The organism is Pseudomonas hormoni, assembly GCF_018502625.1.
GTDB classification, from domain to species: Bacteria; Pseudomonadota; Gammaproteobacteria; order Pseudomonadales; family Pseudomonadaceae; genus Aquipseudomonas; species Aquipseudomonas hormoni.
The window spans coordinates 120344-581716 of sequence record NZ_CP075566.1 but is presented as its reverse complement, the minus strand read 5'-3'; the positions used below and the strand labels follow the sequence as shown (position 1 = coordinate 581716).

Here is a 461373-nt window from a genome sequence, read left to right as displayed (position 1 = left end):
TTGATGACTTCTTCCACAGCGCTGTCCAGTTTCGGCTTGAGCTGCTTCAGCATTTCACGGTCAGCAACGGCTTTGGCTTCGTTCAGCTCCTTGGACTGGAACTGGAAGTCACGGGCCTTTTGCTTGAATTCAAGCTCCAGACGCTCACGCTCGCCTTGCTGCATCTTGTCGCCGCCCGCCATCAGACGGTCCTGAATGCCCTTGGCGCTGCTTTCCAGCGTCTTGAGCTTGGTCAGCTGCGGACCGAACTTCTTCTCGGCATCCACGGCGTATTTCTTGGCCGCATCGGATTCCAGCAGAGCCATCTGATAGTTCAGAACGGCGATTTTCATGTCGGCAAAAGCCGGACCTGCTACCAGTACGGTCGCCAGGAGAACCAATTGAGTCAACTTACGCACGATGCACTCCTACAAAATCCATTGTCGTTATCTTGGGTCAGACGCTTAGAACGTCTGGCCGAGGGAGAATTGGAACACTTGAGTTTCAGCCTCATCCGGTTTCTTGATCGGCATGGCCAACGCGAAACTCAGAGGACCCAGTGCGGTAACCCATGTCACACCTACACCGACAGAGCTGGCCATGTTGCTCAGGCTGATGTCGTTGCACTGTGTATTGGACTTCGAACCGTCGGCATTGGTCGGCGTCTTGCACTGCGAGTCGAACACGTTACCCACGTCCCAGAATACCGAGGTACGCAGAGAACGTTGATCCTTGACGAACGGCAGAGGGAACAGAACCTCTACACCGCCCTGGATCAGGACGTTACCACCGAATGGCAGCGGATCCTGGTCCGGATCGAGCGCAGTACCAGGGTTGCGGCCGGTACTCGGTGTACTGCGAGGACCCAGGGTGCTGTCCTTGAAGCCACGAACCGAGTTGAAACCACCAGCATAGTAGTTTTCATAGAACGGCAAGCCATCGGTCGAACCGTAACCATCGCCATAACCCAGCTCGGTATGCAGGCGCATGGTGTAGTTTTCGGTCAGTGGCTGGAACAACTGGCCACGGTAGTCGAGTTTGAAGAACGACAGGTCACTGCCCGGCGTCGTGGTCTCCAGCACCAGGCTTTGGGAATGACCACGTGTCGCCAGTACGCCCTTGTTCAGGGTCGACTCGGACCAACCGGCCGAAGCCTTGAAGTTCAGGTAGTTGTCGCCTTCCTTGTTAACGAAGTCGAAGATCTCGTCAACGGTGTACAGGCCAGTCTTGATCTTGTCCTGTTGCGCGGTCAGGCCGAAGGTCAGGCGCGATGTTTCGCTAATCGGGTAACCGACGCTCACGCCCGCACCCAGGCTGTCTACGGCATAGCTGGCTACGTCGACGTCGAGGTCTTTGTAGTCAGTGGTGCGATAGAACGCGTTGTAACCCAGGCTCACACCGTCAGCAGTCCAGTACGGGTCGACATAACCGAAGTTATAACGGCTCTGGTATTCACTGCGGGTCAAGCCGACGCTGACCTTGTTACCGGTACCCAGGAAGTTGTTCTGGGTGATCGAACCACCGAGGATCAGACCGGCGCTCTGTGCGAAGCCGACGCTGGCGGTAATCGAACCGGAAGCCTGTTCTTCAACGCTGTAGTTCACGTCAACCTGGTCATCGACACCCGGGACAGCAGGGGTTTCGACGTTCACTTCTTTAAAGAAGCCCAAACGCTCAAGACGAGTCTTGGATTGGTCGATCAGGTAGGTCGAAGCCCAGCCACCTTCCATCTGACGCATTTCACGGCGCAGCACTTCGTCTTCGGACTTGGTGTTGCCACGGAAGTTGATGCGGTTGACGTAGGCACGCTTGCCCGGATCGACAGCGAACGTGATATCGACGGTGTGGTCTTCATCGTGCGGCTGAGGCACGCCGTTGACGTTGGCGAAGGTGTAGCCCTCGTTACCCAGACGGCGGGTAATCAGTTCGGACGTGGTGGTCATCAGCTTGCGCGAGAACACCTGGCCTTTCTGCACCAGGAGCAACGACTTGACCTGGTCCTCAGGGACTTTCAGGTCACCGCTCAGCTTGACGTCACGAACGGTGTACTTCTCGCCTTCGTTGACGTTGACGGTGATGTAGACGTGTTTCTTGTCCGGGGTGATGGAGACCTGGGTCGAAGCGATATCCATGTTGATATAGCCGCGGTCCAGGTAGTAGGAACGCAGACGCTCCAGGTCACCGGAAAGCTTTTCACGAGCGTACTTGTCATCGTTCTTGAAGAACGACAGCCAGTTGGTGGTCTTGAGTTCAAACAGGTCGATCAGGTCCTCATCAGGGAAGACCGTGTTACCCACCACGTTGATGTGCTGGATAGCAGCGACGGTGCCTTCGTTGATATTGACCTTCAGGCCGACGCGGTTGCGCGGCTGCGGCACCACTTCGGTGTCGACCGTAGCCGAGTAGCGACCCTGCGCGACGTATTGGCGCTGCAGTTCGTTACGCACACCTTCGAGGGTGGCACGCTGGAAGATCTCGCCTTCGGCCAGACCGGATTGCTTGAGGCCTTTCATCAGGTCTTCAGTGGAGATCGCCTTGTTGCCCTCGATCTCGATACTGGCGACTGACGGGCGCTCGACTACCGTGATGACCAGGACGTTGCCATCGCGGCCCAGCTGGATATCTTGAAAGAACCCGGTTTTGAACAGCGCACGAGTGGATTCCACCAGGCGACGATCATCCGCCTGTTCACCGACGTTCAACGGCAAGGCACCAAAGACGCTACCCGCGGAGACCCGCTGGAGGCCATTGACGCGAATATCAGAGATAGTGAAGGACTCGGCGTGAACTTCGGCGATCATCAATACGGTGAGAACCGCAGTTAGCAGCAGACGTTTCATGAAGTCCTTTCTTATTCCAACTGGCAATAAACAAACTGCCGCAAAATGCGGCAGATTCGCAATATCAGCGAAGTGTTACAGACGACCCAAATCATTGACCAGAGCAAGCAACATCACCCCGACCACCAAACTGATGCCGATCTGTATCCCCCAACCCTGCACCCGATCCGACAAGGGGCGACCACGCGCCCACTCGATCAGATAAAACAACAAATGCCCCCCATCCAGTACAGGAATGGGCAACAAATTCAGAACCCCCAGGCTAATACTCAGATAAGCAAGGAAATTCAGGAAATCAGCGACGCCCGACTGGGCAGAAGCGCCCGCCACTTTAGCAATGGTTATCGGTCCACTCAAGTTTTTTACCGAGAGCTCACCGAACAACATTTTCTTGAGCGAATCGAGGGTCAATATACTCATGGTCCAGGTGCGTCGAGCCCCCTCGCCAATCGCTGCCAAAGGACCGTAACTGACCTCGCGAATCATCTCCGGTGGCCAATCGATCGCTTTCACCCCTGCCCCCAGATAACCGCTGGGTGCCTTCTTCTCGCCACGAGCGGCCAGCGTCACAGGGACGTCGATTTGAGCACCATCACGCTCGACGCGCAGCATGATTTTGGTATCCGGTTGCGTACGGACGGTATCGACCACCTGCTGCCAGTCATCCAGTGCCTTGCCATCAAGCGCCAACAACCGGTCACCGGTTTTCAGGCCAGCCGCCTGTGCCGGGCCTTTCGGGTCAAGTTCGGCCAAAACGGGCGGTAATGCCGGACGCCAAGGTCGAATACCCAGCGAACGAATCGGATCCGGTTCGTCGGCGCCCTTGAGCCATTTATCCAGGACCAGCTCACGAGGCGAATCCGCTGTGGAACCCTGCTCACGAACCAGCACCTGAAGCGAACCGCTCTCGCCAAGACGACGAACCAATTGCAGGTTTACTGCGCCCCAGCCCGACGTCGGCTCACCATCGATGGCGACAATTTCCTGTCCCGGGCTCAAACCGGCCTTGGCGGCCATACTGCCGGACTCGACGGCACCGATGACAGGCCGCACCTGCTCGCTGCCGAGCATCGCGAGCACCCAGAAAAAAATCATCGCCAGTAAAAAGTTGGCAATCGGGCCTGCCGACACAATTGCAATGCGCTGACGAACGGATTTGCGATTGAAGGACTGATCGAGCTGATCGGCTGGCACTTCGCCTTCGCGTTCATCAAGCATCTTCACGTAGCCGCCCAGCGGGATCGCGGCGACGACGAACTCAGTGCCTTTCTTGTCGTGCCAGCGCAGCAACGGCATGCCGAAGCCCACGGAGAAGCGCAGCACTTTGACCCCACAGCGACGCGCGACCCAGAAATGGCCGAATTCGTGGAAGGTGACCAGCACGCCCAGTGCTACCAGGGTGCCGACAATCATATAGAGCGCGCTCATCTACTTTCTCCGCAATCCTATCCAGTGCTGCATGGGCCAACGTGTTGCAGCACTTACCGCCCGTGACGACTCAACCATTGCCCGGCCAGGACTCGCGCTTTCGCGTCAGCCGTGAACACCGCCTCGAGATCATCCACCGCAACCACAGGCTCGAGATTCAATACTTCTTCGATGATACTCGCGATTTCCAGATAACGAACCCGCCCGTCGAGAAAGGCGGCGACAGCCACTTCATTTGCCGCATTGAGCATGGCTGGCGCGCTATTGCCCGCCTCGGCGGCCTGACGCGCCAGTCGCAGGCAAGGGAAACGCTCTTCATCAGGCGCCTGGAAGTCCAGACGTGCGATGGCGAACAGATCCAGCGGAGCAACGCCCGAATCGATACGCTCCGGCCAGGCCAGGGCGTTGGCGATCGGTGTGCGCATGTCGGGATTACCCAACTGAGCCAATACCGAACCGTCGATGTAGTCGACCAGCGAATGAATCACACTCTGCGGGTGAATCACCACTTCCACCTGGGACGGCTTGGCGTCGAACAACCAGCAGGCCTCGATCAGCTCGAGCCCCTTGTTCATCATGCTCGCCGAATCCACGGAGATCTTGCGCCCCATGGACCAGGTCGGGTGCGCACAGGCCTGCTCAGGCGAAACATCGGCCAGTTCGGCCAAGGGTGTCTGTCGGAACGGACCGCCAGAGGCTGTCAGCAGAATCCGACGAACGCCCACGACCCCGAGCCCACGGGAAAAATCCTGTGGCATGCACTGGAAAATCGCGTTGTGCTCGCTGTCGATCGGCAGCAGCACCGAACCGCTTTTGCGTACGGCCTGCATGAACAGCGCGCCGGACATCACCAGCGCTTCTTTGTTGGCCAGGAGTATCTTCTTGCCGGCTTCAACTGCCGCCAGGGTCGGACGCAAGCCCGCCGCACCGACGATGGCCGCCATGACCGTATCGACGTCAGGATCGGACGCGACCTGACACAGGCCCTCCTCCCCCACCAGCACTCGAGTCGACAGACCGGCTGCACGCAAATCGTCCTGCAAGACCCGGGCAGCGTTCTGCTCTGGCACTACGGCGAACTTCGGCGCATGACGGACGCAAAGCGCATGCAACTCGCTCAGACGCGTGAAGCCGCTCAAGGCAAAAACCTGATAACGCTCGGGATGACGAGCAATGACGTCGAGCGTGCTCAGACCGATCGAACCGGTCGCACCCAGAACGGTAATCTGCTGCGGGCGGCTCACGGTGCCGCCATCCACAACAGCACAGCGAATACAGGGATCGCGGCCGTCAGACTGTCAATGCGATCCAGCACACCGCCGTGACCGGGCAGCAGATTACTGCTGTCCTTGATCCCGGATTGGCGCTTGAACATGCTTTCGGTGAGGTCTCCCACTACCGAGATGAACACGATGATTGCTGCACCGATCAACCCTTTGAAAAGCTGGGCAACCGTCCAGTCGCGAACCAGGCCGACAATCACGGTGATGACCAGGCTCAGCGCCAGGCCGCCATACACGCCTTCCCAGCTCTTGCCGGGACTGACCAGCGGCGCGAGTTTGCGCTTGCCGAAGGCCCGACCGGAAAAGTAGGCGCCGATATCGGCACCCCAGACCAGCACCATCACCGCCATGATCAACCAGTTGCCCAATGGCTCCTGCTTGATCTGCACCAGACCTTGCCAGGCCGGCAACAGGATCAGCAACCCTATCACCAGCTTGCAAGCGGCACTGGACCAAAGCTCGCTGGAGCGCGGATAGGTCAGCACCAGATAGGTCGCCACGCCCCACCACAGCACAGAGGCACCTAACACCCAAGGCGCAAGCCCCGGCAGGATGTGCATGACAAACAACATCAACGCGACTACCGCTGCGTAGGCGACGCGAATCGGTTGAGCGGCGAAACCTGCCAGACGCGCCCATTCCCAGGCACCGAGGGTTACGACCAACCCGATGAACAGCGCGAAGCCGGAACCTTCGAGCAGGAAAAACCCGCACAAGGCAATCGGCAGCAGGATCAACGCGGTGATGATTCGTTGTTTAAGCATTAAACCCGGGCTCCAGCCTCGACCTGCTCGCTCGTTTTACCGAAGCGACGCTGACGAGAAGCGAAATCGGCCAGCGCGGTGCGCATGGCGTCGTGTTTGAAGTCCGGCCAGAACAGGTCGGAGAAGTACAACTCGGCGTAGGCCAGTTGCCACAACAGAAAGTTACTGATGCGGTGTTCGCCACCGGTTCGAATACACAGGTCCGGCAACGGCAGGTCGCCGGTGGCCAGGCAGGTTTGCAACAGTTCCGGGGTAATGTCTTCCGGACGCAGATGACCGGCCTGGACTTCCCGCGCCAGACGCTGCGCGGCTTGCGCGATGTCCCACTGACCGCCGTAGTTGGCGGCGATCTGCAGGACGAAGCGATTGGCGCCCGCCGTCATGGCTTCAGCCTCGCGCATGGCCGCCTGAAGCTCTGGATGAAAGCGCGAACGGTCGCCAATGATGCGCAGACTGATGTTGTTTTCGTTCAGGCGCTTGGCCTCCCGACGCAATGCCTTGAAAAACAGATCCATCAAGGCACTGACCTCATCGGCCGGGCGCTGCCAGTTCTCGCTGGAGAAGGCGAACAGGGTCAACACCTCGACCTTGGCCTCGGCACACACCTCGATCACTGCACGAACCGCATCTACGCCCGCTTTATGCCCGGCGACACCCGGCATAAAGCGTTTTTTCGCCCAGCGATTATTGCCATCCATGATGATCGCGACATGGCGCGGCACCGCGGACGGTGCAACCTGCTTGGTCTTTTCCATGAAAACGCGACCCTTATACGGCCATCAGGTCTTTTTCTTTCTGCGCCAAATTCGCGTCGATTTCAGCCACGTACTTTTTGGTCAGATCATCAATTTCGCCAGTGGCGCGACGCTCCTCGTCTTCACTGATTTCCTTTTCCTTGACCAGATCCTTGAGCTGGCTGTTCGCGTCACGACGGATGTTGCGCACGGCAACACGGGCATCTTCCGCGACATCGCGAGCCTGCTTGGTGAAGCCCTTGCGGGTTTCTTCGGTCAGGGCCGGCATGGAGATCAGCAGCAGCTCACCCAGGTTGGTCGGGTTGAGGTTCAGACCGGCGCTGCCGATGGCTTTGTCGACGGCACCCAGCATGTTGCGCTCAAAGGCAACGACTTGCAGGGTACGGGCGTCTTTGACAGTGATGTTCGCCACTTGCTTGATCGGGGTATCGGAGCCGTAATACGGCACCATCACGCCTTCCAGAATGCTCGGGTGCGCCTGGCCGGTACGAATACGGCCGAAGTTGTGCATCAGCGACTCGACGGATTTCTGCATACGCTCTTTAGCGTCTTTCTTGATTTCGTTGATCATTGTTGGCCTTCCTCGATCAGGGTCCCTTCAGCGCCGCCATGCACGATGTTCAGCAGGGCGCCGGGCTTGTTCATGTTAAATACGCGCAACGGCATCTTGTGGTCGCGGCACAGGCAAATGGCCGTCAGATCCATCACGCCCAGCTTGCGATCCAGCACTTCATCGTAGGTCAGATGATCGAACTTCTCGGCATGCGGGTCCTTGAATGGATCGGCGGTGTAGACACCATCGACCTTGGTCGCTTTCAGCACGACGTCAGCGTCGATTTCGATCGCACGCAAGCAGGCTGCCGAATCCGTGGTGAAGAACGGATTGCCGGTGCCGGCCGCGAAGATCACGACTTCTTTGGAGTTCAGGTGGCGCATGGCTTTGCGGCGATCATAGTGATCGGTCACGCCAACCATGGAAATGGCCGACATCACGATGGCCGAGATATTGGCACGTTCCAGCGCATCGCGCATGGCCAGGGCGTTCATCACAGTGGCCAGCATGCCCATGTGGTCGCCCGTGACCCGATCCATGCCGGCTGCGCTCAGCGCTGCACCGCGGAACAGGTTGCCGCCGCCGATCACCAGACCGACCTGAACACCGATGCCAACCAGTTGGCCGACTTCCAGCGCCATGCGATCCAGAACTTTCGGATCGATCCCGAACTCTTCCGAGCCCATCAGGGCCTCGCCGCTAAGCTTGAGTAGAATGCGTTTATAGCGAGCCTGATAACCACTGCCCTGCTGAGCCATTGCGAATCTCTCCTGCGGCGTATTTTAAAAATTCTTTGCGAGCTGTTTACAGCTGGCGTTCACTCTAGCTTGGCGCTGCTTCAGCGCCATCGGAACATGGCTTTGTAAGCCAGTTCCAAAGGGAAACCAATAAAAAATTGGTGCCCCATCTGAAAAGAGGCTGCGCGCGTAAGCGGGCAGCCTCTTCAGGGCGACAGTTAAAAAACCGTCTTATTGCTTGGCGGCAGCCAGCTGGGCAGCAACTTCTTCAGCGAAGTTGTCGACCGGCTTCTCGATGCCTTCGCCTACTTTGAAGTAGGTGAAAGAAACGATTTCAGCACCGGCTTTCTTGGCCAGTTCGCCGACCTTGATTTCAGGGTTCTTGACGAACGCCTGCTCAACCAGGCTTGCTTCAGCCAGGAACTTGCTGATACGGCCTTTGACCATGTTTTCAACAATGTTTTCTGGCTTGCCTTTGATTTTCTCTTCGTTCAGCTGCAGGAACACGGCTTTTTCGCGCTCGATAGCTTCAGCGGAAACTTCCGATGGCAGCAGGAACTCAGGGTTGCTGGCCGCTACGTGCATAGCGATGTCTTTGGCCAGCTCAACGTTGCCGCCCTTCAGAACAACCGCAACACCGATCTTGTTGCCGTGCAGGTAACCACCGACAACATCACCTTCAACGCGAACCAGGCGACGGATGTTGACGTTTTCGCCAACCTTGCCGACCAGAACCAGGCGATCGGCTTCTTGAGCTTCGATCAGCGGAGCAACGTCAGTCAGTTTGTCAGCGAACGCTTTTTCAACGCTGGAAGCGACAAATGCCTTGAAGTCGTCCTGCAGAGCCAGGAAGTCGGTCTGCGAGTTCACTTCCAGCAGAACGGCGGATTTACCGTCTTCCTTCAGAGCGATAGCGCCTTCAGCAGCCACGTTGCCTGCTTTCTTGGCAGCCTTGATAGCGCCGGAAGCACGCATGTCATCAATGGCTTTTTCGATGTCGCCGCCGGCCTTGGTCAAGGCCTTTTTGCAATCCATCATGCCTTCGCCAGTACGCTCACGCAGTTCTTTAACCAACGCTGCAGTAATCTCTGCCATTTCAAAATCCTCTTGGATAGGTTTTCAACCATTCCACCCGATCAAACGGGCGTTCAATTCTTCCCGAACCACCCTTGTTAGCAGCTGCAAGTTACAAATGCTGTAAATGCGCCACCGGACAAATGGTTTTCGAGGTGGCAAAAAGGGGGCCAAGCCCCCTTTTTGCTTACTGAGTCAACGCCGAGGCGTCAATTACTCAGCTGCTGCTACCGGAGCTTCTTCAACGAACTGCTCGGTGCCGCCAGCAACGTGGTTGCGACCGCGGATTACTGCGTCAGCCATCGAACCCATGTACAGCTGGATAGCGCGGATTGCGTCATCGTTGCCTGGGATGATGTAGTCAACGCCTTCCGGGCTGCTGTTGGTATCGACTACGCCGATAACCGGGATGCCCAGCTTGTTGGCTTCGGTGATCGCGATGCGCTCGTGATCAACGTCGATAACGAACAGAGCGTCTGGCAGACCGCCCATGTCCTTGATACCACCCAGGGAACGATCGAGCTTCTCAAGATCGCGAGTGCGCATCAGCGCTTCTTTCTTGGTCAGCTTGGCGAAAGTACCGTCTTCGGCTTGCACTTCAAGGTCACGCAGACGCTTGATGGAAGCACGGATGGTTTTGAAGTTGGTCAGCATGCCGCCCAACCAGCGGTGATCGACGTACGGCGAACCGCAACGTGCTGCTTCTTCAGCAACGATCTTGCCAGCGGAACGCTTGGTGCCGACGAACAGAATCTTGTTTTTGCCCTGGGCCAGACGCTCTACGAAAGTCAGAGCTTCGTTGAACATTGGCAGGGTTTTTTCAAGGTTGATGATGTGAATCTTGTTACGCGCGCCGAAAATGTATTTACCCATTTTCGGGTTCCAGTAACGGGTCTGGTGACCGAAGTGCACACCGGCCTTCAGCATATCGCGCATGTTGACTTGGGACATGATAGTTCCTTAATAAGTCGGGTTTGGCCTCCACGTATCCCAATGACCAACCAGCAGCATCAGCTGAAGGCACCCAGGTCATCGTGTCGACACGTGTGTGGATTTAAGCCTTTCGGGGTATCCCCGGAAAGCGGCGCATTTTATATCACAAGGCTCGCAAAAACGGAACCCGGATTCTCAATTCCTGACGCGCGCCTTCATCCGCGCTCTTGGAATCGCTCAAGAATGCGCCTATCTATAGAGAGAAGCGATGCACAGAGGCTCAGATTTGCGCTGATCGTCTGTTAGAATCGCGTTTTTCAGGGCGGCGAACATCGATCGCACACTGCCCATTCCGTGTTAGCAAGCGCCTTCGAGCGCAGAGAGAGCCTGTATGACCGTCACCCTCAAAACCCCGGAGGACATCGCAAAAATGCGTGTCGCCGGCAAACTGGCCGCCGATGTGCTGGAAATGATTGCTGAACACGTCAAGCCGGGCATCACTACCGAAGAACTGGACCGCATCTGCCACGACTACATCGTCAACGTGCAGCAGGCCATTCCTGCCCCGCTCAACTACAAAGGCTACCCGAAGTCGATCTGCACCTCGATCAACCACGTGGTCTGCCACGGCATTCCGAACGAGAAGCCGTTGAAGGACGGTGACACGCTGAACATCGACGTCACCGTGATCAAGGATGGCTACCACGGCGATACCAGCCGCATGTTCCACGTCGGCACCGTGCCGGTCTGGGCCGAGCGCCTGTCCCAAGTGACCCAGGAATGCATGTACAAGGCCATCGAAATCGTCAAACCCGGCTGCCGCCTGGGCGACATCGGTGAAGTGATCCAGAAGCACGCCGAAAAGAACGGTTTCTCGGTGGTTCGCGAGTTCTGCGGTCACGGCATCGGCAAGGTGTTCCACGAAGAGCCGCAAATCCTGCACTACGGCCGCGCCGGCACCGGCATGGAACTGAAAGCCGGCATGACCTTCACCATCGAGCCGATGATCAACCAGGGCAAGGCCGACACCAAGGTGCTGGGCGACGGCTGGACCGCGATCACCAAGGACCGCAAGTTGTCGGCCCAGTGGGAGCACACGCTGGTAGTGACCGACACCGGTTACGAGATCTTCACCTTGCGCAGCGATGACACCATCCCGCGCGTTTCGGCCTGATCCGACCCGAGCAAATCCCAGCCTTATAGATAGGAAAGCCAATCGATGCCGCAGGTGGATCCCGAACTCTTCGACCGTGGCCAGTTCCAGGCTGAACTGGCCCTGAAGGCCAGCCCGATCGCGGCTTTCAAGAAGGCGATCCGCCAGGCCCGCGAGGTCCTTGACGGACGCTTTCGCAGTGGCCGGGAGATTCGCCGGCTGATCGAGGATCGCGCCTGGTTCGTCGACAACATCCTGCAAAAGGCCTGGGAGCAGTTCAACTGGAGTGAAGACGCCGATATCGCGCTGGTCGCGGTCGGTGGTTACGGTCGCGGTGAGTTGCACCCTTATTCCGATATCGATTTGCTGATCCTGCTGGACAGCGCCGACCACGAAATTTTCCGTGATTCCATCGAGCGTTTTCTGACGCTTTTGTGGGACATCGGCCTGGAAGTCGGTCAGAGCGTTCGCTCCGTCGACGAATGCGCAGTAGAAGCCCGCGCCGACCTGACGGTTGTCACCAATCTGATGGAAAGCCGCACCATCTGCGGTCCCGAGCGTTTGCGCCAGCGCATGCTCGACGTCACCAGCACCGCACACATGTGGCCGAGCAAGGACTTCTTCCTGGCCAAGCGCGCCGAGCAGAAGGCCCGTCACCACAAGTACAACGACACCGAATACAACCTGGAACCCAACGTCAAAGGCTCGCCCGGCGGACTACGGGATATTCAGACGATTCTGTGGGTGGCCCGGCGCGAGTACGGCACCCTGAACCTGCGGGCACTGGCCGGTGAAGGTTTCCTGGTCGAGAGCGAAAATGCCCTGCTGGCCTCCTCCCAGGAGTTCCTGTGGAAGGTTCGTTACGCGCTGCACATGCTCGCCGGTCGTTCCGAAGACCGCTTGCTGTTCGATCACCAGCGTTCGATTGCCGGCCTGCTGGGTTTCGAGGGCGATGACGCCAAGCAAGCCATCGAAAACTTCATGCAGCAGTATTACCGGGTGGTCATGAGCATCGCCCAGCTCAGCGACCTGATCATCCAGCACTTCGAGGAAGTCATCCTGGCGCCGGAAGATGAAGCACCGCCGCTGCCGATCAACTCGCGGTTCCAGTTGCACGACGGTTACATCGAGGCGCGCAACGACAACGTATTCCGCCGCACGCCGTTCGCCATGCTCGAGATATTCGTGCTGATGGCACAGCAGCCGGAAATCAAGGGCGTGCGCGCCGATACCATTCGTCTGCTGCGGGAAAACCGCCATCTGATCGACGACGATTTCCGCAACGACATCCGCAACACCAGCCTGTTCATCGAGCTGTTCAAGTGCAAGATCGGCATCCACCGCAACCTGCGCCGGATGAACCGCTACGGCATTCTCGGGCGTTATTTGCCGGAATTCGGCTTCATTGTCGGACAGATGCAGCACGACCTGTTTCACATCTACACGGTCGACGCGCACACGCTGAACCTGATCAAACACTTGCGTAAGTTGCAGTACACGCAGGTGTCGGAAAAATTCCCGCTGGCCAGCAAGCTCATGGGCAAGCTGCCCAAGCCCGAGCTGATCTACCTCGCAGGCCTGTATCACGACATCGGCAAGGGCCGGCACGGCGATCACTCGGAAATCGGCGCGGTGGATGCCGAGGCCTTTTGCCAGCGCCACCAATTGCCGGTGTGGGACAGCCGCCTGATCGTCTGGCTGGTGCAGAACCACCTGGTGATGTCGACCACCGCCCAGCGCAAGGACTTGTCCGACCCGCACGTAATCCACGACTTCGCGCAGATCATCGGTGACGAAACCCACCTCGATTACCTGTACGTGCTGACCGTCGCCGACATCAACGCCACCAACCCGACACTGTGGAACTCCTGGCGCGCCAGCCTGTTGCGCCAGCTCTACACCGAGACCAAACGTGCGTTGCGTCGCGGCCTGGAGAACCCGGTGGATCGTGAAATGCAGATCCGCCAGACCCAGAGCGCCGCCCTCGATATTCTGGTACGCGGCGGCAACGACCCTGACGACGTCGAACAGTTGTGGTCGCAATTGGGCGATGATTATTTTCTGCGTCACACCGCCGGCGATGTGGCCTGGCACACCGACGCAATCCTGCAGCAGCCGGCTGATGGCGGGCCTTTGGTGCTGATCAAGGAAACCACCCAGCGCGAGTTCGAGGGCGGTACGCAAATCTTCATTTATGCGCCGGACCAGCACGACTTCTTCGCCGTGACCGTGGCGGCGATGGATCAGCTGAACCTGAACATTCACGACGCCCGGGTCATCACGTCCAGCAGTCAGTTCACCCTCGACACCTACATCGTGCTCGACACTGACGGCGATTCGATCGGCGACAACCCGGCGCGGGTCAAACAGATCCGCGACGGCCTGACCGAAGCCCTGCGCAACCCGGACGATTACCCGACGATCATCCAGCGTCGGGTGCCGCGTCAGCTCAAGCATTTCGCGTTTGCGCCACAGGTGACGATCCACAACGATGCCCAGCGGCCGGTGACGGTACTGGAGCTCAGCGCCCCGGATCGGCCGGGTTTGCTGGCGCGGATCGGTACGATTTTCCTGGAGTTCGACCTGTCACTGCAGAACGCCAAGATCGCCACCCTCGGCGAGCGTGTGGAAGACGTGTTTTTCATCACCGATGCCAACAATCAGCCGTTGTCCGACCCGTTGCTGTGCAGCCGCTTGCAGGATGCGATCGTCGAACAGCTGAGCGTGAGCCAGGAACCCGATATCAAACTGTCGCGAATCAGTATCTGACTAACAAATTTCCCACTGTGGAAGCAGATTTCTGTGACGAGGGGGCTTGCCCCCGTTGGGCTGCGAAGCGGCCCTAAAACCAGCAAGCGCGGTGTATCAGATAAACCGCACATCATGGTTTTACGACTGCTGCGCAGCCGGACGGGGCAAGCCCCCTCGCCACACAGTCCTGCCTCCACACTGAACGAGGCCCCTCATGAACAACGCTTTGTCCCAGCTCCAGCCCTACCCGTTCGAGAAGCTCCGCGCCCTGCTCGGCAGCGTTACGCCGAACCCGGACAAGCGCCCTATCGCGCTGTCCATCGGCGAGCCGAAACACCGTTCGCCAAGCTTCGTCGCCGAGGCGTTGGCGAGCAATCTGGATCAGATGGCCGTATACCCGACCACCCTCGGCATTCCGGCGCTGCGTGAAGCCATTGCCGCCTGGTGCGAGCGCCGCTTCGGTGTCCCGAATGGCTGGCTTGACCCAGCGCGCAACGTGTTGCCAGTCAACGGCACCCGCGAAGCGCTGTTTGCGTTTACCCAGACCGTCGTCAACCGAGGCGACGATGCGCTGGTGGTCAGCCCGAACCCGTTCTATCAAATCTATGAAGGTGCCGCGTTCCTCGCCGGCGCCAAGCCACATTACCTGCCGTGCCTGGATGAGAACGGCTTCAACCCGGACTTCGATGCCGTTTCCCCGGACATCTGGAAACGCTGCCAGATCCTGTTCCTGTGCTCGCCAGGCAACCCGACTGGCGCCTTGATCCCGGTCGATACTCTGAAAAAACTGATCGCCCTGGCCGACGAATATGACTTCGTGATCGCCGCGGACGAGTGCTACAGCGAGTTGTATTTCGACGAGCAGACTCCGCCACCCGGCCTACTCAGCGCCTGCGTGGAACTGGGCCGCAAGGACTTCAAGCGTTGCGTGGTCTTCCACAGCCTGTCCAAGCGCTCCAACCTGCCGGGTCTGCGTTCCGGCTTCGTGGCGGGTGATGCCGAGATTCTCAAAGGCTTCCTGCTGTATCGCACCTATCACGGCTGCGCGATGCCGGTTCAGACCCAACTGGCGAGCGTTGCCGCATGGAACGACGAAGTGCATGTGCGCGCCAACCGTGCGCTGTATCGCGAGAAGTATGATGCCGTGCTGGAGATACTCGGCCCGGTCATGGACGTGCAACGCCCGGATGGTGGCTTCTACTTGTGGCCGAACGTTGAGGGCGATGATGAAGCGTTCTGCCGCGATTTGTTTGTGGAAGAACATGTGACTGTGGTGCCGGGCTCTTATCTGTCCCGTGAAGTAAACGGAGACAATCCAGGGGCCGGTCGCGTGCGCATGGCATTGGTTGCACCGTTGGCTGAATGTGTTGAAGCTGCCGAGCGTATTCGCGCCTTCATTAGCAGGAAGCAGTAGTTACTACCTAGCAGTCTGCACAGCGCAAAGCGGTGCAGACTGAAAACCAATATCAACTAACAGCACCAACGTACCTCAACCCCCCACATACAAACCAGAACACCTCCAATGCAACAACTGGAAAGACCATACAACTAGACACCCCGTCCAAACATTAAATACCTTAAGGACTCACTAACAACCTGAATAACTAACCAAATGAACCAGATCACATACTGCAAAATCATTCCAACCATCGACCCTGTTGCCTCATATAACGCAGCAATAAACGAGCGCCCCAGCAACAATATCAACAGTAACGGCAATCGAAAAAAGCGCAGTATCGGTCAACACACCAAGTATTGGCAGACAGGTAAAACACTAAAAATTCTTGTCTTCAAACATCATAACGAACAATTCTTCGAAGCGGTAAAAAATGGCGCAAGCAAATGGCTGCCCCATGTTAATTTAAAGTTCGACTTTATTGAGATGGACGAGGAGGAAATTTTTAGTTCCGACGATTTTCTAGGTGACATCCGAGTTGACTGCCAGGAGTACATGTTCGGTACGGGAGGAAGCTCAAGTATAGGCACCGACTCGCGTACAGGGGACCCTCAAGCCTCCTCAATGACATTAGGGACAAACTTTACATCACCTCATTACGAGTCCACCGTCATTCATGAGTTCGGTCATGCGCTAGGCCTGGTACACGAACACCAGCACCCCGACGCGGTGATCCCCTGGGATCTGGAAAAGGTATATGCCTATTACTCGACAGTTGGTTACTCCAGAGACCAAGTTGACACTCAAGTGCTGCCAGTTGACCGTAATCCCGGTCAAACGTACGCACCCTACGACCGGCACTCGGTAATGCATTATGAAATCCCCAGTGACCTCACCATTGGTAACTGGCATCAGCCAAACCCCACTCAGATCAGTCAAAGTGACATCGCGTTCGTGCGCAAGATTTACCCATAAAGGGAGTTGTAATTTTTAAACATGGAAGTCATACATGAACATTGCATTATTTTATCAAGCCAAAAAAACGATTGAACCTAAGGCCTCTTACGAAGTTGCTGTCGCCGAAAACCCCAGGAACCGAAGAGTTTCGGAACCCGGACGCAAAAAACGCGCAGTTAACAGGCACACCCATTTCTGGGCACCAGGCCGCTCGTTGCGCATTGCTTTTCTAAACGGCGACCAGGACTTCAAGGATGCCGTCAAGGCTGCGGCAAATAACTGGCTGCCACATATCAATCTGACCTTCGATTTCATTGAGGGTAATGAAGGTGATATCCGCATCCAAAGCGAAGCCGGCATTTATTGGTCCTACATTGGCACTGATGCTTTATTAGATACAGATGACCCAACTATGTATCTGTCACCGGATCAGCACATGCCTGAGTTTTTCGCCGCCAATGTAATGCACGAGTTTGGACATGCACTGGGCGCCGAACATGAACATCTGCACCCGGAGGCGAGCATTCCGTGGAACAAGGAAGCTGTCTATGCCTCTTGGGGCGTGAATGCAGATGCTGACGAAAATGACCCTAAGAGACAAGCTGTTGACGAGCGTTACTTCAATCTTCTGGACGCCAGCGAAGTGAATCACTCAACGTATGATCCGCTGTCGATCATGCACTATGAAGTCCGCCAACATTGGACCCATGGAGACGTCAAGATTGACCTTAACCTGACCCTTAGCGAAAAAGACAAGGCTTTCATGGAAAAGGCTTACCCGTATTCCACAGCGGAGAACGAATAAGCCCTCGCTTATCTAACCTGCCCCAGGTTGGCTTCACTCAAATCCAGCTCCCCCAGCACTTCGCGCAATACGTCATCACGAATCTGGTGATGACGGCTGAGTTTGTACAATTCAAGGCGCTGCGCCCGCAGCGCCTTCCACCGCAGACGCCGCTCCAGCAAGTCCATCTGAAACGCCAGCGCCTGTGCTGCATCCTGAGGATTCAACTCTTCAGCCTAGAGCGCATGAATGGCCGCTTCGGCGGTCTTGCGCCAGGCGTCACGCACTTCACTGCGGCGCTTGTCGTCCGGACTTTTTTCAATGCCTCGCAGCAACAGTGGCAACGCAATACACGCGGCAATCAGCGTCAGTAAACCCGAAGGTCGGCCATGCCAGCAACGCACCCGCCGCGATTTGCACCCGCGGCAACGACAGCGGAATCACCCGTCCGACCAAGCGTGAAACGCTGACCAGCATCAGCATGATCAGGACGGTATAAGCGGTTTGCATAGAGCGCGGTTCCCAGACAATCGACAGCATTGAAGTGCCATATTAGCTGCATAGACTGACGGCTGACCGTTGCACCAATGTCGCACACCACCGCTGAATGCGCAGGCAGAAAGACAAACCCGACCACAGCCGACGCGAAACCGTCCGGTCATGGCATAATCCTTCACCTTTTTTTTCCAGCACCTGCAAAGGGGGCAATTCCTTGACCGTTTCAAGCAAAACGTTGCACCTTTTCGGCATCAAAGCCTGCGACACCATGAAAAAGGCGCGCACCTGGCTCGATGAACACGCTGTCCGCTATGACTTTCACGATTACAAAACGGTCGGAATCGATCGTGAACACCTCACCCAATGGTGCGACGAGCACGGTTGGCAAGTGGTGTTGAACCGCGCAGGCACGACCTTTCGCAAGCTCGACGACGAACGCAAAGCCGATCTCGACCAGCCGAAAGCCATCGAACTGATGCTCGCACAACCCTCGATGATCAAGCGCCCGGTGCTCGATCTCGGTGACAGAACCCTGATTGGCTTCAAGCCAGACATCTACGCGGCAGCGCTCAAGTAAGCCCGCCCGTTCAATTTTGTTAGAGGTATTTACATGTCCACTACCGTATTCAGCCTGGCCTTTGGTGTCGGCACTCAAAACCGTCAAGGCGCATGGCTGGAAGTGTTTTACGCACAGCCATTGCTCAATCCTTCGGCCGAACTGGTCGCGGCCATTGCGCCGGTCCTGGGCTACACCGAAGGCAATCAGGCCATCGCCTTCAGCACCGCTCAGGCTTCGCAACTGGCTGAAGCCGTCAAAGGCGTCGACGCGGCACAGGCTGCCTTGCTGACCCGTCTGGCCGAGAGCCACAAGCCGCTAGTCGCGACCATTCTGGCCGAAGACGCGCAACTGACTTCCACGCCTGAGGCTTACCTCAAGCTGCACCTGCTGTCCCATCGTCTGGTCAAGCCGCACGGCCTGAACCTGGCCGGCGTGTTCCCGCTGCTGCCGAACGTCGCGTGGACCAGCCAGGGCGCAATCGACCTCGCCGAACTGGCCGAGCATCAACTGGAAGCCCGTCTGCGCGGCGAGCTGCTGGAAGTGTTCTCGGTGGACAAGTTCCCGAAAATGACCGACTACGTGGTACCGGCCGGCGTACGTATCGCTGACGCGGCACGTATTCGTCTGGGCGCCTACGTCGGCGAAGGCACCACCGTGATGCACGAAGGTTTCGTCAACTTCAATGCCGGCACCGAAGGCCCGGGCATGATCGAAGGTCGTGTCTCCGCTGGCGTGTTCGTCGGCAAGGGTTCGGACCTGGGCGGCGGTTGCTCGACCATGGGCACCCTGTCGGGCGGCGGCAACATCGTGATCAAGGTCGGCGAAGGTTGCCTGATCGGCGCCAACGCCGGTATCGGTATCCCGTTGGGCGACCGCAACACCGTTGAATCGGGCCTGTACGTGACCGCTGGCACCAAAGTGGCGCTGCTGGACGAGAACAACAAGCTGGTCAAGGTCGTGAAGGCCCGTGAACTGGCCGGTCAGCCTGACCTGCTGTTCCGCCGCAATTCGGAAACCGGTGCCGTGGAATGCAAAACCCACAAATCGGCGATCGAACTGAACGAAGCGCTGCACGCTCACAACTAAGCGCTACATAAACACCTGTGGGAGCGGGCTTGTGTGGCGAGGGAGCTTGCTCCCGCCGTCTGGTCCGCGCTCGGGCGGAGCAGTCGCAAAGCTTTTGGGGCCGCTTCGCGACCCAGCGGGAGCAAGCTCCCTCGCCACACAAGCCCGCTCCCACAAGGTCAGGCGCATATCCGCCCATGTTTAGCAGGGCCAAATTGCATGATGATTCCCTCTCCCTGGCGCGCCGATTTTCCGGCCATCGCCGCGCTGCAACGGCAAGACCAGACCTATCTGGACAACGCCGCCACCACTCAAAAACCTCAAGCCCTGCTGGATGCCCTGGCGCATTACTACGCCAATGGCGCGGCCAACGTGCATCGTGCGCAACACCTGCCCGGCGCGCATGCCACCCAGGCGTTCGAGGACAGCCGCAGCAAAGCCGCCCACTGGCTGAACGCAGGCGATTGCGGGCAGATTATCTTTACCCACGGCGCGACCTCCGCGCTGAACCTCCTGGCCTATGGTCTGGAACACCTGTTCAATCCGGGCGACGAGATTGTCATCAGCGCTCTGGAGCATCACGCCAACCTGCTGCCGTGGCAGCAACTGGCCCACCGTCGCGATCTGAAACTGGTAATCCTGCCGCTGGATACCGATGGTTTGATTGACCTCGATGCCGCCGCGTCGATGATCGGCCCGCGAACACGCTTGCTGGCGGTCAGTCAGCTGTCCAACGTGCTCGGCGCCTGGCAACCACTGCCCGCCTTGCTGGCGATGGCCAAAACACACGAGGCGCTGACGGTGGTCGATGGCGCTCAAGGCGTCGTTCATGGCCGGCATGATGTGCAGGCGCTGGGTTGCGACTTCTATGTGTTTTCCAGCCATAAGCTCTATGGCCCCGATGGCCTCGGCGTGCTGTTCGGGCGTCACGAAGCGCTCAAGCAACTGCGTCATTGGCAATTCGGCGGCGAAATGGTGCTGGATGCGGATTTCCTCAGCGCACGCTTTCGCCCGGCGCCACTGGGGTTCGAGGCAGGCACGCCGCCAATTTCCAGTGTGATTGGTCTTGGTGCGACGCTGGATTACCTCGCCGGTCTCGATCAGGACGCGGTCTCGGCCCATGAAGCGGCGCTGCACGACTATTTGTTGAAAGGCCTTGAGGCACGCAACGGCATCCGGCTGCTGGGCAAACCACAACTGGCGCTGGCGAGCTTTGTCGTCGAGGGTGTGCATAACGCTGATCTGGCGCATTTGCTGACAGAACAGGGAATCGCCGTCCGCGCCGGTCATCACTGCGCCATGCCGTTGCTGAAAAGCTTTGAGCTGGCCGGGGCGATTCGGGTGTCGTTGGCGCTGTACAACGATTCCGAAGATCTGGAGCGGTTCTTTGAAGCGCTGGATCAGGCATTGGAGTTGTTGCGATGAACCTCCCGGCTGATGCCGTCACGGCGCTCGAAACCTTTCAGGCTGCCGCTGGCTGGGAACAACGGGCACGGCTGCTGATGCAATGGGGCGACCGAATGCCGGCGTTGAGCGATATGGACAAGGTCGACGCCAACCGCGTGCATGGCTGTGAAAGCCAGGTGTGGTTGGTGGGCTCGCTGCAGGACGGTCACTGGCAGTTTGCCGCGAGCAGTGACGCGCGATTGATTCGCGGGTTGGTGGCGTTGTTGCTGGCGCGGGTTAACGGGTTGTCGGCGGTTGAGTTGCGGCAGGTGGATTTGCCGGAGTGGTTTAATCAGCTGGGCCTGAGCCGGCAATTGTCGCCTTCGCGCAGTAATGGCCTGAATGCCGTGCTCAAACGGATGCGGGAACTGGCTCAGTAACCTTGTGGCGAGGGAGCTTGCTCCCGTTCGGCTGAGAAGCAGTCGTAAATCGTTATACGCGACGCACCTGAAACACCGACATTGCCGACTTTGGGGCCGCTTCGCGACCCAGCGGGAGCAAGCTCCCTCGCCACAAAAGTCCGTTTACTGTGCTGGCTTCAACCTATCCGCCGGCCGCCGAACCCCAGCCACAATCTTATCCACAGCCTTGGTCGCCGCGACCATGCCAAACGTCGCCGTCACCATCATCACCGCACCAAACCCGCCCGCGCAGTCCAGTTTCACGCCATCTCCGACAAAACTCTTCTGCAGGCAAATGCTGCCATCCGGTTTCGGGTAGCGCAGCTGCTCGGTGGAAAACACACACGGCACGCTGTAATGACGGGTCACTGTGCGGGAGAAGTTGTAGTCGCGGCGCAGGGTCGAACGCACCTTCGAGGCCAATGGATCATTGAACGTGCGGTTCAGGTCGCAGACCTGAATCAACGTCGGATCAATCTGCCCACCCGCCCCGCCAGTGGTGATGATCTGGATCTTGCGACGTTTGCACCAGGCGATCAGCGCCGCTTTTGCGTTCACGCTGTCGATGCAATCGATCACGCAGTCGATGTTCGGCGTGATGTACTCGGCCATGGTGTCGCGGGTAACGAAGTCTGCCACCGCGTGCACCGTGCAGTCCGGATTGATTCCCCGCAGACGCTCGGCCATCACCTCGACCTTGGGTTTGCCGACAGTGCTGTCCAGCGCGTGCAGCTGACGGTTGGCATTGCTGACGCAAACGTCGTCGAGGTCAAACAGGGAAATCTCGCCAACGCCGCAACGGGCTACGGCTTCCGCCGCCCATGAACCGACGCCACCGACGCCGACGATCGCTACGTGGGCCGCGCGCAAGCGCTCAAGCCCTTCGATGCCATACAAACGGGCGATGCCTGCAAACCGCGGATCTTCTGTACTCATGACCATTACCCCAAAAACCGGCGCGCATTATAGGGCCGTCGGCGGCCAAGAGCATCTTTGGGCTATGAACGGACGTCTTGACCTCATTATTCAGCCTACACAGAACGAAGATTTAACCTACAAGGTCCAACGAAAGAACTTAAGCCGAGTTGGATTGCCCAACGTCCGGCTTTTCCCTGTCCGCTGTACGGTCAGTGAAAGCACGGTGTAGGATGCGCGCCCCTTGGCAGTCGCCGACCGTAACTTCGTTCCACAGCCTTTGGAACCCGAAATAGCTATGTCATCGCGTAAATTTGGACTCAACCTGGTCGTGGTGCTCGCCATCGCTGCCTTGTTTACCGGCTTCTGGGCGCTGATCAATCGCCCGGTCACCGCCCCCAACTGGCCTGAGCAGATCTCCGGGTTTTCCTACTCGCCGTTCCAGCAAGGCCAGTACCCGCAGAAAGAGCAGTACCCGACCGACGATCAAATGCGTCGGGATCTGGAGATCATGAGCAAGCTGACGGACAACATCCGCACTTACTCGGTCGATGGCACCCTGGGAGACATTCCCAAGCTGGCTGAAGAGTTCGGCCTGCGGGTCACCCTCGGCATCTGGATCAGTCCGGACCTGGAACGCAACGAGCGCGAAATCACCCGTGCCATCGAAATTGCCAACTCCTCGCGCAGCGTGGTTCGCGTGGTTGTAGGCAACGAGGCGATTTTCCGTAAGGAAATTACCGCTGCGGAATTGAGCGTGATCCTTGATCGCGTCCGTGCCGCCGTGAAGGTGCCGGTCACCACGTCCGAGCAATGGCACGTCTGGGAAGAACACCCGGAACTGGCCAAGCACGTCGACCTGATTGCCGCCCACGTACTGCCTTACTGGGAATACGTCCCGGTGGACAAGGCCGGCCAGTTCGTCCTCGACCGCGCCCGCGACCTGAAAAAGATGTTCCCGAAAAAACCGCTGCTGCTCTCGGAGGTTGGCTGGCCAAGCAACGGCCGCATGCGTGGCGGCACCGATGCGAGCCCGGCGGATCAGGCGATCTACCTGCGCACGCTGGTGAACAAGCTCAACCGCCAGGGCTTCAACTACTTCGTGATCGAAGCGTTTGACCAGCCGTGGAAGGCCAGTGACGAAGGCTCGGTGGGCGCGTACTGGGGCGTGTTCAACGCCGCGCGTCAGCAGAAATTCAACTTCGAAGGCCCGGTGGTCGCGATTCCGCAATGGCGCGTGCTGGCCATCGGCTCGGCGGTGCTGGCCTTGCTGTCCCTGACCTTGCTGATGATTGACGGCTCGGCCCTGCGTCAACGTGGCCGCACCTTCCTGACCTTTATCGCGTTCCTGTGCGGTTCGGTTTTGGTATGGATCGGTTACGACTACAGCCAGCAATACAGCACCTGGTTCAGCCTGACAGTCGGTTTCCTGCTCGCACTCGGCGCGCTCGGGGTGTTTATCGTTCTGTTGACCGAGGCGCATGAACTGGCCGAAGCGGTCTGGACCCACAAGCGTCGGCGTGAATTCCTGCCGGTGGTGGGCGATTCGGACTACAGGCCAAAAGTCTCGATTCACGTCCCTTGCTACAACGAGCCGCCGGAGATGGTCAAACAGACCCTCAATGCCCTGGCCAACCTCGACTATCCGGATTTCGAAGTCCTGATCATCGACAACAACACCAAGGACCCGGCGGTCTGGGAACCGGTGCGCGATTACTGCGCAACCCTCGGCCCGCGCTTCAAGTTCTTCCACGTCGCACCGCTGGCCGGTTTCAAGGGTGGTGCGCTGAACTACCTGATTCCGCACACCGCCAAGGATGCCGAAGTGATCGCGGTGATCGACTCGGATTACTGCGTCGACCCGAACTGGCTCAAGCACATGGTGCCGCACTTCGCCGATCCGAAAATCGCCGTGGTGCAGTCGCCGCAGGATTACCGCGACCAGAACGAAAGCACGTTCAAGAAGCTTTGCTACGCGGAATACAAAGGCTTCTTCCACATCGGCATGGTCACCCGTAACGACCGTGACGCGATTATCCAGCACGGCACCATGACCATGACCCGTCGCTCGGTGCTCGAGGAGCTGGGCTGGGCCGACTGGTGCATCTGTGAAGACGCCGAGTTGGGTCTGCGCGTGTTCGAGAAAGGTTTGTCGGCGGCGTACTACCACACCAGCTACGGCAAAGGCCTGATGCCCGATACCTTTATCGACTTCAAGAAACAGCGTTTCCGCTGGGCTTACGGTGCGATTCAGATCATCAAGCGTCATACCGCCAGTTTGCTGCGCGGCAAGGACACCGAACTGACCCGTGGCCAGCGTTACCACTTCCTCGCGGGCTGGTTGCCGTGGGTGGCGGATGGCATGAACATCTTCTTCACTGTCGGCGCGCTGTTGTGGTCGGCGGCGATGATCATCGTTCCGCAGCGGGTCGATCCACCGTTGCTGATTTTCGCGATCCCGCCATTGGCGCTGTTCGTGTTCAAGGTCGGCAAGATCATCTTCCTTTACCGTCGCGCCGTTGGCGTGAACCTGAAGGACGCGTTCTGCGCAGCGCTGGCCGGTCTGGCGTTGTCGCACACCATCGCCAAAGCGGTGTTGTACGGCTTCTTCACCAGCAGCATTCCGTTCTTCCGTACGCCAAAAAACGCCGATAACCACGGCTTCTGGGTGGCGATTTCGGAGGCGCGTGAAGAGATGTTCATCATGCTGCTGTTGTGGGGCGCGGCGCTGGGGATCTTCCTGGTGAACGGGCTGCCGAGCAACGACATGCGCTTCTGGGTGATCATGCTGTTGGTGCAGTCGCTGCCATACCTGGCGGCGCTGATCATGGCGTTCCTGTCTTCGCTGCCGAAACCGGCCGTCGAGGCCGAAACGGCACCGGCAGTCTAAATCTTTGCAGATGCACTAAACGGCGGCCAATGGCCGCCGTTTTGCTTTAAGATAACCGCCATTTTGCAGGGCTTGGCGTGATATCCATCCCTGTGGGAGCGAGCCCGCTCGCGATGGCAATGTAACAATCACCGTTTATGTTGACTGCCACACCGCCATCGCCAGCAGGCTGGCTCCCACATTTAGTCCGCGCCCACATTCATGATCTCCGGAGTTTTCCATGACGGCCCACGCCGACCTATCGCCGACCCTTCAACTCGCCATCGACCTGATCCGCCGTCCGTCCGTGACGCCGGTCGACGCCGATTGCCAGAAGCAGATGATGCAGCGCCTGGGCGATGCCGGTTTCAACCTGGAACCGATGCGCATCGAAGATGTGGATAACTTCTGGGCCACCCACGGCAAACACGACGGCCCAGTGCTGTGTTTCGCCGGTCACACCGACGTGGTGCCGACCGGTCCGGTGACCGCTTGGCAGATTGACCCGTTCAACGCGCTGATCGACGAACACGGCATGCTCTGCGGTCGCGGCGCGGCGGACATGAAAGGCAGCCTCGCCTCCATGACTGTGGCAGCCGAGCGCTTCGTCGCCGACTACCCGGATCACAAGGGCAAGGTCGCGTTCCTGATCACCAGCGACGAAGAAGGCCCGGCGCATCACGGCACCAAGGCGGTCGTCGAGCGCCTTGCAGCGCGCAAGGAGCGTCTGGACTGGTGCATCGTCGGCGAACCGTCGAGCACCACGCTGGTGGGTGACGTGGTCAAGAACGGCCGTCGCGGCTCCCTCGGCGCCAAACTGACCGTGCACGGCGTGCAAGGTCACGTGGCCTATCCGCACCTCGCCAAGAACCCGATCCACCTTGCTGCCCCGGCCCTGGCCGAACTGGCCGCCGAGCACTGGGATCACGGCAACGATTTCTTCCCGCCGACCAGCTTCCAGATTTCCAACGTGAATTCCGGCACTGGCGCGACCAATGTGATCCCGGGTGATCTGGTGGCGGTGTTCAACTTCCGCTTCTCCACCGAATCCACCGTCGAAGGCCTGCAAAAGCGCGTCGCCGACATCCTCGACAAACATGGCCTGGACTGGCACATCGACTGGGCGCTGTCCGGCCTGCCGTTCCTCACCGAACCGGGTGCGTTGCTGGATGCCGTGGCATCGAGCATCAAGGACATCACCGGTCGCGAAACCAAGGCGTCCACCAGCGGTGGCACTTCCGACGGCCGCTTCATCGCGACCATGGGCACACAAGTGGTTGAACTGGGCCCGGTCAACGCGACGATCCACCAGGTCAACGAGCGGGTACTGGCCGCCGACCTCGACGTGCTGACCGAAATCTACTACCAGACCCTGATCAAGTTGCTCGCCTGATGCTCGCCTGCCCGATCTGCAGCGAACCGCTGAATGCGGTGGACAACGGCGTGGCCTGCCCCGCCGGGCATCGCTTCGACCGTGCGCGCCAGGGTTATTTGAACCTGTTGCCGGTTCAGCACAAAAACAGCCGCGACCCTGGGGATAACCTGGCGATGGTCGAAGCCCGTCGCGACTTTTTGAACGCCGGCCATTACGCGCCGGTGGCCAAACGTCTGGCGGAACTGGCGGCGCAGTACGCGCCCCAGCGCTGGCTCGACATCGGTTGTGGCGAGGGTTACTACACCGCGCAAATCGCCGAGGCCCTGCCCAACGCTGACGGTTACGCCCTGGACATCTCCCGGGAAGCGGTCAAACGCGCCTGCAAACGCAACCCGCAGCTGACCTGGTTGATCGCCAGCATGGCGCGGGTGCCGTTGGCCTCGGGTAGCTGCCAGTTTCTCGCCAGCGTCTTCAGCCCGCTGGACTGGGAAGAAGCCAAGCGCTTGCTCAGCCCCGGCGGCGGCTTGATGAAAGTCGGGCCGACCAGCGGCCATCTGATGGAATTGCGCGAACGGCTGTACGATGAAGTGCGTGAGTACACCGACGACAAGCATCTGGCCTTGGTGCCGGAAGGCATGGCTTTGCAACACAGTGAAACGCTGGAATTCAAACTGATTCTTGCAAGTGGTCAGGATCGCGCCAACCTGTTGGCCATGACGCCGCACGGCTGGCGCGCCAGTGCGGAACGCCGGGCGGCGGTCATCGAACAGGCCGAGCCGTTCGAGGTCACCGTGTCGATGCGTTACGATTACTTCGTACTTCAATAATTTTTTGGTCTTGAGCAACGGCTTGAGGCCGGCTAAATCCGCGAATGGATTTTTCAGACCCGCAGTGAGGACATCCATGCGCCAACCCGATATCGAGATTTACCTGAAAGACGCCGACGTCGACTACAAGGCCATCGCGGCCTGGCTCGGCACTGCATTGGGCCCGTGCACCGACTGGGTTCAGAAAGGCCAGACCTACAAGTGCAAGGCCGGAAACGTGCCGGTGACCTGGTTGCCGAAAGCCGTAGGAAAATGGAACAGCCTGTACCTGGAAAGCGACCAGACCCCGTGGGAAGACGACATCGCCTGTGCCCGCGCCGCGTTTGCCGCGCTGAACGTCGAAGTGCGTTGCGCACCGGGCAGCTGGGTCGAGGAAGAAGGTGAGGAAACAGCGGATCGCTGGATGCGCATCAGCGCCGATGGCGAAGAAGAGATCACCTGGAAAACCGCTTAAAAGCGACACCGACCAAATGTGGGAGCGAGCCTGCTCGCGAATGCGGTGTGTCAGTCAACGTTAATGTCGACTGACACACCGCATTCGCGAGCAAGCCCGCTCCCACATTTGGTTTTGCGTGATCTGAAGAGTGGATTTACAACCCCACCACATCCTCAGCCTGCAAACCCTTCTCGCCGGACACCACCGCGTACTCGACCTGCTGGCCTTCAGTCAGCGAGCGGTGGCCTTCACCGCGAATCGCGCGGTAGTGCACGAACACATCCACCCCGTCCGCGCGCTGAATAAAACCGTAGCCCTTGGCGTCGTTGAACCACTTCACGTTGCCGGTTTCACGTGTTGCCATTTGTTCATACCCCTTTTTTATTATTGATCGGACTTTTCGCAGGAAAGCCTCGGGAACATTGCTTGCACGGACCAGGTGCCACTATATGGCCAGTGCGGGCTCGCCGAGTATATGTCAGGCACTAAAACTCTCAACAGGAGTTTACTTGCGTGCTTTTTTGCCGATTTTCGGCGAATCCGGCACACTATCGGCCGCCCGAGCAAACGCTCGGTTTTATTCACTCATGCAGATGCCGTATGACCCGTTCCCCGTTCCGCCGTCTTGTGTTTGGCACCCTGCGCCGACTGCTCTATCTCTGGGTTCGCTCCGAGACGATCAACCAGTCGTCGTTCACCCTCAACCTCGACCGCAGTCGTCCGGTGTTCTACGTCCTGCAAAACCCTTCGCTGACCGACCTCGCCGTGGTCGACACTGAATGCAGCAAAGCCGGTTTGCCCCGTCCGGTGCTGCCGGTGTCGGTGGGTAACCTACTGGAACCCGCCGCGTTCTTTTACCTGACGCCGGAGCCCGACTGGCTCGGTCGCCAGGACAAGCGCGGTGCGCCGCCGACCCTGACCCGCCTGGTCAGCGCTCTGAGCCAGAACGCCGCCGAAGATGCGCAGATCATTCCGGTCAGCGTGTTCTGGGGCCAGTCGCCGGACAGCGAATCGAGCCCGTGGAAACTGCTGTTCGCCGATAGCTGGGCGGTCACCGGGCGTCTGCGCCGCTTGCTCAGCATTATCGTGCTGGGGCGCAAGACCCGCGTGCAGTTCTCCGCGCCGATCCACCTGCGCGAACTGATCGATCACAACAAGGGGCACGAGCGTACCGTGCGCATGGCCCAACGGATTCTGCGGGTACACTTCCGCAACCTCAAAGCTGCGGTGATCGGCCCGGACATTTCCCACCGACGCAATCTGGTCAAAGGCCTGCTGAATCAGCCGCTGGTCAAGCAAGCGATCCTCGACGAAGCGGAGCGCGAAAACATCTCCCCGGAGAAAGCCAAGGCCCAGGCCCTGCGCTACGGCAACGAGATCGCCTCGGACTACACCTACACCGCGATTCGCTTTCTGGAAGTGGTGCTGAGCTGGTTCTGGAACAAGATCTACGACGGGATCAAGGTCAACCACATCGAAGGCGTGCAGAAGGTCGCCCAAGGTCACGAAGTGATCTACGTGCCGTGCCATCGCAGCCATATCGACTACTTGCTGCTGTCCTACTTGCTGTTTCGCAACGGCCTGACCCCGCCGCACATCGCCGCCGGGATCAACCTCAACATGCCGGTGATTGGCAGCCTGCTGCGTCGTGGCGGTGCGTTCTTCATGCGCCGCACGTTCAAGGGCAACCCGCTGTACACCTCGGTGTTCAACGAATACCTGCACACCCTGTTCACCAAAGGCTTCCCGGTGGAGTACTTCGTCGAGGGCGGCCGTTCGCGCACCGGGCGCATGTTGCAACCGAAGACCGGGATGCTGGCGATTACCCTACGCAGTTTCCTGCGGTCGTCGCGCATGCCCATCGTCTTCATTCCGGTGTACATCGGTTATGAGCGCGTGCTGGAAGGCCGGACCTACCTCGGCGAACTGCGTGGCGCGAGCAAGAAGAAAGAATCGATCTTCGACATCTTCAAAGTCATCGGCGCCCTGAAGCAGCGTTTCGGCCAGGTGGCGGTGAACTTCGGCGAGCCGATCAAACTGGCGGAATTCCTCGACAGCGAACAGCCGGACTGGCGTAAACAGGAACTCGGCCCGCAGTTCAAACCGGCGTGGCTCAACGAAACCACCAACCGCCTCGGCGAGAAAGTCGCGCAGCACCTGAACGAAGCAGCGGCGATCAACCCGGTCAACCTGGTGGCTTTGGCATTGCTGTCCACCAGCCGCCTGGCGCTGGACGATCGCGCCATGGCGCGCGTGCTGGATCTGTATCTGGCGCTACTGCGCAAGGTGCCGTACTCGCCGCACACCACGCTGCCGGAAGGTGACGGGCGCGCGCTGATCGAGCATGTGAAGGACATGGATCTGCTGTCCGAACAAAGTGATGCGCTCGGCAAGATTCTGTACCTGGACGAGCAAAACGCCGTCCTGATGACCTACTACCGCAACAACGTGCTGCACATTTTCGCGCTGCCGGCATTGCTCGCGAGCTTCTTCCAGAGCGCCTCGCGCATGAGCCGTGAGCAGATCCTGCGCTACACCCGCGCGCTCTATCCGTACCTGCAATCGGAGTTGTTCATTCGCTGGTCGCTGGACGAACTGGATGCAGTGATCGATCAATGGCTCGAAGCGTTCGTCGAGCAGGGTCTGCTGCGTTTTGAAAATGACGTTTACCTGCGTCCAGCGCCGAGTTCGCGGCATTTCGTGTTGCTGACCTTGCTGTCGAAGAGCATCGCCCAGACGCTGCAACGCTTCTACATGACCGTTTCGTTGCTGCTCAACAGCGGCCAGAACAGCATCAGCGCCGAAGAACTGGAAGACCTGTGCACGGTGATGGCCCAGCGCCTGTCGATCCTGCATGGCCTGAACGCCCCGGAGTTTTTCGACAAGAGCCTGTTCCGCCACTTCATCCAGACGATGCTCGACCTGGACGTGCTCAAACGCGACGAAGCCGGCAAGTTGAGCTATCACGAACTGCTTGGGGATTTGGCCGAAGGCGCGGCCAAACGGGTGTTGCCGGCGGAGATTCGTTTGTCGATTCGCCAGGTGGCGTTGCATCGCAGTGAAGATGCGGCGGATCTGGCCACCACACAGCCCGAGAAATAACGCAAAACCTTGTGGAAGCGAGCCTGTGTGGCGAGGGAGCTTGCTCCCGCTGGGTCGCGAAGCGGCCCCAAGAGCTTTGCGACTGCTTTGCAGCCGAGCGGGAGCAAGCGCCCTCGCCACACAGGCTCGTTCCCACATTAAGTGAGATGTACGATGAAAAAACTCTCTCTATTGGCCATGGCCGCTTTGCTCGGAGCCTGTCAGTCGATGCAACCTGCCGCCAAAACCAGCCTCGATGGCGAAGTCTTCTACCTGCAACGCATCGCCCTGCCGCCGAGCGCCACCCTGAGCGTCAGCTTGCAGGACGTGTCTCTGGCTGACGCCCCCGCCGTGGTGCTCGACGAACAGAAAGGCCCCGTCAAAGGTCAGGTGCCGCTGCCATTCCATCTGAGTTACGATCCGGCTCAGGTCAAACCCGGCCACAGATATTCCGTCAGCGCGCGAATCGAGTTGGATGGCCAACTGAAGTTCATCACCACCGAACATCACGCCGTGCAACTGGATGGCAGCGATCCGCAGCCACTGAAAATCCGCGTCGACGCTGTCCGTTAATTTTATTTTTTGAACACTTTTTTATGAACAAGGAAGCCGCCATGTTCCGCCCTACCCTTCGCTTCGCCGGCCTCTGCGCAGGCTTGATGATTTCCGCCAGCGCCATGGCGCTGTCGCTCAGTGACCTGTCGCAAAAAGACGCCACCGGCGGCCTCAAGGATGCCCTGACCCAAGGTGCGCAACTGGCCGTGAAACAGCTCGGTACACCGGGCGGGTTCAGCAACAACCCGGACGTGAAAATCGAACTGCCGGGCAAGCTGGGCAAGGTCGCCAGCAAAATGAAACAGTTCGGCATGGGCGACCAGGTTGATCAACTGGAAACCAGCATGAACAAAGCGGCGGAAACCGCTGTGACCCAGGCCCAGCCAATTCTTGTGGATGCGGTGAAGAAAATGAGCGTGGAGGATGCCAAAGGGATTCTCAGCGGCGGCAACGATTCGGCTACCCAATACCTGAACAAATCCAGCCGCGAACAGATCCGCGCCAAGTTCCTGCCAATCGTCAAGCAAGCCACCGACCAGGTCGGTCTGGCCAAGCAGTACAACTCGTTCGCCGGCCAAGCCGCGACCATGGGCGTGATCGATACAAAAAATGCCAACATCGAAAGCTACGTCACCGAACAGGCACTGAACGGGCTGTTCGAGATGATCGGCAAACAGGAAGAAACCATTCGCAAGAACCCTGCTGCGGCAGCGACCAGTCTGGCGAAGAAGGTGTTTGGTACGCTGTAAGCCTCAACACAAATTCTGTGGGGGCTAGCCCTGTGGCGAGGGGATTTATCCCCGTTCGGCTGCGAAGCAGTCGTCAATTCATCACAGGCGGTTGGGCTTTAAAGTGCAGGGGACGCTTCGCGTCCCAACGGGGATAAATCCCCTCACCACAAAGGCTCGCTCCCACAGGAACTCATTTGTCGATGCGACCCGCAAGAAGAACACCCACTCGCGCCCCATCTTCCTCTTCTCGAACACGTTCAACTCAACCAACCCGTTCAGGGTGGCCGAAGCAGTGTTGTAAGAGCAGTCCAGATTTTCCTTCACATTGACCGCCGTAAATTCCTTGGCCATCCCGCTCTTGGCCACCTGGAACAAGGCCCGTTGCTTCTCGGTCAATCGGTCGAAAAAACCGGACGCCAACAACCAGCGATCAAAGCTGTCGGCATACACCAGACTTTTCCGATAAGCCTCGGTAAAACCCCTGACAGCCCGCAGGATGACCGCACACTGAAAGTCGATGAAATACGTCAGATCAAGGTCATCAGCTTCAGTGTTCAGATACGACCGTCCGTATTTCACCGGCGCGTTGCGTAGCAAAATGCTGATCGCAATGTAGCGAAAGGCCGAGAAGTCATTCTTGAACATGAACCAGTAAAACAGCGCCCGCGCGACCCGGCCATTGCCATCGCGAAAAGGGTGCTCGTAACCCAGCGCAAAATGCAGCGCGATGCCCTTGATCAGAGGATGAAGGTACTCACGTTGTTCGGGATCATTGTGAGGCTGGTTGATCCACGTCGACAACACGCGCAATCGTGACACCAGCCCTGCGGCGGGCGGTGGTGTGTGCACGGTGTTGCCCTCGCCGTCCTGCACCACCACGTCATCGTTGTCCCTGAACTGCCCCGGCGAATATTGCGCATCATCGATGCCCTCGACGCCCACCCGGTGCATGGCCGAAATCAGTTCGACGCTCAGGGCTTCATAACGCTTTTCCCAGGCGAAGTTCATCATCTTGTAATTGCCGATCACCATTCGCTCGTCCGGCGTGCGTGGCAGGCGTTTGCGCTTGAGCATGTCCTTGGCCACCCGCGTAGTCGTGGCCGCGCCTTCGAGTTGACTGCTGCTGATCGCTTCGTCTTCGATCAGATCGTTGAGCAGATAACTGAAATGCGCGTGCTCGCCGATCTGACTGGTCATGAACTCCAGCGCAGCCGTCGTCGCTTGTCGATCGACGGCGGAGATCGCTTTCTGCGCCAGCGGTGTGAGTACGAAGTTGCCCCACTGAAGCGGTTCGCCCAGTGGCAAAAGGCTTGAGTACTGAGCAGTCCGGGCTTTCTTTACCAGCGCCCAGCACAGGCTCGAATCCAGTCCCGGCGCCCAGCGGTGGCGCAATTCGTCAAAAGGTCGATAGCGCCCTTGATCATCCAGCGGCTTAAGGAGGGCGAGGTAATCCGAGAGGCGCTCTTTATGGGGAAACTTCCCCAACAGGTCGAACACCGGATCGGTCCGCCCCTTCAGCTTCGGTGGCTTCTTCATTATTGCTGTCTCAAAACCTCATGAAACTGAGGCTTGAGTACAGCATTCAGGTCCCTCTGACTCAATATCAGAGGTTTCTGAAATACTTGTAGGAGCCGAGAACGCCTTCGCGGGCAAGCCTCGCTCCTACAGGGGATATGTCGTTCGCAAATTATGCGGTCGACTCAAAACCTGTAGGAGCGAGGCTTGCCCGCGAAGGCGTCTTTGAATCCAACAAAGGTCAGGCGGGTTCTTTCTTGATGCGGAACCAAGCCGCATACAGCGCCGGCAAAAACAGCAGCGTCAACGCCGTCGCCACAATCAGGCCCCCCATGATCGCTACCGCCATTGGCCCGAAGAACACGCTGCGTGACAGCGGGATCATCGCCAATACGGCGGCGAGCGCGGTCAGCACGATCGGCCGGAAACGACGCACCGTGGCCTCGATGATCGCCTGCCAGGGCTTGAGCCCGGCGGCGATGTCCTGTTCGATCTGGTCCACCAGAATCACCGAGTTACGCATGATCATCCCGGACAGCGCGATGGTCCCGAGCATGGCCACAAAACCAAATGGCTGGCGGAACACCATCAGGAACAGGGTCACGCCGATCAATCCCAATGGCGCTGTCAGAAACACCATCACCGTGCGTGAGAAACTGCGCAGTTGCAGCATCAGCAACGTCAGCACCACTACAATGAACAGCGGCACACCGGCTTTCACCGAGTTCTGGCCGCGGGCCGAGTCCTCCACAGTCCCGCCGACTTCCAGCAAGTAACCATCAGGCAGCTCAGCGCGAACAGGATCGAGCGTCGGCATGATCTGCTGCACCAGCGTCGCTGGTTGTTCCTTGCCGTAGATGTCGGCGCGAATCGTCACGTTCGGCAAGCGGTTGCGGTGCCAGATGATGCCTTCTTCAAAGCCGTATTCCAGCGTCGCGATTTGCGACAGCGCGACGCTGCGGCCGTTGTCAGTCGGCACCGCCAGGCTTGGCAGCAACGACAGCTCGGTGCGTTCATGCAACGTGCCGCGCAGGAGGATTTCGATCAACTCGTTGTCTTCGCGGTACTGGCTGACGCTGGAACCGGTCAGCGAGCTTTGCAGAAACTTCGACAGGTTCGCAGTGCTTACACCCAGCGCTCGCGCGCGGTCCTGATCGACGTTCAGATAAACGACTTTGCTCGGCTCTTCCCAGTCCAGATGGACGTTGGCCACGTGGGGATTTTCGCGAACCTTGGCCGCCACCTTGCGGGCCAGGGCGCGGACTTCCTCGATGTGTTCGCCGGTGACCCGGAACTGCACCGGATAGCCAACCGGCGGGCCGTTTTCAAGACGCGTCACCCGCGAACGCAGGGCCGGGAACTGTTCGTTGAGGGTTTCGATCAGCCAGGTACGCAGGGTTTCGCGGTCTTCGATGGTCTTGGCCAGGACGACAAACTGGGCGAAGCTCGCCGCCGGCAGTTGCTGATCCAGCGGCAGATAGAAGCGCGGCGAACCGGTGCCGACGTAGGCCACGTAGTTGTCGATGCCGGCGTGGTCCTTCAGCAAACCTTCAAGGCGTTTAACCTCGTCGGCGGTGTTGCTCAGCGAAGCGCCTTCGGCGAGTTTCAGATCGACCATCAATTCCAGTCGCCCCGAGGCCGGGAAGAACTGTTGCGGCACAAAACGGAACAACACGATGGAGGCAATGAACAACACCACCGTCAGCGCGATTACCGTCTTGCGCCAGCGCACGCACCATTCCACCAGACGTCTGACACGCTCATAGAACGGTGTGGCGTAAGGGTCCGGTTGTCCAGTGCCGTGTTTCGCCGCGTGAATCTTCGCCAGATCCGGCAGGAGTTTCTCCCCCAGATACGGCACGAAAACCACGGCCGCAATCCACGATGCCAGCAGCGCGATAGTCACTACCTGAAAAATCGAACGGGTGTATTCGCCGGTGCCCGATTGCGCGGTGGCAATCGGCAGGAACCCGGCGGCGGTGATCAGCGTACCGGTGAGCATCGGGAACGCGGTGCTGGTCCAGGCGTAACTCGCGGCTTTGATGCGGTCGAAGCCCTGCTCCATTTTGATCGCCATCATTTCCACGGCGATGATCGCGTCGTCCACCAGCAAGCCCAACGCCAGCACCAGCGCACCGAGGGAAATCTTGTGCAGGCCGATGCCGAGGTAATACATACAGGCGAAGGTCATGGCCAGCACCAGCGGAATGGCCAGCGCGACCACCATACCGGTGCGCACACCGAGGGAGAAGAAACTCACCAGCAACACAATCGCCAGCGCTTCCACCAACACCTGAACGAATTCACCCACGCCGGTTTTTACCGCAGCCGGCTGGTCGGAAACCTTGCGCAGTTGCATGCCGGCCGGAAGGTTTTTCTGGATTCTGGCGAACTCGATTTCCAGCGCCTTGCCCAGCACCAGAATGTCGCCACCGTCCTTCATCGCCACGGCCAGGCCGATGGCGTCTTCCGCCATGAAGCGCATGCGTGGCGCCGGTGGATCGTTGAAACCGCGACGAACGTTCGCGACATCGGAGATACGAAACGTACGATCACCAACGCGGATCGGGAAGTTCTTGATCTCTTCTACCGTCTGAAAATTCCCTGAAACCCGTAGCTGCAATCGCTCGCTGGTGGTTTCAAAGAAGCCGGCCGTGGACATCGCGTTCTGCTCTTCAAGCGCCTGCTGCACCGCCGCCAACGGCAAGCCGAGGGTGGCGAGTTTGACGTTGGAAAGTTCGATCCAGATCTTCTCGTCCTGCAACCCGAGCAGGTCGACCTTGCCCACATCCTTGACCCGTTGCAGCTGAATCTGGATGCGGTCGGCGTAGTCCTTGAGTACCGCGTAATCAAAACCGTCGCCGGTCAGCGCATAGATATTGCCGAACGTGGTGCCGAATTCATCGTTGAAAAAAGGCCCCTGAATACCCGGTGGCAAGGTATGACGAATGTCGCTGATCTTCTTGCGGACCTGATACCAGAGGTCCGGAATCTCCACCGAGTGCATGGAGTCACGCGCAACGAACGTCACCTGGGATTCACCCGGTCGGGAGAACGAGACGATGCGCTCGTACTCGCCGGTTTCCATCAGTTTCTTTTCAATTCGCTCGCTGACCTGGCGCGACACTTCCTCGGCGGTGGCCCCCGGCCAGTTGGTTCGGATCACCATGGCCTTGAAGGTGAACGGCGGGTCTTCGCTTTGTCCGAGCTTGGTGTAGGAAAGCGCGCCGACAATCGCCAGCAACAGCATCAGGAACAGTACGATCTGGCGATTACGCAGCGCCCATTCGGAAAGATTGAAACCCATCGGGGATTACTCCTTGTCCGCCAGATTGACCACGCGGTTGGAGCGATCCACCGGGCGCACTTGCTGCCCGTCATGAAGCACATGGACACCGGCCGCCACCACCCAGTCGCTTGCGTTCAGGCCTTCGAGCACCGGCACGGTTTTCTCGCCGAATGCACCGACCCGGACCGGGGCTTTTTTCAGGGTGTTGTTGGCGCCCAGGACCCACACGTAGGTGGCACCGTTTTCTGCGGTGAGGGCCGACAGCGGCACCGATAGCGACACCACATCGGCGGTCTGGATGAATACCCGGGCGCTCTGGCCGAGTTCGGCCGGGACTTTGCCGGCAGTGAATGCGATGCGGGCGGCGAAGGTGCGGGACTTTGGATCGGCGGCAGGTGACAGCTCACGGATGCGTCCGGCGAATCGTTGATCGGGTTGGGTCCAGAGTTCCACCGACACCGGCTGACCGACCTTGAAACGACCGAAGCTCTGTTCCGGCAGGCTGATCAGCACTTCGCGTTCGCCATCGGTGGCGAGGGTAAACACGGTTTGCCCGGCGGCGACGACTTGCCCGACTTCCACCGCGCGCTTGGCCACGACGCCGTCCTGAGGCGCGCGCAATACGGCGTAGCTGGCCTGGTTGGTAGAGACGTTGAACTCGGCCTTGATCTGCTTCAGGCGCGCTTCACCGGATCTGTAGAGGTTTTCAGAATTGTCGTACTGGGAACGGCTGACCATCTGACGATCCATCAGGGTCTTGTAGCGATCACGCTCGGCGCGTACGAGATTGAGATTGGCTTCGGCCGCCGCGACCTGGGCGCGGGTAGCTTCCAGTTGCAGGCGCACGTCCTGGGGATCGAGTTCTGCCAAAGGCTGGTCGGCCTTGACCCGCTGCCCTTCTTCGACCAGTCGTCGGCTGACTTTGCCGCCAATGCGGAAGGCCAGGTCCGGTTCGTAGCGAGCACGGACTTCACCGGGATAGCTTTCCATCGCCTGGGCCGAAGGCTCTGGCTGCACGACCATGGCCGGTCGAACAGTGACTTGCGGCGCCTCTTCGTGACCACACGCAGACAATAAAAACGCCAGACTGACTGGCAATGCGAGGGGCAAGGCATAGCGGAACATGGTGAAGGACCTTTCGCTAATGGTGCTTGGAATAATTATACTGACTAGTATGTTATTAATAGCAAACTCACCAGTCCAGTATTAAAAACGAATATGCCGAACAATCTTTCAGCACCCAATGGTCCGGGCCGCCCCAAGGATCTGGCCAAACGCCAGGCGATCCTCGATGCGGCGAAAATCCTGTTTCTGAGCAATGGTTATGCGAGCACCAGCATGGACGCCGTCGCGGCTGAAGCTGGCGTGTCGAAGCTGACCGTCTACAGCCATTTCAACGACAAGGAGACGCTGTTCTCCGCCGCGGTGATGGCCAAGTGCGAAGAGCAATTACCTACGCTGTTTTTCGAATTGCCCGACGGCATTTCAGTGGAAACGGTGCTGCTGAACATCGCGCGCGGTTTTCATCACCTGATCAACAGCGATGAATCGGTCAACCTGCACCGGTTGATGATGACGCTGGGCAGCCAGGACCCGAAGCTCTCGCAAATCTTCTTCGAAGCCGGACCGGAGCGCATGCTGCATGGCATGGAGCGGTTGCTGAGCAAGGTGGATCAGAGCGGTGCGTTGAGCATCGACAAGCCCCGTAACGCGGCGGAGCATTTCTTTTGCCTGCTCAAGGGCGCGGGGAATTTTCGCTTGTTGTATGGCTGTGGTGAGCCGTTGACCGGGGATGCGGCCGAGGAACATGTGCGGGAAGTGGTGGGGTTGTTTATGCGGGCTTATCGGCCAGAGACAGCCTGATCGTTTGACAGTGTTTTGGCGGACGCCTTCGCGGGCAAGCCTCGCTCCTACAGGATATTTGTCGTGTTCAACATCTGCGAACACGCAAACCCTGTAGGAGCGAGGCTTGCCCGCAAAGGCGATCGACGCGGTTTTAAGGCTTGAGCGCCTTCTTCGGATAAATGTCATACCGACTGGATTTCCCGTCCAGCGCATGACTCGGCTTCGGCCCCGCAATGCACGGCGCCTTGCGCGGACGCTTCACCACCACCCGATGGCTGGCCAATGCCAACGCGGCCTCCAGCAACGCGGGCGCATCCGGGTCATCCCCCACCAACGGCCGGAACAGGCGCATTTCCTTCTTCACCAGCGCGGTTTTCTCACGGTGGGGAAACATCGGATCGAGGTAGATCACCTGCGGCGGCTCGCCCTCCCAGTTGCGCATGACCTCGATCGAGTTGCCCTTGAGCAAACGCATGCGCGCCACAATCGACGCCACGTCGAAATCTTCCGCACCGCGTGCCAAACCATCCTCAAGCAACGCACCTATCAACGGCTGGCGTTCGATCAGGCTCATCTCGCAACCCAGGCTCGCCAGCACGAACGCATCCTTGCCCAGCCCCGCCGTGGCGTCCAGCACCCGCGGACGCACGCCCTGCGCGATGCCAACAGCCTTGGCGATCATCTGACCGGTGCCACCGCCGAACAACCGGCGATGAGCCGCGCCACCCTCGACGAAGTCCACCCGCACCGGCCCCGGCGCGTCCGGCCCCAGCTGTTGCAACTGCAAACCCTGCTCACCCACCTGCAAGGCAAACTCGCCATCGGTCACCTGCAACGGCAGGCCCAGGCGTTCGGCCCATTGCTCGGCCTGTGGCTGAAAAGCCGTGCCCAGGGCCTCGACATGGATGCGGCAAGCCGCCGGTTGCTCAATCATGGGAAAACACGCTCAAAAAATTAATGATCGGCAAAAACGGCCGATAACAAAACTAACGAGCATTTTGCCAGAGCTGAGCGTCGACCGAGAGAAATGTCAGACATTCAACGCACATCGATAGGTTACATCTCGCCCCACGGCGATTTTGGCCTGCGAAACTCCCAAGCACTGAGCGGCGTCAGTCACCTGTGGCAGGATTTTTTTGCCCAGGCCCTGGCCGATCAGTCGGGCGATGTCGTGCCGGCTTCTCTCGATTTTCCAGCGGTCGATCTCGAGAGCCCGGTCGAGCCTACGATTGGCAGCGAGCTGCTGGCGCACATTGTTTCCCAGCGTGAATGCGATGTGAAGGAAACCCAGGTCAAGCCACCCGAGCCACTGTTCCTGCCGATTGCCGAGTTCGACATGGACCTGGCAGACAAACCGTTCCCACCGTTCCCGGCAGAAGAAATCGTCGCTCAGCAGAAACAGCAGGACTTCGAAAGCGGCTGGGTTCGCCCGATCGTGCTGACCGCGGGTCAACCCGTGCCAGAAGCCGGCCCGGCGCCGCAACCGCGTCCATTGCACCTGCCAATCGCCGAATTCGAAATGGACCTGCTGGACAAGCCATTCCCGCCGTTCCCGGCCGAAGAGCTCGCGGAACAACAGAAGAACTTTGATTTCGACATCGGCTGGGCGCGACCGATCGTTCTGCAGAACCTGCGCATCGCCGCCTGATCTTCAATAACAGCCCCTCAGCGACACACCCACCACGGCCCGACATCCACGTGAAAATGATTGCGATGGGCGGCGTTGTAGTCCGGGCCCAACACCACACTGAACACGTCGCAGGCGCCGTCGCGGACCTGACGTAAAAACCGTGCGTCCTGATTATCCTTCGGCCAATCCTTGAGCACGCTGATCGATCGGCCGTCGGCGAGGCGAAAACCGGCGATATCCAGCGCGTTCGCCGTGGCATGCTGGCTGAGTCTGCCATTCTCACGGCCGTAAACATTGCGACAAGCAAAGCTCCCCAGATGGTCGACGCGGGTGACCGCTTGCCCATACACCGCCTGCGCCGCAGGTTGCAACGCGTGATGCTCGAACAGGGCAAACGACACCGCCAGGCGGCAACTGGCGAGGAAACTGCTGCTCAGGGCGACGTCGCCGCCCTGCACGCGCAAGGCGTCGTCCAACGGACACTTTGCGTCAGGGCTGTCGGCTTGAGGGGCGACGCGCAATCCGGAACTGCTCAGGGCTTGCTCGCACAATTGCGGGTCATCGCGCAGCCGCATCAGTTTGTAGCGGGTCAACAGGTTCGGTTCGGCCTTGACGTCCAGCGGCGCCCACGGGTTCCACTGCGGCGGCAGCGAGATCCAGCCGCGCCAGACGCTCACGCCCGCCACACCGAGCATCACCACCAACACCAGCAGCACCCGCAAAAACCGCATTGTCAGCCTTTGAACAATTGATTGGCCTGCGCGTACGGCATTGACCGCGACGTAAAGCTGAAGGTGCCCGCGGTCTTGATCTCTTCGGCCGCCCGGAAGAATTCGCCATACGCAGCCAGGGCCAGTGCCGAGCCGACGCTTATGCGTTTGACGCCCATTTCGCTCAACTGCTCGACCGTCAGTTTGAGCCCGCCAGACATCAACACGTTCACCGGTTTGGGCGCCACGGCGCGGACCACCGCCAATACGTCTTCAGCGCTGCGCAGACCCGGCGCATACAGCACGTCGGCGCCTGCTTCGGCGAAGGCCTGCAAGCGGCGAATGGTGTCGTCCAGATCGGGATTGCCATGCAGGAAGTTCTCGGCCCGGGCCGTCAGCATGAAGGGGAACGGCAAACTGCGAGCGGCGGCGACAGCGGCTTCGATCCGTGCCACCGCATGCTCGAAGCAGTAGATCGGAGCCTCTGCGCGACCCGTGGCGTCTTCGATCGAACCACCCACGGCGCCTGCTGCGGCGGCTCGCAAAATACTTTGCGCACACTCGACCGGATCGTCGGCAAAACCGTTTTCCAGATCGACCGCCACCGGCAGATCGGTAGCCGCGACAATCGCCCGAACGTTCGCCAGCGTATCTTCCAGCGTCAATCCGCCATCCGGGCGTGCGTTGGAAAAGGCATAACCGGCACTGGTGGTCGCCAGCGCCTCGAAGCCCAGGCTCGCGAGCATCTTCGCCGAGCCGGCGTCCCACGGGTTGGGAATGACAAAAGCGCCGTCGCGTTCATGCAGCGCTTTGAACGCCTGGGCTCGAAGGGTTTGCGCATCCATTGGCAGGCTCCTGAAAAAGGCAGGGAATCCGCCTCAGAGCAGGCCAAGTTGCTCGGCGGCGGGCTCTCTGTATAGCTCAGGCAGCGGCGGCAAGCCAGGCAAACGCAGCATCAGTTTTGCGTGAAAACGTTGCGCCAGTTTTGCGGCCAACAGATTGTCGGCGGTGTGCAGGAAGATATACGGCGTGCGGCCCTCTTCGATCCACAGGGCGATTTTCTCGACCCAGGGCACCAGGAACGGATCGTTGGCTTCCAGCTGCGGATGGCCGATGAAGCGCACTTGCGGGAACTGAGTGAACGCCGCGGGACGGGGCGGAACCCTGGGTTTCTTGGATTGGGCATGGAGAACCGACGGATCGGTCGACGTGCAGCTGAAAAGCGCGCGCGGATCGAGGCAGATACGTTCGACGCCGCGATCCAGCAGCAGACGATTAAGCGAGCGCTCGGCATCACCCTTGGCGAAGAAATCGTCGTGTCGTACTTCGATGGCCAAAGGCCGGTCCACCGCGTCAATAAAACCCGCCAGCTCGTGCAATCGTTGGGGTGTGAAGCTTTTCGACAATTGCAGCCACAGCGGCGAAACCCGTTCGCCCAACGGGCTGAGCAATTGCAGGAAGGTTTCTGTGGCGGTCAGTTGTTCACGCAAGTCACCGCCGTGGCTGATGTCGCCGGGGAATTTGGCGGTGAAGCGAAAGTGTTCGGGCATGGTCTCGGCCCAGCGCTGCACGGTGCTGGCAGCCGGGCTCGCGTAGAAGGTCGTGTTGCCTTCCACGGCGTTGAATACTTGAGAATAAAGATTTAGAAAATCGGAGGGTTTCGCGTCTTGCGGATAGAGAAAATCGCGCCAGGCGTTTTCACTCCAGGACGGGCAGCCTAGGTAGTAAGGCAGTCGCATCAGATGTACAGGTCGAGACCCATCACATCCGAATCCCAATCGACAAAACCGGCCGTGCTGAGGTAGCTGGCCAGGGCCATCGCGACGCTTTTGCTCATGGCGCGGTGGTAAATCATGTCTTGTTGACGCGCGGGGAGATTGCTCAGGCGCTGCGCGGAGGCTTTGGCGGCGCGGGCGGCCAGTTGCTCTTCGGAAGGGAATTCCAGCTCACCCTCGATATCGACGGATTCGTCCTCAACCACATGCCCTTTGCGAGGCTTGCGCTTGATGGGGTAGGACTGAGAGGAAAGGCCGTCTATACGCATAAAGTCATGCTCGGTATCGATGATGGCAGTCTAGTGGCACATAACCCACTTCGCAAACCGCCGAGTGATAACTAGAACACAGAAAAGCGAAAAGGTTTAAAAGCGGGGGTTAGAAAACGACGATTGGCAGGCGTTGGATATTCATTGTGGCGAGGGAGCTTGCTCCCGCTCGGCTGCGAAGCAGACGCAAATCAGGCTGCGCGGTGTACCTGCCTACAATTGGGGCTGCTTCGCAGCCCAGCGGGAGCAAGCTCCCTCGCCACAAAAGCAATGCGGATCAACGCGCTTTCGGCGTCGCAACCTTGTCGCGCAGATAAACCGGCTGCGCCTCATCCGCCACAATCGCTTCACCACGCGCCCAGGCAAATCGCGCCAGGGTCAGCAGGTCTTCGGCGTGAGGCAACATGCCCGCATCCTGCCCCGTCAGGTTGACGGCAATGCGCTCGGCATACCCCCAACCGGTGCCCGCGCCAAACCACTCACCGCTGGCATCGGCCGGCAATGCCGCCACTTCCGGCGGCAATACGGCTTCGTTGCCGACCAGTCGCATCTCCCCCGCCGTTTCGCGGTAGCAACCCCAATACACTTCATCCATCCGCGCATCGATGGCCGCCGCGACCTGGCTCACGCCGTGTTCGCGATACGCCCGCTGCGCCAGCACTGCCAGGTTCGACACCGGCAACACCGGGCGATCCAGCGCAAACGCCAGGCCTTGCACCACGCCAATGGCAATCCGCACGCCGGTGAACGCGCCCGGCCCACGGCCAAAGGCAATCGCATCGACCGCTTGCAGGGTGGTCCCGGCATCGGCGAGCAATTGCTGGATCATCGGCAACAGCTTCTGCGCATGCAGGCGCGGGATCACCTCGTAATGGCTCGTGACTTTGCCGTTATGCAGCAAGGCAACGGAGCAAGCTTCAGTCGCGGTGTCCAGGGCCAGCAAGGTGCTCATCGATGTTTCCGTAAGAGAGGTCAGAAAAAAGTGCGCCAGTATAAACAACTACGGCCCGCAAGCGGGCCGTAGAAGATGAAGCGTTTTTTCAGCGCAGCGCTTCAAGCACCTTGCCGGTGATCGCTTCAACCGAGCCAACACCTTCGATGTGACTGTACTGCGGTTTACCCTGAGCGGCAGACAGCTCCTGGTAAAACTTCACCAGTGGCTCGGTCTGAGCGTGGTAAACCGAAAGACGATGACGCACGGTTTCTTCGGTATCGTCCTTGCGCTGCACCAGCTCGTCACCGGTGACGTCGTCTTTACCGGCAACTTTCGGCGGGTTGTAGACGATGTGGTACACGCGACCGCTGGCCTCGTGAACGCGACGACCGGCGATACGCTGAACGATGTCTTCGTCCTTGACGTCGATTTCCACAACGTGGTCCAGCTCGACGCCGGCCTTCACCAGGGCTTCAGCCTGAGGAATGGTGCGCGGGAAACCGTCGAACAGGAAACCGTTGGCGCAATCCGCCTGGCTGATGCGTTCCTTGACCAGATTGATGATCAGGTCATCGGAAACCAGACCACCGCTGTCCATCACGCTCTTGGCGATCAGGCCCAGCTCGGTGCCGGCCTTGACCGCGGCACGCAGCATGTCGCCGGTGGAGATTTGCGGGATGCCGAACTTTTCGGTGATGAACTTAGCCTGAGTACCTTTACCGGCCCCGGGAGCTCCCAGCAGAATGACGCGCATCGATGTGCTCCTCAATTTTTTATATAGATAACAACGGATTCGCCTCGTGGGGCCAATCTCAAAAACAGGGTCGTGACCGCCCAAACGGCCAAAGGCTGATCAAGATACACAGCAGATCCTACGCACACAAGCCGCCGAAAGTCGGAGAAACCCGCACCTTGCGTGACCCTGCGACGGGGTACCCCAAGTCGCAACCCCATCATTAACTGTCGCCTGGCAGCACTTTCCAGCCCTGCGCAAACCGGCACTCAACGCCCGCGTCGAGTGCCCGAACCCACGACAAAAACCTTAGCCGGTATTTCGCAAACCGGCGGCAATCCCCGCCACAGACACCAGCAACGCCTGTTCTACCGGGCTGCCCTGTGCCACTTCCTGCTGTCGCGAACGCGCCAGCAACTCGGCCTGCAATAGATGAAGCGGGTCGAGGTAGGTGTTGCGCAAGCGGATAAATTCGAGGGTGTCTGGGCTATGTGCCAGTAGCTGCGACTGACCGGTCAACCCCAGGACAACTGAACAGGCCTGCGACAATAGGTCGCGTAAATGCGCACCCAAAGGCAGCAGATCGGGCTCGACCAACCGCTCATCGTAGGAACGGGCAATATCGGCGTCGGCCTTGGCCAGGACCATTTCCAGCATGTCAATGCGCGTGCGGAAGAACGGCCATTGCTCACGCATCTGCCCCAGCAACTCCCCTTCGCCACGCTCCAGCGCCTTGCTCAGCGCCGCTTCCCAGCCGAGCCAGGCCGGCAGCATCAGGCGTGTCTGAGTCCAGCCGAAGATCCATGGAATTGCCCGCAGGCTTTCGATCCCGCCGGCCCGGCGTTTGGCCGGACGGCTGCCCAACGGCAGGCGTCCCAACTCCTGCTCCGGGGTGGATTGGCGGAAATACTCGACGAATTGCGGATTTTCCCGCACCACGGCGCGGTAAGCGCCGACACCGTCGGCCGCCAATTCGTCCATCAAGTGGCGCCAGGCGGGTTCCGGTGGTGGAGGCGGCAGCAAAGTCGCTTCCAGCACAGCCGCGAGGTACAGATTGAGGTTTTGCTCGGCGATGTCCGGCAGTCCGAATTTGAAACGAATCATTTCCCCCTGCTCGGTGGTGCGGAAACGCCCCGCCACCGACCCCGGTGGCTGCGACAGGATCGCCGCGTGCGCCGGGCCGCCGCCACGGCCCACGGTGCCACCGCGACCGTGGAACAACAGCAACTCGACTTGCTGCTCGCGGCAAATATCGACCAGACGCTCCTGCGCCCGGTACTGCGCCCAGGCCGCCGCAGTGGTGCCGGCGTCCTTGGCCGAGTCGGAGTAACCGATCATCACTTCCTGCGGTCCTTGCAGGCGCGCGCGATAACCCGGCAGCAGCAACAGCTTTTCGATCACCGGGCCGGCGTTGTCCAGGTCGGCGAGGGTTTCGAACAGCGGCACCACGCGCATCGGCCGCAACACCCCAGACTCTTTAAGCAGCAGTTGCACAGCGAGCACATCGGAAGCGGCGCCGGCCATGGAAATAACGTACGAACCGAGCGAAGCGCCCGGCGCGGCGGCGATTTCCCGGCACGTCGCCAACACTTCAGCGGTGTCGGCAGAAGGCTTGAAGTAAGCCGGCAGCAACGGCCGACGGTTGTTCAGCTCACGCATCAGGAAGGCGATGCGCTCCTCTTCGCTCCAGTCTTCGTAGCGACCAAGGCCAAGGTAATCGGTGATTTCAGTCATCGCCGCCGAGTGCCGCGACGAGTCCTGCCGCACATCGAGACGCACCAGGAACAAGCCGAACGTCACCGCACGACGCAGGCAATCAAGCAACGGCCCATCGGCGATCACGCCCATGCCGCACTCATGCAGCGACTGGTAGCAGAGCTCCAGCGGATCGAGCAGGTCGCGATTGTTTTGCAGCACATCGGCGGGCGCCGGCGTCGCGGTCGTCAAGGCGGCATGCGCCCAGTTACGGGTGGCGCGCAGGCGTTCACGCAACTGTTTAAGGACGGCGCGATAGGGTTCGGCGCTGTCACCGGCCTTGGCTTTCAGCGCGTCGCTGGCCTGCTGCATCGACAGCTCAGCGGCGAGGTGATCGACATCGCGCACGTACAAATCAGCGGCCATCCAGCGCGCCAGCAGCAACACTTCACGTGTCACGGCAGCCGTCACGTTGGGGTTGCCGTCGCGGTCGCCGCCCATCCACGACGCAAAGCGAATCGGCGCGGCCTCCAGCGGCAAATGTAGGCCGGTGGCGTCATGCAGGGCTTTATCGGCCTTGCGCAAATAGTTCGGGATTGCTTGCCACAGCGAATGCTCGATCACCGCGAAACCCCATTTGGCCTCGTCCACGGGCGTCGGGCGGGTGCGGCGGATTTCTTCGGTGTGCCAGGCTTCGGCGATCAGGCGCTGGAGCTTTACGTGGATCTGCTCGCGCTCGGCGCTGGTCAGGTCGCGATGGTCCTGAGCGGCGAGTTGCGCGGCGATGGCGTCGTATTTCTGGATCAGCGTACGGCGCGCCACTTCGGTCGGGTGAGCGGTCAACACCAGCTCGATTTGCAGTCGCCCCAATTGCCGCGCCAGGGACTCGGCACCGTGGCCTTCGGCAAGCAGGCGCGCGAGCAATTCGGGCAGCACACGCGCTTCGAACGGCGCGGGCTGCGATTCTTCGCGGCGGTGAATCAGCTGATATTGCTCGGCGATGTTGGCGAGGTTGAGAAACTGGTTGAACGCCCGCGCCACCGGCAGCAACTCGTCTTCGCTCAACTGGTTGAGGCTGGCGCTCAGCTCCGCGTCCATCGAACCGCGACGGTCGGCCTTGGCGCCTTTACGGATCTGCTCGATCTTGTCGAGAAAACCGTCCCCGTACTGCTCACGAATGGTGTTGCCCAACAGCTCACCCAACAGGTGAACGTCCTCGCGCAAGCGTGCATCAATATCGGTCATCAGCCGTTCTCCAGCGAAAAATCCGGTGTGCTTCGTGGTTTAAGAGTGCCGCCCTAAAGCGCTTCTTACAAGCAGACGACGAAGGGACTTTAAACCTCGGGCCCGCGAGCTAGTCTGAAGAGTAAGCCGTACAACGGCTTTCGCCGGCCATGGCCGGAGACTTACCCTGCCTGCCACGAGCAGGCGCGCAATGAGGTTTTTATGAAAATCCGCGAGCTTGCCCATCACTGGGAAGAAAACGCCAAGGGTCGCCTGACCGACACCGGCTACGCGATTCATCTGGATGTGGAGGCCGCCGCACGACTGGCGGCGATCATCGAGATGTACCCCAAGCGGCACCCCGAAGAACTGCTCGGCGAACTGATCGGCGCTGCGCTGGAAGAGCTGGAAAAGAGCTTTCCGTACGTGAAGGGCTCAACCATCGTCGCCACCGATGAAGAAGGCGATCCACTGTACGAAGACGTCGGTCCGACTCCGCGTTTTCTCGCGTTGTCCCGTCGTCATTTGCATGATTTGTCGTCCAGCGAAGACAAGCAGAAGCACTGATTCAACCCCTATAAACCTGTGGGAGCGAGACCGGCTTGCCGGCGATAACGGTCTGACATTCAACATTTCTATTGCCTGACACTCCGCCATCGCCGGCAAGCCGGTCTCGCTCCCACAGGGGTTGCAGTGTCCTTCCACAACTGCGTGTTCCCGGGCCCTGAAGGTGCGGGAATACCGCTGCACATCGCCAAAGTTCCCGAATTAGAGCCTTGTCCGTTCGGTCAAAGTTTTTTCCGGCGATAGGCCATCTTCTCTGAACTTTTAAAAAATGCCTCGGGTCGTAACCAGTAACCACGCCTGGGACGGCCGTTTCAAAACGCTTCGAAATTTGATGGTTGCGGCTCCTTGCCCAGGATGGATTTTTAGTTGTTCAGGAGTTATTCCAATGGAGTTGAAGACCATGAAAATCAGCACTGCCAAGTCCTCGTTCAACCACCTGCGTAGCCTGAAACTGGCCGCCTTGGCGATCGGCAGCAGCTTTGTTCTGGCCGGTTGCGCCGGTAACCCGCCGACCGAGCAATACGCCGTGACCCAATCCGCCGTGAACAGCGCCGTCAGCGCGGGCGGCACCGAGTTCGCCGCGGTTGAGATGAAGTCCGCCCAGGACAAGCTCAAACAAGCCGAAATCGCCATGCACGACAAAAAGTATGACGAAGCCAGAATGCTCGCCGAACAGGCCGAGTGGGACGCTCGTGTCGCCGAACGCAAAGCCCAGGCGATCAAGGCCGAACAGGCTGTAAAGGACTCTCAGAAAGGGGTTCAGGAACTGCGTCAGGAAAGCCAGCGCACCGTGCAATAAGCGCCGCCACGACGTACTTCTTTCTCGACTTAAAAGGACGAAACCATGAATCGCAAACAATTGATGATCCCTGCCCTGTTGGCCGCAAGCGTTGCACTGGCCGCCTGCTCGACGCCGCCTAACGCGAACCTGGAACAGGCCCGCACCAACTACAGCGGCCTGCAAGCCAACCCGCAGGCGAGCAAAGTCGCGGCGCTGGAAACCAAAGACGCCAGCGATTACCTGGACAAGGCCGACAAGGCTTATCTGGACAAGCAAGACGAGCATACCGTCGACCAACTGGCCTACCTGACCAATCAGCGCGTTGAAGTGGCGAAGCAGACCATCGCCCTGCGCACCGCTGAAGCCAATCTGAAGAACGCTGCCGCGCAACGTGCCCAGGCGCGTCTCGATGCTCGCGATCAGCAGATCAAGCAGTTGCAGGACAGCCTGAACGCCAAGCAGACCGATCGAGGTACTCTGGTGACCTTCGGTGATGTGCTGTTTGCCACTGACCGCGCCGACCTGAAATCCAGCGGTCTGGTAAACATCAACAAGCTGGCGCAGTTCCTTCAGGAGAATCCGGACCGCAAGGCGATTGTCGAAGGCTATACCGACAGCACCGGTACGGCGTCGCACAACCAGTCGCTGTCCGAGCGTCGCGCCGGTTCCGTGCGTACGGCGCTGGTGAAGATGGGCGTTGATCCTGCGCGCATCGTTGCCCAGGGTTATGGCAAGGAATACCCGGTTGCTGAAAACGGCAGCGTTTCGGGTCGGGCGATGAACCGTCGGGTGGAAGTGACGATTTCCAATGACAATCAGCCGGTGATCCCGCGTTCGGCCGTTAGCTCGAACTAAGCTTCCCGCGGTAAAAAAAGCCCCGCCTGATCTGATCAGGCGGGGCTTTTTTGTCGGGCTGACGGCGATAGATGGCTACCTGCCCCTGTGGCGAGGGAGCTTGCTCCCGCTGGCCTGCGAAGCAGGCCCTGAACCTTTCCCCAATCAATTAGCCTGACTGAATCAACTGGATTGCGACTGCTGCGCAGTCGAGCGGGAGCAAGCTCCCTAGCCACAAAAGCTCATCATTGACCAATCATTGATTGTTACTGCTCCAGCTTCTGCGGAGTCTCCTGCCCCATGCAGCGCACCGCTTTTTTCCGGTCGTTGATCAGCACGCCGCTCAGGCCTTTCTGTTCGGTATCAAACAGCACCAGCACGCCATCGATGCACTGCGCCACTTGCGCCGCCGGTTCCAGGGAGACTTTGTAGTCTTCGCCCGGCACGGTCTTGAGCATGGTGAATTCGTTGAGCAGCAACGCATCCTCAGGCTTGGCGAAGTGCAGGTAGCCGTACCACCACAGGGCACCGACTGTGCCGAGGATGCTGCAGATACCGGTGATGATCAGTGGGATGGCGTTACGTTCTTCACTCATTGCGGGCTCTCTGGTGGTTCATCTTCTGAATTCGGGGGTGCCGGGTAATTGGGGATTTCACCCAGTCGGCGCAGGCCATTGAAATGCTGCGGGTCATCGAGATAACGCAGCATGACTTTGCGCCAGACCGGGTCGGCAAACGTCTGCACGTGACCGCCTCGAGTCAGTTGGAGCACCCGCGGCGGCGGCGCAGCTTGATACAGACGGATGCCGTTGGAAAGGGGCACGATCGGATCGTCGATGCTGTGATAGATCAGTTTCGGCACGCCGTTGAGCTGCGCCATGGAGTGGATCGCGCTGTCACCGTCCGGCACCAGCCACGACAGCGGCACCTGAAACGCCCAGGTCAGCCAGGAATTGCTCAGGGCGAACTGGCCGATGCTGCGATAACTGGCGGGCACGCCGTCGAGAACAAAGGCCTTGAGCTGTTTCTGGCGTTCGGGGTGTTGAACCAGGTAATGCACGGCCATGGAGCCACCGAGGCTTTGGCCGAGCAGGATCAGCGGTTTGCCTTTGACCTCCGGCGCCTGGTCGAGCCACTTGAATGCGGCGTCGATGTCCTGATAGATCGCCGGCAAACTCGGTTCGCCTTCGGACAAACCGTAACCGCGATAATCGATCAGCAGTACCTGATAGCCCTCTTCCGGCAACCACCAGCTGCCGCCCAGGTGCATGGGCAGATTGCCGCCGTTGCCGTGCAGGTGCAGCACCGTGCCTTTGATCTCGACGCCTTTTTTTGCCGGCAACCACCAACCGTGCAGCTTGAGGCCGTCGGCGGTGGTGAGGGTGACATCGCGGTATTCGAGTTTGGCTTTTTCCGGGGTGAACAACTGGCCCGGCTCGGGATAGAACAGCAGTGAGCTACAACCGCCGAGGGTCAGGAGAAGGCAGAGGATGCCGAGGATTCTCATCCGTTGAAACCTCGCAGTCAGTGGGGGTTGGAACACAAAACCCTGTGGGAGCGAGCTTGCTCGCGATGACGGTGGGTCAGACAACAGGATGTTGAATGGTAGTCCGTTATCGCGGGCAAGCCCGCTCCCACAGGGTTGTTCATTGTTCACAAAATATTGGAGTAATCCGCTTCGATCCGGTCCAGGCTCAGGTGGTTCAGGAAGTTGGAGAAACACATCCACGCCGACAGCGCATTCATGTCGCGGAACTGTTCAGGCAGATACTTCGGTGGTACCACCAACCCTTCATCGACCAATTGGCGCAAGGTGCGCATGTCCTCCAGCGTGGTCTTGCCGCAAAACAGCAGCGGTATCTGCTCAAGCTTGCCCTTACGCACGGCCAACTGAATGTAGTTGTAAACCATGATAAAGCCCTTGAGGTAGGACAAGTCTTTGGTAAATGGCAGACCATTCGGCACCGAACCACGGAAAACCCGACTGGCGTTGCCGTAGCTTTCCGCCATTTCAAAACCCTGTTCGCGGAAGAACTCGAAGATCTGCAGGAAGTCCGCGCCCTCCTCCACCATGTGAATGGCGCGGGTGCGGTTGGTCAGTTTGCGCAGGCGACTCGGGTAGGAGGCGAAGGTGATGATTTCCATCAGGATCGCCAGGCCTTCCTGGGTCACCGTCGACGAGGGCGGACCTTTGGACAGGAAGGTACAGATCGGTTGGTTCAGACCGTTGAGCGTAGTGCCGACATGCACCAGCCCTTCATGGACTTCGAGGGCGCGCACGTCACGCTCGTTGAACATCGCGTCGGTGCGGATCTTGATGTAGTCCGCGCCCGCTGCGGCATCGGCGACGATCCCGTCAGACTCGAACACCCGAATGGTTTCCTCGGCCTCGCCAAACACTTTGCTCAGCCGGGTTTGCAATAAATGCACGGCGTCCTTGGCGGTAAGGATCTTCGGTTCATCCTTGAGGTCACCACGGCCATCGATGTTGTTCAGGTAATCGGAGAGCATCAGGCCGAGGTCGGACAGGGTCGGGTCACCCGCGTGAAACGCATCGGATGCCGCGCCGTACAACTCTTGGGAAATCAGCCCGAAATCCTCGGTGCCACGCGCTTCAAGCATGCGCACCACCATCCGGTATTCCTTGCACATGCGCCGCATGATCTGGCCGACCGGGTTGAACTGGCCGAGCTGGCGGGTGATGTCACGCTCGATGTTCTGGAACTCCAGCTTCACTTTGCTGGAATCGAACGACAGCGGCCGGTTCAGGTAGTAATCGCGGTCCACCGCCGGCATTTCCTTGCCCTTGGCCTTCAGGAAACCCTTACGAATGTTCTCGTCCCACTTCACCGCATCCAGGACGCGTATAGGCGTCTGCGCCAGCACGATGCGATCGGACAAAATGCGTATCGACTGCTGGTAATCGTCCACCCGAAACTCCTGTAGAAAAACCGTTATGTGCTGGGTTTACTTGGCTTTGGCCAGGCGCTGATAGCGCACGGCCTCGACGAATACGTCGGAATTGGCCGGATCATCGAGGTAAGCGAAGACCTGATCCATGTTGGTGTTGATCAGCACGCCATCGCCATCGTCGGTCTGGAAACCTTCACCGCTGAGGGCTTTCTGCCCCAGGGCCTGGTTGATCTGCTCGAGGTCGAGGTTGTAGACCACCAGTTCATGCTTGTCGGTGAGTTCAAAACCGGCAATGGTGAAATGCCCGCCGAACTGCGCCGGCACTTTCGCCGACAGGTACCAGCGGCTTCCATGGCGCGAGACAGTGAAGGGATAGGCTTCGCGTTCCTTGGGCTTGGCCTTGAAGTAGCTGACCGCCTGATAGCGATTGTCGCCGATGCGCGTCAGCTCCAGGTTCATCGGCTCGCCCCAGGCGTTGGTGCTGGTCCATTTGCCGAGCAATCCCTTGGGCGCGGGGTCGCTCGTGGACAGTGGCTCCTTGAAGGTCACCAGGCAGCCACTGAGCAGCAGGAACGACAAGGCGATCACAACGACGCGCCAGGCTTTCATTCAACACTCCCTATGAACAAGCTTCCCCGAAAGAACACCGCCCCTGTAGGAGCGAGGCTTGCCCGCGAAGGCGGTTTAACATTCAACATCTATGTTGACTGACATATCGCCTTCGCGGGCAAGCCTTGCTCCTACAGGGCGCGGTGCACTCCGGGTTTACACCGACGCCAATACCAAATGCATGTACCGCGTCAGGATACCGAGCATTTCGGCTTCGGCGGCCGGCTCGGCGTCGTTGAGCAGGCCCTGATATTCCATCCGTCCGATAATCGCCGTCAACACTTTGGCATCTTGATGGGGTTCACGGGAACCCAAAACCTGGAAAAGCTGACACGTGCCCTGCAGGAGAATCTGCTGGTGCGAGCGCACCAGCTCCGCCAGACGAGGGTTGAGTAGCGCTTCCTGACGGAACGCTTGCTCGGCCATCAAATGTTCGCGGCGGTTGATCAGTTGCCGATGGACATAGTCCGCCATCAACCGCGCAATATCGTCCGCCAGTTGCGAGCGCGACTCGGGACTGCCGTCGCCGCTGACGACCATCGCGCGCAGCAGGCCCTCGTTGTTCACCCACAACTTGGCCATGAACGCCGCGCTGCGCTCCACGTATTGGGCGAAGGTATCGGTGAGCAGGTCATCGATATCCTTGAAATAGTAAGTGGTGGCCGACAGCGGCACACAGGCTTCGGCGGCCACCGCACGGTGACGCACGGCCCGCACGCCATCGCGCACGACAATGCGCATGGCGGCATCGAGAATGTCCTGTCGACGCTGCTCACTGCCCTGGCGGCTGGCCTTGCGGCCCTGGTACTGAACGCTTTCAGCGACCGCAGTGGCGATACCCGCTGCACCTTCTAGAGCCATTGCGCGATTCACGGCAGGTATTCCTCTCTTACTTCAAAAGTAACCAATTGATACGTTTGTACCAGACAGGCAATAAAAAGCCGCCCATTTCAGGCGGCTTTTTAGTTGAAACACTTACGCTTGCGGCCGCATGTGCGGGAACAGGATCACGTCGCGGATCGACGGGGAGTTGGTCAGCAACATCACCAGGCGGTCGATGCCGATCCCTTCACCCGCCGTTGGCGGCATGCCGTACTCCAGCGCGCGAACGAAATCGGCGTCGTAGTGCATCGCTTCGTCGTCGCCGGCGTCCTTGTCGGCCACCTGCGCCATGAAACGCTCGGCCTGGTCTTCCGCGTCGTTCAACTCGGAGTAGGCGTTGGCGATTTCACGGCCGCCGATGAACAGCTCGAAACGGTCGGTGACGTTCGGGTTGTCGTCGTTACGACGGGCCAGCGGCGACACTTCGAACGGGTACTGGGTGATGAAGTGCGGCTGCTCCAGCTTGTGCTCGACCAGCTCTTCGAAAATCATCACCTGCAGCTTGCCCAGGCCTTCGAAGCCCAGCACCTTGGCGCCGGCTTTCTTGGCGATGGTGCGGGCCTTGTCGATGTCATTCAGATCATCGGCAGTCAGCTCGGGGTTGTACTTGAGGATCGAGTCGAACACCGACAGGCGCACGAACGGTTCGCCGAAGTGGAACACTTTGTCGCCGTACGGCACGTCAGTGCTGCCCAGAACCAGCTGAGCCAGTTCGCGGAACAGTTCTTCGGTCAGGTCCATGTTGTCTTCATAGTCGGCGTAAGCCTGGTAGAACTCCAACATGGTGAATTCAGGGTTGTGACGAGTCGAAACGCCTTCGTTACGGAAGTTGCGGTTGATCTCGAACACCTTTTCAAAACCACCGACCACCAGGCGCTTGAGGTACAGCTCCGGCGCGATACGCAGGAACATGCCCATGTCCAAGGCGTTGTGGTGGGTTTCGAACGGCTTGGCTGCCGCGCCGCCCGGAATGGTTTGCAGCATTGGCGTTTCCACTTCCAGGAAGTCACGCTTCATCAGGAAGCTGCGGATGTGGGCAATGACTTGCGAACGCACGCGGAAAGTCTGGCGCACGTCTTCGTTGACGATCAGGTCAACGTAGCGCTGACGGTAGCGCTGTTCGGTGTCGGTCAGGCCGTGGTGCTTGTCCGGCAGCGGGCGCAGGGATTTGGTCAGCAGGCGCACGCTGGTCATTTCAACGTACAGGTCGCCTTTGCCGGAACGGGCCAGGGTACCTTCGGCAGCAATGATGTCGCCCATGTCCCAGGTTTTCACCGCGGCCAGGGTTTCTTCGGACAGGGTCTTGCGGTTGACGTAGACCTGGATTCGTCCGGTCATGTCCTGGATCACCATGAACGAGCCACGGTTGAGCATGATGCGACCGGCAACCTTGACCGGGATCGCAGCCTCTGCCAGCTCTTCCTTGGTCTTGTCCGCGTATTGTTTCTGCAGTTGATCGCAGTAGTTTTCGCGGCGGAAGTCGTTGGGGAAGGCATTGCCCTTGGCGCGCTCGGCAGCCAGCTTTTCCTTGCGCAGGGCGATCAGGGAGTTTTCTTCCTGTTGCAGGGCTTGCGGGTCGAGTTCTAGGTCGCTCATGTCTTTAAAAATTCCATCACAGGTTCGTTGCCCCCGCCGATGACGGGGGACTTGAGGTCTTGACTGGCGGGTTACAAGCCTTGTTTCAGGCTGGCCACCAGGTATTCGTCGATGTCGCCGTCGAGCACCTTGTCGCAGTCGCTGCGTTCGATGTTAGTGCGCAAATCCTTGATTCGCGACGCATCGAGTACGTAGGAGCGAATCTGGTGACCCCAGCCGATGTCCGACTTGGTCTCTTCCAGGGCTTGCGAGGCGGCGTTGCGTTTCTGCACTTCCTGCTCGTACAAGCGCGCCCGCAACATTTTCATCGCGGTGTCTTTGTTGGCGTGCTGGGAGCGTTCGTTCTGGCAGCTGACCACGGTGTTGGTCGGTACGTGGGTAATCCGTACGGCCGAGTCGGTGGTGTTTACGTGCTGACCACCGGCACCGGAGGAGCGGTAGGTGTCGATGCGCAGGTCCGACGGGTTGATGTCGATTTCGATGTTGTCATCGATTTCCGGCGACACGAACACGGCCGAGAACGAGGTGTGACGGCGGTTGCCCGAGTCGTACGGGCTCTTGCGCACCAGACGGTGCACGCCGATTTCGGTACGCAGCCAGCCAAAGGCGTATTCGCCCTTGATGTGCACGGTGGCGCCCTTGATCCCGGCGACTTCACCGGCCGACAGTTCCATGATGGTCGCGTCGAAACCGCGTTTGTCAGCCCAGCGCAGGTACATGCGCAGCAGGATGTTGGCCCAGTCCTGGGCCTCGGTGCCGCCGGAGCCGGCCTGGATGTCCAGGTAGGCGTTGTTGGCGTCCATTTCACCGCTGAACATGCGTCGGAATTCGAGTTTTTCCAGGGACTCGCGCAGACGCTCGACTTCGGCGGCGACGTCATCGACGGCGGCCTGGTCTTCTTCCTCTGCGGACATCAGCAGCAGGTCTTTGGCGTCGGCCAGGCCGGTGTGCATTTCGTCGAGGGTTTCGACGATCTGCGCCAGCAGGGACCGCTCGCGGCCCAGTTCCTGAGCGTACGACGGGTTGTTCCAGACAGACGGATCTTCAAGCTCGCGATTGACTTCAGTCAGACGCTCATGCTTTTGATCGTAGTCAAAGATACCCCCGAATAGTTTCGGAGCGCTCGGACAGGTCCTTGATACTGTTAAGGATCGGGTTGATTTCCATGGCGGGCAGCACTCGTTGGCGAACTTTTGAAAGCCGGCGAGTATAACGTAATCAGACTGTCACGGCAGCCCGCCTGGCGGCTTTAGCAGCGAATGATTAAAGCCAACGCCGAGCAAATCTGTGGCGAGGGAGCTTGCTCCCGCTGGACTGCGTAGCAGTCCCCTTCTTTTTGCGGATAAGAGGGGCCGCTGCGCGACCCAGCGGGAGCAAGCTCCCTCGCCACAGGGGTATTTGCCAGCCAGGAGATGCGGTCGGAAGTTACTCGATGCCGACTTGATTACGCCCATTGTTCTTCGCCAGGTACAGCCCCTTGTCAGCCGCCGAGATCAATTGCCGGCTATCGCTGCCCGGCTGCGGGATCATGGTCGACAGGCCGATGCTGATGGTCAGGCTTGAGCCTTCGCAGGGGAAAATGTGAGGGATCTTCAGCGCCTCCACGGTCAGGCGGAGCTTTTCCGCCACCAGTCGCGCTCCACCCGGTGTGGTATTGGGCAGCACCAGGACAAACTCTTCACCGCCATAACGGGCCGGCAGGTCCGAAGGCCGGGCGCTGGCGTCACGGATGGCTGTAGCGACCTTGCGCAAGGCTTCGTCGCCTTCGAGGTGGCCAAAGCTGTCGTTGTAGGACTTGAAGTAGTCCACATCGATCATCAGCAACGACAGTTGGCTCTGATCACGCAACGAACGGCGCCACTCCAGCTCCAGGTATTCGTCGAAGTGACGGCGATTGGACAACCCGGTCAGGCCGTCCGAGTTCATCAGCCGTTGCAGCACCAGGTTGGTGTCGAGCAATTGCTGCTGGCTGACCCGCAACGCGCGGTACGCCGCGTCGCGTTGCAGCAGGGTCATGTAGGAGCGCGAGTGATAGCGGATGCGCGCCACCAGCTCGATGTTGTCCGGCAGCTTGACCAGGTAATCATTGGCCCCGGCCGCGAACGCCGCGCTTTTGATCAGCGGGTCTTCCTTGGTCGACAGCACAATGATCGGAATATCCTTGGTGGCCGGGTGATTACGGTACTCGCGCACCAGGCTCAGGCCGTCGAGGCCGGGCATGACCAGATCCTGGAGGATCACGGTCGGTTTGATCCGGATGGCCTGCGCAATCGCCTGATGTGGGTCGGCGCAGAAGTGGAAGTCGATGTTTTCTTCATTCGACAACCCGCGGCGCACCGCCTCGCCGATCATGGCCTGATCGTCCACCAACAACACCATGGCGGCATTTTCGTCGGTCTTGAAGCCGTCGAGCTTTATGTCATTCATGTGCGGTCACCTGAGTACTGCCTGGTCCAGGATTGCTGCTAAGCGTAGTCATTTGGTGAAGATCTCCAGCAATCGTGGCGCTATTCTGTCCAGCGGGCGAATCTCCACAGCCGCGTCGATGGCCGCTGCCGCTTTCGGCATGCCATACACCGCACTGCTTTGTTGGTCCTGAGCGATGGTCAGGTAGCCCTGTTGACGCATGAGTTTAAGCCCCTGCGCGCCATCGCGCCCCATGCCGGTCAACAAAACACCCACGGCATCGCCGTTCCAGTAACTGGCCACGCTCTCGAAAAACACATCGATCGAGGGCCGATAGATCTCGTTGACCGGCTCGGCGGTGTACACCAGCGTGCCGTTTTTCAACAAGCGAATATGGTGGTTGGTGCCGGCCAGCAGCACGGTGCCCGCCTGCGGCGGCTCGCCTTCCTGGGCCAGGCGCACGTCCAGGCCGCTTGCGCTGCTGAGCCACTCGGCCATGCCGGCGGCGAACACCTGGTCGACGTGCTGCACCAGCACGATAGCGGCCGAAAAATCTCGCGGCAGCCCCTTGAGCAGCACTTCCAGCGCCGCCGGCCCGCCCGCGGACGAACCGATGGCGATCAGTTTTTGCCGGGAGCCCGAGTGGCGCAACGGACTCGGCGCGGGTCGCGCCCGATTGCCCTTGTCGCCGATCAACCAGCTGATGTTCAGGATCTTGCGCAGTAGCGGCGCCGCCGCTTCCTGGGCATTGCCGGCACCGATCGCCGGCGTATCGACCACATCCAGCGCCCCATGCCCCATGGCCTCGAACACCCGATGCACGTTCTGCTCGCGGTCGACCGTGACAATCACAATGGCGCACGGCGTCTCGGCCATGATCCGCCGGGTCGCCTCGACGCCGTCCATCACCGGCATGATCAGGTCCATCAGGATCAGGTCCGGGGTGTTTTCCACGCAACGTTGTACCGCCTCGGCCCCATTGCCGGCGACCCAGATCACCTCGTGCGCCGGTTCAAATGCCAAGGCGCGGCGCAGAGCCTCTATTGCCATGGGCATGTCGTTGACGATTGCGATTTTCATGCTCGCGCTCCTCCGATGAGCTCAACCACTGCATCAAGCAGGGCGTCGTCATGAAAACTGGCTTTGGCTAGATAATAGTCGGCCCCGGCGTCCAGTCCACGACGACGGTCTTCTTCACGGTCTTTGTAGGACACCACCATAACCGGTAGCGATTGCAATCGATTGTCCCGGCGCAATAAAGACACCAGTTCGATGCCATCCATGCGCGGCATGTCGATGTCGGTAATCAGCAGATCGAAATCCTCCGAACGCAGGGCGTTCCAGCCATCCATGCCATCCACCGCCACGGCCACGTCGTAGCCGCGATTGACCAGCAATTTGCGCTGCAACTCGCGAACGGTCAGCGAATCGTCGACCACCAGGACCCGTTTGCGCGCTGCTTCGACCGCCTGATTACTGTGGCGGGCAATACGTTCCAGGCGACCGGTATTGAGCAGTTTATCCACGGATCGCAGCATGTCTTCGACGTCGACAATCAGCACCACCGAACCGTCGTCGAGCAAGGCGCCGGCGGAAATGTCCTGCACCTTGCCCAGACGCTCGTCCAGCGGCAAAACCACCAGCGTGCGCTCGCCGATAAACCGTTCGACCGCGACGCCGTAGATCGCATCGCGCTCGCGGATCACCACGACCTTGAGGGTTTGCTGACTGTTCTGACTCGCCGGGCGCTGGAGCAATTGGCTGGCGGCGACCAATCCGACGTGCCGGCCCTCGTACCAGAAGTGCTGACGGCCTTCGACCTGCACGATGTCCGCCGGCTCCAGGTCGCACATGCGCTCGATGTGAGCCAGTGGAAACGCATACGCCTCGTCGCCGACTTCCACCACCAGGCTGCGCACCACCGACAGCGTCAGCGGCACTTCGAGGTGGAAGCGGCTGCCCTCGCCCGCCGTCTGCTCCAGCACCACCGCGCCGCGCAACTGACGAACCATGTGTTGAACCGCGTCCAGGCCGACGCCGCGTCCGGACACTTCGGTGACTTTGTCCCGCAGGCTGAAGCCCGGCAGGAACAGAAACGTCAGCAGTTCCTCTTCGCTCAGCTGCGCGGCGGTGTCCGGCGGGGACAACTGACGTTCGATGATGCTGCGGCGGACCTTTTCCAGGTCGACGCCGTTGCCGTCATCGCTCAGTTCCAGCACCAGCAGGCCTGCCTGATGGGACGCGCGCAGGCGGATCAAACCTTCTTCCGGTTTACCGGCCAGCAGCCGCTGCTCCGGGGATTCGATGCCGTGATCGACGGCGTTGCGCAGCAGGTGCGTCAGTGGCGCTTCGAGTTTCTCCAGGACATCGCGGTCGACCTGGGTTTTCTCGCCCTCGATCTCCAGCCGTACCTGTTTACCGAGGCTGCGACCCAGGTCGCGGACCATGCGCACTTGCCCGGTCAGCACATCGGCAAACGGCCGCATGCGACAGGCCAGCGCCGTATCGTATAACACCTGCGCCCGTTGACTGGCCTGCCAGGCGAATTCATCCAGTTCGGCGTTTTTTTCCACCAGCAATTGCTGGGATTCCGCCAGCAACCGGCGAGCATCGTCGAGGGCTTCCCGGGCCTCCAGGCTCAAGGTCTGCTCCTTGAGGTGGACATTGAGGTTTTCCAGTGCCCGCAGGCCATTGTTTTGCATGCGCTTCAAGCGCTGCATGGTGGCCAGGTGCGGTTTGAGCCGCAGGGTTTCCACCAGGGATTTGCTCGACAGGTCGAGCAGGCTGTTCAAGCGTTCGGCGGTGACCCGCAGGACACGCTCGCCGTTTTCGGTGGTGCGTTTGGTGTTGCGCAATGCGACGGGCTCAGCCGGCACGTCGGGCGCTGACGGCGCGGCGATGATCGGCTCTATTTCTGGAATCAACAGTTCGACGGATGAGACTTCTGGTCCGGTCATGAACGGCGCAATCGGCGTGCTGATCGGCGCGGCGAGTGCCAGCGGATCCAGCAAGCGCGCCATCAGCGCCACATAGCCCTCGATTTCCGCAGGCGCCAGTGCGTTGTTCGGTGTGGCGATGCGCATCAGCAAATCGGTGCCTTGCAGCAAGGCATCAATGTGATCGGGCCGCAGATACAACCGGCCTTCCTGCGCACTGACCAGGCAATCTTCCATCACATGGGCGACGCTGACCCCGGCGTCGACCCCGACGATCCGCGCCGCGCCTTTGAGCGAGTGGGCCGCGCGCATGCACGATTCGAGGTGATCGGCCTGGGTCGGATCGCGTTCAAGCGCCAGCAGACCCGCGCTCAACACCAGGGTCTGGGCCTCGGCTTCCAGGCTGAACAGCTCCAGCAACGAGGCGTCGCGCATTTGCTCGGGGGTCATGTGAGGCTCCGGGTCACCGCGGACAGCAGCTGTTCTTCATCCAGCCAACGCAGGCTGCGACCTTTGAATTGCAACACGCCACGGGTGTATTTGGCGCTCGCCTGGCTGCCGGAGCGGGACGCCGCGTCGAGGGTGTGCTCGTCGATGGCATGGATGCCATCGACCTCATCCACTGGTACCACCACCGGCCCACCGTGGGCGGCAATGATCAACATCCGCGGCATCACGCGCGCGCCTGAAGCCACGCTGCTGGTGGCGTCCAGGCCCAGCAGTTCCACCAGCGAGAGGCACGCCACCAGCGCGCCGCGTACATTCGCCACGCCAAGCAAGGCCCGGGAACGCTGGTGCGGCAGGGAATGGATGGCTTGCAGCGGCGCCACTTCCACCAGGCTGCGAGTGGCCAGGCCCAACCATTCTTCGCCCAGGCGAAACATCAACAGCGAGCGGGTTTTCACATCGCTTTCGACCGCGACCGCGACTTGCCCGCGGTCGTCCTGTTGCAGCGCGTAGCGGTCAAGCAAACGCGTGGCGGCGGCCGAATACACCGCGCAATTGCGGCAGTGAATGTGGTCGATCAGCAGCGGGCAGGATTTGTCGCCGTGGATACCGATGCGATTCCAGCAATCGTCGATGGCCTGGGCATCTTCATGGGTGAGGCTAAAGGTGTCGGCGGCGGTCATCGTTTGCGCTCACTGTCTGCGCGCTCGCTGCGGGCGGCGCGGTCCTGCAATCGTCGGGCGCCCGCCGTGTCGCCCTGGGATTGCAGCAAGGCCGCCAGGTGCATCAACGCGTCGGGATGTTGCGGTTCGAGGTACAACGCCTTGCGATAGAACCCCTGGGCTTCGAGGGCACTGCCGGCGACATCGCTGAGCAGTCCGAGCCAGTAAAACACCTGGGCCACCGGTTCATGGCTGCGCAAATAGCTTTCGCACGCGGCGCGGGCTTCGGCGCTTTTGCCTTCGTTGGCCAGTGCGGCGATGTTGGCCAGCAACGTGGCGGCGTCCGGATTGGCAGCTTTCGTCACCACCGGCAGCGGCGTGACAGTTGCGAAAGGCCGGTTGCGCACGGGTGGCGGCGTCACGCTGCGCACCGGCTGACGCGCCGGCAGCGGTGTCGGCACAAAGGCTGGAACAGGTTCAGGCGCAGATGCGCTCTGACGACTGAACGCGAAAGACTGCGGTATACCAATAGAGCGCATACCGAAGCGCCCCAGCAAACTGCCCTCGGCCGGGCCGATAAACAGCACGCCGTCGACATGGGTCAGGCGCTTGAGCACTTCGAATACTTGTTGTTGAGTCGGCTGATCGAAATAGATCAGCAGGTTGCGGCAGAACACAAAGTCATATGGCGGTTCGTTGGCCAGCAACGCCGGATCCAGCAGATTGCCGACCTGCAAACGCACCTGTTCCAGTACTCGCTCGCTGAGGCGATAGCCATCGCCTTCAGCGATGAAATGCCGGTCGCGGAACGCAATGTCCTGGCCACGAAACGAGTTCTTGCCGTACAGCGCACGCTTGGCTTTTTCCACCGACAGCGGGCTGACGTCCATGCCTTCGACTTTGAACTGGTGCGGCTTGAGTCCGGCATCCAGTAACGCCATGGCGATGGAATAGGGTTCTTCGCCGGTGGAACACGGCAGGCTGAGGATTCGCAGCGCGCGCATGTTGTTGATGTCGACCAGTCGCTTGGCCGCCAGTTTCGCCAGGGTGGCAAAGGACTCCGGGTAACGGAAAAACCAGGTTTCGGGAACGATCACCGCTTCGATCAGCGCTTGCTGCTCATCCCGCGAGCCCTGCAAGGTGTGCCAATACTCATCGGCCGTCTGCGACCGCGATGCGGTGCTGCGCTGGCGCACGGCACGCTCGATGATCGCCGGGCCCACCGAGGTCACGTCGAGGCCGATGCGTTCCTTGAGAAAATCGAAAAACCGCTGATCGCTGCTCATGGCCGCTCCTCAAGCAACGCCGGATCCAGTGGCGGTGACGGAAACAGCAATGCGCGGACCTGTTCATCCAGCAGGTCGGCGACACGCACCCATTGCAGCAAACCTTGCGCATCTTCACGAACAGGTCCGAGGTAAGGCGCCTGGCGATTGTCGAGGCCATAAGGCTGAAAATCCGCCGGGTTGCAGCGCAGCGTGTCGGTCGCCTGTTCCAGGATCAGCCCGAGCAACTGCGGTTCAACGGTTTCATCCGGACGGTAATTGACCAGCACCAGTCGCGTGCTGGTGCGGGCCTGAGCCGGTAAACCGAACGTCAGCGCACTGAGGTCGATGACCGGCACCACCGTGCCACGATAGGCAAACACCCCGGCGACCCAGTCCGGTGCGCGGGGAATCGGCTTCAACGGCAGACGCGGCAGCACTTCCGCCACCTCGATCGCTTGCAAGGCATAGCGCTCGCTGCCGATGCGAAACACCAGAAACAACGCCTGCATCGCCGGCTTAACGGCGATGCGTTTGGCCGTGAGTTCGCTCATCAGACTTTGAATCGCGAAACGCCGCTACGCAGCCCGACGGCCACCTGGCTCAGTTCGTCGATGGCGAAACTGGCCTGGCGCAGGGACTCGACGGTCTGGCTGCTGGCATCGCCCAACTGCACCAGCGCGTGGTTGATCTGTTCGGCACCGGTGGCCTGGGCCTGCATCCCTTCGTTGACCATCAACACCCGCGGCGCCAGCGCCTGAACCTGATGGATGATCTGCGATAGCTGCTCGCCGACCTGTTGCACCTCGGACATGCCGCGGCGCACTTCTTCGGAGAACTTGTCCATGCCCATGACCCCGGCCGACACTGCCGACTGGATCTCGCGTACCATCTGCTCGATGTCGTAAGTGGCCACGGCGGTCTGGTCCGCCAGACGCCGCACCTCGGTGGCGACCACGGCAAACCCGCGGCCGTATTCACCGGCCTTCTCGGCTTCAATAGCAGCGTTCAGCGACAGCAGGTTGGTCTGGTCCGCCACCTTGACGATGGTCACGACCACTTGATTGATGTTGCCGGCCTTCTCGTTGAGGATCGCCAGTTTGGCGTTGACCAGATCCGCGGCGCCCATCACCGAGTGCATGGTCTCTTCCATCCGCGCCAGACCCTGCTGCCCGGAACCGGCGGCCACCGAGGCCTGATCGGCAGCGGTGGAGACTTCGGTCATGGTGCGCACCAGATCGCGCGAGGTGGCGGCGATTTCACGGGATGTCGCGCCGATTTCAGTGGTGGTGGCGGCGGTTTCCGTGGCGGTGGCTTGTTGTTGCTTGGAGGTGGCGGCGATCTCGGTGACCGACGTGGTGACCTGCACCGACGAGCGCTGAGCCTGGGACACCAGCGACGTCAGCTCGGTCATCATGTCGTTGAAGCCGGTTTCCACGGCGCCGAACTCGTCCTTGCGCTCCAGGTTCAAGCGGCTGCTGAGGTCGCCGGTGCGCATGATTTCGAGGATCTGCACGATGCGGTTCATCGGCGCCATGATCGCGCGCATCAGCAACAGGCCGCAAAGGCCGGCGGCCATTATCGCCACCAGCAGGGAGATGCCCATGATGATTTTCGCGGTGCCCACGGCGTCATCGATGTTCGCCATGTCCTGGTCGGCCACCGCTTTGTTTTCACGGAGGATGTCATTGAGCTTCAGGCGCCCGGCAGTCCACGCCGGGGTCAGTTGTTCATTGAACAACTTGATGGCCTCGGCCTCCTGATTGCGCTTATGCAAGTCGAGCACGGCGGCCAGGAGCTTGCCGTAATCCTCATGGAGTTTTTCGAAGACCGCGAATTCGACCTTGTCTTCATCCGTGGTGACGGTGGCGCGATAGTTACTCATCGCTTCCTGCACACGCGCTTCAAAGCTTTTGAAGTCCGCGGCGTCCTCGGCACTGATGCCCTGCCCTTCCTTCAATCCCAGCATTTCCTGGGTCTGGAGAAAACTGTCAACCCAGGCGCCACGAATCGTCGAGCTGTAATACACCCCGGGAAGCGCGTCGTCACGAACGCTGGCTTCGCTGGCCTCGATCTTCAACAGCCGCGAATACGAGACGACGACCATCAGCAACATGATGGCGATAATTACCGCAAAGCTCGCCAAAATGCGTTGGCGCAACGTCCAGTTCTTCACAGTCAGTCCTCGGGGCCGTTTCAAATGCTGGGGAGTATAGCCGAGGGTGGTGTTTCATATTTAAGACGGATGCGCGGCATTTCTCATCCAGAGGAAAAACGTCGGGAAAGCTATGAATGATGTGGCGTAGTTGATGACGTCTTCGCTGGCAAGCCATGCTCCTACAGGGCTTGGTGTCGCTCACAAATCATGTGGTCGACTCAAATCCTGTAGGAGCATGGCTTGCCCGCGAAGGCGGTCTGGAGACTTACAGGGCAGCCTGGCGCACCTGTTTTTCCAGCTCGGCCTTCAAGCCCGGTTCCAGCTTCAGCTGGCGGGCGAGTTCATCCAGGTAGGACTTCTCCATGAAGTTCTCTTCGTCCACCAGCATCACGCTGGCGATGTACATCTCGGCGGCCATTTCCGGGGTGCTGGCGGCGCGCGCCACATCGGTTGGATCGAGCGGTTTGTTGAGTTCGGCGTGCAGCCAGTGTTGCAGCTCCTGATCATTGTCGAGTTTGGTGAACTCGCCTTCGATCAACGCGCGTTCGCGCTCATCGACATGGCCGTCAGCCTTGGCCGCGGCCACCAGCGCCTTGAGAATCGCCTGACTGTGTTGCTCGACCTGGGCGGCCGGCAGGCGATCCACGGTTTGCGGTTCGTGCTTCGGCGCCGTGCCTTGCTGGGCTTGCCAGTTACCGTAGGCCTTGTAGGCAATGACGCCCAGCGCTGCGAGGCCGCCGTAGACGGCGACTTTGCCGCCAACCTTGCGAACCTTCTTGTTGCCGATCAAAAGGCCCATGGCGCCCGCCGCCAGCGCACCTCCACCCGCGCCCGAGAGCAAACTGCCAAGGCCACCCGAACCACCGCTGCCGCCGAGCAACCCGCCCAATCCACCGCTGGACGCCTTGTTCTGCGAGCCACCGGCCTTGTTCTGCAACATGTCCTGGCCAGATTTGAGTAACTGATCGAGCAATCCACGGGTATTCATTCTTGCCGCCTCCACAAAAGGGGTAAACCGGACACTAAGGCCACCAGCCTAGATCGAAAGTGCCCAGCCCCTCCCGGCGAGAGTACTTCCAGATGTTGCTCATCTCCTGTAACACCCGAACAGCCCATCGATTAAAAAGATATACACTCAAGCGAATCTATAAAAACCGCCCACCGGTAATTCTTCATGATGACATTGCGTCAAATTCGCCATTTCATCGCCGTGGCCGAGACCGGCTCGATCTCGGCCGCCGCGCAAACCGCGTTCATTTCCCAATCGACATTGACCCTGGCCATCCAGCAACTGGAGCAGGAAATCGGCGTCGGGCTGTTTAACCGACATGCCAAGGGCATGACGCTGACGCACCAGGGACATCAATTCCTACGCCAGGCGCACCTGATTCTGGCAACGGTCGACAACGCCAAGCGCAGCCTGCAACAAAGCACAGACCAGGTCGCCGGGCAATTGATCATCGGCGTGACCAGCCTCGTCGCCGGTTACTACCTCGCGGATTTGCTCACCCGTTTTCAACGCGCCTACCCCAACGTCGAGATCCGCGTGATGGAGGACGAGCGCCCGTATATCGAGCATTTGCTGGTCAGCGGCGAGATCGATGTCGGCGTGTTGATCCTCTCCAACCTCGAAGACCGCCACGCCCTGCAAACGGAAGTGCTGACTCATTCGCCCCATCGGTTGTGGCTGCCGGCCCAGCATCCGCTGCTGGAACACGACAGCATCAACCTCGCCGATGTGGCCCGTGAGCCTCTGATCCAACTGAACGTCGATGAAATGGACCGCAACGCCCAGCGCATGTGGTCGGCGGCGTCGCTTCAACCGCGCATCACTCTCAGAACCGCTTCGACCGAGGCGGTGCGAAGCCTGGTGGCCGCAGGATTGGGCGTGTCGATCCAGCCCGACATGACCTACCGCCCATGGTCATTGGAGGGCGACATCATCGAAGCGCGGCCGATCGCCGACCTGAGCCAGACCCTCGACGTCGGTCTGGCCTGGCGTCGTGGCACGGCACGCCCGGCGTTGGTGGACCCGTTCCTGACCGTCGCTCGCGAGCAACCCCATGGCGGGCGTAAGCCATCTATTTAATCGAACGCCACCTTCAGTATTTAGTATTTGTCGACCTCGGGTCCGGGCACTAGTCTTGGTACATCTATAAGACGGCCGGGCCCCAGTCACTGGGAGCAGCATGGCCACACAAGAAAAGAGATCCCGAAAAATGGCTGGCGCGCAGACCCCGTTGTTCACCGCGTTGTTGATCGATGGCGAACTGGTCGCGGGTCAGGGTTTTGTCGAACCGATCCTCAACCCGGCCACCGGTGAGGTGCTGACGCACATCGCCGAAGCCAGCACCGAGCAAGTCGAAGCCGCGATCCTCGGTGCCCATCGTGCCTTCGCCAGTTGGTCGCGGACCACCCCACAGCAACGCTCGAACTTGCTGCTGGACATTGCCAACGCCATCGAAAAACAAGCCGACCTGCTCGCCCGCCTCGAATCCCTGAATTGCGGCAAACCCTTGCACCTGGCCCGCCAGGACGACTTGAGCGCGACAGTCGACGTGTTCCGCTTCTTCGCCGGCGCCGTGCGCTGCCAGACCGGCCAGCTCAGCGGCGAATACCTGCCGGGCTACACCAGCATGGTGCGCCGCGATCCTATTGGGGTTGTAGCGTCCATCGCGCCGTGGAACTACCCGATCATGATGGCCGCGTGGAAAATCGCTCCGGCCCTCGCGGCCGGCAATACGCTGGTGTTCAAACCGTCCGAGCACACGCCGCTGTCGATCCTGGCCCTGGCGCCCGCGCTGGCCGAGATCCTGCCGCGCGGTGTGATCAACATCATTTGTGGCGGCGGTGAAGGCGTTGGCAGCCACCTGGTCAGTCACCCGAAAATCCGCATGGTGTCGCTGACCGGCGATATCGTCACCGGGCAAAAAATTCTGCAAGCCGCGGCGAAAACCCTGAAGCGTACGCACCTTGAACTCGGCGGCAAGGCGCCGGTGATCGTCTGCAACGATGCCGACATTCAGGCCGTGGTCGAAGGCGTGCGCACGTACGGTTACTACAACGCCGGTCAGGACTGCACCGCCGCCTGCCGGATTTATGCACAGGCCGGGATCCATGACCGACTGGTCGCCGAACTCGGCGCAGCGGTCAGCAGCCTGCGCTTCGCCGGCAAACGCGATGCCGACAATGAAATTGGCCCGCTTATCAGTACCCGCCAGCGCGACCGCGTGGCCAGTTTCGTCGAACGCGCCCTCGGCCAGCCGCACATCGAGCGGGTGACCGGCGCGGCCGTGCATTCCGGCGCTGGTTTCTATTACCAGCCGACCCTGTTGGCCGGCTGTAAGCAGAGCGATGAAATCGTCCAGCGCGAAGTGTTCGGGCCGGTGGTCACCGTGACCCGCTTCGACGGGCTCGAGCAAGCAGTGGATTGGGCCAACGATTCGGAATACGGCCTCGCATCTTCGGTCTGGACCCAGAACCTCGACAAAGCCATGCAAGTGGCCGCGCGGTTGCAGTACGGCTGCACCTGGATCAACAGCCATTTCATGCTGGTCAGCGAAATGCCCCATGGCGGCCTGAAACGCTCGGGCTACGGCAAAGACCTCTCCAGCGATTCGCTCCAGGACTACAGCGTGGTGCGGCACATCATGGCGCGCCACGGACAGCATCTCTGACTACGCTAATAACAAGCCGCTAACGGCATGCTTCACCACGTTCACAACTGCCCCGACCATAATTAAAGAAGAGGGAATTCCCATGTTCGTGCACAAGACCGCACTGCTCAGTGCAATCACTACCGCGCTGCTGGCCAGTGCCAGTATCCAGGCCGCCGAACCGCTTAAAGCCGTCGGTGCCGGCGAAGGTCAGCTGGATATCGTCGCCTGGCCCGGTTACATCGAACGTGGCGAAAGCGACAAGGCCTACGACTGGGTGACCGATTTCGAGAAGGAAACCGGCTGCAAGGTGAACGTGAAAACAGCTGCCACTTCCGATGAGATGGTCAGCCTGATGTCCAAGGGCGGTTACGACCTGGTGACCGCGTCGGGCGATGCGTCGCTGCGGTTGATCGCCGGCAAACGCGTACAGCCGATCAACACGGCGTTGATTCCGAACTGGAAGAACCTCGACCCGCGCCTCAAGGATGGCCCGTGGTACGTCGTCAACAAACAAACCTTTGGCACTCCGTATCAGTGGGGTCCGAACGTGTTGATGTACAACACCAACGTATTCAAGACCGCCCCGGATAGCTGGGGTGTGGTGTTCGAGGAACAGAAGCTGCCGGACGGCAAGTCCAACAAAGGCCGGGTTCAGGCTTACGACGGTCCGATCTACATCGCCGATGCGGCGCTCTATCTCAAGTCGAAGCGGCCGGAGCTGGGGATCAAGGACCCGTACCAACTCAACGAAGAACAATACAAAGCCGCGCTGGAACTGCTTCGCAAGCAGCAGCCGTTGATCCACCGCTACTGGCATGACGCGACCGTACAGATGAGTGACGTCAAGAACGAAGGCGTCGTGGCGTCCAGCACCTGGGGCTACATGGTCAACGGTCTGGTGGCGGACAAGCAGCCGGTCGCCTCGGTTATTCCAAAGGAAGGCGCAACGGGTTGGGCCGACACCACCATGCTGCACGCCGACGCCAAGCACCCGAACTGTGCCTACAAGTGGATGGACCATTCGCTGCAACCGAAAGTCCAGGGTGACCTGGCCGCCTGGTTCGGTTCGTTGCCGTCGGTTCCGGCGGGCTGCAAGGAGAGCGAATTGCTGGGCGCCGAAGGCTGCAAAACCAACGGTTTCGACCAGTTCGACAAGATCGCCTTCTGGAAAACCCCGCAGGCTGAAGGCGGCAAATTCGTGCCGTACAGCCGCTGGACCCAGGACTACATCGCGATCATGGGCGGCAGATAACACACCGGCCCCTGTGGCGAGGGAGCTTGCTCCCGCTGGGTGGCGAAGCCGCCCCAAATCAGTCAATGCGGTCTGTCAGGCATACCGTATCAATCCTTTTGGGAGTGCTCCGCACTCCAGCGGGAGCAAGCTCCCTCGCCACAAAAAGCACATCGATCACGATTCAGACTTTTCAGATGTCCTGGCAGGGCCGCTGTGACGGCCCTCGCCTTTTCGGAGCACCGCACCATGACGCTTGCAGTCCAGTTCACTAACGTTTCCCGTCTATTCGGCGAAGTGAAAGCCGTAGACCGGGTTTCCATCGACATCCAGGACGGCGAGTTCTTTTCCATGCTGGGCCCTTCCGGCTCGGGCAAAACCACGTGTTTGCGCCTGATCGCCGGTTTCGAACAACCGAGCGCAGGCTCCATCCGGATTCATGGCCACGAAGCCGCCGGGCTGCCGCCGTATGAGCGTGACGTCAACACGGTGTTTCAGGACTACGCGCTGTTCCCGCACATGAACGTGCTCGACAACGTGGCCTACGGTTTGAAAGTTAAAGGCGTCGGCAAAACAGAGCGCCGCAAACGCGCCGAAGAAGCCCTCGACATGGTCGCCCTCGGCGGCTACGGCGAGCGCAAGCCGGTGCAACTCTCCGGCGGTCAGCGCCAGCGTGTGGCCCTGGCCCGCGCCTTGGTCAATCGCCCTCGAGTGTTGCTGCTCGACGAACCCCTCGGCGCCCTCGACTTGAAGCTGCGCGAGCAAATGCAGAGCGAGCTGAAGAAGCTGCAACGCCAACTCGGCATCACCTTCATTTTCGTCACCCACGATCAGACCGAAGCGCTGTCGATGTCCGATCGCGTGGCTGTTTTCAACAAGGGGCGCATCGAGCAGGTCGATACGCCGCGCAACCTCTACATGAAACCGGCGACCACCTTTGTCGCGGAATTCGTCGGCACCTCCAACGTGATTCGCGGCGATTTGGCGCAGCAGCTGAGCGGTAATCCACAGCCGTTTTCGATTCGCCCGGAACACGTGCGTTTCGCCGAAGGCCCGCTGGCCAGTCACGAAATCGAAGTCAGTGGTTTGCTCCACGACGTTCAGTACCAGGGCAGCGCCACCCGCTACGAACTGAAACTGGAAAACGGCCAGACGCTGAATATCAGCCAGGCCAATAACCAGTGGCTGGACGTCAGCGCGCAACATCAGACCGGGCAACGCATCAGCGCACGCTGGGCGCGGGAAGCAATGATCCCGCTGCACGACACCGTTGCCGGCGGGGTGTGAGATGACCAGCGTGGCTCTCCCTCAAACTCCGGCCGGCGGCTCGCCGTTGCGCAGGTTTTCCAACCTGCTGTATCGCCGGCCGAATTTTTACCTGTCGCTGCTGCTGGTGCCGCCGCTGCTGTGGTTCGGCGCGATCTACCTCGGTTCGTTGCTGGTGCTGCTGTGGCAAGGCTTCTACACCTTCGACGACTTCACCATGGCGGTCACGCCCGACCTGACCCTGGCCAACTTCGCCGCGCTGTTCCAGCCCTCGAACTTCGACATCATCCTGCGCACCCTGAGCATGGCCGTCGTGGTCTCGATCGCCAGCGCCGTCGTCGCGTTCCCGATTGCCTACTACATGGCGCGCTACACCACGGGCAAAACCAAGGCGTTTTTCTACATCGCCGTGATGATGCCGATGTGGGCCAGTTACATCGTCAAGGCTTACGCCTGGACCTTGTTGCTGGCCAAGGGCGGCGTGGCGCAGTGGTTCGTTCAGCACCTTGGACTGGAGCCGGTGTTGCAGTTCGTGCTGGGGATTCCGGGCGTGGGCGGCAGCACGTTGTCGACCTCGCACCTGGGCCGCTTCATGGTGTTCGTCTACATCTGGCTGCCGTTCATGATCCTGCCGATTCAGGCCTCGCTGGAACGCCTGCCGCCGTCGCTGTTGCAAGCCTCGGCCGACCTGGGCGCCAAGCCGCGCCAGACCTTCATGCAGGTGATTCTGCCGCTGTCGATTCCGGGCATCGCCGCCGGTTCGATCTTCACGTTTTCGCTGACCCTGGGCGACTTCATCGTGCCGCAACTGGTGGGTCCGCCGGGGTACTTCGTCGGCAGCATGGTGTACGCCCAGCAAGGTGCGATCGGCAACATGCCGATGGCCGCGACCTTCACGCTGGTGCCGATTGTGTTGATCGCCATTTACCTGACTATCGTCAAACGACTGGGGGCCTTCGATGCACTCTGAGAAAGCTTCTCTAGGACTGAAAATCGCAGCCTGGGGCGGGTTGGTGTTTCTGCACTTCCCGATCCTTATCATCTTCCTGTACGCCTTCAACACCGAAGACGCAGCGTTCAGCTTTCCGCCCAAGGGTTTCACCCTGAAGTGGATTGGCGTGGCGTTCTCGCGGCCGGACGTTCTGGAAGCGATCAAGCTATCGCTGCAGATCGCCTCCGTCGCCACGTTGATCGCGCTGGTGCTCGGCACGCTGGCGTCGGCGGCGTTGTACCGGCGGGACTTTTTCGGCAAGCAAGGCATTTCGCTGATGCTGATTTTGCCGATTGCGTTGCCGGGGATCATCACCGGGATCGCGTTGCTGGCGACGTTCAAGTCGCTGGGCATCGAGCCGGGGATGTTCACCATCATCGTCGGTCACGCGACCTTCTGTGTGGTGATCGTCTACAACAACGTTATCGCCCGGTTGCGCCGCACGTCGCACAGTTTGATCGAAGCCTCGATGGACCTCGGCGCCGATGGCTGGCAGACCTTCCGCTACATCGTCCTGCCGAACCTCGGCTCGGCGTTGCTCGCTGGCGGCATGCTCGCGTTTGCGCTGTCGTTCGACGAAATCATCGTCACCACCTTCACCGCCGGCCATGAACGCACCCTGCCGCTGTGGCTGCTCAACCAGCTCAGCCGCCCACGGGACGTGCCGGTGACCAACGTCGTCGCGATGCTGGTGATGATGGTGACCATGCTGCCGATACTCGGCGCCTACTACCTGACCCGTGGCGGTGAGAGCGTGGCGGGGAGTGGCGGGAAGTAACTGACAACTCAGACCCAATGTGGAAACCGGATCCTGTAGGAGCGAGGCTTGCCCGCGAAAGCGGTGTGTCAGCCAACATCAATGCTGAATGTGATGGCCTCTTCGCGGGCAAGCCTCGCTCCTACAGGGATCCGGTTCCGACAGAAAAATAAAAGCTGCAATGAGGACAACGCCATGCAAACCAAGTTACTGATCAACGGCCAATTGCTCGACGGCGAAGGCCCCGCCCAACCGGTGTTCAACCCGGCCCTCGGTCGCGTGCTGGTGGAAATCAACGAAGCCAGCGAAGCCCAGGTCGACGCCGCCGTGCGGGCCGCCGACGCGGCGTTCGACAGCTGGTCGCACACCCCGCCCAAAGAACGCTCGCTGCTGCTGCTCAAACTCGCCGACGCCATCGAAGCCCACGGCGAAGAACTGGCCAAACTCGAATCCGACAACTGCGGCAAACCCTACAGCGCTGCGCTGAACGACGAGATTCCGGCGATTGCCGACGTGTTCCGTTTCTTCGCCGGCGCCAGCCGCTGCATGAGCGGGTCCGCCGGCGGTGAATACCTGGCCGGGCACACCTCGATGATCCGCCGCGATCCGGTGGGCGTGATCGCTTCGATCGCACCGTGGAACTACCCGCTAATGATGGTCGCCTGGAAAATCGCCCCGGCCCTCGCTGCCGGTAATACCGTGGTGCTCAAGCCGTCGGAACAGACCCCGCTAACCGCGTTGCGCCTGGCGCAACTGGCGTCGGAAATCTTCCCGGCCGGCGTGCTCAACCTGGTGTTCGGCCGTGGTCCTACCGTCGGCAGCCCGCTGGTTACCCACCCGAAAGTGCGCATGGTGTCGCTGACCGGTTCGATCGCCACCGGTTCGAACATCATTTCCAGCACCGCCGACAGCGTCAAACGCATGCACATGGAACTGGGTGGCAAGGCCCCGGTGATCATCTTCGACGACGCCGACATCGACGCCGCTGTTGAAGGCATTCGCACCTTCGGTTTCTACAACGCCGGTCAGGACTGCACCGCCGCCTGCCGCATCTACGCGCAGGAAGGCATCTACGACACATTCGTCGAGAAGCTCGGTGCGGCGGTCAGCAGCATCAAGTACGGCCTGCAGGATGATCCGGCGACCGAACTCGGGCCGCTGATCACCGCGCAGCACCGTGACCGGGTGGCCGGGTTTGTCGAGCGCGCCGTGGCGCAACCGCACATCCGTTTGATCACGGGCGGCAAGACCGTCGAAGGCAACGGCTTCTTCTTCGAACCGACGGTGCTGGCCGACGCGCAGCAGGACGACGAGATCGTCCGTCGCGAGGTGTTCGGGCCGGTGGTGTCGGTGACCAAATTCACCGATGAAGCGCAGGTGCTCGGCTGGGCCAACGACTCGGACTACGGCCTGGCGTCGTCGGTGTGGACTTCGGACGTCGGTCGCGCGCATCGCCTGTCGGCCCGCTTGCAGTACGGCTGCACCTGGGTGAACACGCACTTCATGCTGGTCAGTGAAATGCCCCACGGCGGTCAAAAATTGTCCGGGTACGGGAAGGACATGTCGATGTACGGGCTGGAGGATTACACCGTTGTGCGGCATGTGATGTTCAAGCACTAACAGCTTCGCGAGCAAGCTTCGCTCCTACAGGTTTTGCGTCGTACGCAATTTTTGCGAACACCCTCCGACCTGTAGGAGCGAGGCTTGCCCGCGAAGGCGTCACCTCGGTTTCAAGGCAGAAACCGGCAACATGCACCACCAGGCTTCAACGCAGAAAAACAAAACAATAACCACCGATCCGGGCAGCGCCGCCAAGGCCCCGCCACGGTTTCGGACATCCGAAATCTGCCGATTTTCCGGAGCTAACACACCATGAGCGCAATCCCCGAACTCTCCGCAGCCGCTGCCGACAGCGATGCCGAGCAACTCCGCAAGCTGGGTTACACCTCCAACTTCAACCGCAGCATGAGCCTGTGGGAAAACTTCGCCCTTGGCTTCACTTACCTCTCCCCGGTCGTAGGGGTTTATACCCTCTTCGGCCTCTGCCTGGCCGCCGGTGGTCCACCGATGTTCTGGGCCTATTTGCTGGTCGGTTGCGGCCAATTACTCGTGTGCCTGATCTTCGGCGAAGTGGTCTCGCAGTTCCCGATTTCCGGTGGCGTCTACCCATGGGCGCGCCGCCTGGTGGGCAAGCGCTGGGCGTGGATGGTCGGCTGGATCTACTCCATCGCCCTGTGCGTCACCATCGCCGCCGTCGCCGTCGGTGCCGGGCCTTACCTGGCCGCAATGATGGGCTTCGAACCGAGCAACAACACCAACATCGTCATCGCCCTGGTGCTGACGCTGTTTGCGACACTGGTCAACCTCAGCGGCACCAAAGTGCTGGCGCGGATCGCCATGTTCGGCTTCCTCTGCGAACTGGTCGGCGCGGTGATCGTCGGCGTTTACCTGCTGATTTTTGAACGCCATCAACCGATCAGCGTGCTGTTCAACACCTTCGACATCAGCATCAACGGCTCTTACCTGCCGGCCTTCCTCACCGCCTCGCTGGCGGGGATGTTCCTGTACTACGGCTTCGAAGCCTGCGGCGATGTGGCCGAAGAAACCCCGAACCCGAGCAAGCAGATCCCGGTGGCCATGCGCATGACCATCTACATCGGCGGCATCTCGGCGATGTTCGCCTGCCTGGCGCTGATCCTCGCTGTGCCGGACATGCAAGCCGTGATCAACGGCACCGACAAAGACCCGGTCACCACCATCCTCAACAACGCTTTCGGCCCGGTCGGTTCGAAAGTGGTGATGGGCGTGGTGATGATTTCCTTCATCTCCTGCGTCATCAGCCTGCAAGCGGCGGCGAGTCGTCTGCTGTATTCCTACGCTCGGGATGAAATGGTCATCGGCAGCTCACTGCTGAAAAAGATTTCCCCTACAACCCAGGTTCCGGTTGCCGCGCTGTTCGTCTCCGGCGTCCTGCCGGCACTGATCATCATTCTGGGATTCTTCTTGCAAGACGCGGTGGCCACCATCGTCAGCTTCGCGGCGATTGGCATCTACCTCGCGTTCCAGATGATCGTGCTCGCGGCGCTCTATGCGCGCCTGAAAGGTTGGAAACCGAGCGGCAAATTCACCCTCGGTGCATGGGGTTGGCCGGTGAATATCGGCGCGCTGGTGTACGGCGTCGGCGCCATCATCAACATGGCCTGGCCGCGCACACCGGATGCGGCGTGGTACATCAACTATGCGATGGTGCTGAGCACGGCGATCGTGATTGGGTTGGGGTTGGTTTACATGTGGATTGCCAAGCCGTATGACCATGGGACGGCACCGGCTGGGGATGCGTGGAAGGTTAGTCACTAAGTAGAATTGCCCCGGGATCATCTGAGTTCCCGGGGCAAGTTTTATCCGTCAGACGACATCTTCCGTCTCCCCGCAACTCAGCCATCAATTCATCCGTACGCCCTTTGATGTCAGCTTTCCCCCGCACTGCCTCGAAGCGATCGAGGGCATAGGCCTCAGGTTTCGCGTGGCAATCGTCAGTCATTGATCGGTTCCTTGTGCGCAGACTCAATGGATTCAAAAAATAGCGGAAAAGCTGCTCCTCAGTTTCCAGTTTTCTGCTCTATGTGCAAAAACAGGAAATTCCTACAGATCGAGCCTTCCTGAAACGACTCTGATTCCTACGACAAGCGTCGCCAGAGTAGACTTGTCGCCGCGAGCGCCTGACCGATAGGCTTTGTCCCGTCGCTGCAAAATCAGCGATCCGGAGTCGAAGCCGGGAAATGTCAGAACGGTGCTTACGTGCCCCCATAGAACTGTGGATGCTTTTCTACCTCCAGTTCTGCTTTATGGCGGGCCGTGTGGCGCGGGCCTTTCGGCTTTCCGTTTTGACCTGGAAGTGTCCCGACTTCGAACGCCACTCGGTTCGCCACCCAACTTGTCGAAGGGTTGGTGGTGACTTTCCATTTCAAATCGGAATTCAAGTCATGTCAGAGCACACAAAAAACGCACCCGCCTCCTACTTCACCCCAACCATATTCCCCCGCCACAACCGCTTCCTCCACGCCATCATCCAAGCCAACCAAGCCTGGTTCTGCGTCCACGACCTGGGACGTCTGATGGGCCGCCCGCTTGACCAGCGACTCACCCAAAAACTCGATCCCGATCAACGCAGGTATGTCTGGCTGCTGAAGAACGGCAGAACAGTCGAGTCGCTGATGGTCAGCGAGTCTGGAATGTACGCATTGCTGGTCCATCATTTCGTTCCGGAAAACCGCAACCTGCGGCAATGGTTGAGTAATGAAGTCGTACCTGCGCTGCGAGAATCAAACGCGGCAACTGTCGAAAACATTCCGAGCCTGAGTTCGTTGCAATGGGGCGGGCTCTCGGTGCCGCTGTTGCACTGGCAGGATTCGGCGTGGATCAAGTGGCGGGACATGCCGGATCTGGTGCAGGCGCAACGACCGTTTCCGATCATGGGCACCTGTAGCTGAAGCAATACTTGTAGGAGCCAGCTTGCTGGCGATGGACTCGAGGGCGCTGCGTTGAATCAGGCAGCACCACGCGTTATCGTTAACGACCATCGCCAGCAAGCTGGCTCCTACAGGGGACCGTGCCCACGCTGACAGTCGAGTGGGTTTTCAAACCAGTGAAAGCAGCAAGAAAAAAAGGGGTAGACCTTACGATCCACCCCTTTGATTTTGGTGCAACTTTTCAAACCTCCCGAATGAGCGATCCAACCATGGATCAACTGCGCATCACCCGCCAAAGCATTGCCGAAGTGATCCCAAGTGACAGCGCTGTTGCAGAAAACCATCTGCAACAGGCCATCAAGCAGGAAAACCTCGCGGATCATTACCAAGCCATTCAACTCGGTATCGCCGACGCTGAAGCGGGCAAACTGATCAGCCTGGCCACCGTGGAAGCCAAATGGCTTTCACGGTAACCATCACCGTCAAAACCGCGAAACACTCCGCATCGCATCCACCAGATACCGCATCGCGATCCGGTCACTCTCCGACAACTCGCGATACCGCTCCACCAGCTTCAACTCTTCGGAATTAAGCCGACGCCTTCGCCGCCCGATGCCCAGGCAAGGGAAGATTCCCAACATTTCGGTGATGCCTTGTACTTTCGACATGGACGATGTCCCTCTCTACGTCAAGAAAACTTCAGATACCGCATCGCCCTTCCTTTTTTCAGCCGCTTCCTTGTGCCAACTGAATCCCACCGGCCTGAGGGCAGAAACCGGTCATGCCCATAGAATAGAAACTATCCGGGCGCTGAAAAGCGGTTTTTAGAGTAATTAGTCGAAAAAAGCAGAAACGCCCTATAAATCAGAAATCTCTGTAGGAAACGTTAACCGAAACGTCTTGTTTCATTGCGATGCTATCGCCACGCCATCAATCATTTTTGCTCTGCGACCGAACGGTTTAAGCTATTTGGCATCTGTTTAAAGTCCGTTGCGTTTGGCCGAAGGCATGTCCGAACCTCCATTTCTGATCCAGCACGTGCCAGGAACGGCACGGGATTGTTCACGACAGGTTGTACTTATGCATCGCAGGAATTTGCTCAAAGCATCCATGGCCATCGCTGCCTACACCGGCTTGTCCGCCACCGGCCTGTTGGCCGCGCGGGCCTGGGCCGGTAATGGCACGGCTGATGGCGAGGCTCAGGCCTTCGACTTCGAAGCCCTGAAAATCCAGGCCAGGCAGCTTGCCGGCAACCGCTATCAGGACACCAAGCAGGTGCTGCCGCCGACACTGGCGACCATGACCCCACAAAATTTCAACGCGATCCGCTACGACGCCAATCATTCCCTGTGGAAGGATTTGAAGGGCCAGCTGGATGTGCAGTTTTTCCACGTCGGCATGGGTTTCAAGCAGCCGGTGCGCATGTACAGCGTCGACCCCAAGACGCGTCAGGCGCGGGAGGTGCATTTCCGCCCTTCGCTGTTCAACTATGAAAACACCACGGTCGACACCAAGCAGCTCACGGGCGACCTGGGTTTTTCCGGGTTCAAGCTGTTCAAGGCGCCTGAGCTGGACCGGCATGACGTGTTGTCATTCCTCGGCGCCAGTTATTTCCGCGCGGTAGACGCCACGGGCCAGTACGGTCTGTCGGCCCGCGGTCTGGCGGTCGATACCTACGCCAAGAAGCGTGAGGAATTCCCGGACTTTACCAAGTTCTGGTTTGAGACCCCGGACAAGGACAGCACCCGTTTCGTGGTGTATGCCCTGCTGGATTCGCCGAGCGCGACCGGGGCCTACCGTTTCGACATCGATTGCCAGGCCAGTCAGGTCGTCATGGCTGTCGATGCCCACATCAACGCGCGCACCGCCATCGAGCAACTCGGCATTGCGCCGATGACCAGCATGTTCAGCTGCGGCACCCACGAGCGGCGCATGTGCGACACCATTCACCCGCAGATCCATGACTCGGATCGCCTGGCGATGTGGCGTGGCAATGGTGAGTGGATCTGCCGTCCACTGAACAATCCGGCCACCCTGCAATTCAACGCGTTCGCCGACACCGACCCGAAAGGTTTCGGCCTGGTGCAGACCGATCACGAATTCGCCAATTATCAGGACACGGTCGACTGGTACAGCAAACGTCCAAGCCTGTGGGTCGAACCTACAACCGCGTGGGGCGAAGGCTCTATCGATCTGTTGGAAATTCCTACGACCGGCGAAACCCTGGATAACATTGTCGCGTTCTGGACCCCGAAAAAACCGGTCGCGGCGGGCGATTCCCTGAACTACGGCTACAAGCTGTACTGGAGCGCTTTGCCGCCGGTCGGCACGCCACTGGCGCGGGTCGCCGCGACTCGTTCGGGCATGGGCGGCTTCACCGAGGGCTGGGCGCCGGGCGAGCATTACCCGGAGGTCTGGGCACGCCGCTTTGCCGTGGACTTCACTGGCGGCGGTCTGGACCGCTTGCCTGAAGGCACGGGCATTGAGCCGGTGGTGACGTGCTCCAACGGTGAGGTGAAAGACTTCAACGTACTGGTGCTGGATGACATCAAGGGCTACCGGATTACGTTTGACTGGTTCCCGACCAATGACAGCGTCGCACCGGTGGAACTGCGGTTGTTCATCCGCACCAATGATCGGACGTTGAGCGAGACCTGGTTGTATCAGTACTTCCCGCCTGCGCCGGAGAAGCGTAAGTACACCTGATAGTAAAGGGTTGAATGGGCTGGCCTCATCGCGGGCAAGCCCGCTCCCACAGGTTTGTGTCGAACGAGAATGATGAGCTCGACACGCCCCTGTAGGAGCTGAGCTTGCTCGCGAAAGCGGCCTGACAAACAACAAACCTCCCCGCCCGGAAACACAAAAGCCCCGATCACATCGACCGGGGCTTTTTGCTTTTAGCGCATCACTCAGTCACGCAAATCCGACTCATGAATTGGCTGATCCCGATGCGTCGCGCGCTGATACTGCGCCGGCCAGATCGCCTTGTTCCCTCCCAGGTCGTCATCGGCATGCAACGGCCAATATGGATCGCGCAACAACTCACGGGCGAGAAAGATGATGTCGGCCTGACAGGTGCGCAGAATGTGCTCGGCCTGCGCCGGTTCGGTGATCATTCCTACCGTGCCGGTCGCAATGCCTGACTCCTTGCGCACACGTTCGGCGAAGCGGGTTTGATAACCGGGACCTGTAGGAATTTCCGCGTTGGCCGCCGTGCCGCCCGAAGAAACGTCAATCAGGTCGACGCCCAAGTCTTTGAGGCGTCGCGCCAGCTCCACGGTTTCATCAGGGTTCCAGCCGTCCTCGACCCAATCGGTGGCCGACACGCGCACGAACACCGGCAACTCCTCTGGCCACACCGCGCGCACCGCTTCGGTGACTTGCAGCACCAGCCGAATTCGATTCTCGAACGAACCGCCGTATTGATCGCGCCGCTGATTGCTCAGGGGTGACAGAAACTGGTGCAGCAGGTAACCGTGGGCGGCGTGAACTTCGACGACTTTGAAACCGGCGGTCAGCGCGCGTTTCGCTGAGTCAACGAAAGCCTGGACAACCTCGGCGATCTGGCCCTCATCGAGCTGCCTCGGTGGTGTGTGTTGCGGATCGAACGCAATCGGCGAAGGGCCGACGGGTGTCCAGCCGCCGTCTCCCGGTTTGACGCTACCGTGCTTGCCAATCCACGGCCGATGGGTGCTGGCCTTGCGCCCGGCGTGGGCCAACTGAATGCCGGCGACGGCGCCTTGGGCGGCGATGAAGCGAGTGATGCGTTGCAGCGGTTCGATCTGTTCGTCATTCCACAAGCCGAGGTCTTCGGCGGTGATGCGTCCATCGGCGGTGACGGCGGTGGCTTCGGTAAAAATCAGACCGGCGCCGCCAACAGCACGGCTGCCAAGGTGGACAAGGTGCCAGTCATTGGCCAGGCCATCGACGCTGGAATACTGGCACATCGGCGATACGGCGATGCGGTTGAGCAGGGTCAATTGGCGAAGGGTATAGGGTTCAAGCAGCAGACTCATGGGGCACCTCTCGTCTCAGTGGGCAGGCTCCAGGGTTCTGTTTGAAAAGTCGACGAGTGACAGGAAAAAGGTGCAGCACCCGCCCCCGCGGGCAAAAAATTGACAAGACGTCACAAGGATTATCAAGCAGTGCTTAGAGCCTAGTCGACAATGGGGGATGAGGGAGGGTTCCGAGAGATTCAGCGTCAGCGAAATCGCTTTCGCGGGCAAGCCTCGCTCCTACAGGTATAGGTGATCCCGTAGGAGCGAGGCTTGCCCGCGAATGGGCCTAACGCGGTTCGATGTGAGCAATCATCAACTGAACGGTTTCATTCCCGCGAAACTCGTTAAGGTCGAGTTTATAAGCCAATTCCACCCATTTGATCGTCGGGTTCGGCCAGATATCGCGGTCAATACCAAACGCGATGCCGTCCAGTTTCACCGAGCCACATTCGCTTCTCAGCACTACTTTCAGGTGCCGTTCGCCAACAACCCGCTGTTCGACCAACTGGAATACGCCATGGAACAACGGCTCCGGGAAGTGTTGCCCCCAAGGACCGGCATGCCGCAGTGCACGGGCCAGTTCGAGGTGAAACTCCTCGACCGCCAACGTCCCGTCCGACAGCAAGCGCCCGGTCAGGTCTTCTTCGCGCAATTGCCTACGCACTTCAGCGTCAAAGGCTTCAGCGAATAACGGAAAATTCGCTTCCGGCAAGGTCAAACCTGCCGCCATGGCGTGGCCGCCGTACTTGCTGATCAGGTTTGGATGCTGCGCCGCCACCACGCTCAAGGCGTCGCGAATATGAAAACCCTGAACCGAACGTCCCGAGCCCTTGAGCATGCCATCGCCCGCGTCGGCAAAGGCAATCGTCGGACGGAAATAACGCTCTTTCATACGTGAGGCGAGGATTCCGATGACGCCCTGGTGCCACTCGGGATCGAAGAGGCACAGGCCGAACGGCATCGATTCCACCGGCAAGTCCTTGAGCTGAGCCAGCGCCTCGCGCTGCATGCCTTGCTCGATGGATTTGCGGTCCTGGTTCATGCCGTCGAGCTGAACGGCCATTTCCCGGGCGAGTCCGGCATCTTCGGTGAGCAGGCATTCGATGCCCAGGCTCATGTCATCCAGCCGCCCTGCCGCGTTCAGGCGCGGGCCGACGATGAACCCGAGGTCGGTTGAGGTAATACGCGTGTGGTCGCGCTTGGCGACTTCGAGAATTGCCTTGATCCCCGGCCGCGCACGTCCGGCGCGGATTCGCTCCAGGCCCTGGTGCACGAGAATCCGGTTGTTGGCATCCAGCGGCACCACGTCGGCAACGCTGCCCAGCGCCACCAGATCCAGCAACTCACCGATGTTCGGCTGCGGTTTGCTCTCGTACCAGCCGAGGCTGCGCAAACGCGCGCGCAATGCCATCAGCACGTAGAAAATCACCCCGACGCCGGCCAGAGCCTTGCTCGGAAACCCGCAACCCGGCTGGTTGGGATTGACGATGGCATCGGCCAACGGCAGTTCGTCGCCGGGCAAGTGGTGGTCTGTGACCAACACGCTGAGACCCGCCTTTTTCGCCGCCGCCACACCTTCAACGCTGGAGATGCCGTTGTCCACGGTGATCAGCAGCTGCGGCGTACGGGTCAGCGCCACTTCGACGATTTCCGGTGTCAGGCCGTAGCCGTACTCGAAACGGTTCGGCACCAGATAGTCGACATGCGCCGCGCCCAACAGGCGCAGGCCCAACATGCCTACGGTACTGGCCGTCGCGCCGTCAGCGTCGAAGTCGCCGACGATCAGAATCCGCTGCCGCTGCTCCAGGGCTGTCACCAGCAAATCCACCGCGGCATCAATGCCTTTGAGCTGCTGGAACGGAATCAGCCGCGCCAGGCTCTTGTCCAGTTCAGCCTCGGACAGCACGCCCCGCGCCGCATACAGGCGGGTCAGCAGCGGCGGCAGATCACCGAGGAATGGCAGGGTGTCGGGCAACAGGCGAGGTTCGATGCGCATGGGGTGACAGGTGCTTCTCTTGAATACGTAGGATAAAACCGAATGACGCAGTGAAAAATCAGCCGCGTTCGCCGCTCAGCCACTGCAACTGGACTTCATGCTGACCACGGTCGTCGGTGACGAAAATCGTCCCTTCGCTGATCATCACGTCCCACTTGATAACGCGCGGCATGTCTTTGGCCAAGGTTTCCAGGACTTCCTGCGGCACAGCAGCGATGTGTACGTTTTTCAGGTTCTTGATCGCCGGGATCACCTTGGTTTCCCAGACACGCAGGCTGCCGTAGGCCAGCAGGCTGGTGCGCTCGGTGCGGCGCGAGCACCACGTCAGGCGATCGGCGTCTGGCTGGCCGACTTCAATCCAGTGCAGGACGCGGTCGTCCAGGCTCTTTTCCCACAGGGCGGGTTCATCCACGTCTGACAGACCACGGCCAAACGACAGCTGCTCGTTGTACCAGAAGGCGTAGGCCAGCAGCCGCACGGTCATGCGCTCTTCGGTTTCCGAAGGGTGACGGGCGATGGTCTGCTTTACCGTCTCGTAAACGCTGCGGTCGAGGTCGGTGAGGTTCAGTTCAAACTTGTAGGTCGTGGACGGCTGGGCCATGAACGGGCTTCTTGATACGTGGAAAGGCGGCAAGTCTAACCGATGCTGCAGGCTTCGCGGCCATCAACCTTGAGCGACTGACAGCGGGCTGTGCTAAAACGCTCTATAAGCCAAGCCTTTGTCCTACAGGATCCAGTATGCCGTTCACCGCCAAACCACTCTCAGGTCTGAAAGTCATTGAATTGGGCACCTTGATCGCCGGGCCGTTTGCCTCGCGTATCTGCGGCGAATTCGGCGCCGAAGTGATCAAGATCGAGTCCCCCGACGGTGGTGATCCGTTGCGCAAATGGCGAAAATTGTATGAAGGCACTTCGTTGTGGTGGTTCGTTCAGGCGCGTAACAAGAAGTCCCTGACCCTGAACCTGAAACACCCGGACGGCCTGGCGATCCTGAAAAAGCTGCTCGGTGAAGCGGACATCCTGATCGAGAATTTTCGCCCCGGCGTGCTGGAAAAGCTCGGCCTGGGCTGGGAAGTCTTGCACGCACTGAACCCGAAACTGGTGATGGTGCGTCTCTCGGGGTTCGGCCAGACCGGGCCGATGAAGGATCAGCCGGGCTTTGGCGCCGTCGGTGAATCCATGGGCGGTCTGCGCTACATCACCGGTTTCGAGGACCGGCCACCGGTGCGCACCGGGATTTCCATCGGCGATTCAATTGCGGCGCTCTGGGGGGTGATCGGTGCGCTGATGGCCTTGCGTCATCGCGAGGTCAACGGCGGTCTGGGTCAAGTGGTGGATGTGGCGCTGTACGAAGCGATCTTCGCCATGATGGAAAGCATGGTCCCGGAGTTCGACGTGTTCGGCTTCATTCGTGAACGCACCGGCAACATCATGCCGGGCATCACGCCCTCCTCGATCCACACCAGCGCTGACGGCAAACATGTGCAGATCGGCGCCAATGGCGATGCGATTTTCAAACGCTTCATGCTGATCATCGGCCGTGAAGACCTGGCCAATGACCCGGCCCTGGCCAGCAACGACGGACGTGACAGCCGTCGCGACGAGATTTATGGGGTGATTGATCGCTGGGTCAATTCGCTGCCGCTGGACGCCATCATCGAGCAGCTGAATCAGGCCGACGTGCCCGCCAGCCGGATCTTCAGCGCCGAAGACATGTTCAATGATCCGCAGTACCTGGCGCGGGAAATGTTCCTGAAGGCGAAGCTGCCGGACGGCAAAGATTTCAAGATGCCGGGAATCGTGCCGAAACTCTCAGAGACACCCGGCAGTTCGGAATGGGTCGGGCCGCAGTTGGGCGAACACAATGCGCAGGTACTCAACGATCTTGGCTATGACAAGGAACAGATCGCAAAGCTGCGTGAAGACGGGGCCATCTAAGCTGAAGCGCCTGCTTTCAACAGCAATCCACCACTCCCGCGTCTGGCGGGCAGCGGCGGCTTTCGCGCTATTGGCAGGGCTGGTATCGACAGCCTGGGCGCAACCGAAGGAAACGCTGATCTGGTTGCTGCGAGATCTACCCCCCACGATGATCCTCGAGGGGCCGAAAAAAGGTCAGGGGATCATTGATCAAATGCTGCCGCAGCTGATCGCCGGTATGCCGCAATACCAGCACACGCTGATGCGGGTGAACCGGGCACGCGCCCTGCAAATGCTCCACGAAGAATCGCTCACCTGCGACCCCTCGTTGCTCAAGACCAAGGAGCGCGAACAGTGGATTTCATTTTCTGTTCCAGCGTTCCGCGCTGTCAGCAATGGCCTCGTCGCCCGGCAGGAAGATCGATCGGTGCTGGAACCTTTTCTGATTGAAGGAGAAGTCGATCTGGCGGCGCTGCTGAAAAGCGGCAGGAATAAAGTTGGCGTGGTTGCCGAGCGCAGTTACGGTGAAGTGGTCGACACCCTTCTGCGGCAGGCACCGGAAGGCGCTCTGACGCCTCATTACGGCAACGATGCCCTTGGCAGCCTGCTGCATATGCAGCGCCTGGGCAGATTGCAGGTGGTCTTGGGTTACTGGCCAGAGATCCGCTATCAGGCCAGTCAAAAACTCATCACTGACGACCAGTTGGAGTTTTATCCGGTCAAGGGCACCGGCAAGTACCTGTCCGGACACATCGGTTGTTCGAATACGCCTCAGGGCCGGCAGGCGATCAGCGAGATCAACCAACTGCTGCGCAACCTGTCCCGCGAACACCTGGATTCGCTGTATGCAGACTGGCTGGATCCGGCACGCCGCACCGACTACCTGAAGGAAACCAGGGCGTTTTTTGAGCAACAGGCGCAGCAATGACAAATCGCGGGCAAAAAGAAACCCCGAGAAGTGGGGAGACGACTCGGGGTTAAACGTGGTCTACAAAAAGACCAGTGGCAGCAGAACTACAAGCACCGGAGCACAATGCTTGATCCTGCTGTTACATGCTCTGACTGACCTTGAACCAAGAAGGTTCCCATAAAAAATAATTCACTTACCTCCGGCCCAGGACCTTGTCCTGTGCCGCATTGCGCAACGCCGCGATAACGCAGGGTTCCAGGCGTCCTTCGGCAATCATCAGATCGCGGTGCAACCCGTCGACTACATCCGTGAGCAGACGTTTGTCGGTCAACTGAGCCTGATTGAATTCCCGTTCGACCACGATAGCGCCGGTCGAGCTCTTCAGTGTCACCAGGCATTCGCCGTGGGTGCCCGACGGGGTCAACGTCACCTGGTACGGGCTCAGAGCCTCACCGAGCAATAGACTGATACTTTCCATCTCGATCACCACTCAATAGTCCGAAAACGAAGTGCCTGGGGCGTGTCCACAATAAGTGACCACCGGCCCGAGAAGAAAGTTCTGGATTCAAGTTGCAGACGCGTCGGCGTCTCTGGTTGATGGAGCATGCATGGGGGAGATGACAGGTTTGTGTATGTGGGCAGTGGGGATTGGGATTGGGATTGGGTGAATATCCGTTTCTTCGGTAACGGCTGGTATTGGTTCCGCCCTTACGGCGGGTTACTTGGAAGAGCGCCAAGTAACCAAGCGCCTGCGCCCCTGACGTACGGTGCCTCGCTATGGCTCGCCACCGAACGAAAGGGGCAAGAGCCCTTTGGTTACTTTGGGGCTTTTCCAAAGTGACCCGCCGTAAGGGCGGAACCAATAGCCGCCGTTACCGCAGAAACGGATATGTACAAAGCCAATCCGTTACAGCGGCTTACCGTGATTGCCATGCTGACTGACAAACGCCTGAACAGCCTTCAGATCATTCGGCAACACAGTGCAACGCTCATCCCGCTCAAACAGATCAGCCAAATGCACAGGCAATTCCAGCGCCTTACCGACGCCAGCCTTCTCCACCGCATCCGGGAATTTAACCGGGTGCGCTGTGCCCAGGATCACCATCGGAATATCCAAACTACGACGGCATTCACGAGCAGCCTTCACGCCAATAGCCGTGTGCGGATCCAGCACTTCGCCAGTCTGCTCATACACTTCAGCAATGGTCTCGCAAGTTTGCGCATCATCCACCGCCAGCGAATCGAACAGCTTACGCGCTTCGGTCCAACGCTCCTGTTCAACGCTGAAACCACCGCCCTGCTTGAACGAATCCATCAGCCCGGCAATCGCCGCACCGTTACGACCGTGCAGGTCGAACAGCAGACGCTCGAAGTTCGACGACACCATGATGTCCATCGACGGCGACAGCGTGGCGTGCAGAGTTTCCTTGACGTACTGGTTGCCGCTCATGAAGCGGTGCAGGATGTCGTTGCGGTTGGTGGCGACGATCAACTGGTTGATCGGCAGGCCCATGTTGCGCGCCAGGTAACCGGCGAAGATGTCGCCGAAGTTGCCGGTCGGCACCGAGAACGACACCGAACGCGCCGGGCCGCCCAGCTGCAGGGCTGCGTGGAAGTAGTAAACGATCTGGGCCATGATCCGCGCCCAGTTGATCGAGTTCACCGCCACCAGGCGCGTGCCCTTGAGGAAGCTCTGGTCGGCGAAGCTCGCCTTGACCATTTCCTGGCAGTCATCGAAGTTGCCTTCGATGGCAATGTTGTGAATGTTCTCGCCGAAGATGGTGGTCATCTGGCGACGCTGCACTTCGGACACGCGGTTGTGCGGGTGCAGGATGAAGATGTCGACGTTTTCGCAGTGCTTGCAGCCTTCGATGGCGGCCGAACCGGTGTCGCCGGAGGTGGCGCCGACAATCACTACGCGCTCACCGCGTTTTTCCAACACGTAGTCGAGCAAGCGACCGAGCAATTGCAGGGCGAAGTCCTTGAACGCCAGGGTCGGGCCGTGGAACAGCTCCAGCACCCATTCGTTGCCGTTCAACTGACGCAGCGGCGCAACGGCGTTGTGCGAGAACACGCCGTAAGTCTCTTCCAGAATCTTTTTGAAATCGGCATCCGGGATGCTGCCGGTGACGAACGGGCGCATCACCCGGAAGGCCAGCTCGTGATACGGCAGGCCGGCCCAGGAAGCGATTTCTTCCTGAGTGAAACGTGGCAGGTTTTCCGGGACGTACAGACCGCCGTCGGTGGCGAGACCGGCCAGCAGGACGTCTTCGAAATTCAGGGCCGGTGCCTGGCCGCGGGTACTGATATAACGCATGACTGGCTCCAATAGACAGTGTTCGCAAACCCGGGCCCGCACGCAGGCCCGGTGAACGATAACGGCTTAGTTCAGGTGCTCGACGCGGATCCGTACGACCGGACCGACCACGCCTGTCAGGGCTTCGAGGGCGGCGATCGCGTCGTTCATGTGCTGTTCCAGCACACGGTGAGTCAGCAGGATCATCGGCACCAGACCGTCATGCTCTTCGACTTCTTTCTGCATGATCGATTCGATGTTGATGCCGCGCTCCGACAGGATGCTCGCGACCTGAGCCAGCACGCCCGGATGGTCCTTGGCCTGAATGCGCAGGTAGTAGGCGCTTTCGCAGGCTTCGATCGGCAGGATCGGATGCGCCGACAGCGAATCCGGCTGGAAGGCCAGATGCGGCACGCGGTTTTCCGGATCGGAGGTCATGGCGCGAACCACGTCCACCAGGTCGGCGATCACCGACGATGCGGTCGGCTCCATGCCGGCGCCGGCGCCGTAGAACAGGGTCGAACCGGCAGCGTCACCGTTGACCATCACAGCGTTCATCACGCCGTTGACGTTGGCGATCAGGCGATCGGCCGGGATCAGCGTCGGGTGCACGCGCAACTCGATGCCAGCCGCGGTGCTGCGCGCCACGCCCAGGTGCTTGATGCGATAGCCCAGCGCTTCGGCGTAGTTCACGTCAGCCGTGGTCAGCTTGGTGATGCCTTCGGTATAAGCCTTGTCGAATTGCAGCGGGATGCCGAACGCGATGGAGGCCAGGATCGTCAGCTTGTGGGCCGCGTCGATGCCTTCAACGTCGAAGGTCGGATCGGCTTCGGCGTAACCCAGGGCTTGCGCCTCGGCGAGTACGTCTTCGAAGGTGCGACCCTTCTCGCGCATTTCGGTGAGGATGAAGTTGCCGGTGCCGTTGATGATGCCGGCGACCCAGTTGATGCGGTTGGCCGACAGGCCTTCACGGATCGCCTTGATCACCGGAATGCCACCGGCCACAGCCGCTTCGAACGCCACGATCACGCCTTTCTCGCGAGCCTTGGCAAAAATTTCATTACCGTGAACGGCAATAAGCGCCTTGTTCGCGGTGACCACATGCTTGCCATTCTCGATGGCCTTGAGTACCAGCTCGCGGGCAACGGTGTAGCCGCCCATCAGCTCTATAACGATGTCGATCTCAGGGTTCGTGGCCACTTCGAAGACATCGTTGGTAATCGCAATACCGGTCGTTTGGAACTGAGGCTTTGGCGTGCGCATGGCAATTTGTGCCACTTCGATTCCACGCCCGGCACGACGAGCAATTTCCTCGGCGTTGCGCTGAAGTACGTTGAAGGTACCGCCACCGACGGTCCCTAACCCACAGATGCCTACTTTGACCGGTTTCACTGTGAACTCCCCATGAAACGGCCGACTCAAGGCCGGCCGTGAAAACAGCCGCATGCTCGCGGCTCTCTATTAATGGCCCGGTAAATGTTGCCACCGGACCATGATCGTCAAAGGCTAGCCGTGACGATGCGAATTTACTTCGCGCCCAGCGCCAGTTTGGCGACTTGTGGCGCAGGCTGGTAGCCCGGAATGACCTGACCGTCGGCCAAAACGATGGCCGGTGTGCCGTTCACGCCGATCGACTGACCGAGGGCGAACTGCTTGGAAACCGGGTTATCGCACTTGGCGGCCTTGATTTCCTTGCCATCGACCATTTTGTCCATGGCCGCTTTCTTGTCTTTCGAGCACCAGACCGCTTGCAGCTGTTCGTCACCCGGCGAGCCCAGACCCTGGCGCGGGAAAGCGACGTAACGCACTTCGATGCCGCGCTTGTTCAGCTCAGGCACTTCGGCGTGCAGTTTGTGGCAATACGGGCACGTGGTGTCGGTAAACACAGTGATGTGCGATTTGGTTTCGCCGATGGCCGGGTAAACCACGGTTTCCGCGACCGGAATCTCGTTGACCAGCTTGGAAATGCCCAGGCGTTCGGCCTTCTCGGTCAGGTTGACCGGTTTGCCGTCCTTGAGCTGGAACATGTAGCCCTGAACCACGTACTGGCCGTCGGCACTGGCGTACAGAACGCGACTGCCCTTGAGCTTGACTTCGTACAGGCCAGGCAACGGGCTGGCGGTGATACTTTCTACCGGCACTTCGAGCTGGAGGTTTTCCAGGCTTTTACGAATGGCTTTGTCGGCCGCGTCATCGGCGACGGCAAAGGTGCTGACCAACGCAATGGCTGCGGCGGCGAAAATCTGGGTCAGACGCATGAGAACTCCTGAAGGCGGACAAATGGGACGACCAGAACGCCCGTGCCGAAACACCGGGTCATAACCGCCCATCGTGCAAACCGGCAAAGCCTACCACATAAGGCCCGCGGGGCCGAATGCGCCTGTCGCAAGACAAAACACGATGCACCTCTGGCAATACTCACTGTGGCGAGGGAGCTTGCTCCCGCTCGGCTGCGCAGCAGTCGCAAATGGTTAATCCGGGCAGTGCAGCCTGGGCTGGGGGCCGCTGCGCGACCCAGCGGGAGCAAGCTCCCTCGCCACAGAGGCCAAAGTTTATCCATTAAGGAATCGCTAGCCGCGCGGGTGATGTTTGGCGTGCAGATCCTGCAAGCGCGCCCGAGCAACATGGGTGTATATCTGGGTGGTCGACAGGTCGCTGTGGCCGAGCAACATCTGCACTACCCGCAAATCGGCGCCGTGGTTGAGCAAATGCGTAGCGAAGGCATGGCGCAAAGTGTGCGGTGACAGCGATTTACCGATCCCGGCGACTTTGGCCTGATGCTTGATCCGGTGCCAGAAGGTCTGACGCGTCATCTGCTCGCCGCGCTGGCTGGGAAACAGTACATCGCTCGGACGCCCACCGAGCAGTTCGCCACGGGCGTCGCGCATGTAGCGCTCGACCCAGACAATCGCCTCCTCGCCCATCGGCACCAGTCGCTCCTTGCTGCCCTTGCCCATCACTCGCAGCACGCCCTGGCGCAGATTGACCTGCTCCAGCGTCAGGCTGATAAGCTCCGTCACCCGCAGGCCGCAGGCGTACAGCACTTCAAGCATGGCGCGGTCTCGCTGGCCAATCGCTTCGCTCAAATCCGGCGCCTTCAACAACGCTTCTACGTCTGCTTCCGACAGAGATTTGGGCAACGGCCTACCGAGTTGAGGCATATCGACGCGTAACGTCGGATCGACCGCGATCAACTTTTCCCGCAGCAGATAGCGATAAAAGCCGCGAACTCCCGAGAGAAATCTCGCAGTGGAACGGGGTTTGTAGTTCTGCTCCAGGCGCCAGGCCAAGTGATCGAGGATCAAATCGCGACCGGCGTTGATCAACTCCAGCCCTTTCTCCTGCAGCCAGCCGTTGAACAGGGCCAAGTCACTGCGATAGGCATCGCGGGTGTTATCGGAGAGACCTTTCTCCAGCCATAGCGCGTCGAGAAACTGGTCTATCAAAGGATGATCGATGGCGGGCATATAGGCTCAGGCAAGACCGACAGTACGGCAAGTGACGATAAATCGCAGGCAACAAAAAAGCAGCCCGTAGGCTGCTTTTTTCTGCATCGGAAGCTGGACTTAAGCCAGTTTTTCCTTGATGCGAGCTGCTTTACCGGACAGGTCACGCAGGTAGTACAGCTTGGCTTTACGTACGTCACCGCGACGTTTAACGGCCATGCTGTCGATTTGCGGGCTGTAGGTCTGGAAAGTACGCTCTACGCCAACACCGTTGGAGATTTTACGAACGGTGAAAGCACTGTTTACGCCGCGGTTACGCTTGGCGATAACAACACCTTCGAACGCTTGCAGACGCGAACGGTCGCCTTCCTTCACTTTCACCTGAACGACAATGGTGTCGCCCGGGGCAAAGGTAGGGATCTCTTTGGTCATCTGCTCTGCTTCGAGTGCAAGGATGATTTTGTTAGTCATGCTGTGCTCCTAAGGTAAATCGTCGGATCTACCATCGATACGTTGTTAACTATCGTCCCGCTCGCGGATGTATTCCTCGAGCAGCTTCTTCTCTTCTCCAGAAAGCGAGCGGCTTTCCAGAAGATCGGCGCGTCGTTCAAAGGTCCTACCAAGGGACTGCTGTAAACGCCAACGCCGGATGTGCGCGTGATTGCCACTTAGCAATACGTCGGGAACACGCTGATCCGCATACACCTCCGGTCGGGTGTAGTGCGGGCAATCCAGCAAACCATCCGTAAAGGAATCTTCCTCGGCGGAGTCCGCATGCCCTAAAGCTCCAGGCAGCAGTCGTGTAACCGCATCGATCAGGACCATCGCCGGCAGCTCGCCGCCAGACAGTACATAGTCGCCAATCGACCACTCTTCATCGACATGAGCATCAATAAAACGCTCGTCAATGCCTTCATAGCGGCCGGCAATCAGGATCAATGCATCCAGATTCGCCAACTCGCGTACCGCCGACTGAGTCAGTTGACGGCCTTGGGGGGACAGGTAAATCACCTTCGCCGCCTCCCCGGCTGCTGCCTTGGCCTGAACCAGAGCATCTTCCAGGGGCTTGATCTTCATCACCATGCCCGGACCACCGCCAAATGGGCGATCATCCACAGTGTGATGTCGATCCGTCGTGTAGTCTCGCGGATTCCAACAGGTGAGCTGCAAGAGCCCCTGTTTCACCGCCCGACTGGTGATGCCGTACTCGCTGATGGCGGAGAACATCTCGGGAAACAAACTGATCACTTCTACGCGCAAGTTAGCCACGTTTAGAAGTCCGCGTCCCAATCCACCTTCATCTCGCCTGCCGCCAGGTCGACGGCCAACACGCATTGCTCCGTATAGGGCAACAGGCGTTCGCGATCATCCAGGCTGCCAGCGCAAGGCTTGACCACCATTACATCATTGGCGCCGGTTTCCAGAAGATGATCGATTTTCCCGAGCAATTGCCCGAGTTGATCAATAACCTTCAGACCTTCCAGCTGGTACCAGTAGTACTCGCCGTCGGTCAATTCAGGGAACAGGTTGCGCGGCACGCAGATCTCATAACCGGCCAGAAGACGCGCTTCTTCACGATCATCGAGACCCTTGAGCTTTGCGACCAGGAACTTGTCGTTCCCACGTCCGCTGACCAGCTCGACCTGTTTCACATTGCCTTCGCGCTTGAGCGTCCAGGTTTTGTACTGCAACAGGTTTTCAGTCGGATCAGTAAAGGAATAAACCTTCACTTCGCCGCGAACGCCATGAACAGAATAAATCTTGCCAATAACGATCAAATCATCAGCAACAGCTGGCGTCGCGCTCATATTGCTCAGGCCGCAGCCTTAGCAGCGTCCTTCAACAACTGAGCAACGCGCTCAGAAGGTTGTGCACCAACGCTCAGCCAGTAGGCTACGCGCTCTTGGTTCACGGACAGACGAACTTCTTGACCACGAGCAACAGGGTTGAAGAAACCAACCTGTTCCTTGTGCGAACCGTCGCGCGGGTTGCGGCTGTCGGTTACGGTCAAGTGGTAAAACGGGCGCTTTTTGGAGCCGCCAAGGGCAAGACGGATTGTTAGCATGTGAACATCGTTCCTGTAGTCGGTGCTGCAAATCTAAAGGCACAGCGGGCATAGGTGCCCGAAAGGCCGCATATTCTAAGGAATATCCGGACTTTTGCAAATGACTTTTTCCGGCGGCCTATCGGACGCCATCCAGATTTGCTATAGAGCCGTCGTTGAAAACGGCCAGTCAGCTCCCGCCAAGTGCGGGTTTGCTGGAGATCCCACTTCCGTGTGGGCTGCGCAAGAGCAAGCCCTTGCGCGAAATCTTTACATTTTCGGCATGCCGCCGCCGGGCAACATACCGCCCATGCCGCGCATCATTTTGGCCATTCCGCCTTTCGCGGAGAATTTCTTCATCATCTTCTGCATCTGCTTGTGCTGCTTGATCAAGCGACCGATGTCCTGCACCTGGGTGCCGGAACCCATGGCGATCCGGCGCTTGCGCGAACCGCTGATCAGCTCAGGGTCGCGGCGCTCGGCCGGGGTCATGGAATTGATGATGGCTTCCATCTGCTTGAATTGTTTCTCTGCCGCGCCTTGGGCGTTGCCCATCTGCGCCAGGTTCACGCCGCCGATGTTCGGCAGTTTATCCATGAGGCCGCCAAGGCCGCCCATGTTCTTCATCTGTTGCAGCTGATCGCGGAAGTCTTCGAGGTCGAAGCCCTTGCCCTTCTTCAGCTTCTTGGCCAGTTTGTCGGCCTTGTCCTTGTCGAGGGTCGCTTCGGCCTGTTCGATCAGGCTGAGCACGTCGCCCATGCCGAGGATGCGCGAAGCGATACGCTCAGGGTGGAACGGTTCGAGCGCTTCGCTCTTCTCGCCCATACCGATGAACTTGATCGGCTTGCCGGTGATGGCGCGAACCGAGAGAGCGGCACCGCCACGAGCATCACCGTCGACCTTGGTCAAAATCACACCGGTCAGCGGCAGTGCATCGCCGAAGGCCTTGGCCGTGTTGGCGGCGTCCTGGCCGGTCATGGCGTCAACCACGAACAGCGTTTCGACCGGATTGATCGCGGCGTGCAGCGCCTTGATCTCGCCCATCATCTCTTCGTCGATGTGCAGACGACCGGCGGTATCGACGATGACCACATCAATAAACTTAAGCTTTGCTTCTTTAATAGCTGCTTGCGCGATCTCGACCGGCTTCTGGCTCAGGTCGGACGGGAAGAAGGTAACGCCTACTTCACCCGCGAGCATTTCCAGCTGCTTGATCGCCGCCGGACGGTAGACGTCCGCGGACACGACCATGACCGATTTCTTCTTGCGCTCTTTAAGGAAGCGCGCCAGTTTGCCGGCGGTGGTGGTTTTACCGGCGCCCTGCAAACCGGCCATCAGCACGACGGCTGGCGGAACGGCGCTCAGGTTCAGGTCTTCGTTGGCCGCGCCCATCAGGCTTTCGAGTTCGGCCTGGACGATCTTCACGAAGGCCTGGCCCGGCGTCAGGCTGCGCGACACCTCGGTGCCGACGGCGCGCTCCTTGACCGAATTGACGAAGTCTTTGACGACCGGCAAGGCGACGTCGGCTTCGAGCAACGCCATGCGCACTTCACGCAGGGTGTCTTTGATGTTGTCCTCGGTCAGCTTGGCCTTGCCGGTGACATGGCGCAGCGTCTGCGAGAGACGGTCGGTTAAGTTTTCAAACATTGCGCGATCCTTTCAGGCCCTGTGTAGACCGGGATAATGGCGGCCCAGACCGGAATCAACATGTGCTCGGCGAGCCTGCGGCGTGGGCAGGTCGCGGATTATAGCGAAGACTGCGACTGGCGGACACCTCGCACTTTCGTGCCGCGTGGGTTCTATGCCAAACTCAGCGCCTTTCGGGCTTGCCTAACAGGATTTATGCTCCCCTTGTCACCCAGTTTGCTGACTACCCTCGCCGCCGCCTGCTTATATGCCGCTGCGACCATCTATCAGGGCACTCGCCTGGCCACCGGCGCCAAGGCGAACAAGCGCCTGCTGGTCACGCTCGGCGTGTTGGCCGTGCTGGCTCACAGCGCCAGTCTGTTCACCCATCTGCTGACGCCCATCGGCCTGGGCCTGGACTTCTTCAGTGCCGCCAGCCTGATCGCCGCCGCGGTCATCGCCCTGACCCTGCTGGCCTGCTCGCGGATCCCGGTGGAAAACCTGCTGATATTGCTGTTCCCGCTGGGCGCCGCGACCGTGCTGCTGGCGCAGTTCGCCCCGGCCGGTACGGTGCAGATCATCGACGAAGCGCCGGGCATCCTCGCGCACATCCTGCTGTCGATCCTCGCGTACGGCATGTTCACCATCGCGGTGTTCCAGGCCTTGCTGCTGCTGGTTCAGGACCATCAACTCAAGCACAAGCACCCGTCCGGGCTGATCAAGAACTTCCCGCCGCTGCAAACCATGGAAAGCCTGTTGTTTGGTTTCCTCTGGGCCGGCTGGACGCTGTTGTCGCTGTCACTGATCTCTGGCTGGCTGTTCGTCGACAACCTGTTCGCCCAGCACCTGGTGCACAAAACCCTGCTGGCGTGCCTGGCCTGGATCGTCTTCAGCGTGTTGCTTTGGGGTCGTAACCGCCTCGGCTGGCGCGGACACAAGGCCATTCGCTGGACCCTCGCCGGTTTCTGCCTGCTGATGCTCGCGTATTTCGGCAGCAAGCTGGTCCGTGAATACATCCTGCACATCTGACGGGCGGCATTAATGGACGACTTGCCCATAGGGCCGATGCTCGCAGTAGTGGCCCTGTTGATTTTATGGTCGGGGCTGTTTACCGCCATCGAGGCGGCGCGGCAGCACTTGCTGGCCCAACGCACGGCCTCGCGCTCCAGCGACAAGCCGGTGGCGAAGCTGAGTTTTCCACTCAACAGCCTGATTTTCTGTAACACCCTGTGCCGCGCGCTGGTGGTGGTCATCAGCACCTTGCTGGCGATTTTCACCTGGGTCGAAAATGGTCCATGGGCGGCTTGCGTTGGCGCTGGCGTGGTTCTGCTGGTATTCGCCGACTACCTGCCGCGCACCCTCGCCGCCCGCTACCCTGATGCGATCCTGTCCCTGGGAAACACCTTGCTGGGCGCCCCCCTGAAAATAATCTACCCGGCCGCCTGGCTGCTCAATGGCATCAGCCAGTTGCTGATGCGACCGTTTGCCCGCAAGGCCAACGTGGTGCAGCAAAGCGAAGACGAGACGCAGAATGATCGGTACGACGATCTTGAACACCCTGTCTGTCGCCCGCACCCGGTGTCGGGCATCCACGCGCTGGACAACATCACAGTCAACGACATTCTGGTGCCGCGCAGTGACGTCGACGGGATCAACCTCGACGACTCGATCGAAGAAATCCTCGAGCAGCTTCGCGCCAATCGGCGTACGCGCCTGCCGGTTTTTCACAGCGACATCAATCAGGTTGAAGCGGTGCTCAACACCCGGCAGATCCGCCATCTGCTGCCCGACGGCCACCTGACGCGCGAAGCGCTGCTGGCCGCGTGTCACGATCCGTACTTCGTGCCGGAAAGCACCCCGCTGCAACTGCAACTGCTGAACTTCCACAAGCAGCAGCGTCGCCTGGGCATGGTGGTCGACGAGTACGGCGAAGTGCTGGGCATCGTCACCCTGGAAGACATTCTCGAAGAAATCGTCGGCGAATTCGAAAGCCAGCACAGCCTGGACAACCCGCACATCCATCCGCAGGCCGACGGCCGACTGGTGATCGATGGTGCGGCGTCGATACGCGACTTGAACAAAAGCCTCGGCTGGCACTTGCCCAGCGACGGCCCGAAAACCCTTAACGGGCTGGTGACCGAGGCGCTGGAGACGATTCCGGACAGCGCGGTGTGCCTGAAGATCGGGCGTTATCGGCTGGAGATTCTGGAGACGGAAGACAATCGGGTTACCCGTGTGCTGATCTGGCACACGAGTTCAATTCCAGTGGTTATCTGACCCCTGACACATTCCCCTGTGGCGAGGGAGCTTGCTCCCGCTGGGCTGCGAAGCAGTCCCAATCACAGACGCCGCAATTATCCTGACAGCCTCCATCCAGCCTTTTTGCGGCCGCTGCGCGCCCGAACGGGGGCAAGCCCCCTCGCCACAAAAGCCATCGCAAGCCTTTGGCCACTTGTTCGATCGTTAGCCACCTTCCTATAATCGAATCCGCTTACCCAAGCCCCGCCATACCCCTGTGCTACCCGCACCCCGCTTCAAACCCACATCCCTGGGTGTTCGACCATAATAATTCGCTCCACTGGGGCACATGACTGTCAGGGATAACCGCATGACGACCAGCACGACTTATACCGAAACCACGCCAGCGCAACCGACGAACTCCGCCACCCGTGTGGCCACTGCGAGTTTCATCGGCACCGCCATCGAGTTCTACGACTTCTACGTGTATGCCACTGCCGCGGCGCTGGTGATCGGTCCGGTGTTCTTTCCGCAGACCTCCGGCACCGCCCAGATGCTCTCGGCGTTTCTCACCTTCGGCATCGCCTTTCTCGCTCGGCCGTTAGGCTCGGCGCTGTTCGGCCACTTCGGTGACCGCATCGGGCGCAAATCGACCCTGGTCGCCTCCTTGCTGCTGATGGGCGTGTGCACCACGCTGATCGGCGTGCTGCCGGGTTACGACGCCATCGGGGCCTGGGCGCCGATCCTGCTTTGTGTGCTGCGCTTCGGCCAGGGTTTGGGACTGGGCGGCGAATGGGGCGGCGCGGCATTGCTGGCGACGGAGAATGCACCCAAGGGCAAACGCGCCTGGTTCGGCATGTTTCCGCAGCTCGGCCCTTCGATTGGCTTTCTCGCCGCCAACGGTTTGTTCCTGACGCTGGCGATGACATTGGACGACGAACAGTTCCGCTCGTGGGGCTGGCGGATTCCGTTCCTGCTCAGCGCCGCGCTGGTGATGGTCGGCCTGTACGTGCGCCTCAAGCTGCACGAAACGCCAGTGTTCGCCAATGCCATGGCGCGTCAGGAAAGGGTGAAGATCCCGCTGGTCGAGCTGTTCAGCCAATACTGGATGCCGGTGTTGCTGGGTGCCGGGTCGATGGTGGTGTGCTACGCGCTTTTCTACATCTCGACGGTGTTTTCGCTGAGTTACGGTGTGTCGACGCTCGGCTACACCCGCGAAACCTTCCTCGCGCTGCTGTGCTTCGCCGTGCTGTTCATGGCCGCCGCGACGCCGTTGTCGGCCTGGGCCAGTGACCGTTATGGGCGCAAACCGGTGCTAATCATCGGTGGCGTGCTGGCGATTCTGTCCGGGTTCTTGATGGAGCCGCTGCTGACCCAGGGTTCGACCTGGGGCGTGGCGCTGTTCCTGTGCATCGAGTTGTTTCTAATGGGCGTGACGTTCGCACCGATGGGTGCGCTGCTGCCGGAGCTGTTTCCGACACACGTGCGCTATACCGGCGCGTCAGCGGCCTACAACCTGGGCGGTATTGTCGGAGCCTCGGCGGCGCCGTTCTTCGCGCAGAAGCTGGTGGCGATGGGCGGTTTGAGTTATGTCGGCGGGTATGTGTCGGGGGCGGCGGTGCTGAGTTTGATTGCGGTGCTGTGCCTGAAAGAGACGCGGCATAACGATTTGAATCGGGTTGCCTGAATCAGAAGCATCGCCAGCAGGCTGGCTCCCACATGGAAATTGGGTGTACACAAAATCTGTGACCAACCAATAACCCTGTGGGAGCTAGCCTGCTAGCGATTGCCGCGCCGCGGTTTACAGCTCTACAACAACAGCCTGAGAAGCACGGGTTGCTTTAGCGCGAGCCGTTTCAATCGACTCATCCCGCGCCAACGCCACACCCATCCGCCGCTGACCATTCACCTCAGGCTTGCCAAACAGACGCAACGCCGTATCCGGCTCGCTCAACGCAGCGCCCAGGTTGGCGAAAGCGGTCTGGGTCGATTGCCCTTCCACCAGGATCACCGCCGAAGCCGATGGCCCAAACTGACGGATCAACGGAATCGGCAGGCCCAGAATAGCCCGCGCGTGCAGCGCGAATTGCGACAGGTCCTGAGAAATCAGGGTCACCAGGCCGGTGTCATGCGGACGCGGTGAAACTTCGCTGAACCACACCTGATCGCCTTTGATGAACAGCTCGACACCAAACAGACCACGACCGCCCAAGGCTTCAGTGACCGCTTTGGCCACGCGCTCGGATTCCGCCAAGGCAACCGGGCTCATGGCTTGCGGCTGCCAGGATTCCTGATAGTCGCCCTTCTCCTGACGGTGACCGACCGGCGCGCAGAACGTGGTACCGCCGACGTGACGCACGGTCAGCAGAGTGATTTCGTAGTCGAAGTCGATGAAACCTTCGATGATCACGCGACCTTTACCGGCGCGGCCGCCTTCTTGCGCATACTCCCACGCGGTTTTCACATCATCGGCGCTGCGCAGCAGGCTCTGGCCTTTGCCCGACGAACTCATCACTGGCTTGACCACGCACGGGAAACCCAGGTCCTGAACGGCCTTGCTGTAATCCTCGAACGTGTCGGCGAAGTGGTACGGCGAGGTCGGCAGGTCCAGCTCTTCGGCGGCCAGACGACGGATGCCTTCACGGTTCATGGTCAGCTGCGCGGCACGCGCGGTCGGGATCACGGTGAAGCCTTCGGCTTCCAGTTCGACCAGGGTCGCGGTGGCGATGGCTTCGATTTCCGGCACGATGAAATGCGGCTTCTCGGCTTCGATCACCGCACGCAGGGCGGCGCCGTCGAGCATGTTGATCACGTGGCTGCGATGAGCCACTTGCATGGCCGGCGCGTTGGCGTAGCGATCCACGGCAATCACTTCAACGCCCAGGCGTTGCAGCTCGATCACCACTTCCTTGCCCAACTCACCACAGCCACACATCAATACGCGGGTCGCGGTTGGCGACAATGGAGTTCCGATACGGGTCATCTCAGGTCCTCAAAGGAGCGGATCATCGAGGGATGCAGGAAAGTAGCGTGTGTGGCCAGTTCTGTTAGTCAATTTCGGCGCATGAAGCCCATATCCTGCGTTGCTGTTCCTCGCCATAGCGAGCTATGACTCGTCACAGCGCCTTGGCTATGAGCTTCCTGCATCCGAACTTGAACTAACGAACTGGCCGTACACGCTACTCGCGCGCTTCCCATGGGGAGAAAGCGCGGCATTTTACATGAACCTGAGGGTTTGGCTTCAGCTGGCGACGGCCTGTTTGCGCAAGCGCCACGCCATGATCAGCCATACGGCCGTGACGCCGGCGAACTTCGAGCCCATGGCGGTGAGAATCACGGCCGGGGTGAAGGCGTCGATCATGCCGAAGAAGATGAAGGTATCGAGGGGAATGCTCAGGGCCGAACTTATCCACAGGCGGTCGTGCAGCGGACGTTTGGTGACACTGAACACCAGCCAGTCGATGCACTCGGACACGGCGAACGCCGTGGCGCTGGCCAGGGCGATGGAAGGATCGGATGTGACGTACGACAGCACCAGCGCCGCCAGCATGGCCGCGATCGCGCCATGGCCGAAGCGGGTTTGCACCATGTCGCGCAGCACAAACACCAAACCGCCCCAGGCGGACCAGATGATGTCCAGGTGTGGCGCGGTGGAGAAGGCGTAGTTGATCAGCACGACGCTGCAGATGTAGGCGATCAGGAAGAGCATGGGGCGTGGGGATACCTGTCAATTTGGCGCACAGATTACTTTATCTTTGGTTTACAAATAACCTGTGGCGAGGGAGCTTGCTCCCGCTGGGTCGCGCAGCGGCCCTGAAGTCGGTGGTTGCGGTGTGTCAGATAAAACAACGATCTGTCAGTTTGGGGCTGCTTCGCAGCCCAGCGGGAGCTCCCTCGCCACAAATAACTCATCAGCCACAAAAGCTCAGGAATCGGATCTGGAAGGCAGCATCCAGAGCAATCCACTCGATTTCGCCCGCTCATGACACAACCCCAACACCTTGCGGCGCTCTTCGTTGTCCATCCGGCTCCAGCGCGTGATCTCTTCCACTGTGCGCTGACACCCGGTGCAAATGTCATCGTCGTCCAGCGCACAGATATTCACGCAGGGCGACAGGACCGGACGTTCTGGCGTGCTCATTCTTCCTGCTCGACCAGATCGCGGGCGTAACGCTGCGAGTTATGCACATAGTGCGCAGCGCTGGCCTCCAGCATCCTCTTTTGCGGCTCGGTCAGCTCACGAACAACCTTGCCCGGCGAGCCCATGACCAGCGAACCGTCCGGAATTTCCTTGCCCTCACCGATCAGCGAGTTGGCGCCGATGATGCAGTTCTTGCCGATCTTCGCGCCGTTGAGGATCACCGCGTTAATGCCGATCAGGCTGTAATCACCGACGGTGCAGCCATGAAGCATGGCGTTGTGACCGATGGTCACGCCAGTGCCGATGGTCAGCGGGTAGCCCATGTCGGTGTGCATCACGGTGCCGTCCTGAACGTTGCTGTTCTTGCCGATCAGGATCAGTTCGTTGTCGCCACGCAGCACCGCGTTGAACCAGACGTTGGCGCCCTCTTCCAGTTTGACCTTGCCCACCAGCACGGCGTTTGGGGCGACCCAGCTCTGCGGATGGGTCTCGACACGGGCATCGCCCAGGCGGTATTTCATCGTGTAGTCCTCAAGGCTCAGGCAGCCGCGATCTCACGCCATACGAACGATGGCTTCAGGTGTTGATAAAACTCTTGGGAGGCTGGTGCAGGCTGATTCTGGCGTCATAGAGCAGGTTGATCAACTCGACGATCATGATCGCCGTCAGGCCCCAGATCTTGTACTCACCATAACGGTAACTCGGTACGTACCAGCTACGCCCCTGGTAATCGATGCGATGGGTATGTTCGCGCGGGTCCTTGCGGAAGAATTCCAGGGGCACGCTGAACACGGCTGCGATCTCGGCATCATTGGCCCGGTACTCGACGAAATCCGGAATCACGCCGACATAAGGCGTGACCTTGATGCCGTGCAGGGAGATCAGCGGGCTCAGCGGGCCGATCACTTCGACCAGCCCGGGCGGCAGGCCTATTTCTTCTTCGGCCTCACGTAGCGCGGTGAAAATCAGGTCCGGGTCTTCGGGGTCCCGTCGTCCGCCAGGGAAGGCGACTTCACCGCCATGGGTCGAGAGCCCGCTGGCGCGCAGGGTCAGAACCAGTTCCGGTTCATCACTGCGAGTGATGGGCACCAGTACCGCGGCCTCAGGGAAACGCTTGTCGGTTTCCAGTGTGCGTGGGGTGTGGTTGCTTACTCGATGCAGTAGCTCGTCCAGCATGAGTCTTCTCGATTTATTCTCTACCTCGCATCATGCACCAATCACACCGACCGCCCAACCCCCGAACTGCCGCGTGTCGCGAAACGACAACTTGCCGACAGACACCGCCGCACGCCAAGATAGGCGCAGCATTCAGGAACCCAAGCATGAAATTTTGCAGTCAGTGCGGCAACCCGGTGACCCAACGCATTCCGGAAGGCGATTCGCGTCTGCGTTTTGTCTGTGACAGCTGTCACGCCATTCACTACCAGAACCCCAATATCGTCGCCGGCTGCGTGGCGACCTGGGGCTCGAAAGTGTTGCTGTGCCGACGCGCCATCGAGCCACGGCTCGGCTACTGGACCCTGCCCGCCGGTTTCATGGAGAACGGCGAAACCATCGAGCAGGCGGCCATTCGCGAAACGGCTGAAGAAGCCTGTGCGCGGGTGCGCAACCTGAGCATCTATACGTTGATCGACGTGCCGCACATCAGTCAGGTGCATGTGTTCTTTCGCGCCGAACTGGTGGACCTGGATTTTTCCGCCGGCCCCGAGAGCCTGGAAGTGGCACTTTTCGACGAAGCCGACATCCCGTGGTCCGACCTGGCTTTCCGCACGGTGGGCCGTACCTTAGAATGCTTCTTCACTGACCGGCGGACCGAGGTCTACCCCGTGCGGTCCGAGTCGATCCAGCCGCTTGCGCAGCCTGCCATCACCTGAAGCGCCTGTCAGTAAAACCACCTATAACTATTAAATCGTCGCGACACTCCTAGGGATATCGTTTCAATGCGCTGGTTGCTTGCCCTGTTTTGCCTGTCGTTCGCTGTCGTGTCCCAGGCCTCCACCGTGGTCACCCTGGATGGCAAACCCATCGAAAAAGTACTGGTGCTCAAATCCGCCCATCAACTGCAATTGATCGCCGACGGCAAACCGCTGCGAACCTACCGCATTTCCCTGGGCAAGCAGCCCAGGGGCGCGAAGCTGATGGAAGGCGACAAGCGCACGCCCGAGGGTTTTTACTGGGTGGACTGGCGCAAGGTCAGTGACCGCTTCAACCTGGCGATGCACATTTCTTATCCGAACGTCAGCGACTCTGCCCGCGCCCGGCGCGAAGGTGTCGAGCCTGGCGGCATGATCATGATCCACGGCACCCCCGACACCTATGACTACCCGGAAAACCTGTTCCACACCCTGGACTGGACCGACGGCTGCATCGCCATGCGCAACATGGACATGCGCGAGGTCTGGGGTTTGGTGCCGGACGGCACGATGATCGAAATCCGCCCGTAACCCTGTGGCGAGGGAGCTTGCTCCCGCTGGGCTGCGAAGCGGCCCTAAAATCAGAGAATGCGGTGTCAGACAGAATTTGGGCCTGCTTCGCAGTCCAGCGGGAGCAAGCTCCCTCGCCACAAAAGCTATTCCCCGCCCTTTAACTGCGTGCCTGACCGCTACCTTCGGTCGCCTTCGAAAAATAAATTCAGAAGATCGCTGCCTGCGACAGCGCCTGACGGGGAGATACCAATTTCCTCTACAGGCGCTGCTGCACGCTGCGATCTTTGCTTTCAAAATCCCCACCTCTAATACCACTTGAAACCGAAGCGTGTTTACGCCGCACAACGGGGCAGGCTTTCCCACGCCAACAGCAAAGTACTGGCATTGACATGGTATTTAAGTGGTATTAGTTTTCGCTGCACTACCGGGCGACAACACTCCAATATCCGCATCGGACACCCCACATGAACGACCTCCAGGCACTCCGTCCTGACGACACCCAGCCCACGCCGCTGTACCTGCAACTGGCGCGCAATCTGGAAGCGGCGATCCATGCCGGCCAGTGGAAAGCCGAGCAGGCGATGCCGTCGGAACGCAACCTCAGCGAATTGCTGGGCATCTCCCGCGTCACCGCTCGCAAGGCGCTGGAAGTGCTGTTCGAACAAGGCTTGATCCGCCGCAACCAGGGTTCCGGTACGTTCATCACGCCACGCCTGGAACAACCGCTGTCGCGTCTTTCGGGGTTCAGCGAGATGTTGCGGCTCAAGGGCTTCGTCCCCGGCTCGCAATGGCTGGAACGTGAAATCACCCCGCCGACCCACGAAGAACTGATCCGCCTCGGCCTCTCGCCGAACGACAAGGTGGCGCGGCTCAAACGCCTGCGCAAAGCCGACGACACCGTGATGGCCATCGAAATGAGCACCCTGCCCGCCTCAATCATTCCCAGGCCGCAAGCAGTGGGCGACTCCCTTTACGAATACCTCGACGGCATCGGCAAACCGATCGTCCGCGCCTTGCAGCACATTCAGGCGATCAACGCCTCGGACGAATTCGCCGCGCTGGTCGGCATCGCTCCCGGCACCGCCATGTTGCTGATGACCCGGGTCGGCTACCTCGAAGACAACACACCGATCGAAGTCACCGACACCTATTGCCGCAACGACTACTACGACTTTGTCGCAGAGCTTCGTAGATAAAGAGCTTCGTAGATAAGAGCTTCGCTGCTAAAACCGAGACCCCATCATGTCCGAAGACAACATCCTCACCGCCGGCGGCTGGATACGCGGCCGGCTGATTCACGAACACGGCAAGGTCGTGTCGATTGAAGGCGTGCCCTGTGATCCGGCAGACAACGACCTGCCTTACCTGCTGCCGGGTTTCATCGACCTGCACGTTCACGGCGGCGGCGGCAAAGACATCATGGAAGGCGCGGCCGCCTTCGAAACCATCACCCGAACCCACGTGCGTTTCGGCACGACTTCGTTGCTGGCGACCACCATGACCGCGCCAAGCGAAGAGATTTCGAGCGTGCTCAAAGCCGTCGGCGAATTCTGTGAGCGACGCCCCGGCGGCAGCGCCCGGGTGCTCGGCGTGCATTTGGAAGGCCCATACATCAACCCCGGAAAACTCGGCGCCCAGCCGAATTTCGCCCATACCGCGTTGATGGCCGAAGTCGAAGAATACCTGGCGCTGGCGCCGATCCGCGTCATCACCATTGCCCCGGAAATCGCCGGCCATGACGCCTTGATCCGCGCCCTCAGCGCGCGCGGCGTGCGCATGCAGATCGGCCACACCCTCGGCAGCTACGAGGAAGGCGTGGCGGCGCTGAATGCCGGCGCGACCAGCTTCACCCACCTCTACAACGCCATGAGCCCGCTCCATCACCGCGAACCCGGCATCGTCGGCGCGGCGCTCGCCCATGCCAAATATGCGGAACTGATTCCGGACCTGCTGCACGTGCACCCCGGCGCGATGCGCGTGGCCCTGCGTTCGATCCCATGCCTGTATTGCGTCACCGATTCCACCGCCGCCGCCGGCATGCCCGACGGTGAATACAAACTCGGCAGCCACACCGTGACCAAATGCCTGGGCGGCGTGCGCTTGCCCGACGGCACTCTGGCCGGCAGCACGCTGACCATGGATCAGGCCCTGCGCAATCTGGTGAAGATCGGTTTGCCGATCAGCGAGGCCTCGCAGCGTCTTTCGCAATTCCCCGCCGATTACCTCGGCATCCCCGAACGCGGGCGCCTGCAACCCGGCGCCTGGGCCGACTGCGTGCGGCTTGATCGCTCACTCACACTGACCGCCGTCATGGTCGAAGGAGAAGACATTGACTTCAAAAATGCTTGAAGAGGCGCTGTCCTCGTTCGAAGCCGTGCAAGCGCAATTGCAGCAGCTCGACCCGCAGATGATCGAGATCGCCGGCCGCCTGCGCCGCCAGCCGCCGCAAGTGGCGATGACTGTCGCTCGCGGCAGCTCCGACCATGCCGCCAGTTACTTCGCCTACCTGACCATGCAGCAACTCGGGATTCCCGTGGCGTCGATGCCGATGTCGGTGGTGACCATGCAGCAAGCGCCCTTGAAGGTCAGCGGGCAGGTGGCGTTCGCCTTCTCCCAATCCGGGCAAAGTCCCGATCTGGTCAACAGCCTGCGTTTGCTGCGCAAGCGCGGCGCCTTGAGCATTTCCATGGTCAACGCCGAGAGCTCGCCGCTGGAAGCCGCGTGTGAGTTCAGCCTGCCGCTGTGCGCGGGGACGGAAAGCAGCGTCGCCGCGACCAAGAGTTTTATCGCCACCCTCAGTGCCAGCGCCCGCCTCATCGCGCACTGGAAACAAGACGAGGAATTGCTGGAAGCCGGCCTTGCGCTGCCGGAAGGTCTGCGCGATGCCGTCCGACAGGACTGGAGCCTCGCCATCGATGCACTGCGCGATTGCCAGCGTCTGATGGTGATCGGCCGGGGCGCCGGTTTTGCCATCGCCCAGGAAGCGGCGCTCAAATTCAAGGAAACCTCGGCGATCCAGGCTGAAGCCTTCAGCAGTGCCGAAGTCCGTCATGGGCCGATGGCGTTGATCAACGAGAACTATCCGTTGCTGGTGTTCGCCCCGCGCGGCGCCGAACAGGCGGGCTTGCTCAGCCTCGCCGCCGACATGCGCCAACGCGGCGCCCGTGTGTTGCTGGCCGCACCGGATGACATCGCCGAACGCGACCTCACCCTGACCCGCGCCGAGCACCCGGCCCTTGACCCGATTCTGGCGATCCAGAGTTTCTATGTCATGGCCGCCGGTTTGGCGGTGGCGCGAGGCATGGACCCGGATCAGCCACGGCACCTGAGTAAAGTCACGCGCACGCATTGATTTGATGGCGAATGCATAACCCTGTAGGAGCCGAGCTTGCTCGCGAAGGCGTTGGTACATCCGATGCTTTACCGGCGGCTGGAATGCCGCCTTCGCGAGCAAGTTCGGCTCCAACAGGGACCGCGTTGATCCGAACTGAATTTTTAATGAGACCGAGCCATGCACAACAATAATAAAGAGCTGACCCTCAGCGCCCCGCTCAGCGGCCCGGTGCTCACGCTCGCCAAAGTCCCGGACCCGGTGTTCGCCAGCGGCGCCATGGGCGACGGCATCGCCATCGATCCGCTGAACGACACCCTTCATGCGCCATGCGCTGGCGTGGTGGTGCACGTCGCCCGCACCGGCCACGCCATCACCTTGCGCGCCGACAACGGTGCCGAACTGCTACTGCACCTGGGCCTCGACACCGTCGAGTTGCAGGGCGAAGGGTTCTCGATGCTGGTCAAGGAAGGCGCACGGGTCAGCAATGGCCAACCGCTGTTGCGCTATGACCTGGACAGGGTCGCGCAGCAATGCAAAAGCCTCGTCAGCCTGATGATCCTCACCAACAGCCAGGACTTCCAGGCCAGGCCGATCACGCTGAAATCAGTGAAAGTCGGCGAGCCATTGCTGCACATCATTCGTCGGCAGGCGTCGGGTGCGCAGGCTGAAGCGGACCTGTCCGGGGAAACGTTTGTCGGCCACATTCGTATCGCGCATCGCGGCGGTCTCCACGCTCGCCCGGCAGCGCTGATTCGCCAGACCGCTCAGGGTTTCAAAAGCAAATCGCAGCTGCACTTCGCCGGTAAATCGGCGATCTGCGACAGCCTGATCGGGCTGATGGGCCTGGCCGTCGGCGAGCAGGATGAAGTGCAGGTCAGCTGCCAGGGCACGGACGCCGAAGCGGCGCTGCAAGCCTTGTTGATCGCGTTATCCACGGCGCTGGCCGAAGCCCCTCACGCGGTCGCGCCAGCACCGGTTACCCGACACAACCGGACGGCTGAAGCGGGTGTGCTGCACGGTGTCTGCGCCGCTGCCGGCCTGGTCAGCGGGCCATTGTTTCGCTTGAACGCCATCAGCCTGCCGATGGATGCCGGCAGCCACGACCCCGCACAACAACTGCACGCCCTCGATACCGCGCTGACCGCCGTACGCAGCGAAATCGGCAGCACCCTGGCCCAAGCCAAAAAGCACAAACACATCGACGAAGAAGCGATCTTCGCCGCCCACCTCGCGCTGCTCGAAGACCCGGCGCTGCTGGATGCGGCGAACGCCTCCATCGACCGGGGCATGGCCGCGACGCACGCCTGGAGCCAGTCGATCGACCAGCAATGCGAGGTGCTGGCGCAACTCGGCAGTCCGCTGCTGGCCGAACGTGCCAACGACCTGCGCGACCTCAAGCAACGAGTGCTGCGCGCCTTGCTCGGCGAGACCTGGCACTACGACGTACCAGCCGGCGCCATCGTCGCCGCCCATGAACTGACCCCGTCCGACCTGTTGCAACTGAGCCAGCAAGGTGTCGCCGGGTTGTGCATGGCCGAGGGCGGCGCGACGTCCCACGTGGCGATTCTCGCTCGCGGCAAAGGCTTGCCGTGCATGGTCGCGCTGGGTTCGACGCTGCTGGATCAGCAACAGGGGCAAGCGGTGGTGCTGGATGCCGACAGCGGTCGCCTGGAACTGTTGCCGACCGCCGAGCGTTTGTCGCAAGTGCGTCAGGCACAACTCGACCATCAGCAGCGCCGCGCCGAGCAACAAACCCAGGCACATCACCCGGCACTGACCCTAGACGGCTTGCACATTGAAGTCGCCGCCAATGTCGCTTCCAGCGCTGAAGCTGCCGATGCGTTGGCCCATGGCGCCGATGGCGTCGGCCTGCTGCGTACCGAGTTTCTGTTTGTGGATCGCAACACCGCACCGGACGAAGAAGAACAGCGCAGCGCCTATCAAGCCGTGCTCGACGCCATGGGCGAAAAGTCGGTGATCATCCGCACCATCGACGTGGGTGGCGACAAGCAACTCGACTACCTGCCGCTCCCCATCGAAGCCAATCCGGTGCTCGGTCTGCGCGGTATCCGTCTGGCGCAGGTCCGCCCGGAAATCCTCGATCAGCAACTGCGTGCGCTGCTGCACGTCAGCCCGCTGTCGCGCTGCCGGATCCTGCTGCCGATGATCACCGAAGTCGAGGAACTGCTGCACATCCGCCAGCGCCTCGACGCCTTGTGCTCTGAACTCGGTGTGAGTGAACGCCCGCAGCTGGGGGTGATGATCGAAGTCCCGGCCGCTGCGTTGCTGGCCGAGCAATTGGCCGAGCACGCCGACTTCCTGTCCATCGGCACCAATGACCTGTCGCAATACACCCTGGCCATGGACCGCGACCACGCCGGCCTCGCGTCCCGCGTCGACGCGATGCACCCGGCGCTGCTGCGGTTGATCGCCCAGACCTGCGCCGGTGCGGCGCTGCATAAGCGTTGGGTCGGCGTGTGTGGCGCGCTTGCCTCCGATCCGCTGGCCACGCCGGTCCTGATTGGCCTGGGCGTCAGCGAACTGTCGGTCAGCCCGGTGCAGGTCGGCGAAATCAAGGACCGCGTCCGTCACCTCGACGTCGCCGAATGCCGACGCATCAGCCAAAGCCTGCTCAAGCTGAGCAGCGCCGCGGCTGTGCGTCACGCCTGTCACCAGCAATGGCCTCTGAGCTGAACAACAACAAAAAGAATCCGGGGAGATCCGCCATGTACCAATATTTCATCGAAGGCCTGCAACGCCTCGGCCGCGCGCTGATGCTGCCGATCGCGATCCTGCCGATCGCCGGCCTGTTGCTGCGACTGGGCGACACCGACCTGCTGAACATCGCGATCATCCACGACGCCGGCCAGGTCATCTTCGCCAACCTGGCGATGATCTTCGCCATCGGCATCGCGGTCGGTTTCGCCAAGGACAACAACGGCACCGCCGGCCTCGCCGGGGTGATTGGCTACCTGGTGATGATCTCCACCCTCAAGGTGCTCGACGCGAGCATCAACATGGGCATGCTCGCCGGGATCGTCAGCGGCTTGATGGCGGGCGCGCTGTACAACCGTTTCAAGGACATCAAGCTCCCGGAATACCTGGCGTTCTTCGGTGGTCGGCGTTTCGTGCCAATTGTCACCGGGTTCGCCGCTGTCGGCCTGGGCGTGGTGTTCGGATTGATCTGGCCACCGATCCAGCACGGCATCAACAGCTTCGGCACCTTGATGATGGAGAGCGGCAGCTTCGGCGCCTTCGTCTTCGGCGTGTTCAACCGCCTGTTGATCATCACCGGGCTGCACCACATCCTTAACAACATGGCGTGGTTCGTCTTCGGCAACTTCACCGACCCGACCACAGGCGCAGTCATCACCGGCGACCTGTCGCGCTACTTCGCCGGCGACCCAAAAGGCGGCCAGTTCATGACCGGCATGTTCCCGATGATGATCTTCGGCCTGCCCGCCGCATGCCTGGCGATGTACCGCAACGCCCTGCCGGAGCGGCGCAAGGTCATGGGCGGGATCTTCCTTTCGATGGCGCTGACGTCTTTCCTGACCGGCGTGACCGAACCGATCGAATTCGCCTTCATGTTCCTCGCGCCGCTGTTGTACCTGCTACATGCGCTTCTGACGGGGCTGTCGATGGCCGTCACCAACGCACTGAACATTCACCTCGGCTTCACCTTCTCCGGCGGCTTCATCGACATGATTCTCGGTTGGGGCAGGTCCACCAACGGTTGGTTGGTGATCCCGGTGGGACTGGCCTATGCAGTGATCTACTACGTGGTGTTTGATTTCTGTATTCGTCGCTTCAACTTGAAGACCCCGGGGCGTGAAGAGGTCGCTACCGCCGAGAGAGCGGCGGTGGCGGAAAACGAGCGGGCCGGGGCTTATATCAAGGCGCTGGGCGGCGCACAGAACCTGATCACCGTGGGTGCCTGCACCACGCGACTGCGGCTGGACATGGTGGATCGCAACAAGGCCAACGATGCAGAGTTGAAAGCACTGGGGGCGATGGCCGTGGTGCGTCCGGGCAAGGGCGGGAGTTTGCAGGTGGTCGTCGGGCCGATGGCCGACAGCATTGCTGACGAGATCCGCTTGGCGATGCCGGCGCTGGGCCGCGCGCTGGTGTCTACGCCGCCGGCTGTCATCGACGCGCCTGCACCGGCTGCAGTGACGACGCCGGAAGCACAGCAATGGCTGAATGCGCTGGGTGGCGGAGAAAACGTGCTGCAGATGGATTGCGTGGCCATGACCCGGATTCGTTTGCAACTGGCGGATGGCAAGGCGCTCTCGGAGTGCGATTTGAAGGCGCTGGGTTGCCAGGGGGTCAGTCAATTGGAGGGTGGCGTCTGGCACCTGTTGGTTGGCGACAAGGCAGCGAGTTTGAGTGACGCGCTGGAGGCGTTGGTCAATCGCAGCGAGGTGAGTGCCAAGGTCTAGGCCTTCATCGCCTGAAAGACCGTCTTCGCCGGTAAGGCGGTCTCGCTCCCACAGGGGCCGGGGGCATCAGCAAAAAACTGGTCGGCTGTCAGGCCGCCATCGCCGGCAGGCCAGCTCCCACAGGGGCCGGGGGTGTCAGCGGAAATTGGGTCGGCTGGCAGGCCGCCATCGCGAGCAAGCCCGCTCCCACAAGGTCAGCGTATATCCGCGAGAACAGGTCGGCTGTCAGGCCGCCTTCGCGAGCAAGCTCGGCTCCTACAGGGGGTCAGCGAACATCTGAAGATAGGGTCGGCTGTCAGGCCGCCATCGCCGGCAGGCCAGCTCCCACAGGGGCCGGGGGCGTCAGCGGAAATTGGGTCGGCTGGCAGGCCGCCATCGCGAGCAAGCCAGCCCCCACAAAAGCTGGCTGGCATACACCCGCTTTTCACCACTCATCAGGCCGAGCGTTAGCTCGCCTGCAGCTCTTGATCTTGATCCACCCGCCCCTTCGGGAGGCTGAGTGGAGGTGTTCATCCGGGGAGTGGCGCGCAGCGCCGTTCGACGCAGTCGAACTCATCGCATGTAGGTGCCAGCGAAGCCAACCGGAGGGCGATGCCCCCGGATGAATGCCGAAGCGAAGGAACGCCGAGCCTTAGCGAGGGGCCGGACGCTCGGGGCGAGCCTTTTTTTGCTTACTTTTTTTTGGCGTTTGAAAAAAAAGTGAGTCGCCGTAAGGGCGAAACCCTAAGTGGCCGTTACCGCAGAAACGGATATGTACACCTCAAAGAACCTGGTCGGCCCAAAGGCCGCCACTACCTGTCCAGACCCTGAACACATACCTTGAATTACCCGCGACCATTGAAACCACCCCCCACCTGCCCCATCTAAGACCCATACCCCATTGCGCAGGTGCCCCATGAGCGACCAGCAAGAATTCCCCGAAGACCCGAGCGAATACGCCGACCCAGAGAACGCCGAACACCACTCCACCGGCAAAGGCCTCGCCCTGCCAGGCCAGAACCTGCCGGACAAGGTCTACATCATCCCGATCCACAACCGCCCGTTCTTCCCGGCCCAAGTGCTGCCGGTCATCGTCAATGAAGAGCCGTGGGCTGAAACGCTGGATCTGGTGAGTAAATCCGATCATCACTCCCTGGCCCTGTTCTACATGGACACGCCCCAGGAAGACCCGCGCCATTTCGACACCTCGGCCCTGCCGCTTTACGGCACGCTGGTCAAGGTGCACCACGCCAGCCGCGAAAACGGCAAGTTGCAATTCGTCGCCCAGGGCCTGACCCGCGTGCGCATTCGCACCTGGCTCAAGCACCATCGCCCGCCATACCTGGTGGAAGTCGAATACCCGCACCAGCCCACCGAGCCCACCGATGAGGTCAAGGCCTACGGCATGGCACTGATCAACGCGATCAAGGAACTGCTGCCGCTCAACCCGCTGTACAGCGAAGAGCTGAAAAACTACCTCAACCGCTTCAGTCCCAACGATCCGTCGCCCCTGACCGACTTCGCCGCAGCCCTGACCTCGGCCACCGGCAGCGAGCTGCAGGAAGTGCTCGACTGCGTGCCGATGCTCAAGCGCATGGAAAAAGTCCTGCCGATGCTGCGCAAGGAAGTCGAAGTCGCGCGCCTGCAGAAAGAAATCTCCGCCGAAGTTAACCGCAAGATCGGCGAGCATCAGCGCGAGTTCTTCCTTAAAGAGCAGTTGAAAGTCATCCAGCAAGAGCTGGGCCTGACCAAGGACGACCGCAGCGCCGACATCGAACAGTTCGAGCAGCGTCTGGAAGGCAAGGTGTTGTCGGCGCAGGCGCAGAAACGCATCGAAGAGGAAATGAACAAACTGTCGATCCTCGAGACCGGATCGCCGGAGTACGCGGTCACCCGCAACTACCTCGACTGGGCGACCTCGGTGCCATGGGGCGTGTACGGCGAGGACAAACTCGACCTCAAGCACGCCCGCAAGGTGCTGGACAAACACCACGCCGGCCTCGACGACATCAAGGACCGCATCCTCGAATTCCTCGCCGTCGGTGCCTATAAAGGCGAAATCAGCGGCTCCATCGTCTTGCTGGTCGGCCCGCCGGGCGTGGGCAAGACCAGCGTCGGTAAATCCATCGCCGAATCCCTTGGCCGGCCGTTCTACCGCTTCAGCCTCGGCGGCATGCGCGACGAAGCCGAGATCAAGGGCCACCGCCGCACTTACATCGGCGCGCAGCCGGGCAAACTGGTGCAGGCGTTGAAAGACGTCGAAGTGATGAACCCGGTGATCATGCTCGACGAGATCGACAAGATGGGCCAGAGCTACCAGGGCGACCCGGCCTCGGCGCTGCTGGAAACGCTGGACCCGGAACAGAATGTCGAGTTTCTCGACCACTACCTGGACCTGCGTCTGGACCTGTCGAAAGTGCTGTTTGTCTGCACCGCCAACACCCTCGATTCGATCCCCGGCCCGTTGCTGGACCGAATGGAAGTGATTCGCCTGTCGGGCTACATCACCGAAGAAAAAATCGCCATCGCCAAGCGTCACCTATGGCCGAAGCAACTGGAAAAGGCCGGTGTGTCAAAAGGCAGCCTGTCAATCAGCGACACCGCATTGAAGGCGCTGATCGACGGTTATGCCCGTGAAGCCGGGGTGCGCCAGTTGGAAAAACAACTGGGCAAACTGGTGCGCAAAGCCGTGGTGAAGTTGATCGACGAGCCAAAAGCCGTGATCAAAATTGCTCCCAAGGACCTGGAAGCCTCACTGGGCCATCCGGTGTTCCGCAACGAGCAAGTGCTGTCCGGCACCGGCGTGATCACCGGCCTGGCCTGGACCAGCATGGGCGGCGCGACCCTGCCGATCGAAGCGACGCGGATTCACACGCTCAACCGGGGTTTCAAACTGACCGGTCAACTGGGCGACGTGATGAAGGAGTCGGCGGAAATTGCCTACAGCTACGTCAGCTCGAATCTGAAATCGTTTGGCGGTGATCCGAAATTCTTCGACGAAGCCTTCGTCCACCTGCACGTACCGGAAGGCGCCACCCCGAAAGACGGCCCGAGCGCGGGCGTGACCATGGCCAGCGCCCTGCTGTCCCTGGCCCGCAACCAGCCGCCGAAAAAAGGCGTGGCCATGACCGGCGAACTGACGTTGACCGGGCATGTGCTGCCGATTGGCGGGGTGCGCGAGAAGGTGATTGCGGCGCGGCGGCAGAAGATTTTTGAATTGATTCTCCCGGAGCCTAACCGTGGCAGTTTCGATGAGTTGCCGGACTATCTGAAGGAAGGGATTACCGTGCATTTCGCCAAGCGCTTTGCGGATGTGGCGAAGATTCTGTTCTGATAGTCACCTAGCGCCGTTCCACCGCCATCGCTAGCAGGCTAGCTCCCACAAGGGTGGGTGGTGTTCACAAATTTTGTGTTCACTGCAAATCCCTGTGGGAGCTAGCCTGCTAGCGATGGCGTCATTACTGACACCCCCCATTTCTGAACCTGTCACACTTTGTCTCATCTCGGTTATGCTCGCCGTTCGTCGTGAATGCCGGAGCCACTGACCTTATGTCCCCCACCCGCCTGTTTGTCCCCCTCGCCCTCTCTTTGCTGGCCGCCTGCGCCACGCAACCGAAACAGAACGTGACCGTGGAAAAACAAAGCGCATGCCCGGTGAACATGCACAACGGGCAAAACCTGATCCTGACCCTGCCAAGCAACCCGACCACGGGTTACCGCTGGGCCATCCAGGACTCGGCCGGGGGTGTTTTGCGCGCACTGGGGCCAGAGGTTTACCGAAACCCGGAAGACGCCGGTGTCGTCGGCGCTGCCGGCGTGTCGACCTGGCGCTTTCAGGCGTTCGCGGCCGGTTCCGGGCGCTTGCGCCTGACTTCGCAACAGCCTTGGGCACCGGAAGTGCCGGCGGTGGAAACCTTCGACTGCGCGATCTCGGTTAACTGATCGTGGGCTGGCTGATTCTGGCGCTGATGGGCGCGGTGACTTTTCTCTATGGCCTAAGCGTGCATGCTGCGTTGCTTTGCCTGCTGGTCAAGCCGCTACCCGTGCTGGCCTTGCTCGGGTGGCTGCACGACGCGCCGCCCAGCGAGTATCGGCGCTGGATCAGCCTGGGCCTGATTTTTTCCCTGCTGGGCGACGTGCTGCTGGCGTGGCCGGGGGATTTGTTCGTATTCGGCCTCGGGGCGTTTCTGGTTGCCCACCTGGCGTATCTGAAAGCTTATTTGAGTGATTGCCGGCGGTTGGCGGTGTTGCCGTTGATCCTCGCACTGGGCGTCGGCGCGGTGCTGTTGGGGATTTTGATTGCCAATGGTTTAGGCCCGCTGCTGATCCCGGTGATTGTTTACGGCTTGGCCATCAGCGCCATGCTCTGGAGGGCGCTGGCTCGCCTGGGCACCGACGTGACCAAACGCTCGGCGTTGCTGGCGGCGGGCGGTGCGCTGGCGTTTGTGTTTTCCGACAGTGTGATTGGCATCAACCGGTTCGTTGCGCCATTTCATGCCGCGCCTTACGTGATTATCCTCAGTTACTGGTTAGGGCAATGGGGGATCGCCGCGTCGGCGTTCACTCAAAAACCGCGCTGACCTTGTGGCGAGGGAGCTTGCTCCCGCTCGGCTGCGCAGCAGTCGTAAACCCGGATAGTCGGGTGCATCAGTTCAAACTCGGTTGAATGGTTTTGGGGCTGCTGCGCAGCCCAGCGGGAGCAAGCTCCCTCGCCACAACAGCCCTTTCACCACTCAAACTGCATGAGTCCGGCGGTTTATCAGACAACCCGCGCATCCCCGCGCCAAGTTGGCTAAAATGCCGGCCTTTTCCACCTACACCGCTGGAACCGCCGTGAGCAAAGAACCCGATCGCCTTTTCGCCCAGCCTTTGGCCCAGGTGCCCGACTTCGCCTTTAACGAGGACGTGGTGCGGGTGTTCCCGGACATGATCAAGCGCTCGGTGCCAGGTTATCCGACCATCGTTGAAAACCTCGGCGTGCTCGCCGCGCAATTCGCCCAGCCCAACAGCGTGCTCTACGACCTCGGCTCGTCCCTCGGTGCCGTGACTCAGGCATTGCGCCGTCACGTTCGCACCGACGGCTGCCGCGTCATCGCTGTGGATAACTCCGCCGCCATGGTCGAACGCTGCCGCGAATACCTCAACGGTCAGGACTCGATGTTCCAGGAGTTGCTGCCGGTCGAAGTGATTGAAGGCGACATCCTCGCCCTCGATTTCCAGCCTGCCTCTGTCGTGGCGCTGAACTTCACCCTGCAATTCATCGCCCCCGACCAGCGCACTGCGTTGCTCTCGCGCATCCGTCAGTCGCTGTTGCCCGGCGGTGCGTTGATCCTCTCGGAAAAACTGCGTTTCAACGACCCCGAAGAACATGCGCTGCTCACCGACCTGCACGTGGCCTTTAAACGCGCCAACGGCTACAGCGAACTGGAAATCGCCCAGAAGCGCAGCGCCATCGAAAACGTCATGAAGCCCGACAGCCTCGAAGAACATCGCGAGCGCCTGCTGGCCGCCGGGTTCTCGAAAGTCGTGCCGTGGTTCCAGTGTCTTAACTTTGCCTCGTTGATTGCCTTGCCATGATTGATCTGTCCCCCCTCGCCCGCCGTTTGGCCGGCACGCCGCTGGCCGAATGGGCCAACACCCTGCAAGCGCAACTCGACAAGAAAATGGAAAAGGGTCATGGCGACCTGGAGCGCTGGCAAAGTGCGCTGGACGCCTTGCCGAAGATCCAGCCGAGCGAAGTCGATTTGCTCAACGGTCTGACGCTGGACACCGATTGCGACGACGACACCCGCGCACAGATGCGCACCGCGCTGATGGGGTTGTCGCCGTGGCGCAAAGGGCCGTTCGATCTGTTCGGTGTGCATGTCGATACTGAATGGCGCTCCGACTGGAAGTGGTCGCGGGTCGCCCCGCACCTGAATTTAAAGGGCAAACGCATCCTCGATGTCGGCTGCGGTAATGGTTACTACATGTGGCGCATGCTCGGTGCCGGTGCGGACAGCGTGATCGGTGTCGATCCGAACTGGCTTTTTTTCTGCCAGTTTCAGGCAGTGCAGCGCTACTTGTCCGAGCCCAATGCCTGGCACCTGCCTATCCCTTTCGAAGACCTGCCGCCGAATCTGGAAGGGTTCGATACGGTGTTTTCCATGGGCGTGTTTTACCACCGTCGCTCGCCGATCGAGCATTTGCTGGCGCTCAAGGATTGCCTGGTCAAGGGCGGTGAACTGGTGCTGGAGACGCTGGTGATCGAAGGCGATCAGCAGCAGGTGCTGGTGCCGGAAGACCGTTATGCGCAGATGCGTAACGTGTGGTTTTTGCCGTCGGTGCCGGCGCTGGATTTGTGGCTGCGTCGTGCTGGCTTCACTGATGTGAAGTGTGTGGATGTCAGCGTGACCACGGTCGAGGAACAGCGCGGGACGGAATGGATGAAGTATCAGTCGTTGAGTGATTTCCTTGATCCGGACGATCACAGCAAAACGATTGAAGGGCTGCCGGCGCCGATGCGGGCGGTGATCGTGGCCCGCAAGTAACCCCGATTTCCCAAACACCCCATAAACCTGTGGGAGCGGGCTTGCCCGCGATGGCGTCGGCATATCAAACAATGATGTCGGCTGAACCACCGCTATCGCGGGCAAGCCCGCTCCCACAGGGTTCGGTGTTCAGTCTGTTGGCTTGGCTCTTCTGGCCTTGAAGAACTCGCTCAAAACAGCCCCGCATTCTTCCGCCAACACCCCGCCCTCATACAACACCCGATGGTTGAGAAACCCTTGGGTAAAAAACTGCCCCTGACTCTGTACAATCCCCGCTTTCGGCTCCAGCGCGCCATACACCACCCGCGCAATCCGCGAATGCACGATCAGCCCGGCGCACATGCTGCATGGCTCCAGCGTCACGTACAGCGTACTGCCCGGCAGACGATAATTGCTGGCCGCCAACGCCGCGGCACGTATCGCAACCATCTCGGCATGCGCGCTAGGGTCGCTGCCACTGATTGGGCAATTAAACCCACGACCGATGATTTCACCGTCCTGCACCACAACCGCGCCCACCGGCACTTCGCCCAGCGCCGCACCTTGAGCAGCCAGCACCAGGGCTTCGCGCATGAAGTCACGATCACGGCTGCGATCGATGATTGCGGCGGGACGTATCTGACGCATCACGCCACCTCGATGGCGGCCATCAGGCCGGTTTCCATGTGGTCGATCACATGGCAATGGAACATCCACACACCGGGGTTATCCGCCACCAACGCCACTTGTGCGCGCTCGTTCTTGCCCAGCAAATACGTGTCGGTGAAATACGGAATGACCTTGTGCCGGTTCGAAGCAATGACCTTGAAGCTCATGCCGTGCAGGTGAATCGGGTGCTGATACTGAGTCATGTTTTTCAATTCGAAAATGTAGCTCTTGCCCTTCTCAAGCTTGGCAATCGGGCGGTCGGCACAGGTCTTGTCGGTGATGTCCCAGGCCTTGCCGTTGATCTGCCACAGGCTTGGCGGCTTGCCGTTGTCGACGTTCACCGACACCGAGCCGACCCATTCGAAATTGAAGTTCAGTTTCTCGGCATTGGCCAGGTCCGGTTCGGCCACCGGGTTGGCGGGCAGCGCGGGCGGCCATGTGGTCGGCGCGTCGTTGTTGGCCACGGAGCGGAACGTGCCCAAGCGAACCGGGCCGTTGCGCAGGGATAATTCTTCACCGGCCGGCGGAGCCTTGATCGCCAGGCAAATGCGCATGCCCGGGCCGAGCCAGTATTCCTTGCCCAACGGCCGCGGTTCAATGGGGTTGCCGTCCAGCGCGTAGATCTGCGCTTCGACGCCCGGCATGTTGAGGCGGTAGGTCAGCGTGTTGTCGAGGTTGAGCACGCGCACCCTGGTGATCTGCCCGGCAGGCAAGTCGATCACCGCTTGCGAAACGCCATTGATGGTCGACAGGCGCCCCGCCGTGCCGCCGCGGGCCGCTTCGCGAGGAATGCTGAACGCGACGAACGCGCCTTCTTCATCGACGTGCCAGCTCTTGAGGCTCAAGGTTTTTTCGTACTTGAAACCGGTGGGCTCGCGTTCTTCGATGATCAACGGCCCGACCAGCCCCCGACCGAGTTCTTCGCTGCTGTTCACGTGCGGGTGATACCAGTAGCTGCCGGCGTCAGGCACGCGGAATTTGTAGTCGAAGTATTCACCCGGCAATACAGGGAGCTGCGACACGTACGGCACACCGTCCATTTCCAGCGGCAGGCGGATACCGTGCCAGTGAATGGTGGTCGCCACCGGCAGGTGGTTGATGAACCGCACCCGCAACCATTCACCCTGGCGCACACGCAACTCGGTGCCCGGTGCCGACGGGCCGAATGCCCAGGCTTCGGTCTTGTGCCCGGCCACCAGTTCGACGTCCAACGGTGCGGCGATCAGCTCATAGTCGTGGCCCGCATCGGCGTCGGCCATCTTGCCCAGCCAGTACCGCGACGCGCCCCCCGCTCCGACACCAACGACAACAAGACCGGCCAGGCCACTGAGGATTTGGCGACGGGTAAAGGACATGAACTCAACTACCTCACGTATCAGCAACAGGCCCGAGGGCCCGTAAAAGGCGAATACGATACACCTGCGGTTGAGAAACAGTAAGGGTGGCGCGGCGGATGGCCGCAGTCAAAGCATGGCTGGCAGTACCCTGTGGCAAGGGGGATCGGTCAGGGCAGGAGGCCGGTGATTAGATGCACCACCCCATCCTCCAGCGTCTTAACCCCCGGTACGAGCCGGCCCGGCGCTGAACGCAGACCATAAACACCGTAATGCCATACATATGTAGTGCACTTCCCTTGGGCAAATGAGCCATCTTCAGCGGCCGTTTCTCAAGGATGAACAACGCATGAACTCACCCGAAAACCGCCCGCTGCCAAACGCCGCAGACAAAGCAGCCCTCAAGACCATCGCTGCGACCGTCGTGCACTCCTGCCCTAGCCTGCAGGACACGGCGCATCAGGTCGCCAGCGAACTTCTGAAAAAGCAGGGACTTCAGGACATCGATCCAGACCTGGTTTACTTCCATCGATTCAAACTGGCCCAGAGCAGCGCAACATCCTTTACCGGCTGGGAGCACCTGCAGGAAAAACCGTACGAATCCATGACCCTGACGCAACTGGTGGTGCATCGTTTTCGCGCCACTGACCAGGACAATGCCGATCTGCTGGACCTCTACGGCGGTTTCTATACGGCCGGCCCGGATGCTGAGGATTTCAATGAAACCAATGAGGTGCGCCTGCATGGCAACGACGTATTAAAAGCCTTTTGGAAGATCGATTTCAGCGCGCTTTACACCGAAAAACTGACCGCGTTCTGGGACAGGCATTGCGACGATTTCCGCACGTTGGCCAAGTGCAATTTCCTCAGTCACGCCGTCCAGGCGCTGGAGCAAAAGCATCTGTCCGGTGATGACTTTCAACGCGTCATCGACGCTGTCATCGGGCCAGTCTCGTGGCCCGTCAGCCTGAAAATGCTGCAATCGACACACCCGGTGGGCCATGACGTAAGAGCCTTCGATGTCGCGGGTTACGTGGCCACCAACTTGCTGCGAATCATTGATTCCCAAGGCCGGCAAATGCTCTATTTGCCCGGAGACGGCAGCGCGTTCCAGGTGATGGAGACCGAAGCGGCCCTGCATTGGTGGGTACTGGAGCAAATGAACGAAGACGCTCCGCGCCAGGCATTCATGACCCACTTTACCCTGGCGGACCGCCACGCAATTACGGAGAACCTTGGCGATCTCATCAGCCGCCTGGTGGGCACCTGGGGCAAGTCCGACCATCACTTGATCAACCAGAAAAACCAGTGGGTGAGCGGCGATGCGTTTAATTGGTTACAGGATTCGACCCGGAACGCCATGTTCGCAGAGGCCAGCCTGTCGCTAACGTCCAACGGCGATTTACGCAAAAAATTGTGGATCGGCTACCTGAGCGCCGGCCTCAAAGTGTTTGGTCCGTTAGCGGCCGTCGGTTGGCCGGTGGCGCTGCCGGTGATTGGGGCGAGCATTGCCAACATGGGCCTGAACATCGATCAGGCCGTCAACGGCAAAACCGCTGCCGAACGTAAAGAAGGCATTCTCGGCGCGGTCTTGAATGGTATCGACGCCTTGTTCAATGTTCCATTCCTCAGGGGCGCCGGATCGACGCTGGAGGTGGGTGTACAGGTGGAAGCCGCGGAGGCGGCTGAAATGGCCGACCTGACAGAGTCGGCAGCAACGGTCGAGTCACCTGCGCCCACGTCGCTTCCCGTGGAAACACCTTTGCCGATTCCGTCTGAAACCGCAGTCGCTCCCGAAGTACCTGCCAGGTATCAATGCAATGAGCTGCTCGAAGGCCTGACGCCCGATTATGAAACCGGCAAATACCAGGGGATTTACAGGCTCGACGCAGACCCGTCCTACGCCATTCTTATGAATGACAACGCGTATTACGTGCGCTACTTCGCCGATTCAAAAGGTGGCGGTTTCTGGGCGATCATCGACCCGGAGAGGCCCAACCAGTTCGTCCACTCATTGCCGGTGCGCTTGAATGCCCAAGGTGATTGGGGGCGGATGCAGTCATTGAGGCTCAGGGGCGGCGGTCAGTGTGTGGGCAAGGAGTGCGCCGTCGACATTCCCCTTGAAGTGCGCGAACCGCTGCCGCCGGGCCAATCTGCTCCGGAGCAACAGCCTTCGACCTCAAACCCTTTGCGTCTTGTGAACACGGTGTACGACGCTCAGCCATCGCTACGGTCACCATTGAAAAGCTGGGCACTGGATTTGCCCCAGACTCATGTACGGGTGTTCCCCAATGCGATGGGTAACCCGATTGTGCAGGATCCGTACGAACAGTATTTCGCCGGTAAACGCACAGCGTTGCTCACCGCCACTCGAACCTTTTACAGCGAGCTTCCCTGGGCCAACCTGCCTCCGCGTCCGGCGATCCCAGCCATCACGCGTGATATGCCGATCGCCGATCTCATCGAGCGCGTTTTTGAATCAGCCCCCGGTCTGGTGGTGGGGGAAACCCTGGATCGCATCACCAGCATGCGCTTCATGATTGAGAACATGCCGGCACTGGCCAGGCACGCCAAGACAATCTATATGCGCCGCTTGCTCAATGACTTCGCTCAGGTCGAGCTCAACAACTACTTCAGAACAGGGGACATGTCCGACGACCTGAGACGCTATCTGACCCGCCTTGGCACCGACCCGGCCGAACGATTCAATGAGCTGGAACTGGTCAAGGTCGCCAGACAGAACGGCGTACGCATTCAGGCTCTGGATTGCGCGACCCGCTACAAAGTAAAAACCCCGTTCACACCGCCTGAAGAGCAAATGATCGCCAACCACCTCACGGAAGTGATCATGTCCTCGGACTCACTCATCAACGATTCCGGTAAATGGATCGTGTTGACCGGGCCCGAAAACACCAACACGTTCAGGGGGATCGCCGGCATCAGCGAACTGAAGGGCGGCATCGGTTTACGGATAGAAGAGGTCAACCCAGGCGAAGGGACAGCCGTTGATGTTGATCCCGGAATCGATGTGGATCGAGGGCCCCTCCCCAACGGCGGCATGATGCGCGGCACGCATGACACCCTGCTCACCGATCTGCGCCTGCAAATGCCCTCCTCGCCGCGGATTTGGGACCAGCGAGCGCTGCACAACCTGCTGCATCGCCAGGGCATGTATCTGTTCGAGAAAACCGCAGGAAACTACACACTGATCCATCGCAGCGGCTCAGGCATGCTGGTTCGCACGCCGGTGCAACAGTTGGTAACCGACCACTATGTCATCCACCGTCCGGGATGGCCTTTCGTCAACAACGTAGTGTTCGCCAGTGTGCAGCAAATGTCCCGGCAACTGAATGAAATGGGCATGAGCCTGCAGAGCCGTCTCCCAGTCTGAAAACCGAAATGCCAGGGTTTGCTCAGCGTTTCAATGGAGGATTCGCCAGTGCGGATGCAGCAAATGGCTGCATTCGCACTGACAGCGCGTCTTTGTACTACAACGCCGGTTTTCCGATACCACAACCTGAAAGCCCTGGAGCTGACAGATCCTGGCAGCGTCCATCGGCACCATGGCAGTGACGTTCCATCACTGTTCAAGGAAGACACTGTGAACTCTACTGAAAACACTGCACTGCCCGATTCCAGCGACATGCTCGCCCTCAAGGCGCTGGTGCCCGCACTGGTTGAAGCCTGCCCCGACATGTACGAAATGGCCCGAGGGATCGCCAAAGACATTCTCGTCAAACATGGCATCACGACCCTTGAGCCAGAGCAGGTCTACTACCATCGTTTCCACCTTGCCCAAAGCAGTTCGAAAACCTTCACCGGCTGGGAACACCTTTACGAAACGCCCAAGGAAAGCATGACCCTGCCCCAGTTGGTCATTCAGCGCTTCAGTGTTCATGACCAGGACAACGCCGATCTGCTGGACCTCAATGGTGGTTTCTACAGCGTTGGCGCAGATGCCGGCAATTACAACGAAACCAACGAAGTACGCCTGCATGGCAACGAGGTATTGAAAGACTTTTGGGCGATCAATTTCAGCGACCTCTATAAAAACAAAGTCGCATCGTTCTGGAAAAAACACGATAAGACCTACAGGGCCTTGGCCAAGTGCACGTTTCTCGCCAAAGCCATGGAGGACCGGGAAGGCGGCCGTTTGTCCGACGAGAACTTCAAAACCGTAATCAAGGCCGTCGCCAGCAATGTGAGCTGGCCAGTGACCCGCCAGATGCTGGAGTCGGAGGCGCCAGTCAGCAACGGTTTACGCGTGACCCTGTTGAAGGTCGGGGACTTTGTCGCCACCGACATCCTGTGCATCGTCGATGACAATGGTCGCCAGATTCTGTACGTCCCGGGTGAAATCTGGGGGTTTCACTCCCTCGAAACACCCCGCGACGTGCATTGGTGGATCTTGTCCGCCATCAAGGGCTCCTCTGATCGCCAGCGCTTCATGGCGCACTTTCAAGTTGCCGACCACGACATCACTCAAGACGCCCCGACGCGCCAGCAGTCGAAACTGGACTGGCTCGCCCTCGTGAATCCTCTGGCCAAACCGGTCAACAGTCTGGTCTCGCTGATGTTTCGCGAACCGCACATCGAGAATGTCGGACTCACCCATGTACTGGACTTGTTGTTCAACGCCTGGCACGTCAATGACCATCATCTGATCGACCATGCCAGCAGCTCGGTGACCCAGGACGCCTTCACGTTCCTGAGCGATGCGGTGCACGCCCGCATGATCAGTGACAGCAACTACATGCTGTATTCCAACGGCGACTTGCGAAAAAAACTCTGGGTTGGCTACCTCAATGCCTTTGGCCGCATGTTCGGCCCTCTGGCGGCGGTCGGCTGGCCGGTGGCACTGGCAGTGGTCGGGGCCGGCATCGCCAATGTCGGTTTGAACATCGACCAGGCCGTCAATGGGAAGACTCCCGGCGAGCGCAAGGCTGGCGTGACCGGCGCCATTGTTGCGGCCATCGATACCGTGTTCAATGCCACATTTATCAAAGGCAGCGGGCGGTTGCCGGCAATTGCCGAGGCTGAAGCGTTCATCGCGCCCGAAGAGCAACTGAGCGAAAACGCCATCGCCCGCGCCGCGATCCCCAAGCTTGAAGAGATCGTGCCGCAACGCGTATTGCCGCCCGAACCGCAGGACTACCTCGACGCCTTCAAAACAGAGATTACCGAAGCCACCCGCCAGGACTTCGTTGAACAAAAATTGCGCAACATCATTCTGACCCCCTCTGGCAAAACCTATATCTATATGCGTCGCGCAGGCCAGGATGGGTTCTATCAGGTGCGCTACGTCGGGCAAATGAAGCGTTGGGTCATCATCGATCCGGCCAACCCGTACTCGTTTTATCGCAATGTTCCGGTCCGTCAGAACGAAGCGCTGCAATGGGAACCTGTGCCCCGGTCGGAGGCGGGCGCGGGGCTCAGTGGCGGAGGAAAAATCTTCGGCCTCAAGCCTTGGGGGCAGAGCGCTTCCCCCCTGCCAAAGGTAGAAATACCGCCGACGTCCTATGAACTGCCTGAACAGTCAAAAGCGGCCATGACACCGCTTGCCGAGGGACGAACCGAAGCTTTCCCTCTGGATGCCAAAGACGCCAGCGAGCGACCGTTTCATGCTTTCAGGGACTTACGCCGCGGTCTGTACGATGACGCCATCACCTTCTATGCCGACCCGTCTGTACCGCCACGGCCTGCCATCGCGCCCATCAAACCCTCTACATCGAGCAAAGACATTTTCAAACGCCTGCTCGCGGATGCACCCGGCCTGGTGGTTGGCCAAGAGCGCAGCAGCATCAGCGGCCAACAGTTGCTGATCGACAATATGCAGGTGTTGAGCAAGCAGAAGATCAAGACGCTCTATTTGGACCGGCTACTGACCGACATCCATCAAGCGGATCTGGATCTCTTACATGAGTCCGGCAAGATGCCGGAGAGTCTCGAACGCTACCTCACCGAACTCGATGCGACGAGGGGAACCGACCTGACCGGTCGCTATGGCTACATGGATCTGGTCAGAACCGCACAGAAAAACCATATCCGTGTCCAGGCCATCGATTGCATGGCGAGCGCCAGGTTCCCCCGAATGGACCACACAGCTCCCGATAGCACCCAGAAAATGATGAACTACTTTTCTGACACCATCATCAGCATCGATCAAACAGCCAGAGGCGCCCATAAGTGGGTGGCACTCATGGACGAGACGCGGGTCAACACGTTCGATGACGTGGCCGGGCTCAGCGAGCTGACAGGCACGCCGGGGCTGCGTATCGAAGACGTACCTGCCGGAAAAACCGCGGGTATGGAACAGGATCCGGGCAAGAAAATGCTGGATGAGCTGGGTTTTCCGTTGGGCGAAGTCAAAAGCGATTTACGTCTGCGCCTCCATGCCCTGCCACCCGTCACTACAGCTCGCACAGTGGAGCAGGCCCTTCCCGGGAGAGGCATGTTCACGATCCAGGAAGTCAGCGGCAAGCCCCAGCTTTATCACCGCAGTGGCAGTGGCGCCCTGGTTACAACGGACATCCAGAAGGACAAGGGCGGTCTGTTCATCGTCTATCCGCGATGGTCGGCCAGTGGCCGTCACTTCGACAACATCCAGCAATTGAGCGACGCGCTGCAGGAGCAAGGCATGACCCGGATCCGGGTGCGCATCGATGCCCAGACCAAACCGGGCGTGACGCAGATAGAAAGCGAGACTGTGGCCACCCCCGACGGCTCCGTTGCACAGGACCCAGCCTTGCCCGCGCCGAAAACACCGCTGGTGACCTCGCCCTATGACGTCCCACCGAAATGGCGGGCCAATCTGAAAAACGCAGCAGGCGGATTCCAGGACAAGCTGCTGCCGGATAGCGTTGACGTCACTCACAACAACGAAGCCTTCCAGCATTTCAAGGGCATCAGAAAACGCCTCTATGAAGATGCCGCGCGATTTTATGCGGATCCCCAACTTCCGCCGCGCCCCGACATGCCGTCACTGGATCCCCACGTCACCCAGGGGCCCTTTATTCGTATCTTTTTTGAAGAGAGTCAGGGACTGGTCATCGGCGAAAGCCACGCCGGTATCGGCAGCAAGCAGTTTTTGATCGACAACATGCAGGCGTTGGCCGAACAGAGTGTGAAAACCCTGTACATGGAACATCTGCTCACGGATTTCCATCAGGCGGCGCTGGATGCCTTCGCCGAAACGTCGGTGATGCCCAGGGATGTGGAAACTTACCTGACAGGTCTGGACGCCGGCCATCTGACAGATCCGCTGGAGCGATACACCTTTCTCACCCTGGTCCGCGAAGCCAACAAGCACGGCATCCGCATCCAGGCCATCGATAGCATGGCCAGCTATCGGCTGTCGGGCATGAGGGTGAGGGATGCCACAGCGCGGCATAAAATGATGAACTTCCATGCCCGAACCATCATTCGTGCCGATCAGGCAGCGCGGGGTTCCCACAAGTGGATCGCCTTGATGGGCAACTCTCACTCCAATATCTATCAGGGCGTCGCGGGCGTCAGTGAACTGGAAGGTGTCTTCGGGCTGCGGGTCGAAGACGTGGCCGAAGGGCTTTCCAACGGTATCGAGCCTGATCCGGGCATAAACTTTACCAACGACCTGGGCGAGTCTGAAGGCTTCGTCCAAGGCGACCTGCGTTTGCAAGTCGAGACGCCATGGGTTTTGCGTACGTCATCGGAGATCGACACGTTGCTGTCTCGCCCCGGCATGTACACCCTGAAAAGGGAGCCCGGTAACACCCTGATTGTCCATCGCGGTCGCAACAACGTGCTGGTGTCCACGCCCCTCATCAGCGAGTCCGGCCGAGTCTTCATCGAACGGCCCTCCTGGCCCGAGGTCGACGGCAAACGCTTTGAAAGCGTGGCCGCGCTGCTGGAGGCGCTCAAGGAGATGGGGTTGACGCTGGCCGGCTGGTCAAAACCGCTTTAATGGCGGCATGAAAAAAGCCGTGTGAAATCAGATTTCACACGGCTTTTTGGTGTCAGCGGTAATCAAGTCACCCGAACGGGCGAGGGATCACTCCCACTCAATCGTCGCCGGTGGCTTGCTCGACACGTCGTAAGTGACGCGGGAGATGCCTTCGATTTCGTTGATGATCCGGCCGGAAACAGTTTCCAGCAGTTCGTAAGGCAGGTGTGCCCAACGCGCGGTCATGAAGTCGATGGTTTCCACGGCACGCAGGGCAACCACCCAGGCGTAACGACGGCCATCGCCTACAACGCCAACCGATTTCACCGGCTGGAACACCACGAACGCCTGGCTGACCTTGTGGTACCAGTCGGCCTTGCGCAGTTCTTCAATGAAGATGTGGTCGGCGCGACGCAGCAGGTCGGCGTATTCCTTCTTCACTTCACCGAGGATCCGCACGCCCAGGCCCGGGCCCGGGAACGGGTGACGGTAGACCATGTCGTACGGCAGGCCGAGTTCCAGGCCCAGACGACGGACTTCGTCCTTGAACAGTTCGCGCAGGGGTTCAACCAGCTTGAGGTTCATTTCTTCCGGCAGGCCGCCCACGTTGTGGTGCGACTTGATTACGTGAGCCTTGCCGCTTTTCGCGCCAGCCGACTCGATCACGTCCGGGTAGATGGTGCCCTGGGCGAGGTACTTGATGTTGTCCAGTTTGTTGGACTGGGCATCGAAGACGTCGATGAAGGTGCGACCGATGATCTTGCGCTTCTTCTCTGGGTCGCTTTCGCCTGCCAGGTTGTCGAGGAACTGGTCTTCGGCGTTGGCGCGGATCACCTTGACGCCCATGTTCTCGGCGAACATGGCCATCACTTGCTCGCCTTCGTGCAGACGCAGCAGGCCGTTGTCGACAAAGACGCAGGTCAGCTGGTCGCCGATGGCTTTGTGCAGCAGCGCGGCAACGACCGAGGAATCAACGCCGCCGGACAGGCCGAGCAGTACGTTGTCGGTGCCGACCTGGGCGCGAACCTGAGCAATGGCGTCTTCAGCGATTTTCGACGGTGTCCACAACGCTTCGCAGCCGCAGATGTCGAGGATGAAGCGCGAGAGGATGCGACCGCCCTGCTTGGTGTGGGTCACTTCCGGGTGGAACTGCACGCCGTAGTAGCCGCGAGTGTCGTCGAACATGCCGGCGATCGGGCAGCTCGGGGTGCTGGCCAGGATGTGGAATTCCTGCGGCATCTTGGTGACCTTGTCACCGTGGCTCATCCACACGTCGAGGCCGAACAGGCCGTCGGCGTCGATGTGGTCTTCGATGCCGTCGAGCAGGCGGCTCTTGCCGACCACGTCGACACGGGCGTAGCCGAACTCACGCAGTTCGGAACCTTCGACCTTGCCACCCAGCTGTTCAGCCATGGTCTGCATGCCGTAGCAGATACCGAAGACCGGGACGCCCAGGTCAAACACCGCTTGCGGGCAGCGCGGACTGTCGGCTACGTGCACGGACTCGGGGCCGCCGGCGAGAATGACGCCTTTCGGTGCGAATTCGCGAATCGCTTCTTCATCCATATCGAACGGATGCAGTTCGCAGTACACGCCGATTTCACGCACGCGGCGTGCAATCAGCTGGGTGTACTGGGAACCGAAATCGAGGATCAGGATGCGGTGAGCGTGAATGTCGAGGGCCATGATTCAGTCTCGTCTAAGTAATTCAGAAACAGTCGTGATTCAGAAACAACTCGGGGCTGAATAGAACAGCCCCGGGTTACTTAACGTTTTGCTTGAAGCCTCAACCTACGCGGTAGTTTGGCGCTTCTTTGGTGATCTGTACGTCGTGGACGTGGGACTCGGCCATGCCAGCGCCGGTGATCCGCACGAACTCAGGCTTGGTGCGCATTTCTTCGATGTCGGCACTGCCGGTGTAGCCCATCGAGGAACGCAGGCCGCCCATCAGTTGATGGATGATGGCGCTCAGGCTGCCCTTGTAAGGAACACGCCCTTCGATACCTTCCGGTACCAGCTTCTCGGCACCCGCGGAGGAGTCCTGGAAGTAACGGTCGGAGGAACCTTGAGCCTGGGACATGGCGCCCAGCGAACCCATGCCGCGGTAAGCCTTGTACGAACGACCCTGGAACAGTTCGATCTCGCCCGGCGCTTCTTCAGTACCGGCGAACATCGAACCCATCATCACGCAGGAAGCACCGGCAACGATGGCCTTGGACAGGTCACCGGAGAAACGGATGCCGCCGTCGGCGATCAACGGAACGCCAGTGCCTTCAAGGGCAGCGGCAACGTTGGCGATGGCACTGATTTGCGGGACGCCGACACCGGCGACGATACGGGTGGTGCAGATCGAGCCAGGGCCGATACCAACCTTGACTGCGTCAGCGCCGGCTTCGGCCAGGGCCTTGGCGGCAGCGCCGGTGGCGATGTTGCCGCCGATCACCTGCACTTCAGGGAAGTTCTGTTTGACCCAGCGAACGCGGTCGATAACGCCTTTGGAGTGACCGTGTGCGGTGTCGACCACCACCACGTCAACGCCGGCGTTGACCAGGGCAGCGACGCGGTCACCGGTGTCTTTACCGGTGCCGACCGCAGCGCCAACGCGCAGACGACCTTGATCGTCCTTGCTGGCCAGCGGGTAAGCCTTGGCTTTTTCGATGTCTTTGACGGTCATCATGCCTTTGAGGGCAAACTTGTCGTCGACGATCAGGACTTTTTCCAGGCGGTGCTTGTGCAGCAGCTCGCGGACTTCGTTCTTGTTGGCGCCTTCGCGGACGGTGACCAGACGCTCTTTAGGCGTCATCACTTCACGTACGGTGGCTTCCAGACGGGTTTCGAAGCGCACGTCACGGGAAGTGACGATGCCGACCAGGTCACCATCGTGCAGTACCGGGACGCCGGAGATATTGTGCATGCGGGTCAGTTCGAACAGATCACGAACCGTGGCGTCAGCCTCGATGGTGATCGGGTCCTTGACCACGCCGGCTTCGAACTTCTTGACCTTACGCACTTCGGCAGCTTGCTGCTCGATGGTCATGTTCTTGTGGATGATACCGATGCCACCTTCCTGAGCCATGGCAATTGCCAGACGGGCTTCAGTTACGGTGTCCATGGCGGCAGAAACCAGAGGAATATTCAGCTCGATGCCACGGGTTAGGCGGGTCTTGAGACTGACTTCGTTAGGAAGCACCTCGGAATAACCGGGCACTAGGAGAATGTCGTCGAATGTCAGAGCTTCTTGGCTGATACGCAGCATCGCGGGGGCTCCCGAGCGGGAAAATGGAAGCGCGCCATTATAGTCAGACACCCCCTCGGGTTCAATGTAAAACTCTGTCTATTATCGATGCGGTGATCGACGGGGGTTTTGCCGCATAAATCCCGTAGGAGCGAGGCTTGCCCGCGAAGGCGCCATCAGTGGCGCTAAAAGCTTCGCGGGCAAGCCTCGCTCCTACAGTTTCGGTTTCGGTTACAGTTCGACTTTGACCCAACTGACAGGCTGATCCAGCCAATCGGCGAACTCATCGATAAAGCTCTGCTTGAACCCGGCCTCGGCCCAGTTGTTGAAAATGAATCCCAGGTTGGAAAAGCCGCATTCCTGCAGGAAAAGAAAGCCGTTGATGTCGTCTTCATGCCCGCATTCCGGGCAGGTGAAGTTATCGGTACGCCCCGGCATCCAGTCCTCCAGGCTTTCGAACAGCGCTTCACCGATTTCCTTGCGGCACTCGGCGCAGCCCGCCTCTTCAAGGAAACCCTTGGCCGGCGTGTAGATGCAGCGCTTGGTGATGATCTCTAGGCCATTGATCGGCTCGCCGAATGGCAGCGCTTGCGGGTGCAGGACCACGGCACGGGCACCGTCGGCGATCGCGTGGCCCATGCGGTTGCCGGTGCGGCCGCAAGTGGTCAGCTCTTCCTTGATGATGTTCTTGCGCACCAGCCAGCGCACGACCGCCCGGGCCCGGGGTTCGTGCACCGGCAGCGTGGAGATTTTCGGGACGATGATGCTTTGGGAATTCATGGTGAAAGCCTACTGCGTCAAATGGATGTTTCTGTGCCGTGCCGATTGGCGCCTTCGCGGGCAAGCCTCGCTCCTACAGGATTCGTGTGATTTCATGATCACTGCCAATTCTGTAGGAGCGAGGCTTGCCCGCGAAGGCGTCGGAGCGGCGGGCAGCTTAATCCCTGACGAAATCCGGTCAAGTACTCAAATACCGCCCGATCAACGCAATCCCGCTGGCCAGCACCAACCAGGTCACCAGCCGCACAAACGCCTCGCGGGACAATCTCATTGTCAGTCGCCGACCGACCCACAGCCCCAACGCCATGGCCGGCAACAAACAAAGCGCCAATATCAACAAGGGTAGCTCGGCATACACACCCGCGACAGCAAACAGGCTCAGGCGCACCACGGTGCTGCAACTGATCAGTGCACTCTGGGTCGCCCGCGCCGCGTCTTTCGGTAACCGACTGTTCAAATAGATCGCATATAAAAAGCCGCCACTGCCAAACAGCGCTCCGAACATCCCGCCGACCGTGCCCATCGGCACCGCCCAACCTGCCGACAACTGCGTCGGACGGGTTTTGACCCACAGGCTGTAAACCGCATAGGCGCTGATAAACAGCCCCATCAACAGCAGCAACAGGTCGGACTTCAGGTTCAGCAGAAAGATCACCCCCAACGTACAGCCCACCGCCATGCACGGCAGCAGCCGCACCAGTTCCGGCTTGGCCACATCGCGCCGCGAGGGCAGCAGATTGCCGAATGCCGCCACAAAATCCAGCAGTACCAGCAACGGCACGATCTTCGACAGCGGCATGAACAGAATCAGAATCGGCCCGGCCACCAGCGCGGTGCCGAACCCGGCGATGCCAAACACGATATAGGCCAGGGCGATGCCCAACCCGATCACCAGCCAATCCGTCGCACCGAATGGCCATTGGTGCAACAACTCAAGTACGTTCATCTGCACGCCTTCATTAAATACCTGTGACGACTTTAGCCAGCGCCGAGTGTTGCGACTAATATCTTCAAGGCCCCTTTCTCATCTCAAAAAGGCATGCCTCGTGCTTTCAACCCGTCAATTGCGTTACTTCGTGGAAATCGCCGAGTGCGGGAGTTTCAGCGCCGCAGCCGAACGACTGTTCATTGCTCAGTCGGCCCTGAGCCGGCAAATCAAGGACATGGAAACCCGCCTCCAAACGCCGTTGTTCGAGCGCACTGCACGCCTGCCCCGACTGACGGCCGCCGGTGAAGCCTTCCTGCCCCGGGCCAGAAACCTGCTGAGCGAACTGACCAAAGCCAGTGAGATGGCCACCCAGGTCGGCAATGGAGAACTCGGCACCTTGCGCCTCAGCCATTCCAGCACCGTGCCCATGAGTGGCCGCCTGCTCCGGGGCATCAGCGACTATCTGAGCCAGCATGTCGGCGTGTCCATGGACATCGCCAAGCTGTCCTCCGAAGCGCAACTTGAAGCGCTGGCCGACAACCGGCTTGATGTCGGACTGCTGCGCCTGCCGGTGTTGCGCCAACGTGAAGGCGTGCAGATTGTTCCTTTGTATAGCGAACGATTGCTCCTGGCCGTTCCGCCCAATCATCGGCTGGCTGTGGATAAGTCCGCTCAAGGCATCGATCTGGCGCAACTGAAGGATGAGGCGTTTATCTCCATTCCTCATCCTCAGCGTGGCGGGTTGAGCTATCTGTCCGCCGAGCTGTGCATGCGTCAGGGTTTCTTTCCAAAAGCGGCCCGAGTGGTGTCGCGCAAAACCACACAACTGCAATTGATCCAGGCCGGATTCGGCATCGCCCTGCTGCCGGAGTCGATGCAGGACATCGCGCCGCCCGACATTCATTTCCTGCCCCTGGCCGACCTGGATTGCCACAGCACCGTCGCCCTCGCCTGCCGGCAGAATCCCGCGGCACTGGTCCAACAATTCATCAACACCTGCACCGTTCACTGTGGGAGCGAGCCTGCTCGCGATGGCGGCGGGACATTAAACATTGATGGCGACTGACATACCGCTATCAGGCTCCCTCCCACAGGGGATTTTCGCCGGATCATAGAGATTGTTCGCCGAATGCCTTTAAACTGCGCCCCATGATTAAAGATCCCTTTGCAAGACTCGGCCTGGACCGTGAAGTCCTGACTGTCAGCCAGCTCAACGGCCGCGCGCGGGTGTTGCTCGAAGACGTGTTCAGCAATATCTGGGTCGAAGGCGAAATCTCCAACCTCGCTCGCCCGGCGTCCGGCCACGTGTATTTCACCCTCAAGGACAGCGGCGCCCAGGTGCGTTGCGCACTGTTCCGGCAGAACGCTGCGCGGGTGCGTCAGGCGCTGAAGGATGGCCTGGCGGTGAAGGTGCGCGGCAAGGTCTCGCTGTTCGAAGGGCGTGGCGACTATCAACTGATCCTCGACACCGTCGAACCGGCCGGTGACGGCGCACTGCGCCTGGCCTTCGATGCCCTGAAGGAAAAACTCAGCGCCGAAGGCCTGTTCAGCGCCGAACGCAAAGTGCCGCTACCGGCGCATCCTCAGCGCATCGGCATCATCAGTTCGCCCACCGGCGCAGTAATCCGCGACATCATCAGCGTGTTCCGCCGCCGTGCGCCACAGGTGCAGCTGACGTTGATCCCCACTGCTGTGCAAGGCCGCGAGGCCACGGCGCAGATTGTCCGTGCACTGAAACTGGCGGACGCCCGTGGTTTCGATGCGTTGATCCTGGCCCGTGGCGGCGGCTCGCTGGAAGACCTGTGGTGTTTCAACGAAGAAGCCGTGGCCCGCGCCGTGGATGCTTGCGTGACGCCGATTGTCAGCGCCGTCGGCCATGAAACCGATGTGTCGATCAGTGACTTCGTCGCCGACGTTCGCGCCCCGACACCTTCCGCCGCCGCTGAGCTGCTGGCGCCGGATACCAGCGACCTGGTGCGTCGGGTCGAGAGCCTGCATCGACGGCTGGTGATGCGCATGCGCGACCGCCTGATGCGTGATCGACTGCGCCTTGAGGGCATCTCTCGCCGCCTGCGCCACCCCGGCGAACGTCTGCGCCAGCAGGCGCAACGGCTGGATGATCTGGACATGCGCATGCGCCGCGCGTTCGAACGTAGCCTCAATACCCGTCGCGAACGGCTGATCCGCCTGGAAACCCGCCTCGCCGGGCAACATCCTGGCCGGCAACTGGCGATGCTGCGTCAGCGCCTCGACAGCCTCGCCGAACGCCTGCCCCGCGCTATCCGCGAAGGGCTCAAATCCCGTCGTCTGCAACTGCAAAGTCAGGTGCAGACGCTGCAAGTGGTCAGCCCGTTGGCGACGCTCGCCCGTGGCTACAGCATTCTGCTGGACGACCGCGGCAACGCGATCCGTAACGCCGCGCAAACCCACAACGGCCAGCGCCTGAAAGCCAAACTGGCTGAAGGCGAACTGCAAGTGCGGGTCGAAGACAATCACCTGACACCTGTCACCCTTTCTTTACTGGATTGATCCATGCCGCGTTTTTTCGCTCCGCTGCTGTTGCTGTGCCTGACCTTCAACGCCCACGCCGACAGTTACATCACCCGCCTGTTGAACAAACCGGTGCCGGGCGGCGTGGCGGTGGTAGACCTGGGCAGCGCTGCCCAGGCGCCGAAAGCCAGTTATCAAGGCAAACCAGTTTTAGTGGTCAAGGAACAGAACAATTGGCTGGCGATTGTCGGTGTGCCGTTGACCGTCAAACCGGGGGCGCAATCCATCAGCAGCGGCGGCCGAGACCTGGGTTTCACCGTCGGCAACAAGAAATACCCGGAACAGCGCATCACCCTGAAAAACACCCAACAGGTCAATCCAGACCCGGACAATCTGAAGCGCATCGAGCGTGAACTGGCCGAGCAAATCGCCGCCTACCGCACGTTCAGTCCAAATACCCCCAGCAACCTGTTGCTGGACAAACCGGTCAACGGCCCGCTGTCGAGCAAGTTTGGTGTGCGCCGGTTCTTCAATGGTGAAGAGCGCAATCCCCACTCAGGCCTGGATTTCGCCGTGGGCGCCGGCACACCGATCAAGACTCCGGCAGCGGGCAAGGTGATTCTGATCGGTAACTACTTCTTCAATGGCAACACGGTGTTTGTCGACCATGGACAGGGCTTTATCAGCATGTTCTGCCACATGTCGAAGATTGATGTGCAGGTCGGGCAGCAGCTGGCGCGTGGTGGCGTGGTTGGCAAGGTCGGTTCGACCGGACGGGCGACCGGGCCGCATATGCACTGGAACATCAGCCTGAATGATGCGCGGGTGGATCCGGCGATTTTTATCGGGGCTTTCCAGCCTTAAGTTATTTGTGAGGCTACTGGCCTCATCGCGGGCAAGCCCGCTCCCACAGGTTCCGGGATGGAATACAAATCTGTAATCCACTCACGCCCACTGTGGGAGCGGGCTTGCCCGCGAAGACGGCCTCACAATCGCCGAATCGTCCCCGGACAAACCGCGCAATTGGAATCGACACTGTCCAACTTCGTCAATTGCGCATCCCACAAACCTCGCGCAAACATCCAAACGATCACCTTCTTTCACCGCAATAAAATCTCGATAAATCCCCCCATTCGAGTATTCCTCTCAATTTTTTTCGACTGCTTGCCATCCTTCACCCTCGCGGTTAGGGTTGAAGGCATGAAAACCTCTCACACCCTCATTCAGCTTCGCCAGCACCGCAGCCTGTGCCTTGTCAGTGCACGACTGCCGGGCTGAATCGCGACGCCTCGTCTTACGCTTTTCCCCAAGAACATTTGATCCACCGGCAGGCCGCCTTTTTTCGGCCCACACAATAAGGATTTCCCGATGAGCATGCTCAAAGACCCGTCTTCGAAATACCGCGCGTTCCCGACCATCGACATCCCGGACCGCACCTGGCCATCGAAGACCATCACCGCCGCGCCGATCTGGTGCAGCTCCGACCTTCGCGATGGCAACCAGTCGCTGATCGAGCCGATGGACGCGGTCAAGAAGCTGCGTTTCTGGAAAACCCTGGTACAGGTCGGTGTGAAAGAAATCGAAGCCTCGTTCCCGGCCGCTTCGCAAACCGACTTCGACTTCGTGCGCACCCTGATCGAAGGCAACCACATCCCGGACGACACCACCATTCAAGTGCTGACCCAGGGCCGTGAAGACCTGATCGAGCGCACTTTCGAATCCCTGCGCGGGGCGAAGAAAGCCATCGTTCACCTGTACAACGCGACCTCCCCGTCCTTCCGCCGCATTGTCTTCAACCAGGACAAGGACGGGATCAAGGCCATCGCAGTCAACGCTGCCAAGCTGTTCGTCAAATACGCCGCCATGCAGCCGGACACTCAGTGGACGTTCGAATACTCGCCGGAAACCTTCAGCGCCACCGAACTGGAGTTCGCCAAGGAAGTCTGCGACGCGGTCATCGAAGTCTGGAACCCGACGCCTGAGCATAAGGTGATCCTCAACCTGCCAGCCACCGTCGAATGCGCGACCCCGAACATCTACGCCGACCAGATCGAATGGTTCGGCCGTCACATCAACCGTCGTGACAGCGTGATCATCAGCCTGCACACCCACAACGACCGTGGCACTGGCGTGGCCGCCACCGAACTGGGCCTGATGGCCGGCGCGGACCGTGTCGAAGGCTGCCTGTTCGGCAACGGCGAGCGTACCGGTAACGTCGATCTGGTGACCGTGGCACTGAACCTGTACACCCAGGGCATTCACCCTGAACTGGACTTCTCCGACATCGACGGCGTGCGCAAAGTCGTCGAAGAATGCAACCAGATTCAGGTGCACCCGCGTCACCCGTACGTCGGCGACCTGGTTCACACCGCGTTCTCTGGCTCGCACCAGGACGCCATCCGCAAGGGCTTCGCCCAGCAGAAACCGGACGCCCTGTGGGAAGTGCCGTACTTGCCGATCGACCCGGCCGACATCGGCCGCAGCTACGAGGCGGTGATCCGCGTCAACAGCCAGTCGGGCAAGGGCGGTATCGCTTACCTGCTGGAACAGGAATACGGCATCAGCTTGCCGCGTCGCATGCAGATCGAGTTCAGCCAGGTCGTGCAGCGTGAAACCGATCGTCTGGGCCTCGAAATGACCGCCCAGCAAATCCACGCGTTGCTGCACAGCGAGTACTTGCAGGCCAACACTCCGTACGCGCTGGTCAGCCATCGCCTGCAGGAAGAAAACGGTCACAGCGCCGTCGAAGTGGAAGTCTCCGGCAAAGGCCAGGGCGAAACCAACCTGCACTGGCGCGGCAAGGGCAACGGCGCGCTGGAAGCGCTGGTGGCCGGTCTGCCGATTCCGGTAGAGATCATGGACTACAACGAACACGCGATCGGCGCGGGAACCAACGCCAAGGCGGCGGCCTACATCGAGCTGCGTGTGAACGGTGAACGTGCAGTGCATGGCGTCGGCATCGATGAAAACATCACCACCGCCAGCTTCAAGGCCCTGTTCAGCGCGCTGAACCGCTCGTTGAGCCAGCCGGAAGCGAAAGCGGCGTAAGCGTTCGCTGAAATGCAAAAGGCCCCAAGGTGCGAACCTTGGGGCCTTTCTGTTTGCCTGCTGTTTTTGTGCTGCCTGTTATGGCCTCATCGCCGGCAAGCCGGTCTCGCTCCCACAGTGGATTTTGGTGTACACACAATTTGTGGTCGCATCGATCAACTGTGGGAGCGGGCTTGCCCGCGATGGGGCCCGCTCAGGCGACAACGATGTCAGGCATGAGTATCAACACTGAACATCGCCTGCAACAACGCCGCCTGCAGCACCTGCAAGTTGCTGCTGGTCACAGCGATCTGGCTCTGGATTTCCATCACCTGCTGCGCCTTCTGCTCGTTGTCCTGGCTCTTCTGTGCACTCGCCAGTTGAGCCTGCTGTTCGGCCAGCAATTTCTGCGCTTCTTCGATCTGCTTTTTCAACGCGGTAACCGGGTCGCTGGCGCTGCCGACCGAGTCGATGTTGGCCCCGGCACTGTTGACGCGCAGCTTGCCATCCTTGTCAGTCGCGCCATCAACCGGGACCAGCTTGCGTTCGTCAGATTGACCGGTCGCGACATTCGGCGAAGACACAGCGTACGAGTTGATGGTGATGGTGCTCACGTTGATCATGGGTCACTCCTCCTTGGCTGACCTTGCTATCGGCCAGCCTGGAAAAATCTGCACCCATAAATCGTTTAAAAGCCCGCCGATCAGGTGAGCTCGAACGTGTCGGCATCCAGATTCGCCGGAAAACGCGTGCGATAAGCCTGAAGGTCAGCGGCATTCAGAACCACCTGAAACACGCCATCGGCTTCGCCGGCACTGAGCAACGTCTCGCCCTGGAAATCGAGCACCTGACTGTCGCCGGTATACGCGAAGCCTTTTCCGTCAGTCCCGATGCGATTCACTGCCGCCACATAGCAAAGGTTTTCGATCGCCCGTGCCGGTAGCAAACGGTTCCAGTGCTGACGCCGTGCGCCCGGCCAATTCGCGGTGTACAGCAACAGGTCGGTGTCCTGGGCATCACGGCTCCACACCGGGAAGCGCAGGTCGTAGCAAATCAGCGGCCGCACACGCCAGCCTTTGAGTTCGAACTGCACCTGGCGCTCGCCGGGTGTGTAGTGATTGTGCTCGCCCGCCATGCGGAACAGGTGACGCTTGTCGTAGTGCCAGACTTCACCGTCCGGGCGTGCCCATAACAGGCGATTACGATGACTGCCGTCGGCGGCCTGAACGATGACGCTGCCGGTGATCACGGCATCGAGTTGCGCAGCCTGTGTGCGCAGCCATTTGCTGGTGGGACCGTTTTCCGCTTCGGCGAGCGTCTCCGACTCCATGGAGAAACCGGTGGTGAACATCTCCGGCAGGATGATCAGATCCGCGCCGCGAGCCTGTTCCAGCAGTTGCTCGAAATGCTCCAGATTGGCCTGGCGGTCGTGCCAGGCCAGGGTTGTCTGGACCAGCGCAATGTTCAGATTCGGCAGTGCACTCAGATCACGCATAGTTTTGCCGCTGCTTCACGCAGGGTCTCCTCACGCTTGGCAAAGCACAGACGCACCAGGCGCTGGCCTTCTGGCGGCGTCTGGTAGAACACCGAGATCGGGATGCTCGCCACGCCGTGTTCGCGGGTCATCCACAGCGCCATCTCGACGTCGTTGAGGTCCGGGCGGATCTGCGAGTAATCGACCAGCTGGAAATAGGTGCCGGTCACGCGGGTGAAACTGAAGCGCGATGGCGTCAGGAGGTCGCAGAACAGGTCGCGCTTGGCCTGATAAAAAGCCGGCAGCTCTTCGACATGCTCCGGGTGCTCAGCCATGAAATCGGCCAAGGCAAATTGCAGCGGCGTCACGCCGCAGAAACTGACGTACTGGTGAACCTTGCGCAGCTCCGCTGTGAGGGCCGGCGGTGCGACCACGTAGCCGGTTTTCCAGCCGGTGACGTGATAGGTCTTGCCGAACGAGCTGACCACAAAGGCGCGCTGATACAACTCTTCGTGATTCAGCACGCTGACGTGAGGCAAGCCGTCGAACACCAGGTGTTCGTAGACTTCGTCGCTGACGAGGTAGATGTCGCGATCACGAATCAGATCCGCCAACTGATCCAGCTCGGCACGGCTGATCAGTGCGCCACTCGGGTTGTGCGGGGTGTTCAGCACAATCATCCGCGTGCGCGGCGTAATGGCCTCAGCCAGTTTCTGGAAGTCGATGGAGAAATCATTCAGCCCGAGCTGCACATGCACGCAACGACCACCGGCCAGTTCAACCGACGGCTCGTAACTGTCGTAGCACGGATCGAACACGATCACTTCGTCGCCGCTGTGGATAACCGCCTGAATCGCGCAGAAGATCGCCTGGGTGGCGCCGGGCGTGATGGTCACTTCGTTGTCGGCATCGACATTGACGCCGTAGCTGCGAGCGATCTTCGCCGCCACTTGCTGACGCAACACCGGCAATCCGGTCATCGGCGAATACTGGTTGTGGCCATTGGCAACATGCCGACCGACCGCACCGCACAGGGCCTGCGGGGCATCGAAATCGGGAAAACCCTGGGACAGGTTGATCGCCCCGGTTTGCGCCGCGAGCTGAGACATCTGCGTGAAGATAGTGATGCCGACATTCGGCAGCTTACTGGTGATCATCGGTGATTCCCTGCTCTACACCCGGCTCTAACGGCGGCGCGGGAGAGCCCGAGGATAGCCCAAACGGCGCCCATAAAAAAAGGGCGCCTGCTGGCGCCCTTCTTCCAAAACATTCACCGCATTACCTGTGGCGAGGGAGCTTGCTCCCGCTGGACCGCGAAGCGGTCCCAATATCTCCAACCGAGTTCGTTCAGATAGAACGCGTCGGTCGGTTTTGCGACTGCTGCGCAGTCGAGCGGGAGCAAGCTCCCTCGCCACAAAAAGCCCCCACACTAGAAGTGTGTGGGGTTTTGAATCAACGCTTGTCGCGGCGCTTCTTGTCGGCCTTCTTGTGGTGCGACATCAAGCGACGCTTCTTGTTGACCTGACGGTCGGTGAGCGAGTTCTTGTTGCCTTCGTACGGGTTCTCGCCGCCCTTGAACTCGATGCGGATCGGCGTACCGACCAGCTTCAGAACGCGACGGTAAGTGTTTTCCAGGTAACGGACGTAAGACTTCGGCACCTTCTCGATCTGGTTACCGTGAATCACGATGATCGGCGGGTTCGCACCACCCAAGTGGGCATAACGCAGCTTGATCCGGCGGTTGTTGACCATCGGTGGCGCGTGCTCACCGACCGCATCTTCCAGGATCTGGGTCAGGCGGTTGGTCGGCCAGCGGGTGACCGCGGACTTGAACGAGTTCTGTACGGAGGCGTACAGGTTGCCCACGCCAGTGCCGTGCAGGGCCGAGATGAAGTGGATGTCGGCGTAGTCAACGAAGAACAGTCGACGTTGCAGCTCGACCTTCACGAAGTCACGCTCGCTCGGCGTCATGCCGTCCCACTTGTTGATCGCGATCACCAGCGCACGACCCGATTCAATGGCGAAGCCCAGCAGGTTCAGGTCGTGGTCCACCACGCCTTCGCGGGCGTCCATCACGAAGATCACCACGTTGGCGTCTTTGATCGCCTGCAGGGTTTTGACCACGGAGAATTTTTCGACTTCTTCGTGGATCTTGCCGCGCTTGCGCACACCGGCGGTGTCGATCAGCGTGTACTTCTCGTCATTACGCTCGAACGGGATGTAGATACTGTCGCGGGTGGTGCCGGGTTGGTCATACACGATCACCCGGTCTTCACCGAGCATGCGGTTGACCAGGGTCGACTTGCCCACGTTCGGACGGCCGATGATGGCGATCTTGATCCCGTCTTTTTCGCTCGGGCCAGGAATGCGCTTGGCTTCCTCGCCTTCGGCAACGATCTCTTCTTCGCCGTCTTCCGGTTCTTCATCGTCTTTCGGGAAGTCGCTCAGGGCGATTTCCAGCATCTGGGTGATGCCACGACCATGAGCACCGGCGATCGGGATCGCATGGCCCATGCCCAACGGGGCGAATTCGGCGCGGGCCATTTCAGGGTCGATGTTGTCGACCTTGTTGGCAACCACGTAGGAACGCTTGTTACGTTTGCGCAAATGCTCGGCGATCATCTGGTCGGCGGCGGTGAAACCGGCCTTGGCATCTACCAGGAACAGAACGACATCAGCTTCTTCAATGGCCAGCAGCGACTGCTCGGCCATTTTTTCGTCCATACCGTGCTCGTCACCGGAGATACCGCCGGTGTCGACCAGAATGTAGGAACGCCCTTGCCACTTGGCCTCACCGTATTGGCGATCACGGGTCAGACCGGACAAGTCGCCGACGATGGCGTCGCGAGTCCTGGTCAGGCGGTTGAACAAGGTGGACTTGCCGACGTTCGGTCGGCCCACCAGGGCGATTACGGGAACCATGCGGCTCTCCACTTCGTTATTTCAGAAAATACAAAAGCCGCTGCGAGGCAGCGGCTGGTGCTCGGGGCAGCGTTTGAAAACGCTGCGAGCCCCGCAGAACGGGGCCGCTTGGGGGTTAAACCCCAAGCATAGTCCTTACTTGATGGTCAGGGCTTCCAGTTTGCCACTGTTGCCATACAGATAAATCGTGTCACCCACCACCAGCGGACGGGCACGCAGGCCGTCGCTGTCGATGCGCTCGCGGCCGACAAAGCGGCCGTCCACCTGGCTCAGCAGGTGCACGTAGCCTTCCATGTCACCGATAGCAACATAGCTGGAGAACACTTCCGGAGCCGAGAGTTGACGGCGAGCCAGCGAGTCGTTGCTCCACAAAGCCGTGGTGGAACGCTCGTCGACGCCTTCAACAGTGCCCGAAGACAGGCTCACATAAACAGTGCCGAAACCCTGGGCCACGCCGGCATAGCTGGAAGCATCACGCTGCCAGAGTTGACGACCGCTTTCCAGGTCCAGTGCCGCAACGCGACCCTGATAGCTGGCGACGTACAGCGTACCGCCGGACAGCAGCAAGCCACCGTCGATATCGACAACGCGCTCCAGTTCCGAACGACCTTGTGGAATCGCAACCCGCTGTTCCCACACCGGCACGCCGTTGGAGATATCGAGAGCGACCACTTTACCGGTCGACAAGCCAGCCACTGCAAGGCGGTTGGTGACGATCGGTGCACTGGTGCCGCGCAGGGTCAGGACGGCAGGCGTGCTGTCATACAGCCAGCGCTGGTTGCCGGTGGCGGCATCCAGACCGATCAGACGGTCGTCCTGAGTCTGAACCACCACCACGTCACCGTTGTTGGCCGGCGGCGCGAGGACTTCGCTGGACACGCGAGCGCGCCATTTCTCTTCACCGCTGCTGGCGTCCATGGCAACAATTTCGCCCTTGGTCGTACCGATCACGAGCAGGCCATAACCCACGCCAACGGCGCCGGAAACGGGCAGTTCAAGATCTTTCTTCCATTTGACGTCGCCGTTGCTGCGATCCATCGCCATCACCACGCCAGTGACGTCGGCGGCATAGATGGTATCGCCATCGATCGCCGGAACCAGCATGTTGTAGGTTTCGCCCTGACCGTCACCGATCGAACGACTCCACTGCTTTTGCAGGACCACTTCTTCTTTGAAGTCGACCAGCTCGGCAGGCGGCAATTCTTTTTTGCTGTTGCTGCTGCAACCCGCGGCCAATACGGCCAGAGCCAGCAATGCTGCATGTTTCCAACGGATCACGTCACGCATCCCCTTTGGCCAGATCGTCCAGCTTGATTTGTAGGCCACCGACTGCCGCTTCATCCGACAGTGCTGCCTTGGCTTTTTGATACGCAGCGTTCGCTTCATCGGCACGACCCAACTGCACCAGCAGGTCGCCCTTGAGTTCTTCGCGAGTGGCGAGGAATGCCTTATCGGCATCGCCTTCGAGCAGTTTCAGGGCTTCATCGGCCTTGTTCTGCGCGGCCAGTACCTGCGCCAGGCGCTGACGGGCGATTTCACCCAGTGCCGGGTTGGCCGGTTTGGCAACGATGGCTTTCAGCTCGGTGGCAGCGTCGTCCAGCTTGCCGCTGTCGACCGCGACTTTCGCCACGAACAGGCTACCGTACTGCGCGTAGGCGGTGCCGCCGAACTCGCTGTTGAGCTTGCCGGCCAGGTCCGAAACACGGGCGGCGTCAGGCTTGCCGTCAGGCGTCAGCGTGGTTTCGAGCAATTGCTGATAGAGAATCGAGGCGCTTTGCGACTGATTGCTCTGATACTTGTGAAAGGCCTGCCAGCCGAACACGATGACCAGCGCCAACAGGCCGCCAGTGACCAGGGGCTTGCCGTTGCGTGTCCACCAGTCCTTCAAATCCGCAAGGTTTTCGTCTTCGGTACTCGACACCCCAATACTCCTTAATCGCTAAATCGGCTGTTTGACAGCTTCAACCCTGCACGACGCAGGTGGCCAGGTGTGCAGCAAGCGCATCCCAGGCAATGCTTTGTTGTTCGCCCTGGCCACGCAGGGGTTTGAAACCTACCACTTGCTGGGCCATTTCGTCGTCACCGAGGATCAGCGCGTACAGCGCACCGCTCTTGTCGGCCTTCTTGAACTGGCTTTTGAAGCTGCCGGCGCCGGCATTGATCTGCAGGCGCAGGTTGGGCAATTGATCGCGAACACGCTCGCTCAACGTCAGGGCAGCCAGTTCGGCAGCCTCGCCGAATGCGCAAAGATAGACGTCGACCTGACGGGAAATATCTTCCGGGATCTGCTCCAGGGTTTCCAGCAGCAGCACGAGGCGCTCGATGCCCATGGCGAAACCAACGCCCGGGGTCGGCTTGCCGCCCATCTGTTCCACCAGACCGTCGTAACGACCGCCGGCACACACGGTGCCTTGAGCGCCCAACTTGTCGGTGACCCATTCGAAAACGGTCTTGCTGTAGTAATCCAGCCCGCGGACCAGCTTCGGGTTGATCACATAAGGAATGCCGGCGGCGTCCAGGCGAGCCTTGAGGCCCTCGAAGTGCACGCGGGATTCGTCGTCGAGGTAGTCGGCCATTTTCGGCGCGTCGACCAGGATCGCTTGAGTGTCGGCGTTCTTGGTGTCCAGAACCCGCAGCGGGTTGGTCTTCAGACGACGCTGGCTGTCTTCGTCGAGCTTGTCCAGGTGAGCGGACAGGAACTCGACCAGCGCCTCGCGATAACGACCGCGGGATTCGCTGGTGCCCAGGCTGTTGAGCTCGAGCTTGACCGCATCACGGATGCCCAGCTCGCCCCACAGGCGCCAGGTCAGCACGATCAGCTCGGCGTCGATGTCCGGACCGTCGAGGTTGAACACCTCGACACCGATCTGGTGGAACTGGCGATAACGGCCTTTCTGCGGACGTTCGTGGCGGAACATCGGGCCGATGTACCAAAGCTTCTGCACCTGGCCACCGCCGGTGATGCCGTGCTCGAGTACCGCACGCACGCAGGCCGCCGTGCCTTCAGGGCGCAGGGTCAGCGAATCGCCGTTGCGGTCTTCGAAGGTGTACATCTCTTTTTCGACGATGTCGGTCACTTCGCCGATCGAGCGCTTGAACAGCTCGGTGAACTCGACGATCGGCATGCGGATCTGCTTGTAACCGTAGTTATCCAGCAGACGCGAAACGGTGCCCTCGAAATGACGCCACAGGGGCGTCTGTTCGGGCAGGATGTCGTTCATGCCACGTATGGCTTGCAGAGACTTGCTCACTATCAATCCTTAAATTCGTTCGACTCAACCGCGGGCGATTACTGCCGCGTCGGCTTCGACCTTTTCGGCCGCTTTCTGGCGGATCAAGCGTTCGAGCTCATCCACCAGATTGTCATTCGTCAGTTTCTGCGACGGCTTGCCGTCGATGTAAATCAGGTTTGGCGTGCCGCCGGTCAAGCCGATATGGGCTTCCTTGGCTTCGCCCGGCCCGTTGACCACGCAACCGATCACCGCGACATCCAGCGGCACCAGCAGGTCTTCGAGGCGCCCTTCCAGCTCGTTCATGGTCTTGACCACATCGAAGTTCTGCCGCGAGCAGCTCGGGCAGGCGATGAAGTTGATGCCACGGGAACGCAGGTGCAGGGATTTGAGAATGTCGTAGCCGACTTTCACTTCCTCGACCGGGTCGGCCGCCAACGAGATGCGGATAGTATCGCCAATCCCTTCGGCGAGCAGCATACCGAGGCCCACGGCGGATTTCACCGTGCCGGAACGCAAACCACCGGCTTCGGTAATCCCCAAGTGCAGCGGCTGGACGATTTCCTTGGCCAGCAAGCGGTAAGCGGCGACGGCCATGAACACGTCGGAGGCTTTCACGCTGACCTTGAAGTCCTGGAAGTTCAGGCGTTCAAGGTGTTCGACGTGACGCAGGGCAGATTCGACCAGCGCGGCCGGGGTCGGCTCGCCGTATTTCTTTTGCAGGTCTTTTTCCAGGGAACCGGCGTTGACGCCGATGCGGATCGGAATCCCGCGATCACGGGCGGCGTCGACTACCGCACGCACGCGGTCTTCGCGACCGATGTTGCCCGGGTTGATCCGCAGGCAGTCGACGCCCAGTTCGGCTACGCGCAACGCGATCTTGTAGTCGAAGTGAATGTCGGCCACCAGCGGAACTTTGACCAGTTGCTTGATCTTGCCGAAGGCTTCGGCGGCGTCCATGTCCGGCACGGAAACCCGCACGATATCGACGCCAGCGGCTTCCAGACGATTGATCTGGGCCACGGTGGCGGCGACGTCATTGGTGTCGCTGTTGGTCATGCTCTGCACAGCGATGGGCGCATCGCCGCCAACAGGCACGTTACCGACCCAGATTTTCCGGGATTCGCGACGCTTGATTGGAGATTCGCCGTGCATGACTTATTGACCCAACTTCAGGCGAGCAGTCTCGCCACTGGTGAACGGAGCGACATCAACCACCTGCCCGTTGTAGCTGACCTGCGCGCCACGGGCGACGCCCAGGCGCACGGAAAACGGCGGCTTGCCGCTGACGGTTACGTTTTCGCCTTTACGCTTGAGACCGCTCAGCAGCACCTTGCCGGTGCCGTCGGTGACTTGCGTCCAGCAATCGGCGGTGAATTGCAGATGAACCTGACCCTGGCCGGCAGCCGGAGCAGCCGCTGCCGGAGCGGGAATGGTCGGCGTGACCGAAGCGCTTGCAGGCGGGGTCGATACCACAGGTGCCGTCGGGGCTGGCGCTACCGGCGTCGCGACAACCGGCGCGGTGCTGTGCGTCGGTGCAGCAGGTGCCGGGACAACCGGTGCGATTGGAGCAACTGCTGGCGCAGTGGCTTCAGCTTCGGCCGGTTCGTCAGTGGAGCTCTCGGCCTGCGGCAATGCCAGCGCCGTCGTGCCTTCCGCCTGACCTTCCGCGACAGCCTGGTCTTCCGGCTCGTCCAGCGGATGGATCTGGGTGGTGCCGTCGGCGCCTTCGACTTCAACGTGTTCCGGACTCAGGCTGATCAGGTCTTTGGTACGCAAAGAGGTTTGATCCTGCCACCAGACAAAACCACCGCCGATCACCGCGATCAGCAGCAACAGGCTGACGATTCGCAAAATGGTGTGGGAAACCCGAACCGGTTCTTCGATGCGACCCAGGCTGTGGACGTTGCTGCCCTGGGAGTCGGTACCGGTGGATTGGTCGAACTGCTGAACCAGAACGGTCTGGTCCATGCCCAGCAATTTGGCGTACGCGCGAATATAACCGCGGGCAAAGGTATGCCCAGGCAGCTTGTCGAAAGCGCCGGCTTCCAGATTGCTCAGGGAATTGACGGTGAGGTTGAGCTTGAGGGCTACTTCGGCCAGCGACCAGCCATTGCTTTCGCGGGCCTGGCGCAAAGTCTCACCGGGGTTAACGCGATTCGCTGCTACAACTTCGGGATGCGCCGCTTTCATCATTGCTCCGACAGGTATTGCTGATATTCCGGCGTACCGGGATAGAGTCGTTTTAGTTGCAGGCCAAAACTGGCGGCCTTGTCGCGATCTTCGAACACTTTTGCCAGCCGAACGCCGAGCAATAGACTACGTGCATTTTGCTCGGTGAGCAGGCTAAAACGGTCGTAATAGTCACGCGCGGGCACATAATGCCTGTCTTCGTAAGACAACTCAGCCATTTCCAGCAATGCACGTGGCTGTTGGCGGTTCAAACGCAGGGCTTTTTCCAGTTGCTGCCGGGCCAGATCACGCTGGCCAAGCATCGAAGCGGTCATGCCCAGGTTCTCGAATACCCGCGAACGTTCAGGATACAGCGTATCGGCGGCGGCCTGTTCGAAGCGCTCGTAAGCCTCTTTGTAACGTTTCTGTTCGAAAAGAAAACTGCCGTAATTGTTCAGGATGCGCGCATCGCCGGACCGGGAAGACAGCGCCTTGCGAAAGTGTTCGTCCGCCAGCTCCGGCTCCATCTCGGCCTGAAACACCAGACCCAAAGCGGCGTTGGCGTCAGGGTCCGAGCTGTCCAGCTCCAAAGCCTTTTTCAGCGGGACTTTGGCGCGCTCGGTCATGCCCTGCTGCAAGTAGCCCAAGCCCAGTTGCACATAGGCGACACGCGCTTCGTCGCGGCCCTTGCTGGTCTTCATCGGGTTGAAATCGCCCGACAGAACGCAGCCAGTACAAAGACTGGCCAACAGCACAAGCAGCGCGAAGCGCAGGGACATAGAGATCCTCTCTTGATTTATTTCGCAGCGTTCTGCGCCATATCACTGTCGGCGCTCAACTCGCGCACGGCGATATAACGTTCGCTGCGACGGGTGCGATCCAGCACCTGCCCTACCAATTGGCCACACGCGGCATCGATGTCTTCACCGCGGGTGGTGCGTACGGTGACATTGAAACCTGCATGGTGAAGCTGATCCTGGAACCGGCGAATCGCGTTGTTGCTCGGGCGCTCGTAACCGGAATGCGGGAACGGGTTGAACGGAATCAGGTTGATCTTGCACGGGATATTCTTGAGCAACTCGATCATCTCGACCGCGTGCTCGACCTTGTCATTGATGTCCTTGAGCAAGGTGTACTCGATGGTCAGCACGCGTTTTTCGCCCAGGGACGACATGTAGCGCTGGCACGACTCGAGGAGCATCTTAAGCGGATATTTCTTGTTGATCGGCACCAATTGGTTACGCAATGCGTCGTTCGGTGCGTGCAGGGACAACGCCAGGGAGACGTCGATGTGCTTGGACAGCTCATCGATCATCGGCACCACGCCGGAGGTCGACAGGGTCACACGGCGCTTGGAAATGCCGTAGCCCAGGTCGTCCATCATCAGATGCATGGCCGCAACGACGTTGTCGAAGTTCAGCAGCGGCTCGCCCATGCCCATCATCACCACGTTGGTGATGGCACGGTCGGCGGTCGCCGGGATGCTGCCGAACGATTTATTGGCAATCCACACCTGGCCGATGACTTCGGCGGCGGTGAGGTTGCTGTTGAAACCTTGCTTGCCGGTGGAGCAGAAACTGCAATCCAGGGCACAGCCTGCCTGGGACGAAACGCACAGCGTGCCGCGTTTGCCCTGGGGAATGTAAACGGTCTCGACGCAGCTGCCGGACGCCACGCGCACCACCCACTTACGGGTGCCGTCGGTGGAAATGTCCTCGCTGACGACTTCAGGACCGCGAACTTCGGCAATGGCCTTGAGCTTGTCGCGCAAGGCCTTGCTGACGTTCGTCATGGCGTCGAAATCATCGACGCCAAGGTGGTGAATCCATTTCATTACCTGACCGGCACGGAAACGCTTCTCCCCGATTGAGTCGAAGAATTTTTCCATTTCCTGTTGAGTCAGACCCAGCAGGTTGGTTTTTACAGTCGATGTAGTCATGGATTCACCTTCACTCATAAGCCAATGCTTAGCGAGTGGTTACTTCAGTAGCTGCGAAGAAGTACGAGATTTCGCGAGCAGCAGCGGCTTCGGAGTCCGAACCGTGTACAGCGTTGGCATCGATGGAGTCAGCGAAGTCAGCACGGATGGTGCCGGCAGCAGCTTCTTTAGGGTTGGTAGCGCCCATCAGCTCACGGTTCAGAGCGATAGCGTTTTCGCCTTCCAGAACCTGAACAACTACAGGACCGGAGATCATGAAAGCAACCAGGTCGCCGAAGAAACCACGAGCGCTGTGCTCAGCGTAGAAGCCTTCAGCTTCGGCTTTGGACAGTTGCTTCAGTTTCGAAGCTACAACGCGCAGGCCTGCTTTTTCGAAACGAGTGGTGATCTCGCCGATGACGTTTTTTGCAACAGCGTCAGGCTTGATGATGGAGAAAGTACGTTGAACAGCCATGGTGTAACTCCAGAAACGGTAATTTGTGAAAAATTAAACCCGCGAATTATACGCGGGTTCTTGGGTATTGCCTAACCTGCAGCGTGGCTCAGTCGCGTTCTTCGATCCAGTGGGCCTGAATGGCCTCCAGGATCTTTTCGCCACAATGTTCAGGTTTGTCGTCGAACTCGGGCAATTCCATCACCCACTTGCGCAGATCGACGAAGTTGACCGACATTGGGTCAACATCGGGCTTGCTTTCAGCCAGCTGGATTGCGATTTCCAACACATCAGTCCACTTGAGACTCATGACAGTTCCTTGAATCAGTGCGGCGCTTCGGCGGCATGGTTGAGCGAGTATTTCGGAATCTCGACAGTCAGGTCTTCAGTCCCGACGATCGCCTGACAGCCTAGACGCGATTGCGCTTCCAGACCCCAGGCCCGATCAAGAAAATCTTCTTCCAGCTCATCCGCTTCTTCCAGCGAGTCAAAACCTTCGCGGATGATGCAGTGGCAGGTGGTGCAGGCACAGACGCCACCGCAGGCACTTTCCATCTCGATATGGTGCTCATGAGCCAGTTCGAGAATCGACGTACCGGGCTCAGCCTCGACGACCATGCCTTCCGGGCAAAACTTCTCGTGGGGCAGAAAAATGACCTGCGGCATCAGATATCCTCGATTTCATTCAGGTTGCGCCCCGCCAGCGCGGCTTTCACCGTCAAATCCATGCGGCGGGCAGCAAAAGCATCGGTCACTTGCGACAGACGCTTGGTCTGCTGCTCGATGGCGTAACCATCGGTACCTTTCATCAGTTCGGTCAGTTCCTGCATCTGCAGCTCAATGACCATGCGCTCTTCGGCGTCGAGCAAACGCTCGCCGTCGGCCTCGAGGGCGGCTTGCACCGCTTCGATCAAGCGCTGGGCATCGACCTGCTGCTCACGCAGTACGCGGGCGACCTTGTCGTCGTTGGCGTGCTGGAACGAATCCTTGAGCATCTTGGCGATTTCACCGTCGGTCAGGCCGTAGGACGGCTTGACCTGGATGCTGGCTTCAACGCCCGAACCCAATTCACGGGCCGACACGCTGAGCAAGCCGTCGGCGTCGACCTGGAAGGTCACGCGAATCTTCGCCGCACCCGCCACCATCGCCGGAATGCCACGCAATTCGAAGCGTGCCAGGGAACGGCAATCGCTGATCAGCTCACGCTCGCCCTGCAACACGTGAATCGCCATGGCCGACTGGCCATCTTTGTAAGTGGTGAAGTCCTGGGCGCGGGCGACGGGGATGGTGGTGTTGCGCGGAATCACCTTCTCCATCAGTCCGCCCATGGTTTCCAGCCCCAGGGACAGCGGAATCACGTCAAGCAACAACAGTTCGCCACCATCGCGCTTGTTGCCCGCCAATGTATCGGCCTGGATCGCGGCACCGATGGCCACCACTTGATCCGGGTCGATTTCAGTCAGCGGCTGGCGACCAAAGGCTTCAGCGACCGCTTCGCGAACGCGAGGTACGCGGGTCGAACCGCCAACCATGACCACGGCGTGCACTTCTTCCAGCTCGATGCCGGAATCGCGCACTGCGCGGCGGCAGGCTTTCAGACTGCGAGCAACCATTGGTTCAATCAGCGCGTTGAAGGCTTCGCGAGTCAGTTCGGCTTTCCAGTCACCATAAGTGACTTCAACAGCCGCAACATTGGTCAGCGCTTCTTTAGCCGCGCAAGCGGTTTGCAGCAGATTGCGTTGCGCACCCGGATCGAGGTCGGCGGACAAACCGGCGTTCTCAATAATCCAGCCAGCAATCGCATGGTCGAAGTCATCGCCGCCCAGCGCGCTGTCGCCGCCGGTGGCCAGTACTTCGAACACGCCGCCAGTCAGGCGCAGAATCGAAATATCGAAGGTGCCGCCGCCCAGGTCATAAATCGCGACCAGACCTTCAGCATGCTGATCCAGACCGTACGCCACAGCGGCAGCGGTCGGCTCATTGAGCAGACGCAGCACGTTCAGGCCGGCCAGCTTGGCCGCATCCTTGGTGGCTTGACGCTGAGCGTCGTCGAAATAGGCCGGAACAGTGATTACCGCGCCGACCAGCTCGCCACCCAACGTCGCTTCGGCGCGCTGACGCAGCACTTTCAGGATATCGGCGGAGACTTCAACCGGGCTTTTCGGCCCCTGGATGGTGTCGATGAACGGCATGTGCGACTCGCCGCCGACAAAGCGGTACGGCAGTTGCTCGCCCAATTGTTTGACGTCGGACAGACCACGACCCATCAAGCGCTTGACCGACAGCACGGTATTCAAGGGATCGGTAGCGGCAGCCAGCTTGGCCGACTCGCCGACTTCGACGCGATCGGCGTGATAGCGCACGGCAGAGGGCAGGATGACCTGCCCGTCAGCGTCGGCCAGGGGCTCGGAAAGACCACTGCGCAATGCAGCGACCAGCGAATTGGTAGTGCCCAAGTCGATCCCCACAGCCAGACGACGCTGGTGCGGTTGAGGACTTTGGCCGGGTTCGGCGATCTGCAGTAGGGCCATCGTGATCAGGACTTATCTGTATATCAGGCGTGCGACCGGAGCGGCACTGGGTTAATCGTCGAGGCGCTCTTCTAACTGGCGCACTTCGTAGGTGAGCTTGTCGAGGAACTGCATGCGCCGCATCAGGCGTTCGGCCTGCTCACGTTGCACTGCGTCATTCCAACAGGCTGCGAAGCTTTGGTTCAGTTCATCCTGCGCGGTTTTCAGGCGGCGCTTGAAGGCTGCAATACCAGCCATGTCGGCGCTGTCTTGCAGGTCTTCGAGCTCTTCACGCAACTCCATCTGCTGCAGGAGAAACGCCGGATCATGCACCGTGACCTCCAGCGGCAGCTCGCCACCATTCAAAGCGAGCAGGTATCGCGCGCGCTTCGGGGGACTTTTGAGCGTCTGGTAGGCCTCGTTGAGGCTCGCGGATTGCTCTAGCGCCAGCCGTTGCTCGCGCTCGGAAGCGTCCGCAAAACGGTCCGGGTGAACACTGCGCGCCAACTCACGGTAGCGCGTAGCCAGCTGGTCGAGGTCCAGATTGAAACTCGGTTGCAGCTCGAATAAAGCGAAATGACAAGGAGTACCCACAAGAAGCCTCAGATATTGAAGCTTTCGCCGCAGCCACATTCACCGCGTACATTGGGGTTGTTGAACTTGAAGCCTTCGTTCAACCCTTCCTTGACGAAATCGAGCTCGGTGCCGTCCAGGTAGGCCAGGCTTTTCGGGTCGATGATCACTTTTTCGCCGTGACTTTCGAACACCTGATCCTCTGCAACCACCTCGTCGACAAACTCCAGCACGTAGGCAAGGCCGGAACAGCCCGTGGTGCGAACACCCAGACGAATCCCTTCACCTTTGCCGCGCCCGTTGAGGGAGCGTCGCACGTGTTGAGCAGCCGCTTCTGTCATGCTGATAGCCATCGGTGACTCCTTACTCGTCGCCAAAAATCAGATCAAGCCTTTCTTCTGCTTGTAGTCGCGAACGGCCGCTTTGATAGCGTCTTCAGCAAGTACGGAGCAGTGAATTTTCACTGGCGGCAGGGCCAGTTCTTCGGCCAGTTGAGTGTTCTTGATGGTCTCTGCTTCATCCAGAGTCTTGCCTTTCATCCACTCGGTCGCCAGGGAGCTGGAGGCGATAGCCGAACCGCAACCGTAGGTCTTGAACTTGGCGTCTTCGATGATGCCTTGCTCGTTGACCTTGATCTGCAGGCGCATCACGTCGCCGCACGCAGGGGCGCCGACCATGCCGGTGCCGACATCCGGGTCTTCGGCGTCCATCTTGCCGACGTTACGCGGGTTTTCGTAGTGGTCGATGACCTTTTCGCTGTAAGCCATGATTCTTAATCCTCACTCATCAGAGAGTCGCTCTTGAAGCCCTCGGAACCTGGGTTCGTCAGGGCTGGTTTGCGGCGACTTGAAATCAGTGTGCCGCCCACTCGATTTTCGAAATGTCGACACCGTCTTTGTACATGTCCCACAGCGGCGACAGAGTGCGCAGCTTGGTAACGGCCTCGCAGACTTTCTGCGCGGCGTAGTCGATTTCTTCTTCGGTGGTGAAACGGCCGAAGGTGAAACGGATCGAGCTGTGTGCCAGTTCGTCGTTGCGGCCCAGGGCGCGCAGTACGTACGAAGGCTCCAGCGAAGCCGAGGTGCAAGCCGAACCGGACGAAACCGCCAGATCCTTGAGCGCCATGATCAGCGACTCGCCTTCAACGTAGTTGAAGCTCAGGTTCAGGTTGTGCGGAACGCGGGCGGTCATGCTGCCGTTGACGTACAGCTCTTCCAGGTCTTCGACCTGCTTGAAGAAACGGTCGCTCAGGGCTTTGATGCGGATGTTCTCGGCCGCCATGTCTTCCTTGGCTACACGGAAGGCTTCACCCATGCCGACGATCTGGTGGGTCGCCAGGGTGCCGGAACGCATGCCGCGTTCGTGACCGCCGCCGTGCATGGTCGCTTCGATGCGAACACGCGGCTTGCGGCTGACGTACAGCGCGCCGATGCCTTTAGGGCCGTAGGTTTTGTGGGCGGAGAACGACATCATGTCGACTTTCAGCTTCTGCAGGTCGATCTCGACCTTGCCAGTGGACTGAGCAGCGTCGACGTGGAACAGGATGCCCTTGGAGCGGGTCAGTTCGCCGATGGCCGCGATGTCGTTGATGGTGCCGATTTCGTTGTTCACGTGCATGACCGATACCAGGATGGTGTCGTCGCGCAGTGCAGCTTCAATCATTTCAGGCGTCACCAGACCATCGGTGCGAGGTTCGAGGTAAGTCACTTCGAAGCCTTCACGCTCCAGTTGGCGCATGGTGTCGAGGACAGCCTTGTGCTCAATCTTGGTGGTGATCAGGTGTTTGCCCTTGGTCGCATAGAAATGCGCCGCGCCCTTGATTGCCAGGTTGTCGGACTCGGTGGCACCGGAGGTCCAGACGATTTCACGCGGGTCGGCGTTGACCAGGTCTGCGACCTGACGACGAGCGTTTTCGACGGACTCTTCAGCTTTCCAGCCGAACACGTGGGAACGGGACGCCGGGTTACCGAAGTTTCCGTCGACCAGCAGGCATTCACTCATTTTTTGCGCAACACGCGGATCAACCGGGGTGGTCGCAGAGTAATCAAGGTAAATCGGCAATTTCATGGACTCTCTCCTAAATCAGGCTGGCTGGCGTGCCGCTAGCTCTTTGGCTGTCATTCGACGGCGGACGCTTCAATCTTGTCCAGGCGTGGCGCCTTGCTGTTGCAACGGCGCTGGTCCTGACGCTGGGCTACTTCTTGTACCTCACGGCGAGTGACAAGATCAGCCAAGCTGATACCGCTCAGAAACTCGTGAATCTGCAGGCTCAGATCGCACCACAAGTGGTGAGTCAGGCAGGTGTCGCCTTGATGGCAATCGCCCTGGCCCTGGCACTTGGTGGCATCGACCGATTCGTTTACCGCATCGATCACTTGGGCGACCTGGATGCCCTGCATGTCGCGGGACAGCTGGTAGCCGCCGCCCGGACCACGGACGCTGGAGACCAGATTGCTGCGGCGCAATTTGGCGAAAAGCTGTTCGAGGTAGGACAGGGAGATGCCTTGGCGCTCGGAGATATCGGCCAGGGACACCGGCCCGTGCTGCGCGTGCAACGCCAGATCAAGCATGGCGGTCACGGCGTATCGGCCTTTTGTAGTCAGTCGCATGGACAATTACCACGGAGTTCGGAATGGGGCGAGTATGCAATTCCCGAGTATTTAAGTCAACTATAAGACCTAGTACTTTAGTCAGGTTTACCCGCAAAAGAGCGGCCGCATCATAGCAAAGGCTGGCCGGTTACAGCCAGCAATTGCGCGTTATCGTTCTTCGCGGGCAAGCCTCGCTCCTACACGGATCACGCCTACCTGTAGGAGCAAGGCTTGCCCGCGAAGAGGTCAGCGCGGTCTAGCTGGCCTGGCTCTGATCCTTGTCCTTCACACACGCAAAGTCTTCTTCACGCAGCTCAGGCAGTTCTTTCGCACAATAATTACTGCCCAGATCCTTCAACGCTCCGCACATCCCCTCCAGACGTCCGTCGACCGCCTGCAGATGGTCAAGCAACTGGTTAATGGCGCGCGCCACCGGATCCGGCATGTCTTCGCCAACACCGTACGCATCGAAGCCAATCTTCTCGGCCATGGCCTTGCGCTTGGCGTCCTGCTCTTCATCGGATTTGACGATGATCCGGCCAGGAATGCCGACGACAGTCGCCCCGGCAGGCACAGCCTTGGTCACCACGGCGTTGGAACCGACCTTGGCACCTGCGCCAACGGTGAACGGGCCGAGCACCTTCGCACCGGCGCCAACCACAACCCCGTCTTCCAGCGTCGGGTGACGCTTGCCTTTATTCCAGCTGGTGCCACCGAGCGTCACACCTTGATAAAGCGTGACATCGTTGCCGATCTCGGCGGTTTCGCCGATGACAATGCCCATGCCATGGTCAATAAAGAAGCGCCGACCCACCTTGGCACCCGGATGAATCTCGATCCCGGTCAACCAGCGACCGAAGTTCGACACCAGCCGCGCCAGCCATTTCAGTTCGGCACGCCACAAGGCCGCCGACAGGCGATGGATCCAGATGGCGTGCATGCCCGGGTAGCAAGTCAGGACTTCAAAAGCGTTACGCGCCGCCGGGTCACGATGGAAAACACTCTGGATATCTTCACGCAAACGCTCGAACATCATTAATCCTTCCGCTTTAGAAGCTCACCACGGGCCGCTTTCTGGGTTTCCGTGAGGATGCCACGCAATATATTCATTTCCGCCCGGCTGACCGAGCTTCGTCCGTACAACCGACGCAGGCGCGCCATCAAGTGCCGTGGTTTTTCCGGATCGAGGAATTCGATGGCCACCAGGGTTTGCTCCAGGTGTTCATAGAATCGCTCCAGCTCATCCATGGTCGCCAGCTCAGCGCTTTTGACGGAGGCCACTTCTTCCTTCTCGACCTTGCTCGGCTGACCTTCGGCCGCCAGCCAGGACATGCGCACTTCATAGCTCAACACCTGCACCGCTGCCCCAAGGTTCAGCGAGCTGAACTCAGGGTCTGATGGGATGTGCACGTGATAATGACATCGCTGCAGCTCTTCATTGGTCAGGCCGGAATCTTCACGACCGAACACCAGTGCGATTTCCGCGCCCTGCCCCGCCTCCTCGACCACTTTTGTCCCGCATTCGCGTGGATCAAGCAATGGCCAGGGAATGCGCCGGTCACGGGCGCTGGTGCCGAGCACCAGATTGCAGCCGACCAAGGCATCTTCCAAGGTGGCGACGACTTGCGCGTTTTCAAGGATGTCCCCGGCGCCGGAGGCACGAGCATCGGCTTCGTGATGCGGGAACAACCGCGGCTCGACCAGCACCAGCCGCGACAGGCCCATGTTCTTCATGGCGCGCGCAGCCCCGCCGATATTGCCGGGGTGGCTGGTATTGACCAGGACGACACGAATGTTATGCAGCAAGGGAGGCGCTCTCGAACACAGAAATGGGGAGCAGAATCTTACAGTTCATCAGGGTGTCCCGCCTCAAAAATAACTGTTCACTTTTGACGGCGTTCAATGTTGGCAGGCTGCGTTGCCGCTTCTCCCCATAGCGAGCGATGAGTCGGCACGGCGCCCTGCCTGCCAACATTGACCACTCGTCAAAAAGTGAACGTATTTCTGAGGCGGGACACACCGTTAAGCTATGAAAGCGAACACCGACCTTCACCTGTAGAAAAGTTCTGATAGAATGCCCGGCTTTCTTTAACAACCTTAGGTGACACATCCATGCAGCCCATGCTGAATATCGCGCTGCGCGCCGCCCGCAGCGCCAGTGAATTGATCTTCCGCTCCATCGAGCGCCTGGATACCATCAAGGTCGACGAAAAAGACGCCAAGGATTACGTATCCGAGGTGGATCGCGCCGCTGAACAGAAAATCATCGACGCGCTGCGCAAGGCCTACCCGAACCACTCGATCATGGGTGAAGAAACCGGCATGCACGCCGGCACCGGGATCGAAGGCGAAGAATACCTTTGGATCATCGATCCGCTGGACGGCACCACCAACTTCCTGCGCGGCATTCCTCACTTCGCTGTCAGCATCGCCTGCAAATACCGCGGTCGCCTGGAACACGCTGTTGTTCTGGACCCGGTTCGCCAGGAAGAATTCACCGCCAGCCGTGGTCGCGGCGCTCAACTGAACGGTCGTCGCCTGCGCGTCAGCGGTCGCACCAGCCTCGACGGCGCCCTGCTGGGTACCGGTTTCCCGTTCCGTGACGACCAGATGGACAACCTCGACAACTACCTGGGCATGTTCCGCGCCCTGGTTGGCCAGACTGCCGGCATCCGCCGCGCTGGCTCGGCGAGCCTGGACCTGGCTTACGTAGCTGCCGGCCGTTTCGACGCGTTCTGGGAGTCGGGCCTGTCCGAATGGGACATGGCTGCAGGCGCCCTGCTGATCCAGGAAGCCGGCGGTTTGGTGAGCGACTTCACCGGCGGTCACGACTTCCTTGAAAAAGGCCACATCGTTGCCGGCAACACCAAATGCTTCAAGGCAGTTTTGACGGCGATCCAGCCGCACCTGCCGGCCTCGCTGAAGCGCTAAGCGAACGCCCACAAAAAAGCACCCTTCGGGGTGCTTTTTTTATGCCTGGAATTCACCCTCAAGAACACTGCAGATCCCTGTGGGAGCGGGCTTGCCCGCGATGGCGGAGTGTCAGTCACCATTGATGGTGCAGTTGATGACGCCATCGCGGGCAAGCCCGCTCCTACAGAGTCTTGATGCGACTTCAAACCAGCATTCCGGACACAAAAAAAAGCACCCCGAAGGGTGCTTCTTTTTGAATCTGAGCGATTTACTGACCCTGCTGATTCTGCGAAAGGATCAACTTACCTTCCTTATCCACCGGAATCTGGTTGCCCGGATCGCGATCCATCCGCACCTTGCCTTCCTTGCCATCCAGCGAATAACGAACGTCATACCCAACAACCTTGTCGCTGATGTCATTCACTGTATTACAGCGAGTCTGCGTCGTGGTGTAGGTGTCACGCTCCTGCATGCCTTCCTGAACCTTGTTGCCGGCGTAACCACCACCGACCGCGCCCGCAACCGTGGCAATTTTCTTGCCGGTGCCGCCGCCGATCTGGTTCCCCAGCAGACCACCTGCCAGCGCACCCACCACTGTACCGGCAATCTGGTGTTGATCTTTCACCGGCGCTTGCCGGGTAACCGTTACGTCCTTGCACACTTCACGTGGCGTCTTGATTTGTGTCTTGACCGGTTCAACGGCTAGAACTTGCGCATACTCAGGGCCGCTTTTAACCAGGCTGTAGGTGGCAACAGCACCCCCGGCAGTCACACCGACAGCACCCAATACCGCACCAACCAGCAACGACTTGTTCACATGAACCTCCTGACCATCACCCGCGGAACATGTCCGCGCTTCTCCCAGCCTTGGAGCACAAAAAAAGGCGCGAGTTCAACTCGCGCCTTTTTAGGCTGACAACTGGAAAAGCGAGGGCCGTTATGGACGGTCGTCGACTTCCTTGTCAGTAGCCACAGGAGGAATCAGATCCTCGGTGCTCAGGTTCAGCCAGATCAGCACCACGTTGGCGATGTAGATGGACGAGTAAGTACCCGCCAGAACACCGACAAACAGGGCGATGGAGAAGCCGAACAGGTTGTCGCCACCAAAGAACAGCAGTGCCGCGATCGCCAGCAACGTGGAGATCGACGTCGCCATGGTCCGCAGCAGGGTTTGCGTGGTCGAGATGTTGATGTTCTCGATCAGGCTGGCCTTGCGCAGCACACGGAAGTTCTCACGAACCCGGTCGAATACCACGATGGTGTCGTTGAGCGAGTAACCGATGATCGCCAGCACCGCCGCCAATACTGTCAGGTCGAAGGTGATCTGGAAGAACGACAGGATACCGATGGTCACGATCACGTCGTGGATCAGCGAAACGATCGCACCGACCGCAAACTTCCACTGAAAGCGGAAAGCCAGGTAGATCAGGATACCGCCCAGCGCCATCAGCATGCCGAGGCCGCCCTGGTCGCGTAGCTCTTCACCCACCTGCGGGCCGACGAACTCGACGCGCTTGACCGTCGCCGGGTTGTCGCCGCCGACCTTCAGCAGCGCTTCTGCCACTTGATGGCCCAGCTGCGGGTCTTCACCCGGCATACGCACCAGCAAATCGGTGGTTGCACCGAAGCTCTGCACGATCGCCTCGTGATAACCCGAGACGACCAACTGCTCGCGCACCTTGGTGACGTCGGCCGGACGCTCGTAGGTCAGCTCGATGAGCGTACCGCCGGTGAAGTCCAGGCCCCAGTTCATGCCCTTATGCAAGACACTGAATATTGCCAGCGCAGTAAGAAACAATGTGACGCCGAACGCGAAGTTGCGAACGCCCATGAAGTTGATTGTACGTAACATGGCAGCCCCTTAAATCCACAACTTCTTGAAGTCACGACCGCCGAAGATCAGGTTGACCATCGCGCGGGTCACCATGATGGCCGTGAACATCGAGGTAAAGATCCCGAGGGACATGGTCACTGCGAAGCCTTTGACCGGGCCGGTGCCCATCGCAAAGAGAATCCCGCCGACCAGCAATGTGGTCAGGTTGGCGTCGAGAATCGCAGTAAATGCCCGGCCGAAGCCTTCGTTGATTGCCCGCTGTACGGTCATGCCCGCCGCGATCTCTTCACGAATCCGCGAGAAGATCAGAACGTTGGCGTCGACCGCCATACCCATGGTCAATACGATACCGGCGATACCCGGCAGGGTCAGCGTTGCACCCAGCAGCGACATCAGGGCCAGCAGCAGCACCATGTTCACGGCCAGCGCGACGGTGGCGATGATGCCGAAGAAGCGGTAGATGGCGATGATGAACAGCGAGACAAACAGCATGCCCCACAGCGAGGCATCGATACCTTTGACGATGTTGTCGGCACCCAGGCTCGGGCCAATGGTGCGCTCTTCAGCGAAGTACATCGGTGCAGCCAGACCACCGGCACGCAACAGCAGCGCCAGTTCGGACGACTCGCCCTGACCGTTCAGGCCAGTGATGCGGAATTGAGCACCCAGCGGCGACTGGATGGTCGCCAGGCTGATGATCTTCTTCTCTTCCTTGAAGGTTTGAACCGCTACGTCTTTCTCGACGCCGTTAACCACTTGCTTGGTGTAAGTGGTGACCGGACGTTGCTCGATGAAGATCACCGCCATGCTGCGACCGACGTTGCTGCGGGTCGCACGGCTCATCAGCTCGCCACCGTGACCATCCAGACGGATGTTCACTTCCGGCGTGCCGTGCTCGCCGAAGCCAGCCTTGGCGTCAGTCACCTGGTCACCGGTGATGATCAGGCCACGCTCGATCTGTGCCGGCGGACGATTGCCTTCACGGAACTCGAAGGTTTCGGAAGTGGCTTTCGAAGCGCCCGGCTCAGCCGCCAGACGGAACTCAAGGTTGGCTGTCTTGCCGAGGATACGCTTGGCTTCTGCGGTGTCCTGCACGCCCGGCAGCTCAACCACGATGCGGTTGGCGCCCTGACGCTGAACGATCGGTTCGGCAACACCCAGCTCGTTGACGCGGTTACGTACCGTGGTCAAGTTCTGCTTGATGGAGTATTCGCGGATTTCCGCCAGCTTGGCCGGGGTCATCGCCAGACGCAGCACCGCCTGACCATTGAGGTCGGCCGGAACAATGTCGAAATCGTTGAAGTTCTTGCGGATCAGTGCACGGGCCTGTTCGCGGGAAGCTTCATCACTGAAACCCAGCTGAATGGCACCGCCCAGTTGCGGCAGGCTGCGATAACGCAGTTTCTCTTTACGCAACAGGCTCTTCACATCGCCTTCGTACACTTTCAAGCGTGCGTCGATGGCTTTGTCCATGTCCACTTCGAGCAGGAAGTGCACACCACCGGACAAGTCCAGACCCAGCTTCATCGGGTGCGCGGCGAGGCTGCGCAGCCATTGCGGGGTGGTTTGCGCCAGGTTCAGTGCAACGACGTAGTCATCACCCAATGCCTTGCGCACGACGTCTTTGGCCGGCAGCTGGTCTTCAGCCTTGGTCAGACGAATCAGACCGCCTTTGCCGTTGGCTGCCAGAGTGGCTGCCTTGACGTTGATCCCGGATTCCTTGAGCGCAGCGCTCACACGATCCAGATCAGCCTGATTGACTTGCAGCGCAGTGCTTGCACCGCTGACCTGAATGGCCGGGTCATCAGGATATAGATTGGGAGCGGAATAAATCAGACCGACCGCCAGCACCGCCAGGATCAGAATGTATTTCCACAGAGGGTATTTGTTCAGCATCACGCCGCCCGCTTATGACGCGGGGCGCCTTGCGCGCCCCGTCGATTGAGTAGAAGTTGAAACTTAGATCGCTTTCAGCGTGCCTTTTGGCAGCGTGGCGGCAATGGCGCCTTTCTGGAACTTCATTTCGACGGTGTCGGAAACTTCCAGAACCACGAAATCGTCAGCCACTTTAGTGATCTTGCCGGCGATGCCGCCGGTAGTCACAACTTCGTCGCCTTTCTGCAGGCTGCTCAGCAGGTTCTTCTGCTCTTTGGCGCGCTTGGCCTGTGGACGCCAGATCATCAGGTAGAAGATGACCAGGAAACCGACCAGGAAAATCCACTCAAAACCGCCACCCATTGGGCCGGCAGCGGCCGGTGCAGCAGCGTCAGCCATGGCATTCGAGATAAAAAAGCTCATTTAGCACTCCAGTTGCAAATGTTGAATCTTGGGGTCAGAAAACTCAGTCCAAAGGCGGAACAGGTAACCCGCGTTTGGCGTAGAAGGCATCGACAAAGGCGGCCAATGTACCCTGTTGAATAGCCTCGCGCAAACCAGCCATAAGCACTTGATAATGACGCAAGTTATGGATGGTATTGAGCATGCTTCCCAGCATTTCGCCGCACTTGTCCAGGTGATGCAGATAAGCGCGGGAGAAGTTCTGGCAGGTATAGCAATCGCAGGTCGGATCGAGCGGCGAATCATCATGGCGATGAAACGCGTTACGGATCTTCAGCACGCCGGTATCAATGAACAGATGCCCATTGCGGGCATTACGGGTTGGCATCACGCAATCGAACATGTCCACACCGCGGCGCACACCCTCAACCAGATCTTCCGGTTTGCCAACGCCCATAAGGTAACGAGGTTTGTCAGCCGGCATCTGGCCCGGCAGGTAATCCAGCACCTTGATCATCTCGTGCTTCGGCTCGCCCACCGACAGACCGCCAATGGCCAGGCCATCGAAGCCGATCTTGTCGAGGCCTTCCAGCGAACGCATGCGCAAATCCTGGTGCATGCCGCCCTGAACGATACCGAACAGCGCCGCCGTGTTGTCGCCATGGGCTTCTTTCGAACGCTTGGCCCAACGCAACGACAGCTCCATGGAGATACGAGCGACGTCTTCATCAGCCGGGTACGGCGTGCATTCGTCGAAAATCATCACGATGTCCGAGCCCAGGTCACGCTGGACCTGCATCGACTCTTCCGGCCCCATGAACACTTTGGCGCCATCAACCGGAGAAGCGAAGGTCACGCCCTCCTCCTTGATCTTGCGCATCGCGCCCAGGCTGAACACCTGGAAACCGCCGGAGTCTGTAAGAATCGGGCCTTTCCACTGCATGAAATCGTGCAGGTCGCCGTGCTTCTTGATCACTTCGGTGCCAGGACGCAGCCACAAGTGGAAGGTGTTACCCAGAATGATTTCCGCGCCGGTGGCGGTGATATCCCGCGGCAGCATGCCCTTCACAGTGCCGTAAGTACCCACCGGCATGAACGCCGGGGTCTCGACGGTACCGCGCGGGAAGGTCAAACGACCGCGACGAGCCTTGCCGTCAGTAGCAAGCAACTCAAACGACATACGACTTTGGCGACTCATTCTTTGTCCTCAGGGCCACGTGGTGCGGGGTTACGGGTGATAAACATCGCATCACCGTAGCTGAAAAAGCGGTATTGATGCTCCACGGCGGCTTTATAAGCGGCCATGGCTTCGGGATAACCGGCGAACGCCGAAACCAGCATCAACAGCGTGGATTCGGGCAAATGAAAGTTGGTGACCAGGCAATCGACCACATGAAACGGCCGGCCCGGGTAGATAAAGATGTCGGTGTCGCCACTGAACGGCTTGAGCACGCCATCGCGCGCGGCACTTTCCAGCGAACGCACGCTGGTGGTCCCCACCGCCACCACGCGACCACCGCGAGCGCGGCAAGCCGCAACAGCATCGACCACGTCCTGGCCGACTTCCAGCCACTCGGTGTGCATGTGGTGATCTTCGATCTTCTCGACCCGCACCGGCTGGAACGTGCCCGCACCGACGTGCAAGGTCACGAACGCGGTCTCGACGCCCTTGGCGGCAATCGCCTCCATCAGCGGCTGATCGAAATGCAGCCCCGCCGTCGGCGCCGCCACCGCGCCCAGGCGCTCGGCGTACACCGTCTGATAACGCTCGCGGTCCGAGCCTTCATCCGGGCGGTCTATATAAGGAGGCAACGGCATGTGCCCGACACGGTCGAGCAGCGGCAACACCTCTTCGGCAAACCCCAACTCGAACAACGCATCGTGACGCGCAAGCATCTCAGCCTCGCCACCGCCGTCGATCAGGATCTTCGAACCCGGCTTCGGCGACTTGCTGGAGCGCACATGGGCCAGCACGCGATGACTGTCGAGCACCCGCTCCACCAGGATTTCCAGCTTGCCGCCGGAAGCCTTCTGGCCAAACAGCCGCGCCGGAATCACCCGGGTATTGTTGAACACCATCAAATCGCCCGGGCGCAAATGCTCAAGCAAATCAGTGAATTGACGGTGTGCCAGGGCGCCGCTGACCCCATCAAGGGTCAACAGGCGACTGTTGCGACGCTCGGCCAAAGGGTGGCGAGCAATCAGCGAATCAGGGAGTTCGAAAGTAAAGTCAGCAACGCGCATGATGGGGTTCGTCTAGCAGGGCCCGGAAGTCTAGCGGAAATAGTGAAAATTCTCCATGTACCTGATTGACCGACGGTTATCTCATCTCTATACTTCGCCGCCATTGAGCCCTGATGGCGGAATTGGTAGACGCGGCGGATTCAAAATCCGTTTTCGAAAGGAGTGGGAGTTCGAGTCTCCCTCGGGGCACCAAAATTAAGAAAGGTCTTGCTTTGCAAGGCCTTTTTTTTCGCCTACAGAAAAGTGAGCCCACCCCGCCGCCCCGTAGGGGCTGCCGAAGGCTGCGATCTTTTGATTTTGTCTTTTCGGTGCTACAGCCCCAAACCGCTCGCTAACGAATCAAGGATTCACACAATGGAATTGCCACTAGAAACCGTTGCCCTTTTCGCCCTCAAGCTGGCTTATGAGCGGGAAGGAGAAAGTCCGATTCTGCGGGATGATCCGATTATGAGTGATTATGAGCGGGAGGTGTTTGGGTTGTTGGTGCGGCGGGGGGATGTTGAGGGGGTTCAGTTTCGAGTGGCGCATTGTGTGGGGTTAGCGTTGGAGGCTATTGGTGGTGTTGATACGCCGCTTGGGCGTGAGCTGCATCGGTTGGCTGCTGATTTCAGTGATGCGCGGACGATGGAGCAGCTTGAAGCGCCGGTCATTGCGCTTAGGGACTATTTGAAAGACATTCAGTGAATGATGATGCAGCTTGCACACCGGGCGTTTCCGTCTTGTCTTGAACAAGAAGCGAAGGCTCTCGACCAGGTTATGGGCCAGCTCCACCAGGCTCGCGTGGCAACGCATCGATTCATAGAGGTCAGAGTCGGTGAAGAGGAAATGGTCATTCCCTACCGGATATATGACCAAGGTTATGAGGGCGTCTTTGCCCACCTGACTGAAACCCAGAGCATTTTGTACTCGTGTCTTCTGACACGGCACCACGATGGTCATGTGCGCCAACGTCATCTGGAACGGATTCTCTCCGTGCGTAAACCGTGGGTTGTTCCGTTCATGGTTCAACTGACGGGGGAGTATGTCATCCAGATTCTCGAAACCGTTGAAATGCATCTGCCGATGCTTGATCCGGCGCTTTACAGTCGTTTCATTCGAGACAATCAGGCGTACTTTCAAACGATGGAAGCACGGATGATCAGTTATTGGGATTGCTACTACCGACGGTTGTACAAACATCCATCCGACTATTTCGGGTTTCGCGTGCTCGCCAAGATTCGTGGGTTTTCTGAAAGAAGCGAGAGCTCGACGCCGTGATACATAACTTCCGCTCTCACGCTGTGCCCCTCCCGACTCTCCCGTCATGCGTTTTACCATGAACAGGTCCTTTTTTGATGTCGACAGTGGTCAATAATAAATCTGTCCCCTTTCCTTCTACACCAGCAAAACAAGGGGGCTGCTAGCCCACACGCCATCTGGATCCAATCGTGGACAAAATGATGGCACCTGCGTAAATTCTATCTTCTTCCGGCGTGACGTGATGTGTGAACAGTTGTCATTCATGCAGCCTTTACGATTCCGCAATGGTTAGCGAGCAGGTGAAGGTAGCCAAATGCTTTTATTCGATAATGACAACACTCTCAAACAACATGGTATTGAATATCAAAAATTGATAGCACTTGAACTGTGCCTTAACGCTTCCCCCAATCAACAAATCTGGATCGAATGCAGAGGGGATGTAGCGAACGAAAATACGTCCTACGAAATCAAACACCATCACAACGAGCATCGTTTAATAAGCAATTCCGAAGATGCTTGGAAAACTATTAAAAATTACACGGAAAATTATTCCGCGACCGCTAGCTTCGATCAATTAGTGCTTCACACCACATCGTCTGTCCCCGTCGACTCTATTTTTTTTGAATGGAATAAATTATCAGCTAAAGAAAAGTCTGAAAAGCTGTTAAGTCATCTCCCATCAAACACTATCAAACTTCATCACGACAAAATAACAGCCTTCTCAAAAATCAGTCTCAACGAAATTCTTAAAAAATTCTCGATAATATCTGAACAACCTAAACTCATTCAAAAATGGGTACTTTTAAAATCACACAGCACCTTCACAATAGTGCCTGAAAAATATCGAGACATAGCCATTCAACAACTGCATGGTTATATAACATCACTTTCAGTGGACAACCCAAACGAATGGAAGATCATTATCAATGACTTTCACAGAGACTTAAGACACAGCTTATCAAAATTCACTTCGGAAAGACTTCCTTTTATATACACCCACGAATCTGAGCTTGATGCCGAGTCACTGAAAATAAACTTCAACTTCATAAAAAAAATGAAAGACATAAATCTGAAGGAGGCAGAATTACAATCTGCAATATCCGATTATCTACGAGCGCAAAAAACACAAGTAAAAATAATTTCGGCCACCCCGACATCAATCGAAAATCTAAACATATACGATACCGATATTCATAAAACACTCAAATCAGAAAAGTCCCGCGAAGCGTATGAACTTACAGCAGAGGAGATAGGAACGGTCAAGGCAGAGCATCTGTCTAGAAAGATTTTCTTTACTAGTACGTCCAAGCCTCACGATCAGATAATGGGGTTTAGCGACACCCAAAAATACTATAGAGACGGTAGAATTCATCATATTGTAGAAGAAGAAAATTTCGAGTGGGCATTCTCAAAGGATGAACTATGAACTCTCATGACATTCAACGTCTGCTTTTCAATCCAGCCTGGACGGGAAATCTCCTACAGCACTTCCTAAGTGGCTGTCATATTTCAAAGCTAAAAACTATAAAAATTGAGCTCATATACATTGCCCTCCCCATGATTTTTGATCAAATATTAAGGGATGCTCTGTCTACAAAAAAAATATCCTCAACGTTCAGCAGCCTGTTCAAAAATGCAACATTAAAAAATCGACTAATATCAATAGATATTAAAATTTCAGACTTCTTGCCTTTCACCAATGACTCCTTGATAGTTATCCATGACAAAATAACGGTAAGCGAAGATGGATTTATTTCCACTACAACTCCTCTAGACTACAAAAAATCTCCCGAGGCTTTAAGAGTTTATTGCAAAGCGGCTTATAACCTCGGCGCCATTTTATCTAAAGAAGACCATAGAGAAGTACTTTTGAGAATTGGAGCCAGCGCATGAAAGCAATACTCGACAGGATATTAGTTTTCGGGGAAAACAACGAAAAAAGGGAAGTATCCTTTACTGACGGACTTAATATAATAACGGGAGATTCCAAAACAGGAAAAAGCGCACTTCTGGAAATTGTAGATTACTGCCTATTTTCAAGCCGCTCAACAATACCTAAGGGTGTCGTTGAAAATTTTTCTATACTTTACTCCATCATTCTAAAAACGAATGACAAATACTTAATAATTGCAAGACCATCGTCACGAACAGGAAATGGAGGTAAAGCCTTCCTAAGAATTGAAACTAACGAAAGCATCCCTAAAAGTATCGATATTACTTTTTTCGACAGTTTGACTGCAAGGACATTAAAGGATGTTCAGCTGGAGGTTGAAAAGCACTTGGGGCTCTCCGTCTCTGACACCCGGATGAACGAAGAGGAAGATCGGGTTAATGCAGGAAAGGCATCTCTCAGGAGTTTCGTTCCATTTTTATTTCAACATCAAAATCTAATAGCAAACAAACACAGCGTATTTTATCGATTTGATGACTTTTACAAACGCAAAAAAACTATTGACGATTACCCAGTAATCATAGGCTGGGAACACAGCGAATATTTTCTATACTCAAGAGAACTTGAGCAAAAACAGAAAGAACTAAAAATTTTTGATAAACAACAAAAAAGCCTAGAGCTTGGAAAGGCCGATTTTACAGACCGTCTAGAAACATTACTAACTAACTACTTCAGCACCATTGGGCTAGAACTGCAAAAAGGGCTTCCACTAGCTGAATTAAAAAAAATAGCCAATAACCTTCCTGACTTCAAAAACAGTAGCAACAGCGAAATAAATCTAAATATCAAACATAAAGAAAAAGAAGCTGAACGGCAAGAACTCAAAGAGAAGCTAGATTCAACGCAAGACTTAATTACTGCCTTAGAGAAAAATTCGGGACTCTCCTATGACCACACAATACAACTAAACTTCCTATCTGCCGCTGGCAGTGTATCAAGCACAGAAAACTTAGCGTGTCCAATTTGTTTAAACCCAGCGCCGAAAACTTTAGAAAAAATGGAAACCTTGAAGGTTTCGAGAGAAAACCTACAGCGCGAACTCGTAAAAATAAGTACTTATACTGAGGACAACTCCCAACAAATTGAAATACTCCGAAAAGAGAGAAACGATCTAAAAAGAAAAATAGGAAAAATCTCATCCGAAATGACCTTTATTGAATCTCAAAACAAAGAGCTTAAAAAAACCAACTCGCTTCGCGACCAAGCTATATTTGCAAAAGGCGTCACACAATCAAATATAAACTATTTATTTTCTCTCGCGAAGGACAGTCCTCTATCTAAAGATAGAGATGCATTAGTAGAGCGAATATCTTGGCTGACGTCTAAGCTGTCAGGGTTTGACCTTAAAGCAAAAATATCAAAAGCGGAGGCATTTCTCTCCGAGACGATGACAACAATATGCAACAGCTTAGATTTTGAAGAAGAGTTAAAACCTGGAGTTTTACGCTTCACACTTAACGACTTCGTCTTTTATTACAACTTCATGGACAAAGAGAAAATCCATCTTTCAGAAATGGGTAGCGGCGCGAACTGGCTGGCATGTCACCTATCATTATTTCTTTCTCTTTTACACTTAAACTGCGCAGAAAAAAACTCATCGATACCCGCCTTTCTAATCATTGACCAGCCTAGTCAAGTATATTTTCCAACTCGATACGGCCAAGATGAAGAAAAGACAGACGCGGAGCTTGATGAAAACATCCAACAAGTTATCAACATCTTCCGCGTAATATTAAACTCTTTGGCGTCGATCCAAAAAGATAGCGGATTTCTTCCGCAAGTAATCGTGTTAGAACACGCAGATGAGCCTGAATTCAAAGATTACGTACGGGCACGCTGGAAAAAAAACGGAGAAAAACTAATCTAACAAAATAAAGGTGTTGAGCAGAAGGGCGCAGGGGACAGATTCATTTCTCTCAGTCAGAAACAAATTTGCCCCTTCTTCCTCAAACTCTTTAATCGCTGTTAACTGTAGAAGAAATTCTATAAGGAAATACCCGTGGCAGTAAAAAATAAAGCAACGCAAGTAGAGACTCAATTTCTTTTACGACCTGAGAACGCAGTCAAAAAGTATGAAGCCCTTTTTCTAGAAATTGATTCAGGCCAAATTAAGCTACCGATGTTCCAACGCGAATTTGTCTGGGACAAAGAGCAAAGTGCTAAATTAATAGACAGCATTCTCAAAGGATATCCTATCGGGACATTCATTTTATGGAAGACCAAGGAAACTCTGCGATCCGTGAAGGATATTGGTAATCATAAACTACCAGATACACCTAAAGGCGACTACGCACAATACATACTTGACGGTCAGCAACGTATCACATCCCTATATGCCATTCGAAAAGGCATTCGCATAACCAAAGACAAGAAAGAAATTGACTACAAGGATATTTTTGTCAATCTCGACTATGACCCGCTGACTGATGAACAGATTGTAACGAGCCAGCAAGAAGATCAGAATACTTATGTATCAGTACATGACCTTTTGACTTCGGATGCTTTGGATTTTATTGAAGACATCGGCAAAGAAAAGGCCAAGAAATTTCAAGAGTACAAAACGAATTTAACAACATATGACTTTGCGACCATTACGATCAAGGACTATCCCATAGAAATTGCTTGTGATGTATTCGCTCGCATAAATACAGGCGGGAAGCCGCTGACGTTATTTGAAATCATGGTAGCTATGACCTACGATGAAGCTAGGGGTTTTGACCTTGCTTTAAAGTATGAAGAACTGGTCTATGGTAGCGATGAGGTAGCAAAGAGTTTAGCCAAGGCGAAATTTGAAACGATTCCCGCAGCTGCGGTGCTTCAGGCTGTCGCCGCCATAGCAGTCGGAAGTATTCGAGCGAAAGACATTTTAAAGATTGGACGCGAGAAATTCATTATGAATTGGGACCCAATGGTTTCATCAATGTTCTCAGCAGTCGATTTCATCAGAACCAAACTGCACGTTCCTGTATCCCAGCTTCTACCGTACTCTTCTTTGTTAGTGCCACTCACCTATTTCTTTTTCAAGAATGACAATAAACGCCCTACTGAATCTCAGTCGAAATTATTAAAGCAATTCTTCTACTGGGTCGGTTTAAACTGGCGCTATAGCGGCTCTACGGAGACAAAGATTGCGGAAGACCTAAAAAAAATCGGTCTAATATTAAAGGAGCGCAAACCTAAATATCCATCGGATGAGCTTACAGTATCTGCAGAAGATATCGCTGAAACTTGGTTTTCTGCCGGCAATTCGTACATCAAAACCATACTTTGTTTGCTCGCTTCTCAGAAGCCAAGAAATCTTGACGATGACAGCGACGTAATATTGGATAACTCAAACCTGAAAATTGCGTCTAGCAGAAACTACCATCACTTCTTTCCCAAGGCTTACGTTAATAAACATTTCAAAGACAGCGAACCAAATTTAATTGCCAATATCACACTGATTGATTCGGCTTCAAACAACAAGATTCGCGCAAAGGCTCCAAGCCTCTACGTAGGAGAATTCGAAGGATCCAATTCAAAACTATCTTCCACCTTGAAGTCGCACTTCATTGGAACCCCAAAAAGCTATGGCGTTCTTGATGATGATTATGAGAAGTTCATAGATAAACGCTCTACCGCGATTGCTGCGGCTCTCAATGAGGCCCTAAACCCAGAACTCTAACTATATTGAGAAGGCTGATGCTTGCAGATATAAAAAGCGGGCATAGCCTTCCTGAAAAGATTTTAAGAAAAAGGGGACTAGGAAAAGGGTACAGATTTATCTCCTTCACCCTGTCAAACATTCCAAGCCTATACGATTTAGCAAGTCTTTTTTTTCAAGCAGGCAACACAAACCTGGCTTCAAGCCTATGCAACAACTCAAACGTATTCAAAAAAGGAACATCAAGTTTCTGACAAATATTGGGAATAATGAATTTTCGTTTAGCATCAAGATTTAGTACTTCATGAGTAACGACTGTAGCCCCTGTAGTCATTGCTTTTGCAATTAACCAAGGGTCAGCCCCTGCCAAAAACTCTTCCATGGCGCCTACTTTCATCTTATGCGATTGATCAGCCACAAGTCCCGCAACCTGCATGAATGCCTGTTGAGTATCCTGATCGGTGGTGGAGTGAAAGAAATCAGAATTATCCTTCGCCCAACCCGCCAGATCGTCATGCCCTTTTGTTAGCTCATCCATTACAGGGGCGATGCTGGATAAAGCCAACGCTTCATTTTTCAGCAATAACCATTGCCAAAATCCAGGACAGATAGCCATCCCGTAGTAACGGTTATTTGCTTCGATCAGCGTGTTAGCGTCGATCAAATGATTCATTCCGTGATCTTGCTCGCGAGAGTCCTTAATTTGGCAGGTTGTACGCCGAGCAAATGTCCCGCATCGCGCAGCAGCATCCGGCCACTCATTGCTTCAGTCAGCACCGCCTTGCTTAGGCGAGGACTGTTTTTCGCGGTGGCGTTACGGTAATAGTCACCCGCTCCACCTTCTTTATCCTGAAAAGCCTTCAGGATCATTCGATAGTAAACGCTGTATTGGGCCTGGTTTATATATCCAAGATCCAATGCGCGGCGACCGATCGCCAATTTACTGATGTGAAACCGAGTGGCCAGCGGAGCCAGGTTTTCTTCCCAGTTAATATCTATGTTCCACAGGGCGCGGAATTGGGCTTCGGGAGCCAGAAATTCGCCTGCAACTGCATTGCAGAAACGTTCCTCGTCTCGACCGTTGGCGGAGTTTCCGTCAGACACTCCGCTGCTACCAATCCAGATATGGGCTAGTTCATGGAGCAAAGTGAACAACCGGGCGGTGGGGGCGTCGGAACTGTTGACGAATACCACGGGCGCGTAGGCATTACTGATGGCGAAACCCCGAAACTCGCTGACCTCAAGTTTGCGATGGGTATTTCCTAGCGCAATGCCGCTGCGCATTACCAGAATGCCCGCTGCTTCTGCGGCCTCGATCAAGACACGGCTGTATTTGTCGTAATCCAATCGAGCAGCGTCGGGGTTCACTCCGAGGGTCCGACGGATGTCGTCCACGACCTCGGCGACTTGAGATCGGCTATTGAAGCGACCGACAAATGCCAACGGCTGATGCTCTTGGTTTTGCAGATACTCCAGGTACCAATCCTGCTTGCGTATGGAGTCCCTGACAGTGTCCAACAATTCCAGGCTGGGACGTTGAGGCGCAATCCCACCGACGGTCCGAAGATCAGGTAAAGGCAGTTGTTCAACGGGAGGCTGCTGAAGAAAGAGGAAGCCAAAAGGAATGTGAGCGAGACTCGCCCATTTTTGAGCCTGAAGAAATGTTGGCTTGGTCTCACCGGCCTCCCATTCCTGTACTCGATCACGTTTCACCGGCAGCTTTTTAGCAACCTGCTCAGTGGAGAGACCGGCGCGCTCACGAGACCATGTGAGCAGGCTTGGATTGACTAAGGCGGCTTGGCTCATAGGGTCGCAGGCAATTCAGACAAGGCCAGTAAACGTTCGAGCGCATCCTTTGCAGATGCATCCGATTCATGCTGGTTCCAGTTGTCTGGCATTGCCTTTCTCCTTGGCTATTAAAAATCTGGTAGCAGCGGCTACAGATTAGTAGAGAAGCAGAGCCACCGACATGATCAGACCGGTGGAAGCGCGGGATTATGAGGTAAACCCGCAAGGACCCGAAGCGCAAAAATGTAACCCCAGACGGATGGCGCCACTTTGTTTAAGTGTGTTTCATGATGGAAGTGCGGCACGCCACTGCACCTTTATCAACCAAGTCTGGAAGGTGATCGACCAGATTATTACCAAGCGATTTCGAAGGTTGCAGGAAGGAGTCCTCCACGATAACCTCCCACCGTCGCTGCCAATTCAGCGACCGGGTGTGGAAACCCGTGCAATTCAAGGCGCAACAGCGCCCCCATCACGTCTGCCGGCGCTTTTTTTATGCCTGCGGCGTGAGTTATGGCGGCTGTGCGTGGGACGTCTTCGGGCGTGCCGGTTTCCTTGATTCCCGGTTTTCCACCCTGCGCACAGCTGTCACCCATTCGTGTGGAAACGAATGCGGCAGCTTCACATATCAAGGAGTCTGATAATGCGCAGTATTAATCCGTACAAAATTTGGCTTTTCCCTCTACGCAATTCCCAATCGCGTACCACCCTCCCCCTCCGCCTCTCCCTCATCGGAGGTGGCCAATGACCCATCAACCCGAACTCAAAACCATCGGCCTAACCCCCGCCATCTACTGCGGCGATCAAGCGCTGTTCCATGTCACCCGCAACGTGCCCGTCGGCGATGCGTTGGCCATGGCTTCTGATTTCCTGTTTCTCGCCAAGGCACTGACCAAGGATGCGGCTTATGCCAAGGACACGGACTACCACGCCTGGGCTGCGCATTATTTGACGGCGATGAGTAAGGCGGTGGTGGATGACGTGGCGAAGGCGGTGACGCGGGATCGGGATAATGAGTTGGCGAATAAGCGGGCGGAGGGGATGGCTGAGGGGTAACGACCAAAAGGGCCGGGCCTTGTCTGGTGTTTGAAGCTATGTAGTGCATTTGGTAGGAGCGAGCTTGCTCGCGAAGATTGCGGCCATCCAGCGGATACCGTGGCGGGCTTGCGTTTTTCGCGAGCAAGCTCGCTCCTACGAGGGGTTTTGTTTAGGTTCGGCGTTTTGGGTTAGTGGCGCTGAGCAGGCTTGCTCCTTATTTCGTTCGCCAACATAGATAAATGCTGTAACGGTTTCGGCGTTGATGGCTGCGCTCACCCGCCCGCAAGATCCCAGGTCCTGGTGCACTGAAGGGACATTCAGACATGACCGAAGGGAAGGATTGGCAAGGTCACCACTGCAAGGTGTGTTACGAAAAAGCGAAAGTGAAGGAAGCGCAACGCAGAAAGCAAAAAATACTCGAAGAGCGAAGGAAGCGTCCAGAGCCTAAGCCGGAGCCCCCGTCGGAGGTCCCGCCCCCACCGAAAAAAGCGCCGTCACGACTGACCAGAGGCTGTGTGTTTGCCAAGTCCTGCGCGCTGCCCGATGGGTTGATTGATCACCGCGGCCCCGGTGGTTTCGTGCCAGTAGAGTCGTTGCAGCAGTACGGTGCCTATGCGGTGCTAGGCACAAGGAGCGCATTATCGACCACCGGTATAGTGCTGCAGTGGATTGGTGGCTCTGGCACTGCCAATGCACTGACCAGTCGTCTGGGTGGCAGCTTGGCGGCTATCGCGCCGCCCAATGTGAGAGTTCTTGTCGGCGTGCTCATGCCGGACACCACGTCGGCAGATAGTGCCTTCTACACGTCCGAGCAATATGCCCAATTAAGCCAAGGCAATACGCGAGTCCGGTTCAATGTGAAACATCTGCCTGACGGCGCGTTGAACGTCTACGGGTTTTATACCGGCAACAAGACCGAATGGCAGAGAGTGCCAGTGATTGCGGCAGAACCTCTCGGCGATCAACTGGTGGCCGACTTGGGGGATGGTTTCAAGATCATCTGGACTCCGGCAACAGACCCCAACGAAGTGTTGGGAATACCAGCGCTTGAGGGTATTTCGCTAAAACCCGGGATCTGGGTATTCCCGCCGACCGAGCAGGCGCACCAGATCCTCGTAAACCCGGTGCACCCTCCGGACTACCAGGACGCGATTATCTGGTTCCCTAATTCCGGAATTCAGCCGATCTACATATCGCTGAGCGTGCTCGGATCCAGCTACTACCCTAAACCTGATTTCTTGCCAGCATTCTCAGACGCCAAATGGGCCAAGTCAAAAACCCCCATCAAGGGTGGCGGCGGTTTGCGTCCACGCTGGAAAAGTCGGGATGGCACGATTTACGAATGGGATTTCCAGCATGGTGCGGTGGAGAAATACAATAAACGCGGCAAGCATCTCGGCGAGTTCAACCACGAAACTGGAACTCAAAACAAACCAGCCGACCCGACACGAAAGGTAGAGCCATGAAGCATGTGATTATGGGCGTTCCTGAAGGTGAGGATTTCGCTTCATACGAAAAGGAAATCCCGGTTTCGGTCGAGGATCTTAAGCCGATTATGGGGTGGGAAAAGGACGATGATTTCGTATACGACTATCGGCTTACCGCGGAGCAAATTACTGCAATAGAGCAGCTTTGTTCGCTAGAGCTGCCCAAGGGTCTAGAGCTTTTTCTCACGTGCAATGCGTGATAACTGCCGGGCATCGAAAGATCTGCGGGGTTTCCAGTAATTGAAGTGGAGACAACTGGGAATGGCTTTGGAGGTTCTCGGGTAGACAGCTTCCACCGTTCAGAAACAAGAAGGCCCCAACGTAATGCTACGTGACGGCACCGAGTGGCGGTAACGAATGGCATGGATGAAGACAGTTGCTCCCACAGGGATTTTGGGTCGCTGAAGCCTGTTGTTGGCCCCGGGGTTTCGGGGCCTTTGGGCCCGCGGGTCAGAGCAGGTGTTGGGAAATCAGTTTCGAGATTTCTACCATGGACGTCCGGCCGGTGAATTCGAATTTCACTTTGCCCAGCGACGAGAAGTAGATCTCCAGTTCCGAGTCCAGGTCGAACGTGCCGGAGGTTTCTACCGAGTAGGCGACGATGTTTTTGTAGGGCAGTGAGGTGAAGTCTTTTTTGCTGCCGGTGAGGCCCTGGACGTTGACGGCGATGATGCGTTTGTTGGTGAAGACGACGCCGTCGCGCATGGATTTGTACGAGTCGATGACGTGCTCGCCTTCCAGCAGCAGTGCACTGACGCGTTCTGCGTATTCTTCGTTTTGCTTGAGTTTGAAGAAGCCTTTGTTGTTGAAGTCGATCATCTGTCCATCCTCCGTTCGAAGAAAAATCCCTGCGGGTTACTTCACCACTTTCACGACTCGAATGTTGACGGGGAATCCATCCTGTCCAGGCAGTGTCTTCCATCCCACGTACTGAAAAATCGCTTCGTCATCAATGTACTCACCCCACGCCGCGACTTTGCCACCCAGCACGGCGACGTTCCGGTTAATGGCGCATTTGCCATCCGAAGGACCGACGGTGTAGATCACATAAGGTTCGACGTATTTCGCGGCACGGAAATGGCGGCCGCAACCAGAATCGACTCGGATCATCAAGGTCTTCAGATTCGCTTCACCATCCAGCTCGGCGTGCTGGTCGAGTTCCCCGATTTCGCCGACGTCGCTGAAGCCCAGAGAGCGAGCGCGCTTGTAATCCGAGGAGGCCAGGTGTTTGGTCTGGGCTTGCGCGAGATACTCGTCCACGTCTTTGCTGAGTTCAATTTCGCCCTTGTCCGCGATCTCTTTCGCTATGGGAACGCCGCTCTCACAACGAGCGTATTCAGGGGAGCCAAGGCTTGACTGCGGTAGGTAGTAGCGATGTAACTCAAAGGTACTCAGATGCATCTTGATAGCGGGAGTAGCTTCTTTGGGCGTCTGGCGCCCGGCCTGCACCTCGGCCACCACCTGCAGAAATTTCTGGCAATCGGAGAGGTAGCCCGCCCTGGCGTATTCCGGGGTTTCACTCGACAGGCCGGCGAGCGCCGGGGTCGTCACAACGGCAAAAGTGATTGCGCAGAACAGGCGCGAGGCTCGAGCGACAGTGGGCATGTGTAGTCCGTTACAAAGTTGAAATAAGTGGCGCAACGCTACTGTTTTGCCGCTTTGCCGTCCACTGGCAGCAAAGGGGACAGAGCTTGTTTCCTGCGTTTTTCGCGAGCGAGCTCGCTCCTGCAGTGGGTTGTGTTTGTGTTCCGTGTTTTGTGTGAACTCGTCTGGCGCTATCGCCAGCAGGCTGGCTCCCACAGGGATTTTGTGGGGTGGCTGGGATTTGGGATTGGCCTCGAGGTATTCGGGGAGTTTTAGTATTCGGCTCGGGGTGAATGGATTTCGGTTTACGGCGGGATAGACCTGCGCATCTGCGCCCTGAATTGCCCACGGATCTGATGCTGTTTCTTATCTGTATTGCTTGCTATACATCACTCATCGACAAGCCCTCCGGGCATTAGGCCAGTGAGTAAACGCCCCGCGCGGCACTCATCTAGACTTAATGGATAGTCGTAGGCAGAACCGAACACGTCGCTTTGGTGCAGTTCAATCAAAAGCGCCGTGGCAAGCTGCCCTTTATGCCCAATAGAGGTGCGGCGAAGACCGTGCCGGGCACAACAAGATGCCCGCCAAGGGTGCCCTGGCCAACGGCCTGAAATTGCCACGATACCGTGACGTGGTGTGAGTGCCGCAGCCGACACTTTCGGACGACCGACAACCATCTGGTTTGTCCGTGACCGTGAGGATTGCTGAATGCCTGATGAGAGTTTGCACCTGCCTTTGGTCAACAGCCTGCTGGAGCGCCACAAGGGCTCTGCGGGTGCACTGTTGCCCATCCTTCATGATATTCAGGAACGCATCGGTTACATCCCCGATGCCGCCGTCCCCGAAATTGCCCACGCCCTCAATCAGAGTCAGGCCGAGGTTCGCGGGGTGATCAGCTTTTACCATGACTTCCGTACCGCGCCGCCGGCTCGACACATTCTTCGTCTGTGCCGGGCCGAGTCGTGCAAGAGTCGCGGCGCCGAGCAGCTGGCGGCGCAGTTGCGCGAACGTCTGCAACTGGATGACCACGGCAGCAGTGCCGACGGCAGCATCAGTTTGCGTCCGGTGTATTGCCTTGGCGCCTGCGCCTGTTCGCCCGCTCTGGAGCTGGATGGCCGGGTGCATGCGCGGCTCAGCGCTGAGCGTCTGGATGCCTTGCTCGACGCTTGCCGGGAGGACGCATGATGCCGACTCTTTATCTGCCCACTGATTCGCTTGCCCGTGCCGTGGGTGCCGATGAGGTGGCGGTGGCCCTGATCACTCAGGCCCGGGAACGCAATCTGCCGCTGGAGTTGCAGCGCACCAGTTCGCGCGGTCTGTATTGGCTGGAGCCGCTGCTGGAAGTGGACAGCCCGCAAGGTCGGATCGGTTTCGGCCCGCTGACGGCTGCCGATGTGCCGTCCGTGCTTGAAGCGCTGAAAGGCGAGGCATCCGCGCATCCACTGGCTTTGGGGCTGGTGGAAGAATTGTCGTATCTGAAGTCTCAACAACGCCTGTTGTTTGCCCGTGCTGGTATTACCCGGCCGCTGTCGCTGGACGATTACCGAGCCCACGGTGGTTTCGAGGGTTTAAACAGGGCCGTTTCCATTGGCGGTGAGCAAACCGCGACGGCGGTGTTCGATTCGGGCCTGCGTGGCCGTGGCGGCGCGGCGTTCCCGGCCGGGATCAAATGGCGCACGGTGCGCGCAACCGAGGCTGCACAGAAGTACATTGTGTGCAACGCCGACGAAGGCGACTCCGGCACTTTCGCCGACCGCATGCTGATGGAAGGCGACCCCTTCCTGCTGATCGAAGGCATGGCGATTGCCGGCATTACCGTCGGCGCCAGTTACGGCTACATCTATGTGCGCTCGGAATACCCGGATGCCGTGGCCACGCTGCGTCAGGCGCTGAACCTTGCCCGGTCCGCTGGTTACCTCGGTGCCAATGTCGGCGGCAGCGGTCAGGCGTTCGATATGGAAGTGCGGGTCGGTGCCGGTGCTTATATCTGCGGTGAGGAAACCGCGCTGCTGGATTCCCTCGAAGGCAAGCGTGGGATCGTCCGCGCCAAGCCGCCGATTCCTGCGTTGAAGGGGCTGTTTGGTCTACCGACGCTAGTGCACAACGTGCTGACCCTGGCTTCGGTTCCGTTGATTCTGGCCAAGGGTGCGCAGTTCTATCGTGATTACGGCATGGGCCGCTCGCTGGGCACGATGCCTTTCCAGTTGGCGGGCAATATTCGTCACGGCGGTCTGGTGGAACGGGCCTTTGGCCTGACGCTGCGGGAACTGGTGGAAGACTACGGCGGTGGCACCGCCAGTGGCCGGCCGCTGAAAGCTGCGCAGGTGGGCGGCCCGCTCGGTGCCTGGGTGCCGCCTTCGCAGTTCGACACGCCGCTGGATTACGAAGCTTTCGCCGCCATGGGCGCGATGCTCGGTCACGGTGGTGTGGTGGTGGCGGACGACACGCTGGACATGGCCCACATGGCGCGCTTCGCCATGGAGTTCTGCGCCGAGGAATCCTGTGGCAAATGCACGCCGTGCCGCATCGGCTCGACCCGGGGCGTGGAGGTGATCGACCGCCTGCTGGCCGCACAGGACCAGAGTGGTCGCGATGAGCAGGTGATCATCCTCAAGGACCTGTGCGACACCCTGCAATACGGTTCGCTGTGCGCGTTGGGCGGCATGGTTTCCTTTCCGGTGGCCAGCGCCCTCAAGTACTTCCCCGCCGACTTCGGTCTGCAAGCCTCGGAGGCCGAGCAATGATCACTCTTTTCGACCCGAAAACCGACATCGATCTCGGCACCCCGGCCCGCGACAGCGACGTGCAGGTAACCCTGAACATCGACGGCCGCAGCATCAGCGTGCCGGAAGGCACTTCGGTGATGCGCGCCGCCGCGCTGCTGGGCACCACGATTCCCAAACTGTGTGCCACTGACAGCCTGGAAGCCTTCGGCTCCTGCCGCATGTGCCTGGTGGAGATCGACGGCATGCGTGGTTACCCGGCGTCTTGCACCACGCCGGTCACTGAAGGCATGACCGTGCACACCCAGACGCCGAAACTTGCGACCCTGCGCCGCAATGTCATGGAGCTGTACATCTCCGATCACCCGCTGGACTGCCTGACCTGCTCGGCCAACGGCAACTGCGAACTGCAAACCGTCGCCGGTCAGGTCGGCCTGCGGGAAGTGCGTTACGGCTATGAAGGCGACAACCATCTGGCCGACGTGAAGGACACTTCCAACCCCTACTTCGACTACGACCCGAGCAAGTGCATCGTCTGCAACCGTTGCGTGCGCGCTTGCGAAGAAACCCAAGGCACCTTTGCCCTGACCATTACCGGGCGCGGTTTTGAATCCCGGGTAGCCGCTGCTGGCGGCGATAATTTCCTCGAGTCGGAATGCGTGTCCTGCGGCGCCTGTGTGCAAGCCTGTCCTACCGCGACGCTGATGGAAAAAAGCGTGGTGGAACTGGGCCAGCCGGAGCGCAGCGTGATCACCACCTGTGCCTATTGCGGCGTGGGCTGTTCGTTCCGCGCCGAGATGAAAGGCGACAAGCTGGTGCGCATGGTTCCGGACAAGAACGGTCAGGCCAACCACGGTCACTCTTGCGTCAAGGGGCGCTTTGCCTGGGGTTATGCGACTCACCCGGATCGCATCACCAAACCGATGATCCGCCAGCACATCAACGACCCGTGGCAGGAAGTCAGCTGGGATGAAGCGGTGACCTACGCCGCCAGCGAATTCCGTCGGTTGCAGCAAAAATATGGCCGCGACTCCATTGGTGGCATCACCTCCAGCCGTTGCACCAACGAAGAAACCTATCTGGTGCAAAAACTGGTGCGCGCCGCGTTCGGCAATAACAACGTCGATACCTGTGCGCGGGTCTGCCACTCGCCGACTGGCTATGGCTTGAAACAAACGTTAGGCGAGTCCGCCGGCACCCAGAGTTTCGACTCGGTGATGCAGGCCGACGTGATCCTGGTGATGGGTGCCAACCCGAGTGACGCCCACCCGGTGTTTGCCTCGCAGCTCAAACGCCGCCTGCGTGAAGGTGCGCGGCTGATCGTTATCGACCCTCGCCGCATTGATCTGGTGGACTCGGTGCATGCCCGCGCCGAATTGCATCTGGCCCTGCGCCCGGGCACCAACGTCGCCATGCTTAACGCTTTGGCCCATGTGATCGTTACCGAAGGTTTGCTCAATCAGGCCTTTATCGACGCCCGTTGCGAAGGCAGCGATTTCGCCCGCTGGAGCGAGCTGGTCAGTCGCCCTGAAAACTCGCCGGAAGTGCTTGGCGAGATCTGCGGCGTGGCCCCGGCCGACATCCGTGCCGCCGCCCGTCTGTATGCAACCGGCGGCAACGCGGCGATCTATTACGGACTCGGCGTCACGGAGCACAGTCAGGGCAGCACCGCGGTCATGGGCATCGCCAACCTCGCCATGGCCACCGGCAACATCGGCCGCGAAGGCGTGGGCGTGAACCCGCTGCGGGGGCAGAACAACGTGCAGGGCTCCTGCGACATGGGCTCGTTCCCCCACGAGTTGCCCGGCTATCGGCACATCTCCAACGAGGTGGTGCGGGCGCAGTTTGAACAGGCGTGGAACGTCACCCTGCAACCCGATCCGGGCCTGCGTATTCCCAACATGTTCGAGTCGGCGCTGGCCGGTAGTTTCAAGGGTCTGTACTGCCAGGGCGAAGACATCGCTCAGAGCGACCCGAATACCCAGCACGTCACTGCGGCGCTGTCGGCCATGGAATGCGTGGTGGTGCAGGACATTTTCCTCAACGAAACCGCCAGGTTCGCCCATGTGTTCCTGCCGGGCGCTTCGTTTCTGGAAAAGGACGGCACGTTTACCAACGCCGAGCGACGCATCTCTCGGGTGCGCAAGGTCATGGAGCCTCTGGGCGGCAAGGCCGACTGGGAAGGCACCGTGGCGCTGGCCCACGCCTTGGGTTATCCGATGAATTACAAACATCCATCGGAAATCATGGATGAGATCGCCAGCCTGACGCCGACCTTCACCAACGTCAGCTACGCCGAACTCGATCGCCACGGCAGCCTGCAATGGCCGTGCAACGCCGCGGCGCCGGACGGCACGCCGACCATGCACATCGATGAATTCGTGCGCGGCAAGGGGCGTTTCATGCTCACCGGCTACGTGCCCACCGAGGAGAAGGTCAACAATCGCTATCCGCTGCTGCTGACCACCGGGCGCATCCTCAGCCAGTACAACGTTGGTGCCCAGACCCGGCGTACCGAAAACGTCGCCTGGCACGACGAAGACCGCCTGGAAATCCACCCGACCGATGCCGAGAGTCGTGGCATCAACGAAGGTGACTGGGTCGGCATCGGCAGCCGCGCCGGCCAGACCGTACTGCGTGCGCGGGTCACCGAACGGGTCGCCCCGGGCGTGGTGTACACCACGTTCCACTTCCCTGAATCGGGGGCCAACGTCATCACCACCGACAACTCCGACTGGGCCACCAACTGTCCGGAGTACAAGGTCACCGCCGTAGAAGTCAGCCGCGTCTACCACCCTTCTGAGTGGCAAAAACGCTACCAGGCCTTCAGCGACGAACAGGACCGTTTGCTCAAGGACCGCCGTCAGGCCCGTGGCGAAAAAGCGGAGGTACGCCGATGAGCACTGAAAACCTGATCAAGATGGTCAACCAGATCGCCCAGTACTTCGCCAGTGAACCGGACCAGAAAGTGGCCGTGCTCGGTGTGCGTAATCATCTGCAGATGTACTGGACGCCTGGCATGCGCAAGGAGTTGCTGGCCTGGCAGACGGAACATCACGGGGCGGATTTGCATCCGTTGGCGCAAGAGGCCGTCAGTGGAGCGGGTTGGGAGGCTTAGGTTCGCACGATCCCTTGGGATTGCCCCTGGCCTGTTGGCTAGCATTAACAACTGTGGCGAGGGAGCTTGCTCCCGCTGGGCCGCGAAGCGGCCCCCTTATCCATCAAAAGAGGGGACTGCTGCGCAGTCCAGCGGGAGCAAGCTCCCTCGCCACAGGTTTTTGATCGACTTCCCTTATGTGCAGGTCAAAGCAAATGCTGAGAAATCAGCTTCGAGATCTCTACCATTGATGTCCTGCCGGTGAATTCGAACTTCACTTTTCCCAATGACGAAAAATAAATCTCCAACTCGGAATCCAGGTCGAACGTCCCGGACGTTTCCACCGAGTACGCGACGATATTTTTGTACGGCAACGAAGTGAAGTCTTTCTTGCTGCCGGTGAGGCCCTGCACGTTGACGGCAATGATGCGTTTGTTGGTAAACACCACGCCATCACGCATGGATTTGTAGGAGTCGATGACGTGCTCGCCGTCCAGTAGCAGTGCGCTGACGCGTTCGGCGTACTCTTCGTTTTACTTGAGTTTGAAGAAGCCTTTGTTGTTGAAATCAATCATCTGCCAGTCCCTGCTCTTGAAAAAGTTTGACGAACATATACGGCATCAATCTCCGCTAACATCTATCACCTCCTCCAACACCCGCGCCACACACTGCACCGCCGCGTCTTCATCGCGCCGTTTATGCCAGGCCAGATGCAACGCAAAACCCTCCACCTCAATCGGCGGTTCCACGGTGTGCAGCGCCTTGGCCATCGGCATCGACAGGCACTGACTGGGCAGCATCGCAATCAGGTCCGAGCCCAGCAGCAGATCCGGAACCATGACAAAGCTCGGCACGACGATCCCGACCCGGCGCGACAGCCCTTGGCCCTTCAGCTGTTCATCGAGCGGGCCCCAGGTGGCGCCGCGCCCGGACACCAGCACGTGTGGATAACTCAGCCAGCGGTCGAGATCAAAGTCCGCGATTGCCGGATGCCCGGTTCGCATCGCCACCATGAAATGTTCGTGCAACAGCAAGCTTCGGGTGAAGTCCGGTCCGAGGGGCGGGAAGACCGACATGGCCAGATCGCTTTGGCCGCGACTCAGACTTTCCTGAGCCGCCTCGCCGCCCTGCCAGGGTTGAATCACCAGGTCGATGCCCGGCGCCAGTGCCGCCAGCCGTTGGTGCAATCGCTGGGCGATGATGATCGCCGGGAAGTCGGCCATGACGATGCGCACGGTCTGGCGCGAGGTGCTCAGCTCGGCACTGGCGGCACCGACCAGGGTGCTGACCGAGCCCAGAATCTGCTTCAACGGGCCGAGCAAGGCCTGCACCGCTTGAGCAATTGTTGCAGCCATTACGCGCGATGGCGCACCGGTGCCAATGGGCCTGGAGCGAACCGTTTCTGGTTTATCGGGCGAATAAGTTGTCGGGGGTGGAGCTGGATGTGATTGCCAGTCGGTATCGGGCGAGCATTGAGCGATTTCAGGGTGTTGAAGTTTCGCGAGCTTATTAAGTTCAGGAGTGAGGGGCTATCGGCGAATGCAAAGGGCATAAATTATTATGCATGATTAATCCATTGTAACGGGCATATCAATTTCGAAGAACTTGGTGATCTTGCGATCACCAAGCAGCCTACTTCAAATTACTACTTCGCCCACCAAGTAAAACCAACTGATTTTTCTTTACCCGCCTCAGCTTTAGATGCATTAAATTCTTGAGCTGGTATTTCAGCCCATTTTGAATCGGCAGGCAAGCTCGCCGCACAAGTATTACTTAATGTTTTCAGCTCATCGTAATTTGCCTTTATTTTATTGGACATAGAGTCCAATCCACGAGTATAAGCTTCGGAATTTTTATAGGTGCCGCCTTGTAAACTGAATTTATGAGCGCCTATCGACGCCATCCCATTAGCCAATCTTTCAAGCTGCGGGGCGGAGTCCTTTATGAAAGAGGTTTTCTCGGAGTCGGACAGGTGTTCACTCTTAAAACTCACGATTAATTTTGATACGCTTTGTTGCATCGTTCCAATTTAGAAACAAGACTGAACAATTTATTAGAGTATTCAGCTTCTTTATTAGCAACCACTACTGAAGGCGACGAAATATTAATGCCTGACACGCCCATTTTCAACCACCTCAAAAACCATTATAAACATTAATTTTTTTCAAAATTAAAATCCAGTTCAGCCCCGATTCAAAGCCTAAAATCAAACATATTTCAATCTATCAATTTTCGCTCTTTTCTTAAGCTTTCTTCACCATCTAGTTCAGTCTATTTCAAATATATTCGATCGATCTGGGCATACCCGTCCCGCAGAGTACAAGACGCACAATGCTTAACAGGCAACCCTAACCACCTGCGTTATCATCACCCCCCTATGTGCCAAGAGCCTTGATCCCGGATGTCCGAACCGCAGCCATTGCCTGACCATCAAACCCCATTGCCACCCGTCCTCGTCGGCCCAATGCTGCGGCGCCTGGAGCCGACGCGCCTGGTGCTTTGGCTGGTAGGATCCCGAGCGTTGTCGCTGACATTGCGCCTGGAGGGTATCGGCGAAATCCCCTTGAACGCCGGGCAGTGCAAGGTCATCCCGATTGGGATTCATGCCTTCATCCATTTGATCGATGTGCCACTGGACGCCCCCCTGCCCTGCGACACGCTGATCGAGTACGACCTGCTGATTGATGAAGCCGCAATGGGCATCGCCGAATGGGCGCCGCATCTGCTGTATGGCGAAGCACGCTCTCCGAATTTTGTTTTGCGCTCTCGGATCGACCAGTTGCTTCATGGCTCCTGCCGCAAACCGCACCATCCCGCCGCCGACGGTTTGCTCTGCGTTGATCGCTTGCTGGCGTCAGAGCACGAAGCAACGGAGCGTCCGGCGCTGCTGATGATGAGCGGCGATCAGGTGTACGCCGACGATGTCGCGGGGCCGATGTTGCGGGCCATCCATGCATTGATCGCGCGACTTGGGTTGTTCGGCGAACACCTCGAAGGCGCGGTGGTCAGCGACAGCGCCAAGCTCTATGAGCATGCGGCCAGTTATTACCACCGTGCGGATTTGTTACCGGCGCTGCAGAGCAACGAAACCCTGCGCGAGCGATTTTTCGGCGGCGCGCGTAAGCCGATTTTCACCAGCAGCAGTGCCGACAATCATCTGGTGACGTTTGCTGAAGTCATGGCCATGTACCTGCTGGTGTGGTCGCCAACACCCTGGACGTTGATCGCGCCCAAACCGCCGAAATTGATTCCCGAACGACGCGAGCGTTATGCGCTGGAGCAGACGCGCATCGACGGTTTCAAGGCTGGCCTGGGCGGTGTCGCACGGGCCTTTGCGCATCTGCCCTGCCTGATGATTTTTGACGATCACGATATTACCGATGACTGGAATCTTTCCGCGCAATGGGAGGAAACGGCCTACGGCCATCCGTTCTCCAAGCGCATCATCGGCAACGCGCTGATTGCTTATATGTTGTGTCAGGGCTGGGGCAACAATCCGGATGCGTTCGGTGTGTTGCTGGAGAAGACGGACGGTTTTAGCGCGACCGGGGACGATGGCTATCTCGACAGTCCCGTGCAGGACGCCTTGATCGATGAGTTGCTGAAGTTTCAGCACTGGCATTACGTGCTGCCGACCAGCCCGGCCATGGTGGTGCTCGACACCCGCACCCGGCGCTGGCGCAGTGAGATGACGCTCAAGCAGCCCTCGGGTCTGCTGGACTGGGAAGCCCTCAGTGAGCTGCAACAGGAATTGCTCGATCATCCGTCGGCGATCATCGTTTCGCCGGCACCGGTGTTCGGCGTGAAGCTGATTGAAACCGTGCAACGGGTGTTCAGCTGGTTCGGTTATCCACTGCTGGTGGACGCCGAAAACTGGATGGCCCATCGCGGCGCAGCGCAAGTGATCCTGAACATTTTCCGACACTCGCGTACACCGGGTAACTACGTGGTGCTGTCGGGTGATGTGCATTATTCCTTCGTCTATGAAGTACTGATCCGACACCGCAAGGCTGGGCCGAGGATCTGGCAGATCACCAGCAGCGGCATCAAGAACGAATTTCCACCGGCGTTGCTTGAATGGTTCGACCGACTCAATCGCTGGCTGTATTCCCCGCGCTCGCCGCTGAACTGGCTGACCAAACGCCGACGGATGCGCATCGTGCCGCATGTTCCAGAGCACGCCGAGGCGGGTGAACGGTTGTGGAATTCGGCGGGGATCGGGCAGGTGTTCTTTAATGAGAAAGGACAGCCGCAGGAGATTTTTCAGCATAACTCGAATGGGTCGCCGAAGACGCGGATGGTGGCGCCTGAGGCTGAGGATTGACCCGCTCCCACACTTGACCCACGTCGCTTACTCAGACCATGCGTTAACGCAGGCCACTGGATATGAATCTCGCTCGGACACTGATTATCGGCAACTCCGGCTCGGGCAAAAGCTGGTTGGCCGAGCGGTTGGCTGGACATCTGCGATCACTATGGATCGATCTCGATTCGATCCACTGGCTGTCCGACGAACACAGCATCGCCCGTCCACGCGCCGAAGCATTGGGCATGGCGCGGATTGCGGCAGACGAAGAGCGCTGGGTGATAGAGGGTGTTTACGGCTGGATCGCCAGCGAACTTATCCACCGCGCTACAGCGTTGATCTGGTTGTGTGTAGATGATGAACATTGCGTCGCCAATATTCGCCAGCGAGAACACAAACCGGATGATGACGAGTTGTTAATGGTGCTGCTGGCGTGGGCCGGCAGTTATCGTGACCGCGAAGACTCCTGTGGTTTTTTGGCGCATCAGCAGCTGTACGAAGTTTTCGCGGGTTCAAAAATCAAACTAATGAATCGAGGCGAGATCACAGTATTCGCGGAAGACCTACTACCCGCCGATTGATCTCACCCCGCTTAATGAGCTGCCGAAAGCTCATTCTCCAAGCCACGGCGCATGTCTGAGATCAGGCCGCACTCACCGCCCGACCAACCCCTCTGACAATCATCTCCACCTCCCGCTCATCAATCGTCAGCGGCGGCAGCAGCCGGATGGTCTTGCCCCGTGTCACGTTGATCAGCAAGCCATGATCCCGGGCGGCGATCAATGTCAGGTCGCGAATCGGTTGCTTGAGTTCGATGCCGATCATCAGGCCCTGGCCACGGATGGCCAGGACGTTCGGGTCATCCGCCAATTCGATGCGCAATCTGGCCAGCAGACGTTCACCCTGCACTTTGGCGTTTTCCAGCAAGCCCTGTTCTTCGATGATGTCCAGCACGGTGCAACCCACGCGACACGCCAGTGGATTGCCGCCGAAGGTGCTGCCGTGGCTACCGGGGGTGAAGAGGTCGGCGGCTTTGCCCCGGGCCAGGCAGGCACCGATGGGAACGCCATTACCCAGGCCTTTGGCCAACGTCATGACGTCCGGAACGATGCCTTCGTGCTGGAACGCAAACCACTGACCGGTGCGACCGATGCCAGTCTGGATTTCGTCGAGCATCAGCAGCCATCCGCGCCGGTTGCACAGGTCACGCACGGCTTTGAGGTATCCCGGCGGAGCCAGTTGCACACCGCTCTCACCCTGAATCGGTTCCATCAGGATCGCCACGATGCGCGGGCCGTGGGCCTGTTGCACCTTGTCCAGCGACTTGAGATCGCCAAACGGCACTTTGACGAAATCCCCCGGCAGTTCATTGAAACCCAGGCGTACAGCCGGGCCATCACTGGCGGACAACGTGCCGAGCGTCCGGCCATGAAAGGCATTTTCCATGACGACCACCAAGGGCTGCTCAATGCCTTTGTGCCAGCCATGCAGCCGCGCCAGTTTCAGCGCAGTCTCGTTGGCTTCGGCACCGGAATTGTTGAAGAACGCCCGCTCCATGCCCGCCAGCCGGGTCAGTTTCTGCGCCAGCCGCTGCTGCCAGTCGATGCTGTAGAGGTTGGAGGTGTGCAACAACAGCCCCGCCTGTTCGCTGATGGCGGAGACAATTCTGGGGTGGGAATGGCCGACATTGGTCACCGCCACGCCCGCCACCGCGTCCAGGTATTCACGACCGGCCTGATCCCACAGGCGCGTGCCGAGGCCTTTAGTGAAACTCAAGGCCAGTGGTTGGTAAGTACTCATCAGGCAGGCGGCGGTCATGACATCAAGCTCCATCAATTGTCGGTGTTTTTGCAGTATGGTTAGCCACCAGAGCTGGATAAACGCTGCAAACCTTCAATCATTTTAAAGCCGGGCTTGATAATGGATTTATTTCAGGCAATGACCGTTTACGTCAGAGTGGTGGAATCCGGCAGCATGACCGCTGCCGCTTTTCAGTGCGAAATGTCTACCACCATGGTGGGCAATCACCTGCGGGCACTGGAGCAACGCCTGGGTGTACGCTTGCTCAACCGTACGACGCGGCGCCAGCGGCTGACGGAATTCGGCACCGCCTACTATCAACGCTGCCTCGAAGTACTGGGGCTGGTGGCTGATTCCGAACGCCTGGCCGAGCAAGCCCTCGATGAGCCGAGCGGCACCCTGCGCCTCACCGCACCACTGACGTTCGGCACCGAAAAACTCGCGCCCGCGCTGAGCGAATTCGCCCTGCTTTGTCCACGAGTCAAACTGGACGTGGTCCTCACCAACCGGCGTCCGGACCTGCTCGAAAATGGTTTCGACGTGGCGTTTCGGCTGGGCAATATGGAACAGACCAACCTGATCGCCCGTCCACTCGAGGACTACACGCTGACTATGTGTGCATCACCGAGCTACCTGACGCGCCGAGGCAACCCGGAAAAACCGGATGACCTGCGACACCATGACTGCCTGTCCTTTGCCTACCCGGCGGGCGATGACTGGCACTCGGTGGAAAAGGAATGGCGCCTGACCGGGGCTGAAGGCGAGGTGACTGTGGCGGTCAGTGGACCCATGCTGATCAACAGCTCCGCAGGATTGCATCAAGCGGCACGCACCGGCATGGGCATCGTGCTGTTGCCCGACGCATTGGTGGAGCAAGACCTCAAGGACGGAAAACTGGTGGCCGTGATGCCGGATTACCTGCCGCCGAACCGGCCGATGAGCCTGATGTACGCACAGGATCGCTATCGTTTGCCGAAACTGCGCAGTTTCGTCGACTTCGCCATGCGAATGTGGGGCAAGCACTAGCGGGCTGAAGGCGCCATCGACTAATCTCCTCGACTGACGGGTCACTTTGGTCAGGGAGAGCGGTGATGGATGGGGCCTCGGATATCGAAGCGTTGAAGTTCAATCTGTCCGATTTGAACGAAAACATGCTGCACACCATTATGGAACTGGTCAGTGACGGCATCTGGGACTGGAACGCCAATACCGGTTTCGTTTACCGCAATCCCGGCTGGTACGAAATGCTTGGCTATGCACCTCACTCCCTCGACAACACGGTGTTGACCTGGGAAAACGTGATGCACCCCGACGATTACCCGCGGGTCATGGCCCTGTTTGACGACTACCTGAGCCAACGGGCTCCCGGTTATCAAGCCGAGTATCGCTGTCGCACACAGGACGGGCGCTATATCTGGATCGAAGATCGCGGCCACGTGCTTGCACGTAATGCCGACGGTTCGGTCGCGCGCATGGTCGGTGCGCACCGCAGCATTGAAGACAAGAAACTCCTGGTCGAAGCGCTTGAACGAAGGAATCAATCCCTCGAAGCCATCGTCGAAGAACGCACTCGAGAGTTATCCCGGGTCAACCAGCAGTTGCAGATCCAACTCGAAGAAAACCGCAAACTGGCGGAAACCGACGCGCTGACCTCAATCGCCAATCGACATCGTCTGAGTAAAACCCTTCCCCAGGAATGTGACCGCGCCCAACGCTTCCGACAGCCACTGTCGCTGATTGCCATGGACATCGACGACTTCAAAAACATCAACGATCACTACGGTCATGCCTTGGGTGATGCCGCACTGGTGCAGGTGGTCGAGAGTGTGAAGCGCTGCGTCCGCGAGGGTGATTTGCTGGCGCGTTGGGGCGGTGATGAGTTCATCATGGTCCTGCCCAACACCTCGCTGGCCGACGCCAGAACCTTCGCCGAAACCATCCGCCATAGCCTCGCCGGCTTGCCGCCGGTGGGAGACTTTCAACTGACCCTCAGTTTTGGTGTGGTTCAGCGCTTCGACGAAGAACAGCAGACCGGGCTGCTGGCCAGGGCTGATCAGGCGTTGTATCGGTCGAAGGTGGCGGGCAAGAATGTGATTTCGGGGTGAGCATCGTGCTCGCCCCTTCCTCTCACATCCCCGACTTCACCAACACCGGTTTTTCCTGATACCGCTCCGGATACAGCTGTTTGAGCTGCGCGACTTTCGGTAGATCGTTGATCACGATGTACGGGTAAGTCGGATGTTCGGTCAGAAAGTCCTGATGTTCCTCTTCCGCCGGGTAGAAACCGTTATAGGTTTCCAGTTTGGTGACGATCGGTTTGTTGAATGATTTGGCGGCATCCAGCTGGGCAATGTAGGCCTGGGCGACGCGTTGCTGCTCGCTGTTTTCCGGAAAAATCGCCGACCGGTACTGAGTGCCGCGGTCAGGTCCCTGACGATTGAGTTCGGTCGGGTTATGCGCGACGGAAAAGTAGATCTGCAACAAGGTGCCGTAACTGACCTGAGTGGGGTCGAAGGTGACTTCGACAGATTCTGCGTGACCGGTATCGCCGTCACTGACTTGTTCGTATCGAGCGGTGTTGGCGGCACCACCGGCATAACCGGAGATCGCTTTCTTCACACCTTTGACATGCTGAAACACCCCTTGCACGCCCCAGAAGCAACCACCGGCGAAGACCGCCGTTTCACTGTGGGCCTGGGTGGTTTCGTCGAGGGCTGGTGGGGGAATGATGACCGCTTCTTCGCCAGCACCGAAAGAGAACGCCGAGCATTGACCGATGATGCCTGCGGCAGCCAGCCCCAACAGGGTACGGCGCCAGGTGAATAGGGTTTTCATGAAGCTGATTCCTGAGTAAATGAAGCGGCTATCAACCGAACGTAAAGGCATACGCCGAGACACCCGGATCGAGAAACTCGATGCTGAAGGTTCGATCCGTCACACCGCCGGGTTGACGCACCAGTTGATACAAACGTTGCTCGGTCACGCTGCCGCTGCCATCGGGTGCGACGTCCGTACCGTGGGCATCATCGGGGGCTTTTCCGTCAATCAGGACTTTGAAGCGCACCGGTTTGCCATCGGCGGCAGGCCCCAACACCAGGTGCAAATCGCGAGCATGGAAGCGATAGACGATACGACTGGCCGGCGCGCTTGATGTGGCCCGCTCCGAACCGACAGTCCACTGACCGCCCAGGCTCCAGTCATTCAAGGCCAGTTGCGACGGTGGGTTGTAGGTTGTCGACTTGTCGGGAACCAGACTGGTTTCGGGGACGAAATGCTCCGCGCGCTGGTAACCGACATAGGTTTCCGGTGACTGCACTTCGTTCATGTCCGGCGCGAGTTGAACACCTTCGGCATTGGCATTGATCAGCCCATCGGCCACTTTGGCGGCCCCCGCTTCACGCAGCAATTGCTGGATCACCCGCTCCGACTCGACGTAATCGCCTTCGCCAAAGTGGTGGTAGCGAATGCGCCCCTGTGCGTCGGCGAAATAGTGAGCGGGCCAGTATTCGTTGCTGAAAGCACGCCAGATCTTGTAGTCGTTATCGATCGCCACCGGGTAGTTGATGCCCAGGTCCTTCATGGCTTTGGTGACGTTGCCTACATTCCGTTCGAAAGCGAATTCGGGCGCATGGACGCCGATCACCACCAGCCCCTGATCACGATACTTTTCGGCCCACGCCTTCACATAGGGCAGCGTACGCAGGCAGTTGATGCAGGAGTAGGTCCAGAAATCCACCAGTACCACTTTGCCCTTCAATGCCTGAGCGGTGAGAGGGGGTGAGTTGAGCCATTGCACGGCGCCGTCGAGCGGCGGGAGGTTGCCTTCAATCGGCAGCGCACCCGGCTTTTGCTCGGCCGCTTTCATTGCACCACCGGGATCACGCGCCATCATTGCCGCGCTTTCATTTGGAGACCTGGCCAACCGTCCAACCAGCGCCTGTTCGATACCGCCTGTGGACGCCGTCGAAACCCGTGCCAGAATCCCCGTATCAAGCCCCAGGGCAATCGCCGCCACACCCGCCAGCATTGCAGCACCCAAGCCTCGACGGACCCACTCGCCAGCACCGATGGAACGCTTCATTGCAGCGAATACTTTACCGCCCAACAGCAACGCCACTGCGAGGGAAGTGGCGGCACCGGCGGCGTAGGCCAGCAGTAACAGGGTGGTTGCGATACTTGCCCCTTGCAATGCGGCGCCGGTCAGTACCAGACCCAGAATCGGCCCGGCACACGGCGCCCAGAGCAGGCCGGTGGCAACACCGATCAGGAACGAAGCACCGGGACGCGGCTGCGAATCGGCACCGGCGGCTTCCGACAAACGACTACCCGCCGCCACCAGCGGACGCGTCAGGCGCTCAGCCAGTTGCGGCAGCAACAACGTCAAGCCGAACAGTGCGACAAACACCAACGCAAGCCAGCGTCCGTACTGATTGAGTTGCACCACCCAACCGCCACCCACCGCTGCCAACGAGGCGACCAGCGCGAAGGTCAGTGCCATCCCCGCCAGCAGCGGCAAGCTGCTCTTCATGAACGGCTGCCCGGTGCGGGCGAAGACAAACGGCAGTACCGGCAAGATGCACGGGCTGACGATCGTCAGCACACCACCGAGATAAGCGAGGACCAGAAGCCACATAGTGTCGACCTGCATGAAGTGAAAGAGTGGGTTAAGCCGCCTGTGGCTTGAAGGTCATCGCCAGACCGTTCATGCAGTAACGCAGGCCGGTGGGCTTGGGCCCGTCATCGAAAACATGCCCGAGATGACCACCGCAACGCCGACAATGGACCTCTTCGCGCAGCACGCCGAAGGAGCGGTCCTGACGGGTCGCCACGGCCTTTTCCAGCGGCGCCCAGAAACTCGGCCAACCGGTGCGGCTGTCGAACTTGGTTGCAGAGGAGAACAGCGGCAGATCGCAACCGGCACAGGCAAAGGTGCCGTCACGGTGCTCGTTGTTCAGCGCACTGCTATAAGCCCGTTCGGTGCCCTCCTCGCGCAGGATTTCATACTGCTCGTCGCTTAGCAGGGCACGCCACTCGCTGTCGCTGTGGGTCACCTCGAAAACCTCCTCGGCACTGGCCTCACTGACCAGTGCGGAACGGGCGGCAAATTTTGGCAATACACCGATCACCAGGGCTGCAGCCCCCAGCCCGCCGCTCGCCAGTAGAAATTGTCGCCGTGAAAACATGGCCGTCTCCAATAATCCAAAGTGCCTTTCATGGATCACAGCCTAGGCTTGGTTTAATCGCCAAATCCTCACGGGAAGTTAAACAATTCGTGATAACTCTGGCCCTGGAAAACCCGCACAATGCGCTCATTGCGCCGAAGGATTGAGCTTGATGGAACCGACCAAACGCGTCCTCGTGGTCGAGGACGACCTGCATATCGCCGACCTTATCTGCCTGCATCTACGCGATGAGCAGTTCGAGGTGGTGCACTGCGCCGATGGCAATGAAGGCATGCGATTGCTGCAGCAAGGAAGCTGGGACGCGCTGATCCTCGACCTGATGCTGCCGGGTGTCGACGGCCTGGAAATCTGCCGCCGCGCCCGTGCCATGGCCCGCTACACACCGATCATCATCACCAGTGCGCGCTCCAGCGAAGTGCATCGGATACTGGGCCTGGAGCTCGGCGCCGATGATTACCTGGCCAAACCCTTTTCCATGCTCGAGCTGGTCGCCCGGGTCAAGGCGCTGCTGCGACGGGTCGACGCCATGGCCCGCAACCTGAAAATGGACGCCGGCAGCCTGATCATCGACGGCCTCTCCATCGACCCGATCACCCGTGAGGTGTCCCTTGACGGTCGGCGCCTCGACCTAACGCCGCGGGAGTTCGACCTGCTGTATTTCTTCGCCCGCCAGCCCGGCAAAGTGTTCTCGCGCATGGACCTGCTCAATGCCGTGTGGGGTTACAGCCATGAAGGCTACGAGCACACGGTCAATACCCACATCAACCGCCTGCGGGCAAAGATCGAGGCCGATCCGGCACAACCGGTGCGCATCCTCACGGTGTGGGGCCGTGGCTACAAATTCGCCGCCAGGGAGGACCAGCCATGAGGTTGACCCTGACTCAACGCCTGTCTGTGGTGTTTGCCGTGCTGTTGCTGGTGTGCTGCGGTACGTCGGCGTGGATGCAGGTGCGCTCCAACCAGATGCATGAGCAGGAAGTGGTGCAGGGTTTGTCGCGGGACCTGGCGCAACACATTGCCAAGGACACGGTGTTGATGGACACCCAGGGCCTGATGCCCAATGCCGTGCGTGATCTGTTCAGCAAGCTGATGCTGGTCAATCCCAGTGTCGAGGTCTATCTGCTCGACATCGGCGGCAGGATTGTCGGCAGCGCGGCGCCCGAAGGCCGAATTCACCGGGAACGTGTGGACCTCGCGCCGATCCAGCGTCTGTTAAAGGGTGATGCCCTGCCGATTCTGGGCGACGACCCGCGCAGCGTCGAGGCGCGCAAGGTGTTCAGCGCCGCGCCGCTGAAGGTCGACGGTAAGTCTGTTGGTTATCTTTACGTGGTGTTGCTCGGCGAAGACCACGATCGCCTGGCGGAACGGGGCGCCACCAGCGCAGCTCTCAACACGGCCCTGCTGTCGATCGGACTGGTCGCATTGCTCTGCCTGATCGCCGGTCTCACCGCATTTGCGCTGATCACCCGGCCGTTGCGCCGTTTGACCGAAACCGTCAGCCAGTTCGACATTGATGGCATCCCGGCCACGCCACCCGCGCCAGCGCCGGCGGAAAAAACCGCCAGCCACGACGAAATCGCCATCCTCGACGCCACCTTCCGGCAGATGCAGGCGCGCCTCAGCGAACAGTGGCGCTCACTGACCCGTCAGGATCAGGAGCGCCGTGAACTGGTGGCGAACATTTCCCACGACCTGCGTACGCCTTTGGCGTCGCTGCATGGTTATCTGGAAACCCTGTCGCTCAAGGACGCCACGCTGTCCCCCACCGACCGTCGCCGCTACCTGGGCATCGCTCTGGATCAAAGCCGCAAGGTCGGTGGCCTGGCGCAATCGTTGCTGGAACTGGTGCGCCTGGAACACGGTTTCGTGCAGCCCGTGCTGGAGCGCTTCTCCCTGACCGACCTGGTACAGGACATCTTCCAGAAATTCGAACTCACCGCCGAGGCGCGCCAGGTCGAACTGAAGGCCAGCTTCGCCCCCAACGTGGCAGCGGCCTGTGCCGACCTGGGGTTGATCGAACGGGTCCTCACCAACCTGTTCGACAATGCCCTGCGTCATACCCCTTCAGGTGGGGACATCGAGCTGAGCCTGCGCCCGCAAGGACCGTTTATCGAGGTCACCGTCAGCGACACGGGCACCGGCATCGCACCTGAACTGCGCGAAGGGTTGTTTCTGCGCCCGTTCAACATTGGCGGCGCACGACGCGATGGCGGACTCGGGCTGAGAATCGTGCATCGGATCCTGCAACTGCATGGTCGCGATATCCAGCTGATCGATGTGCCCGGACGTGGCGCGACCTTCCGCTTTACGTTAGCGGTCGATCAACAGACCGCAGAGCAATGGGCGGTGCGCTCGATGAATCTGAATTCGCCAGGGAAATAGTTGCCGCAACCGCTATGATCACGACATCACTTTTCGGCAAGGACGCTGTTTGATGCTCAATACCCTGCAAAACACGCCTCTGTGGGTTTACGCACTATTTTTGCTGCTCTGTTACTACGGCATCAAAGCCCTCTCCCCGACCCGTGAACGCAAAATTTCATTGCTGATCACTCCGCCGATTTTGTTGGGCTGGTCGCTGTATTCGCTGAATCTCACGCTCGATCCGTCACTATCAATCAGTTGCTGGTTGGCTACGGTGATCGCGGGTTGCGGCGTCGCACTGCTGATTTTTTCCCGCGAGGGTATCGAGCTGGATCAATCGCAAACTGCACTGATCGTGCCGGGCACCGCAAAAACCCTGGTGCTCTACCTGCTGTTTTTCATTGTTAACTATTACTTTGGCTATCAGGCCGAGGTTGATCCAGAACACTCGGCGACGCTGTCGATGGTTCTGCTCAAGGCCTGCGCATCAGGCTTTGCCAGTGGTTTGTTCTGTGGGCGTTCGATCAGGTTTTATCAGATGTTCCGATCCTTGGTAGGAGCGAGGCTTGCCCGCGAAGAACGATAACGCGGTACGACAGACGGACCGCGTCATCGTTCTTCGCGGGCAAGCCTCGCTCCTACAGGGGATTCGAGGCAGGTCTTTTGTCCAACATCCGTGACAACGCCGCCCCGGTCCAATAGATTAAGCGGCCTGAAAAGGCCCAGCGCTTTCTCGCCTCAACCCAAGTTTAAAGAAGTAGTGAAATTTCAATGTCCGATTCCAATACCGCTGAATCCGTAGTCACCTTGTCGTCCAAAGCGGAATACGAAAACTCCATCAATCTTTCACAGCACGTGCCCCAGGCCAAGACCATCAGCGAGATGGTCCTGGATGCTTTCCAGTCCACCCGTGAAAGCGATCAGATCCGCGAGCTGCGCGCCGCGATTCGCCAGGCCCACGACCGCTTCGACGACGACAAAGCCTACGAATTGATGGGCGAACTCAAGCAACTCAAGGACGCCGAAGCTGCCGACATCGCGGCCCTCGAAGACCTGAGCAGCAAATTCTCGATCAGCCGCATTCTTTCCAGCTTCAAGGACGATCCGGCGTTTCAGGAAATCGTCTACGGCTTGGCATTGAAGGTGCTGAACCAGACGCATCAGGCCATCAGCAACCCGGCCAGCAGCAAAAGCAAAACGGCCCGCGCCAAGAAAGAAGTTGAAGTGTTTACCATCAGCAAGGATGGCGTGAGCGTCACCCTGCCGCTGCGTACACCACGCTCGCGCCTGAACGTTGACCGTGAAGCGCTGGAATTCCTGGGCTTCACTTTCGTTGGCGAGGGCGATGAAGCCGAGCTGGAAAGCGAGACGTTCCTGGACAGCGCCGGGACAGAACAAGCGGTCAACCGCAAAAACATCATTACCGCGCTTCAGCAGCAAACCGCATTCGATGGCTACAGCATCGCCGCGCAGTAATACGATCCATTGTGGCGAGCGAGCTTGCTCCGGGCGGCGTTCCGACGTTGGGCTGCGTAGCGGCCCCAAGAATCTGACTGCAATTGTCGATTTTTGTGAGTGCTACGCACTCAAGCGGGACGGTGCGGCGATCCGACAAGCTCCCTCGCCACAGGTACCTCACTTGCACACTTGAGAGCCCCGCCCTAGAGCGGGGCTTTTTATTGCCCGCGATTCCGCTAAAAGCACGATTACTCTCACAGTATCGACACCCGAATAAACACTTCCCTTAACCCTTGAGCACCACGGGTCCGCCTGCGGGGAGCGTCATCTCACTTTCCAGCTCAAGACTTCAGTGGTGCGATTGCTGAGGTCATCATGCACACAACCCCTTTGTACCGTCAGTTAGCCAACCACTACCTCGACGCGATCCGCAGCGGCACCTTGAAAACCGGTGAACGCTTCCCATCCATTCGGCTGATGATGGAAAAACACGCGGTCAGTCTGTCGACCGCCGTGCAGGTTTGCCGGGAGCTCGAGGACTATGGGGTTCTGGAAGCCCGCCCGCGCTCCGGTAACTACATTCGCCAACCGGACACCTTGCCCAAAACTGTGGTGTCCACTCCCCCGCCCCTCGACACCGGCGCCTACCTCGGCATTCACGAGCAGGTGTCATCAGTGCTCAAGGCCAGCCAGCGTGCGACGATCAAGGTCAATTTCGCCAGTGCCTATTGTGCGCCGGAGCTCTACCCGTTGAAGATTTTGCAGGAGCATATGATCAAGGCGCTGCGTCAGGACCAGCATTTGTTGGGTGTTCAAGGCTCGACCGGCGGCAACCTCGCATTGCGCAACATCCTGGCGCGACGGGCGCTGACCACCAAAGCCAATTTGACTGCCGAGAAGATGGTGATCACCAACGGCGCGACTGAAGCGATCAACCTGGCCTTGCGCGCGGTTACTCAACCCGGCGACACGGTGGCCGTGGAGTCGCCAACCTTCTACGGTTTGCTGCAAATTCTCGAGAGCCTGAACCTGCGGGTACTGGAAGTCCCGGCAACGGCCCACTCGGGCATCAATCTGTTCGCACTGGAACAGCTGCTGCAAAGCCCTGAACGGATTCGGGCGCTGATCGTCATTCCCAATCTGCAAAACCCACTGGGCAGCATCATGCCCGACGCCAACAAGGCGCGGCTGGTGCAACTGTGCGCCGAGCACGGCACCGTGCTGATCGAAGATGACACCTATGGTGACCTGGTGGATACCGAGCAGCCGTTGTCCACGCTCAAGCACTGGGACTGCAGTGACAACGTGATTTATTGCGCCTCTTTGAACAAAACCCTGGCACCGGGCCTGCGCCTGGGCTGGATCAGCGCGGGAAAATGGCACGAGCGCGTGGAAATGCTCAAACACACTCAGACCCGCGGCTGTGAGACGTTGTCGCAACTGGCGGTGGGTGCGTTCATGAAGACGCCTTCCTACGAGCGTTACCTGCGTCGTCTGAGGAAAACTCTGACGCAACAACGCCAACAGATAAGTGCAGCGATCACCCGCTACTTCCCACCCGGTACCTGCGTGACGGACCCTCGGGGCGGCACATTGCTGTGGGTGGAACTGCCCCGACACTATTCGGCAATGGCGCTTTTTCGGGAGGCGTTGAAGGTGGGTATTCAGATTTCCCCTGGGGATATCTTTTCCAATACACAGCGCTTTGACCACTTTGTGCGGATTGGGTGTGGTGCTCCGTATTCGCCGAAGATAGATGAGGCGTTGGCGACCTTGGGCCGTTTACTCGAAAACCAGCGTTAACCACAACCTCTGTAGGAGCAAGGCTTGCCCGCGAAGAACGATAACGCGGTCATTCAGGAGAACCGCGTTATCGTTCTTCGCGGGCAAGCCTTGCTCCTACAGGGAATGCGTTCAGGCCGGGGTTTGGTGCAGGCAAATGATATGCGGGTCGCCATTCCAGTGCGGGAATCGCTCGGCGATCAACGGGTCATGACCGGGAATGACGTGGTCTTCGCTGTCAGCCAAACGGTCGATTTCGATAAACGCTTCAAGCGTCTGCGCCAGATCATCCAGAATCGGAAACGGACTGCGCTGGCGAATGTTCGCCCACAAATGCGCAGCATCCGACGCCAGAACAATCCACCCGCGTTCGGTGTTCACCCGCACCACCTGGCTGCCCGGCGTATGGCCGCCCACCGGGTGCAGCGTCACGCCGGGAATCACCTCGACCGTGCCGGTATGCAGGCGCAACCGGCCTTCAAACAGCGGTGGCAGCGCCGACATCACATCTTCGACCTCGTAGGTTTTGTTCACCGTACGATGGGCCATTTTCGGTCCTGTGCAGAAGCGCAGCTCCGCTTCCTGCAGATGCACCGTGGCTTTCGGAAACAGCCCCAGGTTGCCGGCATGATCCCAATGAAGATGCGTGAGAATCAGGTTCTCGACCTGCGCCGGATCAATGTCCAGTTGGCGTAGGGATTCTTCCGGCAGGCGATACATCTGACGGTTGCGCCGATCCGCTGTAGCCGGTTGAAAACAGGTGTCGACCACGATGACTTGCTGCTCGTTGCGAATGACCCAGAAGTAGTAATCCAGTGGCATCGACGCATTGGGATCACCGCAGCAGGCGTCGTAAAGAAAGTTCTCCCGGGCGGTGCGTTGGGCATTGGCGCCGACACGGATGGCAAACACTTCGTACACAGGAACGGACATTTTCACCTCCTGAATCAGGCCACGGCCGCCGCTTTGAGGGTCGGACGGAAGTCGAAATCGATCTCGTCGGTAATCCCCAGATCCTGCGCCAGACGATGCAGGCCGCTGTAGTCACGCATGATCGTGGCGTTCTTGTTGCTCTCCCGGGTGTCGGCAATGATCAGCGCCGCATCCTCGACGCCGAGCTGCGTCAGGATCGCCTCCCACATCGAGTAGTCCTGAGCGACAAAGGCACTCAGCGCCACCGACAACGTCTGTGCGAAAAATGCCCGCTGGGTCGGCTGCATGTTCGCGTACATGATCTTCGCCACTTCAGCGAGAATCTTGCTGTGGGCGTACTCGTCGCGGTTATGCAGTTCGGCCACGCGGCGATTTTGCGGTTGAATCGTTTGATCGTCGGCCAGCAGATCCAGGTAAGCGTTGACGCTGATCTCGGCCACCACCGCAAAGGTGATCGCCGCCAAGTCTCGCTGCCACTGCTCGGGCAACTCCTCGCGCAGCGCGACAAGGCGCAGATAGGTGACCGAGGGCGGCAACTCCAGATCCTGATCGAGTGCGCGGTCCTCTTTGGTTCGCTCGATGGCGCGAAGATGCATGAGCGTGTGGTAGTGCTCATCGATCAACGTCTGCTGCATCGCCTCGCGAAAATGCCAGTCGTTTTTACCCAGGTACTGATTGGCGATGACGCTCAGCGCCGGGTTTACCACGTGCTCTTCGGCCGTGACCGTACGCAGGTTGTAGCCAATCCAGCCCCAGGTCACCACGGTGCTTTTGAGCTCATCGCTCAGGGCCTGGAATTTCGGGTGATGGAAGAACGGCACCATGCACTCCGGATAATCCGGGCGTGCCGGATCGAACGCTTCGCTGACCGAGGCCTTGTCCGGCGCACACACCGTGGCCCTTTTGGTCCAGGCCTGATTCAGCCGCACGACCAGTTGGTGATCGACCTTGGCGATCTCGATTGCTGTTTGCATGACGCGATACCTGTAGGACGCGTACCCGCCGAGGGGTACGCCAATGGAATAGTGAGCGACGGATGAATCAGGCCAGCCAGTAGCGGGTCAGGTTTCGCGCCGGGTCAGTGTATCGACTGCGGGCGTGGATCATTCGCCAGTTGTCCCAAATCAGCATGCACCCGTCGGGAATCAGCACCGGCGTGTTGTGCTGTATGAAATATTCCTCGCCGAGCAGCGCGAACCTGGCCAGGGGCGATGAACTGCTCGCCACCTTCGATTGCTGCAAATCGTCCTCGGAAGGATTCACATCGCCGTAGTGAAACTGGTTGTAGCTGAAGCGGAAAATGTCCCCGTCCTCTGTAGGCGTCAGGATGTACTCCTTGACCCTGGTTTGCGCCGCCTCACCCGGTTTGGCGGTGGCGACGAACTCTACGGGAGTCTCGTCGATCCATTCACGCAACTCGGGATCGGCGCTTTCCAGGAACCTCAGGAGCTCATACCCATCCACCAGCCCCGTATGCCCGCCACCACAGGTGGCCTGATGATGACAATGCAATGCCAGATAACGCGGTGGTGGCCCATAGACCGGCGCTTCGGTGTGCGGGCCGATGCCGTTCATGCTCTGGGAGTACGGCAACGCTTCATACCCCGGCTTGCGGGTAATGGCGAACGCCGTCTGCCCGTTGAATTGCGGAATGATCTGACCGAACTCCTGCAGCGTGCCGACGACATCGTAGGCAAATTCGGCGGGGGTCAGCACCGTCCAGCCACGGGACGACAACTCATCATGGCGGTGGCCCAGTGAAACGTAAGGTGTAGACGCAACAATCCCTTGATCTGACATGGTGGTGTTCCTGGCGGTTTATCAGGCGTTAACGGTTGAGGTGTAAGCGGCAATGAATTCGCGACAGGCGTTGCCCGGTCGATAGCGCTGTTCGTCGATGCTCTGCACGGGGGTGATTTCGGCGGCGGTGCCCGTCAGAAAACACTCATCGAATTCGCCAAGTTCCGTAGGAAGAATCGTGCGCTCGACCACCTGGTAATCCAGCGCCCCGGCCAATTCGATAACGGTCTGGCGGGTGATGCCATTGAGGAAACAATCGGGCAGCGGCGTGTGCAGCGTCCGGCCCTTGACGAAGAACACGTTGGCGCTGGTGGCTTCGGCGACATGGCCGCGCCAGTCAAGCATCAGCGCGTCGTGATAGCCGTTGTTTTCCGCATCGTGCTTGCTGAGTGTGGCGATCTGGTAATGCCCGGACGCCTTGGCTTCGAACGGGCTGCTGCTGGGTGGCGGACGACGCCACTCGGCGGTCTTCAAGCGAATGCCGCCCATGTGCCCCGCCGGGTCGAAGTAACTCGGCCATTGCCAGCAGGCGATCGCCACGTGCACGCGGTTGAAACGGGCCGAGGTCGAGATCATTTCACTGCCGCGCCACGCCACTGGCCGCAGATAACCGTCGACCACGTTGTTGCGTTGCAGCAGTTCATGGCTGGCCGCTTCCAGTTCGGCCAGCTCATAAGGAATCGCGAAATCCATCAACTGTGCCGAGCGATACAACCGCTCGCTGTGTTCGCGCAGTTTGAAGATCTTGCCGTTGTAGACACGCTCCCCTTCGTACACGGTGCTCGCGTAATGCAAACCATGGGTCAGCACATGCAAGCGCGCCTCGGACCACTCGACGAACTCGCCGTCGAGCCAGATAAAACCCTCTCGCTGATCAAACGGAATGCCGCTCATATCCCTATCTCCTGATGAATTTTCCTACGCCGTTTCGAGCAGGACCGGTATCAATTCGGGCGCTGCAACAGGCTCCGGCTGAAAGAAAAACGAACGTTCGCCAAACGCCGGTCGCAACTCATCGAACCAGGTCGCCTGCGGATCGAATCGCGCATAGAAGGTGCGCAACACCCACTGCGGATCGCGCGCCTGAAGAAACTGCAACACGAAGACTTTTTCCCCCGCCACGGTCTCGATGCCGTTGATCAACACCTTCCCGTAAAACGTGCTCATGGATGGCCCGCGCACCGTGCGCGCCAGCCCGGACACCGTTCGGTAAGCCGCCTGGAAAATCTCGAACGCCCGCGCCAGCGGCATCGCGAAGTAGTGACTCGGCCCGGTATCGCGCTCGACAAACATGTAATAAGGCACCGCTCCCAGCCGCACGCCCTCGGTCCAGAGCGCCGCCCAATCGGCGGGGTTTTCGTTGATGTGGCGGATCACCGGCGCCTGCATGCGCAAGGTCGCCCCGGTGGAGCGAATGCGTTCGACAGCCTGGCGGGCGATGTCCTGGCGGATCTCCACCGGGTGGTTGTAGTGCCCCATGATCGACAGGTGTTTCCCCGCTGCGACAATCCGTTTAAACAGCTCCAGCAGTTCCGGTGCGTCCTTGTCGCTGACAAACCGTTGCGGCCAATACGCCACGGACTTGGTGCCGATGCGGATGCTTTTGAGGTGAGGCAGTTCCAGCAGCGGCTCGATGTACCCCGCCAATGACCGAGTGTTCATGATCATCGGGTCGCCACCGGTGATCAGCACGTCGGTCACCTCGGTGTGCACCCGCAGGTAATTCACTAGCTCCTGGGACTCACGCGCGTTGAACTTGAGTTCTTCCTCGCCGATGAACTGCGCCCAGCGGAAACAGAACGTGCAGTACGCGTGACAGGTCTGACCGGCTCCGGGGAAAAACAGCACAGTCTCGCGGTACTTGTGCTGTATGCCCGGCAGGACTTTTCCGTCGAGGGTCGCACCGTTGTGTGTCAGCTGCCCGGCCGGATGCGGGTTCATGCGCAGCCAGATGGTTTCGATCCGACGTTTGATGGCGACGGCGTCATCGCGCTCGATCACCTGTTTAAGCGACGCGTACTCGTCCGGTAGCAGCATGTCCTTGTGGGGGAAGGTCATGCGGAAAATCGGGTCATCCGGAATGTTGTTCCAGTCGATCAGCGTGCCGAGGACATATTCATTGGTGCGAAACGGCATGACCCGGGCCACTACGGTCATGGCTTCCTGCAACGCTGGCGTCAGTTTTTGCCAGTACGGCGTGTCGCGAATGGTGCGTGAGTTATAGGGTTTGTATCTTTCCTGCTCCGACAGTCCCTGCATGGCAGCGCTCCTGGTGATTGCCTGGCGGCTTTTACTGAATGGCCGGCGCTACGCGCTCTATATCCATCCAGGCTCGGACGCTGTCGCGATCCCATTGCCGGCGCACATACGCCGCGAGCCTCGCAGGCACCCGATCACCATTGGCGACCAGTCGGTTGAGCATGATTGCCAGGTCCGTGTCGGCGATGCTCCAGTCACCGAACAGGTGATCGGCGCCCTCCTCCAGCAACCGGTCCGCCACAAAGAACAGTCGGTCGACAGCGGCCAGCGCCTCGTCGGACAGGGGGTTATCTTTCTTGCCGAAGTAAATGAGGTCTGCGGGACGCTCTTTGCGAATGACCAGCAGATCACTGCGCAACCAGGCCTGAAGTTGACGGGCGCGGGCGCGTTGCTTGATGTCCAGCGGGAACAACTTTGGATGCCCCGGCGCAATCTCTTCCAGATATTCGGCAATGGCCGACGATTCCGACAGTGCGAAATCTTCGTGAACCAGCGTGGGGATTTTGCAGGTTAACGATACATTGCGATAACTCGGCTGATAGTTCTCACGCGCTTTCAAGTCCAGCGTGACAAGTTCAAACGAAAGTTGTTTTTCTTTCAACGCCACACATGCCGACATTGCAAAAGCACTGACAAAATCCGCGCCAACATAGAGTTTCAGCTTCGTACTTTCCATAGAACGCTCCCTTGCTTTAACCACAATAATCCGTTGCATTGGAATCGATCGTAGTTAGTTGGCTAAGCGCTGAACAGATACAGAAATTATCTGTTTCTACGGATACAGAACTTCAAAAATACAGCGACCAGAAACAAAAAAGGGAGTCTGCGAATGCGGACTCCCTGGGGGTGACAAAGGGGAATATTGAGCGTGTCAGACCGTGGCGTCTGCCGCATTGGAGAGCTGCGCCATCTGGGGCATGTTGCTCATGTTCAGCATGGCCAGCGGTTCAGTGGCGCTGGTGTTGACGAAGCCGTGCCGGGTCCAGGCGGGCACCAGCAACACGTCGCCGGGGCTGACGTTCACGGCATCGGCATCGCCCAGGGTCAACGCGCCGCTGCCGGACTGAATGATGAACAGGTGCCACCACGAATGTGCATGGCCATTCAGCGTCGTGCCCGGTTTCAGCCATTGCATGGACACCGCCATCCCTGGCGTCAACTTGCAGCCTTCGGTGCTGTCGTCGTGAGCCAGCGCGACAATATCGACCTCGCTGTCCTTGAGCTGCTGACGCATGCCGGTAAGTTCATCATCCTTCCACACCCGGGCATTGACCGGAGGTCGGTTCAAACTCTGGCGAAAGTCCTTATATGAAAAAAACCCACCTTGAATGTTATTCATCCGCACACACCGACTTATTATCGACTTTGAGTGACCAGACACTAGGCGAACAATCGATTACTGTAAAGTCTACCAACTAACACTCACAACACCGAGGGCCGCAGCGCCACAATCATGTCAACTTCCACGGCGGCATTCTTCGGTAATTGATAGACGCCGACAGTGGTTCGGGTATGTTTCCCCGCATCGCCCAGCACATGACTGAAGACATCCGATGCACCGTTGGCGACTTCACTGAGATCAACAAAGTCCGCCGTGCACTTCACGTAAACCGTCACCCGTATCAACGACTTGATTTTGTCCAGCGAACCGATGGCATCCACGATCAGTGCCAGCCCGCGCATGGCGCTGATGCTGGCGGCCGCTTGTGCATCCGTCAGGCTGAGCTCCAGCCCGACCCTGCCCGGGTATTGCATTTTGCCGCTCATGCGCGGCACCAGACCGCTGATGTAGATTTCATCGTGATGCCGAACCAGCGGTGCGTAACGTCCGCCCACGGTGTTCTCGCCGTAGATGTCGTAGTTGAGTTCTTTCGCCAGGGCGATGAAACGTTCGTCACACGACATTTTTTGCTCAATCATTCACTCAACCCTCTTAAACCAATAATGCTTGAAACATTGATCCCGAAGGCTCAACCCACGGCTCTCGCCGGCACAGCCAGGCAAGTGACTTCGACACTCGATTCGATCGCCTCTGCCAGGCGCAGCAGGTTGTCGCTGAGCTGCCCGTAGTCTTCGCTGAACAACACGATGTGGCCGATAAACGACGTGTTGTCTTTCACCAGTGCGGTGACTGAATCACTGAGGCGCTTGGCGTACACCGCCTCGACCAGCTCGATGTTCAACTCCCGGGCCAGGGACTGGATGTCGGGTACGTAGCGCAAAAGACCGCCGGCCGGCGCCCGGAGCAGGCGAATGCCGCAATAGCCACGGGCAACGGGATCGTGATGGTCGACCTTGCCTTCAACCGCCCAGCGGACCCAGCGTTCCCATGGATCGAAATCGACAAACGCCAGACGCGCCAGGTCCCAGATGTGCATGCCGCCGGGGCGCATGTTGGTTTCCACCGCCGAGGTCAGGCCGTCGCGGCGCAGGAAGATCTCGTTGTGATAGGCACCGTTTTCCAGCGAGACCAGTCCAGACATGTGCCGACCGGCAGCCGCCAGGCGCGCCTGTACATCAGCCGCCAACGGCGCCGGCACCACTTGCTGGATTTCTGCGCGATAGGCGCCTTCGGTGGTGGTTTTCTCGGTGACCCAGGTGCTGCCCGCGACGTAATCCCAGCTGTATTCCCGGGCGTTCTGAATCAACTCTTCGAGGACGATGCCGCCTTCGCGATAGGGCTTGAGCGCCTGCCAGGCTTCGTCGCATTCGGACGGGTGGTGGATGACCCGGCAACCTCTGCTCGCACCTTCGCAGGCCGGCTTGATGAAGGCTTTGCCGCCCAGTTCGACCACCCGCTGACGCAGTTCGCCCAGGCTTTCGATACGTGTGGAAAACACGGCGCGGTAATCCTCCGGCGCTGTGTCGGCGGCCGCTTCCAGTTTGCGAAAAATCTGTTTATCAAGCCCCGCCCGCGCCTCGCCAGGGGTAATGCCGGGCAGGTCGAAATGTGTGGCCAACGCGGCACCCAGCAACACACCACGGTCGGAAAACGGCAGGACACCGATCAGCTTCCAGCAATCGGCACCCAGGCAACCGACCAGCAGATCGACAGAGTCGGCGATGTCCTGCGATGCCATCGAGGCCGTGCAGACGTGATCCGCCACCTGATCGTCATCGGGTTGAATCTGCTCCACCACCAGGATCAGCCTGGCGTTATAGAGCGTCTTGCAGAGGTCACGCAGCTTCTGGATATCGTGAACCCGGTTGCCGTTGTACCCGACCACTACTACGCATGACGTCGTATTCATGAAGCCTCCGACCTGTGGAGTAAAAAACGCAAACGCGGTGACTCAGTCGTGCAGCGACGCGTTGGCTCTACGGTTTAGCCAGTACCAGGCGAGGATGCCTCCCGCGCCGATGGCAGCCAGTACCAGGGCGCTATAGGGCGGTGGCATGACCCGCATGATCAGCACCGTCAGCCCGGCGCCGACACCCAGGGACACTTCCTTGACGAACATGTTGTTTTGTTTGACGGAGAAGTAATCGAGATAGCTGAACGCGCACTCGGCGATGGACAGCAGCGCAACCCAGATCAACGCGCCGGCGAGGGTTTCGACGTGGAACGCATCCGGCGACGAGAGCACGGCGAAGCCGCCGATGATGATCCCGATGACAGCGACCACCTTGAAGCGCCCGGTGCGCTCGATCAGTTTCATCACCGGCACCTGGGCAAACACCACCACGGCGCTGTTGAGTATCAGCATCAAGCCATACCAGGCCGGCAGTTCACCGGTCTTGAGCAGGATCGCCTGGGGCAGGATCGAGAACACACCAAACAACTTGATGCCCATGATGATGCCGGCGATCACCCACGGCAGTTTATTGCGCCAGCCACTGCCGTCATGGGTGACCGGGCTTGCAACCACCGGTTGGGTGGTAAAGGTCGCGCCCATGGCGATGGGCAGGCACAGCAGGACGAAACCTGCGGCGCCGAGGAAAAACAGGGTTGGGGTCAGCAGCGGCGAGAGCAGGATCAGCCCCGCCACCAGACTGCCCATGTTCATGGCGACGCGGTTGTAGGCCGCGCCCTCTTTGGTCTGGGCGGCTTCGCTCTTGATCAGGTAACCGGCAATGGCAATGCCGTAGGCGAACAACGCCGCGGCGAACATCACCATGCCCTGGTTGCTGGTGACCGCCAGCAACACCAGCCCGAGGGCGGCACACATGAGCGTGACACTCAGCGACCGACGGCCCAGCACCAGCAATGTCAGCGGCAGCAGCAACAGCAAGGCCCGATAACCGAGGGCGAGGATGCTGTTGGTGGCGGTGTCGAGCCAGACGTTGGCCTTGCCCAGCACGGCAAACAGCGACACGGCGGTGATGATCCGGATCGTGAACAGGCGGATGTTGATCACCGGTTTGGCGACGGCGACCGTTGTTTGAACACTCATGCAACACCTCTGGAACCAGCGACTGTTCAGGCTTCCAGCGCGAACAATCAGGAAAGTCTGTAAGGTGATGGTAGAGAGAGTCGCTTGTTTTCATCAGAGCAAGTTCGTATAGAATCAAACGAACTTTACTGCCGGAGAGACCAGTAAAATGCAGGTTCAGCGAGCAGTGATCGCCGCCATCGAGTTCCAGCCGGGAGTGCCGCTGGTCCAGCAGATCGTCGATCAATTGTCGGTGGCGATCAGCCAGGGCGGGCTGCCTCATGGCTCGCGGCTGCCACCGATTCGCGAACTCTCCGAGCTGATGAACGTGGGCAAGTCCACGGTGGTGGATGCGCTGGACCGCTTGCGCGCCAAGGGTTTGGTGGTTTCACGCCAGGGTTCGGGGCATTACGTGCACCGTTCCACCACCACGCTCAAGACCGATGCCGGCCCGGACCTGCAACCTCAAGACACACTGAGCGTGGTCCGCCGCGCGGTATTGCAGGACAACGGCTCGCTGCGCCCCGGCGCCGGGTTCCTGCCTTCCTCGTGGCTGCCGGCAGAAGAATTGTTGAAAGCCGTGCGCGGCACCCTGCGCGCCACCTCCCTGCGCATGGGCGAATACGGCGTCGCCGCCGGTTATCTGCCACTGCGCGAAGCGTTGCGGGTCAAGTTGGCGACCTTGGGCATCGAAGTGCCGGTGGACCAGATCATCACCACCGCCAATACCGTGCAGGCCATCGACATGCTGATGCGTCTGCTGGTCAAACCCGGCGACACGGTGCTACTCGACGATCCGTGTTACTTCACCATGCACACCAATCTGGCCTTGCATGGCGCCAAGGTCATCACCATCCACCGGGGCGTCGACGGCATGGACCTGGACGCCTTCGAGCAATTGCTGATTGTCCATCGGCCCGTGCTCTACATGACCAACAACACCCTGCACAACCCGACCGGGCACTCGTTCTCCCCGGCGCAGGTCTATCGCTTGCTGGAGTTGAGCCACCGTTATGGTTTTCACATCCTCGAAGACGATTTGTATTGCGACATGCAGCAACGAACCACGCCGCGCCTGGCAGCGGGCGGGCTGGACAATGTCAGTTACGTGTCCGGTTTCTCCAAAACCCTGACGGCGAACAGTCGGGTCAGTTATGCCGTGCTTTCGCCGCAACTGGCGGCACGGATGGTCACCCTGAAAATGGCCTGCGGTGGCATGACGTCGGAGCTGGCGGAGCAAATTATCTGCACGATGCTCAGTGATGGCAGCTACGCCAAACACACCCGGCGCACGGTGGATCGGCTTTACGAGTCGAGCAGTCGGGTATCGAGTTGGCTGGTGGAGGCGGGTTGTTCCGTTTCATCGCTGCCGCATGAAGGGCTGTTTACCTGGACGCGACTGCCCGAAGGGCATCATGCCGAAACGCTCGCTCGGAAGGGTCTGGACATCGACCTGGTGCTGGCGCCTGGCACCCTGCTCAGTAAAGCGCCGGACGCCAGTCACTTTCTGCGTTTCAACGTGGCGCACAGCGACAACGTTCAGGTGCGGGAGCGGTTCTTCCGCCTGCTCGACGATTACAAAAAGTAACCGCGTCACTCCCCCTGTGGCGAGGGAGCTTGCTCCCGCTGGAGTGCGAAGCGCTCCCCTGCATTTCTTCTGATACACCGCATTTACAGGCCTTAGCGACTGCTGCGCCCGAGCGCGGACCGGCCGGCGGGAGCAAGCTCCCTCGCCACAGGGATCGTGTCCGACACAGCAGTTGCTGGCCGCATGACATCTGCCGCCACCAGATCGCTACGATTGTGATCCTCGCCTCCCGCACGCTAACTTCGACGCGTCGCTGCCAATTCAGCGACCGGGCCTGATAACTCGAACACGATGTAAGCACCAATCGGAGTTCTCCTTTATGCACGCCAACAATCCGTTCAAAATTTATGCATCTGTGCCACCTTTCCCCCGTCACCTCCCAACCACAGGAGGTGCCCAATGACCAACCCACAAGACCTGGAAACCATCGGCCTCACCCCCTTCTCCTACCACGCCAACCAACCGCTATTCCGCATCAACCGTGGCGTCCCGATAATCCAGGCGCTACACCACGCTTCCGACCTGCTCCATATCGCCAAACTACTTGCATCCGACGCCGCCATGATTCGCGATAGCGACCGGCATGCCTGGGCGTCGCATTTTCTGCAGGATATGAGCAAGGCAATCATCGATGACGTGGCGAAGGTGCTCGATGCACCGTGCAACAACGGGACGTAAATGAAAAAGCCCCGTGCAATTCTTAATACACGGGGCCCTCATCGCGAAATTCCTCAGTTTTAATCAGATCAACCATTTTTTCTTGAGCGGACCAATAAAATCTTAAGATTTCCAGATCGTCTCGATTTTTTCTTAAGTGTCGTGCTCGACCTCAGTACCCGCCATGTCTTGCGCCGCTATATCAGAATCAGGGATGTCCTGAATTGACGTATTGCGCAACTTGGTCTTGCCTTCGCGTTGAGCCGACATCTCCTCGACTCCCTGCATCAGTTCTGCAAACAGGTCGCGCGCGTTCATGAGTCAGTTGCACGCTGCTCAGCTTCATAATGTCGCGTCTGAAAAGGCATAAGCGTTTGAGCCTTCAATCCAAGGCCCTCACTCAACCCCCACGAGACTGCAAGTTCATCACGGCGTCGACGCAGCGGTGCGACAGCCAGCGGTATAACCGCTTGCCTGCATGTTGAATGAGCAAAAAGCTGAAGAGCACTGAGGGCTTCCGAAACGCGGCTATCGGATACGCACGCAAAACGAGTGAACCGCTCAAGCAAGTAGCCAGCGCGTCGAAGCTCTACCTCGTCAGTATGGCAATTCAGAAAGGCCGTAACTTCACTCTCAAGATTCGAACTGGAATACCAGACCGCTTTGGCGGCGTTCACCAGCGCAGCGTCATCTGCTTGATTTAATGGATTCTTGACCAGTGTGTCCAAGGCCGATGAGAGGACGTGGCCATCAACGGGACTCTTCATCCGTACTCTCCAGGTAATCTTCCAGAATTTGAGTTAGAACCGAAGTTGGAGGCTCTTTGTTCCCAACATATACATCAATTGCCTGCAATGCCAGCCGATGGAAATCGGCACTCAGTATGAAGCCGCTCCGCAGAAGCGCCATGACATCGCTAATGTCCTGCTCGGTCGCTCTGCCCAATTTTGAAATCGCAATATCGATCGGTGCGGCAATGTGCACGTACAGAGGGGATTCAATCGGAAACTCCGCGAGCGGAATGCTGCGATCCCAATAATCCTCGTGAATGGGGCCGAAGCTGGTGTTGTATTGGAGGTCATAGTTCAGCTCCATTAGCCGACCTGACTGCTCATCTACAAATTGCTCGGGTATCTGCGCAAGCATGGTTTGAAGGTGAAGCGCTTCAGGCACATTTGCCTCGTAAATCTCCGCGTCGACGTCTGTCGAAAAACGATGATTTGTATACAGGTGAACCGCACAACCACCAAACACGATAATTTTGACTGCCCCGGGTTCTGCGCTCTCGAGTACCAGTTCCGCTTCGAGGGATTTGAACATCGAAATCAAAGCTTGGCCCATTGCTTTGCTCGTATTAACGCTCGGGGTAATTGCGTCCTGCTCTGCCATTGTCGGTCCTCTAATACTCTTGGAGCGTGGCGCGGCGCGCGAGTATTTCTGCCGCTGAATTGCGCACGTCCCGAAGTTAGAGAGGCGACTTCCGACCGACAACCTGAAAGCTTAGTGGGAAGTTTCTGCAGTTTTACTGATTGATAGTCTTCGTCTGTCAGGCCGCCATCGCGAGCGGGCTCGCTCCCACAGGGGTTTGGCGGCGAACACAAAACTGCGGCCACGCAGATTCAATTGTGGGAGCGAGCCCGCTCGCGAATGGGGCGACACGGTCCACCAGGGCACACCCAATAAAAAACCCCGCACTTCTCTCGAAGGCGGGGTTTTTCGTTACAGCATCCGACGCTTAAGGCGCGTACGTCAGCAACAGCTCGGTCGGCACTTTGAAGTCCAGGGACATCATCACGCTCAACGCGGTAATGGTGAAGATCGAGAACACGAACAGCTTGCGTGCCCAGACCGTGTCATCCACCGCCTTGTAGCCGGTCCAGGCCATGTACAGCCAGTACATGCCCATGGCCGCGGCGACGGCGAGGTAGCTCATGCCGGCGTAGCCGCTGAAGGTCAGCATCAAGGTCGCCACGAGGAAGGCCAGGATGTAGATCAGGATGTGCTTCTTGGCCACTTGAATCCCGCGCTTCACCGGCAGCACCGGAATCGATGCGGCCAGGTAATCGTTGAAGCGGAAGATCGCGATGGCGTAGGAATGCGGCATCTGCCACAGGCTGAACATCACCAGCAGCGTCAGTGCGGCCATGTCGAAGCTGTTGGTCACAGCCACATAACCGATCACCGGCGGCATCGCCCCCGACAGACTGCCCACCAGCGTGCCGTGAACCGACTTGCGCTTGAGGTACAGGCTGTAGAAACCGACGTAGATGACGAAACCGATCACTGCGAACAGCGCGGCCAACGGGTTGGCCACCTTGTACAGCAACGCAACGCCGGCAACACCCAGGACGGTCGCAAAGACCAGGGCCAGTTTCAGGGAGATCAAGCCCTGGACCAGCACCCGGTTCTTGGTGCGTTCCATCTTCAGGTCGATGTCGCGGTCGATGCAGTTGTTGAACACGCAACCGGAAGCCACCACCAGGGACGTGCCGATCATGGCGGCCAGGAAAATGGCCAGATCGACATGCCCTTTCGAGGCCAGGAAAAATCCGCCTGCCACTGAAAGCACGTTACCGAAAATGATCCCCGGTTTGGTGATTTGGATAAAGTGCTTCAAGGACATCCGGATTTACCTCACTTCGCCATCATGTTGGTGTGGATGCTGAACATGATCCACAGCGACAGGCCAACCAGCAGGACAATCACGATCGCGGCGAACACAAATGCAATCACGTTGTTGCGCTGCGCGGCGGAACGGTCCAGGTGCAGGAAGTACACCAGGTGCACCAGCACCTGGATCACCGCAAACGCCAGGACGATCCACAGGGTGAGCGATTTCGGCAGCGACGGGTACATCACCAGGCCGAAAGGAATGACGGTCAGGATCACCGACAGGATAAAGCCGATAGCGTAAGACTTGACGCTGCCGTGGCCGGCGTCGTGGCTATCGTGGGAATGAGCGTTAGCCATTTACATAGTCCCCATCAGATAAACAACGGTGAATACGCAGATCCACACCACGTCCAGGAAGTGCCAGAACAGGCTCAGGCAGCTCAGACGGGTCTTGTTGGTCGCCGTCAGGCCGTTTTTCTGCACCTGGTACATCATGATCGCCATCCAGATCAGACCGCTGGTCACGTGCAGACCGTGGGTGCCGACCAGGGTGAAGAACCCGGACAGGAAGCCGCTGCGGCTAGGACCGAAGCCCTCGGAGATCAGCATGTGGAACTCGTTGATCTCCATGCCGATGAAGCCGGCACCGAACAGGAAGGTCATGGCCAGCCAGCCCAGGACCTGGTTCTTCTTGCCCTTGAACAACGCCAGCATGGCGAAGCCGTAGGTGATCGAGCTGAACAGCAGCAGAGCGGTTTCGCCCAGTACGTATGGCAGCTCGAAGATGTCGTGGCCCGACGGGCCACCCGCTACGTTGTTAACCAGTACCGCGTAGGCCGCGAAGATCGACGCAAACAGAATGCAGTCGGTCATCAGGTAGAGCCAGAAACCGAATACGGTCATCTCGCCCGAGTCGTGGTGATGGTCATCGTGCCCATGTCCATCGACATGGGTGTGTCCAGCATTGGTCACTAAGTTCGACATGGTTTAAGCCTGTTCCAACGAGGTTTCAACACGGGTGGCGGTGGCTGGGACTTTCCCGGCCGCTACCAGACGCTTGTGCTGCTCGGCTTCGATGCGCTCGATTGTCTCGACCGGCACCATGTAGCCTTGATCATCGCGGGCAGCGTGGATCACGAAGTAGCCCACAGTGCCGACCAGGCCAACGATGGCCAGCCACCAGATGTGCCAGATCATCGCGAAACCGAACACGGTCAACAGAGCACCCATGACCAGGCCGGTCGCGGTGTTGTTTGGCATGTGGATCGGCTCGTAACGAGCAGGAGCCTGGTACGCGGTACCGTTTTCCTTGGCTTCGGTGAACGGATCGATGGTGTCTGCTTTTGGCAGCACGGCGAAGTTGTAGAACGGTGGTGGCGACGAGGTCGACCATTCCAGCGTATGGGCATTCCACGGGTCGCCGTGTTCGCACATGTTTTCTGGCTTGTTGCGGTCACGCACGCTGACGTACAGCTGGATCAGCTGGCAGGCGATGCCCACAGCGATCATTACCGCACCGAACATGGCGACGTACAGGTACGGCACCCACTCAGGGTTGGTGGTGGCGTTCAGACGACGGGTCATGCCCATGAAGCCCAGTGCATAGAGCGGCATGAACGCGACGAAGAAGCCCGAGATCCAGAACCAGAACGCTGCCTTGCCCCAACCTTCGTGCAGCTTGAAGCCGAACGCTTTAGGGAAGTAGAAGCCGAAGCCGGCGATGTAGCCGAATACCGCGCCGCCGATGATCACGTTGTGGAAGTGAGCGATCACGAACAGGCTGTTGTGCAGGACGAAGTCCGCACCCGGGATGGCCAGCAGTACGCCGGTCATGCCGCCGATGGCGAAGGTCACCATGAAGCCCAGGGTCCACAGAACCTGGCTGGTGAAACGCAGACGCCCTTGGTAAATGGTGAACAGCCAGTTGAATAGCTTCACACCCGTCGGGATCGAAATCAGCATCGTCGCCAGACCGAAGAAGGCGTTGACGCTGGCACCCGAACCCATGGTGAAGAAGTGGTGCAGCCAGACCATGAAGCCCAGGATCGAGATCGCGCCCGATGCGTAGACCATCGAGTGGTGGCCGAACAGACGCTTGCCGGTGAAGGTCGAGATGACTTCGGAGAAGATACCGAACGCCGGCAGAATCAGGATGTAAACCTCGGGGTGACCCCAGGCCCAGAACAGGTTGACGTACATCATTGGATTGCCACCAAGTTCATTGGTGAAAATGTGGAAATCCATGTAACGGTCAAGCGTCAGCAGTGCCAGGGTAGCGGTCAGGATCGGGAACGAAGCCACGATCAGGACGTTGGCCCAGGTGCAGGTCCAGGTGAAGATCGGCATGTCCATCAGCTTCATGCCAGGGGTACGCATTTTCAGCACGGTGGCCAGGAAGTTGACCCCCGTCAGCGTCGTACCCAACCCGGATAGCTGTAGCGCCCAGATGTAGTAATCCATCCCCACGCCCGGGCTGTATTGCAGACCCGACAGCGGCGGATAGGCAACCCAACCGGTCTTGGCGAATTCGCCGACGCCCAGGGACAGGTTGATCAGCACTACGCCGGAGACCAGCAGCCAGAAGCTCAGGGAGTTCAGGAACGGGTAGGCAACGTCACGCGCGCCGATCTGCAGCGGCACTGCAAGGTTCATCAGGCCGGTGAAGAATGGCATCGCCATGAAGATGATCATGATCACACCGTGAGCGGTGAAGATCTGGTCATAGTGTTCAGGTGGCAGGTAGCCAGGCGAACCCTCGGTGGCCATGGCCAACTGGGTACGCATCATGATGGCGTCGGCAAAACCGCGCAGCAGCATGACCATGGCGACGATGATGTACATCACGCCGATTTTCTTGTGGTCGACCGAAGTCAGCCACTCGGACCACAGGTAGGTCCACTTCTTGAAATACGTGATTGCAGCGAACAGTGCCACACCACCGAGCGCGATCATGGCGATGGTAATCATCACGATCGGTTCGTGGAACGGGACCGCTTCCCAACTCAATTTACCAAACATCGTTTACTCCTCTGCCCCGGCAGCTGAATGCGAGTTCATGTCCGTAGCGGCCACTTCTTTCTCTTTCTTCTCGTGGTGCACCGGCTTGCCCGGTTTCATACCTTCGTACTTGTCGACGATGATCTGGAACAGGTTCGGCGTAACCGAGGAGTAGAGCTCGACCGGGTTGTTCTGGCTCTGCTTGGCAAGCGCTGCGTATTCAGCCTGTTCAAGCTTTTTAGGTGCCTTTTTGACTTCACTTACCCAGGCGTCGAATTCTTCCTGGGTCGTTGCGGTCGCTTTGAATTTCATGCCAGTAAAACCAGCGCCGCTGTAGTTGGCGGAGATACCGTCCATTTCAGCGTTCTGGTTGGCGATCAGGTGCAATTTGGTCTGCATGCCCGCCATTGCGTAGATCTGGCCGCCCAGCGCAGGGATGAAGAACGAGTTCATCACGGCATCGGAAGTGATCTTGAAGTTGATCGGGGTGTGCGCCGGGAACACGATCTTGTTGACCGTGGCAATGCCTTGTTCCGGGTAGATGAACAGCCACTTCCAGTCCAGCGCGACCACTTCGATGGTGATCGGCTTGACGTCCGATTCCAGCGGCTTGTATGGGTCCAGGGCGTGGGTGGATTTGTAGGTGACGTAACCCAGGGCGATGATGATCAGCACTGGAACAGCCCACACCGCGATTTCGATCTTGGTGGAGTGCGACCACTTCGGCGTGTAGACGGCGTCAGTGTTGGACGCGCGGTATTTCCAGGCGAACAGGAAGGTCATGATAATGACCGGAATCACGACCAACAGCATCAGCAGCGTTGCGGTGATGATCAGGTTTCGCTCGTCCAGGCCAACCTGGCCCTTGGGATCGAGCAAGGTCATGTTGCAGCCTGACAGCAACAACGTGCCGATCAGCGGCAATAAGCCTAGTAGTCTGGGGTACCTGTTTTTACTCATCTCACGACCTCTAAAGCAGCTTGCGCAATGCAGTTGGGTTTTGATCGCCAACACTTCACCCTGCCAAGGGTTGGCATTTTCTTGGATTGAATAAGGGCTGCCCGTCGCGCGTCAGATGCTGCTCGACAAATCCTGGGCCAGCGGTGAGTTCTTATTCGAATTCGTGGTCAAAGGCCTTGTTACAGACCAATTCCATTTGGTGCGGATAGTTGGAAGGCACCGACACCAGAGGCGTCGCATGAAGCCACTCGGCCTCTCGACGTCCTATTGCTGCTCATGCACCTGAGTCAGGGTGAGCAGTGCCGGGAATTCAGTGCGGGCGATTGTAGATATGTAACGATTCATAAACCATGTCTCATCCCGAAATAATTTTTATCCATTCCAGCAACAATCCTTGACGCTTTTTGCAAAAGTGCGCCATGTTATCGAAATTGATTCTCAACAAAAACACCAAAAATAGTAGGTCTACCACACCCAGTTCAGACAGTATCGAAGGCTCTGCCATCCCCTTCGACCCTGCCCAAGCCCCCATGTGACAAGGGCTCTGGCAATTCGCCAGGGCCTGTTAAAACTGCCTGTTCCGGGTTACGGGGATGGAAATCGGCAGACGCGGCAAAAGACCAATTTCATTGCGCAGACCTGTACCAATCCGGCACGCAGAAATGCCTTGCGACACTCGTGCTGTGACAACATGTCGCACATGTGTCGCACCCCTCGTTGCCGCACATCACGATCTTTTTACCCGGCCTCTGAAATGCAAAACGCCCCGGCCCTCTCAACGAGGACCGGGGCGTTTTTTTGTGTCACGCGGCGATGGGGCGAATGACCTCAGCGCAGCTTCTTGCGGTTATGCGAAGTGAGCAGCGGCACCAGCACCACCACCAGGACAAACGCGATCAACGCCCACTGTGCCAGCGACAGACCGAGGATCGGCGGGTACGGCGTGGAGCAGAAACCGTCGACCTGGAACCCCAGCGGGAAGATCTTCGCCAACGGCAGACCGTCGACAATCGGCTGCAACACATCGATGCCGCAGCTGACCGCCGGATAGAACTGGGTATAGACGTGATGCCCGGCCACCCCGACGCCTGCCAGGGCGCAGATCACCACCAGGGTTTCAAACACCGTGATGCTGCGACGGGTGCGCATTGCCGCGCCGATGAACGCGAAGATGGCGATCAGCAGCAAGGCATAGCGTTGCAGGATGCACAGCGGGCATGGCGCCTCGCCCAGTACGATTTGCATGTACAGCGCGCCACCGATCAGCGCCAGGCAGATGATACCCAGCAACACCAGGTAGCGCCGCTCACGGCCCAACCGCATTGTTTCCTCGCTCATTGCGTTTCCCTTCTAGATATCGATTGACCGGAAGTCTACACGCTGGCCCGGACCTTGGAGAGCCCGGGACGCATGGAATAGATGTCGGGAAATAAACGATAAGGCGGTTAAGAAGGGATTAAATTCGGGCTATTTCCAGAGCTTTGCATGATCCCACGACCGCTTCGCCAGCAGGCTGGCTCCCATTTGGAATGCATTCAACTGTGGGAGCCAGCCTGCTGGCGATGCGGTTGATCAGTCGCCGTAGATATCAGACTTGAAGTACTTGTCCGAAATCTTCTGGTACTCGCCACTGGCGCGAATGCCGTCGATGGCCGTGTTCAGCTGGCTGACCAACTCGGTGTTGCCCTTGCGCACTGCAATCCCGGCGCCCTCGCCCACGTATTTCGGATCCTTGAGCTCCGGCCCGACAAAGGCATAACCCTTGCCACGCGGCATCGTCAGGAAGTCATTCAGCGGGATGGTGTCGGCAAAAATGGCATCGAGGCGACCGGCCGCCAGGTCCATGTAGATCTCTTCGTTGTTGCCGTAACGCTTGACGTTGATGCCCTTCGGTTCAAACACCTCGGTGGCGTAACGGTCGGTGGTGGTCGCGCGCTGCACGCCGACGGTCTTGCCCTTGAGGCTGGCGTATTGATCATCCACGGTTGCGCCTTCTTTCATCACCAGACGCGATGAAGTGAAGTAGTACTTGTGGGTGAAGTCCACCGACTTCTTGCGGTCTTCGTTGATGGTCATGGACGACAGCGCCATGTCGATTTTCTTCACTTTCAGGGAAGGAATCAGGCCATCGAACTCACCTTCGACCCAGACACACTTGACCTGCATCTGCGCGCACAGGGCATTGCCGATGTCGTAGTCGAAACCAACGATTTCGCCTTTGTCGGTTTTGGACGCGAACGGCGGGTAAGCCGCTTCGATGCCGATGCGCAGGGTTTTCTCGGCGGCGAACAAAGTGCTGCACGCCAACAGGCTCAGGGCCAGACCGGTGATGAGGGGGAATTTCTTCATGTTCGTTCTCTCGCGGGTTGTTGTTGGTTTGGCAAGACAGATGAAGAGCGGAAACAGGAGAAGCCTTTTTTTGTACTTATAATTCCATACTGGACTTTTATGTATTAGTCGTCAATCGGGCAGACAGGGGTGTGCCTGGCCGATGGTCGGGTGGTGAGTCAGGAGGACATTAGGTGTTGCGGATCGCCTCTTCGCGGGCAAGCCTCGCTCCTACAAGAATCGCGTCGTTCATACATTATGTGAACGACGCAATTCTTGTAGGAGCGAGGCTTGCCCGCGAAGGCGTATTTGTAGACTCCGCAGGAATCACTGCTTCCAGCGATCCGCCGCCGCATGATCACTGTCACGCCCCTCTACCCAACGCGCACCATCACTGGTGTTTTCCTTCTTCCAGAACGGCGCACGGGTTTTCAGGTAGTCCATGACAAAGGCGCAGGCGTCGAACGCCGCCTGGCGGTGAGCGCTGGCGGCGCCGACGAAGACGATCGGCTCGCCCGGCTCCAGCGCGCCGATGCGATGCAGCACTTCCAGCTTGAGCAACGGCCAGCGCTGCTCGGCCTCGGTGGCAATCTTGCCAAGGGCCTTTTCGGTCATGCCCGGGTAGTGCTCAAGAAACATCCCGGCCACGTCTAGCCCGTCATTGAAGTCGCGCACGTAGCCGACAAAACTCACCACCGCCCCGACACCGACATTGGCGGCGTGCATGGCGTTGACTTCAGCGCCCGGATCGAACGCCGTGGATTGCACACGAATGGCCATGGCTCAGCCTCCGGTCACGGTCGGAAAGAACGCCACTTCATCGCCATCGCTGACCGGCTCGTCGAGTTGGCAGAGGTCTTCGTTGCGGGCGCACATCAGGTTCTGCTCGCTCAACACATCGGCGCCATCACGCTTGGCCAACAACGCGCGAACGTCATCGACCGTGGCGAAGTCACCTTCGACCTTTACTGAGTCGACGCCCAGTGCTTCTCTATAACGAGCGAAAAACTTCACGGTGACGTTCATGGCTGATCCGCCTGGAAATGGCCGCTCTTGCCGCCGAGTTTCTCCAGCAGGCGCACGCTTTCAATGGTCATGCCGCGATCGACGGCCTTGCACATGTCGTAGAGGGTCAGCGCGGCAACGCTCGCGGCGGTCAGCGCTTCCATCTCGACGCCGGTCTGCCCGGACAGTTTGCAGCGCGCAACGATGCGCACGGTGTCGTCACCTTCAGCGCTGAGCTCGACTTTGACGCCAGTGAGCATCAGCGGGTGGCACAGGGGAATGAGGTCGCTGGTTTTCTTTGCCGCCTGAATGCCGGCGATGCGCGCCACGGCGAAGACATCACCCTTGGGATGGCCGCCACTGACGATCATCTGCAGGGTTTCGGGCAGCATGCGCACCAGCGCCTGGGCCGTCGCTTCACGGAACGTCACGGCTTTTTCAGTGACGTCGACCATGTTGGCGCGACCTTGGGAATCGAGATGAGTCAGCACAGGGTTACTCCTGATCAAGAGCCTCGATTGTAAACCTGTGGGTCAAATTTCCGCACGCAAGATTATTGAGCGCCGAAGTCCTCTGTAGGAGCGAGGCTTGCCCGCGAAGGCGTCCTCACGTCCGCCAAAAGCTTCGCGGGCAAGCCTCGCTCCTACAAGGGTGGATGGGCATAAAAAAACGGGCGGCTTTGGGGCCGCCCGGTTTTGGTGACGCAGTTACAAATGCGATTCGGCGTATTCGGCCAGAATCGAACGAGGCACCCCTTGCAGGGTGATGTGGACGCCGTTCGGGAAGTCCTTGAAGCGTTCAGTCAGGTAAGTCAGCCCGGAGCTGGTCGCGGACAGGTAAGGGGTGTCGATCTGCGCCAGGTTGCCCAGGCACACCACTTTGGAACCGGCGCCCGCACGGGTGATGATGGTTTTCATCTGGTGCGGCGTGAGGTTCTGGCATTCATCGATCAGAATCAGACTCTGCTGGAAGCTGCGGCCCCGGATGTAGTTGAGGGATTTGAACTGCAACGGCACTTTGCTCAGGATGTAATCGACGCTGCCATGGGTGTTTTCGTCATCCATGTGCAAGGCTTCGAGGTTATCGGTGATGGCGCCCAGCCAAGGCTCCATTTTTTCCGCTTCGGTGCCGGGCAGGAAGCCGATCTCCTGGTCCAGACCCTGCACGCTACGAGTCGCGATGATCCGGCGATAGCGTTTGCTGACCATGGTCTGCTCGATCGCCGCCGCCAGTGCGAGGATGGTTTTACCGGAACCTGCTGCCCCGGTCAGGTTGACCAGGTGGATATCCGGATCGAGCAAGGCGTACAGCGCCAGGCTTTGATAGATGTCACGCGGTTTCAGGCCCCAGGCTTCCTGGTGCAACAGGGGCTCCTGATGCAGGTCGAGAATCAGCAGCTTGTCCTCGTCGATCTCCTTGATCCAGCCGACAAAACCCTGTTCGTCGATGATGAACTCGTTGATATGCACTGCCGGCAGGTTGTCGATCATTTTCACCTGGTGCCAGGTGCGGCCGTGATCCTGACGGGTTTCGACATTCCTTACGAGGTCCCAGAAGGACCCGGCCATGGTGTGGTAGCCATTGGGCAGCAGCGATACGTCGTCAACCAGTTGGTCAGTGCTGTAGTCCTCGGCCGCGATCCCGCACGCACGGGCCTTGAGGCGCATGTTGATGTCTTTGGTGACCAGCACCACGGGCAGCTTGGGTTCGCGCGCGTGCAGGTCGATCAACTGGTTGATGATGATGTTGTCGTTCAGGTGCTCGGGAAGAATGATGTTCGGTTCGGCACGTTTGCTCATCAGAATTGACAGCAAACCTTTTGGCCCACTTTTTCCACGCTGGATCGGTACACCCAGTTCAACGTCTTCAGGGCTGGCATCGCCCAGGGTCTTGTCGATCAGGCGAATCGCCTGACGGCATTCCGCAGCCACGCTGTGATGCCCGCTCTTGAGCTTGTCCAGCTCCTCAAGCACGGTCATCGGGATCGCGACGTGGTGTTCTTCGAAGTTAAGCAGGGCGTTTGGATCGTGAATCAATACGTTGGTATCGAGTACATAAAGGATTGGCTGGTTGGAGGAAGAACTACGTCCGTGATCATCCATACTCGGTCACCTTTGTGGGAGCCATTCGACGCAATACCTTGGCGGTGCTGCGCCTCGAAGTGACTACCGAATTCACCTGCGGGGACTCAAGTGAACTGCATCCATAGCGGGGTCTTGGGAGACGCCACCTGTGTTGCAGGTTTCGGCGGTCTGTCTTCGTAATACTCCAAAACCCATGACAGAAAAAAGCACTTTGACGTTTTTTTGAAGTTTATTTTTCAGAGTGACCAATAGCACTAGGCGGATGGCCATCACCCCGTTAAAGTCGGAAGTCCGCCTGCATCGAAATTCCGCTCAAAATCACCCTTCCTCCAATGTTTGCTGGGTTTTACCCTTTCAGCGAAATCCGTCCTGACAGTCCTCCCAACCGATTCCACTGGGCGCCGTTTGCGTAATGAGCCAGGGCATCGCCGTTTTCACTCCGTCCTGCTTGATGTTGAAGTTGATCACCCCATGCCGCCACAACAGCATCAGGGTCAACACACGCTGCGCGCTCTGGTTGGCCTTGAGCTTGCCGGCGCCGTCCTGGGCATCGATGTCCCACAGCGCCACCTGCAAGCCCTGGGACCTGAAGAAGCCTTCCGCGTCCGGACGGCGCTGGCCGTCCGGCGGACGGAACAGCGGGACGTAGTTCTCCGGCAATTTGCTCTTGACCAGTTCGGCACTGCGCCGCACCGAATCCTGCCAGTCCTGCCAGTGGCTGTGGGAGCGGAACTCCCAGCCTTGCACGCCGATGCACTGCGTCGAGTAAGTCGCCTGCAGGCTCGCCACTGAGCGCTCGCTCAGGCGCGCCTGAATATCCTTGCCAAGGACGAAGAACGTACCCGTCATGTTTGCCTTGCGCAGGTACTCGGTGACCCACGCCGTGTTGTCCGGCGCGGCATTGGCGGCGCTGTCGAAGGTCAACAGGAACAGCCGGTCATGCATCGACTCGCCGTTGCGCTCGTAGTCGCCAAAACGATCGACTTCGCTGCTGGTTTGCGGGAACAGCGCCGCCTTGCGCAACTGCTCGTCGAGGTACTGCGCATGGAACAGCCGGCTCGGTTCGGCCCACTTTATGTAGTAGCTGTCGTCGCTGACCTGAAACTTGGCGGCTTGCTCGCGCAAGGTGGCCATGTCTTCGACCAGAAAACAGAAGGAAGCATCTTGATCGCAGCTTTGCTGGGCGAAGTTGTAATTGGTCAGCAAGCGTTGCCACAGGCGCTGACGCAGGTTGTTGACCGAATCCAGATTGATCGTGCGCAGGCCCAGGCGCTGGGCAAGGCTTGCTTCGTCCAGCGATTCACTGGCCAGCAGAACACGAGCGAACATCAGAATCTCTGCGCGCGAGGCGACATCGAACAGGGTCGGGTTGCTGAGCTGTTCCGGCCAGGTGCTGCGATCGAGCGTCGCCACATCGCCCGGCGCCGCAACGGCACCGAAACTCAATAGCCAGGCTGATAAAAGAAAAACGATACGCAATGGGATGTCTCCATAACAAAACCCGCGCGGCACTATAGCTGATACAGGTTGACCCAACCCACTGTGGCGAGGGAGCTTGCTCCCGCTGGGCTGCGAAGCAGCCCCAAACCAGCACCCTCATTCCTTCAGGAAAAACCGTCGCATCGATTTTGCGACCGCTTCGCGCTCGAGCGGGAGCAAGCTCCCTCGCCACAGTGGTCTCTACCCGCCAAGAGAAACGGGCTCACCGCCGATCACCTATGGCCTTGATAGCTGGAGTCATTAAGGACAACCCCCTAGAATCGCCCCCACATTAAAGGAGACGACTTCATGCTGATGGTGATTTCCCCCGCCAAGACCCTTGATTACGAAACACCGCCGGCGACCAAGCGCTTCACCCAGCCGCAATACCTCGACCATTCCCAGGAGCTGATCCTGCAGTTGCGCGACCTGACGCCAGCGCAGATCAGCGAGCTGATGCATGTCTCCGACAAAATCGGCGGGCTCAACGCCGCGCGTTTCGGCAGCTGGACCCCGGCGTTCACACCGGAAAACGCCAAACAGGCATTGCTGGCGTTCAAGGGTGACGTTTATACCGGGTTGAACGCTCAGACCTTTAGCGAAGCCGATTTCGATTACGCCCAGCAGCATCTGCGCATGTTGTCCGGCCTTTATGGCCTGTTGCGTCCACTGGACCTGATGCAGCCGTATCGCCTCGAAATGGGCACCAAATTGCCCAACGCCCGCGGCAAGGACCTGTATGCCTTCTGGGGTACGCGGATCAGCGAATGGTTGAACGAGGCCCTGGCCGACCAGGGTGATGACGTGCTGCTGAACCTGGCGTCCAACGAGTATTTCTCGGCGGTCAAACGCACAACCTTGAATGCCCGCATCATCAATACCGATTTCAAAGACCTGAAAAACGGCCAGTACAAAATCATCAGCTTCTACGCGAAAAAAGCCCGGGGCATGATGAGCCGCTTCGTCATCGAAGAACGCATCAACGACCCTGCCACCCTCAAGCAATTCGACGTCCAAGGCTATCGATACAGCGCCGAGCAGTCCAAACCGGACAACCTGGTGTTTCTTCGCGATCACACTCCCGAGTAACGCACCTGATTGGCGCACGACAGCAAATTTTCCGTCGTGCGCCTGCGTCCGATCGTCCAACAATTTCCCGCCTGATTCGCCAGCCTCTTGACGCCAAAAAACCATCGGTCAGTTTTCTAACTTTAGTTTCACTCGACTTCGATGATTTTTTTCAGTAGTGGCACTGAAATTTTTTATCGGTAGTGGCACAAAACTATCTTTCCTGCTTATCGCCCCGTGTAACAAGGGTGAGACAGCAAGTGCCATCAGTTTGAAAGTAGTGCCATCTTTCTCAATATTTCAAGAAATTTCAGAATTCGCGATGGGCGGACTGGAACTATGTCCAAATGCGTAGCTCATACCACCGGTAACGATTATCTCTGAACATGTACGAGATAACTTACGCAGAGAAGAGATCACGTAGCGAAGTTGTCACAATAACTTTGGCTACATAATCCCTGATTTGGGCAACACATGAAGGACAGGAGATAACGCATCACTGCTATCCCCTACACGGCCAAGGCAGCGCCCCTATAAACGTGCTCACCCGAGCACCCGAACCGCTTGATTTACGGGCTTCTGGCCTGGCATTGAGCGCGCAAGACCTTTGCACGGATGACCTCTGATCAGAGGACTCGGCTGCATAACAGGGCAAATCATAATAATAAGGCCTAGTTGCGCACATCTTGAGTGCACTTATTTAGACACTCGGAACTTATATGCCTGCACACGGCATTGCGGCGCCTGTCGCCCAAACTTCCGAGTGCACTATGACCGCTGAACACCATTAACTCCGGCCATGTAATGGCTTGATAAATACAGAGGTAAATGCGATGCGCATCAGCATATTTGGTTTGGGTTACGTCGGTGCAGTATGTGCCGGTTGCCTGTCTGCACGGGGCCATGACGTCGTTGGCGTCGATGTCGCCAAAGACAAGATCGATATGATCAACGCCGGCAAATCGCCGATCGTTGAACCGGGTCTGGGCGAACTGCTGGCCAAGGGTATCGAAACCGGCCGTCTGCGCGGTACGACCGACTTCGCCGAGGCGATTCGCGACACCGACCTGTCGATGATCTGCGTCGGCACGCCGAGCAAGAAGAACGGCGATCTGGAACTGAACTACATCGAAGCGGTATGCCGCGAGATCGGTTTTGTCCTGCGTGACAAGACCACCCGCCACACCATCGTGGTTCGCAGCACCGTTCTTCCGGGTACGGTCGCAAACGTTGTCATCCCGATTCTCGAAGATTGCTCCGGCAAGAAAGCCGGCGTTGATTTCGGTGTGGCGGTGAACCCTGAGTTCCTGCGTGAAAGCACTGCGATCGCCGACTACGACCTGCCACCGATGACCGTCATCGGCGAGTTCGACAAGGCATCCGGTGACGTTCTGCAATCGCTGTACGAAGAGCTCGACGCGCCGATCATCCGCAAGGACATCGCCGTTGCCGAGATGATCAAGTACACCTGCAACGTGTGGCACGCCACCAAGGTGACCTTCGCCAACGAGATCGGCAACATCGCCAAGGCGTGCGGCGTCGACGGTCGCGAAGTGATGGAAGTGGTCTGCCAGGACAAAACGCTGAACCTGTCCCAGTACTACATGCGCCCAGGCTTCGCGTTCGGCGGCTCCTGCCTGCCGAAGGACGTGCGTGCCCTGACCTACCGCGCCGGCGCCCTGGACGTGCAATCGCCGCTGCTGAACTCGCTGATGCGCAGCAACGAATCCCAGGTACAGAACGCCTTCGACATCGTTTCCAGCCACGACAAGCGCAAAGTCGCCCTGCTGGGCCTGAGCTTCAAGGCCGGCACCGATGACCTGCGCGAAAGCCCGCTGGTGGATCTGGCCGAAATGCTGATCGGCAAGGGTTACGACCTGAGCATCTACGACGCCAACGTCGAATACGCCCGCGTTCACGGTGCGAACAAGGACTACATCGAGTCGAAGATCCCTCACGTCTCGTCCTTGCTCAATTCCGACTTCGACGAAGTGATCAACAACTCTGACGTGATCATCCTCGGCAACCGTGACGAAAAATTCCGCGCCCTGGCGCAGAACGCTCCGCACGGCAAGCAAGTGATCGACCTGGTCGGCTTCATGTCCCAAGCCACCAGCGTAAGTGGCCGGACTGAAGGCATCTGCTGGTAATACCCGCTCCCTGTAGGAGCCAGGCTTGCCGGCGAACCAGGCGTCCCGGTGTGTCATGCAGGCAGCCTTCGCGGGCAAGCCTCGCTCCTACAGCTTTTACGCCTGCCTTAACCCCATCGGGCCACCCCACAGGCTCGCCCGAGATAGAGACGGATGCAGATTATGCACAGGCTAAAGCACGGCCTACTTCAGGCCGCCGGTTGGCTGTTTTACTTAAGTATTCTGATGGGCATCGCCATGGCGTTGCCTGCGACGACGTTCGATTCCGAGTCGAAGGATTTCATCTTCCTGATCGGCTTCATCGGGATCTGGCGTTATTCGATGGGTGCCACGCACTTCCTGCGCGGCATGCTGTTTCTGTACGTGGTCTACCCGCACCTGCGGCGCAAAGTGCGCAAGCTGGGTAAAGCGGCAGACCCGTCCCATGTGTTTTTGATGGTCACCAGTTTTCGTATCGACGCGCTGACAACTGCCCAGGTCTATGCCTCGGTGATTCGCGAAGCGATCGACTGCGGCCTGCCGACCACCATGGTCTGCTCGATCGTGGAAATGTCCGATGAGAAGCTGGTGAAAAGCCTTTGGGCCAAGATGAATCCGCCGGAGCGGGTCAAGCTCGACTTCGTGCGCATTCCCGGCACCGGCAAGCGTGACGGCCTGGCCTACGGTTTCCGCGCCATCTCCCGCCACCTGCCGGACGACCGTGCAGTGGTTGCCGTGATCGATGGCGACACCGTGCTCGCCGAAGGCGTTGTGCTCAAGACCGTGCCGTGGTTCCAGCTGTTCAGCAACGTCGGCGGCCTGACCACCAACGAGTTCTGCGAAGTGCGCGGCGGCTACATCATGAGCGAGTGGCACAAACTGCGCTTCGCCCAGCGTCACATCAACATGTGCTCGATGGCCCTGTCCAAACGCGTACTGACCATGACCGGCCGCATGTCGGTGTTCCGCGCAACGGTCGTGACCGATCCGGACTTCATCGCCGACGTGGAAAGCGACTCGCTGCAACACTGGCGCCTTGGCCGCTTCAAGTTCCTGACCGGTGACGACAAGTCGAGCTGGTTCAGCCTGATGCGCCTGGGCTACGACACGTTCTACGTGCCCGACGCGGCGATCCACACCGTGGAACACCCGCCGGAAAAAAGCTTCATCAAGGCCAGCCGCAAACTGATGTTTCGCTGGTACGGCAACAACCTGCGCCAGAACGCCCGCGCCTTGGGCCTGGGTGTCAAACGCCTCGGTCTGTTCACCTCGGTGGTGCTGTTCGATCAACGCGTATCGATGTGGACGTCCTTGCTGGGCCTGACGGTCGCGATCATCGCGTCCTTCAAGTACGGCACCGCGTTCATCCTGGTTTACCTGCTGTGGATCGGCATCACCCGCCTGATCCTGACCCTGCTGCTGTCCTGCTCCGGTCACCGGATCGGCCCGGCCTACCCGGCGATTCTCTATTACAACCAGATCGTCGGCGCGCTGGTGAAAATCTACGTGTTCTTCCGCCTCGACCAACAATCCTGGACTCGCCAGGACACCAAACTGACCCGTGATCTCGCCAGCTTTCAACGTTGGTTCAACACTTGGTCGTCTCGGACCATGACCTTCTCCGCCGGCAGCATTTTTGTCGCCGTGCTGCTGATGATGGTCTGACCGCCCCCTTATTGAATTAACCAGGAAATCGCCCCTATGAATACCGCCGTCAACGCCAACGTAGTGCATGAATCCGAAGCCCAGCGCCAACACGCCCGAGTGAAAATTCCGGCCAAGCTGCGCTTCTTCGGTCCGGACCGGACGCCGGTTGAAGCCCGGGTCCTGGACCTCTCCGCCGGCGGCCTGGCGTTCAACGCCGGCCAGCTGCCGCTGAAGATCGGCGATGTGCACAAGGCTCGCCTGCAATTCGTCATCGATAACCTCGGCCTGGCCATGGACGTGGAGCTGCAAGTGCGCTCCTTCGACCGCCAGACCGGCCGTGCCGGTTGCCAGTTCCAGAACCTGGAACCGCAAGACATCTCGACCCTGCGTCACCTGATCACTTCTCACCTGGCCGGCGACATCGTCAGCATGGGTGAAGTGCTGGCAACCCTGCAGCGCGACAACTTCACCAAGGCGCGCAAGGTCAAGGATGGCGGCCACGGCATGACCGCGTTCGGTCGCCTGCGTGCAGTGACCTTCAGCCTGGCGATTTTCATCGTCGGCCTGGCGGCGTTCGGTTTCATCTTCAAATCGGTGTACGGCATGTACTTCGTCAGCCATGCGCAGGCCGGTCTGGTCAGCGTGCCGGGCATGAACATCACCATGCCGCGTGACGGCACCGTGCAGAGCCTGATCAAGGCTGACGGCGTTGCCGCCAAAGGCGCTCCGCTCGCCACGTTCAGCACCAGCATGCTCGACGTACTCAAGGGCCATCTGGACGACAATCAACTGCAACCGGCCAAGGTTGAAGAACTGTTCGGCAAGCAAATGACCGGCACCCTGACGTCGCCGTGCGACTGCACCGTGGCCCAGCAAATGGTCGCCAACGGTCAGTACGCCAGCAAGGGCGACGTGATCTTCCAACTGGTGCCGCGCAACAGCGAAGCCAACGTCGAAGCGCGCTTCTCCTATCGCCAGTTCGGCGATGTGCGCCCAGGCACCAACGTCAGCTTCCAGATTGCCGGCGAAGACAAAACCCGCACCGGCAAGATCGTCAGCAGCACCAGCCTGAAAAGCGCCGACCTGTCGTCCGACATCCGCGTGCTGATCCAGCCTGACGAACCGCTGGACAGCAAATTCGCTGGCCGCCCGGTTGAAGTGAACAGCGACCGTGGCCCGAACCTGAACTGGCTGATCGATAAAGCCATGGCTTCCGGTATTTAAGCAGAGGACATGCCCGTGACCATCACAAAAATCTCGAATACGCCGCAGTCCCTGTGGGAGCGAGCCTGCTCGCGATGGGATCGCCGCGGTTTGTCTGATGTACCGAGCCGCTTGAATCGCCAGCAGGCTGGCTCCCACATGGGTACGGTGTGTGCTTTGGCCCTGGCCGTGAGCCTGGCCGGTTGTGCCGGCCTGCCCGACCAGCGCCTGGCCAATGAAGCCCTCAAGCGCGGCGATACCACGCTGGCGCAGCAGAACTACAAGCAACTGGCCGACCTGGGCTACAGCGAGGCTCAAGTAGGCCTCGCCGATATCCAGGTCGACAGCCGCGACCCGGCGCAGGTCAAACAGGCCGAGGCGACGTACCGCGCCGCGGCCGACGTTTCGCCGCGAGCTCAGGCTCGTCTGGGTCGCCTGCTGGTGGCCAAGCCCGGTTCCACCGAAGCCGAACAGCACGAAGCCGAAGGCCTGTTGAAAAAAGCCTCGGCCAATGGCGAAGGCAACACGCTGATCCCGTTGGCGATGCTGTACCTGCAATACCCCCACAGTTTCCCGAACGTCAACGCGCAAAAGCAGATCAGCCAATGGCGCGCCGAAGGCAAACCGGAAGCGGGCCTGGCCCAAGTGCTGCTCTATCGCACCCAGGGCACCTACGACCAGCACCTCGACGAAATCGTCACCATCTGCAAAGCCGCGTTGAACACCACCGACATCTGCTACGTCGAGCTGGCCACGGTTTACCAGAAACAAGGCAAACCGGAACAGCAGGCCGAGCTGATCAAACAGATGCAAGCGGCGCATACCCGCGGCACCGTTTCCGCCCAGCGCGTGGACAGCGTTGCTCGTGTGCTCGGTGATGCAAGCCTGGGCAAGACCGACGAAAAAACCGCTCAGTCGCTGCTCGAAGACATCGCCCCCGCCTATCCCGCTTCATGGGTCAGCCTGGCGCAATTGCTCTACGACTTCCCGGAACTCGGCGACGTCGACACGATGATGAAGTACCTGGACAACGGCCGTGCCGCTGACCAGCCGCGTGCCGAACTGTTGCTCGGCAAGCTCTACTACGAAGGCAAATGGGTGCCGGCCGACGCGAAAGTCGCCGAAGAACATTTCCAGAAAGCCGTCGGCAAAGAAGTCGCCGCCGATTACTACCTCGGCCAGATTTACCGCCGTGGTTACCTGGGCAAAGTCTATTCGCAGAAAGCACTGGATCACCTGCTGACCGCTGCGCGCAATGGCCAGAACAGCGCCGACTTCGCCATCGCCCAGCTGTTTTCCCAAGGCAAGGGCACCAAGCCCAGCCCGCTTAACGCTTACGTCTTCAGCCAATTGGCCAAGGCGCAGAACACGCCACAAGCCACCGAGCTTGCGCAAACACTCGAAGCCCAACTGCCGCCTGCCCAGCTCGCCGAGGCCCAACGCCTGTTGAAACAAGAACAGGCCGTTCGTGGCGCCTTGAGCCCGAACACGCTGGAACTGCATGCCCTGGAAGAAGAAGACGGCGAGGAATCCCTATGAAGTTGAATCCATTCGTGAAGGCCGGTATCGGCCTGTCATTCGCCCTCTTGTGGTCATGCCCAACCCTGGCGGCTTTGACCGAGACCAAGAACTACGGTCTCGACGTCAAAGTCACCGGCCAGTCCGAAGACGACCGTGACCTTGGCACCGCCAGTGGCGGCGATGTCAGCGGCGTCGGTCTCGACTTGCGCCCATGGGTCTATGGCGAGAGCGGCGCGTGGAGCGCCTACGCCATGGGTCAGGCCGTGACGTCGACCGACATCATCGAAACCGACACCTTGCAGCAGTCCGACAGCGACGGCACCCAGACCACCGACAACGGTGATCGCAAGACCAAGAAAAACTACCTGGCCATGCGCGAATTCTGGGTCGGCTACAGCGGCCTCACGCCGTATCCGGGCGAGCAGTTGAAGCTCGGTCGCCAACGCCTGCGTAACGACGACGGCCAATGGCGCGACACCAACATCGAAGCCCTGAACTGGACCTTCGACACCACCCTGTTGCGCGCCAACGTCGGTATTGCCGAACGCTTCAGCGAATACCGCACCGACCTTAAGGAACTGGCACCGAAAGACAAGGATCGCCTGCACGTCTACGCCGATACGGCGTATCAATGGACGCCAGGCAACTGGGTCGGGATTCGCGGTCATCACACCCACGATGACGGCAAGCTCGACTACCCGGAACCGGGTGTGGCCGGCGACTCGTTGGACAAGAAACAGAACGGCGACATCAGCTGGCTCGGCCTCACCGCTGACAGCGATGCCTACAACTACCGCAATACCAACACCGTCAATTACTGGGGCAGCGTCACCGGCATGAGCGGCGACACCGACACGGTGAATCAGCTCAACGCCGACGGCTCTCGCCCGACGGAAGCCAAGCGCGGTGAAGACCTCAACGGCTGGGCCACCGATGTCGGCGTGCGTCTGCGCCTCGATCCGCAATGGCAAGTGGGTGCAGCCTATGCCCGCGCCAGTGCCGATTACGAACAGAACGGCCTGGAAAGCAACCGCTCGAACTACACCGGTACGCGCTCGCGGGTTCACCGTTTCGGCGAAGCCTTCCGTGGCGAAATGAACAACATGCAGACCGCTACATTGTTCGGTTCGTGGATGCTCAACGACGAATACGACGCCAGTGTGATCTACCACAAGTTCTGGCGTGTCGACAGCAGCAAGCCAGTCGGCAGCAATGGCATCAACGCCGTCGATAACGATATCGATGGCAGTGGCGCGAGCACCTCGTTACCGCTCAAAGAGGGTAGCAACGACCTCGGCCAGGAAATGGACCTCGTCGTCACCAAGTACTTCAAGCAAGGCCTGTTGCCTGCCGCGTTGAGCCAGTCGATCGACGAACCGTCGGCCCTCGTGCGCTTGCGTGGCGGTGTGTTCAAGCCGGGCGATGCCTACGGCAAAGAAGTCGACTCGTACATGCACCGCGCGTTTGTCGACGTGATCTGGCGCTTCTGATGCGAACCGCTAAGGGAGTTCCCGACATGAACAGTCCGAAAAGAGGCACACTGACCTTGCTGGCCGGCGCGATGCTGCTGGCAAGTTCGGCGTGCTTCGCCAATGTGGAGTCGGTCAAGCCGACAACCACGGCCAAGGAATTGCAGCAGGCCAAGACCTACACCGTCAGCAGCGCGCCAACCGCGCCGCTGGAGCTGGAAAAACCGAAACTGCCGGACACCTCCGGCTACACCGCCGAAGCCATCGCCGCGAAAATCGTGCGCACCAAGGCCGGCAAGATCAGCGTGCGCCGGATGATGCAGGAAAACGCCCTGAAGGACTTCATCGGCGGCGATAACAAAATGGCCGAGTGGGTGGTGCGTCAGCACGGTATCCCGCAGGCGATTTTCATCGACGACGGCTACATGAACCTCAGGGATCTGGCGAAGAAACTGCCCAAGCAGTACTTCAGCGAAACCTCGCCGGGCGTGTTCCTGGCGAAGTTGCCGATCGTGGTTGGTGAGAAAGGCATCCTGGAAATCGACAAGCAGACCCAGGAGCTGCGCCTGTCCCAGGAGGCCGGTTCGTTCCTGGTCAACGACGGCCAGCTGTTTGTGCGTGATACCAAAATCACCGGCTGGAGCGAGAAGGCAAACGGCCCGGCGGCCTTCAAGTCGCCCAAGGAATTCCGTCCGTTCCTGCTGTCCTGGGGCGGCACCCAGACCTACATCGCCAACAGCAAGATAGCCAGTTTCGGTTACGCCAACAGTAAGTCGTACGGCGTGAGTATTTCCCAGTACACGCCGAACATGGCCAAGGTTTTGAAGCGTCCTGAACCGAGCGGCTGGATCGTCGGTTCCGAGTTCTCGGACATGTGGTACGGCTTCTACTGCTACGAAACCCGCGACTTCGTGGTCAAGGGCAACACCTACAAAGACAACATCGTCTACGGCATCGACCCGCATGACCGCTCGCACGGTCTGATCATCGCGGACAACACCGTTTACGGGACCAAGAAGAAGCACGGGATCATTATTTCCCGTGAGGTCAACGACAGCTTCATCTTCAACAACCGCAGTTATGACAACAAGTTGTCGGGCCTGGTGATCGACCGTAACAGCGTCAACAACATCATCGCCTACAACGAGATCTACAAGAACCACACCGACGGCATCACCCTCTACGAGAGTGCCGACAACCTGCTGTGGGCCAACAAGGTGATCAGCAACAAGCGCCACGGCATTCGTATTCGTAACAGCGTGAACATCCGCCTCTACGAAAACCTGGCCATGGCCAACGGACTGACCGGCGTCTACGGCCACATCAAGGACCTGAGCGACACCGACCGCGACATCAAGCTCGATCCATTCGATGCCCAAGTGTCGCTGATCATCGTCGGCGGTGAACTGGCCGGTAACGGCAGCGGACCGCTGTCCATCGACTCGCCGCTGAGCGTCGAGCTGTATCGCGTGTCCATGCTCGCCCCTACCAAATCCAGCGGCATCAGCTTCAACGGGATTCTCGGCGAGCGTCAGGATGAAATTCTCGACCTGCTGGTACGCCAGCAAAAAGCCGTGCTGATCGACCCTGTCGAACGCCAGACCGAAATGCGGGACTGAGGATAATTTTATGCACCCACACTTGATCAAATTACTCAGCCTGTCGGCTCTGACCGCCGGCATTCTCGCGGCCAGCGCCGGCGCTCGTGCCGATGAAGCTGCCGGTAAAGTAAGTCCACCGGCATTCAACGCCGAGCCGTGCTGCAACCTGTGCCCCGAAGCCCACGACGCGAAGAACTACACCACGCGTTACCAGCAGAACTTCACCACGCTGGTGCAGGCTCAGGGCGACTGGTTGTTCCGTACGCAGGAAGACTTGCGCACCGAATTCGACACCACCCCCGCCGGCTACAAACGCATGAAAGAACTGCACGATGCGTTCAAGAGCAAAGGCGTGGAGCTCGTTGTTGTTTATCAACCCACCCGTGGCCTGGTGAACCGCAACAAGCTCAACCCGGAAGACAAGGCCAAATTCGATTTCGACAAAGCCTTGAGGAACTACAAGACCATGCTCGGCCGTTTCGCCGCCATGGGCTACGTAGTGCCGGACCTGTCGCCGCTGACCAACGAATCGCTGCCCGACACCCTGCCCGCCCACGACTTCTACTTCCGCGGCGACCAACACTGGACGCCGTATGGCGCCCAGCGCACAGCGAAAATCGTCGGCGAGAAAATCAAGCAATTGCCTGAGTTTGCCGGCATTCCGAAGCGCGAATTCGAGAGCCATAAGTCGGGTCGCATGGGCAAGACCGGAACGTTACACAATATGGCCGGTCAACTCTGTGGCACCAGCTACGCGATCCAGTACATGGATCAGTTCACCACCGAGCCAAAAGGCGAAGCGGCGGATGGCGACCTGTTCAGTGACTCCGGCAATCCCGAGATCACCCTGGTCGGCACCAGCCACAGTGGCAAGAACTACAACTTCGCCGGTTTCCTCGAAGAGGCCATCGGCGCCGACATCCTCAACGTGGCGTTCCCTGGCGGTGGCCTGGAAGGTTCGATGCTGCAGTACCTGGGCAGCGAAGAGTTCCAGACCAAGCCGCCGAAGATTCTGATCTGGGAATTCTCGCCGCTCTATCGCCTCGACCAGGAAACCATCTACCGCCAGATGATGGCGCTGCTGGACAACGGCTGCGAAGGAAAGGATGCACAGATGAGTGGCAGTGCCACGTTGAAACCGGGCAAGAACGAATTGATGGTCAACAGCAAGAACCTGAACCTGCAAAACAGCAGTCACCAGGTTGACATCCGTTTCGCCGATCCGTCGGTGAAAACCCTGCAAGCCACCCTCTGGTACATGAACGGTCGCCACGAGGACATCAAGATCGAAAAACCGGAAACCTCCGATACCGACGGGCGTTTCGCCTTCGAGTTGCGCACGGACGAAGACTGGGCCTCGCAGAATCTGCTGGCCGTCGAAGTCCAGGGCCCTGAAGCAGGTGCCGCGCCACAGAAAGTCGAAGCGAAAATCTGCAAACGCAACGTGTTCCCAGGCGCTGAGCAACGTACCGCTCAGGCCGGGCAATGAGGCAACTATGCAAACCCGAACTTTGAGAAGATTGATCGCACCGTCCCTGTTGAGCCTGGCCATGTTTGCCGGCGCGACTCAGGCCGCCGCGCCACTGCGCCCGCCACAGGGTTACTTCGCGCCGATCGAAAAAGTCAAAACCGGCGACAAGAGCGAAGGCTGTGACGCAATGCCGACGCCGTACACTGGCTCGCTGCAATTTCGCAGCAAGTACGAAGGCTCGGACAAGGCCCGTTCGACGTTGAACGAGCAGTCGGAAAAAGCCTTCCGCGACAGCACCGCCGACATCACCAAGATTGAGCGCGGCACCAGCAAGCGCGTGATGCAGTTCATGCGTGACGGTCGTCCGGAACAGCTCGAATGCACGCTGAACTGGTTGACTGCCTGGGCCAAGGCCGACGCGCTGATGTCCAAGGACTTCAACCATACCGGCAAGTCCATGCGCAAATGGGCGCTGGGCAGCATGGCGTCGTCTTACATTCGCCTGAAGTTTTCCGACTCGCATCCGTTGGCGAACCATCAGCAAGAGTCGCAGTTGATCGAGGCCTGGTTCAGCAAGATGGCCGATCAGGTGGTCAGCGACTGGGACAACCTGCCGCTGGAACAAACCAATAACCACTCGTACTGGGCAGCGTGGTCGGTGATGGCAACGTCCGTCGCCACCAATCGCCGCGACCTGTTCGACTGGGCCGTGAAGGAATACAAGGTCGGCGCCAATCAGGTCGACGCCCAGGGTTTCCTGCCGAACGAACTGAAGCGCCAGCAACGCGCCCTCGCCTACCACAACTACGCCCTGCCGCCGCTGGCGATGATCGCCAGTTTCGCTCAGGTCAACGGTGTGGACTTGCGTCAGGAAAACAACGGCGCGTTGAAACGTCTGGGTGATCGAGTGCTGGCCGGGGTTAAAGACCCGGACGAATTCGAGGAGAAGAACGGCAAGGAACAGGACATGACCGACCTGAAGGTCGACTCGAAATTCGCCTGGCTCGAACCGTTCTGCACGCTCTACACCTGCTCGCCGGATGTGCTTGAGAAGAAGCACGAGATGCAGCCATTCAAGACCTTCCGCCTCGGGGGTGACCTGACCAAGGTCTACGACCCGGCCAACGAAAAAGGCAAAGGTTCTTAAGGCTCACTGTATTCCCCTGTGGCGAGGGAGCTTGCTCCCGCTCGGCTGCGAAGCAGTCGTAACCCAGTAAACGCGGACTGACTGACACACCGCGTCATCAGGTTTAGGGGCGCTTCGCACCCCAGCGGGAGCAAGCTCCCTCGCCACAGGTAAGTGCGCAGCATGCAATACAACCCCCCGGTTTTTCGTGGGGGGGTTTGGGGGGGCTGCGGCCCTTGACTGTTGGTTAAACATGGAGAGACCGGGATGGTATTTTCATCCAACGTGTTCCTGTTTTTGTTCCTGCCGATCTTTCTCGGCATGTACTACTTGAGCGGAATACGCTATCGCAACCTGCTGCTGCTGATCGCCAGCTATGTGTTCTATGCCTGGTGGCGCGTGGACTTCCTCGCGCTGTTCGCCGCCGTCACGCTGTGGAACTACTGGATCGGCCTCAAAGTCGGCGCCGCAGGCGTTCGGACCAAACCGGCCCAGCGCTGGCTGCTGCTCGGCGTGGCCGTCGACCTGTGCATTCTCGGCTACTTCAAGTACGCCAACTTCGGCGTCGACAGCATCAACGCGATGATGACCTCGGTCGGTCTGTCGCCGTTCATCCTGACCCACGTGCTGTTGCCGATCGGGATCTCGTTCTACATCTTCGAATCCATCAGCTACATCATCGACGTCTACCGCGGTGACACCCCGGCAACGCGCAACCTGATCGACTTTGCAGCGTTCGTGGCGATCTTCCCGCACCTGATTGCCGGTCCGGTCTTGCGTTTCCGCGACCTCGCCGACCAGTTCAACAACCGCACCCACACCCTCGACAAGTTCTCCGAAGGTGCCACGCGGTTCATGCAGGGTTTCATCAAGAAAGTCTTCATCGCCGACACCCTCGCGGTGGTGGCCGACCATTGCTTCGCCTTGCAGAACCCGACCACAGGCGACGCGTGGCTCGGCGCCCTCGCCTACACCGCGCAGCTGTACTTCGACTTCTCCGGTTACAGCGACATGGCCATCGGCCTGGGCCTGATGATGGGTTTCCGCTTCATGGAAAACTTCAAGCAGCCGTACATCAGTCAGTCGATCACCGAGTTCTGGCGTCGCTGGCACATCAGCCTGTCCACCTGGCTGCGTGACTACCTGTACATCACGCTGGGCGGTAACCGCAAAGGCACGCTGATGACCTATCGCAACCTGTTCCTGACCATGCTGCTCGGTGGTCTGTGGCACGGCGCGAACATCACCTACATCGTGTGGGGTGCGTGGCACGGCATGTGGCTGGCAATTGAAAAAGCCCTGGGCCTTAACACCTCGCCGCGCAGCATCAACCCGATCCGCTGGGCGCTGACGTTCCTGCTCGTTGTCATGGGCTGGGTGATCTTCCGCTCGGAAAACCTGCACGTCGCCGGCCGTATGTACGGCGCGATGTTCAGCTTCGGCGAATGGTCGCTGTCGGAACTCAACCAGGCCAGCCTCACCGGTCTGCAAGTCGCGACCCTGGTAGTGGCTTACATGACCCTGGCGTTCTTCGGCATTCGTGATTTCTACAGCAACCTGCCACCGGTCAAGACCAAACCGGTCGTCAACGTCGAGGCCGACGGCCCTGCCACTGCGACGCCTGGAATGATCAAAGCCGTACCGGGCGACAACCCGGCCAGCATCCACGAACCGGGTTACACCGTTGGCGTTGAAGCCACCGTGCAACCGGCCTACTGGACGGCGGACTGGTCGCGTTACGTGATGCGCACGCTGGTACTGGTGTTGTTCATCGCCTCGATTTTCAAACTCTCGGCGCAAAGCTTCTCGCCGTTCCTTTACTTCCAGTTCTGAGGGATCTGACTATGACCCGCTCATTACGCATTCTCTACATCGGCTTGTTCCTGCTGACCTTGCTGGTGCTGGGCGTGTGGTCCACGCGCAGTTTCCTCGGTTTCAACACCAGCGCCGAAACCACCGTGCTCAACGGCCGCTGGAGCAAAGCCGTAGAGACGCACTATGACGACGAATTTCCGATCAAGCGTCTGGGCACCAACCTCTGGGCCGCGCTGGATTTCAAACTGTTCAACGAAGGTCGTCCGGGCGTCGTGCTCGGTCAAGACCAGTGGTTGTACAGCGATGAAGAATTCAACCCGATCGTCAACGAAGAGCTGAACCTGCAAGGCAACTACGCGCTGGTCGAAGGCGTGCGCCAGGAACTGAAAGCCAAAGGCGTGAAACTGGTGATGGCGATCGTGCCGGCCAAGACGCGCCTGTACCCGGAACACCTGGGCGACGTGAAGCCTTCGAGCATTCACGCCAACCTCTATGAGGACTTCCACGCCCGTGTGGCGGCCAACAAGATCCTCGCGCCCGACCTGTACGGCCCGCTGCTGAAGGCCAAGCTCGACGGTCAGCAAGTGTTCCTGCGTACCGACACCCACTGGACCCCGGAAGGCGCGCAAATCGCCGCCGAGACCCTGGCCAAGACCATCGCCGAAAAAGCCCCGCTCAGCGGCGAGCCACAGCGCTTCGTCACCGAGCCGGCAGAGACAGTGACCCACAAGGGTGACCTGCGCTTGTTCCTGCCGCTCGATCCGCTGTTCGAAAACCTGATGCCGGCGACCGAACCGTTGCAGAAACGCAACACCGTGGTCGCTGACGATCAGGCTGGCGGTGATGACGCGCTGTTCGCCAACACCGAAGTGCCGGTGGCCCTGATCGGCACCAGCTACAGCGCCAACCCGAACTGGAACTTCGTCGGCGCGCTGAAAGAAGCACTGCACAGCGACGTGGTCAATTACGCCGAAGACGGCCACGGCCCGATTCTGCCGATGCTCAGCTACCTGAAAAGCGATGCTTTCAAGAACAGCCCGCCACAGGTGCTGATCTGGGAGTTTCCTGAACGTTATCTGCCTGTGAACAACGAAATCGGCGACGCCGACCCACAGTGGGTCGCAGAGCTCAAAGAAGCCGGCGCCCGCCAACAAAACGTAGCCGCAAACACTAAATCCGAGACGCCCGACCGGGCGCAAAACTGAAAGAGAGAGGTACTACCATGACTTTCACTACTACTCCTCGCCGTCTCGCCAAGACCTTTGCACTTGTTGCTGGCATGAGCGTGTTGTCGATGTCCGCCTTCGCTGGCGACGCCGCACTCTATGGCCCGACTGCACCAAAAGGTTCGAGCTTCGTGCGTGTCTACAACGCCGGTAATGCTGAAGTCAGCGCCACCGTCGGTAGCACCAACCTGGCCGAAGTCGCGCCTCTGTCCAGCACTGACTTCAGCTTCATGCCGGGCGGAGACTACAGCGCCAAGGTCGGCAGCCAGACCCTGCCGGTGAAACTGGCCGGCGACCACTATTACACCCTGGTCAACAACGCCAGCGGCGCGCCGCAACTGATCGAAGAGCCGCCGTTCAAGAACAAGCAGAAATCCCTGGTTCGCGTACAGAACCTGAGCGACAAGGCCCTGACCCTGAAAACCGCTGACGGCAAGACTGAAGTGGTGCCATCCGTGGCCGCCAAGGGCCGTGGCGAGCGTGAAATCAACCCGGTCAAAGTCAGCCTGGCCCTATACGATGGCGCCACGAAAGTGGGCGACGTGAAGCCGGTTGCCCTGGAACGCGGTGAAGCGGCGGTGCTGTACGTCACCGGCAACGGCAGCAGCCTGTCGCCAGTCTGGGTAAAACGCCCGGTTTCGACGCGCTAATCAATTTGCCTGACTGACCCACGCTCTGTAGGAGCACGGCTTGCCGGCGAAGAGGCCCTAGAGACCGCCTTCGCTGGCAAGCCATGCTCCTACAAGGGATCGAGGTGTCAGTCGGGCTACGGAATAAGAACAAGAGTGAAACGACAGAACGCAGTAGCTCTGACCCATACGATTTTCAAGGAGTAACAACATGATTCCGGTGATCTTGTCAGGTGGTAGTGGCTCACGTCTTTGGCCGCTTTCCCGTAAGCAGTTCCCCAAGCAATTCCTCGCCCTGACCGGCGAACACACGCTGTTCCAGCAAACCCTGGAACGCCTGGTGTTCGAAGGCATGGACACCCCGATCGTGGTCTGCAACAAAGACCACCGCTTCATCGTCAACGAGCAACTGAGCAACCGTAAGCTGGAAACCCAGCGCATCCTGATGGAACCGTTCGGCCGCAACACCGCGCCGGCCGTGGCCCTGACCGCGATGATGCTGATCAACGAAGGTCGCGACGAGCTGATGCTGGTGCTGCCGGCCGACCACGTACTGGAAGACCAGAAAGCCCTGCAACGCGCCCTGGCCCTGGCCACCGTTGCCGCCGAAAACGGCGAAATGGTGCTGTTCGGCGTTCCGGCCACCAAACCGGAAACCGGTTACGGCTACATCAAGTCCACCAATGACTCGCTGCTGCCCGAAGGTGTCAGCCGCGTCTCGCACTTCGTCGAAAAACCGGACGTCAAACGCGCCACCGAGTTCGTCCAGTCCGGCGGTTACTTCTGGAACAGCGGCATGTTCCTGTTCCGCGCCAGCCGCTTCCTCGAAGAGCTGAAAAAGCACGATCCGGACATCTACGACACCTGCCTGCTGACCCTTGAGCGCAGCGAACAGGACGCCGATACCGTCACTATCGACGAAGCCACCTTCGCTTGCTGCCCGGACAACTCCATCGATTACTCGGTCATGGAAAAAACCCAGCGCGCCTGCGTCGTACCACTCACTGCAGGCTGGAGCGATGTCGGTTGCTGGGCGTCGCTGTGGGAAGTGAATGACAAAGACATCAACGGCAACGTCACCAAAGGCGACGTGGTCATTCAGGACAGCAAAAACTGCATGATCCACGGCAACGGCAAACTGGTGTCGGTGATCGGCCTGGAAAACATCGTGGTCGTCGAAACCAAGGACGCCATGATGATCGCGCACAAGGACTCGGTCCAAGGCGTGAAACAGATGGTCAACACCCTCAACGAACAGGGTCGCACCGAAACCCAGAACCACTGCGAAGTCTATCGTCCGTGGGGCTCCTACGACTCGGTCGACATGGGCGGCCGTTTCCAGGTCAAGCACATCTCGGTCAAACCGGGCGCGTGCCTGTCCCTGCAAATGCACCACCACCGCGCCGAACACTGGATCGTGGTCAGCGGCACGGCGGAAGTGACCTGCGACGAAAACGTGTTCCTGCTGTGTGAGAACCAGTCGACTTACATTCCGATCGCTTCGGTTCACCGTTTGCGCAACCCGGGCAAGATCCCACTCGAGATCATCGAAGTGCAGTCGGGCAGCTATCTGGGTGAGGACGATATCGAGCGGTTTGAAGATATCTATGGTCGGTCTACGCCGGTCGAGCGTGGAGTTTCGGTGAAGACCATCGCGCAGTAAGCATTCAGTAAAACGAAAGCCCCCGTCCAGCCCGCTGCGTTTCCCTATCCGCAGCGGGTTGGGCGGGGGCTTTTTTTGTCTGAGTGTTTTGTGTTGCCTCGGCGGGCCCCATCGCGGGCTTGCTCGCGATGAGGCCGTCACATCCACTACAACCATCAAGCCCATCGCCAACCTCACCCACGCTTAGGTAGGATGACCTCTTCCCCTCCCGAGGTTTCGCGTCATGTTCATCGGCGTCCTGCTGGTCATCACCTGGCTGATCCTGTTGCTGCGTTACCCGGCCAAAGCCTTGCCCGTCTCGGTCGCGGCCGCCATTGGATTGGGCGTGGTAGCTACCTGGGTGATCTGGATGGACAACCGCGAGGTCAAGCAACTGGCACGCCTTGAGTTGCGCATCACTTACGCGCCGGAGCAGTGCCCGGCGGATCGCCCCTTGCAGCTGAAAATGAACAATCGCAACGATGTGCCGCTGACCGAGTTGCGTTGGCGCATCGCCGCGTACGCACCGGGCGATACGGTCAATCTGGCCGACAATCAATACACCGCACCACGCTATCGCGGCCCCGGCGAATTGCAGGCCGGGGCGAATTGGGAAGACTGTTTGCCCATGCCGCCACTGCGTCCCGGCTATCGCCCGCAAACCCTGGAGTTTCGCGCCGAGCGTTTACAGGGTAGTTTCTCCGACTGAGCCCTTTTCTTTCTTCTGCACAAGGAACGCGCCATGCCCATTGCGTTGATTACCGGTTGTTCCAGCGGCATTGGCCGCGCCCTCGCCGACACGTTCAAATCGGCTGGTTATGAAGTCTGGGCCAGCGCCCGCAAGGCTGAAGATGTGGTGGTTCTGGCGGCGGCCGGTTTCACCGCCGTGCAACTGGACGTCAATGATGGTGCGGCGCTCGAACAGTTGAGTGACCAGATCAATCAACGACATGGCGGCCTCGATGTACTGATCAACAACGCCGGTTATGGCGCGATGGGGCCGCTGCTGGACGGTGGTGTACCGGCCATGCAACGCCAGTTCGAAACCAACGTATTTTCCATCGTCGGCGTGACGCGCGCGCTGTTTCCGGTGTTGCGCCGGGGCAAAGGAATCGTGGTGAACATCGGCAGTGTGTCCGGCGTGTTGGTCACACCGTTTGCCGGCGCGTATTGCGCGTCGAAAGCAGCAGTGCATGCCTTGAGCGATGCGTTGCGCATGGAACTGGCGCCGTTTGGCGTACGGGTGATGGAGGTGCAGCCGGGGGCAATTGCCTCCAGTTTTGCCAAAAATGCAGGGGCTGAGGCCGAGCAGTCGATCAGCGAGCAGTCGCCGTGGTTTCCACTTCGAGAAGGCATTCGGGCGCGGGCCAAGGCGTCTCAGGACAACCCGACTCCAGCCAGTGAGTTTGCTGTCGGTTTGCTCAAGGCTGTGCAGCAGAACAAGCCACCGCGGCTGGTTCGCTTGGGCAATGGCAGCCGGGCGTTGCCGCTGATGGCGGGGTTGTTGCCCAAGGGGTTGCTGGAGTCGGGGTTGATGAAGCGGTTCGGGTTGAGCGGGCAGCTCTGAGACCGCGTTATCGTTCTTCGCGGGCAAGCCTTGCTCCTACAGGTTTTGCGCGATTTCAAAATTTACGCATGACCTGTAGGAGCAAGGCTTGCCCGCGAAGGCGCCAGAACAGGCTCTGCAGATTTTTCAGGAATTGATATGACCGATTACACCCAATACTTCGACGAAGTGATCCAGGCCCACATCGCCATCGAACAATGGCTGGCCGAAGAACGGGACGCCAGCGAACTTGAACACCTGCTGTCACGTTTTTCGCCACAGTTTTCCATGGTTTCGCCGTTGGGCCGGGTGCTGGATTTTGCGGCGTTGAACGAGTTGTTCATGCTGGCGGGCGGCAAGAAACTCGGGTTCCGGATTGAGCTGAGCGAGTTGCGTGGCCTCGCGTTACATGACGGCGGTGCAACCGTGAGTTACCGCGAGCAACAAACCGATGCCACCGGCCTGCACTCCGATCGCCGCTCGACCGTGGTGTTCGAGAAACAGGCCGATGGCAAGGTGCTTTGGCGGCATTTGCATGAGACCTTTTGCAAGGAGTGACATGTCGCGGCATGCCTGATGGACCGAGTCGCTGCATCGCGAGCAGGCTCGCTCCCACATTGACCGAATCGCACGCCAATTAGGCAAACGACACAAATCCCCTGTGGGAGCGAGCCTGCTCGCGAATGCAGGCGACTCGGTCCAACAGTCAGTTAACCACCACCGTACAAGTAATCCCCGCCGCCAACAGCACCCCCTCCGGCACTTCATCAATGTGAATCCGCACCGGCACGCGCTGTGCCAGGCGCACCCAGTTGAAAGTCGGGTTCACATCGGCGATCAGCTCACGACTTTCCGGATTGTCACGGTCATAAATGCCACGCGAGATGCTTTCCACATGCCCCTTGAGCACTTCGCCGCTCATCAGTTGCATGTCGGCCTTATCGCCCACTCGCACGTGCGGCAATTTGGTTTCCTCAAAGAAGCCATAGACCCAGAACGAGTTCATGTCGACCACGGCCATTTTCGCTTCGCCGATGCGTGCGTAGTCGCCACGATGGACGTTGAGGTTGGTCACATAACCGTCCACCGCCGCCCGCACTTCGGTGCGTTTGAGGTTCAGTTCGGCCGCTTCCAGTTGCGCTTGCGCATGCTGGTAATCGGCGAGGGCCGAGTCCGCGATGTTACTGGCGTCGTCGCGGTTTTCCCTGGAAATCACAAGGGCATCCATGTCGGCGCGACGGTGGGCGTTGACCTTGCGCATCTCCCAGGTCGACTTGCGTGAAGCCACCATTGCCTGTGCCTGTTTGACTGCGATGCGGTAGTGTTCGGGATCGATCTGCATCAGCAAATCGCCCTTCTTTACCAGCTGATTATCGCGCACCGGCACCTCCACCACTTCACCGGTGACGTCGGCGGCGACGTTGATGATGTCGGCGCGCACCCGGCCGTCGCGGGTCCATGGCGTGTCCATGTAATGCACCCACAGGGTCCGGCCGATCCATAGCGCGAGGGCCAGCACCAGCAAGGTCGCGAGCAGGCTGAAAAGCTTTTTCATCAGGGCCTTCTTCAGTGATAGAGAGTCAACGGTAGACAGTCAGCGCCAGGGCGCCGAACAGACAGGTAAACAGGCTCAGGCGCAGCAGCGCCGGGTGCCAGAAAAAACGGTACAGGTCGACCCCGGACAGAAACCGGTCCAGCGCCCAGGCCAGTGCCGCGGCGATGAAAAACATCAGCGTCATGGTCGGCATGTAAACGCCGTGGAAGGCGATTTCACGAGGCATGTTCAAGTCCTTGAGGCGGGCTGGTCACGTAAGCGGCGAGCGGTGATTGCGGGTCGAGCAACGAGGTGCGGATGAAGTGCAGGTAACTCTTTACCCGGCGCAATGCGGAGGTGTCGAAATGCGGGGCGAAAGGTTCGTCGGTGGCTTGCACGCGGCTGATCGCATGGTCCACCGCGATCAGCCCGCGTTCCAGATTGCTCTGGCTCGGTTGCAGAAAAAGCCGCACCAGCGAGCGGCCCATCACGCGGATCGCCTGGCGCCACGGCTGCGATTCGGCATACGCCGGGTGCACCGGCAGAATCGCCTGTTCCTTGCGCAGCTCGATGATCGCGTGACCGATTTCCAGCACTACGAACATCCAGCGCAGCAAGTCCCGTTGCACCCGCGGCTGGCCGGCCGCGAGACCGTAAGCCTGATGCAGCAAGTCACGCGTGCGGCTTTCGAAACTTGAGGCAAGGCCTTTGAGTTTGCCGCTGATCGCGTACACCACTTGCCCGCGCAGATCCTGCTCCAACCGACGCCACAACCAGCGGCTGTTGGGCGGCAGGATGATCGCCCCCGCCGCCGCGCACACCAGCATGCCGAGCACCATGGCGATGTAGTCGTTGATGAAGGTGTAAGGGTTGTAGACGGTGAGGTTGTCCGGCACCGAACCGGTGCTGAAGAAGATCAGCAAACCGAGGCCGACGCCGGCGTATTGTGGGCGCGAGGTCAGGAACGAACCGAGCACGATCACTGGCGCGAGCATCACGCACAGCAGTGGAAAACCGTCGATCCACGGGAAGATGAAAAACATCTCGACGAAGCCGATCAGCGCGCCGAGGAACGTGCCGCAGGCCATCTGAAACGCCATGCGTTTTGGATTGGGCGTCGCGGCGGACAACCCGACAGTCGCCGCTGCAATCAGGGTCATGGTCGCCCCGCTCGGCCACGCCGTGGCGACCCAATAGCTGCCGAGTACGACCAGAATGAACGCCGCGCGAATCCCCGAAGCGGCGGATGCCATCCAGTTGGTTTGCGGGGTGAACGGCTCGTCCCATTGCTCTCGTTCATGACGGTGATCGGCCAGGGACGCGTGGGTCTGTGCATAACTGTGCAGGTCGTCGACAAAGCGGTAGAGCAGTTCGTAAGCGGTGTGGAAATCGAGCAGCTCGGCGTCGCTCGGGTTGCTCTCCTGAAAGGTCGCCCGCAGGCTGCGAACTCGCGCAGGCAAGTTGTGCTTGTAGGTCGTCAACGCGGTCGTCAGACGTGCAGCGTCGGGGCTGGTCAGGGACCGGCCGCTGAAGCCGTCGAGCACTTCGGCCAGGTCCTGCAAGCCCGGGTTGATGGCCGCGACCACGTGATCGGCACCGCTGCTGCGCAAGCGCTCAAGCAACTGATGCAAGGCGTTGAAGCGCGTGGTAATGCCCATGAATTCGCTGTTCAGGCGACTGAGCCGACCGTTGCGCCGACGCATGTGCGGGTCTTCGAACACGGTGACGCTGCGCAGTCCTTCCAGACCGACCGCCTCAGCGATGAAGCGCACATTGCTCGCTTCGAACGTGTCCTGTTGGCTACGACCGCGCAAACCATCGGTGACGAACAAGGCGAACACGCCGAAGCGTTGATACAAGGCGTTGCGCATTGCCGCGCTGGCGGTTTGCGGCAGGATCGCGGCGCTGACCACCGTGGCGCAGAGAATCCCCAGGGAGATTTCCAGCACCCGCCAGACCGCCGCCATGAAGGCGCCGTCCGGATGCGCCAACGCGGGTAGTCCGACCATCGCCGCCGTATAGCCGGCCAGGACAAAACCATACGCACGGAAGTTGCGATAACGCGCTGCGCCCGCCGAACAGATGCCGACCCAGATCGCCAGTGACCCGAGGAACAGTTCGGTGTTTTGCGCGAACAAGGCAATCAGCGCGACCATCACGGCCGACCCGGTCAACGTGCCGAGAAAGCGGTAGAAACTCTTGGCGAACACCTGACCGCTTTGCGGCTGCATGACGATGAACACCGTGATCATCGCCGTGCGCGGCTGCGGCAATTCAAGGCGCATCGCCAGCCACAGGGTCAGGAATGCGGCGAACAACACTTTGAAAATGTAGACCCAGGTCACGCCATCGCTGCGCGCCCAGTCAAAGAAACCCCGGCGCCATTCGAGGGAATACAGCCAGCGCAGAGGTGCGGGTAAGGGGGTCATGAAATCCTCCTGCGCAGAAAGACTTGAGACAAGTGAGATCCTGTGGCGAGCGAGCTTGCTCGCGCTGGGCTGCGTAGCGGCCCCCACATTCGGGCAGCCACCGCCATTTTTGTGAGTGCTGCGCACTCAAGCGGGAGCAAGCTCCCTCGCCACATGTTCGGATGAGTCTGAGAAATCGTGTTCAATTCGAGAGGCTCTTTAGCAGGGCCGGGGTTTTCGGTGCAGCGGTCTGGCTGTCTTTCGGCACATCGTCGCCCGCACCGAGTCCACCACCGAGCGCCGTCACCAGTTCGGCATGAGCACTGAGCCGCGCGGCCTGAACCTGCTGCTGGACTTGCTGCTGCTTGAACAACAGCGTCTGGGCGTTGAGCACGTTGAGGTAATCGGTGAGCCCGCGTTGATAGGCAATCATCGCGATGTCGTAGGTTTTCTGCGCAGTGGCGACCGACTCGGCGGCGAAGGTTTGCTGCTTGTCCATGGACTCGCGGCGGATCAACTGGTCGGAGATGTTCTTCAGCGCATTGACCAGCGTCTGGTTGTACTTCGCCACGGCAATGTCATAACCGGCGGAGGCTTCACCCAGCTCGGCACGCAGACGGCCGCCGTCGAAAATCGGCAGCGAGATCGCCGGGCCGACGCTGTAATTCAGTTTCTTGCCGGTCAAAAACTCCAGCGCACCGCCGCCGGTGGCCATGTAGCCGAGGCTGCCGACCAGATCGACGTTGGGGTAGAAACCGGCATGAGCCACATCAATGCCCCGCGCCTGGGCCGCGACTTGCCAGCGACTGGCGACCACGTCCGGGCGTTGGCCGAGCAATTGCGCAGGCAGCGACGACGGCAATTTCAGCGCCGTGCCCAACGCCAGCGTCGGCCGCTGCAACTGCGCGCCGTCGCCCGGCCCCTTGCCTGCCAGGGCTGCGAGCTGGTTGCGGCTGAGGGCTATTTCTTCATCAAGGGCATCGAGCTGGCGGTGGGTTTCCGGCAGCGGCGTTTCGGCCTGGCTGACTTCGAAGTGCGTGCCGATGCCACCGTTGAGGCGCTTTTGCGCGAGGTCGAGTATTTGCTGTTGCTGCTTCAGGGTCGCAGCGACGATGTCCCGTTGCGCGTAATGCAGCGAGAGTTCGATGTAGGCGCGCACGATATTGTTCTGCAATTCGAGCTGGGCCAGGCGCGCTTCGGCGACGCTCATGTGCGCCATGTCCACGGCACGCTCGGTGGCATTGCTTTCGCGGCCCCAAAGGTCGAGGGCGTAGCTGAAGCCCAGCGCAGCGTTGTTGTCCCAGGTCGTCGTGTTGGCCAACTCGCCCGGCCCGTAGAACTGATCGGTGGGCCAGTTGTGGCGCTTGAGGGTGGATTCGCCATTGATCTGCAGCGACTCGGCAGATTCGGCGATGCCGGCCATGGATTTGGCTTGACGCACTCGCGCCGCCGCCATGGCCATGGTCGGGCTGCCTTGCAGCGCAAGGTCGATCCAGCGGTTCAGTTGCGGGTCGCCGTAGGCTTGCCACCATTGCGCGGTGGGCCAGTGAGCATCCTGCGCGGCGCTCTGAATGGCTTCGTCGGTGGCCAGGGAATTGGCCTCCAGTGCCTTGCCCTGCGGGGCAATACCTCCGGTTCCGATGCAGCCGCTGATTGCCAGGGTTAAAGCCAAAACACTGAGCGTCTGAAGCGCTCTGCTGATGCGACGCGGCACTGCTGCGATTTCCTGAAATAGGGGAGATCTGTAGGAGCGAGGCTTGCCCGCGAATGGAGCGACGCGGTCTATCTGTATAAACGCGTTATCGTTCTTCGCGAGCAAGCTTTGCTCCTACAAGGATCGAAGGGGCGGCGTAATTCTATGGGTCGGGTTTGATCGCGATAAGCCGGGATTCCTGTGAATCTTTGTTACCGTTAACGCGATAATCCCTTGGTCGGGGTCTCAGACCCTGAAACGTTGTGTCACAATTTGCCATCGCACCCGAGAGCACCCCATGGACACTTTGCAAAACATGCGCGCCTTCAGTTATGTGGCCGAGGCCGGTAGCTTCACCGCCGCCGCCGTGCAACTCGACACCACCACGGCCAACGTCTCGCGCGCGGTCTCCAACCTGGAAGCCCACCTGCAAACCCGCCTGCTCAACCGCACCACTCGTCGCATCGCCCTGACCGAGGCCGGCAAGCGCTACCTGTTGCGTTGCGAGCAGATCCTGGCCTATGTCGAAGAAGCCGAGGCCGAGGCCAGTGACGCCCACGCGCGCCCTGCCGGGCAGCTCAAGGTGCACACCATGACCGGCATCGGTCAGCACTTCGTGATCGACGCCATCGCCCGCTATCGCAAGACTCACCCCGATGTGACCTTCGACCTGACCATGGCCAACCGCGTGCCGGACCTGCTCGACGAGGGCTACGACGTGTCGATCGTCCTCGCCAGCGAACTGCCGGATTCGGGTTTTGTGTCCCAGCGGCTGGGCATCACCTACAGCATCGTCTGCGCCTCGCCGGCGTATGTGAAAGCCAACGGCTGTGCGCAGAAGCCCAGCGACTTGCTCAACCATGCGTGCCTGCGCCTGGTGAGCCCGGTGATTCCACTGGAGAAGTGGACCTTCGACGGGCCTGAAGGTCAGGAAATGGTCACCATTCATAGCTCGCCGTTCCTGGTGAACTCGGCGGACGCGATGAAGACCGCGATCACCAGCGGCATGGGCGTCGGCGTGTTGCCGGTGTATGCGGCGATTGAAGGGTTGCGTAACGGCTCGCTGGTGCGGGTGATGCCGAACTACCGGTCGCAGGAACTGAACCTGTACGCGATCTACCCCTCGCGGCAGTACCTGGATGCGAAGATCAAGACCTGGGTCGAGTATTTGCGCGGGTCGTTGCCGGATATTCTGGCGGCGCATCAGGCGGAACTGGCAGCGTATGAGTTGAGCGGGAGTCTGGCTGGGGCAAGGTTGGCGAACTGATCTCCCGAAATATGTCGTATGCGTAGGAGCGAGGCTTGCCCGCGAAAACGATCTGACATTCACCAACTGATGTTGACTGACAAACAGTCTTCGCGGGCAAGCCTCGCTCCTACAGGAGATCCTGTATGACCAGTTGATTGGGTCACTCGCACAAAAGCGGGGAAGAATGTTAGCGTGCTTGGCATTCTCCCCGCCCGACGAGCCCTCCTCCCATGAAAAAGACCGTCCTCGCCTTCAGCCGCATCACGCCTGAAATGATCGAACGCCTCAAGCAGGACTTCGACGTCATCGTGCCCAACCCGAAAAACGGCGACATCAACGCTCAATTCAACGAAGCCCTGCCCCACGCCCATGGCCTGATCGGCGTGGGTCGCAAGCTCGGCCGGGCGCAACTGGAGAACGCGAGCAAACTGGAAGTGGTGTCCAGCGTGTCGGTCGGCTACGACAACTACGACGTCGCCTATTTCAACGAACGCGGGATCATGCTGACCAACACGCCTGATGTCCTCACCGAAAGCACCGCGGACCTGGCCTTCGCCCTGCTGATGAGCAGCGCCCGTCGCGTTGCCGAGCTGGACGCCTGGACCAAGGCTGGCCAATGGCAAGCGACCGTCGGCGCGCCGCTGTTCGGCACCGATGTCTATGGCAAAACCCTGGGCATCGTCGGCATGGGCAACATCGGCGCGGCCATCGCCCGTCGCGGTCGGCTTGGCTTCAACATGCCGATTATCTACAGCGGCAACAGCCGTAAAACCGCGCTGGAACAAGAACTCGGCGCGCAGTTCCGCAGCCTGGATGAGCTGTTGGCCGAGGCCGATTTTGTCTGCCTGGTGGTGCCGCTCAGTGAAAAGACCAAACACCTGATCAGCCGCCGCGAACTGGCGTTGATGAAGCCCAGTGCGATCCTGATCAACATCGCCCGTGGCCCGGTGGTGGACGAACCGGCACTGATCGAAGCGCTGCAAAACAATCAGATCCGTGGCGCCGGGCTGGATGTCTACGAGAAAGAACCGCTGGCCGAATCGCCGCTGTATCAACTGAAAAACGCAGTGACCTTGCCGCATATCGGCTCGGCGACCCACGAAACCCGCGAGGCCATGGCCAACCGCGCACTGGCCAATCTGCGCAGTGCACTTCTGGGCGAGCGGCCGCAGGATCTGGTCAATCCACACGTCTGGAAAGGCTGACCCTGGCCCCTGTGGGAGCGAGACCGGCTTGCCGGCGATGGTCGTCAACGATAACGCGGGAAACCAGATGCCCCGCGGTGGCCTTGAGTCCATCGCCGGCAAGCCGGTCTCGCTCCTACAGGGTATTCTCTTAAGCCAGCTTGCCGTGCCCTGGCACCATCGGCGCCTTGGGTTTACGGAACACCAGCACATTGCCCAGCATCACCAACACCAGACCGGCCAGCGCCGGTGCGGTCCATTGGTAGCCTTCGACAAACGCCGACACATTGAGCGCCACCACCGGGAACAACACCGTGCAATAAGCTGCACGCTCGGGCCCCATTCGCCCGACCAGCGTCAGGTAGGCGGTAAAACCGATCACCGAACCCGGAATGACCAGGTAAAGCAGCGAGCCGATGTAACGCGCATTCCATTCCATATCGAAGGGAATGCCTTTGACCAGGCACCACACCGACAGCATCGCCGCGCCGTAGGCCATGCCCCAGGCGTTGGTGGTCAGCGGCTTGAGACCGGCCTTCTGCTGCAGGCTCGACAACATGTTGCCCGCCGAGAAACACAGTGTTCCGAGCAACGCCAGGCCCAGGCCGAGCAAGGTTTCCGGGCTGGCGGTGTGGCCGGCCAGTTCCGGCCAGAACAACAGGCCCAGCCCCAGCAAGCCGAGTGCACCGCCCATCAGCACGTTGCGGGCGATCTTCTGACCGAAGAACACCCGCGCATTCAGGGCATTCCACAGCGTGGCGGTGGAAAACACCACGGCCACCAGGCCGCTGGGTATCCACTGGCTGGCGGTCAGGAAGCACATGAAATTGATGCAAAACAGGCACAGCCCCTGCGCCAGGCAGATCAGGTGCCCGCGACGGTTCATCACTTGCAGCTTGCGGCTGAGCAACAGCAGCACGAACAGCACCAGCGCGGCGAGGCCGAAGCGATAAACGATCGACACCGGAATGGCCACCACGCCCAATTGCCATTTCAGGGCAATCCAGGTGGTGCCCCAGATCAGCACGGTCAGCAAGTACAGCGAAAGGTTCATGGTTACGGCTCCGGATGGCGGCAATTCACTTTGTGGCGAGCGAGCTTGCTCGCGCTGGGCTGCGAAGCGGCCCCAAAATCCAGGCCAGTTTCACCAGTTTTGTGAGTGCTGCGCACTCAAGCGGGAGCAAGCTCCCTCGCCACAAGGTGTTGCGTGATTGGGGACCAGTGTCCTGCGCCAAACCTTTTCGCACTTGCATAAACTTGCGCTTTTGTCGGCGCAGAGGCTGGCAGCGCAATGGCTACGGAGTAGGATGCAAGGCGTTGGAGAACCGATCATGCCCGCACTGGAAACCCTGCAAGTCTTTCAAGCCCTCAACCGCTCGCCCAATGCTCGCCTCGAGCACAGCGCCGAGCTCGGTGACGGTATGGCTGCAGCCTTGTGGAGCAACCATCACGACGCCCAGGACTACGAAGCGCCGAGCCATCACACCTTGTCCTGTTACATCGCGGGTGGCACCGGCACCTTTCGCCGCGACCAGCCTGGCACCAAGGGCGGCCCGGACAAGCTGTGCATCCTGCCCGCCGACCATCAGTCAGGCTGGGTGATCAACGGCGACATTCGCCTGGCCCATCTGTATTTCAGCCCCGAACAGTTCGCCCTCGGCTGCGTCACGCTGCTGGACCGCGAACCTCGCGAACTGCAATTGCGCGAAGGGACCTTTCTCGACGACCCGCAGCAAGCCGGACGCTTTCGGCAGATGCTCACGCTCAACTGGGATGAACCCGGCGAACGCCTGCTCACCAGCAGCCTGGCCCATGAAATGCTCAGCCACGTATTGCTCAGCCAGGTCGGAATGCGCGGGGGGTTGCGGCTCAAGGGCGGATTGGCGGCGCACCAGCGACGGCAATTGGTCGAGTTCATCGACAGTCAGTTGGCCGAAGCCATCAGCCTGGGGCAGTTGGCGGGTTTGTGTGCACTGTCGGAGTATCACTTTGCGCGGATGTTCCGAGAGAGCTTTGGTTTGCCGCCGCATCAATATGTGTTGGCGCGGCGGCTGAGCCGGGCGCGGGAATTACTGCGCGGGACTTCGCAGCCGTTGGGGGAGATTGCGTTGGCGTGCGGGTTTGCCAGTGCGAGCCACTTTACCAACCGGTTCAGGCAGGCGTTGGGTGGGACGCCCGGCGAGTATCGGCAGGCGTTTTTGCGCTGATTGATAGGCCGCCATCGCGGGCAAGCCCGCTCCCACAGGTTCTGTGTGTCGATCGCGAAACTGGGTTCGACACGGTCACTGTGGGAGCGGGCTTGCCCGCGATGAACGATGACGCGGTGTCTGATCAGAATTCCAATGTGCTGGACAGCGAAACCTGCCGCGAATCCCCCATCGACACAAAGAACCGGCTCGCCGCCGACGTGTAGTAAGTGCGATCAAACAGGTTCTTCACGTTCAGCTGAAACTTCACCTTCTGCCCTTCGACCTTGGTGTCGTAGGTGGCGAATGCATCAGCCACGGTGTAGCTCGGCAGATCAAAATCATTCACCGCGTTACCCGCCCGCTCACCGACATACCGCGCGCCCGCGCCGACCCGCAACTGATCGCCACCCACGATGGTGCCGAAGTCGTAGACCGCCGACAGCGAGCCGGTGTTCTTGGCGACGTTTTGCAGTTTTTTGCCTTTGTAGGTCGGGTCCTCGGTCACTTCGGCATCGGTGTAGGCATAGCTGCCGATCATGCTCCAGCGGTCACTGAGCTGACCGGTCAAATCCACTTCCAGCCCACGGGAACGCACTTCACCGGCAGCGCTGTAGATCGTCACCGGTCCTTCGGAATTGGCCACCAGCACGTTGCGTTTCTTGATGTCGAACAGCGCGACGTTACCCGTCACACGGCCCGGAATATCCAGCTTGGCGCCGACTTCCCAGGACTTGGCTTCTTCCGGCGCAACGCTGCCGTCGAGCACGGTGCTGCTGCCGCTCAACGGGGCGATGGTCGAGTTGGGTTTGAACGATTCGGTGTAGCTGCCGTAGAACGACAACGCGTCGGTGTAGCGGTACACCAGGCCGGCGCGTGGGACCCACTTCTGGCCGTTGCTGTCGGTGTTGGCCTTGAACGGCACGCCTTTACCGGCGTACTGGTCGTACTCCTGAAAACGTCCGCCGGCCACCAGAATCCACTGGTCAGTGAGGTGGATCGAGTCCTGCAGGAACAGCGAATCGCTGCGCAGCAAATCGGTCTGCGCGCTGTCGGCCGGGCTGACGGTAGTGCCGGCGACTTCACGGCCATAGACCGGGTTGAGGTAGCTGAACGTGGTCAGGCTTTTCTGGCGGATCAGGTCTTCGCGGTAGATCTTGCGGTACTCGTCATCGACGCCGAACACCAGGTCATGTTGCATGCCCAGCGCATTGACCTTGCCTTCGAGGCTGGCGGTGGTGAAGCGGTCGGTGCTGATCGCGTTTTGCGTGCCGTCCATGCTGCGGGTCAGCGTGCCTTTGGCGGTGTTGATGGCCGTGACGCGCACCTGGCTGGCGTCGTAGGTTTCACGGTTCCAGCTGTAGCCGAAGTGAGCTTTCCAGTTGTCGTTGAGCTCGTGGTCGGCCTCGAAGTGATACAGGTCCGAGCGCCCTTCCATGTTGTTGAATGGCTCGTCGAGGCGACGATCGCGGGAGATGTCCAGCGGATGGTTGTCACGCGGGTCGATCAGCGTGCCGCGGTCGAACGGGGTCAGGAATTCACGGTGTTCGTAGGCGAACAACAACTTGGTGCTTTCGCCGAACCAGGCCAGGGATGGCGCCACCAGCGTCTCGCGGTGGGTACCGAAGTTGCGCCAGTAATCTTCGTCTTCGTGGTCCAGCACCATGCGGTACGCAAGCCCGGAATCACCGAGCGCGCCGGTGCTGTCGAGGCCGCCACCGCTGCCGTTTTTGCCGTCGCCGTAGGTCGAGCCGCGCAGGGTCAACGCGTTGTACTGTTCCAGTTCAGGCTTCTTGCTGACCATGTTGACCACGCCGCCCGGGTCCTGGATGCCATAGAGCAAGGAGGCCGGGCCCTTGAGCACTTCGACTCGATCGACCGTGGCGTTGAGGCCACGGCCCTGCACCACCGGCATACCGTCGCGCATGATCGAACCGTTGCGGTTGTCGCCGAAGCCGCGGGTCATCACCGAATCCTGGGTGCTGCCCAGCGTGTTGCCCTGAGTGATGCCGCTGACGTTGGCCAGCGCATCGTCGAGGTTGCGTGGTGCCTGATCGCGAATGACCTGGGCCGGGATCACGTTGACGGTCTGGGGGATTTCCTGGAGCAACGCAGACGAGCGCATCACCGAACTGGTGGGCGGCGGCTGGTAGCTCATGGTTTGATCCATCACCGAAGTGATGGTGGTGGCGCCCAGGTTCAGGGCGCCTTCGGTGGGCTGCGGTTCCAGCGCCAGGGTGTGAGCATCGGTGCGACGGAAGGTCAAACCCGAACCGCTGAGCAAACGCTGGATCGCCTGTTCGGCGCTCATCTGCCCACTGACTGCCGGCGCCGTAATGCCATACGGTGCTTCGTCGGTGTAGACCACGCTGATGCCGGTAATCCGGCTGAAGTCGCTCAAGGCCTGGGGCAGCGGTTTGGCGACCATCGCAAAGTTGAACTGCGAACGCTGCTGCGTCGTGTCGGCCTCAGCGGCCAATGCCACGCTCAATGGCAGCAACGCCAATGCCGAAACAACCAACGCCGAAGCACCCAACCACTGTTTGACCGAACCCGAGTTTGCCCTGGACTTCATTGCTCATGACCTGTGTAGAACCGCTACGGATGCGAATGACTCGCAGTTTCAGTCACTACACGGATGGGGCTTGGGTTTACCTCACCAAAATTTTGAAAATAATTTTATTGATACGAATGTGTTGTCTGAACCGACGCCTTCGCGGGCAAGCCTTGCTCCTACAAGGATCGCGCAAAACCTGTAGGAGCAAGGCTTGCCCGCGAAAGGGCCGTCCGCCTCACCGCAAAATAATCAGATGCCCCACAGTGTGCTGCTCAAACCCCATCACCCCCTGCAACGAACTCAACACCGCCTGAGGGTCCTTGCCCGGAAAACTGCCACTGACGCGCCGTGCCGCCAGTTCATCATTGAGCAGCACAATCCGCCCCGGGTAGTAACGGCGCAGGTCCTGCACCACATCGGCCAGTGGCGCCTTGTAGTAATTGAGCCAACCCTGACGCCACGCCAACTGCGCTTCGCTGTCCACAGCCTGCAGTTTTTCCGCCGTGCCTTCGCCATACGCCACTTGCTGCCCGGCGTTCAGAATCTGCTGCTCGGCGTGCTTGTCCGCCATCACGCCGACCCGGCCGGACAACACCGTGACCTGCGCGCCGTGAGGTTGCAAACGCACTTCAAACTGCGTGCCCAGCACCCGCGCCTGACCCTTTTCCGCATCCACCACAAACGGCTCGCCCGTGTGCGTCACGCTGAAGAAACCGGCACCGCGACGCAACTGAACGTGGCGCTCGCCCCGACTGAAATCCACGGCGATGGCACTGTCGGCATCCAGGATGACTTGCGATTGATCCGCCAGCGTGACGGTGCGGATTTCCCCCGGCGCCGACACATAATCAGCGCCAAGATCATCGACCCAGCGCATCGGCTGCCAGCCTGAACCGAGGCTGATCATCAACAACAGGCACGCCGCCATCGCCAGCGCACCGGACCAGCGCCGAACACTGCTGCGACGCGATTGATTCATGGCGTTGAGGTAGCCCTGCAAGGCAAACGCGTCTTCGTTGGCCAGCCTGCGCGCCGGTACTTCGCTCAATTCCCACACCACTTGCGCCTGGGCGTAGGCTTCGGCATGCGCGGGGTCGGCCTGCAGCCAATGGCTGAATGTGGCCTGGTCGCCGCTGCTTGGCTGGTCATGCAACAGACTCAACCAGGCGAAAGCGGCCTGTTCCTGAGCGGGCGTCGGGGTGACGCGGTCAAGCTGATTCACGGTGCTTTCCTTGGCGTACGCGGTTCGGGATCCCGCAGGCTGGCCTTGCAGGCTTCGAGGGCGCGCATCATATGTTTTTCCACGGCACTTTGGGACAACCCCATGGCCTTGGCGATCTCGGCGTATTTGCGGCCGTGGATGCGATTGAGCAGAAAAATCTGCCGCGTGCGCTCGGGCAGCGCGCGCAACGCGGCTTCGACGTGGCGCAAATCATTGCCGGCCTCCAGCGCGGCCTGGGGTTCACTGCCGTGGCTGTCGGGCTGATCCGGTTGCCAGCCTTCATTGACTCGCACCCGCGTGCCTTCGCTGCGCAAGTGATCGATGGCGATGTTGCCGGCGCAGCGCAACAGGTACGTGCTGAGTTCTTCGACCTGCACCAGCGGCCGGCGCCAGAAGCGCAAAAACAAATCCTGCACCAGGTCCGCCGCCGTCGCTCGACACCCCACGCGACGGTTCACCAACGCTTCCATTTGCGAACGCTGGGACAAGAACACCTGCAGGAAATGCGCACGCGCTCCGCGAGGTTCTTCGTCGTGGGAATCAGGAGGACGGGTGATCATCAGGTCAATACTGCGCAAACGCGGCAACGGGGCTGACAAGCAGGCTTATACCGGCCAGCGACAACGCCAGGCGCGGTCGATAGGGCATCAACAGCACCAGCAGCAATGCGCTGAGCATCAGTACCGCAAACCACTCCACCAGCCCAAGCCCCCAACCGGTCGAAGACACCGCCGCCCACAGCGACAAGGCCAGCAACACCCAGCCACCGAGCTTCATGCCCTGGCGGCGACGGGCCGACGGCTTGCGGCCCAACAGCTCGGCGTGATGCCGGTCCATCGATAAACACAGCGCGGTGAAACCGCCGTAACAGAGCAACAGGGCCAGCAACATTCAGTTCGCCTCTCGCTCAAGGGTGATCGGTTGCGCACGCTGTTGGGTGACGGCTCCAGCCTGTGCCGAACGCTGCATTTTCCACGCAGCCCAGGCGAAAAACAGACCGCTGCCCAGACACGTCAGGTCGAAACCAGCCATCGCCCAATCGCCCTGCGCCAGCGTGATACCCAAGTGATACGGCGTGGTCAGGGCGTTCAGCGCCGGCACCGCGCCAAACAGCAGCGCCGCCAGCGCCAACTGCTCGACCCACGCCGCACGGCCACGGCGGACCATGGCATGCAAGACACTCAGGCCCCAGACGATAAAGAAGCTGTTCACCTCCCAATCCGCACGCCCGGCCATGTCCACCGGCAATACGCGATTGGCCCAGAAAAACGCGGCCACGGCGACCATCAGCCCGGACATGCCGCCGATGTTCAGCACTTCCACCAGCCGCAACTCGAACGGCATCACGCCGCTTTTCGCATGCTTGAGCTGACGTTTGCCGAGCCAGACCACCAGCCCGGTGCCGATCATCGCCGTGCCGGCCAACCCGCAAATGAAGTACAACCAGCGCAGCACCGGGTCCGCGAAACGGCCCATGTGCAAGCCGTAGAAACTGCCGGCAATCGCCCTCGGCAGCGATTGCTCCGGCGTCGTAGCGAGCAACTGTCCGGTGACGCCGTTGAAGGTCGCTGCGCGGCCAAAGTCATGGACCACGCGATCGGCACCGTCACGCACGAGCACCACCGAAGCGTTCGAATCGCCTGGATTGTTCACGGTGAGCCGCCCGACCTGCCCGCCCGACCACTGCTCCCGAGCCTTTTCCAGCAGCGGTGCCAGCGGCGCCAATGCAGCCGGCTTGCCCGCTGGCTCCGGCGCAGTGGACGCCGGAAACACCTCATCGAAAAACGCCCGCACATCACCGTTGTACGAGGCCAGGATGCTCGCCGGCATCACCATCGACATGAAAATCACCAGGCTGCTGTAGGTGATCATCAGGTGAAACGGCAGCACCAGCACGCCCACCGCGTTATGACCATCGAGCCAGGACCGTTGGCCCTTGCGCGGACGGAAGGTGAAGAAGTCCTTGAAGATTTTCTTGTGGGTGATGATCCCGCTGATCAGCGCGACAAACATCACCATGGCGGCGATGGTCGACAACCAGCGACCCCACGGATAAGGCATTTGCAGCTGAAAGTGGAAGCGGTAGAAGAACTCGCCACCCGTGGTTTCGCGGCCCTGCACTTCGGCGCCGGTTTGCGGGTCGAGGAGTTTTTCGGTGAACTGGCCGCGTTCGCCACGCTTGGCCGGAGTCTGCTGCCAGCGTACTGACAGGCCGGGTTCGCGCACATCGGGCAAGTCGATGAGCCAGCGCGAGGCGCCGGCGGCGTGTTGCTGAAGGTAGTTCTGCGCCAGGGTCAGACTGGATTCGGAGGTCACCGAACGGGCAGGAATTTCCGGTTGCATCCAGTGGCTGATCTCGTCCTTGAAGTAGGCCAGTGTGCCGGTCAGGAAAATCGCGAACAGCAACCAGCCGAAGATCAACCCGGCCCAGGTGTGCAGCCAGGCCATCGCCTGACGAAAGCCCTCTTTCATGAGAGACCCATCCAATACGCCAGCCCCGACACCGCTGCCAGCATCAGGCTCGGCACGATCACCCCGAACCAGGCCCGCCACGCGCTCCGACAGGCAAAGCACCAGATCACCGCGCCGAGATAGGCCAGAAACGAGGTCATCATCCCGGTCACCACCGCGTCGGCGCGGGGCATGGGCACCCACAGACTCAGGCTGACACTGGCGAGCGCCGCGACGATGTAGCCGCCCAGCACCGCAGCCAGCACTCGCGACGTGACGGCCAATCGATAGGAAACGGGAAGTACTTTCATGTTTCGGCCTTGAAACGGGTGAGGCCTCGGGAAAGTCGCGGGGCCAGCAAGGCTGCAATATTAATGATAAATATTCTCATACGCAAAAGAGTTCGGATCAGCGCGTTATGAGATTGATGATGTCTCTGGGGCAGGACTTCATTGTGGCGAGGGAGCTTGCTCCCGCTGGACTGCGAAGCAGTCCCAAAAGCTGCCACCGGTTTCTATCAGGCAAACCGTGTCAGTCGATCTGCGACTGCTTCGCAGCCGAGCGGGAGCAAGCTCCCTCGCCACAGGTATTCATCAACCTGAAGAAATCACTAAACCCTGAAACAAGAACGGGCCTGCATAAGCAGGCCCGTTTTCAGTGGTGGAAAGATAAAAAGTGATCCAGGCATCAGCCGTTCAGTGCAGCCTGTTCGTTCTCGAGAAACTCGTCTTCCAGTAGCGCATCGGCCGCTACTCTTTCGAACGGCACCACCGCGGCACGTAGTTTGCCCCGCAGTTTGCCGAACAGATGTTCCAGCGCGTGTTCGAGTTTTTCAGCCGCACCGTCGATCGCCAGTTCCAGGTTCTCGGCCTTATGGGTCACAGAAATCGGTTGATGGCCTTTTGGCCGCGCTTCCAGCTGGCAGCGCAAATCATGGGGACCGGGCTTGTCGCCGTTTTCGTCCCGCAGGTGGACCTCGACGCGTGTCAGGTCCTCTTCATAACGTTCGAGCGTGCTCTCAATGGTAGTACGTACCCACTCCTCCAGTCGGATGCTGCTTTGAATATGGTTATCGCTGTTGACTTGGATTTGCATAGTTCATCCCTTATTTCAGCTAGCTCGCGAGAGGCCCTTCGGCTGGCCCTTGGGCGTCGTCACCGTGACCTCTTGGTTACACAATCGGTCTGTGCGCCGAACATTTCAACCCCTGGAAAAAGATAAATTTTCATTCGCAAAAAAAGCCGGACAAGGAACAAAAGCGCTGTTAAGGTCGGGAGTTGGGTCGCTTCACTTCTTTGTCACAATTCCTCACATCTGCCGCTCCGCCAGCGGGTGCAGGCTTCGAAAAATCCCCGCCTCCTCCACCAGCCAGTCATGCACCGCGCGCACGCCCGGGTGGCTCAGCGCCCCCGGCGCATAAAGCAGCATGTAACGTTTGTGATTCGGCACCGCCAGACCAAACGGCACAATCAACGTCCCGCGCTCCAGCTCATCGTTGAGTAACGTCCGCCGCGCTATCGCCACGCCCATTCCGGCAATCGCCGCTTCGATGGTCAGGTGGTTGCGATTGAACGTGTGCCCACGCCGCACGTCCGCGCCTTCGAAGCCGATGGCGTCGAGATAGAACTCCCATTCCGCGTACTCATAACTGCCCCGCCAGGCCGTGATGTCGTGCAACAGCGCAAAGTGCGACAGGTCTGCCGGGCCGTGCAACGGCGGCCGCCCGCGCAACAGGCTCGGCGCGCAGACCGGGAAGATCTGCTCGTCGAGCAAGGCCGTGGACAACAAGCCGGGGTAACTGCCGTCATTCAGATCAATGGCCAGGTCGAAGTCGCCCTCGTGCAACGGCACGCTGCTGTCCTCCGCCACCAGGCGCAATTGAATGTCCGGGAAACGTTGCTGCAAGCGCGGCAGACGCGGGGTCAGCCATTTGCTCAGGAACGACGGAATCGAACGCACCCGCAACGTCCCGCTGATCATTCCCGCGTCCAGTCGTCGCAATTCCGCGTCGATGCTGCCGTAAGCCTCGTTGACCGTAATGGCCAGTCGCTGGCCCTCCGCGCTCAACTCCACCCCCCGCGCACGCCGGTGAAACAGTCGGAACCCCAGCCGTTCTTCCAGTTGGCGGATTTGCTGACTGACCGCCCCAGGCGTGATGTGCAGCTCTTCGGCGCAACGGGTGAACGACAAGTGCCGCGCGGCACAGGAAAACACGTGCAGCCAGACATAAGTCTGGGCGTGCAATTGGCGACTCATTGTTTAGTCCTGCTAAAGGCTGTCTTAGGAAGTTTCGTTGGTCACGTAGGACCGAGACAGTCAGTATCGCCGACATTGCGCTTGTCCTACAAAAATGGCAGCGATTTCTCTTCCATTGCTTGTATAGGCTTTAGCATGGCTATCAGTGTTTTTGATCTTTTCAAAGTCGGCATCGGTCCGTCCAGTTCCCACACCGTCGGCCCGATGCGCGCCGCCGCGACCTTCGCCCAGGCACTGATTGAGCAGAAATTGCTCGACGCCGTCCGTCGAGTGGAAATCCGCCTGTACGGCTCCCTCTCAGCCACCGGCGTCGGCCACGCCACTGACCGCGCCTGTGTCATGGGCCTGATGGGCGAATGGCCGGACAGCATCGATCCGACCTGCATCGACAACCGCATCAGCACATTGCTGGAGACCGGCGAACTGAATCTGGCCGGCCAAACCACCATTGCCTTCGACTGGCATCGCGATTTGCTGCTGCTCGATGAGAGCCTGCCCTACCACCCCAACGCCATGTCTCTGACAGCCTTCGGCGAAACAGGTGAGCTGTCGGAGCAAACGTACTACTCGATCGGCGGCGGTTTCATCATCGAAGCGGCCGAAGCCGAGTCCGGCATCGCGCCGACCGGCGACGTGGTGCTGCCTTACGATTTCTCCAGCGCCGCCGAACTGCTCAAGCTCTGCAATCAGCATGGACTCAGGGTTTGCGAATTGATGATGGCCAATGAACTGGCCTGGCGCAGCGAAGCCGACATCCGTCAGGGCTTGCTGCATATCTGGTCGGTGATGCGCGAGTGCGTCGAGCAGGGCTTGCGCCACGAAGGGATCCTGCCCGGCGGTCTGAATGTTCCACGCCGTGCGGCGAAATTGCACCGCAGCCTGTTGGAAATCGGCAAGCCGAATGTCATCACTTCCACGCTGTCGGCGATGGAATGGGTGAACCTGTTCGCCCTCGCCGTGAACGAAGAAAACGCGGCGGGCGGACGGATGGTCACCGCGCCTACCAACGGTGCGGCCGGGATCATTCCCGCCGTCCTGCACTACTACATGAAATTCAACCCGGACGCGTCGGACGATGACGTGGTCGCATTCTTTTTGGGCGCGGCGGCGGTAGGCATTCTCTGCAAGAAAAACGCATCGATCTCCGGCGCCGAAGTCGGCTGTCAGGGCGAAGTCGGTTCGGCGTGCGCCATGGCCGCCGCCGGTCTGGCCGATGTACTCGGCGCCACGCCGGAGCAACTGGAAAACGCCGCCGAAATCGGCCTGGAACACAACCTCGGCCTGACCTGCGACCCGGTCGGCGGCCTGGTGCAAGTGCCGTGCATCGAGCGCAATGCCATCGCCGCGGTGAAGGCGATCAACGCCACGCAAATGGCCCTGCGCGGCGACGGCAAACATTTCATTTCCCTGGACCGGGTGATCCGTACCATGCGCGATACCGGCGCTGATATGCATGACAAATACAAAGAGACTTCACGGGGCGGCCTGGCGGTCAGCTGGGTGGAGTGCTGACCGGTCTGATTGCACCGTCAGCGATCATCTACTCATTCATGCACTGAAACGGGCAGGCAAAAAGAAGGCGGGCCATAGAGCCCGCCTCTTTTATGCCGCGATCATTGTTCGACAATTTTTCCGGCATGCCCCTTGCTACATCCCTGACGAGGCAAAAAGGATTTTTGAAAACCTCAGCGAGCGACATGCCGATGGTCCGGTGTTGCGAACCAACCCGATCATGGCCGGTCGACAACTGCACGTTCAATCAGGCGGTGACGCATCATGGACAACCCTTTTCAGCTCATTACCGATGCCTTTGCACCGGATTACCAGATCAACCTGAGCATTCAGGGTCTGGACGGCAGCATCATGCTGACCCTGTCCAACAATGGCCGTATCGTGGCCAAACGGATGATCAGCGCCGAACAACGCAATGACCCCAAGCGCCTCAAACGTTTGGTGCAAAGCATCCAGTTCGGCATTGCCATCGAACAGGGCCAGTGCGCCATGACCATCCTCGAAGCCATGACCGACGGCGACAATCGCAACCTGCCGCCGCCAAAGGTCAAAGGACATTCCCGACCTGCCATGCGCCTCTAAATCTCGCCTTTCTCCACTTCGGGATGCTCACCGGAGCCCGCACCGATCTTGCGTTGCGGGTGTTCGATCTTCACCGAAGGGAATTGCGACGAGGCGTAACGCACCACCAGAATCGCAAACGCCAGCAGCAGAATCCCGCCGCACAGGTAAATGATGCCGAGGTCGGGCGGATTGTGGTGCGAGACGTTGGAGATCAGCAAACGCGTCAGCGCGGTGATCGCCACGTAGATCAGGAAGCGCACCGGCATGTGGTTGGTCTTGAAGTAAATCCCGACCATCGCGCCCAGTTCGAGGTAGATGAACAACAGCAGGATGTCATCGATCTTGATGTGCCCCGCTTCGATCATCCCCAGAAACTCCATCACCGCCGCCCACGCGGTCACCGCACCAATGGCGAACAGCGCCAGGTAGTGGAAAGTCTCGACGAACAGATTGCCCAGGGACTCGGCCAGTTGGTGCACGTTCTGCCGCAGGTTCTCGGCCCAGTTGATTTTCACGATGATTCTTCCTTAGCTCGGTTCGAGCGGATGATGCGGGTTGGACGTGACGATTGTTCTGCATGCAGAAAAAAGGCCAGAGGCTGTTCGGTGAGATGGCTATGGGCTGCTATTGGACACTTTTGTGGTGTTTGGACAGGCGCCTTCGCGGGCAAGCCTCGCTCCTACGGGGCCGGTATTACCCGTAGGAGCGAGGCTTGCCCGCGAATGGAGCGCCACGGGTCACCTGACAAACCCTGAATTCGGTCTACATTAAAAAGCCACTACCCAAAGCGCAGGGATTCGCTTATCCTTTTCGCTGTATATAAATACAGTGGTCGAAACAGACAACTATCGTGAAGGCATGTGAGGTGGTGAATGGCCGTCGAAGTGGTATACCGCAGCAGCCGAGATCTGGAGCGCTTGTTCATGGATAAAGCCGAAGCTGACCGTCATGACAAAATGCTCGAACTGGCCGAATTGCTGGCTGAAGTGTTGCAAAAAGCCGTTCCGTCCCTGACCGAGCAGCAAGTGGAAGAAGCCGGGATCTACATGGCGAAGAACCGCGATGTGTTCGCCAGGGCGTTCAAGAGCCAGCCGGATGCGTTGTCCGAACTGCTGAATGCGCCGGTGGAAGTGGTAGAAAAGGCCGAACCCGTTGAAGTCGCTGAAGCTGCTGAGCCGACCAAGCCAGCCAAAGCCGCCAAGACGCCGAAGTAAGCAACACCCCAATTGAATAGGCCCTGAGTCGAATGACTCAGGGCCTTTTTCATGTCTGGAATAAAAGCGGTGCTCAGCGATACAACACTTTCTCCGCCAATTCGTCCGCCACCCGCGCCGGGGAACGTTTTTCCGCCTGGGCATGGGCGAAGACTTCGGTCAGCCTCGAGCTGATTTTCGACAGGTGCGCGGTGATGGTCGTCAGCTCTTCGCCGCGGTGTTTGAGCGAAACGTAGATCAGCCCACCGGCATTGATCACATAATCCGGCGCGTAAAGAATGCCCCGCCGTTCCAGTTGATCCGCAACATCCAGATGAGTCAGTTGGTTATTCGCCGAACCGGCCACCGCCGAGCATCGCAGTTGCGTGACGGTATTGCTGTTGAGTACGCCACCGAGGCCGCACGGCGCGAGAATATCGCAAGGCGTGCTGAGCAGCGCGTCGTTGGCGATCGGGTGAGCACCGAGTTGCTCCATGGCCAGTTGCACCTTGCCGTGATCGATATCGCTGACCAACAGTTCGGCACCCGCGGCGTGCAGCTGTTCGGCCAGGGCGAAACCGACATTGCCCAAACCTTGAATGGCCACGCGCAAGCCTTCGAGGTTATCGCTGCCCAGGCGAGCCATGGCAGTGGCACGAATGCCGGTGAACACGCCCATCGCCGCGTGAGGCGCCGGGTCGCCCGCCGAGGTGGTGCTGGTGACGTGCTGGGTCTGTTGGGCGATGCAATCCATGTCCGCCACCGAGGTGCCGCTGTCGATGGCAGTGATGTAGCGGCCGTCGAGCTGATTGATGCAGCGGCCGAACGCTTCGAACAGTGCCGCGCGGTTTTCCACATGGACCGGTCGAATAATCACCGCCACGCCGCCACCCTGCGCCAGACCGGCGAGCGCCGCTTTGTAGCTCATGCCTTGGGCGAGGCGAATGGCATCCTCGACCGCGGACTCGTCGTCGGGATAGGCAAGGTAACGACACCCACCCAGGGCAGGCCCCAGACGGCTGTTATGGATGGCAATGACCGCCTTCAACCCGGTGACCGAGTCGACGCTCAGATGCAGCGATTCAAGGCGAGTGCTTTGCATGAGAGCGAACATCGTAGGGGCTCCCGAATCACTTCTTGTAGTCGCCAGTATAGGCTCGCGCCCAAAAATTGCAGAAGCGCACCGGAATAAGCAGCACGGGCATTCAGCGGTTTCGGACATAACCCGGCGTGCCACTGGACGAACGCCGCAGACGAGGCTAAAACGAGGCATTCCCCGGAGATTTTGATGACGCCCCGCCAACGCTTCTTCGACTGTCTGCAACGATCACCGCCTGCGCTGTTCGAGGCGGCGCTGTGGATGTGCGTCGAGCATGACAAGGAGGTAAATCCAGCGGCGGTGATGACCCATTTCAAGGACCTGCAACTGCGCGTCAGTTATGGCTTGCCGATGCTGCCGGTGAGCGAACTGGCTCAACCCTTGTTGCGACGCCTGAATGACCTGGGCTTCGCCCAGGACGACTTTACCCCCTTGCGCCCGCAAGCCGCCTTGCTCGACAAAGTGCTGGAACGCCGGCGCGGCCAACCGCTGGCATTGGGGCTGATTGCGCTGGAACTGGCCAGAGGCCTGGAAATCCCGCTGGTCGGGGTCAACTTCCCGGGGCATTTCCTGCTGCGGGTTCCGGGGGCCGATCATTTGCTCGACCCTTGCGGTGGACGCCGGTTGTACCCCAACGATTGCCGTGAATTGCTGCAACGCCAGTACGGCCCGAACATGAAGATCAGCGCCGAACATTTACTCACCGCCGAGCCGGTGCAGATGCTGCAGCGACTGTCGCGCAACCTGCGCCAGTTGCACCTTTCTCACGATGATTACATTGGTGCGTTGATCGACGCCGAACGTGTGCTGGAGCTGGGCAACGCGAGCGCCTCCGATTACCTGGCGCGGGCCAGCCTCTACCAACGGCTGGACTGCCCAAATGCCGAGCGTTTCGATCTGGAGCACGCGCTACTGCTGAGCGACGACCCGATCCAGCGGATTCGGCTGACCGAGCGATTAGGCCACCTCCCCCCCAATTCAATCGTCCACTGACTCCCCCTGTAGGAGCGAGGCTTGCCCGCGAAGGCGGTCTGGCAGTCACATCATCGCTGTATGTGCCGACGTCTTCGCGGGCAAGCCTCGCTCCTACAGCAGGTAGGTCAAGGAGTGTCTGGCTGGTTTGCCGGGTGCGCCTTGATGAATGCCGGGTGTGTCGCGGCGAGCGCCGCCACTCGACGAATCCGTGGATACGCCTCCAGCGAAATGTTGAACCGCTCAGCCGCATACAACTGCGGAATCAGGTAAACATCCGCCAACCCCGGCTCCTCGCCAAAGCAATAACCCTCATCGCCAATCAACTGCTCAACCGTCGCCAGCCCCTGGCCGATCCAGTGCCCAATCCACTCGACCACCTGCGTTTCATCGTGCCCCAACTGCCGCAGACGGTTGAGCACGCTGACGTTGTGCAACGGATGCACATCGCAACCAATCACCGCCGCCACACCCCGTTCATGGGCGCGAGCGGCGAGGTCTTTGGACAGCAGCGGCACCCGTGGATAACGTTCCTCCAGGTACTCGATGATCGCCGGAGACTGAATCAGCAACTCGCCTTCATCGGTGCGCAAGGCCGGCACCCGGCCTTGTGGGTTGATGCCCAGATACGCTGGCTGGCGATGTTCGCCACCCGGCGGTGCGATCAGGTTGACCGGCAACGCCTGGTAATCCAGCCCCTTCAATGCCAACGCGACGCGCACCCGGTAAGACGAGGTCGAACGGTAGTAGGTATAGAGTTCCATGACCCGTTCCTCTTAACGCGCCGCCAGCACTTTGCCGCGGCACTCACCGAAACCGATGGAGGCAAAACCGTCGCGGCTGCAACGGGCGCGCAAGATGATTTCGTCGCCGTCCTCAAGAAATTTACGCACCTCGCCCGACGCCAGCTCGATCGGCTTCTTACCACCCTCGGTGATTTCCAGCAGGCTGCCGAACTGACCGCTCTCCGGCCCCGACAACGTGCCCGAACCAAACAGGTCACCCGCCTGCAACTGGCAGCCGTTGACGCTGTGATGCGCAACCAGTTGCGCCACGGTCCAGTACATGTGTTGCGTGTTGCTCAGGGTCAGGCGATGGGCCGGCAGGTTCTGCTCGCGCATGCCTTCGGTAAGCAGCAGCACTTCCAGTTCGATGTCGAAGGCACCAGCGGCTTGATCGCGTTTGTCGGACAGGTACGGCAGCGGCTGCGGATCGCCTTCAGGACGCGCCGGTTGCGCGCGACGGAACGGCTCCAGCGCTTCGGCCGTCACCACCCACGGCGAGATGCTGGTGATAAAACTTTTCGACAGGAACGGCCCCAGCGGCTGGTATTCCCACGCCTGGATATCCCGCGCCGACCAGTCGTTGAGCAGGCAGAAACCGGCGATGTGATCGGCGGCGTCGCCGATGGCGATCGCGTCGCCCATCTGGTTGCCCTGGCCGATCCAGATGCCCAGTTCCAGTTCGTAATCCAGACGTGCGCACGGGCCGAAGGTCGGTTCGGTCTGGCCGGCCGGCAGGGTCTGGCCTTTCGGACGGCGAACGTCGGTGCCGGATGGGCGAATGGTCGAGGCACGACCGTGATAACCAATCGGCACGTACTTGTAGTTCGGCAGCAGCGGGTTGTCGGGGCGGAACAGTTTGCCGACGTTTTGCGCGTGCTCGATGCCGACGTAGAAGTCGGTGTAATCATTGATTTTCGCCGGCAAGTGCATCTCGCAATTCGCCGCGAGTGGCAGCAATTTCGCGCCTTGGGCTTCGATCTTGCCGTGCAGGGTGCTGCCTTCCTGGAACAACTCGATAAGGCGTTCACGCAGGGCAACGCGAGCCTCGCGGCCGAGTTCGAAAAACGCATTGAGCTGACCGCCACGGGTGGCTTCGACAGCCGTTTTTGCCGCACCGTCGAACAGGCCGGCTTCGAGCGCCGCTTCCAGATCAAAAATATGCTCGCCAATGGCCACACCGCTGCGCGGAGCAGAACCCTTCACGCTGAACACGCCCAGCGGCAGGTTCTGCAGCGGGAAATCCGCGTGGCCGTTGGCGGAGGCAACCCAGCTACGAGTGATGGAAGTCTGAGTCATGGGTTATCTCCGGGTCGGGTCGAAAGTGGCGGGCAGCGTGGCCCAGCAGGCGTCGTAATTGGTTTGTAGTTGCGGGCAGTCGAGGGCGAAGCGACTCGGGCGCAGCACCTGGCTGGTCTCGAACATGAAGGCCATGGTGTTGTCGATTTTCGCCGGTGCCAGCTCGGCGTTGACCGCTTTGGTGCAGGTTTCGCCGTCCGGGCCATGGGCGCTCATGCAACTGTGCAGCGACGCGCCACCCGGCACGAAGCCTTCGGCCTTGGCGTCATACTCGCCCTTGATCAGGCCCATGAATTCGTTCATCAGATTGCGATGGAACCACGGTGGACGGAAGGTTTTCTCGGCCACCATCCAGCGTGGCGGGAAGATCACGAAGTCGAGATTGGCGAGACCATGAACACTGGTCGGCGACGTCAGGACGGTGAAAATCGACGGATCCGGATGATCGAAACTGACCGTGCCAATGGTGTTGAAACGGCGCAGGTCATATTTGTACGGCACGTTGTTGCCGTGCCAGGCGACCACGTTGAGCGGCGAATGATCGAGCTCGCAGCCCCACAGCTGGCCAAGGAACTTCTGCACCAGGGTAGTTGGCTGCTTGAGGTTTTCGTAATGGGCGACCGGGGTCAGGAAGTCTCGCGGATTGGCCAGACCGTTGCTGCCGATTGGCCCGAGGTCCGGCAGGCGCAATGGCGCGCCGTGGTTCTCCGCAATGTAACCGCGCGCCTGTGGGTCGAGCAGTTCGACGCGGAATTTCAGACCGCGCGGCAGCACGGCGATTTCCAGCGGCTCAAGTTCCAGTAAGCCCAGTTCGGTAGCGATGCGCAGCCTCCCCTGTTCCGGCACCAGCAACAATTCGCCGTCGGCATTGAAGAACACACGCTCCATGGAGCGGTTGGCGCGGTAGCTGTAGATGCTGATCCCGGCCGGTTTTTCCGCCGCCGAATTGGCCGCCATGCTCACCAGCCCGTCGATGAAATCGGTGGGCTCGGTCGGGATGTCCAACGGGTTCCAGCGCAAGCGATTGGGGGTCACTTCCCCCAACGGGCCGCCGGCCAGTTGCCGATCCAGTTTGACGAACGCCGGGTGATTGGCCGACGGCTGAATGCGGTATATCCAGGTGCGCCGCGCTTCGCTGCGGGCCATGGTGAATGCAGTGCCGGAAAACAATTCGGTGTATAGACCGTACGGCGCTTTTTGCGGGGAGTTCTGGCCGACGGGCAGTGCGCCGGGCAACGCTTCGCTGCTGAATTCGTTGCCGAAGCCGGACTGATAAGCCAGCGCTGGCGCCGTTGAATCGAGGTTCATGGAGCCTCCTGAACAGGGAGTAGGCAATGGCCTGTCACTCTGTTTCAGAGGTCCTGGCACGCCCGGGTTATTTTTATCGTAATTCGATTACGCACAACGTAATTTGATTGGTATTGACCGTCAAGCTATAAAGACGCCCATTCGTCCCGGGATCAGACCACCTCCATGGAAACGCCGCGCAACAACGACAAACAGAAAGTCCGCTCGGCCGAGGTCGGCACTGACATCCTCAAGGCATTGGCCGAGTTGTCGCCGTCGACTTCCTTGTCGCGCCTGGCCGAGCACGTGCAGATGCCGGCGAGCAAGGTTCATCGCTATTTGCAGGCCTTGATCGCCAGCGGTTTTGCCGAGCAGAACACCGCCACCAATCATTACGGCCTGGGTCGCGAGGCCTTGCGTGTGGGGTTGGCCGCACTCAACAGTATGGACGTGCTCAAAGTTGCCGCCCTGCCCTTGGCCGAGTTGCGCGATGAATTGAACGAAACGTGTTTTTTGGCGGTGTGGGGCAATCAAGGCGCGACCGTGGTGCATATCGAACCGGCGGTGCGCGCGGTGACGGTGGTGACGCAACTGGGTTCGGTGTTGCCGTTGCTCAGTTCATCGACCGGGTTGGTATTCGGCGCCTATTTGCCGAAGCGAGAAACCGTGGACTTGCGCGAGCAGGAACTGCAAAAAACCAATACCCATGCACTGGCAGACGATCAGGCGTATGCCGCGTTGTGCCAACAGATCCGCGAGCGCGGTCTGCACCATGTGCATGGGTTGTTGATGCCGGGCGTCGATGCCTTGTCGGCGCCGGTTTTCAACGCCGTCGGCAACGTGGCGGCGGTCATGACCATTGTTGGCCCGACGTCATTGTTTCACGCCGACGAAAACGGTCCGGCGGCGCAGCGATTGCTGGCGGCGACGCGGGCCGTGAGTTGGCGAATGGGCCATGAGCCGACTGTCGTCGTCAGTTGATCAGTGTTACTCCAGCAGCGTCCGCTCGCTGGAATCGGGCTCTGCCAATGCCTCCTTCATGAGTTCGGTGATCACCGCCAAATCGACGGTTTTTCCACCGTGTGCCGAGACAACGCTCATGCAGGTATTCACATCGCCCAACCGCTTGGCAATCAACTTCTGCGCCTGGGAGAACCCTAGATTGCCGATGCGGAGGGTGGCCAGTTCCAGCATGCAATCGAGAAAGCTGGATAGCACTTTTTCGTTGTCACCTTCGTGATACGCCAGCCCACCCTCAAAGACCGCTTTCGCCTTCACGACGGCGCTCAACCCGAGACCGATGGGCGGGAAGATGCAGCCTATGACGGCAACTGCCGCCACCGCAGCGTCATAGGATAATTTGGCAACAACTTCGATGAGACTGCTGGTCTGAGCGTCCACCCCGTTGATAATCTGACTGATCATTTCCGGGTAGCAACGTGAAAAGTCGAAAACCCGACTATTGATTTGCAGCGCCGGCGCTTCGGCATCGCCGCTGCTGCGCATGACCTCTTCAACGTAAGTTTTGACCACTCTCTGGTCAGTGAATCGGGCGCGCTTGCAGTAATAATCGCCCAGCCCGCATCGTTTTATCGACCTCGAAAAATCAGCCAACGGTCGGAACCATCGGCCATCCGGCGCATGCGGGGTATACAACAGATCCTCAGCGACGTCGTTGTTCATCATGCGAAAAACATAAACACCCTGAATTGCGCGGTGCTTCAAATGAAACCTGTAAACACCGTCACGCCTGGGTGAATCGGGATAGTCTACCGAGAGGGGATCAGTGGGCTCGGGCTCGCGCAGCCGGTCAATGACCTGTTCTATCCGGTTGTACTGGCGGGGTTGAAGTGCACCGCTGAATAACTCGGCCAACGCGGCCCGGCGCATTTCATGCCGATGTACATCGAGATACACGTCACGTCTGAAGGCATAACCGGCCGAGCGTTCATCCAGATAATCCGAATTCAGCATGTCGATGTATTTTTCACCCGGGCGCAGCGCTTTCGACCAGTTGACGATGTAGTTACCCAGCAGGTTCGACATCGGCGGATGTCCCGGCAACAGGCGAATTCGCGGATAGATGCCAGGGTTATGCACCGGCCCGCTACCTTCGGTGATGTGATGCTCTTTGATGATGAGTTGAGTCAGCGTCATCGATTGCGAGGCGTCCAGTTCGACCATGATCAGATCGGGATTGACCGACACCGTCTCGCCGTTGTCCGCCATCAGATCGTCCGCCCTCTTCTTGACCAGATTGAAGGCAAACTTTTCGTAACTGATCAGCCCCGCTTCGTGACCGGCCAGCCGGGTCAGCGCTTTGAGCTCCGTGTTCAAACGGGCGAAATATTTTCGCTGATAGGACGATGCGGAGCGATAACCGGCGGGGGTCACAGCCTCCAGCTCGCCTCGCTGCCAATCGATACTCAGCGACACGCTGTGGCGTAGCACCGCGCCTCCCGACTCGGGCCAGGCTTTGCGCTTGATCCCACGCCACTGACTGGGCAGATCCAGTACCAACCGCATGTACGATTCGATGCTTTCTCGCTCAGTGGCGTGAGACTGGCGGCTCAGGTAGCTGCGCCCTGTCGGCGATCCCACCCAATCGGCCATATGCAAGTTCAATTGCCTGAAGGACGCAAACTCGTGCCACGTTCTGCCACCAGGCCCGTGCGGTGCATAAAGTACGCAAGGACCGGCCTCGCCTTCCGGCCCGCAATAAACAATCAGCCCATGAAAAGGCTTTCCCGAGCCGTCGAACGACAGTTCACCCGCTGAATAGCCTTTGGTTTGCTGACTGGCCAGATCAACAATTTCCAGGCTTTGATCATTGATGTGCGCCTGCAGTTTCGCACTGAAGGCGCTCAGGGCTGTACGACTCTCCAAGCGCGCTTGCAAGGCGCTAAGTACCTCTTCACTGCTGTAATGCTGTTCAAACTTTTCCGAATACAGCGAACGCATGCTGGTGTCGCCCAGCACGTCCAGAAGGTCTTCCCCCGTCACGTCGGGTGGCAGCGCTTCGCCTTCAAGGGCAATCTCCAGCGGGACAGTGGCCGGGTCATACAAACCGTTGAGTATGAACTCGGGAAGGGTCAGGCGATTGCACTGAACGACTTTCTGCTGACCGATATAAAACGTATACCGGGCGCTGACGAAGACCTGCTGTGGATCGATTAATTTGCCACTGAGAATTCTGACAAACTCCCTCGCATAAAAATGGGCGAACGTTCTGAGAGACTTGGCTTCATTCAGCAGTTCATCCACCGCCTGCTCATGTTTTGCCAACGCCTGCTCGGTGTCGAAGTAATACTGGCGATCGTCTTCACTGGCTTGCTGGAGCCAACCGGGAATCTGCTGCGGTTGTTCAGCCAGCATCTGCGTGGACGGTCGCAGAAGTTCTTTCTGAACGCTTCTGTCTAAAACTCTAATATTCATGCGCGCTTCCTTTTGCACAGTTCAAAATAAATAATCCGGCAACGCTGCCTGCCATGGCGGCGTGCCGGACTGATGATTAAGTGATTAACTTGCGCCACTTTATAAACAGCCAAACGCTAGAAGTACACCCTGAAACTTGTGTGCATTCGTAAACTTTCACAAACACCTAATCAACTAACCCCAACACTTTCGCCTTGGCCACCGCCTGGGTTCTACGCTCCACTCCCAACTTTCCGTTAATCCGTCGCGCGTGGGTTTTTACTGTATGTAACGATATGAACAACTGATCGGCTATTTGTTGATTGGAGTTACCCAACGCCACTAATTCAAGAACTTCTATTTCCCGCTGGCTCAACCGGTTCTGCAGCGAGGGCTCCGACTCGAGAGGGTGACCCGGCTCGGCACGCCCGATGGCGTCTGGCAACCGTGGCTGGCGCAACTGAAGATCGCGTAGGGTCTGTTGCAGATTGCAGCGCTCGATCAGCGTCACGCCTTCCTGCAACGACCGACGCGCCATGAGCAGGTCACCCGTCAGCCAGGCGACTTCGGCCAGTGCCAGGTGCAACTGCGCTTGCAGCCTCGACATCCCCCGCTGTCGCGCCCACTGCAACTGGCACTCAAGCCGTTCCACCGGTGATTGCGCCTGCCCCAGATAAACGTCAGTCAGTACCAGCAGGTATTCGAGGCTGGGGATCAGTTCCAGCGTGGCTGGCGGAGCCTGACGAGCATCGGAGCCGTGATAGTGGCGCAGCACCCGCGTCAGCGCTTCGCGGGCCAGTTCCGGACGTCCCTGTTGTAACCAGAAATGGCTGCTGATGTGCAGCAGAACACCGCGATAGACCGTGTCGGGAATCCGTCGTTGCTGCATCAAGCGTTCGGCGTCACGCAGAAGGACAAAGGCCTGGGCGTAGTCCAGGCGATTGGCGGCCAGTTGCGCGAGGCCGAGAAAACCGTAAAGCACGCGCTTGTCCTGACTGCGCAGGCACATCTGCAGCCCGCTTTCGAAGTACTCGGCCGCTTGTGCATCTTCTCCCTGAGACAGGCTTAAACGCCCGCGCCGCAAGGCAATTCGCCCGAGCAACGGTTCGGCCAGCGGTTGCCGCTGGGCGAGCAAATCGTGCATGTTCGCCAGCAAGTGCTCGGCCCTGCCGGACGCTCCCCGTTGCTCGAGCAATTGCGCGTGGTCGAGTTCCAGCAGCCCTTCAAACACCAGCGAACCTTGCGCGCGCGCCAGGCACAACGCTTCACGGTTGAGAGCGTGCGCCACGTCAAGCTCGCCCCGCAGCAGCGCTTGCTGGGTCAGGCCGGACAGGCACATCAGCCGGGCGCTCCACAGTTGCGGGCCGAGCTCGCTGAGCGCCTCCAGCAAATGCGCCCGCGAAGGCTCTATATGCCCCAACAAATGCAGGAGCCAACCTTGCAATGCCTGCCACCGTGCAATCAGTTGCCCTTGGTTGAGCGCCGACGGCTGAGGCATGAAGCGCGACAGATACCCGATGCATTCGCCCGCCTGCTCGAATCGACCGGCGAACAACAACGCCGCGGAGATCAACCCCACCAGTTGCGGCGAGCCCAGCATCAGCTCCTCGCCTTGGCGCTCATGCAGGCGCAACAACAGCACCACGGTCTGCTCCTCGAACAGGTGCTCGAAACTGAAATGCTGCAACAGGCTGACCGCGACTTCGAACTCTTGCGCCAGCAAGGCCTGTTCAAATGCGGCTTTCCAGTCCAGTTCGGCGGCGAACCACTGACAGGCGCGACGATGCCAGGAGCGTCCCTCCGGCCATTGCTCTTCGCGCATCAACTGCGTGAGCGGCGCGAAAATCTGCAGCCAGTCTGTCGAGTCCTTCCAGGGCTCGATAAAGCAACCCAACGCCTGCAACGTATTCAGGCACTGGGCGCCCTCTCCCGCGCCGAACAAGTGATCGCACAGCCGGGCATTGAATCGAGGCAGATGGGCGAGCACCCGCCAGGCTTCCGTGAGCTCCGGGGTCAGAATGCTGAACAATTCGTGCTCAAGGTAATCGTGCAGCGTGTCGGGTCGACCGTGCAGTTGCTCGTTGCGCGACCCGTCGCATTTTTGCAGCAGCGCAATCCGCACGCCCGCGCACCAGCCGCCACTCAGTTCGACAATCCTGCCGGCATGCCTGGCGGCGTGCTCCGGTTCCAGATGATGCAACAGTCGGGCGATTTCCGTTTGGGTGAAAGCCAGCGTGGAACGCTCGCAGTCGTACAGTTCATCTGCCAGTAACAGGCGTGGCCAATTGCAGGGCGGGCGGCGGCGACCACTCAACCACCAGGTGACCATCGGACTACTGATCGCCAACAACCGGTCGAGCAACAGATCCAGCTCCGGGTTGGGTGTGCGGCAATAGTCATCGAGACAGAGCCAGGTTGGCGTTTGCAATTGCGCCAGATACGCCAGCAATCCGGGTTCATCCGCTGAGTCCGATCCCAACGCGTGAGCCAGCCGCTGGCGAAATTCGCCGACACTCAACGAAGCACCCGCCAACGGCAGCCAACAGACATGACACTGTTCGGGCGCCCGCAGCAGGCATTCGATGAGCAGCGCACTCTTGCCACTGCCGGCCGGTGCACAGAGTAGTTTCACCCGCGCTGTCGAGGCCAGCAACGGCTCGGTCAACCGGTCGCGAGACAAGTGATGGGAAGACAAGCGGGGCAAGAGTCCAGGACGGTCCAGACACGGGGTCATGGCGGTCATAGTGGTGCGCCTTTTTATAATTGTCGCGCCACCCTAGCCCTCTCTACACAGCTTGTTGAAGAAGTATTCAACACACTGATCGACACCTATAAAAAAGGTGACCGCAAAGTCACCTTTTTCTGTAGGAGCTGTAGGAATGATTACCTCACCCCTGTACTCCGCAGCGCTGCTGGCGTGTAATCACCTGCCTTGGCATCGATACCGAATTCGAAGCTGCGCTTCTCTTCGTTCTTCATCCCCAGGGCAATGTAGCGACCGGCAATCAGGTCATACAGCGCTTCAACGGTATAGGCCGGCACCTGGTGATCGTAGTAGAACTGGGCGTGCCCTTCGGCTACACGCCAGAGCTGACCGCGACCGTCGTAGTGATCCGCCAGCGCCACCTGCCAACTGTCTTCATCGATGTACATGTGCCGCTTGGCATATACATGCCGCTCGTTTGGCTTGACCGTGGCAACGATCTCCCACACCCGGTGCAACTCGTAGCGGGTCAGGTCCTGATTGATGTGCCCGGCCTTGATCACATCGGTGTACTTGAGGTCGGGCGAATCGAGCTTGTAGCTGTTGTACGGGATGTACATTTCCTTCTTGCCGATCAGCTTCCAGTCGTAGCGATCCGGCGCGCCGGAAAACATGTCGAAGTTGTCGGTGGTGCGCAGCCCGTCGGACGACGTGCCGACGCCGTCATAAGCCACTTGCGGTGCACGCCGCACACGGCGCTGACCCGCGTTGTAAATCCACGCCTTGCGCGGCTCCTTGACCTGATCAAGGGTCTCGTGAACCAGTAGCACGTTGCCCGCCAGCCGTGCCGGCGCCGTCACTTCCTGCTTGAAATAGCTGAGGACGTTTTCGTCGCTGCCCGGCTTCAGATCCCCCAGCAGCGAAGGCACTGCGACTTCATCCTTGAAGCGGATCACCGTGAAATCGCCATTGGACTGCGGCGTGGCCTGGGTGATGGTGCGACGCAAATTGCCGCCGTGATAACGGGTAACGTGGTTCCAGATCACTTCGACGCCGTTCTTCGGAATCGGAAACGCGTAGTAGCGATTGCCGGTGAAATTGGCCAGGCCATTGCCATCGTTGATCGGCGTCACGTTCAGCGCGCTGCGCTTGGCCGACTCGTAGATGTCCGCAGGCAGTGCCACCGTGCGATGGGTCGGGTAGACCGGGATCTTGTAGGTCTCCGGGTAGCGCTTGAACATCGCGATCTGGCCGTCGGAGAGTTTGTCCTTGTACTTGTCGACCGTTGCCGCGGTGATGGTGAACAGCGGTTTTTCATTGGCGAACGGGTCGGCCAGGAAACCTTTGCTGTCCACCGCGCCGGCGTTTTTCGGCAGGCCGCCGGTCCAGGCCGGAATCGAGCCATCGGCGTTGCCGGCCTTTTCGGCGCCCAATGGCGTCAGGCTGGTGCCGAGTTTGTTCGCTTCTTCCGGCGACACCGCGGCCATCACATCGACAGCCAAAAGGCTCAGGGCCAGAACGCCGCATTGCAGAATCATCTTGCGCATTGAAATCATCCTTCTCAGCCAGATCAGAAGTTCACGCCAAAGCTCAACGCCAGGAAGTCGCGATCTTCCAGGGTGTTGTAGTCACCACCGAAGAAATCGGTGTAACTCAAGCTCGCGGTATAGGTGTTGCGATAGTCCGCATCGACGCCGACGCTAATCGCCTTGGCGCCTTCGTTGAACAGACCGTTTGGGCCGTAACCGGCGACGTCGTGGGACCACGACAGGTTGGGTTTGAAGTTGATCCCGGCGATCACGTTGTTGTAATCAAGGATGGCGCGGGCGCGGTAGCCCCAGGAGGTCGAGGTGACGAAACCGTCCCTGTCACCGCGAAAACCGTAGGCGCCATACACCGAGTCACGGCCATAACGCAGCTTGTTGCGGGCTTCCAGACCACCGACGTGGACAACCGCCGCCTCACCCACCAGAGTCAGTCGGTCGGCTCCTGCAACCTGATCGATGAAGTGCGTCAGGGTGCTTTGGACCTGCGTCACTTCCTTGCGGCGATAGCCCTTGTTGTCGGCGCCGGGCCGAGTGGCAATCGGCGAAGCCGCGCCGCCTGCGATCGGGTTGAGCAAGGCCAGGGTCAGGTCGGTGCTGTTGACCTGCACCGGCAGGTTCGGGCGATAGCTGATCTCACCAGTCCACGCTGTGCCGGTGGGCAAGGTGGTGGAGAAACTTGCGCCGTAGAGGCGGATGTCTTCCGGGTACTCGAGGTAATACTGGCCGCGACCGAGCATCACACTCTGGGCCAGTGCCGAACCGCTGCCGGGGGCAATGGCGTTGGCGGCACCGACGATGGCCGGGATCCGTGCCAGCGTACTCAGCCCGGCGGTGGTGGTGCCGACATTCGGTGTGCGGCTGTGGTAGTTCATGAAGTACAGACCGTACTCGGTGTCGTCACCCAGCCAACGCAACGCGGTGCCCCATTGCCCGGAGTCGCGGGCATCGCGGTCGCCGCCACGGGGAACAATCACACCTTCCCTGCCGACCTGGAAGCCCTGGCCGAAAGCGGCGGCGATCGGTTGCAGCGGCGCGATCGCCGGGCTGGCGACGGTATATCCCGTGGTGCATCCGTCCGCCGCCACGTCACCACCGAAGAACGTGCCGCAGTTGTCGAGAACGGTCTGATCCCACTCCAGCTGATAGAAGCCTTCCACGGTGAGCTTGTCGGTCAGGCCTTGCGAGGCGAACAGCATGTTCACCGGAATCAGGCCCTCCTTGATCTCCGCGCCAGGACGGCGGAACGCTGAAACGTCGACCGGGTTGATGCTGTTGATCGAGTTGCCGATGAAGGTACTTTCACCCCAACTCACCACCTGTTTGCCGGCGCGCACAGTGCCCGGCAGATCGGCAATGGAGTAGTTGTGATAGACGAACGCATCGAGGATTTGCGCACCAGCGGACTTGGAGCCCTCCTTGCGATTGTGATCGCTGATCGGCTTGAACTCGCGGTCTTCGTCCTTCAGTTCGAAGTCGTACCAGTACTTGCCACGGACGAACACGCCGGTGTCGCCGTACTTCAGTTCGAGGTCGTGAATGCCCTTGAAGATCTTGGAGTATGTCTCGCCCTTCTTGAAGTTCAGTCGCCCGTCGTCACCGGTGGACGCCTGGCCGGTCCCGCCGTTGACGATGCCTACCAGCGACTTGTCGGCATCGCGCATGCCCCAGCTCGCACCGACGGACAGCGAGGAGTCGAACGTCCCTTCGATTTCGCCAATGTTGAATGAAACGGCCTGCGCCTGGGCACAGCAACCCAAGGCAACCGCAGCGGCCAGCGCCTGCGGTGTGAAGATGGCGCGCATTGTTGTTTTTGTCATGCGTCTTCCCCGGTGAGTGACAGAAGGCCACACCCTACTGCCGCAGTTCGGGGGCGATAAGCGCACCAAGGAGGTATTCGCTGTGTACCTCTAAAGGATGAATGGGTTTGCGGGGCGAGGGTTTGCGCGAGGTATGGATGGAGTGGATAAGGGTTCATCAGTCAGATGCATGAGCGCGGCACTGTTGCCCAGCCTGCAACACTGCATGTCTGAAATCGCTATTTTTCCTTCGGGCTCAAGCGCTTATTCTTACCGGGCTTTCAAGGCAAACCGCCTGACAGCACACAGCGATGGCGTGTGATCAGTCCACGCGATTGGCAACCGATTTCAGATGAATCGAAGGTTTCGACTCATCGCCCCGTGCTCACTGACGTTGATTTGTAGCTCCTTGATCCAACGTCTTGTTTTGGCCGCTGCGTTTGCAGCGGCCTTTTTTATGGGCGATGGTTTTTTGAAGGATGGCAGGTCTCAGGCGAGCCCTGCCGAAAGCGGAGGAATCAGAGCGCGTACTTCTGCAGATTTCCCATCATCTCCTTCAACGCTTCAATGTTGTCCTTCGGATGCGCGGCCCCTTCAAAATCACAAATCTGCTGCCAGTGCTCAGCAACATCTTCCGGCGAAAAACCGACCCGCGGATCGAACCCGGCACCCAGGCTACGCTCCCAGCGCACCTTGCCCATCCAGCCGCCGCCGACTTCGAACAACCCCGACGTTTCCTGGCAATTCTCGCTGGCGAGGTACACCACCAGTGGACTGACCAGTTCCGGTTTGAGTTGCTCGAACACTTGCGGCGGGATCAGGCCTTCGGTCATGCGGGTGCCGCCGGTGGGGGCGATGGCGTTGACCAGGATGTTGTTTTTGCGGCCTTCGATGGCCAGCGTGCGGGTCAGGCCGTAGAGGCCGAGCTTGGCCATGCCGTAGTTGGACTGGCCGAAGTTGCCGTAGATGCCCGAGGTCGACGCCGTGAAGATCACACGACCATAGTTTTGCTCGCGCAGGTGCGGCCACGCGGCGCGGGTCACTTTGTAGGCACCTTCAACGTGGACGCGGTAAACCACGTCCCAATCGACGTCGTCCATTTTGTGGAAGGTTTTGTCCCGCAGGATCCCGGCGTTGTTGACCACCACGTCGACACGGCCAAAGGCGTCGAGGGCGTGTTGCACCAGTTTGTCGCCATCGGTGACGGAGTCATGGTTGGCCTCGGCGGTGCCGCCGGCTTCGCGAATTTCAGCCACGACACGGTCTGCTGCAGAAGCGTTTGCGCCTTCGCCTTGAGCCGAACCGCCGAGGTCGTTAACCAGCACCTTCGCGCCCTGTTTCGCGAACAACAGCGCATGGGCGCGCCCGAGGCCACCACCGGCCCCCGTGATGATCACGACTTTATCTTCGAAGCGCACAGGCTCATTCATTGGGGGGACTCCAGCAGGCCAAGGGACAATGAGTACGAGTCTCAGGCAAGGCGCTGCCGGTCACAATGAACACAGGTGAGGCTGAATGGTGCTCGATAAGGCTGGGGGATAATCAGGAACAGGCCGCCTTCAGCGGCGGCGCAATCAGCCGATCGCGAAACGCCAGATAGTGTTTCAGCACCTGCGCTGGCGATTCCGTTTGCGGGTAGTGACCAATGCCGGGCAACAGCACCGTATCCGGTTTAGGGATCAACTCCCGATAGCGCTCGACCATGTGCGTGCCGGAGATCGGATCGGCCTCGCCATCGATCACCCGCAGCGGCACATCACCGCGCTGCATCGCGCTGACCCAACGTTCGCGCTGGACGCGTCGTTCAGGAATGTAGGCAATCAGTTTGTGCATGATCCGAGGCCCGTGATTGCTGTCCACCAGGCTCCAGAAATCATCCATCTCACTCTCGGTAGGACGGCTTTGCGGTCCGAAGATCTGCCGGAAACTCTTCACCAGCCCATCCCGGGAAAAGGCTCGGCCAATCATCCAGCCCAGCGGGCTGAGCAACAGTTTCTGCATCAGTACCGGGCGATGGGTTTCCGGAAACAGGCCGCCATTGAGGAACACGCAACTGGCAAGATGAATGCGCGATTCGTAATGCCGGGCGAGCAGTTCCTGAGCCACGCTGTCGCCATAATCGTGGGCCAGCACGTGCACCGGCTGTTCGACATTCAAATGCGCCAGCAATGCCTGTTGCAGATCGGCCTGCTCCAGCAGGCTGTATTCGTGGTCCACCGGTTTGGCGGAATCGCCGAAGCCAAGCATGTCGCAGGCGATCAGCCGATAGCGCTGGGCCAGCGGCTGCCACAGGTAATGCCAGTCCCAACTGGCCGTCGGGAAGCCATGGATGAGCAGCAGCGGCTCACCCTGCCCTGCCGTCCAGTAACGAATGGTCTGGCCACGGAATACGAACGTCTGGCCGCGTTTGCGCCAGACACACAGAGGGATCTCGGCGAGTGGCATCAAAGTTTATAACCCGGGTCTTGTTGATCGAGTTTGCGCAGCAACGCTGGCCAGGCCAGTGCGCCGCCCATCCCTTGTGCACTTTTGGTGACGCCGGCGATCATCGCCTTGGCGCCCGCCAGAATCTGCGGTTCGATAGCGATCAGTTCGGCACCACCGTTCTGCGCCATCACCTGGATATCGCAGGCGCGCTGAAAGGTGAACATCATCAGGAACGTATCGGCGATGGTGCCGCCACAGGTCAGCAGACCGTGATTGTGCAGCATCAGGAAATTGCTTTCACCAAGATCGGCTTGCAACCGCGCCTTCTCTTCATGGTTCAACGCAACGCCTTCGTAGGCGTGGTAGGCCAGGCTGGACAGGACAAACAACGACTGCTGACTGATTGGCAGAATGCCTTGCTTCTGCGCCGACACCGCAACGCCTGATGCCGTATGGGTATGCAGCACGCAAACCACATCGTGACGAACTTCATGCACGGCGCTGTGGATGGTGTACCCCGCCGGGTTGATCTCGTAAGGGCTGTCCATCAGTTTGTTGCCGGCCTGATCGACCTTCACCAGGCTCGACGCCGTGATCTCGTGAAACATCAGCCCGAACGGGTTGATCAGGAAGTCTTCGGTGCCGGGCACCTTGGCAGAAATGTGGGTGAAAATCAGATCATCCCAACCATGCAGGGCGACCAGGCGATAACAGGCCGCCAGATCGACGCGGGCCTGCCACTCGGCGGCGCTGACCTGGTCTTTGACGCTGAAGGACGATTGAAGGGGGGCTACGCTCACGGCAAGGAACCTCGCTTATTATTTTGGAGTGTTTCCAATGACTACCGAGTCTAGTCAGCCCTCGAGGTTCGTGTAGTTGCATTGGCAGCCAGCTTGATGGCCTAACGAGTCAGTGCGCAAACAAGCGTGGATTCATGTCAAAGTACCGACGCCAGTAACGGCGCAGCGACCCTGTTCAACAGCCCCCTCGCCACTGAACCACCCTCACCGTCAAACGATCCGCAAGCCTGACTTGCACGGCTGGGCGAACGGCCCAGTCAGCCCCGCAGGGCCGTGACCAGTTCCGCCAGCCAGGGCTCGGCATCGGTTTCCGGCGTGACGCTTTCGCTGGCGTCCAGACGCAGCATCGGCAGCACTTCGCGGATGCCCAGTTCGCCGAACAGTTCACGCATCAGTTCGCCGCCGCCGCAGAACGTGTCGCCGTAGCTCGCATCACCCAGGCCGATGACAGCGCCCGGCAAACCACGCCAGGCCGCCGGCAACTGATCGCGAATAGCGAAATACAAGGGTTGCAGGTTGTCCGGCAGTTCACCCATGCCGGTGGTCGAAGTCACCGCCAGAAAGGCTTCGGGGCCGAAGGCCTGAACATCGGCGAGGCTCGCACGCGGGTTGTGGAAGGTTTCGAATCCCGCAGTTTTCAAAATGTTCGCAGCGTGGCGGGCGACTTCTTCAGCCGTGCCGTACACCGAGCCGGAAAGGATGGCGACTTTCATCAATCTGATCCTGAAGCTGAATAAAAGACCGGGATATTAACAGCAGAGACCTCATTGTTCTTTTAGAATGCAGAGCGTCAATCAATCAGGAAGGGATTCTTCAATGATCAACGCGCAACTGCTGCAAATGGTGATCAACGCGTCCAATGAAGGCATCGTGATCGCCGAAAAAGAAGGTGAGCACGACAACATCCTGATCTACGTCAACCCGGCGTTCGAACGCATGACCGGTTACACCAGCGAAGAAATTCTCTACCAGGATTGCCGCTTTCTGCAGTCAGGCGACCGCGATCAGGACGCACTGCCGTTGATTCGCGAGGCGCTGGGTAGCGGCGGTTCCTGCAGGGAAATCCTGCGCAATTACCGCAAGGAAGGCACCCCGTTCTGGAATGAACTGTCGCTTTCGACGGTGAAAAATCCGAGCGACGGTCAGACTTATTTTGTCGGTGTGCAAAAAGACGTCACCGTTCAGGTCAAGGCGCAGCAGCGAGTTACACAGCTTGAGACGCAAGTGGCCGAGCTGCAAAAAGAACTGGCTGCGCTAAAAGCGACGAACGGCGAAAACAAAACCAAGAATTGATTGTCATTAACTACAATCACCGGTGGCTATGTAACTATTTCTTTCGAGCAGACCATGCAACGCGACGCGCTCCTGACCCAGGATGAGCTGGATTTTATCCAGACCATGCAACACAACCCGCAACTCAATGTGCGGGATGCGACGTCGAGTCTGCTCGTCAACGGTGGTTCGCAAATCCGTGACTTGCTCACGCGCCTTGCCGCACATGAGCAGGTCACCATCCAGGCCAATTTCGAAAATCAGCAAATGACCTTCCCGCTACATCTGGTGGAAGACGAGTTTCATGCGCTGCATTTACGCCTCGGCGTCCCCAGCATCTATGAAGACGGGCCAATGGTCCGGCCATGGCGCCTGGTACTCGAAGAGCCGGTCGCGCTGGAAAACGCCAGTGGCCAGCCCGGTACGATGTGGGTGCACGAAGTGTCGTTCAAAGGCGTCTTGCTGGAAGTTCGCAACAAGACAAAAGCGCCCAAACATTTCGCGTTGTGGTTCAGCCCGTCAGGCTATGAACGAATCGCGATGCGCGGCACCTTCGAGAAGGAAACCGAAAACGGTTTCTACGCGTATCAGTTGAGTCAGAGCGACACCGACGAAACCGAGCGCCTGCGCCAGTACATCCTTCAGCAGCATCGGCTGACGCATCCCGCCCTGCACCTCTGATTCAGGTATCCAGGTTGCCTGCCAGGAACTGTTTCAGACGCTGACGCATCACCATTCCCTCGTTACCCAAACAGCCAATGGACGAGCCTCTCAGGCTATCCTGCGCCATATCCGATGCATCGCCGGCGAGCATCAACTGGCAATCCAGGCTCATGGCCAGCCGGTTCAAACGCCGCGGCAGCTCAGGGGCAGGTGCATGATTGGACACCAGCACCAACGCCTTTGGCTTGACTCTTTCGCAGACCAGGGTCAGTTCGTCCAAGGGCTGACCGAGCGCCAACACTTGAATCGCCGAATCGACACTGCTCAGAAACAGCGCCGTGAGCAGCACTTCAAGCTCGCGACATTGATCGTTAAGGGCACCGACGATCACGCGACGCGGCTGCATGACACGCGCCAGCAGCAGCCGTTGCAACACACGAGAACGCAGAAAGCCGTCCAGGAATAGCCACTCGCTTGTCTGGCCGAACCCTTCATGGCGTTGCAGCAATTGCTGCCAGAGCGGAATCAGAATGTCCTGGAACGCCACCGTCAGGGGGTAACTGGAAAAGATCTGTCCATAGACTTGCTCCAGCTGGACCTCATCGAACGCGCTGACGGCTGCTTTGACCTGTTCCTGCCACTGCGCGTAGTCCGCTTGCACCAGTTCATTGGGGATGAGGTGCGACAGCGCCTGAAGCGGCGCGGTCCTGGCCAGGATCTTGCCGACCTTGCTGACGGCAACGCCGCGGTCGAGCCAGGCAAGGATACTGTGGATCCGCTCGATATCGGCTATCGAGTACAGCCGATGCCCGCTTTCGGTGCGCATTGGCTGGATCAGGCCATAACGGCGCTCCCAGGCTCGCAACGTGACCGGGTTGACGCCTGTCAGCCGAGACACCTCGCGGATCGGAAACAGCTCTTCCCGTTCAATCGGAACAGAGCTCTGAGTACCAGGGACATCGTCAGTCAGGACAGGCATTGGGCAGTCAACGTCCGTGTTTAAATTGGATCCCGTTCTAACCCTCTTGCCCCATGATCATTCAATACATAGATGTGCAACGATTGTCAGGGGCACAACCTGTAGAATCCGGAATAATCCTTGCTTGTTCCGAGACGTAGCCCACCACCCCGGCGCTGCGTCTGGCGAAGCTCCTACCCGGAGTTACGCGATTGTCATATGGAGATACATAATGTCTACCTCACCCGTCACGCTGATGGTTGCGCGCCGCGTCGCCGATGGGCGTTATCAGGACCTGATGGCCTGGTTGCGCGAAGGCGAACAACTGGCCACCGACTTCCAGGGTTATCTCGGCTCAGGCGTGCTCGCCCCGCCGCCCGACGATGACGAATTCCAGATTATTTTCCGCTTCGCCAACGAGCAGACCATGCACGCCTGGGAGCACTCCGCCTCGCGTACCGCCTGGCTTGCACGCGGCAGCGATCTGTTTGCGCATAAGACGGAACATCGCGTGAGCGGCATCGAAGGCTGGTTCGGTGCTGCCGGCCAACGTCCGCCACGCTGGAAACAAGCCGTGGCGATCTGGCTGGCGTTCTTTCCGGTGTCGTTGCTGTTCAACTTTTTGTTGGGGCCGTTGCTCGGCGAAATGAGCCTGCTGCCTCGGGTGTTGATCAGCACGCTGTGCCTGACGCCGTTGATGGTTTACTTCTTCATTCCACTGTCGACGCGGATGCTGGCCGGTTGGCTGAACAGCGCGGCATCGCGACCGTTGCCAACCGAACACTCCACTCAAAACCACTGATCCCCCTCCTGTGGGAGCAAGCCTTTGTGGCGAGCGAGCTTGCTCCCGCTGGGCTGCGTAGCGGCCCCTATTGTGAGTGCTGCGCACTCAAGCGGGAGCAAGCTCCCTCGCCACAGAGGCTCGCTCCCACAAAGGATGCTCCACAATAGGTAGTCCGCTCCCGTCGCTGGTATAGTTTTGCTCTTACCGCGACGCGAGCCGTTCATGACTTCTTCATCCGCTCCGATCCTGATTACCGGTGCCGGCCAGCGTGTCGGCCTGCACTGCGCGCAGCGTTTGCTCGAAGACGGCCATGCCGTGATCTTCAGCTATCGCACTGAACGCCCCGGTGTACAGGCATTGCGTGATCTGGGGGCGACGGCGGTATTCGCAGACTTTTCTACCGAAGCCGGAATTTTCGCCTTCATCAGCGAACTGAAAACCCACACAGACAGCTTGCGCGCGATCATCCACAACGCCTCCGAATGGCTGGCCGAAACGCCAGACACCGACGCCGCAGCCTTCACCCGCCTGTTCAGCGTGCACATGCTGGCGCCCTACCTGATCAACCTGCACTGCGCCGACTTGCTGCAACGCTCGAGCCCGGCCGACATCGTGCACATCAGCGATGACGTCACTCGCAGGGGCAGCAGCAAACACATCGGCTACTGCGCCAGCAAAGCCGGGCTGGACAGTCTCACATTGTCCTTCGCCGCGAAGTACGCACCAGACATCAAGGTCAACGGCATCTCCCCAGCCCTGCTACTGTTTAATCCCGACGACGACGCGGCCTACCGCACCAAAGCCCTGGCCAAGTCTGCGCTGGGCATCGAACCGGGCAGCGAAGTGATCTACCAGAGCCTGCGTTATTTGCTCGACAACCCTTATGTCACCGGCACGACCCTGACCGTCAACGGCGGACGGCACCTCAAATAGATTGGCCCGCGAGGATGTTCCATGACGTTATCCCTGACCCAGAGCTATCGCGAGATCCTCATCGGCCTCGGTGAAAACCCCGAACGCGAAGGCTTGCTCGATACGCCGCTGCGCGCGGCCAAGGCCATGCAGTACCTGTGTCACGGTTATGAACAGTGTGTCGAAGAAATCGTCAACGGCGCGTTGTTCGCCTCCGACAACGATGAAATGATCATTGTCGACAACATCGAGCTGTACTCGCTGTGCGAACATCACCTGCTGCCCTTCATCGGCAAGGCGCATGTGGCTTATATTCCAACGGGTAAAGTGCTGGGTCTGTCGAAGATTGCGCGGTTGGTGGACATGTTCGCCCGTCGCCTGCAGATCCAGGAAAACCTCACCCGGCAAATCGCCGACGCGGTGCAACAGGTGACCGGTGCCGCGGGTGTCGCGGTGGTCATCGAAGCACAGCACATGTGCATGATGATGCGCGGCGTCGAGAAACAGAATTCGACCATGAACACCTCGGTGATGCTCGGCGCCTTCCGCGAGTCGAGCAACACCCGCCAGGAGTTCCTGCAATTGATTGGACGGAGCAAGTAGCAATGCCACAACTTCAACCAGGAATGGCACGCATCCGGGTCAAGGACCTGTGTCTGCGGACGTTCATCGGGATCAACGAGGATGAAATCCTCAACAAGCAGGATGTGTTGATCAACCTGACCATCCTGTACGCCGCTCAGGAAGCGGTGCGTGACAACGACATCGATCACGCACTCAATTACCGGACCATCACCAAGGCGATCATCGCCCACGTCGAAGGCAATCGCTTCGCCCTGCTTGAGCGGCTGACCCAGGAAATTCTCGATTTGGTCATGGCCAACGCGTCGGTACTGTACGCCGAGGTCGAAGTCGACAAGCCCCACGCCTTGCGTTTCGCCGAGTCGGTGTCGATCACCCTGGCTGCAAGCCGCTGACCGCGTCTGGCGCATCGCGCGCCATGCTTTTATCATCCGCGCCACGATTCGATTGCACAGAGCCCATCATGACTGACCAACAACGCCTCGAACTTGAAGCCGCCGCCTTCCGCCGGCTGGTCGCGCACCTGGACAGCCGCAAGGATGTGCAGAACATCGACCTGATGAACCTCTCGGGTTTCTGCCGCAATTGCCTGTCCAAGTGGTACAAGGCCGCAGCAGATGAACGCCAGATCGAGGTCAGCCTCGATGACGCCCGCGAAGTGGTCTACGGCATGCCGTACGCCGAGTGGAAAGCCCAATACCAGCAAGAAGCCAACGCCGAACAACAAGCGGCGTTCGCCAAAGGAAAACCCAATGAGTGATCTGAACACCCTGCGCGCCAGCCTCAAGAGCGGCGAACACGTTTTTGCCGACACCCTGGCGTTCATCGCCGCGGGCTACGACTACCAGCCTCAGGCCTTCAACAACGGCGGCGTGGAAAATGCGGCCGGGCAGAATGAAGGTTCGTGCAAGACCTTGGGTCTGGCGCTGCTGGAAGGCCTGAGCGATGAAGAAGCGCTGTTGGCGTTTGGCGAGCATTACCGTTCGGTAGTGGCGACGCCTGAAGGCAGCGATCATGGGAATATTCGTGCGTTGATTACCCACGGCCTGGCCGGTGTGAAATTCACCCAGCAGCCACTGACCCGCCGCTAATTAAAGCCCGCAAAAAACACTCTGAATAACACTGACCTGTGGCGAGGGAGCTTGCTCCCGCTGGACTGCGTAGCGGTCCCTATTTTTTGGGGCCGCTGCGCGACCCAACGGGAGCAAGCTCACTCGCCACAGGTTACGCGTTGCCTGCCCATCTCTTGTTCGCACACATCCCGACTTTTAAGATTGACCCGGCAACTTTATTTCGTTTGCCGGGCACCGCTGCTCGCGGCTTAGATAAAAGAAGCTTCCCTTCTTCAGAGTCGGTCATCCATGAGCAGCGAATCCATCAGCCGGTCGATCAACATCGTTCATCCTGTCACGCTCAGCCACGGCAAAAATGCCGAGGTCTGGGACATCGATGGCAAACGCTACATCGACTTTGTCGGCGGCATCGGCGTGTTGAACCTCGGCCATTGCCACCCGCGCATCGTCGAGGCCATTCGCGAACAAGCCACCCGGCTGACGCACTACGCGTTCAACGCGGCGCCGCACGTGCCCTACCTCGATTTCATGGATCGCCTGGCCGCGTTTATTCCGGTGGATTACCCGGTCAGCGGCATGCTCACCAACAGCGGCGCGGAAGCGGCGGAAAACGCGCTGAAGATCGTCAGGGGCGCGACCGGTCGCACGGCCGTCATTGCCTTCGATGGCGCCTTTCACGGACGTACACTTGCCACGCTCAACCTGAACGGCAAAGTCGCGCCCTACAAACAAAAGGTCGGCGTGCTGCCTGGTCCGGTGTATCACCTGCCCTTCCCCAGCGAAGACAACGGCGTGACCTGCGCCGAAGCGCTGAAGGCGATGGATCGACTGTTCAGTGTCGAAATCGATGTCGACGACGTGGCGTGTTTTATCGTCGAACCGGTGCAGGGCGAAGCCGGTTTCCTGGCCATGGACGTCGAGTTCGCGCAAGCGCTGCGACGCTTGTGCGATGAAAAAAACATTCTGCTGATCGCCGATGAAATCCAGTCCGGGTTCGGCCGTACCGGTCAGCGCTTTGCGTTTTCTCGACTGGGCATCGAGCCCGACCTGATCCTGCTCGGCAAAAGCATCGCAGGCGGTGTGCCGCTGGGGGCGGTGGTCGGGCGCAAGTCGCTGCTCGACACCTTGCCCAAGGGCGGACTGGGGGGCACTTACTCGGGCAATCCGATTGCTTGCGCTGCCGCGTTGGCGACGCTCGACGAAATGTCCGATGCCAACCTGCAAGCCTGGGGTACGCAGCAGGAAGAAGCGATCGTCAGCCGTTACCAATCCTGGCGCGCCAGTAAGACTTCGCCCTTTCTCGGACGACTGACTGGCGTCGGCGCCATGCGTGGCATCGAACTGGCCCATGCCGACGGCACACCGGCCCCGGCGCAGCTGACGCAACTGCTGGCCCTGGCGCGAGAAGCCGGGTTGCTGCTGATGCCCAGCGGCAAGTCGCGCCACATCATCCGGCTGCTGGCACCACTGACCACCGAGGCCAACGTACTGGAGGAAGGGCTGGATATTCTTGAGGCATGCCTGAAGAAACTGGCCTGAACTTAAAGCCCATGCAGTCCCTGTGGGAGCTAGCCTGCTAGCGATGGTGTGTCAGCTACATCGATGTGACTGACACACCATCGCTAGCAAGCTAGCTCCTACAAGGGTTTGTGTTGACCGCACTTTCTGTGGGCACAAAAAAACCGGCCAAAGCCGGTTTTTTTTATTCAACGCTCTCAGAACTTGGCGTTCTGCAGGTCGTCCAGATAACGCTCGGCATCCAGTGCCGCCATGCAGCCGGCGCCGGCCGAGGTGATCGCCTGACGGTAAACGTGGTCAGCCACGTCACCGGCCGCGAAGATACCTTCGACGTTGGTCGCCGTCGCATTGCCTTCACGACCGCCGTGCACCACCAGGTAGCCGTCTTTCAACGTCAGCTGACCTTCGAACAACGAGGTGTTCGGGGTGTGGCCGATGGCGATGAACACGCCGTCGACTTTCAGCTCGTCGAAGCTGCCGTCGTTGTTTTTCAGGCGAGCACCGGTCACGCCCATGTTGTCGCCCAGGACTTCGTCCAGGTTCGAGTTGAGCTTCAGGATGATCTTGCCTTCGGCAACCCGGGCATTGAGCTTGTCGATCAGGATCTTCTCGGCGCGGAAGGTTTCGCGACGGTGGATCAGGGTCACGGTACTGGCGATGTTGGCCAGGTACAGCGCTTCTTCAACAGCGGTGTTGCCGCCACCGACTACGGCGACAGGCTTGTTGCGGTAGAAGAAACCGTCGCAGGTTGCGCAGGCCGAAACGCCCTTGCCCATGAACGCTTCTTCCGACGGCAGACCGAGGTAACGAGCGCTGGCGCCGGTGGCGATGATCAGGGCGTCGCAGGTGTAGGTCGCGCTGTCGCCGGTCAGGGTGTAAGGCTTGGCAGCGAAGTCCACGGCATTGATGTGATCGAAAACGATCTCGGTTTCAAAGCGCTCGGCGTGCTCTTTCATGCGTTCCATCAGCGCCGGGCCGGTCAGGCCGTGGACGTCGCCCGGCCAGTTGTCGACTTCGGTGGTGGTGGTCAGTTGACCGCCGGCCTGCATGCCGGTGATCAAAAGTGGCTTGAGGTTGGCACGGGCGGCATAGACCGCGGCGCTGTAACCGGCAGGGCCGGAACCGAGAATAATCACTCGCGAATGACGGACTTCAGACATGACCTGCTCCTGTTGACCGGCCCGAAACATCTGGCGCGGAACGCCGGGTTGCCGGCGGGAATAAAAAAGGACTGTTGAAAGCACTTGGGGAAGGCTTGAACTCGACAGTCCTGTAAAAAGATTGGGTGCAGCGTATCGAGGGGGCGAAGATTAAGGAAATACGGTTTAACAATCCAGCTCATAGGCGGTCTCTATTCGGTTGCCGCTTATATATAGGCGCCTTTGTTACAGTTGATGTCGATACTGCGACCGCGCTTTCGCCCGTCAGGCAAAGCCGGTAAGGTCGGCGCGTTTCCCCTCTGCTCGGAGCACGATATGCCCGCCCCTGTTCTGTCCGGCCCGCAGTACCTGCGCGAAGGCCTCAAGCTGGTGCTGAGCCCCAGCCTGCGTTTGTTCGTGTTGTTGCCACTGGCAATCAATCTGGTGTTGTTCGTCGGATTGATCTATCTGGCCGGCCATCAATTCAGCCTGTGGGTCGATACGCTGATGCCGTCCCTGCCCGACTGGCTGAGTTTTCTCAGTTACGTGCTCTGGCCGATTTTCGTGGTGCTGGTGGTGTTGATGGTGTTCTTCACCTTCACCATGCTGGCCAACGTCATCGCCGCGCCGTTCAACGGCTTCCTCGCGGAGAAAGTTGAAGTGGTGGTGCGTGGCACCGACGATTTCCCGGCCTTCAGCTGGGGTGAACTGATCGCCATGATCCCGCGCACCCTGGCTCGGGAAATGCGCAAACTCGGCTACTTCCTGCCGCGGGCGATCGGGCTGTTCATCCTCTCGTTCATCCCCGTGGTCAACATCATCGCCGCGCCGTTGTGGCTGCTGTTCGGGGTGTGGATGATGGCGATCCAGTACATCGACTATCCCGCGGACAACCACAAACTCGGCTGGAACGAGATGCTCGCCTGGCTGCGTGAGAAGCGCTGGCAGAGCATGAGTTTCGGCGGGATTGTCTATCTGGTGTTGCTGATTCCGGTGGTCAACATTCTGATGATGCCGGCGGCGGTGGCGGGGGCGACGTTGTTTTGGGTGCGTGAGCGGGGGCCGAGGCGCGGGTTGTTTCTGCTCGATAACAGTCTCATCCAGGCAGACGATCGGCAAAAAATCTGCGGCAAGGACGCTTGATCCTTGCCGCAGATGCCTCAGATGAGGCCGCACTCCGTCACCTTCGGATTTGACTGCCTCCAGTGCGGAAATGAAAACAGCTTCGCGAATAGCCCTCTACGATTCGATTATGGATTAACGTAAAACCCAATCATGCTGCCAACCCGAGGTTGGCCGTTCAAATCTTGCACCGCTTTCAGGTGCTTGACACCAGCCGTCCACGTAAAGGTGAAACGCCAAACACCATCCGCTACTTTCACGCATACGCCTAGTACACTATCGTCATGGCTCAGTAGGCGAACAGCGGTCGCTGCTGAATGAGCGGCCACGATAATTGTCATCGGGCCTGCCTTGTAGGTGGCTCCGTCCGAGGGTGCCATAATCGAGGGCACATCTTTTTGATTGACCACCGTGAACCTTCGTACTTCGCTTAGATCGGAGTACTCCCCTCCAGAAGTCTGACGAACCCTGTAAGCATACTGACCCACGGGCCACCTTTTGGTGTATAGCCAGTTGTTGCCGTTAACGGTGGCGTTGCCCAAGAAGAATCCATTCTCGCCCATAATATCAACGACAGCACCTGGCTCACAATTCCCCGCGGGAATCACGTATCCCACGTTATGTTGACTGTTTTGTGAGGGGCTAACAATCGTTGGCGGACGTGGGTGGAGGACTGTGGCAAATGCTTCTGCCCCTTCTGACGCTACTGCCGCTTCTGCTGCTGCCACTACTGCCGCTACTGCCGCTACTGCCGCTTCTGCTGCTGCCGTTACTGCCGATACGGTCGCTTCTGACGAATCTTGTGAGTCCCATGGACTTGCTGTCTGGTTGGTCATGATATTGGCGCTCCAGTTCGCGGCGAAATTGCCGGTAAAGACTTTGTAGCGCTGCAACGGTGTGTAAACCACCTGTTAAAACTGACAGTCGCGACGAACGGTACGCTGTTTCCTGAATTGCCATACGCCCTGGATTTCGAGTTGCACCCCATTCGGCGATTAATTTCCATAACCTGTTATTTCTTACAGTAGGCAGGCGTTGCAACCGGGTATCCAATGGATCGCGAAGCTCATCCACGCTATGCACCGTCAAGCTACCAGAGATGAGTCATGTGCTTCATTCAAGGAGATCGGTTCCATGCCAACGCGCATCCAGAACGCCGTACCTGCCTCACAAAATCCCGGCAATGCGACCCCTGGTTTTCCATGGACCAGCCAGAGTCCGGCAGTACTGCACGCTGAGGCTGATGGAAAAGATGTCTACGCCATCAGTGCCACAACGCGCATTTTCATCAGCGACGCAAGCCTTCGGCCACTGGCGATACGGTTGGCAAACGGCTTCGCTGGTGCCGCGTTACTGAGTACGCCGCCTGCAATTGTGCTGCCTGGTGGACAACAGCCCCAACCGGGTGATGTGGAATTGAAACTGGCCACTCCGGATACCACGGGTGTTCCGATCCCCAGCAAAGGACAACACGAAACCTACCGGATCGATATCTCGAACACTGTCCAGGTCACTGCGCAAAACCTCGACGCCATGGCTCGCGCCTTGACGACGTTGCATAAAGCCGCACGGGCTTTCCCCACACTGGAATCCGGAAAAGTCATCGATGCACCCGCCTATGCCGAACGCTCGGTGATGATTGATGTGGGGCGCAAATATTACAGCCCTGAATGGATCAAGGACCTGCTGCGTGAAATGGCCTGGAACCAGCTCAACACCCTGCATTTGCACCTCACTGACAATGAGGGAGTACGGATCATTTTCCCCTCCGCTCCGGATACCGCCAGCCCCGATGCCTGGAGTGCTGCCGAACTCAAGGACATCCTCGACACCGCTGCCGCCTATCACATTACCGTCATCCCCGAGATTGAAACACCCGGGCATATGGGCTGGATTCTGCTCAACCGGCCGGCGTTTCAACTCAAGCTCAGTGATGGTCAGACTGTGTCGAAAGCACTCGACTTCAGCATCCCGGCCGCTCGCGACTTTCTCAAGTTGCTCGTCAGGGATCTGCTCGATATGTTTCCGAAAAGCGCTCGTATTCACCTGGGCGCCGACGAGTTCTTTCTCAGCCCGATCACCCAGGGCAACACACTACAACTGGCCAAATACGCTCGCGATGAATCCGGCAATTCGAATGCCACATCCGAGGATGGCGTCAGACACTTCGTCAATGACCTGGCATCACTCGTCCAGCAGAGAGGCAAGATTGCGCGAGTCTGGAACGATGGCGCAGTTAACCGAAAAGCGGTTATTCATCTGGTTAAAACAACAGAAATCGAATGCTGGAGCCTTTGGGGTTCTGCTCGCGGTGAAATGAATGCGCAGGAACTGGTCGATGCCGGCTATACGGTAATAAACGCCCACGGCGATTATTACTTCATCATTCGCAACAACTGGAGCAACCTCATCGATCCCAAACACTCGCCTCACGGTATTTACGATGCCTGGCGAGCCAACCACTTCATGGACAAGGCAGGAGCCGCAACAACGGTGATTCCCGCAGAAAGTCCTTGTATGGCGGGCGCAGGGATTCAGGCCTGGGCCGATGAGCCCGCTTATCGCACCCCTGAAGAGGTCTGGGACCACCTTCAAGCATGGCTGTTGCCATTGGGACAGCGAACCTGGGATTCGCCGCACGCCGCTCCCGACTATCAATCGCTGTCGTTGATCGCCCGAGCCGTCGTTCACTCACCGCCTGAGCCCTGGAAATAAATCATCGGCATTGGCGCGATGCCGGCCAGGCTTGATGAGCGCATGCTCGCATCGTCACAAATCCATCATCGCGTTGACACACTGACGACATGGCCTCAGCCGACACTGAGGTCATGACGACAGCTCTGCATATCACCCTGATCACCGAAACCTTCCCTCCCGAAATCAACGGCGTGGCCAATACCCTTGGCCGCTTATGCGACGGTTTGCGCGCGCGCGGGCATCAGGTAGAACTGGTGCGGCCACGGCAGGGTTGCGATCAGCAGCTGGGCAGCGACGATGAATTGCTGCTGTGCCGAGGCTGGCCGCTGCCGGGGTATCCGGGTTTGCAATGGGGTCAGTCGTCGATGCACAAGCTGCTGCGGCGCTGGAAGCGTCAGCGCCCGGACGTGCTGTACATCGCCACGGAAGGACCGCTGGGTTTGTCCGCGTTGCGCGCGGCACGCCGTCTGGGGATTTCGGTGGTCAGCGGCTTCCACACTAACTTCCAGCAGTACTCCAACCAGTACGGGCTCGGCTTGCTCACCCGCCTGCTAACCCATTATTTGCGCTGGTTTCACAATCGCTCGACCCTGACCCTGGTGCCGAGTGTCAGCCAGCGACTGGAACTGGAGCGCCGGCATTTCGAGCGCCTGGCATTGCTGTCTCGCGGGGTCGACAGTCAGTTGTTTCACCCGATCAAACGCCTGCCATCGCTGCGCGAACAATGGGGCCTGGGCGAGAAGGACATTGCGCTTATTCACGTAGGACGTCTGGCGCCGGAGAAAAATCTTGGCTTGCTCAAACGCTGTTTCGACTCGCTGACAGCGACTTATCCACAGCGAAAAATAAAACTGATCATCGTCGGCGACGGCCCGCAACGAGCGTCGCTGGAGCAGGAACTGCCCGAGGCGATTTTCTGCGGTTCACAACGCGGCGAAGCCTTGGCCAGCCACTATGCGTCCGGGGATGTGTTTCTGTTTCCGAGCATGACCGAAACCTTCGGCAATGTGGTGCTTGAGGCACTGGCCTCGGGGCTGGGCGTGGTGGCTTACGATCAGGCAGCAGCGGCGCAGCATATCCGCCACGGCTACAACGGCGTATTGGCGATGCCGGGGGATGAAGAGGCGTTCAGCGATGCAGCGGCGTGGTTGCTGGAGGAGCGCGAAACCTTGCGTTGCATAAGACTCAATGCGCGTCAGCATGCGAGTCGTCAGGGTTGGGCGGCGATTATCGAGCAGTTTGAGGGGCAGTTGCGGGGGGCTTGTGTTGGGGAGCAAGTGGTGCCGAATGCACCAACCTTGCCCTGAGCCTAAGGTGACATTGAGTCAGTCATCGCCAGCAGGCTGGCTCCCACAAGGGTTCTGCGGTGTACACGGAACCTGTGGGAGCCAGCCTGCTGGCGATGGGGCCTTACCAGTCGCCGCTTAAACCAGCGTCATCAACGCCTCACGGCTGAACGGCAGGATGTCTTCCTCCCGACCGTCACGCACTTTCTGCGCCCAATCCGGATCCACCAGCAGCGCACGCCCTACCGCCACCAGATCAAACTCGTCATTGTTCAAACGCTCCAGCAGCTTTTCCAGGCTGGCCGGCTGCGCGATCTTGTCGGTGTTGACCATGAACTGCAGGAACTCGCCATCCAGGCCGACGCTACCCACGGTGATGGTCGGCTTGCCGGTCAGTTTGCGCGTCCAGCCGGCCAGGTTCAGCTCCGAACCGTCGAACTCCGGCTCCCAGAAACGGCGCGTCGAGCAGTGGAAAATGTCCACGCCGGCGTCGGACAACGGCTTGAGGAACTCACCCAACGCTTCCGGGGTTTGTACCAGACGCGCGGTGTAATCCTGCTGCTTCCACTGGGAGAAACGGAGGATGATCGGGAAACCTTCGCCGACCGCAGCACGCACGGCCTGAATCAATTCGATGGCAAAGCGCGAGCGGTTGGCCAGGCTGCCGCCGTATTCGTCGGTACGCTGGTTGCTGCCTTCCCAGAAGAACTGGTCAACGAGATAGCCGTGTGCACCGTGGATTTCCACACCGTCCATGCCGATGCTTTGCGCGTCTTTGGCGGCTTGGGCGAACGCGGCGATCACGTCCTTGATGTCTTGTTTGGTCATGCCGTGAACCACGACCTGGTCATCCTTCAATTTTTCCGACGGACCGTAACCCGGTACGCTCGCGTCCGGCTCAGTGCCGATGCGACGCACGCTGCCGACATGCCACAGTTGCGGCACGATCTTGCCGCCTTCGGCGTGCACCGCGTCGACGACTTTCTTCCAGCCGGCCAGCGCGGCTTCACCGTAGAAGTGCGGCACGTTCGGATAGCCGTTGGAGGCCTTGTGGCCGACGGTGGTGCCTTCGGTGATGATCAGGCCAACGCCGGCAGCGGCGCGGCGACGGTAGTACTCGATCACTTTGGAATTGGGCACGCCGCCCGGCGAGAACGAGCGGGTCATCGGGGCCATGACGACGCGGGTCGGCAGTTCAAGGGTGCCAAGATGGAACGGTTTGAACAGGGCTTTTACTGGCATGAGACGCTCCACGAAAACGCTATCGACGGGTGGTAATTTTATGACGGCGATAATATGCGCAGCAGAGAGCGATGCACAGCACTATTGATCTGGGTGATTAAGGGTCAAAAGGCAGAAAACATTGTAGGAGCGAAGCTTGCTCTCGAAAGCGTCAGGTCAGTCACGATGATCTCGACTGATCGACCGCCTTCGCGGGCAAGCCTCGCTCCTACAAAGGGGGGGGTCAGCTCAGGGCTTTTTCAATCGCCTGAATGACACTCGGATCATCCGGCGCTGTACGCGGCGAGAACCGCGCCAATACGCGACCGTCCTTGCCCAGCAGGAATTTTTCGAAGTTCCAGGTAATGTCGCCCGGGAATTCGGCTCCCTCGCCCGCCAGCAGACGGTACAGCTGATGACGATCATGGCCGTTGACTTCCAGCTTGCTGGACAACGGAAAAGTCACGCCATAGTTGAGGCTGCAGAACTCCTGGATCTCCTGCTCGGTGCCCGGTTCCTGTCCGGCAAACTGGTTGCACGGCAGGCCCAGCACGCTGAAACCCTTGCCTTTGTATTGTTGGTAGAGGTTTTCCAGCGCCGCATACTGTGGGGTCAAGCCACATTTGGAGGCAACGTTGACCACCAGCACGACGTTCCCCTTGAAGGGCGCCAGCGGAAGCTCCTGACCATCCAGGGCTGTCAATTTAAGGTCGTGAAAGGCACTCATGACGAACTCCAAATTCCCGTGTTCTTCTCGAAACAGCCTCTTGGCGGTGTCACCAGGGACAGCCGCGGACTAAAAAGGCGCCCTCGGGCGCCTCTCCAGTTCTCTGAGCTTAGCGCAGAAAATCAGTGGTGATGGCCACCTTCGCCATGGACGTGACCATGAGCGATTTCTTCCTGGCTGGCGTCACGGATGTCGATGATCTTGACCTGGAAATTCAGGCGCTGACCGGCCAACGGGTGGTTGCCGTCGACGGTGACATCGTCGCCGTCCAGATCACGAATGGTGACGATCTGCATCTGGCCGTCCGGAGCGGAAGCATGGAACTGCATGCCCACTTCCAGTTCGTCGACGCCTTCGAACATGCTGCGGCTCAGGGTGCTGACCAGTTCGGCAGCGTATTCGCCGTAAGCGTCTTCAGGTTCAACGGCTACGGTCAGCTCGTCGCCGACTGCTTTGCCTTCCAGTGCCTTTTCCAGGCCCGGGATGATATTGCCTGCACCTTGCAGGTAAACCAGCGGCGCGCCGCCGGCGGAGCTGTCGATGACCTCACCAGCGTCGTTGGTCAGGGTATAGTCGATGGAGACAGCCTTATTGGCGGCGATCAGCATGGGGCGAGACCTTTTGCATAAGAATTTAGAAAGGCCAAGTTTAGCGAAGCAATCGTCCGAAAGCGAACACAACCCGGACAGACGGATCGCGGCGAAAGGCTCGACGGTCACCGGCTTTCATCAGGACGAGGACGGGCATTGGGTTGCCGAGCTGTCCTGTGGCCACACCCAGCACCTGCGCCACCAGCCACCCTGGCAATCCCGCGCCTGGGTCCTGGACCCTGCGCAACGTCTTGAAAAAATAGGCCAGCCCTTTGAATGTGGTTGGTGCGCACAAGGCTCGGTTAGCGATAACCTTGGCGACTGAATTTCGGTAGATCGTCAGATATAGATGATCACCTTGGCAGCCCGTACGGCCTTTGCGTCAGATCAAATTCGGATGCCTGAAGTCCATAGTCAAGGCGCTGTGACGAGCCATAGCTCGCTATGGGGAGGAACAGCAACGCAGGATATGGATTTCAGGCGCCGAATTTGGCTGACAGCAAAGGCCACACGGGCTGCCCACATGCACCCTTAGAGAATCCGCATGCAAACTTTTTTTATCGCGCCCATCGATTTTGGCGTGGGTCTGACCTCCATCAGCCTTGGGCTGGTGCGCACCCTCGAGCGGGCCGGCCTCAAAGTCGGTTTTTTCAAACCGATCGCCCAGCCCCATCCAGGTGACACCGGGCCTGAGCGCTCCACCGAACTGGTGGCGCGCACTCACGGCCTGAAACCGCCGCAGCCGCTCGGCCTGGCTCACGTCGAGCGCATGCTCGGCGACGGTCAGCTCGATGAGTTGCTCGAAGAAATCATCACGCTCTATCAGCAGGCGGCCATCGGCAAGGACGTGCTGATCGTCGAAGGCATGGTGCCGACCCGCAGCGCCAGTTACGCCGCGCGGGTCAATCTGCATCTGGCCAAGAGCCTCGACGCCGATGTGATCCTGGTCTCGGCGCCGGAAAACGAAGTGCTGACCGAACTCTCCGGTCGCGTGGAATTGCAGGCGCAATTGTTCGGCGGTCCGAAGGACCCGAAAGTCCTCGGCGTGATCCTGAACAAGGTCAAGACCGAAGAAAGCATGGACGCCTTTGCCGCGCGCCTGAAGGAGCATTCGCCCCTGTTGCGTAGCGGCGATTTCCGCCTGCTCGGCTGCATCCCGTTTCAGCCGGAACTGAACGCACCACGCACCCGCGACGTTGCCGACTTGATGGGGGCGCAGATACTGAATGCCGGCGATTACGAAACCCGGCGCATGACCAAAATCATCATCTGCGCCCGCACCATGCGCAACACCGTGGAGCTGCTCAAGCCAGGCGTACTCGTGGTGACACCCGGCGATCGCGACGACATCATCCTCGCCGTCAGCCTCGCCGCCATGAACGGCGTGCCGCTGGCCGGCCTGTTGCTGACCAGCGACACCCTGCCCGACCCGCGCATCATGGACCTGTGCCGTGGCGCGTTGCAGGCCGGTCTGCCGGTGTTGTCGGTGAGCACCGGCTCCTACGACACCGCCAACCAGTTGAACGGTTTGAACAAGGAAATCCCGATCGACGACCGCGAGCGTGCGGAGATCATCACCGACTTCGTCGCCAGCCACCTCGATGCCAACTGGCTGCACCAGCGTTGCGGCACGCCACGGGAAATGCGCCTGTCGCCGGCAGTGTTCCGGTATCAATTGATCCAGCGCGCCCAGGCCGCCAACAAACGCATCGTGTTGCCCGAAGGCAGCGAGCCGCTGACCGTGCAAGCGGCGGCGATCTGTCAGGCGCGCGGCATCGCCCGTTGCGTGTTGCTGGCGAAACCGGAAGACGTCGAAGCCGTGGCTCGTGCGCACGATATCGAGCTGCCGCCTGGCCTGGAGATTCTCGATCCGGACCTGATTCGCGAACGCTACGTTGAGCCGATGGTTGCCCTGCGCAAAAGCAAAAGCCTCAATGCGCCGATGGCCGAACAGCAACTGGAAGACACCGTGGTCATCGGCACCATGATGCTGGCGCTGGATGAAGTCGACGGCCTCGTGTCCGGCGTCATCCACTCCACTGCCAACACCATCCGCCCGGCCCTGCAGTTGATCAAGACCGCGCCGGGCTGCACTTTGGTGTCGTCAGTATTCTTCATGCTGTTTCCCGAAGAGGTGCTGGTCTACGGCGACTGCGTGATGAACCCGCACCCGAGTGCCAGCGAACTCGCCGAGATTGCCTTGCAAAGCGCTGACTCGGCCGCCGCGTTTGGCATCACCCCGCGCGTGGCGATGATCAGCTACTCAAGCGGTGAATCCGCCAGCGGCGAAGAAGTCGAGAAGGTGCGCGAAGCGACGTTGCTCGCCCACGAACAACAGAACTCGCTGTTGATCGACGGCCCGTTGCAATACGACGCCGCCGCCAACGAAACCGTGGCCCGGCAACTGGCGCCGAACAGTCAGGTCGCCGGTCGCGCCACGGTGTTCGTGTTCCCCGACCTGAACACCGGCAACACCACGCATAAAGCCGTGCAACGCAGCGCCGATTGCGTCAGCCTCGGGCCGATGCTGCAAGGCCTGCGCAAACCGGTGAACGATCTGCCGCGCGGCGCGCAAGTCGATGACATCGTCTACACCATCGCGTTGACCGCGATTCAAGCTGCCAACCGACCTCTGGATCTTTAAATGCTGGATTCCCTGCCTGCCGCCGTGCGCGGCGTGATTGCATCGTTGTTGCTGGCCCTGAATACGATTTTGCTCTGCTCGTTTCTGTTCTGCGTGGCGATTTTCAAGGTGTTGCCCTTCGCCCTCACCCAGCGTTTCACACGCTGGCTGATGAGCGATACCCATGAAGCCTGGATCAGCAACAACAAGGCATGGATGAATCTGGTCCGCCGTACCCGCTGGCACCTCAGCGGCCTTGAAGGTCTGGACTATCAGCACTCGTACCTGATCACCAGCAACCATCAGAGCTGGGTCGACATCATGGTGCTGCAATACGTGCTCAACCGTCGCATCCAGCCGCTGAAGTTTTTTCTCAAGCAAGAGCTGATCTGGGTGCCGGTGATTGGTCTGGCGTGGTGGACGTTGGGCTTTCCTTTCATGAAGCGCTACTCCAAGGCCTACCTGGAAAAGCACCCGGAGAAGAAAGGCAAGGACCTGGAAACCACGCGCAAGACCTGCGCGAAGTTTCGCAATAACCCAGTGGGGATTTTCAATTTCGTCGAAGGCACGCGCTTCACCGAAGGCAAGCACGCTCAGCAGAAATCACCGTTCAAGTATCTGCTCAAGCCCAAGGCCGGTGGCATTGCGTTTGTGCTGGATGCGATGGGTGAGCAACTGGAGTCGATCGTCAACGTGACCATTCACTATCCGGGCGGGCGTCCGGGGTATTGGGATCTGCTGTGCGGGAATGTTGCGGACGTGGTGGTGCATTTTCAGGAGTTGAAAATTCCGCCGCAGTTCATCGGCAAGAACTACGACCAGGATGGGGAGTATCGCTTGCAGTTTCAGGGGTGGATCAATCAGTTGTGGGAAGACAAGGATGCGCTGCTGGAGCAGATGCATCGGGAGTATCCAGCCAAGTAGTTAGTTGACTGTACCGGCCTCATCGCGGGCAAGCCCGCTCCCACAGGGTTTTATGGTGCACACATCTACCGCGTACGACTCGAATCCTGTGGGAGCTGGCTTGCCAGCGATGGCGATTCCAAGGACACAAAAAAACCCGCCGATGATCACTCATCGGCGGGTTTTTTATTGCGCGGCTAACGCTTAGATCGCGCCACGCTGGCGCAGCAGATCCAGCACTTGCTTGACGCTTTCTTCCAGCGTCAGCGACTGGGTGTCGACCACGAGGTCGGCGTCCAGCGGCACGTCGTACGGGAAGGAATCACCCGGGATGTTATCCCCGGCCGCCGCGTACAAGCCTTGCGGATCACGCTCGGCACAGACCGTCGGCGAGGCCTGGACGTAGACCGTCAGCAGACGCTCCTTGCCGATCAGGTCCCTGGCCTGCTCACGACCTTCGGCACTCGGTGCAACGAAGGCTGCCAGCGTCAGCAGACCGGCTTCGTTGAACTGACGCGCAACGTGCGCCGCACGACGCCAGTTCTCGGTACGCCCGGCGCGATCCTGGGGCAGACCTTTGTTCAGGTCGTGACGCAGGTTCTGACCGTCGAGCACAAACACCGCACGGCCCATGTCGAACAGCTTGCGTTCAACCGCGTAGGCCAGCGTGCTTTTGCCCGCGCCCGACAATCCGCTGAACAACACGGTGGCCGGCTGCTGGCCGAAACGCTGGGCGCGTTCTTCGGTGGCCACGTGGGCCAGTTTGCCGTGGTGCGTGCTGCTGCCATGCGCCAACGGCTGAGCGATGATCATGCCGGCGGCGACGGTGCCGTTGGTCAGACGATCGATGACGATGAACGAACCGGTGGTGCGGTTGCTCGCGTAACCGTCCAGAGCGATGGCCGCGTCGAGGCTGATCTTGACCCGACCGATCTCGTTCAACTGCAACGAACTCGCCGCGCCTTCTTCCAGGGTGTTCACGTCAACGCGGTTGACGATGCTGGTGATCGAACCCGGCACGTAACTCGTGGCGCGCTTGATGTCGTATTTCTTGCCCGGCAGCATCGGTTCTTCGGCCATCCACACCAGCATGGCGTCGAAGGCGTCGGTCACTTGCGGCAGGTTGTCGGCGTGCACCAGCAAGTCGCCGCGAGAGATGTCGATTTCGTCTTCCATGGTCAGCGTCACCGCTTGACCAGGACCGGCGTGTTCCAGTTCACCTTCGAAAGTGACGATGGATTTGACGCGGCTGCTCTTGCCCGACGGCAGCACAACGACTTCATCGCCCTTGTGCACGATGCCGCTGGCCAGGGTGCCGGCGAAACCACGGAAGTTCAGGTTCGGACGGTTGACGTACTGCACCGGGAAACGCAGGTCGGTGTAGTTACGGTCGCTGGCGATCTCGACGGTCTCGAGAATTTCCATCAGCGACTGGCCGGTGTACCACGGCGAGCGCTCGGACTTGTTCACCACGTTGTCGCCCTTCAGCGCCGACATCGGCACGAAGGCCATGGTGGTCGGCTTGAATGCGATGCCTTCGGCGAATTTCAGGTAGTCGGCCTTGATCGACTCGAACACGCTTTCGTCGAAGCCGTTGAGGTCCATCTTGTTGATGGCGACCACGATGTGCTTGATGCCGAGCAACGAGGCAATGAAGCTGTGGCGACGGGTCTGGGTCTGCACGCCGTAACGGGCGTCGACCAGGATGATCGCCAGGTCACAGGTGGATGCACCGGTGGCCATGTTGCGGGTGTACTGCTCATGGCCAGGGGTGTCGGCGATGATGAATTTGCGCTTGGCGGTGGAGAAATAGCGGTAAGCGACATCAATGGTGATGCCCTGCTCACGCTCGGCCTGCAGGCCGTCGACCAGCAATGCCAGGTCGATGTCTTCGCCGGTGGTGCCGACTTTTTTCGAGTCGCGGGTAATGGCTTCCAGGTGATCTTCGTAGATCATCTTGGAGTCGTGCAGCAGGCGCCCGATCAGGGTGCTCTTGCCGTCGTCGACGTTGCCACAGGTCAGAAAGCGCAGCATTTCCTTGCGTTCGTGCTGGCCCAGGTAGGCGAGGATGTCCTCGCTGATCAAATCAGATGCGTGCGACATGACAACCCCTTAGAAATAACCCTGACGTTTCTTTTCTTCCATCGAGCCTGCGCCATCGTGGTCGATGACCCGGCCCTGGCGTTCGGAAGTTCGCGTCAGGAGCATTTCCTGAATGATGTCGGTCAGGCTGGTGGCCTCGGACTCGACCGCACCGGTCAACGGGTAGTCACCCAGTGTGCGGAAACGGACTTTTTTCTTGACGATGCGTGCCTTGTCTTCGTCGCTCAGGTGATTGAGCAGGCGTTCGTCGTCGATCATGATCCAGGTGCCATTCATCTCGATGACGTCGCGCTCGGCGGCGAAATACAGTGGAACGATCGGGATGCCTTCGAGGTAGATATACTGCCAGATGTCCAGCTCGGTCCAGTTCGACAACGGGAAAACGCGGATCGACTCACCCTTGTTGACGTTGCCGTTGTAGACGTTCCACAGCTCTGGACGCTGGTTTTTCGGGTCCCAGCGGTGCTTGGTGTCGCGGAAGGAATACACGCGCTCTTTGGCACGGGACTTCTCTTCGTCGCGGCGAGCGCCACCGAACGCGGCGTCGAAGCCGTGCTTGTCGAGGGCCTGTTTAAGGCCTTCGGTTTTCATGATATCGGTGTGCTTGGCGCTGCCGTGGGTCAGCGGGTTGATGCCCTGCGCGACGCCATCGGGGTTCACGTGCACGATCAGGTCAAGGCCGAGCTCTTCGACCATGCGGTCGCGGAACGCGTACATTTCCTTGAACTTCCACCGGGTGTCGACGTGCATCACCGGGAACGGAAGCTTGCCCGGGAAGAATGCCTTGCGCGCAAGGTGCAGCATCACGGCGGAGTCTTTACCGACGGAGTACAGCATCACCGGGTTATCGAACTCGGCGGCGACCTCGCGGATGATGTGGATGCTTTCGGCCTCCAGCTGTTTCAGATGCGTCAGTTTGTCGACCATGGCTACTCACGAAAACGATCTTATGGACGGCCAGCGGGCCGTGTTCGAGCGGGGAATCCTAGCACAGCGACCTCTTCTAATCAGGCCGCGGGCTAGATCGAAAGGGTATATGAATATACCCCCTCGTTTGGGCTACACGGACCATGTAGGAGCGAGGCTTGCCCGCGAAAACGATAACGCGGTGCATCAGGTACACCGCGTTATCGTTCTTCGCGGGCAAGCCTCGCTCCTACAAGAATGTGTGAAAACTAGATCGGGTTGGGGCAATCGATGAAGATGTGCTCCAGCGCAAACCGTCGCGCCAGGTAATCGCCCAACGCCTGCACACCATAGCGCTCGGTGGCGTGGTGGCCGGCGGCGATGAAGCTGATGTCGTTTTCCCGGGCGCTGTGGAAGGTCTGTTCGGACGCTTCTCCGCTGAGGTACAGATCGACACCCGCCAACACAGCCTGATCGATGTAACCCTGGCCGCCACCGGTGCACCAGCCGACCCGACGGATCATCTCGCTGCCTTCGATCAGCAACGGCTCGCGGCCCATGACTTCCTGCACGCGGCGCGCGAAATCACGCGGTGTCACCGGTTCACTCAGAGAGCCCACCAGACCGACAACTTTAAGGTTATCCGGATCGAGCGGGCCTTCGACGGTGATGTCCAGCTGACGCGCAAGCTGCACGTTGTTGCCGACTTCCGGGTGCAGGTCCAACGGCAAGTGATACGACAGCAGGCTGATATCGTGCTTGAGCAGGGTTTTCAACCTACGCTGCTTCATGCCGGTGATGCACGGGTTCTCGCCCTTCCAGAAATACCCGTGATGCACCAGCACCAGGTCGGCCTGGGCTTCGACCGCAGCGTCCAGCAGCGCCTGACTGGCGGTGACGCCACTGACGATGCGCATCACCTGCGGCCGACCTTCAACCTGTAACCCGTTGGGGCAATAATCGGCAATCTTTGCACTGTTCAGATAACGGTCGGCTTCTTCGACCAGGGTGCTCAGGGCGACGGCCATAAAAGACTCCTAAATATCCCGTTCAGAGGCGCGCGCGGCCTCGTATAATGCGCGACATTATGGGCGGTCTCATACCGCCTGCAACCTTCCAGGACGTGCTTAATGCTCAAAGCGCTGCGTTTTTCCGGCTGGCCGCTGTTGGCCGGCGTGCTTATCGCTTTATTGATCATCCAGCGTTACCCGCAGTGGGTCGGGCTTCCTAGCCTCGACGTCAACCTGCAGCAAGCCCCGCAAACCACCACGATGCAGCAAGGTCCGGTGTCGTATGCCGACGCGGTCACCACCGCCGCGCCGTCGGTGGTGAACCTGTACACCACCAAGGTCATCAACAAGCCGAACCATCCGCTGTTCGAAGACCCGCAGTTCCGCCGCTTCTTCGGCGACAATGCGCCCAAGCAGAAGCGCATGGAATCGAGCCTCGGCTCCGGCGTGATCATGAGCCCGGAAGGTTATCTGCTGACCAACAACCACGTGACCAGCGGCGCCGACCAGATTGTGGTCGCGTTGAAGGACGGTCGTGAAACCCTGGCTCGCGTCATCGGCAGCGACCCGGAAACCGACCTCGCGGTCCTGAAGATCGATTTGAAGAACCTGCCGTCGATCACCGTTGGCCGCTCCGACAACATCCGCATCGGCGACGTGGCCCTGGCCATCGGCAACCCGTTCGGCGTCGGCCAGACCGTGACCATGGGCATCATCAGCGCCACCGGCCGCAACCAGCTGGGCCTGAACAACTACGAAGACTTCATCCAGACCGACGCCGCGATCAACCCCGGCAACTCCGGCGGTGCACTGGTGGACGCCAACGGCAACCTGACTGGCATCAACACCGCGATCTTCTCCAAGTCCGGCGGCTCCCAGGGCATTGGTTTCGCGATTCCGGTCAAACTGGCCATGGAAGTGATGAAGTCGATCATCGAACACGGCCAGGTGATTCGCGGCTGGCTGGGTATTGAAGTGCAGCCGCTGTCCCAGGAACTGGCGGAATCCTTTGGCCTGTCGGGGCGTCCGGGCATTGTGGTCGCGGGAATTTTCCGTGACGGCCCGGCGCAGAAGGCTGGCTTGCAATTGGGTGACGTGATTCTGGCCATCGATGGCGAACCGGCCGGCGATGGCCGTCGCTCGATGAATCAGGTGGCGCGGATCAAGCCGACCGACAAAGTCACGATTCAGGTGATGCGCAACGGCAAGGAGCTGAAGCTGACCGCGGAAATCGGTTTGCGTCCGCCGCCTGCGCCGGTCAAAGAGAAAGAAGAAGAGTAAACAGCCAACACAAAACCCTGTAGGAGCGAGGCTTGCCCGCGAAGAACGATGACACGGTGCATCAGGTACACCGCGTTATCGCTCTTCGCGGGCAAGCCTTGCTCCTACAGGGTCAGTGGTAGTTTAGAGGTCGCCGAGACCGTCGATCAGCGCCTGATTCTGCTCCGGCGTGCCAATGGAAATCCGCAGGAACTGGGCAATCCGCTCCTGCTTGAAGTGCCGGACAATCACGCCCTGCTCGCGCAGCTTCGCCGCCAGCCCTGCCGCATCGTGCTGCGGATGACGCGCGAAAATGAAGTTCGCCGCCGACGGCAGCACTTCAAAACCCTTGCCCTGCAACTGCGAAATCACCCATTCGCGGTGTTCGATCACCAGACGACACGTCTTGTCGAAATACTCACGGTCCTCGAACGCAGCCGCAGCGCCGACATTCGCCATGCGATCCAGCGGGTAAGAGTTGAAGCTGTTCTTGATCCGCTCCAGCGCTTCGATCAAATCCGGATGTCCGACCGCCAGCCCCACTCGCAGGCCGGCCAGTGAACGGGACTTGGACAAGGTCTGAGTCACCAGCAAATTCGGATAACGGTCCACCAGGCTGATCGCCGTCTCGCCACCGAAGTCGATGTACGCCTCGTCCACCACGACCACCGAATCCGGGCTGGCCTTGAGGATTTGCTCAACCGCGTCCAGCGCCAGCAGGCAACCGGTCGGCGCATTCGGGTTGGGGAAAATGATCCCGCCGTTTGGTTTGGCGTAGTCCGCCGGGTCGATCTGGAACTGCTCGTCCAGCGGAACCGCGTCGAACGTGATGCCATACAACCCGCAGTAAACCGGGTAGAAGCTGTAGCTGATGTCCGGGAACAGCAGCGGTTTATCGTGCTGCAGCAAACCGTGAAAGATGTGCGCCAGGACTTCATCGGAACCGTTGCCGAGAAACACCTGATTGCTCTGCACGCCGTAGTACCTGGCGACAGCGTTCTTGAGCAAATCACTGTTCGGGTCCGGGTACAGACGCAGGTTGTCGTTCAGCTCGGTCTGCATCGCTGCCAGGGCTTTTGGCGATGGGCCGTATGGATTTTCGTTGGTGTTGAGCTTCACCAGTTTCGCCAGTTTCGGCTGCTCGCCCGGCACGTAAGGCACCAGATTCTTGACGAACGGGCTCCAGAATTTACTCATGTTCAGTTCCCCTTTTGCTCGTCAACGATACGGTATTCGGCGCTGCGGGCGTGGGCGGTCAGCGACTCGCCACGGGCCAGTACGGAAGCGGTCTTGCCCAGTTCGGACGCACCTTGCTCGGAGCAGAAGATGATCGACGAGCGTTTCTGGAAGTCGTACACACCCAACGGCGATGAGAAGCGCGCGGTGCCGGAGGTTGGCAGCACGTGGTTCGGGCCGGCGCAGTAGTCGCCCAGGGCTTCGGAGGTGTGACGGCCCATGAAGATCGCGCCCGCGTGACGGATCTGCGGCAACCAGGCTTGCGGGTCAGCGACCGACAACTCCAGGTGCTCGGGTGCAATGCGGTTGGCCACTTCGATCGCCTGTTCCATGTCGCGCACCTTGATCAGCGCACCACGACCGTTAATCGAGGTTTCGATGATCTCGGCACGCTCCATGGTCGGCAGCAATTTGGCGATGCTGGCAGCGACCTGGTCGAGGAACTCGGCGTCCGGGCTGACCAGAATCGCCTGGGCGTCTTCGTCGTGTTCAGCCTGGGAAAACAGGTCCATGGCGATCCAGTCCGGATCTGTCTTGCCGTCGCATACCACGAGGATTTCCGACGGACCGGCGATCATGTCGATGCCGACCTGGCCAAATACGTGGCGCTTGGCGGTGGCAACATAGATGTTGCCCGGACCGACCACCTTGTCGACCTTCGGCACGCTTTCGGTGCCGTAAGCCAGCGCCGCAACGGCTTGTGCGCCACCGATGGTGAAGACGCGGTCAACGCCGGCGATGCAAGCGGCGGCCAGCACCAGCTCGTTGATTTCACCACGCGGCGTCGGCACCACCATGACCACTTCGGTCACGCCCGCCACTTTGGCCGGGATCGCATTCATCAGTACGGACGACGGATACGACGCTTTGCCGCCCGGGACATAAAGACCGGCGCGGTCCAGCGGTGTGACCTTCTGGCCCAGCACGGTGCCGTCGGCTTCGGTGTAGCTCCAGGAATCCTGCTTTTGCTTTTCGTGGTAGCTGCGCACACGGGCCGCGGCTTTTTCCAGGGCTTCGCGCTGAGGCACGGTGATTCGGGTCAGGGCCAGTTCCAGGCGTTCGCGCGGCAGAATCAGGTCTGCCATCGAGGCGACGTCCAGACCGTCGAACTGCCGGGTGAAATCTACCAGCGCCGCATCGCCGCGCTCGCGTACGGCTTTGATGATGTCCAGCACCCGCTGATTGACCGAGTCGTCAGACACACTTTCCCAGCTCAGCAGATGATCCAGATGATGTGCGAAATCCGGGTCAGCAGCGTTGAGTCGGCGAATTGCAGTCAGTGCGGTCATAGCGAGAGCCTCATAGGATTGGCAAAAAACTCAGGCGCCCGAAGCTAACATTCGATCCGCTTGGGCACCTGAGAATTCTGGCTATGAGGCGGATAGACGGCGCGCCTTGCGGTCGCGCAGGTGAATCAGCCGCGGTGTCGAGACTCCACTGCCTTGCGCAGGGTGTCGATCAACGCCTGGATACGGGCGTGCTGCATTTTCATCGAAGCTTTGTTGACGATCAGCCGGGAGCTGATGTCGGCAATGAAATCCTGAGGTTCCAGGCCATTGGCGCGCAGCGTATTGCCGGTGTCGACCACGTCGATGATCTTGTCCGCCAGACCGATCAGCGGCGCCAGTTCCATCGAGCCGTAGAGCTTGATGATATCGACCTGGCGACCCTGTTCCGCGTAATAGCGCTTGGCAACGTTGACGAACTTGGTTGCCACGCGCAGACGGCCCTTGGGCTCGACGTCGCCGACACGGCCAGCGGTCATCAGCTTGCAGAGGGCAATTCGCAGGTCCAGAGGCTCGTACAGGCCCTGGCCACCGTATTCCATCAGCACATCTTTACCGGCGACGCCCAGGTCAGCGGCACCATGCTCGACGTAAGTCGGCACGTCGGTGGCGCGCACGATCAGCAGGCGCACATCGGCCTGGGTCGTGGGGATGATCAGCTTGCGGCTCTTGTCCGGATTCTCGGTCGGCACGATGCCCGCTTCAGCCAGAAGCGGCAAGGTGTCGTCAAGGATGCGGCCCTTGGACAGTGCGATGGTCAACATGGGAAACGTCAGTCCTTATCAAGGTACGTGCCCGGTCACAATTGGCGCCGGACACACATCGAGGGCGAAGACCCCCGACTTGAAACGAATTCAACGGGCACATCCTTATGCCCATGCAGCAAAAAACTAGCCCGGTACGCGACGGATCTTGGCGCCAAGCATCTGCAGTTTCTCTTCGATGCACTCGTAACCACGGTCGATGTGGTAGATGCGGTCGATCAGCGTGTCGCCTTCGGCGATCAGCGCCGAGATCACCAGGCTGGCCGAAGCACGCAGGTCGGTGGCCATGACTGGCGCGCCCTTCAGCTTCTCGGTGCCGGTGACGATGGCGGTGTTGCCTTCGACCTGGATCTTGGCGCCCATGCGGTGTAGCTCGTAGACGTGCATGAAGCGGTTTTCGAAGATCGTCTCGATCACCGCACCGGTGCCTTCGGCAATGGCGTTGAGCGAGATGAACTGCGCCTGCATGTCGGTCGGGAACGCCGGGTACGGAGCGGTCCGCACGTTGACGGCTTTTGGCCGCTTGCCGTGCATGTTCAGCTCGATCCAGTCTTCGCCGCAGGTGATTTCGGCACCCGACTCACGGAGTTTTTCCAGAACGGCTTCGAGGATGGTCGGATCCGTGTCCTTGACCTTCACGCGACCGCCGGTCACGGCGGCAGCCACCAGGTAGGTACCGGTTTCGATACGGTCAGGCATCACTTTGTAAGTGGTGGTGTGCAGACGCTCGACGCCATCGATGGTGATGGTGTCGGTGCCGGCGCCAGTGATCTTGGCACCCATGGCGATCAGGAAGTTCGCCAGGTCGACGACTTCAGGCTCGCGTGCGGCGTTGGCCAGAACGCTGCGGCCCTTGGCCAGAGCGGCTGCCATCATGATGTTTTCGGTACCGGTCACGCTGACGGTGTCGAAGAAGAAGTGCGCACCGCGCAGGCCGCCTTCAGGGGCCTTGGCCTTGATGTAGCCGCCTTCGACGTCGATGACCGCGCCCATGGCCTCAAGACCACGGATGTGCAGGTCCACCGGACGCGAACCGATGGCGCAACCGCCAGGCAGTGCGACTTCGGCTTCACCGAAACGGGCAACCATCGGGCCCAGCACCAGGATCGACGCACGCATGGTTTTCACCAGTTCGTACGGGGCGATCAGGGTCTTGATGGTGCGCGGGTCGATTTCGACGCTGAGTTTCTCGTCGATCACCGGCTCGATGCCCATGCGACCGAACAGCTCGATCATGGTGGTGATGTCATGCAGGTGCGGCAGGTTGGCAACGGTAACCGGGCCATCGCACAGCAAGGTTGCAGCCAGGATCGGCAGGGCAGAGTTCTTTGCCCCGGAAATGCGGATCTCGCCATCAAGACGAGCGCCACCGGTAATAATCAATTTATCCATAAGAATCTCGACGCCCTTGGGCTCAGGTGCGCTCGGCCCAGGCCGCGCTGCTGAAAAATTTCATAGTGACCGCATGGATGCTGCCATCGGTGATCCATGGGTTCAAATGGGCATAGACCTGCTGCTGACGCTTCACCGGGCTCAACGCCGCCAGTTCATCGCTAATCACGTTCAGCTGAAAGTTGCAGCCTTCGCCTTCAACTTCCACCTGTGTGTTCGGCAGCTTTCCTTCAAGGAAGCTCTTCACTTCTACGGCCTGCATGCTCAACCTCAATCGGCGCCCTGTGCGCGCGGGTCGGACATCATACAAAAAAGCCCCGCGCCTGCGAACCCCGCGAAGCAGGACTCTGACGGGGGGCTTCCTTATCGATGCGGTTAGGGATGCGCCAACAGCTCGGTCAATTCGCTGACCTGAGCAATTTCACGCATGTCTTCGGGCATTGCACGGATGCTCAGCGGCTTGCCGGCCTCCTGCGCATCACGCATGAAACACAGCAGCAGCGACAAGCCGACACTGCTGGACTTCAACACCGCCGAACAATCCACCACCAAGGCGGCGGCCTTGCTGGCCTTGATCAGCGCCTGCCCCTGCTTGCGCAGGCCCGGGCCGGTGCGGTAGTCCAGCATGCCGCTGAGCATCAGCTCACCGGACTCATTCATGCGAATGGCCGATACACTCATTGGGACTGCTTCTCGGTGGACTGCTTCTCGCTGGCTTCCTTGGCTTTGGCGACTTCACCGGCCCAACCATTGATGGTCTTGTCCAGGTCGTTGCCATTGCGCTGCATCGCATCAGCGAACTGATCGCGGAACAGCTTGCCGATGTTGATGCCATTGATGATCACGTTACGCAGCTTCCACTCGCCATTGATCTTTTCGAGTGTGTAGGACACCGGATAGATCGCGCCGTTGCTGCCCTTGACCGTCATGCCAACGCTGGTGCGGTCTCCCGACTCATCCTTGGCAGGGTCGACGACGATGCCCTGATTGTTGTACTCGAGCAAGGCGTTGCCATAGAACTGGAACAGGCCCTTTTTGAAGTTTTCTTCAAAGGTCTTCATCTGCGCAGGCGTGGCCTTGCGCGAGTATTTGACCGTCATGATGCTCTTGGAAATGCCCTCGGCATCCACCACAGGGCCGACGATGGTGTTCAGCGCCGTATAAAAGTCCTGCGGATCCTGCTTGTACTTCTCTTTGTTGGCTGACAGGTCCGCCAGCAACCGGGTCGTGGTGTCCTGTACCAGTTCGTGCGCGGAAGGCGCCGCCACGGCGTTAGCCATCAACGGCAGGGCCGCGAGTAATACCAACAGGCCACGTCGCAAGGTAGAGATCATTCAAAAGCTCCTCATTTGGCGTCTTTGCTAACGGTATTGAGCAGGAATTTACCGATCAGGTCCTCGAGCACCAGCGACGACTGGGTGTCGTGGATGGTTCCACCATCCTTGAGCAGGCCTTCTTCGCCGCCCACGCTGATCCCGATGTATTTCTCGCCCAACAGGCCCGCAGTCAGAATAGATGCAGTGGAGTCAGTCGGCAGGTTATCTACGCGCTTTTCCAGTTGCATCGTCACCCGACCGGTGAAACTGTCGCGGTCCAGATCGATCGCCGTGACCTTGCCGATTGTCACACCGGCCATGGTCACTTTAGCTCTGACCGTCAAACCGGCGATATTGTCGAAATAGGCATAAAGTTTATACGTATCGGTGGTTGCGCTCGGGGACAGGCCACTCACCCGCAACGCCAGCAACAGCAAAGCCAGGATGCCAGCCAGCAAGAAAAGGCCGACACCGATTTCCAGGGTGCGGTTTTGCATCAGAAATCTCCAAACATCAAGGCGGTCAGAATAAAGTCCAGGCCGAGTACAGCCAACGAGGCATACACAACGGTCTTGGTAGTGGCACGACTGATCCCCTCGGATGTGGGCTCGCAGTCATAGCCTTGGAATACGGCGATCCAGGTCACGACAAAGGCGAAGACGATACTTTTGATGATGCCGTTGAGCACATCGTCAGTGAACGTCACGCTGTTCTGCATGTTGGACCAGTAGGAACCTTCATACACACCCAGCCAGTCGACAGCCACCCACGAACCGCCCCAGATACCCACCACGCTGAAAATCATCGCCAGCACCGGCAGGGAAATGAAGCCGGCCCACAGGCGCGGGGCAATGATGTACTTGAGCGGGTCGACACCAATCATTTCCAGACTGGACAGCTGCTCGGTGGATTTCATGTTGCCGATTTCAGCCGTCAGGGCCGAACCGGCGCGTCCGGCGAACAGCAGTGCCGTGACCACTGGACCCAATTCGCGCAGCAAGGTCAGGGCAACCATCTGCCCGACCGCCTGCTCCGAACCGTAGCTGGAGAGGATGTTGAACCCCTGCAGCGCCAGCACCATGCCGATGAACACCCCGGAGACCACAATGATCACCAGGGACATCACGCCCACCGAATGCAGTTGCTTGATCAGCAGGCCAAAACCGCCGCCGATGCCGCCACGGCCAAGCAAGGCATGAAACAGGAAAATCGTCGAACGGCCGAACACCGCCAGCACGTCGATGCCGGCGTGGCCGAACCGGCGCACGCGTTCTATGAGTGAAATCTTGCGCATCAACGCTTCCCCAGAAGATCTGCGCGGTAATCCGTCGCTGGAAAGTGGTATGCGACCGGGCCGTCGGGTTCGCCGGTCATGAATTGGCGAATCCGTGGCTCTTGCGAGTTCATCAGTTCCTCGGGCGTGCCCTGCCCCAACACCTGGCCTTCGCCGACCACATAGATGTAGTCAGCGATGCTCGCGGTCTCCGCCAGGTCGTGGGAGACCACGATGCTGGTGATGCCCAGGGCATCGTTGAGCAGGCGGATCAAACGCACCAAAACGCCCATGGCGATCGGGTCCTGACCGACGAAAGGCTCGTCATACATGAGAATCTGCGGGTCGAGGGCAATCGCCCGGGCCAGCGCGACACGGCGCTTCATGCCGCCGGACAGCTCGTCAGGCATCAGGTCGATGGCGCCACGCAGGCCCACGGCCTGTAATTTGAGCAGGACAATGTCCCGGATCATTTCTTCCGGAAGCTCGGTATGAACGCGCAGGGGAAAGGCAACGTTCTCGAACACATCGAGATCGGTAAACAGCGCGCCGCTCTGAAACAGCACTCCCATATGCTTGCGTGCATCGAAAAGATCGCTGCGCGACAGTTTCGGCAGGTTCTGACCGTTGACCCAGACTTCGCCCTTGGTCGGGCGCAATTGGGCGCCCATCAAACGCAACAGTGTGGTCTTGCCACACCCGGAAGGCCCCATGATGCCGGTGACCTTGCCGCGCGGAATACGGATATCGACGTTATTGAAAATGCTGCGCGTACCGCGCTTGAAGGTCAGTCCCTTCAGCTCGACCGCGTAGGCGTTATCGGCACTCATCTAAACTCCTTGCGATGCAGCCTCTCACTCGGACGCCTGACTTTCTGACGAAAGCACATACCTCCCGGGCAGGCCGAACTGGCGGCGAACTATATCACTGCAAAGGCCAAGCGCCCAAGGGCCAAGCCTGGCCATGTTCAGCAACATGGCGGGCAAAAAGCTTCATTTAGAGGGATTCGGTAACAGGGAATGTCAAAGCGCGACGAACTTGCGTGAGGGTTTCGATCATTACCGCTATAATCGCCGCCTTTTCATCAGGCTATACGATTTCTGACATGAGCCAATCCAGCGACCTGATTCAATCAGCACAACGCACCATCCGCCTCGAACTGGAAGCCGTACAAGGCTTGCTGCCCCATATCGACGCAGATTTCGTACGCGCTTGCGAGATGATTCTGGCCAGCAAAGGCCGCGTGGTCGTGGTCGGCATGGGCAAATCGGGGCATATCGGCAACAAGATTGCCGCCACCCTGGCCAGCACCGGCACCACGGCTTTCTTTGTGCACCCTGCCGAAGCCAGCCACGGCGACATGGGCATGATTACCCGCGACGACATCATCCTGGCCCTGTCGAACTCCGGCTCCACCAATGAAATTGTCACCCTACTGCCGTTGATCAAACGCCTGGGCATCAAATTGATCAGCGTGACCGGCAACCCCGACTCTCCGCTGGCCAAGGCTGCCGAGGTCAATCTCAATGTGCATGTCGAACACGAAGCCTGCCCGCTGAACCTGGCACCGACATCGTCGACCACCGCCGCCCTGGTCATGGGCGATGCCCTGGCCGTTGCGTTGCTCGAAGCCCGCGGCTTCACCGCTGAAGACTTCGCCTTCTCCCATCCCGGTGGCGCGCTGGGCCGACGCCTGCTGTTGAAAGTGGAAAACGTCATGCACGCCGGGCAGGAACTACCGCAAGTGCAGCGCGGAACACTGCTGAAGGACGCGCTGATGGAAATGACCCGCAAGGGCCTGGGCATGACCGTTATTCTGGAAGCCGACGGCAAACTCGCCGGGATCTTCACCGACGGCGATTTGCGCCGTACCCTGGATCGCAGCATCGACATTCACAGCGCCACGATCGACCAGGTCATGACCGCCCACGGCAAGACTGCCCGCGCCGAGATGCTCGCCGCCGAGGCCCTGAAAATCATGGAAGACCATAAAATCAACGCGCTGGTCGTGGTCGACAGCGAAGACCGTCCGGTCGGCGCCTTGAACATGCACGACTTGCTGCGTGCAGGAGTAATGTAATGAGCACGGACCTGCTGCAACGCGGCAAACAGATCAAACTGGCGGTATTCGACGTCGACGGCGTCCTGACCGACGGGCGCCTGTACTTCCTTGAAGACGGCAGCGAATTCAAGACTTTCAACACGCTCGACGGCCAGGGCATCAAGATGTTGATGGCAGCCGGCGTACAGACCGCTATCATCAGCGGCCGCAAGACCCCGGTGGTCGAGCGACGGGCGAAGAACCTCGGCATTCCCCACCTGTATCAGGGCCGCGAAGATAAACTGGTGGTGCTGGACGAACTTCTCGCCCAACTCAATCTAAGCTATGAGCAAGTCGCCTACCTCGGTGACGACCTGCCAGACCTGCCGGTGATTCGCCGCGTTGGCCTGGGCATGGCGGTGGCCAATGCCGCCAGCTTCGTGCGTGAACACGCCCATGGCATCACCCAGGCCCGTGGTGGCGAGGGTGCCGCCCGCGAATTCTGCGAATTGATCCTGCGCGCCCAGGGCCGCCTCGATGCGGCCAACGCTGCGTACCTGTGAGCCAACTATGCTGAGCAAGAAATTTCGCAACATCCTGATGTTCAGTTGCATCGCAGCGATTTTTGCGGCGGTCGGCTACTGGAACATCAGCCCGGAACGCTTCCTCGACCAGCCGGTGGCAAAGGTCGATGAAAGCGCGATCGACTATTACGCACTCAACGCCCACAGCGTGCAGTACCTGCCAGACGGCAAGCTGCAGTACGAAATGACGTCCGACAAGGTTGAACACCTGAAGGCGACCGAAGTGACGCTGCTGACCAACCCGGACCTGAACCTGTTCCGCGGCACCCAATTCCCCTGGCACGTCCAGAGCGAACACGGCGAAGTCAATTCGGATGGCACCCAGGTCGAGCTGATCGACTCGGTGCGCATCACGCGTTTCGACGAGAAAAACCGCAAGACCCTGATTACCACCACCCGCATGACAGTGTTCCCGCAACAGCAATATGCGCAGACCGATCAACCCGTTAGAATCGACGGCGCTGGTGGTGTCTCGACTGGCAAGGGAATGAAAGCGTATTTGAAAGAAAGCAGGATACACCTGCTATCGAACGTAAGAGGACAGTATGAGGCTCGTTAAAACTCTCCCTATTTTGCTCGGTCTGGGCGCAGCACTGGGAAGCGTGAGCGCCTGGGCTCTGCCGAACGATCAACAGCAGCCTATCCGCATCCAGGCCGACGATGCCCAGCTGGACGACAAGAATGGTATTGCCACCTACAAAGGTGACGTGATCATTACCCAGGGTTCGATGATCGTTAAAGGCAATACTGTGACCATCACTCGAACTGCTGCGGGCGACATTGACGTGGTGACTTCGGTGGGCAACCTGGCCTACTTCGAGCAGCTGCAGACCGCTGGCGACACCAAGCCGGTTCAGGGCTACGGAGTCACCATCCAATACCACGCCTCGCAAGACCGCGTCGTGCTGATCGATCGCGCCAAAGTCATCGACAAGGACGGCAACGTTACCCAAGGCGAGAAAATCGTCTACGACACCAACAAAAAGCTCGCCAGCGCCGGCCGTGCCACAGGCACCAACGTGACCGAGTCGCGTCCGCGCATCGACATGGTGATCCAGCCGAAAAAGAAAACCGAAGAGCAAAAGGCCCCGTAATGGCAACTCTGAAAGCTCAGCATCTGGCCAAGAGCTACAAGAGCCGTCAGGTCGTGCGCGACGTCAGCCTGTCCATCGACAGCGGTCAGATCGTCGGCCTGCTTGGTCCTAACGGCGCCGGCAAGACCACCTGCTTCTACATGATCGTCGGCCTGGTTCAGGCCGATCAGGGTCGCGTCCTGATCGACGATCTGGACGTCAGCCACCAGCCGATGCACGGTCGTGCGAAGGCCGGTATCGGCTATCTTCCGCAAGAAGCGTCGATCTTCCGCAAACTCTCGGTCGCCGACAACATCATGGCGATCCTCGAGACCCGCAAGGAACTCGACAAGGCCGATCGTCGCAAAGAGCTGGAAAGCCTGCTGCAGGAATTCCACATCAGCCACATCCGCGACAACCTCGGCATGAGCCTGTCCGGTGGCGAACGCCGCCGTGTGGAAATCGCCCGGGCACTGGCAACCAACCCGAAATTCATCCTCCTCGACGAACCCTTCGCCGGTGTAGACCCGATTTCGGTGGGCGATATCAAGCAGATTATCTACCACCTCAAGGCCAAGGGCATTGGCGTGCTGATCACCGATCACAACGTCCGTGAAACCCTGGATATCTGCGAAACCGCCTACATCGTCAACGATGGCCAGCTGATCGCCGAAGGTGACTCTGCCACGATCCTGGCCAATGACCTCGTGAAAGAAGTTTATCTGGGCCATGAGTTCCGCCTGTAAGCGCTGAGGTGTCTGGCTGGTTGTCCGAGCGTTTGTCTCGATAAAAAATCAATACTTTTTTATTGTTACAGCGCTCTAGGCAAACGCTGCAGTTTCGGGCATATAATTTGCTTATGTTTGGCGCTTCGGCGCCCTGTAGTGGATGGCGCATGTGCGCCGGCGAATAAGGTGTTTAGCCCCTGCCATGAAACCATCGCTAGTCTTGAGAATGGGCCAGCAGCTGACGATGACACCGCAGCTGCAACAGGCCATCCGCCTGCTCCAATTGTCGACCCTGGACCTGCAACAGGAAATCCAGGAGGCCCTGGAGTCCAATCCGATGCTCGAACGCCAGGAAGAAGGCGACGACTTCGATAACGCCGACCCCTTGGCCGACAAAGCCGAACAGCAACCCAACGCCGACGTCTCAGAACCCTCCTACCAGGAAACCGCCCCGACGGTGGACAACCTCGATGAGGGCGACTGGAACGAGCGCATTCCCAACGAACTGCCCGTCGACACTGCATGGGAAGACGTCTACCAGACCAGCGCCAGCAGCCTGCCGAGCAACGATGACGACGAGTGGGATTTCACCACCCGCACATCGGCCGGTGAAAGTCTGCAAAGCCATCTGTTATGGCAACTGAACCTGGCGCCAATGTCCGACACCGATCGCCTGATCGCCGTGACCCTGATCGATTGCATCAACAATCAGGGCTACCTGGACGAAACTCTCGAGGAAATCCTCGAAGCCTTCGATCCGGAACTCGACATCGAACTGGACGAGATCGAAGCCGTCCTGCATCGCATCCAGCAATTCGAACCGGCGGGCATCGGCGCCCGCAACCTCGGCGAATGCCTGCTGCTGCAATTGCGCCAGCTGCCCGCCAAGACACCCTGGCTGGCCGAGGCCAAGCGCCTGGTCACCGACTACATCGACTTGCTCGGCAGCCGCGACTACAGCCAGCTGATGCGCCGCATGAAGCTCAAGGAAGATGAACTGCGCCAGGTCATCGAACTGGTACAGAGCCTCAACCCACGCCCTGGCTCGCAGATCGAGTCCAGTGAAGCCGAATACGTCGTTCCCGACGTGATCGTGCGCAAGGACAACGAGCGCTGGCTGGTAGAACTGAATCAGGAATCGGTACCGCGGCTGCGGGTCAACGCCCAATACGCCGGTTTCGTGCGCCGCGCCGACACCAGCGCCGACAACACCTTCATGCGCAATCAGTTGCAAGAGGCTCGCTGGTTCATCAAGAGCCTGCAAAGCCGTAACGAAACCCTGATGAAAGTTGCCACCCAGATCGTCGAGCATCAACGCGGTTTTCTGGAATACGGCGACGAAGCGATGAAACCGTTGGTGCTGCATGACATCGCCGAAGCGGTGGGCATGCACGAATCAACGATTTCCCGGGTGACCACGCAAAAATTCATGCATACCCCTCGGGGCATATATGAGCTGAAATACTTTTTCTCCAGCCATGTCAGCACCTCCGAAGGCGGCGAATGCTCGTCCACGGCGATCCGCGCGATCATCAAAAAACTGGTTGCTGCGGAAAATCAGAAAAAGCCGTTGAGTGACAGCAAGATCGCTGGTTTACTGGAGGCACAAGGCATTCAGGTGGCTCGCCGCACCGTCGCCAAGTACCGCGAATCCCTCGGGATCGCGCCTTCGAGCGAACGCAAGCGGTTGATGTAGAGCCACGCCACAGCGTTCCAGTGGTAGATCATCTGATCTACCGCTTTATGCACTGGCAACGAAGGAGAAGCTGTATGCAAGTCAACATCAGTGGACACCAACTGGAAGTGACCGAACCTCTTCGCACCTACATCGGCGAAAAACTCGAACGATTAGAGCGGCATTTCGACAAGATCACCAACGTGCAAGTCACGATGACGGTCGAGAAGCTGAAGCAGAAAATCGAAGCCACGCTGCATATTCCCGGCAATGAAGTGGTCGCAAACGCGGAACATACCGACATGTACGCGGCGATCGACGCGCTGACCGACAAGCTGGATAAACAACTCAAAAAGCATAAGGAAAAGACCCAAAGCCTCCTCCAGGGCGCGACCGGTCGTTAACACTCCCAACCCATGATCCGACTTGAAAGCATCCTGACCCCCGGCCGTTCCCTCGTGAACGTGCCGGGCGGCAGCAAAAAGAAAGCCCTCGAGCAAATTGCCAATCTGATCGCCCGCGAAGTGCCGGCTCTGGAGATGCAAGATGTCTTCGAGGCTTTGATTGCCCGTGAAAAACTTGGCTCGACCGGTTTTGGTAACGGCATCGCTATCCCCCACTGTCGGCTGAAAGGTTGCACCTCGCCCATCAGTGCCTTGATGCACCTGGACGCTCCCATCGATTTTGACGCCATCGACGGCGCCCCGGTTGACCTGCTGTTCGTTCTGCTGGTCCCGGAAGCGGCTACCGATGCGCACCTTGAATTGCTCCGCCAGATCGCAAGCATGCTTGATCGCAAGGAAGTCCGTGATCGCCTGCGTAGCGCCGCGAGCAATGAAGCCTTGTATCAGGTTGTCCTGGACGAGCAAAACGGGCACTAATCATGCGCTTGATCATCGTCAGTGGCCGTTCCGGCTCAGGTAAAAGTACCGCACTCGATGTTCTCGAGGACAACGGCTATTACTGCATCGACAACCTGCCCGCCGGGTTGCTGCCGGAACTGGCCGAACGTGCGTTGATTCATACTGAGCTCGCGCAGCCGCTGGTTGCCGTCTCCATCGACGCACGCAACTTGCCGAGTCACCTGACCCGTTTTCCGGAACTGCTCGCAGAAGTCCGCAGCCGGCATATCCAGTGCGATGTCCTGTATCTGGATGCCGACGAAGAAACCTTGCTCAAGCGCTTTTCGGAAACCCGCCGTCGTCACCCGCTAAGCAGCGCCAATCGCTCGCTGGCCGAGGCGATCAACGATGAAACCAGCCTGCTCGGGCCAATTGCCGACCTCGCCGATCTCAAGGTCAACACCACGAACCTGAACCTGTATCAGCTGCGCGATACCATCAAGTTGCGCCTGCTGAACCAGCCCGAACCCGGCACTGCGTTCCTGGTGGAGTCTTTTGGATTCAAGCGCGGCATGCCAGTGGACGCCGATCTGGTGTTCGACGTGCGCTGCCTGCCGAACCCCTATTGGAAGCCGGAGCTACGCGATCAGTCCGGGCTTGATCTACCGGTTGCCGAGTACCTGGCGGCCCAGCCGGACGTCGAGGAGATGTTCCAGGACATCTCCACGTACCTGCTCAAATGGCTGCCCCGCTTTGCCGCCAGCAACCGTGCTTATGTCACCATTGCCATTGGCTGCACAGGCGGGCATCACCGCTCCGTCTACCTGACCGAACGTCTGGGTCAGGCCCTGCAAAAATCCCTGAAGAACGTCCAGGTCCGCCACCGCGACCTCAGCTAAAGGATTCACATCGCGATGCCTGCTCTGGAAATCGAAATCATCAACAAGCTGGGCCTGCATGCCCGCGCTTCTGCCAAATTCGTCGGCGTGGCCGGTCAGTTCCCTTGCCAGATCAGAGCCGGGCGCACGCCGCAGTCCATGGTCGACGGCAAAAGCATCATGGCCATGATGATGCTGGCTGCCGGCAAAGGCACCAAAATCCATCTGAGTACGGAAGGTGAGCAGGAACAGGAAGCGATGGATGCGCTGGTGGCGTTGATCAACAACTTCTTCGACGAAGGCGAATAACCTCATCCCGGCGAGCGGGCGCCTGTGGCGAGGGAGCTTGCTCCCGCTGGGCTGCGAAGCGGCCCTGAAACCTGCCATCGCAACATTTCAGATATACCGCATCCGCTGATTTCACGACTGCTGCGCAGCCGGGCGGGAGCAAGCTCCCTCGCCCACAAGAGCGTCTGTGCAACAGTCCCTTCAAGCCAACGCGGTATCCATCACCATCATCAAACAAAACCCGATCAGTAGCCCAAGGCTAGCCAGCTTGTCGTGACCATGGCGGCGCGACTCGGGAATGACTTCATGCGTCACCACCAACAACATGGCCCCGGCCGCCAGTGCCAGGCCTAGCGGCAAGAGCAACTCGGCCAGGCTCACCAGCCAGGCGCACAACAGCGCAAAGACCGGTTCGACCAACCCTGACGCCGCACCGATCAGGAACGCCTTGACCCGCGACATCCCTGCCCCGGCCAACACCAACGCAATCACCAGTCCTTCCGGCACATCCTGCAAGGCAATGCCCATGGCCAGACTGTCGGCGTCGGGCATGCCGCCGCCCGCCGAGACACCGACCGCCATGCCTTCTGGAATGTTGTGGGCGATGATGGCAAACACGAACAACCAGATCCGTGGCGGAATGACCGGCCGTTCCAGCGTACCGACGAGCATTTCCGGCGATGCGCCAGACACCTTTCGATCCACCAGAAACAGCCCGAACGCCCCCATCATGATGCCGAAACTGATCAGCCCGCTGGCCGCCCAAGGCGTCAGCCCCAGACTTTCAGCCGCAGCAATACCCGGAACGATCAGCGAAAATGCCGTCGCCGCGAGCATCACCCCGGCGCCGAAGCCGAGCAGCGTATCGTTGACCGCCTGCGGCATGCGCCGAATCACCAGCACCGGCACCGCGCCCAAGGCCGTACCCAGCGCACAGATCGCACCGCCCTATAAGGCGCGTAGCAGTTTTGGTTCAAGATCCAGCCACGCCAGGCCCTGGGCGACCAACAAGCTCATACCCGCCAGCAGTAACAGCGACCCCAATGCGTAACGAAACATCCGCCCACTTCCGATCGCCAGTGTTTCAGTGCCCATAGTCAGCCCAGGATTGTTTTTATAGAAGACTTAAACCAGTGCAGCCTGATAGCGCGCAGCGACTTCAGGCCAATTGATCACGTTGTAAAACGCGTTGATGTATTCCGGGCGACGGTTTTGATATTGCAGGTAATAGGCGTGCTCCCAGACATCCAGGCCGAGGATGGGCGTGTTGCCGCTCATCAACGGACTGTCCTGGTTACCGCTGCTTTCCACGACCAGGGTCTTTTGCGGGGTCACACTCAGCCAGGCCCAGCCGCTGCCGAAACGGGTCAGCGCGGCTTTAGTGAACGCTTCCTTGAAACGGTCGAGACCGCCCAGTTGGTCGTCGATCGCCTTGGCCAGCTCGCCGTCCGGCTGACCGCCGCCGTTGGGCACCATGACTTCCCAGAACAGCGAATGGTTGGCATGACCACCGCCCTGATTGATTATCGCCGCGCGGAGTTTTTCCGGCAGTTGCTGAACCGCAGCCACCAGTTTTTCCACTGGCCACTCGGCAAACTCGGTGCCTTCGACGGCAGCGTTCAGGTTGTTGATGTAGGTCTGGTGATGCTTGGTGTAGTGGATTTCCATGGTCTGCGCATCGATGTGCGGTTCCAGGGCATCGTAGGCGTACGGCAAGGCAGGCAAGCTAAAAGCCATTTCAATGGACTCCATGATGTAGAGGCGCAGCGGGCGACGCGGCATCGGTGTGCAGCAAACGATGAGTACGCGGGTATTCGCCGTGCTCGCTGATGAAATTCAGCAGTTCGACGTAGGTTTTGCTGCTCTGACGCAGTGCTGCTTCGCGTAACGCCGGCGCCAGTCGCGGGTCCTGCATCGTCTTCAATAGCCGCTGGTGGATGGCGCACAGGTATTCGGCGCTCTCCTCCGGCTGGTTCAGACGCAAATGCAGGTCCGCCAGGTTGTGATGGGAAATGACGCAGGCCGCCACCGCTTCGTCGGCATCCGCCCAGCGCTCGAACAACACCTGGGCCAGGGCCAGTGCCTGCAGGTAAGCCTCGCGGGCATCCACCAGTTCGCCCAGCATGAAACAGCGGTTTGCCCTTTCGATCGTGCGTTTCCAGTGCTCCATGGTGAGCCTCCAAAGCGGTTGCGGTAATTACACGCCGCCTGCGGTGAGCTTTTCCGGATTGAGCAACTCTTCCAGTTGGCTACGCGTCAGGTCCGTGTGTTCCAGAGCGACATCGATTACCGGCCGGCCTTGCTGATAAGCCTTCTTGGCGATTTCAGCGGCTTTTTGGTAACCAATGATCGGGTTGAGTGCAGTGACCAGAATCGGGTTGCGCGACAGCGCTTCCTTGAGCCGGGCTTCGTTGACCTTGAAGCTCGCGATGGCCTTTTCACCCAGCAGGTGGCTGGCGTTGGCCAGCAACTCCATGCTGCTCAGCAGGTTCTGGGCGATGATCGGCAGCATCACGTTCAGCTCGAAGTTGCCCGACTGGCCAGCGATGGTGATGACGGTGTCATTGCCGATCACTTGAGCGGCGACCATGGCGGTGGCTTCCGGGATCACCGGATTGACCTTGCCGGGCATGATCGATGAGCCCGGCTGCAAGGCTTCGAGTTCGATTTCACCAAGGCCGGCCAGCGGGCCGGAGTTCATCCAGCGCAGGTCGTTGGCGATTTTCATCAGCGAAACAGCGGTGGTTTTCAGTTGCCCGGAGACCGCAACGGCGGTGTCCTGGGAGCCGATCAGTGCGAACAAATCAGTGCCCGGCGTGAATTGCACCTGCGTCAGCTTTGTCAGTTGCTGGCTGAAAAGCCCGGCGAACTCGGGATGCGCATTAACGCCGGTGCCCACCGCCGTGCCGCCCTGAGCCAGGGATTGCAGACTCGGCAGCAGATCCTGTAGATGGCCGATGTTGGCCTTCAGTTGTTGCGCCCAACCGTTGAGCACCTGGCTCATGCGCACCGGCATCGCATCCATCAAATGAGTGCGGCCGGTTTTGACGTGGTGATGAACCTCTTCAGCCTTGTGCTCGATCACCTGCACCAGACGCACCAGCGCCGGCAGCAGTTGCTCATGCAACGCCAGCGCAGCGCTGACGTGGATGGTGGTCGGGATGATGTCGTTGCTGCTCTGGCCGCAATTGACGTGATCGTTGGGGTTCACCGACTCGCCGAGCAGACGGCTGGCGAGGGTCGCGATCACTTCGTTGGCGTTCATGTTGGAACTGGTGCCGGAACCGGTCTGGAAAATATCCACCGGGAAGTGCTGCATGAAATCGCCCTGCAGCAAGCCCAGTGCCGCGTCGACGATGGCTTTGCCCTGGGATTCGCTGATCTGCTTGAGTTCGACGTTGGCTCGGGCGGCGGCGGCTTTGGCCAGAATCAGCGCACGGATGAACTGCACGGGCATCGGTTTGCCGCTGATCGGGAAGTTATTCACTGCACGCTGGGTCTGTGCGCCATAGAGCGCGTCCACCGGGACCTGAAGCTCGCCCATGCTGTCGCGCTCAATACGAGTCTTGTTCATCAGAAAATCCTTGCACCAGTTCAGTAAGAGGAATCGAAGGCTGCAACTCGCAGGTCGCCAATTGCCAGGTGTAGCTTTGCCAGCGCTTGAGGCGGCACTTGCAAAGGGAGAGGCGTTCGAGTTCGCGCAGCGGGCGCCACGCCTGGTCCAGGCAAAAGGTCCGCCAGTGCCAGGGCAGCGCGACATCGGCGGCGGTGTCGAGCAGCAAACGGAAAGAAGTTTCGGCGATGGTCCAGGGTGAGTTCGCCGTGCAGCACGCCAGATACCGGCCTTCGGCCAGGTAATGTTCGATAAGGCGAGGTTCGTCGGGATCCATCGCGCAACGGATCTGGCGACTCATCCAGCGCCAGTTTTCGAGGTAGGGCTGCTCGTGCAAGGCAGAACTCATGATCCGGGCTCATTCGGTAATGAGATTTATTATTAGATGATAATGAGAACCAAAACAACCCCGCCGGAGATACGCAGTGTCCCTTGTGGGAGCGAGACCGGCTTGCCGGCGATAGCGGTATAACCTTCAACATCTTTGGTGACTGACACACCGCTATCGCCGGCAAGCCGGTCTCGCTCCCACAGGGGGACGGTGCATGGCGCATAAAAAAGGCGCGCCCCCCAATGGGTGGCGCGCCTTTTGTGTAACGGCGGGATTTAGCTACCCGCCACCGTCATCCGCTCGATCAACACCGAACCCGTGCGAATGTTGCTGCGCAGTTCCAGGTCATTACCCACCGCAACGATTTGCTTGAACATGTCGCGCATGTTGCCGGCGATAGTGACTTCCTGGACCGCGAACTGGATCTCGCCGTTCTCGACCCAATAGCCCGCCGCACCGCGAGAGTAATCGCCGGTGACCATGTTCAGGCCCTGGCCCATCAATTCGGTCACCAGCAAGCCACGACCCATGCGACGCAGCAGCGCTGCCTGATCTTCGTCGCCGTGGGTAACGAACAAGTTGTGCACGCCGCCGGCGTTGGCGGTGCTCGGCATGCCGAGTTTGCGACCGGAATAGGTGCCGAGGATATAGGACACCAACTCACCCTTTTCGACGAACGGTTTAGCGTACGTCGCGAGGCCATCGCCGTCGAACGCCGAACTGCCCATGGCGCGCATCAGGTGCGGACGCTCATCGATGGTCAACCATTCCGGGAACAACTTCTGCCCAAGGGTGCCTTCCAGGAACGACGATTTGCGATACAGGCTGCCGCCGGAAATCGCCGAGAGGAAACTGCCGAACAAACCACCGGCCAGTTCCGCGGAGAACAATACCGGCACTTCACAGGTCGGCACCGGACGCGCGCCCAGACGGCTCGCTGCACGTTGCGCGGCACGCTGGCCGATGCTCACCGGGTCAGTCAGCAAATTGCCCTGCCGGTTCACGTCGTACCAGTAATCGCGCTGCATCTGGCCATCGGCCTCGGCGATCATCACGCAGCTCAGGCTGTGACGAGTCGACGCGTAACCGCCGATAAAACCGTGGCTGTTGCCGTAAACGCGGCAGCCCTGGTGAGTGCTGAGGGTGGTGCCGTCGGCATTCTTGATCCGGCTGTCGGTGGCAAATGCGGCCGCCTCGCAGCTCAGGGCCATCTCGATGGCTTGCTCCGGTGTGATGTCCCATTGGTGGAACAGGTCGAAATCCTGCAGGTCCTTGGCCATCAGCGCTGCATCCGCCAGGCCGGAGGCTTCGTCTTCGGAGGTGTGTTTGGCGATGGCCAGCGCTGCAGCGACGGTTTCACGAATCGCGTCCGGGCCACTGGCCGAGGTGCTGGCCGAGCCCTTGCGCTGGCCAACATACAAGGTGATGCCAAAGCCCTGATCGCGGTTGAATTCGACGGTTTCGACTTCGCGCTGACGTACCGAGGTCGACAGGCCCTGCTCCAGGGATACCGCCACTTCACAGGCACTGGCGCCCTGGCGCTTGGCTTCAGCGATGATCTGCTCGACTTGTTCTTGCAGTGCCGGCAACGCTTGTGGGCCGACGCTTTCAACTGCACTCATGCTGTTCTCCACTCAAATTCTGCTTTCGGTAAAGGCCTTCGAGCGACCGGGCCGGACAAGCGGCCCCCGACTGGTTATCATGGCGGCGTTTCTTTGCGGACGGCCACCATGGTTGATTCTTACGACGACTCCCTCGATACGGGAGAAAAAAGCAAATCCCAGGTTAAACGCGAGCTACATGCTCTGGTTGACCTCGGCGAGCGCCTTACAACGCTCAAGCCTGACTTGCTGGCAAAACTGCCGTTGACCGACGCTATGCGCCGGGCCCTGGCCGATGCGCCCAAGCACACCGCGAATATCGCGCGTAAACGGCACCTCATGTTCATCGGCAAACTGATGCGCGATCAGGACACTGACGCCATTCTGACTTTGCTCGATCAACTCGATGCCTCCACCCGGCAGTACAACGAACGTTTCCACGGCCTGGAACGTTGGCGCGATCGCTTGATCGCGGGCGACGATGCAGTCCTGGAGAAGTTCGTGCTCGACTACCCGGAGGCTGATCGTCAGCAGTTGCGCTCCCTGATCCGTCAGGCCCAGCACGAACTGGCGACCAACAAGCCACCGGCATCGAGCCGTAAAATCTTCAAGTACATCCGTGAGCTGGACGAGACTCAACGCGGTCTGCGTTAAGTCCCTTCTCGGGTGGGTCGCCACGCGGCTCACCCGAAGCTCCATCCATCAGGATCCTGTGCCACCCACAGTGATCGCATCGATTTTCAGCGTTGGCTGGCCGACACCCACCGGCACCGACTGCCCATCCTTGCCGCACGTGCCCACGCCGCTGTCCAGCGCCAGGTCGTTACCGACCATCGACACCTTGCTCATCGCTTCAGGCCCGTTGCCGATCAATGTCGCGCCTTTGACCGGTGCCGTAATCTTGCCGTCTTCGATCAGGTACGCCTCACTGGTGGAGAACACGAATTTGCCGCTGGTGATGTCCACCTGACCACCGCCAAGGTTGGCGCAGTAGATGCCGCGTTTCACCGACGCAATGATTTCCGCCGGATCGCTTTCGCCCGCCAGCATGTAAGTGTTGGTCATGCGCGGCATCGGCAGGTGCGCGTAGGATTCGCGACGACCATTGCCTGTGCGGGCCACACCCATCAGGCGCGCATTGAGCTTGTCCTGCATGTAGCCTTTGAGTACGCCGTTTTCGATCAGCGTGGTGCACTCGGTCGGGGTGCCTTCGTCGTCGACGCTCAGCGAGCCACGGCGACCGGCCAGCGTCCCGTCATCGACGATGGTGCAGAGTTTGGATGCAACCATTTCGCCCATGCGACCGCTGTAGGCGGAACTGCCCTTGCGATTGAAATCACCTTCCAGACCGTGGCCGACCGCTTCGTGCAACAGCACGCCGGACCAGCCCGATCCCAACACCACCGGCAACGTACCGGCCGGTGCCGGAATGGCTTCAAGGTTGACCAGCGCCTGACGCAACGCCTCACGGGCGTAGCTCATGGCACGGTCTTCGGCGAGGAAATAACGGTAATCGGTACGACCGCCGCCACCATGACCGCCACGCTCGCGGCGACCGTTCTGCTCAACGATCACGCTGACATTGAAACGCACCAACGGCCGCACATCCGCCGCCAGGCTGCCGTCGGTCGAAGCCACAAGAATGCGTTCCCAGACACCGGCCATACTCACGGTCACTTGCTGGATACGCGGATCGAGGGCGCGAGTGGCGACGTCGATACGCTTGAGCAGCTCGACTTTCTCGGCGCGGGTCAGCACTTCCAATGGGTTATCCGGCCCGTACAACTGGGCGACATCCTGAGTGGTGAACGCCTGCACCGTGCCGTTCTGCCCGGCGCGGGAGATCGAACGAGCGGCACGCGCCGCCGCGCCCAAGGCTTCCAGGGTGATCGCATTGCTGTAGGCAAAACCGGTTTTCTCACCCGATTGCGCACGCACGCCAACGCCTTGATCAAGGTTGAAGCTGCCTTCCTTGACGATCCCGTCTTCCAGCGCCCACGACTCGGAAATCTGCCCCTGGAAATACAGGTCGGCGGCATCGATGCCCGGGCCGGCCAGATCGCCGAGCACACCTTGCAGGCTCTCGATAGTGACGCCGCCGGGCGCCAGGAGGTGTTCACTGACTGAGGACAACAACTCGCTCATATGCTTTACGCCTTAAATTCATCGTTCTGAGGCAGGTCGCCTGGCGCCCTGCGAGAAAAAGCGCCGGTGACTGGACACCGGCATCCGCGCCCTGATGGACGCCTGTTCGCTGCTATCGCGTTCGGCCAGCAGCACGGCCTCGCCTTGATCCTGTTGCGCGAGCACTCGTCCCCAGGGGTCGATGATCGCGGCATGGCCGAAGGTCTCTCGCGGCCCCGGATGCGTTCCACCCTGAGCAGCCGCGAGCACATAACACTGAGTCTCGATGGCCCGCGCTCGAATCAGCACATCCCAATGTGCCGCGCCGGTTACGGCGGTGAAGGCTGATGGCGCGGTAATCAACTCCGCACCGGCAGCGCGCAATTCGCTGTACAGCTCCGGGAATCGCAGGTCATAACACACCGTCAGGCCGACCCGACCGACGGGGGTGTCGGCGACCACCACGCCACTGCCATAAGCATAGTCATCGGATTCACGGTAACGCCCACGGTTGTCCGCCACGTCCACGTCGAACAAATGCAGCTTGTCGTAGCGCGCCACCGTCTCGCCCTGATCATTAACCAGCAACGAGCAGGCATGCACTTTCGCCGTCGGTTGATCCACCGGCGGCAACGGCAACGTGCCGGCCACTATCCATAACTTGAGGTCGCGGGCGGTCTGTTTCAACCAGGGCAGGATCGGACCTTCACCCAAGGCCTCGGCGCGGCCGATGTCAGCGATATCACGGCGGCCCATGGCGGCGAAATTTTCCGGCAGCACAGCCAGCTTCGCGCCACCGGCGGCCGCTTGCTCGAGGAGCCGACGGGCCTGGGCCAGATTGGCCAGCACATCGCTCTGGCTGACCATTTGAATCACCGCTAAAGACATGGCCTTACCCTTATCTGGAATCAACACATACCCGTAGGAGCGAGGCTTGCCCGCGAAGGCGTCGTTCCTGACACACCGCGGTGCGCCGGTTCGCGGGCAAGCCTCGCTCCTACAAGGGGAACGTCGCTTTGGCCATGCTACTCCATCGGTTCGAAGGATGGCTTTTCAAAAAGGTTTGTCGAAGGTGATTTTCGGCTCTTTCCATGGGCCTTTGACGGTGTACTTCACGCTGGCGAAACGCGCCACACGGTCACCGATCAGCTTGTCGATCAGGAACAACGCGCCGCCAATGGCAGGTGCGCCGACGATCAGCGCCGCAATCGGCAGGTTGTTGGTCACCGGCAAGGTCACCAGCAGTTTCGCATCGACCTGATCGCCTACCAGATCCAGCGTGCCATTAAGTTCCAGATTGCTCGAAGGGCCGGTCAGCACGATCGGTTCGCGGGTCACGTAAACCCCGTTGGTCGCAACCAGCAGGCCTTTGACCCGGTCATAACTCAGGCCCTTGCCGAACAGGTCGGAGAAGTCCAGACGCAGGCGCCGGCCGATGGAGTTGAAGTTGAGCAGGCCAAATACCCGCAACGCCTGGGCGCCGCCCTCGACTTCAACGAACTGGCCTTTGTTCAGCGACGCATCGAGGGTGCCGGAGAAACGCTTGGTGGCCAGCCACGCCGGTGAACCGGGCCAGCGACCGTCGACATCCATGTGAAATTCCTCACTGGTGACACTGGGCGCAAAGCCCCAGCCTTTCAGCACATCCGCGAGGTTCTTGCCGCTGACCCGGCCCTTGAACCAACTGGTGGATGCACCGGGCGCACCTTCCCAGCCACCGCTGCCCTGCAACAGAATGCCCTTGAGGCCCAGGTCCAGCGTATTGAGCGCGATGCCTTTGGCGGTCGGACGCACTTTCAGCGACCAGCCCCCCACCAGATCCTGCCCCTGGAACAGCTGATTGATGGTGATATCCAGCGCCGGGATTTTTGTCGGATCCACGGTGGCCAGCGGATCCGGCGAGTTTTCATCGGCCAGGACCGTCGGGTCCGGCGCCGGCAGACGCACGTATTGCAGATTGATCGCGATCGGTGCGGCTTTCGCGTCTGGGATAGCGGCGGTGCCCTTGACCTGCTGGCTGTCGAGCTGCAACGCCCACGTCGTCGGTTTGCGGTTCAACTGCACCGACGCCTGATCCAGGGTGGTCCCGATGCCGCTGAGCTTGTCGACCTTGAAGTCCGCGCTGCTGAGCAGTTGCTTGGCGCTGCCACCCGGATCCTGGCCGGCATACTTGTCCACCAGGTCTTTCCACGGGCCGACATCCAGCTCCGACAACACACCGCGCACCCGCAGCCCTTTGGCGCCGGGCAACACCGCATCGCCGCCACCGAGGAACAATTCGCCGCGACCGTCGGCGAAATTGCCGGGCGGTGCTGCAAACGTGAAACTCGCCAGATCGCCATACTTGACCCAGTAACGCCGCTCCTGGCCTTGCAGGGTCATGCGGAACATCGTGTCGCGCCCCACATCGGCCGCCATGCCGAACGGCGCCGGCAAATCCACCGCCACACCTTGGAGGTTCGAATTGACCATCAACTGGCTGTCCGGGCCATCCAGGGTGAGTTGCAACTGATAAGGAATCAGGCCGGATACCGGCAACGGCTGGGTAACGCTCAACCAGTCGGTGAGCTTCTTCACCTCGACCTGACCCGAGGCAGTGACACGGGTCTTGATGTCGCCCGGGCTGCCCTCGGCGAAAATCTGCGCAGTGACCGGTTTGTCAAAGGCGCGAGCGCTGATGTTCTGGCCGCTTAAACCCTTGGTGCTGTCGAAGCGGAAATCGCCCTTCAGCTGGGTCAGCTCAAGGACTGGCTCGGCCAGTTTCAGGCGCGCCTTGGCGGTCTTGAAGTCGACGAGGATATTCGGCTGTTCGCCTTTGGCCAGTGGAATATCCAGTTTCACCTTGCCCTTCAGATCGCCCTCGCCCTCCCATCCGGCGAAGGTCGTGGCGGTGCCGATCGGCGCTTCCTGGAGAATTTTCAGGCCATCGCCCAACCCGCCAGCGAAAGCGCCATCGAGCAACAGGTGAGGGCTTTGCCCGGCGGGCGCGTGGGGAATATTGACGTAAATGTCGCTGACTTGTGTGTCGAGCAACTGACCTTTACTGGCCAGAATACGCACGCCACTGTCCTCGATGAACACATCGCCACTGACCTTGCTGACATGTGGCCAACCCGGCTGGAACGCCAGCTCGGCATCGTGAACCTTGAAGAACAGGCTGATGCTGCGAGCAGTGTCGGCGGCGCCATGATTCAGCGAACCCTGGTACTGGAAGAAACCCTGGTCCACCGCGCCTTTGAGAATGGCCGTACGCAGCCATTCGTCCAGCGCCGGGCTGAGTACTTCCGGCAGGTACTTGGCGGTGTACTTGCCGTCGCCGTCCACCAGGCCGACCCGCAGGTCCATGTAATCTTCCTGCTCGTGGTCGAAATGCAGGCGGATCAGGAAGTCGCCGGCAATCTTGCCCTCCTCTCCCAGCACCTTCAGGTACGGCGCGATCAGGGTGAAGCCTTCTTTATCAAGCTTCCAGGTCAGCCGGGCATTGGCCTGAATGTATTGCCATGGCTTGGCGAAAATCGGGTCAAGGTGCAGGACAAAATCCTTGCTGTCCATTCGCAGTTCGCCGTGGCCGAGGTCACCGCTGATGCTGCCGCTGACATTTCGCGCTGCAGGGGCGCCGTGATAGGCATCAAAGCCGACCTGGTCGAGGTTGGCGGCGAAGCTGACCTTGCTATCGTCGGTGGCGTTGGGCCGGAAGTCGACCAGCACGTTGCGCAAACCACCCGTCACCTTGAGCCGCTCCACGGCGGTGGCGACGCCTTCGGGCAATGGCCCCAGCGCATTCAGCAGCGGCGTGAGCGGGGTGAGGTCGAGGCGGTCGGCTTGCAGATGCCAGAGTTCTTCGGTCTTGTCGGTGGCCAGGCTTTGTTTGAGTTGCAGGCGCGATTCCCAGCGGGTCTCGCCGAAATTCATGGACAGCGAGTCCACCGTCACCAGAAAGCCTTCGGCACTGCGCTGGAAATAGCTGTTGAGCGCCAGGTTGTTGATCTGGATCGGCTTGCGCTCGGCGTAGGCGCCCTTGAGCTGCGGCGCGTTCAAGCGGATCGCGGCGCTTTGCAGCGCGCCTTTGTTCCAGTTGATCCACAGCTCGCCACCGGCCTTGATCTCGGAAAAATTCCATTGCCGGGTCAGGCGTTCGGGCAGCCATTTCGACCAGTCGCTTTGCGGCAGGCTCACGTAAGCATCCGCTTCGCCATCCTTCCATTGGCTGGCGCGAATGCGTGTGCGCAGGCTCATGGCCACCGGCTGACCGTCGGGCAGGGTCAGCCGCGCGTCAAGTCGCTGACGGGAGACGCCGGTTTTCAGGTTCAAGCCAACGTAGGTCAAGGTCAGCGGCGGGTGATCCAGCGGTTGCAAGGTCACCTGACTGTCGAGCACCGACAACTGCTGAACCATCTGCATGCGATTGAGCAACTGTTCCGGGTCCAGCGGCTGATCCTGCTGCACCGGCAAGCCTTCCAGCGCCCAATGACCGTCCTCGCCTTCCTTGAGGCTGATCTTCAAACCGTTGAGTTCAAGGTGGGCGATGCGCACCTCACGAGCCAGCAGACTGGCCCACAGATCCGGCACCGCACGTACCTGATCCAGGCGCAGGGTGTTGGCACCCTCGCCGACCATCACATCGTGGGCCAGCAGAATCGGCGCGAAGCCGTGCCAGTTACCTTCCAGTTCACCGATGTGCAGCGGCATGCCCAGGGCTGCGCCGGCCTTGGCTTCGACTTCGGCCCGATACTCGGCCACCAGCGGCGTCAGTTCGCGGCCGAGACTGACGTAAAGCGCCATCAGCACCAAAGCCAACGCGCACAGGCCCAGACCCCAGCGGGTCAGTGCGGCCAAAATGCGTGTCAGACGCTCCATGTCAGTTGGCTCCCATGGCGAAAATACTGCAATAAGCTGAGGCCAGCCGTTTTAATGGGGTTGAAACACAGCGATTCAGAGCAGCACCACGTCGTATTGTTCCTGGGAATACATGGTTTCTACCTGGAACCGAATGGTGCGTCCGATAAAACCTTCGAGCTCGGCGACGTTGCCCGACTCTTCATCCAGCAGGCGGTCGACGACTTTCTGGTTCGCCAATACACGATAGCCCTCCGCCTGATAGGCGCGAGCCTCGCGGAGGATTTCGCGGAAGATTTCGTAGCAAACGGTTTCCGGCGTCTTGAGCTTGCCGCGGCCCTGGCAGCTGCTGCAGGGTTCGCACAACACTTGTTCGAGACTTTCGCGTGTGCGCTTGCGGGTCATCTGCACCAGGCCCAACTCGGTGATGCCAATGATGTTGGTCTTGGCGTGATCGCGTTCCAGTTGTTTCTCAAGCGTGCGTAGCACCTGACGCTGGTGCTCTTCGTCTTCCATGTCGATGAAGTCAATGATGATGATCCCGCCCAGGTTGCGCAGGCGCAGCTGACGGGCGATGGCGGTGGCGGCTTCGAGGTTGGTCTTGAAGATGGTTTCTTCGAGGTTGCGATGGCCGACGAACGCCCCGGTATTGACGTCGATGGTGCTCATGGCTTCCGCCGGGTCCACCACCAGATAACCGCCGGACTTCAACGGGACTTTGCGCTCGAGGGCTTTCTGGATTTCGTCTTCGACACCGTACAGGTCGAAAATCGGCCGCTCGCCTGGGTAATGCTCCAGACGATCGGCGATTTCCGGCATCAGTTCGGCGACGAACTGTGTGGTTTTCTGGAAGGTTTCCCGGGAGTCGATGCGGATCTTCTCGATCTTCGGGCTCACCAGATCGCGCAAGGTCCGCAGCGCCAGGCCGAGGTCTTCGTAGATCACACTCGGCGCGCTGATGGTTTTGATCTGCTCGTTGATCTGATCCCAGAGCCTGCGCAGGTAGCGAATGTCCATGAGAATTTCATCGGCGCCCGCGCCTTCAGCGGCGGTACGCAGGATGAAGCCGCCGGCCTCCTTGATGCCTTCTTTGGCCACGCAATCGGTGACCACTTGCTTGAGCCGTTCGCGCTCGGCTTCGTCTTCGATTTTCAGCGAAATGCCGACATGCGCGGTGCGCGGCATGTACACCAGATACCGCGAAGGAATCGACAGTTGCGTGGTCAGGCGTGCGCCCTTGGAACCGATCGGGTCCTTGGTGACTTGCACCACCAGGCTCTGGCCTTCGTGAACCAGCGCGCTGATGCTCTCGACCGCAGGGCCTTCGCGCAGTGAAATTTCCGAAGCATGAATGAACGCTGCGCGGTCCAGGCCGATGTCGACGAAAGCCGCCTGCATGCCCGGCAACACCCGCACGACTTTGCCTTTATAGATGTTGCCGACGATCCCGCGCTTTTGCGTGCGCTCGACGTGGACCTCTTGCAGGACACCGTTTTCAACCACCGCCACGCGCGATTCCATCGGCGTGATGTTGATCAGGATCTCTTCACTCATGGCAGGGTCTCGTTCAGGCATGTTCACGATAATGGCCGCATCTTGTCAGTACGACGCTCAGCGCGCGTTAAGGGTTTGCCAACAGGGTATGCCGAAATGCCCGAGCAGCTCAGCGGTTTCGCACAGGGGCAGTCCGACCACCGCGGAGTAGCTTCCAGTCAGTTGGGCGACAAACACAGCCCCCAAGCCTTGTATGCCATAGCCACCGGCCTTGTCCCGCGGTTCGCCACTGGCCCAGTAGGCCGCCGCTTCATTGAGATCGATGGGGCGAAAACGTACCAGGCTGCGCACAACCCGTGACTCGCAACGCTCATCGTCAAGCACAGCAATGGCGGTCAGCACTTCATGCTCTTGACCAGCCAGCATCATAAGCATGGCGCACGCATCGGCTTCGTCCACCGGTTTGCTGAGAATTTTCCCGTTGAGCACCACGGCGGTATCGGCGCCCAGCACGCAAAAATCGTCATCGGACACGACCGTGCCACGCCCGGCTTCGGCCTTGCCGCGCGCGAGGCGCTCGACATAGGCCGACGGCGATTCATGATTCAAAGGGGTTTCGTCGATGTCCGCGCTGATGGCGGAGAACGGTACGCCGATCTGCGTGAGCAGTTCACGCCGACGCGGCGAGCCTGAGGCGAGGAACAACTGTTTCATCCAGACATCTCCCTGTCGAGATCATGGGCAAATGCCTGACCGAATTAATTGATTTTGTAACGTCGACGCAAACCACGCAAACCGAAGCTGATCCACGGCCAGAGCAACGCGCTGACCAGTGCCGGCAAGACCAGCGCCAGCGTTGGCTGACGGTTGCCGGTCAGGGCGCTGAGCCAGAGTTGCACAAGCTGCGCGAGGCCGAAGATCACCAGGATCACCAGGCTCTGTTGCCACATAGGGAACATCCGCAGCCGCTGTTGCAACGACAACACCAGGAAGGTGATGAGCGTCAGGATCAATGCGTTCTGGCCCAGCAACGTGCCGTAGAGCACATCTTCGGCCAGGCCCAGGCACCATGCGGTGACCATGCCGACTTTCTGCGGCAGGGCCAACGCCCAGAAGGCCAGCAGCAAAGCGAGCCAGAGCGGACGGAGAATTTCCATGAATTGCGGCAGCGGCGAAACGCTGAGCAGCATGCCAATGGCGAATGTCAGCCAGACCATCCAGTCGTTTCGGGAGGCGGTAGCACCGACCATTATTCTCTTCCCCCTGGGGTGGCCGGCGCGGAGACAGGCGGTTTGGCAGCAGGCTTCACGACAGCGGGTTGCGTCGCCGGTGGTTTGGCAGCCGGAGTCGTCGCGGGCGGTTTGGCGGCGGGTTTGGCCGGGGTGGCGGTAGCAGGTTTGGCCGGGGTAGACGTCGCAGGTGCAGCGGCGGGAACGGCCGGGGCAGCAGCGGCGGCAGCGGCAGCGGCAGCGGCAGCGGCAGCCGGGGCAATCACGCCGACAGGCTTCGGCACGGTCGCGGGAATGATTGGCCCGCCGCCCTGCGCATCCAGGTTTTCCTGGGCCTGCGCGGCATCGTTTGCGCGTTCTTCCGGCGTACGGGTGTCGCTGAACACCAGCAGCAAGTAACGACTACGGTTCAAGGCGGCCGTCGGCACGGCGCGGACAATGGCGAACGGCTGGCCGGAATCGTGAATCACTTCCCTGACCGTCGCCACCGGGTAACCGGCCGGGAACCGCTGGCCAAGGCCGGAGCTGACCAGCAGATCGCCTTCCTTGATATCCGCCGTGTCGGCAACGTGACGCAATTCCAGGCGCTCAGGGTTGCCGGTACCGCTGGCAATCGCCCGCAGACCGTTACGGTTCACCTGCACCGGAATGCTGTGGGTGGTGTCGGTCAGCAGCAGCACACGGGAGGTGTACGGCATCAACTCGACCACCTGGCCCATCAGGCCGCGGGCATCGAGCACCGGCTGACCGAGGACCACACCGTCGCGCTCACCTTTATTGATGATGATGCGATGGGTGAAGGGATTGGGGTCCATGCCGATCAACTCGGCCACTTCGACCTTCTCGTTGACCAGCGCGGAGGAATTGAGCAACTCGCGCAGCCGAACGTTCTGCTCGGTGAGGGCGGCAAGCTTTTGCATGCGACCCTGCAGCAGCAGGTTTTCGGTCTTGAGTTTTTCGTTTTCGGCGACCAGCTCGGTACGGCTGCCAAACTGGCTGGCCACACCTTGCCATAGCCGCTGTGGCAGGTCGGTGATCCAGTAAGACTGCATCAGCACCAGCGACATCTGGCTACGCACTGGCTTGAGCAGTGTGAAGCGGGCATCGACCACCATCAGCGCGACCGATAGCACGACCAGCACCAACAAGCGCACGCCCAGTGAAGGCCCTTTGGTGAAAAGCGGTTTAATAAGCCGCTCCTCCCAGGCAATTGTTTTCTTTATTCATACGGCAGACCGGCCTGGATACGAATGACAGAAGATAAACGCCAACAGGCAGCACTGCAAAGTGCCGCCTGCGCGCTCAACAGCATAGATGCATCGGGCGAGATCACTCGCTCGACAGCAGGTCCATGGTGTGTTTATCCATCATTTCCAATGCACGGCCACCGCCGCGAGCAACGCAGGTCAGCGGGTCTTCGGCGACGATCACCGGCAGACCGGTTTCCTGGGCCAGCAACTTGTCGAGGTCACGCAGCAAGGCGCCACCACCGGTCAGTACCAGGCCACGCTCGGCGATATCGGAAGCCAGCTCCGGAGGCGATTGCTCCAGTGCACTTTTCACAGCCTGAACGATGGTGGCCAGCGACTCTTGCAGAGCTTCCAGCACTTCATTGGAGTTCAGGGTGAATGCGCGTGGAACGCCTTCAGCCAGGTTACGGCCACGAACGTCGACTTCACGAACTTCGCCGCCCGGGTAGGCCGTACCGATTTCCTGCTTGATGCGCTCGGCGGTGGATTCGCCGATCAGGCTGCCGTAGTTGCGACGCACGTAGGTGATGATCGCTTCGTCGAAGCGGTCGCCGCCAACCCGTACGGATTCGGCGTAGACCACACCGTTCAGGGAGATCAGCGCGATTTCAGTGGTACCACCACCGATATCGACAACCATCGAGCCGCGGGCTTCTTCAACCGGCAGGCCGGCACCGATCGCAGCAGCCATTGGCTCTTCGATCAGGAACACTTCACGTGCGCCGGCACCAAGGGCCGATTCACGGATGGCTCGACGCTCAACCTGAGTGGATTTGCACGGAACGCAGATCAGCACACGAGGGCTCGGCTGCAGGAAGCTGTTCTCGTGAACCTTGTTGATAAAGTATTGCAGCATCTTTTCGCAGACGCTGAAGTCGGCAATGACGCCGTCCTTCATCGGACGAATGGCCGCGATGTTGCCCGGCGTACGGCCGAGCATGCGCTTGGCCTCGGTGCCGACAGCAACGACACTTTTCTGGTTACCGTGTGTCCGAATAGCCACAACCGATGGCTCATTCAGGACGATGCCGCGCTCGCGCACGTAAATAAGGGTGTTGGCAGTGCCCAGGTCAATGGAAAGATCGCTGGAAAACATGCCACGCAGTTTCTTGAACATGGGAAAGGGACCCTAGGCAACGCGTGGGTAAAAAAGTGCGGCAAACTCTAACAACGACAGGGATTTTGGGCAAGGCGCCAATATGTTAAATTGGCCGCTTTTCTGTGCACCAACCCCCACAATCGCGGCCTTATGACCGTAGAAATGCGGTAGTGTTCCGACAATCTAACACACGGATAGCATCCGTTCTGTATTCCTTCCACTGGAGAATCCCATGACGCTTGAACGCTCCGACGTGGAAAAAATCGCTCATCTGGCCTGTCTGGGCCTCAATGATGCCGATCTTCCACACATCACTTCGGCCCTGAACAGCATTCTGGGACTGGTCGACGAAATGCAGGCGGTCAATACCGACGGTATCGAGCCGCTCGCCCACCCACTGGAAGCCAGCCAGCGCCTGCGTGCAGACGTCGTGACCGAGACCAATCATCGCGAGGCCTATCAGTCCATCGCACCAGCGGTCGAAAACGGCCTGTACCTGGTTCCGAAAGTCATCGACTAAAGGGAAAGAGCCTGCAATGCATCAATTGACTCTGGCCGAGATCGCCCGCGGACTCGCCGATAAAAAGTTTTCTTCCGAAGAGCTGACCAAAACCCTGCTGGCGCGCATCGCCCAGCTCGATCCTCAGCTCAACAGTTTCATCAGCCTCACCGAAGACCTGGCGCTCCAGCAGGCGAAAGCCGCTGACGCACGCCGGGCCAATGGTGAGAGCGGCGCCCTGCTCGGCGCGCCGATCGCCCACAAAGACCTGTTCTGCACCCAGGGCATCCGCACCAGCTGCGGTTCGAAGATGCTCGACAACTTTAAAGCACCGTACGACGCCACCGTGGTTGCCAAACTGGCGGCTGCCGGCGCTGTGACGCTGGGCAAGACCAACATGGACGAATTCGCCATGGGGTCGGCCAACGAGTCGAGTTACTACGGCGCGGTGAAAAACCCGTGGAACCTGGAACACGTGCCCGGCGGTTCGTCCGGTGGTTCCGCTGCGGCCGTTGCCGCTCGTCTGTTGCCGGCGGCTACCGGCACCGATACCGGCGGCTCGATCCGTCAACCCGCTGCACTGACCAACCTCACCGGCCTGAAACCGACGTACGGTCGCGTTTCGCGCTGGGGCATGATCGCTTACGCCTCCAGCCTCGATCAGGGCGGCCCTCTGGCGCGCACGGCCGAAGACTGCGCGATCCTGCTGCAAGGCATGGCCGGTTTCGATCCGCAGGATTCCACCAGCATCGACGAGCCGGTGCCTGATTACTGCGCCAGCCTCAACGGTTCGCTGCAGGGCCTGCGCATCGGCGTGCCGAAGGAATACTTCAGCGCCGGCCTGGACCCGCGCATCGCCGACCTGGTCATGGCCAGCGTTGAAGAGCTGAAAAAGCTCGGCGCCGTGATCAAGGAAATCAGCCTGCCGAACATGCAGCACGCAATTCCTGCGTACTACGTGATTGCCCCGGCGGAAGCCTCTTCCAACCTGTCGCGTTTCGACGGCGTGCGTTTCGGCCATCGCTGCGAGGACCCGAAAAACCTGGAAGACCTGTACAAACGCTCCCGTGGCGAAGGTTTCGGCGCGGAAGTGCAGCGCCGGATCATGGTCGGTGCCTACGCGCTGTCCGCCGGTTACTACGACGCCTACTACCTGAAGGCGCAGAAGATTCGTCGCTTGATCAAGAACGACTTCATGGCCGCCTTCAATGAGGTCGACATCATCCTCGGCCCAACCACGCCGAACCCGGCATGGAAGCTCGGCGCCAAAAACAGCGACCCGGTCGCTGCGTACCTGGAAGACGTCTACACCATCACCGCCAACCTCGCCGGTCTGCCGGGCTTGTCCATGCCTGCAGGTTTTGTCGACGGTCTGCCGGTCGGCGTGCAACTGCTCGCCCCGTATTTCCAGGAAGGCCGCTTGCTCAACGTTGCGCACCAGTACCAGCTGAACACTGACTGGCACACCCGCACCCCAACCGGCTTCTGAGGAGAAACACATGCAATGGGAAGTCGTGATCGGGCTGGAGATTCATACCCAGCTCACCACCCGGTCGAAAATATTTTCCGGTAGTTCCACCACTTTCGGTTCCGAGCCGAACACCCAGGCCAGCCTGGTTGACCTCGGCATGCCCGGCGTACTGCCGGTGCTGAACCAGGAAGCGGTGCGTATGGCAGTGATGTTCGGTCTGGCGATCGATGCCGAGATCGGCCAGCACAACGTGTTCGCCCGTAAAAACTATTTCTACCCGGACCTGCCGAAGGGCTACCAGATCAGCCAGATGGAATTGCCGATCGTCGGCAAGGGCCACCTGGACATCGCGCTGGACGACGGCACGATCAAACGTGTCGGCGTGACGCGCGCGCACCTTGAAGAAGACGCCGGTAAAAGCCTGCATGAAGAGTTCAACGGCGCCACCGGCATCGACCTGAACCGTGCAGGCACGCCGCTGCTGGAAATCGTCTCAGAGCCGGACATGCGCAGCGCCAAGGAAGCCGTGGCCTACGTCAAGACCATCCACGCGCTGGTGCGTTACCTCGGCATCTGCGACGGCAACATGGCCGAAGGTTCGCTGCGTTGCGACTGCAACGTGTCGATCCGTCCGAAGGGCCAGGTTGAATATGGCACCCGCTGCGAGATCAAGAACGTCAACTCGTTCCGCTTCATCGAGAAGGCGATCAACAGCGAAGTGCAGCGTCAGATCGAACTGATCGAAGACGGCGGCAAGGTGATCCAGCAGACCCGCCTGTACGATCCGAACAAGGACGAAACCCGTCCGATGCGCAGCAAAGAGGAAGCCAACGACTACCGTTACTTCCCCGATCCTGACCTGCTGCCGGTGGTCATCGAGGACTCGTTCCTCGACGACGTGCGCGCCACTCTGCCGGAATTGCCACCGCAGAAGCGCGAGCGTTTCCAGGAGCAGTTTGGTCTGTCGGTCTACGACGCCAGCGTCCTGGCCACCAGCCGCGAGCAAGCCGATTACTTCGAGAAAGTCGCGAGCATTGGCGGCGACGCCAAACTGGCGGCCAACTGGGTGATGGTTGAACTGGGCAGCCTGTTGAACAAACAGGGCCTGGACATCGAGCAGTCGCCGGTTTCGGCCGAGCAACTGGGCGGCATGCTGCTGCGCATCAAGGACAACACCATCTCCGGCAAAATCGCCAAAGTGGTGTTTGAAGCCATGGCCAACGGCGAAGGCAGCGCGGACGAGATCATCGACAAGCGCGGTCTGAAGCAAGTGACCGACACTGGCGCGATCTCGGCAGTGCTGGACGAAATGCTTGCGGCCAACGCTGAGCAGGTCGAGCAATACCGCGCGGCAGACGAAGCCAAACGCGGCAAGATGTTCGGCTTCTTCGTCGGTCAGGCCATGAAAGCCTCCAAAGGCAAGGCCAACCCGCAACAGGTCAACGAACTGCTGAAAAGCAAGCTCGAAGGCTGATGAGAATGGAGCCAGCACTCAATTCTGGCTCAATTCCCTGTGGCGAGGGAGCTTGCTCCCGCTGGTCTGCGAAGCAGACCCAAATCGGCAACCGCATTCTTTCAGCAAGAATGCATCAGCCGACTTTGCGACCGCTTCGCGGCCGAGCGGGAGCAAGCTCCCTCGCCACATTTATTTTGGGAGCCTTTCAAATGAAACGTCTATTGGGTGCCTGCGCCCTGCTCTCTCTGCTCGCCGGTTGCGCAAGCACCGATGTCGTCGATCCACACGGCTACGACCAGACAGGCATGGCGTCCTACTACGGCGCCAGACACCAGGGCAAACGCACCGCCAGTGGTGAACGTTTCGACAAAAATTCCCTGACCGCCGCCCACCGCCAACTACCCTTTGGTACGCGGCTGAAGGTCACCAACCTGAAGAACGACAAATCCTGTGTGGTGCGTATCAATGACCGCGGGCCACACACTCGCGGGCGCCTGATCGACTTGTCTCATGAAGCCGCCGAGCAACTGGGCATGCTCAACAGCGGCACCGCACGGGTTCGCGTGCAAGCCCTCGACTGACTGACGGAGCCCCGACCATTTTCGGACTCGCCGACATACCCCTGCTCAGCATGATTGAACTGCTCAGCGGCCTGCTTCTGCTGATCGCCGGCGCCGAGCTTATGGTGCGCGCCGCCGTGCGCCTGGCCGCGCGACTGCATGTGCGACCGCTGATCATCGGCCTGACCATCGTCGCCCTGGGCAGCAGCGCGCCGCAGATGGCGGTCAGCCTGCAAGCCACCCTGGCGCAGAACGCCGACATCGCCGTCGGCAGCGTGATTGGCAGCAGCATCTTCAACATCCTCGTCACCCTTGGGCTCTCGGCACTGATCATCCCGCTACGGGTTTCGCGGCAATTGGTGCGCCTGGACATTCCGCTGATGATCGGCGCCAGTCTGCTGGTGTTCGTTCTGGCATGGAATAAAGAACTGACCCGCGCCGATGGTGTGATGCTGCTGACGGCACTGGCACTGTATCTGGGCTTGTTGCTGCGACAGTCGCGGCACTCGGTCCGTCCGCAATCGACAACGCATGACGCCCCGCAAGTGCCATGGTTCAGCAGCCTGCTGATGATCGTCGCCGGTTTGGTGATGCTGGTGTATGCCGGGCACTTGCTGTTGGGCGCCGCGGTGTCGGTCGCCAAAGACCTGGGGCTGTCGGAAAGGATCATCGGCCTGACCATCGTCGCCGTCAGCACGTCCCTGCCGGAGCTGGCCACTTCGTTGATCGCTGCCTTGCGTGGTCAGCGCGACATCGCCGTAGGCAACGTGATCGGCAGCAACCTGTTCAATCTTCTGGGCGTGCTGGGCGTTACCGCGCTGATCGCGCCGTCACCGTTGTCAGTCTCGCCCAACGCACTGGCTTTCGACTTGCCGGTGATGCTCGGCGTCGCGGCGCTGTGCTTGCCGATGTTCTATTCCGGTTATCGGGTGACCCGCGCCGAAGGTCTGCTGTTTCTGGGTTTGTACCTGGCGTACGGTCTGCACGTGGTGTCGTTCACCACCGGCATGCCGCTGGCGGGCAAGCTTGAACACCTGATGCTGCTTTTCGTCCTGCCGGCGCTGGTGGCGTTTTTGTTGTTCACGTCGCTGCGCGCCTGGCGTCGCCAACACCATAAGAGGGAATTGCCATGACCGCCCCTAAAAAGCCCGGCGTTGAAGTCCGCCGCCAAGTGATGGGCGACGCCTTCGTCGACCGCGCGCTGGGCAATGCCACCGAGTTCACCCAGCCGTTGCAGGATTTCGTCAATGAACACGCCTGGGGCAGCGTGTGGAATCGCGAAGGCCTGCCGCTGAAAACCCGCAGCCTGATCACCCTCGCCGCGCTGACCGCGTTGAAGTGCCCGCAGGAATTGAAAGGCCACGTACGCGGTGCGCTGAACAACGGTTGCACGGTGGAAGAGATTCGCGAGGCGTTGCTGCATTGTGCGGTGTATGCGGGCGTGCCGGCGGCGATCGATGCGTTTCGGGCGGCGCAGGAAGTGATTGAAAGCTACCAGAAGCCGGAGTAAGCAGATCCATCGCCTTCGCGGGCAAGCCTCGCTCCTACAGGTTCGCGTCGTACACATTTTTTGTTAACGACACAGCCCCTGTAGGAGCGAGGCTTGCCCGCGAAGAGGCCCTGAATAACACCACAAATCCCGAAATCAGATCCACCCACCCCACTGCAACAAAAAGATCCCGATATTGGTGGTCACCGCCGCCATCAATGTAGTGATCACAATGATCGCCGCCGCCAGTTCATGATTGCCATTGGCCGCCCGGGCCATGACAAAACTGGCGGCCGCGGTCGGGCTGCCGAAGTACAGGAACAAGATCCCCAACTCAGCGCCGCGAAAGCCCCATAACCACGCGCCCAGCGTTGCCAGCACCGGCAGGCCGATCATCTTCACCAGGCTTGAACTCAGCGCCATGTTGCCGCTCTTGCGCATGGCCGCCAGCGACAGCGTGCCGCCGATGCAGATCAACGCCAACGGCAACGTGGTTTGCGCCAGGTACTGGCCGGACGTCTCCAGCCAGCCCGGCAAACCGATCTTGAAATAAGCAAACGGCGCCGCCGCAAACACGCTGATGATCAGCGGGTTGATCATCACGCTTTTGCAGATGCTCCACGGATCGGACTTGATCACCGGGCTGTAGACCGCCAGCACAATGGTCGAGAGCGTGTTGTAGAACAGGATCACCAGCGCCGCGAGAATGGCCCCGAGGGAAATCCCGTAATCGCCGTACATGCTTGCCGCCAGTGCGAGGCCGATGACGCCATTGTTGCCGCGAAAGGCGCCTTGGGTATAAATCCCGCGGTCTTCACGCGGACACTTCCAGATCGCCCAGCCCCAGGCAATGGCGAAACACACCAGCGTCGCAATCGAGAAATAGATCAGCAGCGCCGGTTGCAGTGCGGCGTGCAGGTCCGCATGCAGGATGCCCAGGAACAGCAACGCCGGCATGGTGACGTTGAACACCAGGGCCGACGCGGTGTGGATGAAGTTGTCGTTGATCCAGTCGATGCGCTTGAGCAGCACACCCAGAAACAGCATGGCAAACACCGGCGCGGTGATGTTCAGGGTTTCGAGGAAGATGGCCAGCATGCCGGGAGTTACCTTGGGTGGGCGTCGTTAGGGGGCTAATGATAAGCCACTGGGGACTTCGGCGTCTGGTCGAGCAGGTGATGGGGAACCTGTGGCGAGGGAGCTTGCTCCCGCTGGGTCGCGAAGCGGCTCTGAAAATAGGGACTGCTACGCAGTCCAGCGGGAGCAAGCTCCCTCGCCACAGTCTTAGGTAATCGGCGCCGGGTTGAACAGGGTGATGTCGTTATGCAGTTTGTGCTGCTCGGCCCACGTCTGCTTTTTCCCGCTGGCCACGTCCAGGTAGTAGTGAAACAACTCCCACCCAAGATCTTCAATTGAAGCCCGCCCGGTCGCAATCCGCCCGGCATCAATGTCGATCAGGTCAGGCCAGCGCTGCGCCAATTCAGTCCGGGTCGACACCTTCACCACCGGCGCCATCGCCAAACCATACGGCGTACCGCGCCCGGTGGTGAACACATGCAGGTTCATCCCCGCCGCCAGTTGCAACGTCCCGCAGACAAAATCACTGGCCGGGGTCGCGCAGAAAATCAGGCCTTTGCGCTTGAAGCGTTCGCCAGGGCCAAGCACCCCGTTGATCGCGCTGCTGCCGGATTTGACGATCGAGCCCAATGACTTCTCGACAATGTTCGACAACCCGCCCTTCTTATTGCCCGGCGTGGTGTTGGCGCTGCGATCCGCTTCGCCCTTGGCCAGGTAACGGTCGTACCAGTCCATTTCCCGCACCAGTTCCTGAGCGACTTCCTCGGTTTCGGCGCGGGAGGTCAGCAGGTAAATCGCGTCACGCACTTCGGTGACTTCGGAAAACATCACCGTCGCGCCTGCGCGCAGCAACAGGTCCGAGGCAAAACCCAGCGCCGGGTTCGCGGTGATCCCGGAGAACGCATCACTGCCACCGCACTGCATGCCGAGGATCAGCTCGGACGCCGGCACGGTTTCCCGGCGACGTAGATCGAGCTTCTTCAAACGGGTCTCGGCCAGCGCCATGATCTGCTCGATCATCTCGGTGAAACCGTGACTCGAATCCTGCAAGCGATACAGCCACGGATCACTCAAATCCACCGAGCTGTCGTTCTCGTGCATCACCTGCCCGGCCTGCAATTTCTCGCAGCCCAGGCTGATGACCAAGGCTTCGCCACCCAGGTTCGGGTTGCGGGCCAGGTTACGTACGGTGCGGATCGGTATGTATGCGTCGGTGGCGGTGATCGCCACTCCACAGCCGTAACTGTGGGTAAGCGCCACCACGTCATCGACGTTCGGGTACTTGGGCAGCAATTCATCCTTGATGCGCTTGACCGCATGATCGAGCACCCCGGTGACGCATTGAACCGTAGTGGTAATCCCCAGAATGTTTCGCGTGCCGACGGTGCCGTCGGCGTTGCGATAACCCTCGAACGTGAAACCTTCGAGCGGTGCCTGCGCGGCCGGCACTTCGGTGGACAGCGGCAAGCTGTCCAGCGGTGGCGCGGTGGGCATGCGCAGTTGATCTTCCTTGACCCAGCTGCCGCGCGGAATCGGCTGCAACGCGTAGCCAATGGTCTGGCCGTAACGAATCACCTGGCCGCCCTCTGGAATGTCTTCCAGGGTGACTTTATGGCTCTGCGGCACGAAGTCCACAGTCACCAGGCCGTCCGGAAACTCGGTGCCTGCCGGTACGCCCTGATCGTTGACCACGATCACGACGTTGTCCCGCTCGTGCAGGCGGATGTAGCGCGGCGAGTCGGAATGTTCAATCAACTGCATGACGCCGCTCCTCAGGAATGCGCTTGAGACAATTTGTTGTTGGTTTCAGGACCGCTGACTGGCGGCTCCTTGAGCACCACACGCTTGATCGGCCCCACGATCACCAGGTAGCTGAACACGGCGACCAGTGCGTTGCAGCCGACAAACACCAGCGCCCATTTGAACGAACCGGTGGAACTGATGATGTAGCCAATCACGATTGGCGTGGTGATCGAAGCGATGTTGCCGAAAGTGTTGAACAAGCCACCGCTGAGACCGGCGATCTGTTTCGGCGAGGTATCGGACACCACCGCCCAACCCAGCGCACCCACGCCTTTGCCGAAGAATGCCAAGGCCATGAAGCCCACGACCATCCATTCAACATCGACATAATTGCAGGCCACGATGCTGCTGGAAACCAACAGGCCGGCAATGATCGGCGCCTTGCGGGCGAAGGTCAGTGAATGGCCCTTGCGCAACAGGTAATCGGAAATCACCCCGCCGAGCACACCACCGATGAAGCCGCAGATCGCCGGCAACGAGGCGATGAAACCGGCCTTCAGGATGGTCATCCCGCGCTCTTGCACCAGGTACACCGGGAACCAGGTCAGGAAGAAGTAGGTGATGCCGTTGATGCAGTACTGGCCCAGATACACGCCGAGCATCATGCGGTTGGTCAGCAGCTGGCGGATGTAGTCCCACTTCGGACCATCGACCTTTTTGCCCTTGCCTTTGTCCTGGTCCATATCGACCATGCCGCCGTTGTCGGCGATGTGCTGGAACTCGGCGTCGTTGATCATCGGGTGCTGGCGCGGGCTGTGGATAACCTTGAGCCAGATGCCCGAGAAAATGATGCCGATCACGCCCATGACGATGAACACGTGCTGCCAGCCGAAGCTGTAGACGATCCAGCCCATCAGCGGCGCGAACAATACGGTGGCGAAGTATTGCGCCGAGTTGAAGATCGCCGAAGCGGTGCCGCGTTCAGCCGTCGGAAACCAGGCCGCGACGATGCGTGCGTTGCCGGGGAAGGATGGCGCTTCGGCCAGGCCCACCAGGAAGCGCAGCATGAACAGCGCAACCACCGCCGTGGACATTCCGAATTCACCGACATAACCCTGCAGCACGGTGAACAATGACCAGGTGAAAATGCTCAGCGCGTAGATTTTTTTCGAGCCGAAACGGTCCAGCAGCCAGCCACCGGGAATTTGCCCGGCCACGTAGGCCCAACCGAATGCAGAGAAGATGAAGCCGAGGGTGACCGCGTCGATGCCGAGGTCTTTTTGCAGGCTGGAGCCCGCGATGGCGATGGTAGCCCGGTCGGCGTAGTTGATCGTGGTCACCAGAAACAGCATGAGCAGGATCAAATAGCGGACGTGAGTCGGCTTCTGAGTCGATTGCATGTAGATGTACTCCCACTGATTATTTTTATGCGGGTAATAACGGTCTTGTTTTTTGTGGGAGCTGGCCTGCCAGCGATGCGGACACATCGGTATGTCAGTCACACCGCGGTGATGCCATCGCTGGCAGGCCAGCTCCTACAGGTATTGCGTGTATCAGGAGCCGATGTAGCTGGTTTTTACGACCGTGTAGAACTCTTGCGCGTATCGACCTTGCTCGCGGGAGCCATAGGATGAACCTTTACGCCCACCGAATGGAACGTGGTAATCCACGCCCGCGGTCGGCAGGTTGACCATCACCATCCCGGCCTGGGAGTGGCGCTTGAAGTGGTTGGCGTACTTCAGCGACGAGGTGGCGATGCCCGCCGACAAACCGAATTCGGTGTCGTTGGCCATGGCCAGTGCCGCTTCGTAATCCGCGACGCGAACCACGTTGGCCACCGGGCCGAAGATTTCTTCACGGCTGATACGCATCGCGGCTTCGCTGTCGGCAAACAACGTTGGCGCGAGGTAGTAGCCTTCCGTATCGCAGGTCACCAGACCACCGCCGCTGACCAGACGCGCACCTTCGGACTGGCCGATGTCGATGTACTTCATGTCTTGTTCAAGCTGAGCCTGGGAAACCACCGGACCGATGTCGGTGCCGGTTTTCAGCGCGTGGCCGACCTTGATCGACTTCATGCGCTCGGCCATGGCTTCGACGAACTTGTCGTGGATGCCGGCGGTGACGATGAAACGGCTGGATGCGGTGCAACGCTGGCCGGTGGAGTAGAACGCGCTCTGTACCGACAGCTCGACCGCTTGCTTGAGGTCGGCGTCGTCGAGAATGATCTGCGGGTTCTTGCCACCCATTTCCAGCTGAACCTTGGCCTGGCGCGACACGCAGCTGACGGCGATCTGACGACCCACGCCCACCGAACCGGTGAAGCTGATGCCGTCGACTTTCGGGCTCTGCACCAGCGCATCGCCCACCACGCGACCGCTGCCCATCACCAGGTTGAACACGCCGGCCGGGAAACCTGCGCGAGAGATGATTTCAGCCAGGGCCCAGGCGCAACCCGGAACCAGATCGGCCGGTTTCAGCACGACGCAGTTGCCGTAGGCCAGGGCCGGGGCGATTTTCCATGCCGGGATGGCAATCGGGAAGTTCCACGGGGTGATCAGGCCAACCACGCCCAAGGCTTCGCGCGTCACTTCGACGTTCACACCCGGACGCACCGACGGCAGATAGTCGCCGGACAGACGCAGGGTTTCACCAGCGAAGAACTTGAAGATGTTGCCGGCGCGGGTCACTTCGCCGATGGCTTCAGGCAAGGTTTTGCCTTCTTCACGGGCGAGCAAGGTGCCGAGCTCTTCGCGGCGAGCGAGGATTTCGGTACCGACTTTATCCAGCGAGTCGTGACGCGCCTGAATGCCCGAAGTGGACCAGGCCGGGAACGCGGCGCGAGCGGCGTCGATAGCGGCGTGGACCTGGGCCAGATCGGCCTTGGCGTAGTTGCCGATGGTATCGGTCAGTTCGGACGGGTTGATGTTGGCGCAGTAATCACTGCCTGCAACCCATTCACCGTTGATGTAGTTATCGAAACGCTTTGCATCTGCCATCTAGAAATCTCCTCACGCAAAAGGCCGCTGATCACTCAGCGGCCTTGTTTAATCGGGTGTGTTACTGCGCACCTTGCTTGTCGATCAGCGCGGCGAGCATTTCGTACTCTTCGCCGGTCAGGTCGGTCAGCGGCGCACGCACAGGGCCTGCGTCGTAGCCGGCAATCTTCGCACCCGCCTTGACGATGCTCACCGCGTAACCGGATTTGCGGTTACGGATGTCCAGGTACGGCAGGAAGAAGTCGTCGATGATCTTGCCGACAGTGGCGTGATCTTCACGAGCGATGGCGTGGTAGAAATCCATCGCGGTTTTCGGGATGAAGTTGAACACCGCCGAGGAGTAAACCGGCACGCCCAGTGCCTTGTAGGCAGCGGCGTAGACTTCGGCGGTCGGCAAACCGCCCAGGTAGCTGAAGCGATCGCCGAGGCGGCGACGGATCGACACCATCAACTCGATATCGCCCAGGCCATCCTTGTAGCCGATCAGGTTCGGGCAGCGCTCGGCCAGACGTTCCAGCAACGGAGCGGTCAGGCGGCAGACGTTACGGTTGTAAACCACCACGCCGATTTTTACCGATTTGCACACGGCTTCAACGTGAGCGGCGACGCCGTCCTGGCTGGCTTCGGTCAGGTAGTGCGGCAGCAGCAACAGACCTTTGGCGCCCAGACGCTCGGCTTCCTGTGCGTACTCGATCGCCTGACGGGTCGAACCACCCACACCGGCCAGAATCGGCACGCTGGTTTCGCAGGTGTCGACGGCAGTCTTGATGATTTCCGAATATTCGCTGGCCGCCAGAGAGAAAAACTCACCGGTGCCGCCCGCGGCGAACAGAGCCGAGGCGCCGTATGGGGCCAGCCATTCGAGACGCTTGATGTAACCAGCGCGATGGAAATCGCCCTGGGCATTGAAATCGGTAACCGGGAAAGACAGCAGACCGGAAGAGAGGATGGACTTCAGTTCTTGTGGATTCATTATTCGAACACCCTGGGTGGCACGTTTGTGTGTGAGGAAATCGTTCAGCCTGCGCCGAAGTTGTAGGTCATCGTACAACTTAAAAAACAACCGTCAACTGCATTTCATCGCCGCATCCAAAATTTATGCGTCGGAAAAGTATTTTCTTGACGTAGGAAAGTTCTCCTCTATGCTCTGAATAACTGTATATACATACAGTTATTCTGGAACATACCGGCGACATATCAAGGAGATAGAAATGTCAGGTCTACACACACAAACGCAGGTAAAACCGAAGCAGGTCATCGCTGGACTGGATGATCTGTTTTCCGAGAACGGCATCGCCATTACGCGCAATGATCATCTGGTCCTGCGCCTCGACGCCCATGGCACCGACGCCCATCAACCCTCGGCCTCTGCATCCGCAAACGCCTTGAAAGGTAAGCCACAGCTGAAGTTCGAGGGCGGTGAACACACGGCCATCGGCGACAACACGCTGCTGCGTTTCGTCAAGGACGCCCCCGCGATAGTGGCGTCGCAGGTCGAGTTGCACTTGCCGAACGGGTTGGCGCTGACCTATGGGCAGGTCGTCGCGCTAGGGGGTGATTTCTATGGAATTCCCGATAAACCGATCAGCGAAGGCGCGACGGCCGCCGACCGGATCCAGCGATTTACCGAGGCCTTCAATTCCCTGGCGGTACTGCCCGCGTCCAATGCCGAGGTGAAGCTGATTCTCGGTGTCATGCAGAAGGAAATTGCCGCAGTCAAACAGGCGATCAAGGATGGCAAACAGCCCCATGAGGCCTATGACGCCCTGGGTGATACGTTGTCGGAAGAGTGGAACAAGATCACCGGCGGCGGCAGTATTGTTTCGGCTCTGTATCCCTTGGGCCGCTACCTGAAACTGGCCGCCAACAATGCCGATCACTTCGCCGAGTGGGCGCTGCTGGCCTACATCGCCGGGCACACCGCCGCGTTGCAACAAGCGGTGATCGCCCACAACACGGGCGATGACAAGTCGCTGGAACTGGCTTACGCGATGAACGCTTTCGCCGATCACTACTTGACCGACCTGTTTTCCGCCGGCCACCTGCGCGTGCCACGCAAACAGTTGGCGGCGGTGGTCACGCCGAGTGATCTGGGCTCGTTGATTACCCGCTTCATGCACGACGAAGACAGCAAGTTCGGCCTCAACGTGCGTAATGGCGATGGCGCTCAATGGCATGCGTATGGCGACAAGCGCTACTTCGATGCAATCGACAGCGCCAATCGCCTCCAGGTCAATCAAGCGGTTCAGGTGTCGGCTGATGAGATATTCGCGGCGTACCTCAGCGGCATCGCCCCGTCGCCCGGCAGTTTCGCGGGATTGAAAAAACTGCCTGATCTGCAAGCGGTCCTGAACCCGGCGGGCAATTTCTCGCCGTTGTTCAAGGTCGAGGGCACCAAAGTGCTGCGACGCAAGGACGTCAACAACCTGAACGATACCGCCACGGTGGATGACTGGTGGGGCTGGAGCACTTACCTGCTGCTCAAGGACTACAACCCGACTGGCAACGTGGCCTGATAAGGAAATCAATCATGACGATCAAATTGAAACTGGAACTGGCTTCTGGCGAATCGCTCAAGGGTGTGCCGCTGGAACTGCTGTCTGATGGCACGCCCATCGCCCGGTCCATCGTCGATGAACAGGGTAACGCCACATTCGACGCAAAAGCCGGGAGCATAGGCCTGCGAGTACGGGTGGATCGCTCGATCCTGAGAGACGCTTAGGTCCGTCACGTCCGGCGCGTCCAGTGTGGGCGCGCCGGCGATCAGCGCCTGAAATGCCTGGTCATGATCGTTTACAGCACGCCCTGCAAAACGTTCCTACTCTGCTCAGACGGTCGCGAATGAATCACGACCCAACTCGCACGGAGAGCGAACCCATCATGATGCTTGCCCCACCCCATCTCGCGCAGTTATCGAATCAGGAACCCGAAATCACAGCGGTGAAGTTGTCGACCCTGAGTGACACGCTGAAAATCCTGGTGCCCGATTCCGACTATTTCAGAGCCAACTGGGACGTCTATCCGATCCTCGGCGACGATCCTGACGCCCCCGATTGGGCGGGGCTCCATTCCGAAAGAAGTGCTGCAAAGGTACTCGAATACAACCGTTGAACTGCGCTACAAATTCGCCGATGAATCCAGCATGGAACCCTATTCGGCCCCGTTAACGCTGTACTTCGAAGCTTGATGTTTCAGCGCTGCGCTTCAGCCTCTTCATGGGCATGACGCAACCGCTCGCGGCTATTGGTCAAGTGCAGGCGCATGGCGGCACGAGCGGCATCGGAATCCTGGCGGGCAATCGCATCGTAAATCTCTTCGTGCTCACGGCTCAGACGACTCATGTAGTGTTGCTGATCGTCGTGGGCCAGGCGCGCAGAGTTGAGTCGAGTGCGCGGAATGATGCTGGTGCCGAGGTGGGTCATGATGTCGGTGAAATAGCGGTTGCCGGTCGATAGCGCGATTTGCAGGTGGAACTGGAAGTCCGAGGCCACGGCATCACTGGCATGGGCCGCGCTTTCGTTCAAGGCGTCCAGCGCGGCGCGCATCAACGCCAACTGTTCAGGGCTGCGACGTTGTGCGGCGAGGCCGGCGGATTCCACTTCGAGACTGATGCGCAGTTCCAGAATCGCCAGCACATCACGCAGCGTCACCACGGTGGCCGGATCGATACGGAAACCACTCGGGCTCGGGGTATCGAGCACGAAGGTGCCGATGCCGTGACGGGTTTCCACTTGCCCGGCCGCCTGCAAGCGGGAAATCGCCTCGCGAACCACGGTGCGGCTGACGCCATGGGCATCCATGATCGCCGACTCGGTGGGCAACTTGTCGCCGCGCTTGAGATGACCGTCGCGGATCTGCTCGGACAGCACCGTCACCAGTTCCTGTGCGAGGCTGCGGCGCTTGCGAGGGAGGCGTGGTGCGTCGATCGGGTTTTCCATGGTGAACGTCTGTCTCGAAAAATTCGGCTGAAACCGCATCATAGCGCAAGGCGGTTGTACGATCACCGTCAGCGAACACTATCCCCGTGGGAGCGGGCTACTGTGGCGAGGGGGCTTGCCCCCGTTCCAGTGCGCAGCACTGGCAAGATCTTGTAAGCGTACGAGATTTTGGGGCCGCTTCGCGACCCAACGGGGGCAAGCCCCCTCGCCACAAAGGCTCCATCCAAAAGGAGGGCGGTGGTGGTTATGCGGTCACTGTTTGTTCCACCAAATGCCCGTTGTCGATGCGCACATGCCGCGGGTGGAAGCGCTTCAGGCTGCTGCGATGCCCGACACTGACAATGCTCAGCCCCGGAATTTCATCGATCAGCGCCTGATACAGCGACGCCTCATCCTCTTCGTCCATCGCCGAGGTCGCTTCGTCCATGTACAGCCATTGCGGTGCATAAAGCAGCGCACGGGCAAAGGCCAGACGTTGCTGTTCACCCGGCGAGAGCATGCGCTGCCAGTGATTCGCTTCATCCAGACGCGAAACCAGGTGCGGCAAACGACAGGTTTCCAGCACGTGAACGTAACGCTCGTTCGGATAGGTGTCGCCGGCCTGTGGATAACTTAGCGCTTCGCGCAGCGTGCCAATCGGCAGGTAAGGCTTTTGCGGCAGGAACAGATAGCGCGCCGTCGGCAGACGAATGCTGCCGTGGCCCGCCGGCCACAGATGCCCCATCGCCCGAAACAACGTGGACTTGCCACTGCCGGAACGGCCGCTGAGCATCACGCGCTCGCCCTCCTCCACGGTCATGTCGGCGTTGGTCAGCAGATGACGACCATCAGCGAGGTCGAGGCCCAGGTTATGCACTTTCAACGCCGAGCCCGAATTCTGCACGTCGATGGCGGGTGCGCGCTCTTCGTTGTCGGTCATGGCCTGGCGGAAACTCAGCAGACGATCACACGTGGCGCGCCACGACGCGAGGTTCTGGTACGCACTGATAAACCAGCTGAAACTCTCCTGCACATTGCCGAACGCCGAACTGATTTGCATCAGCTCACCGAGCTCGATCTTGCCGGACAAGTAACGCGGCGAAGCGACGATGAACGGAAAGATGATGGCTGCCTGTTGGTAACCTGCGGTAAAGAACGTCAGACGCTTGGACACCTTCATGATGTCCCAGAAATTGTGCCAGACCATCCCGAAGCGGCTGCTCAAGCGACGGTTTTCATTCGGCTCGCCGTTGTACAGCGCAATGCTCTCGGCATTTTCGCGAATCCGCACCATCGAGAAACGCAGGTCGGCTTCGAAGCGTTGCTGTTGGTTGTTGAGGCCGATCAAGCGTCGACCGATCAAATGGGTCAGCCAGCTGCCGATCACGGCATACACCAGCACACACCAGAACATGTAGCCCGGAATGGTAAAACCGAGCACTTCGATACTGCCCGACACGCCCCACAGAATGATCGAGAACGACACCAGGCTGACAATGTTGCGCAGCAAACCGATGCCCAGTTCCAGCGTGTTCGAGGTGAAATTGTTGAGGTCTTCGGAGATCCGCTGGTCCGGGTTATCGGTGTAACCGCCCTGCTCCAGTTGGTAGTAATTCTTGTTGCCGAGCCAGCGGGCGAAATGCTTTTCCGTGAGCCAGGCACGCCAGCGAATGGTCAGCATCTGGGTCAGGTAGAGCCGGTACACGGCACCGACAATCGCCACCGCCGCAATCCCGCAGAAATACAGAATCAGCCGCCAGAACGCCGCTTCGTCTTTTTGCTGCAGCGCGTTGTAAAAATCCTTGTACCAGGTGTTGAACCACACCGAGATGCCCACGCTGATCAACGATAACGCAATCACCGCGATCAGCAGCGTCCAGGCCTTGACCTTCTCCTCGCTGCGCCAGTAAGGCGTGATCATCGCCCAGACTTTGCGAAAAAACTGCCCGCGCACAGCATCGTTGACCGCGGAATATTCAGCGTTCTGATTCATGGATAAGGCTCAATAAAGAAAAGTACAGGCACGAACCGATCATAGAGGATCGGTTCGGTTTGTCGCGAGGCGTGGCCGGCATTCGTTCAGCGCAGGTTCAGCGACGAACGGGACGCTTCTGCAGTTTGCGCTGCAGCGTGCGGCGGTGCATGCCCAGGGCGCGGGCAGTGGCGGAGATGTTGCCTTCGTGTTCGGTCAATACGCGCTGGATATGCTCCCACTGCAGGCGGTCCACCGACATCGGGTTTTCCGGCACCAGGGTGTCGAGGTCGGCGTGCTCGGAGAGCAGCGCGGCCAGAACGTCATCGGCATCCGCCGGTTTGCACAGGTAGTTGCACGCACCGCGCTTGATCGCCTCGACGGCGGTGGCAATGCTCGAGTAACCGGTGAGGATCACCACGCGCATGTCCGGGTCGAGCTCGAGCAGTTTCGGCAACAACACCAGGCCCGAATCGCCGTCCATTTTCAGGTCCAGCGCGGCGTAATCCGGAATGTCGGCCTGGGCGATGGTCAGGCCTTCTTCGGCGGAACCGGCGGTACTGACGCGAAACCCCCGGCGGGCCATGGCGCGCGCCATCACGCGGGTGAACGTGGCGTCGTCATCTACCAGCAGCAAATGCGGCAGTTCTTCGCCTTCGACTTGGATCTCGTCACTCATGTTCGTCTCCTCGGGCGACACGGGGCAGGCGCAGCTCGGTGAGCGTGCCGCCTTCCTCATGACTGTAGAGTTTCACTGAGCCGCCGGCGCGTGTCACGCTGGCCTTGCTCAAAAACAGGCCCAGGCCGAAACCTTTGCCCTTGGTGGTAAAAAACGGTTTGCCGATCTGTTCGGCAATGGCCAGCGGCACACCGGCGCCGTGGTCGCGAATGCTGATGGTCAAATCCTCGGCATTCCAGTCCAGTGTCACTTGCAGCCCTTCGGGGCAAGCGTCGGCGGCGTTATTCAGCAAATTCAGCAGCGCCTGGGTCAGGTCCGGCGGCGGCGCCATGCGCGGAACGGTGCCCTGGCCCAAACGCTGGAAGCGGTAGCTGGCTTCCGGGCGCATCAGGTGCCAGCGGTTCAGCGCTTCGTCGAGCCAGTCGGTGACATCCTGCATCTCCACCGCCAAACGGCGATTGGCTTCTGCCGCCCGAACAAGTTGCTGCAAGGTTTCTTTGCAGAGTTTGACCTGATCCTGCAGCACGCTCAGGTCGTCCTGCAGCATCGGGTCGTGATGGTCCTGACGCATTTCCTTGAGCAGCACGCTCATGGTCGCCAGCGGCGTGCCCAGTTCATGAGCGGCACCGGCGGCCTCGGTCGCGACGGCCAGCAATTGCTGATCACGCAGGCCTTCTTCGCGACGGATGGCGCGCAGCTCTTCCTGGCGGCGCAGCTCTTCGGCCATGCGCGCGGCAAAGAACGTAATCACCGCCGCGGCCAGGGCGAAACTCAGCCACATCCCGTAGACCTGCAGGTTCTCCCGGGCAATCGGGAAGGTTTGCAGCGGATAGAAACCCGCTAGCAGCAAGGTGTACATCGTCAGCGCGATGCCCGACAGGATCACCGAATAACGCCATGGCAGCGTCACGGCGGCGATGGTCAGCGGCACCAGGTAATAAGAGACGAAGGGGTTGGTCGAGCCACCGGAGAAATACAGCAAGGCACTGTGGATAAACAGGTCGCAGGCCAGTTGCACGGCGTATTCGAGTTCGGTGACGGGCCATGAAGTGCGCAGGCGAATCGCTGTAAACGCGCACAGCAACATCGAGCAACCGAGGGTCGCGGCCAGTTGAAACCAGGGCAGCGGCAGCAAGTCGAGCCAGTAGGCCAGGCCAACGGAACCGGCCTGGGCGGCCAGCACCAAAGTGCGGATAAACGTCAGCCGCCAGAGATTCTGGCGGGTTGCAGAAGTGATTTGAACGACGGCGAGCATGAGCTCTCCTGATGAGCGCTCCAGGCGGATCGCACGGAGTATAACCAAGCACGGAGGCTGGCAGGCAAAAGTGCGGCAAACGGCCACAGGCACCAACGAGTTTCCCTTGTGGCGAGGGAGCTTGCTCCCGCTGGACTGCGAAGCAGTCCCAAAACCCGCCACCGCGATTCAACAGTCAAACCGCACCAGCCGATTTACGACTGCTTCGCAGCCGAGCGGGAGCAAGCTCCCTCGCCACAACAGTGCTCTCATCCTCTCAGGCATCTGTATAGAAGTTGTAACTGTGCGAACCGGATCATTAAAGCTAGAGTCTGATGGTTTCACGCAGGCTCGGACCCAACCCCTGCGCATCGTCCAAGGAGTTTTCATGCACACTTTCCGCCGCAGCGCCGCCCTTCTCGCCCTCAGCGTCGGCACCGTCGCCAGCCTTCCGGCCCTGGCTGCCGACGAACTGCATTACAACCAGATTTCCCTGCGCGCCGAAGTCAGTCAGGAAGTCGCCCGCGACCTTATGATCGTGACCCTCTACACCGAAGAACAAAACACCGACCCGGCCAAACTCGCCGCGGACGTCAGCACCACCATGAACAAGGCGCTGGCCCAGGCCAAGCAAGTCAAAGACATCACCCTGCGCCAGGGCAGCCGCAACAGTTACCCGATCTACGACACCAAGGGCCAGAAAATCACCGGCTGGCGTGAACGCGCCGAACTGCGCCTGGAAAGCTCCGACTTCGCCGCGCTGTCGAAACTGACCGGCGAACTGCTCACCGACCTGAAAATGGGCGGCATGGACTTCGCCATCGCCACGCCAACCCGCAAGGCCAGCGAAGACGCGTTGCTCAAAGATGCTGTAACGGCCTTCAAAGCCCGCGCGCAACTGGCCACCGATGCACTGGGCGGCAAGGGTTACAAAATCGTCAACCTGAACCTCAACAGTAACGGTTACCCACAACCGTACATGCGCGGGCCGATGATGATGAAAGCGGAGAGCATGGACGCCGCACCGGTGACGCCGGAAGTCGAGGCCGGTACCAGCCAGGTCAGCATGACGGCGGATGGGGTGGTTGAAGTGTTGTTGCCTTGATTCGATAACCTGTACAAAAAAACGGCGATCACCGAAGTGATCGCCGTTTTTTATTGCCTGACAAAAGTCAGCGGTGGGACTGCCTGGTTTGTGGTGATCGCACCGCCGCCATCGCAGGCAAGCTCGGCTTCTACCGGGGGATCAGCAAATATCTGAAAGATATGGGTCGACTGATAGGTCGCCATCGCAGCGATGCGGCGACCCGACAAGCCAGCGCCCACAGGGTCAGGGGCATAAGCAACAATATGGTCGGCTGTCAGGCCGCCATCGCGAGCAAGCTCTGCTCCTACAAAAAGCAAATCGGCGTACCCCCACCAAACCACGAGGCCGAGCGTTAGCTCGCCTTGCGCTTTTGATTTTGATCTGCCCGCCCCTTCGGGAGGCCGAGTGGAGGTTCTGCGCAGTGGGCAACCCGGCATGGATGCCGGGTTAGCCGCCCCCGGCCATGGATGGCCGATGGCGGCGGGCCCACGGAGCAGGACCGGAGCGAGGGAACTCCGAGCCCAGGCGAGGAGCCGGACGCTGGGGCGAAGCCTTTTGCTTACTTTTCGGCGTTTGGAAAAGTGAGTCGCCGTAAGGGCGAAACCGCCAGCAGCCGTTACCGCAGAAATGGATATATACACCGACAACAAGAAACTGGTCGGCTACCAGGCCGCCAAGATAAAGATCAGTGCAAAACGCCAAGGTGTCCACCGACAAACAGCAACGAGTCAAACTGCCCCCACAGCCACAACAAATCCTTAAACAACAAATACCTGGCACACCAATCACCCACTCGACAGTCTTCCACCCCGTCACCGACTTCAAGATCAGTTCCCTCGACCTCACCCCTTCTGCGCGGATGGGTATAAATAAGTAACACCACGCTCCAACCGGGTGCACCAGACACCACGATCGCCCCCAGCCAGTGCATGGTTTGCACCGAAAAAAACCCGCGCAAACGGTCAAATGCGCACGAATTTATACATATGCGACATTAAGGTACGTTCGTGCCACTGTTTAACGCCTGTGGTCGCTCAGGATCTTGCATTGGGTATGGCCCCTGCATAAGTATCCGCAGGCACGGCTCACGAGGTCGTCCTCTAATTCCAAAAATGACAACAAATCATGAGGCCAACATGCTTAAACACGCGGTCATTCCGTTTTTAGTCGGCGCCAGCTTGTTAGCTGCCGCACCTTTCGCCCAAGCGGCGACTAACCTGGTGTTTTGCTCCGAAGGGAGCCCGGCCGGTTTTGATCCTGGTCAGTACACCACCGGAACCGACTTCGACGCCTCTGCAGAAACCATGTTCAACCGCCTGACCCAGTTCGAGCGCGGCGGCACCGCCGTTATTCCTGGTCTGGCGACCAAATGGGACATCTCCGACGACGGCCTGACGTACACCTTCCACCTGCGTGAAGGCGTCAAGTTCCACACCACCCCGTACTTCAAGCCGACTCGTGAATTCAACGCCGACGACGTGCTGTTCACCTTTAATCGCATGATTAACAAGGATGACCCGTTCCGTAAGGCGTACCCGACCGAATTCCCGTACTTCACCGACATGGGGATGGATACCAACATCACCAAGATCGATAAAGTCGACGACCACACCGTCAAGTTCACCCTCAAAGAAGTGGATGCCGCGTTCATCCAGAACATGGCCATGAGTTTCGCTTCGGTGCAGTCCGCCGAGTACGCTGCCCAGCTGCTCAAGGACGGCAAAGCCGCCGATATCAACCAGAAGCCGGTCGGCACTGGCCCGTTCGTGTTCAAGAGCTACCAGAAAGATTCCAACATCCGCTACACCGGGAACAAGGACTACTGGAAGCCTGAAGACGTCAAGATCGACAACCTGATCTTCGCCATCACCACCGACCCGTCGGTGCGTATCCAGAAGCTGAAGAAGGGCGAGTGCCAGATCACTCTGTTCCCGCGTCCGGCCGACCTGAAGGCGCTGAAAGAAGACAAGACCCTGAAGGTGCCTGACCAGGCCGGTTTCAATCTGGGTTACATCGCCTACAACGTGATGGACAAGATCAAGGGCAGCGATCAGCCGAACCCGATGGCTCAACTGAAAGTGCGTCAAGCGCTGGACATGGCCGTCAACAAACAGCAGATCATTGATTCCGTTTACCAGGGTGCAGGTCAACTGGCCGTCAACGCCATGCCGCCGACCCAGTGGTCTTACGACACCACCATCAAGGATGCGCCGTACAACCCTGAGAAAGCCAAAGAGCTGCTCAAGGAAGCCGGCGTCAAGGAAGGCACCGAGATCAACCTGTGGGCAATGCCGGTGCAGCGTCCTTACAACCCGAACGCCAAGCTGATGGCAGAAATGCTGCAGTCCGACTGGGCCAAGATCGGCATCAAAGCCAAGATCGTGACCTATGAGTGGGGCGAGTACATCAAGCGCTCCAAAGGCGGCGAAAACGGCGCGATGCTGATTGGCTGGAGCGGCGACAACGGTGACCCGGACAACTGGCTGAACGTGCTGTTCGGCTGCGACTCGCTGCAGGGCAACAACTTCTCCAAATGGTGCGACAAGAAGTTCGACGGCATCGTCAAGGAAGCCAAGCGCACGACCGACCAGGGCAAGCGCACCGAACTGTACAAGCAGGCGCAACACGTCCTCAAAGACGCTGTTCCAATGACACCTATCGCTCACTCGACGGTGTTCCAACCCATGCGCAACGAAGTGCAGGATTTCAAGATCAGCCCGTTCGGCTTGAACTCCTTCTACGGCGTTAGCGTCAGCAAATAAGATTTGGCAACGGCGACGTTTTTGACGTCGCCGTTGTTTTATCTACCGAGAAAGCAGGAAACAACCTACATCCAGTTCCGCTGCGGACTACAGCAGTGACATCGGACGCGTTGCCCTTTCCTACAAGTCTTTAGGACTCTACGCATTTACTGCCAGAACCGCGGCTCATACCGTCGGGAACTGACCAGTGCATGCGTGGGCTCTCGGTTATTGCTGCACGTCATGGCTTGAGATCAGTGATGCCTCCACGTCCCCGGACGGGACCGCGGCTCATTGAAAACACTTAGAGAAAGATAAAAGGGAGCGTCATGCGCCATACCTTGGTTTTATCCGCATTGCTGGGCACCGGCCTGCTGGCCGCCACTTCCATCAGCCAGGCAGCCAACAACAGCCTGGTGTTCTGCTCCGAAGGCAGCCCGGCTGGCTTCGACACCGCGCAGTACACGACCGCGACCGATAACGATGCCGCCGAGCCGTTGTACAACCGACTGGCAGAGTTCGAAAAAGGCGCCACCAACGTCGTACCAGGCCTGGCAACCAGCTGGGATATTTCCGAAGACGGCCTCAAATACACCTTTCACCTGCGCGAAGGGGTGAAATTTCACACGACCAAGTACTTCACGCCGACCCGTGACTTCAACGCCGACGACGTGCTGTTCACCTTCAATCGCATGCTCGATCCGCAGCAACCTTTCCGTAAGGCCTATCCCACCGAATTCCCGTACTTCAACGGGATGAGCCTGAACAAGAACATCGCCAAGGTCGAGAAGACCGGGCCGCTGACCGTGGTCATGACGCTCAACAGCGTGGACGCCGCGTTCATCCAGAACATCGCCATGAGCTTCGCCGCCATTCTGTCCGCCGAGTACGCCGACAAACTGCTGGCTGAAGGCAAGCCGAGCGACATCAACCAGAAGCCGATCGGCACCGGGCCGTTCGTGTTCAAGAGCTACCAGAAAGATTCCAACATCCGTTACAGCGGCAACAAGCAGTACTGGGACCCGAGCCGGGTCAAGCTCGACAACCTGATTTTCGCCATCAACACCGACGCATCGGTGCGCGTGCAAAAGCTCAAGGCCAACGAGTGCCAGATCACCTTGCATCCCCGCCCGGCCGACGTCGAAGCGTTGAAGAACGACGCCAAACTCAAGCTCATCGAAAAGCCTGGTTTCAACCTCGGCTACATCGCCTACAACGTGCGCCACAAGCCGTTCGACCAGCTCGAAGTGCGTCAGGCGCTGGACATGGCGGTGAACAAGCAAGGCATTCTCAACGCGGTGTACCAAGGCGCCGGGCAACTTGCGCAAAACGCTATGCCGCCGACCCAATGGTCCTACGACGACACCATCAAGGACGCCGCCTACAACCCGGAAAAAGCCAAGGAACTGCTCAAGGCTGCCGGCGTGAAGGAAGGTACCGAAATCACTTTATGGGCGATGCCGGTTCAGCGCCCATACAACCCGAACGCCAAGTTGATGGCCGAGATGCTCCAGGCTGACTGGGCGAAAATCGGTCTCAAAGTGAAGATCGTCAGCTACGAATGGGGCGAGTACATCAAGCGCACCAAGAATGGCGAGCACGACGTCAGCCTGATTGGCTGGACCGGTGACAACGGGGACCCGGACAACTGGCTCGGCACGCTTTACAGCTGCGACGCCATTGGCGGCAACAACTATTCCCAATGGTGTGATCCGGCTTACGACAAGCTGATCAAGCAGGCCAAGGTCGTCACCGACCGTGACCAGCGCACCGTGCTCTACAAACAGGCTCAGCAGTTGCTCAAGCAGCAAGTGCCGATCACGCCTGTCGCCCACTCGACGGTCAACCAGCCGTTGAGCGCCAAAGTCGAAGGATTCAAGGTGAGTCCTTTCGGCCGCAACGTGTTCTCGGGCGTCAGTATCGACCAATAACCGATTAGCCAAAAACGCTGAGGGCGGATTCCGCCCTCACGCAAGCGTGTTGCCGCAATTCGCCTATCAGGCCTGAAGCAAACGTTTGCGATGCCCTGCATGAGTTCCAAACCCAATAGTCGGATCACCAAAAAAAGACCGGCATTAAAAAAGAAAGTAAGGAGCTTCACCCATGAAACTGAGCAGCACCGCGTTATTGGCCCTGGCCATCAGCAGCGTTACCGCCACGGCCTACGCAGAATCCCAGAGCCAGGACTTCGTTCCGACCCAACTGGCAAGCACCAACGCACAGTCGGAAGCCAAAGGCTTCATTGATGGTCAGAGCCTGTCGGGCAGCACCCGTAACTGGTACGCCAACGAAGATAAACAACGAGGCGCTACCTACAAGTACGAGCGCCACGGCGAGACCCTGAACGGCACGCGCCGTATCAACTGGGTTCAGGGCACCATCCTGAATTACACCTCGGGTTTCACCCAAGGCACCGTGGGTTTCAGCACCGAAGTCGCTGCCTACAATGCCATTGCACTGGATCGTAGCCGCGAAGACATCAAGGGCGGTTCCAACCGTACCCTGGCTCACACCAACGGCGACGCGGTGGATCAGTGGAGCAAACTGGGCCTGGCCAACGTGAAGGCGCGTATCTCCAACACCACCCTGACCGCCGGCCGCCAGAACTTCAGCAGCCCGATCGTCGACGTCATCGGCAACCGTCCGCTGCCTTCGAGCTTTGAAGGTGTGGCCATTCACAGCGAAGAGTTCGACAACCTGTCGTTCGACCTCGGCACCTTCGACCGCGTATCGCCTCGTACCGAGCAGAGCCTGACCAAATTCACTTCCGAGTACTCTGCCAATGGCGCTGAAACCGACCACGTAAACACCGCTGGTCTGAACTATCAGCCGCTGAAAAGCCTGAAAACCAGCCTGTACGCGACCAACGTAGAAGATTTCTGGAACCAGTACTACTTTGGCGCCACTCACGAACTGGGCGACAGCTCGATCCTGAGCCTGACCACCGGCCTGAACTATTACAAAACCGTCGACGAAGGCAAAAAGTTGATGGGTGAGATCGACAACGACACTTACTCGCTGTCGTTGGGCCTGACTCACCTCGCCCATAGCCTGACGTTCTCTTACCAGGAAGTGAACGGTAACGAGTACTTCGACTACCTGCATGAAACCAACGGCATTTACCTGGCCAACTCCTTGCTGTCCGACTTCAACGGCCCGAACGAGAAGTCCTTCCAGATCGCCTACGGCCTGAACATGGCCGAATACGGCGTGCCAGGCCTGAAGTTCAACATCTATCAGGCTCGCGGCTGGGGCATCGACGGTACGCACTACAACGGCACCGCCTACGACGTGCGCAAGATGGACGGCGAGAACCACTATGAATACGGCATCGGTACTTCGTACGCCTTGCAGAGCGGCCCGCTCAAGGCCACCACTATCCGTGCGACCTACACCACCCACCGCGCCAGCGATAACCAGGCTGACGGCAGCATCAACGAGTTCCGTCTCGTGACCACCATCCCGTTCAAAATTTTGTAAAAAGTGCCAGCCGACGGTCGACTCATGACGAGTCGGCCGTTCGGTTTTTTCCTGTTCAACCGATTGCAGAGGGTTCTTGATGAAAATGCTTCCCCTACGTGCGGCCATCGCTGCCGCGTTGCTGAGTGTTGCCGTTGGCGTCTCGGCCAAACCCCTGGTGGTTTGTACCGAAGCCAGTCCGGAAGGCTTCGACATGGTTCAGTACACGACTGCAGTCACCGCCGATGCAGTGGCCGAAACCATCTTCAACCGTCTGGCGGACTTCAAGCCCGGCACCACGGAAGTCATTCCGGCGCTGGCCGAGTCTTGGGACATCAGCGAGGATGGCCTGACCTACACGTTCCACCTGCGCAAAGGCGTCAAGTTTCATACCACCGAATACTTCAAGCCGACCCGCGACATGAACGCCGACGACGTGGTCTGGAGCTTCCAGCGTCAGCTGGACCCGAATCACCCGTGGCACAAGCTGTCGAGCGTTGGCTTCCCGTACTTTGAAAGCATGGGCTTCAAGGAACTGCTCAAAAGCGTAGAGAAGATCGACGACAACACCGTCACCTTCAACCTGACCCGCCGAGAAGCGCCATTCCTGGCCGACATCGCCATGGCGTTCTCTTCGATCTACCCCGCCGAGTACGCTGACCAGCTGCTCAAGGCGAACAAGACCGGCGACCTGAACAACAAGCCGGTCGGCACCGGCCCGTTCATTTTCCAGCGTTACGCCAAGGACGCTCAGGTTCGCTTCAAGGCCAACCCGGACTACTTCCGTGGCAAGCCGCCAGCGGATTCGTTGATCCTGGCCATCGCCACCGACAACAACGTGCGCCTGCAAAAGCTCAAGGCCAACGAGTGCCAGGTGGCGCTGTATCCGAAGCCGGATGACATCCCGAGCATCAAGAAAGACGCCAAACTGAGTGTCGATGAACTGAACGCGATGACCGTTTCGTACATCGCCATGAACACCACGCACAAATACATGAGTGATGTGCGGGTGCGCAAAGCCATCGACATCGCCTTCGATAAAGAGGCTTATGTCAACGCGCTGTTTGGTAAAGGCAATGCGACGGTGGCGGTCAACCCGTTCCCGGACACGCTGCTGGGCTACAACCACAGCCTGAAAAACCCGGCCCGTGACCTGGACAAGGCCCGCGCCCTGCTCAAGGAAGCCGGCGTACCGGAAGGCACCACCTTCACTCTGTTCACCCGCAACGGTGGCGGTCCGACCAACCCGAACCCGATGCTCGGCGCGCAGATGATGCAGGCTGACCTGGCCAAGGTCGGTATCAAGATCGACATCCGCGTGATGGAATGGGGCGAAATGCTCAAACGCGCGAAAAACGGCGAGCACGATATGGTTTCCGCCGGATGGGCGGGCGATAACGGCGACCCGGATAACTTCCTGACGCCTATGCTCAGTTGCGAAGCCGCGAAGAACGGCGAAAACTATGCACGCTGGTGCAATGACAAGTTCCAGGCGCTGATCGACCAGGCCCGGGAAAAAACCGACCCGGCCGAGCGGGCAGCGCTGTACGAACAGGCTCAGGTTATTTTTAACCAGGACCAGCCATGGATCAGCATGGCACACACTAGAATGTTCACCGCAATGCGCAACAACGTAGAGGGCTATCACATTAGCCCCCTCACCACTAATAACTTCGCCACCACCCAGGTGAAGTAGATAAGAAAACTCCCGGTGTCCCTGACTCCAGGGACACCAGGCACGCCTAACCGGCTGATGAGGTACACCAGAAGATGTTTAGTTTTATTGCCCGCCGATTGGGGTTATTGATCCCCACGTTCTTCGGCATCACCTTGCTGACTTTCGCGTTGATTCGCATGATTCCAGGCGACCCCGTGGAAGTAATGATGGGCGAACGTCGAGTCGACCCCGAAATGCATGCTCAGGCAATGGAACGCCTAGGTCTGAACAAACCGCTGTATGCCCAATACCTGGATTACATTGGCAAACTGGCCCACGGCGATCTCGGCGAATCCCTGCGTACCCGGGAAAGCGTCTGGAGCGAATTCACTTCCCTATTCCCCGCGACCCTGGAACTGTCCATGGCCGCCCTGTTGTTCGCCGGCATCCTGGGCCTGTTGGCCGGGGTGATCGCGGCACTCAAGCGAGGATCCCTGTTCGACCACGGGGTGATGGGCATCTCCCTGGCGGGATATTCGATGCCGATCTTCTGGTGGGGCCTGATCCTGATCATGTTCTTCTCGGTGTCACTGGGCTGGACGCCAGTGTCCGGGCGGATCGACCTGCTCTATGACATCGAGCCGCGCACCGGCTTCATGCTCATCGACACGCTGCTGGCCGATGACGTCGGTGCGTTCTTCGATGCCTTGCATCACCTGATCCTGCCGGCCATCGTGCTCGGCACCATCCCGCTGGCCGTTATTGCGCGGATGACCCGTTCGTCGATGCTTGAAGTGCTGCGCGAAGACTATATCCGTACCGCCCGCGCCAAAGGCCTGTCGCCGTCGCGTGTGGTGTTCGTGCACGGCCTGCGCAACGCACTGATTCCGGTGCTGACCGTGGTCGGCCTGCAAGTCGGCACATTGCTGGCCGGTGCGGTCCTGACCGAAACCATCTTCTCGTGGCCCGGCATCGGCAAATGGCTGATCGAAGCCATTGGCGCTCGGGATTATCCCGTGGTGCAGAACGGCATCCTGTTAATCGCCTGCCTGGTGATTCTGGTCAACTTCGTGGTGGATATCCTCTACGGCTTTGCCAACCCACGCATCCGTCACCAGCGCTGAGATCATGACCATGACCACTCCAACTCCAGCGGTAGCAGTCGATCAAAGCCTGCTGTACCCGTCTCCGTACAAAGAATTCTGGCAAGCCTTTTCCAAGAACAAAGGCGCCGTTGCCGGCCTGATGTTCATGTTGCTGGTGATTTTCTGCGCGATCTTCGCGCCATGGGTTGCCCCGCATAACCCGAGCGAGCAATACCGTGACTTCCTGCTGACCCCGCCGTCCTGGCTGGAAGGTGGGCAGATCCAGTTCCTGCTCGGCACCGATGAACTCGGTCGCGATCTGCTGTCGCGGCTGATCAACGGTTCGCGCCTGTCCTTGCTGATCGGCTTGTCGTCGGTGGTGATGTCGCTGATTCCGGGCATCCTGCTGGGTCTGTTCGCCGGGTTCTTCCCGCGCGTGCTCGGCCCGACCATCATGCGTCTGATGGACATCATGCTGGCCCTGCCGTCCCTGCTGCTGGCCGTGGCGATTGTCGCCATCCTCGGCCCTGGCCTGATCAACACCATTATTGCCATCGCCGTGGTTTCGTTGCCGTCCTATGTTCGTCTGACCCGCGCCGCGGTGATGGGCGAATTGAACCGCGACTACGTGACCGCCGCGCGCCTGGCCGGTGCCGGTCTGCCACGCCTGATGTTCGTCACCGTGCTGCCAAACTGCATGGCGCCGCTGATCGTTCAGGCGACCTTGAGCTTCTCCTCGGCGATTCTCGATGCCGCGGCACTGGGCTTCCTCGGCCTTGGCGTACAACCGCCGACGCCTGAGTGGGGCACCATGCTGGCTTCGGCTCGCGACTATATCGAACGCGCCTGGTGGGTCGTCAGTCTGCCTGGTTTGACCATTTTGCTCAGCGTGCTGGCAATCAACTTGATGGGCGACGGCCTGCGCGATGCGCTGGACCCGAAACTCAAGAACGCCGCCTGAGGAGATTCAAATGTCACTGTTAGAAATCAAGAATCTCAACGTTCGCTTCGGCGACAAGAACGCCGTTCCGGTGGTCGACGGGCTCGACATCTCCGTGGACAAGGGCGAAGTGCTGGCCATCGTTGGCGAGTCGGGTTCCGGTAAATCCGTGACCATGATGGCGCTGATGGGCCTGATCGAGCATCCGGGGATCGTCACCGCCGACGCCCTGAATTTCGACGGCAAGAACATGCTCAAGCTCAGCAACCGTCAGCGTCGGCAAATTGTCGGCAAAGACCTGGCCATGGTCTTCCAGGACCCGATGACCGCGCTGAACCCGAGCTACACCGTCGGCTTCCAGATCGAAGAGGTGCTGCGCCTGCACCTGAAAATGTCCGGCAAACAAGCCCGCGCCCGCGCGATCGAGCTGCTGGAAAAAGTTGAAATCCCGGGCGCCGCCAGCCGTATGGATGCTTACCCGCATCAATTGTCCGGCGGCATGAGCCAGCGTGTTGCGATTGCCATGGCGATTGCCGGCGAACCAAAGCTGTTGATCGCCGACGAACCGACCACCGCCCTCGACGTAACGATTCAGGCGCAGATCATGGACCTGCTGCTGGCGTTACAGAAAGAGCAGAACATGGGCCTGGTGCTGATCACCCACGACCTCGCGGTCGTGGCCGAAACCGCCCAGCGCGTGTGCGTGATGTACGCAGGCCAGGCGGTCGAAGTCGGACAGGTGCCGCAGCTGTTCGACATTCCGGCGCACCCGTACAGCGAAGCGCTGCTCAAGGCGATTCCGGAACACAGCCTCGGCGCCACGCGCCTGGCCACGCTGCCGGGTATCGTTCCCGGTCGTTACGACCGCCCGCAAGGCTGCCTGCTGTCGCCGCGCTGCCCGTATGTGCAGGACAACTGCCGTGCGCAACGTCCGGCCCTTGACCCGAAAAGCAACAGCCTCGCCCGCTGCTTCTACCCGCTGAACCAGGAGGTGGCGTAATGGCCGTCGTACTTACCGCCCGCGACCTCACCCGCCACTACGAAGTGTCCCGAGGCCTGTTCAAGGGCCATGCGACCGTACGCGCCCTGAACGGTGTGTCGTTCGAACTGGAAGCCGGCAAGACCCTCGCCGTCGTAGGCGAATCGGGTTGCGGCAAATCCACCCTGGCCCGTGCCCTGACGCTGATCGAAGAGCCGTCCTCCGGTTCCTTGAAAATCGCCGGGCAGGAAGTTGCCGGTGCTGACAAGGCTCAACGCAAACAACTGCGCAAAGACGTGCAGATGGTGTTCCAGAGCCCGTACGCCTCGTTGAACCCACGGCAGAAAGTCGGGGATCAACTGGCCGAGCCGCTGCTGATCAACACCAGCCTCAGCGCCACTGAACGTCGCGAGAAAGTCCAGGCGATGATGAAGCAGGTGGGTTTGCGCCCCGAGCATTATCAGCGTTATCCACACATGTTCTCCGGCGGTCAGCGCCAGCGGATCGCCCTCGCCCGCGCAATGATGCTGCAACCAAAAGTGCTGGTCGCGGATGAGCCGACCTCGGCGCTGGACGTGTCGATCCAGGCGCAGGTGCTGAACCTGTTCATGGATCTGCAGCAGGAGTTCAACACCGCCTACGTGTTCATCTCGCACAACTTGGCGGTGGTGCAGCACGTTGCCGATGACGTGATGGTGATGTACCTCGGCCGCCCGGTGGAAATGGGCCCGAAGAACGACATTTATGAGCGTCCGCTGCACCCGTATACCCAGGCGTTGCTGTCGGCCACCCCGACCATTCACCCGGACCCGAACAAGCCGAAAATCAAGATCGTCGGCGAGTTGCCCAACCCGTTGAACCCGCCGTCGGGCTGCGCTTTCCACAAGCGCTGCCCGTACGCGACCGACCGCTGCAAAACCGAAGAGCCGGCCTTGCGCCCTCTCGATAACCGCCAGGTGGCTTGCCACTACGCCGAGCAATTCCTCGACGGCGCGGCGTAACGGGCGAACGAAAAACCTGTGGGAGCGAGACCGGCTTGCCGGCGAAAGCGGAGTGTCAATCAGCATAACTGACACTGACACACCGCCATCGCCGGCAAGCCGGTCTCGCTCCCACATGGGATAGGCGACTTGTTCAAAAACCTCTTCTGCCCTGACTGCGCATCAGTCGGGGAAGAAGGGGTTTTCTTTTGCCTGTAACTTAAGCCCCTTCATCTTCATCGGTATCGGCATCCGGATCCTCGGTGGTCGAATCGTCATCATCCGCGCTGCCGCCCTGCCCCTGGTCGCCTGGCTCCGACTCGGACGCGGCGATCATCAGCCCGGTGTGCGTCACCTGCCCGCTCGACGCTTGTTCATCATGATCCGGGCATTCAGCCCACGCTGCCGCTGACATGCCAACCGACAGCATTACTAAAACCTTCAGCAACAACACAATGCGTTGAAAAATGCTCATGGCCGATTCCATCCTTTTGCAGGTGAAACGTGGAAGCCCGACGGCACTGATAGACATCCGGTTCCGATGGGGCAGATTCTCCAGATAGGACCCTGACGATGCGCGGGAAATGCCATGAGCGGGGAGACTGGTTTGGAATAATGTTTATACCCAAACCCACCAACAACGCCGATCCCTGTGGGAGCCAGCCTGCTGGCGATGGCATTCTTTCATTCAATGAATGTGCTGAATGTCACTCCGCTATCGCCAGCAGGCTTGCTCCCACAGGGGATTGTGGCGGGCATGAAAAAGCCCCGGCGCTTTCGCGACCGGGGCTTTTGATTTTGCAGCTCAGCGCTTAATGATGCTCACGCGTCGCACGGAATTTCACGTCCGGCCAGCGCTCTTCCATCAGTGCCAGGTTGACTCGGGTCGGGGCCAGGTAGGTCAGGTGACCGCCGCCGTCGACCGCGAGGTTTTCCACGGCTTTGATGCTGAATTCCTCGAGCTTTTTCTTATCGTCGCAATCGATCCAGCGCGCGGAATACACGGTGATCGGCTCGTAGGAGCACTCGACCTTGTATTCCTCTTTCAAGCGGCTGGCGACCACATCGAACTGCAGCACACCGACGGCGCCGAGGATGATGTCGTTGCTACGCTCGGGGAAGAACACCTGGGTCGCGCCCTCCTCGGCCAATTGCTGCAAGCCCTGGCGCAGTTGCTTGGATTTCAGCGGGTCACGCAGACGAACGCGACGGAACAGTTCCGGGGCGAAGTGCGGGATGCCGGTGAAGCCCAGTACTTCGCCTTCGGTGAAGGTGTCGCCGATCTGGATGGTGCCGTGGTTGTGCAGGCCGATGATGTCGCCGGCAAACGCTTCTTCCAGTTGCTCACGCTCGGAGGAGAAGAACGTCAGGGCATCGCCGATCCGCACGTCCTTGCCGGTGCGCACGTGGCGCATCTTCATGCCCTTCTCGTATTTGCCGGAGCAGATACGCATGAAGGCGATACGGTCGCGGTGTTTCGGGTCCATGTTCGCCTGGATCTTGAACACGAAGCCGGCGAACTTCTCTTCAACCGGTTCCACGGTGCGTTCGTTGGCGACACGGGCCAGCGGTTTCGGCGCCCAGTTGACCACGGCGTCAAGCACGTGATCGACACCGAAGTTGCCCAATGCAGTCCCGAAGAACACCGGGGTCAGTTGGCCGTCGAGGAATTCCTGCTGGTTGAATTCGTGGCAGGCGCCCTGCACCAATTCCAGCTGATCGACGAAGCGATCGTACTCGTCGCCCAAGTGTGCGCGGGCTTCATCGGAGTCGAGCTTCTCGATGATTTTCACATCGGTGCGCTCGTGGCCGTGACCGGCGGTGTAGACGATGATGTAGTCGTCGGCGAGGTGATACACGCCTTTGAAGTCGCGGTAGCAACCGATCGGCCAGGTGATCGGCGCCGCCTTGATCTTCAGGACCGCTTCGATTTCGTCGAGCAGTTCGATCGGGTCACGGATGTCACGGTCGAGCTTGTTGATGAAGCTGACGATCGGCGTGTCACGCAGACGGCAAACGTCCATCAGCGCGATGGTCCGCGGCTCTACACCCTTACCGCCGTCGAGAACCATCAATGCCGAGTCCACCGCGGTCAGGGTGCGGTAGGTATCTTCAGAGAAGTCTTCGTGGCCCGGGGTGTCGAGCAGGTTGATCATGTGCTCGCGATACGGAAACTGCATGACCGACGTGGTAATCGAGATACCCCGCTGCTTTTCCATTTCCATCCAGTCGGAGGTGGCATGGCGGTCAGACTTGCGAGACTTCACCGTGCCGGCAACCGCAATCGCCTTGCCCATCAGCAAGAGCTTCTCGGTGATGGTGGTTTTACCGGCATCGGGGTGGGAAATAATGGCGAAAGTGCGGCGTTTCGCGACTTCGGCGGCCTGTTTGGTCATGGGAAATCGCCTGGCGGTGATTCAAAAAAGGGCGGCGAGTATAGCGCAAACCGACCTCTACGGACCACCGTTCGCCCTGAAGCTGCTGCCGAGCCTGCGAGGTGTGGCGAGGGGATTCATCCCCGTTCGGCGGCGGAGCCGTCGTAATCCATTGAACGCGCAGTGGCTGGAAAAACAGGGGCCGCTTCGCAGCCCAACGGGGATGAATCCCCTCGCCACAGCCTCGCAGGCTCGAAAGCTGCTACAGGAGGCAACATGAGATGCGTGGTAGCTATCTGCTGTTAAATATGGAACCTTTTAAAAGGTAGAGACGTCCACTCCCCTGTTACAGCACTCGTAGCAGGGTTTGAAAAACCTGCAAGTTAGCCTGACGAGGCTGCGCTTATGGCTCGATCTCATGCGGTTTTACCAGCATGAAGAGCTGCTTCTCGCGAACGCTTTTTATCCGGCAGCCAGGAATGGCACTGCCACACGGGACTGCGTTCGCCGACAAAGAAAAAAGGAGTCCGCCTGTGGCTATTCGCTATGGCAAGGGGCTGATAGGAGGTGCGGTTGTCGTCGCTCTCCTGGCCCTGCTGGTCCACTGGATTGGCATCAACACGATCGAACATTACCGCGACGATTTGTTGTTTTACCTGCAAGCTCACCTGATTCTCGTCCTCGTTTCCATGCTGGCCGCCCTCGTTGTGGGCATCCCCGCCGGCATCTTCCTCAGCCGTCCGACCATGGTGGGACGCGCTGAACGCTTCATGCAGATCTTCAACATCGGCAACACCGTGCCGCCTCTCGCCGTACTCGCCATCGCCCTGGGCATCCTCGGCATCGGCAGCGGCCCCGCGATCTTCGCCCTGTTCCTCGCCTCGTTGTTGCCGATCGTGCGTAACACCTATGAAGGCCTGAAAAATGTTCAGGGTTCGCTGAAGGAAGCGGCCGTCGGCATCGGCATGACGCCGACTCAAGTGCTGTGGCGGGTCGAACTGCCGAACGCCGTGCCGATCATCATCGGTGGCGTGCGGGTGGCGCTGGCGATCAACGTCGGGACGGCACCACTGGCGTTCCTGATCGGCGCCAACAGTCTGGGCAGCCTGATTTTCCCCGGCATCGCCTTGAACAATCAGCCGCAACTGCTGCTCGGCGCGGCCTGCACCGCCCTGCTGGCCTTGCTGCTCGACGGTCTGGTGACACTCGCCAGCCGCCTCTGGCTCGAACGCGGCCTGCGCCCGTCTTAAGCCTCGGCAAAGGAATTTTTTATGAAGAAATTTAGCTTTTTAATAGGCTGCGTTCTGCTGCTCTCGGGAATTGCCCAAGCCGCTGAAAAACCCGTGATCCGCATCGGCGCCCGGGTGTTCACCGAACAGACCCTGCTCGCAGAAATCACCTCCCAGTATTTGCGCACCAAGGGTTACGACACTCAAGTGACCGGCGGTCTGGGCAGCAACCTCGCCCGCAGCGCCCACGAAAGTGGCCAACTGGATTTGATGTGGGAATACACCGGCGTGTCGCTGGTGGCCTACAACCATGTCACCGAAAAACTCGACAGTGCTCAGTCCTACGCCAAGGTGAAAGAACTCGACGCGAAAAAGGGCCTGATCTGGCTCACTCCGTCGAAGTTCAGCAACACCTACGCCCTGGCCCTGCCGGAAAAAACCGCAAAGGCCTACCCGCAGATCAACACCATCAGCGAACTGAACACGGTGCTGCAGGCTGAGGCGAAAACCAATCACCTCGTCGCGCTGGACACCGAGTTCGCCAACCGTTCCGACGGTCTGGACGGCATGGTCGACCTCTACGGCATGAACCTGACCCGCAAAAACATCCGGCAGATGGATGCAGGGCTGGTCTACACCGCCCTGCGCAACGGCCAGGTGTTCGCCGGTCTGGTCTACACCACCGACGGTCGCCTGAACGCCTTCAAGCTCAAGTTGCTCGAAGACGACAAGCATTACTTCCCGGACTACACCGCTGCGCCGGTGGTGCGCCAGGTTTACCTCGATGCCCACCCGAAACTGGCGCAAGAGATCAAGCCGCTGGCCGAACTGTTCGATGACGAAACCATGCGCCAGCTCAACGCGCGGGTCGATGTCGATCACGAAAGCCCTTCATCCGTTGCCGCCGATTTCCTGCGCCAGCATCCAATCAACTAAGGAGGAAAAGCCATGGAATTTCTGAACGCCTTTTCCCATCTCGACTGGCCGCTGGTGCTGCACCTGACCTGGCAGCACATCACCCTGGTCGGCATCGCCGTGACATTGGCGATTCTGGTCGGCGTGCCGCTGGGCATTCTGATGACGCGTTTCCCGACGCTCGCCGGCCCGTTGCAGGCCAGCGCCACGGTGCTGCTGACCGTGCCGTCGATTGCACTGTTCGGCCTGCTGCTGCCGTTCTACTCGAAATTCGGCCAGGGCCTGGGTCCGATGCCGGCGATCACCGCGGTGTTTCTGTACTCGCTGCTGCCAATCATGCGCAACACCTACCTCGCCCTGACCGGCGTTGAACCGGGCATTCGTGAAGCCGCCCGTGGCATCGGCATGACCTTCGGCCAGCGCCTGCGCATGGTCGAACTGCCGATTGCCGTGCCGGTGATCCTCGCCGGCGTGCGTACCGCCGTGGTCATGAACATCGGTGTCATGACCATCGCCGCAACCATCGGCGCCGGTGGCCTCGGTGTACTCATTCTCGCTTCCATCAGCCGCAGCGACATGTCGATGCTGATCGTCGGCGCCGTGCTGGTCAGTCTCCTGGCCATCTTCGCCGACCTGCTTCTGCAATGGCTGCAACGCACGCTGACTCCAAAAGGACTCCTGAAATGATCGAACTTCAAAACCTCAGCAAGACCTTCCAAAGCAACGGCAAAGATGTGAAAGCCGTGGACTCGGTCAGCCTGACCGTCAACGAAGGCGAAATCTGCGTGTTCCTCGGGCCATCGGGCTGCGGCAAAAGCACCACGCTGAAGATGATCAACCGCCTGATCAAGCCGACCTCGGGCAAGATCCTGATCAACGGCGAAGACACCACCGACCTCGACGCTGTGACTTTGCGCCGCAACATCGGTTATGTGATCCAGCAGATCGGTCTGTTCCCGAACATGACCATCGAGGAAAACATCACCATCGTTCCGCGCCTGTTGGGCTGGGACAAACAGAAATGCCACGACCGTGCCCGCGAGTTGATGAGCATGATCAAGCTCGAGCCCAAGCAGTACCTGAATCGCTACCCGCGTGAATTGTCCGGTGGTCAGCAGCAACGGATCGGCGTGATTCGTGCGCTGGCGGCGGATGCACCACTGTTGCTGATGGACGAACCGTTCGGCGCGGTCGACCCGATCAACCGCGAGATGATCCAGAACGAATTCTTCGAGATGCAACGCGCGCTGAACAAGACCGTGATCATGGTCAGCCACGACATCGACGAAGCGATCAAGCTGGGTGACAAGATTGCGATCTTCCGCGCCGGCAAACTGCTGCAGATCGATCACCCGGACACGCTGTTGGCGCACCCGGCGGACGACTTTGTCAGCAACTTCGTCGGCCAGGACAGCACACTCAAGCGCCTGTTACTGGTGAAGGCCGAAGACGCGGCGGACAACGCGCCGTCGGTCAGCCCGGAGACGCCAGTTGCTGAAGCGCTGGAATTGATGGACGAACTGGACCGTCGTTATGTCGTCGTCACTGATGGCGAGAACAAGGCGCTCGGTTATGTGCGACGTCGTGACCTGCACCGTCAGACCGGTACCTGCGCGCAATACCTGCGCGAGTTCAACGCCACCGCGGCGTACGACGAACACTTGCGCATCCTGCTGTCGCGCATGTACGAGTTCAACCGTTCGTGGTTGCCGGTGATGGATGCGGAGCGGGTGTTTCTCGGTGAAGTGACTCAGGAATCGATCGCCGAGTATTTGAGTTCCGGTAAGTCTCGTGGGGGCAAGACCAGTATTGTTTCGCCAGCCGAAGTTGCGCTGGCCTGATATATATAAAAGCGGGAGGCCTTAGTGCCTCCCGCCACATACTTTAAACACCGAAACAACATGTTAACAACATATAACGTATAACTTTTACTATTCCATAACAGCCTATAAAACTGTGACTATCAACAGGGCAAACAAACACGAGAGAGACGGAATACCCGCCTCTGCCCTATCACAGTTAAAAGGCAAAAAATAATGAGCGATTACCAAGAGCAGGATCAACTAACTACCACCTCAACTTCGACCTCTGTACCCGCAAGTATTCTTGTTGGCGGGATTACCAGTCCGCAACGAGTCAGGATCGGCAGCACGCTTGTAGTTTCTGTCGCTGCAATGCTCAAGACCGCAAACGGCGGCGCATTCCCTGGTGATCCTGGCGACGGAGTCTGGACAGCCACCGTAACCCCTCATCCTGCCGGCGGCGTACAAACCAAAACCATTTACAAGATGAACGGCGAGATCACCTTTCCCAATGTACAGCGCAGCCATAACGTAACGGTCCGAGTGGTATCCAGGCTGTACCCCCATCTCAGCGCCGGCGTAAAGACATTCGCCATCAACGCCTATCCGTAAAGGTAGTTGTCACTGCGGGGCGGGGTGTGCTGCACCCCGCTATCCATTCAACTGTGAAGCACTATAACAGGAACATCTATAGAACAACCTTTTAAGTCCAAGTTAACCTAAGAAACTGTGATTATTGTCAGGTGGAAATTTATCCGAACAGGCGTTAACTCTCCTCTACATCCACCACAGTTAGAAAGGTAAACGCAATGAACGATCACAATTCATCAGAACCAGCCGAAGTGGCCAGCACTCCGTCAGCTAATACCACCACAACGCCCGCAGGTATTGATATTGGTGGGATTACCAGTCCGAAAAAAGTCAAAAAGGGAAGCAATCTCGTCCTCTCTGTAGCTGCGGTGTTCAAGAGCAGCAACGGCGGCGCATTCCCCCACGATGGCGGCGACGGCACATGGAGCGCCACTGCCAGTCCGCCATGTGCCGGGGGCATACAAGCAAAGACCACTTTCAAGATGAACGGCGAAATCACCTTTTTCAACGTAACGACCAGTCATACCGTTACGATCAAAGTGGTATCAAAAAAGTACCCAAGCCTTTTCGCAACGAAAACATTCCAACTTGTCACGTTCTGATATTTGGAATCGGACATCGTTTCTGCGGCACTTGTATTGACGACAAGATCCACGAAAGTAATTCCTCCGACCGAGACTCCGGCGCCCTGTCGGTCGAACTCGCCGGAACGCCGTCCAGAACAAACCCGCTCCCACAAGATTTCCAAGCCCCTGTGGAAGCGGGCTTGCTCGCGAATGGACCACCACAAATCCCGCTGCCCCCCTCAAATCTCCCTGCCAGGGGAACATCACACTGTCATGCAGGTCGGTTACATCAGTAGCTGTCAGGGACCGCACGACGGAAGCGTGCAAAAACGCGACATTTTTTGTTGATCTCAAGCCCCTCACGCCCTAAAGTTCGCGCCGAACGTCCATGCTGGAAACGATCCATCCGGCTCAAGTACTGACGACGAGACAGCAAGGCCAAGGGAAGCACCGCCTCCCGTGGCCTTTTTGCTTTCGGCGACATGCCTTGGGAAGTAGGCGAACCAAAGTGGGGATACGGAGGACGTTCATTTGCACCCATTGATTACTAACGTTTGCCAGTAGGAGCTCCCAAGTATGTCGATCAACGTCGAAGACTATTTCGCGCGCGATACCTTCAACAAAATGAAGGCCTTCGCCGACAAACAAGAAACCCCGTTCGTGGTGATCGACACCGCGATGATCAGCCAGGCCTATGACGACCTGCGCGCCGGTTTCGAATTCGCCAAGGTCTACTACGCGGTCAAGGCCAACCCGGCCGTCGAAATCATCGACCTGCTCAAAGAGAAAGGCTCGAACTTCGACATCGCTTCGATCTACGAGCTCGACAAAGTGATGAACCAGGGCGTCGGCCCGGATCGCATCAGCTATGGCAACACCATCAAGAAATCCAAAGACATTCGCTACTTCTACGAGAAGGGCGTGCGTCTGTATGCCACCGACTCCGAAGCCGACCTGCGCAACATCGCCAAGGCTGCACCGGGTTCGAAAGTCTACGTGCGCATCCTCACCGAAGGCTCGACCACCGCTGACTGGCCTCTGTCGCGCAAATTCGGCTGCCAGACCGACATGGCCATGGACCTGCTGATCCTCGCTCGCGACCTGGGCCTGGTGCCGTACGGCATCTCGTTCCACGTCGGCTCGCAACAGCGCGACATCAGCGTCTGGGACGCAGCGATCGCCAAGGTCAAAGTGATCTTCGAGCGTCTGAAAGAAGAAGACGGCATCCACCTGAAACTGATCAACATGGGCGGCGGCTTCCCGGCCAACTACATCACCCGCACCAACAGCCTGGAAACCTACGCCGAAGAAATCATCCGCTTCCTCAAGGAAGACTTCGGTGATGACCTGCCGGAAATCATTCTGGAGCCGGGCCGTTCGCTGATCGCCAACGCCGGCATCCTGGTCAGCGAAGTGGTATTGGTGGCACGTAAATCCCGTACGGCGGTAGAGCGCTGGGTGTACACGGATGTGGGCAAGTTCTCCGGCCTGATCGAAACCATGGACGAAGCCATCAAGTTCCCGATCTGGACCGAGAAGAAAGGCGAAGTGGAAGAAGTGGTCATCGCCGGCCCGACCTGCGACAGCGCCGACATCATGTATGAAAACTACAAGTACGGCCTGCCGCTGAACCTGGCGATCGGTGATCGTTTGTACTGGTTGTCGACCGGTGCGTACACCACCAGTTACAGCGCTGTTGAATTCAATGGCTTCCCGCCGCTGAAGTCGTTCTACGTGTAAACGCTGCACGTAGAAATCAAAAAGCCCATGACATGTCATGGGCTTTTTTGTCTGGATTTCGCCCCGCTCCCTGTGGGAGCTGGCCTGCCAGCGATGGTCGTTAACGATAATGCCTGCACGCTGACGGAACGCGGCGTTCTTTAATCCATCGCTAGCAAGCTAGCTCCTACAGAGGTGTGAGTTCCAGCTCGAGTTCGGCGGACCGCTGGGCATAATCGGTCGCCATTTCACGAATCTGCGGATCAGTTGCGTTCAACAACGCTTTACTCGCCACCCGCAGGAAATTCAGATTTCCGCCGGCCAATGCCTTTCGCAACCATTTCAGTGCCTCGTTTATATTCCCTTCATCCGCCAGCACTGCGGCATAACTGAACTGCCCGCGAAAATCCCCGCCAACCGCCGAGCGTCGATACCAATCACGCGCGCCAACCGGATCCGCCAGACAAACCCGCCCGTCTTCCAGATAACGTCCCAGCAGATTCATCGACTTCGCATGGCCCAGTTCAGCCGCGCGACGGTAGAGTTCCAGCGCTTGCAACTGATCCTCGATCACTCCGCGCCCTGTCGCCAGCAGATTCGCGTAGTTGTACATCGCCCAATCCAGTCCGGCTTCGGCGCCGACGCGATAATGCCGTGCGGCGACCGAGGCATCCGCCACGCAACCCCAACCGTGTTCGTGACAGCGGCCAAGCATGTTGCGCGCCATCAGATGCCCACGCTGGGCGGCGATCCCGAACCAGCGCACGGCCAATGGCTGGTCCTGCTCGATCCCTTGCCCGTCCAGCAAAATCTGGCCGAGTAAGGCCTGAGCATCGAGAACCCCTTCGCGTGCAGCGACCAGGATCGCCTGAGCAGCACGCGCCGGACTTTCATTGAGCATGGCTTTGAGTTGATCGCCGTCGAGCACTTCTTCCCGGCGCAATGGATAACTCATACGTCAACCCAACGACGCAGCAGGTTGTGATACGCGCCCGTAAGGCGGATCAGCGATGGGTGATCCGGCACGTCCTGCGTCAGTTGCTGGATCGCCCCGTCCATCTCGAACAGCAGGGCGCGCTGGCTGTCTTCGCGGACCAGGCTTTGGGTCCAGAAGAATGACGCATAGCGAGTGCCGCGGGTGACGGCATTGACCTTGTGCAGGCTGGTGCCGGGGTACAGGACCATGTCGCCGGCGGGCAACTTCACACGCTGGGTGCCGAAGGTGTCCTGGATTTCCAGTTCGCCGCCGTCGTAATCCTCAGGCTCGCTGAAGAACAGCGTCGCCGACAGGTCAGTGCGTACGCGCTCGATGCTGCCTTTGGGCTGACGCACGGCGTTGTCGATATGAAAATCGAAACTGCCACCCGCCGTGTAACAGTTCAGCAACGGAGGGAAAACCTTGTGCGGTAATGCCGCGGACATGAACAACGGATTTTTCCACAACCGCTCCAGCATCGCCGCGCCGACTTCCTTGGCCAGCGGATGACCTTCCGACAGCTGCAGATTGTGTTTCGCCTTGGCCGACTGGTAACCGGCCGTGATTTTGCCGTCGGCCCAATCCGCCTGTTCCAGAGCCTCGCGAATGCGCTGCACTTCTTCTTTAGCGAACACGCCGGGGATGTGCAGCAGCATGGGAAAACACCTGAAGGCAAAGGGGTGGCAATGGTATTGATTCTTATTGCCAGTGTAAAACCCATGCGACGAACGAAACAGCAAAAACCGTAAGGGTAAATTGTAAAGAATGTAAATTCAGTGCGAATAGTAACGTTTCGCAATTGATACATAGACGCGTCTACCCTATATTCCGCGGCCTCAAATCCTTGGGGAGGGGAATTCACATGTCACGCCAACAACCACAATTACCGGTCAGCTCACCGCGTTTGCTCGCTTCTGCAATTGGCGTGGCGATCACCGCCGGCTCCGCGGGCCACATGGTTTTCGCGGCTGAGAAGACCGACGAAAAAGCACCGGGCAACGTGATTTCCCTGGGTGCTACCGATATCACCGGCGAGGCTCAGGACGATACCTCCTACAAGACCGATACCTCAGCCAACAAGAAATACACCGCGCCGCTGCGTGAGACGCCGAAAAGCGTCACCGTGATTCCGCAGCAAGTGATCCGCGACACGGGCGCCACCAGCCTGGTCGACGCCTTGCGCACCACACCGGGCATCACCTTCGGTGCTGGCGAAGGCGGCAACCCGGCGGGCGACCGTCCGATCATTCGTGGCTTCAACGCTGAAAGCGATACCTTCGTCGACGGCATGCGCGACCCGGCGTCCCAGAGCCGCGAAATCTTCAACGTTGAATCGATCGAAGTCAGCAAAGGCCCGGGCTCGGCCTTCACCGGCGCCGGCTCCACCGGTGGCAGCCTGAACCTGGTGAGCAAGACCGCCAAGCTGGGCAGTTTCTACAACGGCGGCTTCACCTGGGGCTCGGATCAGACCAAGCGCACCACTCTCGACCTGAACCAGCAGATGACCGACACCTCGGCCTTCCGCCTGAACCTGATGAAGCACGAAGCCAATGTCGCCGGCCGTGACACCGTGGACGTCAGCCGCTGGGGTGTGGCGCCGACGTTCGCTTTCGGCCTGGGCACCGATACCCGTGTGACCCTCGGTTACTACCACGTCGAAACCGACGACATGCCGGACTACGGCCTTCCGCTGACCCTGAGTCCGGCCCGCAGCAAGTACAACGTCGACAAACCGGCGCATGTCGACCGCGACAATTTCTACGGCATCACCAGTCGCGACTATCGCGAAACCACCAATGACAGCGGCACCTTCAAGATCGAGCACGATCTGAATGAAGACCTGACCCTGTCCAACAGCTTCCGCATGTCCCGTTCGACCCTGGACTACATCGTCACCAACCCGGATGACAGCAAGGGCAACGTTGCCAGGGGCAGCGTTTACCGTGGCGCCAAGAGCCGTAATTCGACGTCCAGCGGCTGGATCAACCAGACCGACCTGAGCGCCAAATTCGACACCGGCGCAATCGAACACAGCCTGGTCACCGGTATCGAGTTTTCCTACCAGGACACCCACAACCGCCCCTACATCCTGACGTCGGCCGCCAACGGCACGACGTGCAACCCTGCACTCTTCCGCTCCGGCGACTGCACCAGCCTGTACAACCCGACGCCTGGGGATAACTGGAACGGCAGGATCACCGACAGCGCTGCTTTCACCGATACCGACACCAAGACTGCCGCCGCTTATGTGTTCGACACCTTGAAGTTCAACGAGCAATGGTCCCTGAACCTGGGCCTGCGTTACGACAACTACAAGACCCAATCCAGCGGCTTCGCTAACGCTGGCCGTACCACACCGGCGGGGAGCTTCGATCGCGAGAACACCAGCGACCTGGTGAACTACCAGATCGGCATGGTCTACAACCCGTTGCCGAACGGCAGCATCTACGCAGCCTACTCGACCTCCAGCAACCCGGCGGGCGAAACCAGCGGCAACGGCAGTCTGGAACTGGCCGCCAACAACAGCGACCTCGATCCAGAAAAGAACCGCAACTACGAGATCGGCACCAAGTGGGACTTCTTCGGTGATGACCTGTCGTTGACCGCCGCGCTGTTCCGCACCGAGAAAACCAACGCCCGTATCGACGATCCGGATGGCGCCACCACCCAGGTGCTGGACGGCGAGCAGCAGGTCAACGGTCTGGAGCTGACGTACACCGGCAAGCTGACCCGTAACTGGAAGGTCTATGGCGGCTACACCTACATGGAAAGCGAAGTGGTCAAAACCACCCTCGCCGCCGATGAAGGCAACCATATGCCGAGCACCCCGCGGAACAACTTCACCCTGTGGTCGACCTATGATGTGGTACCGGAAAAGTTGACCATTGGTGCGGGTGCCACGTTCGTCGATTCGCAGTTCGGCAACATCGCCAACTCGGTGGAGATCCCGTCCTACTGGCGCTACGACGCGATGGCCAGCTACCGCCTGACCAAAAACGTCGACCTGCAACTCAACGTACAGAACCTGACCGACAAGCGTTACTTCGACCAGGTGTTCCAGACGCACTACGCCCACGTGGCGGCGGGTCGTACCGCCCTGCTGAGCGCCAACTTCCACTTTTGACCACACCACAATCCTGCAGGAGCAAAGCTTGCTCGCGAAGACGTCGGCATAGACAGCATTTATGTTGCCTGACACACCGCCATCGCCAGCAAGCTGTGCTCCTACGGGAGTGCGGATGAAGGCTGGAATCAGGAACAGGCCCCGTTCACGCAATTGAACGGGGCTTTTGTGTGTAAAAAAGAATGCTTCTCGACAGCCCACGGCATAATGCGCACCGTGATGACAAATTTCGAACGAACAAGGCGAGCAACGTGTTGAAGAAAACCCTGTTCCAGTTGCACTGGTTTTTCGGTATCAGTGCCGGGCTGGTCCTGGCCCTGATGGGCATCACCGGGGCGACAGTGTCGTTTGAGGATGAAATCCTGCGCGCACTCAACCCGTCGGTGTTGCAGGTCGAGAAACAGGTCGCCGGCGTGCTGCCGCCCGCTGAACTGGTGGAAAAAATCGAAGGCGCATCGGGCAAGAAAGTCTCGATGCTCTGGGTCGACACCGACAGCGGCAACGCAGCGCGGGTGATCTTCACGCCGCCGCCGGGCGAACGTCGCGGGGAGATGCGTTACTTCGATCCCTATACCGCGCAATTCATGGGCGACGCCACCGGCCAGGACTTTTTCGGCCTGATGCTGCAGTTGCACCGCTTCCTCGCCATGGGCGATACCGGTAGGCAAATCACCGGAGCCTGCACGCTGATCCTGGTGTTTTTCTGCCTGTCCGGTCTTTACCTGCGCTGGCCGCGCCAGTGGAAAAGCTGGCGCGCCTGGCTGACCCTCGACTGGAAGAAAAAAGGCCGCAGCTTCAACTGGGATTTGCACTCGGTGGCCGGCACCTGGTGCCTGGCGTTTTACCTCCTGGCGGCGCTGACCGGGTTGTCCTGGTCTTACGAGTGGTACAACAAGGGGTTGACCCGATTGTTGTCCGATTCACCGCAGAACGAGCGGGTTCGCAATCGTGGACCTGCGCCTGATGGCCCGGCACCGACCGCCGATTACGCCGCGATGTGGAGCAGCATCTACAGCGCTGCCGGTCCGGCACTGAGCGCCTACAACATCCGCATGCCGCCCGTGGCCGGACAACCGGCGACCGTGTTTTACCTGTTGAACTCCTCGCCACACGACCGCGCGCTGAACCAGATCACCCTCGATCCGGCCACCGGCCTCGTCAAACGCCATGACCGTTACAGCGACAAGAGCCTCAAGGCACAGCTGCTGACCAGCATCTACGCGCTGCACGTCGGCAGTTACTTCGGGATTGTCGGCCGGATCATCCTGACGATCAGCGCACTGACCATGCCGCTGTTTTTCATCACTGGCTGGTTGCTGTACCTCGATCGTCGACGCAAGAAAAAGCAGATCAAGGACGCCCGCAAAGGGTTCGCGCAACCGGGCAACGACGCACCGGCGTGGCTGATCGGTTTCGCCAGCCAGAGCGGGTTTGCCGAACAACTGGCCTGGCAGACCGCCGGGCAATTGCAGGCTGCCGGTCTGCCGGTGAAGGTTTCACCGCTGGCGAATGTCAGCGAACAGGACCTGCATGATTCGAGCAATGCGCTGTTCGTGGTCAGTACCTTCGGCGACGGCGAAGCACCGGACAGCGCTCGCGGTTTCGAACGCAAGGTGCTGGGCCGCGCGTTGAGTCTGGAGAGCCTGAATTACGCGGTGCTCGGACTCGGTGATCGGCAGTATCAGCACTTCTGTGGTTTCGCCCGCCGCTTGCACACCTGGCTCGGCGAGCACGGCGGCAAGAACCTGTTCGCGCCCGTGGAAGTCGATTGCGGCGACCCTTACGCCTTGCGTCACTGGCAGCAACAACTCGGTCTGCTGACCGGACAGGCACCGGTGGACACCTGGCAGGCACCGAGCTACGACAACTGGACGCTCACCCGCCGCGAATTGATGAACCCGGACAGCAGCGGTTCGCCGGTGTACTTGCTGGGCCTCACCGCCCCGAGCACCAGCAGCTGGCTGGCCGGTGATCTGGTGGAAGTGTTGCCCCGCAACTGCCCGTGGGCGATCGAGCATTTCCTCGACGGCCTGGGCATTGACGGTCGGGCCACGGTGACGCTTGACGGTCTGTCGCAAACTCTGGAACAAGCGCTCGCCAGTCGACAATTGCCCGAGAACCGCGCCCATCTGGTCGGCCTGCACGCGCAAGCACTGGTGGACGCGCTGGTGCCGTTGGCCATGCGCGAATACTCCATCGCCTCGATTGCCGCCGACGGCGTGCTGGAACTGATCGTGCGCCAGGAAATGCATCCTGACGGCAGCCTGGGTATCGGTTCCGGATGGCTGACGGAACACGCACCGGTGGGCAGCACCCTCAGCTTGCGCGTACGACGCAACAGCGGTTTCCATCTGCCGGTCGAACCGGTGCCGATGATCCTGCTGGGCAACGGCACCGGCCTGGCCGGGCTGCGCAGTTTGCTCAAGGCGCGGATTGCCGATGGGCAGCAACGTCATTGGCTGCTGTTTGGCGAGCGCAATCGCGAGCACGACTACCTGTGCCGCACCGAGCTGGAAGAGTGGCTGATTTCGGGGGACATCGAGCGTCTGGACCTGGCGTTTTCGCGGGATCAGGCCGAGAAGATCTACGTGCAGGATCGCCTGCGTGAATCGGCCGATCTGCTTAAGCAATGGCTGGCCGACGGTGCCGTGATTTACATCTGTGGCAGCTTGCAGGGGATGGCTTCGGGGGTGGATCACGTGCTGAATGAAGTGCTGGGGATTGAAGAGGTCGACCGCCTGATCGAACAGGGCCGCTACCGGCGCGACGTTTACTGACCCCCCTCCAACCCTGTAGGAGCCGAGCTTGCTCGCGATAGCGATCTGACATCCAACATGGGAGTTGTCTGTCAGATCGCTATCGCGAGCAAGCTCGGCTCCTACAAGGGATCGGTGTCGTCAAACCGGCTGCAATTTCTGCTCAAACACCGCCACCCCATCCAAATCCCGCAACACCACACTCATCTCCCCCGTCTGCCCCTCGATATTCACCTCACCAAAAAACTGGAACCCGGCAAACGGCGACATGTTCTGCGCTGGCGGTGCCTTCTCGAACACCACTTGCGGCCCAAAGGTTTTATCCAGCGGATTAGGCCCGAAACTCCCGGCATTCAAAGGCCCGGCAACAAACTCCCAAAACGGTTCGAAATCCTGAAATGCCGCCCGATCCGGGTGGTAATGATGCGCCGCGCAGTAATGCACATCCGCCGTCAGGAACACGAAATTGCGCACCTGTTCTGCCCGTAGAAACCCGAGCAGTTCAGCGATTTCCAGCTCACGCCCCTGCGCCGCTCCCGGATCACCATTGGCCACCGCTTCCCAGCGCGCCACGCCGGGGCTGACTTCGCCATCGGGCACGCCGAGGCCGATCGGCATGTCGGCGGCGATGACTTTCCACTGGGCGCTGGAGGCCTTCAATTCACGCTTGAGCCAGTCCAGTTGCTCACGCCCAAGAAACGGTTTGGCAGCGCCAAGGTTGTCATCATTGGCCTCACGATAACTGCGCATGTCGAGCACAAACACATCGAGCATCGGCCCGTAACCGAGCTTGCGATAAATCCGCCCGCCGCCATCGGCGCTCTGCCAACGCATCGGTGCATATTCAAGCCAGGCCTGGCGCGCGCGGCCCACGAGGCTGTGGATATCCTTGCTCTTGTAGCGCTCATCGAGTTGCTTGCCCGGCGACCAGTTGTTCACCACTTCATGGTCGTCCCATTGCCAGATCTGCGGCACCTCGGCGTTGAAGCGGCGGACGTTTTCGTCCATCAGGTTGTAGCGGTAATTGCCGCGATAGTCGTCGAGGGTTTCGGCGACTTTGCTCTTGGCTTCGCTGGTGATGTTGCGCCATACGCGGCCGCTCTCTGTGGTGAGCTGCGCAGGTATGGGACCGTCCGCGTAGATGGTGTCGCCGCTGTGGATAAAGAAGTCCGGCAGGCGCAAGCGCATCGCTTCGTAGATACGCATGCCGCCGATGTCCGGGTTGATGCCGAACCCCTGGCCGACGGTGTCGCCGCTCCAGACAAAACGGATGTCGCGCCGGGTCTGCGGCACGCTGCGCAAGTGACCGAACCAAGGCTCGCTGGTAACGCCGCTCTGGGCGTCTTCGAAATACACGCGATAGAAAATCGCCTGGTCGGCGGGCAGACCGCTGAGCTCGACCCGCGCGGTGAAATCGCTACGGGCGTCGGCGAGGGGCGAGACGAACCGGCGCGGGTTGCCGAACACACTGCGGGTGTCCCACTCCACCACCATCCGCGCCGGACGATCGCTGCGGCTCCAGACCATCGCCCGGTCACCCAGCACGTCGCCGGACTGCACACCATCGGTGAGTTGCGGCCGATCCTTGACCGAAGCAATCACTGCCGGCGCAAGACCGGGCAACAACAGCCCGGCGCCGACCGCTTGCATGACACGACGGCGACCGAGATCGAATTCGCTCATGGTGTTCTCCCTGAAAAAGGAAAACTAAAACATGGCCGTGTGACCCGGGCATGACACAAAAATCAGCAACACCACAAATCCCTGTAGGAGCCGAGCTTGCTCGCGAAGACGGTTTTACATTCACCAACGATGCCGACAGCTACACCGCTTTCGCGAGCAAGCTCTGCTCCTACAGGGTATGTGTTGTTCTCCCACACGGGTGGAAATGAGCATCGTGAGGCACACAACTTTTCAAGACGTTTCCTACAACGTATCTTGTTGCCGCGTTTCGGGATCGACTCCATAGTTCGGGCTCGCGGAGAACACCGCGAACGACCTTGGCCGGTCGGTGCAGGAACGCTACAGCGCAGCAACACCTCCTCAGGCACTTTGTGCCTGAGGTGTTGTTTTATGGCAGCTGTGCGTGGGACACCTTCGGGTGTGCCGGTTCCTGTGCCCGGTCGGCCAACCCGCGTATGGCTGCCACCCTCTTCGTTTGGCTGCGAATGGTGGTAGCTCCAATTACAGGAGTTACATCATGTTCCAAGTCATGCCGCGTTACCTCCCCATCGACACCTACGACGCCGAAACACCGGTGCTCTTCGTCAACACCCACAAAGAACTCAGCGAACTCACCGCCTGCGCCATGCACCGCTTCACCGTGGTTCGCGATCTGGCAGACACGGTCACCAGCCTGAATCTGAAAAACACTTCCGATTGTGATCTGGTGCGTATCACCCGCGCCGTGCATCTGCTCATGCGTGAGGGCTGTGCGGTGATGGATGTGGTTCAAGCGCGGGCGTTGCAGCGGGAGAATGAGTACAAAACCACGATTTAGCGGTGTGGCCACTGACGCCTTCGCGAGCAAGCCCGCTCCCACAGTGATCTCTGTCGTACACAAGATTTGTGTCCAACGCCGACCCCTGTAGGAGCGAGGCTTGCCCGCGAAGGCGGCCTGACAGTCAACATAGTCGTTGAATGTTAAGCCGCCTTCGCGGGCAAGCCTCGCTCCTACAGGATTGGTGGTGTCAGGCGCTGACGGGCTCTATTGCCAATTCGACAACCTCGGGGCGCTTGACCACCGCATACACCACAGCCGTCAGCAAACTCCCGGCCACAATCGCCAGCAAGTAAAGCAGCGCGTGGTTGATCGCATTCGGGATTGCCAACACAAACAATCCACCGTGCGGCGCCATTAGTTTGCAGCCGAAATACATCGACAACGCACCGGTCAGCGCACCGCCGGCAATGCTCGCCGGAATCACCCGCAACGGGTCCTTGGCGGCAAACGGAATCGCACCTTCGGAGATGAAGCACAACCCCAGCACCAACGCCGCTTTCCCGGCCTCGCGCTCAGCCTGGGCAAATTTGCGTCGCGCAATAAACGTCGCAATGCCCAAGCCAATCGGCGGCACCATGCCGGCCGCCATGGTCGCGGCCATTGGCGCATAACTCTGCGACGCCAGCAGCCCCACCGAAAACGCATAGGCCGCCTTGTTGATCGGCCCGCCAAGGTCGACGCACATCATCCCGCCCAACAACACACCCAGCAGAATCGCGTTGGTGGTGCCCATGCTGTCGAGGAAATGCGTGAGCCCCGCGAGCATCCCGGCCACCGGTTTGCCGACGACGTAGATCATCACCAGACCGGTGAACAAACTCGCCAGCAACGGGATGATCAGGATCGGTTTCAGCGCTTCAAGACTTTGCGGCAAACGCGCATACCGATTGATCGCCTGCGCCGCATAACCGGCGATGAAACCGGCAATGATCCCGCCGATGAAACCGGCGCCCAAGGTGCTTGCCAACAGACCACCGATCATCCCCGGCGCAAGCCCCGGGCGGTCGGCGATCGAGTAGGCGATGTAACCCGCCAGCAGCGGCACCATCAGCTTGAACGCGGTCTCGCCACCGATCTGCATCAGGGCGGCGGCGAGTGTGCCTTCCTCCTTGAACGCGGTGATGCCGAACACGAACGACAAGGCGATCATCAGACCGCCCGCCACCACCATCGGCAGCATGAACGACACGCCGGTCAGCAGGTGTTTGTAGACGCCGGTCTTCTCTTGTTTGGCCGGGCCTTTGGCGCCGGTCGCGGCGCTTTCCTGCTTGCCTTCGGCCAGCGCTTTGTTCAGCGTCGCTTCGGCTTGTTTCAACGCGATGCCCGTGCCGCAACGGTAGATTTTCTTGCCGGCAAAACGTTCGGTCGCGACTTCGATATCGCAGGCCAGCAACACCACGTCCGCGTCGGCAATTGCCGCCGCACTCAACGGATTGCGCGCGCCGACCGAACCCTGGGTTTCGATTTGCAGGTCATACCCCAAACGCTTGGCGGCTTGCTGCAAGGCTTCGGCAGCCATGAACGTGTGAGCAACGCCGGTCGGGCACGCCGTGATCGCGACCAGGCGCGGGGCGTTTTTCGCGACGACCACAGGTTCGGCGACGACCTCGGCTGCGACGTAAACCTGTGCCTCTTCAGCACCGCGTCGCAGCACCGCTTCGACATCTTGCAGGGCTTGCGCCGGGGTGCTTTGGAACACGCGCTTGCCGACGAATCGGGACATGTCCACCGGTGCGCTGGTCACCAGCAACACCCACTCGGCAGCCTCGATCGTGGCCGCCGACAACTGGCGTTCCGGGTGCGCCGCATCCACCACTTCGACGCTGGTGCTCCAGCCCTGCCGCTGCGCCGCGGCATCGAGCAAACGGGCGCACAGCACACTGGTGACCATGCCGTTCGGACAGGCCGTAACAATGGCTAACTTCATGACAAACCCTCTTATTGTTCTGTCAGGGGGCGCACGCGCACACCCTGTTCGAGCCGCGCCAACTGCGTCGCATCGCCGATCCCGAAACCGATCTGGGTCACCGCCATCGCAGCAATCGCCGTGGCGGTGCGCAGGGTCTGTTCCGGCGTGTCGGCGCTGAGCAAACCGTGAAGCATGCCGGCCAGTAACGAATCCCCTGCGCCCACCGTGCTGGCGACGCTGACCTTGGGTGGCGTGGCATGCATCGCCGCGCCGACACTGAACCAGTTCACGCCGTCGGCGCCGTGGGAAATCACCACGTGCTCGATGCCTTGCGCATGCAAGCGGCTCGCCGCTTCGGCTTGAGTCGCGACCGAAATCACCTCGCAGCCGAGCACTTCGGCCAGTTCTTCGGTGTTCGGTTTGATCAGCCACGGGCCGGACTTCAGCGCTGCCCGCAACGCTTCGCCGCTGGTGTCCAGCGCGACGTTCAAGCCAAGATTTTTCAAGCGCACAATCAGCGCCTGCAACCACTCGGGACTGATGCCTTGAGGCAGGCTGCCGGCCACAACGACCGCGTCATGCCCCGGCGCAATCTGATCCAGTCGATCCAGCAACGCCTGCTGCGCCGCCTCACTGACCATTGGCCCCGGGCCGTTGATGTCAGTGATGCGCCCGTCACTTTCCGCCAGTTTGATATTGCTGCGGGTTTCGCCGGGAACGCGGATAAACGCGTCGACAAAACCGCGCTTGGCAAACAGGGTTTCGAACGCTTGCAGATTGTCTTCGCCGAGAAAACCGCTGACGGTGAGCTGATGCCCAAGGTCCGCCAACACCTGCGCCACGTTCACGCCTTTACCGGCGGCGTGGGTGTGCATCTCGTCGCTGCGGTTGACTTGACCGGGCTCAAGGCGCGGCAACTGCACCGTCAGGTCCAGCGCCGGGTTGAGGGTCAGGGTCAGGATCTTGGCCATTACAGGGCCTCCACTAATGCGCGCACTTCATTTGCGCTGCCCACGGCCAAGGCCTGTTGGGCGAGGGTTTGAGTCTGGGCCAGGCTGAGTTCGCGAATGCGTGCCTTGACCTCGGCAATGCTGCGGCCCGACACGCTCAACTCGTCCACGCCAAGACCGACCAGCACCGGCACCGCCAGCGGATCGGCCGCCAGCTCGCCGCACACGCCGACCCATTTGCCATGGGCATGGGCCGCGCGCACGGTGATGTCGATCAGTTGCAACACGGCCGGGTGCAAGCCGTCAGCCTGGGCCGACAAGGTCGGATGACCACGGTCGATGGCGAGGGTGTATTGAGTGAGGTCGTTGGTACCGACGCTGAAGAAGTCGACCTCCTTGGCCAGCACCGGCGCCAGCAACGCAGCCGATGGCACCTCGATCATGATCCCCAGTTGCAGGTCCGCGACCGGGATTTCCAGACGCAGCCGCTCGGTCATATCCCGCGCCTGCCGCCACTCGTCAACGCTGCCGACCATCGGGAACATGATGCGCAGCGGGCGGTTATCAGCGGCCCGCAGCAGGGCGCGCAATTGCGCTTCCATGATGTGCGGACGCTGCAAGGTCAGGCGAATGCCGCGCACGCCGAGGAAGGGGTTTTCTTCCTTGGCGATCGGCCAATATGGCAGCGGTTTGTCGCCGCCGACGTCGAGGGTGCGCACCACCAGCGGCCGACCGGCGAGGCCATCGAGCACGCGGCGGTATTCGACTTCCTGAGTCGCTTCGTCAGGCGCCTGAGAGTGGGCCATGAAAATCAGTTCGGTGCGCAGCAGGCCGATGCCTTCGGCGCCATGCTCCACGGCGCTGGTGACGCCTGCGCTTTCGCCGATGTTGGCGAACACTTCGACCGCGTGGCCGTCGGTGGTCAGCGCCGGTTGATGACGTTGTTCGGCCGCCGCTTTCAAACGTTGCTCGCGGGTGTCGCGCTCTTCGGTGGCACGCTGCAAGGTCGCGGCATCGGCGTCTACATGCAGGCGACCGCGCTGGCCATCGAGCAGCAGCGGCGTACCCGGCGCCAGCAGCAACACCGCCGCACCTGCGCCGACCAATGCCGGAATGCCGAGTGCACGGGCGACGATGGCACTGTGCGCGGTAGCGCCGCCACGGGCGGTGAGAATGCCGGCGACGCGGGCCGGATCGAGACGCGCCACGTCGGAAGGCCCGACTTCATCCATCACCAGAATGTACGGCTGATCGGGTTCGCTCGGGGTTTCGACGCCGCTCAGTTGCGCCAGCACGCGACGGCCAATGTCGCGCAAGTCGGCGGCACGCTCGGCAAGCAAGGCGTCCTGCAGCGATTCCTGTTGTTTCGCCGCCGCGTCGATCACCGCCATCCATGCCGCTTCAGCGCTTTCGCCTTGCTTGAGGCGCGTCTCGACTTCATCGGTCAATTCCGGGTCGTCGAGCATTTCCTGGTGGGTGATGAAGATTTCGCGAATGGCTTTGGATTTGCTGCGTTCGATCAAGCCTTCGATGTCGCGGCGCACGTCTGCCAGCGCTTGCTTGAGACGTTCGCGCTCAAGGGCGGCGGACTCACCGCGCAACGGGTAGTCGATGGTTTGCAGCACTTGAATATGTGCCGGGCCGATGGCAATGCCCGGTGCTGCCGGGATGGCTTGAACCACACTACCGGACGCCGGCGCGAGCAACACTTCGGCCACATCCGCGACGACTTCGCGCTGTTGGCTCACGGCCGGCAGCGGTTCGACTTCTTCACCGAGGCCTTCTTCGATGGCCGCCAACAACGCCGGCAACGCATCGGCGGCAATGCTTGGCTCGGCGACAAATTCGAGCACCTGACCGCGACGGGCACCGAGGCTGAGCAGCTTGCTCAAGCTCTTCACCGACACCGCGCTGTCCTGCCCGTCGACAATGCGTACGCGAATCTCGCCTTCAAAACTCTTCGCCAGTTGCGCGAGGATTTTTGCCGGACGCGCGTGCAAGCCGTGGGCGTTGGCCAGCGCAATGCGCGCGCTCGGCCAGTCTGCCGGCAGTTCACCGCCGAGCACTTCGAGCACTTTGCGGCTGCTGGTGGCGCGGCCCAATTCATGGCCGCGACCTTCGATCAGCAGCGCGCAAAGGCGTTCGAGCAAGGCCTGATGCGCCTCGCCGAGGCTGGCCAGACAGAACAGGCCGCTGAGCGGCTGACCGAGATAACGCATCGGTTTATCCGGGGTGACGAAGGCCAGGCCCGGACGCTTGACCGTTTGTTCGCTGTGCAACCACCACAAGCCATCGCCCAGTGGCAGCGCTTCGACCTGTTGCAACACCGCGGAGAAACCATTGCTCACACAATCTGCCTGACGCAGCAAACGGGCACCGCGCCAGACCAGTTCTTCGAAGTCATCAGCCGACACACCCAGGCCGATCATCTGTGCATCCAGCGCCAGTTCCTGCGGCGCGCCTTGCAGCAGTTTCAACAAGGCTTCGGCGGAACCGGCGCGCCGCAGGGCCTGGCCCAGATCGGTCTCGCCGAGGGCGCGGGTCAGCAGTTGCAGGAGTCGCAGGTGTTCGTCGGATTTGGCCGCAATACCAATCGCCAGGTAGACGATCTGACCATCGCCCCAATCCACGCCCTCGGGAAACTGCATCAGCCGCACGCCGGTGGAAAACACCTGATCGCGGGTTTCCGGCGTACCGTGGGGGATGGCAATACCTTGACCGAGAAAGGTCGAGCCCTGGGCTTCGCGTGCTTGCAAACCGGCGAGATAACCCTCGGCGACCAGGCCGTCGGCGACCAGATGTTGTGCCAGCAAATGCAACGCTGCGGACTTGTCCACGGCCGACTGGCCCATGGAAATCTGCTCTTTCGTGAGCTCGAGCATGCTTTCTCCTTTTTGGCACCTTAAGGTGCCAGGTATTGTTTTGAATGAGTCAGCTTAGGCGCTTAACCATCACTTTTGGCGGTTTCACGGCAGAACCGGCCAAATGCACCTGAAACGTAGAAAATACGCCTGCTGAAACGTTTAATCTAGAATGATTGGCACGTTACTCGATAATGTCCCATCCTTGAAGTCCAACTTGTCGGATTGGCTGCGACAATAGTTGCCTGCCTGAATCGGGTAGGATTGGCGAAAATGTCGGCCGACAAACAAGGAAAACCCGAGTTGAAACTCAGTGATATCGCCCAGCTGGCCGGTGTGTCTGTGACCACCGCCAGTTATGTCATCAATGGCAAGGCCGAACAGCAACGCATCAGCAGTGCCACCGTCGAGCGCGTGCGCGCGGTCGTCGAGCAACATGGCTTCACGCCCAACCCCCAGGCGGCCGGGCTGCGCAGTCGGCACACCCGCACTTTGGGCTTCATTTTGCCGGACCTGGAAAACCCCAGTTACGCACGAATCGCCAAACTGCTGGAGCAAGGTGCCCGGGCCCGTGGTTATCAGTTGCTGATCGCCAGCTCCGACGACGCGCCGGACAGCGAACGGCAATTGCTGCAACTGTTCCGCGCCCGTCGTTGCGACGCGTTGATCGTCGCCAGTTGCCTGCCGAGCGGTGATGACAGCTACCGTCAGTTGCAAGCCAAGGGTATCCCGATCATCGCCATCGACCGGGTCATGGAGCCTGAGCATTTCTGCTCGGTGATCAGCGATGATCGCGAAGCCAGCCTGCAACTGACGCGCAGCCTGCTCGACCCGCTGCCCAAGCAGATCGCCCTGATCGGCGCACGCCCTGAACTGAGCATCAGCCAGGAGCGGGCGGCCGGGTTCAAGGAAGCACTGGCCGGGTTCAAAGGCGAAATCCTGATCGAACACGGCGAATCGTTCAGTCGCGAGTGCGGCAGGCAGTTGATGGAAGACCTGCTCCAGCGCCTGGGTCATTTGCCGGATGCATTGGTAACCACGTCCTACGTGTTGCTTCAGGGCGTGTTCGACGCCTTGCACGACTTCCCGATGAAAACCCGCCCGCTGCGCCTCGGTACATTCGGTGATACGCAGTTGCTGGACTTCCTGCCACTGCCCGTCAACGCCATGGCCCAGCAACACCAGTTGATCGCCGACAAAGCGCTGCAACTGGCCCTCGCCGCCATCGAGCAGTCCGATTACCAGCCCGGCGTGCAAGCCATCGCGCGGACCTTCAAGCAGCGTATTCGCCAGGATTGAACCGTGGAGCTGATCGACAGCCACACCCATCTGGATTTTCCGGACTTCGACGAGGATCGTCAGGCGCTGCTCGCCCAGAGCCGCGCCCTCGGCGTGCGGCGGATGGTGGTGCTGGGCGTTTATCAGGCCAATTGGCAGCGAGTCTGGGATTTGGTCCTGAGCGATCCCGATCTGCACGCGGCGTTCGGTTTGCACCCGGTGTATCTGGATGAGCATCGGCCTGAGGATCTGAAGGCTCTCGGTGACTGGTTGACCCGGTTAGCGGGCCATCAACAGTTGTGTGCCGTGGGCGAGATCGGCCTGGATTACTTCATCGAAACCCTCGATCGTGAGCGCCAGCAGACGCTGTTCGACGCGCAACTGCAACTGGCAGCGGACTTCAATCTGCCGGCGCTGATTCATGTGCGACGCAGCCATGCGGCGGTGATTGCCACGCTCAAGCGCTTCAAGTTGAAACGCGCGGGCATCATTCACGCCTTCGCCGGCAGCAAGGAAGAGGCCCGCGAGTACATCAGGCTCGGTTTCAAACTGGGTCTTGGCGGCGCGGCGACCTGGCCGCAGGCGTTGCGCATGCACCGTGTGCTGGCCGAGTTGCCGCTGGAATCGGTGGTGCTGGAAACCGACTCACCGGACATGGCGCCCGCCATGTTTCCCGGTCAACGCAACAGCCCGGCGCATCTGCCGGCGATTTGCGAGGCGCTGGCGGGGATCATGGCGGTCAGTCCTGGGCAACTGGCCACCGCGAGCACGACCAATGCCTGTGAGCTGTTCAACTGGTAGTCAGTCGGCGTGAGCCTTCGCGGTATCGAGAATCAGCATGATGTGTTGCCGATGCCTCGCGTACTGAATAACGCCGCAGTAGATCAGAATCGCAACCAGCGAGAAATTCAGCTGTTCGACGACGCTGAGCAAACCGACCCATTCCATCACTAACGCCACCAGCAGCGCGGTGCAAACCGTTACCAACATACTGGCTCGCAACATCGCGAGTGAGTCGAGGGACTTGATGCGCCTGATCTGTTTCGGGTCGCTCAGTTGTAAGGCTTTGTGGCAGTGGGAACAGGGGAATGCTTCGTTGATTGCGATGGCGTTGAGTTGCCAGGGTTCGAGTAGCCGAATGCTCCCGCAATGGGCACAGTGCCCCTGGATTCCAGTTGTAGCGAAGGACATAACCAAGCCTCCTCAGGGTAGGTCAGGGTTGTGGATCATCCTTCATTGAAGACCAAATGCCAGAGCCTGGGGGAAAACCGGATTTTGCCGACGCGGGGAGGTAATAAATACTACAGGTAGTGCCCGAAAAACTGTGGGAGCGAGCCTGCTCGCGATTGCGGTGTAACAGTCACCAAGTGTGCTGACTGATAGGCTGCTATCGCGAGCAGGCTCGCTCCCACATGGGTTTTCAGGCGTTCTCTAGACCCGAAACGCGCTGATCAGCTGTTTCAACTCCACCACCTGAGCCGACAACGCCCGACTGGCGTTCTCCGTCTGGTGCGCGCCTTCGGCGGTGCGCTCGCCGGCACGGTTGATCTCGACGATGTTCTGGTCGATGTCGTGCGCCACGGCGGTCTGTTGTTCTACGGCGGCGGCGATCTGCTGGTTCTGGTCGACGATCATTCCCACCGCCCCAAGGATATTTTCCAACGCTTGCTGGACCTTTTCCGACTGTCCGACCGTGCCATTGGCCATTTGATGGCTGGTGCCCATGGCTTTCACCGCTGCACCGACACCGCTGTGCAGTTTGGTGATCATCTGCTCGATTTCTTCAGTGGATTGCTGGGTGCGTTTGGCCAAAGTCCGGACCTCGTCCGCCACCACCGCGAAACCTCGGCCTTGCTCGCCCGCTCTCGCCGCCTCGATGGCCGCGTTGAGCGCCAGCAGGTTGGTCTGTTCGGCGATGCTTTTAATCACCTCCAGCACGCGGCTGATGGATTGGCTGTCGCTGGCCAGTTGATTGATTACCAGCACCGATTGATCGATCTCACTGGCCAGTGCGGCAATGCTGCCCTGTTGCGACTCCACCAGACCGCGACCGCTGATGGTCTCGTCGTTGACACTGTGGGCACTGTTGACCGCCGCCGCAGCGCTGCGGGCCACCTCCAGTGACGTGGCCGACATCTGGTTCATGGCCGTGGCAACCTGTTCGATCTGCGTGCGCTGCCCCGCGACGGCCTGGTTACTCTGGGCCGACACATTCTCGACCTGTCCGGCCTGACGCTCGACTTCACCGACGGTGTGGCCGACACGCTCGATCAGGTCATGTATTTTCTTCACGGTGCCGTTGAACACCTCGCCCAACTCACCCAGCTCATCACGGCTGTTGGCGTTGAAGGTCACGGTCATGTCGCCGGCTGCCACCTTGTCCATCATCGCGCCAAGACGCTTGAGGGTGGTGCGGGTCGAGGCGTAGAAACCGCCATAGAGGTAAAAGATCAACACAAATACCACCGACAGCGCGACGGCCTGCAGGACCATGTGCGTACGGTTCTGAGCCAGTCGCTGCTGCAACTGGGTGTCGAGGAATTTCAGGGTGGCTTCGTTGAGTTGGTAAGTCTGGTCCATCAGGCCGGTGACCTGATCGTAGAAGTCCTGCCACGGCGCATCAAGGGTGTCAGCCATCACCACTTGTTCTTCGAACAGTTCGCTGGCTTTTTTCAGCGTCGCCTTACTGCTCTCGGCCTGGGAGGCCAGGGTTTCACGCGCCGCTTTGCTTGAGCCCAGCGCGTCCTGCAACTTTAGGCCGTACTCGGCCTGCAGCTTTTCGATCTGCGCCAGCAACTCATCGAAACGGGTGCTCGACGACGAATTGAGGAACCCTTGCCCCAGCGAGTAGGAGCCCATCGCGCGGCCATCGCCCAATGTCTGGGTAACGGGCGGCGTGACGTTGGTAATGAGTTCAGTGAGCTGACGCATGTCGCTCTGGCTGTCACGGCTCAAACCGGCCTGACTGGCGATGATCTGGCTGAAAATCTGGGCATTGCCGAGCAACTTGCCGATCAGCGCACTTTTGCTTTGCAGGGAGTTTTCCGTTTGCTGGGCCTTGAACGCAGTGATCATTTCATCGCGCTTGCCATCGAAAACCGTGATTTGCTCCGGATCGGTGGTCATCGCCGTCAGCCCTTGCAGGCGGGCCAGAACGCCTTGTTCCAGGGCACTGATCTTGGTCTCGACATTGCCTGCCTTACCGGATTGGCCAAGGGTGACGTTGATCTGCACCAGGTTGTTCAGGGTTTCCAGGTCGCGTCGCAAGGTCAGGCTGCTGCCCAGCAGGTCGAGGCTCTGCAGTTCGACCTGAGTGCCCTGGAATTCACGATAGGAATCGCGCACCAGGTAAAAGTTGGTCACCAGCATCGGCACCAGGAACAGAACGCTGATCAGGCTGAACTTCATGCCGAAGCTCAGGCGATTCATTAGCGCGACGGCGGGATAGAGCAAGCTCTTCACTGGAAGTCTCCCTTTGCATTCTTATTTTTATTGGCAGGCACAGACAGGCAGCAGATAGCCACTATTCAGTGCCATCTCTGTATAGCTTAAATCGGCTGGGGGGTTTGTAACTTAAGGTTAACGGGGGCGCTGCTCTTCAGGCAGAGGGTGTCCTTTCAGACAAGTGATATACCTTGTGGCGAGGGAGCTTGCTCCCGTTCGGCTGCGTAGCAGTCGCAAACCGGGCAACCCGTTCTGTCTGAACGCGTGCCGGGGGTGCTTCGCACCCCAGCGGGAGCAAGCTCCCTCGCCACAATGAGTTCACCTCAGATATGCGTCGGGTTATGGCAATACCGTCCACAGCGCAAAACCGGCGTACCAGAGCACCGCCGCCCGCAGCAGCAATTCCCAGATCCGGTCGAGACTGTTGATGCCGTCCGGCCCGACCACCGGTGCAGGAATTTCACCGGCCACCAGCCCTACCTTCTCGATCAACTGGGCGGCGCTGATGTTCCAGTTCAGCAGTTCATGCAGCATCACCCGGCTGACCGCAACAAAGTTGCCGACCAACGCGAAGCTGGCCGCCAGCAGACGCACCGGCACCCAATCGAACGCGTGGCGCAATTGTGCGGCGCGCTCGACGACCGCCAGGTTTTGCCCATGTTCTTCGGCAAGTGCCAGCAGTCGATAGCTCAACGCCGCCACCGGGCCCAACAGGAAGTACCAGAAAATCACCGCAAAAAAGCTCTGGTAGGCCTCCCAGAGCAGATGCCCTTGAACCCGTTCCAGCAGTTGTTCGCCGCTGTCAGCGCAAATATCCAGGTCGCGCTTTGCCACGTGAGCGGCGGCTTGCAGGTCTTCCCGGCGCCAGGCATCGCGAAACGGCCCGAGACCGGCCAGTAGATCGCCACGGCCCAGGCTGTAGATGACCACCAGCAAATGCACCGGCAACGCCATCAGTCCGTAAGCCACCGGTTCCAGAACCACCAGCAGTAAGCCCAGCAGCGCCACCGGCAGCAACACCAGAATAACCAATATCAACCACGGACGGTTGGCCAGACGCGGGCTGACTTCAAGCTTGTGCAGCTCGCGTACCCAGCCGCCGTCACGTTGAATCCGATGACGCAGCGCCGAAAATTTCTCGATCCACACCGCCAACAGCAACACCAGAAAACTCATTCTTGTTCCTCTTTAGCCAGGGCCGCGCGATAACGAGCCCAATCGAACGCCGGCCCCGGATCGGTCTTGCGCCCCGGCGCGATGTCGCTATGTCCGCAGATGCGCTGTGCGGTGATGCCCGTAAAGGTGCTTTGCAGCTGCAAGGTCAGGGCCGTCAACGCATCATATTGAGCGTCGGTGAACGGCAGATCATCCGTGCCTTCGAGCTCGATGCCCACGGAAAAATCGTTACAGGTTTCCCGACCGTCGAAACACGACACGCCGGCATGCCAGGCGCGTTCTAGGCACGAGACAAACTGAGTGACAGTGCCGTCACGCTCAATCAGAAAGTGCGCGGACACCCGCAGGTCGGCGATCCCTTCAAAGTAGGGATGCTCTGTGACATCCAGCCGGTTCTGGAAAAATTCCTGCACCTTGCCGGTGGCGAACTGCGCCGGCGGCAGACTGATGTTGTGGATCACCAGCAGGGAAATTTCGCCCGTGGGGCGCGCATTGAAGTTGGGCGAAGGGCAGACATTCACGCCCTGACACCAACCGCTCGCGGGGTCCAACTGCATACAGGTTCCTTCAACGTCGACTGTGTTGGCGCCCAGTATGCCGCGATAGCCCCTCGGCGCGCGATCACTTGCCGCGATTGAGACGCCGCAGGTTGCCGATTACCGACTCCAGCGCCCGGTCGAAGAGCAGGGTGTCGTCCAGGGTCCGCACCGCGCCACTGCGAAAATCCAGGGCCAGGCCGGTACGGCTGCGCTCCAGTACTTTCATCCCGGTACGGTCGACGAAAATGTAGTTGCCCGTGGCCTCGATGATCGCAGCCAGCTTGCAGCGCAGGTTGTGATCCTCGTCCTCCTGAAACTCGACCCAGCAGCCCACGTGCAGTTGATCGACCTGAATCAGCCCCGCATCATCCGTCGGCAAGCGTACCGATGTCGGCGCCACCACCCCTTCGTCAGCAGTGCGCAGAACGATTTCTTCCTGCACTTGCACCATCACCGGCGCCTCGGTCTCGCGGGGGGTTGCAGGTGTCTGATCCGGGCGTTCGAACAGCTGGACGTGCAGGCTTTCCAGCTCACTGAAAAACTCCCCGGTGGCGAACGGATCGAACGCCGCGCTGCTCAACCCGTCACGCAAGGACTTGAGCAACCCCGGCACCAACGCCAACAGGCGCAGGCTCGCGTCAGGTTCGTCATGACGCAGCACGCTCCAGACCAGTTGTTCCATGGTTTGCACATCGGCGTGCCATTCGGCCGACTGATCGCCGTGCTTGAGGCAGGTCAGCAGCAGCACCTGGCTCCAGGCCTCCTGGACAAATGCCACCACCCGCTGCGGCAGAACCTTGCCCAACAGCACCTGGTTCAGCGCCTGTTCGACGCGCTGACGGGCCATTTCGGTTTTTGCGCGGCCCTCTTCAGCGTCGCGGGTGCGTTGTTCCAGCAGCTCGCTGCGACGACGCTCGTCGCAGGTAAACGCGAGAAAATCCGCCAACAGCTCGGAAAAAATGGCTGGATCGTCGACAAAATCGTTCAACAATCGCTGAACGACTTGCTCGATACGCACGTACAGACTGTCGCGCTGATGGTCATCGCATTCACCCCAACCCATGGCGGCAGCGGCGATTTCGTTGAGCAGACGGCGGGCCGGATGACTGCTGCGACTGAAGAAACTCTTGTCGAGCACGGCCACCTTGAGCATCGGGATCTGCAAGCGGCCAATCAGCGCCTTGAGAGAATCCGGCAGGTTGCGGTCATCGAGGATGCATTCGAACAACATGGCGATCAGGTTGATCACGTCTTCATCGGCCACACCAACGACGCGCGACTTGCCGCTTTTGACGCTGACCCGGGTCAGCAATTGTTCAAGCTGGTTGCGCAGGTCGAAATCGTCCTGGGCCGCTGGCGCTGGCACGTATTGCTGCAAATGCGAGAGCAGGCGCAGCAGGTCGCGGGTGGAAATCGGCTGCGCCGTGGCGCTGACTTCCAGCGTCGGCGCGACACTGCCGCGTACGTGGAACAGCAACTCCTGCAGCGCCGCGAAAACCTCTTGCACGCCGTCGTCGATCTGCGTGCTACCGGCGTGGATACCGGCTTCGGCGGGCTCGGCACGGACACTGGCCTCCGCCCGATCAGTCGCACGCCGCGTCGGCGCGGGTTTGAGGTCAGGCAATATGCCGGTGGCGATCAGTAGTTGATTGGCTTCGATATAGAGCTGGTCGGTGTCGCTGAGCACATAGCGCTCGAAGAGCTTCAGGATGATCAGCTTGACCTTGATCTCCACTCCCAGATTACGCCCGGCCTGCATGAAATAATCACACAGCATCGCCGGCCCCAGCGGGTTGTGCTTAGCCACCAGCTTCTTGCCCAGCAACATGCTGAGCCGAGCGGTCAGTTGATCGAGACCAAAACCGTCACGGCTCAACACCTTGTTGACCATGGCCTCCACCGCCACGCTGCGTTCCAGGTCATCGCCGGACTGAGCAGCCGAGGTGTCGAAGGCCAGTGTCCGGGGCAAGGCAGACTTGGTAGTGTCGTTACGGGTGAGCCCGACAAACGCCTCGAGGAATTGTTCGAGAAAAACCCGCTCGATACTTTTGCGCTTGAGGCGCAAGTCGCGCATGGCTTCGAAAAAGAGGTTCTGCTCGATATCGTTTCGGGCGCGGTCAGCCATTTCGAACAGCGTGTCGTCGGCGTTATCGAACAGCTCCTGCAAACCATGCCTGAGCTGTAGCGCGGCCTTGTCGCGAACCTGAAGCAGAATCACAGGCACACGGGCGAGCGGCGAAGGTGTCGCCTGATCGGTAGCCGCCTTGTGCAAAGGCACTACATTCCCGTCGTTGTGCATCCTGGCCTCCTGAAACGGTGATGCGTCGGTAGATCGGTGCGCCGGCCTCACAACCGCGCTCAACGGTGGACACTGCCCATCCGCTGTCATTCAATAATCCGGGACACAAAGTACGTCAATGCTATGACGTCAAATGAAAGGCGCATTATCTTGTAAAAGATGTCCCGTGTGCCAGCGGACTCTGTGCTTCTCATAGAAATAGACGTTTCGGATTGACCGCCGCTTAACGCCAATTGCTCGGGCAAATCGACCAAATGCAGGTTTCAGAGCGACCGGAAGGTCTCTCACGCCTTGGGTTGCTCCGTGCCATGGCCCTATAATCGGGCCACTTTGTTTGTGGAGTCCGTTATGCCGAATCTACGTCTCGCCGATTTGACCGCCGAAATCGAAGCCAACGTGCGCCGTGCGTTGCTCGAAGACATCGGCAGCGGCGACATCACCGCGCAGTTGATCCCGGCCGAACGCCTGGCCAAAGCCACCATCATCACCCGCGACGCCGCTGTCATCGCCGGCACCGCGTGGGTGGATGCGGTGTTCCGGCAACTGGACCCGCGCGTGGCGGTGCATTGGCAAGTGCGCGATGGTGAGCGGGTGAAGCCCAATCAGGCCTTGTTCCACCTCGAAGGCCCTGCGCGGTCACTGCTGACAGGTGAACGCAGCGCACTGAACTTCCTGCAAATGCTGTCCGGCGTGGCCACTCGCGCTCAATACCTGGCGGACTTCGTTGCGCAAACCCAGGTGAAGTTGCTCGACACCCGCAAAACCCTGCCGGGCCTGCGCCTGGCGCAAAAGTACGCGGTGACCTGCGGCGGCTGCCACAACCATCGCATCGGCCTGTACGACGCCTTCCTGATCAAGGAAAACCACATTGCCGCCAGCGGCGGCATCCCCGAGGCGATCAACGCCGCGCACAAGATCGCCCCGGGCAAACCGGTGGAGATTGAAGTGGAAAGCCTGGAAGAGCTGAAGGAAGCGCTGGCGGCGGGTGCCGACATCATCATGCTCGACGAGTTGAGCCTGGATGATATGCGCGAAGCCGTGCGCCTGAATGGCGGCAAGGCAAAACTGGAAGCCAGCGGCGGCATCAACGAAAGCACGTTGCTGCCGATTGCGGAAACCGGGGTGGATTACATTTCGATCGGGGCGATGACCAAGGACGTGAAGGCTGTCGACCTGTCGATGCGCCTGAGCCTCTGATACGACGTAAAACCGTAGGAGCCGGCTTGCTGGCGATCCAGGCGACGCGGTGTACCTGTTACGCCGCCTTCGCCAGCAAGCTGGCTCCTACACGGGTCAAACCACCAGATTGTTCATCTCGCAGTACTCTTCCCACTCGACGCCCAATACCTCGGCCGCCTCCTTGTGCAGCACCAGCCGCGCCGCTTCGAATTCTTCCGGGCTCGACGTGTACTTGAGCGTCAACTCCCACGGCTGCAAGCCCTGAGACTCGGCCTCATCCTCGAACGCCCACTGGATCTGGTCTTTCTGATCGTCGGCGGGCAGGTCCTTGATCTCTTCCGCCAGCTGGGGCGATTCGAGCAAGTACTTCTTCAGGGCTTCTTCGTGCCTGGCTTCCTGGGTCAATTCTTTAACAGTCATGTCGTTCTCACTGATCGGGGGAATGGAAGATGGATCTGGATCATCAAGGATCTCTCTGACGCAAAAAACCGTGTGAAGCCCGGTTTGTCTGGCCTTCAGAACCATTCGTGGATCATTTGAAAACTGCAGGGTGGTGCTCGTGCAATGTCCGAATATAGGACGTTTGGAAGACGATTTATATGGACTTTTACATCAATTCCACAAAAAAAATGTTGATCGGCGTTTCTGAAAATATTCCCTCGCACCTCAGGAACAACCTTCAAAAGGCAAAGTCATAGCGATGTGCCATCTAGGCACTTCACAAGGAATTCAGGTGATGCGCATTTTCAAGAAGCTTCCGTCTACCCTGTTGGCAACCGGCATGGCCGCCCTTTTTCTTGGCAACATGGCATTGGCCACTACGGCCCAAGCCAGCCTGGAGTTCACCTCGGACAACCCTGCTTCCTCCGACAAATTCCTCGTCATCCACAACCTGTATGGCAAGGACGTCATGGTCAGGAGCAATTTCAGTGTTCTCAGCGCGGAAACACTGGAGAGCTCCGCTAAAACCAATACGAATGACATCAAGGAACTGAAGAAAGACCTTGAAGCACAGGCGCGACTTATTGAAGAACTCAAGCGCAACAACGGAACGACCTCCACGTCGAGTGCCAGTGAGATAGCCAACCTGAAACGGACCACCACCGAACAGGAGAAGGACCTGAAAGAACTCACCAAGCAATTGGAAGAGCTCAAACGCAACAGTGGTTCGAGCTCCAGTTCCAGCTCCAGCGAAGTCGCCAACCTCAAGCGCAGCGTCAGTGAACAGGAAACCGGCCTGAAGAACATGGCCAAGGCCGTGGACGAACTCAAACGCAGCAGCAGTTCGAATTCCGGTTCAAGCGCCAGTTCCAGCGAAGTGAGCGATCTCAAGCGTACTGTCAGCGAACAGGAAAACGGCCTGAAGAACATGGCCAAGGCCGTGGACGATCTCAAACGCAGCAGCAGCTCGAGCTCGGGTTCAAGCGCCAGTTCCAGCGAAGTGAGCGACCTCAAGCGTACCGTCGCCGAACAGGAAAACGGCCTTAAAAAGCTCGCCAGTCAAATGGACGATCTCAAGCGCAGCAGTGGCTCGAATTCCAGCTCAAGCTCCAGCTCCAGCTCCAGCGAAGTCAGCGACCTCAAGCGCACCGTCAGCGCACAGGACAGCGACTTGAAAAGGCTCGCCAGCCAGGTGGAAGACTTGAAGCGCAGCGCCGGGTCGAACTCCAATGCGAGCGCCAGCGACCTGTCCAGCCTGAAGCGGGACGTCAGCAGTCAGGACAGCCAACTGGATCAACTGAAACGCGCCGTGGATGATCTGCGAAGCAAGGTGAAATAACAGGGGATGGTGCCCGAGACAGGAATCGAACCTGCGACCTTCTACACGTAAGCCAGCTCAAAATAGCTCAAAACATAAGGTTTAAAAGATATGCCGGGAAATTTCTTCCGGCAGCCGAGGCTCCGAGCATCTTGGATGGTGAACAACACGCAGCAGGAATGTTTCACAAAAGCACGCGTACAAAAATTCGTTCTCATCTCCGAGACGAATGCTGCTGAGTAGCTGAGCGTATTCCTTATCTGCTGAGCGCTTATTTTTTTTCCGTACCACGGAAGTGCCGGAGGCGGCCTTCGAATTGAGCTGTCACATTCTCTACAGAGGGAGGACGTCTATCATTGCTGGTCTTCTCGCAGTGTGCAGATGATCCAAGCAGGATATTTACTGTCGGCAGAGATCGCGGAAAGTACTCAATGTCATAGAACGTAAGACCGACATAAAACGAGCGAGGGGTTGCAGTCATATCACCACTCCATATCCGGCAGCACTCATCGCCGGAGCATTTCCCCGGCAATTTCAAAACATTCCATCCGCTGCAAAGTGAGTCTTTGAGTAACCGAGGCTTTCTCCCCGAATGCAATGCGCACACCCACTCAGCTAGTCACTCAGGGGCAGATGTGACTGAACGAAGCTCTTCCCCCAGCTTCATTACAAATTCCTCAGTCTCACAGGATTTGTCATAGATCATGTAGGTCAGGTTGACCAAAACCCTAGGATGCACCCCCAGCACCGAGGCCAACTGGTTGATTTTCTCAAGTGTTGGAGACTGCTTCCCACGCTCTAGATTGCTCAAATACGTACGACCGCTGATATCTGAAAAATCTTCCTGACTCAGCTTCTTATGCAAACGTATCTGCCGCAACGCCTGCCCGAACGCTTGGTTGAACTCCATTTTTGTGCCACCCAAAAGGTAGCATCAAGCCTCGCAGTCTATTATAGTGCTACACACTATAATGTGCATATAGAGATAAGGTGAAATTATATGTTCATCGTTCCCGAGCAAAATGAAGACGGGCATGCCCATCCTGGCTGGGTATGCAAGCGCGTGTTTATGGCTCCTGAGCTTGATTTCCTATTGTTGGCATTGGTCGCAACGAAAGGTGACGATGATCAGGATACTGAATGCATCTGGGGGTTTCGGCGGGCGGATGACCTAGACGCATTGATCACTGGAATTCTTCAGGGCGATGGCAATACGACAGTCAAATCAATCAGCATTGTTATACCCCCTGAGAGAAAAAGCTCGCTCGATATGAGGACGGAGACAGTCACCAGAATCCTTGAGCGGACGTTCATCAAAAGCTATAGAGCGCCCGACAAGCAATACATTTTCTATACTGACACAGGCTCAACTTATCATTCAGATAGTAACGTCTATTCCGGGTTGGATTTTGGGCGTGACATCTATGTATCAAAAAAACACAAATTTTATTGAGCTAGATTTGTGTTCGATGTCTTTGGCAGACACTCCCTGAGCGCTCTATGACTTGGATTATGTTCTTTCGCCACCTGAAAAATAGCGCGTTAACACTTTTGCGAATTTTATTTGAAGATAAAGAGATGCGAGGAGATAGGTTCGATGATTTGAAGTGTTCCAAATCAGGTGCGCTATCAGTAGATATCAAGGACATTCAAGCAAGTGAATCGTATAAGAAAGCTCGTATGCAATCTGACCGGGTCTTAGGGATAATACCGAAGACAGAACACAATCGAAAAAGTATTTCCGGTGCCAAAATCGACTCAATCGGTCGAATTTCCCTTCCTAATAATGTACGCAACAAAATAGCGGCCGGATCCGAGATTGAATTTTCTGAGTTACCTAATGGGAGAATATTGATTCTTCTGACACCTCACACAATTATTACCGAGCGAGATTCTCCCAAGAGCTGAGGCTTAGCCCTGGGACAATTCCGCGTAGCGGGTTTCGCTCAACAGAGCCGCTACGCGGAAGAGGCCAGTGAGTTGCCCCATACACATGGAGACGGGATCCGAAAAATACATTCAAGGATGGATTGGGTGATCGAATAATAGTGGCGGATTGCAGACACCTACATCAAAGACAGCCCCCTCAAAAGCCACTGTTTACCGAGGACAGGGTCCGCCCCGTAACGATGAATTCCCCACAACAAACCGCGAGCGTCTTGAAGCATCTTCAACAGTGCTTTATGCGTTGGTACATGAGCCATTGAACGCCCAGACCGTTAACCTCGCAAAACTCACCTACATCGGCTTGATCGAAACCACTTCCACAAATCGAAATTTTTTCCTAGCCGCCCTAGTAGCTTCTTGCTCAGCTAGGAGAGTACTCAACGTATCGGCCTCATGAACCAGCTCCTCCGTCTTGCCTTCAAATTCATTACCCACCCGCAGCGTGACCCTCAGCCTGGGCGTGAATGATTTCGCGACCTTCTTTTTCTCTGTCACGCTCGCCGGCTGCTTAATCACGATTTCCGAAAGAGGTTTTTGTACTTGAGGTGGAGTGTCCTGTGCAGCACCCTCGCCACGACCGAATAGCGCGAGGCGCATCTCTTCTTCAGTTAATTCTGGACTCATGCCAATTCTCAGAGGGATATTGAATAACCAGTTTGATTCTATCAGCATGACGAATTTCTCCGGTAGTGAGCCCCCTCTGCTCAGCTTCAATCCAATGGCCACCACGGGTAGAGGATTCAGGTTCGCTGTATATCGATGACCAACTGAGGCCGAACCACTTTTGACTCGACAGGCAGCAATAGGGGTCAAAAGTGATCGCTGAGGATTGCGTTCGGTTTGTAGCAGCGCTCTCGTTCCATCCAACCTCGGCTCACGCTACATAATCGCGCACGTAGCTCTGGACAAATCCCTAAGGATGCATCTCTAAAAAGTGTCATCCTTCCAAGCTCCCAAAATACGTTGAACCCAATGATGACCATCGCACAGATAAAACAAGCCGCAAACGCCTGCCAAGAAGCCTACCTCGACGAAGAAATTAAAACTGAGCTGGAGGTTGGCTATTCTGCTTTTTTTGACATGAAGGGATCCTCCATAGCATATGAAGATGTTGAGGTAGCAAACATAAAAACTGTTACCCATCGGAATGGCTTTGGCGAAACAGGCTTAACATGGCGGAAAGCTGTAGAAAAGCTACACGGCGCAAATTGGGATAGCCGAGTGCTCGGTTACTTCCAAAGGTCTTTGCGAGACGTGAACTTTCCAGCCCCTGGGAGCCTCGAACCTCTGAAGCTGGCGCGATACGGCAGTATCTATCACGTTGAGTGCGGCGTGCATCGGACAATCGCTGGAAAGGCCTGGTTGGCACACACTTATGGAATTAAGGCTAGGTTCTCCGACTGTTATGTTAGGCAGATAGTTTTAAACGAAAAAATCAGAGCTTTTCTGGAAAAACATAAGCAAGCAGGTCTGAAATTGTTCAAGACAAACCTCTACTCAGAACATAATGTTTGGATTGAAGATGAGGTGCCGCATCACTTGGTGAAAGTTGATGGCAGGTTATTCGGCTGGTATTTGCTTTCTGGAGATATTTGTAACGTCACTAGCTTCTGGCGTATCAGCCCGGTGAACTGGTGGCGTATTCTGCGGGGCACTCTACTATCCATTTCTAAACCCAGCTTCCCCATCGATGCCGAGATGATCAAGGCACTACTCAAATAATGCACGCTACGGATTTTTATCAATTCAAGCTAATTCACAATTTTTGCTTGGTCATAAGGGCCGTAAGCCTCGCGGTAACGTACACGCAGGGTCGGTTGCTACCCACACGACAGGCAGTAATCCGCCAGTAGTGGCCATTGGAATGCACGGCTAAAAACAGCTCGGAGTCGTTATCGCTGATGCAAGCTCACTGCCTTGTCTTCACTGTGACGAACATTTTGATGCGGTCGTGAATCTCTTGGAGTGCATGCCGGAAAGGCTCATGTTTCTCACTGGTGGTCGGGTCTTCAAAACTCCACACGATCACCTCATCGGAAGACGGCATCCGTGAAGCTTCTTCGGAGGATTTATCACACAGTGTGATCACGTAGTGAAACTGTTGCCCTTCAAACTCATTAATCGATTTGCTACGTAGACCGTTTGTTTCTATGCCTATGTGTTCGAGAGACTCCAGGGTTCGAGGATCAATCTCGCCGGGTTCGAGGCCAGCGCTGAAAGCTTCGAAGTTTGATGAGTCAGTGTGGCGAAGCAGCGATTCGGCCAGCAAGGAACGGACATCATTTTTGGCGCAGACAAACAGCACCCGGAATTTGTCAGCCATTTCTTTCCCCCCGCTCGGACAGTGATCTGAAAAAACGACAAAGCTCAGTTAAGCAGCGTTTTTGACCGCCTGGCCTCAAGTCGATGGAATGCACTGTTTCGAATTCTTTCAGTGCCCGTACCGATTCAGTCTGTCTCCTCCAGTACGTGCAAGAGATCAACAAACTGGCCTGTCAGCTTGTGATGCCGGTCGAGATAAATCAAAGGTTGGCAGCGCTCATGAGATTCACGCATCTTCACCGAGCTGCCGAGATACACAGGAAGAATCGGCAGCCCTTCCGCGATGAGTTCCTCGACCAGATTGCGGTGAAAGCCAGTGGTGCTGACGTAGTGATTGATGACAATTCCTTCAACGACCAGGGATTCATTATGGTCAGCCTGAAGTTCTGCCACCTGTGCCAGCACCTGGTACAACGCCTGACGAGCGAAGGTATCGCAATCAAATGGAATCAAAACCGCATCCGCTGCGATGAGTGCACTGAACGTATAGAAGTTCATCGCTGGAGGCGTATCGATGTAAACCCGGTCGTAATCCTGGGAAATATCGTCCAGCAGCCGGCGCAGCTTGTTTATCTTGAACTTGGCTTCCAGCTTGGGCTGCAAATCCGCAAGTTCGCCGCTGGCAGTGATGAGGTGAAGATTGTCGTAGGGTGTCTCAACGATATGAGCGCGGCTTTTTTTGGCTGCCGGCCCAGAAGACAGCGTTTGCTTGAAAAAATCCGCAATGCCCACCGGGATATCATCCCCAGTCAGGCCGGTGAGGTAATACGTCGAGTTGGCCTGGGCATCCAGGTCGACAACGAGTGTCCGGTAACCTTCCATTGCGCTTGCAGCAGCTAGGTTGCAAACAATACTCGACTTGCCTACCCCACCTTTTTGATTGAAAACAACACGACGCATCAACAGCATTCCTGCGGCAAAAGATTCCAGTCTATCGATTTCCCGCGAATCTACAGCGGCAGCTTGATGAATTTTATATTGCAGTGCCCGTGTGCAATGGCTGCAACGAACAGTTGCTCTGCTACGCTCTGCAAACTCACTCACAAGCGAGGACGATGATGTCTTTTGTCGACGATTTTGTGGCACAGATCATTTCCCTGGAGGTCTCCCTCTATCACTCGCGCGCTCGACTGCAAGCCAACAGTGACAGCGAAGCGCTGCATGACCTGAGGATTACAGTTCGGAAAATACGAAGCCTTCTGCGACCGCTGCGCAACATGCCGGAGGTTATCGAATTGAATCAGGCCGCCGCAGAGGTTGGCAGAGCGACGACTCCCACGAGGGATCTGGAGGTCATCGTTGATGAGCTTCGGAAAATGGGGTACTCGCGCCAAGCGATGAGCCGAAGTGCAACCTTGACAGGACAATATCGGAAGATCATCGGTAGCCCACTGCTCGACAAACTGTTTGGCGAACTGGATCGATGGCCAGAGTTGTTCAGGACTGCCGAGCGAGCGGGTGAGCTTGTTGATGTAAAAAGACAGATTGAGAAAGCCCTGAAAAAAAGAATCACTCAGTTGATTGCTGGACTTCGGGATCAACATTTTGACCGGCACGAGCTGAGGATCATCGTAAAAAACGCAAGATACCTCTCCGATGCGTTTCCGACACTGTCACCGCTCAAGGCAAAATCCAGGGCTCAATTGAAGTCGGTACAAGCGTCGCTCGGCTCATGGCACGATCATCATCAATGGTGCCTGCGGGCCGAGGCGGAACCGGATTTGCTCGAAATCGCACCCTACTGGAAAGTCGCGTCAGAACAGGCGTTGGCTGATGCCGAGCTGAAATTGGCGTCGCTGCTTGATCACCTGGAGAAAGACTTAACGAAGTCTAAAGAATGATATTGAATCGCCTTGAAAGGCTTGATATAGAGCCTCTGATACATTTTGAATCATCTAAAAAATGCGCTACCCTCCGCCACCTCAACAGCAAAGGGTTGGCAGATGAAAATCACTATTGAAACAAATGAGCAAGGAAGCGGTTGCAAAGTTTGGCTAGGCGAAACGGCAGTTTCGTTCCCCAGCCTAGAGGACGCTAAAACCTACATTGCCCAACTCGAAGAGCGGATAGAGGCGGCCTCTCATACTTTTGCCCAAGATGCTGAAAACTCAGAGGTTAGGTAAGCATCTCGTCAGCGTTCGCCTATGAGGCCAGTCTGTATACGCGACCTGATTGCTCGATGAGGCTGAGCATAAACCATCGTTCTTTCTAACAAGCACTAGCTGTGGCTGAACTAATGCCGGCTGATTAAAAAGCAGATCAAGCACGTAGTAACTCTTCGAGGTTGCTGCGTCACAAAGGTGCCGGTTTGATGACCGTTCAGCTTGTTTCTTGCTGATTGCCAGGTGGAGGCCAAGTCATTGTGGACGTTCGCAAATAACGGTCGTGCGAACGGGCCTGTATCTCCGGTCCGTGCAAAGGAGTAAGTGGAGGCAAGTTTTTTCACCATCCGCTTTGGTCGGCTACTGCCCGTCATTACTAGGAAGCGCGCCGGTCAAATCCGGTGTAAATGACTCGTCAGGTCGAATGCAAACAATTGGGCAGGTGTATGAAAAGCGCCCCGGCCAGCAGAAAGATAAACTAGGATCCCTACAACATCACTCAAGGACTATAGCTATGTCAGATAGACCAGAAAGCGAGATCGCAACGGCAGACGCACTGACATTGCTCCTGCACAACCAGCACGCCCTAGCTGCTGCCATAGAAGAAGTTACCAAGTGGCTGTCAGAGAATGGAGTAGGGAGTGTCGCCACTAACGCAATGGTTGCCATGGAGACGCTGGACACTAATGCTAAAGCTCTCACAGATGCCATCATGCGACTACGCCAGTCCTAGGCATCATTCCACTTCTCTTCGGTCTGGAGCCCTCTAATTTCAGATGGAGTCAGACGAAACTGCCATGGATAACCGCGTTGAATTTTGTGTACCTTGTCATGGCACTGGTTGCATAGAGCAATCAGGTCTAAATCGTTTTCACAGCCTAATCGTTCATAAACAATATGGTGCACGCATTGAGCTACTCCCATACATGCTTGGCACTCTCCATTGTCCCTATCCAAAATTCTTAAGCGGGTTCTAAACCACTCTTCAGAAACGTAGTACGTTCCGAACCGAGTATTATCCTGGTATTTAATTTCGCCATTCCAGATTTGACTTTGCGTTTTAGACACATACTCTGAGTGAGCTTTTTTCCATGCAACACTGAATGCTTCGTGCCAATTTGATGCAATCGCGTTGAACCGATTCTTCTGCCCCTCATCAAAAGCAGACAAAGACTCGGCATCCTTTAGATCTTTTTTTGAGATCGTTTTTATATGGTGTCCGCAAGATTTACACTGAGCAACTACGGCACTGGCTCCACTTGGGTATATCCTTTTGGTATGGACAAACTCTGCGTGCTCGCATTGCGTTGCGAAAGGTGGCCTTGGATTTTTTAACTCATAACCAGCACGAAACCCCGCATCATCAAAATCCGGAATCTCGCTACCTTCATGCATTGCATCTGTAATCACTTTATATCTAGCGGCAGTCCATCGGGCGTGCTCATCCTCATGCGGCTGAGGAAAGACCTCATTGAATACCTCAACTTTAGTCCAATCAGGAACTGAATTTTTTCGATGACTGCGAGTTTGGATTCCGCAACCAGTACATTGAGAGACTAATTGCTTGGAACCATCTTCAAAGCTACGCAATCTAACGACAGTATCAGAGTGACGGCATCGCTCAGGCATCGATGGCTCCGGATTTTCTCTCTCAAAAATTTCCACCTTCAGTTCCGGGCTGCTACGAAAGACATCGTAATTTCTAGACTCCATCATCAGTGAGTTTTTTAGATTTTTTACTTCCACACTAAGATCGGCCAACTCTCTTTGAACAGAAATTCGCTCAACTCCAGTTTTCGCGCCCTTGTACTTTGTCGACAGTTCGAACTCCTTCATTTTGAAGCCGCGCAAATTAATCAAATAATTATCAAAACTCTTTTCTTCTGTTTTATATTCCATTTCCTTCGCCCTATCCATCACTGAAGCCAAGCACTAAACACTACAATATATGCAGGTCAACTTTTGATCAACCCAAGGCACTCGATTTATTGATCATAAGTACAACGAAGCCTATACGCAGCGGCAAGCTCAGAACTACTGAGACGAATGTCATTCAACTCACTATTTGCATTAAAACCGCCATCACGCGGCGACACCCGCTGTTCCACTGGAACCTTGCTTGTCCGCAATTGAGTAACGACATCATGATGCAGTGTAATTCTATTCAGAAGAGCTGCCTCCTCTTCCGTCAGAAGAGGAATCAGGGCAGAAGCTCGTTTCTCATATGCAAGTAGTTCATCAATGACCTGCTGATCGGGCACCTTCCTCAGCTGTTCAGCTGTTGCCCCGGTCATTACATCGGAGAGACGCACGATGTTTGGGTATCCTCTATCGGCACTGAATTCTATCTCAGCAGCTAGCGATGCGGCCTCCCGCAGCTTTTCGCAGTGCATTTCGGCTCCCTTTGCTTTTCGTGCAATCTCGGCCTTATCGATTTCCTCACGATTTTTTGCCGAGATCAACAAATACGAAGAACCTAGATTGCCAAGACCTGTTGCTAGTGACATGACCAATGTCAAAGCTACCGCGATATGCCAAGGTTTGTTTTCAAAATCCATTTAATGCGCCCACACAGAGAAACGTAAACTTTATCCTTTCTCAGATGGTTAAGGGGCGCGAATCAGAGGCGACTTCGCAGAAGGCAGATACGCCTCGTCATACAGAAAGTTCGCGCAAACGATGCCGCTGGGATGGACTCATTACAGCAGGAAGCTTAGTGGGATGCCTCTAGCATCCACACCGCATGTGATGCTTAGTGGCCAAAGCAAAACCAGGGGCGCATTAACGCCAAGAAATTTGCAGACCGGCTCGATTAGGTTCTGGCATCGTTCGAGGAACGCGGTAACAGTCCTAAAAGTGAAAGACAGTCGGAATGAATCCCGCGAAGCGGGGACGGGCCAGTGGGTTTGATAGGTCTCAGGCGCCTTTTTTAATGCCTGCGATCAACGTCACAAACCAATGCTCCCGGTTTTTGGGGTTGCAAACGACTCTGGCTCCTGCCCAACCGCAAATCCAACCAAATACAAAATTTGGACGGCAAGCGGATCACCGGTAGGACCGCCAAACCGCATTTTTACATTCCGGGTTGCGTAACGCATAGACACACCTAGAACGTGAAGCTGGCTTAGGTAATCCTCAAACTCGCGGTGAACCATTAATTTTTCTACTTCGCTATAGTGCTCGGCGCAGTCCCGATATTCTCGTAAATAATCCACCATAGCCGCAAAAACCTCACTAGCCTCTGAGTCAAGTTCAAATGCAGGCTCTGTCAGGTCCATGTGGCAGTCCTGCACAAGCTTGGCAAATATCCTTCCGCTCCCAATTGGGTTCGCCTGCAAGGTGACATGGGCTTCATCAAACTTGACTTTGGCCTCGGCTAACTGCTCGTCAGTTGGGATAAGCAAAGGCTTGTTAAGCAAATCGATGTCCTCAAATTCGAAGGCCCCCGCCAACGCTCGTCTCGTATCCAGACTCGAAGGCTTTCCGCGCTCCGTTCTCTGGATCGTGCGAACACTGAGGCCTGATAACTCAGCCAGTGTTTCTTGAGACCACTGGCGGATTTCCCGCCACGCTTTGATTAAGGCGGCTAACTCGTCGAGGGTAAGGAGTCGTGCTTGGGAGGATGAGTCATTCATGATTGCTTCACCAGTACGCTTAGATGTGACCCATTATGAAAAGCCATCAGCTCTGCTGACACGACACCAACCTGACATAACGGTGACATCGGTAGCTTCGATCAAATTTGCTCCTGTCTCTGGCGGATTGAAGTGATCCACCCGGAGAGCGCATCTATCTCACTTTGTATTGCTCCTGGGGTGGGAAGTGCCGCCCTCAGCTCCCCAGGCTGACTGTGCAGCAATGCAGAACATCGTCCATAGGCGATCCTCATCTCACTGCAATCGTTTGCAGTCAAAACAGTGAGCTTCATCAGTCCAGTTGTGTCGACCTTTCGAGCCAAGCGCTTGATTACAGGCCGAACTACTTCCTCTACGGCCCGCTCCCAGGTGTTTCGAAGTGATACTTGGAAGAGTTTGACCTCATCCTGCCAGCGTGCCTGGTCACCACGCGCATGAAGGACTGAAACATTCACTAGGTGGCGACTCATTCCCCCAATCACTTTGTCTAGCGGCATCACATCAGTAGGTGGATCCTCGTTACAAAATCCTGCGGCCGTAGGGCCTCGACTGATAAGCCGATAAAGCACAGGAACGTCGTCGACCCCATCCTTTCCCCGGCATTCCTCATCAATCAATAAGAGAAACGCCATGTCATGCGTGAAAACAATGACCTGCCGACGCCTGGCTTCTTCCGCCAATCTCGCCGCTACAGATTGCCTATGCATATGATCAAGCGAGGAGACAGGATCATCAAACACAATCGCGGAGTGTGAATCGGTGGTTGCAAGCTCCGCTAGAAACGCCGCGAGAGCTATACAGCGATGCTCGCCTTCACTAAGAACCTTACCAACCGGCTGATCAGGCATTCCCGTGAGGCGAATTTGAAACTGCGGCACGCCCGCCGATGATTTAGCTTGCTGAAGCTCAATTTCTAAGTTCGATACACCGAGCTTCTCCACTTCGGTGGTAAAGCAAGCCTTCAGGTGTGCAGTGACATGCGTGCGCGCTACGTCTGTACTCAAAGCAGTGATGCGGTTCGCATGCGTGCTTTTAACAAATCCATTTAGGGCCTCAATCTCTTTTAAACGCTCAATTTGAAGAAGCACATCCTCCTTCATCGTTGACAGCCATTTCCGATCTAGCAGCTCATCGCGCTCAGCGATTAGCGCCTTCCGTTCCTTGGAGTCATTTTCGGTCAAAAGCACAGATGCACGAAGGCTAATTGAGTCCACAAGCGCGCTTAGCTGAATCGACGGAGAATCTGGCATAGGTGGCAACGTGATGAGTTGCTCAGAACTCGACAACCGAGAAAGCGCCCGGAGCCGCCAAGCAATCTTTACGATTGTGGCGCGTAGAGTGGACGCTAGCTCTGGTTGCGCAAGGTCATCGCGATACCATGCGACCATAGTCGGAATTGTCCGAGCTTTCGGAATTGCATCAGTTACTACCTTCAAAGCTTCGTCAAACGCGTCCTTTGCAACCTTCTCTTGCCGCTTGCTTTCGTCTTTCACAAATAGCTCGAAGGTCTGAAAACGCTTGATCGCTTCCTCGCCAAGGATTTGTTGGCACAAGGGACATAGGGCTCCGTCAGCAACCACCGGAAACGCCTTACCTTTGTAAGCCGACAGCTTTGAATACTCCCGAGCCGCTGACCAAAGTAAGCGCCATACCGGGGAACCGACATCAGGCAACGGTTCATCGGAGAACAAATCATTCGAAGCAGTCAACGCGGCTGCTTCCGCTGTCGCAAAAGCATCCCTGAGACTCAACAGCGACTGTCCTACAGTGGTAGCACCTGCATGCACCATCGAATTCAGCCTAGAAATGTCTGCTTCGATACGTGTTTTTTGCACGGTTAACTGACGAGACAGTCGAACAGGATCAGAGCTAAGATCCCGTTGTATTTCCTCAAGACGCACCTCCTCCAGCTCGGATACCCCCGCTCCGCTTTCAATCGAGACAACTTTTGTTTTGTGGGAGAGAGATGAAATCAAGCGACCGACCATTGTCGAAGACGAGCAGGCCGGCGTCAGCAGCACAGCAGGAGTCTTAGCCTGGATGACAGAGATTTCGTTTCCAAGCTTGGTTTTCAAATCCTTACAGGCGTCTGCTAATGAAGCCAACATTTGGAGGGGGACAGGTGTGTAAGCCAGATTATTGGTGCTGTCGACATGCACATTAGCCGTGCTGCTATCGAATACGCTCACAGCAGACAGTCTTGAGTCAGATTGCTGCCCAAGCACCCACGAAGCAGTTTGATTATGGCCACCTACCAAAAAGTCAACTTGAGCGGACGGCTTACCGACATTATTGGCGTAAACATTCGTAAGGACCGTATCACCCTTTGGGATCCTAGCTCGGCAGAGGTGCTTTAGCACCCTCGCGTAGCCAGATTTACCAGCGCCATTATCGCCATAGACGACTGTCAGCCCACGCTTGGAAAACACAAGCCGCTCACCCGCAGCCAAAGCGTTTACGTTTGCTAGACCATGAAGTTGACGCAAGTTAACAATGGCACCACCGGCACTCGGATCCTTCAAATGCATTGCTTCGAGGGGTTGCCCGGTATTCAGGCCCTTACAAATCGCAACTAAATCAGTGTAATCATCTTCCGTAAGAGCGCCGTTTAGATACAGGCGCCGTAGAGCATCTCTCTGCCACGGAGGGCAGTCCATCGACCACACTAGGATTGACGCCAGTGCCGCTGCCTCCGTACTCGTTGAAGCTCCGCCTTGAATCGCCTGACCATCCATAGTCCTTTCGACTCCACAGTGGTGAGCCCTCTGGCACATCCAGAGCGCTAAAGATAATGTGTATAGCACGCCTCAGCGATGTGTACCGAACTCACCAACGCGCTGATGATAAATCCAGCCAGATGGAAAAATACTAGTGATGCTAGCAGGTGATCGATACATGAAATCAGAACGATTGGCCGCGCTAACCCAAGCCGTAGGATTCGCTCTGTGGCAGCTACAAATACTTGAAGGTTCTACTGCTCAATATTTTGTTCTCATGGAACAAGCCCAACCAGAAATGGGCGAGGAAAAAGGGAACCTCTTGGTAGAGAAGGCACAGCGTAATACGTTTGGCGCGAGCATTTCTCAATTGGTCAAGACTAAAAACCTACCTGAGTGCCTACTAACAAGATTCCAAGCATTATTGAAGGAAAGAAATTGGTTAGTACACAGCTCTCGTACAAGCAGTCAAAAAGCGCTTATCGATGATGCTTCGTTCATAACTTTGAGCGAACGGTTAGAAGCTATCGTAGAAGAGGCCGGAAAATTGCTAAAAGAGATATCATCTCAATCACAAAAATTCGTGATAGAAAAAGGTGTAAGCATGGAAACAATCGAATCAAAAACTGCGCAGATATTGGCAGAATGGCAAGACCATACAACTCCCCAGTGATTTACCTTTTCAAGCGGAAACGCTCAAACAAAATTAATGAACAGTTAGAAGGGAATCAAAATTTTCCTTCTAACAAACTTGCCTTTTGCGTTCGCTAAGGGCTGAAATAATTTACCTCCCAAAATATCAAGAATTGATCTCGTAACTTTAAACTCCGATTGCTGTACGAATTTATTTAGCGAAGAGATAGGTATAAAGCCGTACATTGCTGCTTGAATATTATTTTGAGCAGCACCTCGCGCAGCAACACCTATCACTTCCAGCGAGTCGTTAAAAACGGGTCCGCCACTATTGCCTTCGATTAATGGAACGTCTATCAGCCATAAATCCAAATCAACCTGGCGCCTCAGCTGAGTAGTGTTACCACGAGTTATATAATGAGCTGCACCATCTCGGTACTTAGGAAAGCCAATAGACAAAACAGGATCCATCGGCCTTATGAGTTCTTTTTTGCTTTTTTTAAGCCTCGGGACCTTATCAAACTCTGGCCCTGGATAAAATATAGCTAAATCGGCTTTCTCATCTGAAAGTATCAGCTCTGCGCTAATTTCCGCTTCATCGAGCCCAGCTCTTATAAAAGATATCATGTGAGGGGCCGTGAGCCTGCTTATGCCGCTCACGACATGTTGGTTTGTAACTAGACCGACGCCATCGAGTAAAAATGCTGTGCCTTGACTATCATCGCTGATGTTTTTTACAACGAAGATTGAATTACCGAGAATTTCTTCAGGTGACTTCCTAAATTCACGATTTTCTTTACCGATAGCCACCGTAAAATCGTACGCAAGCTTCCTGTATACGTTATCGCCCCTACCACGAATCATCTGTATATAATTCAATCGCCCCTTGACAACCTTAATAAAAAAATCACCAGCATTATCCTTCACCCTTATGTGCTGTCGAGCTGGGATACTTTGTTTATCACCATTCAAAATTTCTAAATACTTCGATTCTGCCAACACTGGTCCATAGCGCCGCAGTGCATTGATCATCGAACTGGTTTTACGAAGAAAAGCACGTGGTAGATTTGGAAATTCATTAACCACCAAACCGGTAACCATTTGTCGCTGGGAGCGATGTTGAAGGCGTGTCTTCTCAGAGTTTATCAAAAAACCATTAGCCTTGATTATGTGCTCTAATTCACGCCCCGGAATAACCACTCCATCTCCTGTCACTTCTACAACGTCAGGCGGGAGATGTCTGAGTGAACTAGTAAAAGAAAACGTTATGTCGTCCGCATATCGCGTCACATGGCATTTCTTAGATTTCGCCAAAGCTTGCAACTGCGAATCCAACTTCCTACAAATCATATTACTTATCAACGGAGAGGTAGGCGCCCCCTGAGCTAACCGTCCATCATGACAACAAATATGTGCCATAACAGTTGCAACATTATGAGGTGCATTGAAAGGCTCAGACATAAAGAGGTTTCTTACACGCCCAAAGTGGATCGTATCAAAAAAATCTTTTAGGTCAATATTAAAAACATAATTTTTATCAACGTGGGGCTGTGCATTAGTTTTTATACTTCTAGCTCTAACAAAGCCATGGCTCGAAGACTTAGGGTAGTAAAATTTCTCTAAGTGCTCAGCCAAACTCCTTTGCAAAACTTTTAACGTCTTTTTTGGCGCATTGATAACTCTAGTTGCACCACTTTTCTTTGGAATATGAAAGCTTACGTAATTACTTTGTTTTCTTTTATAGAGAAAATGAAGAAGCTTATTCTGGTCCACACCAAGCAGTTTACAAAAAGCTGGAAGACTACTCAGGCCTGGTGCGTAAATTGCTGCTAAGAAATTATACAAAATCATATAAAGTACCGGGTGCAGAGGCTATTTTCTCTTTTACACACGTCGCCAACCTCATAGTAATCGTCAGCGCGTAACGGCAAAGGAACCCTTCATGTGGCCACCGCATATAGTCAGTGGAAAGTTAAATTGTGCCTCTACACCCGATGAATGTTGATACCATGAATATGTTTTTATTGTCAAGCCGGTGCGCCCGTCATCAAATAAGAGACGCTTACTTTCTCAGATCTAGCGTAATTTATGAGCAAACCCACGCGAGCGTGGAAAGGGCCAGCGGTGGTGTATGTAATAAATCACCCCAACGCCAGTAGTCGATAAATTGTCGAGCGATGCACTCCTAGCAGGCGGCCAATCTCTGAAATTGGGCGACCCTCAGCTTGGAGCGTACGTGCGTGTTCTATTTGCTCTGGTCGCAGGACTGGCTTCGGGCCGAACCGGACTCCACGAGCTTGGGCAGCTCGCCGCCCGGCGCTAGTGCGCTCTGAGATCAGCGAGCGCTCAAAATCTGCAATTCCTGCGAAGATAGTCATCACCATTCTTCCCGAGGCAGAGGTCGTGTCTATGCCTTCATTGCGCCACTGCGTTATATCGCACTGAACACTTAAGGTATTCAGCGTATCAAGTGAAGAACTCGACACTTACGATCATCAATCACAGCATAATAATTAGAGGCCAGACCACCTATGATGACGATCATTCGCTCACCGAGACGTCTGGATGTCCTACTCCATTCCCGCAGGTCAATGCCGCTAGGCTGCGGATCGGGTTCTGGGTGCGTGTGCCATTCACCAACATAGTTTTCAGTACCACCACTGCTCTCCCAGCGCTGGTTCAATATGAGTTGATGCCCCACCTCAGATCGTTGAAAGCGCGTCCGAGTCCGTTTGTCGGTAAGTTGAGGCTCGGTTGCACCGGTTATTTCTAGATGCGCCCCATGCATCACACCGATCAAAATGCCACCAGCTTCACAATCGTCAGGAGCTGATTGCTGATAAAAACTGATCAGTTCCAGAACCTCGGGAGAGATCACCACCAAATGGCAAGTCGCACGGTCTATCAGTGATAACGGCTGCATATTTTGCAATCATTCCGGCGAGGTGGAGATGTTGGAGGAACGACCTTTCCAGCAGCGTAATCGAGGGTGAAACTCCGTAGCATCGGGGCAGGGCTTCCCCGTGCCCAGGCAACAGCCAGATCACAAGCTAGGGCAGCGGCATGTACAGCCGCTGCCGCTGAGTACGGGACCAGCCAGTCGCCGCAGGAAGGGGCATGCTTGTGTTGATGCCTGTATTCAGAGGCCATCACCGAATATACCCCTCCTGGAACGCTGTAATCTAAACAGGACATGCAAGCTTGGCCTGGGTCACTCAGTAGATATGCCTGGACGCCACAACCGGTTCCCGTAATCCAAGAGAACAACACCGCAGGCATATTCCCCTCAAGCCATTGCTCACTCATGTGATGTGACAGTGCTTGATCACCCGTAGCGTTGATTACTAGGTCTGCCCCTGATAGCCCTTTTACATTGAGAAAATCCTCCATCAATGGAAGAACGTTTATAGCGGGATATCGACGCCTCAGGTCTTCAGCCAGAGCTTGAGATTTCTTCCTGTCCAAATCGCCAAACCCAAGCGCGTGTCGCCCAATGTTTCCTACAGACAGAACATCAGAATCGATCAGCGTTAACGAACCACCTAGAAATCCAGCCCCACTTTTTGCCAGCAAATCTGTAAGGTAGCCTCCGATTGCCCCACAGCCAACCAACACGATGCTTTTCCCCGCCAAGCCCCTGTGATCGTCTTGCATATTTCTTTCCAGCCAAGAAGCTGGGTCGACGTACGCTGGGTCCAAGGGAATCATTTTCAGACTTTTAGAGTGCCGCTGTGTGACAGCTTTCAGATATTGAATAGGCGAGCGGATTGGCAGGGTTTCTTCGAGCAGTTCCCGCAGTTCAAGGAAGGCAGCACAGGAGGTATTCGGGCCCTTGATTATGAGGATCAAGTCAGCCGCCCCGGACCTATAAACATCCTTCAGGGCCGAATGAACACCGTTGATCGCGTTCTGATCCCCGGCGAGCCATTTCAAAAGCATGAACAGGTTAGTGGGTGGCCAGTCATGCTCAGTCGCCCCGATGGGAAACTGAGCCTCGACAACACGGGTGATCAGTGACGTGGAAGCGACCTCAGGTTTCCACTGGCCATACCGCGCTAAAAGAGCCTCTTTATCTCGGCCCAGTAGATAAATATTAGGGCGCCCCCTGTCAGTCATCACTCGAATCAACGTCGAGTCGAAGATGGTCCCCGCCGGCTCTTGGTCAAGGTCGATAAGGAGCCGCTCGCCAAGCCACGACGCGTAAAATTCATCCTGGGTATCAGTAAGCGCATCACCGCTTGCAAGTCTGGAAAGGAGATTTTCTGCAATTTCGATGCACCCGAGCACGCCACCGGCTAAGTTGTCACGAGGTAAGTGGGCCTGGTTCGGGCCGATGTAACACAGGTGACCTAAGGGCGTGAGATGAGCACAGTTGCTAGGCAGACCGGGTGGGCGTTGGATCAAACGGATTTTCGGCAGGTATACCAATGCCGAATCAACGAACGACAGGTCAGCTGCATACGGCGTCCCATCGACATAGAGATCCACCGAGTAAATAGGGAGCGGATAACTTTTAACAAGTTCGAAGCCCTTGTGGATGAGGGCTTCGTGGACCTGACTGAACTGCGCAATCATCAATCAGCCTGCCGTGATATCGCCTACCGGCTTGGCTGCCGCAGTCGCCAATGGTGCTACTGCTTTGACCGATTCGACGACCACACGATTTGGATCGTTCGGTAGGCGAATGCCAAATTCTGAACGAAGAATGACGCACGCCTTTTCAGGATCGCCACATTCGTAGATCGCATGATTTATGCACCTCGACAAATTCTCCATTCGGCTGATCAGCAAGTCACGGATCCCGTCGCGGTCGAGGCGCGCAGCTAGATCTTCCTGCTTATCGGTTGGCCGATCCAACGTGACAGGGTTTATGACCTTACCCCGCAAAATCTCGGGCAAACGTTCGCAAACCTTAGCCAGAGCAACGTCGTCATGACCATGAACTGAAACGTCGAACGCTTCGGCGGTAGCCACCATCAAAAGGATCGATTTCGGGTCCTTGTCAGGATCCCAGGTCTGATGGTCTCGCCAAGCCTTGATGTATCGCATCACACGACGCAGCTGCTCACCCTTGATACCGACCTCATTGTTGACCCAGTCCTTGACAGGCCTAGGATCGCTATCACGCCAACCGTTGGTCTTGGTCGCCATTAAAACGCCGTGAGTCGGCATCAGGTCCCAGTTGTCATCGATAGCCGCTGCCGCGTCCATCGCTATACCCCGGCTTTCCAAAGCAACTGCGGCTTTTGTGAGCAGTGCAAACTCTGTATCGGGAATGCTATAGACAGGGACATCGATGTGTTTATCACTGTCGATCTCCAAGCGTGTGCAGTTGGGGTTCTCGGTGACAAGCGTCCAGCCCTTTTCGACCCCAAGCTCCCCCAGTATGTCTTCAACCGCGTTGAAGAGGATGCTGCTCATCTCAGAGGGCGGAGCAGACTCGATGTAGCTGAAAGGCAGGTAGGTCCCATCATCGAGGTCAGCTTGCTGAGGCTCCTTGCAAGGTGCGTTAAGGGTTTTATATGCCCACGAACCCTGAGTGAAAAAACGAGGCCTTGGAGCAGCCCCAGCGTCCTCCAGAGCCTCACGCAGACGCTTAGGCAGCTCGTCCCTCAGCCGGGTACGAATGTCCGTGCGTGCATCAAGCATCATCTGAGATTCGTCGCCTGGCAGGCTAAGATTGTTGATGAAAACGTCAGAGTGAACGGTGCTGCTGAACAAGCTGTGGAGATTGAGTATTTGCACCTAGTGCTCCCTGCCGTTGTCATTTCACATTGCCAGCACTATATGGGATAGGATAATTAGCAGTCAATCCAAGAAAAGGAATGGATATGTACGCAGTTTTCGGGCTCAAAAAACTTCTAGGCTCAATCGTAACATTGGTTATCTTAATTACACTTCTCATTATGTTTATAGAGAAGCCAGAAGATGTGATGAGCACGGGAAAGCTGGCACTGAAGGTAGGTTCCTACACGGTCTCTGCATTCTTCCTCCTTGGATGCTTTCAGCCAATATTTAATTTTTCCTGGAACCTCATGAATAGAATTCTGCCAAGCTCATACCCAAACATCACTGGTGAATGGGAAGGATACCTAGATTCAAATGTGACGGTACAGGAAGCTCTGCGCGAAGCAGCGAGATCTGATCAGAAACAATTCAACCAGTTTGACCCGGAGCAGGTAGAAAATATTGCTTTGCACAGAATTGAAACAAAACTCACAATAAAGGCAAATATCCTAAAGATTGACGTAAAAATAAATGTCATTAGCCGAGACAAAACCTCTAGTTCTCACAGCGTAGTAGCCAAGCCAGTTGCATCGGTCAATGGTGAACCACATCGCTTACTGTACATCTATGAATCTACAAGACTTAACCCAGAGGCAGATGATACCCAGTCGCACATAGGCGCTGCACAGCTATACATCGATAAGGCCGGAGATACACTAACACTAGCAGGAACATACTGGACTGAGCGTAATTGGCGTAGAGCCAGCAATACCGCTGGCGCGATGAACTTCAAAAGAGTCAAGGCCTGACAACGCCCATCTCGGTGCGATCTGCAAAGCCCTATAAGTGACGATCTGCACAGGATGAGAGCTGTAAACCCCTCAGGTGGAAACCCGGCTTTGCCGGAAATGGGCCAGCGGGGCGTACCTATGGTCAATCAACGATGCTATGCCCGCGAAAATGCACGATATAGGGTGGCGCGATGAACTCCCAGCAATCGGGAGATTTCGGAGACCGGTCGCCCTTCTGCATTTAAGAGCCTAGCGTGTTCGATCTGTTCTGGATTAAGTGACGGCTTGGGGCCAAATAGGACTCCGCGCGCTTTCGCTGCGGCTCTCCCGGAACTAGTCCGCTCGCAAATCAGCGACCGCTCAAAATCTGCTATGCCTGCGAACACAGTTAGGATCATTCGCCCAGCAGGGGAAGTCGTGTCGGCCCATGGCTCGGCCTCTGACCGCAATCCGGCTCCGACCTCTCGTAGACGCTCAGCTATGTGAAGCAAGTCAGATGTCGATCTAGCGAGGCGGTCTAGGCGCGTGACAACGACTACATCACCGTCCCTAAGATGGTCTAGTAGCCTAGAGAGTTCAGGCCTATCTCGTTTAGCACCGCTTACTTTTTCTTCAAAAATTCTTGCGCAACCTAAGTTTGTTAAATACTCACGCTGCTGCTCCAAATTCTGCCCTTGGGTCGACACCCTCGCGTATCCGATTAACTGTCCTTTGCCCATGTTCCACCTGTCGCTAATTATGTCTCAAGTATACCACAACATGCGACACACTTATGCGACACATTACGACCCACAAATCAAGATAGTGTGTGTGATGTCGCATATCTTAGAAATTAAGCGACACACGCCTTCAAGCTTATGTTCCAACGGTTAAGCAATATTATCCATCACGCACTCTCTATGCGCGTCAGCCTCTGTTAAGAGAGACAAAATGCCGAAGCATTCTACGCAGCACAAGCTTACTTATCGGATCGCGACTGAATTCTAGAAAAAATGCAGCTTGACAAAATGAGCCCATCAAGAAACGAGAGCTTCTCGTCAAAAAACTCCGGCAAAACAAGAAGTTATAATACAAAGGTTAAAAACAAAGGTTAAAACAAAGGTTTAATACAAAGGTTGTGCAAATAATAACAATGAGATTTTGAGAAGAATCAGCAGAAGGCTAGAAAAATGAAGGGAACGAGAAAATAAAAATTTGACAGTTGCACTTCATCTTTCAAGAATGCCCGGACCTGGATTTGAGGTCATCGCTGTATGAAAAAGCTTACCTTGCCTCGAATCTCTCTAATGAAGCCTGTTCCAAGTTTTCAGCTATCAATAGCGGGTGAGGATTCAAACCTAAGTGGCGATCCTAATACATGGTGGCCAAGCGAGGCGTGTGCAAAATTTTGCGACCTGACAATTCTGCTTACTGACGACGGATCACCATGGTTCGACGGAACATCATTTTTGATGAGCCTAGCGTTCGACTATAAATTCAATTTGACTGGTTTAGACCCCAAAACAATTAATAGAAAAGCCTCGGACTTAAAGTACTATTTGGAGGGTCTTGACGAACTTGGCATCAACTATGAAGCGGATGAGTCAAGAAAAATTAAACGACCTACATATGCCTTTGCCGCACTCCTTAATAAAAGAGTAGCGGAAGGGACTCTTGCTTATGAGAGTGCTAAACGAATAATTTCAAACATAACTGAATTTTACAGGTGGCGTATATACAAAACGCGTAGACCATTCCAATTTCCTTTGTGGATCGAGTTGTCAAAGAAAAGGGGCTTTCTAGACCACATTGGACGAGAGGTCTTTGTTAAGTATATAAGCACCGATCTGAGCGATGGGATAAAACGTCGTACCCGAAAGAGCGCCGACGATTACATCCAAGACGGTGGAAAATTGAGACCTTTACCAGATGATGAGCTTGAATCACTAATCAAGGCGCTCTATGCGACAGAAAATACAGAGATGAGATTGAGCTTCCTACTTGCAATAGAAACTGGCGGCCGGATGCAATCTATTTTCACGTTACGCAGAAGACATTTTCCAGATGACGGAGATCCCGTAACCACCGTACAGAGAGTTCATATTGGCCCTGGCACGGGAGCAGATACCAAGGGTGACAAGATCCACTATTTAGATGTGCCAGCGTGGCTGTATAACGAGATTACTAAATACCTCGTTAGTAATCGATATAAGCGGAGAAGTGAAAAACTTCCAACGCTTGATGATGACCAATATGTGTTTACAGCGTCAACCGGACGCCCATATTACAAAGCAAAAGATGACGAAAGAGAGTTCCCCGCAGCCACGGGAGAAACAGTTAGAGTTTTTATATCGAGCACTCTTACTGAAGCACTAATAAAGCAAGACTGTAGTTTCAAATTTAGCTTTCATGATCTGCGCGCAACATTCGGTATGGGTCTAGTCAACGCAGGGCTAAAAATGATAGACGCAGGCTTGTTGAGTCGCGATGGTTTGCTGAATGCGGTTAGAGAGGCGATGGGGCACAGTGATATTAGGACGACGTTGAGATATCTTGCATATCGGGAAACTCGTGCGAATACTCGAAAAGCAAACGCAGCATTCGAGACAAAACTAGTTCGTGATATTAATCTACGATTAAAAAGTGGCCAGAATGCTGATTGACCCATACAACCACGCAATACGTTTGGAGGATTTGCTTGCTGACGACCACTGGGTTGAACATCTACAAAACGTCGATAGCATCGCAATACTAAGCCCTGAGGGTCAGTCATATACTGACTTCGGCTGCTATGTATATTCGGAGCGAAAACTAATTGACGGGTACATACGAGTCAATTCTGAAAGCCTGTCTACTTATCGAAAAAAACTTTTTTCAAATATATTAGACAGCATCGCTGATAGCCTTAGGCGCGGCACACAGCAGATTACAATTCGCAATAATTATCTGAGCGAGTTCCCTCATTTTTTCAGATGGATTGACACCCGAGAAAAACCCTTAAAGTTTGAATGTGATGCAGATGCAACTTCCTGCTACAAGGGTTTCACATTATACCTGACTCAAAAAATTAACAACGGAACTCTGAGCCAAAACCAAGCTAAACGACAGCAAAATGCTGCTAAACAATCGTTAGCTTGGGGTATGGAGGAAAACCAGAGATTCGGTATGGGCGTGCCTATTCTTAGGTATCACCCATCAAATCCGGTAGTCCCTCCTGAAGAATTTGTGGTGACAGAAAATCTGGCGCTCGCAACATGCCTATTTGAACAGATTTCAGACTTCTTACTAGACCATGGCCAGTACCCTTTGGACCTAGTTTTGCCAGACGAAACCGTCAAAGTTCTTCCGACGACAATGTGGATGATGCATTCCGCCCGTGCTTCATTAAGAGCGGATATGAAGTCTCCTAATTGGTGTTGGGACTATAACATGGGAACACTTAACTCCATAGAATTCATACAAGCTAAGTACGGATACTCGAAATACGTTGCGAACAGAGAGCGAAACACCGCACAAAGGCAATTGGAAGCCGCAAACTCCGACCCAAAAAGCGCACACCGAATGAGGCTTGCGTATTGGGCTTGTACAGCCTTTCAACTAATTATGCTGTCAATCACCGGCGCAGATCTGGAATCCTTCAGAAAATTCCCCACGGTTAAGGAAATGCGATCCGAGCCCTGTGCGCGTCAAGGCTTTCGTATTTTCAAAAATAGAGCCAGTAAAGACGTTGTCTTTGAAGTAGAAGCAGCGTTTTTGCCCAGCCTTGAAAAATATTCCAGGCTTCGTGAATACATGCTAGGCGATCTTAAATGCGATCTTTTATTCTTCAGAATATACAAGAACCAGGCGCATATTATATCTAATAAATTTCTGCAAGATTACTTCTTGCTTGCAAAACACATGATCACTCCTAAAGTCCCAAAGGTAACCGCAAGAGAACTTCGCAAGTACAAGATGCACTGGATGCTTGAAAATGAAGGTGTGATCATCGCAAGTGATGCTGCACAAAATTCAATTCCCGTATTTGAAAAGCATTATTCTGAGCCGACGAAATGGCAAACAGTAAATGAATTTACAGCGTTCTATTCGCACATTCGCAATCTTACCGACGCAGCAATCCGTGCAATAGAATCCTCACCTGCGGGGGGATGTGTAGTAAAACAACCAGTAAAACTGGCGGATCTTGGCACCACACTGGAACCTAATTGCAATACCTTCTGGGGTTGTTTTTTCTGCGAGCACTACGTATTGCATGCAGATGAAGAAGACCTTTATAAGCTCAAAAGCCTTCAGTACCTGCTTAAACAGATCGAACAATCAGACTCCGGCATTAGCGCAGAACTTAAATTAACATTATCAACGGCATCTGAATATATCGACAGGCTTACTCAGCATAGCCCTCAGCTTAGCGAGGCGGGCACCAAGCTGGACCTAAAAATCGAATCAGGATACTTACATCCTTTTTGGGATGCACAACTGAATCTTTTAGTCGCGCTAGGAAAAGTTTAGGAGCCAAATAATGATAGCCGTTTCAAATTTCAACATATCCTTTTTAACGCCAAATAGGATGCCGACTCCCGACGATAGAGAGGTTATTTTTGAAGGGGTTGATGGCGAACCTAAGATTGTCTACGGCGATATGCGCTGGGACCTCAAATTTCTGGCAACAGCGCATAAATCAGACTGTGTCATCATTTACAATAAAAAAACGCTTAGCGAAGCTCCATCGCTGGTCGAAGAAGTAAAATTTGTCACCTGTACATTGATCAAACACCACCTGACGTATGCTACTCCGAGCCCTACATCATATTACTATTGGCACTCAAGTTTAAATGACCTAGCTCACTATGCACAGAAAAACAAAGTCACTCTAACGGATTGCTTGACGAAGCCCGAAATATTTGAAGACTATTATAATTCCAGCAAACGCAGCGGCAAGCATACTTTACTTTCCATTTTGACAACGCTTTTTTCTTTGGGCCCTGAAGTTTTAGGGTGGGGTGCATTAGACCCTGTTTGGCTGAAACTGAATCGAGAACAAAAAAAGCACAAACAAAACCAAACGCTGGTTATCCCTCAGCGAATATATCTAGGCGCCATCTGTTTCCTCAAGGATTATGTGTCTAACTTTGACACCAACAGCGATGCAATTGAAGCGCTGGTGAAGTTGCTAAACTCAAACCCCAGCTATGGCCGCACGCAACAGGCCAAACCGAGCGGCACTCCAGATACGAATCCGGACTTCAGCCAAGCCGTAGTACTGCACGGACTATTCGATTTCGCTACTCGCAATTGCTGGCGTAATGTTTTGGATGTAGCTCATTATCTGTCATCTGTGCAATTCGCTTGTAAAACTCTCATTCATATTTTTAGCGGCATGCGGGACGATGAAGCTTACAGTTTAGTCCCTGACTCCTTAAGACATGAGACGGTAGACGGCCAAACTGGGTTTTGGCTTCATGGGAAAACAACAAAGATGTCTGGCTATAGAAAACCCGCAGCCTGGGTAACATCTGAGGACGTGCAACCAGCAGTAAACGCTGCTACCAAGATTGCGAATTGGATTGCTAAATATGAAAAGCCTAAAGGAACTCTTCCATTATTCCCCAACGTCAACCATTTCAAATTTTGTATATCTAACAGTCGAAGCAATAATTTTTATGGGTTGGCAAACCTCACGCACCATCGATTCAACAATTTATTCGACCTCATGGACTCCGAAATAACAAAAGAGGACATCAAGGAAATTAAATTTATCGAATACACTCGGAACTGGGGCAGCGAGACCAAGTACGTAGTATCCAAGAGATGGCATTTCACCACTCATCAATTCCGCCGATCATTGGCATACTACGCTATAGACAGCTCATTAGTTAGCTTCCCTTCGCTTAAAACCCAGCTTCAACATATTCGTATGCGCATGACAGTGCACTACACAAAGGGGGGGAACCAATCTAGAAAACAAATTGCTGAATTCAAAAACCACATGTGTGAAGAATTTTCTCAAGTTAGGTTAACTGTCGCAGCGCTCAGTTACATAAAAGATGTGCCGCTGTCAGAAGAACGCCTTACGGGCGGACACGGCAATTTCGTTGAAATTCGGATTAAGCCCTCAGGCAATGCTGATATTTTAAACTCCCGAGAGGAAACAGTTAGACATGTGATGCAAGGCATAATTTCTTATAAGGCAAGAGCGACTGGGGGATGCATGAGCAACTCCCCTTGTCACAAACATCTTATCAACCCCCTGACTGCTTGCCACGGTTGCCGGGATGGCGTTGTGAATCCTCGCCTACTGTTGATTGCCGTCAAGACTTATACCGATTTTATGGAAACTCTCCCTTCAGATAGCCCCGAGCATAAAACTTGCTCATTGGAGCTTGAAGGTGCGCAAAAAATTCTCGACAACTATACTGCCGAAAGGATCTAGAATGATATCCGAATGTTTTGACGCGCTTGCTCGCTTGATGAGTGGTGCTCCTACTCGCGTTACCGCACCTTATAAAATCAATAATGATACAGTTGCACTAGAGGCACGTTTCCCCAGAGGCTCCATCAAAAAATACAACCCTAAACACATATTACTAAGAGAAGCGATAACGAAAGGTGCACAATTATTCTCTGCACCGCACGCGCATAAAAAAGAAGAACTCAGATCAAAAAAAGAAGAGATTTTTGGCTTAAAGCAACTGCTAGCGGCATCCTTAGCCAGGGAAGTCATGCTAATACACCGCATATATGAACTGGAAACTGAACTGCGAAGCGAGCATAAGGTGAAGACTTTAATCCCCAGATCAGATCGTCCTTGAGATAAAGAAGAATGAGGAAGGCATAAATAAGACTAGTAGGTGGTGCCGCTTACCGGAATTGAACTGGTGACCTTCTCATTACGAATGAGCTGCTCTACCAACTGAGCTAAAGCGGCACTACTCCTGTCAAGCTAGCAAAAAGAGCTACAGCCCGTCAATGAGCCCTCACTCTACACACTTTCGTCAAAAGCGCATGCAGTCACTCAGACTCTTCAGTCATCGGTTCACGCCCACGCTCCGGCTCACGCCTCCTCGCTGCTCAGAAAATGGATGACTCCAATACTGGGAAATTGCACTCACTTGCCCACCCGCTCGCATTCGACTTGACCAGGCATTTGCATTCCTTCTGACCAGCGATTGCATCGGATTTGACCAGCACGCTTTGTGACCATGATCGGCAGAGAACGGCCAGCAGCTGTCATTCAACCTCTACGAAACCATAAGGCGATACATAGCGACCGTCAGCTTACGACTGTGTCCGATACACAGGTAGACTGATCGAGGACTAAGCTAATGCCTGGTGACGCGCGGTCCATCCAAATCAGCGGTGGCACACGAACATGGTTTTCTCTTTATTGATGGCGTTGGTATTAGCGTTCCTGATTGGCTGGGTTTCGCAGCGCATGGGCATGTGCCTTGTCAAAGCGAGTGAACAATTGCTGGCGGGGCGCCCGACTTTGTTTGTGGCACTGACATCGTGTGGATTGTTCGGGTTGTTGCTGGCCCCGCTCTATCGTTTCTCCGAGGTCAGCCTGCCGCTGTACTCGCCGGGTATTTCCTATCCTTTACTGGTTTCGGGAGGCTTGTTGTTCGGGGTGGCATCGGTGCTGAACAACGGTTGCAGCGTAGGTACGCTGACCAGGTTTGCCTGTGGCAATTTCAATAAACTGTTCACAATGATCGGTTGGGTCCTGGGGATCGTGCTCTGGTATAACATGCGCATGATGCCCGAACAGAAGACCATTCTGATGCCGGAAATTTCCAGCCGCCATTACTTGCTGTTGATCGGTGTAGTGGCGCTGGTGCTGATTTTTTTAGTCTGCATACACGGTAGTAAACATCTGGTTTTCTCCAGCATGCTGCTGGGTGCGTTGACGAGTGCGCTCTATACGTTCGAGCCGTTATGGACACCGAGTGTGTTCTTTTACAATGTTTCGCAGTTGTTCTGGCAAGCCGATATGGCAATCAGCGCCCGGCGTATTGCTGTGTTTGTCATGTTGCTGGCAGGCATGCTGAGTTTTACCGTGTACAGGAAAGTGTTCCGTTTCGAGGCCTTTACCCCATCAAAGGCTGGCGTTCATTTGTTGGCGGGTATTTTGATGGGGATTGGGGCTTCGATGATGCTCGGCGGTAACGACTCGCAAATACTGTTGGTGTTTCCAACACTGAGCGTTGCTTCAAGCATTCCAATGGTGTCGATTGCCATAGGTATTCTGGTGTCATTGTGGTGCAAAAAACGCTTTACGAATTGAACACCCTCAAGATGGTTCCGCTTTCGACACAATAAAATAGACAGTGATGACAGACAGAAATCGGCTAAAAACGGACGTTCCACCTACGCCTGTTTCCAGTCAAAAGCCTCGTACCGGCTGTGTCTAAGAAGTAAGTTGCGGTTCAATGAGATGGACTCCTACTCACCTCAACATTTTGGATATCAGGCAGAAGGGGCGAACCACAGTCACAGTGAGAAGGAGTCCACACATGAAGCTAATGCGCATTGGGGGCGACTTGGCAAAAAACGCGTTTCAGATCCAATCCACTGCACGGATTACCCTATCGCAGTCGTTGGCTAGATAGTCCCGGTTAAATCCACTGCTTGTAGATGTGATTTCCAGACTGGCAGTTAACGGGATGCCTCTGCACCAACTAGACCTCCCGGAGCTGCCTGGAGTTTGAGGTCGCGTCTAGCTTCCTCCCAGGTATCGTACTGGTCTGACGTTAGGAACTTGTTAAGAGTCGGCGTGTGTTTACCTTCCCAGTTAAGTGACACGAGGCGAACCTTGGCGGCGGCCTCCAAGCGCTTCCCTTGCAATCTCGGCATCTACCCAAGCTTTTCAGGGCAGAACCTCCGTCCGTATTCTGCGAAATTGCACCCTACTTAACCACCCAAGAGCACAGCTACTTACCACCTATTTGCATTCGACCGGACCAGTCATTTGTATTGAATTTGGCCAGGGTAGCTGTACTGATCTCAAACTTGCGACGATAGGACGATAGTCAGTGGTGGAGTCGCTGGATAACTAGCAATTTCCAACCCCACTACCATTGAAGCCAGCGTGGTCCGAGCAGCGCACCGATAACGGTTGGTATCAACATGCCAAGCAAGTACCAGACGCCCCAGAAAGGGACTTCCATTTCAGGGCAATGCAGGCAATAGGCAATGGTAGCCATCGCCCCTGAAAGCAGTCCGCCGCAGGCGCCGGCCAGTCTCAGTCGAGTGGGTGCCAACCCGCGCAGCGCCCAAAAGACAGCAATGAACCCCGGAATCGAAAGCAAGGTGATGTTCAGCGTACACACGCGCCATGTTTTACCGAAGATCATCGAAGCACGCACGTCCGGGGCTGCTGTCATCAGGACATAGAGGGCGCCAGCCCACACCGCTGCAACCGCAGCAATAACAAGCAGTTGTCCGGCGCCTGGCGTAACTCCGGGCCTCGCCAGGCGCACAACCTGGCTCAACGCGCCGACCATCAGGCATAGGGGCAAGGCAATCTTTGCCCAGAAAATCGGAGTTGCCGCCACTTCGGCCAGATCCGGACGTGCGCCAAACATGACCATCACCAGCAAGAAGGCCGTTATCAGACCGACTAGCACCGCGACGCCGAAGCGCTTTGCGAGCGCATGCCGGTCGACCGGTGTAACACCAGTCGCCAGCATGGAAATAAGATCGTCAGTTTTCATCGTGTACCTCTAATCCTGTCGGCCAACGCCTTAAGCCCGCGATGGATGCCAATCTTTACTGCTGATTCCGAAAGCCCGGTCATTTGCGCGGACTCGGCGACCGACAAGCCTTCAAGTTTCACCTGCTGGATCGGCAAGCGCTGCCGCTCAGGCAGTTGCTCAAGCAACTTGCCGAGGTCGCGATGGGCCTGCTCCGGCTCCAGATGCGGCTCGGCAAACAGCTCCGCCACATCGTCGAGCGAGTCATTGAGCAGTTCTTTGCGCGACCTGCCACGAAAAAAATCCGTGAGTTTGTAGCGGGTGATGGCAAACACCCAGGCCGTCAGCGGTTGGTCCGCACGGTACGTTTGTCGACCGTTATGGACGGCCAGCAAAACCTCTTGCAGCAAATCCTCGACTTCACCCGGTTGCCGCTGAAGTCGGGTTCGAACAAAGCCGCGTATATGACCACTTAGCTCCTTGAGGAAAGTGCCATAAGCCCGCTCGTCTCCACCCAGGCCCGCGAGGAACAAAGTCTGAAGATGAATTTCCCGGCTGCGTAATGCGTCGTTATGTGTAGTTCGTTCCATCGTCCACTCTGGTTACACGAGGATGAAAATATTCTGTACTTGCATAACGCCAGCGCCAATAACGGGCGATGGATCATGCTTGCCGCCAAAGGCATAAGGCAACAAGCAGATTCATTTTGCGGTTCTAAAAAATATTTTGCGATGGCTGTAACCGGATTTGAAAACTCAGCGAACTACCTTTCGGATCTGAAGCACAGCGCACTCCTGCACTGATGCGACGACCCACCCTCATGATCCCGGAGAATAACCATGAACAATCTGAAGCTTGCAGCCATCGCCGTTGCCTTTTCCTCCTTTGCTGCCGGCGCCATTGCCGCCGAGACCCCAGCCGCCGCAGGCGCCATGGAAAAATGCTACGGCGTCGCTATGGCCGGTCACAACGATTGCAAGGCCGGTGCAGGTACCACATGCGCAGGTACGGCAAAAATGGATTACCAGCCTAATGCCTGGAAAAACGTTCCCGCTGGCACTTGCACCACCATCAAGACACCAAAAGGCACCGGCACCCTCACACCAATGTAACGTCAACGCCACGGGGCACGTACTTATCATGAACAAGGCATTCCAGATCGGGGCCGGACTCGGCCTCAAACCGAACCATTACCAAGAGGCGCACGACTGCACAGTCGAAGGTCTCTGGTTCGAAGTTCATCCGGAAAACTACATGGTTGGTGGCGGCCCCCGCCTGGCATGGCTGGAGGCCATTGGCGAGCGGCACCCATTGTCGTTGCACGGGGTGTCACTTTCGCTGGCGGCCGATTGCCCGCCGGACCCGGAGCACTTGAAACGCCTGAAACAGCTCGCTGATCGCGTTCAACCGGCACTGATTTCCGAGCACCTGGCCTGGTCAGCCTGGCGCGACCAATACCACCCCGACCTGTTGCCTTTTCCCCGAACAGATGAAGCGTTACAGCGTATAGCAAGCAATATCCAGCGCACACAAGACGCCCTCGGACGTCGCATTGCCATCGAAAACCCGACCCATTATTTGCACCTGGACGGGCATGACTACAGCGAACTGGAATTTCTCACCGAATTGAGCACGGTGACTGGCTGCGGCTTGTTGCTGGACGTCAACAACGTGCACATCAGTGCGCACAACCTTGGTTTTAACGCCGCCGATTATCTGGATGCCTTTGCGGCCGACGCCATCATGGAGATTCATCTGGCGGGGTTCACCAAGGATCCGGGTGAATCCTCGTTACTGATCGACAGCCATGATGCCCCTGTCGCCGAAGATGTCTGGTCGCTGTACCAGCGGCTGATCGAGCGGATCGGCCAGCGTCCGACACTGATCGAACGCGACGACCATATCCCCGCTTTCGACGTTTTACTGGCCGAGCGCAACCGAGCGCAGACGTTATTGAACCTTGGGCAAAATCAGCGAATGAAGGTGGCGATATGAAGCCCTCTCTCGCAAGCTTTCAGGATGCCTTCGTCGATGCGTTATACGGCACTGAATCATCCACGATGGATTCGCTGACCCAACAACCAGGCTTTGCGGTCTATCGCAATACCGTACTCAAAGGCACGACGGATGCGTTGCTAGCCAACTTCCCTACCGTAGAGCGCCTGGTAGGCACTGACTGGCTTAAAAGCGCCGCCGCCATACATGCCCGGCTTTCACCGCCAACAGATGCACGTTTACTTAATTACGGAGCGGGCTTCCCCGACTTTCTCGACAAATTCGAGCACGCGCAAGACATGCCGTATCTGGGCGACGTCGCCCGTCTGGATCTGCTCTGGACACAGGTTCATTGCGCCGCTGATGAGCCAGGTCTTGGACTGAACGACTTGGCGCAGATTCCCGCTACGGAATTGGGCAACTTGCGGCTTAAACCACGGGACACCGCCCGTTGGGTCTGGTTGCCGGACTGTCCCGCCTACACGATCTGGTGCGTCAATCGTGAACAACGGGAAATGCCTGAAAAACTCGAATGGCAAGGTGAAGGTGCACTACTGACACGCAAGGCCGGCCGCGTGTATTGGCAAGCTGCCAGCGCCGCAGACTGTGCCTTTCTCGACGCCTGCGCGGCTCACCTGCCCCTCGATGTCGCCGCCGACTGGGCCATTGATGTCGAGTCTGACCTGAATCTGGAAAACCTCATTATTCGCCTGGTGAGTGCTGACGCGTTTGTAACGGCGGAACTCCTGACAACCAGTTACTGAAGCCATCAACGGAGCACAGCATGGATACCATCAACACCCGCTCACCTGCCGCCGACAATTCCTTGCGTGGCCTCTGGAACCGCGTTGCAACCCGATTGGGCAATCTGATCAGCGATTCGTTTCTGGTGTTGGTGGCACGCATCGCCATCGCCGCCATTTTCTTCATGTCAGGGCGCACCAAAGTCAGCGACGTTCTGACGATTACGCCGAGTACCTACGAACTGTTCCGTACGGAATACGCCTTGCCTGTGATCTCTCCAGAACTGGCGGCACACCTTTCGACCTACAGCGAGCACCTATTTCCACTGCTGCTGGTCCTCGGGCTGTTCACCCGTCTATCCGCCTTGGCGTTGCTGGGTATGACCTTTGTCATTGAGGTTTTCGTTTACCCCGATGCCTGGCCGACGCACCTGTCCTGGGCGGGATTGCTGCTAATCATCATCGCACGTGGTGCAGGAGCACTTTCGCTGGATCGCAGACTGGGCATCCGGTGATCCATTCACGTATGGGGAACTCTCTAGTAGGAGTTTGCGAGTAGTGATCGCCCACATCAGCGTGAAGTTCGCTGTCATTCCAAGAGCACGCCTTTGTACTAGTTAACAATCCTGAGGCTGCTTCATGTGGGCAAGCGCAGGGCGCGCATTGCGTAGGCAATACGCAACTAAATAAGCGGATACAGCCGATTTATCTTCAGCTAATTCATCTTTGACGCGATCCACGTCATGCAAATACAACACCTAGCTGTCGTTAGGTTGTCTCTACATACTGGCGAAAAATATGCAAAACAACACCGTCCGATTTTCCTGTGTAGGCTGCGGTATTTGCTGCAAGGGCCGCCTGATACCGCTGACATTGGCTGAGGCACAACAATGGTTAAACCGCGGTCACGACATCGCGGTGATTCTTGAGGCCTTTGCTGAATCGAGTTGGCCTCATTCATCAGCGGAGTTTGCCCACGCCAAAGGCCGATCTGTAAGTGTAATTTGTGGCAAGACCCAGATACAGGTCATCGCTGTGTTTGCCGGCAAAGCACTTGAGCAATGCCCTAATCTCAGAGCTGACAATCTTTGCGGCATCTACGAGGAACGCCCCCTTGTTTGCCGCATTTATCCGATGGAAATCAACCCATTCATCGCGTTACGTCAAGATAACAAAGCGTGCCCGCCACAGGCGTGGGAGAGCGACGACATTCTCTGTACAGATGGCCGTGCAGAACAGGCTCTGGAAGCACTCGTCAGTCAATCTCGACAAGCAGACAGAGCCGATGCCTCAAGCAAAATCGCCATCTGCGCGCAACTGGGCCTGAATGTGGCGAGTTGGAAAGACAACGCGCTGGCCGTTTACTTTCCACAACGAGAAAAACTGCTCGAAGCGATACACAGCGTCAAAAGTACTCTTGAGGAAGGTCCAAGCTGCGAGTGGCAGGTGCGGGTCGATGATTTATCGCTGCGCGAGCGATTGACCGCATCGGACGTGTCTCTGGCTGCCAAGGAGTCCGCCGAGTACATCTTTCATGTTTTATGAACAGCCTTTAACGCAGAGTTCGCTCATCAATACCGAACTACTGTGCATACTCGCGCGTTTATTTTGCACGCAATATGACCAAGAGGTCACACGGGTTGATTGCAGTCCTCCGCGACGAACAGCTATAGCTTCACAGAATAGTTGATCATTTTCACAAGTAGTTGATCAGACGCCCCCTGACAGGAAAGCGACAAAAAGGCCAATTCTCCGAATTGGCCGAAAGCAGACCTCCGCCATGCATTATCCATCGCGAAACTCGCGCGACTAGCTTCAGCAAATTCTCCAGCAACTCTTTAAGCTCAGCGCGATGCTCATCATTTTCACGTTACGTGTAGCAATGGAAGATCTGCTCAGCCGTCATCAGTGGCCAGGGTTTGTCGTAGATCTACTCCCTTCCCCATCAGGCAAGATCGATCAGAACCAGCTAGCCCTTTGGGGCTGACGCTGTAGCGCCGAGCAGCGCGGCTCAGATGAGGTCGGAGGCAATGTGCGCAGTGCGCTGACAATGATCAGTGAGAACGAAGAGTTCATTAACATGACGTTAACGGTGCTCATGACATCTGAATGACTTCTACTGAAATACAGCAATCGGCCAATTTCAGCTATTGCCGACCAGCATGGGTCGTGTACGCCGGTCGCCAAGCGAGCGATGCAACCCTTGGCGTTTCAGGTCGGGATTACTGTCATGCGGATACACCATCTTGCAGGGCAAGCCACCCACCCGTCGACTCCAATTGAGAAAGGTTTGATGTACTAGCTATATGCCGCTAAAACTTAAGCGAGGATAAAAATATAGGTGATGACATGGTATCGAGATTTGTTGTCGTTCCAGCGATACCTACTGAGACGGGATCGGTACGTAATGGTGCCCGCTTCTACTCCAGCATGGCGCCTTGCGGCTACAGCATCTACGACAACAAGGAAAAGTGTCGTCTTCACGTGTCATTTCCGTCGCGAGAGGAAGCGGAGGCTGCGTGCGAATTGAAAAATTCAGAGCAACTATTCAGCTCAATGTCCTGACTGCGACCATCGTGGGACCTTCATAGCACTGCGCACAAATTCTGGAATTTCGACCACAATCTGCCAATCGATCTAGTAAGCGTGTAAAGATCTGAATGGTGACCTATGACGGCAAACGAGGATTTGATTGATTGGAATGGCCGCTGGCATATCACCAACGGCGTCGTGTGAATGCCATCTGCAAAAAGCTCGGTCAATGGGTATAGGTAGCTTTGAGTGTTCGTCTTAGACATCTTTGACTAATAGAAGACTTCTCAGTCCGCAGACGGTCCATAGCTACCTGCGGCCCGCCCATCTAGCATAGGCATCGGATCAATTTTGGGGGAGTTAAGAAAAGTAGCCCACGCCTCATATGCCAGCTTCTGGCGATAGGTAGCTTCATTCCACAAGGTCCCCTCCAACTGTCGTGCCGATACAAGCATCATAAGATTGGTGGTGGCTGCATCAAGCTCAAGCAAAAGCTCGTGGGACTGGAAGCGATAGTCGTCTAGGTTGTTCATTATAGAGGTACACCAGTCATGGCTCTGAATTACGAGATGTTGTTCCTATATAGGTTCAGTGTGACATCAGTTTCATCATCGCGTTGATCCGCAGACAACCGGCTTCATCTTAGGCAGGCTAGAAGGTCAGGTAAACACTTTCCCTCCACTCAAAGCGAGGCCGCATTGCGCAAGGGCTGAGCGACGGCTTTGGCTCGGATAGCAACCACGCACCGTGACTGATCCCCCCCTGCCCTCGGCCGTGCGATGAGCCGGTGTGGGTTCCACATCCACGATGACACCGTGCTCGGTATCGATCAGATAATTCGTGGAGTAAGCGTAGAACGCTGGGCCACCTGGAGCAGCGGTCCAGCGGGCTTGAAGATCCGTCAGCGACAGGCGCATCGGAAGAATTTCGGCCTGAGCCTTTTCATCGAGCGCCTCAAGATACTCACGCACGGCGCGAGTGCTCAGGGCCGAATCGCTCCAGTTTACCGGTTCATCACCCGGCACACCGCGCTGCCGACTCGCGTCCGCTTTGATGGTGCTGATGTCCACGGCGAAGCCCTCGCTCTTGACCAGGCCAGCGTCCTTGCAGCGACGCCGCACTTCATTAAACAACCAGCGAAACAGATCGCTGTTCCGAAAACGCCCGTGTCGATTTTTGGAAAAGGTCGAGGTTGGGGACTTCATCTTCAAGGCTCAACCGGCAGAACCTGAGATACGCCGGGTTCAGATGGGTTTCTTCGCGCAGCCTACGATCAACATGCGGATCATCAGCTCGGGATCAATCGAAGGACGCCCTATTGGGATGTAGAAATCGCCGAGGTAATGGCGCAAATCGCTCATATCAAGACACTGATCAATGCTGCGCAGGAGGTGATTTGCTGGGATGTGATCTTCAAGGTTGAACGAGTAAAACAGTCGGTCCTACCCACTCGATAACTGTCCCATCATGCTTCGTGCTTCCCTGCTGGCCAATGTTGAGATTTCGCCGCCGGCCAGAGAGGGGAGCTACTTTTTCAACAGAATCGGCCAATAGCTGCCCACCAGAACCGGCGAAGCGGGGGCGATTCAGTACTTGCCGACAGGCTAACGAATATCCAGACAAAAAAAAGCCCGCGTATGGCGGGCTTTTTTTCGAAGGGGAACCAAATCCTTTGGTCTTGGCCCAGTATTGCGCAGCAATACACAATGTATCAAGGCAAACCAATTGGAAGTTTAAAAAATTTGGATAGCTGGACTAAGTTGAGCTTCTCGCTAACGCACCCGATGAAATTATCACAACTGGTATTGCGAATCCGGACGCTAGGACGTGGTAAACGGGCTTCCTGGCGACTCAAAGGCGAAGCGATCAATATCTCCAGAACACAGGTGTCAAAATCACCAGCACCGTCAGAATTTCCAACCGTCCAAGCAGCATGCCGACGGTCAGCAGCCACTTAGCAGCGTCAGGCAACGAAGCAAAATTGCCCGCAGGCCCAATGACCGTGCCAAGCCCCGGCCCAACATTGCATACTGCGGTGGCGGCGCCACTCAAGGCAGTCGTCCAATCCAGTCCAATCAACGCCAACCCCAAAGCGATCACAGCAATAGTAATTGTGAAGAAAAACGAGAAGGTCAACAGCGAACGCAAGACGTCCTCATCGATGGAATGGCCGTTGTACTTTTTCTGGATCACCGCTCGGGGATGAATCAGTTGTTTCAAGCCACTCAGGAGCAGCGCAGCGGCAACCTGAAAGCGGAAAATTTTAAGGCCACCGGCGGTTGAGCCGGAGCATCCCCCGACGAAGGTCAGGTAGAAAAACAACAACACGGAAAAACTGCCCCACAATGTGTAGTCACCTACCGCGATGCCGGTAGTCGTAACGACCGAGGTCACATTGACGGCCACGATGCGAAAGGCATCCCACCATGTGTAATCACTGTGGAAACACAACCAGGTGCCCACTACCAACCAGGTAACGATCAGGAACCCAACAAACCCGCGCACCTGATGATCCTTCAGTAACACACGCCGATGGCCGCGCAATGTTGCGACGTACAAGGTAAAGGGCAGGCTACCCAGAATCATGATGACCACCGCTACCCAGTGAATCGCTGGCTGCGTCCAATGCCCAAGCGAGGCGTCCGAAGTGGAGAATCCGCCAGTAGAGATCAAAGACATTGCGTGGTTGACCGCTTCAAAAGGCGTCATCCCAGCGATCCAGAGTGCCAGAGCCCCGGTGCCAGTAAGTCCCAGATAGAGAAAGAGGATGTACTTGGCTGCCACATGAGAACGCGGCGTCACTTTCTCCGACCAGTCTGAGGACTCTGTCTGGAAAAGACGCATGCCACCCACTCGCAACAGTGGAAGGATCGCCACCGCCATGCCGATGAAGCCGATACCCCCCAGCCAGTGCAGCATCGAGCGCCAGATCAACAATCCCGGTGAAGCGGTATCCAAACCACTCAGGACAGTTGAGCCCGTGGTTGTGATGCCGGACATCGTTTCGAAGAAAGCGTCGGTGTAACTGATGTGACTGATAAACACCATTGGCAACGCCGCGAAGGTACAGACCACCACCCAACTGCCAGTCGTCAACAGGTACATATCCCTCGGGCGGAGCTGGCCAGTATCAGGGCGCCCACGCACGATCAAAAGAAGGCCGCTGATGAAGGTAATCAAACTCGACCAGAGAAAGGCCGACAGTTCGTCGCTACGCTCATAGGCCACCAGCGTAATCATGGGAATAGCCATGCTTACGGCTAGCGTGATCAGAAAAATGCCTAGGATGAAGCCGATGAGCCGCATTGCCGCGATGGACATAGAAATAGCCTGCCAGATTTTAGCTGCGAAGCCTTTAAATCAGGCCTTCAGAGCGCTACCGACCATCCAACTCATAGCCAACGAGTGGAGAGTATCTGCAACGTAATTGAGTAATGTTTCCTACAAATAAAAAACCCGGCACAGGGCCGGGCTTGCCTGTACTCCCCTACTACACAGTTCCCAAATGAGAGGGATGGAGAACCGACTGAGGAACACAGGTCGCCGATATTGCCAAAGCACGTTTTGCAAAGCAATCCATCTATGAAAAATGCTCCGACAGCTAACTGTCGCTACACCACTGCGATGAACAGACTAAAAAACCGCTAATTCATTGCGCCGACAAATCCCAGCTCCAATTGAAATTGTAGGTTTAGAGGGGATCGCGGGATGGGACGAATTTCAAGCAGATTCCCCCGAGCTTTGTAGACCGATCATTTTTTCCAAAAATGGGGAACTGCCCCCATTGGTTGGGGAAGACCCACCAATTTATAGGAATATGCCCCATCGTGTTCTGTAAGCGCGCAGAAACACTCTGAAACAACTTACTAATTCATTAGTACTTTTTCTTCGAGGCCAAATGATGGCCTAACAGTTGCAATTTCCCCACTACCGCAGCATCTGCCGTCACTGAACAGTGATGGCGGGTTTCGCCGATAGGCATGACGCGAGGGGAATAAAATGAAATCTGCTACACAACATTTCCACTCAGTGAGCTGTTTACGCAGGGCAGGCCTTACCTCTGCGATGCTCGTGACCCTGGCAACGGCCAACGCGGTACCGCTTGACGATGTCAGCGAGCCGCCACCCACAGACCCCTCGGCATACTACACACCTCCCGCCGACCCGCTGGCAGCGGCTGCCGAGCTGGACGCCATCAAAAGCCTGCCCGAAGCCAACCAGGGCGCAATCGCCTATCCCAACGGAGTGTACGGAGACCGAAACACACCGCGCGCCGAAAACGTGCTGCCGCCGAGCGTTCAGACCTCGTTTAATTTCCCTACCAACGGCAAGCCCAGCCCGTTGTTCGGCGCCCAGCCTTACACCCAGCAATTGCTGCTGTTCGAGGAGTTCGGTACGGAAAAACTCGACCCCACCCTGCCTGCACCACCACTGACATTCCCGGTACCCACCGTCGGCCCATTGCCGCAGCAAGACCCGGACAATGTCGCCCGCAGCGGCCCTTCGAGTTCGGCATTGGAAGCCTTCATGCGCCAGCCCGGGCTGTACCCGTTTCCATCGCAGTTCTCCAACGTGCTGGACCGCAACCCGTGGAAGGCGCAGATCGAAACCTTCCTCAACCGCCATCCGGTGGGTTCGCCGGCAGAGGGCCGGCCACCGGGAAAAGGCTGGTCGCATCAACGCTGGAACGAGTTCTATCCACAGGTCGCCTTCAAAACCGTGCAAGCAGGCGCTAAGCTCAATGGCGGCATGCGTGACCGCCGACAATTGCACAACTATGCCGTTGGTGAGTTCGGGCCAGGCGGGCTCTACTACCAGACCTCGGACATTCCGACCACGACGGGCACGACCAAAGGCATCGATACCCGATTTCACCCCAGCATGCCGGTTCAGAATCACAATGCACTGTGGACCTTCGACGGCACCTTTCCGCCCAAATTGCTCATGGTGCGTTACGGCCAACCGGTGCTGATGCGTCACTACAACGCCCTGCCGATAGACCCGGCCGCCAACATGGGCTTCGGCCTGCACACCATCAGCACCCACGAACACAATGGCCACTCCCCGGCCGAAAGCGACGGCTACACCAACGCGTTTTTCTTTCCGGGGCAGTACTACGACTATCGCTGGCCGCTACAGCTGGCCGGTTACGACACCATCAACACCACAGCGCAGGACCCGAGGGCGGCGTTCCCATGCGCACCGGGTGAGAAGCTGTTCGTCAACGACGCCAGCCCCGGTCTGAAGACCTGCGAAAACGGCACGATTAAGATTCGCGGCGACTGGCGCGAAACCATGAGCACCCACTGGTTCCACGACCACATGCTCGATTTCACCGCACAGAACGTCTACAAGGGCAACGCGGTGATGATGAACTACTACAGCGCTCTGGATCGGGGCAACGAAGCTGTCGAGGACGGCGTCAACCTGCGCCTGCCCAGCGGCTCGGCGCTGCCATGGGGCAACCGCGACTACGACGTCAACCTGGTGGTCGCCGACAAGGCCTGGGACGCCAACGGCCAGTTGTGGTTCAACCCGTTCAACACCGATGGCTTTCTCGGCGATCAGATCCTAGTCAACTGGCAGTACCAGCCACGCTTGAAGGTACGGGCACGCAGTTACCGTTTCCGCATTCTCAACGGCTCGGTGTCGCGCTATTTGAGGATTGCCCTGGTACGTGAAGTCGCTGGCAACGGTGGCGAATTTCCAGGGCCGGCCGGTTCGAATCTGTCTTATACCCGCGTGCCTTTCCACTTGATCGGCAACGACGGCAACATCATGGAACACGCTGTGCCGTTCGATGGAAGCATGGACCTGGACGGCGATGGCGATAAGCAGAACCACAACGCGATCCTGCCCACCCAAGGCATTGCCGAGCGCTTCGACATCATCGTCAACTTTGCGAAAAACGGGATCAAAACCGGCGACAAGCTGTACTTCGTCAATCTGATGGAACACAAGACCGGCAAGGGTCCTGAGAAGAACGCCCTGAGCCTCGCGGACGTGCTGTCCGAGAAGTACAAAGCGGTGATCAAGCAAGGCAGCAAAGGTCCGGAGTGGGACAAGGGTGATCCGGTAGTGGGCAAGTTCATGCAAATGATCGTGCAGCCCTACACCGGTACAGATGTCAGCATGAATCCTGCCGAATATGAGCCCGCCAAGCCGGGCAAAGCCGCCGGTAAAGTCATGATCCCGCTGACCCTCGACCGCGATGACCCAGCCGTGCAGGCCAAGCTGAAACTGGCGCGGCACCGCGAGTTCATCTTCGGCCGCTCCGACGGCACAGACGAAGCTCCGTGGACCATCAAGACCGACGGCGGTTTTGGCTACAGCATGGACCCACGCCGGCTCAACGCGGCCCCGCAACTGGCCAACGGCCCGACCGATGGCGGCTACGTCGGCGACGGTACGCTGGAAGTGTGGAAAATCAAGAACGGCGGCAACGGCTGGAACCATCCGGTACACGTGCATTTCGAAGAAGGCATTATCCTCAGCCGCGACGGCAAGGCACCACCGGAATGGGAAAAATGGGCACGCAAGGACGTGTATCGCATCGGCCAGGGCATCGACAGTTCGGTCGATGTGGAAATGGCGATCCACTTCCGTGAATTCGCCGGGACCTACATGGAACACTGCCACAACACTCAGCACGAGGACACTTCGATGCTGCTGCGTTGGGATATCGAGCATCCCGGGCAGTTCCAGTTGATGCCGACGCCTCTGCCTGGATGGGACGGTGTCACCTACGTCAACTCTGCCGCGCTGCCGACCTTCCGCACTGGCGACGCGAAGAACAATGACGATGATGACGATCAGGGTTCGAACAAAAAACCCGTCGCCAACCCGGACAGCGCCGCCAGCGCCAACGGCCAAGCGGTGACCATCAATGTGCTGGCCAACGACACCGACCCGGACGGCAATGTGCCGCTAAAAGTCGTCGGTCTGGAGCAACCGGACTCCGGGCTGGGCACAGTCAGCACCGATAGTGTGCGGGTGATCTACACGCCACCCGCCACCATCGCCGCACCATTCACCACAACCTTCACCTACCAGGCCAGCGACGCCAAGGATGCTGTTTCGGATCGGACGACGGTCTCCGTGGCGGTCTCGGCACCGGCAGCGGTCAACGAAGACTTGGTTGTCACCAGCGCAACCGTCACCGCCCGCAGCAACAGCCGCTACACCTGGGACCTGGCAGGCACGACGTCGCGAGGCACGGGCAACAGCATCACGGCCACGGCCTCGACCACCGCCGGGCCGCTGAGCCTCGGCACGGCCACTCTCACCCCGACCGGCACGGGTGCGCGCTGGCGGGTGTCGGTGACTACCACCGGTAGCGGTCCGTCACCGAGCCCAACAGTCACCATAAGCTCGGCGTTTGGAAAAAGCACCACCGCGCCCGTCAGCAGTCGTTGAACTGCATTTAGGGGAGTTTGCGCCACTAGCAGTAAGTTGGCCGCGCTTTCAATCACCACGGGGCAATGGCTAGTCGGCTTTTGCCCGGTGGTGATCACAGCGCTGAAAACTGGCACTTAGTAAAAGGGCTTAGTACCTCAGCTTCCCCCAAATCAATCCGATGAGTGCGGCTAAGCCAGACGCCGCGAGCACGCTAAGTTTCGCCGTTGAGAGTAACGCCGGATCAGGAAACGCTAACGACGCTATGAAAATGGACATGGTGAATCCGATACCCGCCAGCAGTCCCACCAAGCCGACACCCGCCCAGGTCACGCCCTCAGGTAGCTCACAAATTTTGAGTTTAACGAGGGTTACGCTGGCCAAAACGATTCCGAGAGGCTTGCCCAGTACCAGTGCCAATACAACCCCAATGAATACATTCAGCGAGACAGCATCTTCCAGGCTGCTGCCCTCTAGACTCACCCCAGCGTTTGCCAGTGCGAAAAGAGGCATAACCCCAAAAGCTACCCATGAATGCAGTCCTGCCTGGACGCGCTGCACTGGGGGCAGTATTTCCCGCTCGGCCTGTCGGAGTTGTTTCAGCGGTGCCGCCACGGCCTGCGGACTATTCCCGGTCTGGGCAAGTCGATCCATCAGTTCATGGAACGTACGCCCGATGGTGTCCAGCGGGCGCTCCGTTGTAGGCTTGGAGCTGGTCGGTGTCATCAGCCCAAGAATTACCCCTGCGAGCGTTGGGTGCACCCCCGTCTTCAGGAGGCCAAACCACACAATGGCGCCAGGCAGTATGTAGGCGTAGGCCTTGCTGATACCCATTCGCTGAAAAGCCAGCACCAATACCAGTCCACTCAACGCCACCACCAAACCGATATAATCCAGGCTTGAGGTATAGAACACGGCGATGATGAGGATGGCGACTATGTCGTCGATGATGGCCAGTGCCAACAGCAGCACGCGAATACCACCCGGGATCGACTTCCCCAAAAGTGCGAGAACACCCACTGCAAATGCGATATCAGTGGCCGTCGGCACGGCCCAACCTGCACTGCCCTCGGTTCCATGATTGAACAGCGTGTAGATGATCGCCGGCACCAAGACGCCGCCCAATGCGGCTCCTAGAGGCAGGGTCGCCAACTTGAAGTTCGCAAGCGCGCCGTCATGAATCTCCTGGCGTATCTCCGCCCCAACAACAAGGAAGAAAACTGCCATCAAGCCATCATTGACTAAGAAGTGTAGTGAGCAAGCGACTTTGAATTCACCGAGCCCTAAAGTGAGTTGGGTGTTCCAGAAATGCTCGTAGGAGCCGGCAATCGGGCTGTTCGCCCAGATCAGTGCTACCAATGCCGCGAGTAATAGAACGACGCCGCTGACGGCTTCGATATGGGTAAACCGCTCAATCGCTGTCAGCGCGCGTACGGTCAACTCTTGGGGACGTGGAATCGAGGGTGACGCCAAGTTTTTATCAGGCACATTAACTCTCCGCTGGCGGCCCGACCAACGTTTGAGCATTAACCTGCGATGTGCCGTATGCAGCAACGCACCCGGCTCGATGATAGGTAGCTTAACAGCGGGAAGCAAATGACTCCGCCAATGAACCTTCCGCCGGCAATGTCACTCCATCAAAGGTGATCGAGTTGTTGCATTGGCAGACCGAACTTAAATCGTGGACCAGTGACGTCGCTATAAAAGGTATTGAAGATGATCGCTCGTTGGCGCTGGCTGCTACATCAGATGACGAAACGGCTCTGGTTCAGAGCCAGTTTATTTTCTGTACTGGGTGTGGCGACCGCATTGCTCGCCGTGGTCTTCAATGACTACATTCCCGCCTCACTGCCAGCGCGTATCGGCGCTGACGCTGTTGACAAAATTTTGGGCATCATCGCCTCCAGCATGCTCGCCGTGACCACCTTTTCGCTCAGCACAATGGTGACGGCCTACGGCGCCGCTAGCAGTGGCGTAACACCCCGCGCCACCACACTGGTGATGGAAGACCGCACTACCCAAAATGCCCTCGCCACCTTTATCGGTTCATTTCTGTTTAGCCTGGTGGGAATCATTGCATTAAGTACTGGAGCCTATGGCGCGCAGGGAAGGGTTCTGCTTTTTGCAGTGACCATCGGCGTGGTGATTCTGATCGTGTACACACTTCTGCGTTGGATCGATCACCTATCGAGATTGGGGCGGGTGGGTGAAACAATTGATCGCGTCGAAGCGGCCACCATCCATGCGTTAAAAAATCGGGTCGAATGGCCTTATCTGGGGGGCGTCGCCTACCCTGCCGATGGGAGTGTTCCGTGCTCAGCGAAAGCCATTACGAGTCTTCAAACCGGGTATGTCCAACACATCGATGTGCATGCGTTGGGTGCGATTGCTGAAGAGCATGAGACGCAGATTTATCTCGATATTCTTCCCGGCAGCTTTGTGCATGAAGGCATGCGTCTGGCCCAGGTCGTGATTTTAAGCAATGAACACATTGGAGATCCGGGGGCCTGCGCTGAAAAAATCCTGGGTGCCTTGACCATTGGCGTGCGCCGAACCTTTGAACACGATCCACGGTTCGGGCTTTCGGTGCTGTCGGAGATCGCCTCACGAGCCTTGTCGCCTGCGGTCAATGATCCTGGGACTGCAATTGACGTGCTGGGACGCGGGGTCAGGAGCCTTACCTGCTGGGGTAAACCAACAGAACAGATGGCGGAAATAGGTTCAGGGTGCGAGCGAGTCTTCCTGCACGGACTGGATGTCGGTGACCTGTTCGACGATTTTTTCGCTCCAATCGCCAGAGATGGTGCGAGCTTGATTGAAGTGGACGTCCGACTGATGAAGGCCCTGATCAGTCTGGCGCAGATAAATCCGGATATTTTCAAGAGTGCCTGTACCAGACATATGAGCCTACTACTCCAACGAGCGGAACATGCGCTCACATTGTCGGAAGACCAGACGAAGCTCAGTGCACTGGCCCGAACACTGGTCCACTAAAACACCTTAAGGATTTGTCTTTCGGGTTGTGACGTCATTATCCGGCGATTGCAGAAAGCCACGAGCTAGCTGCTGATACAACTCAGGCCCCATCCGTGCGCTAACCGCTTTAGCAATCAATGCGACTGCCATAAGGCTGATCACCATCCCATGGCTGTCGATCATCTCCATCACGATGATTGCGGAAGTGATCGGGGACTGTGTTACTGCGGCCAGAAAACCGACCATGCACAGCGCAATGATAGGCTGCGTCGCCAAACCAAAGAAGTCCGCGACGTTGGCTCCTACAGCGGCGCCGACTGCCAGGGACGGGGCAAAAATGCCGCCCGGGATACCGGAGAAGTAAGTCACTACCGTCGCAAGAAAACGGGTGATCGGTGCGTGCCATGGCAGGCCGACATCGGACACGATGATCTGCGACGTGATCCCGTAGCCGCTGCCAAATGACATACCGCCACTCAACCAGCCCAGTATTGCCACGATCATTCCACACGCGCCGGCGAACCATACAGGATGCGTGCGCCGCCATTCCCAAAGGATGAATCGATGATGGCGCTGGGGCCACAGCAACATCCGACTGAACAGGCCGCCCAGCAGCCCGCAGCCAATTCCGATCACCAGCACCGGGGCAATGATGTCCAAGCCGATTTCGTGTATGTCGAAGTGACCGAAATAGTTGTAGTTGCCCTGCAAGGCGATGGCGACCATCCCCGACAGGATGATCGTGCTGAGCAAGACTCCGCTGGTGCGGGTCTCAAGCTTGCGCCCCAGCTCTTCGACGGCAAAGGCCACACCGGCCAGTGGTGTATTGAAGGCTGCCGCGATGCCTGCCGCCCCTCCGGCCAGAATAAGGTCCTCGCTGCGGATGATTCGTGCATTGGGCAGATAGCGGTGAAAGAAATGCATGATCGAAGCAGCGACTTGCACCGACGGCCCCTCGCGTCCTGCGGAAAAACCACCGGTCAGCGCCAGTGTGCCAAGTCCTATTTTGGCAAAGGCAATGCGCAGCGACACCAGTTTGTCGACGGGTTTGCCCTGATGAGCCAGGCGCGTGGCGGCAATCACCTGGGGAATGCCGCTGCCTTGGGAGCCGACAAAAAAACGGGTGGTCAACCACACTACCAACATGCCGACCAAGGGTGTGTAAATAAACGGCAACCAGGGCCGTTCGGCAGTCTGTTGCGCAAATTGCGTCAGTGCCAGATCAGCCAACCGAGCAAACATCACGACAAGTAGGCCCGCCAGGGTCGCAGCCGCCCAGAGCGTCACGCGTGTTCGCCAGCGTATGGAGGCGAAGCGGCGGCGCAGTAGCACTATCGGTTTGATCACCCGAGCGAATTCCCATTGAGTTTCAGGACTGTGGTGCTGGCAAGACTAACCGGATATGCGCTGTCGTCCAACAGCTCTAGCACCAATGCGGACAACCATCCCGTCACTGCTAGCCTTTATCAGGACTTCCACCGCCGAGATTGGCTCAATCCACCGCTGTCCGCGCCTGAATCAACTACAGTGGAATCACTCTGCATACAGACAAAAACAAGACGGAGATTTCCCATGCGAGTAATAAGCCGCTTTGCCCTGTTAGCCGCCGCTACGTTGGCTGTCACCACCGCAGTTCAGGCCGCTCCAGTATTCATCAACATTCTAACGGGGGGAACCAGTGGGGTTTACTACCCAATTGGTGTTGGCCTGTCGCAGATCTATAACGACGGCATCCCAGGCGTGAAGACTTCGGTTCAGGCCACAAAAGCGTCGGTGGAAAATTTGAACCTGTTGCAAGCCGGTCGTGGAGAGTTGGCACTCGCACTGGGGGACTCCGTAGCCGATGCGAAGAACGGCGTGGAAGACGCCGGTTTCAGTGCGCCGTTAACCAAATTGCGCGCCATCGCGGGTGCTTACCCTAACTACATTCAAATAGTGGCCAGCAAAGAGTCAGGAATCAAAACTCTGGCGGACCTTAAAGGCAAGACCATCTCCGTAGGAGCGCCAAAGTCAGGCACTGAACTGAACGCGCGAGCGATCTTCAAAGCCGCAGGCCTGACCTATGAAGACATGGGTAAAGTGCAATACCTGCCCTTTGCCGAATCGGTCGAACTGATCAAGAACCGACAGTTGGATGCCACCCTGCAATCTTCCGGGTTGGGCATGGCGGCT

At 58.6% G+C, this 461373-nt stretch carries 412 protein-coding genes, 2 tRNA genes and 6 pseudogenes (2 of these 420 only partly in view); 187 read left to right on the top strand and 233 right to left on the bottom strand.

Annotated features, from left to right (window positions below):
- From KJF94_RS02605 to rpsB, 10 genes are all read right to left on the bottom strand, one after another.
- A protein-coding gene (locus tag KJF94_RS02605; protein WP_008028980.1) for an OmpH/Skp family outer membrane protein crosses the window boundary here: on the bottom strand, positions 1 to 398 show its 5' portion. Its footprint begins 106 nt before the window's first position; the window shows 398 of its 504 coding nt (coding positions 1-398); its start codon is at positions 396 to 398; its stop codon lies beyond the left edge, outside the window.
- A 45-nt stretch (positions 399 to 443) separates the two neighbouring features.
- Entirely contained in the window at positions 444 to 2819 is a 2376-nt protein-coding gene (bamA, locus tag KJF94_RS02600; protein WP_214380965.1) for an outer membrane protein assembly factor BamA, read from the bottom strand.
- A 75-nt stretch (positions 2820 to 2894) separates the two neighbouring features.
- Entirely contained in the window at positions 2895 to 4247 is a 1353-nt protein-coding gene (gene rseP / locus KJF94_RS02595; RefSeq protein WP_214380964.1) for a sigma E protease regulator RseP, read from the bottom strand.
- Positions 4248 to 4300: 53 nt separating this feature from the next.
- Complete coding sequence (ispC, locus tag KJF94_RS02590; protein ID WP_214380963.1) at positions 4301 to 5491, bottom strand: 1-deoxy-D-xylulose-5-phosphate reductoisomerase; 1191 nt, start codon at positions 5489 to 5491, stop codon at positions 4301 to 4303.
- A complete protein-coding gene (locus tag KJF94_RS02585) occupies positions 5488 to 6294 on the bottom strand; it encodes a phosphatidate cytidylyltransferase (protein ID WP_214380962.1) in 807 nt (268 codons plus the stop codon). Before KJF94_RS02585 ends, ispC begins: the two co-directional genes overlap by 4 nt.
- Positions 6294 to 7049: a polyprenyl diphosphate synthase gene (gene uppS, locus KJF94_RS02580; protein WP_084322274.1), complete on the bottom strand. Its 756-nt coding sequence runs from the start codon at positions 7047 to 7049 to the stop codon at positions 6294 to 6296. Before uppS ends, KJF94_RS02585 begins: the two co-directional genes overlap by 1 nt.
- Before the next feature lie 13 nt (positions 7050 to 7062).
- Entirely contained in the window at positions 7063 to 7620 is a 558-nt protein-coding gene (gene frr / locus KJF94_RS02575) for a ribosome recycling factor (RefSeq protein ID WP_008028968.1), read from the bottom strand.
- Positions 7617 to 8360 carry a UMP kinase gene (pyrH, locus tag KJF94_RS02570; protein ID WP_003189161.1) on the bottom strand — a complete coding sequence of 248 codons (744 nt, stop codon included), beginning with the start codon at positions 8358 to 8360 and terminating at the stop codon, positions 7617 to 7619. Before pyrH ends, frr begins: the two co-directional genes overlap by 4 nt.
- 210 nt (positions 8361 to 8570) lie before the next feature.
- Positions 8571 to 9434, bottom strand: a complete 864-nt coding sequence (tsf, locus tag KJF94_RS02565; RefSeq protein ID WP_214380961.1) for a translation elongation factor Ts — start codon at positions 9432 to 9434, stop codon at positions 8571 to 8573.
- Between the two features lie 192 nt (positions 9435 to 9626).
- Positions 9627 to 10364: a 30S ribosomal protein S2 gene (gene rpsB, locus KJF94_RS02560; RefSeq protein ID WP_003219330.1), complete on the bottom strand. Its 738-nt coding sequence runs from the start codon at positions 10362 to 10364 to the stop codon at positions 9627 to 9629.
- 373 nt (positions 10365 to 10737) lie between these two features.
- Between rpsB and map the strand changes: the two genes are divergently transcribed.
- The 5 genes from map (at position 10738) to KJF94_RS02535 (ending at position 17408) form a co-directional block, all read left to right on the top strand.
- The gene (gene map / locus KJF94_RS02555) at positions 10738 to 11520 is read left to right on the top strand and encodes a type I methionyl aminopeptidase (RefSeq protein ID WP_150630816.1); all 783 of its coding nucleotides are present in this window, start codon (positions 10738 to 10740) and stop codon (positions 11518 to 11520) included.
- A gap of 45 nt (positions 11521 to 11565) precedes the next feature.
- Positions 11566 to 14268: a [protein-PII] uridylyltransferase gene (locus tag KJF94_RS02550; protein WP_214380959.1), complete on the top strand. Its 2703-nt coding sequence runs from the start codon at positions 11566 to 11568 to the stop codon at positions 14266 to 14268.
- A 196-nt stretch (positions 14269 to 14464) separates the two neighbouring features.
- Positions 14465 to 15664, top strand: coding sequence for a succinyldiaminopimelate transaminase (gene dapC, locus KJF94_RS02545; protein ID WP_214380958.1), 1200 nt, complete (start codon positions 14465 to 14467; stop codon positions 15662 to 15664).
- 198 nt (positions 15665 to 15862) lie between these two features.
- Positions 15863 to 16621 (top strand): M12 family metallopeptidase, encoded by a 759-nt coding sequence (locus KJF94_RS02540; protein WP_214380956.1) that lies wholly within the window; start codon positions 15863 to 15865, stop codon positions 16619 to 16621.
- A 34-nt stretch (positions 16622 to 16655) separates the two neighbouring features.
- Complete coding sequence (locus tag KJF94_RS02535; RefSeq protein ID WP_214380954.1) at positions 16656 to 17408, top strand: M12 family metallopeptidase; 753 nt, start codon at positions 16656 to 16658, stop codon at positions 17406 to 17408.
- A gap of 8 nt (positions 17409 to 17416) precedes the next feature.
- Here the strand turns inward: KJF94_RS02535 and KJF94_RS02530 are convergent.
- Positions 17417 to 17761 (bottom strand): annotated as a pseudogene (locus KJF94_RS02530) (Na+/H+ antiporter); the annotation flags it as partial.
- Positions 17706 to 17897 (bottom strand): hypothetical protein, encoded by a 192-nt coding sequence (locus KJF94_RS02525; RefSeq protein ID WP_214384986.1) that lies wholly within the window; start codon positions 17895 to 17897, stop codon positions 17706 to 17708. The pseudogene KJF94_RS02530 and the gene KJF94_RS02525, both read right to left, overlap by 56 nt.
- 202 nt (positions 17898 to 18099) lie before the next feature.
- Here KJF94_RS02525 and KJF94_RS02520 point away from each other — a divergent pair, with 202 nt between their 5' ends.
- The 4 genes from KJF94_RS02520 to KJF94_RS02505 all read left to right on the top strand — a co-directional run bounded on the left by KJF94_RS02520 (position 18100) and on the right by KJF94_RS02505 (position 21335).
- On the top strand, positions 18100 to 18462 hold the full coding sequence (locus KJF94_RS02520; protein WP_214380952.1) for an ArsC family reductase: 363 nt from the start codon (positions 18100 to 18102) through the stop codon (positions 18460 to 18462).
- Between the two features lie 33 nt (positions 18463 to 18495).
- On the top strand, positions 18496 to 19530 hold the full coding sequence (gene dapD, locus KJF94_RS02515) for a 2,3,4,5-tetrahydropyridine-2,6-dicarboxylate N-succinyltransferase (protein WP_214380950.1): 1035 nt from the start codon (positions 18496 to 18498) through the stop codon (positions 19528 to 19530).
- Between the two features lie 198 nt (positions 19531 to 19728).
- A complete protein-coding gene (locus tag KJF94_RS02510; protein WP_214380948.1) occupies positions 19729 to 20934 on the top strand; it encodes an aminotransferase class V-fold PLP-dependent enzyme in 1206 nt (401 codons plus the stop codon).
- The gene (locus KJF94_RS02505; RefSeq protein WP_214380947.1) at positions 20931 to 21335 is read left to right on the top strand and encodes a SufE family protein; all 405 of its coding nucleotides are present in this window, start codon (positions 20931 to 20933) and stop codon (positions 21333 to 21335) included. The genes KJF94_RS02510 and KJF94_RS02505 overlap by 4 nt, the downstream gene beginning before the upstream one ends.
- A gap of 144 nt (positions 21336 to 21479) precedes the next feature.
- Here KJF94_RS02505 and tcdA read toward each other — a convergent pair whose 3' ends face one another.
- Positions 21480 to 22292 carry a tRNA cyclic N6-threonylcarbamoyladenosine(37) synthase TcdA gene (gene tcdA, locus KJF94_RS02500; protein ID WP_214380945.1) on the bottom strand — a complete coding sequence of 271 codons (813 nt, stop codon included), beginning with the start codon at positions 22290 to 22292 and terminating at the stop codon, positions 21480 to 21482.
- 277 nt (positions 22293 to 22569) lie between these two features.
- On the opposite strand from tcdA, the gene KJF94_RS02495 reads away from it, so the two are divergent.
- The 4 genes from KJF94_RS02495 (at position 22570) to KJF94_RS02480 (ending at position 27796) form a co-directional block, all read left to right on the top strand.
- Positions 22570 to 25161, top strand: coding sequence for a glycosyltransferase (locus KJF94_RS02495; RefSeq protein WP_084322261.1), 2592 nt, complete (start codon positions 22570 to 22572; stop codon positions 25159 to 25161).
- Positions 25162 to 25381: 220 nt separating this feature from the next.
- Entirely contained in the window at positions 25382 to 26533 is a 1152-nt protein-coding gene (dapE, locus tag KJF94_RS02490; RefSeq protein WP_214380943.1) for a succinyl-diaminopimelate desuccinylase, read from the top strand.
- A complete protein-coding gene (locus KJF94_RS02485; protein WP_214380942.1) occupies positions 26533 to 27342 on the top strand; it encodes a putative RNA methyltransferase in 810 nt (269 codons plus the stop codon). Before dapE ends, KJF94_RS02485 begins: the two co-directional genes overlap by 1 nt.
- Before the next feature lie 76 nt (positions 27343 to 27418).
- The gene (locus KJF94_RS02480) at positions 27419 to 27796 is read left to right on the top strand and encodes a hypothetical protein (RefSeq protein ID WP_214380940.1); all 378 of its coding nucleotides are present in this window, start codon (positions 27419 to 27421) and stop codon (positions 27794 to 27796) included.
- Between the two features lie 136 nt (positions 27797 to 27932).
- On the opposite strand, the gene KJF94_RS02475 is transcribed toward KJF94_RS02480, so the two are convergent.
- A complete protein-coding gene (locus KJF94_RS02475; RefSeq protein ID WP_214380938.1) occupies positions 27933 to 28142 on the bottom strand; it encodes a cold shock domain-containing protein in 210 nt (69 codons plus the stop codon).
- Between the two features lie 236 nt (positions 28143 to 28378).
- Here KJF94_RS02475 and plsB point away from each other — a divergent pair, with 236 nt between their 5' ends.
- From plsB to KJF94_RS02460, 3 genes are all read left to right on the top strand, one after another.
- On the top strand, positions 28379 to 30880 hold the full coding sequence (gene plsB / locus KJF94_RS02470; RefSeq protein WP_214380936.1) for a glycerol-3-phosphate 1-O-acyltransferase PlsB: 2502 nt from the start codon (positions 28379 to 28381) through the stop codon (positions 30878 to 30880).
- A 153-nt stretch (positions 30881 to 31033) separates the two neighbouring features.
- Positions 31034 to 31432, top strand: coding sequence for a YbaY family lipoprotein (locus KJF94_RS02465; RefSeq protein WP_214380935.1), 399 nt, complete (start codon positions 31034 to 31036; stop codon positions 31430 to 31432).
- Between the two features lie 41 nt (positions 31433 to 31473).
- Positions 31474 to 32163, top strand: a complete 690-nt coding sequence (locus tag KJF94_RS02460) for a DUF4197 domain-containing protein (protein ID WP_214380933.1) — start codon at positions 31474 to 31476, stop codon at positions 32161 to 32163.
- A gap of 81 nt (positions 32164 to 32244) precedes the next feature.
- On the opposite strand, the gene KJF94_RS02455 is transcribed toward KJF94_RS02460, so the two are convergent.
- The 3 genes from KJF94_RS02455 to KJF94_RS02445 all read right to left on the bottom strand — a co-directional run bounded on the left by KJF94_RS02455 (position 32245) and on the right by KJF94_RS02445 (position 38074).
- Complete coding sequence (locus tag KJF94_RS02455; protein ID WP_250548214.1) at positions 32245 to 33681, bottom strand: Fic family protein; 1437 nt, start codon at positions 33679 to 33681, stop codon at positions 32245 to 32247.
- 220 nt (positions 33682 to 33901) lie between these two features.
- Positions 33902 to 36967, bottom strand: coding sequence for an efflux RND transporter permease subunit (locus tag KJF94_RS02450; RefSeq protein ID WP_214380931.1), 3066 nt, complete (start codon positions 36965 to 36967; stop codon positions 33902 to 33904).
- A 6-nt stretch (positions 36968 to 36973) separates the two neighbouring features.
- Entirely contained in the window at positions 36974 to 38074 is a 1101-nt protein-coding gene (locus tag KJF94_RS02445) for an efflux RND transporter periplasmic adaptor subunit (protein WP_214380930.1), read from the bottom strand.
- A 93-nt stretch (positions 38075 to 38167) separates the two neighbouring features.
- Between KJF94_RS02445 and KJF94_RS02440 the strand changes: the two genes are divergently transcribed.
- The gene (locus KJF94_RS02440; RefSeq protein ID WP_214380928.1) at positions 38168 to 38812 is read left to right on the top strand and encodes a TetR/AcrR family transcriptional regulator; all 645 of its coding nucleotides are present in this window, start codon (positions 38168 to 38170) and stop codon (positions 38810 to 38812) included.
- Between the two features lie 133 nt (positions 38813 to 38945).
- Here the strand turns inward: KJF94_RS02440 and KJF94_RS02435 are convergent, their stop codons facing one another.
- Positions 38946 to 39728, bottom strand: a complete 783-nt coding sequence (locus KJF94_RS02435) for a class I SAM-dependent methyltransferase (protein ID WP_017336679.1) — start codon at positions 39726 to 39728, stop codon at positions 38946 to 38948.
- A 93-nt stretch (positions 39729 to 39821) separates the two neighbouring features.
- Between KJF94_RS02435 and KJF94_RS02430 the strand changes: the two genes are divergently transcribed.
- The gene (locus KJF94_RS02430) at positions 39822 to 40442 is read left to right on the top strand and encodes an energy transducer TonB (protein WP_214380927.1); all 621 of its coding nucleotides are present in this window, start codon (positions 39822 to 39824) and stop codon (positions 40440 to 40442) included.
- A 17-nt stretch (positions 40443 to 40459) separates the two neighbouring features.
- Here the strand turns inward: KJF94_RS02430 and KJF94_RS02425 are convergent, their stop codons facing one another.
- The 7 genes from KJF94_RS02425 to ppc form a co-directional block, all read right to left on the bottom strand.
- Positions 40460 to 41155 carry an extensin-like domain-containing protein gene (locus KJF94_RS02425; protein WP_214380925.1) on the bottom strand — a complete coding sequence of 232 codons (696 nt, stop codon included), beginning with the start codon at positions 41153 to 41155 and terminating at the stop codon, positions 40460 to 40462.
- Between the two features lie 2 nt (positions 41156 to 41157).
- Entirely contained in the window at positions 41158 to 41979 is an 822-nt protein-coding gene (locus KJF94_RS02420) for an isocitrate lyase/PEP mutase family protein (protein WP_214380923.1), read from the bottom strand.
- Positions 41980 to 42012: 33 nt separating this feature from the next.
- The gene (locus KJF94_RS02415) at positions 42013 to 42873 is read right to left on the bottom strand and encodes a DUF72 domain-containing protein (RefSeq protein WP_214380921.1); all 861 of its coding nucleotides are present in this window, start codon (positions 42871 to 42873) and stop codon (positions 42013 to 42015) included.
- The gene (locus KJF94_RS02410) at positions 42873 to 43178 is read right to left on the bottom strand and encodes a hypothetical protein (protein WP_084321938.1); all 306 of its coding nucleotides are present in this window, start codon (positions 43176 to 43178) and stop codon (positions 42873 to 42875) included. The genes KJF94_RS02415 and KJF94_RS02410 overlap by 1 nt, the downstream gene beginning before the upstream one ends.
- Before the next feature lie 277 nt (positions 43179 to 43455).
- Complete coding sequence (tsaB, locus tag KJF94_RS02405; protein WP_214380919.1) at positions 43456 to 44130, bottom strand: tRNA (adenosine(37)-N6)-threonylcarbamoyltransferase complex dimerization subunit type 1 TsaB; 675 nt, start codon at positions 44128 to 44130, stop codon at positions 43456 to 43458.
- An 88-nt stretch (positions 44131 to 44218) separates the two neighbouring features.
- Complete coding sequence (adk, locus tag KJF94_RS02400) at positions 44219 to 44866, bottom strand: adenylate kinase (RefSeq protein WP_214380917.1); 648 nt, start codon at positions 44864 to 44866, stop codon at positions 44219 to 44221.
- Positions 44867 to 45154: 288 nt separating this feature from the next.
- Positions 45155 to 47785, bottom strand: a complete 2631-nt coding sequence (ppc, locus tag KJF94_RS02395) for a phosphoenolpyruvate carboxylase (RefSeq protein ID WP_214380915.1) — start codon at positions 47783 to 47785, stop codon at positions 45155 to 45157.
- Between the two features lie 201 nt (positions 47786 to 47986).
- On the opposite strand from ppc, the gene KJF94_RS02390 reads away from it, so the two are divergent.
- From KJF94_RS02390 to lptF, 3 genes are all read left to right on the top strand, one after another.
- The gene (locus KJF94_RS02390) at positions 47987 to 48331 is read left to right on the top strand and encodes a pilin assembly protein (RefSeq protein ID WP_214380914.1); all 345 of its coding nucleotides are present in this window, start codon (positions 47987 to 47989) and stop codon (positions 48329 to 48331) included.
- 385 nt (positions 48332 to 48716) lie between these two features.
- The gene (locus KJF94_RS02385; protein WP_214380913.1) at positions 48717 to 49130 is read left to right on the top strand and encodes a DUF4398 domain-containing protein; all 414 of its coding nucleotides are present in this window, start codon (positions 48717 to 48719) and stop codon (positions 49128 to 49130) included.
- Positions 49131 to 49175: 45 nt separating this feature from the next.
- Positions 49176 to 49967 carry a lipotoxin F family OmpA-related lipoprotein LptF gene (gene lptF, locus KJF94_RS02380; protein ID WP_214380912.1) on the top strand — a complete coding sequence of 264 codons (792 nt, stop codon included), beginning with the start codon at positions 49176 to 49178 and terminating at the stop codon, positions 49965 to 49967.
- A 245-nt stretch (positions 49968 to 50212) separates the two neighbouring features.
- Here lptF and KJF94_RS02375 read toward each other — a convergent pair whose 3' ends face one another.
- The 15 genes from KJF94_RS02375 to KJF94_RS02305 form a co-directional block, all read right to left on the bottom strand.
- Complete coding sequence (locus KJF94_RS02375) at positions 50213 to 50542, bottom strand: PA3694 family proteiin (RefSeq protein WP_214380911.1); 330 nt, start codon at positions 50540 to 50542, stop codon at positions 50213 to 50215.
- Positions 50539 to 51453: an alpha/beta hydrolase gene (locus tag KJF94_RS02370; RefSeq protein WP_214380910.1), complete on the bottom strand. Its 915-nt coding sequence runs from the start codon at positions 51451 to 51453 to the stop codon at positions 50539 to 50541. Before KJF94_RS02370 ends, KJF94_RS02375 begins: the two co-directional genes overlap by 4 nt.
- A 146-nt stretch (positions 51454 to 51599) precedes the next feature.
- The gene (locus tag KJF94_RS02365) at positions 51600 to 52877 is read right to left on the bottom strand and encodes a flavohemoglobin expression-modulating QEGLA motif protein (RefSeq protein ID WP_214380909.1); all 1278 of its coding nucleotides are present in this window, start codon (positions 52875 to 52877) and stop codon (positions 51600 to 51602) included.
- Between the two features lie 36 nt (positions 52878 to 52913).
- Positions 52914 to 53468: a hypothetical protein gene (locus tag KJF94_RS02360; RefSeq protein ID WP_214380907.1), complete on the bottom strand. Its 555-nt coding sequence runs from the start codon at positions 53466 to 53468 to the stop codon at positions 52914 to 52916.
- A gap of 156 nt (positions 53469 to 53624) precedes the next feature.
- On the bottom strand, positions 53625 to 54341 hold the full coding sequence (locus tag KJF94_RS02355) for a TetR/AcrR family transcriptional regulator (protein WP_214380905.1): 717 nt from the start codon (positions 54339 to 54341) through the stop codon (positions 53625 to 53627).
- 102 nt (positions 54342 to 54443) lie between these two features.
- Entirely contained in the window at positions 54444 to 55946 is a 1503-nt protein-coding gene (lysS, locus tag KJF94_RS02350; RefSeq protein ID WP_214380904.1) for a lysine--tRNA ligase, read from the bottom strand.
- 71 nt (positions 55947 to 56017) lie between these two features.
- Positions 56018 to 57113, bottom strand: a protein-coding gene (prfB, locus tag KJF94_RS02345) for a peptide chain release factor 2 (RefSeq protein WP_139272976.1) whose coding sequence is annotated in 2 segments (ribosomal slippage) — positions 56018 to 57040 and positions 57042 to 57113 — 1095 coding nt in all. Because the reading frame shifts where the segments join, the coding sequence is not laid out codon by codon here.
- A gap of 258 nt (positions 57114 to 57371) precedes the next feature.
- A complete protein-coding gene (locus tag KJF94_RS02340) occupies positions 57372 to 58373 on the bottom strand; it encodes a response regulator (RefSeq protein ID WP_214380902.1) in 1002 nt (333 codons plus the stop codon).
- A 48-nt stretch (positions 58374 to 58421) separates the two neighbouring features.
- Positions 58422 to 59432, bottom strand: a complete 1011-nt coding sequence (locus tag KJF94_RS02335; RefSeq protein ID WP_214380900.1) for a chemotaxis response regulator protein-glutamate methylesterase — start codon at positions 59430 to 59432, stop codon at positions 58422 to 58424.
- Positions 59429 to 61738 (bottom strand): hybrid sensor histidine kinase/response regulator, encoded by a 2310-nt coding sequence (locus KJF94_RS02330; RefSeq protein WP_214380898.1) that lies wholly within the window; start codon positions 61736 to 61738, stop codon positions 59429 to 59431. Before KJF94_RS02330 ends, KJF94_RS02335 begins: the two co-directional genes overlap by 4 nt.
- Positions 61735 to 62418 (bottom strand): chemotaxis protein CheW, encoded by a 684-nt coding sequence (locus KJF94_RS02325; protein WP_214380896.1) that lies wholly within the window; start codon positions 62416 to 62418, stop codon positions 61735 to 61737. Before KJF94_RS02325 ends, KJF94_RS02330 begins: the two co-directional genes overlap by 4 nt.
- The gene (locus tag KJF94_RS02320) at positions 62415 to 63683 is read right to left on the bottom strand and encodes a CheR family methyltransferase (protein ID WP_214380894.1); all 1269 of its coding nucleotides are present in this window, start codon (positions 63681 to 63683) and stop codon (positions 62415 to 62417) included. The genes KJF94_RS02325 and KJF94_RS02320 overlap by 4 nt, the downstream gene beginning before the upstream one ends.
- A complete protein-coding gene (locus KJF94_RS02315; RefSeq protein ID WP_214380892.1) occupies positions 63680 to 64216 on the bottom strand; it encodes a chemotaxis protein CheW in 537 nt (178 codons plus the stop codon). Before KJF94_RS02315 ends, KJF94_RS02320 begins: the two co-directional genes overlap by 4 nt.
- Positions 64216 to 65838 (bottom strand): methyl-accepting chemotaxis protein, encoded by a 1623-nt coding sequence (locus KJF94_RS02310; protein WP_214380891.1) that lies wholly within the window; start codon positions 65836 to 65838, stop codon positions 64216 to 64218. The genes KJF94_RS02315 and KJF94_RS02310 overlap by 1 nt, the downstream gene beginning before the upstream one ends.
- A gap of 247 nt (positions 65839 to 66085) precedes the next feature.
- Positions 66086 to 66808 (bottom strand): tellurite resistance TerB family protein, encoded by a 723-nt coding sequence (locus KJF94_RS02305; RefSeq protein WP_214380890.1) that lies wholly within the window; start codon positions 66806 to 66808, stop codon positions 66086 to 66088.
- Positions 66809 to 66994: 186 nt separating this feature from the next.
- Between KJF94_RS02305 and KJF94_RS02300 the strand changes: the two genes are divergently transcribed.
- From KJF94_RS02300 to KJF94_RS02255, 10 genes are all read left to right on the top strand, one after another.
- Positions 66995 to 67909 carry a LysR family transcriptional regulator gene (locus tag KJF94_RS02300; protein ID WP_008072897.1) on the top strand — a complete coding sequence of 305 codons (915 nt, stop codon included), beginning with the start codon at positions 66995 to 66997 and terminating at the stop codon, positions 67907 to 67909.
- Positions 67910 to 68009: 100 nt separating this feature from the next.
- Complete coding sequence (locus KJF94_RS02295; RefSeq protein WP_214380889.1) at positions 68010 to 69497, top strand: gamma-aminobutyraldehyde dehydrogenase; 1488 nt, start codon at positions 68010 to 68012, stop codon at positions 69495 to 69497.
- Positions 69498 to 69579: 82 nt separating this feature from the next.
- Positions 69580 to 70731: a putative ABC transporter substrate-binding protein YdcS gene (gene ydcS, locus KJF94_RS02290; protein WP_214380888.1), complete on the top strand. Its 1152-nt coding sequence runs from the start codon at positions 69580 to 69582 to the stop codon at positions 70729 to 70731.
- Positions 70732 to 70959: 228 nt separating this feature from the next.
- A complete protein-coding gene (locus KJF94_RS02285; protein ID WP_084321914.1) occupies positions 70960 to 71997 on the top strand; it encodes an ABC transporter ATP-binding protein in 1038 nt (345 codons plus the stop codon).
- A 1-nt stretch (position 71998) separates the two neighbouring features.
- Positions 71999 to 72946, top strand: coding sequence for an ABC transporter permease (locus KJF94_RS02280; protein ID WP_214380887.1), 948 nt, complete (start codon positions 71999 to 72001; stop codon positions 72944 to 72946).
- Positions 72936 to 73745 carry an ABC transporter permease gene (locus tag KJF94_RS02275; protein ID WP_214380886.1) on the top strand — a complete coding sequence of 270 codons (810 nt, stop codon included), beginning with the start codon at positions 72936 to 72938 and terminating at the stop codon, positions 73743 to 73745. Before KJF94_RS02280 ends, KJF94_RS02275 begins: the two co-directional genes overlap by 11 nt.
- Positions 73746 to 73919: 174 nt before the next feature.
- Positions 73920 to 75344: a gamma-aminobutyraldehyde dehydrogenase gene (locus KJF94_RS02270; RefSeq protein WP_214380885.1), complete on the top strand. Its 1425-nt coding sequence runs from the start codon at positions 73920 to 73922 to the stop codon at positions 75342 to 75344.
- Between the two features lie 252 nt (positions 75345 to 75596).
- Entirely contained in the window at positions 75597 to 77081 is a 1485-nt protein-coding gene (locus KJF94_RS02265) for an APC family permease (RefSeq protein WP_214380883.1), read from the top strand.
- Between the two features lie 626 nt (positions 77082 to 77707).
- Positions 77708 to 78214 carry a BRO-N domain-containing protein gene (locus KJF94_RS02260; RefSeq protein WP_214384700.1) on the top strand — a complete coding sequence of 169 codons (507 nt, stop codon included), beginning with the start codon at positions 77708 to 77710 and terminating at the stop codon, positions 78212 to 78214.
- 119 nt (positions 78215 to 78333) lie between these two features.
- Positions 78334 to 78666 (top strand): hypothetical protein, encoded by a 333-nt coding sequence (locus KJF94_RS02255; RefSeq protein ID WP_214380881.1) that lies wholly within the window; start codon positions 78334 to 78336, stop codon positions 78664 to 78666.
- Positions 78667 to 78675: 9 nt separating this feature from the next.
- Here KJF94_RS02255 and KJF94_RS02250 read toward each other — a convergent pair whose 3' ends face one another.
- Complete coding sequence (locus tag KJF94_RS02250; RefSeq protein WP_017340256.1) at positions 78676 to 78861, bottom strand: hypothetical protein; 186 nt, start codon at positions 78859 to 78861, stop codon at positions 78676 to 78678.
- A gap of 412 nt (positions 78862 to 79273) precedes the next feature.
- Here KJF94_RS02250 and KJF94_RS02245 point away from each other — a divergent pair, with 412 nt between their 5' ends.
- A complete protein-coding gene (locus KJF94_RS02245; RefSeq protein WP_214380879.1) occupies positions 79274 to 80899 on the top strand; it encodes a glucan biosynthesis protein D in 1626 nt (541 codons plus the stop codon).
- Between the two features lie 203 nt (positions 80900 to 81102).
- Here the strand turns inward: KJF94_RS02245 and KJF94_RS02240 are convergent, their stop codons facing one another.
- The 3 genes from KJF94_RS02240 to KJF94_RS02230 form a co-directional block, all read right to left on the bottom strand.
- Complete coding sequence (locus KJF94_RS02240) at positions 81103 to 82209, bottom strand: NADH:flavin oxidoreductase/NADH oxidase (protein ID WP_214380877.1); 1107 nt, start codon at positions 82207 to 82209, stop codon at positions 81103 to 81105.
- 268 nt (positions 82210 to 82477) lie between these two features.
- Entirely contained in the window at positions 82478 to 84187 is a 1710-nt protein-coding gene (gene recJ / locus KJF94_RS02235; RefSeq protein ID WP_214380876.1) for a single-stranded-DNA-specific exonuclease RecJ, read from the bottom strand.
- A gap of 58 nt (positions 84188 to 84245) precedes the next feature.
- On the bottom strand, positions 84246 to 84788 hold the full coding sequence (locus KJF94_RS02230) for a YaeQ family protein (RefSeq protein ID WP_007944886.1): 543 nt from the start codon (positions 84786 to 84788) through the stop codon (positions 84246 to 84248).
- Positions 84789 to 84925: 137 nt separating this feature from the next.
- Here KJF94_RS02230 and KJF94_RS02225 point away from each other — a divergent pair, with 137 nt between their 5' ends.
- Positions 84926 to 86125: a CaiB/BaiF CoA transferase family protein gene (locus KJF94_RS02225; protein WP_214380874.1), complete on the top strand. Its 1200-nt coding sequence runs from the start codon at positions 84926 to 84928 to the stop codon at positions 86123 to 86125.
- A complete protein-coding gene (locus KJF94_RS02220) occupies positions 86106 to 87032 on the top strand; it encodes a TIGR02285 family protein (protein ID WP_375379879.1) in 927 nt (308 codons plus the stop codon). The genes KJF94_RS02225 and KJF94_RS02220 overlap by 20 nt, the downstream gene beginning before the upstream one ends.
- A 175-nt stretch (positions 87033 to 87207) precedes the next feature.
- On the opposite strand, the gene KJF94_RS02215 is transcribed toward KJF94_RS02220, so the two are convergent.
- The 10 genes from KJF94_RS02215 to ffh form a co-directional block, all read right to left on the bottom strand.
- Positions 87208 to 87492: a DUF3509 domain-containing protein gene (locus KJF94_RS02215; protein ID WP_214380872.1), complete on the bottom strand. Its 285-nt coding sequence runs from the start codon at positions 87490 to 87492 to the stop codon at positions 87208 to 87210.
- A gap of 429 nt (positions 87493 to 87921) precedes the next feature.
- Entirely contained in the window at positions 87922 to 89331 is a 1410-nt protein-coding gene (gene thrC, locus KJF94_RS02210; RefSeq protein ID WP_214380871.1) for a threonine synthase, read from the bottom strand.
- 66 nt (positions 89332 to 89397) lie between these two features.
- The gene (locus tag KJF94_RS02205) at positions 89398 to 90702 is read right to left on the bottom strand and encodes a homoserine dehydrogenase (RefSeq protein WP_027924910.1); all 1305 of its coding nucleotides are present in this window, start codon (positions 90700 to 90702) and stop codon (positions 89398 to 89400) included.
- Between the two features lie 134 nt (positions 90703 to 90836).
- Positions 90837 to 91568, bottom strand: coding sequence for a bifunctional protein-disulfide isomerase/oxidoreductase DsbC (gene dsbC / locus KJF94_RS02200; RefSeq protein ID WP_214380869.1), 732 nt, complete (start codon positions 91566 to 91568; stop codon positions 90837 to 90839).
- Between the two features lie 312 nt (positions 91569 to 91880).
- Complete coding sequence (xerD, locus tag KJF94_RS02195; RefSeq protein ID WP_214380867.1) at positions 91881 to 92777, bottom strand: site-specific tyrosine recombinase XerD; 897 nt, start codon at positions 92775 to 92777, stop codon at positions 91881 to 91883.
- A gap of 99 nt (positions 92778 to 92876) precedes the next feature.
- Positions 92877 to 93227: a 50S ribosomal protein L19 gene (gene rplS, locus KJF94_RS02190; RefSeq protein WP_003175895.1), complete on the bottom strand. Its 351-nt coding sequence runs from the start codon at positions 93225 to 93227 to the stop codon at positions 92877 to 92879.
- Between the two features lie 45 nt (positions 93228 to 93272).
- Positions 93273 to 94025 (bottom strand): tRNA (guanosine(37)-N1)-methyltransferase TrmD, encoded by a 753-nt coding sequence (trmD, locus tag KJF94_RS02185; RefSeq protein ID WP_007897583.1) that lies wholly within the window; start codon positions 94023 to 94025, stop codon positions 93273 to 93275.
- Between the two features lie 2 nt (positions 94026 to 94027).
- The gene (gene rimM, locus KJF94_RS02180; protein ID WP_214380865.1) at positions 94028 to 94564 is read right to left on the bottom strand and encodes a ribosome maturation factor RimM; all 537 of its coding nucleotides are present in this window, start codon (positions 94562 to 94564) and stop codon (positions 94028 to 94030) included.
- Between the two features lie 5 nt (positions 94565 to 94569).
- The gene (rpsP, locus tag KJF94_RS02175; RefSeq protein ID WP_007944872.1) at positions 94570 to 94821 is read right to left on the bottom strand and encodes a 30S ribosomal protein S16; all 252 of its coding nucleotides are present in this window, start codon (positions 94819 to 94821) and stop codon (positions 94570 to 94572) included.
- 249 nt (positions 94822 to 95070) lie between these two features.
- Entirely contained in the window at positions 95071 to 96447 is a 1377-nt protein-coding gene (gene ffh, locus KJF94_RS02170; protein WP_017340267.1) for a signal recognition particle protein, read from the bottom strand.
- 195 nt (positions 96448 to 96642) lie between these two features.
- Between ffh and KJF94_RS02165 the strand changes: the two genes are divergently transcribed.
- The 3 genes from KJF94_RS02165 (at position 96643) to KJF94_RS02155 (ending at position 100351) form a co-directional block, all read left to right on the top strand.
- Positions 96643 to 97455 (top strand): cytochrome C assembly family protein, encoded by an 813-nt coding sequence (locus tag KJF94_RS02165; protein WP_214380863.1) that lies wholly within the window; start codon positions 96643 to 96645, stop codon positions 97453 to 97455.
- A gap of 12 nt (positions 97456 to 97467) precedes the next feature.
- Positions 97468 to 98703, top strand: a complete 1236-nt coding sequence (locus KJF94_RS02160; protein ID WP_214380862.1) for a transporter associated domain-containing protein — start codon at positions 97468 to 97470, stop codon at positions 98701 to 98703.
- A 331-nt stretch (positions 98704 to 99034) separates the two neighbouring features.
- Positions 99035 to 100351, top strand: coding sequence for an MFS transporter (locus KJF94_RS02155; RefSeq protein ID WP_214380860.1), 1317 nt, complete (start codon positions 99035 to 99037; stop codon positions 100349 to 100351).
- 114 nt (positions 100352 to 100465) lie between these two features.
- On the opposite strand, the gene purT is transcribed toward KJF94_RS02155, so the two are convergent.
- From purT to KJF94_RS02130, 5 genes are all read right to left on the bottom strand, one after another.
- Positions 100466 to 101647, bottom strand: a complete 1182-nt coding sequence (gene purT, locus KJF94_RS02150; protein ID WP_214380858.1) for a formate-dependent phosphoribosylglycinamide formyltransferase — start codon at positions 101645 to 101647, stop codon at positions 100466 to 100468.
- Between the two features lie 258 nt (positions 101648 to 101905).
- Entirely contained in the window at positions 101906 to 102373 is a 468-nt protein-coding gene (locus KJF94_RS02145; RefSeq protein WP_214380856.1) for a VUT family protein, read from the bottom strand.
- Positions 102374 to 102589: 216 nt separating this feature from the next.
- Positions 102590 to 102805, bottom strand: coding sequence for a DUF1289 domain-containing protein (locus KJF94_RS02140; RefSeq protein ID WP_214380854.1), 216 nt, complete (start codon positions 102803 to 102805; stop codon positions 102590 to 102592).
- A complete protein-coding gene (locus KJF94_RS02135) occupies positions 102802 to 103326 on the bottom strand; it encodes a gamma carbonic anhydrase family protein (RefSeq protein WP_214380853.1) in 525 nt (174 codons plus the stop codon). Before KJF94_RS02135 ends, KJF94_RS02140 begins: the two co-directional genes overlap by 4 nt.
- Before the next feature lie 55 nt (positions 103327 to 103381).
- Positions 103382 to 103981, bottom strand: coding sequence for a CoA pyrophosphatase (locus tag KJF94_RS02130; RefSeq protein WP_214380851.1), 600 nt, complete (start codon positions 103979 to 103981; stop codon positions 103382 to 103384).
- 146 nt (positions 103982 to 104127) lie between these two features.
- Between KJF94_RS02130 and KJF94_RS02125 the strand changes: the two genes are divergently transcribed.
- The 12 genes from KJF94_RS02125 to cmoB all read left to right on the top strand — a co-directional run bounded on the left by KJF94_RS02125 (position 104128) and on the right by cmoB (position 119516).
- A complete protein-coding gene (locus KJF94_RS02125) occupies positions 104128 to 104679 on the top strand; it encodes an NUDIX hydrolase (RefSeq protein ID WP_214380849.1) in 552 nt (183 codons plus the stop codon).
- Between the two features lie 66 nt (positions 104680 to 104745).
- Entirely contained in the window at positions 104746 to 105249 is a 504-nt protein-coding gene (locus KJF94_RS02120; protein ID WP_214380848.1) for a L,D-transpeptidase family protein, read from the top strand.
- 446 nt (positions 105250 to 105695) lie between these two features.
- Positions 105696 to 106427, top strand: coding sequence for a GntR family transcriptional regulator (locus KJF94_RS02115; protein WP_214380847.1), 732 nt, complete (start codon positions 105696 to 105698; stop codon positions 106425 to 106427).
- Positions 106428 to 106473: 46 nt separating this feature from the next.
- Positions 106474 to 107580 carry an N-acetylglucosamine-6-phosphate deacetylase gene (nagA, locus tag KJF94_RS02110; protein WP_214380846.1) on the top strand — a complete coding sequence of 369 codons (1107 nt, stop codon included), beginning with the start codon at positions 106474 to 106476 and terminating at the stop codon, positions 107578 to 107580.
- Entirely contained in the window at positions 107561 to 108583 is a 1023-nt protein-coding gene (locus tag KJF94_RS02105) for an SIS domain-containing protein (protein ID WP_214380845.1), read from the top strand. Before nagA ends, KJF94_RS02105 begins: the two co-directional genes overlap by 20 nt.
- Positions 108584 to 108742: 159 nt before the next feature.
- Positions 108743 to 111259 carry a phosphoenolpyruvate--protein phosphotransferase gene (ptsP, locus tag KJF94_RS02100; protein WP_214380844.1) on the top strand — a complete coding sequence of 839 codons (2517 nt, stop codon included), beginning with the start codon at positions 108743 to 108745 and terminating at the stop codon, positions 111257 to 111259.
- Positions 111260 to 111291: 32 nt separating this feature from the next.
- Positions 111292 to 113007, top strand: coding sequence for an N-acetylglucosamine-specific PTS transporter subunit IIBC (gene nagE, locus KJF94_RS02095; protein ID WP_214380843.1), 1716 nt, complete (start codon positions 111292 to 111294; stop codon positions 113005 to 113007).
- Between the two features lie 895 nt (positions 113008 to 113902).
- The gene (lon, locus tag KJF94_RS02090; RefSeq protein ID WP_214380842.1) at positions 113903 to 116320 is read left to right on the top strand and encodes an endopeptidase La; all 2418 of its coding nucleotides are present in this window, start codon (positions 113903 to 113905) and stop codon (positions 116318 to 116320) included.
- Positions 116321 to 116535: 215 nt separating this feature from the next.
- Positions 116536 to 116928, top strand: a complete 393-nt coding sequence (locus tag KJF94_RS02085; RefSeq protein WP_214380841.1) for a protease inhibitor I42 family protein — start codon at positions 116536 to 116538, stop codon at positions 116926 to 116928.
- A 2-nt stretch (positions 116929 to 116930) separates the two neighbouring features.
- Positions 116931 to 117566: a lysoplasmalogenase gene (locus KJF94_RS02080; protein WP_214380840.1), complete on the top strand. Its 636-nt coding sequence runs from the start codon at positions 116931 to 116933 to the stop codon at positions 117564 to 117566.
- Positions 117567 to 117783: 217 nt separating this feature from the next.
- Positions 117784 to 118563, top strand: coding sequence for a carboxy-S-adenosyl-L-methionine synthase CmoA (gene cmoA / locus KJF94_RS02075; protein WP_214380839.1), 780 nt, complete (start codon positions 117784 to 117786; stop codon positions 118561 to 118563).
- Positions 118560 to 119516 carry a tRNA 5-methoxyuridine(34)/uridine 5-oxyacetic acid(34) synthase CmoB gene (gene cmoB, locus KJF94_RS02070; RefSeq protein ID WP_214380838.1) on the top strand — a complete coding sequence of 319 codons (957 nt, stop codon included), beginning with the start codon at positions 118560 to 118562 and terminating at the stop codon, positions 119514 to 119516. The genes cmoA and cmoB overlap by 4 nt, the downstream gene beginning before the upstream one ends.
- A 129-nt stretch (positions 119517 to 119645) precedes the next feature.
- On the opposite strand, the gene tadA is transcribed toward cmoB, so the two are convergent.
- Together tadA and KJF94_RS02060 are read right to left on the bottom strand one after the other, a co-directional pair.
- A complete protein-coding gene (gene tadA / locus KJF94_RS02065) occupies positions 119646 to 120143 on the bottom strand; it encodes a tRNA adenosine(34) deaminase TadA (RefSeq protein ID WP_214380837.1) in 498 nt (165 codons plus the stop codon).
- A complete protein-coding gene (locus tag KJF94_RS02060) occupies positions 120143 to 121519 on the bottom strand; it encodes a multicopper oxidase family protein (protein WP_214380836.1) in 1377 nt (458 codons plus the stop codon). The genes tadA and KJF94_RS02060 overlap by 1 nt, the downstream gene beginning before the upstream one ends.
- A gap of 328 nt (positions 121520 to 121847) precedes the next feature.
- Here KJF94_RS02060 and KJF94_RS02055 point away from each other — a divergent pair, with 328 nt between their 5' ends.
- Positions 121848 to 124889 carry a membrane-targeted effector domain-containing toxin gene (locus KJF94_RS02055; protein WP_214380835.1) on the top strand — a complete coding sequence of 1014 codons (3042 nt, stop codon included), beginning with the start codon at positions 121848 to 121850 and terminating at the stop codon, positions 124887 to 124889.
- Between the two features lie 63 nt (positions 124890 to 124952).
- Complete coding sequence (locus KJF94_RS02050) at positions 124953 to 129440, top strand: membrane-targeted effector domain-containing toxin (RefSeq protein ID WP_214380834.1); 4488 nt, start codon at positions 124953 to 124955, stop codon at positions 129438 to 129440.
- An 87-nt stretch (positions 129441 to 129527) separates the two neighbouring features.
- On the opposite strand, the gene guaA is transcribed toward KJF94_RS02050, so the two are convergent.
- From guaA to KJF94_RS02030, 4 genes are all read right to left on the bottom strand, one after another.
- Positions 129528 to 131105: a glutamine-hydrolyzing GMP synthase gene (gene guaA / locus KJF94_RS02045; RefSeq protein ID WP_214380833.1), complete on the bottom strand. Its 1578-nt coding sequence runs from the start codon at positions 131103 to 131105 to the stop codon at positions 129528 to 129530.
- A 100-nt stretch (positions 131106 to 131205) separates the two neighbouring features.
- Positions 131206 to 132675, bottom strand: coding sequence for an IMP dehydrogenase (guaB, locus tag KJF94_RS02040; protein ID WP_017340298.1), 1470 nt, complete (start codon positions 132673 to 132675; stop codon positions 131206 to 131208).
- 210 nt (positions 132676 to 132885) lie between these two features.
- Positions 132886 to 133434, bottom strand: coding sequence for a sugar ABC transporter ATPase (locus tag KJF94_RS02035; RefSeq protein ID WP_214380832.1), 549 nt, complete (start codon positions 133432 to 133434; stop codon positions 132886 to 132888).
- Between the two features lie 178 nt (positions 133435 to 133612).
- Positions 133613 to 134380, bottom strand: a complete 768-nt coding sequence (locus KJF94_RS02030; protein WP_214380831.1) for a sulfite exporter TauE/SafE family protein — start codon at positions 134378 to 134380, stop codon at positions 133613 to 133615.
- 100 nt (positions 134381 to 134480) lie between these two features.
- On the opposite strand from KJF94_RS02030, the gene KJF94_RS02025 reads away from it, so the two are divergent.
- The 4 genes from KJF94_RS02025 to leuA all read left to right on the top strand — a co-directional run bounded on the left by KJF94_RS02025 (position 134481) and on the right by leuA (position 139900).
- On the top strand, positions 134481 to 135428 hold the full coding sequence (locus KJF94_RS02025) for a LysR family transcriptional regulator (RefSeq protein WP_214380830.1): 948 nt from the start codon (positions 134481 to 134483) through the stop codon (positions 135426 to 135428).
- Positions 135429 to 135511: 83 nt separating this feature from the next.
- Positions 135512 to 136891, top strand: coding sequence for an exodeoxyribonuclease VII large subunit (gene xseA / locus KJF94_RS02020; protein ID WP_214380829.1), 1380 nt, complete (start codon positions 135512 to 135514; stop codon positions 136889 to 136891).
- Between the two features lie 3 nt (positions 136892 to 136894).
- Positions 136895 to 137716 (top strand): M23 family metallopeptidase, encoded by an 822-nt coding sequence (locus KJF94_RS02015; protein WP_214380828.1) that lies wholly within the window; start codon positions 136895 to 136897, stop codon positions 137714 to 137716.
- Between the two features lie 504 nt (positions 137717 to 138220).
- The gene (leuA, locus tag KJF94_RS02010; protein WP_214380827.1) at positions 138221 to 139900 is read left to right on the top strand and encodes a 2-isopropylmalate synthase; all 1680 of its coding nucleotides are present in this window, start codon (positions 138221 to 138223) and stop codon (positions 139898 to 139900) included.
- 209 nt (positions 139901 to 140109) lie between these two features.
- Here leuA and KJF94_RS02005 read toward each other — a convergent pair whose 3' ends face one another.
- The 22 genes from KJF94_RS02005 to trmJ form a co-directional block, all read right to left on the bottom strand.
- Entirely contained in the window at positions 140110 to 140502 is a 393-nt protein-coding gene (locus KJF94_RS02005; RefSeq protein WP_214380826.1) for a hypothetical protein, read from the bottom strand.
- Between the two features lie 80 nt (positions 140503 to 140582).
- Positions 140583 to 141374: an amidohydrolase gene (locus KJF94_RS02000; protein WP_214380825.1), complete on the bottom strand. Its 792-nt coding sequence runs from the start codon at positions 141372 to 141374 to the stop codon at positions 140583 to 140585.
- Positions 141362 to 142510, bottom strand: coding sequence for a pyridoxal phosphate-dependent aminotransferase (locus KJF94_RS01995; protein WP_214380824.1), 1149 nt, complete (start codon positions 142508 to 142510; stop codon positions 141362 to 141364). The genes KJF94_RS02000 and KJF94_RS01995 overlap by 13 nt, the downstream gene beginning before the upstream one ends.
- Positions 142511 to 142805: 295 nt before the next feature.
- The gene (gene der, locus KJF94_RS01990; RefSeq protein WP_214380823.1) at positions 142806 to 144275 is read right to left on the bottom strand and encodes a ribosome biogenesis GTPase Der; all 1470 of its coding nucleotides are present in this window, start codon (positions 144273 to 144275) and stop codon (positions 142806 to 142808) included.
- Positions 144276 to 144410: 135 nt separating this feature from the next.
- The gene (gene bamB / locus KJF94_RS01985) at positions 144411 to 145562 is read right to left on the bottom strand and encodes an outer membrane protein assembly factor BamB (protein ID WP_214380822.1); all 1152 of its coding nucleotides are present in this window, start codon (positions 145560 to 145562) and stop codon (positions 144411 to 144413) included.
- Positions 145555 to 146196 (bottom strand): tetratricopeptide repeat protein, encoded by a 642-nt coding sequence (locus KJF94_RS01980; RefSeq protein ID WP_214380821.1) that lies wholly within the window; start codon positions 146194 to 146196, stop codon positions 145555 to 145557. Before KJF94_RS01980 ends, bamB begins: the two co-directional genes overlap by 8 nt.
- 40 nt (positions 146197 to 146236) lie before the next feature.
- On the bottom strand, positions 146237 to 147526 hold the full coding sequence (hisS, locus tag KJF94_RS01975; RefSeq protein ID WP_214380820.1) for a histidine--tRNA ligase: 1290 nt from the start codon (positions 147524 to 147526) through the stop codon (positions 146237 to 146239).
- 24 nt (positions 147527 to 147550) lie between these two features.
- Positions 147551 to 148660 carry a flavodoxin-dependent (E)-4-hydroxy-3-methylbut-2-enyl-diphosphate synthase gene (ispG, locus tag KJF94_RS01970; RefSeq protein WP_007903603.1) on the bottom strand — a complete coding sequence of 370 codons (1110 nt, stop codon included), beginning with the start codon at positions 148658 to 148660 and terminating at the stop codon, positions 147551 to 147553.
- 3 nt (positions 148661 to 148663) lie between these two features.
- Entirely contained in the window at positions 148664 to 149698 is a 1035-nt protein-coding gene (locus tag KJF94_RS01965) for a RodZ domain-containing protein (protein ID WP_214384696.1), read from the bottom strand.
- A complete protein-coding gene (pilW, locus tag KJF94_RS01960) occupies positions 149698 to 150456 on the bottom strand; it encodes a type IV pilus biogenesis/stability protein PilW (RefSeq protein WP_214380819.1) in 759 nt (252 codons plus the stop codon). Before pilW ends, KJF94_RS01965 begins: the two co-directional genes overlap by 1 nt.
- 17 nt (positions 150457 to 150473) lie before the next feature.
- Positions 150474 to 151616, bottom strand: a complete 1143-nt coding sequence (gene rlmN / locus KJF94_RS01955; protein WP_017340314.1) for a dual-specificity RNA methyltransferase RlmN — start codon at positions 151614 to 151616, stop codon at positions 150474 to 150476.
- A gap of 28 nt (positions 151617 to 151644) precedes the next feature.
- A complete protein-coding gene (gene ndk / locus KJF94_RS01950) occupies positions 151645 to 152070 on the bottom strand; it encodes a nucleoside-diphosphate kinase (protein ID WP_007916882.1) in 426 nt (141 codons plus the stop codon).
- Positions 152071 to 152158: 88 nt separating this feature from the next.
- On the bottom strand, positions 152159 to 152359 hold the full coding sequence (gene iscX / locus KJF94_RS01945) for a Fe-S cluster assembly protein IscX (protein WP_017123703.1): 201 nt from the start codon (positions 152357 to 152359) through the stop codon (positions 152159 to 152161).
- 14 nt (positions 152360 to 152373) lie between these two features.
- Positions 152374 to 152715, bottom strand: coding sequence for an ISC system 2Fe-2S type ferredoxin (gene fdx / locus KJF94_RS01940; protein WP_214380818.1), 342 nt, complete (start codon positions 152713 to 152715; stop codon positions 152374 to 152376).
- A complete protein-coding gene (gene hscA, locus KJF94_RS01935; protein WP_214380817.1) occupies positions 152715 to 154580 on the bottom strand; it encodes a Fe-S protein assembly chaperone HscA in 1866 nt (621 codons plus the stop codon). The genes fdx and hscA overlap by 1 nt, the downstream gene beginning before the upstream one ends.
- A gap of 51 nt (positions 154581 to 154631) precedes the next feature.
- Positions 154632 to 155153 carry a co-chaperone HscB gene (gene hscB, locus KJF94_RS01930; protein ID WP_214384694.1) on the bottom strand — a complete coding sequence of 174 codons (522 nt, stop codon included), beginning with the start codon at positions 155151 to 155153 and terminating at the stop codon, positions 154632 to 154634.
- A gap of 8 nt (positions 155154 to 155161) precedes the next feature.
- Positions 155162 to 155485: an iron-sulfur cluster assembly protein IscA gene (iscA, locus tag KJF94_RS01925; protein WP_007903589.1), complete on the bottom strand. Its 324-nt coding sequence runs from the start codon at positions 155483 to 155485 to the stop codon at positions 155162 to 155164.
- A 27-nt stretch (positions 155486 to 155512) separates the two neighbouring features.
- Complete coding sequence (iscU, locus tag KJF94_RS01920) at positions 155513 to 155899, bottom strand: Fe-S cluster assembly scaffold IscU (protein WP_003443374.1); 387 nt, start codon at positions 155897 to 155899, stop codon at positions 155513 to 155515.
- Positions 155900 to 155984: 85 nt separating this feature from the next.
- Positions 155985 to 157199, bottom strand: a complete 1215-nt coding sequence (locus KJF94_RS01915) for an IscS subfamily cysteine desulfurase (RefSeq protein WP_214380816.1) — start codon at positions 157197 to 157199, stop codon at positions 155985 to 155987.
- Between the two features lie 50 nt (positions 157200 to 157249).
- Positions 157250 to 157741 (bottom strand): Fe-S cluster assembly transcriptional regulator IscR, encoded by a 492-nt coding sequence (gene iscR / locus KJF94_RS01910; RefSeq protein WP_007903581.1) that lies wholly within the window; start codon positions 157739 to 157741, stop codon positions 157250 to 157252.
- A gap of 238 nt (positions 157742 to 157979) precedes the next feature.
- On the bottom strand, positions 157980 to 158756 hold the full coding sequence (gene cysE / locus KJF94_RS01905; RefSeq protein ID WP_214384692.1) for a serine O-acetyltransferase: 777 nt from the start codon (positions 158754 to 158756) through the stop codon (positions 157980 to 157982).
- Between the two features lie 2 nt (positions 158757 to 158758).
- Complete coding sequence (gene trmJ, locus KJF94_RS01900; protein ID WP_084320775.1) at positions 158759 to 159529, bottom strand: tRNA (cytosine(32)/uridine(32)-2'-O)-methyltransferase TrmJ; 771 nt, start codon at positions 159527 to 159529, stop codon at positions 158759 to 158761.
- A 306-nt stretch (positions 159530 to 159835) separates the two neighbouring features.
- On the opposite strand from trmJ, the gene suhB reads away from it, so the two are divergent.
- Positions 159836 to 160654: a type III secretion system regulator SuhB gene (suhB, locus tag KJF94_RS01895; RefSeq protein ID WP_008014726.1), complete on the top strand. Its 819-nt coding sequence runs from the start codon at positions 159836 to 159838 to the stop codon at positions 160652 to 160654.
- A gap of 250 nt (positions 160655 to 160904) precedes the next feature.
- Here the strand turns inward: suhB and KJF94_RS01890 are convergent, their stop codons facing one another.
- The 6 genes from KJF94_RS01890 to queA form a co-directional block, all read right to left on the bottom strand.
- Positions 160905 to 161453 (bottom strand): glycine zipper 2TM domain-containing protein, encoded by a 549-nt coding sequence (locus KJF94_RS01890; RefSeq protein ID WP_017340321.1) that lies wholly within the window; start codon positions 161451 to 161453, stop codon positions 160905 to 160907.
- Between the two features lie 120 nt (positions 161454 to 161573).
- Positions 161574 to 162488, bottom strand: coding sequence for a protein translocase subunit SecF (gene secF, locus KJF94_RS01885; RefSeq protein ID WP_214380815.1), 915 nt, complete (start codon positions 162486 to 162488; stop codon positions 161574 to 161576).
- 9 nt (positions 162489 to 162497) lie between these two features.
- Positions 162498 to 164366: a protein translocase subunit SecD gene (gene secD, locus KJF94_RS01880; RefSeq protein WP_214380814.1), complete on the bottom strand. Its 1869-nt coding sequence runs from the start codon at positions 164364 to 164366 to the stop codon at positions 162498 to 162500.
- A gap of 63 nt (positions 164367 to 164429) precedes the next feature.
- Positions 164430 to 164768, bottom strand: a complete 339-nt coding sequence (yajC, locus tag KJF94_RS01875) for a preprotein translocase subunit YajC (RefSeq protein WP_007916913.1) — start codon at positions 164766 to 164768, stop codon at positions 164430 to 164432.
- A gap of 43 nt (positions 164769 to 164811) precedes the next feature.
- A complete protein-coding gene (gene tgt, locus KJF94_RS01870) occupies positions 164812 to 165927 on the bottom strand; it encodes a tRNA guanosine(34) transglycosylase Tgt (RefSeq protein ID WP_162130724.1) in 1116 nt (371 codons plus the stop codon).
- A 14-nt stretch (positions 165928 to 165941) separates the two neighbouring features.
- A complete protein-coding gene (gene queA, locus KJF94_RS01865) occupies positions 165942 to 166991 on the bottom strand; it encodes a tRNA preQ1(34) S-adenosylmethionine ribosyltransferase-isomerase QueA (RefSeq protein WP_214380813.1) in 1050 nt (349 codons plus the stop codon).
- Between the two features lie 107 nt (positions 166992 to 167098).
- On the opposite strand from queA, the gene KJF94_RS01860 reads away from it, so the two are divergent.
- The 7 genes from KJF94_RS01860 to KJF94_RS01830 all read left to right on the top strand — a co-directional run bounded on the left by KJF94_RS01860 (position 167099) and on the right by KJF94_RS01830 (position 173845).
- Positions 167099 to 167183 (top strand) — tRNA-Leu (locus KJF94_RS01860).
- 162 nt (positions 167184 to 167345) lie between these two features.
- Positions 167346 to 167675 carry a hypothetical protein gene (locus KJF94_RS01855; RefSeq protein WP_214380812.1) on the top strand — a complete coding sequence of 110 codons (330 nt, stop codon included), beginning with the start codon at positions 167346 to 167348 and terminating at the stop codon, positions 167673 to 167675.
- Entirely contained in the window at positions 167676 to 168248 is a 573-nt protein-coding gene (locus KJF94_RS01850; RefSeq protein ID WP_214380811.1) for a hypothetical protein, read from the top strand.
- A 295-nt stretch (positions 168249 to 168543) separates the two neighbouring features.
- On the top strand, positions 168544 to 169656 hold the full coding sequence (locus KJF94_RS01845; RefSeq protein ID WP_214380810.1) for an ABC-three component system protein: 1113 nt from the start codon (positions 168544 to 168546) through the stop codon (positions 169654 to 169656).
- Positions 169653 to 170123: a three component ABC system middle component gene (locus KJF94_RS01840; RefSeq protein WP_214380809.1), complete on the top strand. Its 471-nt coding sequence runs from the start codon at positions 169653 to 169655 to the stop codon at positions 170121 to 170123. Before KJF94_RS01845 ends, KJF94_RS01840 begins: the two co-directional genes overlap by 4 nt.
- Complete coding sequence (locus KJF94_RS01835; RefSeq protein ID WP_214380808.1) at positions 170120 to 172048, top strand: DUF3732 domain-containing protein; 1929 nt, start codon at positions 170120 to 170122, stop codon at positions 172046 to 172048. Before KJF94_RS01840 ends, KJF94_RS01835 begins: the two co-directional genes overlap by 4 nt.
- 132 nt (positions 172049 to 172180) lie before the next feature.
- Positions 172181 to 173845 carry a GmrSD restriction endonuclease domain-containing protein gene (locus KJF94_RS01830; RefSeq protein ID WP_250548213.1) on the top strand — a complete coding sequence of 555 codons (1665 nt, stop codon included), beginning with the start codon at positions 172181 to 172183 and terminating at the stop codon, positions 173843 to 173845.
- Between the two features lie 154 nt (positions 173846 to 173999).
- Here the strand turns inward: KJF94_RS01830 and KJF94_RS01825 are convergent, their stop codons facing one another.
- A complete protein-coding gene (locus KJF94_RS01825; RefSeq protein ID WP_214380807.1) occupies positions 174000 to 174497 on the bottom strand; it encodes a DUF4411 family protein in 498 nt (165 codons plus the stop codon).
- Positions 174494 to 175630 carry an XRE family transcriptional regulator gene (locus KJF94_RS01820; protein WP_214380806.1) on the bottom strand — a complete coding sequence of 379 codons (1137 nt, stop codon included), beginning with the start codon at positions 175628 to 175630 and terminating at the stop codon, positions 174494 to 174496. Before KJF94_RS01820 ends, KJF94_RS01825 begins: the two co-directional genes overlap by 4 nt.
- A 726-nt stretch (positions 175631 to 176356) precedes the next feature.
- On the opposite strand from KJF94_RS01820, the gene KJF94_RS01815 reads away from it, so the two are divergent.
- The 3 genes from KJF94_RS01815 to KJF94_RS01805 all read left to right on the top strand — a co-directional run bounded on the left by KJF94_RS01815 (position 176357) and on the right by KJF94_RS01805 (position 178337).
- Positions 176357 to 176668: a DUF3077 domain-containing protein gene (locus KJF94_RS01815; protein ID WP_214380805.1), complete on the top strand. Its 312-nt coding sequence runs from the start codon at positions 176357 to 176359 to the stop codon at positions 176666 to 176668.
- Positions 176669 to 176973: 305 nt separating this feature from the next.
- On the top strand, positions 176974 to 178116 hold the full coding sequence (locus KJF94_RS01810) for a colicin E3/pyocin S6 family cytotoxin (protein ID WP_214380804.1): 1143 nt from the start codon (positions 176974 to 176976) through the stop codon (positions 178114 to 178116).
- Positions 178113 to 178337, top strand: coding sequence for a DUF7683 domain-containing protein (locus KJF94_RS01805; RefSeq protein WP_214380803.1), 225 nt, complete (start codon positions 178113 to 178115; stop codon positions 178335 to 178337). The genes KJF94_RS01810 and KJF94_RS01805 overlap by 4 nt, the downstream gene beginning before the upstream one ends.
- A gap of 250 nt (positions 178338 to 178587) precedes the next feature.
- Here KJF94_RS01805 and KJF94_RS01800 read toward each other — a convergent pair whose 3' ends face one another.
- Both KJF94_RS01800 and KJF94_RS01795 read right to left on the bottom strand, forming a co-directional pair.
- On the bottom strand, positions 178588 to 178956 hold the full coding sequence (locus KJF94_RS01800; protein WP_084320763.1) for a PH domain-containing protein: 369 nt from the start codon (positions 178954 to 178956) through the stop codon (positions 178588 to 178590).
- Between the two features lie 36 nt (positions 178957 to 178992).
- Positions 178993 to 179742 carry a hypothetical protein gene (locus KJF94_RS01795; protein WP_214380802.1) on the bottom strand — a complete coding sequence of 250 codons (750 nt, stop codon included), beginning with the start codon at positions 179740 to 179742 and terminating at the stop codon, positions 178993 to 178995.
- 690 nt (positions 179743 to 180432) lie between these two features.
- On the opposite strand from KJF94_RS01795, the gene KJF94_RS01790 reads away from it, so the two are divergent.
- The 4 genes from KJF94_RS01790 to KJF94_RS01775 are packed head-to-tail and all read left to right on the top strand — an operon-like array spanning position 180433 to position 185565.
- Complete coding sequence (locus KJF94_RS01790; RefSeq protein ID WP_214380801.1) at positions 180433 to 180909, top strand: formate dehydrogenase subunit gamma; 477 nt, start codon at positions 180433 to 180435, stop codon at positions 180907 to 180909.
- A complete protein-coding gene (locus tag KJF94_RS01785; protein WP_214380800.1) occupies positions 180906 to 182468 on the top strand; it encodes a formate dehydrogenase beta subunit in 1563 nt (520 codons plus the stop codon). The genes KJF94_RS01790 and KJF94_RS01785 overlap by 4 nt, the downstream gene beginning before the upstream one ends.
- Complete coding sequence (gene fdhF / locus KJF94_RS01780) at positions 182465 to 185347, top strand: formate dehydrogenase subunit alpha (protein ID WP_214380799.1); 2883 nt, start codon at positions 182465 to 182467, stop codon at positions 185345 to 185347. The genes KJF94_RS01785 and fdhF overlap by 4 nt, the downstream gene beginning before the upstream one ends.
- The gene (locus tag KJF94_RS01775; protein WP_214380798.1) at positions 185344 to 185565 is read left to right on the top strand and encodes a formate dehydrogenase subunit delta; all 222 of its coding nucleotides are present in this window, start codon (positions 185344 to 185346) and stop codon (positions 185563 to 185565) included. The genes fdhF and KJF94_RS01775 overlap by 4 nt, the downstream gene beginning before the upstream one ends.
- A gap of 185 nt (positions 185566 to 185750) precedes the next feature.
- Here KJF94_RS01775 and KJF94_RS01770 read toward each other — a convergent pair.
- From KJF94_RS01770 to KJF94_RS01760, 3 genes and pseudogenes are all read right to left on the bottom strand, one after another.
- Positions 185751 to 186119 (bottom strand): annotated as a pseudogene (locus KJF94_RS01770) (PH domain-containing protein).
- Positions 186120 to 186164: 45 nt separating this feature from the next.
- Positions 186165 to 186899 (bottom strand): LysR substrate-binding domain-containing protein, encoded by a 735-nt coding sequence (locus KJF94_RS01765; RefSeq protein WP_250548212.1) that lies wholly within the window; start codon positions 186897 to 186899, stop codon positions 186165 to 186167.
- A gap of 290 nt (positions 186900 to 187189) precedes the next feature.
- Positions 187190 to 187537 (bottom strand): hypothetical protein, encoded by a 348-nt coding sequence (locus KJF94_RS01760; protein WP_214380797.1) that lies wholly within the window; start codon positions 187535 to 187537, stop codon positions 187190 to 187192.
- Between the two features lie 408 nt (positions 187538 to 187945).
- Between KJF94_RS01760 and KJF94_RS01755 the strand changes: the two genes are divergently transcribed.
- Positions 187946 to 189868 (top strand): alkaline phosphatase D family protein, encoded by a 1923-nt coding sequence (locus tag KJF94_RS01755; protein WP_214380796.1) that lies wholly within the window; start codon positions 187946 to 187948, stop codon positions 189866 to 189868.
- Between the two features lie 62 nt (positions 189869 to 189930).
- Positions 189931 to 190431, top strand: a complete 501-nt coding sequence (locus KJF94_RS01750; RefSeq protein WP_214380795.1) for a P-loop NTPase family protein — start codon at positions 189931 to 189933, stop codon at positions 190429 to 190431.
- Positions 190432 to 190492: 61 nt separating this feature from the next.
- Here the strand turns inward: KJF94_RS01750 and KJF94_RS01745 are convergent, their stop codons facing one another.
- Positions 190493 to 191668 carry an aspartate aminotransferase family protein gene (locus KJF94_RS01745; RefSeq protein ID WP_214380794.1) on the bottom strand — a complete coding sequence of 392 codons (1176 nt, stop codon included), beginning with the start codon at positions 191666 to 191668 and terminating at the stop codon, positions 190493 to 190495.
- Between the two features lie 102 nt (positions 191669 to 191770).
- Between KJF94_RS01745 and KJF94_RS01740 the strand changes: the two genes are divergently transcribed.
- Positions 191771 to 192676: a LysR family transcriptional regulator gene (locus tag KJF94_RS01740; RefSeq protein WP_214380793.1), complete on the top strand. Its 906-nt coding sequence runs from the start codon at positions 191771 to 191773 to the stop codon at positions 192674 to 192676.
- A 65-nt stretch (positions 192677 to 192741) separates the two neighbouring features.
- A complete protein-coding gene (locus tag KJF94_RS01735) occupies positions 192742 to 193755 on the top strand; it encodes a sensor domain-containing diguanylate cyclase (RefSeq protein ID WP_214380792.1) in 1014 nt (337 codons plus the stop codon).
- Positions 193756 to 193777: 22 nt separating this feature from the next.
- On the opposite strand, the gene msrA is transcribed toward KJF94_RS01735, so the two are convergent.
- The 3 genes from msrA to msrB are packed head-to-tail and all read right to left on the bottom strand — an operon-like array spanning position 193778 to position 196833.
- Positions 193778 to 194485 (bottom strand): peptide-methionine (S)-S-oxide reductase MsrA, encoded by a 708-nt coding sequence (gene msrA, locus KJF94_RS01730; protein WP_214380791.1) that lies wholly within the window; start codon positions 194483 to 194485, stop codon positions 193778 to 193780.
- Between the two features lie 31 nt (positions 194486 to 194516).
- On the bottom strand, positions 194517 to 196283 hold the full coding sequence (locus tag KJF94_RS01725) for a cytochrome c biogenesis protein DipZ (protein ID WP_214380790.1): 1767 nt from the start codon (positions 196281 to 196283) through the stop codon (positions 194517 to 194519).
- Positions 196284 to 196314: 31 nt separating this feature from the next.
- Positions 196315 to 196833 (bottom strand): peptide-methionine (R)-S-oxide reductase MsrB, encoded by a 519-nt coding sequence (gene msrB / locus KJF94_RS01720; RefSeq protein ID WP_214380789.1) that lies wholly within the window; start codon positions 196831 to 196833, stop codon positions 196315 to 196317.
- Between the two features lie 151 nt (positions 196834 to 196984).
- Here msrB and KJF94_RS01715 point away from each other — a divergent pair, with 151 nt between their 5' ends.
- From KJF94_RS01715 to KJF94_RS01695, 5 genes are all read left to right on the top strand, one after another.
- Entirely contained in the window at positions 196985 to 197701 is a 717-nt protein-coding gene (locus KJF94_RS01715) for a response regulator transcription factor (RefSeq protein WP_214380788.1), read from the top strand.
- Positions 197698 to 199215, top strand: a complete 1518-nt coding sequence (locus tag KJF94_RS01710; protein WP_214380787.1) for a sensor histidine kinase — start codon at positions 197698 to 197700, stop codon at positions 199213 to 199215. The genes KJF94_RS01715 and KJF94_RS01710 overlap by 4 nt, the downstream gene beginning before the upstream one ends.
- Before the next feature lie 49 nt (positions 199216 to 199264).
- Entirely contained in the window at positions 199265 to 199783 is a 519-nt protein-coding gene (locus KJF94_RS01705) for a DUF6622 family protein (RefSeq protein WP_431768150.1), read from the top strand.
- A 185-nt stretch (positions 199784 to 199968) separates the two neighbouring features.
- Positions 199969 to 200673 (top strand): hypothetical protein, encoded by a 705-nt coding sequence (locus KJF94_RS01700; RefSeq protein WP_214380785.1) that lies wholly within the window; start codon positions 199969 to 199971, stop codon positions 200671 to 200673.
- A gap of 357 nt (positions 200674 to 201030) precedes the next feature.
- On the top strand, positions 201031 to 202458 hold the full coding sequence (locus tag KJF94_RS01695) for an aminotransferase-like domain-containing protein (RefSeq protein ID WP_214380784.1): 1428 nt from the start codon (positions 201031 to 201033) through the stop codon (positions 202456 to 202458).
- A gap of 111 nt (positions 202459 to 202569) precedes the next feature.
- Here KJF94_RS01695 and KJF94_RS01690 read toward each other — a convergent pair whose 3' ends face one another.
- From KJF94_RS01690 to KJF94_RS01645, 10 genes are all read right to left on the bottom strand, one after another.
- Positions 202570 to 203370 (bottom strand): N-acyl homoserine lactonase family protein, encoded by an 801-nt coding sequence (locus tag KJF94_RS01690; protein WP_214380783.1) that lies wholly within the window; start codon positions 203368 to 203370, stop codon positions 202570 to 202572.
- A gap of 14 nt (positions 203371 to 203384) precedes the next feature.
- A complete protein-coding gene (locus tag KJF94_RS01685; protein WP_214380782.1) occupies positions 203385 to 204344 on the bottom strand; it encodes a diiron oxygenase in 960 nt (319 codons plus the stop codon).
- Positions 204345 to 204411: 67 nt separating this feature from the next.
- Positions 204412 to 205170 carry a TauD/TfdA family dioxygenase gene (locus KJF94_RS01680; RefSeq protein WP_214380781.1) on the bottom strand — a complete coding sequence of 253 codons (759 nt, stop codon included), beginning with the start codon at positions 205168 to 205170 and terminating at the stop codon, positions 204412 to 204414.
- 21 nt (positions 205171 to 205191) lie between these two features.
- Positions 205192 to 206064, bottom strand: coding sequence for a branched-chain amino acid aminotransferase (locus tag KJF94_RS01675; RefSeq protein WP_214380780.1), 873 nt, complete (start codon positions 206062 to 206064; stop codon positions 205192 to 205194).
- Positions 206065 to 206088: 24 nt separating this feature from the next.
- The gene (locus tag KJF94_RS01670) at positions 206089 to 207429 is read right to left on the bottom strand and encodes a KamA family radical SAM protein (protein ID WP_214380779.1); all 1341 of its coding nucleotides are present in this window, start codon (positions 207427 to 207429) and stop codon (positions 206089 to 206091) included.
- Between the two features lie 31 nt (positions 207430 to 207460).
- The gene (gene yfcF / locus KJF94_RS01665; RefSeq protein WP_214380778.1) at positions 207461 to 208105 is read right to left on the bottom strand and encodes a glutathione transferase; all 645 of its coding nucleotides are present in this window, start codon (positions 208103 to 208105) and stop codon (positions 207461 to 207463) included.
- A 195-nt stretch (positions 208106 to 208300) separates the two neighbouring features.
- On the bottom strand, positions 208301 to 208768 hold the full coding sequence (locus KJF94_RS01660) for a cupin domain-containing protein (RefSeq protein WP_214380777.1): 468 nt from the start codon (positions 208766 to 208768) through the stop codon (positions 208301 to 208303).
- Between the two features lie 83 nt (positions 208769 to 208851).
- Positions 208852 to 209349 (bottom strand): RidA family protein, encoded by a 498-nt coding sequence (locus KJF94_RS01655; protein ID WP_214380776.1) that lies wholly within the window; start codon positions 209347 to 209349, stop codon positions 208852 to 208854.
- Between the two features lie 50 nt (positions 209350 to 209399).
- Positions 209400 to 210680, bottom strand: coding sequence for an ATP-grasp domain-containing protein (locus KJF94_RS01650; RefSeq protein WP_214380775.1), 1281 nt, complete (start codon positions 210678 to 210680; stop codon positions 209400 to 209402).
- Positions 210681 to 210722: 42 nt separating this feature from the next.
- The gene (locus KJF94_RS01645) at positions 210723 to 211823 is read right to left on the bottom strand and encodes a hypothetical protein (protein ID WP_214380774.1); all 1101 of its coding nucleotides are present in this window, start codon (positions 211821 to 211823) and stop codon (positions 210723 to 210725) included.
- A gap of 148 nt (positions 211824 to 211971) precedes the next feature.
- Between KJF94_RS01645 and KJF94_RS01640 the strand changes: the two genes are divergently transcribed.
- Both KJF94_RS01640 and KJF94_RS01635 read left to right on the top strand, forming a co-directional pair.
- Complete coding sequence (locus KJF94_RS01640) at positions 211972 to 213390, top strand: aminotransferase-like domain-containing protein (protein ID WP_214380773.1); 1419 nt, start codon at positions 211972 to 211974, stop codon at positions 213388 to 213390.
- A 399-nt stretch (positions 213391 to 213789) separates the two neighbouring features.
- Positions 213790 to 214068: a DUF3077 domain-containing protein gene (locus tag KJF94_RS01635; RefSeq protein WP_214380772.1), complete on the top strand. Its 279-nt coding sequence runs from the start codon at positions 213790 to 213792 to the stop codon at positions 214066 to 214068.
- 132 nt (positions 214069 to 214200) lie between these two features.
- Here the strand turns inward: KJF94_RS01635 and KJF94_RS01630 are convergent, their stop codons facing one another.
- From KJF94_RS01630 to KJF94_RS01560, 15 genes are all read right to left on the bottom strand, one after another.
- Positions 214201 to 214365, bottom strand: a complete 165-nt coding sequence (locus KJF94_RS01630) for a hypothetical protein (RefSeq protein ID WP_214380771.1) — start codon at positions 214363 to 214365, stop codon at positions 214201 to 214203.
- Complete coding sequence (locus KJF94_RS01625; protein ID WP_214380770.1) at positions 214362 to 214814, bottom strand: hypothetical protein; 453 nt, start codon at positions 214812 to 214814, stop codon at positions 214362 to 214364. Before KJF94_RS01625 ends, KJF94_RS01630 begins: the two co-directional genes overlap by 4 nt.
- Positions 214798 to 215436, bottom strand: a complete 639-nt coding sequence (locus KJF94_RS01620) for a DUF6036 family nucleotidyltransferase (protein WP_214380769.1) — start codon at positions 215434 to 215436, stop codon at positions 214798 to 214800. Before KJF94_RS01620 ends, KJF94_RS01625 begins: the two co-directional genes overlap by 17 nt.
- Before the next feature lie 346 nt (positions 215437 to 215782).
- Positions 215783 to 216670 carry a heme o synthase gene (gene cyoE / locus KJF94_RS01615; RefSeq protein WP_214380768.1) on the bottom strand — a complete coding sequence of 296 codons (888 nt, stop codon included), beginning with the start codon at positions 216668 to 216670 and terminating at the stop codon, positions 215783 to 215785.
- A gap of 11 nt (positions 216671 to 216681) precedes the next feature.
- Positions 216682 to 217017, bottom strand: a complete 336-nt coding sequence (cyoD, locus tag KJF94_RS01610; RefSeq protein WP_084320724.1) for a cytochrome o ubiquinol oxidase subunit IV — start codon at positions 217015 to 217017, stop codon at positions 216682 to 216684.
- The gene (locus KJF94_RS01605; RefSeq protein ID WP_008010573.1) at positions 217018 to 217644 is read right to left on the bottom strand and encodes a cytochrome o ubiquinol oxidase subunit III; all 627 of its coding nucleotides are present in this window, start codon (positions 217642 to 217644) and stop codon (positions 217018 to 217020) included. It abuts the gene before it with no gap.
- A gap of 3 nt (positions 217645 to 217647) precedes the next feature.
- A complete protein-coding gene (cyoB, locus tag KJF94_RS01600; protein WP_214380767.1) occupies positions 217648 to 219678 on the bottom strand; it encodes a cytochrome o ubiquinol oxidase subunit I in 2031 nt (676 codons plus the stop codon).
- Positions 219679 to 219681: 3 nt separating this feature from the next.
- Complete coding sequence (gene cyoA / locus KJF94_RS01595) at positions 219682 to 220617, bottom strand: ubiquinol oxidase subunit II (RefSeq protein WP_214380766.1); 936 nt, start codon at positions 220615 to 220617, stop codon at positions 219682 to 219684.
- 828 nt (positions 220618 to 221445) lie between these two features.
- Positions 221446 to 221955 carry a disulfide bond formation protein B gene (locus KJF94_RS01590; RefSeq protein WP_214380765.1) on the bottom strand — a complete coding sequence of 170 codons (510 nt, stop codon included), beginning with the start codon at positions 221953 to 221955 and terminating at the stop codon, positions 221446 to 221448.
- Between the two features lie 234 nt (positions 221956 to 222189).
- On the bottom strand, positions 222190 to 222966 hold the full coding sequence (locus KJF94_RS01585; protein WP_214380764.1) for an ABC transporter substrate-binding protein: 777 nt from the start codon (positions 222964 to 222966) through the stop codon (positions 222190 to 222192).
- 306 nt (positions 222967 to 223272) lie between these two features.
- On the bottom strand, positions 223273 to 223725 hold the full coding sequence (gene moaE, locus KJF94_RS01580; RefSeq protein WP_214380763.1) for a molybdopterin synthase catalytic subunit MoaE: 453 nt from the start codon (positions 223723 to 223725) through the stop codon (positions 223273 to 223275).
- A gap of 3 nt (positions 223726 to 223728) precedes the next feature.
- Positions 223729 to 223971: a molybdopterin converting factor subunit 1 gene (moaD, locus tag KJF94_RS01575; RefSeq protein ID WP_214380762.1), complete on the bottom strand. Its 243-nt coding sequence runs from the start codon at positions 223969 to 223971 to the stop codon at positions 223729 to 223731.
- Positions 223968 to 224441, bottom strand: a complete 474-nt coding sequence (gene moaC, locus KJF94_RS01570) for a cyclic pyranopterin monophosphate synthase MoaC (RefSeq protein WP_214380761.1) — start codon at positions 224439 to 224441, stop codon at positions 223968 to 223970. Before moaC ends, moaD begins: the two co-directional genes overlap by 4 nt.
- A 216-nt stretch (positions 224442 to 224657) precedes the next feature.
- Positions 224658 to 226052: a PhoH family protein gene (locus KJF94_RS01565; protein WP_214380760.1), complete on the bottom strand. Its 1395-nt coding sequence runs from the start codon at positions 226050 to 226052 to the stop codon at positions 224658 to 224660.
- A 336-nt stretch (positions 226053 to 226388) separates the two neighbouring features.
- Complete coding sequence (locus tag KJF94_RS01560) at positions 226389 to 227513, bottom strand: polysaccharide deacetylase family protein (RefSeq protein WP_214380759.1); 1125 nt, start codon at positions 227511 to 227513, stop codon at positions 226389 to 226391.
- A 309-nt stretch (positions 227514 to 227822) separates the two neighbouring features.
- Here KJF94_RS01560 and yaaA point away from each other — a divergent pair, with 309 nt between their 5' ends.
- The 16 genes from yaaA (at position 227823) to KJF94_RS01480 (ending at position 248164) form a co-directional block, all read left to right on the top strand.
- A complete protein-coding gene (gene yaaA / locus KJF94_RS01555) occupies positions 227823 to 228602 on the top strand; it encodes a peroxide stress protein YaaA (protein WP_214380758.1) in 780 nt (259 codons plus the stop codon).
- Positions 228603 to 229414: 812 nt separating this feature from the next.
- The gene (locus KJF94_RS01550) at positions 229415 to 230731 is read left to right on the top strand and encodes a nucleotide sugar dehydrogenase (protein ID WP_214380757.1); all 1317 of its coding nucleotides are present in this window, start codon (positions 229415 to 229417) and stop codon (positions 230729 to 230731) included.
- Positions 230732 to 230893: 162 nt separating this feature from the next.
- The gene (gene alg8 / locus KJF94_RS01545; RefSeq protein WP_375379867.1) at positions 230894 to 232375 is read left to right on the top strand and encodes a mannuronan synthase; all 1482 of its coding nucleotides are present in this window, start codon (positions 230894 to 230896) and stop codon (positions 232373 to 232375) included.
- 36 nt (positions 232376 to 232411) lie between these two features.
- Positions 232412 to 233581 carry an alginate biosynthesis protein Alg44 gene (locus KJF94_RS01540; RefSeq protein ID WP_214380756.1) on the top strand — a complete coding sequence of 390 codons (1170 nt, stop codon included), beginning with the start codon at positions 232412 to 232414 and terminating at the stop codon, positions 233579 to 233581.
- A 15-nt stretch (positions 233582 to 233596) separates the two neighbouring features.
- Positions 233597 to 235099 carry an alginate biosynthesis TPR repeat lipoprotein AlgK gene (gene algK, locus KJF94_RS01535; RefSeq protein ID WP_214380755.1) on the top strand — a complete coding sequence of 501 codons (1503 nt, stop codon included), beginning with the start codon at positions 233597 to 233599 and terminating at the stop codon, positions 235097 to 235099.
- On the top strand, positions 235096 to 236571 hold the full coding sequence (locus KJF94_RS01530) for an alginate export family protein (protein ID WP_214380754.1): 1476 nt from the start codon (positions 235096 to 235098) through the stop codon (positions 236569 to 236571). The genes algK and KJF94_RS01530 overlap by 4 nt, the downstream gene beginning before the upstream one ends.
- A 26-nt stretch (positions 236572 to 236597) precedes the next feature.
- Positions 236598 to 238169 carry a mannuronan 5-epimerase AlgG gene (algG, locus tag KJF94_RS01525; protein WP_214380753.1) on the top strand — a complete coding sequence of 524 codons (1572 nt, stop codon included), beginning with the start codon at positions 236598 to 236600 and terminating at the stop codon, positions 238167 to 238169.
- 10 nt (positions 238170 to 238179) lie between these two features.
- Positions 238180 to 239640: an alginate O-acetyltransferase gene (locus KJF94_RS01520; RefSeq protein ID WP_214380752.1), complete on the top strand. Its 1461-nt coding sequence runs from the start codon at positions 238180 to 238182 to the stop codon at positions 239638 to 239640.
- A gap of 7 nt (positions 239641 to 239647) precedes the next feature.
- Complete coding sequence (locus tag KJF94_RS01515) at positions 239648 to 240769, top strand: mannuronate-specific alginate lyase (protein WP_214380751.1); 1122 nt, start codon at positions 239648 to 239650, stop codon at positions 240767 to 240769.
- A 246-nt stretch (positions 240770 to 241015) separates the two neighbouring features.
- Entirely contained in the window at positions 241016 to 242581 is a 1566-nt protein-coding gene (locus KJF94_RS01510) for an MBOAT family O-acyltransferase (RefSeq protein WP_214380750.1), read from the top strand.
- An 11-nt stretch (positions 242582 to 242592) separates the two neighbouring features.
- Complete coding sequence (locus KJF94_RS01505; RefSeq protein WP_214380749.1) at positions 242593 to 243768, top strand: alginate O-acetyltransferase; 1176 nt, start codon at positions 242593 to 242595, stop codon at positions 243766 to 243768.
- Between the two features lie 17 nt (positions 243769 to 243785).
- Positions 243786 to 244439 (top strand): alginate O-acetyltransferase AlgF, encoded by a 654-nt coding sequence (locus KJF94_RS01500; protein WP_214380748.1) that lies wholly within the window; start codon positions 243786 to 243788, stop codon positions 244437 to 244439.
- A gap of 190 nt (positions 244440 to 244629) precedes the next feature.
- Positions 244630 to 246081 (top strand): mannose-1-phosphate guanylyltransferase/mannose-6-phosphate isomerase, encoded by a 1452-nt coding sequence (locus KJF94_RS01495; RefSeq protein WP_214380747.1) that lies wholly within the window; start codon positions 244630 to 244632, stop codon positions 246079 to 246081.
- Between the two features lie 223 nt (positions 246082 to 246304).
- Positions 246305 to 246769, top strand: coding sequence for a multidrug transporter (locus KJF94_RS01490; RefSeq protein WP_214380746.1), 465 nt, complete (start codon positions 246305 to 246307; stop codon positions 246767 to 246769).
- A 33-nt stretch (positions 246770 to 246802) separates the two neighbouring features.
- Positions 246803 to 247627 (top strand): SDR family oxidoreductase, encoded by an 825-nt coding sequence (locus KJF94_RS01485; RefSeq protein ID WP_214380745.1) that lies wholly within the window; start codon positions 246803 to 246805, stop codon positions 247625 to 247627.
- Between the two features lie 138 nt (positions 247628 to 247765).
- Complete coding sequence (locus KJF94_RS01480; RefSeq protein ID WP_214380744.1) at positions 247766 to 248164, top strand: DUF4440 domain-containing protein; 399 nt, start codon at positions 247766 to 247768, stop codon at positions 248162 to 248164.
- A gap of 148 nt (positions 248165 to 248312) precedes the next feature.
- Here the strand turns inward: KJF94_RS01480 and KJF94_RS01475 are convergent, their stop codons facing one another.
- From KJF94_RS01475 to KJF94_RS01460, 4 genes are all read right to left on the bottom strand, one after another.
- Complete coding sequence (locus KJF94_RS01475) at positions 248313 to 249161, bottom strand: efflux RND transporter periplasmic adaptor subunit (protein WP_214380743.1); 849 nt, start codon at positions 249159 to 249161, stop codon at positions 248313 to 248315.
- A 25-nt stretch (positions 249162 to 249186) separates the two neighbouring features.
- Entirely contained in the window at positions 249187 to 249387 is a 201-nt protein-coding gene (locus tag KJF94_RS01470; protein WP_214380742.1) for a DUF1656 domain-containing protein, read from the bottom strand.
- Positions 249377 to 251569: an FUSC family protein gene (locus KJF94_RS01465; RefSeq protein ID WP_214380741.1), complete on the bottom strand. Its 2193-nt coding sequence runs from the start codon at positions 251567 to 251569 to the stop codon at positions 249377 to 249379. Before KJF94_RS01465 ends, KJF94_RS01470 begins: the two co-directional genes overlap by 11 nt.
- A gap of 181 nt (positions 251570 to 251750) precedes the next feature.
- The gene (locus tag KJF94_RS01460; RefSeq protein ID WP_214380740.1) at positions 251751 to 253262 is read right to left on the bottom strand and encodes an efflux transporter outer membrane subunit; all 1512 of its coding nucleotides are present in this window, start codon (positions 253260 to 253262) and stop codon (positions 251751 to 251753) included.
- Between the two features lie 277 nt (positions 253263 to 253539).
- Between KJF94_RS01460 and KJF94_RS01455 the strand changes: the two genes are divergently transcribed.
- Together KJF94_RS01455 and KJF94_RS01450 are read left to right on the top strand one after the other, a co-directional pair.
- Positions 253540 to 254508, top strand: a complete 969-nt coding sequence (locus KJF94_RS01455; RefSeq protein ID WP_214380739.1) for a LysR family transcriptional regulator — start codon at positions 253540 to 253542, stop codon at positions 254506 to 254508.
- Between the two features lie 212 nt (positions 254509 to 254720).
- Positions 254721 to 255695, top strand: coding sequence for a 2-hydroxyacid dehydrogenase (locus KJF94_RS01450; protein WP_214380738.1), 975 nt, complete (start codon positions 254721 to 254723; stop codon positions 255693 to 255695).
- A gap of 130 nt (positions 255696 to 255825) precedes the next feature.
- Here KJF94_RS01450 and KJF94_RS01445 read toward each other — a convergent pair whose 3' ends face one another.
- Positions 255826 to 256728 carry a DMT family transporter gene (locus KJF94_RS01445; protein WP_214380737.1) on the bottom strand — a complete coding sequence of 301 codons (903 nt, stop codon included), beginning with the start codon at positions 256726 to 256728 and terminating at the stop codon, positions 255826 to 255828.
- 277 nt (positions 256729 to 257005) lie between these two features.
- Between KJF94_RS01445 and KJF94_RS01440 the strand changes: the two genes are divergently transcribed.
- Positions 257006 to 257881 (top strand): helix-turn-helix domain-containing protein, encoded by an 876-nt coding sequence (locus KJF94_RS01440; protein ID WP_214380736.1) that lies wholly within the window; start codon positions 257006 to 257008, stop codon positions 257879 to 257881.
- 124 nt (positions 257882 to 258005) lie between these two features.
- Here KJF94_RS01440 and KJF94_RS01435 read toward each other — a convergent pair whose 3' ends face one another.
- The 8 genes from KJF94_RS01435 to KJF94_RS01400 all read right to left on the bottom strand — a co-directional run bounded on the left by KJF94_RS01435 (position 258006) and on the right by KJF94_RS01400 (position 266346).
- The gene (locus KJF94_RS01435) at positions 258006 to 260435 is read right to left on the bottom strand and encodes a TonB-dependent siderophore receptor (protein ID WP_214380735.1); all 2430 of its coding nucleotides are present in this window, start codon (positions 260433 to 260435) and stop codon (positions 258006 to 258008) included.
- 217 nt (positions 260436 to 260652) lie between these two features.
- A complete protein-coding gene (locus KJF94_RS01430) occupies positions 260653 to 261639 on the bottom strand; it encodes a FecR family protein (protein ID WP_214380734.1) in 987 nt (328 codons plus the stop codon).
- Positions 261636 to 262199 (bottom strand): RNA polymerase sigma factor, encoded by a 564-nt coding sequence (locus KJF94_RS01425; RefSeq protein ID WP_214384686.1) that lies wholly within the window; start codon positions 262197 to 262199, stop codon positions 261636 to 261638. The genes KJF94_RS01430 and KJF94_RS01425 overlap by 4 nt, the downstream gene beginning before the upstream one ends.
- A gap of 4 nt (positions 262200 to 262203) precedes the next feature.
- The gene (locus KJF94_RS01420) at positions 262204 to 262530 is read right to left on the bottom strand and encodes a DUF3325 domain-containing protein (protein WP_214380733.1); all 327 of its coding nucleotides are present in this window, start codon (positions 262528 to 262530) and stop codon (positions 262204 to 262206) included.
- Positions 262531 to 264111: a PepSY-associated TM helix domain-containing protein gene (locus tag KJF94_RS01415; RefSeq protein WP_214380732.1), complete on the bottom strand. Its 1581-nt coding sequence runs from the start codon at positions 264109 to 264111 to the stop codon at positions 262531 to 262533.
- Positions 264108 to 264401: a DUF3649 domain-containing protein gene (locus tag KJF94_RS01410; RefSeq protein WP_214380731.1), complete on the bottom strand. Its 294-nt coding sequence runs from the start codon at positions 264399 to 264401 to the stop codon at positions 264108 to 264110. Before KJF94_RS01410 ends, KJF94_RS01415 begins: the two co-directional genes overlap by 4 nt.
- 376 nt (positions 264402 to 264777) lie before the next feature.
- On the bottom strand, positions 264778 to 265185 hold the full coding sequence (locus KJF94_RS01405) for an HPF/RaiA family ribosome-associated protein (protein ID WP_214380730.1): 408 nt from the start codon (positions 265183 to 265185) through the stop codon (positions 264778 to 264780).
- Positions 265186 to 265398: 213 nt separating this feature from the next.
- Positions 265399 to 266346 (bottom strand): LysR substrate-binding domain-containing protein, encoded by a 948-nt coding sequence (locus tag KJF94_RS01400; protein WP_214380729.1) that lies wholly within the window; start codon positions 266344 to 266346, stop codon positions 265399 to 265401.
- Between the two features lie 135 nt (positions 266347 to 266481).
- On the opposite strand from KJF94_RS01400, the gene KJF94_RS01395 reads away from it, so the two are divergent.
- Positions 266482 to 267858, top strand: coding sequence for an L-serine ammonia-lyase (locus KJF94_RS01395; protein ID WP_214380728.1), 1377 nt, complete (start codon positions 266482 to 266484; stop codon positions 267856 to 267858).
- 264 nt (positions 267859 to 268122) lie between these two features.
- Positions 268123 to 268440, top strand: coding sequence for a DUF3509 domain-containing protein (locus tag KJF94_RS01390; protein WP_214380727.1), 318 nt, complete (start codon positions 268123 to 268125; stop codon positions 268438 to 268440).
- On the opposite strand, the gene KJF94_RS01385 is transcribed toward KJF94_RS01390, so the two are convergent.
- Complete coding sequence (locus tag KJF94_RS01385; RefSeq protein ID WP_214380726.1) at positions 268437 to 268937, bottom strand: phosphate-starvation-inducible protein PsiE; 501 nt, start codon at positions 268935 to 268937, stop codon at positions 268437 to 268439. The genes KJF94_RS01390 and KJF94_RS01385 overlap by 4 nt on opposite strands.
- A 357-nt stretch (positions 268938 to 269294) precedes the next feature.
- Between KJF94_RS01385 and KJF94_RS01380 the strand changes: the two are divergent.
- Positions 269295 to 269534, top strand: a pseudogene (locus KJF94_RS01380) (YebG family protein); the annotation flags it as partial.
- Between the two features lie 175 nt (positions 269535 to 269709).
- Here the strand turns inward: KJF94_RS01380 and KJF94_RS01375 are convergent.
- Entirely contained in the window at positions 269710 to 270729 is a 1020-nt protein-coding gene (locus tag KJF94_RS01375) for a Glu/Leu/Phe/Val dehydrogenase family protein (protein WP_214380724.1), read from the bottom strand.
- Positions 270730 to 270903: 174 nt separating this feature from the next.
- On the opposite strand from KJF94_RS01375, the gene KJF94_RS01370 reads away from it, so the two are divergent.
- Entirely contained in the window at positions 270904 to 271707 is an 804-nt protein-coding gene (locus tag KJF94_RS01370) for a SirB1 family protein (protein ID WP_214380723.1), read from the top strand.
- A 107-nt stretch (positions 271708 to 271814) separates the two neighbouring features.
- Here the strand turns inward: KJF94_RS01370 and maiA are convergent, their stop codons facing one another.
- The 3 genes from maiA to hmgA are packed head-to-tail and all read right to left on the bottom strand — an operon-like array spanning position 271815 to position 275075.
- On the bottom strand, positions 271815 to 272450 hold the full coding sequence (gene maiA, locus KJF94_RS01365; protein WP_214380722.1) for a maleylacetoacetate isomerase: 636 nt from the start codon (positions 272448 to 272450) through the stop codon (positions 271815 to 271817).
- A gap of 12 nt (positions 272451 to 272462) precedes the next feature.
- The gene (gene fahA / locus KJF94_RS01360; protein ID WP_214380721.1) at positions 272463 to 273767 is read right to left on the bottom strand and encodes a fumarylacetoacetase; all 1305 of its coding nucleotides are present in this window, start codon (positions 273765 to 273767) and stop codon (positions 272463 to 272465) included.
- A 3-nt stretch (positions 273768 to 273770) separates the two neighbouring features.
- Complete coding sequence (gene hmgA / locus KJF94_RS01355) at positions 273771 to 275075, bottom strand: homogentisate 1,2-dioxygenase (protein WP_214380720.1); 1305 nt, start codon at positions 275073 to 275075, stop codon at positions 273771 to 273773.
- Between the two features lie 165 nt (positions 275076 to 275240).
- Here hmgA and KJF94_RS01350 point away from each other — a divergent pair, with 165 nt between their 5' ends.
- The gene (locus KJF94_RS01350) at positions 275241 to 276035 is read left to right on the top strand and encodes an IclR family transcriptional regulator (protein ID WP_214380719.1); all 795 of its coding nucleotides are present in this window, start codon (positions 275241 to 275243) and stop codon (positions 276033 to 276035) included.
- Between the two features lie 6 nt (positions 276036 to 276041).
- On the opposite strand, the gene KJF94_RS01345 is transcribed toward KJF94_RS01350, so the two are convergent.
- The 8 genes from KJF94_RS01345 to KJF94_RS01310 form a co-directional block, all read right to left on the bottom strand.
- Positions 276042 to 278489: a dermonecrotic toxin domain-containing protein gene (locus KJF94_RS01345; RefSeq protein ID WP_214380718.1), complete on the bottom strand. Its 2448-nt coding sequence runs from the start codon at positions 278487 to 278489 to the stop codon at positions 276042 to 276044.
- Positions 278490 to 278655: 166 nt separating this feature from the next.
- Positions 278656 to 281211: a LuxR C-terminal-related transcriptional regulator gene (locus KJF94_RS01340; RefSeq protein ID WP_214380717.1), complete on the bottom strand. Its 2556-nt coding sequence runs from the start codon at positions 281209 to 281211 to the stop codon at positions 278656 to 278658.
- A 140-nt stretch (positions 281212 to 281351) separates the two neighbouring features.
- On the bottom strand, positions 281352 to 282719 hold the full coding sequence (locus KJF94_RS01335) for a DUF1329 domain-containing protein (protein ID WP_214380716.1): 1368 nt from the start codon (positions 282717 to 282719) through the stop codon (positions 281352 to 281354).
- Between the two features lie 23 nt (positions 282720 to 282742).
- Positions 282743 to 284536, bottom strand: a complete 1794-nt coding sequence (locus tag KJF94_RS01330; protein ID WP_214380715.1) for a DUF1302 domain-containing protein — start codon at positions 284534 to 284536, stop codon at positions 282743 to 282745.
- Positions 284537 to 285033: 497 nt separating this feature from the next.
- On the bottom strand, positions 285034 to 285945 hold the full coding sequence (locus tag KJF94_RS01325; RefSeq protein WP_214380714.1) for an SDR family oxidoreductase: 912 nt from the start codon (positions 285943 to 285945) through the stop codon (positions 285034 to 285036).
- A gap of 112 nt (positions 285946 to 286057) precedes the next feature.
- Entirely contained in the window at positions 286058 to 286960 is a 903-nt protein-coding gene (locus KJF94_RS01320; RefSeq protein ID WP_214380713.1) for an alpha/beta fold hydrolase, read from the bottom strand.
- Positions 286960 to 287742: a class II aldolase/adducin family protein gene (locus tag KJF94_RS01315; RefSeq protein ID WP_214380712.1), complete on the bottom strand. Its 783-nt coding sequence runs from the start codon at positions 287740 to 287742 to the stop codon at positions 286960 to 286962. Before KJF94_RS01315 ends, KJF94_RS01320 begins: the two co-directional genes overlap by 1 nt.
- Positions 287743 to 287999: 257 nt before the next feature.
- Positions 288000 to 288455 carry a flavodoxin gene (locus KJF94_RS01310; RefSeq protein WP_084318142.1) on the bottom strand — a complete coding sequence of 152 codons (456 nt, stop codon included), beginning with the start codon at positions 288453 to 288455 and terminating at the stop codon, positions 288000 to 288002.
- Positions 288456 to 288558: 103 nt separating this feature from the next.
- On the opposite strand from KJF94_RS01310, the gene KJF94_RS01305 reads away from it, so the two are divergent.
- Positions 288559 to 289035: a PAS domain-containing protein gene (locus tag KJF94_RS01305; protein ID WP_214380711.1), complete on the top strand. Its 477-nt coding sequence runs from the start codon at positions 288559 to 288561 to the stop codon at positions 289033 to 289035.
- 54 nt (positions 289036 to 289089) lie between these two features.
- Positions 289090 to 289695: a hypothetical protein gene (locus KJF94_RS01300; protein WP_214380710.1), complete on the top strand. Its 606-nt coding sequence runs from the start codon at positions 289090 to 289092 to the stop codon at positions 289693 to 289695.
- 1 nt (position 289696) lies between these two features.
- On the opposite strand, the gene KJF94_RS01295 is transcribed toward KJF94_RS01300, so the two are convergent.
- Entirely contained in the window at positions 289697 to 290656 is a 960-nt protein-coding gene (locus tag KJF94_RS01295; protein ID WP_214380709.1) for a MerR family transcriptional regulator, read from the bottom strand.
- A gap of 211 nt (positions 290657 to 290867) precedes the next feature.
- Here KJF94_RS01295 and KJF94_RS01290 point away from each other — a divergent pair, with 211 nt between their 5' ends.
- The 7 genes from KJF94_RS01290 to KJF94_RS01260 all read left to right on the top strand — a co-directional run bounded on the left by KJF94_RS01290 (position 290868) and on the right by KJF94_RS01260 (position 295525).
- Positions 290868 to 291437 (top strand): putative antibiotic biosynthesis monooxygenase, encoded by a 570-nt coding sequence (locus KJF94_RS01290; protein ID WP_214380708.1) that lies wholly within the window; start codon positions 290868 to 290870, stop codon positions 291435 to 291437.
- A gap of 204 nt (positions 291438 to 291641) precedes the next feature.
- The gene (gene folM / locus KJF94_RS01285; protein WP_214380707.1) at positions 291642 to 292352 is read left to right on the top strand and encodes a dihydromonapterin reductase; all 711 of its coding nucleotides are present in this window, start codon (positions 291642 to 291644) and stop codon (positions 292350 to 292352) included.
- Positions 292353 to 292373: 21 nt separating this feature from the next.
- Entirely contained in the window at positions 292374 to 292934 is a 561-nt protein-coding gene (gene folE / locus KJF94_RS01280) for a GTP cyclohydrolase I FolE (RefSeq protein ID WP_214380706.1), read from the top strand.
- 2 nt (positions 292935 to 292936) lie between these two features.
- Positions 292937 to 293308 (top strand): dihydroneopterin triphosphate 2'-epimerase, encoded by a 372-nt coding sequence (gene folX / locus KJF94_RS01275; protein ID WP_007970304.1) that lies wholly within the window; start codon positions 292937 to 292939, stop codon positions 293306 to 293308.
- 68 nt (positions 293309 to 293376) lie between these two features.
- On the top strand, positions 293377 to 293673 hold the full coding sequence (locus KJF94_RS01270) for a DUF1244 domain-containing protein (RefSeq protein WP_008150700.1): 297 nt from the start codon (positions 293377 to 293379) through the stop codon (positions 293671 to 293673).
- The gene (locus KJF94_RS01265; protein WP_214380705.1) at positions 293666 to 294004 is read left to right on the top strand and encodes a HopJ type III effector protein; all 339 of its coding nucleotides are present in this window, start codon (positions 293666 to 293668) and stop codon (positions 294002 to 294004) included. The genes KJF94_RS01270 and KJF94_RS01265 overlap by 8 nt, the downstream gene beginning before the upstream one ends.
- A gap of 270 nt (positions 294005 to 294274) precedes the next feature.
- Positions 294275 to 295525 (top strand): 2-aminoadipate transaminase, encoded by a 1251-nt coding sequence (locus KJF94_RS01260; protein WP_214380704.1) that lies wholly within the window; start codon positions 294275 to 294277, stop codon positions 295523 to 295525.
- Positions 295526 to 295701: 176 nt separating this feature from the next.
- Here the strand turns inward: KJF94_RS01260 and trxB are convergent, their stop codons facing one another.
- Complete coding sequence (trxB, locus tag KJF94_RS01255; protein WP_017336566.1) at positions 295702 to 296664, bottom strand: thioredoxin-disulfide reductase; 963 nt, start codon at positions 296662 to 296664, stop codon at positions 295702 to 295704.
- A gap of 315 nt (positions 296665 to 296979) precedes the next feature.
- On the opposite strand from trxB, the gene cysZ reads away from it, so the two are divergent.
- On the top strand, positions 296980 to 297786 hold the full coding sequence (gene cysZ, locus KJF94_RS01250) for a sulfate transporter CysZ (protein ID WP_250548211.1): 807 nt from the start codon (positions 296980 to 296982) through the stop codon (positions 297784 to 297786).
- A 107-nt stretch (positions 297787 to 297893) separates the two neighbouring features.
- Here the strand turns inward: cysZ and KJF94_RS01245 are convergent, their stop codons facing one another.
- Positions 297894 to 298658 carry a hypothetical protein gene (locus KJF94_RS01245; RefSeq protein WP_214380703.1) on the bottom strand — a complete coding sequence of 255 codons (765 nt, stop codon included), beginning with the start codon at positions 298656 to 298658 and terminating at the stop codon, positions 297894 to 297896.
- 241 nt (positions 298659 to 298899) lie between these two features.
- On the opposite strand from KJF94_RS01245, the gene KJF94_RS01240 reads away from it, so the two are divergent.
- Positions 298900 to 300480 carry a beta-N-acetylhexosaminidase gene (locus tag KJF94_RS01240; RefSeq protein WP_214380702.1) on the top strand — a complete coding sequence of 527 codons (1581 nt, stop codon included), beginning with the start codon at positions 298900 to 298902 and terminating at the stop codon, positions 300478 to 300480.
- 89 nt (positions 300481 to 300569) lie between these two features.
- On the top strand, positions 300570 to 301769 hold the full coding sequence (locus tag KJF94_RS01235) for a glycosyltransferase family 4 protein (protein ID WP_214380701.1): 1200 nt from the start codon (positions 300570 to 300572) through the stop codon (positions 301767 to 301769).
- Between the two features lie 117 nt (positions 301770 to 301886).
- On the opposite strand, the gene KJF94_RS01230 is transcribed toward KJF94_RS01235, so the two are convergent.
- The 3 genes from KJF94_RS01230 to KJF94_RS01220 form a co-directional block, all read right to left on the bottom strand.
- Entirely contained in the window at positions 301887 to 302990 is a 1104-nt protein-coding gene (locus KJF94_RS01230; protein ID WP_214380700.1) for an NADH:flavin oxidoreductase, read from the bottom strand.
- Between the two features lie 223 nt (positions 302991 to 303213).
- Positions 303214 to 303696, bottom strand: coding sequence for a glutathione peroxidase (locus KJF94_RS01225; protein WP_017336562.1), 483 nt, complete (start codon positions 303694 to 303696; stop codon positions 303214 to 303216).
- A 122-nt stretch (positions 303697 to 303818) separates the two neighbouring features.
- On the bottom strand, positions 303819 to 304304 hold the full coding sequence (locus KJF94_RS01220) for an FKBP-type peptidyl-prolyl cis-trans isomerase (protein ID WP_007901600.1): 486 nt from the start codon (positions 304302 to 304304) through the stop codon (positions 303819 to 303821).
- Between KJF94_RS01220 and KJF94_RS01215 the strand changes: the two genes are divergently transcribed.
- From KJF94_RS01215 to yihG, 3 genes are all read left to right on the top strand, one after another.
- Positions 304273 to 304611, top strand: coding sequence for a DUF3565 domain-containing protein (locus KJF94_RS01215; RefSeq protein WP_214380699.1), 339 nt, complete (start codon positions 304273 to 304275; stop codon positions 304609 to 304611). The two genes, KJF94_RS01220 and KJF94_RS01215, sit on opposite strands and share 32 nt — an antisense overlap.
- A 219-nt stretch (positions 304612 to 304830) precedes the next feature.
- Positions 304831 to 306930, top strand: a complete 2100-nt coding sequence (gene pta / locus KJF94_RS01210; RefSeq protein ID WP_214380698.1) for a phosphate acetyltransferase — start codon at positions 304831 to 304833, stop codon at positions 306928 to 306930.
- Positions 306931 to 307833, top strand: a complete 903-nt coding sequence (gene yihG, locus KJF94_RS01205) for a 1-acylglycerol-3-phosphate O-acyltransferase, YihG family (RefSeq protein WP_214380697.1) — start codon at positions 306931 to 306933, stop codon at positions 307831 to 307833.
- Positions 307834 to 308016: 183 nt separating this feature from the next.
- Here the strand turns inward: yihG and cysN are convergent, their stop codons facing one another.
- The 3 genes from cysN to KJF94_RS01190 all read right to left on the bottom strand — a co-directional run bounded on the left by cysN (position 308017) and on the right by KJF94_RS01190 (position 311849).
- Positions 308017 to 309915, bottom strand: a complete 1899-nt coding sequence (gene cysN / locus KJF94_RS01200; RefSeq protein WP_214380696.1) for a sulfate adenylyltransferase subunit CysN — start codon at positions 309913 to 309915, stop codon at positions 308017 to 308019.
- 9 nt (positions 309916 to 309924) lie between these two features.
- The gene (gene cysD / locus KJF94_RS01195; protein ID WP_028621848.1) at positions 309925 to 310842 is read right to left on the bottom strand and encodes a sulfate adenylyltransferase subunit CysD; all 918 of its coding nucleotides are present in this window, start codon (positions 310840 to 310842) and stop codon (positions 309925 to 309927) included.
- A 248-nt stretch (positions 310843 to 311090) separates the two neighbouring features.
- Positions 311091 to 311849 (bottom strand): Nif3-like dinuclear metal center hexameric protein, encoded by a 759-nt coding sequence (locus KJF94_RS01190; RefSeq protein ID WP_214380695.1) that lies wholly within the window; start codon positions 311847 to 311849, stop codon positions 311091 to 311093.
- Between the two features lie 102 nt (positions 311850 to 311951).
- Between KJF94_RS01190 and algW the strand changes: the two genes are divergently transcribed.
- On the top strand, positions 311952 to 313112 hold the full coding sequence (gene algW, locus KJF94_RS01185) for a Do family serine endopeptidase AlgW (RefSeq protein WP_214380694.1): 1161 nt from the start codon (positions 311952 to 311954) through the stop codon (positions 313110 to 313112).
- 123 nt (positions 313113 to 313235) lie between these two features.
- Here the strand turns inward: algW and hisC are convergent, their stop codons facing one another.
- From hisC to KJF94_RS01135, 10 genes are all read right to left on the bottom strand, one after another.
- Complete coding sequence (gene hisC / locus KJF94_RS01180; protein ID WP_214380693.1) at positions 313236 to 314288, bottom strand: histidinol-phosphate transaminase; 1053 nt, start codon at positions 314286 to 314288, stop codon at positions 313236 to 313238.
- Positions 314289 to 314290: 2 nt separating this feature from the next.
- Entirely contained in the window at positions 314291 to 315616 is a 1326-nt protein-coding gene (hisD, locus tag KJF94_RS01175; protein ID WP_214380692.1) for a histidinol dehydrogenase, read from the bottom strand.
- A gap of 125 nt (positions 315617 to 315741) precedes the next feature.
- A complete protein-coding gene (hisG, locus tag KJF94_RS01170; protein ID WP_007901570.1) occupies positions 315742 to 316377 on the bottom strand; it encodes an ATP phosphoribosyltransferase in 636 nt (211 codons plus the stop codon).
- Positions 316378 to 316503: 126 nt separating this feature from the next.
- Positions 316504 to 317769 carry a UDP-N-acetylglucosamine 1-carboxyvinyltransferase gene (gene murA / locus KJF94_RS01165; protein WP_017336551.1) on the bottom strand — a complete coding sequence of 422 codons (1266 nt, stop codon included), beginning with the start codon at positions 317767 to 317769 and terminating at the stop codon, positions 316504 to 316506.
- Positions 317770 to 317791: 22 nt separating this feature from the next.
- A complete protein-coding gene (locus tag KJF94_RS01160; protein WP_150710210.1) occupies positions 317792 to 318031 on the bottom strand; it encodes a BolA family protein in 240 nt (79 codons plus the stop codon).
- A gap of 113 nt (positions 318032 to 318144) precedes the next feature.
- Positions 318145 to 318450, bottom strand: a complete 306-nt coding sequence (locus tag KJF94_RS01155; RefSeq protein ID WP_214380691.1) for an STAS domain-containing protein — start codon at positions 318448 to 318450, stop codon at positions 318145 to 318147.
- Positions 318447 to 319103, bottom strand: a complete 657-nt coding sequence (locus tag KJF94_RS01150; protein ID WP_214380690.1) for an MlaC/ttg2D family ABC transporter substrate-binding protein — start codon at positions 319101 to 319103, stop codon at positions 318447 to 318449. Before KJF94_RS01150 ends, KJF94_RS01155 begins: the two co-directional genes overlap by 4 nt.
- Before the next feature lie 11 nt (positions 319104 to 319114).
- On the bottom strand, positions 319115 to 319582 hold the full coding sequence (mlaD, locus tag KJF94_RS01145; RefSeq protein ID WP_010463308.1) for an outer membrane lipid asymmetry maintenance protein MlaD: 468 nt from the start codon (positions 319580 to 319582) through the stop codon (positions 319115 to 319117).
- Positions 319582 to 320379, bottom strand: a complete 798-nt coding sequence (gene mlaE / locus KJF94_RS01140; protein ID WP_084318116.1) for a lipid asymmetry maintenance ABC transporter permease subunit MlaE — start codon at positions 320377 to 320379, stop codon at positions 319582 to 319584. The genes mlaD and mlaE overlap by 1 nt, the downstream gene beginning before the upstream one ends.
- Positions 320379 to 321188 carry an ATP-binding cassette domain-containing protein gene (locus KJF94_RS01135; RefSeq protein ID WP_214380689.1) on the bottom strand — a complete coding sequence of 270 codons (810 nt, stop codon included), beginning with the start codon at positions 321186 to 321188 and terminating at the stop codon, positions 320379 to 320381. Before KJF94_RS01135 ends, mlaE begins: the two co-directional genes overlap by 1 nt.
- 275 nt (positions 321189 to 321463) lie before the next feature.
- On the opposite strand from KJF94_RS01135, the gene KJF94_RS01130 reads away from it, so the two are divergent.
- The 10 genes from KJF94_RS01130 to KJF94_RS01085 all read left to right on the top strand — a co-directional run bounded on the left by KJF94_RS01130 (position 321464) and on the right by KJF94_RS01085 (position 328488).
- Positions 321464 to 322438, top strand: coding sequence for a KpsF/GutQ family sugar-phosphate isomerase (locus KJF94_RS01130; protein ID WP_150633259.1), 975 nt, complete (start codon positions 321464 to 321466; stop codon positions 322436 to 322438).
- Complete coding sequence (locus tag KJF94_RS01125) at positions 322438 to 322962, top strand: KdsC family phosphatase (protein ID WP_008037377.1); 525 nt, start codon at positions 322438 to 322440, stop codon at positions 322960 to 322962. The genes KJF94_RS01130 and KJF94_RS01125 overlap by 1 nt, the downstream gene beginning before the upstream one ends.
- Before the next feature lie 7 nt (positions 322963 to 322969).
- The gene (lptC, locus tag KJF94_RS01120; RefSeq protein ID WP_214380688.1) at positions 322970 to 323542 is read left to right on the top strand and encodes an LPS export ABC transporter periplasmic protein LptC; all 573 of its coding nucleotides are present in this window, start codon (positions 322970 to 322972) and stop codon (positions 323540 to 323542) included.
- Entirely contained in the window at positions 323529 to 324077 is a 549-nt protein-coding gene (gene lptA / locus KJF94_RS01115; protein ID WP_214380687.1) for a lipopolysaccharide transport periplasmic protein LptA, read from the top strand. Before lptC ends, lptA begins: the two co-directional genes overlap by 14 nt.
- Positions 324077 to 324802: an LPS export ABC transporter ATP-binding protein gene (gene lptB / locus KJF94_RS01110; protein ID WP_017336541.1), complete on the top strand. Its 726-nt coding sequence runs from the start codon at positions 324077 to 324079 to the stop codon at positions 324800 to 324802. The genes lptA and lptB overlap by 1 nt, the downstream gene beginning before the upstream one ends.
- Positions 324803 to 324986: 184 nt before the next feature.
- A complete protein-coding gene (locus tag KJF94_RS01105; RefSeq protein ID WP_017336540.1) occupies positions 324987 to 326480 on the top strand; it encodes an RNA polymerase factor sigma-54 in 1494 nt (497 codons plus the stop codon).
- A gap of 74 nt (positions 326481 to 326554) precedes the next feature.
- Positions 326555 to 326863, top strand: coding sequence for a ribosome hibernation-promoting factor, HPF/YfiA family (hpf, locus tag KJF94_RS01100; protein ID WP_007941242.1), 309 nt, complete (start codon positions 326555 to 326557; stop codon positions 326861 to 326863).
- Between the two features lie 12 nt (positions 326864 to 326875).
- Positions 326876 to 327340 carry a PTS IIA-like nitrogen regulatory protein PtsN gene (gene ptsN / locus KJF94_RS01095; RefSeq protein ID WP_214380686.1) on the top strand — a complete coding sequence of 155 codons (465 nt, stop codon included), beginning with the start codon at positions 326876 to 326878 and terminating at the stop codon, positions 327338 to 327340.
- Between the two features lie 2 nt (positions 327341 to 327342).
- Positions 327343 to 328200, top strand: coding sequence for an RNase adapter RapZ (rapZ, locus tag KJF94_RS01090; RefSeq protein ID WP_214380685.1), 858 nt, complete (start codon positions 327343 to 327345; stop codon positions 328198 to 328200).
- 15 nt (positions 328201 to 328215) lie between these two features.
- Complete coding sequence (locus KJF94_RS01085; protein WP_019691890.1) at positions 328216 to 328488, top strand: HPr family phosphocarrier protein; 273 nt, start codon at positions 328216 to 328218, stop codon at positions 328486 to 328488.
- 180 nt (positions 328489 to 328668) lie between these two features.
- Here KJF94_RS01085 and KJF94_RS01080 read toward each other — a convergent pair.
- The 6 genes and pseudogenes from KJF94_RS01080 to pmbA form a co-directional block, all read right to left on the bottom strand.
- Positions 328669 to 329562, bottom strand: a pseudogene (locus KJF94_RS01080) (ZIP family metal transporter).
- Positions 329563 to 329592: 30 nt separating this feature from the next.
- On the bottom strand, positions 329593 to 330204 hold the full coding sequence (locus KJF94_RS01075; protein ID WP_214380684.1) for a superoxide dismutase: 612 nt from the start codon (positions 330202 to 330204) through the stop codon (positions 329593 to 329595).
- 1 nt (position 330205) lies between these two features.
- Positions 330206 to 330637: a DUF2753 family protein gene (locus tag KJF94_RS01070; protein WP_214380683.1), complete on the bottom strand. Its 432-nt coding sequence runs from the start codon at positions 330635 to 330637 to the stop codon at positions 330206 to 330208.
- A gap of 27 nt (positions 330638 to 330664) precedes the next feature.
- Entirely contained in the window at positions 330665 to 332041 is a 1377-nt protein-coding gene (locus tag KJF94_RS01065; protein ID WP_214380682.1) for a class II fumarate hydratase, read from the bottom strand.
- Positions 332022 to 332429: a FagA protein gene (locus tag KJF94_RS01060; RefSeq protein ID WP_214380681.1), complete on the bottom strand. Its 408-nt coding sequence runs from the start codon at positions 332427 to 332429 to the stop codon at positions 332022 to 332024. Before KJF94_RS01060 ends, KJF94_RS01065 begins: the two co-directional genes overlap by 20 nt.
- A gap of 257 nt (positions 332430 to 332686) precedes the next feature.
- A complete protein-coding gene (gene pmbA / locus KJF94_RS01055) occupies positions 332687 to 334033 on the bottom strand; it encodes a metalloprotease PmbA (protein WP_214380680.1) in 1347 nt (448 codons plus the stop codon).
- 108 nt (positions 334034 to 334141) lie between these two features.
- On the opposite strand from pmbA, the gene yjgA reads away from it, so the two are divergent.
- Positions 334142 to 334666, top strand: a complete 525-nt coding sequence (yjgA, locus tag KJF94_RS01050) for a ribosome biogenesis factor YjgA (RefSeq protein ID WP_007901505.1) — start codon at positions 334142 to 334144, stop codon at positions 334664 to 334666.
- Positions 334667 to 334714: 48 nt separating this feature from the next.
- On the opposite strand, the gene tldD is transcribed toward yjgA, so the two are convergent.
- The 8 genes from tldD to mreB form a co-directional block, all read right to left on the bottom strand.
- Positions 334715 to 336157: a metalloprotease TldD gene (tldD, locus tag KJF94_RS01045; protein ID WP_214380679.1), complete on the bottom strand. Its 1443-nt coding sequence runs from the start codon at positions 336155 to 336157 to the stop codon at positions 334715 to 334717.
- An 18-nt stretch (positions 336158 to 336175) separates the two neighbouring features.
- Positions 336176 to 337024, bottom strand: coding sequence for a carbon-nitrogen hydrolase family protein (locus KJF94_RS01040; RefSeq protein WP_214380678.1), 849 nt, complete (start codon positions 337022 to 337024; stop codon positions 336176 to 336178).
- Between the two features lie 165 nt (positions 337025 to 337189).
- Positions 337190 to 340993, bottom strand: coding sequence for a YhdP family protein (locus tag KJF94_RS01035; protein WP_214380677.1), 3804 nt, complete (start codon positions 340991 to 340993; stop codon positions 337190 to 337192).
- Between the two features lie 75 nt (positions 340994 to 341068).
- On the bottom strand, positions 341069 to 342526 hold the full coding sequence (rng, locus tag KJF94_RS01030) for a ribonuclease G (RefSeq protein ID WP_008008603.1): 1458 nt from the start codon (positions 342524 to 342526) through the stop codon (positions 341069 to 341071).
- A gap of 57 nt (positions 342527 to 342583) precedes the next feature.
- Positions 342584 to 343180: a Maf family protein gene (locus tag KJF94_RS01025; RefSeq protein ID WP_214380676.1), complete on the bottom strand. Its 597-nt coding sequence runs from the start codon at positions 343178 to 343180 to the stop codon at positions 342584 to 342586.
- Between the two features lie 44 nt (positions 343181 to 343224).
- A complete protein-coding gene (mreD, locus tag KJF94_RS01020) occupies positions 343225 to 343716 on the bottom strand; it encodes a rod shape-determining protein MreD (protein WP_084318098.1) in 492 nt (163 codons plus the stop codon).
- Complete coding sequence (gene mreC, locus KJF94_RS01015; RefSeq protein WP_214384684.1) at positions 343716 to 344885, bottom strand: rod shape-determining protein MreC; 1170 nt, start codon at positions 344883 to 344885, stop codon at positions 343716 to 343718. Before mreC ends, mreD begins: the two co-directional genes overlap by 1 nt.
- A gap of 139 nt (positions 344886 to 345024) precedes the next feature.
- On the bottom strand, positions 345025 to 346062 hold the full coding sequence (gene mreB / locus KJF94_RS01010; protein ID WP_002555108.1) for a rod shape-determining protein MreB: 1038 nt from the start codon (positions 346060 to 346062) through the stop codon (positions 345025 to 345027).
- 214 nt (positions 346063 to 346276) lie between these two features.
- Between mreB and gatC the strand changes: the two genes are divergently transcribed.
- The 6 genes from gatC to KJF94_RS00980 all read left to right on the top strand — a co-directional run bounded on the left by gatC (position 346277) and on the right by KJF94_RS00980 (position 351540).
- Positions 346277 to 346564: an Asp-tRNA(Asn)/Glu-tRNA(Gln) amidotransferase subunit GatC gene (gene gatC, locus KJF94_RS01005; protein WP_008026876.1), complete on the top strand. Its 288-nt coding sequence runs from the start codon at positions 346277 to 346279 to the stop codon at positions 346562 to 346564.
- Positions 346565 to 346580: 16 nt separating this feature from the next.
- Positions 346581 to 348032: an Asp-tRNA(Asn)/Glu-tRNA(Gln) amidotransferase subunit GatA gene (gene gatA / locus KJF94_RS01000; RefSeq protein ID WP_214380675.1), complete on the top strand. Its 1452-nt coding sequence runs from the start codon at positions 346581 to 346583 to the stop codon at positions 348030 to 348032.
- A 10-nt stretch (positions 348033 to 348042) separates the two neighbouring features.
- Complete coding sequence (gene gatB, locus KJF94_RS00995; protein WP_214380674.1) at positions 348043 to 349488, top strand: Asp-tRNA(Asn)/Glu-tRNA(Gln) amidotransferase subunit GatB; 1446 nt, start codon at positions 348043 to 348045, stop codon at positions 349486 to 349488.
- A gap of 191 nt (positions 349489 to 349679) precedes the next feature.
- Positions 349680 to 350051: a septal ring lytic transglycosylase RlpA family protein gene (locus KJF94_RS00990; protein ID WP_214380673.1), complete on the top strand. Its 372-nt coding sequence runs from the start codon at positions 349680 to 349682 to the stop codon at positions 350049 to 350051.
- Positions 350052 to 350101: 50 nt separating this feature from the next.
- Positions 350102 to 351163 (top strand): calcium/sodium antiporter, encoded by a 1062-nt coding sequence (locus tag KJF94_RS00985; protein ID WP_214380672.1) that lies wholly within the window; start codon positions 350102 to 350104, stop codon positions 351161 to 351163.
- Positions 351160 to 351540 (top strand): carboxymuconolactone decarboxylase family protein, encoded by a 381-nt coding sequence (locus KJF94_RS00980; protein ID WP_214380671.1) that lies wholly within the window; start codon positions 351160 to 351162, stop codon positions 351538 to 351540. The genes KJF94_RS00985 and KJF94_RS00980 overlap by 4 nt, the downstream gene beginning before the upstream one ends.
- Before the next feature lie 135 nt (positions 351541 to 351675).
- On the opposite strand, the gene KJF94_RS00975 is transcribed toward KJF94_RS00980, so the two are convergent.
- The 5 genes from KJF94_RS00975 to kdgD form a co-directional block, all read right to left on the bottom strand.
- Positions 351676 to 352617 carry an AEC family transporter gene (locus KJF94_RS00975; RefSeq protein ID WP_214380670.1) on the bottom strand — a complete coding sequence of 314 codons (942 nt, stop codon included), beginning with the start codon at positions 352615 to 352617 and terminating at the stop codon, positions 351676 to 351678.
- Positions 352618 to 352803: 186 nt separating this feature from the next.
- A complete protein-coding gene (gene garD, locus KJF94_RS00970; protein ID WP_214380669.1) occupies positions 352804 to 354357 on the bottom strand; it encodes a galactarate dehydratase in 1554 nt (517 codons plus the stop codon).
- Between the two features lie 11 nt (positions 354358 to 354368).
- On the bottom strand, positions 354369 to 355826 hold the full coding sequence (locus KJF94_RS00965; protein WP_214380668.1) for an MFS transporter: 1458 nt from the start codon (positions 355824 to 355826) through the stop codon (positions 354369 to 354371).
- A gap of 66 nt (positions 355827 to 355892) precedes the next feature.
- Positions 355893 to 357338: an aldehyde dehydrogenase family protein gene (locus KJF94_RS00960; protein ID WP_214380667.1), complete on the bottom strand. Its 1446-nt coding sequence runs from the start codon at positions 357336 to 357338 to the stop codon at positions 355893 to 355895.
- A gap of 61 nt (positions 357339 to 357399) precedes the next feature.
- Complete coding sequence (gene kdgD / locus KJF94_RS00955; protein ID WP_092273349.1) at positions 357400 to 358311, bottom strand: 5-dehydro-4-deoxyglucarate dehydratase; 912 nt, start codon at positions 358309 to 358311, stop codon at positions 357400 to 357402.
- Between the two features lie 238 nt (positions 358312 to 358549).
- Here kdgD and KJF94_RS00950 point away from each other — a divergent pair, with 238 nt between their 5' ends.
- The 3 genes from KJF94_RS00950 to KJF94_RS00940 all read left to right on the top strand — a co-directional run bounded on the left by KJF94_RS00950 (position 358550) and on the right by KJF94_RS00940 (position 360449).
- On the top strand, positions 358550 to 359854 hold the full coding sequence (locus tag KJF94_RS00950) for a phospholipase (RefSeq protein ID WP_214380666.1): 1305 nt from the start codon (positions 358550 to 358552) through the stop codon (positions 359852 to 359854).
- Positions 359855 to 359868: 14 nt separating this feature from the next.
- Positions 359869 to 360060, top strand: coding sequence for a hypothetical protein (locus tag KJF94_RS00945; protein WP_214380665.1), 192 nt, complete (start codon positions 359869 to 359871; stop codon positions 360058 to 360060).
- Between the two features lie 119 nt (positions 360061 to 360179).
- Positions 360180 to 360449: a hypothetical protein gene (locus KJF94_RS00940; RefSeq protein ID WP_250548209.1), complete on the top strand. Its 270-nt coding sequence runs from the start codon at positions 360180 to 360182 to the stop codon at positions 360447 to 360449.
- 80 nt (positions 360450 to 360529) lie between these two features.
- Here the strand turns inward: KJF94_RS00940 and KJF94_RS00935 are convergent, their stop codons facing one another.
- From KJF94_RS00935 to KJF94_RS00920, 4 genes are all read right to left on the bottom strand, one after another.
- The gene (locus KJF94_RS00935) at positions 360530 to 361276 is read right to left on the bottom strand and encodes a FadR/GntR family transcriptional regulator (protein WP_010463396.1); all 747 of its coding nucleotides are present in this window, start codon (positions 361274 to 361276) and stop codon (positions 360530 to 360532) included.
- Between the two features lie 244 nt (positions 361277 to 361520).
- Positions 361521 to 363248, bottom strand: coding sequence for an ABC transporter ATP-binding protein/permease (locus KJF94_RS00930; RefSeq protein ID WP_214380664.1), 1728 nt, complete (start codon positions 363246 to 363248; stop codon positions 361521 to 361523).
- A gap of 97 nt (positions 363249 to 363345) precedes the next feature.
- Entirely contained in the window at positions 363346 to 363906 is a 561-nt protein-coding gene (locus KJF94_RS00925) for a response regulator transcription factor (protein WP_017336511.1), read from the bottom strand.
- A complete protein-coding gene (locus KJF94_RS00920; RefSeq protein ID WP_214380663.1) occupies positions 363899 to 365161 on the bottom strand; it encodes an ATP-binding protein in 1263 nt (420 codons plus the stop codon). The genes KJF94_RS00925 and KJF94_RS00920 overlap by 8 nt, the downstream gene beginning before the upstream one ends.
- A gap of 367 nt (positions 365162 to 365528) precedes the next feature.
- Here KJF94_RS00920 and KJF94_RS00915 point away from each other — a divergent pair, with 367 nt between their 5' ends.
- The 10 genes and pseudogenes from KJF94_RS00915 (at position 365529) to KJF94_RS00875 (ending at position 378089) form a co-directional block, all read left to right on the top strand.
- Entirely contained in the window at positions 365529 to 366245 is a 717-nt protein-coding gene (locus KJF94_RS00915) for an SIMPL domain-containing protein (RefSeq protein WP_214380662.1), read from the top strand.
- A gap of 670 nt (positions 366246 to 366915) precedes the next feature.
- Positions 366916 to 367104: pseudogene (locus KJF94_RS30415) on the top strand (ABC transporter substrate-binding protein); the annotation flags it as partial.
- A gap of 259 nt (positions 367105 to 367363) precedes the next feature.
- A complete protein-coding gene (locus KJF94_RS00910) occupies positions 367364 to 368989 on the top strand; it encodes an ABC transporter substrate-binding protein (protein WP_214380661.1) in 1626 nt (541 codons plus the stop codon).
- 308 nt (positions 368990 to 369297) lie between these two features.
- Positions 369298 to 370899, top strand: coding sequence for an ABC transporter substrate-binding protein (locus KJF94_RS00905; protein ID WP_214380660.1), 1602 nt, complete (start codon positions 369298 to 369300; stop codon positions 370897 to 370899).
- A gap of 172 nt (positions 370900 to 371071) precedes the next feature.
- Entirely contained in the window at positions 371072 to 372448 is a 1377-nt protein-coding gene (locus KJF94_RS00900; RefSeq protein WP_214380659.1) for an OprD family porin, read from the top strand.
- Between the two features lie 79 nt (positions 372449 to 372527).
- Positions 372528 to 374123, top strand: coding sequence for an ABC transporter substrate-binding protein (locus tag KJF94_RS00895; protein ID WP_214380658.1), 1596 nt, complete (start codon positions 372528 to 372530; stop codon positions 374121 to 374123).
- Between the two features lie 74 nt (positions 374124 to 374197).
- A complete protein-coding gene (locus tag KJF94_RS00890; RefSeq protein ID WP_017336505.1) occupies positions 374198 to 375208 on the top strand; it encodes an ABC transporter permease subunit in 1011 nt (336 codons plus the stop codon).
- 10 nt (positions 375209 to 375218) lie between these two features.
- Positions 375219 to 376130 carry an ABC transporter permease subunit gene (locus KJF94_RS00885; RefSeq protein ID WP_214380657.1) on the top strand — a complete coding sequence of 304 codons (912 nt, stop codon included), beginning with the start codon at positions 375219 to 375221 and terminating at the stop codon, positions 376128 to 376130.
- A 10-nt stretch (positions 376131 to 376140) separates the two neighbouring features.
- Positions 376141 to 377109 carry an ABC transporter ATP-binding protein gene (locus KJF94_RS00880; RefSeq protein WP_084318076.1) on the top strand — a complete coding sequence of 323 codons (969 nt, stop codon included), beginning with the start codon at positions 376141 to 376143 and terminating at the stop codon, positions 377107 to 377109.
- Entirely contained in the window at positions 377109 to 378089 is a 981-nt protein-coding gene (locus tag KJF94_RS00875) for a peptide ABC transporter ATP-binding protein (protein WP_017336502.1), read from the top strand. Before KJF94_RS00880 ends, KJF94_RS00875 begins: the two co-directional genes overlap by 1 nt.
- Before the next feature lie 199 nt (positions 378090 to 378288).
- Here KJF94_RS00875 and KJF94_RS00870 read toward each other — a convergent pair whose 3' ends face one another.
- Positions 378289 to 378543, bottom strand: a complete 255-nt coding sequence (locus tag KJF94_RS00870; RefSeq protein ID WP_214380656.1) for a hypothetical protein — start codon at positions 378541 to 378543, stop codon at positions 378289 to 378291.
- 337 nt (positions 378544 to 378880) lie between these two features.
- Positions 378881 to 380464 (bottom strand): peptide chain release factor 3, encoded by a 1584-nt coding sequence (locus KJF94_RS00865; RefSeq protein WP_214380655.1) that lies wholly within the window; start codon positions 380462 to 380464, stop codon positions 378881 to 378883.
- Between the two features lie 512 nt (positions 380465 to 380976).
- Between KJF94_RS00865 and KJF94_RS00860 the strand changes: the two genes are divergently transcribed.
- The 7 genes from KJF94_RS00860 to KJF94_RS00830 all read left to right on the top strand — a co-directional run bounded on the left by KJF94_RS00860 (position 380977) and on the right by KJF94_RS00830 (position 387286).
- Complete coding sequence (locus tag KJF94_RS00860; RefSeq protein ID WP_054049992.1) at positions 380977 to 381693, top strand: ABC transporter permease; 717 nt, start codon at positions 380977 to 380979, stop codon at positions 381691 to 381693.
- A gap of 21 nt (positions 381694 to 381714) precedes the next feature.
- Positions 381715 to 382608, top strand: a complete 894-nt coding sequence (locus KJF94_RS00855) for a glycine betaine ABC transporter substrate-binding protein (protein WP_214380654.1) — start codon at positions 381715 to 381717, stop codon at positions 382606 to 382608.
- Between the two features lie 12 nt (positions 382609 to 382620).
- Positions 382621 to 383274 (top strand): ABC transporter permease, encoded by a 654-nt coding sequence (locus tag KJF94_RS00850; protein ID WP_007942812.1) that lies wholly within the window; start codon positions 382621 to 382623, stop codon positions 383272 to 383274.
- Entirely contained in the window at positions 383271 to 384428 is a 1158-nt protein-coding gene (locus tag KJF94_RS00845) for an osmoprotectant ABC transporter ATP-binding protein OsmV (RefSeq protein WP_214380653.1), read from the top strand. The genes KJF94_RS00850 and KJF94_RS00845 overlap by 4 nt, the downstream gene beginning before the upstream one ends.
- A 195-nt stretch (positions 384429 to 384623) precedes the next feature.
- Entirely contained in the window at positions 384624 to 385001 is a 378-nt protein-coding gene (locus KJF94_RS00840) for a hypothetical protein (protein ID WP_214380652.1), read from the top strand.
- 197 nt (positions 385002 to 385198) lie between these two features.
- Positions 385199 to 385582 carry a hypothetical protein gene (locus KJF94_RS00835; protein WP_214380651.1) on the top strand — a complete coding sequence of 128 codons (384 nt, stop codon included), beginning with the start codon at positions 385199 to 385201 and terminating at the stop codon, positions 385580 to 385582.
- Positions 385583 to 386122: 540 nt separating this feature from the next.
- Entirely contained in the window at positions 386123 to 387286 is a 1164-nt protein-coding gene (locus KJF94_RS00830) for a type III PLP-dependent enzyme (RefSeq protein ID WP_008148964.1), read from the top strand.
- 166 nt (positions 387287 to 387452) lie between these two features.
- On the opposite strand, the gene KJF94_RS00825 is transcribed toward KJF94_RS00830, so the two are convergent.
- Positions 387453 to 388220 carry a tetratricopeptide repeat protein gene (locus tag KJF94_RS00825; protein WP_214380650.1) on the bottom strand — a complete coding sequence of 256 codons (768 nt, stop codon included), beginning with the start codon at positions 388218 to 388220 and terminating at the stop codon, positions 387453 to 387455.
- Positions 388217 to 388897, bottom strand: a complete 681-nt coding sequence (locus KJF94_RS00820) for a Fe2+-dependent dioxygenase (RefSeq protein WP_214380649.1) — start codon at positions 388895 to 388897, stop codon at positions 388217 to 388219. Before KJF94_RS00820 ends, KJF94_RS00825 begins: the two co-directional genes overlap by 4 nt.
- Positions 388898 to 389103: 206 nt before the next feature.
- Here KJF94_RS00820 and KJF94_RS00815 point away from each other — a divergent pair, with 206 nt between their 5' ends.
- Both KJF94_RS00815 and KJF94_RS00810 read left to right on the top strand, forming a co-directional pair.
- Positions 389104 to 391365, top strand: a complete 2262-nt coding sequence (locus tag KJF94_RS00815; protein WP_214380648.1) for a TonB-dependent receptor — start codon at positions 389104 to 389106, stop codon at positions 391363 to 391365.
- A gap of 251 nt (positions 391366 to 391616) precedes the next feature.
- Positions 391617 to 394142, top strand: a complete 2526-nt coding sequence (locus tag KJF94_RS00810; protein ID WP_214380647.1) for a PepSY domain-containing protein — start codon at positions 391617 to 391619, stop codon at positions 394140 to 394142.
- Between the two features lie 120 nt (positions 394143 to 394262).
- On the opposite strand, the gene KJF94_RS00805 is transcribed toward KJF94_RS00810, so the two are convergent.
- Positions 394263 to 395804: an alkaline phosphatase D family protein gene (locus tag KJF94_RS00805; RefSeq protein WP_214380646.1), complete on the bottom strand. Its 1542-nt coding sequence runs from the start codon at positions 395802 to 395804 to the stop codon at positions 394263 to 394265.
- 517 nt (positions 395805 to 396321) lie between these two features.
- Here KJF94_RS00805 and KJF94_RS00800 point away from each other — a divergent pair.
- Positions 396322 to 396621, top strand: a complete 300-nt coding sequence (locus KJF94_RS00800; RefSeq protein WP_214380645.1) for a hypothetical protein — start codon at positions 396322 to 396324, stop codon at positions 396619 to 396621.
- Positions 396622 to 396811: 190 nt separating this feature from the next.
- On the opposite strand, the gene KJF94_RS00795 is transcribed toward KJF94_RS00800, so the two are convergent.
- Genes KJF94_RS00795 through ptsP (KJF94_RS00785) form a run of 3 tightly spaced genes read right to left on the bottom strand, consistent with a single transcriptional unit; the run spans position 396812 to position 402365 of the window.
- The gene (locus tag KJF94_RS00795) at positions 396812 to 398551 is read right to left on the bottom strand and encodes a PTS fructose-like transporter subunit IIB (RefSeq protein ID WP_214380644.1); all 1740 of its coding nucleotides are present in this window, start codon (positions 398549 to 398551) and stop codon (positions 396812 to 396814) included.
- Positions 398552 to 398562: 11 nt separating this feature from the next.
- Positions 398563 to 399504, bottom strand: a complete 942-nt coding sequence (pfkB, locus tag KJF94_RS00790; protein WP_214380643.1) for a 1-phosphofructokinase — start codon at positions 399502 to 399504, stop codon at positions 398563 to 398565.
- Positions 399504 to 402365, bottom strand: coding sequence for a phosphoenolpyruvate--protein phosphotransferase (gene ptsP / locus KJF94_RS00785; protein WP_214380642.1), 2862 nt, complete (start codon positions 402363 to 402365; stop codon positions 399504 to 399506). The genes pfkB and ptsP (KJF94_RS00785) overlap by 1 nt, the downstream gene beginning before the upstream one ends.
- A gap of 282 nt (positions 402366 to 402647) precedes the next feature.
- Here ptsP (KJF94_RS00785) and cra point away from each other — a divergent pair, with 282 nt between their 5' ends.
- Both cra and KJF94_RS00775 read left to right on the top strand, forming a co-directional pair.
- Positions 402648 to 403643 (top strand): catabolite repressor/activator, encoded by a 996-nt coding sequence (cra, locus tag KJF94_RS00780; RefSeq protein ID WP_214384682.1) that lies wholly within the window; start codon positions 402648 to 402650, stop codon positions 403641 to 403643.
- A 3-nt stretch (positions 403644 to 403646) separates the two neighbouring features.
- On the top strand, positions 403647 to 404423 hold the full coding sequence (locus KJF94_RS00775) for a TatD family hydrolase (protein WP_214380641.1): 777 nt from the start codon (positions 403647 to 403649) through the stop codon (positions 404421 to 404423).
- Here KJF94_RS00775 and KJF94_RS00770 read toward each other — a convergent pair whose 3' ends face one another.
- The 5 genes from KJF94_RS00770 to KJF94_RS00750 form a co-directional block, all read right to left on the bottom strand.
- The gene (locus tag KJF94_RS00770; protein WP_214380640.1) at positions 404424 to 404813 is read right to left on the bottom strand and encodes a hypothetical protein; all 390 of its coding nucleotides are present in this window, start codon (positions 404811 to 404813) and stop codon (positions 404424 to 404426) included.
- 240 nt (positions 404814 to 405053) lie between these two features.
- Positions 405054 to 407084 carry a methyl-accepting chemotaxis protein gene (locus KJF94_RS00765; protein ID WP_214380639.1) on the bottom strand — a complete coding sequence of 677 codons (2031 nt, stop codon included), beginning with the start codon at positions 407082 to 407084 and terminating at the stop codon, positions 405054 to 405056.
- 321 nt (positions 407085 to 407405) lie between these two features.
- A complete protein-coding gene (gene ampE / locus KJF94_RS00760; RefSeq protein ID WP_214380638.1) occupies positions 407406 to 408242 on the bottom strand; it encodes a regulatory signaling modulator protein AmpE in 837 nt (278 codons plus the stop codon).
- A complete protein-coding gene (ampD, locus tag KJF94_RS00755; RefSeq protein WP_214380637.1) occupies positions 408239 to 408799 on the bottom strand; it encodes a 1,6-anhydro-N-acetylmuramyl-L-alanine amidase AmpD in 561 nt (186 codons plus the stop codon). The genes ampE and ampD overlap by 4 nt, the downstream gene beginning before the upstream one ends.
- 64 nt (positions 408800 to 408863) lie before the next feature.
- The gene (locus KJF94_RS00750; RefSeq protein WP_214380636.1) at positions 408864 to 411080 is read right to left on the bottom strand and encodes a DUF1631 domain-containing protein; all 2217 of its coding nucleotides are present in this window, start codon (positions 411078 to 411080) and stop codon (positions 408864 to 408866) included.
- A gap of 348 nt (positions 411081 to 411428) precedes the next feature.
- Between KJF94_RS00750 and nadC the strand changes: the two genes are divergently transcribed.
- The gene (gene nadC / locus KJF94_RS00745) at positions 411429 to 412277 is read left to right on the top strand and encodes a carboxylating nicotinate-nucleotide diphosphorylase (protein ID WP_214380635.1); all 849 of its coding nucleotides are present in this window, start codon (positions 411429 to 411431) and stop codon (positions 412275 to 412277) included.
- A gap of 96 nt (positions 412278 to 412373) precedes the next feature.
- On the opposite strand, the gene KJF94_RS00740 is transcribed toward nadC, so the two are convergent.
- Positions 412374 to 412679, bottom strand: a complete 306-nt coding sequence (locus KJF94_RS00740; protein WP_128871926.1) for a DUF6388 family protein — start codon at positions 412677 to 412679, stop codon at positions 412374 to 412376.
- A 316-nt stretch (positions 412680 to 412995) separates the two neighbouring features.
- Between KJF94_RS00740 and KJF94_RS00735 the strand changes: the two genes are divergently transcribed.
- Positions 412996 to 414039 (top strand): coiled-coil domain-containing protein, encoded by a 1044-nt coding sequence (locus KJF94_RS00735; protein WP_214380634.1) that lies wholly within the window; start codon positions 412996 to 412998, stop codon positions 414037 to 414039.
- Between the two features lie 598 nt (positions 414040 to 414637).
- On the opposite strand, the gene KJF94_RS00730 is transcribed toward KJF94_RS00735, so the two are convergent.
- A complete protein-coding gene (locus KJF94_RS00730; protein ID WP_214380633.1) occupies positions 414638 to 414928 on the bottom strand; it encodes a helix-turn-helix domain-containing protein in 291 nt (96 codons plus the stop codon).
- Positions 414929 to 415018: 90 nt separating this feature from the next.
- On the opposite strand from KJF94_RS00730, the gene KJF94_RS00725 reads away from it, so the two are divergent.
- Entirely contained in the window at positions 415019 to 415471 is a 453-nt protein-coding gene (locus tag KJF94_RS00725) for a hypothetical protein (RefSeq protein ID WP_214380632.1), read from the top strand.
- Between the two features lie 47 nt (positions 415472 to 415518).
- Positions 415519 to 415926 (top strand): hypothetical protein, encoded by a 408-nt coding sequence (locus tag KJF94_RS00720; protein ID WP_214380631.1) that lies wholly within the window; start codon positions 415519 to 415521, stop codon positions 415924 to 415926.
- Between the two features lie 330 nt (positions 415927 to 416256).
- On the opposite strand, the gene KJF94_RS00715 is transcribed toward KJF94_RS00720, so the two are convergent.
- Positions 416257 to 416637 (bottom strand): hypothetical protein, encoded by a 381-nt coding sequence (locus KJF94_RS00715; protein ID WP_375379870.1) that lies wholly within the window; start codon positions 416635 to 416637, stop codon positions 416257 to 416259.
- Positions 416638 to 416937: 300 nt separating this feature from the next.
- Between KJF94_RS00715 and KJF94_RS00710 the strand changes: the two genes are divergently transcribed.
- The gene (locus tag KJF94_RS00710) at positions 416938 to 417687 is read left to right on the top strand and encodes a hypothetical protein (RefSeq protein WP_214380630.1); all 750 of its coding nucleotides are present in this window, start codon (positions 416938 to 416940) and stop codon (positions 417685 to 417687) included.
- Between the two features lie 187 nt (positions 417688 to 417874).
- Here the strand turns inward: KJF94_RS00710 and KJF94_RS00705 are convergent, their stop codons facing one another.
- Both KJF94_RS00705 and KJF94_RS00700 read right to left on the bottom strand, forming a co-directional pair.
- The gene (locus KJF94_RS00705) at positions 417875 to 418288 is read right to left on the bottom strand and encodes an arsenate reductase ArsC (RefSeq protein ID WP_214380629.1); all 414 of its coding nucleotides are present in this window, start codon (positions 418286 to 418288) and stop codon (positions 417875 to 417877) included.
- A gap of 125 nt (positions 418289 to 418413) precedes the next feature.
- Positions 418414 to 419187 carry a ParA family protein gene (locus KJF94_RS00700; RefSeq protein WP_214380628.1) on the bottom strand — a complete coding sequence of 258 codons (774 nt, stop codon included), beginning with the start codon at positions 419185 to 419187 and terminating at the stop codon, positions 418414 to 418416.
- A 155-nt stretch (positions 419188 to 419342) separates the two neighbouring features.
- Here KJF94_RS00700 and KJF94_RS00695 point away from each other — a divergent pair, with 155 nt between their 5' ends.
- From KJF94_RS00695 to KJF94_RS30020, 3 genes are all read left to right on the top strand, one after another.
- Complete coding sequence (locus KJF94_RS00695; RefSeq protein WP_250548208.1) at positions 419343 to 420128, top strand: CHAD domain-containing protein; 786 nt, start codon at positions 419343 to 419345, stop codon at positions 420126 to 420128.
- Positions 420129 to 420230: 102 nt separating this feature from the next.
- Complete coding sequence (locus KJF94_RS00690) at positions 420231 to 420410, top strand: hypothetical protein (RefSeq protein WP_214380627.1); 180 nt, start codon at positions 420231 to 420233, stop codon at positions 420408 to 420410.
- A gap of 493 nt (positions 420411 to 420903) precedes the next feature.
- The gene (locus KJF94_RS30020; RefSeq protein WP_250548207.1) at positions 420904 to 421122 is read left to right on the top strand and encodes a hypothetical protein; all 219 of its coding nucleotides are present in this window, start codon (positions 420904 to 420906) and stop codon (positions 421120 to 421122) included.
- On the opposite strand, the gene KJF94_RS00685 is transcribed toward KJF94_RS30020, so the two are convergent.
- The 4 genes from KJF94_RS00685 to KJF94_RS00670 form a co-directional block, all read right to left on the bottom strand.
- Entirely contained in the window at positions 421119 to 422288 is a 1170-nt protein-coding gene (locus KJF94_RS00685; RefSeq protein WP_214380626.1) for an HNH endonuclease, read from the bottom strand. The genes KJF94_RS30020 and KJF94_RS00685 overlap by 4 nt on opposite strands.
- A gap of 86 nt (positions 422289 to 422374) precedes the next feature.
- Positions 422375 to 422947 (bottom strand): hypothetical protein, encoded by a 573-nt coding sequence (locus KJF94_RS00680; RefSeq protein ID WP_214380625.1) that lies wholly within the window; start codon positions 422945 to 422947, stop codon positions 422375 to 422377.
- Between the two features lie 390 nt (positions 422948 to 423337).
- A complete protein-coding gene (locus KJF94_RS00675; RefSeq protein WP_214380624.1) occupies positions 423338 to 424024 on the bottom strand; it encodes a helix-turn-helix domain-containing protein in 687 nt (228 codons plus the stop codon).
- Positions 424025 to 424125: 101 nt separating this feature from the next.
- Entirely contained in the window at positions 424126 to 426759 is a 2634-nt protein-coding gene (locus tag KJF94_RS00670; protein ID WP_214380623.1) for an AAA family ATPase, read from the bottom strand.
- Positions 426760 to 426919: 160 nt separating this feature from the next.
- Between KJF94_RS00670 and KJF94_RS00665 the strand changes: the two genes are divergently transcribed.
- Positions 426920 to 427414, top strand: a complete 495-nt coding sequence (locus KJF94_RS00665; RefSeq protein ID WP_214380622.1) for a hypothetical protein — start codon at positions 426920 to 426922, stop codon at positions 427412 to 427414.
- A 44-nt stretch (positions 427415 to 427458) separates the two neighbouring features.
- Here the strand turns inward: KJF94_RS00665 and KJF94_RS00660 are convergent, their stop codons facing one another.
- The 5 genes from KJF94_RS00660 to KJF94_RS00640 form a co-directional block, all read right to left on the bottom strand.
- Positions 427459 to 429225 carry a reverse transcriptase domain-containing protein gene (locus tag KJF94_RS00660; RefSeq protein WP_214380621.1) on the bottom strand — a complete coding sequence of 589 codons (1767 nt, stop codon included), beginning with the start codon at positions 429223 to 429225 and terminating at the stop codon, positions 427459 to 427461.
- A 290-nt stretch (positions 429226 to 429515) separates the two neighbouring features.
- The gene (locus tag KJF94_RS00655) at positions 429516 to 429836 is read right to left on the bottom strand and encodes a recombinase family protein (RefSeq protein WP_284681149.1); all 321 of its coding nucleotides are present in this window, start codon (positions 429834 to 429836) and stop codon (positions 429516 to 429518) included.
- Positions 429833 to 430297: a Mov34/MPN/PAD-1 family protein gene (locus tag KJF94_RS00650; protein WP_214380620.1), complete on the bottom strand. Its 465-nt coding sequence runs from the start codon at positions 430295 to 430297 to the stop codon at positions 429833 to 429835. The genes KJF94_RS00655 and KJF94_RS00650 overlap by 4 nt, the downstream gene beginning before the upstream one ends.
- Positions 430279 to 431949 carry a ThiF family adenylyltransferase gene (locus KJF94_RS00645; RefSeq protein ID WP_214380619.1) on the bottom strand — a complete coding sequence of 557 codons (1671 nt, stop codon included), beginning with the start codon at positions 431947 to 431949 and terminating at the stop codon, positions 430279 to 430281. Before KJF94_RS00645 ends, KJF94_RS00650 begins: the two co-directional genes overlap by 19 nt.
- Positions 431950 to 431952: 3 nt before the next feature.
- Positions 431953 to 433119, bottom strand: a complete 1167-nt coding sequence (locus KJF94_RS00640) for a CBASS cGAMP synthase (protein WP_214380618.1) — start codon at positions 433117 to 433119, stop codon at positions 431953 to 431955.
- Positions 433120 to 433205: 86 nt separating this feature from the next.
- Between KJF94_RS00640 and KJF94_RS00635 the strand changes: the two genes are divergently transcribed.
- On the top strand, positions 433206 to 433910 hold the full coding sequence (locus KJF94_RS00635; protein ID WP_214380617.1) for a Cap15 family cyclic dinucleotide receptor domain-containing protein: 705 nt from the start codon (positions 433206 to 433208) through the stop codon (positions 433908 to 433910).
- A gap of 137 nt (positions 433911 to 434047) precedes the next feature.
- On the opposite strand, the gene KJF94_RS00630 is transcribed toward KJF94_RS00635, so the two are convergent.
- Entirely contained in the window at positions 434048 to 434611 is a 564-nt protein-coding gene (locus KJF94_RS00630) for a recombinase family protein (protein ID WP_214380616.1), read from the bottom strand.
- Between the two features lie 534 nt (positions 434612 to 435145).
- On the opposite strand from KJF94_RS00630, the gene KJF94_RS00625 reads away from it, so the two are divergent.
- Genes KJF94_RS00625 through KJF94_RS00610 form a run of 4 tightly spaced genes read left to right on the top strand, consistent with a single transcriptional unit; the run spans position 435146 to position 440680 of the window.
- Entirely contained in the window at positions 435146 to 436534 is a 1389-nt protein-coding gene (locus KJF94_RS00625) for a tyrosine-type recombinase/integrase (RefSeq protein ID WP_214380615.1), read from the top strand.
- Positions 436524 to 438380, top strand: coding sequence for a hypothetical protein (locus KJF94_RS00620; RefSeq protein ID WP_214380614.1), 1857 nt, complete (start codon positions 436524 to 436526; stop codon positions 438378 to 438380). Before KJF94_RS00625 ends, KJF94_RS00620 begins: the two co-directional genes overlap by 11 nt.
- Before the next feature lie 10 nt (positions 438381 to 438390).
- A complete protein-coding gene (locus KJF94_RS00615; protein WP_214380613.1) occupies positions 438391 to 440301 on the top strand; it encodes a hypothetical protein in 1911 nt (636 codons plus the stop codon).
- 1 nt (position 440302) lies between these two features.
- Positions 440303 to 440680: a hypothetical protein gene (locus KJF94_RS00610; RefSeq protein ID WP_214380612.1), complete on the top strand. Its 378-nt coding sequence runs from the start codon at positions 440303 to 440305 to the stop codon at positions 440678 to 440680.
- Between the two features lie 40 nt (positions 440681 to 440720).
- Here the strand turns inward: KJF94_RS00610 and KJF94_RS00605 are convergent.
- Positions 440721 to 440796, bottom strand: a tRNA-Thr gene (locus tag KJF94_RS00605).
- A 444-nt stretch (positions 440797 to 441240) separates the two neighbouring features.
- On the opposite strand from KJF94_RS00605, the gene KJF94_RS00600 reads away from it, so the two are divergent.
- On the top strand, positions 441241 to 442152 hold the full coding sequence (locus tag KJF94_RS00600) for a YeeE/YedE thiosulfate transporter family protein (RefSeq protein WP_214380611.1): 912 nt from the start codon (positions 441241 to 441243) through the stop codon (positions 442150 to 442152).
- Between the two features lie 787 nt (positions 442153 to 442939).
- Here KJF94_RS00600 and KJF94_RS00595 read toward each other — a convergent pair.
- Together KJF94_RS00595 and KJF94_RS00590 are read right to left on the bottom strand one after the other, a co-directional pair.
- On the bottom strand, positions 442940 to 443581 hold the full coding sequence (locus tag KJF94_RS00595) for a DUF1109 domain-containing protein (RefSeq protein ID WP_214380610.1): 642 nt from the start codon (positions 443579 to 443581) through the stop codon (positions 442940 to 442942).
- Positions 443578 to 444150, bottom strand: a complete 573-nt coding sequence (locus KJF94_RS00590) for a sigma-70 family RNA polymerase sigma factor (RefSeq protein ID WP_214380609.1) — start codon at positions 444148 to 444150, stop codon at positions 443578 to 443580. Before KJF94_RS00590 ends, KJF94_RS00595 begins: the two co-directional genes overlap by 4 nt.
- Before the next feature lie 75 nt (positions 444151 to 444225).
- Here KJF94_RS00590 and KJF94_RS00585 point away from each other — a divergent pair, with 75 nt between their 5' ends.
- From KJF94_RS00585 to KJF94_RS00560, 6 genes are all read left to right on the top strand, one after another.
- A complete protein-coding gene (locus KJF94_RS00585) occupies positions 444226 to 444363 on the top strand; it encodes a hypothetical protein (RefSeq protein ID WP_161599957.1) in 138 nt (45 codons plus the stop codon).
- 36 nt (positions 444364 to 444399) lie between these two features.
- Positions 444400 to 444672 carry a BufA1 family periplasmic bufferin-type metallophore gene (locus KJF94_RS00580; RefSeq protein WP_010461569.1) on the top strand — a complete coding sequence of 91 codons (273 nt, stop codon included), beginning with the start codon at positions 444400 to 444402 and terminating at the stop codon, positions 444670 to 444672.
- Between the two features lie 28 nt (positions 444673 to 444700).
- On the top strand, positions 444701 to 445555 hold the full coding sequence (gene bufB / locus KJF94_RS00575) for an MNIO family bufferin maturase (protein WP_214380608.1): 855 nt from the start codon (positions 444701 to 444703) through the stop codon (positions 445553 to 445555).
- Complete coding sequence (locus KJF94_RS00570; protein ID WP_138965368.1) at positions 445552 to 446319, top strand: HvfC/BufC N-terminal domain-containing protein; 768 nt, start codon at positions 445552 to 445554, stop codon at positions 446317 to 446319. The genes bufB and KJF94_RS00570 overlap by 4 nt, the downstream gene beginning before the upstream one ends.
- Before the next feature lie 20 nt (positions 446320 to 446339).
- Positions 446340 to 446813: a DoxX family protein gene (locus KJF94_RS00565; RefSeq protein ID WP_177062075.1), complete on the top strand. Its 474-nt coding sequence runs from the start codon at positions 446340 to 446342 to the stop codon at positions 446811 to 446813.
- A 283-nt stretch (positions 446814 to 447096) separates the two neighbouring features.
- Complete coding sequence (locus KJF94_RS00560) at positions 447097 to 447843, top strand: YkgJ family cysteine cluster protein (protein WP_214380607.1); 747 nt, start codon at positions 447097 to 447099, stop codon at positions 447841 to 447843.
- 1274 nt (positions 447844 to 449117) lie between these two features.
- Here KJF94_RS00560 and KJF94_RS00555 read toward each other — a convergent pair.
- The 3 genes and pseudogenes from KJF94_RS00555 to KJF94_RS00545 form a co-directional block, all read right to left on the bottom strand.
- Positions 449118 to 449363 carry a hypothetical protein gene (locus KJF94_RS00555; RefSeq protein ID WP_214380606.1) on the bottom strand — a complete coding sequence of 82 codons (246 nt, stop codon included), beginning with the start codon at positions 449361 to 449363 and terminating at the stop codon, positions 449118 to 449120.
- 234 nt (positions 449364 to 449597) lie between these two features.
- A pseudogene (locus tag KJF94_RS00550) lies at positions 449598 to 450266 on the bottom strand (transposase); the annotation flags it as partial.
- Positions 450267 to 450696: 430 nt separating this feature from the next.
- Positions 450697 to 452151, bottom strand: a complete 1455-nt coding sequence (locus KJF94_RS00545; protein WP_214380605.1) for a TrkH family potassium uptake protein — start codon at positions 452149 to 452151, stop codon at positions 450697 to 450699.
- Positions 452152 to 452895: 744 nt separating this feature from the next.
- On the opposite strand from KJF94_RS00545, the gene KJF94_RS00540 reads away from it, so the two are divergent.
- Positions 452896 to 456246 carry an Ig-like domain-containing protein gene (locus KJF94_RS00540; RefSeq protein WP_375379871.1) on the top strand — a complete coding sequence of 1117 codons (3351 nt, stop codon included), beginning with the start codon at positions 452896 to 452898 and terminating at the stop codon, positions 456244 to 456246.
- A 129-nt stretch (positions 456247 to 456375) separates the two neighbouring features.
- Here the strand turns inward: KJF94_RS00540 and nhaA are convergent, their stop codons facing one another.
- On the bottom strand, positions 456376 to 457713 hold the full coding sequence (nhaA, locus tag KJF94_RS00535) for a Na+/H+ antiporter NhaA (RefSeq protein ID WP_145315699.1): 1338 nt from the start codon (positions 457711 to 457713) through the stop codon (positions 456376 to 456378).
- Between the two features lie 228 nt (positions 457714 to 457941).
- On the opposite strand from nhaA, the gene KJF94_RS00530 reads away from it, so the two are divergent.
- Positions 457942 to 459219 carry a DUF2254 domain-containing protein gene (locus tag KJF94_RS00530; protein ID WP_214380603.1) on the top strand — a complete coding sequence of 426 codons (1278 nt, stop codon included), beginning with the start codon at positions 457942 to 457944 and terminating at the stop codon, positions 459217 to 459219.
- Between the two features lie 6 nt (positions 459220 to 459225).
- Here the strand turns inward: KJF94_RS00530 and KJF94_RS00525 are convergent, their stop codons facing one another.
- The gene (locus KJF94_RS00525) at positions 459226 to 460548 is read right to left on the bottom strand and encodes a chloride channel protein (RefSeq protein ID WP_214380602.1); all 1323 of its coding nucleotides are present in this window, start codon (positions 460546 to 460548) and stop codon (positions 459226 to 459228) included.
- 225 nt (positions 460549 to 460773) lie between these two features.
- Between KJF94_RS00525 and KJF94_RS00520 the strand changes: the two genes are divergently transcribed.
- A protein-coding gene (locus tag KJF94_RS00520) for a TAXI family TRAP transporter solute-binding subunit (protein WP_214380601.1) crosses the window boundary here: on the top strand, positions 460774 to 461373 show its 5' portion. It continues 351 nt past the right edge of the window; only the first 600 of its 951 coding nucleotides appear in the window; the start codon lies at positions 460774 to 460776; the stop codon falls past the right edge of the window.

Excerpts from the sequence above, each read along its gene's own strand:
- bamA (WP_214380965.1), bottom strand. The coding sequence starts at position 2,819 with ATGAAACGTCTGCTGCTAACTGCGGTTCTCACCGTATTGATGATCGCC.
- rseP (WP_214380964.1), bottom strand. The coding sequence starts at position 4,247 with ATGAGCGCGCTCTATATGATTGTCGGCACCCTGGTAGCACTGGGCGTG.
- KJF94_RS02585 (WP_214380962.1), bottom strand. The coding sequence starts at position 6,294 with ATGCTTAAACAACGAATCATCACCGCGTTGATCCTGCTGCCGATTGCC.
- uppS (WP_084322274.1), bottom strand. The coding sequence starts at position 7,049 with ATGGAAAAGACCAAGCAGGTTGCACCGTCCGCGGTGCCGCGCCATGTC.
- frr (WP_008028968.1), bottom strand. The coding sequence starts at position 7,620 with ATGATCAACGAAATCAAGAAAGACGCTAAAGAGCGTATGCAGAAATCC.
- pyrH (WP_003189161.1), bottom strand. The coding sequence starts at position 8,360 with ATGGCTCAGCAGGGCAGTGGTTATCAGGCTCGCTATAAACGCATTCTA.
- tsf (WP_214380961.1), bottom strand. The coding sequence starts at position 9,434 with ATGGCAGAGATTACTGCAGCGTTGGTTAAAGAACTGCGTGAGCGTACT.
- rpsB (WP_003219330.1), bottom strand. The coding sequence starts at position 10,364 with ATGTCCCAAGTCAACATGCGCGATATGCTGAAGGCCGGTGTGCACTTC.
- map (WP_150630816.1), top strand. The coding sequence starts at position 10,738 with ATGACCGTCACCCTCAAAACCCCGGAGGACATCGCAAAAATGCGTGTC.
- KJF94_RS02550 (WP_214380959.1), top strand. The coding sequence starts at position 11,566 with ATGCCGCAGGTGGATCCCGAACTCTTCGACCGTGGCCAGTTCCAGGCT.
- dapC (WP_214380958.1), top strand. The coding sequence starts at position 14,465 with ATGAACAACGCTTTGTCCCAGCTCCAGCCCTACCCGTTCGAGAAGCTC.
- KJF94_RS02540 (WP_214380956.1), top strand. The coding sequence starts at position 15,863 with ATGAACCAGATCACATACTGCAAAATCATTCCAACCATCGACCCTGTT.
- KJF94_RS02535 (WP_214380954.1), top strand. The coding sequence starts at position 16,656 with ATGAACATTGCATTATTTTATCAAGCCAAAAAAACGATTGAACCTAAG.
- KJF94_RS02525 (WP_214384986.1), bottom strand. The coding sequence starts at position 17,897 with ATGCAAACCGCTTATACCGTCCTGATCATGCTGATGCTGGTCAGCGTT.
- dapD (WP_214380950.1), top strand. The coding sequence starts at position 18,496 with ATGTCCACTACCGTATTCAGCCTGGCCTTTGGTGTCGGCACTCAAAAC.
- KJF94_RS02510 (WP_214380948.1), top strand. The coding sequence starts at position 19,729 with ATGATGATTCCCTCTCCCTGGCGCGCCGATTTTCCGGCCATCGCCGCG.
- KJF94_RS02505 (WP_214380947.1), top strand. The coding sequence starts at position 20,931 with ATGAACCTCCCGGCTGATGCCGTCACGGCGCTCGAAACCTTTCAGGCT.
- tcdA (WP_214380945.1), bottom strand. The coding sequence starts at position 22,292 with ATGAGTACAGAAGATCCGCGGTTTGCAGGCATCGCCCGTTTGTATGGC.
- KJF94_RS02495 (WP_084322261.1), top strand. The coding sequence starts at position 22,570 with ATGTCATCGCGTAAATTTGGACTCAACCTGGTCGTGGTGCTCGCCATC.
- dapE (WP_214380943.1), top strand. The coding sequence starts at position 25,382 with ATGACGGCCCACGCCGACCTATCGCCGACCCTTCAACTCGCCATCGAC.
- KJF94_RS02485 (WP_214380942.1), top strand. The coding sequence starts at position 26,533 with ATGCTCGCCTGCCCGATCTGCAGCGAACCGCTGAATGCGGTGGACAAC.
- KJF94_RS02480 (WP_214380940.1), top strand. The coding sequence starts at position 27,419 with ATGCGCCAACCCGATATCGAGATTTACCTGAAAGACGCCGACGTCGAC.
- KJF94_RS02475 (WP_214380938.1), bottom strand. The coding sequence starts at position 28,142 with ATGGCAACACGTGAAACCGGCAACGTGAAGTGGTTCAACGACGCCAAG.
- plsB (WP_214380936.1), top strand. The coding sequence starts at position 28,379 with ATGACCCGTTCCCCGTTCCGCCGTCTTGTGTTTGGCACCCTGCGCCGA.
- KJF94_RS02465 (WP_214380935.1), top strand. The coding sequence starts at position 31,034 with ATGAAAAAACTCTCTCTATTGGCCATGGCCGCTTTGCTCGGAGCCTGT.
- KJF94_RS02460 (WP_214380933.1), top strand. The coding sequence starts at position 31,474 with ATGTTCCGCCCTACCCTTCGCTTCGCCGGCCTCTGCGCAGGCTTGATG.
- KJF94_RS02455 (WP_250548214.1), bottom strand. The coding sequence starts at position 33,681 with ATGAAGAAGCCACCGAAGCTGAAGGGGCGGACCGATCCGGTGTTCGAC.
- KJF94_RS02450 (WP_214380931.1), bottom strand. The coding sequence starts at position 36,967 with ATGGGTTTCAATCTTTCCGAATGGGCGCTGCGTAATCGCCAGATCGTA.
- KJF94_RS02445 (WP_214380930.1), bottom strand. The coding sequence starts at position 38,074 with ATGTTCCGCTATGCCTTGCCCCTCGCATTGCCAGTCAGTCTGGCGTTT.
- KJF94_RS02440 (WP_214380928.1), top strand. The coding sequence starts at position 38,168 with ATGCCGAACAATCTTTCAGCACCCAATGGTCCGGGCCGCCCCAAGGAT.
- KJF94_RS02435 (WP_017336679.1), bottom strand. The coding sequence starts at position 39,728 with ATGATTGAGCAACCGGCGGCTTGCCGCATCCATGTCGAGGCCCTGGGC.
- KJF94_RS02430 (WP_214380927.1), top strand. The coding sequence starts at position 39,822 with ATGTCAGACATTCAACGCACATCGATAGGTTACATCTCGCCCCACGGC.
- KJF94_RS02425 (WP_214380925.1), bottom strand. The coding sequence starts at position 41,155 with ATGCGGTTTTTGCGGGTGCTGCTGGTGTTGGTGGTGATGCTCGGTGTG.
- KJF94_RS02420 (WP_214380923.1), bottom strand. The coding sequence starts at position 41,979 with ATGGATGCGCAAACCCTTCGAGCCCAGGCGTTCAAAGCGCTGCATGAA.
- KJF94_RS02415 (WP_214380921.1), bottom strand. The coding sequence starts at position 42,873 with ATGCGACTGCCTTACTACCTAGGCTGCCCGTCCTGGAGTGAAAACGCC.
- KJF94_RS02410 (WP_084321938.1), bottom strand. The coding sequence starts at position 43,178 with ATGCGTATAGACGGCCTTTCCTCTCAGTCCTACCCCATCAAGCGCAAG.
- tsaB (WP_214380919.1), bottom strand. The coding sequence starts at position 44,130 with ATGAGCACCTTGCTGGCCCTGGACACCGCGACTGAAGCTTGCTCCGTT.
- adk (WP_214380917.1), bottom strand. The coding sequence starts at position 44,866 with ATGCGCGTCATTCTGCTGGGAGCTCCCGGGGCCGGTAAAGGTACTCAG.
- ppc (WP_214380915.1), bottom strand. The coding sequence starts at position 47,785 with ATGACCGATATTGATGCACGCTTGCGCGAGGACGTTCACCTGTTGGGT.
- KJF94_RS02390 (WP_214380914.1), top strand. The coding sequence starts at position 47,987 with ATGAAAATCCGCGAGCTTGCCCATCACTGGGAAGAAAACGCCAAGGGT.
- KJF94_RS02385 (WP_214380913.1), top strand. The coding sequence starts at position 48,717 with ATGGAGTTGAAGACCATGAAAATCAGCACTGCCAAGTCCTCGTTCAAC.
- lptF (WP_214380912.1), top strand. The coding sequence starts at position 49,176 with ATGAATCGCAAACAATTGATGATCCCTGCCCTGTTGGCCGCAAGCGTT.
- KJF94_RS02375 (WP_214380911.1), bottom strand. The coding sequence starts at position 50,542 with ATGAGTGAAGAACGTAACGCCATCCCACTGATCATCACCGGTATCTGC.
- KJF94_RS02370 (WP_214380910.1), bottom strand. The coding sequence starts at position 51,453 with ATGAGAATCCTCGGCATCCTCTGCCTTCTCCTGACCCTCGGCGGTTGT.
- KJF94_RS02360 (WP_214380907.1), bottom strand. The coding sequence starts at position 53,468 with ATGAAAGCCTGGCGCGTCGTTGTGATCGCCTTGTCGTTCCTGCTGCTC.
- lysS (WP_214380904.1), bottom strand. The coding sequence starts at position 55,946 with ATGAGCGACCTAGAACTCGACCCGCAAGCCCTGCAACAGGAAGAAAAC.
- KJF94_RS02340 (WP_214380902.1), bottom strand. The coding sequence starts at position 58,373 with ATGAATGACATAAAGCTCGACGGCTTCAAGACCGACGAAAATGCCGCC.
- KJF94_RS02335 (WP_214380900.1), bottom strand. The coding sequence starts at position 59,432 with ATGAAAATCGCAATCGTCAACGACATGCCCATGGCAATAGAGGCTCTG.
- KJF94_RS02330 (WP_214380898.1), bottom strand. The coding sequence starts at position 61,738 with ATGACCCCCGAGCAAATGCGCGACGCCTCGTTGCTGGAGCTGTTCAGC.
- KJF94_RS02325 (WP_214380896.1), bottom strand. The coding sequence starts at position 62,418 with ATGACCGCCGCCGACACCTTTAGCCTCACCCATGAAGATGCCCAGGCC.
- KJF94_RS02320 (WP_214380894.1), bottom strand. The coding sequence starts at position 63,683 with ATGAGCAGCGATCAGCGGTTTTTCGATTTTCTCAAGGAACGCATCGGC.
- KJF94_RS02315 (WP_214380892.1), bottom strand. The coding sequence starts at position 64,216 with ATGAGCGAACTCACGGCCAAACGCATCGCCGTTAAGCCGGCGATGCAG.
- KJF94_RS02305 (WP_214380890.1), bottom strand. The coding sequence starts at position 66,808 with ATGAATACCCGTGGATTGCTCGATCAGTTACTCAAATCTGGCCAGGAC.
- KJF94_RS02300 (WP_008072897.1), top strand. The coding sequence starts at position 66,995 with ATGATGACATTGCGTCAAATTCGCCATTTCATCGCCGTGGCCGAGACC.
- KJF94_RS02295 (WP_214380889.1), top strand. The coding sequence starts at position 68,010 with ATGGCCACACAAGAAAAGAGATCCCGAAAAATGGCTGGCGCGCAGACC.
- ydcS (WP_214380888.1), top strand. The coding sequence starts at position 69,580 with ATGTTCGTGCACAAGACCGCACTGCTCAGTGCAATCACTACCGCGCTG.
- KJF94_RS02285 (WP_084321914.1), top strand. The coding sequence starts at position 70,960 with ATGACGCTTGCAGTCCAGTTCACTAACGTTTCCCGTCTATTCGGCGAA.
- KJF94_RS02280 (WP_214380887.1), top strand. The coding sequence starts at position 71,999 with ATGACCAGCGTGGCTCTCCCTCAAACTCCGGCCGGCGGCTCGCCGTTG.
- KJF94_RS02275 (WP_214380886.1), top strand. The coding sequence starts at position 72,936 with ATGCACTCTGAGAAAGCTTCTCTAGGACTGAAAATCGCAGCCTGGGGC.
- KJF94_RS02270 (WP_214380885.1), top strand. The coding sequence starts at position 73,920 with ATGCAAACCAAGTTACTGATCAACGGCCAATTGCTCGACGGCGAAGGC.
- KJF94_RS02265 (WP_214380883.1), top strand. The coding sequence starts at position 75,597 with ATGAGCGCAATCCCCGAACTCTCCGCAGCCGCTGCCGACAGCGATGCC.
- KJF94_RS02260 (WP_214384700.1), top strand. The coding sequence starts at position 77,708 with ATGTCAGAGCACACAAAAAACGCACCCGCCTCCTACTTCACCCCAACC.
- KJF94_RS02250 (WP_017340256.1), bottom strand. The coding sequence starts at position 78,861 with ATGTCGAAAGTACAAGGCATCACCGAAATGTTGGGAATCTTCCCTTGC.
- KJF94_RS02245 (WP_214380879.1), top strand. The coding sequence starts at position 79,274 with ATGCATCGCAGGAATTTGCTCAAAGCATCCATGGCCATCGCTGCCTAC.
- KJF94_RS02240 (WP_214380877.1), bottom strand. The coding sequence starts at position 82,209 with ATGAGTCTGCTGCTTGAACCCTATACCCTTCGCCAATTGACCCTGCTC.
- recJ (WP_214380876.1), bottom strand. The coding sequence starts at position 84,187 with ATGCGCATCGAACCTCGCCTGTTGCCCGACACCCTGCCATTCCTCGGT.
- KJF94_RS02230 (WP_007944886.1), bottom strand. The coding sequence starts at position 84,788 with ATGGCCCAGCCGTCCACGACCTACAAGTTTGAACTGAACCTCACCGAC.
- KJF94_RS02225 (WP_214380874.1), top strand. The coding sequence starts at position 84,926 with ATGCCGTTCACCGCCAAACCACTCTCAGGTCTGAAAGTCATTGAATTG.
- KJF94_RS02215 (WP_214380872.1), bottom strand. The coding sequence starts at position 87,492 with ATGGAAAGTATCAGTCTATTGCTCGGTGAGGCTCTGAGCCCGTACCAG.
- thrC (WP_214380871.1), bottom strand. The coding sequence starts at position 89,331 with ATGCGTTATATCAGTACCCGCGGCCAGGCACCGGCCCTGAATTTCGAA.
- dsbC (WP_214380869.1), bottom strand. The coding sequence starts at position 91,568 with ATGCGTCTGACCCAGATTTTCGCCGCCGCAGCCATTGCGTTGGTCAGC.
- xerD (WP_214380867.1), bottom strand. The coding sequence starts at position 92,777 with ATGCCCGCCATCGATCATCCTTTGATAGACCAGTTTCTCGACGCGCTA.
- rplS (WP_003175895.1), bottom strand. The coding sequence starts at position 93,227 with ATGACTAACAAAATCATCCTTGCACTCGAAGCAGAGCAGATGACCAAA.
- rimM (WP_214380865.1), bottom strand. The coding sequence starts at position 94,564 with ATGAGCGCGACGCCAGCTGTTGCTGATGATTTGATCGTTATTGGCAAG.
- rpsP (WP_007944872.1), bottom strand. The coding sequence starts at position 94,821 with ATGCTAACAATCCGTCTTGCCCTTGGCGGCTCCAAAAAGCGCCCGTTT.
- ffh (WP_017340267.1), bottom strand. The coding sequence starts at position 96,447 with ATGTTTGAAAACTTAACCGACCGTCTCTCGCAGACGCTGCGCCATGTC.
- KJF94_RS02165 (WP_214380863.1), top strand. The coding sequence starts at position 96,643 with ATGCTCCCCTTGTCACCCAGTTTGCTGACTACCCTCGCCGCCGCCTGC.
- KJF94_RS02160 (WP_214380862.1), top strand. The coding sequence starts at position 97,468 with ATGGACGACTTGCCCATAGGGCCGATGCTCGCAGTAGTGGCCCTGTTG.
- KJF94_RS02155 (WP_214380860.1), top strand. The coding sequence starts at position 99,035 with ATGACGACCAGCACGACTTATACCGAAACCACGCCAGCGCAACCGACG.
- purT (WP_214380858.1), bottom strand. The coding sequence starts at position 101,647 with ATGACCCGTATCGGAACTCCATTGTCGCCAACCGCGACCCGCGTATTG.
- KJF94_RS02145 (WP_214380856.1), bottom strand. The coding sequence starts at position 102,373 with ATGCTCTTCCTGATCGCCTACATCTGCAGCGTCGTGCTGATCAACTAC.
- KJF94_RS02140 (WP_214380854.1), bottom strand. The coding sequence starts at position 102,805 with ATGAGCACGCCAGAACGTCCGGTCCTGTCGCCCTGCGTGAATATCTGT.
- KJF94_RS02135 (WP_214380853.1), bottom strand. The coding sequence starts at position 103,326 with ATGAAATACCGCCTGGGCGATGCCCGTGTCGAGACCCATCCGCAGAGC.
- KJF94_RS02130 (WP_214380851.1), bottom strand. The coding sequence starts at position 103,981 with ATGCTGGACGAGCTACTGCATCGAGTAAGCAACCACACCCCACGCACA.
- KJF94_RS02125 (WP_214380849.1), top strand. The coding sequence starts at position 104,128 with ATGAAATTTTGCAGTCAGTGCGGCAACCCGGTGACCCAACGCATTCCG.
- KJF94_RS02120 (WP_214380848.1), top strand. The coding sequence starts at position 104,746 with ATGCGCTGGTTGCTTGCCCTGTTTTGCCTGTCGTTCGCTGTCGTGTCC.
- KJF94_RS02115 (WP_214380847.1), top strand. The coding sequence starts at position 105,696 with ATGAACGACCTCCAGGCACTCCGTCCTGACGACACCCAGCCCACGCCG.
- nagA (WP_214380846.1), top strand. The coding sequence starts at position 106,474 with ATGTCCGAAGACAACATCCTCACCGCCGGCGGCTGGATACGCGGCCGG.
- ptsP (WP_214380844.1), top strand. The coding sequence starts at position 108,743 with ATGCACAACAATAATAAAGAGCTGACCCTCAGCGCCCCGCTCAGCGGC.
- nagE (WP_214380843.1), top strand. The coding sequence starts at position 111,292 with ATGTACCAATATTTCATCGAAGGCCTGCAACGCCTCGGCCGCGCGCTG.
- lon (WP_214380842.1), top strand. The coding sequence starts at position 113,903 with ATGAGCGACCAGCAAGAATTCCCCGAAGACCCGAGCGAATACGCCGAC.
- KJF94_RS02085 (WP_214380841.1), top strand. The coding sequence starts at position 116,536 with ATGTCCCCCACCCGCCTGTTTGTCCCCCTCGCCCTCTCTTTGCTGGCC.
- cmoA (WP_214380839.1), top strand. The coding sequence starts at position 117,784 with ATGCCGGCCTTTTCCACCTACACCGCTGGAACCGCCGTGAGCAAAGAA.
- cmoB (WP_214380838.1), top strand. The coding sequence starts at position 118,560 with ATGATTGATCTGTCCCCCCTCGCCCGCCGTTTGGCCGGCACGCCGCTG.
- tadA (WP_214380837.1), bottom strand. The coding sequence starts at position 120,143 with ATGCGTCAGATACGTCCCGCCGCAATCATCGATCGCAGCCGTGATCGT.
- KJF94_RS02060 (WP_214380836.1), bottom strand. The coding sequence starts at position 121,519 with ATGTCCTTTACCCGTCGCCAAATCCTCAGTGGCCTGGCCGGTCTTGTT.
- KJF94_RS02055 (WP_214380835.1), top strand. The coding sequence starts at position 121,848 with ATGAACTCACCCGAAAACCGCCCGCTGCCAAACGCCGCAGACAAAGCA.
- KJF94_RS02050 (WP_214380834.1), top strand. The coding sequence starts at position 124,953 with ATGGCTGCATTCGCACTGACAGCGCGTCTTTGTACTACAACGCCGGTT.
- guaA (WP_214380833.1), bottom strand. The coding sequence starts at position 131,105 with ATGGCCCTCGACATTCACGCTCACCGCATCCTGATCCTCGATTTCGGT.
- guaB (WP_017340298.1), bottom strand. The coding sequence starts at position 132,675 with ATGCTGCGTATCAGCCAAGAAGCTCTGACATTCGACGACATTCTCCTA.
- KJF94_RS02035 (WP_214380832.1), bottom strand. The coding sequence starts at position 133,434 with ATGAATTCCCAAAGCATCATCGTCCCGAAAATCTCCACGCTGCCGGTG.
- KJF94_RS02030 (WP_214380831.1), bottom strand. The coding sequence starts at position 134,380 with ATGAACGTACTTGAGTTGTTGCACCAATGGCCATTCGGTGCGACGGAT.
- xseA (WP_214380829.1), top strand. The coding sequence starts at position 135,512 with ATGATTAAAGATCCCTTTGCAAGACTCGGCCTGGACCGTGAAGTCCTG.
- KJF94_RS02015 (WP_214380828.1), top strand. The coding sequence starts at position 136,895 with ATGCCGCGTTTTTTCGCTCCGCTGCTGTTGCTGTGCCTGACCTTCAAC.
- leuA (WP_214380827.1), top strand. The coding sequence starts at position 138,221 with ATGAGCATGCTCAAAGACCCGTCTTCGAAATACCGCGCGTTCCCGACC.
- KJF94_RS02005 (WP_214380826.1), bottom strand. The coding sequence starts at position 140,502 with ATGATCAACGTGAGCACCATCACCATCAACTCGTACGCTGTGTCTTCG.
- KJF94_RS02000 (WP_214380825.1), bottom strand. The coding sequence starts at position 141,374 with ATGCGTGATCTGAGTGCACTGCCGAATCTGAACATTGCGCTGGTCCAG.
- KJF94_RS01995 (WP_214380824.1), bottom strand. The coding sequence starts at position 142,510 with ATGATCACCAGTAAGCTGCCGAATGTCGGCATCACTATCTTCACGCAG.
- der (WP_214380823.1), bottom strand. The coding sequence starts at position 144,275 with ATGGTTCCCGTAATCGCCCTGGTGGGCCGACCGAACGTCGGCAAGTCC.
- bamB (WP_214380822.1), bottom strand. The coding sequence starts at position 145,562 with ATGCGTGACGTGATCCGTTGGAAACATGCAGCATTGCTGGCTCTGGCC.
- ispG (WP_007903603.1), bottom strand. The coding sequence starts at position 148,660 with ATGCACGGCGAATCTCCAATCAAGCGTCGCGAATCCCGGAAAATCTGG.
- KJF94_RS01965 (WP_214384696.1), bottom strand. The coding sequence starts at position 149,698 with ATGAAAGCGGCGCATCCCGAAGTTGTAGCAGCGAATCGCGTTAACCCC.
- pilW (WP_214380819.1), bottom strand. The coding sequence starts at position 150,456 with ATGTCCCTGCGCTTCGCGCTGCTTGTGCTGTTGGCCAGTCTTTGTACT.
- rlmN (WP_017340314.1), bottom strand. The coding sequence starts at position 151,616 with ATGACTACATCGACTGTAAAAACCAACCTGCTGGGTCTGACTCAACAG.
- ndk (WP_007916882.1), bottom strand. The coding sequence starts at position 152,070 with ATGGCTGTTCAACGTACTTTCTCCATCATCAAGCCTGACGCTGTTGCA.
- iscX (WP_017123703.1), bottom strand. The coding sequence starts at position 152,359 with ATGAGTCTCAAGTGGACTGATGTGTTGGAAATCGCAATCCAGCTGGCT.
- fdx (WP_214380818.1), bottom strand. The coding sequence starts at position 152,715 with ATGCCGCAGGTCATTTTTCTGCCCCACGAGAAGTTTTGCCCGGAAGGC.
- hscA (WP_214380817.1), bottom strand. The coding sequence starts at position 154,580 with ATGGCCCTACTGCAGATCGCCGAACCCGGCCAAAGTCCTCAACCGCAC.
- iscA (WP_007903589.1), bottom strand. The coding sequence starts at position 155,485 with ATGGCTATCAGCATGACAGAAGCGGCTGCTCAACACGTGCGACGCTCC.
- iscU (WP_003443374.1), bottom strand. The coding sequence starts at position 155,899 with ATGGCTTACAGCGAAAAGGTCATCGACCACTACGAAAACCCGCGTAAC.
- KJF94_RS01915 (WP_214380816.1), bottom strand. The coding sequence starts at position 157,199 with ATGAAATTGCCGATTTACCTTGATTACTCTGCGACCACCCCGGTTGAT.
- iscR (WP_007903581.1), bottom strand. The coding sequence starts at position 157,741 with ATGCGACTGACTACAAAAGGCCGATACGCCGTGACCGCCATGCTTGAT.
- cysE (WP_214384692.1), bottom strand. The coding sequence starts at position 158,756 with ATGTTCGAGCGTTTGCGTGAAGATATCCAGAGTGTTTTCCATCGTGAC.
- suhB (WP_008014726.1), top strand. The coding sequence starts at position 159,836 with ATGCAGCCCATGCTGAATATCGCGCTGCGCGCCGCCCGCAGCGCCAGT.
- secF (WP_214380815.1), bottom strand. The coding sequence starts at position 162,488 with ATGTTACGTACAATCAACTTCATGGGCGTTCGCAACTTCGCGTTCGGC.
- secD (WP_214380814.1), bottom strand. The coding sequence starts at position 164,366 with ATGCTGAACAAATACCCTCTGTGGAAATACATTCTGATCCTGGCGGTG.
- yajC (WP_007916913.1), bottom strand. The coding sequence starts at position 164,768 with ATGAGCTTTTTTATCTCGAATGCCATGGCTGACGCTGCTGCACCGGCC.
- tgt (WP_162130724.1), bottom strand. The coding sequence starts at position 165,927 with ATGTCGTTTGAGTTGCTTGCTACTGACGGCAAGGCTCGTCGCGGTCGT.
- queA (WP_214380813.1), bottom strand. The coding sequence starts at position 166,991 with ATGCGCGTTGCTGACTTTACTTTCGAACTCCCTGATTCGCTGATTGCT.
- KJF94_RS01855 (WP_214380812.1), top strand. The coding sequence starts at position 167,346 with ATGGAATTGCCACTAGAAACCGTTGCCCTTTTCGCCCTCAAGCTGGCT.
- KJF94_RS01850 (WP_214380811.1), top strand. The coding sequence starts at position 167,676 with ATGATGATGCAGCTTGCACACCGGGCGTTTCCGTCTTGTCTTGAACAA.
- KJF94_RS01845 (WP_214380810.1), top strand. The coding sequence starts at position 168,544 with ATGCTTTTATTCGATAATGACAACACTCTCAAACAACATGGTATTGAA.
- KJF94_RS01840 (WP_214380809.1), top strand. The coding sequence starts at position 169,653 with ATGAACTCTCATGACATTCAACGTCTGCTTTTCAATCCAGCCTGGACG.
- KJF94_RS01835 (WP_214380808.1), top strand. The coding sequence starts at position 170,120 with ATGAAAGCAATACTCGACAGGATATTAGTTTTCGGGGAAAACAACGAA.
- KJF94_RS01825 (WP_214380807.1), bottom strand. The coding sequence starts at position 174,497 with ATGAATCATTTGATCGACGCTAACACGCTGATCGAAGCAAATAACCGT.
- KJF94_RS01820 (WP_214380806.1), bottom strand. The coding sequence starts at position 175,630 with ATGAGCCAAGCCGCCTTAGTCAATCCAAGCCTGCTCACATGGTCTCGT.
- KJF94_RS01815 (WP_214380805.1), top strand. The coding sequence starts at position 176,357 with ATGACCCATCAACCCGAACTCAAAACCATCGGCCTAACCCCCGCCATC.
- KJF94_RS01810 (WP_214380804.1), top strand. The coding sequence starts at position 176,974 with ATGACCGAAGGGAAGGATTGGCAAGGTCACCACTGCAAGGTGTGTTAC.
- KJF94_RS01805 (WP_214380803.1), top strand. The coding sequence starts at position 178,113 with ATGAAGCATGTGATTATGGGCGTTCCTGAAGGTGAGGATTTCGCTTCA.
- KJF94_RS01800 (WP_084320763.1), bottom strand. The coding sequence starts at position 178,956 with ATGATCGACTTCAACAACAAAGGCTTCTTCAAACTCAAGCAAAACGAA.
- KJF94_RS01795 (WP_214380802.1), bottom strand. The coding sequence starts at position 179,742 with ATGCCCACTGTCGCTCGAGCCTCGCGCCTGTTCTGCGCAATCACTTTT.
- KJF94_RS01790 (WP_214380801.1), top strand. The coding sequence starts at position 180,433 with ATGCCTGATGAGAGTTTGCACCTGCCTTTGGTCAACAGCCTGCTGGAG.
- KJF94_RS01785 (WP_214380800.1), top strand. The coding sequence starts at position 180,906 with ATGATGCCGACTCTTTATCTGCCCACTGATTCGCTTGCCCGTGCCGTG.
- fdhF (WP_214380799.1), top strand. The coding sequence starts at position 182,465 with ATGATCACTCTTTTCGACCCGAAAACCGACATCGATCTCGGCACCCCG.
- KJF94_RS01775 (WP_214380798.1), top strand. The coding sequence starts at position 185,344 with ATGAGCACTGAAAACCTGATCAAGATGGTCAACCAGATCGCCCAGTAC.
- KJF94_RS01765 (WP_250548212.1), bottom strand. The coding sequence starts at position 186,899 with ATGGCTGCAACAATTGCTCAAGCGGTGCAGGCCTTGCTCGGCCCGTTG.
- KJF94_RS01755 (WP_214380796.1), top strand. The coding sequence starts at position 187,946 with ATGTCCGAACCGCAGCCATTGCCTGACCATCAAACCCCATTGCCACCC.
- KJF94_RS01750 (WP_214380795.1), top strand. The coding sequence starts at position 189,931 with ATGAATCTCGCTCGGACACTGATTATCGGCAACTCCGGCTCGGGCAAA.
- KJF94_RS01745 (WP_214380794.1), bottom strand. The coding sequence starts at position 191,668 with ATGACCGCCGCCTGCCTGATGAGTACTTACCAACCACTGGCCTTGAGT.
- KJF94_RS01740 (WP_214380793.1), top strand. The coding sequence starts at position 191,771 with ATGGATTTATTTCAGGCAATGACCGTTTACGTCAGAGTGGTGGAATCC.
- KJF94_RS01735 (WP_214380792.1), top strand. The coding sequence starts at position 192,742 with ATGGATGGGGCCTCGGATATCGAAGCGTTGAAGTTCAATCTGTCCGAT.
- msrA (WP_214380791.1), bottom strand. The coding sequence starts at position 194,485 with ATGAAAACCCTATTCACCTGGCGCCGTACCCTGTTGGGGCTGGCTGCC.
- KJF94_RS01725 (WP_214380790.1), bottom strand. The coding sequence starts at position 196,283 with ATGTGGCTTCTGGTCCTCGCTTATCTCGGTGGTGTGCTGACGATCGTC.
- msrB (WP_214380789.1), bottom strand. The coding sequence starts at position 196,833 with ATGTTTTCACGGCGACAATTTCTACTGGCGAGCGGCGGGCTGGGGGCT.
- KJF94_RS01715 (WP_214380788.1), top strand. The coding sequence starts at position 196,985 with ATGGAACCGACCAAACGCGTCCTCGTGGTCGAGGACGACCTGCATATC.
- KJF94_RS01710 (WP_214380787.1), top strand. The coding sequence starts at position 197,698 with ATGAGGTTGACCCTGACTCAACGCCTGTCTGTGGTGTTTGCCGTGCTG.
- KJF94_RS01700 (WP_214380785.1), top strand. The coding sequence starts at position 199,969 with ATGTCCGATTCCAATACCGCTGAATCCGTAGTCACCTTGTCGTCCAAA.
- KJF94_RS01695 (WP_214380784.1), top strand. The coding sequence starts at position 201,031 with ATGCACACAACCCCTTTGTACCGTCAGTTAGCCAACCACTACCTCGAC.
- KJF94_RS01690 (WP_214380783.1), bottom strand. The coding sequence starts at position 203,370 with ATGTCCGTTCCTGTGTACGAAGTGTTTGCCATCCGTGTCGGCGCCAAT.
- KJF94_RS01685 (WP_214380782.1), bottom strand. The coding sequence starts at position 204,344 with ATGCAAACAGCAATCGAGATCGCCAAGGTCGATCACCAACTGGTCGTG.
- KJF94_RS01680 (WP_214380781.1), bottom strand. The coding sequence starts at position 205,170 with ATGTCAGATCAAGGGATTGTTGCGTCTACACCTTACGTTTCACTGGGC.
- KJF94_RS01675 (WP_214380780.1), bottom strand. The coding sequence starts at position 206,064 with ATGAGCGGCATTCCGTTTGATCAGCGAGAGGGTTTTATCTGGCTCGAC.
- KJF94_RS01670 (WP_214380779.1), bottom strand. The coding sequence starts at position 207,429 with ATGCAGGGACTGTCGGAGCAGGAAAGATACAAACCCTATAACTCACGC.
- yfcF (WP_214380778.1), bottom strand. The coding sequence starts at position 208,105 with ATGGAAAGTACGAAGCTGAAACTCTATGTTGGCGCGGATTTTGTCAGT.
- KJF94_RS01660 (WP_214380777.1), bottom strand. The coding sequence starts at position 208,768 with ATGAATAACATTCAAGGTGGGTTTTTTTCATATAAGGACTTTCGCCAG.
- KJF94_RS01655 (WP_214380776.1), bottom strand. The coding sequence starts at position 209,349 with ATGATTGAGCAAAAAATGTCGTGTGACGAACGTTTCATCGCCCTGGCG.
- KJF94_RS01650 (WP_214380775.1), bottom strand. The coding sequence starts at position 210,680 with ATGAATACGACGTCATGCGTAGTAGTGGTCGGGTACAACGGCAACCGG.
- KJF94_RS01645 (WP_214380774.1), bottom strand. The coding sequence starts at position 211,823 with ATGAGTGTTCAAACAACGGTCGCCGTCGCCAAACCGGTGATCAACATC.
- KJF94_RS01640 (WP_214380773.1), top strand. The coding sequence starts at position 211,972 with ATGCAGGTTCAGCGAGCAGTGATCGCCGCCATCGAGTTCCAGCCGGGA.
- KJF94_RS01635 (WP_214380772.1), top strand. The coding sequence starts at position 213,790 with ATGACCAACCCACAAGACCTGGAAACCATCGGCCTCACCCCCTTCTCC.
- KJF94_RS01630 (WP_214380771.1), bottom strand. The coding sequence starts at position 214,365 with ATGAACGCGCGCGACCTGTTTGCAGAACTGATGCAGGGAGTCGAGGAG.
- KJF94_RS01625 (WP_214380770.1), bottom strand. The coding sequence starts at position 214,814 with ATGAAGAGTCCCGTTGATGGCCACGTCCTCTCATCGGCCTTGGACACA.
- KJF94_RS01620 (WP_214380769.1), bottom strand. The coding sequence starts at position 215,436 with ATGGCAGAGCAGGACGCAATTACCCCGAGCGTTAATACGAGCAAAGCA.
- cyoE (WP_214380768.1), bottom strand. The coding sequence starts at position 216,670 with ATGTCCTTGAAGCACTTTATCCAAATCACCAAACCGGGGATCATTTTC.
- cyoD (WP_084320724.1), bottom strand. The coding sequence starts at position 217,017 with ATGGCTAACGCTCATTCCCACGATAGCCACGACGCCGGCCACGGCAGC.
- KJF94_RS01605 (WP_008010573.1), bottom strand. The coding sequence starts at position 217,644 with ATGTCGAACTTAGTGACCAATGCTGGACACACCCATGTCGATGGACAT.
- cyoB (WP_214380767.1), bottom strand. The coding sequence starts at position 219,678 with ATGTTTGGTAAATTGAGTTGGGAAGCGGTCCCGTTCCACGAACCGATC.
- cyoA (WP_214380766.1), bottom strand. The coding sequence starts at position 220,617 with ATGAGTAAAAACAGGTACCCCAGACTACTAGGCTTATTGCCGCTGATC.
- KJF94_RS01590 (WP_214380765.1), bottom strand. The coding sequence starts at position 221,955 with ATGAGCGAGGAAACAATGCGGTTGGGCCGTGAGCGGCGCTACCTGGTG.
- KJF94_RS01585 (WP_214380764.1), bottom strand. The coding sequence starts at position 222,966 with ATGAAGAAATTCCCCCTCATCACCGGTCTGGCCCTGAGCCTGTTGGCG.
- moaE (WP_214380763.1), bottom strand. The coding sequence starts at position 223,725 with ATGGCCATTCGTGTGCAATCCACGGCGTTCGATCCGGGCGCTGAAGTC.
- moaD (WP_214380762.1), bottom strand. The coding sequence starts at position 223,971 with ATGAACGTCACCGTGAAGTTTTTCGCTCGTTATAGAGAAGCACTGGGC.
- KJF94_RS01565 (WP_214380760.1), bottom strand. The coding sequence starts at position 226,052 with ATGGATGATCACGGACGTAGTTCTTCCTCCAACCAGCCAATCCTTTAT.
- yaaA (WP_214380758.1), top strand. The coding sequence starts at position 227,823 with ATGCTGATGGTGATTTCCCCCGCCAAGACCCTTGATTACGAAACACCG.
- KJF94_RS01550 (WP_214380757.1), top strand. The coding sequence starts at position 229,415 with ATGCGCATCAGCATATTTGGTTTGGGTTACGTCGGTGCAGTATGTGCC.
- alg8 (WP_375379867.1), top strand. The coding sequence starts at position 230,894 with ATGCACAGGCTAAAGCACGGCCTACTTCAGGCCGCCGGTTGGCTGTTT.
- KJF94_RS01540 (WP_214380756.1), top strand. The coding sequence starts at position 232,412 with ATGAATACCGCCGTCAACGCCAACGTAGTGCATGAATCCGAAGCCCAG.
- KJF94_RS01530 (WP_214380754.1), top strand. The coding sequence starts at position 235,096 with ATGAAGTTGAATCCATTCGTGAAGGCCGGTATCGGCCTGTCATTCGCC.
- algG (WP_214380753.1), top strand. The coding sequence starts at position 236,598 with ATGAACAGTCCGAAAAGAGGCACACTGACCTTGCTGGCCGGCGCGATG.
- KJF94_RS01520 (WP_214380752.1), top strand. The coding sequence starts at position 238,180 with ATGCACCCACACTTGATCAAATTACTCAGCCTGTCGGCTCTGACCGCC.
- KJF94_RS01515 (WP_214380751.1), top strand. The coding sequence starts at position 239,648 with ATGCAAACCCGAACTTTGAGAAGATTGATCGCACCGTCCCTGTTGAGC.
- KJF94_RS01510 (WP_214380750.1), top strand. The coding sequence starts at position 241,016 with ATGGTATTTTCATCCAACGTGTTCCTGTTTTTGTTCCTGCCGATCTTT.
- KJF94_RS01505 (WP_214380749.1), top strand. The coding sequence starts at position 242,593 with ATGACCCGCTCATTACGCATTCTCTACATCGGCTTGTTCCTGCTGACC.
- KJF94_RS01500 (WP_214380748.1), top strand. The coding sequence starts at position 243,786 with ATGACTTTCACTACTACTCCTCGCCGTCTCGCCAAGACCTTTGCACTT.
- KJF94_RS01495 (WP_214380747.1), top strand. The coding sequence starts at position 244,630 with ATGATTCCGGTGATCTTGTCAGGTGGTAGTGGCTCACGTCTTTGGCCG.
- KJF94_RS01490 (WP_214380746.1), top strand. The coding sequence starts at position 246,305 with ATGTTCATCGGCGTCCTGCTGGTCATCACCTGGCTGATCCTGTTGCTG.
- KJF94_RS01485 (WP_214380745.1), top strand. The coding sequence starts at position 246,803 with ATGCCCATTGCGTTGATTACCGGTTGTTCCAGCGGCATTGGCCGCGCC.
- KJF94_RS01480 (WP_214380744.1), top strand. The coding sequence starts at position 247,766 with ATGACCGATTACACCCAATACTTCGACGAAGTGATCCAGGCCCACATC.
- KJF94_RS01475 (WP_214380743.1), bottom strand. The coding sequence starts at position 249,161 with ATGAAAAAGCTTTTCAGCCTGCTCGCGACCTTGCTGGTGCTGGCCCTC.
- KJF94_RS01470 (WP_214380742.1), bottom strand. The coding sequence starts at position 249,387 with ATGCCTCGTGAAATCGCCTTCCACGGCGTTTACATGCCGACCATGACG.
- KJF94_RS01465 (WP_214380741.1), bottom strand. The coding sequence starts at position 251,569 with ATGACCCCCTTACCCGCACCTCTGCGCTGGCTGTATTCCCTCGAATGG.
- KJF94_RS01455 (WP_214380739.1), top strand. The coding sequence starts at position 253,540 with ATGGACACTTTGCAAAACATGCGCGCCTTCAGTTATGTGGCCGAGGCC.
- KJF94_RS01450 (WP_214380738.1), top strand. The coding sequence starts at position 254,721 with ATGAAAAAGACCGTCCTCGCCTTCAGCCGCATCACGCCTGAAATGATC.
- KJF94_RS01445 (WP_214380737.1), bottom strand. The coding sequence starts at position 256,728 with ATGAACCTTTCGCTGTACTTGCTGACCGTGCTGATCTGGGGCACCACC.
- KJF94_RS01440 (WP_214380736.1), top strand. The coding sequence starts at position 257,006 with ATGCCCGCACTGGAAACCCTGCAAGTCTTTCAAGCCCTCAACCGCTCG.
- KJF94_RS01435 (WP_214380735.1), bottom strand. The coding sequence starts at position 260,435 with ATGAAGTCCAGGGCAAACTCGGGTTCGGTCAAACAGTGGTTGGGTGCT.
- KJF94_RS01425 (WP_214384686.1), bottom strand. The coding sequence starts at position 262,199 with ATGATCACCCGTCCTCCTGATTCCCACGACGAAGAACCTCGCGGAGCG.
- KJF94_RS01420 (WP_214380733.1), bottom strand. The coding sequence starts at position 262,530 with ATGTTGCTGGCCCTGTTGCTCTGTTACGGCGGTTTCACCGCGCTGTGT.
- KJF94_RS01415 (WP_214380732.1), bottom strand. The coding sequence starts at position 264,111 with ATGAAAGAGGGCTTTCGTCAGGCGATGGCCTGGCTGCACACCTGGGCC.
- KJF94_RS01410 (WP_214380731.1), bottom strand. The coding sequence starts at position 264,401 with ATGAAAGTACTTCCCGTTTCCTATCGATTGGCCGTCACGTCGCGAGTG.
- KJF94_RS01405 (WP_214380730.1), bottom strand. The coding sequence starts at position 265,185 with ATGCAAATCCAAGTCAACAGCGATAACCATATTCAAAGCAGCATCCGA.
- KJF94_RS01400 (WP_214380729.1), bottom strand. The coding sequence starts at position 266,346 with ATGAGTCGCCAATTGCACGCCCAGACTTATGTCTGGCTGCACGTGTTT.
- KJF94_RS01395 (WP_214380728.1), top strand. The coding sequence starts at position 266,482 with ATGGCTATCAGTGTTTTTGATCTTTTCAAAGTCGGCATCGGTCCGTCC.
- KJF94_RS01390 (WP_214380727.1), top strand. The coding sequence starts at position 268,123 with ATGGACAACCCTTTTCAGCTCATTACCGATGCCTTTGCACCGGATTAC.
- KJF94_RS01375 (WP_214380724.1), bottom strand. The coding sequence starts at position 270,729 with ATGTTCGCTCTCATGCAAAGCACTCGCCTTGAATCGCTGCATCTGAGC.
- KJF94_RS01370 (WP_214380723.1), top strand. The coding sequence starts at position 270,904 with ATGACGCCCCGCCAACGCTTCTTCGACTGTCTGCAACGATCACCGCCT.
- maiA (WP_214380722.1), bottom strand. The coding sequence starts at position 272,450 with ATGGAACTCTATACCTACTACCGTTCGACCTCGTCTTACCGGGTGCGC.
- fahA (WP_214380721.1), bottom strand. The coding sequence starts at position 273,767 with ATGACTCAGACTTCCATCACTCGTAGCTGGGTTGCCTCCGCCAACGGC.
- hmgA (WP_214380720.1), bottom strand. The coding sequence starts at position 275,075 with ATGAACCTCGATTCAACGGCGCCAGCGCTGGCTTATCAGTCCGGCTTC.
- KJF94_RS01350 (WP_214380719.1), top strand. The coding sequence starts at position 275,241 with ATGGAAACGCCGCGCAACAACGACAAACAGAAAGTCCGCTCGGCCGAG.
- KJF94_RS01345 (WP_214380718.1), bottom strand. The coding sequence starts at position 278,489 with ATGAATATTAGAGTTTTAGACAGAAGCGTTCAGAAAGAACTTCTGCGA.
- KJF94_RS01340 (WP_214380717.1), bottom strand. The coding sequence starts at position 281,211 with ATGACCGCCATGACCCCGTGTCTGGACCGTCCTGGACTCTTGCCCCGC.
- KJF94_RS01335 (WP_214380716.1), bottom strand. The coding sequence starts at position 282,719 with ATGCGCAAGATGATTCTGCAATGCGGCGTTCTGGCCCTGAGCCTTTTG.
- KJF94_RS01330 (WP_214380715.1), bottom strand. The coding sequence starts at position 284,536 with ATGACAAAAACAACAATGCGCGCCATCTTCACACCGCAGGCGCTGGCC.
- KJF94_RS01325 (WP_214380714.1), bottom strand. The coding sequence starts at position 285,945 with ATGAATGAGCCTGTGCGCTTCGAAGATAAAGTCGTGATCATCACGGGG.
- KJF94_RS01320 (WP_214380713.1), bottom strand. The coding sequence starts at position 286,960 with ATGCCACTCGCCGAGATCCCTCTGTGTGTCTGGCGCAAACGCGGCCAG.
- KJF94_RS01310 (WP_084318142.1), bottom strand. The coding sequence starts at position 288,455 with ATGAAAGTCGCCATCCTTTCCGGCTCGGTGTACGGCACGGCTGAAGAA.
- KJF94_RS01305 (WP_214380711.1), top strand. The coding sequence starts at position 288,559 with ATGATCAACGCGCAACTGCTGCAAATGGTGATCAACGCGTCCAATGAA.
- KJF94_RS01300 (WP_214380710.1), top strand. The coding sequence starts at position 289,090 with ATGCAACGCGACGCGCTCCTGACCCAGGATGAGCTGGATTTTATCCAG.
- KJF94_RS01295 (WP_214380709.1), bottom strand. The coding sequence starts at position 290,656 with ATGCCTGTCCTGACTGACGATGTCCCTGGTACTCAGAGCTCTGTTCCG.
- KJF94_RS01290 (WP_214380708.1), top strand. The coding sequence starts at position 290,868 with ATGTCTACCTCACCCGTCACGCTGATGGTTGCGCGCCGCGTCGCCGAT.
- folM (WP_214380707.1), top strand. The coding sequence starts at position 291,642 with ATGACTTCTTCATCCGCTCCGATCCTGATTACCGGTGCCGGCCAGCGT.
- folE (WP_214380706.1), top strand. The coding sequence starts at position 292,374 with ATGACGTTATCCCTGACCCAGAGCTATCGCGAGATCCTCATCGGCCTC.
- folX (WP_007970304.1), top strand. The coding sequence starts at position 292,937 with ATGCCACAACTTCAACCAGGAATGGCACGCATCCGGGTCAAGGACCTG.
- KJF94_RS01270 (WP_008150700.1), top strand. The coding sequence starts at position 293,377 with ATGACTGACCAACAACGCCTCGAACTTGAAGCCGCCGCCTTCCGCCGG.
- KJF94_RS01265 (WP_214380705.1), top strand. The coding sequence starts at position 293,666 with ATGAGTGATCTGAACACCCTGCGCGCCAGCCTCAAGAGCGGCGAACAC.
- KJF94_RS01260 (WP_214380704.1), top strand. The coding sequence starts at position 294,275 with ATGAGCAGCGAATCCATCAGCCGGTCGATCAACATCGTTCATCCTGTC.
- trxB (WP_017336566.1), bottom strand. The coding sequence starts at position 296,664 with ATGTCTGAAGTCCGTCATTCGCGAGTGATTATTCTCGGTTCCGGCCCT.
- cysZ (WP_250548211.1), top strand. The coding sequence starts at position 296,980 with ATGCCCGCCCCTGTTCTGTCCGGCCCGCAGTACCTGCGCGAAGGCCTC.
- KJF94_RS01240 (WP_214380702.1), top strand. The coding sequence starts at position 298,900 with ATGCCAACGCGCATCCAGAACGCCGTACCTGCCTCACAAAATCCCGGC.
- KJF94_RS01235 (WP_214380701.1), top strand. The coding sequence starts at position 300,570 with ATGGCCTCAGCCGACACTGAGGTCATGACGACAGCTCTGCATATCACC.
- KJF94_RS01230 (WP_214380700.1), bottom strand. The coding sequence starts at position 302,990 with ATGCCAGTAAAAGCCCTGTTCAAACCGTTCCATCTTGGCACCCTTGAA.
- KJF94_RS01225 (WP_017336562.1), bottom strand. The coding sequence starts at position 303,696 with ATGAGTGCCTTTCACGACCTTAAATTGACAGCCCTGGATGGTCAGGAG.
- KJF94_RS01215 (WP_214380699.1), top strand. The coding sequence starts at position 304,273 with ATGGAGACAGCCTTATTGGCGGCGATCAGCATGGGGCGAGACCTTTTG.
- KJF94_RS01220 (WP_007901600.1), bottom strand. The coding sequence starts at position 304,304 with ATGCTGATCGCCGCCAATAAGGCTGTCTCCATCGACTATACCCTGACC.
- pta (WP_214380698.1), top strand. The coding sequence starts at position 304,831 with ATGCAAACTTTTTTTATCGCGCCCATCGATTTTGGCGTGGGTCTGACC.
- yihG (WP_214380697.1), top strand. The coding sequence starts at position 306,931 with ATGCTGGATTCCCTGCCTGCCGCCGTGCGCGGCGTGATTGCATCGTTG.
- cysN (WP_214380696.1), bottom strand. The coding sequence starts at position 309,915 with ATGTCGCACGCATCTGATTTGATCAGCGAGGACATCCTCGCCTACCTG.
- cysD (WP_028621848.1), bottom strand. The coding sequence starts at position 310,842 with ATGGTCGACAAACTGACGCATCTGAAACAGCTGGAGGCCGAAAGCATC.
- KJF94_RS01190 (WP_214380695.1), bottom strand. The coding sequence starts at position 311,849 with ATGGCCGTCGCCCTGAGCACCCTGGTCGAAGAAGCCGACCGTTATCTG.
- algW (WP_214380694.1), top strand. The coding sequence starts at position 311,952 with ATGCTCAAAGCGCTGCGTTTTTCCGGCTGGCCGCTGTTGGCCGGCGTG.
- hisC (WP_214380693.1), bottom strand. The coding sequence starts at position 314,288 with ATGAGTAAATTCTGGAGCCCGTTCGTCAAGAATCTGGTGCCTTACGTG.
- hisD (WP_214380692.1), bottom strand. The coding sequence starts at position 315,616 with ATGACCGCACTGACTGCAATTCGCCGACTCAACGCTGCTGACCCGGAT.
- hisG (WP_007901570.1), bottom strand. The coding sequence starts at position 316,377 with ATGTTGACCATCGCACTGTCCAAGGGCCGCATCCTTGACGACACCTTG.
- murA (WP_017336551.1), bottom strand. The coding sequence starts at position 317,769 with ATGGATAAATTGATTATTACCGGTGGCGCTCGTCTTGATGGCGAGATC.
- KJF94_RS01160 (WP_150710210.1), bottom strand. The coding sequence starts at position 318,031 with ATGCAGGCCGTAGAAGTGAAGAGCTTCCTTGAAGGAAAGCTGCCGAAC.
- KJF94_RS01155 (WP_214380691.1), bottom strand. The coding sequence starts at position 318,450 with ATGAGTGTATCGGCCATTCGCATGAATGAGTCCGGTGAGCTGATGCTC.
- KJF94_RS01150 (WP_214380690.1), bottom strand. The coding sequence starts at position 319,103 with ATGATCTCTACCTTGCGACGTGGCCTGTTGGTATTACTCGCGGCCCTG.
- mlaD (WP_010463308.1), bottom strand. The coding sequence starts at position 319,582 with ATGCAAAACCGCACCCTGGAAATCGGTGTCGGCCTTTTCTTGCTGGCT.
- mlaE (WP_084318116.1), bottom strand. The coding sequence starts at position 320,379 with ATGCGCAAGATTTCACTCATAGAACGCGTGCGCCGGTTCGGCCACGCC.
- KJF94_RS01135 (WP_214380689.1), bottom strand. The coding sequence starts at position 321,188 with ATGAGTGCCGATAACGCCTACGCGGTCGAGCTGAAGGGACTGACCTTC.
- KJF94_RS01130 (WP_150633259.1), top strand. The coding sequence starts at position 321,464 with ATGAGCCAATCCAGCGACCTGATTCAATCAGCACAACGCACCATCCGC.
- KJF94_RS01125 (WP_008037377.1), top strand. The coding sequence starts at position 322,438 with ATGAGCACGGACCTGCTGCAACGCGGCAAACAGATCAAACTGGCGGTA.
- lptC (WP_214380688.1), top strand. The coding sequence starts at position 322,970 with ATGCTGAGCAAGAAATTTCGCAACATCCTGATGTTCAGTTGCATCGCA.
- lptA (WP_214380687.1), top strand. The coding sequence starts at position 323,529 with ATGAGGCTCGTTAAAACTCTCCCTATTTTGCTCGGTCTGGGCGCAGCA.
- lptB (WP_017336541.1), top strand. The coding sequence starts at position 324,077 with ATGGCAACTCTGAAAGCTCAGCATCTGGCCAAGAGCTACAAGAGCCGT.
- KJF94_RS01105 (WP_017336540.1), top strand. The coding sequence starts at position 324,987 with ATGAAACCATCGCTAGTCTTGAGAATGGGCCAGCAGCTGACGATGACA.
- hpf (WP_007941242.1), top strand. The coding sequence starts at position 326,555 with ATGCAAGTCAACATCAGTGGACACCAACTGGAAGTGACCGAACCTCTT.
- ptsN (WP_214380686.1), top strand. The coding sequence starts at position 326,876 with ATGATCCGACTTGAAAGCATCCTGACCCCCGGCCGTTCCCTCGTGAAC.
- rapZ (WP_214380685.1), top strand. The coding sequence starts at position 327,343 with ATGCGCTTGATCATCGTCAGTGGCCGTTCCGGCTCAGGTAAAAGTACC.
- KJF94_RS01085 (WP_019691890.1), top strand. The coding sequence starts at position 328,216 with ATGCCTGCTCTGGAAATCGAAATCATCAACAAGCTGGGCCTGCATGCC.
- KJF94_RS01075 (WP_214380684.1), bottom strand. The coding sequence starts at position 330,204 with ATGGCTTTTAGCTTGCCTGCCTTGCCGTACGCCTACGATGCCCTGGAA.
- KJF94_RS01070 (WP_214380683.1), bottom strand. The coding sequence starts at position 330,637 with ATGGAGCACTGGAAACGCACGATCGAAAGGGCAAACCGCTGTTTCATG.
- KJF94_RS01065 (WP_214380682.1), bottom strand. The coding sequence starts at position 332,041 with ATGAACAAGACTCGTATTGAGCGCGACAGCATGGGCGAGCTTCAGGTC.
- KJF94_RS01060 (WP_214380681.1), bottom strand. The coding sequence starts at position 332,429 with ATGAGTTCTGCCTTGCACGAGCAGCCCTACCTCGAAAACTGGCGCTGG.
- pmbA (WP_214380680.1), bottom strand. The coding sequence starts at position 334,033 with ATGAGTGCAGTTGAAAGCGTCGGCCCACAAGCGTTGCCGGCACTGCAA.
- yjgA (WP_007901505.1), top strand. The coding sequence starts at position 334,142 with ATGGTTGATTCTTACGACGACTCCCTCGATACGGGAGAAAAAAGCAAA.
- tldD (WP_214380679.1), bottom strand. The coding sequence starts at position 336,157 with ATGAGCGAGTTGTTGTCCTCAGTCAGTGAACACCTCCTGGCGCCCGGC.
- KJF94_RS01040 (WP_214380678.1), bottom strand. The coding sequence starts at position 337,024 with ATGTCTTTAGCGGTGATTCAAATGGTCAGCCAGAGCGATGTGCTGGCC.
- KJF94_RS01035 (WP_214380677.1), bottom strand. The coding sequence starts at position 340,993 with ATGGAGCGTCTGACACGCATTTTGGCCGCACTGACCCGCTGGGGTCTG.
- rng (WP_008008603.1), bottom strand. The coding sequence starts at position 342,526 with ATGAGTGAAGAGATCCTGATCAACATCACGCCGATGGAATCGCGCGTG.
- KJF94_RS01025 (WP_214380676.1), bottom strand. The coding sequence starts at position 343,180 with ATGAAACAGTTGTTCCTCGCCTCAGGCTCGCCGCGTCGGCGTGAACTG.
- mreD (WP_084318098.1), bottom strand. The coding sequence starts at position 343,716 with ATGGTCGGTGCTACCGCCTCCCGAAACGACTGGATGGTCTGGCTGACA.
- mreB (WP_002555108.1), bottom strand. The coding sequence starts at position 346,062 with ATGTTCAAGAAACTGCGTGGCATGTTTTCCAGCGATCTTTCCATTGAC.
- gatC (WP_008026876.1), top strand. The coding sequence starts at position 346,277 with ATGACGCTTGAACGCTCCGACGTGGAAAAAATCGCTCATCTGGCCTGT.
- gatA (WP_214380675.1), top strand. The coding sequence starts at position 346,581 with ATGCATCAATTGACTCTGGCCGAGATCGCCCGCGGACTCGCCGATAAA.
- gatB (WP_214380674.1), top strand. The coding sequence starts at position 348,043 with ATGCAATGGGAAGTCGTGATCGGGCTGGAGATTCATACCCAGCTCACC.
- KJF94_RS00990 (WP_214380673.1), top strand. The coding sequence starts at position 349,680 with ATGAAACGTCTATTGGGTGCCTGCGCCCTGCTCTCTCTGCTCGCCGGT.
- KJF94_RS00985 (WP_214380672.1), top strand. The coding sequence starts at position 350,102 with ATGATTGAACTGCTCAGCGGCCTGCTTCTGCTGATCGCCGGCGCCGAG.
- KJF94_RS00980 (WP_214380671.1), top strand. The coding sequence starts at position 351,160 with ATGACCGCCCCTAAAAAGCCCGGCGTTGAAGTCCGCCGCCAAGTGATG.
- KJF94_RS00975 (WP_214380670.1), bottom strand. The coding sequence starts at position 352,617 with ATGCTGGCCATCTTCCTCGAAACCCTGAACATCACCGCGCCGGTGTTT.
- garD (WP_214380669.1), bottom strand. The coding sequence starts at position 354,357 with ATGCAGTTGATTGAACATTCCGACTCGCCGCGCTACATCCGCCTGCAC.
- KJF94_RS00965 (WP_214380668.1), bottom strand. The coding sequence starts at position 355,826 with ATGTGTCCGCATCGCTGGCAGGCCAGCTCCCACAAAAAACAAGACCGT.
- KJF94_RS00960 (WP_214380667.1), bottom strand. The coding sequence starts at position 357,338 with ATGGCAGATGCAAAGCGTTTCGATAACTACATCAACGGTGAATGGGTT.
- kdgD (WP_092273349.1), bottom strand. The coding sequence starts at position 358,311 with ATGAATCCACAAGAACTGAAGTCCATCCTCTCTTCCGGTCTGCTGTCT.
- KJF94_RS00950 (WP_214380666.1), top strand. The coding sequence starts at position 358,550 with ATGTCAGGTCTACACACACAAACGCAGGTAAAACCGAAGCAGGTCATC.
- KJF94_RS00945 (WP_214380665.1), top strand. The coding sequence starts at position 359,869 with ATGACGATCAAATTGAAACTGGAACTGGCTTCTGGCGAATCGCTCAAG.
- KJF94_RS00940 (WP_250548209.1), top strand. The coding sequence starts at position 360,180 with ATGAATCACGACCCAACTCGCACGGAGAGCGAACCCATCATGATGCTT.
- KJF94_RS00935 (WP_010463396.1), bottom strand. The coding sequence starts at position 361,276 with ATGGAAAACCCGATCGACGCACCACGCCTCCCTCGCAAGCGCCGCAGC.
- KJF94_RS00930 (WP_214380664.1), bottom strand. The coding sequence starts at position 363,248 with ATGAATCAGAACGCTGAATATTCCGCGGTCAACGATGCTGTGCGCGGG.
- KJF94_RS00925 (WP_017336511.1), bottom strand. The coding sequence starts at position 363,906 with ATGAGTGACGAGATCCAAGTCGAAGGCGAAGAACTGCCGCATTTGCTG.
- KJF94_RS00920 (WP_214380663.1), bottom strand. The coding sequence starts at position 365,161 with ATGCTCGCCGTCGTTCAAATCACTTCTGCAACCCGCCAGAATCTCTGG.
- KJF94_RS00915 (WP_214380662.1), top strand. The coding sequence starts at position 365,529 with ATGCACACTTTCCGCCGCAGCGCCGCCCTTCTCGCCCTCAGCGTCGGC.
- KJF94_RS00910 (WP_214380661.1), top strand. The coding sequence starts at position 367,364 with ATGCTTAAACACGCGGTCATTCCGTTTTTAGTCGGCGCCAGCTTGTTA.
- KJF94_RS00905 (WP_214380660.1), top strand. The coding sequence starts at position 369,298 with ATGCGCCATACCTTGGTTTTATCCGCATTGCTGGGCACCGGCCTGCTG.
- KJF94_RS00900 (WP_214380659.1), top strand. The coding sequence starts at position 371,072 with ATGAAACTGAGCAGCACCGCGTTATTGGCCCTGGCCATCAGCAGCGTT.
- KJF94_RS00895 (WP_214380658.1), top strand. The coding sequence starts at position 372,528 with ATGAAAATGCTTCCCCTACGTGCGGCCATCGCTGCCGCGTTGCTGAGT.
- KJF94_RS00890 (WP_017336505.1), top strand. The coding sequence starts at position 374,198 with ATGTTTAGTTTTATTGCCCGCCGATTGGGGTTATTGATCCCCACGTTC.
- KJF94_RS00885 (WP_214380657.1), top strand. The coding sequence starts at position 375,219 with ATGACCACTCCAACTCCAGCGGTAGCAGTCGATCAAAGCCTGCTGTAC.
- KJF94_RS00880 (WP_084318076.1), top strand. The coding sequence starts at position 376,141 with ATGTCACTGTTAGAAATCAAGAATCTCAACGTTCGCTTCGGCGACAAG.
- KJF94_RS00875 (WP_017336502.1), top strand. The coding sequence starts at position 377,109 with ATGGCCGTCGTACTTACCGCCCGCGACCTCACCCGCCACTACGAAGTG.
- KJF94_RS00870 (WP_214380656.1), bottom strand. The coding sequence starts at position 378,543 with ATGAGCATTTTTCAACGCATTGTGTTGTTGCTGAAGGTTTTAGTAATG.
- KJF94_RS00865 (WP_214380655.1), bottom strand. The coding sequence starts at position 380,464 with ATGACCAAACAGGCCGCCGAAGTCGCGAAACGCCGCACTTTCGCCATT.
- KJF94_RS00855 (WP_214380654.1), top strand. The coding sequence starts at position 381,715 with ATGAAGAAATTTAGCTTTTTAATAGGCTGCGTTCTGCTGCTCTCGGGA.
- KJF94_RS00850 (WP_007942812.1), top strand. The coding sequence starts at position 382,621 with ATGGAATTTCTGAACGCCTTTTCCCATCTCGACTGGCCGCTGGTGCTG.
- KJF94_RS00845 (WP_214380653.1), top strand. The coding sequence starts at position 383,271 with ATGATCGAACTTCAAAACCTCAGCAAGACCTTCCAAAGCAACGGCAAA.
- KJF94_RS00840 (WP_214380652.1), top strand. The coding sequence starts at position 384,624 with ATGAGCGATTACCAAGAGCAGGATCAACTAACTACCACCTCAACTTCG.
- KJF94_RS00835 (WP_214380651.1), top strand. The coding sequence starts at position 385,199 with ATGAACGATCACAATTCATCAGAACCAGCCGAAGTGGCCAGCACTCCG.
- KJF94_RS00830 (WP_008148964.1), top strand. The coding sequence starts at position 386,123 with ATGTCGATCAACGTCGAAGACTATTTCGCGCGCGATACCTTCAACAAA.
- KJF94_RS00825 (WP_214380650.1), bottom strand. The coding sequence starts at position 388,220 with ATGAGTTATCCATTGCGCCGGGAAGAAGTGCTCGACGGCGATCAACTC.
- KJF94_RS00820 (WP_214380649.1), bottom strand. The coding sequence starts at position 388,897 with ATGCTGCTGCACATCCCCGGCGTGTTCGCTAAAGAAGAAGTGCAGCGC.
- KJF94_RS00815 (WP_214380648.1), top strand. The coding sequence starts at position 389,104 with ATGTCACGCCAACAACCACAATTACCGGTCAGCTCACCGCGTTTGCTC.
- KJF94_RS00805 (WP_214380646.1), bottom strand. The coding sequence starts at position 395,804 with ATGAGCGAATTCGATCTCGGTCGCCGTCGTGTCATGCAAGCGGTCGGC.
- KJF94_RS00800 (WP_214380645.1), top strand. The coding sequence starts at position 396,322 with ATGTTCCAAGTCATGCCGCGTTACCTCCCCATCGACACCTACGACGCC.
- KJF94_RS00795 (WP_214380644.1), bottom strand. The coding sequence starts at position 398,551 with ATGAAGTTAGCCATTGTTACGGCCTGTCCGAACGGCATGGTCACCAGT.
- pfkB (WP_214380643.1), bottom strand. The coding sequence starts at position 399,504 with ATGGCCAAGATCCTGACCCTGACCCTCAACCCGGCGCTGGACCTGACG.
- ptsP (WP_214380642.1), bottom strand. The coding sequence starts at position 402,365 with ATGCTCGAGCTCACGAAAGAGCAGATTTCCATGGGCCAGTCGGCCGTG.
- KJF94_RS00770 (WP_214380640.1), bottom strand. The coding sequence starts at position 404,813 with ATGTCCTTCGCTACAACTGGAATCCAGGGGCACTGTGCCCATTGCGGG.
- ampE (WP_214380638.1), bottom strand. The coding sequence starts at position 408,242 with ATGAGTTTTCTGGTGTTGCTGTTGGCGGTGTGGATCGAGAAATTTTCG.
- ampD (WP_214380637.1), bottom strand. The coding sequence starts at position 408,799 with ATGCAGTTGGACCCCGCGAGCGGTTGGTGTCAGGGCGTGAATGTCTGC.
- KJF94_RS00750 (WP_214380636.1), bottom strand. The coding sequence starts at position 411,080 with ATGCACAACGACGGGAATGTAGTGCCTTTGCACAAGGCGGCTACCGAT.
- nadC (WP_214380635.1), top strand. The coding sequence starts at position 411,429 with ATGCCGAATCTACGTCTCGCCGATTTGACCGCCGAAATCGAAGCCAAC.
- KJF94_RS00740 (WP_128871926.1), bottom strand. The coding sequence starts at position 412,679 with ATGACTGTTAAAGAATTGACCCAGGAAGCCAGGCACGAAGAAGCCCTG.
- KJF94_RS00735 (WP_214380634.1), top strand. The coding sequence starts at position 412,996 with ATGCGCATTTTCAAGAAGCTTCCGTCTACCCTGTTGGCAACCGGCATG.
- KJF94_RS00730 (WP_214380633.1), bottom strand. The coding sequence starts at position 414,928 with ATGGAGTTCAACCAAGCGTTCGGGCAGGCGTTGCGGCAGATACGTTTG.
- KJF94_RS00725 (WP_214380632.1), top strand. The coding sequence starts at position 415,019 with ATGTTCATCGTTCCCGAGCAAAATGAAGACGGGCATGCCCATCCTGGC.
- KJF94_RS00720 (WP_214380631.1), top strand. The coding sequence starts at position 415,519 with ATGACTTGGATTATGTTCTTTCGCCACCTGAAAAATAGCGCGTTAACA.
- KJF94_RS00715 (WP_375379870.1), bottom strand. The coding sequence starts at position 416,637 with ATGCTGATAGAATCAAACTGGTTATTCAATATCCCTCTGAGAATTGGC.
- KJF94_RS00710 (WP_214380630.1), top strand. The coding sequence starts at position 416,938 with ATGATGACCATCGCACAGATAAAACAAGCCGCAAACGCCTGCCAAGAA.
- KJF94_RS00705 (WP_214380629.1), bottom strand. The coding sequence starts at position 418,288 with ATGGCTGACAAATTCCGGGTGCTGTTTGTCTGCGCCAAAAATGATGTC.
- KJF94_RS00700 (WP_214380628.1), bottom strand. The coding sequence starts at position 419,187 with ATGCGTCGTGTTGTTTTCAATCAAAAAGGTGGGGTAGGCAAGTCGAGT.
- KJF94_RS00695 (WP_250548208.1), top strand. The coding sequence starts at position 419,343 with ATGATGTCTTTTGTCGACGATTTTGTGGCACAGATCATTTCCCTGGAG.
- KJF94_RS00690 (WP_214380627.1), top strand. The coding sequence starts at position 420,231 with ATGAAAATCACTATTGAAACAAATGAGCAAGGAAGCGGTTGCAAAGTT.
- KJF94_RS30020 (WP_250548207.1), top strand. The coding sequence starts at position 420,904 with ATGTCAGATAGACCAGAAAGCGAGATCGCAACGGCAGACGCACTGACA.
- KJF94_RS00685 (WP_214380626.1), bottom strand. The coding sequence starts at position 422,288 with ATGGAATATAAAACAGAAGAAAAGAGTTTTGATAATTATTTGATTAAT.
- KJF94_RS00680 (WP_214380625.1), bottom strand. The coding sequence starts at position 422,947 with ATGGATTTTGAAAACAAACCTTGGCATATCGCGGTAGCTTTGACATTG.
- KJF94_RS00675 (WP_214380624.1), bottom strand. The coding sequence starts at position 424,024 with ATGAATGACTCATCCTCCCAAGCACGACTCCTTACCCTCGACGAGTTA.
- KJF94_RS00670 (WP_214380623.1), bottom strand. The coding sequence starts at position 426,759 with ATGGATGGTCAGGCGATTCAAGGCGGAGCTTCAACGAGTACGGAGGCA.
- KJF94_RS00665 (WP_214380622.1), top strand. The coding sequence starts at position 426,920 with ATGAAATCAGAACGATTGGCCGCGCTAACCCAAGCCGTAGGATTCGCT.
- KJF94_RS00660 (WP_214380621.1), bottom strand. The coding sequence starts at position 429,225 with ATGATTTTGTATAATTTCTTAGCAGCAATTTACGCACCAGGCCTGAGT.
- KJF94_RS00650 (WP_214380620.1), bottom strand. The coding sequence starts at position 430,297 with ATGCAGCCGTTATCACTGATAGACCGTGCGACTTGCCATTTGGTGGTG.
- KJF94_RS00645 (WP_214380619.1), bottom strand. The coding sequence starts at position 431,949 with ATGATTGCGCAGTTCAGTCAGGTCCACGAAGCCCTCATCCACAAGGGC.
- KJF94_RS00635 (WP_214380617.1), top strand. The coding sequence starts at position 433,206 with ATGTACGCAGTTTTCGGGCTCAAAAAACTTCTAGGCTCAATCGTAACA.
- KJF94_RS00630 (WP_214380616.1), bottom strand. The coding sequence starts at position 434,611 with ATGGGCAAAGGACAGTTAATCGGATACGCGAGGGTGTCGACCCAAGGG.
- KJF94_RS00625 (WP_214380615.1), top strand. The coding sequence starts at position 435,146 with ATGAAAAAGCTTACCTTGCCTCGAATCTCTCTAATGAAGCCTGTTCCA.
- KJF94_RS00620 (WP_214380614.1), top strand. The coding sequence starts at position 436,524 with ATGCTGATTGACCCATACAACCACGCAATACGTTTGGAGGATTTGCTT.
- KJF94_RS00615 (WP_214380613.1), top strand. The coding sequence starts at position 438,391 with ATGATAGCCGTTTCAAATTTCAACATATCCTTTTTAACGCCAAATAGG.
- KJF94_RS00610 (WP_214380612.1), top strand. The coding sequence starts at position 440,303 with ATGATATCCGAATGTTTTGACGCGCTTGCTCGCTTGATGAGTGGTGCT.
- KJF94_RS00600 (WP_214380611.1), top strand. The coding sequence starts at position 441,241 with ATGGTTTTCTCTTTATTGATGGCGTTGGTATTAGCGTTCCTGATTGGC.
- KJF94_RS00595 (WP_214380610.1), bottom strand. The coding sequence starts at position 443,581 with ATGAAAACTGACGATCTTATTTCCATGCTGGCGACTGGTGTTACACCG.
- KJF94_RS00590 (WP_214380609.1), bottom strand. The coding sequence starts at position 444,150 with ATGGAACGAACTACACATAACGACGCATTACGCAGCCGGGAAATTCAT.
- KJF94_RS00585 (WP_161599957.1), top strand. The coding sequence starts at position 444,226 with ATGCTTGCCGCCAAAGGCATAAGGCAACAAGCAGATTCATTTTGCGGT.
- KJF94_RS00580 (WP_010461569.1), top strand. The coding sequence starts at position 444,400 with ATGAACAATCTGAAGCTTGCAGCCATCGCCGTTGCCTTTTCCTCCTTT.
- bufB (WP_214380608.1), top strand. The coding sequence starts at position 444,701 with ATGAACAAGGCATTCCAGATCGGGGCCGGACTCGGCCTCAAACCGAAC.
- KJF94_RS00570 (WP_138965368.1), top strand. The coding sequence starts at position 445,552 with ATGAAGCCCTCTCTCGCAAGCTTTCAGGATGCCTTCGTCGATGCGTTA.
- KJF94_RS00565 (WP_177062075.1), top strand. The coding sequence starts at position 446,340 with ATGGATACCATCAACACCCGCTCACCTGCCGCCGACAATTCCTTGCGT.
- KJF94_RS00560 (WP_214380607.1), top strand. The coding sequence starts at position 447,097 with ATGCAAAACAACACCGTCCGATTTTCCTGTGTAGGCTGCGGTATTTGC.
- KJF94_RS00555 (WP_214380606.1), bottom strand. The coding sequence starts at position 449,363 with ATGAACAACCTAGACGACTATCGCTTCCAGTCCCACGAGCTTTTGCTT.
- KJF94_RS00545 (WP_214380605.1), bottom strand. The coding sequence starts at position 452,151 with ATGTCCATCGCGGCAATGCGGCTCATCGGCTTCATCCTAGGCATTTTT.
- KJF94_RS00540 (WP_375379871.1), top strand. The coding sequence starts at position 452,896 with ATGCTCGTGACCCTGGCAACGGCCAACGCGGTACCGCTTGACGATGTC.
- KJF94_RS00530 (WP_214380603.1), top strand. The coding sequence starts at position 457,942 with ATGATCGCTCGTTGGCGCTGGCTGCTACATCAGATGACGAAACGGCTC.